The sequence below is a fragment of the Paenibacillus sp. JNUCC-31 genome (assembly GCF_014844075.1).
Taxonomy (GTDB): domain Bacteria; phylum Bacillota; class Bacilli; order Paenibacillales; family Paenibacillaceae; genus Paenibacillus.
Genome location: NZ_CP062165.1, coordinates 3,285,144 through 3,746,516 on the forward strand (window position 1 = coordinate 3,285,144; position 461,373 = coordinate 3,746,516).

General features: G+C 46.9%; 361 protein-coding genes, 30 tRNA genes, 12 rRNA genes, 2 other RNA genes, 8 pseudogenes and 2 riboswitches (2 of these 415 running past the window's edge). Of the genes and pseudogenes, 289 read left to right on the plus strand and 124 right to left on the minus strand.

Annotated elements, in window-relative coordinates:
- The 4 genes from JNUCC31_RS14125 to JNUCC31_RS14140 all read right to left on the minus strand — a co-directional run.
- Positions 1-241 carry the 5' portion of an AAC(3) family N-acetyltransferase gene (locus tag JNUCC31_RS14125; RefSeq protein ID WP_192272032.1) on the minus strand. Its footprint begins 530 nt before the window's first position, so the window shows 241 of its 771 coding nt (coding positions 1-241); the start codon lies at positions 239-241; its stop codon lies beyond the left edge, outside the window.
- Positions 242-434: 193 nt separating this feature from the next.
- A complete protein-coding gene (araA, locus tag JNUCC31_RS14130) occupies positions 435-1,859 on the minus strand; it encodes an L-arabinose isomerase (protein ID WP_192272033.1) in 1,425 nt (474 codons plus the stop codon).
- A 269-nt stretch (positions 1,860-2,128) separates the two neighbouring features.
- A complete protein-coding gene (locus JNUCC31_RS14135) occupies positions 2,129-2,824 on the minus strand; it encodes an L-ribulose-5-phosphate 4-epimerase (protein WP_192272034.1) in 696 nt (231 codons plus the stop codon).
- Between the two features lie 3 nt (positions 2,825-2,827).
- Positions 2,828-4,444, minus strand: a complete 1,617-nt coding sequence (locus JNUCC31_RS14140) for a xylulokinase (RefSeq protein ID WP_192272035.1) — start codon at positions 4,442-4,444, stop codon at positions 2,828-2,830.
- 395 nt (positions 4,445-4,839) lie between these two features.
- Between JNUCC31_RS14140 and JNUCC31_RS14145 the strand changes: the two genes are divergently transcribed.
- On the plus strand, positions 4,840-5,931 hold the full coding sequence (locus JNUCC31_RS14145) for a GntR family transcriptional regulator (protein WP_192272036.1): 1,092 nt from the start codon (positions 4,840-4,842) through the stop codon (positions 5,929-5,931).
- A gap of 145 nt (positions 5,932-6,076) precedes the next feature.
- Here JNUCC31_RS14145 and JNUCC31_RS14150 read toward each other — a convergent pair whose 3' ends face one another.
- The 4 genes from JNUCC31_RS14150 to JNUCC31_RS14165 form a co-directional block, all read right to left on the minus strand.
- Entirely contained in the window at positions 6,077-6,721 is a 645-nt protein-coding gene (locus tag JNUCC31_RS14150; protein ID WP_192272037.1) for a nitroreductase family protein, read from the minus strand.
- Between the two features lie 112 nt (positions 6,722-6,833).
- Positions 6,834-7,283, minus strand: coding sequence for an RrF2 family transcriptional regulator (locus tag JNUCC31_RS14155; RefSeq protein WP_192272039.1), 450 nt, complete (start codon positions 7,281-7,283; stop codon positions 6,834-6,836).
- A 186-nt stretch (positions 7,284-7,469) separates the two neighbouring features.
- Positions 7,470-8,222, minus strand: coding sequence for a leucine-rich repeat domain-containing protein (locus tag JNUCC31_RS14160; protein ID WP_192272040.1), 753 nt, complete (start codon positions 8,220-8,222; stop codon positions 7,470-7,472).
- Positions 8,223-8,487: 265 nt separating this feature from the next.
- On the minus strand, positions 8,488-8,787 hold the full coding sequence (locus tag JNUCC31_RS14165) for a uroporphyrinogen decarboxylase/cobalamine-independent methonine synthase family protein (protein ID WP_192272041.1): 300 nt from the start codon (positions 8,785-8,787) through the stop codon (positions 8,488-8,490).
- 126 nt (positions 8,788-8,913) lie between these two features.
- On the opposite strand from JNUCC31_RS14165, the gene JNUCC31_RS14170 reads away from it, so the two are divergent.
- Positions 8,914-9,297, plus strand: coding sequence for a MerR family transcriptional regulator (locus JNUCC31_RS14170; protein WP_192272042.1), 384 nt, complete (start codon positions 8,914-8,916; stop codon positions 9,295-9,297).
- A 16-nt stretch (positions 9,298-9,313) separates the two neighbouring features.
- Positions 9,314-10,075 carry an SDR family oxidoreductase gene (locus tag JNUCC31_RS14175; RefSeq protein WP_192272043.1) on the plus strand — a complete coding sequence of 254 codons (762 nt, stop codon included), beginning with the start codon at positions 9,314-9,316 and terminating at the stop codon, positions 10,073-10,075.
- A gap of 335 nt (positions 10,076-10,410) precedes the next feature.
- Here the strand turns inward: JNUCC31_RS14175 and JNUCC31_RS14180 are convergent, their stop codons facing one another.
- The 5 genes from JNUCC31_RS14180 to JNUCC31_RS14200 form a co-directional block, all read right to left on the minus strand.
- Positions 10,411-13,548: an S-layer homology domain-containing protein gene (locus JNUCC31_RS14180; RefSeq protein WP_192272044.1), complete on the minus strand. Its 3,138-nt coding sequence runs from the start codon at positions 13,546-13,548 to the stop codon at positions 10,411-10,413.
- Between the two features lie 255 nt (positions 13,549-13,803).
- Positions 13,804-14,610, minus strand: coding sequence for an acetolactate decarboxylase (gene budA / locus JNUCC31_RS14185; protein ID WP_192272045.1), 807 nt, complete (start codon positions 14,608-14,610; stop codon positions 13,804-13,806).
- A 416-nt stretch (positions 14,611-15,026) separates the two neighbouring features.
- Positions 15,027-15,803, minus strand: coding sequence for a class B sortase (locus JNUCC31_RS14190; RefSeq protein WP_192272046.1), 777 nt, complete (start codon positions 15,801-15,803; stop codon positions 15,027-15,029).
- Between the two features lie 19 nt (positions 15,804-15,822).
- Positions 15,823-20,826, minus strand: coding sequence for a DUF7601 domain-containing protein (locus JNUCC31_RS33830; RefSeq protein WP_267132510.1), 5,004 nt, complete (start codon positions 20,824-20,826; stop codon positions 15,823-15,825).
- 68 nt (positions 20,827-20,894) lie between these two features.
- On the minus strand, positions 20,895-22,556 hold the full coding sequence (locus tag JNUCC31_RS14200) for a hypothetical protein (protein ID WP_228469661.1): 1,662 nt from the start codon (positions 22,554-22,556) through the stop codon (positions 20,895-20,897).
- Between the two features lie 508 nt (positions 22,557-23,064).
- Between JNUCC31_RS14200 and JNUCC31_RS33340 the strand changes: the two are divergent.
- Positions 23,065-23,260 (plus strand): annotated as a pseudogene (locus tag JNUCC31_RS33340) (short-chain dehydrogenase); the annotation flags it as partial.
- 138 nt (positions 23,261-23,398) lie between these two features.
- On the opposite strand, the gene JNUCC31_RS14205 reads toward JNUCC31_RS33340, so the two are convergent.
- The 5 genes from JNUCC31_RS14205 to JNUCC31_RS14225 form a co-directional block, all read right to left on the minus strand.
- Positions 23,399-23,929 carry a GNAT family N-acetyltransferase gene (locus JNUCC31_RS14205; RefSeq protein WP_192272047.1) on the minus strand — a complete coding sequence of 177 codons (531 nt, stop codon included), beginning with the start codon at positions 23,927-23,929 and terminating at the stop codon, positions 23,399-23,401.
- Between the two features lie 135 nt (positions 23,930-24,064).
- Positions 24,065-25,918: a hypothetical protein gene (locus JNUCC31_RS14210; RefSeq protein WP_192272049.1), complete on the minus strand. Its 1,854-nt coding sequence runs from the start codon at positions 25,916-25,918 to the stop codon at positions 24,065-24,067.
- A gap of 11 nt (positions 25,919-25,929) precedes the next feature.
- Entirely contained in the window at positions 25,930-28,221 is a 2,292-nt protein-coding gene (locus JNUCC31_RS14215; protein WP_192272051.1) for a glycosyltransferase family 2 protein, read from the minus strand.
- Positions 28,221-29,318 (minus strand): bifunctional glycosyltransferase family 2/GtrA family protein, encoded by a 1,098-nt coding sequence (locus JNUCC31_RS14220; RefSeq protein ID WP_192272053.1) that lies wholly within the window; start codon positions 29,316-29,318, stop codon positions 28,221-28,223. Before JNUCC31_RS14220 ends, JNUCC31_RS14215 begins: the two co-directional genes overlap by 1 nt.
- A 213-nt stretch (positions 29,319-29,531) precedes the next feature.
- Positions 29,532-29,951, minus strand: coding sequence for a DUF3237 family protein (locus JNUCC31_RS14225; RefSeq protein ID WP_192272055.1), 420 nt, complete (start codon positions 29,949-29,951; stop codon positions 29,532-29,534).
- A gap of 424 nt (positions 29,952-30,375) precedes the next feature.
- On the opposite strand from JNUCC31_RS14225, the gene JNUCC31_RS14230 reads away from it, so the two are divergent.
- Genes JNUCC31_RS14230 through JNUCC31_RS14250 form a run of 5 tightly spaced genes read left to right on the plus strand, consistent with a single transcriptional unit; the run spans position 30,376 to position 34,658 of the window.
- Positions 30,376-31,092 (plus strand): lantibiotic protection ABC transporter ATP-binding protein, encoded by a 717-nt coding sequence (locus JNUCC31_RS14230; RefSeq protein WP_192272057.1) that lies wholly within the window; start codon positions 30,376-30,378, stop codon positions 31,090-31,092.
- Complete coding sequence (locus JNUCC31_RS14235) at positions 31,085-31,813, plus strand: lantibiotic immunity ABC transporter MutE/EpiE family permease subunit (RefSeq protein WP_192272059.1); 729 nt, start codon at positions 31,085-31,087, stop codon at positions 31,811-31,813. The genes JNUCC31_RS14230 and JNUCC31_RS14235 overlap by 8 nt, the downstream gene beginning before the upstream one ends.
- Before the next feature lies 1 nt (position 31,814).
- Positions 31,815-32,573 (plus strand): lantibiotic immunity ABC transporter MutG family permease subunit, encoded by a 759-nt coding sequence (locus JNUCC31_RS14240; protein ID WP_192272061.1) that lies wholly within the window; start codon positions 31,815-31,817, stop codon positions 32,571-32,573.
- A 28-nt stretch (positions 32,574-32,601) separates the two neighbouring features.
- The gene (locus JNUCC31_RS14245; RefSeq protein WP_192272063.1) at positions 32,602-33,264 is read left to right on the plus strand and encodes a response regulator transcription factor; all 663 of its coding nucleotides are present in this window, start codon (positions 32,602-32,604) and stop codon (positions 33,262-33,264) included.
- On the plus strand, positions 33,252-34,658 hold the full coding sequence (locus JNUCC31_RS14250; RefSeq protein WP_192272065.1) for a HAMP domain-containing sensor histidine kinase: 1,407 nt from the start codon (positions 33,252-33,254) through the stop codon (positions 34,656-34,658). Before JNUCC31_RS14245 ends, JNUCC31_RS14250 begins: the two co-directional genes overlap by 13 nt.
- Before the next feature lie 157 nt (positions 34,659-34,815).
- Here the strand turns inward: JNUCC31_RS14250 and JNUCC31_RS14255 are convergent, their stop codons facing one another.
- Both JNUCC31_RS14255 and JNUCC31_RS33345 read right to left on the minus strand, forming a co-directional pair.
- The gene (locus JNUCC31_RS14255) at positions 34,816-35,349 is read right to left on the minus strand and encodes a YceI family protein (RefSeq protein WP_192272067.1); all 534 of its coding nucleotides are present in this window, start codon (positions 35,347-35,349) and stop codon (positions 34,816-34,818) included.
- A gap of 256 nt (positions 35,350-35,605) precedes the next feature.
- Complete coding sequence (locus JNUCC31_RS33345) at positions 35,606-35,761, minus strand: hypothetical protein (RefSeq protein ID WP_228469662.1); 156 nt, start codon at positions 35,759-35,761, stop codon at positions 35,606-35,608.
- Positions 35,762-35,987: 226 nt separating this feature from the next.
- Between JNUCC31_RS33345 and JNUCC31_RS14260 the strand changes: the two genes are divergently transcribed.
- Entirely contained in the window at positions 35,988-36,464 is a 477-nt protein-coding gene (locus JNUCC31_RS14260) for a MarR family winged helix-turn-helix transcriptional regulator (protein ID WP_228469663.1), read from the plus strand.
- Positions 36,465-36,512: 48 nt separating this feature from the next.
- A complete protein-coding gene (locus JNUCC31_RS14265; RefSeq protein ID WP_192272071.1) occupies positions 36,513-37,451 on the plus strand; it encodes an NADP-dependent oxidoreductase in 939 nt (312 codons plus the stop codon).
- Between the two features lie 160 nt (positions 37,452-37,611).
- Here JNUCC31_RS14265 and JNUCC31_RS14270 read toward each other — a convergent pair whose 3' ends face one another.
- Complete coding sequence (locus JNUCC31_RS14270; RefSeq protein ID WP_192272073.1) at positions 37,612-37,968, minus strand: collagen-like protein; 357 nt, start codon at positions 37,966-37,968, stop codon at positions 37,612-37,614.
- Positions 37,969-38,191: 223 nt separating this feature from the next.
- Complete coding sequence (locus JNUCC31_RS14275; RefSeq protein WP_192272075.1) at positions 38,192-40,315, minus strand: 5'-nucleotidase C-terminal domain-containing protein; 2,124 nt, start codon at positions 40,313-40,315, stop codon at positions 38,192-38,194.
- 526 nt (positions 40,316-40,841) lie between these two features.
- On the opposite strand from JNUCC31_RS14275, the gene JNUCC31_RS14280 reads away from it, so the two are divergent.
- Both JNUCC31_RS14280 and JNUCC31_RS14285 read left to right on the plus strand, forming a co-directional pair.
- Entirely contained in the window at positions 40,842-41,465 is a 624-nt protein-coding gene (locus JNUCC31_RS14280; RefSeq protein ID WP_192272077.1) for a hypothetical protein, read from the plus strand.
- Positions 41,466-41,806: 341 nt separating this feature from the next.
- Positions 41,807-42,274 (plus strand): annotated as a pseudogene (locus JNUCC31_RS14285) (DUF4062 domain-containing protein); the annotation flags it as partial.
- Positions 42,275-42,491: 217 nt separating this feature from the next.
- Here JNUCC31_RS14285 and JNUCC31_RS14290 read toward each other — a convergent pair.
- Positions 42,492-43,040: a pyridoxamine 5'-phosphate oxidase family protein gene (locus tag JNUCC31_RS14290; protein WP_192272079.1), complete on the minus strand. Its 549-nt coding sequence runs from the start codon at positions 43,038-43,040 to the stop codon at positions 42,492-42,494.
- Between the two features lie 205 nt (positions 43,041-43,245).
- On the opposite strand from JNUCC31_RS14290, the gene pdxR reads away from it, so the two are divergent.
- From pdxR to JNUCC31_RS14305, 3 genes are all read left to right on the plus strand, one after another.
- Positions 43,246-44,676 (plus strand): MocR-like pyridoxine biosynthesis transcription factor PdxR, encoded by a 1,431-nt coding sequence (gene pdxR / locus JNUCC31_RS14295; RefSeq protein ID WP_192272081.1) that lies wholly within the window; start codon positions 43,246-43,248, stop codon positions 44,674-44,676.
- Between the two features lie 396 nt (positions 44,677-45,072).
- Positions 45,073-45,495, plus strand: coding sequence for a tetratricopeptide repeat protein (locus JNUCC31_RS14300; RefSeq protein WP_192272083.1), 423 nt, complete (start codon positions 45,073-45,075; stop codon positions 45,493-45,495).
- 72 nt (positions 45,496-45,567) lie between these two features.
- Positions 45,568-46,134 (plus strand): DUF4062 domain-containing protein, encoded by a 567-nt coding sequence (locus tag JNUCC31_RS14305; RefSeq protein ID WP_192272085.1) that lies wholly within the window; start codon positions 45,568-45,570, stop codon positions 46,132-46,134.
- Between the two features lie 487 nt (positions 46,135-46,621).
- Here JNUCC31_RS14305 and JNUCC31_RS14310 read toward each other — a convergent pair whose 3' ends face one another.
- Complete coding sequence (locus tag JNUCC31_RS14310; protein ID WP_192272087.1) at positions 46,622-47,869, minus strand: TerD family protein; 1,248 nt, start codon at positions 47,867-47,869, stop codon at positions 46,622-46,624.
- A gap of 463 nt (positions 47,870-48,332) precedes the next feature.
- Here JNUCC31_RS14310 and JNUCC31_RS14315 point away from each other — a divergent pair, with 463 nt between their 5' ends.
- A complete protein-coding gene (locus tag JNUCC31_RS14315) occupies positions 48,333-50,357 on the plus strand; it encodes a right-handed parallel beta-helix repeat-containing protein (RefSeq protein WP_192272089.1) in 2,025 nt (674 codons plus the stop codon).
- A 302-nt stretch (positions 50,358-50,659) separates the two neighbouring features.
- Here the strand turns inward: JNUCC31_RS14315 and JNUCC31_RS14320 are convergent, their stop codons facing one another.
- From JNUCC31_RS14320 to JNUCC31_RS14340, 5 genes are all read right to left on the minus strand, one after another.
- Complete coding sequence (locus JNUCC31_RS14320) at positions 50,660-51,301, minus strand: hypothetical protein (RefSeq protein ID WP_192272091.1); 642 nt, start codon at positions 51,299-51,301, stop codon at positions 50,660-50,662.
- A gap of 184 nt (positions 51,302-51,485) precedes the next feature.
- Positions 51,486-52,112, minus strand: a complete 627-nt coding sequence (locus JNUCC31_RS14325; protein WP_192272093.1) for a DUF2306 domain-containing protein — start codon at positions 52,110-52,112, stop codon at positions 51,486-51,488.
- 195 nt (positions 52,113-52,307) lie between these two features.
- A complete protein-coding gene (locus JNUCC31_RS14330) occupies positions 52,308-53,267 on the minus strand; it encodes an SDR family oxidoreductase (RefSeq protein WP_192272095.1) in 960 nt (319 codons plus the stop codon).
- An 828-nt stretch (positions 53,268-54,095) separates the two neighbouring features.
- The gene (locus JNUCC31_RS14335) at positions 54,096-54,590 is read right to left on the minus strand and encodes a hypothetical protein (RefSeq protein ID WP_192272097.1); all 495 of its coding nucleotides are present in this window, start codon (positions 54,588-54,590) and stop codon (positions 54,096-54,098) included.
- Between the two features lie 108 nt (positions 54,591-54,698).
- A complete protein-coding gene (locus JNUCC31_RS14340; RefSeq protein WP_192272099.1) occupies positions 54,699-55,508 on the minus strand; it encodes a DUF6973 domain-containing protein in 810 nt (269 codons plus the stop codon).
- A gap of 362 nt (positions 55,509-55,870) precedes the next feature.
- Between JNUCC31_RS14340 and JNUCC31_RS14345 the strand changes: the two genes are divergently transcribed.
- Together JNUCC31_RS14345 and JNUCC31_RS14350 are read left to right on the plus strand one after the other, a co-directional pair.
- Positions 55,871-56,296, plus strand: coding sequence for a hypothetical protein (locus JNUCC31_RS14345; protein ID WP_192272101.1), 426 nt, complete (start codon positions 55,871-55,873; stop codon positions 56,294-56,296).
- Positions 56,293-56,475, plus strand: coding sequence for a hypothetical protein (locus JNUCC31_RS14350; protein WP_192272103.1), 183 nt, complete (start codon positions 56,293-56,295; stop codon positions 56,473-56,475). The genes JNUCC31_RS14345 and JNUCC31_RS14350 overlap by 4 nt, the downstream gene beginning before the upstream one ends.
- A 329-nt stretch (positions 56,476-56,804) precedes the next feature.
- Here JNUCC31_RS14350 and JNUCC31_RS14355 read toward each other — a convergent pair.
- The 3 genes and pseudogenes from JNUCC31_RS14355 to JNUCC31_RS14365 all read right to left on the minus strand — a co-directional run.
- Positions 56,805-56,891 (minus strand): annotated as a pseudogene (locus JNUCC31_RS14355) (23S rRNA (pseudouridine(1915)-N(3))-methyltransferase RlmH); the annotation flags it as partial.
- A 209-nt stretch (positions 56,892-57,100) separates the two neighbouring features.
- Complete coding sequence (locus JNUCC31_RS14360; protein WP_228469664.1) at positions 57,101-57,382, minus strand: alpha/beta-type small acid-soluble spore protein; 282 nt, start codon at positions 57,380-57,382, stop codon at positions 57,101-57,103.
- A 106-nt stretch (positions 57,383-57,488) separates the two neighbouring features.
- On the minus strand, positions 57,489-58,208 hold the full coding sequence (locus JNUCC31_RS14365) for a DUF4386 domain-containing protein (RefSeq protein ID WP_192272105.1): 720 nt from the start codon (positions 58,206-58,208) through the stop codon (positions 57,489-57,491).
- 85 nt (positions 58,209-58,293) lie between these two features.
- Between JNUCC31_RS14365 and JNUCC31_RS14370 the strand changes: the two genes are divergently transcribed.
- From JNUCC31_RS14370 to JNUCC31_RS14385, 4 genes are all read left to right on the plus strand, one after another.
- Positions 58,294-59,163, plus strand: a complete 870-nt coding sequence (locus JNUCC31_RS14370) for a helix-turn-helix transcriptional regulator (protein ID WP_192272107.1) — start codon at positions 58,294-58,296, stop codon at positions 59,161-59,163.
- 438 nt (positions 59,164-59,601) lie between these two features.
- Complete coding sequence (locus JNUCC31_RS33355) at positions 59,602-60,123, plus strand: hypothetical protein (protein WP_228469665.1); 522 nt, start codon at positions 59,602-59,604, stop codon at positions 60,121-60,123.
- Positions 60,124-60,625: 502 nt separating this feature from the next.
- Complete coding sequence (locus JNUCC31_RS14380) at positions 60,626-61,795, plus strand: glycosyltransferase family 4 protein (RefSeq protein WP_192272111.1); 1,170 nt, start codon at positions 60,626-60,628, stop codon at positions 61,793-61,795.
- Positions 61,785-62,837 carry a phosphotransferase gene (locus tag JNUCC31_RS14385; protein ID WP_192272113.1) on the plus strand — a complete coding sequence of 351 codons (1,053 nt, stop codon included), beginning with the start codon at positions 61,785-61,787 and terminating at the stop codon, positions 62,835-62,837. The genes JNUCC31_RS14380 and JNUCC31_RS14385 overlap by 11 nt, the downstream gene beginning before the upstream one ends.
- Before the next feature lie 400 nt (positions 62,838-63,237).
- On the opposite strand, the gene rlmH is transcribed toward JNUCC31_RS14385, so the two are convergent.
- The 4 genes from rlmH to JNUCC31_RS14405 form a co-directional block, all read right to left on the minus strand.
- Complete coding sequence (rlmH, locus tag JNUCC31_RS14390; protein ID WP_062327777.1) at positions 63,238-63,717, minus strand: 23S rRNA (pseudouridine(1915)-N(3))-methyltransferase RlmH; 480 nt, start codon at positions 63,715-63,717, stop codon at positions 63,238-63,240.
- Positions 63,718-64,242: 525 nt separating this feature from the next.
- On the minus strand, positions 64,243-64,410 hold the full coding sequence (locus JNUCC31_RS14395; RefSeq protein WP_017691462.1) for a CxxH/CxxC protein: 168 nt from the start codon (positions 64,408-64,410) through the stop codon (positions 64,243-64,245).
- A 270-nt stretch (positions 64,411-64,680) separates the two neighbouring features.
- Entirely contained in the window at positions 64,681-65,205 is a 525-nt protein-coding gene (locus tag JNUCC31_RS33360) for a hypothetical protein (RefSeq protein WP_228469666.1), read from the minus strand.
- A gap of 349 nt (positions 65,206-65,554) precedes the next feature.
- Positions 65,555-66,823, minus strand: a complete 1,269-nt coding sequence (locus JNUCC31_RS14405; RefSeq protein WP_192272115.1) for a S1C family serine protease — start codon at positions 66,821-66,823, stop codon at positions 65,555-65,557.
- A gap of 775 nt (positions 66,824-67,598) precedes the next feature.
- Here JNUCC31_RS14405 and JNUCC31_RS14410 point away from each other — a divergent pair.
- A complete protein-coding gene (locus tag JNUCC31_RS14410; protein WP_053781978.1) occupies positions 67,599-67,811 on the plus strand; it encodes a hypothetical protein in 213 nt (70 codons plus the stop codon).
- Here JNUCC31_RS14410 and JNUCC31_RS14415 read toward each other — a convergent pair.
- The 27 genes from JNUCC31_RS14415 to rpsF form a co-directional block, all read right to left on the minus strand.
- Complete coding sequence (locus JNUCC31_RS14415; RefSeq protein WP_062327768.1) at positions 67,780-68,586, minus strand: MBL fold metallo-hydrolase; 807 nt, start codon at positions 68,584-68,586, stop codon at positions 67,780-67,782. The genes JNUCC31_RS14410 and JNUCC31_RS14415 overlap by 32 nt on opposite strands.
- Before the next feature lie 6 nt (positions 68,587-68,592).
- Positions 68,593-69,336, minus strand: a complete 744-nt coding sequence (yycI, locus tag JNUCC31_RS14420) for a two-component system regulatory protein YycI (RefSeq protein ID WP_192272117.1) — start codon at positions 69,334-69,336, stop codon at positions 68,593-68,595.
- A 578-nt stretch (positions 69,337-69,914) separates the two neighbouring features.
- Complete coding sequence (locus tag JNUCC31_RS14425; RefSeq protein ID WP_192272119.1) at positions 69,915-71,195, minus strand: YycH family regulatory protein; 1,281 nt, start codon at positions 71,193-71,195, stop codon at positions 69,915-69,917.
- On the minus strand, positions 71,179-73,029 hold the full coding sequence (gene walK / locus JNUCC31_RS14430; RefSeq protein ID WP_192272121.1) for a cell wall metabolism sensor histidine kinase WalK: 1,851 nt from the start codon (positions 73,027-73,029) through the stop codon (positions 71,179-71,181). Before walK ends, JNUCC31_RS14425 begins: the two co-directional genes overlap by 17 nt.
- The gene (yycF, locus tag JNUCC31_RS14435) at positions 73,029-73,751 is read right to left on the minus strand and encodes a response regulator YycF (RefSeq protein ID WP_192272123.1); all 723 of its coding nucleotides are present in this window, start codon (positions 73,749-73,751) and stop codon (positions 73,029-73,031) included. Before yycF ends, walK begins: the two co-directional genes overlap by 1 nt.
- 266 nt (positions 73,752-74,017) lie before the next feature.
- Positions 74,018-75,550, minus strand: a complete 1,533-nt coding sequence (locus JNUCC31_RS14440; protein WP_192272125.1) for a peptidoglycan DD-metalloendopeptidase family protein — start codon at positions 75,548-75,550, stop codon at positions 74,018-74,020.
- A 562-nt stretch (positions 75,551-76,112) separates the two neighbouring features.
- On the minus strand, positions 76,113-76,898 hold the full coding sequence (locus JNUCC31_RS14445) for a hypothetical protein (protein ID WP_192272127.1): 786 nt from the start codon (positions 76,896-76,898) through the stop codon (positions 76,113-76,115).
- A 210-nt stretch (positions 76,899-77,108) separates the two neighbouring features.
- Positions 77,109-78,395 (minus strand): adenylosuccinate synthase, encoded by a 1,287-nt coding sequence (locus JNUCC31_RS14450; RefSeq protein ID WP_192272130.1) that lies wholly within the window; start codon positions 78,393-78,395, stop codon positions 77,109-77,111.
- A 443-nt stretch (positions 78,396-78,838) separates the two neighbouring features.
- Positions 78,839-80,200, minus strand: coding sequence for a replicative DNA helicase (dnaB, locus tag JNUCC31_RS14455; protein WP_024629551.1), 1,362 nt, complete (start codon positions 80,198-80,200; stop codon positions 78,839-78,841).
- Between the two features lies 1 nt (position 80,201).
- On the minus strand, positions 80,202-80,645 hold the full coding sequence (gene rplI / locus JNUCC31_RS14460; RefSeq protein ID WP_192272132.1) for a 50S ribosomal protein L9: 444 nt from the start codon (positions 80,643-80,645) through the stop codon (positions 80,202-80,204).
- Positions 80,642-82,630: a DHH family phosphoesterase gene (locus JNUCC31_RS14465; protein WP_192272134.1), complete on the minus strand. Its 1,989-nt coding sequence runs from the start codon at positions 82,628-82,630 to the stop codon at positions 80,642-80,644. Before JNUCC31_RS14465 ends, rplI begins: the two co-directional genes overlap by 4 nt.
- Positions 82,631-82,641: 11 nt before the next feature.
- Positions 82,642-83,553, minus strand: a complete 912-nt coding sequence (locus JNUCC31_RS14470) for a DUF2232 domain-containing protein (protein WP_192272136.1) — start codon at positions 83,551-83,553, stop codon at positions 82,642-82,644.
- 5 nt (positions 83,554-83,558) lie between these two features.
- Positions 83,559-83,861: a MazG-like family protein gene (locus JNUCC31_RS14475; RefSeq protein WP_192273015.1), complete on the minus strand. Its 303-nt coding sequence runs from the start codon at positions 83,859-83,861 to the stop codon at positions 83,559-83,561.
- A gap of 260 nt (positions 83,862-84,121) precedes the next feature.
- Entirely contained in the window at positions 84,122-84,547 is a 426-nt protein-coding gene (locus tag JNUCC31_RS14480) for a CBS domain-containing protein (protein WP_192272138.1), read from the minus strand.
- Between the two features lie 185 nt (positions 84,548-84,732).
- A complete protein-coding gene (locus tag JNUCC31_RS14485) occupies positions 84,733-85,767 on the minus strand; it encodes an LCP family protein (RefSeq protein ID WP_192272140.1) in 1,035 nt (344 codons plus the stop codon).
- 254 nt (positions 85,768-86,021) lie between these two features.
- The gene (locus JNUCC31_RS14490; protein WP_192272142.1) at positions 86,022-87,614 is read right to left on the minus strand and encodes an MFS transporter; all 1,593 of its coding nucleotides are present in this window, start codon (positions 87,612-87,614) and stop codon (positions 86,022-86,024) included.
- 231 nt (positions 87,615-87,845) lie between these two features.
- On the minus strand, positions 87,846-90,266 hold the full coding sequence (locus JNUCC31_RS14495) for a S9 family peptidase (protein WP_228469728.1): 2,421 nt from the start codon (positions 90,264-90,266) through the stop codon (positions 87,846-87,848).
- Between the two features lie 166 nt (positions 90,267-90,432).
- Positions 90,433-91,323 carry a D-alanyl-D-alanine carboxypeptidase family protein gene (locus JNUCC31_RS14500; RefSeq protein WP_192272146.1) on the minus strand — a complete coding sequence of 297 codons (891 nt, stop codon included), beginning with the start codon at positions 91,321-91,323 and terminating at the stop codon, positions 90,433-90,435.
- Between the two features lie 299 nt (positions 91,324-91,622).
- A complete protein-coding gene (locus tag JNUCC31_RS14505; RefSeq protein ID WP_192272148.1) occupies positions 91,623-93,449 on the minus strand; it encodes an oligopeptide ABC transporter substrate-binding protein in 1,827 nt (608 codons plus the stop codon).
- Positions 93,450-93,468: 19 nt separating this feature from the next.
- Positions 93,469-94,374, minus strand: a complete 906-nt coding sequence (locus JNUCC31_RS14510) for an ABC transporter permease (protein ID WP_192272150.1) — start codon at positions 94,372-94,374, stop codon at positions 93,469-93,471.
- A 29-nt stretch (positions 94,375-94,403) separates the two neighbouring features.
- Complete coding sequence (gene opp4B / locus JNUCC31_RS14515) at positions 94,404-95,366, minus strand: oligopeptide ABC transporter permease (RefSeq protein ID WP_192272152.1); 963 nt, start codon at positions 95,364-95,366, stop codon at positions 94,404-94,406.
- 7 nt (positions 95,367-95,373) lie between these two features.
- A complete protein-coding gene (locus tag JNUCC31_RS14520) occupies positions 95,374-96,306 on the minus strand; it encodes an ABC transporter ATP-binding protein (protein WP_323374381.1) in 933 nt (310 codons plus the stop codon).
- Between the two features lie 4 nt (positions 96,307-96,310).
- Entirely contained in the window at positions 96,311-97,309 is a 999-nt protein-coding gene (locus JNUCC31_RS14525) for an ABC transporter ATP-binding protein (protein WP_192272154.1), read from the minus strand.
- Positions 97,310-98,037: 728 nt separating this feature from the next.
- Positions 98,038-98,631 (minus strand): M15 family metallopeptidase, encoded by a 594-nt coding sequence (locus tag JNUCC31_RS14530; protein WP_192272156.1) that lies wholly within the window; start codon positions 98,629-98,631, stop codon positions 98,038-98,040.
- 217 nt (positions 98,632-98,848) lie between these two features.
- The gene (gene rpsR, locus JNUCC31_RS14535; protein WP_017691433.1) at positions 98,849-99,121 is read right to left on the minus strand and encodes a 30S ribosomal protein S18; all 273 of its coding nucleotides are present in this window, start codon (positions 99,119-99,121) and stop codon (positions 98,849-98,851) included.
- Between the two features lie 55 nt (positions 99,122-99,176).
- Complete coding sequence (gene ssb, locus JNUCC31_RS14540; RefSeq protein ID WP_024629535.1) at positions 99,177-99,662, minus strand: single-stranded DNA-binding protein; 486 nt, start codon at positions 99,660-99,662, stop codon at positions 99,177-99,179.
- Positions 99,663-99,710: 48 nt separating this feature from the next.
- Positions 99,711-100,004 carry a 30S ribosomal protein S6 gene (rpsF, locus tag JNUCC31_RS14545; protein ID WP_024629534.1) on the minus strand — a complete coding sequence of 98 codons (294 nt, stop codon included), beginning with the start codon at positions 100,002-100,004 and terminating at the stop codon, positions 99,711-99,713.
- A gap of 201 nt (positions 100,005-100,205) precedes the next feature.
- Here rpsF and JNUCC31_RS14550 point away from each other — a divergent pair, with 201 nt between their 5' ends.
- On the plus strand, positions 100,206-100,400 hold the full coding sequence (locus tag JNUCC31_RS14550; RefSeq protein WP_192272158.1) for a YjzC family protein: 195 nt from the start codon (positions 100,206-100,208) through the stop codon (positions 100,398-100,400).
- Between the two features lie 418 nt (positions 100,401-100,818).
- On the opposite strand, the gene JNUCC31_RS14555 is transcribed toward JNUCC31_RS14550, so the two are convergent.
- The 4 genes from JNUCC31_RS14555 to JNUCC31_RS14570 all read right to left on the minus strand — a co-directional run bounded on the left by JNUCC31_RS14555 (position 100,819) and on the right by JNUCC31_RS14570 (position 102,456).
- Positions 100,819-100,909 (minus strand) — tRNA-Ser (locus tag JNUCC31_RS14555).
- A gap of 110 nt (positions 100,910-101,019) precedes the next feature.
- Entirely contained in the window at positions 101,020-101,229 is a 210-nt protein-coding gene (locus JNUCC31_RS14560) for a DUF951 domain-containing protein (protein WP_192272160.1), read from the minus strand.
- A complete protein-coding gene (locus tag JNUCC31_RS14565; RefSeq protein WP_192272162.1) occupies positions 101,219-102,178 on the minus strand; it encodes a mechanosensitive ion channel family protein in 960 nt (319 codons plus the stop codon). Before JNUCC31_RS14565 ends, JNUCC31_RS14560 begins: the two co-directional genes overlap by 11 nt.
- A gap of 14 nt (positions 102,179-102,192) precedes the next feature.
- On the minus strand, positions 102,193-102,456 hold the full coding sequence (locus JNUCC31_RS14570) for a putative Se/S carrier protein (protein ID WP_029880815.1): 264 nt from the start codon (positions 102,454-102,456) through the stop codon (positions 102,193-102,195).
- A 106-nt stretch (positions 102,457-102,562) separates the two neighbouring features.
- Between JNUCC31_RS14570 and yyaC the strand changes: the two genes are divergently transcribed.
- Positions 102,563-103,168 carry a spore protease YyaC gene (gene yyaC / locus JNUCC31_RS14575; protein ID WP_062327701.1) on the plus strand — a complete coding sequence of 202 codons (606 nt, stop codon included), beginning with the start codon at positions 102,563-102,565 and terminating at the stop codon, positions 103,166-103,168.
- Here yyaC and JNUCC31_RS14580 read toward each other — a convergent pair.
- From JNUCC31_RS14580 to rpmH, 12 genes are all read right to left on the minus strand, one after another.
- Positions 103,143-103,643 carry a DUF4446 family protein gene (locus JNUCC31_RS14580; protein ID WP_192272165.1) on the minus strand — a complete coding sequence of 167 codons (501 nt, stop codon included), beginning with the start codon at positions 103,641-103,643 and terminating at the stop codon, positions 103,143-103,145. The genes yyaC and JNUCC31_RS14580 overlap by 26 nt on opposite strands.
- Before the next feature lie 219 nt (positions 103,644-103,862).
- On the minus strand, positions 103,863-105,023 hold the full coding sequence (locus JNUCC31_RS14585) for an aminotransferase class V-fold PLP-dependent enzyme (RefSeq protein ID WP_192273019.1): 1,161 nt from the start codon (positions 105,021-105,023) through the stop codon (positions 103,863-103,865).
- 152 nt (positions 105,024-105,175) lie between these two features.
- Positions 105,176-106,021, minus strand: a complete 846-nt coding sequence (locus tag JNUCC31_RS14590) for a ParB/RepB/Spo0J family partition protein (protein ID WP_192272167.1) — start codon at positions 106,019-106,021, stop codon at positions 105,176-105,178.
- Positions 106,014-106,775, minus strand: coding sequence for a ParA family protein (locus tag JNUCC31_RS14595; protein WP_192272169.1), 762 nt, complete (start codon positions 106,773-106,775; stop codon positions 106,014-106,016). Before JNUCC31_RS14595 ends, JNUCC31_RS14590 begins: the two co-directional genes overlap by 8 nt.
- A gap of 189 nt (positions 106,776-106,964) precedes the next feature.
- Complete coding sequence (gene noc / locus JNUCC31_RS14600) at positions 106,965-107,783, minus strand: nucleoid occlusion protein (protein ID WP_192272171.1); 819 nt, start codon at positions 107,781-107,783, stop codon at positions 106,965-106,967.
- Positions 107,784-108,545: 762 nt separating this feature from the next.
- Positions 108,546-109,268: a 16S rRNA (guanine(527)-N(7))-methyltransferase RsmG gene (rsmG, locus tag JNUCC31_RS14605; protein WP_192272173.1), complete on the minus strand. Its 723-nt coding sequence runs from the start codon at positions 109,266-109,268 to the stop codon at positions 108,546-108,548.
- On the minus strand, positions 109,268-111,157 hold the full coding sequence (gene mnmG / locus JNUCC31_RS14610; protein ID WP_192272175.1) for a tRNA uridine-5-carboxymethylaminomethyl(34) synthesis enzyme MnmG: 1,890 nt from the start codon (positions 111,155-111,157) through the stop codon (positions 109,268-109,270). The genes rsmG and mnmG overlap by 1 nt, the downstream gene beginning before the upstream one ends.
- A 213-nt stretch (positions 111,158-111,370) precedes the next feature.
- Positions 111,371-112,747 (minus strand): tRNA uridine-5-carboxymethylaminomethyl(34) synthesis GTPase MnmE, encoded by a 1,377-nt coding sequence (mnmE, locus tag JNUCC31_RS14615; RefSeq protein WP_192272177.1) that lies wholly within the window; start codon positions 112,745-112,747, stop codon positions 111,371-111,373.
- 177 nt (positions 112,748-112,924) lie between these two features.
- Positions 112,925-113,629 carry an RNA-binding cell elongation regulator Jag/EloR gene (gene jag / locus JNUCC31_RS14620; RefSeq protein WP_192272179.1) on the minus strand — a complete coding sequence of 235 codons (705 nt, stop codon included), beginning with the start codon at positions 113,627-113,629 and terminating at the stop codon, positions 112,925-112,927.
- A complete protein-coding gene (locus JNUCC31_RS14625; protein ID WP_192272181.1) occupies positions 113,626-114,510 on the minus strand; it encodes a YidC/Oxa1 family membrane protein insertase in 885 nt (294 codons plus the stop codon). Before JNUCC31_RS14625 ends, jag begins: the two co-directional genes overlap by 4 nt.
- Positions 114,511-114,584: 74 nt before the next feature.
- On the minus strand, positions 114,585-114,935 hold the full coding sequence (gene rnpA, locus JNUCC31_RS14630; protein ID WP_053781949.1) for a ribonuclease P protein component: 351 nt from the start codon (positions 114,933-114,935) through the stop codon (positions 114,585-114,587).
- Positions 114,936-115,252: 317 nt separating this feature from the next.
- Positions 115,253-115,387: a 50S ribosomal protein L34 gene (gene rpmH, locus JNUCC31_RS14635; RefSeq protein ID WP_024629517.1), complete on the minus strand. Its 135-nt coding sequence runs from the start codon at positions 115,385-115,387 to the stop codon at positions 115,253-115,255.
- Positions 115,388-116,051: 664 nt separating this feature from the next.
- Here rpmH and JNUCC31_RS14640 point away from each other — a divergent pair.
- The 9 genes from JNUCC31_RS14640 (at position 116,052) to gyrB (ending at position 127,210) form a co-directional block, all read left to right on the plus strand.
- Positions 116,052-116,726: a GntR family transcriptional regulator gene (locus JNUCC31_RS14640; protein ID WP_192272183.1), complete on the plus strand. Its 675-nt coding sequence runs from the start codon at positions 116,052-116,054 to the stop codon at positions 116,724-116,726.
- A 255-nt stretch (positions 116,727-116,981) separates the two neighbouring features.
- Complete coding sequence (locus JNUCC31_RS14645) at positions 116,982-118,343, plus strand: GntP family permease (protein WP_192272185.1); 1,362 nt, start codon at positions 116,982-116,984, stop codon at positions 118,341-118,343.
- A 62-nt stretch (positions 118,344-118,405) separates the two neighbouring features.
- Positions 118,406-119,953 (plus strand): gluconokinase, encoded by a 1,548-nt coding sequence (gene gntK / locus JNUCC31_RS14650; protein WP_192272187.1) that lies wholly within the window; start codon positions 118,406-118,408, stop codon positions 119,951-119,953.
- Between the two features lie 828 nt (positions 119,954-120,781).
- A complete protein-coding gene (gene dnaA / locus JNUCC31_RS14655; protein ID WP_062327668.1) occupies positions 120,782-122,128 on the plus strand; it encodes a chromosomal replication initiator protein DnaA in 1,347 nt (448 codons plus the stop codon).
- A gap of 221 nt (positions 122,129-122,349) precedes the next feature.
- Positions 122,350-123,492, plus strand: a complete 1,143-nt coding sequence (gene dnaN / locus JNUCC31_RS14660; protein ID WP_192272189.1) for a DNA polymerase III subunit beta — start codon at positions 122,350-122,352, stop codon at positions 123,490-123,492.
- A gap of 16 nt (positions 123,493-123,508) precedes the next feature.
- Positions 123,509-123,724 (plus strand): S4 domain-containing protein YaaA, encoded by a 216-nt coding sequence (gene yaaA / locus JNUCC31_RS14665; protein WP_323374382.1) that lies wholly within the window; start codon positions 123,509-123,511, stop codon positions 123,722-123,724.
- 57 nt (positions 123,725-123,781) lie between these two features.
- The gene (gene recF / locus JNUCC31_RS14670; RefSeq protein WP_192272191.1) at positions 123,782-124,894 is read left to right on the plus strand and encodes a DNA replication/repair protein RecF; all 1,113 of its coding nucleotides are present in this window, start codon (positions 123,782-123,784) and stop codon (positions 124,892-124,894) included.
- A gap of 13 nt (positions 124,895-124,907) precedes the next feature.
- On the plus strand, positions 124,908-125,156 hold the full coding sequence (gene remB / locus JNUCC31_RS14675) for an extracellular matrix regulator RemB (RefSeq protein ID WP_017691405.1): 249 nt from the start codon (positions 124,908-124,910) through the stop codon (positions 125,154-125,156).
- Positions 125,157-125,299: 143 nt separating this feature from the next.
- Complete coding sequence (gyrB, locus tag JNUCC31_RS14680) at positions 125,300-127,210, plus strand: DNA topoisomerase (ATP-hydrolyzing) subunit B (RefSeq protein WP_192272193.1); 1,911 nt, start codon at positions 125,300-125,302, stop codon at positions 127,208-127,210.
- Positions 127,211-127,287: 77 nt separating this feature from the next.
- On the opposite strand, the gene JNUCC31_RS14685 is transcribed toward gyrB, so the two are convergent.
- Positions 127,288-128,238, minus strand: coding sequence for a YheC/YheD family protein (locus tag JNUCC31_RS14685; protein ID WP_192272195.1), 951 nt, complete (start codon positions 128,236-128,238; stop codon positions 127,288-127,290).
- Positions 128,239-128,660: 422 nt separating this feature from the next.
- On the opposite strand from JNUCC31_RS14685, the gene gyrA reads away from it, so the two are divergent.
- The 6 genes from gyrA to JNUCC31_RS14715 all read left to right on the plus strand — a co-directional run bounded on the left by gyrA (position 128,661) and on the right by JNUCC31_RS14715 (position 138,873).
- Positions 128,661-131,216, plus strand: a complete 2,556-nt coding sequence (gene gyrA / locus JNUCC31_RS14690; protein ID WP_192272197.1) for a DNA gyrase subunit A — start codon at positions 128,661-128,663, stop codon at positions 131,214-131,216.
- Between the two features lie 217 nt (positions 131,217-131,433).
- The gene (locus tag JNUCC31_RS14695) at positions 131,434-132,555 is read left to right on the plus strand and encodes an HD-GYP domain-containing protein (protein ID WP_192272199.1); all 1,122 of its coding nucleotides are present in this window, start codon (positions 131,434-131,436) and stop codon (positions 132,553-132,555) included.
- A gap of 570 nt (positions 132,556-133,125) precedes the next feature.
- Positions 133,126-134,677: ribosomal RNA gene (locus JNUCC31_RS14700) — 16S ribosomal RNA — on the plus strand.
- A 339-nt stretch (positions 134,678-135,016) separates the two neighbouring features.
- Positions 135,017-137,939, plus strand: a 23S ribosomal RNA gene (locus JNUCC31_RS14705).
- Between the two features lie 80 nt (positions 137,940-138,019).
- Positions 138,020-138,136 (plus strand): 5S ribosomal RNA (gene rrf / locus JNUCC31_RS14710).
- Together the 16S, 23S and 5S rRNA genes form the textbook arrangement of a ribosomal RNA operon.
- A 299-nt stretch (positions 138,137-138,435) precedes the next feature.
- Entirely contained in the window at positions 138,436-138,873 is a 438-nt protein-coding gene (locus tag JNUCC31_RS14715; RefSeq protein WP_192272200.1) for a hypothetical protein, read from the plus strand.
- Positions 138,874-139,481: 608 nt separating this feature from the next.
- On the opposite strand, the gene JNUCC31_RS14720 is transcribed toward JNUCC31_RS14715, so the two are convergent.
- Positions 139,482-140,006 carry a hypothetical protein gene (locus tag JNUCC31_RS14720; RefSeq protein WP_192272202.1) on the minus strand — a complete coding sequence of 175 codons (525 nt, stop codon included), beginning with the start codon at positions 140,004-140,006 and terminating at the stop codon, positions 139,482-139,484.
- 602 nt (positions 140,007-140,608) lie between these two features.
- On the opposite strand from JNUCC31_RS14720, the gene JNUCC31_RS14725 reads away from it, so the two are divergent.
- The 12 genes and pseudogenes from JNUCC31_RS14725 to rsmI all read left to right on the plus strand — a co-directional run bounded on the left by JNUCC31_RS14725 (position 140,609) and on the right by rsmI (position 150,239).
- Positions 140,609-140,794: a sigma factor G inhibitor Gin gene (locus JNUCC31_RS14725; protein WP_192272204.1), complete on the plus strand. Its 186-nt coding sequence runs from the start codon at positions 140,609-140,611 to the stop codon at positions 140,792-140,794.
- 344 nt (positions 140,795-141,138) lie between these two features.
- The gene (locus JNUCC31_RS14730; protein WP_192272206.1) at positions 141,139-142,893 is read left to right on the plus strand and encodes an aminotransferase class I/II-fold pyridoxal phosphate-dependent enzyme; all 1,755 of its coding nucleotides are present in this window, start codon (positions 141,139-141,141) and stop codon (positions 142,891-142,893) included.
- Positions 142,894-143,116: 223 nt separating this feature from the next.
- Complete coding sequence (locus tag JNUCC31_RS14735; protein WP_192272208.1) at positions 143,117-143,545, plus strand: CidA/LrgA family protein; 429 nt, start codon at positions 143,117-143,119, stop codon at positions 143,543-143,545.
- A 68-nt stretch (positions 143,546-143,613) separates the two neighbouring features.
- A pseudogene (locus JNUCC31_RS14740) lies at positions 143,614-144,206 on the plus strand (LrgB family protein).
- A 225-nt stretch (positions 144,207-144,431) separates the two neighbouring features.
- Positions 144,432-145,079 (plus strand): dTMP kinase, encoded by a 648-nt coding sequence (gene tmk, locus JNUCC31_RS14745; RefSeq protein WP_192272210.1) that lies wholly within the window; start codon positions 144,432-144,434, stop codon positions 145,077-145,079.
- Between the two features lie 61 nt (positions 145,080-145,140).
- Positions 145,141-145,470, plus strand: a complete 330-nt coding sequence (locus JNUCC31_RS14750) for a cyclic di-AMP receptor DarA (RefSeq protein ID WP_017691391.1) — start codon at positions 145,141-145,143, stop codon at positions 145,468-145,470.
- Positions 145,471-145,749: 279 nt separating this feature from the next.
- Entirely contained in the window at positions 145,750-146,193 is a 444-nt protein-coding gene (locus tag JNUCC31_RS14755; RefSeq protein ID WP_062329420.1) for a YaaR family protein, read from the plus strand.
- Positions 146,194-146,202: 9 nt separating this feature from the next.
- Positions 146,203-147,174, plus strand: coding sequence for a DNA polymerase III subunit delta' (gene holB, locus JNUCC31_RS14760; RefSeq protein WP_192272212.1), 972 nt, complete (start codon positions 146,203-146,205; stop codon positions 147,172-147,174).
- A 117-nt stretch (positions 147,175-147,291) separates the two neighbouring features.
- Entirely contained in the window at positions 147,292-148,092 is an 801-nt protein-coding gene (locus JNUCC31_RS14765) for a PSP1 domain-containing protein (RefSeq protein WP_053778939.1), read from the plus strand.
- A gap of 28 nt (positions 148,093-148,120) precedes the next feature.
- Positions 148,121-148,489: a DNA replication initiation control protein YabA gene (gene yabA, locus JNUCC31_RS14770; protein ID WP_024633697.1), complete on the plus strand. Its 369-nt coding sequence runs from the start codon at positions 148,121-148,123 to the stop codon at positions 148,487-148,489.
- An 85-nt stretch (positions 148,490-148,574) separates the two neighbouring features.
- Entirely contained in the window at positions 148,575-149,354 is a 780-nt protein-coding gene (locus tag JNUCC31_RS14775; protein ID WP_192272214.1) for a tRNA1(Val) (adenine(37)-N6)-methyltransferase, read from the plus strand.
- Positions 149,355-150,239, plus strand: coding sequence for a 16S rRNA (cytidine(1402)-2'-O)-methyltransferase (gene rsmI, locus JNUCC31_RS14780; protein ID WP_192272216.1), 885 nt, complete (start codon positions 149,355-149,357; stop codon positions 150,237-150,239).
- Between the two features lie 300 nt (positions 150,240-150,539).
- On the opposite strand, the gene JNUCC31_RS14785 is transcribed toward rsmI, so the two are convergent.
- Positions 150,540-150,794 carry an AbrB/MazE/SpoVT family DNA-binding domain-containing protein gene (locus JNUCC31_RS14785; protein ID WP_024633700.1) on the minus strand — a complete coding sequence of 85 codons (255 nt, stop codon included), beginning with the start codon at positions 150,792-150,794 and terminating at the stop codon, positions 150,540-150,542.
- A 316-nt stretch (positions 150,795-151,110) separates the two neighbouring features.
- Here JNUCC31_RS14785 and JNUCC31_RS14790 point away from each other — a divergent pair, with 316 nt between their 5' ends.
- The 13 genes from JNUCC31_RS14790 (at position 151,111) to JNUCC31_RS14850 (ending at position 164,105) form a co-directional block, all read left to right on the plus strand.
- Positions 151,111-152,391: an HD domain-containing protein gene (locus JNUCC31_RS14790; protein ID WP_192272218.1), complete on the plus strand. Its 1,281-nt coding sequence runs from the start codon at positions 151,111-151,113 to the stop codon at positions 152,389-152,391.
- A 327-nt stretch (positions 152,392-152,718) separates the two neighbouring features.
- Positions 152,719-153,489 carry a TatD family hydrolase gene (locus JNUCC31_RS14795; RefSeq protein ID WP_192272220.1) on the plus strand — a complete coding sequence of 257 codons (771 nt, stop codon included), beginning with the start codon at positions 152,719-152,721 and terminating at the stop codon, positions 153,487-153,489.
- Between the two features lie 241 nt (positions 153,490-153,730).
- Positions 153,731-153,983, plus strand: a riboswitch (cyclic di-AMP (ydaO/yuaA leader).
- Between the two features lie 272 nt (positions 153,984-154,255).
- Complete coding sequence (locus JNUCC31_RS14800; RefSeq protein ID WP_192272222.1) at positions 154,256-155,440, plus strand: resuscitation-promoting factor; 1,185 nt, start codon at positions 154,256-154,258, stop codon at positions 155,438-155,440.
- Positions 155,441-155,594: 154 nt separating this feature from the next.
- The gene (gene rnmV / locus JNUCC31_RS14805) at positions 155,595-156,140 is read left to right on the plus strand and encodes a ribonuclease M5 (protein WP_192272224.1); all 546 of its coding nucleotides are present in this window, start codon (positions 155,595-155,597) and stop codon (positions 156,138-156,140) included.
- A gap of 4 nt (positions 156,141-156,144) precedes the next feature.
- Positions 156,145-157,047, plus strand: a complete 903-nt coding sequence (gene rsmA, locus JNUCC31_RS14810; protein WP_379386837.1) for a 16S rRNA (adenine(1518)-N(6)/adenine(1519)-N(6))-dimethyltransferase RsmA — start codon at positions 156,145-156,147, stop codon at positions 157,045-157,047.
- 59 nt (positions 157,048-157,106) lie between these two features.
- Positions 157,107-158,003 (plus strand): sporulation peptidase YabG, encoded by an 897-nt coding sequence (yabG, locus tag JNUCC31_RS14815; protein ID WP_192272226.1) that lies wholly within the window; start codon positions 157,107-157,109, stop codon positions 158,001-158,003.
- Positions 158,004-158,156: 153 nt separating this feature from the next.
- The gene (veg, locus tag JNUCC31_RS14820) at positions 158,157-158,432 is read left to right on the plus strand and encodes a biofilm formation stimulator Veg (RefSeq protein WP_017691376.1); all 276 of its coding nucleotides are present in this window, start codon (positions 158,157-158,159) and stop codon (positions 158,430-158,432) included.
- A gap of 254 nt (positions 158,433-158,686) precedes the next feature.
- Positions 158,687-158,863: a small, acid-soluble spore protein, alpha/beta type gene (locus tag JNUCC31_RS14825; protein WP_192272228.1), complete on the plus strand. Its 177-nt coding sequence runs from the start codon at positions 158,687-158,689 to the stop codon at positions 158,861-158,863.
- A gap of 149 nt (positions 158,864-159,012) precedes the next feature.
- Positions 159,013-159,867, plus strand: a complete 855-nt coding sequence (ispE, locus tag JNUCC31_RS14830; protein ID WP_192272230.1) for a 4-(cytidine 5'-diphospho)-2-C-methyl-D-erythritol kinase — start codon at positions 159,013-159,015, stop codon at positions 159,865-159,867.
- A gap of 98 nt (positions 159,868-159,965) precedes the next feature.
- The gene (purR, locus tag JNUCC31_RS14835; protein ID WP_062329397.1) at positions 159,966-160,793 is read left to right on the plus strand and encodes a pur operon repressor; all 828 of its coding nucleotides are present in this window, start codon (positions 159,966-159,968) and stop codon (positions 160,791-160,793) included.
- A 188-nt stretch (positions 160,794-160,981) separates the two neighbouring features.
- On the plus strand, positions 160,982-161,266 hold the full coding sequence (gene spoVG, locus JNUCC31_RS14840) for a septation regulator SpoVG (protein WP_017691372.1): 285 nt from the start codon (positions 160,982-160,984) through the stop codon (positions 161,264-161,266).
- A 393-nt stretch (positions 161,267-161,659) separates the two neighbouring features.
- Positions 161,660-163,051, plus strand: coding sequence for a bifunctional UDP-N-acetylglucosamine diphosphorylase/glucosamine-1-phosphate N-acetyltransferase GlmU (gene glmU, locus JNUCC31_RS14845; protein ID WP_416234438.1), 1,392 nt, complete (start codon positions 161,660-161,662; stop codon positions 163,049-163,051).
- 100 nt (positions 163,052-163,151) lie between these two features.
- The gene (locus JNUCC31_RS14850; RefSeq protein WP_017691370.1) at positions 163,152-164,105 is read left to right on the plus strand and encodes a ribose-phosphate diphosphokinase; all 954 of its coding nucleotides are present in this window, start codon (positions 163,152-163,154) and stop codon (positions 164,103-164,105) included.
- A gap of 336 nt (positions 164,106-164,441) precedes the next feature.
- Here the strand turns inward: JNUCC31_RS14850 and JNUCC31_RS14855 are convergent, their stop codons facing one another.
- Complete coding sequence (locus tag JNUCC31_RS14855; protein ID WP_024633712.1) at positions 164,442-164,642, minus strand: hypothetical protein; 201 nt, start codon at positions 164,640-164,642, stop codon at positions 164,442-164,444.
- Between the two features lie 324 nt (positions 164,643-164,966).
- Here JNUCC31_RS14855 and pth point away from each other — a divergent pair, with 324 nt between their 5' ends.
- The 37 genes from pth to JNUCC31_RS15040 all read left to right on the plus strand — a co-directional run bounded on the left by pth (position 164,967) and on the right by JNUCC31_RS15040 (position 205,324).
- Positions 164,967-165,527 carry an aminoacyl-tRNA hydrolase gene (gene pth, locus JNUCC31_RS14860; RefSeq protein ID WP_192272232.1) on the plus strand — a complete coding sequence of 187 codons (561 nt, stop codon included), beginning with the start codon at positions 164,967-164,969 and terminating at the stop codon, positions 165,525-165,527.
- 99 nt (positions 165,528-165,626) lie between these two features.
- Complete coding sequence (gene fin, locus JNUCC31_RS14865; RefSeq protein WP_192272234.1) at positions 165,627-165,857, plus strand: anti-sigma-F factor Fin; 231 nt, start codon at positions 165,627-165,629, stop codon at positions 165,855-165,857.
- 277 nt (positions 165,858-166,134) lie between these two features.
- On the plus strand, positions 166,135-169,662 hold the full coding sequence (gene mfd, locus JNUCC31_RS14870; RefSeq protein ID WP_192272236.1) for a transcription-repair coupling factor: 3,528 nt from the start codon (positions 166,135-166,137) through the stop codon (positions 169,660-169,662).
- Positions 169,646-170,797: a peptidylprolyl isomerase gene (locus tag JNUCC31_RS14875; RefSeq protein ID WP_192272238.1), complete on the plus strand. Its 1,152-nt coding sequence runs from the start codon at positions 169,646-169,648 to the stop codon at positions 170,795-170,797. Before mfd ends, JNUCC31_RS14875 begins: the two co-directional genes overlap by 17 nt.
- Positions 170,798-171,117: 320 nt before the next feature.
- On the plus strand, positions 171,118-171,660 hold the full coding sequence (spoVT, locus tag JNUCC31_RS14880) for a stage V sporulation protein T (RefSeq protein WP_192272240.1): 543 nt from the start codon (positions 171,118-171,120) through the stop codon (positions 171,658-171,660).
- A gap of 182 nt (positions 171,661-171,842) precedes the next feature.
- A complete protein-coding gene (locus JNUCC31_RS14885; RefSeq protein WP_192272242.1) occupies positions 171,843-173,543 on the plus strand; it encodes a putative polysaccharide biosynthesis protein in 1,701 nt (566 codons plus the stop codon).
- 175 nt (positions 173,544-173,718) lie between these two features.
- Entirely contained in the window at positions 173,719-175,212 is a 1,494-nt protein-coding gene (gene yabN, locus JNUCC31_RS14890; protein WP_192272243.1) for a bifunctional methyltransferase/pyrophosphohydrolase YabN, read from the plus strand.
- Between the two features lie 420 nt (positions 175,213-175,632).
- The gene (locus JNUCC31_RS14895; RefSeq protein ID WP_017691362.1) at positions 175,633-175,905 is read left to right on the plus strand and encodes an HU family DNA-binding protein; all 273 of its coding nucleotides are present in this window, start codon (positions 175,633-175,635) and stop codon (positions 175,903-175,905) included.
- Positions 175,905-176,183 (plus strand): RNA-binding S4 domain-containing protein, encoded by a 279-nt coding sequence (locus tag JNUCC31_RS14900; protein WP_024633720.1) that lies wholly within the window; start codon positions 175,905-175,907, stop codon positions 176,181-176,183. The genes JNUCC31_RS14895 and JNUCC31_RS14900 overlap by 1 nt, the downstream gene beginning before the upstream one ends.
- Before the next feature lie 175 nt (positions 176,184-176,358).
- Positions 176,359-176,643: a sporulation protein YabP gene (yabP, locus tag JNUCC31_RS14905; RefSeq protein ID WP_192272245.1), complete on the plus strand. Its 285-nt coding sequence runs from the start codon at positions 176,359-176,361 to the stop codon at positions 176,641-176,643.
- The gene (gene yabQ, locus JNUCC31_RS14910; protein ID WP_062329380.1) at positions 176,640-177,209 is read left to right on the plus strand and encodes a spore cortex biosynthesis protein YabQ; all 570 of its coding nucleotides are present in this window, start codon (positions 176,640-176,642) and stop codon (positions 177,207-177,209) included. Before yabP ends, yabQ begins: the two co-directional genes overlap by 4 nt.
- A gap of 12 nt (positions 177,210-177,221) precedes the next feature.
- On the plus strand, positions 177,222-177,557 hold the full coding sequence (locus JNUCC31_RS14915) for an FtsB family cell division protein (protein ID WP_192272247.1): 336 nt from the start codon (positions 177,222-177,224) through the stop codon (positions 177,555-177,557).
- A gap of 198 nt (positions 177,558-177,755) precedes the next feature.
- Complete coding sequence (locus JNUCC31_RS14920) at positions 177,756-178,283, plus strand: S1 domain-containing RNA-binding protein (RefSeq protein ID WP_024633724.1); 528 nt, start codon at positions 177,756-177,758, stop codon at positions 178,281-178,283.
- A 499-nt stretch (positions 178,284-178,782) separates the two neighbouring features.
- Entirely contained in the window at positions 178,783-181,290 is a 2,508-nt protein-coding gene (gene spoIIE / locus JNUCC31_RS14925) for a stage II sporulation protein E (RefSeq protein ID WP_192272249.1), read from the plus strand.
- A gap of 85 nt (positions 181,291-181,375) precedes the next feature.
- Positions 181,376-182,128: a vWA domain-containing protein gene (locus JNUCC31_RS14930; protein WP_192272251.1), complete on the plus strand. Its 753-nt coding sequence runs from the start codon at positions 181,376-181,378 to the stop codon at positions 182,126-182,128.
- Complete coding sequence (locus tag JNUCC31_RS14935; RefSeq protein ID WP_192272253.1) at positions 182,112-183,059, plus strand: serine/threonine protein kinase; 948 nt, start codon at positions 182,112-182,114, stop codon at positions 183,057-183,059. Before JNUCC31_RS14930 ends, JNUCC31_RS14935 begins: the two co-directional genes overlap by 17 nt.
- Positions 183,060-183,103: 44 nt before the next feature.
- Positions 183,104-184,543, plus strand: a complete 1,440-nt coding sequence (tilS, locus tag JNUCC31_RS14940) for a tRNA lysidine(34) synthetase TilS (RefSeq protein ID WP_192272255.1) — start codon at positions 183,104-183,106, stop codon at positions 184,541-184,543.
- Between the two features lie 52 nt (positions 184,544-184,595).
- Positions 184,596-185,135 (plus strand): hypoxanthine phosphoribosyltransferase, encoded by a 540-nt coding sequence (gene hpt, locus JNUCC31_RS14945; RefSeq protein ID WP_192272258.1) that lies wholly within the window; start codon positions 184,596-184,598, stop codon positions 185,133-185,135.
- 101 nt (positions 185,136-185,236) lie between these two features.
- On the plus strand, positions 185,237-187,282 hold the full coding sequence (ftsH, locus tag JNUCC31_RS14950; RefSeq protein ID WP_192272260.1) for an ATP-dependent zinc metalloprotease FtsH: 2,046 nt from the start codon (positions 185,237-185,239) through the stop codon (positions 187,280-187,282).
- Between the two features lie 299 nt (positions 187,283-187,581).
- Positions 187,582-188,520, plus strand: coding sequence for a quinolinate synthase NadA (nadA, locus tag JNUCC31_RS14955; protein ID WP_062329366.1), 939 nt, complete (start codon positions 187,582-187,584; stop codon positions 188,518-188,520).
- A 36-nt stretch (positions 188,521-188,556) separates the two neighbouring features.
- Positions 188,557-190,176, plus strand: coding sequence for an L-aspartate oxidase (gene nadB, locus JNUCC31_RS14960; RefSeq protein WP_192272262.1), 1,620 nt, complete (start codon positions 188,557-188,559; stop codon positions 190,174-190,176).
- A complete protein-coding gene (gene nadC, locus JNUCC31_RS14965) occupies positions 190,173-191,039 on the plus strand; it encodes a carboxylating nicotinate-nucleotide diphosphorylase (protein WP_192272264.1) in 867 nt (288 codons plus the stop codon). The genes nadB and nadC overlap by 4 nt, the downstream gene beginning before the upstream one ends.
- Before the next feature lie 6 nt (positions 191,040-191,045).
- Complete coding sequence (locus JNUCC31_RS14970) at positions 191,046-191,816, plus strand: type III pantothenate kinase (RefSeq protein ID WP_192272266.1); 771 nt, start codon at positions 191,046-191,048, stop codon at positions 191,814-191,816.
- Positions 191,817-191,862: 46 nt separating this feature from the next.
- Complete coding sequence (gene hslO, locus JNUCC31_RS14975) at positions 191,863-192,801, plus strand: Hsp33 family molecular chaperone HslO (protein ID WP_192273027.1); 939 nt, start codon at positions 191,863-191,865, stop codon at positions 192,799-192,801.
- Positions 192,802-192,825: 24 nt separating this feature from the next.
- A complete protein-coding gene (locus JNUCC31_RS14980) occupies positions 192,826-193,776 on the plus strand; it encodes a peptidyl-prolyl cis-trans isomerase (protein ID WP_192272268.1) in 951 nt (316 codons plus the stop codon).
- 338 nt (positions 193,777-194,114) lie between these two features.
- Positions 194,115-195,053, plus strand: coding sequence for a cysteine synthase A (gene cysK / locus JNUCC31_RS14985; RefSeq protein ID WP_062329357.1), 939 nt, complete (start codon positions 194,115-194,117; stop codon positions 195,051-195,053).
- A 141-nt stretch (positions 195,054-195,194) separates the two neighbouring features.
- Complete coding sequence (locus JNUCC31_RS14990) at positions 195,195-196,766, plus strand: anthranilate synthase component I family protein (protein WP_192273029.1); 1,572 nt, start codon at positions 195,195-195,197, stop codon at positions 196,764-196,766.
- A 48-nt stretch (positions 196,767-196,814) separates the two neighbouring features.
- The gene (gene pabA / locus JNUCC31_RS14995; RefSeq protein WP_192272270.1) at positions 196,815-197,390 is read left to right on the plus strand and encodes an aminodeoxychorismate/anthranilate synthase component II; all 576 of its coding nucleotides are present in this window, start codon (positions 196,815-196,817) and stop codon (positions 197,388-197,390) included.
- Between the two features lie 2 nt (positions 197,391-197,392).
- Complete coding sequence (locus JNUCC31_RS15000) at positions 197,393-198,277, plus strand: aminotransferase class IV (protein ID WP_192272272.1); 885 nt, start codon at positions 197,393-197,395, stop codon at positions 198,275-198,277.
- Positions 198,274-199,137, plus strand: a complete 864-nt coding sequence (gene folP, locus JNUCC31_RS15005; protein WP_192272274.1) for a dihydropteroate synthase — start codon at positions 198,274-198,276, stop codon at positions 199,135-199,137. Before JNUCC31_RS15000 ends, folP begins: the two co-directional genes overlap by 4 nt.
- Positions 199,138-199,237: 100 nt before the next feature.
- Positions 199,238-199,600, plus strand: a complete 363-nt coding sequence (gene folB / locus JNUCC31_RS15010; protein WP_192272275.1) for a dihydroneopterin aldolase — start codon at positions 199,238-199,240, stop codon at positions 199,598-199,600.
- 9 nt (positions 199,601-199,609) lie between these two features.
- The gene (gene folK, locus JNUCC31_RS15015; protein ID WP_192272278.1) at positions 199,610-200,158 is read left to right on the plus strand and encodes a 2-amino-4-hydroxy-6-hydroxymethyldihydropteridine diphosphokinase; all 549 of its coding nucleotides are present in this window, start codon (positions 199,610-199,612) and stop codon (positions 200,156-200,158) included.
- Positions 200,110-200,313 carry a helix-turn-helix domain-containing protein gene (locus tag JNUCC31_RS15020; protein WP_192272279.1) on the plus strand — a complete coding sequence of 68 codons (204 nt, stop codon included), beginning with the start codon at positions 200,110-200,112 and terminating at the stop codon, positions 200,311-200,313. Before folK ends, JNUCC31_RS15020 begins: the two co-directional genes overlap by 49 nt.
- Positions 200,314-200,429: 116 nt before the next feature.
- Positions 200,430-201,449 carry a tRNA dihydrouridine synthase DusB gene (gene dusB / locus JNUCC31_RS15025; RefSeq protein ID WP_192272280.1) on the plus strand — a complete coding sequence of 340 codons (1,020 nt, stop codon included), beginning with the start codon at positions 200,430-200,432 and terminating at the stop codon, positions 201,447-201,449.
- A 244-nt stretch (positions 201,450-201,693) separates the two neighbouring features.
- Positions 201,694-202,170 carry a transcription elongation factor GreA gene (gene greA / locus JNUCC31_RS15030; RefSeq protein ID WP_076292137.1) on the plus strand — a complete coding sequence of 159 codons (477 nt, stop codon included), beginning with the start codon at positions 201,694-201,696 and terminating at the stop codon, positions 202,168-202,170.
- Positions 202,171-202,291: 121 nt separating this feature from the next.
- Positions 202,292-203,803, plus strand: coding sequence for a lysine--tRNA ligase (lysS, locus tag JNUCC31_RS15035; protein WP_192272281.1), 1,512 nt, complete (start codon positions 202,292-202,294; stop codon positions 203,801-203,803).
- A gap of 183 nt (positions 203,804-203,986) precedes the next feature.
- Entirely contained in the window at positions 203,987-205,324 is a 1,338-nt protein-coding gene (locus JNUCC31_RS15040) for a TrkH family potassium uptake protein (protein ID WP_192272282.1), read from the plus strand.
- A gap of 155 nt (positions 205,325-205,479) precedes the next feature.
- On the opposite strand, the gene JNUCC31_RS15045 is transcribed toward JNUCC31_RS15040, so the two are convergent.
- Positions 205,480-206,079 (minus strand): TetR/AcrR family transcriptional regulator, encoded by a 600-nt coding sequence (locus JNUCC31_RS15045; RefSeq protein WP_192272283.1) that lies wholly within the window; start codon positions 206,077-206,079, stop codon positions 205,480-205,482.
- Positions 206,080-206,156: 77 nt separating this feature from the next.
- Here JNUCC31_RS15045 and JNUCC31_RS15050 point away from each other — a divergent pair, with 77 nt between their 5' ends.
- From JNUCC31_RS15050 to JNUCC31_RS15115, 14 genes are all read left to right on the plus strand, one after another.
- Positions 206,157-206,714: a hypothetical protein gene (locus JNUCC31_RS15050; protein ID WP_323374385.1), complete on the plus strand. Its 558-nt coding sequence runs from the start codon at positions 206,157-206,159 to the stop codon at positions 206,712-206,714.
- A gap of 427 nt (positions 206,715-207,141) precedes the next feature.
- A 16S ribosomal RNA gene (locus JNUCC31_RS15055) occupies positions 207,142-208,689 on the plus strand.
- A 338-nt stretch (positions 208,690-209,027) separates the two neighbouring features.
- A 23S ribosomal RNA gene (locus JNUCC31_RS15060) occupies positions 209,028-212,075 on the plus strand.
- Between the two features lie 144 nt (positions 212,076-212,219).
- Positions 212,220-212,336 (plus strand): 5S ribosomal RNA (gene rrf, locus JNUCC31_RS15065).
- Between the two features lie 345 nt (positions 212,337-212,681).
- A complete protein-coding gene (gene guaB, locus JNUCC31_RS15070) occupies positions 212,682-214,139 on the plus strand; it encodes an IMP dehydrogenase (protein ID WP_192272285.1) in 1,458 nt (485 codons plus the stop codon).
- Between the two features lie 432 nt (positions 214,140-214,571).
- Positions 214,572-215,960: a D-alanyl-D-alanine carboxypeptidase family protein gene (locus JNUCC31_RS15075; RefSeq protein WP_416234416.1), complete on the plus strand. Its 1,389-nt coding sequence runs from the start codon at positions 214,572-214,574 to the stop codon at positions 215,958-215,960.
- Positions 215,961-216,204: 244 nt separating this feature from the next.
- Complete coding sequence (pdxS, locus tag JNUCC31_RS15080; protein ID WP_192272286.1) at positions 216,205-217,086, plus strand: pyridoxal 5'-phosphate synthase lyase subunit PdxS; 882 nt, start codon at positions 216,205-216,207, stop codon at positions 217,084-217,086.
- Positions 217,087-217,103: 17 nt separating this feature from the next.
- Entirely contained in the window at positions 217,104-217,685 is a 582-nt protein-coding gene (gene pdxT / locus JNUCC31_RS15085) for a pyridoxal 5'-phosphate synthase glutaminase subunit PdxT (protein ID WP_192272288.1), read from the plus strand.
- Positions 217,686-217,960: 275 nt separating this feature from the next.
- Positions 217,961-219,244, plus strand: a complete 1,284-nt coding sequence (serS, locus tag JNUCC31_RS15090; RefSeq protein ID WP_192272290.1) for a serine--tRNA ligase — start codon at positions 217,961-217,963, stop codon at positions 219,242-219,244.
- A gap of 202 nt (positions 219,245-219,446) precedes the next feature.
- Positions 219,447-219,535, plus strand: a tRNA-Ser gene (locus JNUCC31_RS15095).
- Positions 219,536-219,680: 145 nt separating this feature from the next.
- A complete protein-coding gene (locus tag JNUCC31_RS15100; RefSeq protein WP_062329604.1) occupies positions 219,681-220,022 on the plus strand; it encodes a hypothetical protein in 342 nt (113 codons plus the stop codon).
- A 25-nt stretch (positions 220,023-220,047) separates the two neighbouring features.
- Positions 220,048-220,224, plus strand: coding sequence for a hypothetical protein (locus tag JNUCC31_RS15105; RefSeq protein WP_192272293.1), 177 nt, complete (start codon positions 220,048-220,050; stop codon positions 220,222-220,224).
- Positions 220,225-220,248: 24 nt separating this feature from the next.
- Positions 220,249-220,401: a small acid-soluble spore protein P gene (locus tag JNUCC31_RS15110; protein WP_192272295.1), complete on the plus strand. Its 153-nt coding sequence runs from the start codon at positions 220,249-220,251 to the stop codon at positions 220,399-220,401.
- 267 nt (positions 220,402-220,668) lie between these two features.
- A complete protein-coding gene (locus JNUCC31_RS15115) occupies positions 220,669-221,763 on the plus strand; it encodes a hypothetical protein (protein WP_192272297.1) in 1,095 nt (364 codons plus the stop codon).
- A gap of 96 nt (positions 221,764-221,859) precedes the next feature.
- Here JNUCC31_RS15115 and JNUCC31_RS15120 read toward each other — a convergent pair whose 3' ends face one another.
- Positions 221,860-222,429, minus strand: a complete 570-nt coding sequence (locus JNUCC31_RS15120) for a GNAT family N-acetyltransferase (RefSeq protein ID WP_192272299.1) — start codon at positions 222,427-222,429, stop codon at positions 221,860-221,862.
- 32 nt (positions 222,430-222,461) lie between these two features.
- Positions 222,462-222,962: a tRNA adenosine(34) deaminase TadA gene (gene tadA, locus JNUCC31_RS15125; RefSeq protein ID WP_192272301.1), complete on the minus strand. Its 501-nt coding sequence runs from the start codon at positions 222,960-222,962 to the stop codon at positions 222,462-222,464.
- 335 nt (positions 222,963-223,297) lie between these two features.
- Here tadA and JNUCC31_RS15130 point away from each other — a divergent pair, with 335 nt between their 5' ends.
- Positions 223,298-225,637 (plus strand): ATP-binding protein, encoded by a 2,340-nt coding sequence (locus JNUCC31_RS15130; RefSeq protein WP_192272303.1) that lies wholly within the window; start codon positions 223,298-223,300, stop codon positions 225,635-225,637.
- Positions 225,638-225,655: 18 nt separating this feature from the next.
- Complete coding sequence (gene rluF, locus JNUCC31_RS15135) at positions 225,656-226,357, plus strand: 23S rRNA pseudouridine(2604) synthase RluF (RefSeq protein ID WP_192272305.1); 702 nt, start codon at positions 225,656-225,658, stop codon at positions 226,355-226,357.
- A gap of 127 nt (positions 226,358-226,484) precedes the next feature.
- Here the strand turns inward: rluF and motB are convergent, their stop codons facing one another.
- Positions 226,485-227,303, minus strand: a complete 819-nt coding sequence (gene motB, locus JNUCC31_RS15140) for a flagellar motor protein MotB (protein ID WP_192272307.1) — start codon at positions 227,301-227,303, stop codon at positions 226,485-226,487.
- Positions 227,290-228,090, minus strand: a complete 801-nt coding sequence (gene motA, locus JNUCC31_RS15145; RefSeq protein ID WP_192273033.1) for a flagellar motor stator protein MotA — start codon at positions 228,088-228,090, stop codon at positions 227,290-227,292. Before motA ends, motB begins: the two co-directional genes overlap by 14 nt.
- A gap of 234 nt (positions 228,091-228,324) precedes the next feature.
- Between motA and JNUCC31_RS15150 the strand changes: the two genes are divergently transcribed.
- The 3 genes from JNUCC31_RS15150 to rbsK all read left to right on the plus strand — a co-directional run bounded on the left by JNUCC31_RS15150 (position 228,325) and on the right by rbsK (position 230,196).
- Entirely contained in the window at positions 228,325-228,618 is a 294-nt protein-coding gene (locus JNUCC31_RS15150; RefSeq protein WP_062329622.1) for a hypothetical protein, read from the plus strand.
- 249 nt (positions 228,619-228,867) lie between these two features.
- Positions 228,868-229,164 carry a 4a-hydroxytetrahydrobiopterin dehydratase gene (locus JNUCC31_RS15155; protein ID WP_192272309.1) on the plus strand — a complete coding sequence of 99 codons (297 nt, stop codon included), beginning with the start codon at positions 228,868-228,870 and terminating at the stop codon, positions 229,162-229,164.
- A gap of 45 nt (positions 229,165-229,209) precedes the next feature.
- Complete coding sequence (gene rbsK / locus JNUCC31_RS15160) at positions 229,210-230,196, plus strand: ribokinase (protein ID WP_192272311.1); 987 nt, start codon at positions 229,210-229,212, stop codon at positions 230,194-230,196.
- Between the two features lie 335 nt (positions 230,197-230,531).
- On the opposite strand, the gene JNUCC31_RS15165 is transcribed toward rbsK, so the two are convergent.
- The 5 genes from JNUCC31_RS15165 to JNUCC31_RS15185 all read right to left on the minus strand — a co-directional run bounded on the left by JNUCC31_RS15165 (position 230,532) and on the right by JNUCC31_RS15185 (position 235,640).
- Entirely contained in the window at positions 230,532-230,891 is a 360-nt protein-coding gene (locus JNUCC31_RS15165) for a c-type cytochrome (protein ID WP_192272313.1), read from the minus strand.
- 149 nt (positions 230,892-231,040) lie between these two features.
- Positions 231,041-231,535, minus strand: coding sequence for a GNAT family N-acetyltransferase (locus JNUCC31_RS15170; RefSeq protein ID WP_192272315.1), 495 nt, complete (start codon positions 231,533-231,535; stop codon positions 231,041-231,043).
- A 396-nt stretch (positions 231,536-231,931) separates the two neighbouring features.
- A complete protein-coding gene (locus JNUCC31_RS15175; protein ID WP_076292199.1) occupies positions 231,932-232,402 on the minus strand; it encodes a C40 family peptidase in 471 nt (156 codons plus the stop codon).
- Positions 232,403-232,405: 3 nt separating this feature from the next.
- A riboswitch (cyclic di-AMP (ydaO/yuaA leader) is annotated at positions 232,406-232,543 on the minus strand.
- A gap of 252 nt (positions 232,544-232,795) precedes the next feature.
- Positions 232,796-233,638: a hypothetical protein gene (locus JNUCC31_RS15180; RefSeq protein WP_192272317.1), complete on the minus strand. Its 843-nt coding sequence runs from the start codon at positions 233,636-233,638 to the stop codon at positions 232,796-232,798.
- A gap of 10 nt (positions 233,639-233,648) precedes the next feature.
- Positions 233,649-235,640, minus strand: coding sequence for a M1 family metallopeptidase (locus JNUCC31_RS15185; protein ID WP_192272319.1), 1,992 nt, complete (start codon positions 235,638-235,640; stop codon positions 233,649-233,651).
- A 100-nt stretch (positions 235,641-235,740) separates the two neighbouring features.
- Between JNUCC31_RS15185 and JNUCC31_RS15190 the strand changes: the two genes are divergently transcribed.
- Positions 235,741-236,244 (plus strand): YwhD family protein, encoded by a 504-nt coding sequence (locus JNUCC31_RS15190; protein ID WP_192272322.1) that lies wholly within the window; start codon positions 235,741-235,743, stop codon positions 236,242-236,244.
- Positions 236,245-236,434: 190 nt separating this feature from the next.
- Here the strand turns inward: JNUCC31_RS15190 and JNUCC31_RS15195 are convergent, their stop codons facing one another.
- A complete protein-coding gene (locus JNUCC31_RS15195; protein ID WP_192272324.1) occupies positions 236,435-238,513 on the minus strand; it encodes a transglycosylase domain-containing protein in 2,079 nt (692 codons plus the stop codon).
- Between the two features lie 412 nt (positions 238,514-238,925).
- Here JNUCC31_RS15195 and speE point away from each other — a divergent pair, with 412 nt between their 5' ends.
- From speE to argS, 7 genes are all read left to right on the plus strand, one after another.
- Complete coding sequence (gene speE / locus JNUCC31_RS15200; protein WP_192272326.1) at positions 238,926-239,753, plus strand: polyamine aminopropyltransferase; 828 nt, start codon at positions 238,926-238,928, stop codon at positions 239,751-239,753.
- Positions 239,754-239,768: 15 nt separating this feature from the next.
- A complete protein-coding gene (speB, locus tag JNUCC31_RS15205) occupies positions 239,769-240,638 on the plus strand; it encodes an agmatinase (RefSeq protein ID WP_024628791.1) in 870 nt (289 codons plus the stop codon).
- Positions 240,639-241,799: 1,161 nt separating this feature from the next.
- Positions 241,800-242,987, plus strand: a complete 1,188-nt coding sequence (locus JNUCC31_RS15210) for a WD40/YVTN/BNR-like repeat-containing protein (RefSeq protein ID WP_192272328.1) — start codon at positions 241,800-241,802, stop codon at positions 242,985-242,987.
- 217 nt (positions 242,988-243,204) lie between these two features.
- Positions 243,205-244,686 carry an alpha-N-arabinofuranosidase gene (locus JNUCC31_RS15215; RefSeq protein WP_192272330.1) on the plus strand — a complete coding sequence of 494 codons (1,482 nt, stop codon included), beginning with the start codon at positions 243,205-243,207 and terminating at the stop codon, positions 244,684-244,686.
- A gap of 4 nt (positions 244,687-244,690) precedes the next feature.
- Complete coding sequence (locus JNUCC31_RS15220) at positions 244,691-244,984, plus strand: DUF6171 family protein (protein WP_192272332.1); 294 nt, start codon at positions 244,691-244,693, stop codon at positions 244,982-244,984.
- A gap of 262 nt (positions 244,985-245,246) precedes the next feature.
- Positions 245,247-245,672, plus strand: coding sequence for a YwiB family protein (locus tag JNUCC31_RS15225; protein WP_192272334.1), 426 nt, complete (start codon positions 245,247-245,249; stop codon positions 245,670-245,672).
- Positions 245,669-247,348 carry an arginine--tRNA ligase gene (argS, locus tag JNUCC31_RS15230; RefSeq protein ID WP_192272336.1) on the plus strand — a complete coding sequence of 560 codons (1,680 nt, stop codon included), beginning with the start codon at positions 245,669-245,671 and terminating at the stop codon, positions 247,346-247,348. Before JNUCC31_RS15225 ends, argS begins: the two co-directional genes overlap by 4 nt.
- Positions 247,349-247,594: 246 nt before the next feature.
- On the opposite strand, the gene JNUCC31_RS15235 is transcribed toward argS, so the two are convergent.
- Complete coding sequence (locus JNUCC31_RS15235; protein WP_192272338.1) at positions 247,595-248,749, minus strand: S8 family peptidase; 1,155 nt, start codon at positions 248,747-248,749, stop codon at positions 247,595-247,597.
- 454 nt (positions 248,750-249,203) lie between these two features.
- Here JNUCC31_RS15235 and rpoE point away from each other — a divergent pair, with 454 nt between their 5' ends.
- The 59 genes from rpoE to JNUCC31_RS15530 all read left to right on the plus strand — a co-directional run bounded on the left by rpoE (position 249,204) and on the right by JNUCC31_RS15530 (position 304,557).
- Positions 249,204-249,776, plus strand: a complete 573-nt coding sequence (gene rpoE / locus JNUCC31_RS15240) for a DNA-directed RNA polymerase subunit delta (protein WP_192272340.1) — start codon at positions 249,204-249,206, stop codon at positions 249,774-249,776.
- A 500-nt stretch (positions 249,777-250,276) separates the two neighbouring features.
- Positions 250,277-251,881: a CTP synthase gene (gene pyrG / locus JNUCC31_RS15245; protein ID WP_192272342.1), complete on the plus strand. Its 1,605-nt coding sequence runs from the start codon at positions 250,277-250,279 to the stop codon at positions 251,879-251,881.
- Between the two features lie 280 nt (positions 251,882-252,161).
- Positions 252,162-252,491, plus strand: a complete 330-nt coding sequence (locus tag JNUCC31_RS15250; RefSeq protein ID WP_192273035.1) for a response regulator — start codon at positions 252,162-252,164, stop codon at positions 252,489-252,491.
- A 260-nt stretch (positions 252,492-252,751) separates the two neighbouring features.
- Positions 252,752-253,606: a class II fructose-1,6-bisphosphate aldolase gene (gene fba, locus JNUCC31_RS15255; protein ID WP_024628780.1), complete on the plus strand. Its 855-nt coding sequence runs from the start codon at positions 252,752-252,754 to the stop codon at positions 253,604-253,606.
- A gap of 149 nt (positions 253,607-253,755) precedes the next feature.
- Positions 253,756-255,009, plus strand: coding sequence for a UDP-N-acetylglucosamine 1-carboxyvinyltransferase (gene murA / locus JNUCC31_RS15260; RefSeq protein WP_063567653.1), 1,254 nt, complete (start codon positions 253,756-253,758; stop codon positions 255,007-255,009).
- 468 nt (positions 255,010-255,477) lie between these two features.
- Complete coding sequence (gene rho, locus JNUCC31_RS15265; protein ID WP_192272343.1) at positions 255,478-256,803, plus strand: transcription termination factor Rho; 1,326 nt, start codon at positions 255,478-255,480, stop codon at positions 256,801-256,803.
- Positions 256,804-256,900: 97 nt separating this feature from the next.
- Positions 256,901-258,175: a radical SAM family protein gene (locus JNUCC31_RS15270; RefSeq protein ID WP_192272345.1), complete on the plus strand. Its 1,275-nt coding sequence runs from the start codon at positions 256,901-256,903 to the stop codon at positions 258,173-258,175.
- A gap of 103 nt (positions 258,176-258,278) precedes the next feature.
- The gene (gene rpmE / locus JNUCC31_RS15275; protein WP_062329678.1) at positions 258,279-258,476 is read left to right on the plus strand and encodes a 50S ribosomal protein L31; all 198 of its coding nucleotides are present in this window, start codon (positions 258,279-258,281) and stop codon (positions 258,474-258,476) included.
- Positions 258,477-258,628: 152 nt separating this feature from the next.
- Positions 258,629-258,896, plus strand: an RNA gene (gene ffs / locus JNUCC31_RS15280) — signal recognition particle sRNA large type.
- Between the two features lie 174 nt (positions 258,897-259,070).
- Positions 259,071-260,831, plus strand: a complete 1,761-nt coding sequence (dnaX, locus tag JNUCC31_RS15285) for a DNA polymerase III subunit gamma/tau (RefSeq protein WP_192272347.1) — start codon at positions 259,071-259,073, stop codon at positions 260,829-260,831.
- A gap of 48 nt (positions 260,832-260,879) precedes the next feature.
- Positions 260,880-261,191, plus strand: coding sequence for a YbaB/EbfC family nucleoid-associated protein (locus JNUCC31_RS15290; protein WP_024628773.1), 312 nt, complete (start codon positions 260,880-260,882; stop codon positions 261,189-261,191).
- Between the two features lie 35 nt (positions 261,192-261,226).
- Entirely contained in the window at positions 261,227-261,826 is a 600-nt protein-coding gene (gene recR / locus JNUCC31_RS15295; protein ID WP_062329683.1) for a recombination mediator RecR, read from the plus strand.
- 208 nt (positions 261,827-262,034) lie between these two features.
- The gene (locus JNUCC31_RS15300) at positions 262,035-262,310 is read left to right on the plus strand and encodes a DUF2508 family protein (protein WP_228469668.1); all 276 of its coding nucleotides are present in this window, start codon (positions 262,035-262,037) and stop codon (positions 262,308-262,310) included.
- 41 nt (positions 262,311-262,351) lie between these two features.
- Complete coding sequence (locus JNUCC31_RS15305; protein WP_192272349.1) at positions 262,352-262,621, plus strand: pro-sigmaK processing inhibitor BofA family protein; 270 nt, start codon at positions 262,352-262,354, stop codon at positions 262,619-262,621.
- A gap of 362 nt (positions 262,622-262,983) precedes the next feature.
- A 16S ribosomal RNA gene (locus JNUCC31_RS15310) occupies positions 262,984-264,535 on the plus strand.
- A 105-nt stretch (positions 264,536-264,640) separates the two neighbouring features.
- A 5S ribosomal RNA gene (gene rrf / locus JNUCC31_RS15315) occupies positions 264,641-264,757 on the plus strand.
- 36 nt (positions 264,758-264,793) lie between these two features.
- A tRNA-Ile gene (locus tag JNUCC31_RS15320) sits at positions 264,794-264,870 on the plus strand.
- A gap of 22 nt (positions 264,871-264,892) precedes the next feature.
- Positions 264,893-264,968, plus strand: a tRNA-Ala gene (locus tag JNUCC31_RS15325).
- A 202-nt stretch (positions 264,969-265,170) separates the two neighbouring features.
- Positions 265,171-268,095: ribosomal RNA gene (locus JNUCC31_RS15330) — 23S ribosomal RNA — on the plus strand.
- Positions 268,096-268,179: 84 nt separating this feature from the next.
- Positions 268,180-268,271: transfer RNA gene (locus tag JNUCC31_RS15335), tRNA-Ser, on the plus strand.
- 47 nt (positions 268,272-268,318) lie between these two features.
- Positions 268,319-268,395, plus strand: a tRNA-Met gene (locus JNUCC31_RS15340).
- Between the two features lie 9 nt (positions 268,396-268,404).
- A tRNA-Val gene (locus JNUCC31_RS15345) sits at positions 268,405-268,480 on the plus strand.
- Positions 268,481-268,485: 5 nt separating this feature from the next.
- Positions 268,486-268,561, plus strand: a tRNA-Thr gene (locus JNUCC31_RS15350).
- A gap of 9 nt (positions 268,562-268,570) precedes the next feature.
- Positions 268,571-268,648: transfer RNA gene (locus tag JNUCC31_RS15355), tRNA-Asp, on the plus strand.
- Between the two features lie 20 nt (positions 268,649-268,668).
- A tRNA-Phe gene (locus JNUCC31_RS15360) sits at positions 268,669-268,744 on the plus strand.
- A gap of 9 nt (positions 268,745-268,753) precedes the next feature.
- Positions 268,754-268,839, plus strand: a tRNA-Tyr gene (locus JNUCC31_RS15365).
- 7 nt (positions 268,840-268,846) lie between these two features.
- Positions 268,847-268,919 (plus strand) — tRNA-Lys (locus tag JNUCC31_RS15370).
- 491 nt (positions 268,920-269,410) lie between these two features.
- A complete protein-coding gene (locus JNUCC31_RS15375; protein WP_192273038.1) occupies positions 269,411-270,355 on the plus strand; it encodes a PucR family transcriptional regulator in 945 nt (314 codons plus the stop codon).
- A gap of 103 nt (positions 270,356-270,458) precedes the next feature.
- On the plus strand, positions 270,459-271,583 hold the full coding sequence (locus JNUCC31_RS15380; RefSeq protein WP_113054201.1) for an ABC transporter ATP-binding protein: 1,125 nt from the start codon (positions 270,459-270,461) through the stop codon (positions 271,581-271,583).
- 264 nt (positions 271,584-271,847) lie between these two features.
- On the plus strand, positions 271,848-272,786 hold the full coding sequence (gene hprK / locus JNUCC31_RS15385; protein ID WP_192272351.1) for an HPr(Ser) kinase/phosphatase: 939 nt from the start codon (positions 271,848-271,850) through the stop codon (positions 272,784-272,786).
- Positions 272,787-272,914: 128 nt separating this feature from the next.
- Positions 272,915-273,952 (plus strand): prolipoprotein diacylglyceryl transferase, encoded by a 1,038-nt coding sequence (lgt, locus tag JNUCC31_RS15390; protein WP_192272353.1) that lies wholly within the window; start codon positions 272,915-272,917, stop codon positions 273,950-273,952.
- A gap of 6 nt (positions 273,953-273,958) precedes the next feature.
- Positions 273,959-274,609, plus strand: coding sequence for a pyrophosphatase PpaX (gene ppaX / locus JNUCC31_RS15395; protein ID WP_192272355.1), 651 nt, complete (start codon positions 273,959-273,961; stop codon positions 274,607-274,609).
- Positions 274,606-275,148 (plus strand): acyltransferase, encoded by a 543-nt coding sequence (locus tag JNUCC31_RS15400; protein WP_192272357.1) that lies wholly within the window; start codon positions 274,606-274,608, stop codon positions 275,146-275,148. Before ppaX ends, JNUCC31_RS15400 begins: the two co-directional genes overlap by 4 nt.
- Positions 275,149-275,686: 538 nt before the next feature.
- On the plus strand, positions 275,687-276,901 hold the full coding sequence (locus JNUCC31_RS15405; RefSeq protein WP_192272359.1) for an ATP phosphoribosyltransferase regulatory subunit: 1,215 nt from the start codon (positions 275,687-275,689) through the stop codon (positions 276,899-276,901).
- Position 276,902: 1 nt separating this feature from the next.
- A complete protein-coding gene (hisG, locus tag JNUCC31_RS15410) occupies positions 276,903-277,562 on the plus strand; it encodes an ATP phosphoribosyltransferase (protein WP_192272361.1) in 660 nt (219 codons plus the stop codon).
- A gap of 108 nt (positions 277,563-277,670) precedes the next feature.
- Positions 277,671-278,975, plus strand: coding sequence for a histidinol dehydrogenase (gene hisD / locus JNUCC31_RS15415; protein WP_192272363.1), 1,305 nt, complete (start codon positions 277,671-277,673; stop codon positions 278,973-278,975).
- Positions 278,968-279,597, plus strand: coding sequence for an imidazoleglycerol-phosphate dehydratase HisB (hisB, locus tag JNUCC31_RS15420; RefSeq protein ID WP_228469669.1), 630 nt, complete (start codon positions 278,968-278,970; stop codon positions 279,595-279,597). Before hisD ends, hisB begins: the two co-directional genes overlap by 8 nt.
- Positions 279,598-279,600: 3 nt before the next feature.
- Positions 279,601-280,227: an imidazole glycerol phosphate synthase subunit HisH gene (hisH, locus tag JNUCC31_RS15425; protein ID WP_192272365.1), complete on the plus strand. Its 627-nt coding sequence runs from the start codon at positions 279,601-279,603 to the stop codon at positions 280,225-280,227.
- Positions 280,228-280,323: 96 nt separating this feature from the next.
- Positions 280,324-281,058, plus strand: coding sequence for a 1-(5-phosphoribosyl)-5-[(5-phosphoribosylamino)methylideneamino]imidazole-4-carboxamide isomerase (gene hisA / locus JNUCC31_RS15430; RefSeq protein ID WP_192272367.1), 735 nt, complete (start codon positions 280,324-280,326; stop codon positions 281,056-281,058).
- A 232-nt stretch (positions 281,059-281,290) separates the two neighbouring features.
- The gene (gene hisF, locus JNUCC31_RS15435) at positions 281,291-282,052 is read left to right on the plus strand and encodes an imidazole glycerol phosphate synthase subunit HisF (RefSeq protein ID WP_062326693.1); all 762 of its coding nucleotides are present in this window, start codon (positions 281,291-281,293) and stop codon (positions 282,050-282,052) included.
- A complete protein-coding gene (gene hisIE, locus JNUCC31_RS15440; RefSeq protein ID WP_192272369.1) occupies positions 282,045-282,788 on the plus strand; it encodes a bifunctional phosphoribosyl-AMP cyclohydrolase/phosphoribosyl-ATP diphosphatase HisIE in 744 nt (247 codons plus the stop codon). Before hisF ends, hisIE begins: the two co-directional genes overlap by 8 nt.
- Before the next feature lie 12 nt (positions 282,789-282,800).
- Positions 282,801-283,625: a histidinol-phosphatase HisJ gene (gene hisJ / locus JNUCC31_RS15445; protein WP_192272371.1), complete on the plus strand. Its 825-nt coding sequence runs from the start codon at positions 282,801-282,803 to the stop codon at positions 283,623-283,625.
- A gap of 80 nt (positions 283,626-283,705) precedes the next feature.
- Positions 283,706-284,653 carry a ribose-phosphate diphosphokinase gene (locus JNUCC31_RS15450; protein ID WP_192272373.1) on the plus strand — a complete coding sequence of 316 codons (948 nt, stop codon included), beginning with the start codon at positions 283,706-283,708 and terminating at the stop codon, positions 284,651-284,653.
- 283 nt (positions 284,654-284,936) lie between these two features.
- Positions 284,937-287,189 (plus strand): helix-turn-helix domain-containing protein, encoded by a 2,253-nt coding sequence (locus JNUCC31_RS15455; protein WP_192272375.1) that lies wholly within the window; start codon positions 284,937-284,939, stop codon positions 287,187-287,189.
- Between the two features lie 444 nt (positions 287,190-287,633).
- Positions 287,634-289,223 (plus strand): extracellular solute-binding protein, encoded by a 1,590-nt coding sequence (locus tag JNUCC31_RS15460; protein ID WP_192272377.1) that lies wholly within the window; start codon positions 287,634-287,636, stop codon positions 289,221-289,223.
- A gap of 131 nt (positions 289,224-289,354) precedes the next feature.
- Positions 289,355-290,254, plus strand: a complete 900-nt coding sequence (locus JNUCC31_RS15465) for an ABC transporter permease (protein WP_062326681.1) — start codon at positions 289,355-289,357, stop codon at positions 290,252-290,254.
- Positions 290,255-290,324: 70 nt separating this feature from the next.
- Positions 290,325-291,197, plus strand: coding sequence for a carbohydrate ABC transporter permease (locus tag JNUCC31_RS15470; protein ID WP_192272379.1), 873 nt, complete (start codon positions 290,325-290,327; stop codon positions 291,195-291,197).
- A 57-nt stretch (positions 291,198-291,254) separates the two neighbouring features.
- The gene (locus tag JNUCC31_RS15475; protein ID WP_192272381.1) at positions 291,255-291,428 is read left to right on the plus strand and encodes a hypothetical protein; all 174 of its coding nucleotides are present in this window, start codon (positions 291,255-291,257) and stop codon (positions 291,426-291,428) included.
- Positions 291,400-293,151 (plus strand): hypothetical protein, encoded by a 1,752-nt coding sequence (locus tag JNUCC31_RS15480; RefSeq protein ID WP_192272383.1) that lies wholly within the window; start codon positions 291,400-291,402, stop codon positions 293,149-293,151. The genes JNUCC31_RS15475 and JNUCC31_RS15480 overlap by 29 nt, the downstream gene beginning before the upstream one ends.
- A gap of 191 nt (positions 293,152-293,342) precedes the next feature.
- Complete coding sequence (locus JNUCC31_RS15485) at positions 293,343-295,076, plus strand: tetratricopeptide repeat protein (RefSeq protein ID WP_192272385.1); 1,734 nt, start codon at positions 293,343-293,345, stop codon at positions 295,074-295,076.
- Positions 295,077-295,256: 180 nt separating this feature from the next.
- On the plus strand, positions 295,257-296,216 hold the full coding sequence (gene trxB, locus JNUCC31_RS15490) for a thioredoxin-disulfide reductase (protein ID WP_192272387.1): 960 nt from the start codon (positions 295,257-295,259) through the stop codon (positions 296,214-296,216).
- Between the two features lie 161 nt (positions 296,217-296,377).
- A complete protein-coding gene (locus JNUCC31_RS15495) occupies positions 296,378-297,409 on the plus strand; it encodes an AI-2E family transporter (protein ID WP_192272389.1) in 1,032 nt (343 codons plus the stop codon).
- Between the two features lie 416 nt (positions 297,410-297,825).
- On the plus strand, positions 297,826-298,776 hold the full coding sequence (locus tag JNUCC31_RS15500; RefSeq protein ID WP_192272391.1) for an ROK family glucokinase: 951 nt from the start codon (positions 297,826-297,828) through the stop codon (positions 298,774-298,776).
- 52 nt (positions 298,777-298,828) lie between these two features.
- Complete coding sequence (gene rapZ, locus JNUCC31_RS15505; RefSeq protein WP_090955391.1) at positions 298,829-299,728, plus strand: RNase adapter RapZ; 900 nt, start codon at positions 298,829-298,831, stop codon at positions 299,726-299,728.
- A gap of 13 nt (positions 299,729-299,741) precedes the next feature.
- Positions 299,742-300,728 (plus strand): gluconeogenesis factor YvcK family protein, encoded by a 987-nt coding sequence (locus tag JNUCC31_RS15510; protein ID WP_192272393.1) that lies wholly within the window; start codon positions 299,742-299,744, stop codon positions 300,726-300,728.
- A 6-nt stretch (positions 300,729-300,734) separates the two neighbouring features.
- Complete coding sequence (whiA, locus tag JNUCC31_RS15515; RefSeq protein ID WP_192272395.1) at positions 300,735-301,667, plus strand: DNA-binding protein WhiA; 933 nt, start codon at positions 300,735-300,737, stop codon at positions 301,665-301,667.
- A gap of 265 nt (positions 301,668-301,932) precedes the next feature.
- The gene (locus tag JNUCC31_RS15520) at positions 301,933-302,202 is read left to right on the plus strand and encodes an HPr family phosphocarrier protein (RefSeq protein WP_017691248.1); all 270 of its coding nucleotides are present in this window, start codon (positions 301,933-301,935) and stop codon (positions 302,200-302,202) included.
- 137 nt (positions 302,203-302,339) lie between these two features.
- Complete coding sequence (locus JNUCC31_RS15525; RefSeq protein ID WP_192272397.1) at positions 302,340-303,095, plus strand: SIMPL domain-containing protein; 756 nt, start codon at positions 302,340-302,342, stop codon at positions 303,093-303,095.
- 364 nt (positions 303,096-303,459) lie between these two features.
- Complete coding sequence (locus JNUCC31_RS15530) at positions 303,460-304,557, plus strand: PdaC/SigV domain-containing protein (RefSeq protein ID WP_192272399.1); 1,098 nt, start codon at positions 303,460-303,462, stop codon at positions 304,555-304,557.
- 522 nt (positions 304,558-305,079) lie between these two features.
- Here the strand turns inward: JNUCC31_RS15530 and clpP are convergent.
- Positions 305,080-305,676 (minus strand): ATP-dependent Clp endopeptidase proteolytic subunit ClpP, encoded by a 597-nt coding sequence (gene clpP / locus JNUCC31_RS15535; RefSeq protein ID WP_063566492.1) that lies wholly within the window; start codon positions 305,674-305,676, stop codon positions 305,080-305,082.
- Positions 305,677-305,856: 180 nt separating this feature from the next.
- A tRNA-Arg gene (locus JNUCC31_RS15540) sits at positions 305,857-305,931 on the minus strand.
- 484 nt (positions 305,932-306,415) lie between these two features.
- Between JNUCC31_RS15540 and JNUCC31_RS15545 the strand changes: the two genes are divergently transcribed.
- From JNUCC31_RS15545 to JNUCC31_RS15600, 13 genes and pseudogenes are all read left to right on the plus strand, one after another.
- A complete protein-coding gene (locus JNUCC31_RS15545; RefSeq protein ID WP_192272401.1) occupies positions 306,416-307,441 on the plus strand; it encodes a sugar-binding transcriptional regulator in 1,026 nt (341 codons plus the stop codon).
- 107 nt (positions 307,442-307,548) lie between these two features.
- On the plus strand, positions 307,549-308,556 hold the full coding sequence (gene gap, locus JNUCC31_RS15550; RefSeq protein WP_056695277.1) for a type I glyceraldehyde-3-phosphate dehydrogenase: 1,008 nt from the start codon (positions 307,549-307,551) through the stop codon (positions 308,554-308,556).
- 149 nt (positions 308,557-308,705) lie between these two features.
- Positions 308,706-309,887: a phosphoglycerate kinase gene (locus JNUCC31_RS15555; RefSeq protein ID WP_192272403.1), complete on the plus strand. Its 1,182-nt coding sequence runs from the start codon at positions 308,706-308,708 to the stop codon at positions 309,885-309,887.
- A 33-nt stretch (positions 309,888-309,920) separates the two neighbouring features.
- A complete protein-coding gene (tpiA, locus tag JNUCC31_RS15560; protein ID WP_079344950.1) occupies positions 309,921-310,673 on the plus strand; it encodes a triose-phosphate isomerase in 753 nt (250 codons plus the stop codon).
- Positions 310,673-312,217, plus strand: coding sequence for a 2,3-bisphosphoglycerate-independent phosphoglycerate mutase (gene gpmI, locus JNUCC31_RS15565; protein WP_192272405.1), 1,545 nt, complete (start codon positions 310,673-310,675; stop codon positions 312,215-312,217). The genes tpiA and gpmI overlap by 1 nt, the downstream gene beginning before the upstream one ends.
- Before the next feature lie 240 nt (positions 312,218-312,457).
- A complete protein-coding gene (gene eno / locus JNUCC31_RS15570) occupies positions 312,458-313,744 on the plus strand; it encodes a phosphopyruvate hydratase (protein ID WP_192272407.1) in 1,287 nt (428 codons plus the stop codon).
- A gap of 219 nt (positions 313,745-313,963) precedes the next feature.
- Positions 313,964-314,197 carry a preprotein translocase subunit SecG gene (gene secG, locus JNUCC31_RS15575; RefSeq protein WP_053782964.1) on the plus strand — a complete coding sequence of 78 codons (234 nt, stop codon included), beginning with the start codon at positions 313,964-313,966 and terminating at the stop codon, positions 314,195-314,197.
- 526 nt (positions 314,198-314,723) lie between these two features.
- Positions 314,724-317,483: a ribonuclease R gene (gene rnr / locus JNUCC31_RS15580; RefSeq protein WP_192272408.1), complete on the plus strand. Its 2,760-nt coding sequence runs from the start codon at positions 314,724-314,726 to the stop codon at positions 317,481-317,483.
- A 180-nt stretch (positions 317,484-317,663) separates the two neighbouring features.
- On the plus strand, positions 317,664-318,146 hold the full coding sequence (gene smpB / locus JNUCC31_RS15585) for an SsrA-binding protein SmpB (protein ID WP_062326656.1): 483 nt from the start codon (positions 317,664-317,666) through the stop codon (positions 318,144-318,146).
- Between the two features lie 632 nt (positions 318,147-318,778).
- Positions 318,779-319,143: a transfer-messenger RNA gene (ssrA, locus tag JNUCC31_RS15590) on the plus strand.
- A 259-nt stretch (positions 319,144-319,402) separates the two neighbouring features.
- Positions 319,403-321,325: pseudogene (locus JNUCC31_RS15595) on the plus strand (type I restriction-modification system subunit M); the annotation flags it as partial.
- 309 nt (positions 321,326-321,634) lie between these two features.
- Positions 321,635-322,030, plus strand: a pseudogene (locus tag JNUCC31_RS33935) (restriction endonuclease subunit S); the annotation flags it as partial.
- Between the two features lie 15 nt (positions 322,031-322,045).
- Positions 322,046-325,036, plus strand: a complete 2,991-nt coding sequence (locus tag JNUCC31_RS15600) for a type I restriction endonuclease subunit R (RefSeq protein WP_192272412.1) — start codon at positions 322,046-322,048, stop codon at positions 325,034-325,036.
- 46 nt (positions 325,037-325,082) lie between these two features.
- Here the strand turns inward: JNUCC31_RS15600 and JNUCC31_RS15605 are convergent.
- Positions 325,083-326,038: pseudogene (locus JNUCC31_RS15605) on the minus strand (IS30 family transposase).
- Between the two features lie 690 nt (positions 326,039-326,728).
- On the opposite strand from JNUCC31_RS15605, the gene JNUCC31_RS15610 reads away from it, so the two are divergent.
- The 3 genes from JNUCC31_RS15610 to JNUCC31_RS15620 are packed head-to-tail and all read left to right on the plus strand — an operon-like array spanning position 326,729 to position 329,712.
- Positions 326,729-327,547 (plus strand): hypothetical protein, encoded by an 819-nt coding sequence (locus JNUCC31_RS15610; protein ID WP_192272414.1) that lies wholly within the window; start codon positions 326,729-326,731, stop codon positions 327,545-327,547.
- Between the two features lie 21 nt (positions 327,548-327,568).
- Positions 327,569-328,162, plus strand: a complete 594-nt coding sequence (locus JNUCC31_RS15615) for a restriction endonuclease subunit S domain-containing protein (protein ID WP_192272416.1) — start codon at positions 327,569-327,571, stop codon at positions 328,160-328,162.
- Positions 328,162-329,712, plus strand: a complete 1,551-nt coding sequence (locus tag JNUCC31_RS15620) for a type I restriction-modification system subunit M (protein ID WP_192272418.1) — start codon at positions 328,162-328,164, stop codon at positions 329,710-329,712. The genes JNUCC31_RS15615 and JNUCC31_RS15620 overlap by 1 nt, the downstream gene beginning before the upstream one ends.
- A 221-nt stretch (positions 329,713-329,933) precedes the next feature.
- On the opposite strand, the gene JNUCC31_RS15625 is transcribed toward JNUCC31_RS15620, so the two are convergent.
- A complete protein-coding gene (locus JNUCC31_RS15625; protein WP_192272420.1) occupies positions 329,934-331,493 on the minus strand; it encodes an IS1182 family transposase in 1,560 nt (519 codons plus the stop codon).
- A 339-nt stretch (positions 331,494-331,832) separates the two neighbouring features.
- Here JNUCC31_RS15625 and JNUCC31_RS15630 point away from each other — a divergent pair, with 339 nt between their 5' ends.
- Positions 331,833-335,966, plus strand: coding sequence for an NACHT domain-containing protein (locus JNUCC31_RS15630; protein ID WP_192272422.1), 4,134 nt, complete (start codon positions 331,833-331,835; stop codon positions 335,964-335,966).
- A gap of 245 nt (positions 335,967-336,211) precedes the next feature.
- On the opposite strand, the gene JNUCC31_RS15635 is transcribed toward JNUCC31_RS15630, so the two are convergent.
- Entirely contained in the window at positions 336,212-336,934 is a 723-nt protein-coding gene (locus JNUCC31_RS15635) for a hypothetical protein (protein ID WP_192272424.1), read from the minus strand.
- 201 nt (positions 336,935-337,135) lie between these two features.
- On the opposite strand from JNUCC31_RS15635, the gene JNUCC31_RS15640 reads away from it, so the two are divergent.
- The 3 genes from JNUCC31_RS15640 to JNUCC31_RS15650 all read left to right on the plus strand — a co-directional run bounded on the left by JNUCC31_RS15640 (position 337,136) and on the right by JNUCC31_RS15650 (position 340,878).
- Complete coding sequence (locus JNUCC31_RS15640; protein ID WP_192272425.1) at positions 337,136-338,389, plus strand: mechanosensitive ion channel family protein; 1,254 nt, start codon at positions 337,136-337,138, stop codon at positions 338,387-338,389.
- Between the two features lie 223 nt (positions 338,390-338,612).
- Complete coding sequence (locus JNUCC31_RS15645; protein ID WP_192272427.1) at positions 338,613-339,857, plus strand: macrolide family glycosyltransferase; 1,245 nt, start codon at positions 338,613-338,615, stop codon at positions 339,855-339,857.
- A 166-nt stretch (positions 339,858-340,023) separates the two neighbouring features.
- Positions 340,024-340,878: an aldo/keto reductase gene (locus tag JNUCC31_RS15650; RefSeq protein ID WP_192272429.1), complete on the plus strand. Its 855-nt coding sequence runs from the start codon at positions 340,024-340,026 to the stop codon at positions 340,876-340,878.
- A 203-nt stretch (positions 340,879-341,081) separates the two neighbouring features.
- On the opposite strand, the pseudogene JNUCC31_RS33940 reads toward JNUCC31_RS15650, so the two are convergent.
- Positions 341,082-342,233: pseudogene (locus JNUCC31_RS33940) on the minus strand (glycosyltransferase family 2 protein).
- Between the two features lie 354 nt (positions 342,234-342,587).
- On the opposite strand from JNUCC31_RS33940, the gene JNUCC31_RS15660 reads away from it, so the two are divergent.
- The 5 genes from JNUCC31_RS15660 (at position 342,588) to JNUCC31_RS15680 (ending at position 349,641) form a co-directional block, all read left to right on the plus strand.
- Positions 342,588-344,165, plus strand: coding sequence for an extracellular solute-binding protein (locus JNUCC31_RS15660; protein ID WP_192272431.1), 1,578 nt, complete (start codon positions 342,588-342,590; stop codon positions 344,163-344,165).
- Between the two features lie 81 nt (positions 344,166-344,246).
- A complete protein-coding gene (locus JNUCC31_RS15665) occupies positions 344,247-345,173 on the plus strand; it encodes an ABC transporter permease (RefSeq protein ID WP_228469671.1) in 927 nt (308 codons plus the stop codon).
- A 30-nt stretch (positions 345,174-345,203) separates the two neighbouring features.
- Positions 345,204-346,088 (plus strand): carbohydrate ABC transporter permease, encoded by an 885-nt coding sequence (locus tag JNUCC31_RS15670; RefSeq protein ID WP_192272433.1) that lies wholly within the window; start codon positions 345,204-345,206, stop codon positions 346,086-346,088.
- 46 nt (positions 346,089-346,134) lie between these two features.
- The gene (locus tag JNUCC31_RS15675) at positions 346,135-348,468 is read left to right on the plus strand and encodes an AraC family transcriptional regulator (protein WP_192272434.1); all 2,334 of its coding nucleotides are present in this window, start codon (positions 346,135-346,137) and stop codon (positions 348,466-348,468) included.
- A gap of 33 nt (positions 348,469-348,501) precedes the next feature.
- Complete coding sequence (locus JNUCC31_RS15680) at positions 348,502-349,641, plus strand: glycoside hydrolase family 88 protein (protein WP_192272436.1); 1,140 nt, start codon at positions 348,502-348,504, stop codon at positions 349,639-349,641.
- Between the two features lie 199 nt (positions 349,642-349,840).
- Here JNUCC31_RS15680 and pdxA read toward each other — a convergent pair whose 3' ends face one another.
- The 5 genes from pdxA to JNUCC31_RS15705 all read right to left on the minus strand — a co-directional run bounded on the left by pdxA (position 349,841) and on the right by JNUCC31_RS15705 (position 358,450).
- Positions 349,841-350,842, minus strand: coding sequence for a 4-hydroxythreonine-4-phosphate dehydrogenase PdxA (gene pdxA / locus JNUCC31_RS15685; protein WP_192272438.1), 1,002 nt, complete (start codon positions 350,840-350,842; stop codon positions 349,841-349,843).
- Positions 350,839-352,134 carry a four-carbon acid sugar kinase family protein gene (locus JNUCC31_RS15690; RefSeq protein WP_192272440.1) on the minus strand — a complete coding sequence of 432 codons (1,296 nt, stop codon included), beginning with the start codon at positions 352,132-352,134 and terminating at the stop codon, positions 350,839-350,841. Before JNUCC31_RS15690 ends, pdxA begins: the two co-directional genes overlap by 4 nt.
- Before the next feature lie 61 nt (positions 352,135-352,195).
- Positions 352,196-353,182, minus strand: coding sequence for a 2-keto-3-deoxygluconate permease (locus JNUCC31_RS15695; protein ID WP_192272442.1), 987 nt, complete (start codon positions 353,180-353,182; stop codon positions 352,196-352,198).
- Between the two features lie 167 nt (positions 353,183-353,349).
- On the minus strand, positions 353,350-355,032 hold the full coding sequence (locus JNUCC31_RS15700) for a sigma-54-dependent transcriptional regulator (RefSeq protein WP_192272444.1): 1,683 nt from the start codon (positions 355,030-355,032) through the stop codon (positions 353,350-353,352).
- Between the two features lie 448 nt (positions 355,033-355,480).
- Complete coding sequence (locus JNUCC31_RS15705) at positions 355,481-358,450, minus strand: alpha-mannosidase (RefSeq protein WP_228469672.1); 2,970 nt, start codon at positions 358,448-358,450, stop codon at positions 355,481-355,483.
- Positions 358,451-358,822: 372 nt separating this feature from the next.
- Here JNUCC31_RS15705 and JNUCC31_RS15710 point away from each other — a divergent pair, with 372 nt between their 5' ends.
- The 23 genes from JNUCC31_RS15710 (at position 358,823) to JNUCC31_RS15820 (ending at position 389,634) form a co-directional block, all read left to right on the plus strand.
- The gene (locus JNUCC31_RS15710; RefSeq protein WP_192272446.1) at positions 358,823-359,716 is read left to right on the plus strand and encodes an AraC family transcriptional regulator; all 894 of its coding nucleotides are present in this window, start codon (positions 358,823-358,825) and stop codon (positions 359,714-359,716) included.
- 70 nt (positions 359,717-359,786) lie between these two features.
- Positions 359,787-360,491, plus strand: coding sequence for a PspA/IM30 family protein (locus JNUCC31_RS15715; protein ID WP_192273044.1), 705 nt, complete (start codon positions 359,787-359,789; stop codon positions 360,489-360,491).
- A 46-nt stretch (positions 360,492-360,537) separates the two neighbouring features.
- Positions 360,538-361,569, plus strand: coding sequence for a TFIIB-type zinc ribbon-containing protein (locus tag JNUCC31_RS15720; protein WP_192272448.1), 1,032 nt, complete (start codon positions 360,538-360,540; stop codon positions 361,567-361,569).
- 2 nt (positions 361,570-361,571) lie between these two features.
- A complete protein-coding gene (locus JNUCC31_RS15725) occupies positions 361,572-362,369 on the plus strand; it encodes a TPM domain-containing protein (protein ID WP_416234439.1) in 798 nt (265 codons plus the stop codon).
- A 75-nt stretch (positions 362,370-362,444) separates the two neighbouring features.
- The gene (locus JNUCC31_RS15730) at positions 362,445-363,461 is read left to right on the plus strand and encodes an SPFH domain-containing protein (protein ID WP_192272450.1); all 1,017 of its coding nucleotides are present in this window, start codon (positions 362,445-362,447) and stop codon (positions 363,459-363,461) included.
- Between the two features lie 201 nt (positions 363,462-363,662).
- Positions 363,663-363,887 (plus strand): DUF896 domain-containing protein, encoded by a 225-nt coding sequence (locus tag JNUCC31_RS15735; RefSeq protein WP_192273048.1) that lies wholly within the window; start codon positions 363,663-363,665, stop codon positions 363,885-363,887.
- A gap of 133 nt (positions 363,888-364,020) precedes the next feature.
- A complete protein-coding gene (locus tag JNUCC31_RS15740) occupies positions 364,021-364,980 on the plus strand; it encodes a ring-cleaving dioxygenase (RefSeq protein WP_192272452.1) in 960 nt (319 codons plus the stop codon).
- 110 nt (positions 364,981-365,090) lie between these two features.
- On the plus strand, positions 365,091-366,179 hold the full coding sequence (locus JNUCC31_RS15745) for a low temperature requirement protein A (protein WP_192272454.1): 1,089 nt from the start codon (positions 365,091-365,093) through the stop codon (positions 366,177-366,179).
- A gap of 223 nt (positions 366,180-366,402) precedes the next feature.
- A complete protein-coding gene (locus JNUCC31_RS15750; RefSeq protein ID WP_192272456.1) occupies positions 366,403-369,189 on the plus strand; it encodes a glycoside hydrolase family 3 C-terminal domain-containing protein in 2,787 nt (928 codons plus the stop codon).
- A 101-nt stretch (positions 369,190-369,290) separates the two neighbouring features.
- Positions 369,291-369,479: a hypothetical protein gene (locus JNUCC31_RS15755; RefSeq protein WP_024629467.1), complete on the plus strand. Its 189-nt coding sequence runs from the start codon at positions 369,291-369,293 to the stop codon at positions 369,477-369,479.
- Between the two features lie 184 nt (positions 369,480-369,663).
- Positions 369,664-369,924, plus strand: a complete 261-nt coding sequence (locus JNUCC31_RS15760) for a hypothetical protein (protein WP_192272459.1) — start codon at positions 369,664-369,666, stop codon at positions 369,922-369,924.
- Positions 369,925-370,097: 173 nt separating this feature from the next.
- Entirely contained in the window at positions 370,098-371,483 is a 1,386-nt protein-coding gene (locus tag JNUCC31_RS15765) for an alpha-L-fucosidase (RefSeq protein WP_416234440.1), read from the plus strand.
- 327 nt (positions 371,484-371,810) lie between these two features.
- Positions 371,811-372,677: a sugar phosphate isomerase/epimerase family protein gene (locus JNUCC31_RS15770; protein WP_192272460.1), complete on the plus strand. Its 867-nt coding sequence runs from the start codon at positions 371,811-371,813 to the stop codon at positions 372,675-372,677.
- A 260-nt stretch (positions 372,678-372,937) separates the two neighbouring features.
- A complete protein-coding gene (locus tag JNUCC31_RS15775; protein ID WP_192272462.1) occupies positions 372,938-373,996 on the plus strand; it encodes a Gfo/Idh/MocA family protein in 1,059 nt (352 codons plus the stop codon).
- Positions 373,997-374,361: 365 nt separating this feature from the next.
- On the plus strand, positions 374,362-375,774 hold the full coding sequence (locus tag JNUCC31_RS15780) for an alpha-L-fucosidase (RefSeq protein WP_192272464.1): 1,413 nt from the start codon (positions 374,362-374,364) through the stop codon (positions 375,772-375,774).
- A 313-nt stretch (positions 375,775-376,087) separates the two neighbouring features.
- Positions 376,088-377,068, plus strand: coding sequence for an ABC transporter permease (locus JNUCC31_RS15785; RefSeq protein ID WP_192272466.1), 981 nt, complete (start codon positions 376,088-376,090; stop codon positions 377,066-377,068).
- Between the two features lie 15 nt (positions 377,069-377,083).
- The gene (locus JNUCC31_RS15790; RefSeq protein ID WP_094938511.1) at positions 377,084-377,992 is read left to right on the plus strand and encodes a carbohydrate ABC transporter permease; all 909 of its coding nucleotides are present in this window, start codon (positions 377,084-377,086) and stop codon (positions 377,990-377,992) included.
- 128 nt (positions 377,993-378,120) lie between these two features.
- Complete coding sequence (locus JNUCC31_RS15795) at positions 378,121-379,758, plus strand: type 2 periplasmic-binding domain-containing protein (RefSeq protein ID WP_192272468.1); 1,638 nt, start codon at positions 378,121-378,123, stop codon at positions 379,756-379,758.
- 199 nt (positions 379,759-379,957) lie between these two features.
- Entirely contained in the window at positions 379,958-382,180 is a 2,223-nt protein-coding gene (locus tag JNUCC31_RS15800) for a helix-turn-helix domain-containing protein (RefSeq protein WP_192272470.1), read from the plus strand.
- 119 nt (positions 382,181-382,299) lie between these two features.
- A complete protein-coding gene (locus tag JNUCC31_RS15805) occupies positions 382,300-384,612 on the plus strand; it encodes a glycoside hydrolase family 3 N-terminal domain-containing protein (protein ID WP_192272472.1) in 2,313 nt (770 codons plus the stop codon).
- Positions 384,609-387,734 (plus strand): alpha-mannosidase, encoded by a 3,126-nt coding sequence (locus JNUCC31_RS15810; protein WP_192272474.1) that lies wholly within the window; start codon positions 384,609-384,611, stop codon positions 387,732-387,734. The genes JNUCC31_RS15805 and JNUCC31_RS15810 overlap by 4 nt, the downstream gene beginning before the upstream one ends.
- Before the next feature lie 139 nt (positions 387,735-387,873).
- The gene (locus JNUCC31_RS15815) at positions 387,874-388,749 is read left to right on the plus strand and encodes a sugar phosphate isomerase/epimerase family protein (RefSeq protein ID WP_192272476.1); all 876 of its coding nucleotides are present in this window, start codon (positions 387,874-387,876) and stop codon (positions 388,747-388,749) included.
- Positions 388,750-388,761: 12 nt separating this feature from the next.
- On the plus strand, positions 388,762-389,634 hold the full coding sequence (locus tag JNUCC31_RS15820) for a sugar phosphate isomerase/epimerase family protein (protein ID WP_192272478.1): 873 nt from the start codon (positions 388,762-388,764) through the stop codon (positions 389,632-389,634).
- Between the two features lie 62 nt (positions 389,635-389,696).
- On the opposite strand, the gene JNUCC31_RS15825 is transcribed toward JNUCC31_RS15820, so the two are convergent.
- Positions 389,697-389,915 carry a hypothetical protein gene (locus tag JNUCC31_RS15825; protein WP_192272480.1) on the minus strand — a complete coding sequence of 73 codons (219 nt, stop codon included), beginning with the start codon at positions 389,913-389,915 and terminating at the stop codon, positions 389,697-389,699.
- 178 nt (positions 389,916-390,093) lie between these two features.
- Here JNUCC31_RS15825 and JNUCC31_RS15830 point away from each other — a divergent pair, with 178 nt between their 5' ends.
- Together JNUCC31_RS15830 and JNUCC31_RS15835 are read left to right on the plus strand one after the other, a co-directional pair.
- Complete coding sequence (locus JNUCC31_RS15830) at positions 390,094-390,321, plus strand: hypothetical protein (RefSeq protein WP_062326583.1); 228 nt, start codon at positions 390,094-390,096, stop codon at positions 390,319-390,321.
- 289 nt (positions 390,322-390,610) lie between these two features.
- Positions 390,611-391,039 carry a VOC family protein gene (locus tag JNUCC31_RS15835; protein WP_192272482.1) on the plus strand — a complete coding sequence of 143 codons (429 nt, stop codon included), beginning with the start codon at positions 390,611-390,613 and terminating at the stop codon, positions 391,037-391,039.
- A 96-nt stretch (positions 391,040-391,135) separates the two neighbouring features.
- On the opposite strand, the gene JNUCC31_RS15840 is transcribed toward JNUCC31_RS15835, so the two are convergent.
- Complete coding sequence (locus JNUCC31_RS15840; protein ID WP_192272484.1) at positions 391,136-391,996, minus strand: hypothetical protein; 861 nt, start codon at positions 391,994-391,996, stop codon at positions 391,136-391,138.
- A 257-nt stretch (positions 391,997-392,253) separates the two neighbouring features.
- On the opposite strand from JNUCC31_RS15840, the gene ytxJ reads away from it, so the two are divergent.
- The 10 genes from ytxJ (at position 392,254) to JNUCC31_RS15890 (ending at position 405,041) form a co-directional block, all read left to right on the plus strand.
- Positions 392,254-392,793: a bacillithiol system redox-active protein YtxJ gene (gene ytxJ / locus JNUCC31_RS15845; RefSeq protein WP_192272486.1), complete on the plus strand. Its 540-nt coding sequence runs from the start codon at positions 392,254-392,256 to the stop codon at positions 392,791-392,793.
- Positions 392,794-392,905: 112 nt separating this feature from the next.
- Positions 392,906-393,676, plus strand: coding sequence for a spr1630 family ClpXP-sensitive toxin (locus tag JNUCC31_RS15850; RefSeq protein ID WP_192272488.1), 771 nt, complete (start codon positions 392,906-392,908; stop codon positions 393,674-393,676).
- 20 nt (positions 393,677-393,696) lie between these two features.
- Positions 393,697-394,893 carry a spr1629 family repressor/antitoxin gene (locus JNUCC31_RS15855; RefSeq protein WP_192272490.1) on the plus strand — a complete coding sequence of 399 codons (1,197 nt, stop codon included), beginning with the start codon at positions 393,697-393,699 and terminating at the stop codon, positions 394,891-394,893.
- A 706-nt stretch (positions 394,894-395,599) separates the two neighbouring features.
- The gene (locus tag JNUCC31_RS34120) at positions 395,600-395,662 is read left to right on the plus strand and encodes a potassium-transporting ATPase subunit F (RefSeq protein WP_363325773.1); all 63 of its coding nucleotides are present in this window, start codon (positions 395,600-395,602) and stop codon (positions 395,660-395,662) included.
- A gap of 63 nt (positions 395,663-395,725) precedes the next feature.
- Positions 395,726-397,405, plus strand: a complete 1,680-nt coding sequence (gene kdpA / locus JNUCC31_RS15865) for a potassium-transporting ATPase subunit KdpA (RefSeq protein ID WP_192272492.1) — start codon at positions 395,726-395,728, stop codon at positions 397,403-397,405.
- Between the two features lie 121 nt (positions 397,406-397,526).
- The gene (gene kdpB, locus JNUCC31_RS15870; RefSeq protein ID WP_416234441.1) at positions 397,527-399,617 is read left to right on the plus strand and encodes a potassium-transporting ATPase subunit KdpB; all 2,091 of its coding nucleotides are present in this window, start codon (positions 397,527-397,529) and stop codon (positions 399,615-399,617) included.
- Between the two features lie 36 nt (positions 399,618-399,653).
- A complete protein-coding gene (gene kdpC, locus JNUCC31_RS15875) occupies positions 399,654-400,214 on the plus strand; it encodes a potassium-transporting ATPase subunit KdpC (protein WP_192272494.1) in 561 nt (186 codons plus the stop codon).
- 201 nt (positions 400,215-400,415) lie between these two features.
- Entirely contained in the window at positions 400,416-402,752 is a 2,337-nt protein-coding gene (locus JNUCC31_RS15880; protein WP_192272496.1) for a histidine kinase, read from the plus strand.
- Between the two features lie 8 nt (positions 402,753-402,760).
- The gene (locus JNUCC31_RS15885; RefSeq protein WP_228469674.1) at positions 402,761-404,341 is read left to right on the plus strand and encodes an ATP-binding protein; all 1,581 of its coding nucleotides are present in this window, start codon (positions 402,761-402,763) and stop codon (positions 404,339-404,341) included.
- 1 nt (position 404,342) lies between these two features.
- Entirely contained in the window at positions 404,343-405,041 is a 699-nt protein-coding gene (locus JNUCC31_RS15890; RefSeq protein WP_192272498.1) for a response regulator, read from the plus strand.
- A gap of 94 nt (positions 405,042-405,135) precedes the next feature.
- On the opposite strand, the gene melA is transcribed toward JNUCC31_RS15890, so the two are convergent.
- Positions 405,136-406,437: an alpha-glucosidase/alpha-galactosidase gene (gene melA / locus JNUCC31_RS15895; protein WP_192272500.1), complete on the minus strand. Its 1,302-nt coding sequence runs from the start codon at positions 406,435-406,437 to the stop codon at positions 405,136-405,138.
- A gap of 194 nt (positions 406,438-406,631) precedes the next feature.
- Here melA and JNUCC31_RS15900 point away from each other — a divergent pair, with 194 nt between their 5' ends.
- Positions 406,632-407,471, plus strand: coding sequence for an AraC family transcriptional regulator (locus JNUCC31_RS15900; protein ID WP_192272502.1), 840 nt, complete (start codon positions 406,632-406,634; stop codon positions 407,469-407,471).
- Between the two features lie 253 nt (positions 407,472-407,724).
- On the opposite strand, the gene JNUCC31_RS15905 is transcribed toward JNUCC31_RS15900, so the two are convergent.
- The 7 genes from JNUCC31_RS15905 to JNUCC31_RS15935 form a co-directional block, all read right to left on the minus strand.
- Complete coding sequence (locus tag JNUCC31_RS15905; RefSeq protein ID WP_228469675.1) at positions 407,725-410,664, minus strand: DUF5704 domain-containing protein; 2,940 nt, start codon at positions 410,662-410,664, stop codon at positions 407,725-407,727.
- 451 nt (positions 410,665-411,115) lie between these two features.
- Entirely contained in the window at positions 411,116-412,387 is a 1,272-nt protein-coding gene (locus tag JNUCC31_RS15910; protein WP_192272504.1) for an S-layer homology domain-containing protein, read from the minus strand.
- Positions 412,388-412,717: 330 nt separating this feature from the next.
- Positions 412,718-413,047, minus strand: coding sequence for a chaperone CsaA (gene csaA / locus JNUCC31_RS15915; protein WP_192272506.1), 330 nt, complete (start codon positions 413,045-413,047; stop codon positions 412,718-412,720).
- Between the two features lie 176 nt (positions 413,048-413,223).
- A complete protein-coding gene (gene udk, locus JNUCC31_RS15920; RefSeq protein ID WP_192272508.1) occupies positions 413,224-413,856 on the minus strand; it encodes a uridine kinase in 633 nt (210 codons plus the stop codon).
- A gap of 203 nt (positions 413,857-414,059) precedes the next feature.
- The gene (locus JNUCC31_RS15925; RefSeq protein WP_192272509.1) at positions 414,060-414,638 is read right to left on the minus strand and encodes a VanZ family protein; all 579 of its coding nucleotides are present in this window, start codon (positions 414,636-414,638) and stop codon (positions 414,060-414,062) included.
- Positions 414,639-414,667: 29 nt separating this feature from the next.
- Positions 414,668-415,795: a DUF4179 domain-containing protein gene (locus JNUCC31_RS15930; RefSeq protein ID WP_192272511.1), complete on the minus strand. Its 1,128-nt coding sequence runs from the start codon at positions 415,793-415,795 to the stop codon at positions 414,668-414,670.
- The gene (locus JNUCC31_RS15935) at positions 415,779-416,315 is read right to left on the minus strand and encodes an RNA polymerase sigma factor (RefSeq protein ID WP_192272513.1); all 537 of its coding nucleotides are present in this window, start codon (positions 416,313-416,315) and stop codon (positions 415,779-415,781) included. Before JNUCC31_RS15935 ends, JNUCC31_RS15930 begins: the two co-directional genes overlap by 17 nt.
- A 361-nt stretch (positions 416,316-416,676) precedes the next feature.
- Here JNUCC31_RS15935 and JNUCC31_RS15940 point away from each other — a divergent pair, with 361 nt between their 5' ends.
- A complete protein-coding gene (locus JNUCC31_RS15940) occupies positions 416,677-417,147 on the plus strand; it encodes a hypothetical protein (RefSeq protein ID WP_192272526.1) in 471 nt (156 codons plus the stop codon).
- Between the two features lie 166 nt (positions 417,148-417,313).
- Here the strand turns inward: JNUCC31_RS15940 and JNUCC31_RS15945 are convergent, their stop codons facing one another.
- Together JNUCC31_RS15945 and JNUCC31_RS15950 are read right to left on the minus strand one after the other, a co-directional pair.
- Entirely contained in the window at positions 417,314-420,331 is a 3,018-nt protein-coding gene (locus tag JNUCC31_RS15945; protein WP_192273056.1) for a DEAD/DEAH box helicase, read from the minus strand.
- 5 nt (positions 420,332-420,336) lie between these two features.
- A complete protein-coding gene (locus tag JNUCC31_RS15950; protein ID WP_192272528.1) occupies positions 420,337-422,106 on the minus strand; it encodes an SWIM zinc finger family protein in 1,770 nt (589 codons plus the stop codon).
- 282 nt (positions 422,107-422,388) lie between these two features.
- Between JNUCC31_RS15950 and JNUCC31_RS15955 the strand changes: the two genes are divergently transcribed.
- The 37 genes from JNUCC31_RS15955 to JNUCC31_RS16135 all read left to right on the plus strand — a co-directional run bounded on the left by JNUCC31_RS15955 (position 422,389) and on the right by JNUCC31_RS16135 (position 451,968).
- On the plus strand, positions 422,389-423,207 hold the full coding sequence (locus tag JNUCC31_RS15955) for an endonuclease/exonuclease/phosphatase family protein (protein WP_192272530.1): 819 nt from the start codon (positions 422,389-422,391) through the stop codon (positions 423,205-423,207).
- A 395-nt stretch (positions 423,208-423,602) separates the two neighbouring features.
- A complete protein-coding gene (locus JNUCC31_RS15960; protein WP_192272532.1) occupies positions 423,603-425,945 on the plus strand; it encodes a glycoside hydrolase family 88/105 protein in 2,343 nt (780 codons plus the stop codon).
- 405 nt (positions 425,946-426,350) lie between these two features.
- Positions 426,351-427,685: an ABC transporter substrate-binding protein gene (locus JNUCC31_RS15965; RefSeq protein WP_192272534.1), complete on the plus strand. Its 1,335-nt coding sequence runs from the start codon at positions 426,351-426,353 to the stop codon at positions 427,683-427,685.
- A 44-nt stretch (positions 427,686-427,729) separates the two neighbouring features.
- Positions 427,730-428,680, plus strand: a complete 951-nt coding sequence (locus JNUCC31_RS15970; protein ID WP_228469676.1) for a carbohydrate ABC transporter permease — start codon at positions 427,730-427,732, stop codon at positions 428,678-428,680.
- The gene (locus JNUCC31_RS15975; RefSeq protein ID WP_192272536.1) at positions 428,677-429,525 is read left to right on the plus strand and encodes a carbohydrate ABC transporter permease; all 849 of its coding nucleotides are present in this window, start codon (positions 428,677-428,679) and stop codon (positions 429,523-429,525) included. Before JNUCC31_RS15970 ends, JNUCC31_RS15975 begins: the two co-directional genes overlap by 4 nt.
- 27 nt (positions 429,526-429,552) lie before the next feature.
- Complete coding sequence (locus JNUCC31_RS15980; RefSeq protein ID WP_192272538.1) at positions 429,553-431,559, plus strand: cache domain-containing sensor histidine kinase; 2,007 nt, start codon at positions 429,553-429,555, stop codon at positions 431,557-431,559.
- Positions 431,556-433,160 (plus strand): response regulator, encoded by a 1,605-nt coding sequence (locus JNUCC31_RS15985; protein WP_192272540.1) that lies wholly within the window; start codon positions 431,556-431,558, stop codon positions 433,158-433,160. The genes JNUCC31_RS15980 and JNUCC31_RS15985 overlap by 4 nt, the downstream gene beginning before the upstream one ends.
- 53 nt (positions 433,161-433,213) lie before the next feature.
- Positions 433,214-433,759 carry a GNAT family N-acetyltransferase gene (locus tag JNUCC31_RS15990; protein WP_192272542.1) on the plus strand — a complete coding sequence of 182 codons (546 nt, stop codon included), beginning with the start codon at positions 433,214-433,216 and terminating at the stop codon, positions 433,757-433,759.
- Positions 433,760-434,490: 731 nt separating this feature from the next.
- Positions 434,491-436,042: ribosomal RNA gene (locus tag JNUCC31_RS15995) — 16S ribosomal RNA — on the plus strand.
- A 339-nt stretch (positions 436,043-436,381) separates the two neighbouring features.
- Positions 436,382-439,305 (plus strand): 23S ribosomal RNA (locus JNUCC31_RS16000).
- 80 nt (positions 439,306-439,385) lie between these two features.
- Positions 439,386-439,502: ribosomal RNA gene (gene rrf, locus JNUCC31_RS16005) — 5S ribosomal RNA — on the plus strand.
- 38 nt (positions 439,503-439,540) lie between these two features.
- Positions 439,541-439,614: transfer RNA gene (locus tag JNUCC31_RS16010), tRNA-Ile, on the plus strand.
- A gap of 28 nt (positions 439,615-439,642) precedes the next feature.
- Positions 439,643-439,718, plus strand: a tRNA-Ala gene (locus tag JNUCC31_RS16015).
- A 1-nt stretch (position 439,719) separates the two neighbouring features.
- Positions 439,720-439,795, plus strand: a tRNA-Asn gene (locus JNUCC31_RS16020).
- Between the two features lie 4 nt (positions 439,796-439,799).
- Positions 439,800-439,871: transfer RNA gene (locus JNUCC31_RS16025), tRNA-Glu, on the plus strand.
- A gap of 124 nt (positions 439,872-439,995) precedes the next feature.
- A tRNA-Val gene (locus JNUCC31_RS16030) sits at positions 439,996-440,071 on the plus strand.
- A 20-nt stretch (positions 440,072-440,091) separates the two neighbouring features.
- A tRNA-Met gene (locus JNUCC31_RS16035) sits at positions 440,092-440,165 on the plus strand.
- A gap of 27 nt (positions 440,166-440,192) precedes the next feature.
- A tRNA-Asp gene (locus tag JNUCC31_RS16040) sits at positions 440,193-440,270 on the plus strand.
- A 134-nt stretch (positions 440,271-440,404) separates the two neighbouring features.
- A tRNA-Phe gene (locus JNUCC31_RS16045) sits at positions 440,405-440,480 on the plus strand.
- 18 nt (positions 440,481-440,498) lie between these two features.
- Positions 440,499-440,574, plus strand: a tRNA-Thr gene (locus JNUCC31_RS16050).
- Positions 440,575-440,583: 9 nt separating this feature from the next.
- Positions 440,584-440,669: transfer RNA gene (locus tag JNUCC31_RS16055), tRNA-Tyr, on the plus strand.
- A 7-nt stretch (positions 440,670-440,676) separates the two neighbouring features.
- A tRNA-Lys gene (locus JNUCC31_RS16060) sits at positions 440,677-440,752 on the plus strand.
- A 6-nt stretch (positions 440,753-440,758) separates the two neighbouring features.
- A tRNA-Leu gene (locus JNUCC31_RS16065) sits at positions 440,759-440,839 on the plus strand.
- 10 nt (positions 440,840-440,849) lie between these two features.
- Positions 440,850-440,924: transfer RNA gene (locus tag JNUCC31_RS16070), tRNA-Gly, on the plus strand.
- A gap of 7 nt (positions 440,925-440,931) precedes the next feature.
- Positions 440,932-441,008, plus strand: a tRNA-Arg gene (locus tag JNUCC31_RS16075).
- A gap of 14 nt (positions 441,009-441,022) precedes the next feature.
- A tRNA-Leu gene (locus JNUCC31_RS16080) sits at positions 441,023-441,101 on the plus strand.
- 7 nt (positions 441,102-441,108) lie between these two features.
- Positions 441,109-441,182, plus strand: a tRNA-Pro gene (locus JNUCC31_RS16085).
- 9 nt (positions 441,183-441,191) lie between these two features.
- Positions 441,192-441,262 (plus strand) — tRNA-Gly (locus tag JNUCC31_RS16090).
- 317 nt (positions 441,263-441,579) lie between these two features.
- Positions 441,580-443,445 carry a 3D-(3,5/4)-trihydroxycyclohexane-1,2-dione acylhydrolase (decyclizing) gene (iolD, locus tag JNUCC31_RS16095; protein WP_192272544.1) on the plus strand — a complete coding sequence of 622 codons (1,866 nt, stop codon included), beginning with the start codon at positions 441,580-441,582 and terminating at the stop codon, positions 443,443-443,445.
- A gap of 180 nt (positions 443,446-443,625) precedes the next feature.
- On the plus strand, positions 443,626-444,522 hold the full coding sequence (gene iolE, locus JNUCC31_RS16100) for a myo-inosose-2 dehydratase (RefSeq protein ID WP_192272546.1): 897 nt from the start codon (positions 443,626-443,628) through the stop codon (positions 444,520-444,522).
- 232 nt (positions 444,523-444,754) lie between these two features.
- Positions 444,755-445,765 (plus strand): 5-dehydro-2-deoxygluconokinase, encoded by a 1,011-nt coding sequence (gene iolC / locus JNUCC31_RS16105; RefSeq protein WP_192272548.1) that lies wholly within the window; start codon positions 444,755-444,757, stop codon positions 445,763-445,765.
- A gap of 101 nt (positions 445,766-445,866) precedes the next feature.
- Entirely contained in the window at positions 445,867-447,342 is a 1,476-nt protein-coding gene (locus tag JNUCC31_RS16110; protein ID WP_323374386.1) for a CoA-acylating methylmalonate-semialdehyde dehydrogenase, read from the plus strand.
- A 69-nt stretch (positions 447,343-447,411) separates the two neighbouring features.
- The gene (gene iolG, locus JNUCC31_RS16115; RefSeq protein WP_192272550.1) at positions 447,412-448,464 is read left to right on the plus strand and encodes an inositol 2-dehydrogenase; all 1,053 of its coding nucleotides are present in this window, start codon (positions 447,412-447,414) and stop codon (positions 448,462-448,464) included.
- A gap of 108 nt (positions 448,465-448,572) precedes the next feature.
- The gene (gene iolB / locus JNUCC31_RS16120) at positions 448,573-449,382 is read left to right on the plus strand and encodes a 5-deoxy-glucuronate isomerase (RefSeq protein WP_192272552.1); all 810 of its coding nucleotides are present in this window, start codon (positions 448,573-448,575) and stop codon (positions 449,380-449,382) included.
- A 208-nt stretch (positions 449,383-449,590) separates the two neighbouring features.
- A complete protein-coding gene (locus JNUCC31_RS16125; protein WP_192272554.1) occupies positions 449,591-450,604 on the plus strand; it encodes a LacI family DNA-binding transcriptional regulator in 1,014 nt (337 codons plus the stop codon).
- A 372-nt stretch (positions 450,605-450,976) separates the two neighbouring features.
- Positions 450,977-451,477 carry a hypothetical protein gene (locus JNUCC31_RS16130; protein WP_192272556.1) on the plus strand — a complete coding sequence of 167 codons (501 nt, stop codon included), beginning with the start codon at positions 450,977-450,979 and terminating at the stop codon, positions 451,475-451,477.
- Positions 451,474-451,968, plus strand: coding sequence for a GNAT family N-acetyltransferase (locus tag JNUCC31_RS16135; RefSeq protein WP_192272559.1), 495 nt, complete (start codon positions 451,474-451,476; stop codon positions 451,966-451,968). The genes JNUCC31_RS16130 and JNUCC31_RS16135 overlap by 4 nt, the downstream gene beginning before the upstream one ends.
- 508 nt (positions 451,969-452,476) lie before the next feature.
- On the opposite strand, the gene JNUCC31_RS16140 is transcribed toward JNUCC31_RS16135, so the two are convergent.
- Positions 452,477-453,277, minus strand: coding sequence for a DUF4261 domain-containing protein (locus JNUCC31_RS16140; protein WP_192272560.1), 801 nt, complete (start codon positions 453,275-453,277; stop codon positions 452,477-452,479).
- 119 nt (positions 453,278-453,396) lie between these two features.
- Positions 453,397-453,753, minus strand: coding sequence for a DUF1304 domain-containing protein (locus tag JNUCC31_RS16145; protein ID WP_192272562.1), 357 nt, complete (start codon positions 453,751-453,753; stop codon positions 453,397-453,399).
- Positions 453,754-453,997: 244 nt separating this feature from the next.
- Between JNUCC31_RS16145 and JNUCC31_RS16150 the strand changes: the two genes are divergently transcribed.
- Positions 453,998-455,200 (plus strand): MFS transporter, encoded by a 1,203-nt coding sequence (locus JNUCC31_RS16150; RefSeq protein ID WP_192272564.1) that lies wholly within the window; start codon positions 453,998-454,000, stop codon positions 455,198-455,200.
- 66 nt (positions 455,201-455,266) lie between these two features.
- Here JNUCC31_RS16150 and JNUCC31_RS16155 read toward each other — a convergent pair whose 3' ends face one another.
- From JNUCC31_RS16155 to JNUCC31_RS16170, 4 genes are all read right to left on the minus strand, one after another.
- Positions 455,267-456,079 (minus strand): helix-turn-helix domain-containing protein, encoded by an 813-nt coding sequence (locus JNUCC31_RS16155; RefSeq protein WP_192272566.1) that lies wholly within the window; start codon positions 456,077-456,079, stop codon positions 455,267-455,269.
- On the minus strand, positions 456,076-456,621 hold the full coding sequence (locus tag JNUCC31_RS16160) for an AAA family ATPase (protein WP_192272567.1): 546 nt from the start codon (positions 456,619-456,621) through the stop codon (positions 456,076-456,078). Before JNUCC31_RS16160 ends, JNUCC31_RS16155 begins: the two co-directional genes overlap by 4 nt.
- A gap of 20 nt (positions 456,622-456,641) precedes the next feature.
- Positions 456,642-457,382 (minus strand): WecB/TagA/CpsF family glycosyltransferase, encoded by a 741-nt coding sequence (locus JNUCC31_RS16165; protein WP_192272569.1) that lies wholly within the window; start codon positions 457,380-457,382, stop codon positions 456,642-456,644.
- Between the two features lie 361 nt (positions 457,383-457,743).
- A protein-coding gene (locus JNUCC31_RS16170) for a DUF4073 domain-containing protein (protein ID WP_192272571.1) crosses the window boundary here: on the minus strand, positions 457,744-461,373 show its 3' portion. The gene runs 177 nt beyond the window's last position; only the last 3,630 of its 3,807 coding nucleotides appear in the window; its start codon lies beyond the right edge, outside the window; its stop codon occupies positions 457,744-457,746.

A 461,373-nucleotide genomic window follows, 5' to 3' on the forward strand; every position in this document is an offset into this window, starting at 1 on the left:
CGACACAGCACGGTGAGGATTCCACGTGGAACATCGGATTGTCCGCATTAATCGTGGACCATGTATGGGTTGGCAACACCAGCAGTCCGTCCTTCATATACTCGGCGAGCGCATCCAACACCGTATCCGCGCCACCTTCGACTTCGCCCATACTTTTCATGGAGGAGTGCATGAGCAGCGTTCCTTGGCCGTCGATGCCCAGCTGGCGCAGTTGGTGGAGCAAACTTTCTTGAGTATGCATGATTAATGGATAACCTCCTTTGGGCTATTATAGCAAAATAGAACGTAGTGGACGGTACGAAACGTTATCCTTGCCTTAGGTGGAGCACAAAGTCCCTTTCAAGCCGCACATCATGCCCCTCACGGCAAGACAAAGGGCCGGGGAACCCCCCGGCCGTAAGGAAAGAATTTGTATGAGTCCATAAAAGTCAAAACTATTTAATCACAACGTACTCCAGGTTCACCAGCTTCGCATAGGTCACGATCTGATCTGTCGTCAGGTTCAAAGATACTACAGTATGGTGACCGCCGCCATTCTCAATCCAGGCTCTAACCCCGTCCTGGAAGTTGGGCTTCACGTTCCATAGTACACGTGCTACCGGCAGGTTAGGCGCTGGAACCGTCGGTTCGAATGCGGATACTTCGTTGATCAACAGTTTGTAATGTGTACCGAAGTCTGCCATGGATACCACGACACCTTCTCCTGCTTTGCCGTCGAATACGAGACGTGCCGGATCTTCACGATCGCCAATACCCAGTGGAGACACGATGATTTTCGGTTTATTGCTGGCGAGTGTCGGGTCCACTTCAAGCATGTGAGATTGAAGGATCGCTTCTTGGCCAGCCGCCATTTCGTACGTGTAATCTTCCATGAAGCCCGTGTTCTCGTTATGGGCCATGACTTTAAGCAGGCGGTCGAGTGCAGCCGTTTTCCAATCACCTTCCCCTGCAAAACCGTATCCTTGAGCCATCAGGCGTTGCACAGCGAGACCCGGTAGCTGCTTCATGCCATGCAGATCTTCGAAGTTGGTAGTGAAGGCACTGTATCCACCCTCGTCCAGGAAACGTTTGATCGCAATTTCATAACTTGCTTGCACACGTACGCTAGCTTCCCAAGCTTCCTTGCTGTTTGTGCCATAATCGAATTCATACAACTCCGCATACTGGGCGATCAGATCATCGATTTCTTGCTCCGTCACGGCATTCACGTATTGCACGAGGTCGCCAATACCGAAATAATCGACTGTCCATCCGAATTGGATCTGGGCTTCCACTTTATCCCCTTCGGTTACGCCCACGTTGCGCATGTTGTCACCAAAACGAGCGACTTTGATGTTGAAGCTTTCGTTGTAGGCTACAGCTACGTCCATCCAATCTGCAACCTGCTGCTGCACTTCTGCACGCTCCCAGTAGCCAACAACGATTTTATTTTGTTTTCTCAGGCGGGCGTTGATGAAGCCATATTCACGGTCACCGTGAGCCGCTTGATTCAGGTTCATGAAGTCCATATCGATCGTCGCCCAAGGAATGCTTTCATTGAATTGAGTCGCAAGATGAAGCAACGGTTTTTGCAGCAATTTCGTGCCCCGAATCCACATCTTTGCAGGTGAGAACGTGTGCATCCAGGTAATCACACCCGCTACTTCGTCGCGGTAGTTCACTTCCTTCATGATGCTCGTAATTTTATCCGCGCTTACCGCCAAATCCTGCAATACGAGCGGGTATGGCAGAACGCCGCTTGCATTGAGGGCATCCGTAATTTTCTGTGCATTGGCTTTAACCTCACCCAGTGCTTCTTCCCCGTACAGATGCTGTGAACCTACGACGAACCAAAACTGTTTAGCTGCTGTTGCTGACATAAAATCATCCTCTTTTCATTTTTATAGTTGAACAAATGGGTTTACACTAGCCACTCCGATTGCAGTACCATCTTCCGATCGCTGGTTATCCCCGAATTTCTTTGATCAATTTTTATAAGGCTGATATTCGGGGATAAAGGCGAGCGCTACGCTTCTACAGATTGGTTCTGCACTCTCCGTTATCGTGTAAAAAGTATAGTTGAACAAATCATTCCCACACTTAACCACTTGGAAGCCAGAACATGCTTCCAGTCACTGTTATAACCAAATTACTTCTGTCCGTAGTACGCGTCTTTCCCGTGTTTCCGCAAATAGTGTTTATCCAAAATGCCTTGCGGCAGTTCTTTTGCAAAGTTGTTCAGTTGCCGCGCATACAGGTTCATCTTGCACACTTCCTCCAGCACGACACTGTTCACGACTGCCGATTTGGCATCTTTGCCCCACGTGAACGGTGCATGACCATGGAGCAGGACTGCCGGAATCGCCATCACATCGAGTCCACGCTGCTCAAATGTCTCAATAATAACGCGGCCCGTCTCCGCTTCGTATCCGCGATCAATCTCACCCTGATTCAAGAAACGGGCACAAGGTACGGCTCCATAGAATGTATCTGCATGCGTCGTTCCCATCACGGGTACGTCCAGGCCAGCTTGCGCCCAGATGGTCGCCCAAGTGGAATGAGTGTGCACGATACCCCCAATTTCCGGGTAATGTTTGTATAGTACCGCGTGAGTCGCAGTATCCGAGGAAGGTCTCATTTCGCCCTCGACCACATTGCCGTCCAGATCAACTACAACCATGTCGCTTGGTCTCATCTTGTCATAGCTGACACCACTCGGTTTGATGACAAACAGACCGCTTTCCCGATCCATTGCGCTGACATTACCCCATGTGAACTTCACAAGTCCGTGCTTCGGCAGCTCCAGATTCGCCTCATAGACCTCTTCTTTCAGTTGTTCTAACATGTGTTAGTCCCTCCCGTTCTCTACCAGATGATCTACCGCCGCCTGCTCAATCGCGAGGCCCTTCCGATAACGTTCGATAAATGCTTCAAATCCTTTGACGTCCGATGCATCCGGTGCAACTTCCTCACCCTTCACATCGCCAAAAACCTTCTGCTCCAGAAATACATCCAGGCTCTCCTGCTGATCTTTGTTGATCATGTACGAAGCCAGAAGCGCCATCCCCCATGCGCCGCCTTCACCCGCCGTAGACATAACCGACACCGGCACGTTCATCGCAGCGGCTACAATTCGTTGTCCGACAACAGGGGTCTTGAACAGACCGCCATGAGCCAAAATGCTGTCAATCGCCACATGCTCGTTCTTCGTCAAAATGTCCATGCCGATCTTCAGCGCACCAAAAGCGGTGAACAGATGCGTACGCATGAAGTTTGCCAGGTTGAAGTTGCTTTCCGGTGAACGGACGAACAACGGACGACCTTTCTCCAAGCCTGTAATGTTTTCACCCGAGTAATAACCGTAACTCAGCAAACCGCCACCATCCGGGTCTGCCTCCAACGCCTTATTGAACATCACGCTGAACAATTTGCCGGTATCTACTTCATATCCCATCGCCTCGGAAAATTCACGGAACAATCCAAGCCAGGCGTTAATATCACTGGAGCAGTTGTTGGCATGCACCATGCCTACAGGACTGCCGTCTGGCGTCGTAACCATATCAATCTCGGGATACACTTTGGATAATTCCTTTTCCAAGACAATCATCGCGAACACGGACGTGCCGACGGAGATGTTGCCCGTACGCTTTCTCACGCTATTCGTTGCCACCATGCCCGTTCCGGCATCACCTTCCGGCGGACAGAGCGGAATGCCTGACTGCAAATCATTCGAAGGATCGAGCAGCTTGGCTCCCGCTTCGGTCAACTCACCAGCGTTCTCACCTGCGAGATACACCTTGGGAAGAAGGTCCTCGACCTTCCACGGGTAACCTTTGCCTGCAATCCGTTCATCAAACTGTTGGATCATGGTCGGGTGATAGTTATGCGTTGACTCGTCGATTGGAAAAATGCCCGAAGCGTCGCCGATACCGATGGCTTTGTTACCCGTCAGCAGCAAATGTATGTAACCAGCCAATGTCGTCAGATGATCAATGCGAGGCACATGAGCCTCTTCGTTCAAAATCGCTTGGTACAAGTGGGCGATACTCCAGCGTTCCGGGATATTGAACTGCAGAAGGTCCGTCAGTTCCCTTGCAGCCGCGCCAGTGGTTGCGTTACGCCATGTCCGAAACGGGACCAGCAGCTCTCCAGCGTTATCCAATGCGATATATCCATGCATCATGGCCGAGAAGCCGATCGAACCAACGGTTTGCAGCGTGATGCCGTATTTCCGTTCCACATCCTGCTTCATCTCGCGATACGCAGTCTGCATACCTGTGATGATATCCTCCTGGTTGTACGTCCAATATCCGTCTTTCAGAAGGTTCTCCCATTCATAACTACCTGACGCGATGGTCTCATAACGTTCGTCGATCAATACCGCCTTGATCCGTGTCGATCCAAATTCGATGCCTAGTGAAGTGGCTCCCTTGGTAATCGCTTCTTTCATATCCACATGACTCATGATCACGTAATCCCCTCTCTGATCACAGTAGGTAAAAGTTATAACTATACTGGGCTTATGATGATTAAAATGGATTCATATTTCGGTTCATTGAAAAGAATGCGCTTTCCTTTTCTGACAGCCTTAGTATATTTTTTGTACGTACATTTGTCAATAATATATAATAGTTATACCTACATCGGTTACCATATAACGATTTAAAGATCGAAGTCCTGTGCTCAACAGGCTACATTGTAGAGTACACATTTCTAGTTTGTGACTGAATTTGTACGGTTTATTTCGTAAAAGATGCTGTTACATAGCCATTCGATTCGAATCATGATAAAATATGTACGTACAACTATGGATACGACGATGTTTTATATAGATAAGTAACGATGAAAGAAGTGGACTGCGTGAAGCCAAAGTATCAGGTCATCATTGATGATATTAAAAGCAATATCCTATCGGGAGCCTATAGCGTGGGCGAACAAATCCCTACCGAGTCCGCATTGCAGGACAGCTACAACGTGAGCCGCCAGACGGTTCGCAAGGCCATTTTGGAGCTATCGAACGATGGGTTTTTGAGAAGCGAGAAAGGTTCCGGCACCTATGTAAGCAATCTGTATCGATCCAGAACCGGCGGGAACACGATGAAAAAAACAATCGGCGTCATCACGACGTACATCTCCGATTACATCTTTCCCTCCATCATCCGCGGCATTGAAAGCCGATTAAATGAAGACAATTATTCGCTGCTGTTAGCCAGCACCAATAACGATGTCGCGCAAGAGAAAAAAGCACTGGAGATGATGCTATCCTACGGTGTGGATGGCCTGATCGTCGAACCGACCAAGAGTAATCTGTACAATCCCAACATTGCGTACTACCTTTCTTTTAAGGAACAGGACGTGCCGTTTACGATGATCAATGCCTTTTATGAAGAGCTGGAGGTGCCTTTCTTCTGTCTGGATGACGTGCAGTCCAGCTATCTAGCTACCCGGGAACTGATCGCCAAAGGACATAGCCAGATCGGCATTATCGCGAAAATGGATGATTTACAAGGGAAGTATCGGATGAAGGGATATATCAAAGCGCTGGGCGAAGCCAAGTTGCGGTTTCATCCCGAGCAGGTGCTTTCGTTCGATACGGCATCGAAGCCGGACCTCTCCACCAATTTGGAGGTGTTTCTGGAGGAAAACAGGGATGCGCTGACCTCCCTTGTCTGTTACAACGATGAGGTGGGATTGGAGGTCGTACACGCATGTAGAAAGCTGGGCATTTCCATTCCAGACGAGCTATCCATTATCGGCCAGGACAATTCCTATATCGCCAAGAATGCCAACATCAAACTCACGACGTTAACCCATCCCCAAGAGCAAATGGGCCGCGACGCAGCCGATTGGGTCATCAAGAAACTGCAAGGCAAAAAGGATCTGCCCACCAACACCTATTACCAGCCCGTGCTGATTGAAGGAGAAACGGTGAAAGAAATTGAGTTGGAATAGTATTAGCGCCGAGGTTTGGGTTAATGGGAATTGCGGTGAAAAGGCTGCCGTAATGGCAGCCTAAGATGTTTTGCTTTAGTCATTCTTTTTAGCTAGAACGGGAACTAACTTATAAGGAGTGTCTCCCTCAATGGAGAGGCCTCCGTTATTTTTTGATACCATTCCAGAACGTCAACTCATCAATGGGCAGTCGAGTAGTCGGATGTCCCGGTTGCGAGGCTTTGCCGATGGAAATGAGAATGGTTGGAACATAACGATCGGGAATATCGAACGCTTCAATGAATTTGTTTTTATCGTATCCTGCCATTGGAACGGTGTCATACCCACGCGCCTTGGCGGCAAGCATGAACTGCATCGATAATAGACCACAGTCAAACATGACGCCGTCCTTGATATATTGAGGATCCATGCTTTCCAGCATTCCCTTCATGTTGGTTACCAACGAATCCTTAATTTCCTTAGTCATATAACCTGCTTCTACAGAAGCATCATAAACGGAATCAACCTGTTTGATGTATTCCAAATCCCCCAACACTGCAATAACGGCCGAAGCATCTACCACCTGCTGCTGATTGTTCGCAATGGGAAGTAATTGTTCTTTCAGAGCCTGATCATTAAAGACAATGAATTTCCATGGCTGCATATTCGCACCAGATGGAGCAAGGGCTGCTTCAGTCAGAATATCCTTCAATTCCTGCTCTGAAATGCTGAATGCAGGATCGTAATGCCGTACAGAACGTCTTTCCTTTACCACTTCCATAAAGCTTTGCTCTTGTTTTACGCTCTCCATCCCGTTTTGCCTCCCATATTATACTGTGCATTATTTAACACAGTTAAAGATAAAAAAATATACCACTAACTGTGCTAATATAAGCACAGTATATATGTGGATAGGTTTATTGTCAATTCTCCATGATCGGAGTCATCCTGTTGGCCATGTCGGCTATAGTGTACTTCCGCAGAATTTCCAACACGCTATGATTGATTTCCTCTGTTATATCGTTGAACATATCATGCATCTGCAAACCAAAGGAGTGATCGCCTGTAGACTCCAGCATTCCCTCGCACAGCGATGCCTCAGTCTGAAGCGACAGATATATATCGGCCAGTGTCACCGATTCCGGCGGCTGCTTCATGAGATAACCTCCGTCGCGTCCTTCACGAACCTCCAGAATATTTTCCTGAGCGAGTTTCGCCAATATTCGGCGAATCAATGTTGCTTCTGAGCATAAATGATCGGCGATATTGTTACTTGGATAGCGGTTAGGACTATCAGACATGAACACAAGGGCCTGCAATGCCAAGCCGAATGCCTTGCTATTGGAGGGACAGGTATGTTTGGCCTTTTTCATCGTACAGGGCTCCCTTCTTCGTTGCGTCCTGTGTGAATTATAGCAAACCCCCAACTCCCGTTCAACACGGCATGAAGTTTGCAGCCAATAGCTTATACTGCTATACACCAGTAGGGTACACGCCAAAGAACCCCGGTTACTCTAACCGAGGTTTACTTGCCATATGGGAATTCGCGTTATTCCGGTTTATTTCTCATCTTCTTTTTCCAAACTCACAATGACACCTTTCTTCTCCAGGTTTTTCACAACCTGCTGAGCCTGTTCATTCAATGGATTGCCAGCCAACGATACCTCTATTAAATGGGGGATGGTCTCAAGTACTGCAATATCCTGAATGAGGTTATCGTCCACATAAAGATACTCCAATGTCGGATGGTTCTTTAACGGTGTCAAATCCTGAATCTGATTTCCACTTAATATAATCCATTCTAACTTTAATTTCCGAAGAGGCTTTAGATCGGTCACCTGATTGTCGCTGGCAAGCAGACTGGTCAGCTTATGTAAATTTTTCAAAGGTGTCAGACTTTTGATTTTGTTACCACTAATTAATAAACTTTGCAGATTACTTAACCCCGAAAGTGGAGATAAGTCTGCGATCTGATTCCCGTCAACAACTAAAAATTCCAGCTTTTTTAACTTGCTGAGCGGTGTAATATTTTTTATATTATGGCCGGGCAAAATTAAATCCACTAGGTTAACGGCATTTTCAAGCCCCTGCAGGTTGGAAATCATGTTCTTGTTATCCTCGGCATATAACGATTTTAATTTCTTCAGATCGCTCGTCTTGACTTCCTTTTTAGGCGAGATCTTCAATGTTGCCCGAATGACCTTTGCTATAGCCACGTCTTTAATTGCGGGAGCAGCCAACATGGTTGTGGTCGGTAATAATACGAGAACCAAACAGAATACGATCATATTTTTTACGAATTGAGTGGGCATATCGAATCTCCTTTTAATCATCTTGAATGAAGTGTCATCTGTAACAAAACGAAATTTTCATAAATTTCATTTCTGTTGTCGACACCTTCGGCATGTATGTAGCCCTTTTCATTGCTATATTTAAAGGCATCCAAGTGGACGCCCTTATCTATAATAGCATTGTATCTCATTTAACTACCTATAGAATATGAAAATCTGATAATAATCGATCACTACAACATAAATCCACCATTGGCCGACCTTGCGATAAGGCTCAGAACGCTAATTAGCCATTCAGGAAACGAAGTGGTTTGAAATCGCCTGCCCGTTCGGTATCAAACTCCAGATAGTAACCGGAATAGTTATCAATGTTCAGAAGCGTTTGCGCGATCGGCTCATAGCATCCACCAACACCGGCATATGTCGAAATGTAATTGCCACGACACACATGTGTTGTTACAACGGGATCCTCCGACAAGCCGGATACCACTGCCTCGTTCAATTTTGTAAGTTCGCTCGCATAGTCTGCCACATTCACGCCGATCTGCTCAATCTGGCCTCTTTCAACGTACTTGGACGGTTCCATTCCCTTACCCGTAAGCTAATTACATATCCATAAGGACAAATTTTATTACCTTGTTGACTTAAACCATAGTTTAAGTCGTATGCTATTCCTGTCGACAGAGTTAGCACCCATTTGGAGGTCTCCAACATGAAGTATTTTTCTATTAGCGAAGCTTCAGTCCAATTGAATATTCCAGATTCAACATTACGTTATTATGAAAAAAAAGGGCTTCTGCCTTTAATCGAACGGGATGATGCTGGGAGGCGGTTATTTTCAGAAAACCAGATGGCGCTATTGGAAACCCTTGTTTGTTTAAAAAATACGCATATGCCCATTAGTCAAATTAAGCGATATATAGATTGGATCGTAGAAGGCAATCGTACGCTAGAGGCCAGGCTTGAAATGATGCAAAAACACAAGCAGGCGGTGCTGGATGAGATTTCGATCATGCAGGAATCCCTAAAGGGAATAGATTATAAAATCACAAGTTACACCCATCAGATACAGGAAAGAAACCAAAACGAGGACTAAAAGGAGAGACCCTATAATGAAACTTTCAGGGAATACAATACTCATTACGGGAGGAAGCTCTGGAATCGGATTAGCATTTGCCGAGCGCTTCTTAAAAGCCGGAAATACCGTTATTGTTACGGGGAGACGTGCAGATATACTTCAACATGCGAAAGAAACACATCCTGGACTTATTACGTATGTGAATGATCTAAATATGGAGTCCGCGCGTGCAGCACTGTTTGATTGGGTAACCACGAACTATCCGGAAGTAAATGTATTAGTCAACAATGCCGGTATCCAACAACGTTTTAATGTACTCACATCAGATGCAAAGAACGATTGGAATTATTTCAATAAAGAAATTACAACGAACATTGAAGCTCCGTTTCATCTATCCATGCTGTTTGCTCCTTATCTTGCAACCAAAGAAGAGGCGACGATTATTAACGTCACTTCCGGGTTGGCCTTCACGCCGTTTGCCATTGCTCCAATCTATTCAGCAACCAAGGCGGCCCTTCACTCCTTTACAATTAGCCTGAGACACCAGCTTTCGGATACGTCTGTAGAGGTCATTGAAGTTGCTCCTCCTGCAGTAAGTACAGATCTGGGTGGTGCAGGGCTGCATACTCAAGGAGAGCCATTGGATGCCTTCGCAGATGGAATCTTCAAAGGATTGGAAGAAGGTCACCAGGAAATTGGATATGGTACCTCTGTCGCTCGCTTACGCATGTCCCGAGATGAAGTTGACGAGTACGCCTCACAGATGTATAACGCAACGAAAAGTCTGATTGAATAACTCGCATACGAGCCACGTGCTCCTATTGAACAGCTGTATAGTAACATAAAGACCACTCCAAATATAACCTGTACCCTGTGTAAAGGACATTTCTAAAAAAAGACCTACATGGCTTGAAGAAGTTGATCTCTGTACTCTACAGGGGTCAACCTTTTTAAGTTCCATTGGTATCTGTAGTGCGGGATTTCGCGAAATCCCAACCACGCAGATCGAGCACGCCTTGAACCGCATGAGGATGTTCAGGCGTAAGAAAAATCCCGGACCAGAGCCACCGGATGCAGAGAAGTATGGAGAGAAAAAGGAGGGGGCTGTCAGCCCCCTCCTAATCGTGAATACTAGTCGATCAATTTTGTAACTTTCAACAGTCTTTCAACCATAACAGCTGTTTCCGCGCGCGTCATCGCCGCTTTCGGGTTCAACTGCTGTCCACCGGTCCCTTCCAGGATGCCAGCCTTAATCAATTGAGCTGCGGACTCCCGGGCATATCCGGAGACTTTGTCCGTATCGCTGTAAGAAGCCAGAATCTGATTGATTTCCACTTCGCTCAGTGCCTTTTGGGACTGAACGAGATGAAGAGAACGGGCGATCATGGCAATGCCTTGCTCTCTTGTAATCCATTCGCTGCCGTGGAAACCACCGTCTGCAAAGCCTTTGATAATGTCAAATTCGCTGGTTATCGCTACGGCATCGTGGTACCAACTCGACGGAGCTACGTCGCTAAACGACGTGCCGGTTACACCCTGGCGCATTAAGCCAAGTCCGCTTGCCACAATCGTGGCAAATTCCGAACGGTCGATACTGCGATTCGGGGAGAAGGTATTATTGCCTGTGCCTGCAAGCTGCAGTCTGGCTGCAATATTGTTGACACTCGCCTGTGCCCAGTGACTCTTCACATCATCAAAATTTTGCGGATTCCAGATGACTGAGTAGCTGCCCTGGCTGCGCAGGTCGTTGATCAGTGCAAAGTAACGGTTGTTGATTTTCGTTACAACTGTCGGCACATGGAACACGGTACCGTCCGGATTAACAATGACGCCAGTCGTAATTTTGTTCGGATCAATGCCTTCAGGCAATGCGATATAGCGAGGCGCGTAGCCCGTCAGTTGATCCGGTTTAACAGATTGGCCTTTGTAAGAGAAGTTGATCGATAGATCGACCGGGTTAACCAGCAGATCGTAGCCGCCTTTAGTCGCCTGATCCTTTGCTGCGTCTTTCAATGCGTCAGACGATCTCTTGATATCCATATCGACTGCAATTTCGCCAAGCGGCGTGCCGTTCCATTGTTTGGTGATCGAACCCAGATCCAGTTGTTTACTTGGAACCGGATAAATAGCAAGCAGGTTCTCGATGTTCAGCGTAGAGCCGGTATCGGACAACTGCTTCAGTGTTGCTGCGGTCAGACCCACAACCTTGACTTCACCGTCGCCAGGCACACGTACATTCAATTGCTGTCCGTTGCCTTTGGAGAGATAATCCGATAGTTTATCTTGATCAATCTCAACGGTTGTAACGTTGTTTGCCGTTCTGCCCGTAGCAAAGCTGCCCTCTTCATTGTTTACGGTTGTTTTCACGCCTGAAGCCGGAGCAGGCGCTGGTGTTGTTGGTGAAGACGTTGTTGGTGCAGGTGTTGGTGTCTGGCTTCCGGGCGTGCCGGAGTCATCACGAGGGGCACGCGTAACCGTTATGATGTACGTTTGCGTCGTGCCGTCCTGCGCCGTCACAACCACCTTGATCTTGTTGATGCCTACGCTAAGCGGCAGCGATTCGGAAACGACGCCACTCGTCAACGTAATCGGACCTTTTACCAATGCGCCTTCGCTATCGTACACGCTCGCCGTCACTGTAGCATAATCAGAATCATATACTGTAGCCGTTACTGTCGTGTCACTCACACCGTTCGACACGCTTGTCGCATAGTTTGTCATGTCTGTCGAAAACGCCGGGCTTAACGTGCCGCTCGACAGCGTCAAACCGTCCAAATCTGCGTACTTAGTCGCTGTACGAATGGATGTTCCTGTACTGATAGCAGACGCCGGCTGCGTCGCTGTCGCTTTCACACGAGTTACAATCGTATAGTCCGTATCCGGCGTCAATCCGCCGAACGTCGGGCTATCCTGCCACGTCACGCCGCCGTCTATGCTGTATTCCTGACCCGTTACGGCTTGCAACGTAATGCTCGTTGATGTTTTGCTAACTTCTACCGGTGCTGCCGGAGTCACTACTTCGTCCGCTGCAGCTACTGCCCCCGTTGCTGTGCTCGTAACACTACCTGACGCATGCGTACCGTCGGCGGTGACCATCACCGTGATGGCTGTGCCCAAGTCGTCAGCGGTCAACGTGTAGCTTGAATCCGTCCCATTCGTGATGGCGACTCCGTTTCGGTACCATTGGTAAGTCGGCACGTTGTCCGACGTATCAGGCGTGTAAGTGATCCCCGATAAGTCTGCAGTCAACGTCTGACCAACCTGGGCAACACCGCTAATCGCCACGCTGCCTCCCATCGACGGAAGCCCGATTTCTTTTGTGGCAGTGATGTTGGTAATAACACCGGAATTATACTCGACAATAACCCCCGGATCTTTCCATGCGCTGCTGCCGCCGTGTGTATTATTTACGCCTAAGTAGCCTACTTTATTATTACTGGTGTCTAGCAGAAGTGTAAGATGGTCGTAAGCTCCATTAGACACATAATTAGTCGTTGACTCCAGACCTGTTTGCCAACCCGTTGATACATACCTTGTCACGGCACCAATAGAAGTGTTCCAATCAGGTGTGTAAGTTTTAGTGGCGCCTATAAAGGATAAAAAGTTCCAGTTTCCCAAATAGGGGTTTTTAAATTCTTTAAACATACTGGCAATCGCAAACATTTCTCCAGGATTAGCTGGTGCTGGCTCTACAAGATGTCCGTTAATGTTCGTTGCAATCGTCACAGCATCTTTAAAAGTCATGGTGCTCAATCTTTGCACATATACAAAATGGCGTCCATTGTAGGTACGAACCGATGTTTTCCCGTCGGACAATGGTACCCCTGGGGTTACATTTACTGTGACTCTTTGGGTTTTCCCTGCAGCTTGTGTAAATGTCATATCTTGAATAACAGCTTGAATTTCTTCATAAGTAGTTTCACTTGAAAAGTTGAATACTCTATTTGCAGGTGTAGATTGGTCAGTAACAATGCCACTGATTGATATGCCATTAGTCAACTCGGTAATACCACTCGGAGGAGTTACAACAGCAATGGAACCATTATTTACCTCCACGGTAAAGTAACCACCCGCTGCATTCACGACACCCGTGCTTCCAAATGTAGCATTTGATAGCTGATAGGTTGTTTCGGTTACACTAATAGGATCACCAAGATCAAGTGTTGGTGTTGCCGCAGCTTTTACTTCTGACGGATAAAAAGGCAGCATCGTCAATACCATAACGATTGCCAATAGAGCAGATAGCATTCTTCGATTTTTTAATTTCATATATTGTTTACCTGCTAACGAAAGCATATAGAAATTCTATATTTGCAGATTTCTTCTGTATAGCAGGTTCTCCTCTTTTCTTGGGAAATTTGTCTATTACATCTACTCAAGCGCCTCTGCACTCGCTGGAGTACAACGATCGTTCTTATTTTATTCCGCTTTCGTACTCGTCCCCCATATCTCGATACAATCCACTTTCTTTCGACAAATGTGATCATAACAAAAGGAACTTTACAAAATCTCTACATCTACGCCTTATTTGCCTCTTTCAGCTTCTTCGATATCTTCAACAGTCGTTTTCGTGAGATCTGCATTTGCAAAATCTGCCGTGTCAGGAAGCACCAGGTCGAACTCAGACAGCTGTTGGATTTCAACTTTTGCGCTGTCAAACTTCACGTCGAGGATATGACCGCCCTTCGTCTTATCATCCGAAAGAAAATGCATATGGAACCCCGGAACTTGAATGGAGGAAGCATAATTTGGAGTATAGAAACCGATAATGGTACCTCTCACATTATTCTCCTCGAAGACGGTTTGATGCGGGGTAACCTCCGTCAGAGGTGGATAAGGACGCGTCTGCTTCGGGACGGATCTATTTTTAATAGAGTCGAATTTACCATGTATTTTGATTGCATAGAAGTGATTCTTGTTATCGAATTTCGTCTTGAGCTTCTCGGAGAAATCTTGAAAGTCTTTTACGTTAGATAGAGTCACTGTCTTTTCCGCATCGAATTCAGTGGTGACTGCAAAAGGAGTTTTCACATTCCCTTTCAACTCCTTCACTTGACCCTTGCTGTTAACTTGATAGAACTTGTTGTCCAGTTGAATCAATTCGCCGTCGAGACCATTAAGCGTCCCCAGCCCCATACTTCCATGCGTATTGAGTTCTTTCAAGGTCATTTCGCCGTCATACTGACCCTGCATAACTGCATTGATCGTGGAGTATTGGAACAACCTGTCCTGATCGCGGCCGTTGTTCTCTGCAGCCGCATAGGCAACAGTGGAAAACACCAACAATGCTGTGAGGAGATAAACGGATAGTGCAGTGAGCTTCTTCTTCATAAACTACCTCCCAAAAGAAAGAATATATAGTGGAGTGAAAGATTCCCGAGAGAATTCTATCATTAACTATCCAAGTTTAAACTGCTTGATGCGGACATTAGAAATGCTTTATCGAGGTGCTCCCCAAAAGGACACACTATCTTTATCGGGAATTTTCTCCTTAAGTTTAGAGGAATATTTGGACATGATGATTTAGGGTGATTTCTTGCAAAACTTTGTTCTCGGATTGACTCTTATATGGAGAAAAAAGGTTATTTCTTCTTCGCCGGGATCTCGATTACCGTCGTTTTATTCTTCGAGAGGGGCATTGTAAGGACAAGGATATAACCCACAGAGTTTTGGGGGCAAAAAAATCGCGTCCTCCAAGGGGAGAACGCGATATGAAGCAGATTGATTTCGTGTTTCAACCATCCTCATTAACGCTTTCGGGCGATCACTGCTAACCGTCCATTTTCGGTCGAGTACTCGCACGTGGACAATACAATAAGCGTGTCGCCATGTTGGGCTGTTACGCCCGTGCCATACAGCGCGAGCTTTTTGATGTTCTGAACATAAGAATCGAACTCGGCGGGCGTACTTACATTCTCAATCTGGTAGTATTTAAAAACGTCGTCCGTTTTGCGATAAACTTCTGACAGAATAACGGCAACAATCTCATACTCTTCCTTCTCGTAAAGCGTGCTGAACTGGAACGTAGCATGCTCTTTATAAAAGCTTTCGTTCTTGTACTTCATTAAATCTTTAAACATCCAGCCGCTTTTCATGTGGTGTCCATGAATCAGCAAAATGTCCGAACCGCTGGCCCGACTATGCTCGTCCAAAAAGGGGAGGCCGCCTTTGTTTTCCTTTTTATCGAAATCATGATTGAGATAGTACTCCGCATCCTGTGGATTCTGCATGACCGGGTACTCGATTCGGGTGCCGTCAATCTTCAGCCAGCCGGCGATGTCCGAGTTCCTCTCGTAAAGCTCTCGAAATTCGGGAAGCATGACCGGCTCATTCGCCTCATTGAACAAAAGGGAGGGGAATGCATCCCCTCCGCCTTTGTCTGACCCTTCCTCCCAAACCTTTGTCAGTTCTTCGATTTTCTGTTTCTCAGCATAATCCCCCAGAAAGGTTCTTGCTAGATTAACGAGGGAAAATACCAACACAAGGGAGGAAACGGCGATAAGAATTTTTTTGGTTTTGCTCATTTTCTTACCGCCTTTCCGGTCACTGGATGTGCTTTTTCTTCTTGTTGCCGAGTAGACAGAATCCGATGATCACCATGGACATCAGCGCCAAAATCATATAGAAGATCGGCGATACGCTGTTGTCTCCGGTTTGCGGAGCATCGTCCAGCTCGTTATTTGCATTGCCCTCACCCTTATCGGTTAAGTCGCCGACATTGCCAACTCCGTTGTCATCGTTAACGTTGCCAGGCTCGGAATTGCCAGGTTGGTCAGGAACAGGGCTGATAGGACCTGGATTCACCGGCTCTGGTCCAGGGTTCACAGGACCCGGATTCACTGGCTCTGGTCCAGGGTTAGCAGGACCTGGGTTCACCGGCTCCGGAGTAGGGCTAACAGGGCCTGGATTCACCGGCTCTGGAGCAGGGTTAACAGGGCCTGGATTCACTGGCTCTGGAGCAGGGTTAACAGGGCCTGGATTTACCGGCTCTGGAGCAGGGTTAACAGGGCCTGGATTTACCGGCTCTGGCCCAGGGTTAACAGGGCCTGGTACGCCGCCAGTGTTTATCGACTTCATTGGCACGTCTTTTCTGACAATGTCAAAATCGACAGAAATCGTATCACTCTTGTACGTCTCGTATCCGTCCTTCGTTACGACCAGATAGTAATCCGCTTCAGGAAACACCATGTATGCATAGAAGCCATTTGCGTCGCTATCCTGCTCCGGACTCTTGTTGTCGTGTGGCGCAAAATTCGGAACCGGAGGAAGCGTTACTTTCGTATCCGGAATGCGGCCTTTATCTCTATTCCGCTGCGTATCCGCATAATACAGGGTAACTGTGGCTCCTTCAATTTTCTTGCCAGTGATGGCATCTCCTGTCGTTTCATCATAAACCGTACCGTAAGGATCGACCAATGCCTCGGAAATATTCAGCTCTCCGTTAGCCTTCACGTTCAGCTTCGTCACGTTGAAGAGCAGTTCCTCGCCAGTTTCAGCTTGATAGCGAACTTCCATGGTATACTGCTGCTCGCTAAGCCCTTCCACGGAGAAAGTTCCATTCGAAGCCATCGGGAACGCCTTAGGATGACCGTTCTCCTGAATATAATTGCCGTCCTTGTCTTTTAAATAGATATACATCTGGCTGGTAATCGAATCGTTGAACAGCTCTTTGGTTCCATTCAGCTGCTTGAACAGAACGATCCCTACCGCTGTAATGTCCGCCGGAACGGTCTCGTCCGTCACGCCGTTGTCCACAGTTGCTTTTTGCGTGAACTCGACAGGGACATCCTTCCCGCCTACATGATACAACTTCGTATAAGTGATCGTATAGTTGGTATCCGCTGTAGCTGGGACAGAATATTCACCATTCTCATTCGTCCGAATCGTTTGCTGTTCGTTGGTCTTCTTGTTCGTCACGATGATTTCCGCGTTCGGAATGATTTCGCCTGTGTTGTTGTCACGCAGTACGCCTTCCAGATATGGGCGGGTATTGAAGAAGTGTGCTTCGGCTGCTTTCTTCTCCGGAATGGTGCCTGTCCGAACAAGATCTTCAGGATCCGTCACATAGCCGTCTTCCGAATAATCATTCTGGGTCACTTTGTACTCGAGATACTTCGGAAGTCCTTGCACAACGAGCGTCTGGCCATCTGTAAGTTCGAAAGTGTCTCCGCTCTTAATCATGCCCTTGGTGCCGTCCGACTTCTCATAGGCGTAGGATTCTTCCGATCCCTCGCCTGTGAAGGTGACCTTGTACTTGAACAGCTTTGTCTTGTCGTCGTCTTTGCCTTTAACCGTGTTGCTGATGAGCAGGCCGCCCTTCAAGACTCGTATGTTCGTGAACGGGGCATCTTCATCAGTGCCTTTCATGACTCCGGTATGGTACCGTTCCTGAGGAGTAGTCATGTATTCATCGGTTGTGTAGTCTTTCTGGGTAACTGTGTATTTCAGATTCTTAGGGAGACCCGAAATATCCAGTTTATCTCCATCCTTGAGTGTGAAGGATTCGCCGGTCTTGATCGTACCTTTGCTACCGTCCGACTTTTCGTAAGAGTAGCTTCCATCCTTGCCTGCATCCTCAAAGATGACGGTGTACTCGAACGCCTTCGTCTTTTCGCCGCCATTACCCATGACTGTATTGCTGATGGTCAGCTTGCTGACGGTCCGTTCATTAACGAAATCCGCTTTACGATCGGCGCCCGCCATGACTCCCTCATCAGACAGTGCAGGGGTGGTCGCGTAGCCGTCGTTCTTGTAATCATTCTGTGTGATATCATACTTCAAATTGTCGGGAAGATCCTTAATTTTAATGGTTTCACCATGCTTGAGCTCGAAAGTGGCACCGGATGTGATCGTGCCCGTCGTGCCGTCTGAAAACTCGTAATTGTAAGTTTGACCCGTTCCTGCACCGTCAAAGGTCACGGTGTACTTGAACGGCTTGTCCGATTCTGCGCCGCTCCCGGTTACGGTATTGCTGACGGTCAGATTATAAACGTCTCGTTTGTTGACAAAATCCGCTTTGTGATCGCCTTTATCCTCGATTTCGCCTGACAGCTCTCTCGTTTCCGGGTTAGTCGTGTAACCGTCAACGGTCGTATAATCGGCCTCGTTTACGGTATAGACCAGACCCGCAGGCAGAGTCGGAAATACAACAGATTCCCCGTTCTTGAGGATGATCTTATCTCCGCTCTTGAACTTAACAGCGCTAACTTCACCATCTGGCTTCTTAAAGGTGTACTCTCCGTCCTCGCCCTCGCCGGTGAAGTTCACGGTGTATTCGAACTCTTTGTTCGGATTGCTGCCGTTGCCTTCCACCTTATTGGTAATGGTGAGTTTTCCTTGGGCCGGCGTAGGCACGACCAACGGATTGTCAGAGGTTACTTTCACGCCGTCTACCCAGATGGGCTTCCCAGGCGTATTCCCTACATATACTTGATAAACTCTTGTAGTAGGTAGCCAAGTATTGGTGTCAATATAAGTTTCCTTCAGCTCATAATAGCCTGGATCTGGGAATAGCAGATTAAGTTTCCCTCCGCTATCGGTTGTTCCTTTGGCGATTTGAGTTCCGCTATCCTTCTTATAGAGCGTAAACTCTACGCCTTTTAGCGGATTGCCATTGGGATCTACCTTTTTCAGGGGCAGCAGGGCGTTGGAGCTTGAACTGCCTGCTACGTCTGAATTGTCCAGCGTGCTTTCGCTTCTGGCACTGACAGATTTCAGATTGTCATCGCCCTCCAGTTTTACCTCGTTGCCCATTTTGTCTCCGGCTTTCGCTTTAGATGGGTCAACCTCTGTTTGGTATACAAACTGGTAAAACTTGTTAGGATTGTTCATTTTGAATTTTAGAACTGTGGTGCCTCCTGCGCCTGGTGCAGCTTCTACCTGAACTTCAGCATTCGGGTCGCTTAAGTCCAGTGCTGCGCCCTCATGTTCTAGTGCACCGCTGGCAGTCAGTTTAGCAGGATAGACTGCCATACTAGGCGTTGTCAGCACAAGCTTTCCGTTTTCTTCATAACGCAGATTCATGCCTGCACCCAGAGTATCTTGAAGGTAAACGTCCTGCTTCATGTTAAATGGCGGGGTATAGTTCACCGTCCATTCAAGCACCCCTGGAACTGGCTTCGTTACCGATTTGCCCAGAGTCTGAATAGGTACAATAATCTTACGTTGTTCGGAGAGGATCTTCTCCACTCCGCCCCATGTCATATGAAGGTCGGCTTTGTTATACAGCACCTGTTTGTCTGTGCCGTTGGTCGTGTACTCCTCCAAATATTTCCCCAAAGCTTCATTCGAAGGTCTTGCCTTTACCAAAATGACATAAGGACCTTCCAATTTAGAGAAGGTGAAGGTGCCTTCGTTGCCGCTATGGGAGAAGTTTACGATATGAGCAGGGTCGTTCGGCTCGATGATTGAAACAGCGTTGTTTCGAACCCCATAGCCGGTGCCGCTGCCATTATCCGAAAAACCTTTCCAAAGCTCAAAATCCTTCTTCTCGGAAAACGGAACGAACTCCCATCCCTCCGGCAAGGTGTCCACCAGCTTCACATCGGTGATGACCCGGCTTCCGCCGCTTTTCGCCATTTCAACCGTGTTGTAGCCCGGCATATTGACGCTTAGGCGGAAGGTAACCGTCTTGGTTGTCCGGTCATAACCAGCCAAAGTGTATTCGTCGCCGCTTGATGAGCCATCATAGCCTATATAGCGGTTAACGTTGTTCGGAGTATACCATGTGTCAGCCGTTCCGTCCTTCTTAATAGGATAGGATGCCGTAAGCATATCCTTGTTCAACATATGAAAATGGAGATTCACCCAATTTTCCGCCGCTTTTACAGTTTCTCCGTCAAAGAGCAAAGCCCGATTCAAGCGTGTTTTCTCTGTGTTAATATCCTGCCTGAAGAGGATATCCGGGTTGGTCTCAAGTGCACGGAAGCTGAAGGATGCAGCTTGGTCCGTGTATCCCGTCACCTTAATCAAATCTGCCACGACTTTTCCGTCCACCGTCAAAGGTATGGCTTTCATGGTCAAGCTGCTCGCATTGGTTACGCCCTTCAAGGTTCCCGCATGATACTGCTTCCAAAGCTGAGCAGTATTGACATTGGCCTTGATTTTCGCAATGGTTTCTGCACTAACCTCGCCAGTTTCATCCACAGCGTTGTTCAAAACATTCAAATCCCCGCCATGCACCAGCACATCGTATACCACCGCATTTGGCAGGGCATACTGTGGCGCTAGATTGACAGTCCATGTGATAGCGCCGAGGTTGTAGTCCTCCGTCAAAACAGATCCGCTTTTTGTAAAATTATGCGCACCGATCGTAACGATTGCCTCGTCAGTTACTGCGACAGGTCTTAAACCAGTTATCACATCATTGTTCTGAATACCGCCTGGTGTGTCCAAATTCCAGTTGGCACGCGGGTCGATTCTGAAGTCGGAACCGCTTGTTACCTTACTCTTAATCACTAGTTCCACTTTACCGTTAATATCCCCAAAGGAATAAACACTGTTCTCATCCGGTGTAATTGGTTTTACCTCAGATGCAACGCCATCCACCCATGTCTGCCATTCAGCTGATAAAAAGTCCAGCCCAGCAGGTAATGCATTTGTGATGGTTAAGCCCTTTAAACCTTTTTTGTTATTTTTGTAAAATTATGCGCACCGATCGTAACGATTGCCTCGTCAGTTACTGCGACAGGTCTTAAACCAGTTATCACATCATTGTTCTGAATACCGCCTGGTGTGTCCAAATTCCAGTTGGCACGCGGGTCGATTCTGAAGTCGGAACCGCTTGTTACCTTACTCTTAATCACTAGTTCCACTTTACCGTTAATATCCCCAAAGGAATAAACACTGTTCTCATCCGGTGTAATTGGTTTTACCTCAGATGCAACGCCATCCACCCATGTCTGCCATTCAGCTGATAAAAAGTCCAGCCCAGCAGGTAATGCATTTGTGATGGTTAAGCCCTTTAAACCTTTTTTGTTATACTGGTTAACAGTGACCTTCCATGTGATTGTTTCATTAGGATTGTCATACGAGGCACTGGCTTGAATCCAGTCGGGAGCAAAAGAAATCTCCTGACCCGCCAATTTCAGGGATTTACTGTCCTGTCTCAGTTCCACTACGCCCTGCATATCCCGATAGCCGCGACCAAGATTGCCTGGCGGATTCCGGTACTCGTAATAATAGGATTCCTTTGGAATCCATGTTTTATATTCAACCTTTGGATCTACACCTGTTCCCTGTGGGAACGTATAAGACAGCGATCCGTCTGCCCCAATGTCTGGAGTTACATTCTGACCATTTACTTTGAATGAATCCTCCTTATAGATTCCGCGGGCATTTCCAAAGGAGCCGGTGTTATAAGTTGATGGATTCGTGTAAAATGTCTTCCCGTCTAGCGGCAATTTGATGGTTTTATCAAACTGATCGAATGCAGACACGGTTGACTCCCAAGCAATCGCTCCCTCAACAAATTGTGCAGGTTGAATTCCGCGATAGCTCCACTGGTCCCACCTGATCATTCCTGGCGAAGCCAACGTGATACTATAATCCGGCGTAACATCCGGGTTCTTTAGCTCATACGCCCCCCCGAAAATCGAGATAGGCTTTGTATCGCCGTATTCTATGCCATTCAAATCCGAATTGGCAGTGGTATCAAAGCCGAAGGTAACTGCTACCCCAATACCATTGAAAAACGAATCATCGCCATTAAATACAATCTTGATGCTGCTCGGGGTGAAATAGGCGGTGCCCAGCTGTTTCAGACCATAGTCAGTTGTTGCCATCAAGGTTTTCGTAGCTGTTGGCAGCACCACTTCCTTGAAGTAGTCTTCTCTTTTCAGCTCAATCCAGTCACCCTTTTGGATGTATTTGCCTGGATCTGCATTGGTTGGATTCGGGTCGTCACCATTTACTGGTACTTTGAGACCTTCTGACTTGAGAGTAAATGCCTGTCGGCCCTGAATCGTACCGCCTGGGCCAATGTCAGTTCCCTGCGTCACCTTCAGCGGAAAGGTTGAATTAGCTTCCATAAACACCGCCGTTTTGTCCGTCGGGACTGCCGCCATCACTACGAAATTGTTCGGCACATCGTACACAGCCTCAGGTACCGACGACGGTTCGTCCGTGCTCGGCGAGTCGGCTTCACTTGCCGCCGTCCCGTAATCGTCCGGCACGCTCTCCGCATATGTAGCAGCAGGGAAGATCACAGTCTGTAAGACAAGCAAAACGGCTAGGCAGAAAGATAGCACAGTTTTACCTACAGTGCGTTTTCGTTTCAATACAAAATCTCCTCCTTTTCCGAAATTTTTAGCGACAGCAAGATCATCTACCCGTTATAACACTCAAGCGCATAGACATATGCTATTTGCTTGATCCCAGCGGCCCTTTACATCTTCGAAATTTTGCGGGGTTCCAGATGGCGGGTAAGTGCCGTGGGCATACAGGGATTTGATCATGCTCTCCTTCGATTACCTTCGCCACTTACATACCCTAAATGACAAAATACGCCCATTTTCCCAAGCGTATATCTTCATTATATTGAAGGAATCTATACAAAATCTGAACAACCACTCGACCATAAGAAGCATGAAACCCGATTTCCACCATTACATGCGGGTCGGGTCCGATTCGATCATCTCCAACATTTTGATGCCATCCAGTCCCCTCACGACAAGGCGCGAAGCAGCTTTCGAAACCGTCCGTTATGCAACCCAAAACGGTTTTCCACCGACAGCTTGTTGAACTACCGAAAAACCGTATCCCGATGCCCCGATAGCAAAATTTGCTTCAGATCTGGGTGGAGCAGGGCTGCATACTCAAGGAGAACCTTGGATGCCTTCGCAGATGGAATCTTCAAAGGATTAGAAGAAGGTCACCAGGAAATTGGATATGGTACCTCTGTCGCTCGCTTACGCATGTCCCGAGATGAAGTTGACGAGTAGCCTCACAGATGTATAACGCAACGAAAAGTCTAATTGAATAACTCGCATACGAGCTACATGCGACTAAATCAATATTGCTGTATATAACAAAGAGGCCACTCCAACTTGGAATGGCCTCTTTGAATACATTCTCATATAAAACTCATGTATCTCTTTCTTATGCCAATGAGAACATCAGATCAATCTGATATTAACTTTGAATACATATGGAGATCGTTAAACTTCCCTTCTACTCCTTCATATTCTCTAAATGTTCCTTCAAATGTGAAACAGAGCTTTTGTAAGAGCCTTATAGAATTCACATTTTCGGGGTCAACCTTTGCTTCGACTCGGTTCAGTTTTAAAGATGAGAATGCGTGATCTACCAAAGTAGAGACCGCTTCTGAAGCATATCCTCTTCCCCAAGATGATTTAGCCATATCATATCCAATTTCTGCTTTTAAGTTGTCAAAATCCAAAGAATTATAACCGCATGAACCTATAATTTCGTTGGACTCTTTTTTAATGATGGAGAAACGAATAGCCTTACGATCCCGAGAAAGATCATCCAGAAGATGAATCATTTCCTTCGCTTGCTCTACGTCAGTAAAACTACTAACATTCATAAATTTAGTAATATCCGGATCAGACCAAATTGTAAACAGGCTCGGAGAATCCGATTCCTTCATTTTTCTCAAATGTAAACGTTCTGTGTGTAACTCAGTAATCAATACTTTTTCCTCCCATTAATAGATTAACAGCTAGGTTTAAGATATTGATATCTGCGCATAGTTCAGTCCCTTCATTTCCAGGCTAGTTACATTATACAAGGGCCATGACCGAAATCAAAGTTCACTGAAATAATCTCAAGTTAACGTAAGAACGATCCGTTCTCCGGAACGGGTAATCTTGTAGATCCCCTCCTGCATGTCAATGCCATAGTGCTTTTTCAGCAACCACTTTGCGTTACGATCCGTCTCCACAACGACCAGATAATCGTAGCCGCTCAGGAGATTATCCATGTTATCCTCATAGAACAAGACAATCCCGTCCACATGCGGAGCGTACAAGAAATACTTCCCGACATACTGCATGTAATAATTCGTGACCTGTAGGTCCCTATCCGAGGCGTAGAACAGATATCTGTTGCTGTCCTCCTGGCCACCTTTATACCACCGATCACCGGTAACCGCATGGATTTTGTAAGGGAGCGTCGTATCGTAGGTTTTGGCAATCGAGACGATCCCGTTGTATTCCGATAAAAGGATGGTGGCGGCAATCGCCATACAGCCAATAATTCCTTTTTGATAATGACCCTTCGTCTTGACCGTCTTAAAGGCTTGATAATCAGGCACTTCACCAATCCGATAGTGGAATGAACGTTCCAGGTCGATCGCAGCGCACAGCACCAGCCCACCCGCGAACAGCACCACGATACTCGACGCATAACGCTCAAAGCCTGCCAGCCTGATGGCTTCATCCAGCGGCATGGAAAAGAGATACAACGCCAGAATCCCCGCATAATACAGCAACAATACGACATCCAGTGCAATCAGTGCTTTCCACAGATTCCACTTCTTCTTGAGCACCACATAGGCAAAGATCGAAGCTGCAATCGCTATAAGCTGGAAAATGACAATACCGATGACTGGTCGTGTCGTAATATCCGTACTCGATTTTAAGAAAAGCCACAGAATTTCTTGCATCTGCTCCGCCGTTTTGCCGGATTGAATTCCGGAAGTGGCCACATCAAATTTGTTATCGACACCCTGAAATACCGTTGCCATTCGCCAGCTCCAGCCGAAGTATGGAATCAGTGAACCGCAGATAGCTCCAATAACAGCCAGCGCCGTTTTCCAGCTCAACTTTTGTCTGTGTTTTAGCCAGGTATACACCAGGAAGATGAGGCCGATGGCTGCGAAAATAATGCCTGTGCTTTTGATGACGGTCAGCACACCTGCAAGCGGGAGCACGATTATACATGCTCGTTTGATATCATGACGATACTGATATACCGCCGCCAGGATGGCCAGCGCATAGATGGGGAGCAAGAAATCGACGAGCAGATTGGTAATCCGAATCGTTAGGTTGAAGAAGGACAGTGTAGATAACCCAAGTCCGAGAAACGCATACAGTAGAAAACGCTTCTTCTCGGAAACGATGCCGAACATGGCGTAAAAACAGGAAAAGATCAGCAGACCTTGTGCCAGTAGCATCACAGACTGGTCATGCCCCATAAAGCGACAAACAAAATAAATAAAGGATGAAGTCCCTAGCGGATAATTTTTAAAATCAATTAGGTTCGAATCCGGGGTCGGAAAAGCATCTGTGCTGAGCATCTGCTTCAAGACAATCGCCCAGTGCGAAAAATTATCGTAATGCGTCAATTGGTTCTGGAAGAGTACCAGCAAGAAGATGAAAGCCCCGGCCAGAAATGAACATTGGAATAAGGAAAAAGAAATGCGAAAGGATGTCCCTCGGCGCAATCCGAGAAACACCATTCCTCCATACAATAATAATCCGACGATAAGAAGGACAAGACTGCCGATGTAGAGCTGCCCTGCCAAACCGAAAAGAAAGACTAGACATGCTATGGAGGAAAACACAAATACAGGGGTAAACTCCCAACGTATGGACAGTGCCTTTCGAACAAACTGCATGTAACCAATAAAGGAGAATATCAATAAAACTCCCATCACAAGTTGAAGCATAAACAGCATCTCTATCTCTCCTAACCCTCTCTGGTGAAACGTTCGGTATGTGAATGGGTCAAATCGCTCAGCAATTGATCAATCAAACCGCGCTCCACGATGTCATCCATATTCTCCACCGAGAGAAGCACTTCGCGACGATTGGCTGTTGTTTTCCCGGTATGCTGCAAAATGACTTTAATATTGCTTTGGGTATAAAAAGTAACGATCGCTCCTGCCGCCATGTCACCATGGAGACCCGTGGCGGAAAAGAAACGATAATTGAAGCTGCGCAGCGTACAGCCCGCATCATTGGTAAACGTAACGGGATACTGCAAGGAAAGCCTCGGCATTTTTCGCTGATCCGATCTAGGTTGAACAATACGTTTCTTCACATTGCGAAGCATATCGTCGTAAGCCGTATCCCATAAATTCATCTGCTCAGGCAACGAGTGTTTACGGTCATAGATGATTTGCATATATTGGCGGTTATCCGTCTCGTCCATGGGCTGAACCGTTGCAGAATAGCGCCAGCCCTCTCCATCCTGTTTCACATAAACGATGACCGCATTAAGATTGGCCTCATACCGCTCCGATTTTACAGTAAGAGAGATTGTCTTCTGTTCCGGCAAATAGATGGGATATGGGACATAAAAGGCAATCCCATTCTCAGATACATCTACGGTCTTGGCCTGATAACGAAGATTCGTATCCTGGTCGTGGATCATTACATCCTCTTGTGCCCGAATCCGCTCCGTCTCCCGATACGCACGGCGGCCAATCATGAAGAACAGGGCATAACACAGCGCAATCATGTTGTGAATGAGCCAGAAAATAATGATACTGCTGAAGAACAGTGCAATACCATACTTGCCGTTAACATACCGAATCACCGCCGCAATCGAAAGCAGGAGCAGGAAGATATGCGGAAGTGCATATAACAGGGCAGACATCCATTTTCGACCTTTGGCTCTGCTTTTGTTCGTCACCTTGAATTTTTTCTCACGAATGCCCAGCGTTTCAAGGAGAACCGGCCAGATCAGGTAAGGCATAAATATGGTATCAATCACCTGACTCCAGCGCTGATTCCGAATATTGCTGGACAAATAACGCATCGATACGCTGTAGAAGAAATAGGATGGAAGCCAGAATATTAAGATTTGCCAGAAGGTTGTGTTTACAATCTTGAAGTCAAATAGCGCAAATAAAATGGGCGCCAAAATGAAAATCAATCGGTTAAAGAAGGACCACCAGTATAAGAAACTGCTCAAATAGGTCACTCTCGTCCAGAAAGGAAGCTTCTCGGATAAGGGAGCACGCGTATTCTGCAGGCTCTGAATAATCCCCCTTGCCCAGCGAATCCGCTGTTTAATCATGCTCGGAACGGTTGTCGTGGTCTGTCCCGCAGCTTGAACCTCTTGAGTTGCGTAGGTAATATAGCCTTCCTGCTGTAAGCGGATGCTTGTCTCAAAGTCCTCGGTGATCGTATTCAGCGGAAAACCTCCAATATCTTCCATGCCTTGGCGCGAAATGATCGTATTGCTTCCTGTATAGGCTACCGCATTGGAGGCATTACGCAGGATATTCACTTCTCTGGAGAAGAAATCTTGTTCATTCGGGATTCCTTGTTCTGCATAAAGGTTAAACTGGAATAGATCCGGATTGTAGAAGCTCTGAGGGGTCTGTACCAGCCCCAGCTTGAATTTCTTATCCTTTTCATCCTCACGGCGAAGCCGCCATTGCCCGTTCTCTTCTATAAAAGTGGAGAGCAGGAAATACGGGACGGTTTTCATCAAAAAGGTGTGTTGCGGAATCATATCTGCATCAAAGGTTGCAATGAGTGGGGAAGAGGTTTTGCTCAGGGCATTATTCAGGTTACCTGATTTGGCATGCTTGTTGCCGGGGAAGCCCATATAACCTACACCGAACTGCTTCGCAAGCTCCTCTACCTCAGGTCTTCCGCCATCGTCACATATATAAATATGGACCTTTTGCTTGTCCGGATAGTCCATGAACGTACAGGCGTTTACGGTTTTATACAACAGATCAACCGGCTCGTTGTGGGTGGCAATGAAAACATCCACATCCGGATAATATTCTGGAGGAACGATGGGAAAGTCGAGTTGTGTACGTGCCTTTTGCATCTTTTGAAAGAACAATTCAAAGGTGGTCAGTACGGTAACCGTCTCAGCCACAATGAGCAGAATGCCGAAGATGACATTCAGTACGCCTTCTCCCCATGGCAGTGTAAAGAACATCCGCCATAACAAATAAATCGACATCAGGATCATGGTGATAATAAAGAAAATATGTTGCCTTTTTTCGTTTTGCACTACAGCTGCTTCCTCCTTGCTGCAAATACCCATCTTCGCTGCAATTGAAAACTGAGCAGGAACAGCAAGGCATCACAGACGAATTTCGCTATTTTCTCGTCCACGAAGAAAATCGTATGGAACAAATATACACCGGTACTGGACAGCAGGATGATTAATCCGCACAACGACAAATAACGCCATAGACTGCCCTGACTATCCTCTTTGCGGAATACAAAGTGCCTGTTCAGTACATAGTTGACCACAATGGAAAGAATTCTCGCGATCACGGTTGCGAGCAGAATTCTTAGATAATCCTGCTGACCCAATATGGGCCGCAAAAAGTCGATTAAAAACCATGCAATCCCCAAATCAACTACAGAACTCGCAACCGAAGAGGAAATAAATCGCAGGAAATTGGAAAACAGCACACCCATCACCCGAGCACTGTCCTGGATCGCTTTAAAGTGTGTTCCTGCATTTCCATTCTCATAGATGACTTGAATCGGCATGGTATGAATCGGTATGCCGGACTGAATGCATGAGATGAGCATTTGCAGCTCGTATTCGAACCGGGTGCCGCGGACATCTTGCATGAATGCAAGCAAACCGGGGCCAAAAGCACGAAGCCCGGTCTGGGTATCTGACAGCTTTTTGCCGTAAAGCATAGCAAAAATAGAGGATGTCATCCGATTGCCCAGCAAGGACTTCGGCGGTATGCCTCCCTCGCTGAAGTCCCTTACCCCGAGAACCAACGCATCAGGATGACGCCTGGTTTCTTTGGCAAGTCGGTATACATCCTCTGGTGCATGCTGTCCGTCTGAATCTGCAGTGACGACAAAGGAAGACGCATCGAACTGCTGCCCAATATACTGGAATCCGGTCTTGAGTGCAGCACCCTTCCCCAGATTTTCCGTATGCCGCAGCAGGACACACCCGTTCTCCCTAAGTTCCTCGAAAATCGGCTGGTACGCTTCACCAGACCCATCGTCCACAATCACAATATCGGTCAAGTCATATTCTCGCAATTGCCCTACATAGGCCAGAAGTCTCTCATCTGGCTCAAGAGATGGAATAAGGATGATCGTTTTACCGTCTTCAATTTTATATGTAATCATCCTATTTAGCCTCAATTCGACATGTTTTCACAATTTCTTTTGGAATATTGTGAGTATAACATCGAAAGTAAGGGGCGTAAACGACAAACCAGTAGCTATTCATGTAAAATATAGAACTAACATATGAATACTTAAAAGCTATACATTTGGTAATGAATAGAGGGGTATTACGGGTAGCCTTTGAAGGCCGTCGATGTGTGTTTTACTGTTGGCTCATACCGCACTGTAAATTTTGATATCTACTCCAGCCTCGGCTTGCAGCCCTTCCCCAACCAGTATGTCACTATTTAAAAAAGACAAGGCTTTGCTGTTTGTAATGATTCTGGGAGATGTACGGAACAACACACCTTCCAGCTGTTCGTGGATCTCCCCATTATTCTCAATGTATAGTTCACAGTCCTGACCTGTATAATCCGTTCCCCGAAGCATGTACCTTGCTGACAAGCTGTGCTTGTCCCCATGTTGTCCAATGATTTGGGTATCCGTTGCTCCACCAAGTATGATTCCCTGAAAGTACCTCCCTGTCGCATGACCTGTAAAAGAAATCATGACGACCGAGTCACCGCTGTCGTTCTGCAAATTGACAGTTTCCCCTATCACCACATGCACCGTAAGAACTTCTCCCCACTTCATGCTAATCCTCCCCTTATGCGAAACAAAGTCTTAACAGGTAATCACAACTCCTCCAGCTATAGAGCATCAAACTCCACTCCGACTGCATGGAAGATGGCCCTATACTTAAATCGCTGTTGCAACTCAATCCCTCCCAGGAGAATGATCCTTATCATAAAGCTATCGTATACACACACTTATGACCGATGGTTGCAATAATTAATCCCAATATATCACACACTCTCTCGCCACTTCATTAGCTGCGTACGACTGGACAGAAGCTTTTTTACCTTCGGTATTGGCCGCTGGCAAGTGTTAAAGGCTCATTCATCTCAATCATGAGAATGACCTCACTTGTCCCCTCCTCCAGCCCGTATTAACACCCCTTACAGAATCCTTAGAATTTCCCTTTAGACTGTGGAACTAGAAAGGATGATATAAAACTATGTCGGACATTATTTTAGAAACTCATGATCTATGCAAAAGCTTTAAGCGCCAACCAGCCGTTAACAACGTATCGTTGGAAGTACCTTATAACTCGATCTACGGGCTCTTGGGTCCAAATGGCGCAGGCAAATCGACTACGCTCAAAATGATCACAGGCATGCTACGCCCCGACTCCGGAAGCATTCGCATTCATGGCCATGAATGGACTCGTAAGGACTTGAACGGAATAGGCGCACTGATTGAGGCGCCGCCGCTGTACGAGAATCTGACAGCCAGAGAGAATCTCAAAGTGCGTACACTCATCCTCGGGCTGCCGCAGTCCCGGATCGAGGAGGTGCTCGCCATTGTGGATTTGGCTCATACCGGGAAGAAACGTGCCGGACAATTTTCCATGGGCATGAAGCAACGGTTGGGAATTGCAATTGCCCTCTTGAACCAGCCCAAGCTGCTGATTCTGGACGAACCGACGAACGGGCTGGACCCGATTGGGATTCAGGAGCTGCGAGAGCTAATCCGTTCTTTTCCCAAGCAAGGGATCACCGTTATTTTATCGAGTCATATCCTCTCCGAAGTTGAATTGGTAGCGGATCAGATCGGCATTATTGCTGGCGGAGTTCTGGGCTATCAGGGAAGCGTCCCTCGTGGCCCAGAACTGGAGACCTTGTTCATGCAGGTGGCAGCAGCCAACCGGAAGGAAGGGGGTTCACATGCTTAGTCATATTAAAGCTGAACGTCTGAAATGGCGGCGCACCTTCATCCCCAAGCTTGTCTGGCTTGCCCCTGTATTCACTTTACTCCTTTGCGCTGTTCTAATGGGCGGACGTCTCTTCCAAACGGGCGCTTACAACTGGTGGTACACGATGCTTTTGCCTGGGTCACTTTCCCTTGCCTGTTCACTTGCTCTACAAAAGGATGCCAAGATGAAATACCGTGGACTGTTGGCTCTGCCCATTGACCCAAGGAAACTTTGGGCTGGGAAAATCATCGCAATTATGCAGTGGCTCTTGGCGACACTTTTCCTGTTCCTGATCGGCATTACGTTAGGAGGAATGTTGTTTGGCCAAACCATACCCCTGCTGAACAGCGCAGCGGGCAGCTTCCTGATCTTCCTTACTATACTGTGGCAGATTCCACTGTGTCTGTTCCTGGCTACGCGTCTGGGATTATTCGCCGCTGTTCTGCTTAATATGTGCGGCAATATCCTTGGTATCGTTGCATTCAATAGTGGAGGAATATGGGATTATGTTCCTTATTCGATTACTTTCAGGCTCATGTGCCCGGTTCTGTCCATCCTGCCGAATGGACTTCCTGTACCCGCGGACAGCCCGCTGAGAAGCACCAGCATGATGCTTCCAGATGTCCTGATCTCCGTGGCCTGGTTCATATTGCTCTCCCTCCTTACAGCACGATGGTTTCACAAACAGGAGGCGAAGTAGCATGAATTTCATACCAGGATTGTTAAGAGCGGATCTCCTCAAAAGTCGGCACACACCGTTTCTCCTCATTCATCTACTTGCTCCGCTGGTCGGGGTTAGCGTATTCTTAGCTTATTATTCGTACTCCCCATGGAGTGTAAATGATAAGGTGCTGGCGTTTATGCAGTCCCTGGGATGCGCATTTCCTATCCTAATCGGGCTGGTTTGTTCCATGGCGGTTGAACAGGAGGCTAATGCGGGACATTTTCAAGGTATGCTGGCACTACCAGCGAGTAAGATTGCAGCCTTTACAAGCAAGCTGCTGCTCCTGTTGATGTTTGGGTTTGCGGCTGTCATGCTTGCCTACAGTCTGTTTGGACTTGGATTTGGCCGGATTTTGCATCAGGACAGAATGGGAATGGCCTTTTACCTTGCCGGGGCAGTTATTCTGTTCGGTAGCAATATATTTCTCTATCTTCTTCACCTGGCGATCAGCCTGCGCTTTGGAAGAGGCGCCTCTATCGGGGTAGGAATAGCGGGGAGTCTGGTGGCAGCTTTAATGCTCACCGGGCTGGGTGATGCCATCTGGCCCTACATTCCCTTCGCATGGGGCGTCCGCTTCATCTCGCTGTGGACAATCCATGCTTCAGATATCTCGTTATCCGATGCTGTATCGGGACTGAATGCTGGAATCAGGGTGTGTATTCCGGGAACCATAATCCTTTTGTTCCTTTGCACTACTTGGTTCCAGCGCTGGGAAGGACGATCAACCGATATTTAGATACTACTTATAAATTGAGGGAACGAATATGGCAAAAATACTGGTGGTCGATGACGAACCCGCCATTCTGTCGTTGATCCGTAACGCGCTTATTGCAGATCAGCATCTGGTAACATTAGTCTCCGATCCCAAACAGGTACGTCAGACTGACCTTGGGGTGTATGATCTTATTTTGCTGGATGTGATGATGCCGGGGGTGGACGGCTTTACCCTTTGCCGGGAGATCCGTGCCGCTGTGGATTGTCCAATCCTTTTTTTAACGGCCAAAACGCAGGAAGCGGATCTGATGTACGGATTAGGGCTGGGAGCAGATGATTATATTATGAAACCCTTCGGGATAGGTGCGCTGAGAGCACGGATTAACGCACACCTTAGGCGGGAAATCAGGGAGCGGCGGAATGTTCTGTACCTGGACAATGTACGCTTCAACCTCTCCGGTAAAGAGCTGTTTGTCCTAGAAGACAAGGTACCTCTAACCAAAAGCGAATACGAAATTTGCGAGTTTCTGGCCCGTAGTCGCGGACAGGTATTCTCCAAAGAACATATTTATGAAGGAGTCTTTGGATATGATGGAGCAAGCGACAGCAGTGCTATTACGGAACATGTCAAAAACATCCGTGCCAAGCTAAGCAAATGCGGAATCGACGCCATTGAGACCATCTGGGGGATCGGATATAAGTGGAAACTGTAAAACGAATCAAAACCGTGCGCCTTCGCACCTTTTTCCTGCAATATCTTCTGTTCCTAAGTTTGGGGACGATCCTGCTGCTGGGGGTATTGCTTGGGTTGTTTGCACTGTCCCTTGCTTCAAACGCCGTGCTGCCTGCCAATTATGTTGAGAAGGAAATTGCTGCGTTCACGGATCGTCTTCTCTCAAGCCCTGCTGTAACACCTGATATGGTTCCGGAATTGCTCGATTATGCAGTCTTCACCAGTAAAGGAGAGCTCCTCAACGGCAATATGAGTCATGACAAGGCATTACATCTCTGGGAAATGACGCAGCAAAGCGATAATCAGGGTTATAATTTCTATAAAACGGCCCAACGTGGTCAAGAGGTCTGGATATTTCGTTATAGCCTAACGCCGCAATATGCATCATCCTTGCTGCGCAACTATCTGCCGAATCCTCAGCTATTGGGAGTCCTGTTCTTTATCTTCGGTATTCTGCTCCAGGCCGCATTACTCGCTGCCCTGTTCGGCAAAAGGCTCTCGCAGAAAATGGCTGGATTGGTAGAAGCGACAGAGAACATCCAACGAGAGAATCTTGAGTTCACAGTCAAGCCCAGTGGGATCACCGAAATCGACGATGTATTGGCCTCACTGGATCGGATGAAGAAAGCTCTGCATGCTTCGCTCAACCAACAGTGGGAGATGGAGCGTTCCCGCAGAGAACAAATTTCCGCTCTGGCCCATGATATCAAGACACCACTTACCGTTGTCCGCGGAAATGCCGAGCTCTTGCAGGAGACGGCTCAGAACGAGTTCCAGCGAGAGTACAACGGATATATCCTCCGCAGTGCCGAGGACATAGAGTCCTTCGTGCAGGAGGTCATTGATTTATCCAGCATGCAATCCAGATTATCTCGCCAGAAAGCACCTGTCCCTGTAGCAGCGATTATTGAAGAATTAGAGTTACAGTTAAAGGCTCTCTCCGCCAGCAAAAATCTGTATACGTCTGTCCAGAAGGAGAGTCTACCGCCATTCCTCTTCATAGATCAGGAGCTGCTTCAGCGGGGAATCATCAACATCATCGCGAATGCAGTCGAGTATACACCTCCACAAGGGAGTATTGCCTTGCTGGTTCGGGGCGACGACTCAGCCGTCCATTTTACAGTCACAGATACAGGAAATGGCTTCTCCCCAGCCGATCTGAAAGATGCAGCTAAACAGTTCTACAGAGGAGATCAGAGCCGAAAGTCCAGCAATCATCATCACGGGATGGGGCTGTATATTGCCCAATCCGCAGCCCAGGAGCATAAGGGAAGTTTAAGCCTAGACAATGTATCTCCCTCCGGCGGAGCGAAAGTGACGGTGAGTATCCCTGTTGTCGCTGCGGAAACGACGGAGAAGGTTGTCAGCAGGTAGTAGATGATAAGGATGTATGATGCAGCGGTGACGGTTACCATTGTTTAATTCTAGAAGCTCGCTGCTTTACTAGTGCTATTGGCCAATTCATCGCGAGTTATGTAACGACAAAATTTTGAATAAAGCCCCCCCGCATAAGGGGTGGTCTTTAGGACCACTAAATTACTTTGATTGCTTCGATATAAAGCTCGATGCTCACTTCATTTCCGACGACAATTCCACCCGTTTCCAAAGGTGAGTTGAAGGTCAAACCAAATTCATTGCGTTCAATACGGGCTGTTGAATGAAATCCTACACGTTCCCGGCCACGAGGGTCTTGATTAAACCCTTCAAAAACAGTATGAAAAGTAACAGGTTTTGTTACTCCATGGAGCGTCAGATTACCTGCAAGTTCATATTGCCGTTCGCCAGCAAGGACGCAGCTGGTGCTTTGAAACGTGATGACTGGATATTTGGCAGCATGAAAGAAGTCTTCACTTCTCAGGTGTTCATCTCGTTGCCGCTGGCGAGTTGTAATACTATTTGCTTCTATGGAAGCCTGGATGCCCATGGTTGTTACATCGTTGGGGTCAAAACTTAGGATCGCTTCGAAATGCTCGAATGCTCCTTTGATTTTATTGATCATTAAATGCGCCACTGAAAACTCAACAGAGCTGTGGTCCGGATCCACTTCCCATTTGATACTGCTCATCACCAATTCCCACCTTCGATAATCATATTATGAGAAAGGTCACCCTATCTCCAAAACGCTGCGTTATTCGCATACCGTTAATATATAAAAACGCTACTGACAACGTAATGTCAGTAGCGTTTTTGCGTTCCAGCATTTTTTAGTTTATTCGTAAATCTGATGTCGGAATGACTCAGGCCCCTCTACCTTTACATTCCCTTCCCAGCCCAGTGTCCATTGCATCACATCGTCCAGCTGACGAACGCGTAAGATCTCTTCAGATCGAGCTCGTCTCCTGCTGGATCCGAATACGCTGCCCTATTCCCAGCTGAAAAGACAATTTTCCATCTTCCATCCGGTATACCTTGTCGCAATATTCAAGCATACGTTCATCATGAGTAACCATAATCGCTGCTTTCTGACGTGAATTCACCTCTTGGGCGATGCGTGAATCCAGCTAATCCATTCTGATATGTAAATAACATGATTGGTGAGATCCATGGTACGAGTATTTGGGGTTCTAAGCCGAGAAAGTACATAGAGAAATGCCGTTTAGTATTGAACTTCTACCGAGATTTTTAATTTATGTTGACGGCAACATATTTAAGTGTTATCTTAAGTTCATGAAATATGTTGACGACCACATAAATAAAGATAGGATGATATCATTGAAGAACAGTGACAACAACGAAGCCATTGAAAATGAGATCAGTGCGGTCAACCAGTTTCCCCTTAGCTTCTCGATCTTCAGTCTTGCCCGTTCTCATCATCGAATTGCGGGACAACTGCTTCGGGAAGCAGGCTTATACCCCGGGCAGGAACTCGTATTAATGCAGCTATGGCACCGGGACAGCCAATCTCAGAATAGTCTCTCAAAATCACTGCGCCTGGATCACTCGACCATAGCGAAATCCGTTCGTCGTTTGGATGATGCGGGGCTTGTTACCTGCAGCCGCTCTGAGGAAGATAAACGAGTAACCCTCGTATCACTCACCCAAACAGGGCGTGAAATTGAATCCAGAGTCAATCAGGCCTGGAGCAAGCTGGAAGAGATTACAACGGAACATCTTAATGATGAAGAAAAAGTACAGTTTGTAGCTTTAGCCAAAAAAATAGCCGTTACACTAGAAAATTAAATGGAAGTATACCGACAAACAATGAGTGATATTGGAGGAGAGATATGTATGTCGAAAAAATCGATGCAAGCTATTCTGGTCAACGAATATGGTGGCCCAAACGTTTTGAAGGGAGCCATCGTTGAACGCCCTCAACCGCAAGCGGACGAAGTGCTCGTTCGCATCGTGTATGCTGCAGTCATTCCGCTTGACTATAAAATTCGTAACGGTTGGCTTCAAAATGTTTTTCCTATAACGTTGCCCTACATCCCCGGTTTTTACGCTTCGGGAGTTGTCGAAGAGATTGGGCAAAGTGTAACGGAATTCAAGCCCGGTGATCGTATCTTCGGCATGATTAGAGGAGCTTACGCAGAATATGGCATTGCAACCATTCAGGAATTGGTTAAAATGCCCGACAATCTACCGTTTGAAGATGCGGCCGCTATTAAAGCTGGAGCTGAGGCAGCCTGGAAAGCGCTGTTCACCGAAGGCGAGCTCCTATCTGGACAGACGGTTCTCGTTCATGCCGCAGCAGGCGGAGTTGGACAGTTCGCTGTTCAGTTAGCCAAGTGGAAGGGAGCAACTGTGATCGCCACGGCTTCAACCCCTAACCTGGACTTCGTTAAGTCTTTGGGTGCGGATCAAGTCATCGATTATACTACGACAAATTTCGAAGACACTGCCAAAGAAGTAGATCTGGTCGTCGATTCTGTTGGAGGCGAGACAGAGACCCGGTCCTGGTCCGTTCTAAAGAAAGGCGGAATCCTCGTCTCTTTGACTCAGGATCCATCCCAAGAAAACGCTCAGAAGCATGGCGTTACAGCTAAATTTAATACCAAATTCCCTACCCGCGAGGACTTGTATAGCTTAACGGAATTAATAGCCGAAGGTACGATTAAAGCAGAGATTGACTCCATATTCCCGTTAAGTCAAGCGGATAAAGCGCTGAAGAAAAGCGAAGCAAGACATGGACGGGGGAGAATTTTGCTAAACATGAACTCCATCTAACAACGAAACAACACGAGTGCATAGCGCACAACGTGTTGTTTCTTTATTCCATAGAACCAAGCTGACTTCGATCGTATGGCTGCGGCTTCCTTCCTTTATTGATGATGCGGTACACAACAAAGAGAACAGCCCCCAGGCTGTTCTCTTTGCGCTGTCTGTCTTAAAAACATGTGAACGAGCTAATCCGATTCAAATCAATACCGAAGTATCCCCAGAAGAAACCGAACCATCTGAACCCTGCAACAGAATTACGCCCGACGAATACCGGGAAGAACCAGAATTGCTCGCCGTTGTTCAGCCAAATGTATGTGTTGCGGAACATGCAGCGTCTGATCCCGCCGGGGTCGATAGCATATGTGGCGGTCTGCATTTGCGGTACGAACTGCGGTGGAGGAGCCGTCGGCGGTTGAACGCCTCCGGGTGCACCCCCTGGAAAGCCCGGACCCCCCGGACCTCCCGGTCCACCTGGTCCGCCTGGAAACCCTCCGCCAGGTCCCGGCATTGGAAAAAATCCCATATGTGATCGCTCCTTTCGATGAGTAGGCATAATCATCATATGCATTCGCGGAAAGGGCGACTGGGCGAATGTCAAAAAAATCCCCGACAAGCACGTCCATAAACTGCTGGCGAGATGCATGAAAAACACATCCTAAATTGGGGAATAGCATTCTCCTGGAAAGCTTATTTACCCAATAGGATGTGTTTTTCTGTTTTAATATATGATTTGTATCAGTTCTACATTATGAAGCTTTTGCTGCAACAGCTTTTTCAATTAAAGCTTTGGCGTCGTTAGTAGAAAGCCCTTGTTTAGGTTGAAGCAAGTTTTTCTCTGCTGCACTAAGAATACCTTTGTCAATCAGTTTTGCCATAGATTTCACTGCATAGGTAGAAACGGTTTTGCCATCTTCAAAACCTGCAATGATCGTAGCTGCATTTTTATCAGAAGCTTGATCTTTCAGCAATTTAGCAAGAATAGTAGCTGCTTCTTCACGAGTGATATCACGATCCGGATAGAAGTTACCACCATAGCCTTGAATGAATCCGGCATGAGTAGCTTCAGCGATCGCATCTGCATATGCAGCGTTAGCAGCAACATCCTTGAATGCAGGTGCTGCAGCTACTTCGTTTAGTTTCAACAGGTCAACCAGAGCACTTACAAATTCAGCACGAGAAATGACTTCTGTGGTTACAGGTGTTTCTGTTTGCTCTGTAGATGCGGCTAGATTCGTAATGCGTCCTTCTGTTTTAGCTTGAATAGCGCCGCCTTTATACGTATCTACAATGTACTGGTAGAATACATCCAGATCGATAGGACCAGCCAAAGATGATTTAGCATCCACCAGCACTTTATAGTTGTCTCCACCTGCGGCCATAAAGTTGTTTACAACAGCCGTATATGTTTTTGCAGGATCAATTGGTGTGCCATCTTCCAGACTAAGACTAGTAACACGTTCTGCAACTGGCTTGTTGAAATCGGCAGTATATTTCAAACCTGAGATCTGTAGAGTTTTTGTGTTTGGTGTACCGTCAGCATTGGTACCCCATTGCTGCTGCAACAAAGTTTTAATTTGTTCGCCAGTCAACTCCAGTTTCACTAAAGTATTGCCAAACGGTTGGATTTTAGCAAGATCAGCAAAGGTCACATCGCCTTTTGGCAGATCCGCACGAATACCACCTGGATTCATAAATGCAAAGTCCGCAGCGCTTGCTTTATCCCCAAAGTCTGCTTCACGCATTGCATCTGCAATGAGGTTGCCAAGAGCGGCTTCGTTATTATAAGCATCTGTACGAGTAACAGAACCATCCGTTGTACCTACTGGCTTCGTCAGCTCAGGATGCTTGTCTAATGATTTTTTAATAATAGCTAAAGATTCAGAGTCTTCTTTTACGCCCTCTTGGAAAGTCGTTGTAACGATAGCTGATTTTTCGGTTACATCCCCGGTAGCAGGATCAATCATCAGCTTGATATCTTCAAATGCCGTACCATATGAATAGGCTTGAACGATCAATTTTCCATTCACTTCACCGTTAGCTAAAGCATGATTGTCACCTGCAACGATAACGTCAACAGGGGAATCTGCTGGCAAAGCTTTTGCTAAATCAGCCGCTTCTCCAGTAGTTACGCCTTCTTTGGTTGATGCTGGATCATGCGCCAAGACGATGATCGTTTCTACACCTTGATCTTGCAATTCTTTTGCATATTTATTAACGGCTTCAACTTCTTCTTCTGCGCTTAAGAAACGCACGCCTGCTGTCCCAGATGGGGATACTTTGGCAGGTGTGGATTTAGTCACTAATCCGATGAATCCGATTTTGACTCCGCCCACTTCTTTGATCACATAGGGCTTAATCAATGTTTTTCCAGTGGCAGTTTCAATGACATTTGCATTGACATAATCAAACTTTGCACCATCATGCGTTACCTTGCCTTCTTTTGGATCAAGGCCACCAAAGATTTGGGCCTTCAAAGCAGCGATCCCTTGGTCGAATTCATGATTGCCTAGAGAAGCTACATCAAAGCCCATCATATTCATCCATTCCATGGTAGGCTCGTCACGATCCATAGATGAGACTGGAGCAGATGCACCAACAGAATCTCCATTATGGAAGAGTAGGGAATGTTCATATTTGGCTTGAGCTTCTTTTAAGTAGGTTGCTAGAATTGGAGCCGTTCCTGCCTTTTTATCACTAACGATCGATGTGGTATCTAATTGACCGTGGAAGTCATTGATACCAATCAAGTGTACTTCTACATCTTTTCCTGCGGCAGAGACCGAACCTGCTGCGCCCAATAGTTGGGTGAGTAGTAGTGCAGCAGTTGCCACACGAATTGTGCTTTGGCCCAGAACTTTTTTCCAATACATGAATTAACAAAACCCCTCTCCAATTTTAGATCCTGAAATATTTTACCATAGTTCAATTCATAAATATCGTAAAATATATAAAATGGATGTAAAAATCGAAAGATTGGTAGAGAAGAAACCTAACGGACTGCAAAAAAATTTACATATACCTCTATCATGTTAAATTTAGTGATTTTAAATAGAAAATTATGGCTTTTATATTTCTTGGTTGCTATACTGGGAAATAAAGTATGTTCGGTTATTTGATGATATGGACTCATTGCTGACAATGAGAACCTATTCGAATCTCCATCTCCTAAATACATAATTCAAACTACATAATATGTACCAGAATCAATTCTATTAATGGAGGTGAACCTGAGCGTATTTTAGATCTGATCCCCGTTCAGCACCTTTTGGGGATGTGTATTGGTTTCTCCTTCATCGCTCCTAACCGAATGCTGCGCAGCAACCTGCAATGCACTGTAAGGGTTTATTTTCTACGCATTTAGCTTTAACCATTATAAATAACTTAGGAGTGTGCCCAATGAACAAACCACTTTTCCCCAGATCTTTTCGAGTTTTTATGGCCTGCTTATTGATTTTGGCATTTGCCGTACCAGCGACGGCTTCCGCGGGCTATCTTGGAGATAAGCTCACTGTAGGCAGCAGCATGGCGAAGGGTGACTATCTCACTTCCCAAGATGGCAGGTTTTCAGCCATTTGGCAAAATGACGGGAATTTCGTTATCTATCAGAATGGTTCTTCTCTTTGGAGTAGCGGTACTAGTAACAGTGGGGCTGTTGCGTTCAAGTTTGAATCAGTGGGTAAGCCCGTAATTTATTCCTATGGCGGATCATATAAAGATGTATACCAATATGGTTATCGCTATGGATTCAACCCTGTCTCAGGTAAATTCGAATATTACACGGGTTGGGGGTATGATAAGGTTTGGGTGATTGATACTTCTATACTGCAAGGCGTTTGGTCTGCCAATACCGCCTCATGGATTCCAGGCCATCACGGAAGCAGCTTGCCGGCTAACACAACGGGTGACACACTGGTCATGCAAAGTGATGGGAATTTAGTTCTCTATAACACAACCCTTACCAATAGCAATTATCCTAATAGTTGGATTCCTGTCTGGGCTTCAAATACGGGCGGGCGCTAAAATCAAATGGAGAGCCGCATGATGTGCGGCTCTTTTTTTTTGTTTATCCAAGGAAGCTGATAGATTCATCACTTAACAAGAAGAGGTGTAAAAAATTGAATACGTGGCTGTCCCGATCAATTGGCTCATTAAGTATGCCGGGTCCGTTCGCGTGATGATCATAACCGGTATCGTTCTGTTCCCGTCACTTTCTTCCTTGCCAGCCTCCGTTAAGTTCGTGATTTACGCGAAATCAACACAGGGTTGCAGGAAATATCGGCAGACGGTCTGGAGGAGATTCCAAAACAACAAATTACTGCTTCAAAAACCAGGAGCACGTCAATTAAGAGATGCTCTGGTTTCCTGCTGGAATCGAGCAATTTTTCAAGGAAAGTGCAATGAAAATTAGAAAGAGAGGGATCGACGAGTCCGATGTATATGTCCTGATTCTCGGAGGATTCTATGGTTTAACACTTCCTGATGAACCCAAGAGCTATATCCATTGGGAGTATGAGTATGCCGGAGAAGCGGGCAAACCTAGATTTGCTTTTGTTGTCACAGATGAAGCGTTAAGACAAAAGCCATATGACTTCGCAGCAATAGAATACTATCAGAAGTTTCAAGAGTTTAAGCAATCCGTCATGGAACAAATCCCGATCTATTATGTTGAAGATGTACGGCACATTAAAATGGTACTTCGTGATCAATTGCCGAAGTATGCGGCAAGAGACGATTTGTATGGCTGGGTTTCCGGCAAGGATGTCCTGGACGTTCAAAAGCTGTTGGAAGAGAATGCACGATTAAAGGCGGAGTTGGAGAAAAAGAAATGAAAGTGGGTTAAAGGCGACAGCTCACAGCTATCGTCTTTTCCAATTTTCCAATAATCGAAGCTCATGGTAATCCTCACCTATCATTTGAGGCCGCACTTTGTTCTTTACCCCATATTTCCATAGCAGAACGCTATGCCCAGGTGACCTCTTACGTGTTCACTTTTCATTGAACTACCGCACACGTTAGCTTAACGCAAGTCGTAACGGTATCTTGTCGTCAAATCTCTCGTCGGCCATTCATGACCGTTCTATACATTTTTTCTGCTTCAATTGGGCTTTCTTTTGCCGTCATATGGTGCGGAATAACACGGTACACTTGAACCGGTCCGCCGAACACGGCCGACCTATACTTGTCCACATGCTGCTTCGACAAGGGGCGGTTATAATAGCCCGGTACGTATTTAATGATCATTTCCTGAAGTACATGGGTGGCTTCATCCAAATCAGTGATTGGCTCTGCTTGCCCAAATACCATTACGCTCATATAAGCCGTATCCGTTTTGGCAGGTACCGGGTCAGTGATGGTCCCATATTCCTCACATACCGTAAAACATACCTCTGGATTTTCACTCATGACATGATTACGCCTTCCATCTCCAGCCCCGTGAAAATAGAGCTTCTCCTCAGCCCACACATAATTAAGCGGTACAACATAGGGCAGGTCCCCATCAACCAACCCAAGATACCCAATTCTCGCCTGATGAAGGAAACGTTCAATTTTCTCTTGATCCCGGCATTCCCTGATCTTGTAACGAACCGAATTCATTTCTAAACCTCTCCTTTCACTCATAACACATTCATCCCACTCTAAACCCCGATACTCTTCTAGAGTGCAGCTACGACCAGATTGCAAATATCAGAGTTATTACGGTAGTATATCAGTGAATGGATTGCGTTAAAACATCCAAACATATAGGTTATGAGCAATCCATAATGAGCATTTATGGAACTTCTATCTGGAGGTGTGTACGATGATGAAAGTAAATCGTAATGACAAGAGACCAATCTGGCAGCAATTGCTTGATCAAGCGATTCATAATATTATTAGCGGGATCTGGGCGCCAGGGGAATTGCTGATTCCTTCCCGCGAACTTGCTCATATGGTAGGTGTCTCTCGCTCAACGATACAGATCGTCTATGAGGAATTGCTAAGTCGAGGCTATACGGTTACATCTCGCCGAGGAGGGACGCGGGTTAGTAAATGGCAACAAGTCACTGAATCAACGAAGGAAATAATAGCAGATGGCCCCATTCCCCCCTCACTTCCTTTGTTGAACTCGACTGTCGATCAATTACACGACTGGTTCGAAGGCCAAGAACATCCTGACGTGGATATTGATTTTAGTCCCCATGAACCCTATGTAGACGGACAATTTCAAAAGAACTGGCGACAATCGCTTCTGCACGCATCCGCTGCAATGGATTTATCCAACTGGGCTTACGGTAATCCTTGTGGTTTCACACCATTACGTGAGCAGATTCAGCGTTATTTATCACTTGAAAGAGGCATCCATATCCAAACCAATCAGATTCTGTTGACCTCAGGAGCTCAGCATAGTATTGACTTAATCGCACAATCGCTTTTAACTGACGGAGACACTGTCTCTGTAGAAGACCCCGGTTTTCCAGCTGCCTGGATGGCGATGAAATATCGGCGTATGAATGTGGTGCCCGTTCCCGTGGATAAGTATGGTCTAGTGGTTGAGCATATTCACCCGCAATCCAAACTGATCTTTACAACCCCTTCACACCAGTGCGCGGTCGGGGTCGTTATGTCGGAGCCGCGTAGGCAACAATTATTACATAAGACTGCTCAAGAACAATTCTGGATTATTGAGGACGATTATGATAGTGAATTTCGATATCGCGGGGAACCACTTCCAACGCTGTTTAGCCAGGCACCTAATAATACCTTGTACCTCATGAGTTTTTCTAAAATGATTGCTCCAGGCATTCGTATTTCGGCTATCGTTGGCTCTGTGGAGGCCATTGCTCAACTAGCCAGGGTACAGGAGCTGATTTACCGCCATCTTCCGATTATGGACCAGTTGACTCTAACCCACTTCATCCAGAATGGGCATTTTATGCGCCATATGAGAAGAGTCAGAAATGTGTACCGACGAAGACATGAAGCCATGACAAAAGCTATAGTGGCAAGCGGTTTGGGAGAGCGTTTCACACTAAGTGGGGTAGAAACGGGATTGCATATGCTCCTTGAAGCTGAAAAGTCATACGACGAAGACACCGTAACAAAGTTAGCTCTTCAAAAGGGAATACGTGTATACCCTCTTCGACCTTATTGTTTGGAAAGCAAACGAAAAGGATGGGTTTTGGGGTTTGCAAAAGTAGATGAAGCATCGATTGAGCAGGGGGTTCATCGTCTTGCGGAGTTGATCTTATAGGGTCATCATGTGAGAATTGGTAAATTCGCAGGATTCCATTAAACCGCAATCTGGGACAGAATAAACTAAGGCTATGAGGTCATTAATTTTAATAGGAGAATCGGATCATCATGTCTGTCATACATGCCTGCCTTACGAAGTCGCCAAGTCCTTACTCCATGAGTGTCTTGCCTCTGAGTTAAGCGCCTATTTTGATTTTGAAACAAGAATGATCTGAGCATGCGAGCGCATTCGCTTCGTATTCTCGCCTGATGATGGGAGAGCATTTACGAATCATATCATTTGGGCGATAGACGACTTGTCGGCAATACCAGACGCAATCATTTTCGATGAAAACCAAAAAACGATAATTGGCTAAAATTCTTAATCCCATCGAATAGAACAGGAGCGATCGCGTTGCAACTTTCAGATTCCACTTACTCCGAAATTACCACTCTATGTAAACAAGGCGATGCTTTAGTGGAGGCAGGCGATCTTGATTTGGGCAAGCAAAAATATATTTCCGCCCTCCGTTTGTTGCCAGAAAATCATCGAGAATGGGAGGCAGCTACCTGGATATATGTAGCTATTGGTGATGTCCACTATCGTCTGCAAAATTACGATAAGGCCTTTAAGTGCTTTTTTAATGCCGTACAGTGTCCGAAGAGGTTGGGCAATCCATATATTCATCTTCGGCTGGGGCAGTTACATTATGAACAGGAAAACTTTGAAAAGGCGGCTGACGAGTTAACCCGGGCTTACATGGGCGCCGGTATTGACATTTTTATGGAAGATGACCCAAAGTATCTTGAGTTTTTGGAGACAAACATAGAGATATGACCCTTTCATAACATTTTTTCGAATTTAATGGATAGATTCTATTTATACTAAATCTCTAATTTGGGTGGGCCTATGAGAAAAAAATTACAAATTTACATATCATCTACTTACTATGATCTTATTGAGGAAAGACATACCGCTGTTGAAGCCGTACTTCAAGCCGGTCATATCCCTACGGGAATCGAGCAATTTTTCAAGGAAAGTCCAATGAAAATTAGAAAGAGAGGGATCGACGAGTCCGATGTATATGTCCTGATTCTCGGAGGATTCTATGGTTTAACACTTCCTGATGAACCCAAGAGCTATATCCATTGGGAGTATGAGTATGCCGGAGAAGCGGGCAAACCTAGATTTGCTTTTGTTGTCACAGATGAAGCGTTAAGACAAAAGCCATATGACTTCGCAGCAATAGAATACTATCAGAAGTTTCAAGAGTTTAAGCAATCCGTCATGGAACAAATCCCGATCTATTATGTTGAAGATGTACGGCACATTAAAATGGTACTTCGTGATCAATTGCCGAAGTATGCGGCAAGAGACGATTTGTATGGCTGGGTTTCCGGCAAGGATGTCCTGGACGTCCAAAAGCTGTTGGAAGAGAATGCACGATTAAAGGCGGAGTTGGAGAAAAAGAAATGAAAGTGGGGCTGGCACAACCAGCCCTTTCCTTCTGTCTTCATCCTCAAGAAGAGATTAAGGAATATAAGGAATTCCACATAGAATATCTTCCCACCCCTAGGAAGCAGCTAATATTACTAATTTCACAACTAAAAATATCATAATGACTACATTACATGTTTAAACAAATCAAATCACAAATTTTTCAATATATAGAAACAAATTTATTGAATTACGCGTCTGAATAAGAGCTCCAATAAATGGTATAAAAATTCATGAAGGAGTTGAGAAGGGAGAAGATTAAAATGAAACTTCCGATTTATAACCACATTTAGCTGGGCTGCTTTGTTGTCTCTGTCTCTAATCTCGGGTTCAGTCTTTGCACAAGGATTCAATGATACGACTCCAGAGCCTGCTCGTTTTCTTCTTACACTTAAACCCCAGTTCTGCCTATGTATTGCCTTAAATCTGCTTCCTTTCTTTGTAACATTACCCTAACCATTTTTAACTATTTATAGTTATTTTTAGGCCCTTTATCCATTATAACTTCTACCATATTTGAAGATCCCATCTTAAGAATAGGTCTGGACTCTGAATTCGGTTTACTGTAAAGCTCCAATGGGCTTATAATTACGCCGTCTGGCGTGTTATAAAGTATTCCGGGTACACAGGTATAAATCTTATCATTATTATTAGCATTATTGGCCGATATCGTAACAGCAGTCCCATCATGATTATCTATACTCATGGACACCTTATATCTGTAAAATGAACCGGTCCCATTGGACTGAGCTGAATAAACCACAGGAACAACAGCAAGAATGTCATCTCTTAATCTTAATTTAATTACCTCTGTCTTCGTTGCTTTGCTGTTTCTCCCCACATCACCCATATGTTCCACGGCCCCGTTACCAAAGCTTTGAAGAGGCGGTACGCCCTTCGCACCAAACATAGCTACATCAATTTGCTTTCCATCCTTGTTGTAGACCAAAGCGTAGATATCATAATCCGTCCCGGACTTCCACGATACCGTAGCCGTAATCTCTGGTGTTTTATCAATAAGTACTGATTTTTGTCCTTTTTCGAGATTGATCTTACCCTTTACCTTTTCAAGGTTTAACGATGACTTTAATTGTTGATTATTTTTGTGATCAGCAGCAGATACAGTGGAACTAGGTCCTTTTGATGTTTGATTTGGAGTTATCTGAGGTTCGGAAGGCTTGTTTGGCTCATCCGCTTCAACCTCAACCCCATAGTTTTTACATAATCCTTCAAGCCCCGAATTAAATCCTCGCCAGATTGATTTCGCCTTTGTCTGCCCATTCCTTAGATATAACTCCAGAACTACGATTCCATTTTCGTTCGTGAAACTGGTCGGGGATAACTGAATAATCGAATTTTGTGTACATATGTCTGCTGTCAGATTTTTTACGTTCGAAAATCCTGAGTTATTATCCTCTGTCAGAGTTATAGCTATTTTAGTTATACCTTCAGGGACTTTATTCATGTCAAAATTAATTTTATGTACTTTTGTATTGCCCACTTGCTCGGATGGTAAAAGAGTAGCTACACCTGTGGAACTTGTTGGTTGATTATAAAAGATGATCCCGCTATCTCCTTGTACCTTGTCTGAATCCGTTAAAAGGAAGGCGGTTAATGAAATATCGATTAAACTCGAGATTTCGTGACTAATCGTAATATTCCCTTTTGCGGCACTTAAAGTTGTATTTGCTCCCATCTGAAGAAACTGACTCACTTAAAATCACTCCTATCCATTGATGTCTCGTATTGAATTTGCTCTTCATTCTCTAAAATCAGAATATATACTGGCTCACTTATATTACCATAAGAAGGGATTAATTAGGATGCTATATAATACAACTTTGAACTGTCCCTTTTAAGATATATCATCGTTTTGTGGCTCGAAAAAGATCATAGACGTCTGTGCTGAGCTACCTAGAATGTGATCTTGTAGTCTGGCATGCTTTCGTGGTTGTCATACTCGTACAACCAGAAGAAAAATAATAAAATTGTCCTGTTCAGAATAATGAATAGGGAAATCAAGCACTTGTACATAAAACATCTATATCCCTATCTCTCCTATTGTATATATTTTCTAGTATAATGACTTAATACAACAATATTTTTAAAAAATATCCTGCCTTCAGCTTGTAAGCAATTCTTACGACTTCTATAAGGTAGGAAGAAGGAGAGTTGCTATGGAATATCATGTATCCATACATGGGAATGATCAAGGAAAAGGAACAGCGGATCAACCCCTTCGTACCCTATCACGCGCTGCGGCTCACGCTATGGCTGGTGATACGGTTATTGTTCATGCGGGAGTATACAGGGAATGGGTTAACCCCGCTAATGGAGGAACAGCGGAACATCGAATCGTATATCGATCCGCAGGAGACGGGGAAGTCGTCATTACAGGAGCTGAACGGATTACCGACTGGAAGTCTGAAGGAAACCATGTCTGGAGCACAGAAGTGCTCAATTCCCTTTTTTCCGTTCGCAATCCCTATGAGATAGAGCTCAGTGGAGACTGGTTGTTTGACGGGCCCTTCCCGATTCATCTCGGTGATGTCTATTTGGATAACAAATCATTGTATGAATGCGATAGTGTTGAAAGCGTTCACAATCCCGAAGTTTGGCCCGAAGCCAAGTATCCCAAGGATTCACTGTTAAAATGGTATGCCGAAGTTGGTTCTACAACAACAAAAATCTGGGCCAATTTTGGCGGAAAAGATCCTCGTAAGGAAAATGTAGAAATTAATGTCCGTCCATATTGCTTCTGGCCAGAGAAACCAGGAATTGACTATATAACTGTAAGCGGCTTCATACTTCGTCAAGCTTCTCCTCAATGGGCGCCGCCTACGGACTACCAGGAAGGTTTGATTGGACCTCACTGGAGCAAGGGCTGGATTATTGAAAACAATATAATAAGTGAATCCAAATGCGTTGGTATTAGCCTGGGTACCGAAATCGGTACAGGTCATAGCGATTCTTTGGAGAAGCACAGTAAAGGCGGAACTCAACGTGAGCAGGAGGTTATTTTACGAGCATTACGCTCCGGCTGGCATAAGGATAACGTCGGTAGTCACATCGTTCGAGGTAATGTGATTCATGATTGTGAACAAGCAGGCTTAGTGGGTCATATGGGAGGAGCCTTTAGCCGTATTTATCAGAACCGTATTTACAATATTCACCACAAACGACTCAGACACGGTGCCGAAGTAGCAGGAATTAAACTGCATGCTTCCCTGGATACTCAAATTAGCGAAAATATAATGTATAGCTGTTACCGTGCGCTTTGGCTTGACTGGCAGGCACAGGGCACCCGCATCAGCCGTAATGTATTTTTTGACAACCTTTCTGAAGACCTCTTCGTTGAGGTTTGCCATGGTCCGTATATGGTCGATCATAATCTATTTCTCTCTCCCATGAATTTCAGAAATATGGCTCAGGGCGGGGCATTTGCTCATAATTTGTTTGCAGGCCGATTTGTAGTTCGTTCCGAGATTACCCGTATCACGCCATACCACTTCCCGCACGAGACGGCCATGGCCGGATACTCCAATATCACTGGAGGCGATGATCGATACTACAACAATATCTTCTTGGGTGATAACGATGCGCATAAGGAACCTGTTCCTATTACCTTCTTTGAGCATCTGCCACTTAAATCAAGGGATGAAGTTGGAGAGGACGGGAAGACAGTCATGGATGGTGTTCCGGACAATTCCATTTGCTATCTGCATGCTGTGGGACTGGGTGGCTACGATCAACATCCTGATGTAAAAGATAAGAAATGGTGGGAATACACCAAAGAGGAGCTTATTGAGCTTGGCGATGCCGCGAAGGATTTCTTTATAGGGAATGCCGTTCTTCCAGTAGCTATGGGTGGAAATGTATTTCTTAACCATGCGGTTCCAAGTCGTCATGAATCCAATGCCAAGGTATATACACAGAAGGGCATAAACGTTGAGATTAATCCTGTGTTAGGCGGGGTGCACATTCAGATCAACGAGCCCGAATTGCTCCGGGGAACTTCTGCCATGTTGGTTACCACTGACCTGCTTGGAAAGACGTATCACGCCGATATGAAGTATGAGGAACCCAACAGCACTCCATATCGTTTTGACTCCGACTTTTTTGGAACAAAGAGACCCGATGCAGAAATCACACCTGGTCCGTTTGAATTAACCGAAAATGGCATTATTGATTTTGATATTTAGTATATTAATAAATGTCCAGTCATTTTAGTTGATTGCATCTTTTCGTGTGTAAAGCCTCTACTCTGGTCATCGAGATAGAGTCTTTAATTGGAAAACATGGGAAATAACTACACCATGGGTGAAACAAAGCGGTTACGTCACCATTAAACCAAACGATACAAACAAAATGTATTAGTTTTTTATATAAAATATTCGGGAATAACAGAATCCCTAAATGTTCTGTTTTTTGGGGTTAGTTCTGCTGTCGCCAAAAAATTTGCTTCATTTATGATACGGTTCATCGTAACATCTATAGGGCGAAATCAAGAGAATTGCCAAAAACCTGCTACAGAGTGTTTTATCTCGGTGGCCCTTATCATGGCAAAGATATATAGTGATCCAAAACCAAAAGGATAATTGTAGTCGTGTTGAACCAACGTTTCGGGGTAACCATCTTCATCTACTTGAAATAAAAAAGAAAATGAATCCTCCATCAAATTTGTAAAATAATAGTCTTCATTTTGAATAAGTCTCGGGTTTCCCCCTACTTTGATCAAAAAAGACTGGTCCATTGATTTCTGGTCATTGCTTAGTGTCCCGTCTGAGATGGTGTGTTTTTTAAGGCCTGGGTTTGTAAACACCTCTTTGATGCTTTCAGTTGAAATGGGGTGTTCAATTACCTTGATCGAGCAATTAGGATACATATTGTTTTTCAAATACTCCTCATAGTCTTCAGGGATGAAGATCGAAATCATGCTCTCCGGTTTAAAAGGATGGACGAGGCTCAAGTAAAAAAGATATTTTTGGTTACCTTCATGGATGAGGTCATCTTGATCATCAAAAAATTGAGGTGCATTTCCGCCGATCCAGCCTGCCCCATGATCTTTCGATAGGTCAGATTCGGCATAATAGAGAATACTCTCTGTTCGCTCAACCAAAACCTTCTTCTGATTGTCCAATGGCATTCTATCAACTCCCCTCATACGAATCTTGTCCAAAAATAGACCTAAGTACTTCATTGCGACATCGATCTTATTTCTCTTCTATTAATTCAGATTCCTCAGCGAATACCTCATAAACTGATTCGATTAATTCTCATTGTACAGAAGGAGCGCATTTAGCGCTCCTTCTGTAGCTGGCAGTTGTAAATCATTGCCGCTGCCGCAACCTCATTCTGGAAATCACGGCTTCTATGACGAGCAGATTAGGAATCCAACAAACCCAAGCGACAACCCGAAACGCCGCCTCGAAATCGCCAAACAGAAGATTCAGCGGCGCTAACCAGATTCGAAGCGTGACCGCTGCAAAAGTAAGCGCATAACTGCGAAGCATCCATGCTTTATGAGCTTGGATGTCTTTCGCCATAATTTTTCTCGTTGCAATAAGCGTCGTCGCAACCCACAATACATCGAGCGACATGAACCCAAGCCCGGCAATCCAACCTCCCGTGGCAAAAAGGGATAAATACACACTCACGATCCCACTAACTGTAATCGAAAGAACATATCCATACCCCAATAGGCGATGCCAACGTTTCCTATCATTCATTGGCTTTATAAATAGTTGAAAGGGTCCTATGATCAAGGCAAATATCGCGGTAACAATATGGATGTATAGTACATATATCCATGGTTTGAGTTCAAAATTCGGCTTTTGCAATTTGAAAGAGACAAGTCCTGCATCACTAGCTTTAAGCACGCCATACTGAACAATTGCGTATCCGGCAATCGAAAATGCAAGAATGAGAACGAGTGCCCGAATCATCTTATTTCCCATTTAAATTATCCTCCTCCGTTGATGCACCGTGAAGCTGTTGTCCCTTTAAACCCTATAGTGGCTATAGAGTCAATACCGATCTTCTCGATTAAGGCATCGGCTAGAAAGGGACGCACAAATTCAACGCTTGTCGTGGTCAAGTTTCCTGCCGTACTTTTGGTGCAAACGGATCTTCGCTTCCTCCCAGCTTTACAGTTAGAAATAATACCCCTTCCGAATATCATCTAAAAGGGTAGGATATACTGGTTTCCATCCTAAACGTTCCTGCGTCAACGCACTGGACGCCGGATTATCCGTTTTCGTGAAGGGTGCAAGCCATCCGAAATGTTTACCTGCTTCTTCAACCCCAATACCTTGGACCGGCAAGTTCAAATGGATGCCCAAAGCCGTGGCGATCTCTTGAAATGGAATGCCCTCTTCGCTCACTGCATGAAACCGGGACCCTGCCGGAGCTTGTTCTAAGGCGAGTCTAAAAAGGCGCGCCGCATCCAGTAGATGCACGGATGGCCAACGGTTGTTACCGGAGCCTGTATAGGCGGAGAACCCCTTCTTACGAGCGATGTTCACCAGATTTGGGAACAAGCCCGTCTTATCGCCTTCACCGTGTACGATCGGTGGGAGGCGTACAATCGAGGAACGTATCCCCCGATTCGCCAAGTCTAGGGTGGTATGTTCTGAAATGATGCGTAATCCACCTTGCGATTGAGGATCCCCAGCGCTGTCCTCCGTTCCGAGACGGCCGGGAGTAAGTGTCATCGTAGGCATCGCGACGACAAGCGCCCGGTCACCGGCGGGTAAGGAGGTGCCGAGTGTCTCGATGGCTCGCCTGTCGGTCTCAATTGCAGCCTTCATAAATCGCATCACTACATGACGAGGACTCCCGCCGAATAAAACCCTAAGCCGAGTTGGAAGGCCCGCATGCGAGAACTTGTGGAAGAAGGCCAAATGAATGACCCCGTCTACTGCAGCAGCCACTTTGCGCAAGCCTGCTAAATCCTCAATCGAACCGACTTGAACCTGGGCACCCAGTGCCGTAAGCCGTTTGCTGGCTTTTTCAGAACGGGCAAGACCAACCACTTGATGACCGGCATCCAGCAGTTCGCGAACGACCGCCCCTCCGATGAAGCCTGTCGCCCCTGTAACCAATACACGCATTTTCAGAAATCCCCTTTCCTATCGATAGGATGTTTACTCTTAGTATAGGGGATTGACTACTGCAGTCTTTGCCTTTTCCGTCGGAGTTTTTGCCTGATTCAACAGATTCCGCCGCTTAAAAAGGAAAAATCCGCTAGGCTCTATGCCCGCGGAAATTTGAAAAGCCGTTTACATGTGCGTTTCACTTCAACTTTTGCTGGTCCTGACGCCACCTTGTGATATCTCTAGTTGGAGGACACCCAAAAAATCGGCTGTAATCGCGGCTAAATTGGGAATCGCTCAAATAGCCAACACGCCGGCTCGCCGTAGTTGCGTCAATGGAGCTGGATAACATTAGACGCGCCCGCCTCTTGCAGGCGTAGCACCTTTTGATATTGTAGAGGGCTCATTGCAGTAGCCGATCTGAAATACTCGCGAAACGAGGATTCGCTCATATGGACCAGCTCCGCCAAATCCGCTACTTAGACGGTACCTGATCTGTTCGTAACGATGAATGCAAAAAACATCCAATTCGTTTGGAAAAGGATTGTGCAGATGGTTCTTCGACTATTGAAGGAAGTCTCTTTCGACTCGTTCTGGGCTGCGTATCGAAACTGGATGAACCATTCTATGTTTTGTCGTTAATAGAGATGAAAAGAGTTGAGGTTGAACAAAAAACTTCGTTAACTACATAACGTTAAGATTATATAAAAAAAGCCCTATATATCAAACACTTTTCTTGAAGTGTAAGTATATAAGTGCCCATATATCTTTAATCTGAAGCATAGATATTTTTCTCTTTAGCATCATAACTTTCCTTCTAACGCGAATTTAGGTTTGGTCCCTAATTTACTGCGTCACTGCCTTAAACTCTAAATATTTTATGCCGTCTTTCATATTAACATGAAGTTTGTAATTGTCATCGCTCTTTATAGCTAAATATTCTTGACCTTTTCTTTCAACGGAAAATCCTAACTTATAGTCCATTCCTTGAATATAGCCAACGACTTCTTTATTCCTAACGAATATCACCTGTTGCATACCCTCAGAATCAGATATATGAATTCTACTGCTTTCAGTTCCGATAACTTTCTCAATGTATGCTTCGTCAGTGTATTCTGAAAATACATACATATTATCCCATTCAAATGGAACAAAATCTGATAAACGATATTCTTTACCGTCCTCTAATGAACTAATTTTATTTATAAATGTACTAGAATTTTCATTTTGAAGTTTGTTTTGCGAATTAAATGGGTTAAATACTACAAAGTATAAAATGCATATAATCGGTATAATCATAGATAATGATACAACGATTATTCTTTTTTTCTTGTTTTTCATTAATCCAACTCCTGTTCTTATCACGAAATAATCATATCTTAATGCAAAATATAAAGGAAGACCGCTTCTCGCAAAACGGTCTTCTTGGTTTTAATTTTGTCAACTTTACTAATTATACTTTAAAACAATCATTTCTCCAGCCTTAATTTTCGCTACTACTCGGTCTTTCAAGTCCTGATCAGTTGTAAACAGGATTGTGTCAGTAAGTACACTCCAACAATCTCTACCTTTCTTATTGTTGTGCAGATCCATTCTTGTATGCTCACTGTTCTTGATACCATCTGTGATACGATTAGGGTAATTGGGATCAGACTGTTCTTCGTGTGCAGTTGCCCATAGTTCTGCAGATTGTTTGCTAACATACTTACTCATTAGAGCATTCCAAATCGCATGTCTATATGCGTCCTTTGCAGTGCCATTTCCTTTTTGACTTTTATAAATACTTTCACTAGCATATGTGTTTGCTTTGTTTCTGCAGGTGTTTACTATTAGAGCTGCAGCAGGATTGGAAGCTGCCAAGCCTTTTTCGAAACTATTCAAAGCAGCCCATTTATCAGCATAACCATCGTCATTCACAGCTTGTAAAGAAAATTTATTCGAGTTATTGCCAAATTTATTATCAAACTCAGCAACAACAGATTGGTCAGGTAAGTTAGGATTGGCTTCTTTAAAATCTTCAATTTCCTTGTAGAGTTCAATATCACTATATTCAAAATTCAGCTCACTATATAGAGGGCTAGAAAGAATTTCATCAATGGTAGCTTGTTCTACATTCAAAATTTCATTCGATGATTTAATAGATGTATCTGTGAATGATGGAGAGTTGTTTTCAGCACTTGCTGAAATAATGGAACTACCCATTGTTGATACAATAGCTGTTGCTAGAGTCATAGCCAAAATCTTCTGAGTCTTCTTCATTTAATAAATCCTCTTCTCTTAATATAAGTATTATTTCTTGATCTAAGTAAATATAGAAATGCATTCCATATGATTCAGCGCTTTTCATATAATAGTATACACTTTGTTCTTTTTCAAGAAAAATATGGATAATATACATACATATTATCACCATGTTCACAATTTTTTTCTAATATTATCTATTAAAAAGATTTTTAGTCGCTATCCCACATAATATAATTAAAGTAACAGCAACCTAGAATTAATAACCTACCGCTCATATTTTGTTTGCTCTTTCTTAAACAAACTGTAGTGTAAATTTGTGATAAACGAAATTTCATCTGTATATCATACCTATGAATACAATCATGGAGGTAAACAGAATGAAGAAAACCCATAAAAAACTCATTAAACTACTCGAAAAAACAATCAATCCTGAAGGCGACATTCACTTCTTGGAAATTGCAGTAAAACACTCCAAAACCCACGAAAAAGAGCGACCCGTACGCCAAGTACGGGTCGCTCTTACGTTTCAGGAAGGAGACACACTAGATCCATATTATGACGGTACAGATTTATTCGTACTCATGGGTGAGAACAACATCCAATTTACGCTGGAAAAAGAATGGACAGATGGACATCCGACTATCGAAGGAAGTCCCATTGAGTTCGCTTTTGGCTGGGTAGCGGAACTGGCTGAACCGTTCTATGTTTCACCCGAAGCACTTGCAGCAGCGGAAACTAACAACCATCCACGCTATTGCAATAACCCACAAGGTAACAGCCATCAGGAGGAATCAGAAAAATGATCGACCTGACATCTGATATGCAGTTCACTACCTTAATCCAAACCAACGCACTTCCTACAGACTGTCTTACTTTCATCCACGATTACATGCATCAACTTCGCAATGCACATGAAGATGAAGCCTTCCCAGGTTTTTTTAAGTGTCTACTTAAAGGGGATAATACCATCACTTGGTCATGACTGGTCTTTTTTGTTTTGGTGCTGGCAGGTGCCTCACACATAGACACTTGCTCTAAATGAGATTGGGAAGTCTATGTGGTGTATATTGTAAACCACCGTATTCAAAGTAATTTCACAATAGCCAGGAATGATTATCCTTTCTTTGCTCGCAAGAAAGCTAGAAGGGATAACCTCTCTCTAGTGGATAACTAGACTAAAGTGCCCTTGAACTGTTCAGAACTCAAACTGAGAGATAATATAAAATTAACTCTTCTGCTGAGCCCCGGGTGGAAGGAGCTATTACTGTTCGAATCAAAGCTCTGTAAGATGCAAATGCCAAGATTTCGCCGTCACTTATGGTACGGTTCACCCCGATTAATCTTCACCGCACGATAAATCTGCCCCACCAGCACTAGCCGCATCAGCTGATGCGGCAAGGGTTAATCTTAACCGGTCATAACTACCCGAATCTCTTCTAATTCCCAGTCAAAAAACTTCCAATATTCGTAATAGCGGACTTTTGACACAAGACAAGTACCCCTTCTTGTGAAAAGGGGTGAGTTATCGTCATAAAAACCACGGATGTTATTTCAAGTCAGTGCTCAACAAATTTTCACCCACGATCTCAGAAGGTTTCCGTTCAGGATTACTCCTTGTTCGCTATTTGCTCCTGAGCGAGACGGATCAATTCTCTAACCATGGAACCGCCAATTTTGCCGCCGACATGACCTGCTGATTCCGTTGTCAATTGACCATTGTATCCTGGGTGCAGAGGTACACCAAGCTCCTTCGCCACTTCGTACTTTACGTCGTCTGGTTGATTCGGATTCACGGCATATCCTTCGCGCTTCATTACATCTGCTTTGAACGCTTGCATTCCCTGTTCGACCCCTGGCACCGCATATTTTCTCCTTCTTCTTGCCATCATACAGCACTCCCCTCGATGTTATTCCCTAACATGCCCGGAAGCACAAAATTTTATCCCCATACTTCTTCGGTGCGATTCATTTAGGACAAGCATCTGGCTAAACTCCTCAAACTAAAGACGAAGAAGCTGTTTTTGCTCTTAATTTAGCAAGGTTCTCCCCATGAAATCCCTTCACAATTAACCAGACTGCCAAGCTCATCTCATAAACGCCCACAGGAAGCGCCATCAATCCTTTTACCGCCGAATAGGGTCCGATAACCCCAAACATTTGCATCAAACCAGCTAAACATACCATAACTGCTGTAATCATTCCGAAAATCGCTAACGGTTTAGGCACATAGCCTGTTCGGTAAAGCAAATAACTATACAGACTCGTATTTATGCCCAACATGAGATTTGGACCCAACATAGCCGTCCAGCGATAAATCGACTGCATCAACAGCCCTATGGGTTCAAAATTGGTTTTACTTGCTAAGTTAGTTGTTTCATAATATGAACTTAGTTGTAACAAACCCAATATACTTATTAGACCAATCGCAATAAAAACGGCCTCCATAAACCGGAAACAAAGATACCCTAGTGCAAGATGCTCATTCCAATGTCGGACATAGGGAAACAGCATGACTGCTGTACCAACAGCCGTTACCATAAGTGAGAGGTCATTTAATACACCGATTAAGACCTTCGTTTCCGATCCATTTGCCACTGTCATCTGCCATTGTTCTGACAGAACCGGCCCATACAAAACAACCGCTATGATTGACGTCACTGCAGCAAGGATATAAAAAATCCCCAGTATCCTTGCATTCCTTCGATCTCGCGTCATCCTTTTTGCCTCCTAAGACAATAAATTTATTTGCTGATGGACGTATGGTATACTCTGCCTACAAAACATGATATAAGGAGTAATTATGGACCATAACGAAGTCATTGAACGTGCTTTGATCCACATCGAGGACCATTTACAACAGTCCTTAACCGTAGAATCCGTTGCCAATACCTTCAACATGTCTAAATACTATTTTCATCGGCTGTTTTCTGCTATGATGAGCTGTTCGTTAAACCAATACATTCTATCCAGAAGATTGAATGCATCTTTAACCTTTATTCAAAACAAAAACAACTCTCTAACCGATATTGCGTATCAGATGGGCTTCGGTACGCAAGCCTCATTCACTCGTGCTTTCAAACGACAATACGGCGTAGCTCCAAGTACTTTAAAAACAGGACTTACAACCATCTCTCCTGTCCCCATACCTACCGTGGTGAAGAGACCTATAAAAAACATTAACGGTGATATCGTCACGGATTTCACCTTGACCGAGTTCAAGGAGACCCGAATCAGTGGGATCGCTTTTGAAGTGAATTTAGCCAATGATGATTACAAAGAGAAGATTCGCGCACATTCCGAAATGCTGTTGAGTCATATTGATGAAACCATAAAGGGTCCCTGTTATGTTATTTATTCAAACTGTCAACCCGATTCAACTCGGTTTAAGGTACTGTTTGGGATCCCAAGCAGCATTGAAATTGATAAACCTTATTTTTTCACGGTTGATGTGCCACAGACTTTTTGTGCAAGGTTCAACTATTGTGGTGAAATACTTGACATTGGGGAGGTGCTGGAAAACGACTATGCCAGATTTCTAAAGATTTCCAAGCAGGAGACGGCAGAAACCGACATTGAACTCATTCAAGCTTTTGATGACGTCCACCAGCTGGATTCGACCTACCATATCTATGCCCCTATCAAAAAACACCCTACCGATTCTGATTTGTAAGATCGCGACTCGTTTGTCATTCTGTCTGCTCCTTTCTTTGCTCGCATTCGATCATTTCTTTTCTGCAAATAAAATAACATAACGGGTTTCGCTCGACTTTCCACATCTTGCTGTAATTAGGAACGAAAAAATGCATCCCTCTCGTGATGCACCCTGTTTTGGCTACTGTTGGGATTGCAAAGAAGGCATTCTTTTTTGTTTTGTACCCCACTTTGGTTAATTGGACAGATCCAAGGCTAGATTCCGCATTGAAGGAGATTGCAGTAACGCTAGATACCGAGGGTGGTAGTTATACAGGGTATGACATTATGAATATTACTGTCAGTCTATCCGTTGATATATTCCACGATGAATTGCAGGAATTGCTATAAATGAAAGGCAACATACAGAATCTGATCGTCTAATTTGGAAGCTGTGTAGTTACCACCAATTTTGCCTATGAACTCTTTAGTTATTATGGCGTTGGGCTGGCTGACTACCAACTTCTCGAATAACCCGAAATCAATTTTTTCAAATTTCTTACCCCAAGGTCCAATCGGAACCATTATGAGGCTGCGCAGCGAAGCCGTTGCCAATGGAATCACGATGGAACTGCTTCAGTCCAAGCTTCATGAGGAGAGCATGGAGAGAAAAATGGACGGGATGAAGAAGGCATACACAAAAGCACACCAGCTACGCAAAGAAAAACGTACTCACACTAAGGTAAAGATTAATCAAGAAATGGCAGACCAAGACAGCGCGAAACGCATCAGGCATGATCTGGAGTTGCTGGATGAGGTTATTCAAAGGGGCTGCAATAACAACCTATGTAAGATGGACATTATCACCCCTGTGATGGCTCTCAAGGCTATCGAGCTGAAACACAATCAAAGAGTATATCCCAGAGGACTCATGGCCCGAAATACTTCAGCGTATGGAACATGTAACACGGGAATTCTACGAATCCATTGGTTTAGGTGAGGCATATGCGCAAATGGAGCGCGGGAGTCTATGTAAGGTAAGAAAACGGTTCGGAAACACGTCCATTATTCCGTAAAGCAGCAAGGGAGAACGCCAAAATGGCCGTTCTCCTTTTAGTTATCCCGAAGAAAGCCAGTAGACGGCGAGTTTCCTCACATAAGTCACACAAGATTATTTGGGTCGATTGGTTTGATTATAGAAGGCATTTGAGAACATGGCGCACACTCAGCATGAAACTTCATCATTAATTTTCGCCGTCACTTATGGTACGGCTCTCCGTAACATCTTTAGGGCGAAATTATCAAGGACAACTCTTCTGACCTCAAATCACTCTTGGATGATAAAACGTTAAATCTGTGAAGCGACTTCTTGTACTGCTAGTAAGTTTCCCCCCTTCTAGTCTTCTACACAAGCAACAGTCTCAAGGCACCATATTCTATTCTATGATGGCAGTTATAGAAAAAAAACGGAGAAAGCCGTTTTTTATTAGGGAGGAATCACCTTGAGACAACCCCGAAGACTGTGGATTCTCACGAATGAATACGAGCCTTATATTATTGGGGGATTAGGGACAGCAGTTACTAATTTGACAAAGGCGTATGTGCGTAGCGGTGTTCATACCACCGTCCTGACCCAGAGCAGTAATTCCTCAATCAGTATTACGAAAAGCGAGCGGCTGTGTATCGTTCGCTTCCCGACAAGAGCACCCTACTACTCAATGAAGACACGACAGTTTAATCCCGCCGCTATAGAGCGATGGATTGAGCATCAAGGGATCCAGAAACCAAACGGAATTCACGTACACAGCTTGCAGTTCGCCAACTTATCGAAATATTATAAATCGAAACACCAGATTCCGATTATATATACTAGTCACTCTCTGGTTTCTCGAGAAAAGGGTGCTGTAAGCAAGAAAAAACAGATAAGGATTGATCAACAGGTCTTACTGTTAAAGAAGACAAGTAAGATCACCATCCCAAGCCGGTCGGAACTCTACAAGCTAAAGAAGCTATATCCCTTCGTCGCAGGAAAAACCGCTGTCGTCAACCATGGCATAGTCTTGCACAAATCAGAGACACGACTATCACGGCGACACCTTTTATACGTTGGCAGACTCGTTCCGTTAAAAGGGATAGAACCTCTACTGAAAGCTATTTCAATATTGAAACAAGATGGTAATGAAGTTTGGCTAGATTTGGTCGGAACAGGTTCTAACCGTTATGTACTACAACTGAAGGCGCTTGCCAGAAAGCTCGACATATCGTCCGAGGTGCGTTGGCTCGGGTTCCGCAGTCAAAGCCAAGTGCAGAAAATGTATGCTACTTATGGTGCAGTGGTGATGCCCAGTTCCCAGGAATCATTCGGGTTGGTAGCGCTTGAGGCGCTGGCCAGTGAAATTCCGTTGGTATCAACCCGGGCTGGAGGACTTGCCGATTTTGTGAACAACAGCGTAGCCCAAACGATATCCAGAGCGAACGGTACAGCAATTGCCGCATCTATTAAAGCAATGTGGAGCAACAAAAAGCTCACTGACAAGCGGGTTGCCGCTGGTAGCCGGCTTGCGTCACGTTATCAATGGCCGCAGGTTGCTAACCGGTATAAGCACCTATTTCGACAACTCCAGGGTAGTAACACCTCAGATAAGGGAGGTATGATCGACCATGCGCACTAATCTAGAAGTCGAACGGCTTTCCGAAAAATTCGGAATTCGAGCGAAACGAACGGAAGTTATTAAAAAAGGCGTTTATCGAATAACAGCTGCGGGCGGAGTAGATTATTGTTTAAAGAGAATGTCCAATTCTCCCAACGAGCTACGCTGGATTGACAAGACACTGCAGCGGATACAGCGCAAAGGATCAATTCAGCTCGGCTGGCGCAACCTTCGCGAAAATCCTGGCAAACCTTTGTTTGCCAAGTTAAAACAAAAAAGCCCAACTTCTTTTATTCTTACCCCATGGCTGAAAGGCCCCTGGCCCTCATCGGCTTCCAAGAAGCAAATGAGAGAATGCGGCATTTTGCTTGCTAAGTTTCATCAGAATGGTGCTCAGATTAGCATTCCAGCTCTCGGGAAGCAAAATATGCTGGGATCATGGCCCAGCTTACTTCGCGTTGAACAGAGAAAGCTGCTCGCCAACATCCGGAAGGCAAGAAGAAACGGCTTTAATAGTCCGCTTGACCGCTTGCTCCAAACGTATGGCAGCGAACTATTGAATATGGCGCAAACTTCGATGCGGGAATTACGAGTGGGCAGCTACCGCTCTATATGTAAAAAAACGAGGCCAACTTTATGCCACGGAGATTTCGGTCCAACCAATGTGATCAGAACGAGAAAAGGCAACGGTTTGATCGATTTTGAAACGTTGAGACTGGATCTGCGAGCGTATGATTTAAATCGTGCTATTTATAACTTTTGTCAGGGTCACAACTGGAACTTCTCCGTCGCTGAATCATTTTTGGATGGTTATCAGACTATCTTCAAGCTGAAGCGAGAGGACTACGAAATGTTGAAGGTGCTCCTTCGATTCCCCCGGGGCATATGTAGACTCATAGATAATTATGACAAGAGAACAGCGAAAGTGAAGCGCAAGGTCGAACTTGATTTCCCGCAAATTCTATCCCACGAACGGCAGAGGGCTGCGTTCCTAAGGAAACTCGATGCTTACGCCGGGGGGGGGGAAAGCAATAGAGCCGAGCCATTGAAATTACTGCGCTAAACAGAATATTCCATAAAATAATCACTACCAAACAACGGATGCTGACCACTGTCATTTGGAGGAGAAGACTCCCTACCCCTAAATTTATCGCTGTTAGCTTTTCGTTCTCCCAGATAAGCTAGGTCACTTCCAACTCGTAAATAGTTCATTTGAGTGGAACTTACGACATCTCAGTTATTTCTTTAAAAACATCTGTGTCTCTAAACAGCAAAAAACGCTCTGGGAGCGGGTTTACACGATGGATCTGAGCCGTGGCTGTACAAAACCATAATCCACCGTCAGTATTTTCAGAATAAAGCATTTCTATAAGAAACACTTCGTGAATCTATTGACAATGCTCATGATTTCGGAGCTACGGGTATGGATATCTCCGCCCATACCCACGTTACAATCTTTCGCCCTACTTGTGGTAAGGTTCACCGCGATTTATCTTCACTGCGCGATAAATCTGCTCCACCAGCACCAGCCGCATAAGCTGATGCGGCAGTGTCATGCGCCCGAAGCTCAAGCGCTGCTTCGCGCGGCGCAGCACCTCATCGGAGAGCCCATGGCTTCCTCCGATGACAAACACGACATGGCTCGTCCCATACGTGCCGAGCTTGTCGATCTCCATGGCCAGCTCCTCGGAACTCCAGAGCTGGCCATCCAATGCGAGCGCAACCACATGCGCCTCGCTCTTCACATGCGCGAGGATGCGTTCGCCCTCGCGCTCCTTTACCGCCCGCACCTCGGCTTCGCTCAGGGTGTCGGGCGCCTTTTCGTCTGCGACCTCGATCATCTGAAACTTGATGTACGGGGCGAGGCGCTTGGCATATTCCTGAATGCCCAGCGTCAAATATTTTTCCTTCAATTTGCCTACGCCAATAATCTGAATTAACATGAAGATCCATTCCTCCTAATCGTCTTGCGAAATCATCTATACGTAAAGATGCCTCAACGCATCGTTTGTTCCAAGAGTTATAATTAACACTTTCTACAGTCGTCCCCTTACTTACCACACATTTACGTCTCCATCCCGACTCATTCCTATAAGATAACGAATCCCTCACACCTTATTCGGCGCTTTTCCACTCCCTTTAAATTCCAAAGAATCTGAAACACGCTATCCCGCATAAAACATGCTTTCCCCACCACCTTCGAGGCCATTTCAGTAATATAGCGTGTCTACGATTCGTTAGATTTCAAACAGGCGGTGTATCCCCCGAATAAGGAGTCTCAGGTTCGTTAGAGTTGCAACGCGCACCCGCGCGGCCCACGGTTTACCTACCCAATTCCCCCACAAACACAAAGAGAGCGCTCATCACGCTCTCCTTTGCTTCTTACTGTGATGTTCATACCGGATGGAAAGACCGGCCAGAATCGCCACCTGAAGTCGTGCCTCCGGCCGTCTAATTCCTACAGTACGCTAAACGACAAGGAATTCCGCGTGCTGTTCGCACTCGGCGCATTTCGCAGGCGGGTCCCAGTCGGCAAATTCCGTCTCCTTCAGATCAACGATATCTGGAGCGTCCTCATACTCATCGACAAACATGTCGATGGCAATGTCCACGTGTTCTTTGCATACAACGTACATCCGTTAAGCATCCTTTCTGTAACCAGCTATGTTCCCGATTCACAACCGCGTATCCCATTACAGGATAGCCACTTCTCAGTTCTATCACACCTGCCACCGAAAAGAAACCCCCAGCCCTAATTTATCGTGACCAACATCCACCAAACCTCTCCATACCGCAAAAATAAACATAAAAAGCATCTCTTCCGGATACCTCCCGGCACCACGAAAAGAATGCTCCTTAAGATCACTCTACATAACGAATGAATTTTGCTCCTGGGCTTACACTCTTTAGTTCAATCCCGACTGAGCTTTCGTCAACAGCTTGCCACCTTGAAAAGCAATAACTGCATTGGCACCATTGCCGGCTGTGCCTTTATAGTTATAAACCACCATATTCTCCGCTTCACTCAGCGCTTCACCTTCGCCGCCAAGGATCTCGATGACATCTTCTACCGACATGCCAACTTCAAGCTTCTCGTATTGGGCAAATGTAATCAGGATTCCGTCACCTTTCCCGGCCGATCCATTGTTGCCCGAGGCTGCAGACGTTAGACCACCAGTCTCATTTGCCGCGATCACAGTCGTACTCAGCTCACTCAACTTGGTCTCAAGCTCTGCGATCTTTTGTTCCTGCTCCATACTCTTGGCTCCCTGTTCCACCAGTTTCTTTTCCAGGCCAGCAATCTTCTCCTGCAAAGCACTTGTATCAACAGATGCTCCTTGTGTAGCTACCTCAGATCCACAGGCAGACAGCACAAACAGCGACAGTGCTACACTCGTTCCCCCAAGCATCTTTTTCCTCAATCGTTTCATTAAAAATACCCCTCCCTTTCTGAAATAAAAAATCAGATCGACAAACGGATGTTATTTGCATCAGCGACCGTCTCCAACATATTGACAACAGTTTACCACAGCCCGAGTCTTGTGTATCTGCTCCTTAGGCTCCGGGTCTAACTAATCATGGGAACATAAAAACGATTTATCTACTCATTTAATGTCGAACGAACACGTCCACCCATAATGGGCCAATGCTATTCAGTTACCTCTTGTCTTATAACATATTGCTGAACTAACAACTAAAAAAGAGTGGTCAGATATCTGATCACTCTTCTAGCATTGCCATTTCAAGCCACGTAACCGTATACGCTCCGTTAAACCTGCCTTACTCCGGTTTATCCGTCAGCTTCACCGACACCTTCTCGGCATTGCCGTCCCGGTAAAAGGTGATTTCAATCGTATCGCCGATCTTCTTCTTATCGTAGAGATATTTCCGCAGATCGAGCGTAGAGGTAATTTTTTGCCCATCAAATTCCGTGATGACATCATTCAGCTTCATCCCCGCATCGGATGCCGGGCCGGATGCTTCCAGCACGACCACACCGCTGTCCACGTGAGAGGGTAATTTCAGATCCTTGCGCTGCTCGTCATCCAGTGGCGCATATGGATTGCTCAGATCGACGGTATACACACCCAGATAGGGACGAGATACTTTGCCGTTCAGCAGCAGGGAATCAACGGTTTTCATCACTTCGTTCATCGGAATCGCAAAGCTGAGCCCTTCAACGCCTGTATCCGAGATTTTCATCGTGTTAATGCCGACGACTTTGCCGTTCAGATCGACCAGCGCACCGCCGCTGTTGCCTTCGTTAATCGCCGCATCCGTCTGGATTACGTTTTGTTCCCAGTCGTACACACCATCCTGATTAATGGATACCGGCAGTATGCGATCCGTGTAACTGACAATACCGGATGTCAGCGTGCCGCCCAGACCGAGCGGATTTCCGATCGCCAGCACCGTCTGACCCCGTTGGAGCTTGCTGGAATCACCGATCTCCGCTGCTGCACCCAAGCCTTTGTCTTCTGCCGACAATACAGCAATGTCGCTCACGCGGTCTTTACCAACCAGCTTCGCCTTGTGCGTTTCTCCATCCACGGTCACAATCTCCAGATCACTGGCACCTTCCACGACGTGATGGTTGGTCATGATGTAGGCTTTGCCATCTTCCTTCTTGAAGATGACCCCTGATCCCAGTGCAGAATCCTCCATCGACACGCTGCTGCCCGTCTTATGATTCACGATGCTCACCACAGAAGGACGAACTTTCGCCGCTGCCTCAATGATCCGGTCGTAAGGATCAGCGGCCTGGGTCGTCTGCGTGCCTCCGCCACCGTTACCAGTGGCATTGGCCAGCGGTAGCGCTGTAGGCTGCGTAATAAAGCTGAACAGCGTTACCGTCACGATGGAGCTAATTACCGAACTGATTACAGCGACCTTAACCGTAGAGCTAAAGCCTGTGCGAGACCTTCGCGGATTTCGCCAACGGTCACGTCCCCTGCCTCCAGGGCGAATGATCTGAAGTTTACCTTTCTGTTCAGGTTCGGCGCGTCTTGATACTTTGGTTGAATAAAAATCGTCTCCAAACAATCCCATCGTGATCCCTCTCCCCTTCGTTGTCACGCATCAAGACCCTGACTGCCACCTAAGTTGTCGCATGGATCAACGATGGTGTCCTTACGTTACCCCACTCCAGCCACAGGCGAGATTCCGATCGCTGTTACTCACAAATTTTTTTTATTTCTGTTTCCTAGGTAAAATTTGTCCATAGCGTATGCTTCCGAAGCAGCTTTCTTTCAGAAAGCTTTCAGGCGATCGCTACGCTTCTCCAGCCTCGTTCTGTGTCTTTCGTTACGTACGTACCGTAAATAACCTCTCGCTTTCCCATGCCTTTTTGCATTTACACAAAATGGTCTTGCATATCGCCGCATCCCGCATCAAATCAGGATACAGCGTCTATGTACAACAGAACGGACACGCCATTCTGTCAGTGACTCTATCAATCATGCTCTCGCATTCTATGACATGCCATTTCACACGCAAAACAGCCAAAATCACAATGCTCCTTATATACTAAACACGCCAAATCCCAAAAAGTTGCATAATTACGAAGATTAACGGGAATTTCCGCTATAACGCACTTAACAATAAAGGTCCATAGTATCTATCACCACAAAATTGGGTTCGCTAAGCGCTATTTTGCTTATTCGCAAGAACTTTTTCATCTTCTTATGCAAAAAGCTGCCCTTGGTTCAGCATACACGCCCCTTACATGTAATTATAGCGGCAAAAAGAGGAATGTTTTCCACCCAGCCTGACTACAATAATAGTAAAAGACAATTCGAAGCTTCATAGAAGGAGGATTCCCATTATGGATCGCACGCGTACACTCACGGCCATGGATGAAGTTCATATGGCGGCCAAGCTGGCCGATCTCAAGGAGGAACATTACCGCAATACCCTTGCCCTAAGCACCATTATAGAACTGCTCGTCGACAAAGGTATTCTGACCCGTGAGGAAGTGGAGCGCAAAGCTACCGAACTCGACAGCTTTATGGCTCACCCACCCTATCCCATGGCGTAGGCCGGTCGTAATACGTATCACAGAGCTTGAACTCATGATCCCGATAAAAGCAGCCACGGCTTTCCATTGCATCACGCACGGTCATTTTCGCCAAATCCATCATATTATGATCCCGGCTCAGATGTGCCAGATACGTGCGCTTGATGCGTCCGTTCATCAGTTCACTGAGTGCAGCTCCCGCCGCTTCGTTCGACAAATGGCCAATGTCGCTCAGAATGCGGCGCTTGGTGTTCCATGGATAACGCCCCATGCGCAGCAATTCGACATCATGATTCGCCTCCAGCACGAGTACATCTGAATCCGAGATCGCATCGCGAACCTTGTCGCTCATATAACCAAGATCCGTCGCGACGGACAGCTTCTCGCTGCCATCATCGAACGTGTACCCTACCGGTTCCGCCGCATCATGGGAGATGCCGAAGGATTCCACGCGCAGAGAGCCAAAATCATGCTTTTCACCGGTCTCAAATACCCTACGGTTTTCCTCTGGAATCGCCCCAACGGACTTCTCCAGTGCCGCCCACGTATTCGTATTTGCATAGATTGGTAAATTATATTTCCGAGACATCGCGCCTAGTCCTTTAATGTGATCGGAATGTTCATGTGTAACCAGAATCCCGTCCAGCTCCGTTCCCGAAATCTCCCGTTCCAGGAACAATGCCTCCAGCCGCTTCGCACTGAGACCCGCATCAATCATGAGGGACGTGCCCCCATGCTGTATAACCGTGGCATTCCCTGTCGAACCGCTGGATAACACGGTAAAATAAATCCCCATAACGCATTACTCCCCTGGTTTGTCTGTCTTGGGACTGAATACATCCCCGCTGATGCCCTGCACGTACAACACTTCGCCACTTTCCAGCACGAACCGCCATGCCGGCATCGCAACCTGCATATCTGAATTGAACAACTGGCCGTAATAGCCCAGCTGGATGTCTTTTACAATTGCATCGTTCGGCAAAAAGTTCTCAATCAGCGTGCCCAGCGCCTTTGACGCTGGAAGCACCTGCTGATCGCTCTCCTCTGCTGTCGTAATCTGCACCGGAGTCTGACGGTAACCCGTCATTTTCTGATCGCTGTAGAACAGCTCCAGACTGACATTGAAGAGTGGCCATTTGCCATCCACCAACGGATGCAGCACAAATGCCCCGTCCTCCGCCATCAGCTGATCCAATCGATACGTGCCGATCTGAGGAATCTCGCCTTCCAGCGCATCCTCCAGCTCGCTTTGCGAGAAGATCAGCTTGCTGTCCACAGGCTTTTCCAATTCAACCTCAATACCTGTCTTGTTATCTTCAATGAACTCATACGACAGCTTCGGCAGCTTAGGCGTCTCATTCGGAATAGGAGCCAGCACCTGAATGCCCTTTTCCTCCATCGCCTGCTGCGTATTATCCGCCAGCGAGGTGAAGTCCAGATTGGCTCCGGCCGTTTCCCGCGCATCCATCCAGATCTGGTATCCCAGCACCAGATTGAGCAGCAGGAAGGCATAGATCAACACATTTTTCGCCCGTCCCCAATCCAAACCATTCACCTCCATAAGTTCACTGTCTGCACTACTCTCAACCACTCTTTGTAAATAACTGCTCTATGTCCACGACAGCACTACGCGTTCACCACCGTAAACTGTCTACCTCAAAAATTCCGCTTCACCAGCGATAATACATGTCCCTACATGTGGCTGACCACTGTTGATCTGCAGCAGGCACCGCGCGCCGGGAACCTTATCGTATCTACTTTACATTATCTTGGTTCGTCAACATGAAGATGATGACACGCTTATCGTTATTTCCGGCTAACGAACTGTATACACCTAATTCACTCCATTTTCCACAAGTTTGTAATCTAATGAATCTGAGAGATCTTATTGGTGGAATTTATAGGGTTATCGTTGGTTCTGACCCCTTTATCGCTGAAATAAAGTCGCTGAAGTTCGTTAGATTTCGAGTTTGATGCTAATCCAGCATTTAAGGTGTGTCAGATTCGTTAGCGTTTTAACCCGGCAAACCACCCTTGGAGCAGTTCATATATAGCGATTAGAAGGTTGTCCTTACCGCGAGTGGATAGTTGCAGCCCACCCTTATGTTTAATGACTATAACCCATCAAGAAACGGTGGTCTCCTCCCCGTTGCCGAAACGGATTACCCATACCGGGATCAGCTTCAGCCCGTCCTCAATGCTGGATGGACGGTACGCCGGATACACATCTACGACCTTACGGTTGCTGCCCGCTACCTTCTGGATGAGAGCCTTGAGCTTGTCTCCACCAGGCAATTTGACCGACTTCTTGGTCTCGGCGCCTTCGTTCAGGTATTCGAGCGAACGTTCATAGCTGGACACCGTCTCCTGCTGCATCTCCATGCTGATCGTGCCGAACCTGAACTGCATCGAGTCCATAATCGGGAAGCTGCTGTAATATTGCTGGAACTGAAGTTTCGTCTTCGTATCGGTAGTATCCAGCATCATGCGCGAACGACCTTTCCAGCCGCCATGCTGATTGACAAAATCAACTGCGGAGAGTGCATCCTTTGCTGCATCAATCTGTCCCGCAGGCGGTGCCGCCGGGTCGGTATAACTAATCCAGCGCTGTTCCTGTTTGACTTGCAGACTGCGTTTGCTGTCCGTATAGATCTCCGATCCATCCTTTTCCCGAATGTTCCGGGTCATGCTTGGATCAAAGAACAGGCTGCGCTGCATCTGCTCGACAGTGAACTGGCCTGTTGGCACATCAGCTTCAATCGTTTCCAACGATTCAGCCGGAATATAATATCCGCCATCCATCAACGTATAAGGCGTCCAGTTGCTGCCAAAGTCAACGTGCTGCTGCACGTCCTGTACCGTCAGATCCGCCTGTGTTGCCTCGTAGACCACATCACCTTTGGCGCTGAAGAACAGTGCGTGAGCCTTTGTTTCATTTTTGACCGTATAGATCGAGATTCGGTTAATCGTCTCTCCCTGGAAGAGAGAGTCTGTCCCGAGCCGCATCACACGCTGTAACAACGCTACAGGGATGCCCTCCTTGAACGACAGCTCAAAGCCAGGATTCTCCTTGCGTATCTGATCCCATTTGACGGATTGTACGCTACGACGCTGGAAATCATCAAATGTACGCCCCTGCAACCGTGAATAGATCAGCTGATAGAATGTATTGCCCGGATAAAATACCGTATGTTTATCCTCTCCAAGATGAATAATCATCTGATCGGGGAAAATTAGTTCTTCAATATTGCGTTCCTGGCCCATATTCTCAGTCTTTACATAGTTCGTCTCTGACGTCACAATCGAATCGCCCCCACCAGGCAAACGATAGATCAGAAAGTAGCTTTGCACCAAACTGGCAACGACAAGGGAAGCAAGCACCAGGGATTTAATCCGCTCTTTCAAGGTGCTCCCCTCCTTCCTCGCGCATCGGCAGTGTGAACGTCACCGTTGTTCCCACGTCCACCTCGGACTCCAGTGAGATACTGCCATCATGGGCCTTCACAATTTCCCGGGCAATGGACAGCCCAAGCCCTGTGCCGCCCATACTTCGGGAACGAGCCTTGTCCACCCGATAAAAGCGTTCAAAAATACGATCCAGATCCCGCTGTGGAATCCCCATCCCTGTGTCCGTCACCGAAATGGCAAGCGTGTGTGCATCACTTCTTCTGGCTGCAATCGTAATCTTGCCGCCTTCCAGTGTATACTTCAACGCATTGGATACGACATTATCAAGCACCTGATCAATCTGGTCCCGATCCAGTGGAACTGCCGGAATACCATTCTCAATGGATAATATCGGCTGAATATCCTTCTGATGCATTTGGAACGAGAACCGATCTGTCACTTCCTCCAGCATCTCCATAATGTCTGTCGGCTGTTTGCGCAGCATCGCTTCCTTGGAATCTAGCCTGGACAGATGCAGCAAATCCGTAACCAAACGAATCATCCGCTCCGTCTCATTCTGGATCACTCCAACGAATCGTCCCGCGAGCTGCGGATCTTCCAGAGCTCCGTCATCCAGTGCTTCTGCATAACTCTTAATCGTGGTCAGCGGTGTACGCAGCTCATGGGATACATTCGCCACGAACTCACGACGCGACGCTTCCAGTTCTTCCTGCTCTGTAACGTCCTGAAGCACAGCGATCGTACCTGTAATACCCAGCTCACGACGATGAACAGGTGTAAACGTCATGCGAATGACGACAGGCTCTTCCTGTCCCGCTGGTGCAATCTGAAGAAGTGTTGAGCCCGTGAATCCACTCGCGAGAGCTTCCGCATCCTCCGGATCAATACCGAGCAGCACAGCAAAATGACGTCCTTCAATATCCGCAGGGCGCATGCCCAGAATGCTGCTAGCCCTTCGGTTCACCAGAATGACTTTGCCATACTCATCCGTTGCCACCACACCATCACTCATATTGGTGAGAATGGAGGTGAGCTTCTCCTTCTCCTCTTCGTTCTGGGAGAGTGCATCCCGCAGCCTGCTGGTCATATAGTTAAATGCCCGACTCAGCTGCCCAATCTCATCTGTTCCGAATACAGGGGTCTGCTGATCGAAGTTGCCTTCCGCAACGGCTGTCGCTCTTCGAGTAACTTCCTTAATCGGCTGTGTAATCGTATGCGACAGAATGACACCGAGCACTGCAGTTAATACCAGGGCAATCAAAATGCCCGAGATAAAAATCTTGTTAATGCCCTCCATTGTGGCATATAACTCATTCATTGAGGCCGCGATGTAGACTGCGCCGATAATCTTGCCGCCAGACAGTACCGGCTTGGCAACGACCTTTTTGCGGACATTATCCTCGTCCACGATATATTCCTCGTTGTCCCGAATGCCTTGCAGTGCGCGGCTGACAACGGTTTGGGTGTTTTTGCGACCAATATAGTCCGAATGGGAACTTAGCGAGGTTGTCAGCACTTTGCCGCTGGCATCCAGCACCTGAATCTCAGCGCCGTTAATGTTGAACAGGTTGTTGACCAACACACGCAGGTTTTCCGTTTTGTCCTCGCCAGCCTCAGCCTCTCCACCAGCCATCGTCTCCCCCACAAGCACAGAGAGCATCTCAGCACGCGCCTGCAAATCCTCCGTGAAGTTGCTGGTCAGCGAATTCTTCATCGCACTGACAAAATAAACACCGATCAATTGCATCGCAATCAGAATCAGCAGTACATAGATAATAATCAGTTTCGCCTGAATCGTTCGAAAGAACGAAAATCGCGAGAAACGCCCCATTATATCCCCACGCTTTTGGGACTGCGCACGAGATAACCCAGCCCGCGGCGAGTCAGAATCGTTTCCGGTTTGCTCGGATTCTCCTCAATCTTCTCACGCAGACGACGAATCGTAACATCCACGGTACGTACATCCCCGAAATATTCATATCCCCATACGGCCTGCAGCAGATGTTCCCGTGTCATCACCTTGCCGGAATGCTTCGCCATATAATAGAGAAGTTCGTACTCGCGATGGGTCAGATCCAGCGGTTCGCCGCCTTTGTATGCCGTATACATGTCCATATCAAACGCCAGATCAAACAGCCGCATGATCTGCTTCTCATCGTCTTCTGGCGCTTCAGCCGTGATGGCAGGCTTCTGCCGTCTGCGCATCTGTGCTTTCACCCGGGCGAGCAGCTCGCGCGTACTGAAAGGCTTCGTCACGTAATCATCCGCACCCAGCTCCAGACCGAGCACCTTGTCGATCTCGCCATCTTTTGCAGTCAGCATAATGATCGGCATCTCCAGATGAGCACGCACTTCGCGGCACACATCCATACCGTCCTTGCCTGGCAGCATCAGATCCAGCAGCATCAGATCCGGTTTTTCGGATAACGCCAGTTCAACCGCACGAATGCCATCAAAAGCGCAGATGACCTCGTATCCCTCTTTTTCCAAATTAAACTTCAGAATGTCCGCAATGGGCTGTTCATCGTCCACCACCAAAATCTTCCCCTGCATCGGCTGTCTTCACCCCTATATCCTGCTTGATCCGCCTGAGCGGTCTATCTCTCTTGTTCTTCTTATATACAATGGTGTTTCTCACGATTTCATAGACTATAGTGCATATCATATGGCTTGTTGCCTATAGTCTATAGTTTAACATACCTGAAGCACCGTCACATCCCGATCAGGGTCAATGTGGACCCCAAACTGAAAAAATTTTACAGCAGCAAAAAACAAGGCCAGCATCCTGTGCCAACCTTGCCTTAGATTGCAATATAAAACTAGTTCAAGTATGTCAACGGATTTTCCACTGTTCCGTTCTTGATAATCTCGAAATGCAGATGCGTTCCGGTCGAACGGCCCGTGTTGCCCATTACGCCGATGCTTTCGCCTTTCTCGACGACTTGTCCAACCTTAACGCCAATGCTGTTCAAGTGCCCATAAAGGGTTTCGTATCCATTACGATGGTTAATAATAATAACATTGCCATAACCACTTTTCTGTCCTGCAAAAGTAATCACGCCCTCATCAGACGCTTTCACGTCCCGGTTACCGACAAGATCAACCCCTTTGTGCTGACGACCCCATCGTTGTCCAAAGCTGCTGCTCATCGTAGCATTCGATACGGGCCAAGCGAACTCACCTGTACCTTCACCAACTACCTTGGTTCCACTCAGGACCACTTCAGTAACCGCTGCTTTGATGACTTCTTGGCCTAGCCATTCTTCCTGAACGACTTCACCATTTTCCTTCGTTATTCGATATTGCATGCTTTTCAGACCACTTTGACCTGGACGCACCACTTTTGTTGTGCCTGCTTTGAGCTCAGCACTTTTGCGTACTTCCACCTGCGGTTTAATCTCAATTTGTTCAACCACCTGCTCCACCGATTTAACAGTAACGGCGGGTTTTGGCACGGTCAGCGTAAGCTCGTCCCCAATTTGCAGCGACGTTTCTTTGATGCCCGGATTATGTTTGCGAATTTCGCTCTGCGTAATTTCGTATCTGGCAGCGATGGATGAGATCGTATCTCCTTCACGCACGACATAGGTTACGGGCGCGTCTTTACCAACGGTTAAAGCTTCAACCGCCTCGGACACATCCCATATTTTGTTTGGATCAGCCTTCACCACATCTGTCGCCACATCTTCCTTGATACCCACGGATTTTAGCGTAGTGCTTGGCCCCTCTGCTTTCTTGGAGGCGTTAGCAGATACCGACTTCGTCTTGAACGAACTGCGTACAGCCGATGCCGATATGTATTTGTTCTGCACTTGTTCCAGAATCGCGTCTGCTGTTGCCTGATCCTTCACAATGCCGATCACTTCACCGTCTACCTTGAGCTCTACACCCTTGGCGTAAGCGGTAAGCATGTCTCCGAGCTTGTCCAGTGTCTCATCACTGTTCACAACGGGCTTGTATGCTTTAATAGTTTCAGTCGTGATGCCGTCTGTGTTCAGCACCATTTCCGCTTCTGGATATTTATTTTGGAATTCCTCAGTTTTGTCTGCAAATAATTTCTGTAATTGTGCCTCATCCGTGATGGTGCCAATCTCATTTCCTTTAACCGTCACTTTATAATACGGGACAGTGTTTGCAGCAACGTATTGTTTGCCTGCGAATCCGATCGATGCAGCGATGAATAAACCGCATGCTGCTGTAATGATCCATTTGCGCGAGGCCAGAACGCGCTTTTTATTACCACTGAAGTTGGACATGCTCATGTTGTTTTTGTCTTCGGCCGTCCGGTGTTCCCCGGATTGTTCGTGTTCCCGGTTCTTGCCCGGTTGGCGTATGCCTCTGAAACCTTTCATGATTCTCTCCTTTTCAGCACTTCTTAGTTCGCATTTCTGTTAAGACAACACCCATTGTGCCTGTCCTATGCTTGTCGATATTTGTATTCGGGCGTCCGAAAATCAGGACTTTGGCTGCGCTCTTAAAAGTGTCAAAATTTTAACCTTTAATCACACCCGTATACTTTAACACAGGTTTTACACTCATTTCAACTCTACTCGTCACAGTGCAAAGCCGCACCACGCATGGTTTTCCTATATTATCCACAAGATAGCAGGCCAGTATTCTTACCCATTATGCCTCTATCTCAGTCATACTATGTACTTTTGGTCACTTTTTGAGACTAGGTTCTAAGACCCACTGAAAATTGTTTTTATTTTCATAAAAATACAAATTCAAAAATCCCCACCAGATCAGATCCGGTGAAGGACTTTACGTTTTTTTGGATTGCCGCTATGCTATTATTTCCCGAGTGGACTTTTCAAGGGACCCTTGCTAGATTGCTCTCCTACATGATTTCCACGCAACCGTATCGAATGACTCTAATATGAAAATCCATTCAAGGCAGGCATGTAACTCGGCTCACTCAGCTTGGAGGACCTCCATCAGGTTGTCATACTCCTCACTAGTCAGATACTTGGAGATCACCTGCTCAATATCGCTCAGCTCCTGTTCAGTCAGACCGCCTTCCATAGCGCCTGAGATCTGCTGCATCTCTTTCTGGGGCAGTTTGTTCATCAACAGGCTGAATATTTTCTCTTTTTCCTCCAGTGGCAGCTTGTCCTTCTTGCCAGTAATGTCATCTGGAGATACCACAATCTCATCATTACCCGACGAACCTGTACCATTGGAATTTGTACCAGCTCCGTTGCCTGATGCTGTACCTTTACCCGTTGCTGTACCTGAACCAGTACCTGCATTTGTGTTGGCATCCGCGTCTGTTCCCTTGTCTGAGTTCCCCTCTGAGCTCGATCCCGTAGCCGATGTGTCTGTTCCTGAATCTGCTCCATGACCCTGGTCTGAGCCCGTAGATTCTCCTGAGCTGTTGCCTGTGTCACCAGATTCTCCTTTTTCTGTCCCATTGCCCATAACCGATATCGCATCTTCTGGAACGTGTTCCTCCTCCGCTCCTGCCGGCTGATCTGTCGTGCCCCCCGTTCCCTGCTTCTTCTCTTCACCGGACTTACCTCCCAGTGCCCCCTGAAACATGGCCGTTAGCCCCATCGGCTGGCCCTCCCACTGTATATTGAAACTCGCCAGCAGCGATTTGACATAAGACTGAACAATTAATCCGGTTGTCAGCAGAGTCAGTGAACTGACCAGCAGCACGGTAAGCAATACTTTAATGAACCATTGAAGCAACTTCATACCCGTTTCCCTCCGATTTCCGACCCCCTATACCATTCGATATGCAGGGCCTATGAGTCTACTGTTAACCAGTATTGACGGAAATTCGAGGATTATATCAGGGTACCATGCGAAAAAACCCCAGCCATCGCTATTCAAGCGACAACTGGAGCTCTATTCTGCTTCAACAGCAGCTTAAAATTCAATTCTTTCTTCACTTCTTCTCTTCAATTACTCGTAGATTGGAAGAACCTGGTTCGTTTGTTCACGGTTACGGCCTACGGAGAAGATCGCAATTGGAATGCCTGTCAGTTCGGAAACACGTTTCACATAGTTCTGTGTGTTCACAGGCAGATCTTCCAGATTCTTCGCCCCAGTGATATCTTCACTCCAGCCTGGAAGCTCTTCGTATACCGCTTCACATTCTGCCAACATTTTCAGGCTTGCTGGATAGTGAGTGATAACCTCGCCGCGGAATTTGTATCCCGTGCAGATTTTCACCGTTTCCAGGCCTGTCATTACATCCAGAGAGTTCAAGGAAAGACCTGTAATGCCACTAACACGACGGGCGTGACGAACAACGACACTGTCGAACCAGCCGACACGACGCGGACGTCCAGTTACCGTACCGTACTCATGTCCCGTCTCACGGATTTGGTCACCAATCGCATCATGCAGCTCTGTCGGGAAAGGACCATCTCCTACACGTGTTGTGTAGGCTTTAGCCACACCGATAACCTGCTGAATACGAGCCGGGCCAACGCCAGAACCGATACATACCCCGCCTGCAGACGGATTGGATGAAGTAACAAATGGATAAGTTCCTTGATCAAGGTCCAACATTACGCCTTGTGCGCCTTCAAACAATACTTTTTTGTCCTCATCGATATATTCGTTGAGCACAACCGATGTATCACGTACATACGGACGCAGAATTTCTGCATATCCCAGGTAATCTTTCAGAATTTCTTCAACATCTACAGGCTCGCCGCCATAAACTTGCTCGATGACGCGGTTCTTTTCTTTGACCAAATGACGCAGCTTCAGTTCGAACTCTTCAGCATCGAGCAGATCAACCATACGAATACCGATACGGGCTGATTTGTCCATGTAACATGGACCAATTCCCTTGCCTGTTGTACCGATTTTGTTCGGGCCTTTGCTCTCTTCTTCCAATGCATCCAATACCATGTGATATGGCAGGATGATGTGTGCGCGTTCGCTGATGGACAGGTTTTTGGTCGTAAAGTCATTGTCATGAATATAGTTAATTTCTTCGATGAGTGCTTTCGGGTTGATAACCATGCCGTTACCAATTACACATGCTTTATCCGTGTAGAAGATACCCGATGGAATCATCGTCAGTTTATATTTTTTGTTATCGATCAGAATCGTGTGTCCTGCATTATTACCGCCTTGGTAACGAGCAACCACGTCTGCGGATTCCGCCAAATAATCCGTAATCTTGCCTTTACCTTCGTCTCCCCATTGCGTTCCCACTACAACTACCGTTGACATCGTACATACCTCCGTGGGTGCCTTGCGCACCTTTGTATTGGTCTGTCCGTCCTCTATCTCGGCAGGAATTAGAAGTGAAATTACCAGCGGAGAAGCGTGCTAACGGACAGTGAAAATCCCCCTCTATTTACATCCAAGGGAAGGTTTTCGCTACTTTAACGCAGCAGTACTAGTGTACCAGTCCCTTTTTTCAAAGTCAAATCAAATGGCGAACAATTAGATATAGACAAACCCTAATGTTCGGAATTGACCCCAAATTCCGACGCAAAAAACCGGCGAAGCCAGTCAAAGCTTGCTTGACGGCTAACCCCGGTTATACCATGCGTATTCCAATTCAACGCTATATCTCGTATTCGCAACGTATTTATGAGTTCATATGATCTAATGGTTGATGCCAGGACAGACGATTTCACTTCCATATCGAAGCAGTCTGTGCCTGTCCCCTACATGGCAAAGGCATCATTATGTGCCCGCTCATAGTTAACGAATTTATTAAAGTTTTTCAAGAAGACCAGTTCCACCGTACCTACCGGACCATTACGCTGTTTGGCGATAATAATCTCGATAATGTTTTTCTTCTCGGTCTCCTGATTATAGTAGTCATCCCGGTACAGGAACGCTACGATGTCGGCATCTTGCTCGATCGAACCTGATTCCCGCAAGTCACTCATCATCGGACGTTTATCCTGACGCTGCTCTACCCCCCGGCTCAGCTGAGACAAGGCAATAACTGGAACTTCCAGTTCCCGGCCAATCTGTTTCAGTGTACGCGAGATCTCCGATACCTCTTGTTGACGGTTCTCGCCAGCTTTACCGCGTCCACTAATCAGTTGAAGGTAGTCAATCAGAATCATGCCAAGGCCTTTCTCTTTCTTGAGACGACGGCATTTGGCACGAATGTCGGCCACCGTGATCCCTGGCGTATCGTCAATGTAGATGTTTGCTTCGTTCAAGGCTGCAATGCCCATCGTCAGCTTCTGCCAATCTTCATCACCTTTGAAGTCACCCATACGCATAACACCCGCATCCAGATTGGCCTCTGCACAGATCATACGCTGTACGAGCTGTGCGGCTGACATCTCCAGACTGAATATCGCAACCGTCTCCTGCGCCCGAATCGCTACGTTCTGAGCGATATTCAGGGCGAAGGCGGTCTTCCCTACAGATGGACGTGCCGCTACAATGATCAAGTCACTCCGCTGGAATCCCGCGGTCATCTTGTCCAGATCGATGAAACCGGACGGAATGCCCGTTGTAGTGCCCTTGTTCTGATGCAGCGTCTCTACACGATCGAATACTTCCATCAGTACATCCTGAATGGCTATAAAACCGCTACTGGAGCGTCGGTTGGAAATCTCCAGAATGCGCCGCTCTGCTTCTCCTAGCATAGCCGCAACATCCTCACCGCCCGTGTATCCTTCACTCACAATCTGGGTAGCGGTACGAATCAGGCGACGCAGCATGGATTTCTCTTCAATAATCTGCGCGTAATAATCCACGTTGGCGGCGGTTGGTACACCATGAGCCAGCTTCGCCAGATAACTGACGCCGCCGATGTCCTCCAGCTCGCCTTTATCCTTCAGAAGCGAAGTCAGTGTCACGAGGTCAATCGGTTGATTTCCCTCGCCAAGCTGGATCATCGCTTCAAAGATTAATTGATGGGGTTTATCATAGAAATCCTCGGTTTGCACCCGTTCCATCGCTGTAATCAGGGCTTCGCCCTGCAACAGGATTGCACCCAGCACAGCCTGTTCGGCTTCCAGGTTCTGTGGGGGAATCCGGTCGAATAACATTTCGCCGCCCATCTTACTCCTCCGTTACCTGTACCTTCAAGGTAGCCTTCACTTCAGGGTGAACCTTGACGGTGACTTGCGTTACGCCGAGTGTGCGAATAGGCTCGTCCAGTTCAATTTTGCGTTTGTCGACTTTCAGACCTTTCGCTGCCAGAGCTTCTGCAATTTGTTTGCTTGTAATTGCACCAAACAGACGACCGCCTTCGCCGGATTTAGCTTTCAATTCGGTTGTTTCTGCTTCCAGCTTTTTGGCGAGTGCTTCCGCTTCTGCCTTCTCTTCCTGTTTGCGTCTATCTTCTGCAGCCTTCTGGTTATCCAGTGTTTTCATGTTTCCGTCTGTTGCTGGACGTGCGATTCCCCGTGGCAGAAGGAAGTTCTGTGCGTAACCCTCAGATACTTCCTTCACTTGTCCTTTTTTGCCTTGACCCTTCATATCTTTTATAAAAATGACTTTCATTCGAACAAACCCTCTTCCTTTTCGATTTCAGCCAGTACGTTCGTCAGCCGTTTTTCCGCCTCTCCAAGCGTTCCTTCAAGCTGCACGGCAGCATTCGTCAAATGCCCGCCACCGCCCAGTCGTTCCATAACCACCTGAACATTCATTCGCCCCAGTGATCTCGCGCTGATACCGATCAGCCCATCCGGACGTTCACTAATAACAAATGAAGCGACCACGTCGGTCATATTGAGCAAGATGTCCGCCACTTGGGCGATCATCATCTGTGGAATCTTGCTGCCAGGGTCCGTGACCGCCAGCGCAATGTTCCCGTATACCATTTTAGCATGCTTTATGATTTCTGCCTTAGCAATATATTCTGACAGATCCTCCTTCATCAGCCGCTGGATCATAATGGTATCTGCACCACTACGACGCAGGAAACCTGCGGCTTCAAACGTTCTCGAACCCGTATGGAGTGCAAAATGCTTCGTATCCACCGTGATTCCGGCTAATAGCGCCGTCGCTTCCAGCGGAGTGAATTGCACCTTGTCATGAATATACTGAAGAAGCTCCGTCACCAGTTCTGCTGCCGAGGAAGCATATGGCTCCAGGTAGATCAGAACTGCATCGTTGATGAATTCCTCACCCCGACGATGGTGATCCACGACCACTACACGTGTAGCGGATTGAACCAGCTTTGGCTCCATTGTCATGGATGCTTTGTGTGTATCAACAACGACAAGCAGGGTATGCTCTGTCATCATCTGGGTCGCCTGTTCCGGTAATACAAATGCTTTGGACAACTTCTCATCCTTGCTCACCTGTTCCATCAGGCGTTCGATGGATGGGTTAGGTCCGTCGAGCACGATTCGTGCCTCCACGTTATACAAGCTCGCGGCCTTCCATACCCCGATCGAGGCACCAATCGCATCCATATCGGGCATTTTGTGTCCCATAATAATGACCCGATCGCTCTCTTGCATCAAATCACGCAACGCATGGGCAATAACCCGGGCTCTTACCCGTGTACGTTTCTCCACCGCGTTGGACTTTCCACCGTAAAAGGATAACCGCTGGCCCGACTTCACGGCAGCCTGATCGCCACCGCGGCCAAGTGCCATATCCAGACTGGACTGAGCCAGTTCACCCATCTCACTGATGCTATCCGAACCGAATGCCAGTCCAACACTTAGGGTCATCGGCACCTTAAGATCAGCAGTCATCTCCCGGACTTCATCCAAAATGATGAACCGACTTTGCTCCAGCTCCTGTAAAGACTTATGGTTTAACATCATGAGGTAACGATCAGAGGACAGGCGACGCAGATATACTTCATACCGCTTCGCCCAAGATGTTATCTCACTCGTCACACGAGCAATCAGCGCCGTTCGCTGCTGATCGTCCATGCCCTGAGCTGCTTCGTCCAGGTTATCCAGCACCAAAATTCCCAGTGCAATACGTTCATTCTCATATTTGTCACGGAGAATGGCTAGCTCCGTAATCTCGTATACATATACATACCGCTCCTGCGGATTATGAATAACTCCATAATACCGATCGTCCAACTGAAATTCATCATGAAGTTCCTTGGACGGCTCCTTGGACCCATCCTTCTTCTCTTTTGGTTGAGGAAGTTTGGGAAACAAATTTTGCAGCGGATTGCCAACCATCGTCTTCTCCTGGAACATGTCTGCGACGAAGCGATTGTGCCACTCTACCGTACGATCTTCGCTATACAGCACAATACCGAATGGGAGCATGCTGACCGCTTCCCCCTCCATCCGTTTGATCCGGATGGACAGGCCATTAATATAGTCGTTAAGCTCACGGCGGAACGCGAGTTCCGCCTTAATCATGACGATTCCCAGCGCCGAAGCGAGTATCAGACTAATCAAACCAAGCTCCCAATTATAGATGGTCACGAACATAACAAGCAGTAGCAGCAGTATGAACGCCCATACGGTATAGTAGCCGTGCCAGCGTTTCTTGAGAAATTTAGGCATGACTCATCACCCTATCGTTTTGGTTTCGATATTGCCTCGCGAAGCGGGAACGCCAGATCGATAATCCCGATAATCCGCAGCGGTCCGATAAAGAATACGGCTGCCGCCAGCAAATACGGTACAACCGGATTCCATTTCTTTGCATGCGAGAGAAAGAAAAAGAATCCGATGGCTTGAATCATGAAGCCGAGGTTAATCAGAGGCGACAGATTCATGGCAATCATGGTCCAGTACGTTCCGTCACTCTGTCTGGATATAACTTCGAACAACAATGCTAGGAAATAATACCAGATCAGGGCACGCGGCATACGCCATTCACGCGCAGGTGGAAATTTAGGTACAATAACGCCCATGACATTCAGAATTGGACGGGCAATCAAATGTGTAATTAGAGCCATGACCAGGGACGTGACCACCAAGGCGAATGGAATCATAAGTTGTGTCTGCCGAGCGACATCCTGAGTCATTTCAGGTGTCCATGCAAACCCATTTACCATCTGGTTGGATGTATTCGTCAGAGGTTCAATGGTCAGCCTGACCACATCATCAATATAACTCGACAAATCAAATTGGAAGATTACACTTCCAATCAACAGGAGCAGCAGATATTCGGCCAGCATGGCTCCACTTCCCGCCATTAGTGCGAACAGGGCCGATTTCTTTTTCTTGTACGCATTGCCCATGATGATGGCCGGCAGGGTGAACAATAGCAGTAGTAACAGATAAATGGGACTAAACACAGTCAAAATAATCGCCACAGGGACGAGATGCCATATAAATGATTTCACCGATAGAGAAGCAAACAAAATCACTCCTGGAATCATCATGAAAAATATGGCCAAGACCGATAAAGGCGTTAACAGCGAAAGTAGCAAGAGCAGATAAACGACGCTCCAGACAGCTGATTTAAAGCTAAATTTCAACAAATTCACCTCTTACGCATGTGATCTTCTAGCGCGGAAATATCCTGGTACCAGTCTTCCAGCTGGTGACCTTCCTGTTTATGCTTTCTCAATTTCTCAACAAGCAGTGCATCCAAATCCTTGAAAGGAATACCGAGCCTGCGGCCCAATATGTAACTACTCATCATCAAGCTGGCGAGACTGTCCCCGATCCGGGTCGTACTTCCTTCCCACAACGCTTTGAATAATCGGGATACCTGATCAAGCACTTCGGTTTTCAGCCATTCAATCACTTTAGCGCGTTTGGCTACATCCAGTTCTTTAGGCATATTGGCGAAAGTCACTCTCCCCGAAAAAGCTTTATTCTCCATTATAGCATAAAAAGGGGGGCCGCAAAATTACCCCAAAAAGCGGAGTCATCCTCCGAGACTCATCTAGGTACTTTGCGGGAACCCCGTACAACAAATCATCTCTTCATTACTAGAAAATTCATTTAAGTTCGCTATTGTTCAGCTCATCTTAAGTTTAACATGATACCGGACGGCTTTGATTATCCGCGATACGGCAACAAATATGAAATTTGTACGACTTACTTAGCCTTTATGGATTCCTTGGACACAATACCTTCGCAATATTCAATGATCTGACTCCGTCTTACAATACCAATGAAACGCTCCATATCATCAACAACCGGTACAAAGTTCTGGACTTTAGCCAGATTGATCAGATCCTCCATATTAGCGTCAATGGATACTGGCTTGATATCGAGTCGAAGCGGAACGTCCTTGAGCAGAAATTTTGAAGCGTTTTCAAATGAAATCTTTCCCTCAGAGTTCTTCATATACCACAGCAGGTCACCTTCGGTTACTGTGCCGATATATTTGCCTTCCTTATTCAAAATGGGCACCGCCGTAAACCGATGATATTCCATCCGTTCCAACGTTTGCCGCAGAGTAGAATCCGACGTTACACATGTAACTTCTTGTTTGGGCAGCAAAAAAAATGCGATGTTCATACCCTTACGTATCCTCCTTGTGAATTTCATCGTTCAACTTTTCTCGCTCAACTTACATAGTACGAATCAGAACGCAAGATGTTCCAAAAGGACATGATTTCTTCTACAAAGTAAAAAAAAACAGCAGCCCGCCAATAAACGCACTGCTGATTGTTGTCTGAAACATAACGTCTGTATGGAATTGGTTACTCGATCTGCTGCCGGTCAGGAATCATCACTTCACCGGCTGGGGTCGATTGATCCATCCAGTTGTTAATCAGCTCTTTGGCATATTGGACGTCTTTCTCATCTGCCTTGCCGTAATAAATTCCGTCTTTCCGCATCCCCTCGCCCAGAATGGTGAAGCTTGAGATTTGCGGTTTCTCCTGAGTCAGTACCTGTTTGGCGAGATCAATAATAAAGGAAGGCTGCATATCCGTCTGGAAGCTGTCCCCCATAATCTGAATCAACTCCGGAATTTTACCGATGGCGTTGAGGTTAAGCATTTCATTTGCCATCGCATTCAGGAAAATCTGCTGCCGCTTGGTCCGATTAAAATCGCTATCCTCACGGTATCGTACATAATATAGTGCTTCCTGTCCGTCGTAGATCGGCTTACCACCTTCAATCGTGAACTGCACATGTTCCGGGTTCTTGTTCACAATGTCCTCATCAATGGGCAGCTTCACGCCGCCAAGTGCATCAACCACTTTTTTAATCCCGTCAAAGTTAATCGTTGCATAGTAACCTACATCCGCATCGAGAAACTTCTCCACCGTATTGATAGACATATTCTCCCCACCGAAAGCGTAGGCATGCGCGAGCTTGTCATAATCATCCTCACCATCCTTGTTCGCATCTCGTCCAACAATCTGCACATACGTGTCACGAGGAATGGATACCAGGAGCACACGGGATTCTTTCGGACGAACAACGGCATAGATGACCGTATCTGAGCGACCACGCGTCTTCTCATAGGCACGTTTGTCCGAGCCTAGTAACAACACTGAGAACGGTTCTTTGCGATAAACAGTGGGATCAGGTGTGTTATTGCCTTCCTGGGGCACATAGGAACGGGACAACTGATCTTCTACCGAACTAGCAAGAAACAGATCGAAGGCTGCTACAGCAAGCTGCTGGCGAAACAAATAGCCCCCGATTAACAAAACTACGAGCGATACGAGCGTTATATATAGACCTTTTCTTCGTTTCTTCTTCTTATCTTTAGTTCTGCTTGTCATCCATCGATTCCTTCTTCTCTGTCAAAATGAATTGCTCTTCATTCCTGCTAAACATCATTAAACTTTGGCGATGGCCTATGACACGGTGTCCTCTGAAGTTTTCTCTATTTGAAAGAGGATACCGCTCACGCTCGTTCTATTGTAATCATTGCTGGATGATGAAAAGTTACAATACGGTTAAATTGAACAGAACAGTGTGTCCTTTTGGGGATCAAAAAAGGGCACTGTTCTATTCATATGAACTATTTATTCATTTATCTCGTTGATGCTGTCTCCACAAGATTCCTCTTCTCGTTATGACGCAGACGTCCTGTAATAAGCGCCGCCACCAGCGTGAGTATACTGAAAATGACTGCCGACCAGAACAGTCCACTATAACCCTGGCCTGTCGTATGGTGAACAGCTTGTAACAATACATCCCGAATGCCCGGATCAGGGATTTGAGACAGGCCTTCTGTTAGGCTGGAGAGATCGCTGCCTGACGCTGCACTGACGCCGGAGGCATATTGCTGAAGCACCTCAGGTGGCACTTGAATGCCCTGATCTGCAAGTCCACTCTGAATGTTCGTGCCCAGGTTAGAGAAGGAGCGAGCAAGAAAGCCGGCAAAAATGGTAGGCGCAATTGCCATAGCCATCTGACGGAACAGGGAACTGGTTGCGACTGCGATACCCTTGTTGTTATCACCCGCCTGCTCGGTAACCAGCACGTTCACTGGTGCTCCCAGCATCATGCCAAAGCCGACCCCTACGAGTATGCTCGCAATTACAAACTGCCAGATATGCTCTACCCATAGCGGGAATAACAGGAAGCCAATAGCGGATAACAGTCCGGCCACCGATAACGTCCAGATCGGCCCTTTGCGGTCCACAAGATAACCGCCTCCACCCGCTCCGATCCCGGAAGCCAGAGCAAGCGGTGTAAACCAATAGCCAGAAGCTGTGTTGGATACCCCAAGGTATTGTTCAACAAAACCTGGAATGAAGATTACGGATGCGAGAATGGCACCCGAGAAAAAAGCGATCAACAGTGTCCAACGGAAGGACGCGATGCCCAGAAGCTGAGTGGATACGACAGGCTCACGTTGTGATCCTTCCAGCCTTTTTTCAAGAAAATAGAAGAGAACCAGAATGACCACACCTGCCAGGAAGAAGCCGTAGAACATCGGTGAGCCGAGACTTTGCAGCATATTTACACCGTCCAGGTTGCTGAAGCTATACATCAGACTGAGCACGCCAAGCGTCAAGACCGCGATACCACTCCAGTCTACCGCCGAACGGCTCAGTTCCTGTTCTTCATGAATATAACGGATGCCTGCAATAAACAGTAAAATGGCGATCGGTACGTTGATCAGGAACAACCAATGCCAATTCCCTGTAATATCCAGAATAAAAGCACCAATATTCGGTCCCAGAATCGCAGCAACACCGTTCATGCCACCCAGCAGACCCAGCGCTGTACCCTGCCGTTCTGCGGGGAACTTACTCAGTACATACGAACTGGCAATAATGAAAATGCCGCCACCACCTAACGCTTGAATGACACGAGCGATCAGGAAGAAGGTAAATGATGTGCTTAGTGCTACAAGCAATGACCCAACCCCAAAGAGAGCCACTTCAATCAGAAACAGCTTCTTGCGACCATAACGGTCGGAGAGCTTACCTGCAATCGGCACACTCACCGCAAGTCCCAGCGTATAGAGCGTGATTGTCCATGCTCCCCAAGTCGGTGACACTCCAAACGATGCATTTAGAGTCGTTAGGGACGAGGTAATAATCCCATTATCCAGCGCAGCCATAAACACCCCAATAGCAAACAGGATAAGCGGCCACTTCATTTGTTTTTGCATCACATGTTTCCTCCCGATCAGAATGCAATTTAGCAGCGTAAGGCTGGAATGTTACATATATATTAAACTTGATTAAACAATTATGACTCATTGGTCATTTTAAATGAGATGGATTCCTTATGTCAATTCAATACTATGTTACCTCCATCTGTTTAATCCCTGCTCCATAAAATAAAACCGTCCCACAGATTCTTCGGAACCTGCGGGCGGCTTTCATTTTTAACTCTACTACTATTGCTCCATCAGATGTCGATTCAGAAATTTCTCAATTGCACGGTACAGATCAAGCTGATTCTCCACATTGGCGAATCCATGTCCTTCATTGGCCTTTAACATATATGGCACATCCACGCCACGTTTGCGCAGAGCCTCCACAATCTGATCGGACTCCGCCTGTTTGACACGTGGATCATTGGCACCCTGGACTACGAACAATGGAGCTTTCATCTGATCGATATGGAACAGTGGTGAGACAGCTGTCAGCAGCTCCTTGTCTTTCTCTGGATCACCCATGCGTTCATAGAACATGTTGCGCTCGGACTCCCAATATGGCGGTAGTGAATCGAGCAGAGTGAACAGGTTAGATGGACCAACATAGCTAATGCCTGCAGCATAGACATCCGGTGTAAAAGCTAATCCTGCGAGAGCGGCATATCCGCCGTATGACCCACCATAGATGGCTACACGCTTCGGATCAACTGTTCCCTCTTTAACCAGCCAGTTTACGCCGTCTGTGAGATCATCTTGCATAGCTTTCCCCCACTCTTTATTCCCGGCATCCAGGAATGCCTTTCCGTATCCGGTCGACCCACGGAAATTCACCTGTAGTACGGCATAGCCACGGCTTGCAAGAAATTGGATTTCCGGGCTAAAGCCCCACGAATCTCGAGCCCATGGACCCCCATGCGGAACAACAACCAGCGGCAATTGGGAAGCTTCAGCACCGTTTGGCAATGTCAGATAACCATGAAGCGTTAAGCCATCACGCGACTTATACGTAATAGGTTTTACATCCGACATTTTGCTCTCATCGATCCAAGGAGCCGCATCAGCTAATTTATCCAGCTTACCCGTCTTGGAATCGTAAAAGTAATAGGTACCCATCGATTTATCGCTATACGCAACAAACAGAACCTGGCCTTCACCACTTATGTTTGAAATACTCACTTCTTTACCTGGAACCTTTACCTGAATATCCTGCATCATTTTTTTGAAATCATTGTCGAAGTATTCATAGTTCAACTTGTCCGTCTCATAGACAGCTGCAAGGATAGTGCCCTTTTCTTTAGAAGGAACGAAACTGGATACATCCACATCTTTATTTTCATAGATGGTTTTCGTTACTTTTTTGCTGCTTGGGTTGTATTCGACAATAGCTGTTTTATCCCGATCCAAATTGGATACAGCATAGATGTTTTTGTTTTCATACGTGAACATCACCGGAGCAAATGTTTCTCCAAGTTTGGTGGTCATCAAATTCTCAAATGGTTTATCTTCCGATTCACGATACATCAACGACGAGACATTACCATCACTGGATATGGCCACACGGATTTTACCCTCATGGTCCGTAAGCCAGCCCGTGATATTGCCCGGGTTCTCTGCAGCAAGCACAGCCTCACCTGTCTTGATGTTAATCCGGTACACGTCAAAGATCCGAGGATCACGTTTGTTCATTCCCACAAGAATCTCATCCGGAATATTCTCCAGAGAGTCTACCAGGATCGCTCTTGTATTCGGATATGGGGTCAGATCCTTGCTGTTTTTGCCATCGATATCCGTTACATAAATATGATAGTTCTCATCCCCAGCTTCATCTTTTACATACAGTAGCTTATCTTTCGTTGCCCACACAAATGCAGCTATGCTGCGCTCTGTCTCACCTGTAATACGTACCGGCTTGTCCTGACCATTTTCTTTCACCACAATATTCATTCGATTGTTCCAAGGCTCCATGTAAGCCAGATGTTTACCATCCGGAGACATTTGGAATCCTGCTTGAGCCGGCTGTTTGAAGAAGTCTTCCAGAGGTGTAAGACCTTCTGACTGCACATCAAGTCCAAGAGCGAGGTACAGCGCATCAGCGAACTCACCATGGGTCACAGATTTTTTGGCGTTAAACGCACTGCCTTCAATAATAAAATGCTGCTTCAGACGAATGGCATCCTCCGTATGTACCTTCGGAATCTGCTCCATATCACTGTATACAACCTGAATGCCATTATCCTTCAGTTCAAATGCCCGAGTAAACAACGATGCCATCTGTGCTCTTGTGAGAGCTGCATCTGGTGCATATCCTTTGGCCTGTCCTTGAATAAGTCTGCTTTGCTTCAGCGCGTAAATGGCGGGCGCAGCTTCATCTTTGGCCAGAACATCTGCGAAGCCTGTAAGAGAGGCTGGAGCATCCAGTTTAAGTACACGCTGTAGAATGATTGCCGCCTCGGCGCGAGTAATTGGTGTTTGTGACTCTTTCATTCCATCTGTTATGCCGTCTATGTATCCCAGTTGCTGTAGTGTCTGTGTTGCCTTCGAAGCAATGGTTTCTGCGACTGTCGCCGTCGGCTTAACCGCTTCTGCTGCCTGGACCGCTGGTTGAATCAGAGCGATGGACATCGCCATGCTAAGCGTAAGAGCATATACCTTTTTACTCATTGCGTTCAAACCAATTCCCCCTCTTAAAGTGAATTACAAGATAATTTGGGATTATACGTAAATCATTTTACCATGCTCAACCACAGGTTAACAGCGTAGAGCACCTCGAATATCGATTACGGAGTACGGGTTGTATAACACCGTCAAGTAATGTTCGAAATATGGTCTACTTAGAACCGGAAAAACCATAATTGAACAGCTTGCGCGTTTCGATGAAACGCCCTTCTTGACTATCCGAACCCAGCACAACTGAAATCAGCCGCTTGCCATCCCGCTCTGCTGTTCCAACGAAGTGATATCCGGAGGCCTCATCATAACCGGTCTTCAATCCATCATTTCCATCATAGGCATATGGTCCACCGATGGAAGACAACATCCAGTTGGTGTTACTCATGTACATTCCCTTTTGGTGCATCGACACCTGCATCTGGCTGGATACGCTCAAGAATTCAGGGTGATTATGGAGCAGATAACGTGCAAGCTTGCATGCATCTACAGCAGTCATTACGGTCTGCCCTTGTATTTCCTTTGGATGATTGGGGCCAAGCCGCTTCTCACTTAGACCTGTTGAATTGGTAAACACTGTCTTATCAGACAATCCTAATTCCGCCGCCTTCTGATTCATCTTTTGTGTAAAAGTTTGCTCTGTCCCACTGATATGTTCAGCCAGAGCAACGGCAGCATCATTCGCGGAATAGACGGCTACAATCTGGAATAGTTCCTGTACAGTGAACTGTTCTCCTTGTTTCAAAGCCAGATGGTTGCCTCCTACCGAGCTCGCATACAAGCTAATATTAACTGGATCGTCCCAACGCACCTCTCCGTTGATAACAGCTTCCATCACAAGCAGTTCTGTCATCAATTTACTGATCCCTGCAGGTGCAATAGATTCGGAACCATTATAGTTGATTAGGATCTGTTCGGAGTTCATATCCATTAGTACTGCCGCTTCAGCTTTGATTCCGGGTTTGCCTACCAGCATGTCCGGTTTCAAACCCACATATATAATGACCAGCAGAGCCAGCAGCATTCCTGCCCGTTTCCACCATATTCTCATCAGAAAATCACCTCTTACTGATATAGACGAAGTGAAGAGGCATTTTGTCTGCAATTTTTATAAAAAAAGTTAAATTTTTTTTATTTTTTTGTAACCATAAAAAACATGGACTCCATACCCCCATGCCAGAGTGTACAGAATCCATGTTTTTCAAGACTTTTTCTATCATAACCTAGAAGCACTTTTTAATTAGATCTAGCAACCGAACTCTTAAAAGGACCCCAATCCCTACCGTTGCTACGTAATTGAAAGTAACCTTTTACTGAAATCAGGACACTTAAAGTTATACAGAGTTTTTATTACTCAGCTACAACCGCTTTATCTGCATTAACAGCCAGATCATTCAGGTAGATACCCGTTCCATCGCCAATCGCATAGTTCATTACACGTTTGTTCACCGGCACTACTTCTGCACGGTATAAAGTCGGGAATACAGGAACTTCATCAACCATGTACTGCTGCCATTGGTTATAGATCTCTTTACGTTTGTCTACGTCAAATGCTTCAGCAGATACACCTTGTGCCAGCAATTTGTCGTTTTCTTCACTAGAGAATCTGGAGAAGTTATACAGTGCATCGCGGCCATACAGACCTGCTGGGTCTACGTCAATACCAACGCCCCAAGCAGCTTGATACACGTCAATTTTTGGATCATCTTTACCCGTGTTACCTACACGATCATAGAAGTTGTTGAACTCAACCATTTCCAGGTTTACTTTCAGACCGATTGCTGCCCATGATTGAACATAGTAACGTGCCAGTGGTTCAGCCGTGTCGCCACCTGTCATGGATACAAAGTTGATTTCAAGTGGGGAACCGTCTGGTTTCGTACGGAATTCACCATCCATTTTGTAACCTGCTTCGTCCAGTAATTTCTTCGCTGCTTCAGGGTCGTAAGTTACACCCGGATTGTTCGAATCATGGAATTCTGGGTGAGACGGTGGAATCAGCGTTGTTGCATTCCAGCGCAAACCGTTATAGAAACGTTTACCAACTTGGTCGTTATCTACTGCCATCCACATCGCTTTACGCAGATTTTTGTCAGCCATTTTTGCATCCGGGTTTGTTACCACTTTTCCATTGGCTTCATCCCATGTACCCAGTTTGAAACCGATGTACGTGTATGCACGATCGATCGTGCCCAGGAATTCAACGTTGGACATATTGGCATTGTCTTTATATTGATCTGTCGGGAATGAATCCACGAGGTCTACCCCGCCAGATTTCAATTCTTGAACAACCGTTGTTGGGTTGATTACTTTCAAAGTCACTTTGTCCAGTTTTGGAGCTCCACGCCAGTAGTCATCGTTTTTAACGAAGGTTACCGACTCTCCTGGAGTGATCGTTTCCACTTTAAATGGACCAAAACCGATTGGTTTCTCACGTACTTCTTTGGAAGAAGACATCTTGGCTACATCCATATCACCAAAGATATGTTTAGCCAGCGGATATGTCCACACGCCACCTGTTAACAGGGAAGGTGTAGACTCCTTGTATGTGATGCTGATTTGTTTGTCGCTAAGAACTTTGATTCCAGAGATCGTTTTTGCTTTTCCAGCATGGTATTCATCCATACCTACTACACTTGTGAAGTTGGAATCGTAACGAGGACCATCATAGGCCTTGTTACCGATGACTTCGTAAGCAAATTGCAGATCTTCTGCTGTTACTGGCTTGCCATCATGCCAGTTAACATTATCATGAATGGTCAGTGTGAACGTTTTGCCATCTTCCGATGTTTCATACGTTGCTGCACCATCGTTGGTATATACATAGTCTTTATCCCAAGTCAGCAAACCTTCATCAAACCATTGTAGAACATTTGCATCCGGGTTACCGGAGTAGAAGTTAAAGTTCAAAGTTCCTTCAAAGGCTGTATCGGATACAAGTCCGTATGTGATGGATCCACCCTCAATTGCAGTGCCTTCATTCGTTTTGACATTGCTAAAATCTTCGATAGAGTAAACGCCCTCTTCTTTAGCAGGCTTTTCCTCCGTTTTTGTTTCTCCTGTGTTCGTAGAAGGCGTTGGTGTCGCCGCCTCTTTCTCCGAGCACGCCGCAAGCGCCAGTACGAAGACCAACATCATCGTGAAAAATAGTCCCCTTGAAAAAATTCCCTTTTTCATGAACCTTTCCTCCCTTTTTTTAACCTCTTCTTTGTCTTGCATCAGTCGCACGCTTCAGGGCCTGTCCGACATTATTTATACTCAACATCAATACCAGAATAAGTACTGACGCGGGTAGCCATATCCACCATCTGGATTCCAGTGTTTGCGGATTACGAGCATAGCTTACGAGTGTTCCAAGACTGGGTGTGCTTTCGGGAAAACCAAATCCCAGGAAAGACAGCCCGGATTCGAGGCCAATGTTGGCAGCGAGGTTTAGCGTCATCGTTACGATGATAATGGAGCTAAGATTAGGAAGAACCTGTGAGAGCATGATCTTCAGATGGGAAGAGCCTAATGTTTTTGAAGCTTTTACATAGTCCAGCTCCCGTTCCTGTAATGCCTTGGAGCGGATCAACCTGGCAATTCCCATCCAGAGAAAGGCTGTCATAATCAATGAGAAAGATACAATATTATATTTGGGCACTGCTGTTACAAACGCGATAACAATCATCAGCATCGGAAGAATCATAAAGAAATCTACAACGCGCATGAACAGGTTATCGATCATTCCGCCGAAGTAACCGGATAACAGACCGATCAATATACCTATAAATCCAGTCATTAGCGTTACGATAATACCAATGGTTAGAGAGTTACGCGTACCGATGACCAGTTGTCCAAATACGTCGCGACCACCGTAGTCTGTCCCTAGCCAATATTGCGCAGAAGGTGGTTCATATAATGCGAACAAGTCGACCTTAACAATCTCCGCTTGATCCAGGATCAAAGAAGTGCCATAGACCAGCAGTATGACCAGTCCCAAAAATATGAGCGAGATTAGTGCCACCTTATCTCTGACAAGCTCCCTCCACAAGATACTCAGGCTGGAGGGGCTCTTATCAATCTTCTGTGAAGTTATAACGACATCATTGGTCTTGCTCATCTTATTTTCACCCCGAAATCTTCAAGTTCTTACTTGATCCGTATACGTGGATCAACAATTCCCAGAATAATGTCAGACAACAGCGATCCCAGGATTGTAGCTATGCCATATAACAGGACAAGTGCGGTCACCACACTGAAATCCCGAAGGGAAATTGAATTCAGGAATAACTGTCCCATACCCGGATAACTGAATATGCTTTCAATGAAGATGGTACCGCCGATAAGTCCCGTAATCTCATAACCGAAAAATGCGGCGATCGGCAACAGGGAATTTCTTAAAATATGCCTATTGTAGATTCGGGATTCCGAGGCGCCCTTGGCTCTCGCAGTAAGAACGAATTCCTTGTGCTTGATATCGATAATTTCACTACGCAAATATTGAACGGTAGATACCGTTGTAATCAATGCCATTGATAATGCCGGTAATAATAGATGATAGAATTTGCTAGCTACATAGTTGAACGTACCTGGCGTAAGTCCAGGTTCCACACTTCCCCCGGTTGGGAACCAACCAAAATGGAATCCAAAAATCCACAACATCACCAATGCGAAGATAAACAACGGGGCTGCAAAGCCCAAGTAAGTGTAACCTGTGATTAATCGATCGGACCAAGTATCGTTGTAACGTCCGCTGATAATGCCAAGTGGAATGGCAATCAGATAAGTTAACACAAGTGTAGCCAACGCAAGCCAGAACGTATTGGCAACACGTTGCCCAATCAGATCAGATACGGGCATTTTGAATCGGAAAGATTGTCCAAAATCGCCTTGTGCAGCATTTTTGATCCAATCCCAATATTGCACATACCATGGATTGTTTAATCCCAGTCGTTCCCGCTGTTCCTCAAGTGCTTTGGGGTCAATACTCGGGTCGAGTAATCCGGTAAGTGCATCCCCAGGCATCGCTTTTGCCATCAGAAAGACCAACAGGCTAAGCAAAAAGATCTGAGGGATCATAATGATAATTCTGCGTACTATCGTTTTCCACATATGGTCTTCAACCTTTCTGAGGTAGAGCTACTCGGTGAGTATCGGAAATGGATTGGAGCGAGTAAGCCAGCCCTTCCTCATCAAAGAAATTTCGGTATGAATGTTCATACTCGGATTTGACCTGTTGACGGAAGGCTACCATTTCTTCACGTTTGGTTGGGTCCATATCCGGAATGGCTGCAATTAAACGCTTGGTGTAGATATGTTGAGGATTCTCAAAAATATCATCGGTTGTGCCCTGTTCCACATATCGGCCTTTATACATAATTCCAATCTCATCACACATATGACGGATAATACCTAAATCGTGACTGATGAACAGATAGGTCAGATTTAATTCTTTTTGAATTTCCTGCATGAAATTAAGCACCTGAGCTTGCACCGATACATCCAATGCAGATACCGGCTCATCAGCGATGATTAGCTTTGGCTTCAGTGCAATCGCACGAGCAATCCCAATCCGCTGCCGCTGTCCTCCGGAAAACTCATGAGGGTACTTATAGATCGACTCAGGGCTCAGTCCTACCTTCTCCAGAAGATCTCTGACCTGGCGTTTCTCTTCCGTAGCCGTTAGTCGTTCATAATTGCGGAGCGGTTCAGCAATGATGTCGATTACCCGTTTCTTGGGATTAAGAGAAGAGTACGGGTCCTGGAAGATCATCTGCACATCCCGCTGCAGCTGTCGATCTTTCCGCCTCTCTTTTGCCAGATCCCTTCCATTAAAAAGAATTCTCCCGTCCGTCACATGATTCAGACCGATAATGGCTCTGCCTGTCGTGGTTTTGCCTGAGCCAGACTCACCTACAAGACCATAGGTCTGACCTTGCTCAATGGAGAAACTCACATCGTCAACTGCCTTGATGTTGCCAATTTCACGCTTGATCAACCCGCCGCGAATTGGAAAGTGTATTTTGAGTCCTTCTACTTCGAGTAGTGCCATTATGTTATTCCTCCTCAGCTTGATCAGGAAAATGAAAGTGCTGGTAGCAGGTACACCGTACAAAGTGACCTGGAGCAATTTCATGCATCTGTGGGTTTTCTTCATGAGCCGAATCACTTATCCATGGAATTCGAGCCTTGAATCGGCACCCTTGGCGAGGAAGATTTTTCAGTGAAGGAACAATGCCTTGAATGACATGAAGCTTCGATTTTTCTTCAGAAATGGTAGGAATCGAGTTTAGTAGAGAACGTGTGTATGGATGTTTGGCATTCGTCATCAGAGTATAGATATCTGCAATCTCAACAATTTCACCTGCATACATGACCGCTACGCGATCAGCCATCTCGGCGACCACTCCCAGATCATGCGTGATCAGGATGATTCCTGCGTTAATCTCGTTCTTCAATTCCCGGATAAGCTCCAGAATTTGCAGTTGGATCGTAACGTCAAGCGCTGTCGTTGGTTCATCAGCAATCAGCAATTCAGGTTTGTTGGCAATCGCAATCGCGATAACAACTCTCTGTCTCATACCACCCGATAGTTCGTGAGGATACTGCTTGTATATATGTTCGGGACGTGGAATCCCTACTTGGTTAAGCAAATCAATAACTTTGTCTTTCTTCTCTTTCGAAGATAACTTGGGTTGATGCAATGTCAGAATCTCTTCGATCTGGTCACCGATCAACATCAGAGGGTTTAGTGCGGAAAGTGGGTCCTGAAAGATCATTCCCATTTCTTTACCGCGGAGTTTGTTTAACTTATTAGGCGATATATTCGCTATATTTTGCCCTTTGTACAGAATCTCACCATCAATTTTAGCTTTGTTATGTAGCCCCATAATTGAAAATGCAAAAGCACTTTTGCCTGATCCTGATTCTCCCACAATAGCCAACACTTCATTTTTCTTAACCGAAAGGTTAACGTGATCCACTGCCGCATAATAGTCATCTTCAATTCTGAATGATGTAGTTAGATTTCTGACTTCCAGTAGCTCTGTATTCAAATCAATCACCCTAACCCCATAATTTCTGCAGACTGTATTCAAGTGTAGAAGAATGCATTCTCTGTATATTTCCATGTTCTTGAAGATAATGAACGAAAGTTTATACAAAATACCAATTCATTAGGAAAACCAAGTTTCCGTACTGGTATTTAGACCGATGGTCAATTAATGTTGATAATTCCTAGCGGGATTATTAAGCAAAATAATTAATGTAATCATACGTGTAAATTTAGATGACGTCAATGCTTATTTTGAGATTTTTGGTATAAATGTTTTTAATAATACAGTTATGGATATTTGTTATACTTTAAAGGTAAATATCAAGGGTTTTAGAGACCAGGGTGTCCTTTTATGGGTCAGAGAAAAATAGGCAGAAGCTTGATCATTCTGAATATATTACATTAACATTACATAAGATGTATAACTAAATGTTAAATATTGTTATATAAACAATTATAATGTCATGTATGAGGGATGTATAGAGGTGGATTTCAATCTTGAAGTACATTTGATTAATAACTAAATTATGCAAGCACAGCTATGCTTTATATAATCTACCGTATCGTAATGAAAAATCTAGTTATTATAGTATAGTTTTATTTATTCGCGTATGTAAAGAGCAAATTGTAATCTTTTATCATTTATTTTACAAAAGAAAGAAAAAAGCCCTGCAAAATGCAAGGCATCTCTAATATTTATACAGTTACATGTATATATAATACCAATGTTCAATGGGGTTCTGGTGGTCTTTTACCACGCTTTAATTCATTGATACTAAGTCCGAAGTTCATTTGCAGATGAGGATAATCCGGAAAGTTGGCCCAATCCCCGCCCCATGTAAACCCCAATTCCTTGGCAAGGTCAACAACCTCCATCCAATCGGCCTGCCCATTCCCGTTATCATCACGATCCATGTCCCAGACCACATCACCTTCAGGAGTACGCAATGCAAAATCAATCGCTAGTCCATAATTGTGATAAGAGTCTCCTCCTTGCGCGTTGGTCACAATACTGCCCGCACTCGAACGCCCTTGATTATACAGCGCATCTTGTTCCTCCATGCTACGGTAACCGTGTGTAACTACGATCTCTATTCCTCGCCTTGCCGCCTTCCGAACCAACAATTTCTCACTTTCTGCTACGACCGGGTGAAGTCCTGTAATTGGTATCGCTTCTTGCACGTTATTTCCTGGCCTTATGTCATAGGTGTCTCCTTTTTGCTGTAGCCAGATATATATAATGGAAAGCAACAACGTAGCTACAATCCAGAATCGCAGACTACTCCTTCGTTGCTGTTTTACTTTACGTTTCGTTGTATTCATACTCTCTCCTGATGGTGGAATCTATATTCGTTTGAGCGCAACCTACCAACTAACCCAATACTACAATAGATTCTATTATAAAACATTTGAGCGTTAATTGCTTCATCACCGCAACCTTCCACGTCCTACCATTAAGGAGTTGCCTTTATTTTATGTAAATATATGCAAAAAAGCAGCCGGCTATAAGCCGACTGCTTTGTATCCATACTGAGTAAGACTACTCAGTTGTGTATGGCAGCAATGCGATTTGACGGGAGCGTTTGATGGCAATCGTCAGCATGCGTTGATATTTAGCGCTAGTACCTGTTACACGGCGCGGCAAAATTTTTCCACGTTCGCTGATAAATTTACGAAGCAAGTCCGTATCTTTATAATCGATGTGAGTAATTTTGTTGGCTGTGAAGAAGCACACTTTACGACGTTTATTACGGCCGCCACGACGTGCCGGTCTTTTATCGTTGTCTCCGCCTTCTCTTTGCTTGAAGCCCATGCTTTTCAGTCCTTTCCTATCGTTAAACCAATCACTCTAAGAGTGTCGATTCACGTTAAAATGGCAAATCATCATCCGATATATCAATCGGTTTTCCGTCATCGGAAAAAGGATCCTGATTGTTGCTACGCGAATTATTGTTATTGTTCGCGCGCCCGCCGCCTCCATAAGAAGGCTCTTCACGCATCGGTTGCCCACCGCCGCCACCGTTATTATCACGGTTAGCTGACTCCAAGAAACGGACGTTATCGGCAATGACTTCGGTCACGTATACACGTTTTCCTTCGTTATTCTCGTAATTCCGTACTTGAATGCGTCCTTCGACTGCAGCTAGGCGTCCTTTGCGCAAATAGTTTGCACAAGTCTCAGCAAGCTGTCTCCAGGTTACGACCGGAATGAAATCCGCTTCCCGTTCTCCCCCTTGGCTTGTAAACGGTCTGTCCACTGCCAAAGTAAATTGCGTAACTGCTACTCCAGCTGGAGTATAACGCAACTCAGGATCCCGGGTTAACCGGCCGATCAGAATGACACGGTTCAACAATGTAATCCCCTCCTTCAGAGCGTATTGGTGCGTTGATCACGAGTTGTCTTAAGCAGACTTAACGTCGTTTGTAATGAGATAACGAATAACTTCGTCAGAAATCTTCATGAGACGCTCAAGTTCAGTAACAACTGCTGGTTCAGCAGTGAAGTGTACCAGAACATAAACACCATCACGGAATTTCTTGATCTCATACGCAAGACGGCGTTTACCCATAACGTCGTGAGCTGTAACTTCACCACCGCCGTTGGAGATGATGCCTTGGAATTTATCGACTGTAGCTTGAACAACTTCTTGCTCAACATCAGGACGAATAATGTACATCACTTCATATTTGCGCATAATTTTCACCTCCTTATGGACTCTGGCCCTCAATCTAGGTTGAGAGCAAGGAACGAGCACAAACTCGAACTATATTAATATAACAAAAATGCCGTCTCAATGCAAGCAAACGTTCCCTCTTCTTATTACACATGAACATAACTCCAATGGAGCACACTACAGAAGTAACATTGAAATCCATTATGCCAAGGAGGTTTTATCATGGGTGAAAAAACCGAGTTTGAACCAGGAGACAAAGCTCCAAACGATGGTGAGTACACCGAGGTTGGTGAGAAGAGCTTTCATACAGAAATTAACAACCCGAAACGGGTAACCCTGCAAAGGGGTGAAACTTTCCCTGAAACAAGCAATCACAATCGCAAGTGGAAGAAGCTTACCAAGGCTCGTGTCCACTAATTGTAATGATTTTTTTCAGACTGATGTATACAAAACGTACTAATGCACATAATACAATTAGGCGGTGCACGAGAGAGGTGTGGTTCCGTTGGACAACGAAGCCGAACATTTAATGTTGGAGATTCATCACGTAATTTAAGAAGCAAGATGGTTGTGTGTAAGGCCTTTGTCTGAAACACGAGTATTGCGATAGCAGTACGTACGCCAGGTTTCTTGATCGTTACGACCGATTGTTTCCTAACAAACCGAATGCACCGCCGAATGAAGAGCCCTTAGGGGCTCTTTGTTTTGTTTAAGCTTGAATTATTAAATAAGAAAATCCAAACAAAAAAACCTCCCAATAATGGAGGTCATATTACATATATAAAGCTCGACTCACGTGGAGTAAATTACAATTTCACTAAACAAGATTGATTAGTGGCGGAAAGGGTGGGATTCGAACCCACGCACGCTGTGACACGCCTAACTGATTTCGAGTCAGCCCCCTTGGGCCTCTTGGGTACCTTTCCGCAGCAATAATGATTATAGCATGATCATTTACAGAACGCAATACCTAAGCCATGCCTCCATGTAAACGTTATTATAGGCTGCACAAAAAGTAAAATTCCCTGTATTATTCCTAGGATTCAGCTGTATCTTCTGTCGAGCGCAGGACCTTTTTCATGTTTTTTTCAAATTTCGCTCTGGGAATTAGTACGCTGTGTTTACACCCTACACACTTGATGCGGATATCCATACCCATCCGGATGATTTCCATCTCATTGCTGCCACATGGATGCTGCTTTTTCATTTGTACAATGTCCCCAAGCTGAAAAATTTTACGCTCCACCTATGCCATCCCCCTCATCCTTCTCCTGAGCTGCTGCTTGCTCTAATGCTGCCTGATTGCTCATCTCATGATACTCCATTGTTTTCTTCACATCACTCTGAATTTGACGCTCTACAGAGGCTCTGGAGTTCGGCAGGCACTCAGCAACAATGCGAACCACATATTCCGAGGTAGACATCGACTGAATACCAAGCACGTCAGGTACTTTAACGATATTCAGATCACGATCCTCAATTCCAGCCAATGCTCGTTTTACCAAGTGTACTGACTCGTCCAGAGCCTGTTCACCCTTCATCGGAATATCCACAACCGCAAGTGAATTCGACATCGAGAAGTTGGTTACACTTGCAATCGTACCATTTGGAATGATGTGCACCTCACCCTGCCAGCTAACCAGCTTGGTCGTTCTCAGGCCAATGACCTCAACCGTTCCTTTATAGGTTCCTGTTTGAATAACATCACCTACTGCAAATTGATCCTCCAATATAATGAAGAAACCGGTAATAACATCTTTCACCAATCCCTGGGCACCAAAACCAATGGCAAGTCCAAGCACACCCGCACTTGCTAACAAGGGTCCAACTTTCACATTGATCTCAGATAACAGTAACAGAATCATAATGAAATTACATGTTATGGATGTCGCATTTTTCATCAACTCTCCAACCGTTATAAATCGGCGCGGATTGACGCGGATCTTGCCTTCCTGCTTACGTGCCATCGTACGATCTATAATACGTGATACAATCTTGATCACAATACGCGTAATAATGAAAATAATAACGATACGGATCGAACTGAACAGAATATTAAACCACATATCTGCATCGGCGACTTTGTTCCATAATCGATCTGTCCAGCTTATAGCACTTTTTACAGTGTCTTCTATAGCGTTAGGGTCATCCACCGGATCAGTAGGAGCTGCAGCAGCAAATTTAAATGGCAGCATAGATCAAACCTCCTCTACATGGGTATGTTATCATAGCTGTCTGCAGTTTTGAAATAGAGGCCACGGATCTCAACAAACTCATTACGAATGATCTGCTTCACTCTCTCCAGGTCTTCTTTCGGAAATTGAATACATAGAGCACATCCCGCTGTGATCTCTTTGGGGGTGGGGAATAAATCAATCTCTATCTCGGCAAACTCCAACAACATCTCTGCCCGCAGCGCCTGCTGGGTAGAATCAAAAGCAATTAGCATCCAATCATCTATCCACTCGTCCATGTCCTGCTCCTTTCAATCCCTTTGAAAAAGCTTGTCCTCACGAAGTATAAAACGTTCTATCCTTCCATATACTGTTACTACCATTCCAAGGGAAAGGATAGATCCTATGAATCCCATCTCGCATTCCTTTTCATCTCAAGACATGACCAGTCTGAAAATCCCACATACAGATCCAGGTATTCACTCAGCCATCATTCATCGTTTAATGTTTCATCTCTATAAAGCCCATTCACTGCAAAATGTAGTCGTTGTCTGCATCGGTACAGACCGATCTACCGGAGACTGCCTCGGCCCCCTCGTTGGCTCGTCGCTTGCCAAGTGGGACAGCCCTCTATTCCATCTCTATGGCACACTGGATGAACCCGTACATGCGATGAACCTGCAGGACACCCTTCACAAAATACAAGCCACCCATCACAACCCTTATGTGATTGGCATTGATGCCTGTCTGGGACAGTCTTCGAGTGTCGGATGCATCCAGGTCGTGAATGGACCGCTCAAACCGGGAGCAGGTGTAAATAAAGAATTACCGCCGGTCGGCGATATCCATCTTACAGGTATCGTTAACGTCGGCGGCTTTATGGAATACTTTGTTTTGCAGAATACACGTCTCAGTCTTGTCATGCGTATGTCCGAGATTATATCCAGCAGCCTATACTCGGCCATTCGCGAATGGCACACACGCTCTACTCTGCTTGCTGTGCCAGAGTAATGGCTTCCTTCTCCTCAGGGGATAGTGTATACGTGGACTCTCCCCCCTTCAGAGGTTTGGCATATACATAGGAGCCGTCACGATTATAAATACCAGTAAGTACCATGCCGTCTTGGTTATCGTTCACCATGGCCATGGAGAAACTCAGGTCACTGCCAAGCTCTCCATAAGCGTTGTACCTTTTCACACCCACTTTACCCTGAATGCGGGTCAACTTCTGCATGACAGTCTTTAGCTGATCCGTTTGCAGCTTATGTTCGTCCTCAATGCTGTCCATCTGAATTTTTAGATTGATCAACAGTGACTCCAGATCTTCCACTCCACTGCCAGCCATCATGGCTTCATATTTCCGTTTTAACTTTCGTAACTTTGCGCCTTGAGCGATACTAACGATGAGCAAAATCACCATAAGTAATGCCATGCCGCCAACAATCCATATCAGCTGTTCCAGAATCAGCTCATTTAATTCAGCCATGTAGTGCAACTACCCCTCTGTTGGTTTGTTCAGATTAACGTCTGTAGCATCAAGCCCGTTCCACTTCATCGATCATTGCATCCAGCATGCCATCACACGTTCAAATGATCTCTCAAGCATACCTATCATTCACCAGATAACCCTCGTAGTTAATCATCGTTTTACGCTGTTGAATCATGCTCTTTGAGCATTAGAAATTCAGGTTTTATTGGTGTTGCTTCATATGAGTTTTGATGCAGTTAATTCAATAACCGCTTCGATCAACGAGTCGACATCTCCTCTTGATGTACTGTACCCCACACTCGCTCTGACAGCCCCACTAGCTGTTGTCCCTGCCGATTCATGGGCAAGAGGTGTGCAATGGAAACCTGAACGCACAGCAATGCCATAATTTCGGTCTAATTGGAACGCCAGCTGAGCCGAATCATATCCCTCAACAGTAAAGGATAACAATCCGGTACGCGGCTGTCCAATTTCAGGACCAAGCATTCGAATCCCCTGTACCGATGATAACCTATTCATCATATGCTGAGTCAAATCCCACTCCTGTTTATAAATCAATTCAGGTGTCAGTTCAAGCACATGCTGGACTCCAGCTGTTAGCCCTGCTATACCTACAGTATTCGGCGTACCCGCCTCATATCGGTCAGGACGAACAAGCGGCTGCTCAATCGCCTCCGATTGGCTGCCTGTCCCTCCATGAAGTAACGGCTGCACATCCAACTCAGGGGCTATATACAGGCCACCTGTTCCCTGTGGCCCCAATAGTCCCTTATGACCTGGAAAGGCGAGCATATCAATACCTAGTTGCTTCACATCTACCGGCATCACCCCAGCACTTTGAGCAGCATCCACAAGTAAAGTCACCTGATGTTTTTGACACATTAGTGCAATCTCACCAATTGGCAGAATACTACCAAGCAGGTTCGAGCTATGTGTGCAGACAACCAATCTAGTATTGGATCGAAACAGGCGTGCGAATTGAACAAGATCGATCGCCCCAGCAGCATTAACAGGTACATAATCGATCTCTACATTTCGTATTCTGCGCATATACTCCAGTGGCCGCCTTACTGAATTATGTTCAGCCATGGTAGCAATGACATGATCGCCTTCTCTTAACCAACCTTGAATAGCCAGATTTAAAGCTTCTGTAGTATTAGCACCCAATGCAATGTCATTGGCATTACCAATACCAAAGAGAGTAGATATCGCTTTTCTGGCACCAAATAATACCCTGCTCGCCTGTACAGCCATCCGATGACTGCCTCTGCCCGGATTGGCTCCTGCAATGTCCAGAGCTTTCATCATGGCTTCACCGACAGTAGGTGGTTTAGGCCAAGATGTCGCCGCATGATCCAGATAGATAACTCCCTCCACCTCATAACCACCTCTGTCCCTAATTGATTGTTCTTCTTTCTGGTAGGTTCCATAAACAAATAATGACATATCGTTTCTCCATGGTACAGAGGCGATATGTCATCAAATGAAAAAGCCCCGCATGTTGTAAATGGATCATGGAATCATGACTATTATTGCAACAGTTCCAACAGTCGCTCCAGATCTTGTTTGCTGTAGTAGTTGAGCTCAATTTTCCCTTTATCCTTGTTATGCTTGATTTTCACTGTTGTTTTAAACCGTTCACGCAATGACTCTTCTAATGTATCAATAAATGGATCTTTTTTCTTCACCTTGGATTTGGCTTTGACCTCACCCGATTTGGAACGATCCAACTGTTGTACAGCTTCCTCAAGTTCACGAACACTCCATTGCTGATCGATGGTTTGTTTTGCTAGTTGTTTAACAAGGGCTTCATCTTTAACCCCGACAATAGCACGGGCATGTCCCATCGATAATGTTCCACGTGAAACATGATCCTTCACTTCTTCAGGCAATGATAATAATCGGAGGAAGTTAGCAATGTGAGAACGGGATTTGCCCACTTTTACAGAAAGCTCTTCTTGGGTTAACCCGAACTGGTCCATCAACCCCTGATAAGCAAATGCAACCTCCATCGCATTCAGATTTTCCCGTTGCAGGTTCTCGATCAACGCAATCTCCATAACCTGCTGGTCACTGAAATTACGAACTACGGCAGGCACGGTCGCGTTACCGCAATATTGGGAAGCTCTGAAACGCCGTTCACCAGCGATAATCTCATAACCTCTCAGAACAGAACGTACAATAATGGGCTGTATAACACCATGTTGACGAATTGACTCGGCTAATTCATGTATTGCATCTTCATCAAACACTTTGCGAGGTTGGTAAGGGTTTGCCCGCAGCTGACTAATCGGGATTTCTACGACTTTATCATCGTCATTAATTGAAAGCGAAGGAATGAGGGCATCAAGGCCTTTTCCAAGCCGCTTACTCATAAGAAATCACTTCCTTTGCGAGCTCTAAATACACTTCTGCCCCTCGGGATCGAGGATCATACGTAATGATGGACTGTCCGTGAGACGGTGCTTCACTAAGCCGCACGTTGCGCGGAATAATCGTCTGGTACACCTTTTGTTGAAAATACTTCTTTACTTCTTCAATCACTTGAATGCCCAGATTCGTACGCGCGTCAAACATCGTCAGTAATACGCCTTCAATCTGCAGGGAAGTATTCAGATGTTTCTGCACCAGACGAACGGTGTTGAGCAATTGGCTCAAGCCCTCAAGCGCATAATATTCACACTGAATCGGAATGATCACCGAATCGGAAGCTGTCAACGAGTTGATCGTTAACATGCCAAGGGAGGGTGGGCAATCGATCAGTATGTAATCATAGTTTTTTTTCACCATGGCGAGTGATTTTTTCAGGCGCACTTCCCGTGATATCGTGGATACCAATTCAATCTCGGCTCCGGCAAGCTGAATCGTTGCAGGTATGATGTGAAGGCCTTCAATCTGAGTTTCCACAATCGCTTCCTGGGGGGGGATATCATTAATAATGACATCATATATACAATTGGCCACATCTGCCTTGTTGATTCCGACTCCGCTGGTTGTATTCCCCTGGGGGTCAATATCGACAAGCAATACCCTTTTCCCGAGTGAAGCCAGTCCTGCACCCAAGTTAACAGATGTCGTCGTTTTCCCCACACCGCCCTTTTGATTTGCTACGGCCATAATCTTAGACAATTACTTCACCTCAAATAAAATAGGAGTCTTTTCTTGTAGGTTGTGAACTACAGTTAACAACAAGCAGGTGGCTATCATCCACTCAAACATCAACTACCGTTTTCTTCATGGTTGCTCTTCTAAGCTGTTCAGAACATTCTCCACTTTATAGACAGAAAAAGCGGCCCATTGCCGCTGTAAGAGCTTCAACTATTTGCGTTTCGGGATATGGATAACGATCTCGTAATGGTCCTCATGATCTGCTTCCTTAGTCTTGATGTCCAGACCGGAGCCTGATACCATATCAATGGATTGACGTATCGTATTAAGAGCAAGTCTAACGTCCTTGGTGAAAGAGACACGTCTGGATTTTTTGATCTTCGAGGCTTCCTTGTAAAAGGCAACCCTTGCTTCCGTTTGTTTAACATTTAACTCTTTGTCAATAATTTCTCCGAGCAATTTCATTTGCAGCTCTTCCGTATCCAGCGAAAGCAATGCTCTGGCATGGCGCTCCGAAATTTTACGTTCCATCAATGCCGTCTTAATGCCGTCTGGAAGCTGCAACAATCGAATTTTGTTCGCAATGGTTGACTGACTTTTACCCAATCGCTGTGCAAGACTTTCCTGTGTAAGTTGGTGCAAATCAATCAATTTCTGATAAGCAACAGCCTCTTCAATGGAAGTCAGTCCCTCACGCTGCAGATTCTCAATCAATGCGATGGATGCTGCCTGAGAATCGTTGAATTCCCGTACAATGGCTGGAATGTGATCCAAGCCAAGTTTTCGAACTGCACGCCAGCGACGTTCCCCAGCGATAATCTCATATGATCCATTTCGTACGCGGACGACTATAGGCTGAATAACTCCATGTGTCTTGATCGTCTGCAACAACTCATCAATTTTATCATCATCAAAAATAGTACGGGGTTGATATGGGCTGCTCACAATTTCATTGACCGGAATTTGTTTAATCTCATCTCCGTTATTGCGCTCCGCCAAACCAAACAACTTCGAAAATTGTTCTTTCATTCCGTATATTACCACCTAGTTTCGTAATAGCTCCCGCAGAGTTGCAGGTGCTTCTTATTCAATAAGCGACCCTTTCATATGCTGTCGTTGTTCGAATAAGTTGTGCCTTCCAAGACGCCTTCTGTAACCCACACAATAATACTCCAAAATCTATCTATACATATAATCTATGCTCTCTGTAATCCAGAACCGGATACTTCTATTCTATCATCTTTTCTTCCATAATCCTATGTTTACCTATTCTTTAAACTCTTCTAATTTTCCTGCTTTTTCTTCATAAACATTAGCCATATGACTACTCACACACAGTAAGATATGAATGACCTCTACACATAGCACTTGCTCATAGTAGCTGCCTTGTGTGCCTGCTGAATACAGCTTGAATTTCGACTTCCCATTCCATCATGGGCAGAACAACCCTATGCTTTGCTGTCTCCCCTATATCTTTCTTTCTCCAAGAATAGCAATCCATTCAACCGAGTATAGGTGTACCACAGAAATAATCTATCGCATGGATCGTTTTTTTCTATAAAAATAGTTCCTGGCTTTCTTTTTTCAGTTCAATGTAATGAAGGTGTAGAGGCTATCTATACAATGATGATAAATAAAAACACAAAAAGAGGATGTTTCACGTGAAACATCCTCTTTACTCTTATTCCATATTCTTCGTTAATAAAACGAACAATTATCATCTTACCTTTTAAACTACATACGATGTTGCATAGAAAACTCTGATCAAGTAAACCAGTCCAACCTACAAGACTATATCAAAGGTGTTTTTAGTGGTGTTCCCGGTTTACGTGGATATTTATATGGAGTTCTGTCAAACTTCTGAATCAGAATGATATGGCGTTCCGATTCTTCAACCGGCAGCTGGAACGGATGTACTGCTTTTACCCGTCCTTTCAGCTGATTAAAGCTGAATTCAGCTTCCTTCATTTCTTCGCGAGGGTCTCCGCCCTTCATTGCAGCGAATAATCCACCTTTACGAACAAATGGCAGACAGAATTCGTTAAGCACCGCCAGCTTGGCTACTGCACGCGCTGTAACCAGATCGTAGCTGTCACGGTATCCTTCCTTGCGCCCCAGTTCCTCAGCACGCCCGTGAATCAGTTCTACATCCGTTAAGCCGAGTGTGTTCACGACATGCTGTAGAAAGCCAATACGTTTATTCAGTGAATCAACGATGGTCAGCTTGATATGCGGGAAACAAATTTTAAGTGGCAGTCCAGGGAACCCTGCCCCTGAACCAATGTCTGCAAGTTTGTTTACCTTCGACATATCTGTATAAAACGCCAGTGATACCGAATCATAGAAATGCTTTGTATATACTTGTTCACGTTCGGTAATCCCGGTTAGATTCATCTTTTCATTCCAGGTCACCAGCTCCTGAAAATACAATTCGAATTGTTCCAGCTGGCGTTCATCCAGCTCCAATCCATGTTTCTTCAGACGCCGTTGTAACTGCTGTTGAATATCGTCCATTATTGTCCCCTTGCTGCGGTTACACGGTTATAATGCTCCAGGTAAACCAGCAGAATGGAGATATCCGCAGGAGTGACTCCGGCAATACGGGACGCCTGTCCGATCGAGATTGGACGAATCTTAGCGAGCTTCTGCTTTGCTTCCATAGCAAGGCCATGAATTTCGTCATATACAATCGTATCCGGAATTTTCTTTTTCTCCATTTTTAGCAAACGTTCCACGTGGATCAATTGTTTCTCAATATAACCCGCATATTTAATTTGAATTTCCACTTGCTCTTTCATATCTGGACTCAGTTCCACTTCAGAAGGTGAGATCTGTTCAACCCAGTCATATCCGATTTCTGGACGGCGCATCAATGTAAGAAGTGTACTGCCATCCTGAATCGGTGTAGAGCCGATCTCTTCCAGCTTCGAATTTACCTCGACAGGGCGAACTTTTGCCACTTTCAGTCGAGCTACTTCCTGCTCAACTTTTGCCTTTTTATCCAGGAATTTGGCGTAACGTTCTTCAGTGATCAATCCAATATCATGACCGATTTCTGTCAAACGCATATCTGCATTATCATGACGAAGCAACAAACGGTATTCTGCACGGGAAGTCAGCAGACGGTAGGGTTCATTCGTACCTTTGGTTACAAGATCATCAATCAGTACACCAATGTAACCTTGGGAGCGGTCAAGTACGATTGGATCTTTTCCCTGTACTTTACGTGCTGCGTTGATGCCGGCCATCACACCTTGTCCTGCCGCTTCCTCGTACCCGGAAGTACCGTTAATCTGCCCTGCTGTAAACAGACCTGGCAGACGTTTCGTTTCCAGTGAAGGCCACAGCTGTGTAGGTACCATTGCATCATATTCAATAGCGTATCCGTTACGCATCATTTCTACTTTTTCCATACCCGGGATTGAACGTAGAACCGCCAATTGAACATCCTCTGGCAGACTGGTTGACAGCCCTTGTACATAGTACTCCGATGTGTTTTTGCCTTCTGGTTCCAGGAAAATCTGATGCTTCGGCTTGTCGCTGAAACGCACAATTTTATCCTCGATCGATGGGCAATAACGCGGTCCAGTACCTTCAATCACCCCCGAGAACATGGGTGCACGGTGAAGATTATCGTTAATAATCTGGTGTGTTTCCACAGACGTATACGTCAACCAACAAGGCAGCTGCTCATTATCAGAAGATTCTGTTTCATAAGAAAAGAACTTCGGCTCGTCATCACCCGGCTGAATTTCCGTTTTGCTAAAATCAATCGTATCCTTATGCACACGCGGTGGTGTACCTGTTTTGAATCGAACCAGTTCGAAGCCAAGCTCCCGCAGATGCTCAGACAGTTTAAGCGAAGGCTGTTGATTATTTGGGCCACTTTCGTACATCAATTCGCCCATAATAACTTTACCGCGCAGGTACGTACCTGTTGTCAAAACTATGGCTTTGGCACGGTACTCTGTGCCTGTCTGCGTAACCACACCCACACACTGTCCATCCTCAACGATCAAGCGATCAACCATACCTTGACGCATCGTCAGGTTGCGTTCATTCTCCATCGTTTCTTTCATCGTATGTTGGTAAGAGAACTTATCCGCCTGCGCACGAAGTGCATGAACCGCAGGTCCTTTACCTGTGTTAAGCATCCGCATCTGAATAAAGGTCTTATCGATATTCCGTCCCATCTCTCCACCAAGTGCATCAATCTCACGTACCACATGTCCTTTTGCCGGTCCCCCAATAGATGGGTTACAAGGCATGAAGGCCACCATATCCAGATTGATTGTAATCATTAGTGTTTTGGACCCCATACGGGCTGCAGCCAGTGCCGATTCCACACCAGCATGTCCTGCACCAACGACGATTACATCATAATTTCCGCCATCAAAAGCCATCCCTACTTACCTCCCTTTTGCCGCTGCACTTGTTAATACACGTACGCGAACTATGTTGTTTAAAACGCGAACACGCTCCACATACACGCGTATCCGATATATATTAAGCCATCAAGTCTATATTCACTTCAGACATTTTCGCGGATTCTTTGACCATCCACAGATGGACTTTATTATCATACTACTTTTCAGAGCCGGTATGTTTGTCCGGTGTTATTTTCCGAGGCAGAATTGAGAGAAAATCTGATCGATCAACGCATCATGTGCCGTATCACCTACGATTTCACCCAACTGCTCCCATGCCAGACGGACATCAATCTGGATCATATCAATGGGAATCAGCTGTTCGGCTGCTTCATAGGCATCAATGAGCGACTGTTTCGCTTTTTTGAGCAAAGCGATGTGACGCACATTGCTGACATACGTCAGATCGGCTGACTCCAGCTTGCCACTGAAGAACAACGTTGAGATGGCATCTTCCAATCGGTCTACGCCCAGATCATCTTTTACCGACATCGGAACAAGCCGTTCTTCTGGTATATAACGAAGCAGGACTTCACGGTCTGCCTGCGGCGCTAAGTCCATTTTATTCATTATAATAATGGATTGTCTACCGCGTATTTGTTCCAATAATTCAATTTCATCCTCATGCACCGGCTCCGCAGCATTAATGACCATCAATATCAGATCCGCCTCATTCACAGCAGAACGCGAACGTTCCACCCCGATCTTCTCCACGACATCCATCGTTTCCCGAATACCTGCTGTATCGAGCAGCTTGAGCGGTATATTGTTAATTGTAACAAATTCCTCAATAACATCACGTGTTGTACCTGGAATGTCCGTTACAATGGCGCGATTATCCTGGGCCAACGTATTGAGCAATGAGGATTTGCCTACGTTGGGTCGTCCAACGATCGCCGTTGTAATCCCTTCCCGCAGTATCTTTCCTTGCTCTGCTGTAACCAGCAATTTATCGATTTCAGTCATGACCTGACTGGACTTTTCTTTAATAAAATCGGATGTCAACGACTCTACATCATGCTCCGGATAGTCAATATTTACTTCAATGTGAGCAAGTGTCTCGACCAAAGTGTACCTGAGATCACGGAGTTTGGATGACAATTTCCCTTCAACTTGCTTGAGCGCGACCGAGAATGCCCGATCGGACTTGGATCGAATGAGATCCATGACGCCTTCCGCCTGGGACAGATCAATCCGTCCATTAAGAAAGGCACGCTTTGTGAACTCTCCGGGCTCAGCGAGACGAATATCCAGCTGCAACAGCAGATCCATGACACGTTTAACAGACACCACACCGCCATGGGCACTGATCTCTACGACATCCTCTGTTGTGAAGGAACGAGGCGCCCGCATCACCGTAACCAAGACTTCCTCGATCTTCTCACCAGTCCCCGGATCTATAATATGACCGTAATGAACCGTGTGGGATGCTGCCTGTGTTAGTGGGGTTTTACTGCGAAAAATCTTCTCCGTCTCCGACACCGCATCCGGGCCGCTGACCCGGATTACTGCGATTCCCGCCTCTCCGACAGCCGTTGATATCGCTGTGATCGTATCACTGATCATGGTTATCTCTCCCCTTGCTCTATTTTAAAATTGCGCCCCGCAAGACGCTATATTGATTTCAAATGGGTCAAGGCACATGCCTCTAAAGCCACTATTTAAATGTTCATAAAATGCTTCTGTACGAAAAAAGCAATGGCTTCTGCACCGGGCAGGAAGCCATTGCGTCTTCAATTCGGGTTATTTCGTCGTAATGACCACGCGTCGATTAGGCTCCTCGCCTTTACTGTAGGTCTTAATCTGCGGGTTATTTTGCAACTTAGCATGAATGACTTTTCGCTCGAGCGGAGGCATAGGCTCCAGTACAACTTCTTTACCAGTGCGAATGGCTTGTCCAGCTAAGCGTTCTGCCAGTTCCTCCAGCGTCTTGCGTCGACGTTGGCGGAAATTTTCTGCATCCAGTACGATTCGAACGAAGCTTTCCGAATATCGGTTCGCCACAATGTTCGTTAAATATTGAAGTGCATCCAGCGTCTGTCCGCGTCTCCCAATAATCATGCCCAAGTCTTCCCCGGCAATATTAAAGATATGTCCGTCACGCTGTTTTTTGATATGCACCTCAACATCCAGTCCCATACCTGCTGCCACTTCTTTTAAGAAAGCAGCCGCTTCCTCATAGGGATTTTTAGCTGCCACACCCTCAAGTGTCGTTTTTTCAACCTGAGGTATATGTGCGGCTGGTTTGATCGGCTGTGGAACAGGTTCAGGCACAGGTAGAAGTTTCAGTTCAACTTTAGCGGCCTTTACCCCGAACAAACCCAGGAATCCTTTTGACGGCTGCTCTAACACTTGTATCTCGACCTTGTCCCGGCTTACGCCAAGCTCAGCCAATCCTTCGTTTACAGCATCTTCAACGGTTTTTCCTGACGCAATGACTTTGGTCATTTCGATTTTTTGGCCCCTTTCGACCCTTTTCCAGAGACAGTTGCTTTGCCACCGTTTTTGCGTTTAGCTCCATTTCCATTTTTGGAAGAGCTGTTCTGCTTCACGTTGACCTCAGCCACGATTTTATCATTATTCCGGTAAAGGAAATAGTTTTGCACAATCGTGTAGATATTACTGTAGAACCAGTACAGCGGCAATGCAGCCGGGAACTGATAAGACATCACGAAGATCAAAATGGGGTAAACCCACAGCATAAACTGCATCGGTCCCACCTGCTGTGCAGGGTTCATACGCATCATCATCCACGTTTGCACGAATGTAGTGATGGCAGCCAGCACTGGCAAAATAAACAGGTGATCCGGGGCTCCGAGTTGAAGCCACAAGAAATCATGTGTTCTCAGACTCGAGTTTCCGTAAATTGAGTTATAAAGTGCGATGTAAATCGGCATCTGAATCAGAAGTGGCAGACAACCCGCCATTGGATTAACTTTGTTCTCCTGAAACAACTTCATTGTTTCTTGCTGAACTTTCTCAGGTGTATCTTTATACTTGGCTTGAATTTCTTTCAACTGCGGCTGAATAGCCTGCATCGCCTTGGAGCTGCGTACCTGCTTCATTGTCAGCGGCAAGATTAACGTCCGTACAATTAGCACCATCACAAGGACGGCTAGTCCATATTCGCCGTTAAACCAGTTGGCGAATGTATCGAGCGCCAGTGAGAACCAATAAATAACATTGCTTTGCCAGAATGATTCACTGTTTCTAAGATCTTCCGTAGTAACCCCGGAACCTTGCGGAGTACATCCGGCCAGTACGGTGACCATTGCAATGACTGCAATGAGGAGAATCCACTTCCCCTTTGATGTCTTCAATCGCGACACTTCATAACCCCTCTCTTAACCATTCCATTCCACCGTAAATCATACCATAATTAGGAGGACAAATAAACCGAAGCTTACCGCTTGCCCGACTTCAAAAGAGAGCCCTTGCGCATCGCATGCAGCAGGCTTTTTTCCATCTCCTTATAGGACATGTCCAATGCACCTTTTCTGACGATAAAGATCAGATCCATCTGCGTGACAATCTCTTTCTCATGATGGCGTACAATTTCCTTTATCATGCGTCTCATTCGGTTGCGAACGACAGCGTTCCCGATTTTCTTGCTACAGGATACGCCGACACGGAATTGTTCTGTATCTTTACGACGACAGCCATACACCACAAATTGATGATTGGCAAACGATTTCCCATACCGGTATACGCGACTAAAGTCGGCCCGGTTCCGTAAACGCAGTCTTTTATACACGGCGCTTCTCCTTGCTGTTCTCCACCATCATTATTGACGGAGGCCTCATTACTGATTTAGTATAGGCTTTCTTGAATAACGATAAACCGTCTTGGCGGCAACTTCATTCGGGATGATTGCTGATCGGCCAACTTGAACCGGGCAAGCGATCATCCTTATATAAGGAACGTTTTCGAAAAAACGGACAACTCATTCATCGAGCATAGATGTATACTCAGGCTTTTGCGCAGCCAATTCAGACCTGATCTATACGAGCATCCAGTCTGAAATGACCTATTTAAGAAAAAAAAGACCACCTCGGTGGTCTTCACATGCATTTAAGCACTCAGGACTTTACGGCCTTTAAGGCGACGTGCAGCCAGAACTTTACGTCCGTTGCTCGTGCTCATTCTTTTCCGGAAACCATGAACTTTTTTACGTTTGCTAACGTTCGGTTTGAATGTAGGTCTCAATGTATTGCACCTCCTTACAAGGAAATACTTATGTGATGAATCATTTTCATCTTCACAGAAAACACCTTTATATATTTAACCATGAACACCTGGAAAAGTCAACTGTGAGCCTCTTGACTCCCTCCTCCTTTTATTGCCTGTTCCAACCTCCCTTAGAAGTTCACCCTGCCTATCTCTGTTTATAACCTTTTAGAGTCGTATTTAGAAGTCTCTAAAGTTATCCCCAATACCTGATTGGATTCATCAAAAGGCCTTTTTTTGTTTATCCACACCCTCTGAACCCTCCATATACCATATTTACACTCATATAAAGTTATTCACATGTGGATAAGGATTTTCATTCGATATTTAATCAATATGGCTCTATAGCCTAATGAATTTAAAATTTAATGTATCCGCTTTACTCTTATGGTTTACAAGTTTTCTAGAAAGGTGTAGGATAAAAATCACATCTTGTATACAAGTATACTTAAGGGGAGATATCTCACCTTGTAGCTCCTTGAAAAATCCATTTATATTTTTAGACAATGTAAGACATTAAACATGCATGGTGCATTCTGGCGTTTTGATCGTTCTCCGGATTGGGACAAAATGCTTAACCCGTAAAATAGTTGTGATATGATCAGTATTGAACTGATTACTTACAATAGGAGCGTTAGCCAATATGCTATTTCCTTCTTCCTGGCTTCAAGGAGCTTCCCGCGGGGAAGCGATTGCCTGCGAATTAAGGCTGCGGATCATCAGCGGAACCCTTCGTCCTGGAGAGATTTTGTCAGAAAATCGGATTGCCGCTGATTTTGACAGCAGTCGATCACCTGTACGTGAAGCGTTAAGAACCTTGTCGAATGAAGGGCTTATTCGGCTGGAACGCATGGGTGTAGTTGTTTTGGGATTGAAAATTAAGGATGTCGAAGAATTGTATGATGTCCGTTTCCTGATTGAGAGTTTTGTACAACAGCGACTCGCAAATGATGTTCCAGAACCATTAATCACACATCTTCGCAACGTGTTGGACAAGATGGAACTCGCCGGGCGTCATCAGGATGCGGTTGAATTCGCTTACCAGGACCTGACTTTTCACGAGAGTATTATCGAAGCTGCCCAGCATGCTCGTATTTTACATCTATGGAAAAGCATTCGTTATGTCGTTATGACCGTCATGCTGCTGACGACCCGCAGGGTATTTGTTCAGGGCGAACAGAAGGTAAGCGCTGTAATTAACAAACATCGTTTGCTGATTGAGGCGCTTGAATCGGGTGACAAAGCACGGATTCAGGCTGGAGTCCGCACCTATTTTAAGGATTCCGGCAAGACGTTGAATGAAAGCTTTGATTCCTAACAAAGCTATGATGAATTTCCATTCACCTATGGGTTGTTCGTCTATAGTGTTGGGAGCTGCGCAATCATATCCATTGTGAATGATTGCGCCATAACTTGTCGACAAGTATACAAAATGCGATTTTCTTTAATTTTTTGGGTATATTAAGAGTGAATCAAGCTCACCTGAACTGCATGGTTCATAAAATTTCCGTTTCACTGACCGATGTTTATCTCACTTGTAAGCGTTATATATCAGATAAAAGGAGCATACCTCATGAGCACTCTTTTTGGACTATCTCACAATGCAACATTGTTGATCTGGACATTGATTGCAATTGTATTTCTGATCGTATTGATTTCCAAGTACAAATGGAATCCCTTCATTACTCTTTTGATATCTGCATTAATGCTTGGTTTACTTGCAGGCATGAAGCCTGCTGACGTCATTACCTCCATTACGGGAGGACTTGGCGGTACACTCGGAACAATCGCCATCGTTATCGGTCTGGGCACTATGCTCGGTAAGATGATGGCCGAGTCCGGCGGTGCTGAACGGATTGCCACTACGCTTGTGGATCGTTTCGGTGTAAAACGCGTGCACTGGGCAATGATGATCGTTGGATTTATCGTCGGTATTCCCGTTTTCTTCGAAGTCGGCGTCATTCTGCTAATTCCGATCATTTTCACCGTTGCGCGTAAAACCAATATGTCACTGCTGCAGATCGGTATTCCGATTTTGGCAGGTCTCTCCACAGTACATGGTCTGGTTCCGCCTCATCCGGCTCCCATGATTGCCATCGAAGCATTCAGCGCCGATTTGGGTAAAACGATCCTGTACTCCCTTATTGTAGGTATCCCAACAGCCATTATCGCAGGGCCCTTGTTCGGTAAATTTATCGGTAAAAGAATACATACCGAGCCGCCAGCGGAGCTGGCTGAACAATTTGCTGCGAAAAAAAGTAATAGCTTGCCCGGTTTCGGAATCACCCTGTTTACAATCTTGCTGCCGGTCATTCTGATGCTCATTGGTTCCATCGCCAATATTGTGGACCCGGATGCTACAAGCGGATTTACGGTCTTCTGTGAATTTATCGGCCATGAAATTATAGCTTTGCTGATCTCTGTTGTGTTTGCCCTCTTTTCACTCGGATTCTCACGCGGCTTCAACAAACATGACATCTCCCGTTTCACCAGTGAATGTCTGGCGCCTACGGCGACGATCATCCTCATTATTGGCGGAGGTGGTGCATTCAAGCAGGTCCTGATCAATAGTGGTGTAGGAAATGCCATTGCAGAAGTGGCCACACATGCGAATATTAACGTCATTCTATTCGCCTGGCTTGTCGCCGCACTCATTCGGGTAGCCACCGGTTCAGCAACCGTTGCGATGACGACAGCAGCTGGTATTGTTGCTCCAGTTCTTGCGCTCACACCAGGGGCCAATATTGAGCTGGTTGTACTCGCTACCGGTGCAGGCTCCCTTGTTCTGTCCCATGTGAATGACGCTGGCTTCTGGATGATCAAGGAGTTCTTTAATATGAGCGTCTCTCAAACGTTGAAAACGTGGACCGTTATGGAAACACTATTATCTGTCGTTGGACTGATCTTTATTTTGCTGTTGAGTACAGTCGTTTAACTTAACTTGATATATAGAAGAAAAAATTCTGAAGGGTTCACTGGAAAGAAGGTTTAAATCGAATGAACAACTATATGATTGGTATGGATATTGGGACGACCAGCACAAAATCTGTACTATTTACGGAACAGGGTGAAGTCGTAAGTACTTCAACTCAGGAGTATCCTTTATACACTCCTGCTCCTGATGTCGCTGAACAGGACCCGGAACAAATCATGCAAGCCGCCACTCGCTCTGTGCGCTGCGTCATGGATCAGAGCGGCGTATCCGCGGAACAAATCATGTTCGTTTCCTGCAGCTCGGCCATGCACAGTGTCATCGCTATGAGCGAGGATGGCAACCCCCTGACCCGTTGCATTACTTGGGCTGACAACCGGAGTGCTGCCTGGTCCGAGAAACTGCAAGAGAATGGGCTTGGACATCGCATTTATTTGCGAACAGGTACACCGATTCACCCCATGTCTCCACTGACCAAATTAATGTGGCTACGCCACGACGAACCGGAACTTTTTCAACGCACAGCCAAATTCATTTCTATTAAAGAATATCTGTTCTTTCGTTTGTTCGGTCAGTATGTGGTGGATCACTCCATCGCCTCCTGTACAGGCCTGCTCAATCTGGAACAACTGGATTGGGATGCCGAGGCCCTTGAGGTTGCAGGCATTACACCAGACCATCTGTCGAAGCTTGTTCCAACCACACATACTATAGAGGGAATGGATACGACCTGGGCTGATAAAATGGCGCTTTCCCCCTCTACTCCCTTCGTCATCGGAGCGAGTGACGGTGTATTGTCCAATCTCGGGGTAAATGCGATAGAACCCGGTGTTGTCGCAGCGACCATCGGTACCAGTGGTGCCATTCGTACGGTCGTTGACCGACCCATTACAGATCCAAAAGGTCGAACCTTCTGTTATGCTCTCACCGAAAATCTTTGGGTCATCGGCGGACCAGTGAATAATGGCGGAATGTTGTTCCGCTGGGTGCGGGACGAATTTGCTGCATCTGAAGTGGAGACAGCCAAGCGGCTCGGCATCAATTCCTACGACGTGCTCACCAAGATTGCGGAACGGGTCAGTCCCGGCTCGGAGGGACTTCTGTTCCACCCATACCTTTCGGGCGAACGCGCCCCACTGTGGAATCCGGATGCTCGTGGTTCCTTCTTTGGTTTGACCCTCCATCATCAGAAAGAACATATGATCCGTGCTGTACTGGAAGGAGTTATTTTCAACCTGTACACCGTTTTGCTCGCCATGGAGGAACAGTTTGGGCAGCCTACCTCCATTCAGGCTACCGGCGGCTTCGCTCGCTCCCCCCTCTGGCGTCAGATGATGTCGGATATTTTCAACCAGGAAGTCGTTGTACCCGAAAGTTTCGAAAGTTCATGCCTGGGAGCTGTTGTGCTTGGTCTCTATGCTACAGGGCGAATTAAGTCGCTTCATGCCGTTTCATCCATGGTAGGTACAACGCATAAGCATACCCCTGTTAAAGAACACGCATCGATCTATCAGGAACTGCTCCCCATCTTCATTCGCATCTCGCGGAAGTTGGAAGAAGAATATGCAGACATCGCGGAATTTCAACGCAAATGGTACGTCCATACGAAGTAATTCCTTCCTCATATAACAACCCAAAAAGAGGTTATTCCCTTAGACCCCCATTCGGCCTTAAGGAGCAACCTCTTTTTGGTATGCGTTCAAATCCATTGAAAATGGTCCTGACCACTTTAGTGTCTCCAATTTTCTCAGGCCTCTTCTACCTCTTTTACTACCAGTATTCAATATCTGCTTAGAAAATGCATTTCAAAAGACCTTCTATTCAAACAGGCCTTTCGTTAAATTGCTCTACTTTCATGTTCACTGATTAAGGTGACCTCCGTCCATTCGTCCCTTTCAGGCGTCTGATTCTGCCGTCCTTCTATATCTGTCTCTTTGATAAATGAAAATGAGGATGAAGGTCGGCCACCTGTTGAATCCCCCATACGGTCATTTCCACATCACGGTTATCCACAGAGAGGTTATTCACAAACAGAGAATACTTTTACACACAATTCAGCATAATCTGACGGATAACCTGTGTATAAAATAATTTGGGTTTTTGGGTCATCTTGTCGAAAGTTAAACAATTTATAAACAATATATTGTGTTGTGATTAAAAATTATACACAAGTTATTGAATTTGTGGATAAAATCACGCGATACATTGAAATGCCGGGCTTCTTTTGCTATGATTGTATTACTTTTGGATGTGAATATGTGATCTGACCCATAATATTATCAACAGCCTGTGGATAAAGTTGTGAACAATTTTCCGTTGTTCATTCTTTTTTTGTTTTCGACCTGCGGGGGTTTGGGGATAAATTCAACAATATATCTCGTATTTCGACACTGCATCATGGCTTAAGCCACACTTGGAACATGTAAAAGGAGTGACAGTCTGTGGACAGCCATACTTCTGATTTATGGCAGCAAATTTTATCAATCATACAAAACAAACTCAGCAAACCCAGCTTTGACACTTGGTTCAAAGCAACCAAAGCAACCAAGCTGAATGATCGTTCAATCGTCATTTCCGCGCCAACCACGTTTGCCGTCGAATGGCTGGAGAGCCGTTACACGAAACTGGTTGGATCAACGGTATATGAACTGCTTGGCAAACAGGTCGATGTGAAATTTGTCATCGAAGAGAATAAGCCTGTTGAACCGGACCCTCAACTGCCGGCACCAACGCCTACGGTTGTACAGGAAGAAGCGGTACTCAGCATGCTTAATCCAAAATATACGTTCGATACATTTGTCATTGGTCCGGGCAACCGTTTTGCCCACGCCGCGTCGCTGGCGGTCGCTGAAGCGCCCGCCAAAGCATACAATCCTCTGTTTCTATATGGGGGAGTAGGTCTCGGCAAAACTCACTTGATGCATGCGATCGGACATTACGTACTGGAACATGATCCGGGCAGTAAAGTCGTTTATTTGTCGTCTGAGAAATTTACGAATGAGTTCATTAACTCCATCCGTGATAACCGTGGGGAGAGTTTCCGCAACAAATATCGTAGTGTCGATATCCTGCTCATAGATGATATTCAGTTCTTAGCTGGAAAAGAATCGACACAAGAGGAATTTTTCCATACGTTTAATGCGCTGCATGAGGAACGGAAACAGATCATCATCTCCAGCGACAGACCACCGAAGGAAATTCCGACACTGGAAGAACGGCTTCGTTCCCGTTTTGAATGGGGATTAATTACGGATATTCAGCCTCCGGATCTGGAGACACGGATTGCAATTTTGCGTAAAAAAGCACGTGCGGAAAACCTGGATATTCCGAATGAAGCGATGATGTATATCGCTAATCAGATTGACACCAATATTCGCGAACTGGAAGGGGCCCTCATTCGGGTCGTTGCTTATTCTTCGCTGACGAATCAAGATGTGACCACGCATCTGGCCGCTGAAGCATTGAAGGATATCATTCCGTCCAGCCGTCCAAAAATGATCACTATTCACGACATCCAACAAAAGGTCGGCGAGTATTACAGCCTTAAGCTTGAAGATTTCAAAGCACGGAAACGGACCAAGGCCGTTGCCTTTCCAAGACAGATTGCCATGTATCTCTCTCGAGAACTAACAGACTTCTCTCTACCCAAGATTGGGGAGGCATTCGGAGGCCGAGATCACACGACGGTCATACATGCGCACGAAAAGATCTCACAGGCGATTAAAAACGATCAGGATCTCTATAAAGTTATCAACAACTTAACCGAAAAAATTAAGAATCCAACCTGAACAAGTCCCAAGCCTATGCACAACGTGTACACATGTGGATAGGCTTGGGATTACGGGTTTATACCCACTTATCCACATATTCAGTGCCCCTATTACTATTATTACTATAAAGATCTAAAAGATATCATCTCCAAAACAGCCATTTCGAAGCTCGGCCTCCGGCCTTTTGAAAAAGTACAATTCAACACCAAACACCCAAAAAAACCGCTAGGAGTGAAACCATGAAAATCAGCATAATGAAAAACTACTTGAACGATTCCATCCAGCAAGTATCCAAAGCCATCTCTAGCCGTACAACTATTCCAATTCTGAGCGGCATCAAATTCGACGTGAATCATCAAGGCGTGACGTTGACAGCAAGCGACACCGATATTTCCATCCAATCTTTTATTCCGCTTGAAGATGGCGATAAAAGTGTTGTTCAGGTGGAACAACCAGGTAGCGTTGTGCTTCCAGCCAAGTTTTTTGTCGAGATTATTAAGAAGCTGCCATCACAAGAAGTGCACATGGAGGTCAAAGAAAACTTCAACACCTTTATCTCTGCTGGGGCCACTGAAATTCAGCTGGTTGGCCTAGATCCGGAAGAATTCCCTGTATTGCCAAGCATCGAAGAAAATCAAACCGTCTCCATTCCAGGAGATTTGCTGAAAAATATGATCAAACAAACCGTGTTCTCCATCTCCACACATGAAACAACCCCGATTCTGACAGGCGTCCTTTGGAGTCTGGGGGATAATGAACTGAAATTTGTGGCAACAGATCGTCACCGGCTTGCTACTCGTTCAGCAATGCTGGATAATGCAGAGGGCATACGTTTCAACAATGTGGTGATTTCGGGTAAAACGCTGAACGAACTCAGCAAAATTGTGCCTGATCAAAATACCCTCGTGGATATCGTTGTCGCTGACAATCAGGTGTTGTTCAAAATCGATCGTGTTCTCTTTTATTCGCGTATTTTGGACGGAACTTATCCGGATACTTCTAGGATTATTCCGACTTCGTACAAAACAGAACTGGTTTTGGATACAAAAAAATTAAGCGAATCCATTGACCGGGCTTATTTGCTGTCGCGTGAAGAAAAAACAAACATTGTGCGGATGCAAACGATGGATTCCGGGTCGATCGAAATTTCATCAAGCTCTTCCGAGCTGGGTAAAGTAAGAGAAGAAATCGAGCCTGCCGACTTTAACGGTGAACCACTGAAAATCTCGTTCAACTCCAAATATATGCTGGATGTGCTGAAAGTGGTGGAGAGTGAGCAGCTGATGATCGCTTTTACCGGTGTCATGAGCCCGATCATCCTCAAACCACTTGACGACAGTCACAGCTTGTACGTCATATTGCCTTACCGGACAACCAACTAACGAAAGGAAGATCATAGTGAATCAAGTGCCGATTCGAACAGAATTTATTAAGCTTGACCAATTTTTGAAACTGGCCGATTGTATACCAACCGGAGGTATGGCCAAAGCACTGCTTCAGGATGGACTTGTACGTGTGAATAAAGAGCCTGAGGAACGCCGGGGACGCAAGTTATACCCTGGGGATATCGTTGAGGTGGACGGAGAAGGTTCGTTCGAAGTTGTTGCACAATAAGAAAACCAGTTGGATCCTGCTGCCTCCTGACGGACGGGATAAAAGGGAGGGTACCGCGTGTTTGTCAACAGCATTGATCTGCAGCAATTCCGCAATTATGAACATCTGAGACTGGATTCTTTCGGTCCTGTGAACCTGTTGATCGGGCAAAATGCCCAAGGTAAAACCAATCTTGCAGAAGCCATTTTTGTGCTCGCACTCACCAAAAGCCACCGTACTTCCCGCGACAAGGAATTAATCCGTTTCGGAGAAGAACGTGCCAGACTTGCAGCAGAGGTCGACAAAAAGTACGGGTCGGTCAAGCTCGAGTTATCTTTGTCGCAACAAGGAAAAAAAGCAAAGATCAACGGACTGGAACAGCGCAAACTGAGTGATTTTGTCGGAGCACTTAATGTGGTGATGTTTGCACCGGAGGATCTCGAAATTGTCAAAGGTACACCGGGGGTCCGCCGCCGGTTTCTTGACATGGAGATCGGACAGGTCGCCCCAGGTTACCTGTATCATCTGCAGCAATATCAAAAAGTGCTCGTCCAGCGTAACAATTTGCTCAAGCAATTATGGGGAAAGAGTGCTTCAGCTCAGACCATGCTTGAGGTGTGGAACGAACAACTGGTGGAGCATGGTGTTAAAATCGTCAAAAAAAGGAAACAATTTATAAAGAAACTGCAAAAGTGGGCAGAAACGATCCATCAGGGGATCACCGGAGGCGGAGAAGTACTGCGCCTGGCCTATCTTCCTTCCTTCAGCGAAGCCGCTGAGGAAGATGAAGCTGTCTTAATGGACCAATTTATGATAAAATTATCACAAATGAAAGAGCAGGAGATTCGCCGAGGCACAACCCTTAGTGGGCCGCATCGGGATGACCTGTCCTTTTTCATTAACGATCGGGAAGTACAAACATATGGCTCGCAGGGGCAGCAGCGCACAACGGCGTTGTCCCTTAAACTTGCGGAAATTGAACTGATTCATGAAGAAATTGGAGAATATCCGGTCCTGCTGCTCGATGACGTATTGTCTGAACTGGACCCTTTTCGTCAGACACAGCTGATTGAAACGTTCCAGAGCAAGGTGCAAACCTTTATTACGGCTACCGGGATCGAGAGCCTGAACGTTGACAAGCTCAAAGATGCCAGTATTTATCACGTTCATGCCGGACAGGTTGAACGCTAAGGAGTGAGGGCTTATGTACATTCATCTGGGCGGTGAGAAAATCATCCGTTCTTCCGAATTGGTCGCTATTTTTGATATATCGATTGAAAAATCCTCAAAAATCTCCAAGCAGTATGTCACACATGCCGAACAGGAAAAAACAGTGGAGCATATTGGCGAAGAGGAAGCCAAGTCCATTGTCGTGACCAAAAACATTGTGTACTACTCGCCTATTTCCTCAGCAACGCTCAAGAAGCGGGCTCACATTTTTCCTGATCTCTAGCATCTGCGGTACGAGTTATTGTGCCTTCTGCTGCTTGTCTTTATTTAGACAGCATGCCGAAATCAAGGGAAGATCCCCATTTCAGCATGCATTCTTAGTTAACGCATATTTACGATATTGAATCTATAGAAGTAGGTGAAAGCATGTCTATGAATCAACCGTCATATGGTGCAGATGAAATTCAGGTTCTTGAAGGACTGGAAGCCGTTCGGAAACGTCCAGGGATGTATATTGGTTCCACCAGTGCCAAAGGTCTGCATCATCTAGTCTGGGAAGTAGTGGACAACAGTATCGATGAAGCACTCGCAGGTTACTGTGATCATATCGAAGTTACAATCCATGAAGATAACAGCGTCACTGTAGTCGATAATGGACGTGGAATTCCCGTAGGCGAACATGCCAAAATGAAACGTCCTGCACTTGAGGTAGTTATGACCGTTCTCCATGCGGGAGGTAAGTTTGGTGGCGGCGGGTACAAAGTATCCGGTGGTCTACATGGTGTGGGTGTTTCCGTCGTCAATGCTCTATCTGCAAAAGTAGTTGTCACAGTTAAGGTTGATGGCCATGTTTACCAACAGGAATACCGTCGTGGTGCTCCACAGTATGACTTGAAAACGATCGGGACAACAGACGAAACGGGAACAACGGTAACGTTCCACCCAGATCCGGAAATTTTCACAGAGACCCTGGTATACGATTATGAAACCTTGCTTACGCGTATTCGTGAGCTGGCGTTCCTGAACAAGGGAATTGGCATGACCTTAACCGATGAGCGTACGGGTGTAACCAACTCGTTCCTGTATGAAGGTGGTATTATCGAGTATGTCTCCTTCCTGAACCAGAAGCGTGAAGTGTTGCACGAAAACCCGATTTACGTGGAAGGATCAAGAGACAACATCCAGGTGGAAGTTGCGTTGCAATACAATGACAACTACACCGAGAATATTTATTCTTTTGCGAACAACATCAACACACATGAGGGCGGAACGCATGAATCTGGATTCAAGAGTGCCCTTACCCGGATTATCAATGATTATGCGCGCAAAGCGGGCGTAATTAAAGACAGCACAGGTAACCTCTCCGGGGATGATGTACGTGAAGGTCTGACAGCGATCATCTCGGTCAAGATTCCTGAACCGCAATTTGAGGGACAGACCAAGACCAAGCTGGGCAATAGTGAAGTGCGCGGAATTGTCGAATCCCTGTTTGCTGAGAAGCTGCAGGAATTCCTGGAAGAGAATCCTTCCGTATCCCGTCGCATTTTGGAAAAAGGACTGCAAGCAGCCCGTGCCCGTGAAGCAGCTCGTAAAGCGCGTGAACTGACACGTCGTAAAGGCGCGCTCGAAGTCAGCTCTTTGCCAGGTAAATTGGCCGACTGTTCATCCAAGGATGCTTCAATCAGCGAATTGTACATTGTCGAAGGTGACTCCGCAGGTGGATCAGCGAAGCAAGGACGAGATCGTCATTTCCAGGCGATTTTACCACTGCGTGGTAAGATTCTGAACGTGGAAAAAGCCCGTCTTGACCGGATTTTGGGTAATGCAGAGATTAGAGCAATCATTACCGCAATGGGTACAGGAATTGGTGATGACTTCGATATTGCCAAGGCGCGATATCACAAAATTATCTTGATGACGGATGCCGACGTCGATGGCGCTCACATTCGGACATTGCTTCTCACATTCCTTTATCGCTATATGCGTAAAATCATTGAGGCAGGCTATGTATACATTGCCCAACCGCCATTGTTCAAGATTGAGCGTAATAAAGTGATTCGTTATGCTGGTTCCGAGAAGGAACGCGATGAAATTATTGCAACTCTCGGCGAAAATGCGAAGTTCAATATCCAGCGTTACAAAGGTCTCGGTGAGATGAATGCCGGACAGCTGTGGGAAACAACGATGGACCCTGAGAGCCGCACCATGCTGCAGGTATCGATCAGCGATGCGATGTTGGCTGACGCCATGTTTGACACCCTGATGGGAGATAATGTTGAACCTCGTCGTGACTTTATTCAGGAAAATGCAAAATATGTGAAAAACCTCGACATCTAACGATATCGGAAGAGGCGCCTGCGAGGGCGCCTTTTTACATTATGGAGTCATGAAATAGAGATATAGTTGTGTTTCTCCTATCGGCGTACACGGCTTTTGGCAGAAGAGGCCTGGGCTTTATGGGATGCACGAGATGTTTTCCCTTTTTTAGAGGGTAATCTGCCGTAAGCCCTCGCATAACGTTTGATCTTCCGGTACGTTTCTTTATCAGGGAGTAAGCCAAAAGCATAGATGCCTGGCAATGTGTTGACTTCTAGAATCCATGGCTGTCCGTCTTCATCCAGAGCGATATCGATACCAATCTCTTTGATTCTTGGAAATGACTTCTGTAACTGTACCGCTGAATGAATGCCTAAGCGATATAGCTCACTGCGCAATTGCTCGAATCGTTTCTGGTCAAAATGGGGGCGTACCAACTCGTTAAAGGTGGCCAGCCGTCCGCCGCCATGAATATTGGTAATAATTTTGCCCGGCGCAGCAATTCTCCCCAGAATACCTGTCGTTTCCCAGTTATGTTGTAGATTTTTCTGAGTCAGTACCCGGAGGTCAAAAGGCAACCCATTATGTTTCATCAGCGGGATCCCTTGCTGAATGATGTAATCCCGCTTCTGGATATGCTCATTAAGCGCCAAAGCCAGTTCATCGAGGGAATTGAAGTATTTCTCCTCTGTCCCATATCGAAGCTCATACGTTGTTATGGGGACCTCAGCAGAGACTTCGGCGTCAACTTCAGCTTCAGCTGTGGAAGGAGAGAGTCGATCATCAGCGTTTTCGGATGTTGTTTCTTCCGTGTTGGAATTCACGGAATGGATCGGCAGCGGTTGTACACGGGCGGCTTTAACCCGCATGACGCCATTGCCATAGGTTCCCCGATCCGGCTTGATGTAGTTTGACTCAAATAATTCAGTCATCCGTTCCAGGCTTTGGCGGCTATATTGTCTGGTCATCGGTATATATCCATTCACACTACGGCTGCGTTGTAACACAGCTGTCTTGGTCCATTTGCTGGAGACACGCTGGATGCCCAAGAGCCATCAGTCCTTTCCTGTTATGTGGGGCTTTCTAAGAGTGATAGACGCGGAGAAATCAAAGGACAAGAGATGATTTCAGTGGTATAATAGAGAAATATGGCGTTTTGTGCGGTTTTGTTGCACATTTGTAGTTTGATCGTAATACGGGAACGGCTTATGCATGAATACACACGTACATCTGCCGCTTTTCTAGCATTGTATGTGCAAATGGGGAGGAAGGCAGGGCGAACCCCCAGACGCTCTGAAGTTCCCGAAAGAAAGGCTATTGCCCAGCGGACGTTTAATTGTTTACCTTTTGTGAAAGTAATATAATAAAGAGTAGCGTCCTTGTGCGGTTTTAGCCTTGTTAGGCTCTTCACATATAATCGATTTTGAATGACGAATGGAATGTTTGTTGAAGGACAAGAAGGAGGTCCAGCATGGCGGAAGAAATGAACTCGCAGATTAAAGATCGGGATATTGGCGTCGAGATGCGTGAATCGTTTATGGATTATGCGATGAGCATTATTGTGAGCCGTGCCTTACCTGACGTTCGTGACGGATTGAAGCCGGTTCACCGGCGTATTCTGTACGCAATGTCAGAGCTCGGCATGACACCCGATAAACCACATAAAAAATCAGCCAGAATCGTCGGCGAAGTTATCGGTAAGTATCATCCGCACGGTGACTCTGCTGTATACGAAACGATGGTACGGATGGCACAGGACTTCTCCCTGCGCTACATGCATGTAGATGGACATGGTAACTTTGGATCGGTGGATGGCGATATGGCAGCAGCCATGCGTTACACGGAAGCACGGTTGTCCAAAATTGCCATGGAAATGCTTAGAGATATCAACAAGGATACGATTGACTTCCAGCCGAACTATGACGGTGAGGAAAGTGAACCTATCGTTCTACCTGCTCGTTTTCCTAACTTGCTTGTCAATGGTGTCGGTGGAATCGCGGTAGGTATGGCAACCAACATTCCCCCTCATAACCTGGGAGAGGTCATTGACGGCGTACAGGCGATGATCCAAAATCCAGACATTACATCCATGGAATTGATGGATTACATTCATGGACCAGACTTCCCTACATCCGGTTATATTTTGGGACGCTCCGGAATTCGCCAGGCGTATCAAACCGGACGTGGTTCAGTAACGATGCGGGCCAAAACCAACATCGAAGAAAATAATAACAAGGCACGGATCATCGTTACGGAACTTCCTTATCAGGTGAACAAGGCAAGACTCGTTGAGAAAATTGCCGAGTTGGTGCGTGACAAAAAGATTGATGGCATTACGGATCTCCGTGATGAGTCTGACCGTAACGGTATGCGGATTGTAATTGAGCTTCGCAGAGACGTGAATCCGGGTGTGGTACTGAATAACCTGTACAAGCATACAGCGATGCAGTCCACCTTTGGGATTAACATGCTCGCGATTGTAAATAAAGAGCCTAAGATTTTGACTCTGCGTGAGGTTTTGTATCACTACTTGCAGCACCAGATTGAGGTTATTCGTAGACGTACGCAGTTCGAACTGAAAAAGGCCGAAGCACGCGCCCACATTCTGGAAGGCTTGCGTATCGCGCTGGATCATATCGACGAAATCATTGCGTTGATTCGTTCGTCCAGCAATACAGATGCAGCCAGAGAAGGTCTGATTGAGCGTTTCTCGCTCAGTCATGATCAGGCTCAAGCTATTCTTGATATGCGTCTGCAACGCCTGACAGGTCTGGAACGCGAGCGCATCGAAAATGAGTATAACGAACTGATGGTCAAAATTAAGGAATATCGTGAAATTTTGGCCAACGAGCACTTGGTGCTTGAAATTATCAGCACGGAGTTGCAAGAAATCCGTGATCGCTTCAGTGACGATCGTCGTACCGAAATCACTGTAGGTGAAGAGAGCATTCTTGATGAGGATCTGATTCCTCGTGAAGAAGTTATCATCACCATTACCCATACAGGCTATGTGAAACGCCTGCCAGTATCCACATATCGCAGCCAGAAGCGTGGCGGACGTGGGGTTGTGGGAATGGACACCAAAGATACCGACTTTGTTGAGCATCTGTTTGTGACCAATTCTCACAATTACCTCATGTTCTTTACGGACAAGGGTAAGGTGTATCGTCTCAAAGCTTATGAGATTCCAGAGCTTGGACGTACAGCACGGGGAACACCGATTATCAACCTGATTCAGATCGAGCAGGGCGAATCGGTCAATGCCGTGATTCCGGTTCAGGAATTCGAAAGTGACAAGTATCTGTTCTTTGCTACTCGTCAAGGGGTTGTGAAGAAGACACCACTTGAGGATTACACGAATATTCGCAAAGGCGGACTGATCGGGATTTCCCTGCGTGATGATGATGCCCTTATTGATGTTAAGCTGACAGACGGACAGCAAGAGATCATTATGGGTACAGCTCACGGGATGTCGATCCGATTCTCGGAAGGAAATGTTCGTTCCATGGGACGGAGTGCAACCGGGGTTAAAGGGATCACGCTTGATGAGCAGGACGTCGTAATTGGTATGGACGTTGTAGATCAGGAACTGGATGTTCTGATTGTTACAGCCAAAGGTTATGGTAAACGTACCCCTGTCTGCGATTATCGGATGCAGACTCGTGGCGGTAAAGGGATCAAAACCATTAACGTCACAGATAAGAACGGTGCGGTAGTCAGTCTGAAAATGGTTAAGACAGAAGAAGATCTGATGATCATCACTTCCAGCGGTACGTTAATTCGGATGAGTATGGAAGGCATATCCACTATGGGTCGATACACGCAAGGTGTGAAGCTGATTCATATTCGTGATGAAGATGCCGTAGCTACAGTCAGCCGAATTGACAAGAATGAGGAAGAACCAGACGACGATGAATTGCTTGAAGGTACAGAAGCCGCTGATTCTGAAGGTCCAGAGTCAACTCTGGATGAGGGCGTGGTTTCCGATGCTGAAGTTGAGGGCGATGATTCAGGTTCCGACAACTAGGATCCATATTCTATAACGAAAAATATTTCATGATTGCAATGAAGTTGGAGGGCTCCCATATGGGGGCCCTTTGTTATTTACATAGCTTCAGGACCGTTCTCCTTGAAATCGGGATGTACAGCCTGATTTTTGAGTAATATAATGGGAAATAACGTGAAAAACCAGGACTATGGTCTTGTTAATTATTATAGAAGAATGATGAGTGAGGGGAATAAACATGGGATTAATCACCCTGTCTGAAGTCAAACCAGGACTTAAACTGGGAAATGACGTGCAAACGCTTCGTGGCAATGTTTTGTTTCAAAAGGGCAAAGTCATTTTGCCCAAGGATGTGGAAGTGCTCAGAGCCTTTATGATTCATCAAGTGGACATTGAGCAAGAGAGAACGGGGGCAAGCAGTTCAGGTTCTAAGGCTTCATCAACGTCTTCAGGCCAGGCAGAAGGTAATGAGAAGAACGGAGAGCGAGGAGGTAAAGGCAGTAGCGCTGTCTCTGCACCGGTATTACCGTCCCTGCACGAAGAGTATGAGAAGATGGTGGCATTAACTAAAAATGCGTTCCTATCGTCTCTGGCAGCTGAATTGCCTGTATATGAGCTTCGGACGCAGCTTGAAGTTTTGTTTACTCATCTCAAACAATATAATGTGCTCACCTTTAGTCCACGAGTCATGCAAGAGCATGATTATGTTTATCACCATGCTGTATTAAGTGCGATTACGTCCTATCAGTTGGCCCAGTGGATGGATTTGCCATCCAAGGACTGGATGCAAGTGGCTTTTGCAGGATTGTTCCATGATATCGGTAATAACAAGGTGGACCCACAGATCCTCTATAAGCCCTCAACGTTAACTGCTTCAGAGCAGGAGGAAATCCGTCAGCATACGAAATATGGATATCAGGTACTTAAACAGGCGAAGGCAATTAATGAAGGAGCTAGACTCGCAGCATTGCAGCATCATGAAAAAGTGGATGGATCAGGTTACCCGCTGCAACTCAGCGGCACGCAGATACATATTTATGCCAAAATTGTTGCGATTGTGGATATTTTTCATGCGATGACCTTGGAGAAGATCTATCGCAAGGCACAGTCACCATACCTGGTATTGGAACAAATTCAAAGTGAGGCTTTTGGCAAATTGGATCCTGCCATCGTGAATGTATTCATTCAACGTTCCACACAGATCCATAATGGTATTCGAGTGAAGCTTAGTAATAATCAAATCGGTGAGATTGTATTCTCGGATCGGGATCATCCTACACGGCCGATGGTATCGGTGGAGGGAACGATCATCAATCTGATGCAACAAAGGCAGCTACATATCCAGGAGGTCATTGGCTAGCTTAATCTTCAGTTCATATATATGTGAATAGGGCCTTTCCAATATGGGGAGGCTTTTTTTAATAACTTAATGTGGTGTAAAGTAAGAGAAGCATAAGAATAGCAAGTAAAGGCGGAGTGAAGTAATTCGCTCGCGATGTAATAAAGCAAAATAATATATAGATGTTTAGCCAGATATAGGACCTATATTGGAGAGAGAGTAGAAACAGGTAAGTTTATTGAAAATAAAGCTTGCAATCGAAATCTGTACATGGTATATTCTAATTCCGGACAAGAAAACACAAGAAATTCGGTGCGGCAAGCAAATCAAATAAGCTTCGAAAGAAACTTAAAAAAAGAGCTTGCAAAGTTGGTTCGGAAATGATATGATATAAAAGTTGCTGAGGAGAACAAAACTTGGTAGCGAAATGAGTTTGATCTTTGAAAACTGAACAACGAGTGAGTAACGATCTTGCTTGCAAGATCGACGCTGAGAAGTCGGTACACGTCTTCGGACGGTATGGTTTTGAAGCACAAATGAGATTTTTAATCTCGTCAGATTCAAAATGAGCTTATCGCTCTTTTCAATACTTTATTGGAGAGTTTGATCCTGGCTCAGGACGAACGCTGGCGGCATGCCTAATACATGCAAGTCGAGCGGACTTGAAGAGAAGCTTGCTTCTCAGATGGTTAGCGGCGGACGGGTGAGTAACACGTAGGCAACCTGCCCTCAAGTTTGGGACAACTACCGGAAACGGTAGCTAATACCGAATAGTTGTTTTCTTCGCCTGAAGAGAACTGGAAAGACGGAGCAATCTGTCACTTGGGGATGGGCCTGCGGCGCATTAGCTAGTTGGTGGGGTAACGGCTCACCAAGGCGACGATGCGTAGCCGACCTGAGAGGGTGATCGGCCACACTGGGACTGAGACACGGCCCAGACTCCTACGGGAGGCAGCAGTAGGGAATCTTCCGCAATGGGCGAAAGCCTGACGGAGCAATGCCGCGTGAGTGATGAAGGTTTTCGGATCGTAAAGCTCTGTTGCCAGGGAAGAACGCTTGGGAGAGTAACTGCTCTCAAGGTGACGGTACCTGAGAAGAAAGCCCCGGCTAACTACGTGCCAGCAGCCGCGGTAATACGTAGGGGGCAAGCGTTGTCCGGAATTATTGGGCGTAAAGCGCGCGCAGGCGGTCATTTAAGTCTGGTGTTTAATCCCGGGGCTCAACCCCGGATCGCACTGGAAACTGGGTGACTTGAGTGCAGAAGAGGAGAGTGGAATTCCACGTGTAGCGGTGAAATGCGTAGATATGTGGAGGAACACCAGTGGCGAAGGCGACTCTCTGGGCTGTAACTGACGCTGAGGCGCGAAAGCGTGGGGAGCAAACAGGATTAGATACCCTGGTAGTCCACGCCGTAAACGATGAGTGCTAGGTGTTAGGGGTTTCGATACCCTTGGTGCCGAAGTTAACACATTAAGCACTCCGCCTGGGGAGTACGGTCGCAAGACTGAAACTCAAAGGAATTGACGGGGACCCGCACAAGCAGTGGAGTATGTGGTTTAATTCGAAGCAACGCGAAGAACCTTACCAGGTCTTGACATCCCTCTGACCGGTACAGAGATGTACCTTTCCTTCGGGACAGAGGAGACAGGTGGTGCATGGTTGTCGTCAGCTCGTGTCGTGAGATGTTGGGTTAAGTCCCGCAACGAGCGCAACCCTTGATCTTAGTTGCCAGCACTTCGGGTGGGCACTCTAAGGTGACTGCCGGTGACAAACCGGAGGAAGGTGGGGATGACGTCAAATCATCATGCCCCTTATGACCTGGGCTACACACGTACTACAATGGCCGGTACAACGGGCTGTGAAGCCGCGAGGTGGAACGAATCCTAAAAAGCCGGTCTCAGTTCGGATTGCAGGCTGCAACTCGCCTGCATGAAGTCGGAATTGCTAGTAATCGCGGATCAGCATGCCGCGGTGAATACGTTCCCGGGTCTTGTACACACCGCCCGTCACACCACGAGAGTTTATAACACCCGAAGTCGGTGGGGTAACCGCAAGGAGCCAGCCGCCGAAGGTGGGATAGATGATTGGGGTGAAGTCGTAACAAGGTAGCCGTATCGGAAGGTGCGGCTGGATCACCTCCTTTCTATGGAGAATCGTTTCCTGTAACGGAAACATTCAAATACAAGTCTTCAGGAAGCATGCTTCCGAAGCGAGCTTTACTTCGTAAAGCTTTTCACTCACTCGTTGCTCAGTTTTGAGAGCTCAAACTCTCAAACAGCTTGCTTTTGCATGGAGCTTGTTCTTTGAAAACTAGATATCGAAACGAAAAATGCGAATTAGAACATTCCTTTTTAGCTGAACTTGTGTAAACAAGTTTCAATAAAAACGGTAGATTGCATGAGCGAGTGATCGAAATGGAGCGACTTTTGGCTTTGGACGCAGTCCAAAACAAGCGGAGCGACAGCTCGAACACGAGCGATATGGTTAAGCTACTAAGAGCACACGGAGGATGCCTAGGCGCTAGGAGCCGATGAAGGACGTGGCGAACAACGAAACTGCCTCGGGGAGCTGTAAGCAAGCTTTGATCCGGGGGTGTCCGAATGGGGAAACCCAGCTGGGGTAATTTCCAGTTACTCACAACTGAATACATAGGTTGTGTAGAGGCATACCAGGGGAACTGAAACATCTAAGTACCCTGAGGAAGAGAAAACAATAGTGATTCCGTCAGTAGCGGCGAGCGAACGCGGAGAAGCCCAAACCAGAGAGCTTGCTCTTTGGGGTTGTGGGACGTCTCACATGGAGTTACAAAGGAACCGGTTAAACGAAGAGGTCTGGAAAGGCCCGCCAAAGAAGGTAAAAGCCCTGTAATTGAAAGTTGGTTCCCTCCGAGACGGATCCCGAGTAGTGCGGGGCACGTGAAACCCCGTATGAATCCGGCAGGACCATCTGCCAAGGCTAAATACTTCCTAGCGACCGATAGTGAAGCAGTACCGTGAGGGAAAGGTGAAAAGCACCCCGGAAGGGGAGTGAAATAGAACCTGAAACCGTGTGCTTACAAAAAGTCAGAGCCCGTTTTAGGGGTGATGGCGTGCCTTTTGTAGAATGAACCGGCGAGTTACGTTCCCGTGCAAGGTTAAGGTGAAGAGCCGGAGCCGCAGCGAAAGCGAGTCTGAATAGGGCGAATGAGTACGTGGACGTAGACCCGAAACCGGGTGATCTACCCCTGTCCAGGGTGAAGGTGCGGTAACACGCACTGGAGGCCCGAACCCACGCACGTTGAAAAGTGCGGGGATGAGGTGGGGTAGCGGAGAAATTCCAATCGAACTCGGAGATAGCTGGTTCTCCCCGAAATAGCTTTAGGGCTAGCCTCGGAAAACAGAGTCGTGGAGGTAGAGCACTGATTGGGTGCGGGGCCCGCAAGGGTTACCAAGCTCAGTCAAACTCCGAATGCCATAGACTTACTTCCGGGAGTCAGACAGTGAGTGCTAAGATCCATTGTCAAAAGGGAAACAGCCCAGACCATCAGCTAAGGTCCCCAAGTGTGTGTTAAGTGGGAAAGGATGTGGAGTTGCACAGACAACCAGGATGTTGGCTTAGAAGCAGCCACCATTGAAAGAGTGCGTAATAGCTCACTGGTCGAGTGACTCTGCGCCGAAAATGTAACGGGGCTAAACACACACCGAAGCTATGGCTTGATGCTTGCATCAGGGGTAGGGGAGCGTTGTATAAGGGTTGAAGGTGTACCGTAAGGAGCGCTGGACATTATACAAGTGAGAATGCCGGTATGAGTAACGAAAAGATCAGTGAGAATCTGATCCGCCGAAAGCCTAAGGGTTCCTGAGGAAGGCTCGTCCGCTCAGGGTAAGTCGGGACCTAAGGCGAGGCCGAAAGGCGTAGTCGAAGGACAACAGGTCGAAATTCCTGTACCACCGTAAGCCGTTATGAGCAATGGGGGGACGCAGCAGGGTAGTGACGCGGACTGATGGATGTCCGTCTAAGCAGTGAGGCTGATGTGTAGGCAAATCCGCACATCGTAAGGCTGGACTGTGATGGGGAGCGAAAATTATAGTAGCGAAGGTCATGATCTCACACTGCCAAGAAAAGCCTCTAGCCAGGTGATGGTGCCCGTACCGCAAACCGACACAGGTAGGCGAGAAGAGAATTCTAAGGCGCGCGGAAGAACTCTCGTTAAGGAACTCGGCAAAATGACCCCGTAACTTCGGGAGAAGGGGTGCCCCGGTAGTGTGAATAGCACGAGGGGGCCGCAGTGAAAAGGCCCAAGCGACTGTTTAGCAAAAACACAGGTCTGTGCGAAGCCGTAAGGCGAAGTATACGGGCTGACGCCTGCCCGGTGCTGGAAGGTTAAGGGGAGCGGTTAGGAGCAATCCGAAGCTGTGAACCGAAGCCCCAGTAAACGGCGGCCGTAACTATAACGGTCCTAAGGTAGCGAAATTCCTTGTCAGGTAAATTCTGACCCGCACGAATGGCGTAACGACTTGGGCGCTGTCTCAACGAGAGATCCGGTGAAATTTTAATACCTGTGAAGATGCAGGTTACCCGCGACAAGACGGAAAGACCCCATGGAGCTTTACTGCAGCTTGATATTGAATTTGGGTACGATCTGTACAGGATAGGTGGGAGCCTTTGAAACGTGAGCGCCAGCTTGCGTGGAGGCACCGTTGGGATACCACCCTGATCGTATCTAGGTTCTAACCTGGTACCGTAATCCGGTGCGGGGACAGTGTCAGGTGGGCAGTTTGACTGGGGCGGTCGCCTCCTAAAGAGTAACGGAGGCGCCCAAAGGTTCCCTCAGAATGGTTGGAAATCATTCGAAGAGTGCAAAGGCATAAGGGAGCTTGACTGCGAGACCTACAAGTCGAGCAGGGACGAAAGTCGGGCTTAGTGATCCGGTGGTACCGCATGGAAGGGCCATCGCTCAACGGATAAAAGCTACCCTGGGGATAACAGGCTTATCTCCCCCAAGAGTCCACATCGACGGGGAGGTTTGGCACCTCGATGTCGGCTCATCGCATCCTGGGGCTGAAGTAGGTCCCAAGGGTTGGGCTGTTCGCCCATTAAAGCGGTACGCGAGCTGGGTTCAGAACGTCGTGAGACAGTTCGGTCCCTATCTGTCGTGGGCGTAGGAAATTTGAGAGGAGCTGTCCTTAGTACGAGAGGACCGGGATGGACGTACCGCTGGTGTACCAGTTGTTCCGCCAGGAGCACCGCTGGGTAGCTATGTACGGAAGGGATAAGCGCTGAAAGCATCTAAGCGTGAAGCCCCCCTCAAGATGAGATTTCCCAGTATGTAAGACCCCTTGAAGACGACGAGGTAGATAGGCTGGGGGTGGAAGTGCAGCAATGCATGGAGCTGACCAGTACTAATCGGTCGAGGGCTTATCCAAATATGCAGGTTGTAATCGCAAGTTTCGTTTCGGATCTAGTTTTCAGAGAATAAACTCTGAATGTAAGGCTAAGCTAAGCGTTTGGTGGCGATGGCGGAGGGGTTCCACACGTACCCATCCCGAACACGACCGTTAAGCCCTCTAGCGCCGATGGTACTTGGACCGCAGGGTCCTGGGAGAGTAGGACGCCGCCAAGCAAAGAACCACTGCCGATGTTATTCGGTGGTGGTTTTTATTTGTTTATAAGGAAAGAATGAATAAATAGCTAGATGGATATGAATCAAATTCTGGCTTTGGAAACTGAACCAAATGGATGCATACCGATAAATTAGCTTTTAAAGAGGGCGAGCGACTACTTGTTAAAAAGTCTCAAAATGAAGGTAACAGTTTTGTTACGGAAAACGCATTCGAAACCAGTATAATAGGACTATGTTAAATATGCTAAAAGTACCTGACCACAGAGCTGGAATGTGCAGCTGTGAAAAGGAGGGTGTGTGTGATTAGTTGGCAAAGACTACTTCTTCATTCGGTTCTCTTGCTCAGTCTGTTGAGCGTGCTTGTAGGATGCGGGGAAGCAGGATCTGCATGGACATCTTATGAAGGAGCGGTAAACGAGAAGGGTTTCCCGGTTCCTAAAGTGGCGAATAAATCTGACCAGTCTGAAAACAATTCGGATATGGATTATGTTCGATATACGCTATCTGGTATTAGTGAGAGTACTAGCTTGCCTGAGGTATATCTAGACGAGATCAAAAGCTGGGGCTGGACAGAAAAGAAAGCCAAGAGTACGTCCAATGACTCAAGTTCCCTTCGTGTATTTGCTAAGGAAGGACATACTGTACATTTAGCTGTACATGACGGTTTCTTTACGCTGATGGTCCCAAAAAGTGAAGCTGCCCAAACGACAGTGAAATCACTTGACGATGATGATTGAATAATTTTAGGATTGGTGTTGTGATTGAATAATTAACGATGTAATGGTCCGTATATAGCAAGCTCCCGATAATGATCGGGGGCTTTTTTGTATCCAACTTTGTATGAAAGGAGTTCGGCAATCAAGTTAAAGTATTTGGTTCTGGGAGGCGATGTGATTAAGGAGTAATATCAAGCCATACATAACTCATTTAGGAGGTGGAGCGATACGATGTAATAACACCTGAGAGGACGAATCATGCCTCTTTAGAGAGGTGGAACTAAACTTATAGGGTAAAAGGCCATAAGGAAAGGATGTGAGGGCTTATTACGTATTTAATAGCAGGAAGGTGGGTATCAAGGAATTCCAATGTAGTGAAGAAGAATATAGAAAATCATTTTGGGGATAACCATTATAACTATGCCCATGCTGTGGATAAAGAGGGAGGGGGATAAAACAAATAAAGGTTATCCACAGTGGATAACCTTTAAGGTTTTGAAGTATAACGCAGTATTTCTAAAATTGTGGTAAAGTGGGACGGTCGTTTTGTAGAGTCTATGAATGAGCTTTATCGATTTATGTATTACGGAGTTCAAAAGTGCATTGGATATAGGTCATGAAGTAAACGTTTATTGCAGGTAATAGGAGACGTCTTGTTCGTTTAATTTGATGAGCCCGTCCTTGCGTTCGCGTGAAAGAACAAGAACCACATATAAACGTGGGACAAGCAGCCACAGATGCCAGAATATCAATGAAAGGGTGAAGGGCAGAGGTGACCAAATTAAACAGACGGTAATGATACATAGTCCAATCCAGCTCATATTGAGGTGTACACGGACAAACATGCGATAGCTGAAATGTTGGTCTGGAATATAACCGAACCATGGCATATGGAGATTCCATCGCCAGCGCTTTGCATAGGAGGTACGCACCAACAGTAATATGGTTCTGGCGATGACATAATGAATCCACAGTGTAATTGGGCCTGCCAGAACAAAAAAGAAGAGGCCGGTCCAAGAGAATGCCAATAGGTTGAACAGAAGCATAATCACAGGCAGACTCAAGTAGCTAAAGATCACACTGCGGGCAATGTTCTTTTTTTTCAGAAGCCGGTATTGATAAAAGGTAGCTTTATTCTCCGGTTCGGCGATCATACGATTACAAATCCTCCTTCTGGAATCACGTTCATTTGTAAAAGGGTATTCGTTTACATTTTATAAGGAAATGGATGTCACACTGATGGGAGGGTGCAATATATGACCTTATAGGTCCGCCCAGATTGAGGTACAAGATATATAGAGTAGGTGTGTGATCTTATACAAGTATACCTTTGAACGCTCTGGATGTCAGGTTCCCAATCGTGATGTATTATATATCGGCTGAATTTCCAAGTTTTTTTAAGAATATAGAATATAAATTTCAGAGAAGTTGAGGGAGGCAGTAAGCGCAGGAGAAAAGGCATCTAAGTGCAGAATACTTGGGAAGTACGCGGATGGATGTTTTTCTATAGTAGAAGAGGATACAATCTATGGAGCTACTGCTATGATGTACGGCGAAAGAAATGCGGCTAAATGCAGTCTGTCCCGTTGAAATATAGAGTGGTAGGCATTTTTCTTATGTTTTGTTTCGGTACAGACACCCACAGAGGGGTGGGGGAATATATATATTTTATAGAAAGAAAGCACTATGAAAAGGTTTAAAATAATAGAAACTGTGCAATACTGATAGTAATACGCAAAACAAGGTGGGATGGTTGATGGAAGGACACGCCGAACACACATGCATTATCTGCGAACAGCCAAAAAGAGAAGGCATTTTTATTGTATCTGAGTTTATATGTGACGCTTGCGAATCTGAAATGGTTCATACGGATGCACAGGATGCCAAGTACAATTATTTTATCCATCAAATGAAGCAGATTTGGGTGCAAAAGAACGCATAACGAGCGTTAAATCATATCAGTGAACTGCATTGGAGCATACCAATGTGCATAGAGGCCCAAAGGGCCTTTTTCTGTGTGTATAGAGGTTTAGAGATGGAAACATGGAAATGTTAAGCACTTTGTTGGTGGGACGAAAGGGAATAGTGTGGTGTCACTGCAGGAATGTTGATTTTTAATGGGGTAGACAATCCCTGATATAATGAAATGGAAAGAGCGTAGCATTACAAATTTCGGATACAGCATTTTGTGAAGAGGGAAAAGAGCAGCAAGGGCAGAGGTCGCTTTTGTTATAGTAAGCATTGTACGAACGGTATTAAAATTATAAAAGTACAGGATGATTATTAATGGAGCATAAATCTAATACCGCACCTTTATATGAAGCGTTGCTGACGTATCGTGATTCAGGGCAGCGTTCCTTTCATGTACCCGGGCATAAGAATGGACAAGTCTATCAAAGGTTGCTAGAGCAACGTTTGGAGCGGTCTGTTACTGAAGTAGAGTGCTCTCCACAAGATAAGGAACAAGGGCAAGGCATTGAAGCCGGGGGGCTGACGATTCATGGAGGGGATGAAGCGGAAGGATCTGCAACAGATGTTGTACCGGTTAGTGCGTTTTTGGAGATGATGCGGCTGGATGTAACGGAGATTTCGGGGACGGACGACTTGCATCATCCAGAAGGGGTTATACTGGAGGCGCAGCAGCTGGCAGCGGATTGTTTTGGAGCAGAGGAGAGCTTCTTTCTGGTCGGGGGAAGCACGGCAGGTAACTTATCTTTGCTTTTGACCGTGTGTAATGAACCGAACAGCCTCGTATTAGTACAGCGTAATGTTCACAAGTCGGTCATTCACGGGTTGATGCTGGCAGGCGCAAGAGCTGTATTTCTCGAGCCTTGGGTTGATCCTGCGAGTGGACTTGCGGTAATGCCATCGCTGGAGACGGTACAGGCTGCTGTCCAGGCTTATCCTGAGGCAAAGGCAGTCCTTGTGACTTTGCCCAATTATTATGGTATGGGCGCTGATCTGACGCCCATAGCGGAGGTGTGCCATGAGGCAGGCATGGCCCTGCTCGTGGACGAAGCGCATGGCGCACATTATGGGCAGCATCCGGACCTGCCTGCTTCTGCACTGTCCTGCGGAGCAGACGGTGTAGTGCAGTCGACCCACAAGATGCTGTCTGCCTTCACCATGGGGGCTATGCTGCACGTTCAGGGACCGAGAATGAATCGGTCCCTGCTGCGCCAGCGTCTAGCCATGGTGCAAAGCTCGAGCCCATCATACCCGGTGATGGCTTCGCTTGATCTGGCGCGCCGACTGCTGCATGTGCAGGGCGCGAACACGTTCACGGCGGGGCTTGCCGCCGTGGACGCATTTAAGCGCGGCCTAGCGGAGCTGCCGCGCTTTCAGATGCTGCAGCCTGCAGAGCTGCTGCAGCAGGAACCGCCAGCCGGGGCGAAGCCGGCAACTGGCGGCAAGTTCGAGGCCGCTGCAGTAGCGGGGCGGCCAGAGGCTCTGCCCGCGGCGGCGTTGCCTTTAGCCGCGGGATATACCGCTCAGGACCCGTTCAAGGCCGTCATTTATGACGGCACAGGGGCACTGAGCGGTTACGGGCTGCAGCAGCAGCTGGAAGCGTGCGGCTGCGTGCCCGAGATGAGCGACGAACGATACGTCGTTCTGCTCTTTAGCCTGGGCTCGACAATCAGCGATGCCGAGCATCTGTTGCAGGCTTTAAGGCAAATTAGCCTTGCACAGGAGCAGAGCCAATCTTTTGGTGAGCAATCACAGCGTTTTGAAAAAAAATCTGAAAATTATATTTCCACGTGGAACAATTTTCAAGAAGGAACTCCTTTTTCGGAGCCGATCCCGTTCTCACTTCAGCCGATTAATGAGGAAGATACGGCAGAGGTTTCCATTGAAAAATGTGAAGGCCTTCGCTCTGCGGAGATGGTCATTCCATATCCACCCGGCATACCCCTTGTGTACCCTGGTGAGCGAATAAGCCCGTCCATGACAGCTCGTATTAAGCTCCTAAGAGATGAAGGAGCAAGGTTCCATGGCGTAGCAAACAATTCGCTGCAAACATTGAAAATCATTAGAGAATAATTGAGTTTAGCATAGGCAAAGAACTTGAGGAGTCAACCGGCATTAAAATCGGCACTTTGCTTAATTCGATTCAATTCACTCATGGGTACGGTACCACGTATAGACGAATAGGAGCATTCGGATCCATAACGTTGATTGAAATACATTCTTTGGTTTATGCAAAATGCTCAAGCGAGTTTAAGACATCATTGTTGGCTGGACATAAGAAAGAAGGGAACAAACTTTGGATATTCCGCTAAAAAAATATACGGGAATCGTCCTGCAAGTTCTATTGATGTATGGCTTTTATTGGATAGGAAACCTGCTTCAGGCCATACTACATCTGCCTTTAACAGGTAGTATTGTGGGCATGGTGCTTTTATTCATCGTCATTCAACTGGGATGGATCAGAGTAAGCTGGGGAGAAGGGGGCTCATCCTGGCTTCAATCGAATTTGCAGTTATTATTTATCCCTCCTACAGTGGGCATTATCAATCATTTTGATTTTTTTAGAGCCAATACCGTGCTGCTTGTTCTGGGGTTGGTCGTTAGTACATTAGTTACCTGTCTGTTGTCTGCGAAAATCAGTGAATGGCTTATGGCGTGGAGATCGATGCATCAAGGCAAGAAGGAGGCGATCCCATGCTCACACTCATCCTCGGAATTGGAATGATTGCCCTGACACTGGTTATATATATTCCGGCGACTCGTCTATACAGAAGAATGAAATGGCCGATTCTTATGCCCGTATTAACAGCAACGGCTGTAATTGTACTGATCCTGCTGCTTTCCGGTATATCGCTGGATACGTATATGCTCGGCGGTAAATGGATACAGGAGTTATTGGGGCCAGCTGTAGTTTCCCTGGCATTTCCTTTGGCAAAACACCTGGATGTACTGAAGCGAAATATAATCCCGATTTTGGGCGGCACCTTGGGTGGAAGTGTCGTTGGCATGTCTACAGGTGCTGCTATATCGCTGTTGTTGGGTTACCCGCAAGATATTGTTATCGCATTATTGCCCAAATCCATCACTACGCCTGTTGCCATTCAACTTGCTGATCAGTGGGAGGGAATTCATCCTTCACTTCACTATTTGTGATGATTGTCGGTTTTTCGGGGATATTATTGGGGCCAATGATCATGAAGTGGTCCAGAGTAAACAGCAGAAATGCCTATGGGATCGGACTTGGTTCGGCTTCCCATGCATTGGGGATGGCAAGATCCTTTGAGTATGGGGAGAATGCAGTCGCATTGAGCTCTGTATCCATGATCGTCAGCGCCATTGCTGGCTCTGTCATGCTCCCGTTATGGGTATGGATTATTTACGGTTGATCCGGTCGACTTCTCGAAAATATTGGAGAATAGCTGACCGCTAACGCAGGATCATGTATGGTATTATAGAAAGAAGCTTGTACTATACTCAAATCACCCAATCCGGTAGTCGTGAATATACACCTCTAGGCTGGCTATTTCATAGTCTGGAGTAGGAGAGGATCGAGGCTGTATTTATCACAGCACAATAAGAAGCAATTATCGATATAGAAAGCAGGGAAGCATATGCAGGGCAGAGGTAAATTCATTACGTTGGAAGGGGGAGAGGGGTCCGGCAAAACAACGATGATTAGCCAATTAGGTTCTTACTTTGAAGAACAGGGTATACCTTACGTAGTTACTCGGGAACCTGGAGGGATCGAGATTGCTGAGAAAATACGTGCCATCATCCTGAATCCTCTCCATACGGAAATGGATGCACGAACCGAAGCGCTACTTTATGCAGCTGCACGCAGCCAGCATCTTGCTGAAAAGGTCGAGCCTGCATTGAAGGCAGGCAAGACAGTCATCTGTGACCGCTTTGTCGACAGCAGTTTGACCTATCAAGGATATGCTCGTGGACTTGGCATGGAGAATGTGTGGGTCATCAATCGGTTTGCGATAGGTGAATTGATGCCAGACGTCACACTTTATCTGGATATTGAGCCGGAAGCTGGTCTTGCCCGAATTGATGCTCATGATGGACGTGAGGTTAATCGTCTCGATCTCGAAAGCCTGGAGTTTCACCGCAAAGTACGTGAGGGCTATTTTCTACTGAAGGAACAGTTTCCGGAACGGATCAAGGTCATCGATGCTTCCCAAACGCCGGAAGAGGTTTTGGCAGCAATGATTTTGTCGCTGGAGACAGAGATTTTGAAGGATTTTGACGAGTAATTGTCTAATATATAGACAGGGGCATTTCACAAGATGCTTATTCTAAAGGAGGTTATGCAGGATGAAACTGATTGTTGCGATTATACAGGATAAAGACAGCAACCGATTATCCAGCGCATTGGTCAAAGCGAACTTTCGGGCTACGAAATTGGCCAGTACCGGTGGATTTTTGAAGGCAGGCAACACGACGTTTATGATCGGTGTAGATGATGGTCAGGTCGAGTCCGTAATGAACGTCATTCGCAGCAGCTGTAAGGTTCGTGAACAGCTCGTGACTCCGGTCACTCCGATGAGTGGAACAACCGACTCTTACCTGCCGCTGCCTGTCGAAGTTCAAGTAGGCGGAGCTACCGTATTTGTTCTTCCGGTAGATCGTTTCGAACACTTCTAAACTCGGTTTATACCCCAGTCCTTTGAGACGTATTGATGCGTCCTTCTTAATCCAAAGAATCGGCGCTCTCTGTCCGGAAGATACTTTTCCAGAAGGGAGAGGTTTAATCCGGACAGAGGTTGACTAATAAACCAACTAGCAGAACCTTAATGATGATATTTATCTACTATTATATATTGCTTATGATTCAGCATATAAAGGTCTCTCTTCCACGCACAGGCGCAACGCGCACTGTGCTGATGGGCGATTGGCCTACTAAGATAGAAAGCGGGCGTTTCCATGAAAATCAACCCTGGATTTCGACCGATGCAGAGCGGGCTAAGCTCTTCCGACTCCAGCTCCAAACCGGTACAGTCCAAAAATTTCTCAGATATGATGAATCACCAGGGTGAACGGGCATCACAGGCTGAACTTACCCGCAGATTAAGTGAGATCCAGATGCAGGGTGATCGTCTGTCTCGTTCCATGACGATTCGTGAACTGAAAGCGTACAAGCAGCTTGTAAAAAGGTTTCTGGAGGAGACGGTCCGTCGCGGTGTCTCCATGAAGGAAACTCGGGGATGGGATCGGCGTGGAAGAGGGAAACGGTACAAGCTAATAGATGAGATTGATTCTGCTCTATTATCTATGGCTGATAATTTGCTCGAGTCAGAGGAAGGCAAGATCACACTTTTACAGCAAGTAGGAGAAATTCGGGGAATGCTTATTAATTTAAGCTTCTGAGGAGGAAGTATGTCCTTTCAACAAATTATGGGCCAGCAGACAGCCAAGCAGATGTTACAGAGCAGTTTGAGACGTCAGGCCATAAGTCACGCCTATTTGTTTAGCGGGCCATCCGGCAGCGGACAATTGCAGACGGCGATTACATTTGCCAAAGCGATATTCTGTACAGAACTTGAAGATGATGCCTGCGGACAATGTCTTGAATGTCGCAAGGTCGAACATGGCAATCATCCAGATCTAACGATGCTTGCCCCAGATGGCAACAATATTAAAATCGATCAAATACGGGATCTGCAGCGTATCTTTTCATACCGTTCGGAAGCAGGCCATCCCAAAGTATATATCATCGAACAGGCTGAGAAAATGACTGTTCAGGCAGCGAACAGCCTGCTGAAATTTCTGGAAGAACCACAGGTGCCGGCGGTAGGCATCCTGATTACGGATAATGGACAGGCGATGCTGCCTACCATCCGTTCACGCTCTCAACTGGTTCCTTTTAGTGCGCTGAATCCCGAGGAGATGCTCCAATCGTTGATTGCGGAGGGGCAGCCTGCCAATCTGGCTCGCTCTGCCGTCCATTTAGCGTCAGGACTGGAAGCATGTAGAGAAATTCTCCAGCAGAATTGGTTTGCAGAAATTAGAAACGTAATGTTACAATTAGGGAAGGAGTCCCTGGGTAGAGGAAGTACATCATTGATCTCTGCACAGCAGAAGCTTTTTAAAACCGGACTCTCAGAGCACCTGGATATAATGCTTAGCCTGTTCCATTTATGGTTCAGGGATATGCTGTATGTCCAGTATGGTAGGCATGAACATATCGTTTTTATAGATCAGTTGGACATGCTGTCTCAGTTGGCCCGTACCCGCAGCACCGAGCAGTGGGTCTCCTATATGGATATGGCCGCAGCATGCAGAAAAAAATTGCGTTTCAATGTCAATGGCCAGCTTTGTCTGGAGCAATTTTTGATCGGTTTGGCATAAGACTGGGAGAGGACAGAGTTTGTTCCAATCATATGCAAACGGTTATAACTTCGGCGGGTTCCCTAAGAAGACAGGGCTTCAGACGAAGTGGGATTGGCTTACGAGGGGGTTAATTTTTTGTACAGTGTAGTGGGTGTCCGTTTCAAAAAAGCGGGCAAAATTTATTACTTCGATCCCCTGGACCTTCCCATTGAAAAAGAAAACTGCGTTATCGTGGAGACAGCGCGGGGGGTAGAGTACGGTAAGGTTGTCGTTGGCAAGAAAGAAGTAGGCGAGTCCGATGTAGTGTTGCCGCTTAAAAAGGTCATCCGGGTGGCGGGCGAGACAGATGCCCGTGTCGTAGATGAGAACAAGCGTGCAGCAAAAGAAGCATTCGGTACTTGTTTAAATAAAATCAAAGACCATGGCCTCAAAATGAAGCTGGTCGATGTGGAATTTACGTTTGATCGCAATAAAATTATTTTTTATTTTACAGCTGAAGGAAGAGTCGATTTCCGGGAGTTGGTCAAAGATCTGGCAAGCATTTTCCGGACACGGATCGAACTGAGACAGATCGGTGTACGTGATGAAGCAAAGATGCTTGGAGGAATTGGACCTTGCGGCCGTGTATTATGTTGTTCTTCCTGGCTGGGAGACTTTGAGCCGGTATCAATCAAGATGGCTAAAGATCAGAGCCTGTCACTGAATCCGACGAAAATTTCCGGGTTGTGCGGAAGACTCATGTGTTGTCTGAAATTTGAGCATGATAACTATGAAAGTGTGAGAGAAGAACTACCGGCTGTAGGCAAGTTGGTCGTCACCTCATTGGGTGAAGGAAAAGTTGTCGGCATCAATGCGGGTAGTCGCACAGTCCATGTTCAACTGTTCGACATCAGTAAAGTCAAAGAACTTCCGCTGGATGACGTCGTTATCAAGTAAACCATAAAGGTTGCTTCGGGGTGGAAACTTGGAAAAGAAAAATCTGTTTACGCACATTCATGAAATGGAAACCCAATTGGGTCAGTTGCACAGTGATTTAGGAGAGTTAAAAATGATTGTTAAAGAGCTGCTTGAGGATAATCAGCGGCTTACCATTGAGAATGAACAGTTACGCAAACTGCTGAAGCGTGAGGCTCCGGCAGATCTACCCATCGCATCGGCGCTCGCTCCGGTAGCAAGGCCTGCCGGTCCGGCTACAGGTGAAGATGTTGTAGGTGAAGGATATGATAATCTGGCTCGGTTGTATCACGAAGGATTCCACATCTGCAATGTCTATTATGGACATTTGCGGACGGAAGGCGATTGTCTGTTCTGCCTGTCTTTTTTGAATAAATGAAGTGACCGTAGGGATCCCCTACGGTTTTTTTTCAAGGTTAAGAACCTTGTCTGAGATATAGAGTACCGGAGGATGAGTGTATCATATGACAGCAAAATCAGTAAACTTGCAAGATTCGGAGCGGATTGACGATCTGCTCTCTCATGATTTGAGAATTATTCAAAGTGATGAAGTGTTTAGTTTTTCGATGGATGCCGTATTACTGGCCCGATTTGCTTCAGTACCGAAACGTGGGCGTGTGCTTGATTTGTGTACTGGGAACGGGGTAGTCCCCATTCTGTTGACCACACGCACACAGGCAAACCTGGAAGGTATTGAAATTCAACCACGATTGGCAGATATGGCACGCCGCAGCGTACAGTTGAATGCATTGGAGGAGTCGATTACCATTCATGAGGGTGACTTACGTGAACTTGTGAAACAAACAGGGCATGCTGTATATGATGCGATAACAGTTAATCCTCCGTATATGCCTTTGAATGGCAGTGATCTCAAAATGAACACACATCAGGCCATGGCACGTCACGAAATTGGATGTACGCTGGAGGACGTGATTCAGGCCTGCAATCGACTGGTACGCAATGGGGGCAAAGTATCCATGGTTCATCGTCCACAGCGTCTCGGCGAGATCATCTCTCTGATGCGTGAGTATAAACTGGAACCGAAACGGATTCGGATGGTACATCCACGAGCTCATTTGGAAGCCAATATGGTATTGATTGAAGCCCTTAAGGATGGAAAACCAGAAGTACGGATGCTTCCACCGCTCATTGTCTACAATGAAGAGGGAACATACTGCGATGAAATTATGGACATCTATTATGGTTCACAACGTACAGAACAACAAACGGAAGGAGGAATATAGATGGCATTGCATATTCAGAAAAGTTATGCGGAACAGTCGGAAGGCATGGGGAAGTTATATTTGGTCGGAACACCAATCGGCAATCTAGAGGACATGACATTTCGAGCCATTAAAACACTACAGAGCTGTGACATCATTGCAGCAGAAGACACACGCCAGACCCGAAAGCTGCTTACTCATTTTGAAATCACACCGTCGATGTTATTCAGTTATCATGAGCATAATAAGGCAGCCAGTGGACCTGAACTGATACGCTATATAATAGAAGGAAAAAATTTGGCACTCGTCAGTGATGCCGGTTTGCCGGCTATTTCGGACCCAGGTTCTGACCTTGTAAAACTTGCACTTGAAGCTGGAATTACGGTCATTCCCATCCCGGGAGCGAATGCAGCTTTGTCTGCTCTGATCGTGTCCGGGTTACCGACGGAGCGTTTTACATTCGGCGGTTTTTTGCCGCGGGAGAAAAAGGATATGCGAAAAGTGTTAGAGGCTTTTGATGAGTCCAATGGCACGTTGTTGTTTTATGAGTCACCTCACCGTATTCGCAAAACATTAGTCTATCTCGAAGAGATTCTGGGGGATCGATCGATTGTACTGGCACGTGAGCTGACAAAACGGCATGAGGAATTTGCGCGAGGTAGCGTCCAGGAGTGTATGGAGTGGCTTGAGGAACATCCACCACTTGGTGAATACTGTCTGTTGGTGGAAGGCATCAAGGAAGAGGAACGAAAAGCAGAGCGTGAAGCCTGGTGGCAACCATTGTCTTTGTCGGATCATGTGAGCCATTATGAGGATGAGGGCATGAGTCGCAAAGATGCAATGAAGAAAACAGCAACAGATCGCAGTTTGGCCAAACGCGACGTGTACAATGCCTTAATTGAGTAACAGACTCTAATGGATATTGAATCTCCTCTGTGTTAGGGAACATAACCTGAGAAGAACCTTATAACCAACCTTAATAGAATATTAAAATGAGCAGAGTGGAATTTAAAATGTAGAAAAGCATTGGCCGCTCGCTCTCCCTCCTCGGGGAGTTACACGATTGATGTTGACCTTTGGGTAATGAAACCAATAACAAGGCAAAAAAATAACCTTCCAGCGGTGGGTTTCACACCGGGAAGGCCAATAAGGAATATAAAAAGGTTAGAAATAACAATTGGATAAGTCCATTATATCTGGTTTTTCTTATTTTGTCACAGGTGCAGGGATTTCGGAAATACATTCGTTACAAACGATTTTACCTTTGAAGTAAGTAACGTTCTCTGCATTGCCGCAGAAGATACAAGCGGGCTCGTATTTTTTCAACATGATGCGCTCGCCGTCCACATAGATCTCAAGAGCATCTTTTTCACCAATACCGAGCGTACGGCGCAACTCAATTGGAATAACTACCCGTCCCAGTTCATCCACTTTTCTTACAATACCTGTTGATTTCATCATTATAATCAGTGCTCCTCTCAGCTAACTATCATTGTCATTATTCGACATTATTTTATGTTTTATGATACTCATCATACCAACGATTCCCAAAACAGTCAACCTTAAAATTAGCTTAAAATGAAGGTTATTTTTTATAATAATAGGGATGGCAAGGGATTGGCAGCAATTTTTCGTATTTAAACCTCAATGTCAGCTTTGTCGATTTGGAAAACGTCAAAACTACCTTATTCGACACGATTCGTCAAATGGTGTCGAATCGTTGGTTCGCTTTACTGAAAAGCGACAAATATAATAGAGAATAAAGGAGTGAATATACATGGAACAGCGTTTGACCGAAGAAAAGGTGTTTAAAGATCCAGTACATAATTATATCCATGTACAAGATCCGATTATATGGCAGTTGATCAATACGCCTGAATTTCAGAGATTGCGCCGTATCCGCCAATTGGGAACATCTTATCTTACTTTCCATGGGGCAGAGCACAGTCGATTCTCCCATTCCCTGGGTGTCTACGAGATTACGCGTAAAATTATCTCCCAATTCGAAAGAAGTCATTATTCCGATTGGCCGAAGGAGGAAAAGACGGTTGCTCTATGCGCAGCATTGCTGCATGATCTTGGGCATGGGCCGTTCTCTCACTCCATAGAAGAAGCGTTCGGTATGAATCATGAGGATTGGACCTGTCGTATCATTACAGGTGATACCGAAGTAGGGGCGATCTTAAGAAGGTATGCACCTGATTTTCCTGAGAAAGTCGCTTCGGTAATTCAAAAAACATATGATCAGCCTATTGTTGTTAATCTGATCACCAGTCCGCTTGATGCAGACCGCATGGATTATTTGCTTCGGGATGCCTACTTTACAGGTGTAAATTATGGGACAATTGACCTTGACCGTATCCTGCGTATGCTGCGTCCATATCACGGACGAATCGTAGTTAAGGAATCGGGCATGCACGCCGTAGAGGATTACTTGATGTCCAGATATCAGATGTACTGGCAAATATACTTCCATCCGGTTACCCGAAGTTCGGAAATCATATTGCGGCAAATATTTAAACGGGCGAAAAGTCTTATCCAGCAACATTTCCAATTCCGTTTCATGATTGATCCCCTGCCCCAGTTATTCGATGGAACGATATCGGTGGATGAATACTTACAGTTGGACGAAGCTTTAATTCAGACGGCATTTATGCAGTGGCGTAAAGAGGACGATACTGTTCTAAGTGAGTTGTGCGAACGTTTCATGGATCGCAAATTATATAAGTATGTAGAGATTGAACAGATCGACGTAAACATGATGGAAGAGATTCGGGAAGCCTTTATCCTTGCTGGCCTCAATCCCGAATATGATCTTGAAATTGATTTTCCAACGGATAATCCGTATGATGTGTTTCGTCCAGATGAATCGACGGACAAGCAGATTTTACTGCTGGATCGACAAGACAAGTTACATGAGTTGTCAGAGGTTTCCGACATTGTCCGGTCAATCAGTGGTCTTCATCGGGGAAAACATCACATGTACTATCCGCAAAATAAGGTAGATGCAATTATTCATGATTTACCTTCTCATATACGCCCCTATTTCTCACATTAATGAGGTGCAAAGCTGTGCATGAGTCTATAGGCAAAAGGCTTTCTATAAGAGCTATTTTCATGATACAGTAATCTGCTTTAATGGAGAGTACATGTAGATCGACATAATTTTGTAATATGAGCAATTAGAATACAACCCTAAAGGCTAGAGATCAGCAACATATAGATGTAAAATTATTTTTAAATCTATATGTGGTGCTCATTGACACTGGAATTAAATGTAGAACATAGCTTTGATCTATATTGCAATCAATGAAGTCAAGTCAAGATTTGCATAGATATTTGAAAAGAGAGAGTCTTTTATTCGACATGAAGGGAGCAATACAAAATGATGTTGTTCGACACACATACTCATCTAGATGCACCACAATTCGACGAAGATCGCGAGGATATGATTCAGCGGGCGGTAGATGCGGGCGTTGGTCGCATGATTAACGTGGGCTTTAACCGGGAGACTATTCCAACTACGATGAAGCTGGCCGAAACCTATGATTTTATATATGCTGCGGTAGGTTGGCATCCGGTGGATGCAATCACGATGCAGGAAGGTGATCTGGAATGGATTGCATCTTTATGCAAGCATGAAAAAGTGGTAGCTATCGGTGAAATTGGTCTAGACTATCACTGGGACACTTCTCCGAAGGAGGTACAGCATCGCGTATTACGACAACAGATTGGACTAGCTCGAGAGTTGAACATGCCAATCGTCATTCACAATCGGGATGCGCATGAGGATATTGTAAAGATTTTGCGTGAAGAGAAAGCTGGAGAAGTAGGGGGTGTCATGCATTCGTTCTCTGGCAGCTGGGAAACGGCAAAAATGTGCCTTGATTTGGGCTTTCATCTTTCCTTTGGAGGGCCCATCACGTTCAAAAATGCAAAACAGCCAAAGGAAGTACTTGAGAAGGTTCCGATGGACCGATTCTTCATCGAGACGGATGCACCATATTTGACGCCTCACCCGTATCGAGGGAAACGAAATGAGACAGCGCATGTACGTCTGGTTGCAGAAGCAGCTGCGGAAATTAAAGGCATTTCGATGGAGGAAATTGCTGCAATAACCACCAAAAATGCCATGGAACGATTTGGAATTCGCTAAAATATCGAGCAAAAGGGGTAAAAAAGTGAGTTAGACGGAGTTAATTTGCTTTTTGATCCAAATAAATCAAGAATATTACAATATTTTAACCAAATATTTAGAAAAACGTACTTGAACAACGCTTTACAACATGCATAGAAACACGATATCATCTTTTCAGTGAATTGTTGTGCGGAAAATTGGACAGATGTTCGGGGGATGAACAAAGGGACACTTTCCGATGAAACAACATTACTTTCATGAATCAGTCTCGCTGAGTCTCCGTTTACGGAGAGCGGGGGAACCAATAGGGCTTAAACATCGGTGAATGTAGCTGATGCGCAATATTCGCTGACCCAAAACAGTGAATACCTTTGCGAAGCCATATTTGATTTCTTCTTTGGGTCTCGGGGTGAATTCAAGGGCGTCCGCCATGAGCGGATGACCGGAGATAGGGCGGCTCTCTTTCGCCCGAACCCGACAGCTAACCTCGCAAGCGGAAAAAGAGAGGCAACCTCGTGCATGAATTTCCGATATTCAAAATCATTCGGAAGCCACGAAAGAGTTCCTCTTAAACTCTTTCTTTGGCTTTTTTGTTTTTGAATAAAAGAAATGCGGTCATCATACGGTAAGTATTCAGGAGGATGACATCATGTTGCGAAGAGTGGTTCATGGTGCAGAACCGGTTATGTTGGTCCGACCTGTGTTCTGTAGAAAATTTGGTATAGTCGCGTCAAAGACATCATGCATTACTTAAGACGGCGAGGCTATGAAGGAGGACGGAGAAGTGGGCACATTCCAACCAGAAGAGACCCATGAGTCACGATCATCCAGTAAGTCTTTCGCGTTGCGGTGGAAGCATGAGAACTTGCGTCAGATGGCATTGATCGCGATTTTCTCAATTGCGCTTACAATCATGATCTTGTTAGTCGTTTACGGTCAGGCCGGGAAACAAATTTCACTGGTTATTGATGGCAAAGCTCAAGCGGTAGAGACTCGTACAGGAATGCTTCAGGAAATGCTGGAGGAGCAATCAATCACAGTCAGCCCTCACGATCAGGTATCCATGCCCTTAAACGGGGCAATCGCAGATGGGGACCGCATCGTTATTGAGCGGGCCGTTCCAGTTAAAATTACGGCAGACGGAGACACCAAGACACTGTATACAACCGATTCATCGGTACAAGAAGCAATTCAAAAATCAGGTATTCAAATTGCAAGTGAGGATAAAGTGTATCCGGCGCTTGGAACCACTGTTAAAGCGGATATGAAAATCCGTGTAGTGCGTGTAACAAAGCGTACAGTGGACGTGAAACAGCCGATTGCTTACAAAGTGATCAAAACGGCTGATCCCAGCTTGTACAAAGGCGATAATCGTGTCGTTGTGAGTGGTAAAGAAGGCACCATTGTACAGCATATTGAAAAAGTGTTTCAGGACGGAGAATTGGTCTCCAAAAAAATGGTGGGCAAATCGATTGCAACGAATCGCGTCGATAAAGTGATCGCTGTTGGTACCAAAGCAAAACCAGTTGTGAAAGAGCCGGTGATTCAGACGGTATCCGCGCAGACTTCCACAACCAAAAAGGCAACAACCACGAACTCGAAGAAAACCGCTGCCTCGGGCAGCAAAGTCATTACCGTCTCAGGCACTTCTTTTAAATATTCCAAGATCCTTAAAAATGTATCCATGACGGCATACTCTTCCGAAGAGCCCGGTATTGGTACAAAAACTGCATCGGGTACCCGCGTAACTGAAGGACGTACCATTGCAGTTGATCCCAAAGTCATTCCAATCGGATGGTGGGTTTATATTGAAGGCCTTGGCTTCCGTCGTGCGGAAGACACTGGTGGTGCCATTAAAGGCCACAAAATTGATGTGTATTATGATAGTGTGAAGCATGCCCTGAACTTCGGACGGAAGAAAGGCAAGACGGTATATGTGATCGGACCGGTGAAGCCGGAAGCGAACTAAAATCGTTTTACTTTGAAATGGGAATGCTATAAAATAGTTGCATGAATGATTCATGCGGAATATGCGGCGGAGGGGGCTGATATCAGTCTCCCCGCCGTTTGGCAGAGAAGAGGATATTCCTCTTCTTTTTGCGTTAGAAAGGAAGAAATGGAACATGATAAAAGAAGTGATCGTGGTGGAAGGCCGTGATGATACGGTAGCCATCCATAGGGCCGTGGAAGCCGACACAATAGAAACAGGCGGATCAGCCATAAACCAACGCATTCTGAAGCGGATTGCGCTTGCCCAGGAGAGACGTGGCGTCATTGTATTGACAGACCCGGATCATGCGGGTGAACGAATTCGCAAAATCATTGCCAATAAAGTACCGGGTTGCAAGCATGCTTTTATACCCGAGGCTGATGCTACGCGCAAAGGGGACATCGGGGTAGAGAATGCCTCACCGGAAGCCATTCGTCATGCACTGGCACGTGTTCATACGTCATATGAAGGTGCACCGAGCCTGATCGATTGGGAGGATCTTATCGCGGCAGGACTGATTGTGCATCCACAGGCCGCTGCACGTCGTATGGAGATGGGCAATCTGCTCGGCATTGGATATTGTAATGGCAAGCAGTTTCACAAGCGGCTCAGTGTATTTCAGATTACCCGGGAAGAATTCTCCGAAGCATTATCGCAAATTGAACGTGAAGGATTGTGAGTGTATGAAGGGCATGGACGAAACGATTGAGATTGCAACACCGAAACGAACCAAAGAAATTATTCAAAGACACGGATTCTCTTTTAAAAAGAGCCTGGGTCAGAACTTTCTGATCGATCAAAATATACTGAACAAGATTGTAAATGCAGCCGATTTGGACGAGACTAAGGGAGCACTTGAGATCGGACCTGGTATTGGAGCACTTACAGAACGTCTGGCTCGGGTAGCCGGCCCTGTAACGGCTGTAGAGATTGATCAGCGACTGCTGCCCATTCTGGGCGAAGTGATGCAGCCTTATCCGAACGTTCGTGTGCATCACGGGGATGTATTGAAGCTAGATCTGGCGGAGTTGTTCCGCACGGACTTTGCATCGGTAGATAAGGTGAGTGTTGTAGCCAATTTGCCTTACTATGTAACGACGCCAATCATGATGAAGCTGTTGGAAGAGAAATTGCCTGTGGATAGCATTGTGGTCATGATTCAAAAAGAAGTGGCTGAGCGCATGGCTGCTGCACCAGGATCTAAGGACTATGGAAGTTTGAGTATCGCAGTCCAGTACTACAGTATGCCGGAATTGGTTTGTGTCGTGCCACCTACGGTCTTTATTCCGCAACCTAATGTGGAATCGGCTGTGATCAAGTTAAAGGTTCGTGAGCAACCACCAGTGGAGATTCCGGACGAAGCACACTATTTCGAAGTGGTACAAGCTTCATTTGCCCAGCGCAGAAAGACGATCTCCAACAATCTGAAGGCCCGCTTCTTTACGAAGGAGAACAGAGACCAAGCTGATCAGCTGCTGGAACAGGCTGGTATTCAACCCTCAAGGCGGGGGGAAACCTTAAGTTTGCAGGAATATGCAACGCTCAGCACTGTGATGTGGGAAGCTGGGGTACGCCAAGCTCTGTAAAATTCGGATGAACCAATCCGGGTCCTTGCCCATACGATGGGGTAGAGGTGATTATGTTGATGAATATCGGAGACTTGGTCGTTCGGAAGTCATACGGTGGAGATGTGACTTTCCGGGTGGAACGCCTTCAGTTGGATGCTGCGGTCATTAAAGGGACCGAGTTCCGGTTGCTGGCCGATTCCCCTGTGGACGATTTGATACAGGTTCCATTCGAACCGCAGAGTGCTAAGACCCGGCAGGCACATGTAAAGGCCCATCAGACGCTCTCACGCCTGCAACAGAATCGGATGGAACAGGCAGAACGTAATCGTGAAGGCTTAATTCAAGAATGGTCTGCTCAGCAGGACCCGGCTTATTTCGAGATGCCAGGTAAAGTGTTGCATTTGGATGGAGACCCGAATTATTTGAAAAAAAGCATGAACCTTTACGAGCAACTTCGTGTTCCCGCAGAGGGTCAATATGTACATGAATCAGCGATGGCGGATACGTTGTACCGGCTCCTTCCTAAAGTACGTCCGGATATCGTCGTCATTACGGGCCATGATGGGGTACTAAAGACACGTCAGCCTTATGACTTATATAGCTTGGGAAGTTACAAGAATTCACAGAATTTTGTAGCAGCTATTCAGGTAGCAAGGCAATATGAACGTCATCTGGATGCACTCACCATTGTTGCAGGGGCCTGTCAGTCCCACTTTGAGGCCTTGCTTCGGGCTGGAGCAAACTTTGCCAGTTCACCAGGCAGAATTCTCATTCATGCTCTTGACCCGGTCTATGTGGCAGCCAAGGCAGCCTTTACGTCGGTGCGGGAAACAGTGAACATGAATGATGTTCTGCATAACACGATCAGTGGTAGCCAGGGTGTCGGGGGCGTAGAAACACGGGGAAGTTATCGAGTAGGACTGCCGGGATTAAACGATTTATCCACGCTAAAAGTGAATCCGTCAGCTGTCTGATGAAGTTAGAATAAAGTCCCATTTAGGGGCTTTTTTTATTCGTAAAAAAATTCATTGACAACAACTTTTTGATACTGATATAATAATTAGTTTTGATTTGACAATGACTGTAAAATCCGGTATAATGGACAAGAAAAGAGGTGGTCGTCTACAATGGCTAAAAATACGCTATTGGATATCAAGCGCAATCTCGACGCACATATTGGTCAGAAAATCATGCTGCGGGCTAATGGTGGCCGCCGTAAGACCATTGAGCGTACAGGTGTATTGGAAGAAACGTACCCTTCTGTTTTTATTGTCAAGCTTGATGAGGAGCAAGAAACATTCAAGCGAGTATCCTACAGTTATGCGGATATACTTACGGAATCGGTGGAAGTCATGGTATATGATCCAGGCAGCCAGACGCATAGCTCCTACATGGAGACGTAAGTATGGATTACGGCGATTTGCCCTTGAGGCAGATCGCTTTTTTTATTTTTGGACAGTCACACACGAATCAGGGTGAAACCATATATGGTCAGGAATGACCAAGGAGAGGAAGCGGCATACTATCTGAACAGGTCCAAGATGTTTTTCAAAAGTGTTTTCCAAAAGTACCTCAAAGGAAAATGAACTTGGCCTGATGTAATGGCAAGGTCTAAAGCACTTATCATGAATTAAACCAATTTGGAGGAGGACCATCCATGAGCCGGAGAAGAAGAAGTGTAATGTCGGATGAACTCAAGAATGAGCTTGCGAAAGACCTGGGTTTCTATGATACGGTTCAAGAGGAAGGCTGGGGCGGAATCAAAGCGAAGGATGCGGGCAATATGGTGAAACGGGCCATTCAACTTGCTGAACAAGCGGCACGCAAATCGTAATCCGGTTCCATCGGTTTGGAGGGCGGGGCAATCCAGCAGGAATGGCCTCGCTTTTTCCCCATCCATGCGGAATAGAAATGACTTGACAGCCCCATTTTGATATAATATGTTAAGTTGTCTTAGGGAAAAGGTGAGGACGGGTGAACGCCTTGAAAATTTACGAAAAAGCGCCTGCTAAAATTAACTTGATGCTGGACGTTTTACATAAAAGAAGAGATGGATTCCATGAAGTTGAGATGATCATGACCATGGTCGATCTTGCTGATCGATTGGAGATGTCTGAGCTGCCTCGGGATACCATTTTTATCTCCAGTCAGGCGGGTTATATCCCGCTGGATGAGAAGAATTTGGCCTTTCAGGCTGCCAGACTCATCAAAGAGCGATATGACGTGAGGAGTGGAGTCCATATTCATTTGGACAAAAAAATCCCTGTTGCTGCTGGACTTGCCGGGGGCAGCAGTGATGCGGCAGCAACGCTGCGGGGATTGAATCGCCTTTGGCGTCTCAACATCCCGGATCAGGAGCTGCAAGAGCTTGGAGCCGAACTGGGTTCGGATGTTCCTTTCTGCATCACTGGAGGAACAGCGCTCGCCACAGGTCGTGGAGAGAAGTTGACACCGATGCCTAATCCTCCTCAATGTTGGGTGATCTTGGCCAAGCCGCCGATTAATGTGTCTACAGCGGATGTGTACGGACGTTTTCGTAGCGACAAGATTGTTCGTCACCCAAGCGCGGCAAAAATGGAACAGGCCATTCGCAACCAGTCTTTTGTTGAAGTATGCGGGCAAATGGGGAATGTGCTTGAAGATGTGACGTTGAAGCTGTATCCGGAGGTTCAGCATCTGAAGGATGCTATGATCCGATTGGGAGCAGACGGAGTATTAATGTCAGGCAGTGGACCAACGGTGTTCGGTCTGGTCTCCAAGGAGTCCAAGGTTGCACGGATCTATAATGGCCTGCGGGGCTTCTGTAAAGAAGTATATGCTGTACGCATGCTGACTTAAAATTCGCTTTTATAATGTACAAACACGTATAAAGGTGGTATATTTTTATATAATTATTCGGATTTGGATGTTTTCCGTGATCGTGAGGATGGATCTCTGTGAAGAAATTAAAACGAAGCGCAAGGCTGGTTGAAATGACGCAGTACTTATTGTCTAGACCACATACGGTTATTCCGTTGACCACGTTTGCCGAACGCTATGGAGCCGCGAAGTCTTCGATCAGCGAAGATTTGGCGATTATCAAGGAAGTGTTCGAAGAAGGTGGTTCGGGAGAACTGCATACACTGGCTGGGGCAGCCGGAGGAGTAAAATGGATTCCAAAGGTGTCTAGAGAACTGGCTCTCGGTTTTGCCGAACGACTTTCTACCCAGCTCGCGCAACCCGACCGGATTCTGCCCGGAGAATACCTGTACATGTCCGACCTGCTAGGACAACCCGCATTGATGAATGAAGCCGGCAAGATTTTTGCAACAGCCTTTGGCAATATGGATATTGATGTGGTCATGACGGTTGAGACCAAAGGCATTCCGCTCGCCTATGCGACCGGAGCCCAGCTTAACCTGCCTGTTGTGCTCGTGCGCAGGGACCATCAGGCTACGGAAGGATCAGCCGTAAGTATCAATTATGTCTCCGGATCTCATAAAAGTCTGCACACCATGTCCCTGTCCCGCAGGGCGATGCGCGAACACTCCAAAGTGCTCATTGTGGATGACTTTATGAAAGCGGGAGGCACTGTTCAGGGGATGATCGACCTATTAGCCGAGTTTAATGCAACGGTAGCCGGAGTAGGGGTATTGGTAGAATCCGGCTCGGTCGATTCCGAAGAAAGACTCCTGACGGATTACGTGTCTCTGGCGAAACTGACAGCAGTGGATGCCAAGAGCAGACATATTTCCGTTAAGCCTGGCAACTATTTTGACCTGTAGAATCATGAAGAATTACATGTCGGGAAAAGTTCTTTTCCATCGACCTGGCACTAACATTGTCGAATTGTGTATTAAATAAAAAAATTCCTGAAATTAGGACATTTTTATGGTTATAAAAAGAAGGAGTTCGTATAGGCTGTGTGGAATAATACACCAAGTTCTGATGGAAAAAGGTGGTGAACACACACATGCAAATTACGGATGTCAGACTCCGCCGTGTTAACTCGGAAGGGAGAATGAAGGCTATCGCATCCATTACCATCGATAACGAATTCGTCGTTCATGACATTCGTGTCATTGATGGTAACAACGGAATGTTTGTTGCTATGCCGAGCAAGCGGACTCCTGACGGAGAATTCCGTGATATCGCCCACCCGATCTCTTCCGGTACTCGTGAGAAGATTCAGGCTGCTGTATTGACTGAATATGATCGCGCTGCAACTGAGGAAGAAGTCATTGAAGAAGGTGCCTGAGAACATTATTGGGGTTCGAAGGAAAAGAGAGCCATGTCTTATGGCTCTCTTTTCTTTTTGACCGGAATAAGATATATTCAGTATTGAGTTTATTCATAGAAGAACATTTGCAGCCGGATTGTTGCAAAATGTTGAAAGAACAAAAAAGCGCAGCGTGCGCTTGGTTACAGGGCGGCATCTTAGGAATCATGGGATTCGGTTAAGCTCGCAGGTACACGGCGTATACATATAGGTCACGATTCGTAGGTGTCCGCGTTGTTACGCGTGATTACAGAGACAGCAGGCGATGAACAAGACCGGCGCAGAGCCGGCTGAACGGTACTCATCGGATATATAAAGGCGAGGTCCAACGATGGGGGTATTCAGAACAGGAGGTCGTAAATTTTGAAAAGAATGGCAATTGTTCTTGCGGCAGGGCAAGGCAAACGGATGAAATCAAAATTGTACAAAGTACTGCATCCCGTATGCGGTAAACCTATGGTGGGTCACGTGCTGGATGCAGCTCTTCGCGCAGGCGTTGAACGTAGTGTCGTCGTGGTCGGTCACGGTGCCGAAGCGGTGCAGTCATTTTTGGGTTCGAGAGCAGAATACGCTCTTCAGGCTGAACAACTGGGAACAGGACATGCGGTGAAGCAGGTTAAATCTTTGCTCGGCGGAGAAGCAGGCTCAACCATTGTTGTCTGTGGAGATACACCACTGGTGACCAGCGAGACGCTGGAAGGTCTGATGAAACTTCATGAGAGTCGCGGAGCAGCGGCGACGGTACTAACGGCCCATTTGGACAATCCCAAAGGGTATGGCCGCGTGATTCGTGGAGAAGATGGTTCTGTACAGCGTATTGTTGAACAAAAGGATTGCACAGAGCAGGAAGATGCTGTGAACGAGATCAACACAGGCACATACTGCTTCGACAATGCCAAATTGTTCGCTGCACTGGAGAAAGTGACGAACGAGAATGCTCAAGGTGAGTATTATCTCACTGACGTTGTCGGCATTTTCCGTAATGATGGGGAAGTGGTGGAAGCTTATATGTCGGATGACATCGCGGAATCCATCGGGGTCAATGATCGGCTTGCTCTTTCCCAAGCGGAAGCATTCATGCGTGAACGTCTGGCTGTACGACATATGTTGAACGGTGTTACAATCATCGATCCGGCATCGACATATATCGGGGCAGATGTTACCATTGGATCAGATACAGTATTGTATCCGGGAACCATACTCAAAGGCACCACTTCCATTGGTGAGGCTTGCCATATTGGTCCTCAGGCAGATGTGGAAGACAGCATCATTCAGGATGGGGTTACAATCAAGCATTCTGTATTGTCACAAGCAGAGGTGGGTTCGGAAGCAACCGTAGGTCCATTTGCTTATTTGCGTCCAGGAACAGTATTGGGCCGTAAAGTAAAAATCGGTGACTTTGTCGAAGTGAAAAATGCTACAATTGATGAAGGCTCCAAAGTATCTCATCTCAGTTATATTGGGGATGCCAAAGTAGGAAAAAATGTAAATGTTGGATGCGGGGCAATAACGGTGAATTATGATGGATATAATAAAGCTGTAACGACGATTGAGGATGATGCGTTCGTAGGCAGCAATGTCAATCTGATTGCACCTGTCACAGTAGGTAAGGGCGCATATGTTGTTGCAGGCTCTACTGTTACCCACTCTGTTCCAGAGAACGATCTCGCGATTGCCCGTCCACGCCAGGAGAACAAACCTGGATATGCGGAGAAAATTCGCGGGCGTGCCAAAGCTAAAAAACAAAATGCCAAACCCGAATAAGGGGTATTGATATTAAGATTGCCTTCCGATCATCGGGAGGTGCCGACATGTCGCAGACGCTTATAGATTCCAATGAACCAGCACGGAGGGTTTTTATTTTATGACTTATTTTGATTCGAAATTAAAAATATTTACTTGCAATTCTAACCCCAAGCTTGCCCATCAAATTGCTGATTATATCGGAATTCCTATGGGTGAATCTCACACCACTAGCTTTAGTGATGGTGAGATCCAAGTGAAGCTCTCTGAGAGTGTTCGGGGCTGTCACGTCTACATTGTGCAGTCAACTTGCTTGCCGGTTAATGACAACCTGATGGAAATGCTCGTGATGATTGATGCACTCAAACGGGCATCTGCCAAGACGATTAACGTCGTTATTCCGTACTATGGCTATGCAAGACAGGATCGCAAGGCACGTTCGCGTGACCCGATTACAGCGAAACTGGTTGCCAACCTGATTGAAAAAGCGGGTGCAACCCGTGTAATCGCGATGGACTTGCATGCGATGCAGATTCAAGGATTCTTCGACATTCCGGTCGATCATCTGCTCGGCGTGCCGATTTTGGCTCAATATTTCCGCTCGAAACAGATTGAAAATCCAGTTGTAGTTTCTCCTGACCACGGCGGCGTAGTGCGCGCTCGGAAACTGGCGGACTTTCTGAATGCACCGCTCGCAATTATCGACAAACGTCGTCCGGAGCCGAATGTCAGCGAAGTAATGAACATTATCGGTAACATCGAAGGCAAAACAGCAATCCTGATCGATGATATCATTGATACGGCGGGAACGATTGTATTGGGAGCGAATGCTCTGATGGAAGGCGGCGTGAAGGAAGTCTACGCATGCTGTACTCACCCGGTATTGTCCGGACCTGCGATGGAACGCTTGGAGAATGCTCCACTGAAGGAAGTCATCGTTACGGATACCATTCCGATTACGCATGCCAATCCGACAAGCAAACTTAAAGTGTTGTCCGTAGCACCGTTGCTCGGAGAAGCCATTATCCGGGTTCATGAGGAATTATCAATCAGCAAGCTGTTTGAAATTGAATAAGGATGTCTGCATAAAGTAGTAGAGGGGTTACGTTTTCCGGTTCAATGGAAAATGTAACCCCTGTCGGCGTGCCGTTTTAATAAAATCGAAACATACGCTGGTCAATTCTATATAAGTTGAACTAAATTACACGATAACGAAGAGGGCAGAAAGAAATCTGAGAAAGCGGAGCTAAAAGCAATCTGGAAGAAAGCTGCTTTGGAACGCATATGCTTCGCCTTTATCACCGAGGTTCCCTTTGAAAAGGGAATCAAAGAATCGGGTGCTAACAGTGATCGAAAGATGGTTCTGGCCGCACATTGATCCAATGTAAAATCATACGTTCAACTTATATGGTTAGTACCCGGGGCGGGAGATGAACCGGAACCTGCGCCGATGAAAAAGAGTGTCGGCAATTTCGACAAATTGATTATCGAAACGGGTGATAAGTCCAATCTCAATATGGGTGTCGCGGTCATATACCTGTACAGGTACGTGATATTCCAGATGATAGATAAAATCGCTATGTTGAGTCAGTTGTCCGTTGTCTTCGCGCAAAACCCGCTCACCTTCCTGGGTTGATGAATAAAAGCTGTAAACACTATATAAGTTGAAACTGACGTTTACACCAAAACGGAGAGTGCAGAACCAATCTTAAGAAGCGGAGCGTGCGCCTTTATCACCGGATTTTACCCTAGGATTATGGGAATAAGAAAATCTGGGGATAAGAGCGATCGAGAGATGGTACTGCAATCGGAGTGATTAGGTGTAATAATCGTTCAAATTATATAACCAATTCGAATCACACTTTGTTGATATTATATGAAATATACCATTCGAAGTCTATGCTTCACCTTACGCTGATCCAAAGGAGGGAACGAGATGAAGTGGATTGTCGGCCTCGGGAACCCGGGCCCGAATTACGCCAAAACCCGTCATAATATTGGTTTTATGGCAATAGATCGACTGGCAGATCGGCATGGCATTTCGATTACGCAGAGCAAGTGTAAAGCGTTGATTGGAGAAGGGGTAATCGGCGGCGTCAAAACCGTGCTGATTAAACCGATGACGTTTATGAACCTGTCTGGTGAATCGGTAAGGGCCTATATGGACTTTTATAAAGTTAGTCTGGAAGACCTGATTGTCGTCTATGACGATATGGACACAGAAACAGGCAAGGTCAGATTGCGTTACCAAGGCAGTGCAGGTGGCCATAATGGAATCAAATCCATTATTCAGCATACCGGTACACAGCAGTTTAACCGGGTACGGATGGGAATATCCAGACCCGAACCGGGACATGCCATTGTAGACTACGTGCTTTCGAAGTTTATGAAGAATGAAAAGGAAGCTCTTGATCAAACGATTGAACAGACCTGCGATGCATTGGAGTACAGTCTGGATCACACGTTTGAACAAACCATGGCCAAGTTCAACGGATGAACCGCGGCGATTGACACTGGAAAAATGATCAAGATTCGGGTTCAATTCAGTCTTAATGGGCATACTGGACGTATAAAACCATGTTCAGGAGGCATAAACATGTCAGTGAATTATGTGTGCAGGCATTGCCGTACTTTTATTGGACGAATCGATTCTGCCCGGATAACGGAAGCGCAATTGGGCTTTCATTTCTTGACCCCCGACGAGCGGAGGGATATAATAGCGTATAATTCCGGTGGCGATATTACCGTCCGGATTACATGTGATTATTGCAAGGAAGCTCTGGAGCTTAATCCCGAGCTCAGTCTGCTTGCGAGTCCGCTCCAATAGTAGCTCGCGATGCAGCAAGAACCGATGACAGATGATGGGGGCTGCGGAATACCGCTCCCCCTTTATAGCCTTGGCAGACTGCTGAGGCTTCTTTTCAGTTGGGATGAAAGCAGTCTATACTCAAATGACGGTCGAGCCACATCAAACGGATGTGGCAAAGTAGCGATGAATCCTTTATGATGAAACAGGACAAAAAGGAATTTGTATCCAATTTTATATTGGTGAACCTGCGCACAGGTGTGAGATACTCAAGTAAGTTATAAGAGAGGTGCCCCTTTTGTTACAAGCACTTATACAGGCTTTTTCCAAAGATCCGGACTTCGGGTCCATTACGGCCGGGATTACATCCGGCATGAAAGAGCAATTGATTTCGGGCTTATCCGGATCGGCACGTCAGATTATGCTGGCTGCCCTTCATCAGGAAATGAACCGACCGCTGCTCGTTGTGACACATAATATGTTTTCCGCCCAAAAAATTGCAGAAGATTTACAGGAAGCGCTTTCACCTGATCAGGTACTGCTCTACCCTGCCAATGAGCTTGTTGCCGCTGAAGCCGCTGTTTCCAGTCCGGAAACATTGGGTCAGCGTATTGATGTGTTGGTCCGTTGCGCCCAGGGATTTAGGGGCGTTGTTGTTATTCCATTTTCCGGGGTACGGCGTTATGTTCCGCTTCCGGAAGTAATGGCTAATGCCCAGATTACAATTAAACAGGGCAGCACGCTTGATTTGGATTCGTTCCTGCTGGAGATGGTGAAGCTCGGATATGAGCGTGTGGAGCGTGTTGAATCACGTGGAGAGATGAGTGTACGCGGAGGAATTATTGATTTCTATCCTGTCACATCATCCATCGCGTATCGAGTAGAGCTGTTCGATGATGAGATTGATTCCATCCGTACCTTCGACCCGGCAGACCAGCGTTCCATTGAACGGATCGAAGAAGTCACGGTACTGCCGTGCAAAGAGTTAATTGCAGACCGCGAGCGCATGGAGAAGGCTGCAGATGCGGCTGTTACTTTGCTTGATCAACAGCTTGAGAAGATGACCGACCGGCAGGCGAAGCTGCGTCTGCGTGAAGAAATTCATCGGGAGATTGAACTGTTGCGGGAGCATGTGTATTTCTCCGAAATGTATAAATATATTTCACCGCTCTATCCGGAAAATAAAACAATTTACGACTACATGCCGGAAGATACCTTGCTTGTTCTCGATGAGCCGGCAAGGCTCGCCGAGACATCAAAACAGCTGGAGCGGGATGAGTCGGAGTGGAATCTGCATCTGATGCAAAACGGGAAAACACTTCCTGACCTGCATCTATCGGCGGATGGCGATGATCTGATATATGAGCGTCCATTCCAGACGTTGTTTATGTCCATCTTTTTACGTCAGGTTCCTCACACTCAACCCCAGAATATTCTGAACTTTATCAGCCGTGGCATGCAGGATTTCCATGGTCAGATGAATGTGCTCAAGGCAGAGATGGAGCGATGGCAGAAGGCTGGAGTTCAAGTGCTTATGCTGGCAAACGGTGAGGAAAGACTCGATCGGATGCGCAGGGTTCTCATGGATTATGATATCCCTGAGCCGGAAATGCTTATTGGTAACCTTCAGACAGGCTTTGAAATGCCATCCATTCATCTGGCTGTCGTAACAGAAGGCGAGATGTTCTCCCAGAAGCAGCGCAAGGTACGTAAACCGATTCGCAATGTGGACAATGCCGAACGGATTAAATCCTATAGTGAGCTGAAAGTGGGCGATTATGTCGTTCACCAGAATCACGGGATTGGTAAGTATCTTGGGATCGGTACACTTGAGGTTGGCGGCATTCACAAGGATTACATGCATATTCTTTATGCGGGTGGAGACAAACTGTCTGTACCGATTGAGCAGATTGATCTGATTCAGAAATATGTCGGTTCCGAAGAGAAAGAGCCGAAAATATACAAGCTGGGCGGCAATGAGTGGACACGGGTTAAAAATAAAGTCCGTACATCCGTACAGGATATTGCTGATGATCTAATCAAGCTTTATGCGGAACGTCAGACATCCAAAGGTTTTGGTTTCGACAAAGACTCTGCGGAGCAACAGGAATTCGAGGACATGTTCCCGTATGACGAGACACGCGATCAGGTGCGTGCAATCGAAGAAATCAAAAAAGATATGGAACAAAACCGGCCAATGGACCGTTTATTGTGTGGGGACGTCGGTTACGGCAAAACCGAGGTTGCTATTCGTGCCGCATTTAAGGCTGCTATTGAGGGGAAACAGGTTGCTGTATTGGTCCCTACAACCATTTTGGCGCAGCAGCATTATGAGACGTTCCGTGAACGCTTCTCTGGATATCCCTTTAACATTCATGTACTTAGCCGCTTCCGTTCCCGCAAGGAACAAAACGAGACAGCCAAAGGCATTAAGGCAGGTACCGTCGATATCGTCATCGGTACGCACCGATTGTTATCACAGGATCTGGTGTTCAAGGACCTTGGTCTGCTTATTGTGGATGAAGAGCAGCGTTTCGGTGTAACCCATAAGGAAAAACTGAAAAAGCTGAAAACCAATGTCGACGTGTTGACACTGACAGCGACGCCGATTCCACGTACCCTTCACATGTCCATGCTGGGCGTTCGGGATCTGTCGGTTATTGAGACACCTCCAGAGAATCGTTTCCCGGTACAGACTTATGTGGTTGAACACAGTCAGGCGCTTGTCCGGGAAGCCATTGAACGTGAATTGGCCCGTGGTGGTCAGGTCTACTACCTGTACAACCGGGTACAGGGAATTCAGGAGATGGCTGCCGAGATCTCCGAATTGGTACCTGAAGCGAAAGTCGGAGTGGGGCATGGCCAGATGTCGGAAACAGAGCTGGAGAAAACCATTCTGGACTTCCTGGACGGGGAATATGACGTGCTCGTCAGCACAAGCATTATCGAGACCGGGGTGGATATCCCTAACGTAAACACCCTGATTGTACATGATGCGGACAAAATGGGGCTATCCCAGTTGTATCAGCTGCGCGGACGGGTGGGTCGTTCCAACCGGATTGCGTATGCGTATTTCACGTACCAACGGGATAAAGTATTGACCGAAGTTGCCGAGAAACGCTTGCAATCGATCAAGGAATTTACCGAACTGGGTTCGGGTTTCAAAATCGCGATGCGCGATTTGTCGATCCGCGGTGCGGGTAATCTGCTCGGAGCAGAGCAGCATGGCTTCATTGCGTCCGTCGGGTTCGATCTGTATTCTCAGATGCTTGCAGAGGAAATCAACAAACGCAAAGTGACGATGCTCGGCGAAGAGCCGGTGCCATCCGATCAGTGGAATACAACGCTGGATCTCAGTATCGATGCGTACTTGCCGTCAGATTATATCTATGACAGCATTCAGAAGATTGAAATTTATAAAAAAGTGGCGGTTATTGCCTCCTTCGACGATGCGATGGAACTGGAAGACGAATTGGTTGACCGATTCGGTGATCTTCCGGAAGCTGTAATCAATCTGCTGGCAGTGGCCAGGCTGAAAGTCTATGGCAAAATCTACGGCATTGAGTCGATCTCTCAACGAGGAGATGACCTTACGGTGAAGTTTTATGAAGGCCGTGAACATGCCTTTGAGCTCTCGAAGATCGCACACATTGGAAATCAGTTCGAAAGACGTGTACAATTTGAACAAGGACCCCATATGCTTATTCATGTCAAAGGCAAAGGGCTTGGGGACAAGCAACTGATGGAGCTGGTAGAGAAATTTCTGGAGTCCATGAAAAGTGCTTTTAAATCAAAGGGGGAACTAAAGGATGTTAGCAAAGTATAAAAAAGTAGGGAAGGTACTGTCTGTGAGTATGATCGCAGTACTGTCCTTATCACTGCTTGCTGCATGTGGCAAGAAAGAAGAAGCAAAAGCACCGGAAAAGACTGATACAAGTGCTGTAGTCGCTACGTATGAGGGCGGCACCATTACAGCCAATGAATTCGACCTGGAGCAACGCGTCATGAAATTCCTCTATCCGGAATATGCACAAATGATGGATATGGATGATTTCAAGGAATACCTGGTGAAACAGGAAGTTGCATATGAATATTTGAGTGGAAAAGCAAGTGAGGAAGCCAAGACTGCAGGAGCCAAAACAGCAACAGAACAATTCGACAAAATGAAGGCTTCTGTTCAAGCCGATCAATGGACCGAGATGCAAAAAGCTCAGAACCTGACGGATCAGAACATCAAAGATTACATGACTCGCATCATGACCGTAATTAAAGACAAGGAAACAGGCGTTACTGAAGATGCGATTAAGGCTGAATTTGAGAAAAACAAAGATCAGTTTACAACGGCTTCCGTTCGCCACGTACTGATTAACTTCACAGATCCAAAAACACAAAAAGAGCGCAAGAAAGAAGATGCTCTTAAAATTGCAAAAGAAGTTAAAAAGAAATTGGATGGCGGAGCCGATTTTGCTGAAATTGCGAAAAAATACTCTGAAGATCCAGGTTCCGCAGAAAAAGGCGGTTTATATGAGAATACTCCTGTAGCCAATTGGGTAGATGCCTTCAAGGAAGCTGCCAAAACATTGCCGTTGAACAAAATTAGCGACCCTGTTGAAACAGAATACGGATATCACGTGATGAAAGTGGAATCCCGTACGGAAGCAGATTACAGCAAATTGACGGATGAGCAGAAAGAAACGCTGAAAAGTCAGTTGGCTGCTGCTCAAATCGATACATTCATGAACAGTGAATTGGACAAAATCGTTAAAGAAGTGAAACTGCCGAAAACAGATAAAGCTGAAGAAGGCAAAACAGAAGGTACATCCGGTACAGGTACGGAAGGTAATAAAACCGAAACTAAAACGGATGATACCAAAGGTACAGATACCAAAAAGGATGAAGGAACAACTGGAACCGATAAAGATGCAACAACAGGTGAAGGTGCAGACACAAGCGGGAAGTAAGACCGCAAGCGTAAACGTTTCATGATTCAATTTCATCTTAATGAAATCTGGAACGATTGAAATATGGACAACCATACAGAGAAGCAAGGGGAGGTCTTATGGCCTCCTTCTTGCTTCTATTTGTATTCAGGGCTGCCAAATGGGTATATGGTCTCCTTCTGCAGAATTGACACAACTATATTCTCCAAATCATGTATAAGGAAATGGGAACAGATGAATACTATGGTCAAGATATCACACTAAACGTTCTGGGACTTTCCTCTACCCATTAAGGAACAGTAGTTGAAAAATCTTCTCGAGAAAGTGGGGCAACATGTGAAATGAAAGCTACTGGTATTGTCCGCCGTATAGATGACCTCGGTCGTGTGGTCATTCCAAAAGAAATCCGCCGTACGTTACGTATCCGTGAAGGCGATCCACTGGAGATTTTTGTGGACCGTGATGGAGAAGTTATCCTAAAAAAATATTCGCCGATTGGCGAACTTGGTGATTTTGCCAAAGAATACGCAGAATCCCTGTATGAAAGTACTGGTCATGTAACGATGATTTCTGACCGTGATACTATTATTACGGTGGCAGGTGGTTCCAAGAAAGAGTATCTGGACAAGCAGGTAGGGCCACTGCTGGAGAGCTGCATGGAGAATCGCAAGACGATCCTGGAGACAAACAACGGGTCTTATGAGCTTAGCAAAGATCATGACGAGACGTTATCTTCTTTTGTTATTGCCCCGATTATTTCTGGTGGTGACCCCATCGGAACGGTTATCCTGTTCAACAAGGATGAATCAGTTAAAATGTCTCAGATGGAAGTTAAAATGTCTGAGACAGCTGCTGGATTCCTTGGTAAACAGATGGAACAATAAACCGCAGATCAACTCCTGGTGCCCTGTTAGGGCAACCAGGAGTTTTTGCGTTTTTGGGGGATTGGGCGAGATCCGGGGTGGTGACCTAAAAGGGAGCTCTGCCTAAGGGGTTAGTCTGAGTGCCTATAGACAGGTATAATAGCTAAGTATACTTTGAACGAACGGACACGCAGGAGGGACATATGAAACAGTCGTCTACAGGCTCAAGGTTGCTTCAGGGCGCCTTTGTGCTTGGGTTTGCCGCTATTATATCCAAAATCATTGGTGCTTTTCAGAAGATCCCGCTGCAAAATCTCGGCGGAGACGGGGTTTTTGGGATCTACAACACGGTGTACCCGTTCTATATGCTTCTTATTACGATCGCGGCTGCCGGATTGCCTGTAGCTGTATCCAAATTTGTAGCCGAACAGAATGCAATGGGTAGGCCGGAGGAGGGTAGGCGGATTGTACGTTTATCCTCCATGCTGCTTGGTGGAATTGGATTAGTATTGGCTTTGTTAATGTATATAGGCGCACCTTTTATCGGGGATCTTATTGGTAATGGAAGTGTTGTATCTTCCATTCGCGCAGCGTCCATGGCATTGTTGTTTGTACCGGTGATGACAGGACTGCGTGGTTACTTTCAGGGCTTGCAGCAAATGGTGCCTACAGCGGTGTCCCAGGTGGTGGAGCAGATGGTAAGGGTTACGGTGATGATCGTGCTGTTACTATGGCTCATGGGGCGAAATGCTTCGATGGAGACTATTGCGGCTGGCGCTATGCTTGGATCGGTGGCTGGAGGCATTGCCGGATTAGTCGCCATGCTTGGTTATATGTACCGTCATCGACGGAAAAATCGGGAACAGTTCACTGTTAAGAAAGATGCTGACACAGCTGAGCAAATGCAGAAAACCAAGGAACGCCGAAGCGTGGGGAGCAGCCTTCTTCCCGAGGAACGGCGTTCCAACAGCGAATGGATTCGGACGCTGCTGATCTATGCCATTCCGGTCTGTCTCGGATCACTGGCCGTGCCATTGATGAATCTGGTGGATACCTTTACGGTACCCCGTTTATTAAGACAAGAAGGGCTGGATGAGCTTCAATCCATGGTCTCCTTCGGGATTTACAATCGGGGCTTGCCGTTAGTTCAACTGGTGACGATGCTTGCCACGTCACTATCTGTGCTCTTTATTCCGGCTATGGCCGAAGCCCGGCTCAAGGGCGGGCCGGAAGCCGTGAGGAAGCAAGCAGGCCTTGCGCTGCGCTGGTTCTGGTTGATCGGCTTGGCGGCGTCCGCGGGACTGGCGGTGCTGGCTGAGCCAATCAACCGCATGCTGTACGGAGATGCCGCAGGCACCGAAGCTCTGCGGTACATGGCGCTGATGGCTGCGGGCAGCACCGTCAGCATCATTGCGGCGGCGCTGCTGCAAGGCCTCGGCGCCGTGCGCGCACCCGCGTTCAGCATGCTGGCCGCCGCAGGCGTCAAGGCGCTGCTGAACGTCATGCTTGTGCCGGCGCTGGGCATCAGCGGCGCGGCTCTGGCAGGCGCAGTCGCCTATATGCTGGCGGCTGGCCTCAATGTGGCGCTGCTGGCGCGGCTCACCGCCATGCGCCCGGCCCCTGGCGCCGTCCTGGCGAAGCCGGCGCTCGTCATCGCCGCCATGTGCCTGGCAGCGGCGGGCACGGCTTGGGCCGCCGAAGCAGCGCTCGGCGGCATCGGGTTCGCGGCCGAAGGCAGGCTGGCCGCGGTGGGCGTGAGCCTGCTTGGCGTAGCCGCAGGCTCGGCCGTGTTCGTGCTGGCTGCGGCCCTCACGGGGCTGTTGACCGCCGCAGAGCTGGCGGCCGTGCCCAAGCTGGGGCCGCTTCTGGCCAAGCTGCTGCGCAGACTGCGTGTGCTGCGCTAAACCCCCGCGGAGTCTACATCCAGCGCCGTGGAATATGCAATTATAGGATAACGTCTGATTCTGGTATAATACGTGTAATTATAGAGCGCTGTTCTGCTTCATGGCTCATCCACATCGAATGTGATTCAGGGATGGGGAAGTCGGAACAGGATGGTTCGGATGGAGGTTTACAAAGATGAGTGCAGCTTTGACAGTAGTTGGTCTTGGTTCTGGAGACGCAGACCAGCTGACGGTAGGGATTATTAAAAAAATGAAACATGCGGCCACGCTGTATGTGCGTACACTGGATCATCCCGTGTTGAATGATCTGAAGCAGGAAGGGCTTGAGATGACATCTTTTGATGCGATCTATGAGGCTAAGGCTTCTTTTCCCGAAGTCTACGATGAAATTGCAGATCAGCTGATCGATGCCGCACGCACGGGTGAACAAGGCACTGAGATCGTTTATGCCGTGCCAGGGCATCCCATGGTTGCAGAAGCGAGTGTACGCCTGCTGAAAGAGCGCTGCCCCCAGATGGGCATTTCGCTGCGTATCATGGGCGGAGAGAGTTTTCTGGATGAAGCATTCATTCGTCTGGGATTCGACCCCATTGAAGGTTTTCAGCTTCTGGACGCCAGCAGTCTGAATACGGAACTGGTGCAACCCCAGCTTCATACCTTGATCGGGCAAGTCTACGATGTGTTTACCGCTTCCGACGTAAAACTGTGCCTGATGGACGTTTATTCTGACGATTATCCGGTATTTGTTGGACACGCCTTGGGTGTACAGGGGCAGGAGATCATTCACAAGGTGCCACTGCATGATCTGGACCGTATTGAAGGGTATGGTAATCTTTCACTGATCTATGTGCCAAAAAATACAGATGACGCGCTACGTCGACGTTCCTTCGCACGATTGCATGAAATTGTGAATATCCTTCGCAGTCCAGGGGGCTGTCCATGGGATCAGGAACAGACCCACCAGTCGATTCGCAAAAATCTGATTGAGGAAACCTATGAAGTTATTGAAACCATTGATGAAGATGACCCCGATCACATGAAGGAAGAGCTGGGTGATCTCCTGTTGCAGATTTTGCTGCACTCCCAGATGGAAGAAGAGGTTGGCACGTTTAACGTGTACGATGTTATCGAAGGATTGAACGACAAGCTTATTTTCCGTCATCCGCACGTCTTTGGCGAACAGCAGGCAGGTGATGCGAATGAGGCACTGCAAAACTGGGAACAGATGAAGGCAGAGGAGAAAAAGCGTAAAGGACAGGACCTGCAGAAGACCTCCGTGCTGGATGGTATTCCCCGTGACTTGCCTGCTTTGATGAAAGGATATAAATTGCAGAAGAAAGCGGCCAAGGTTGGCTTCGACTGGGATGATGTCGAGGGTGTCTTTGCCAAGATCGAAGAAGAATTGGCCGAACTGAAAGAAGCAGTGCAGCACAACCAATCTGCTGAAGAACGGAAGTTGGAGCTGGGCGATTTACTGTTTGCAGCTGCCAATGTCGCTAGATTCATTGATACAGATCCGGAGGAGGCACTTGCCGCCACCAATCGGAAATTCGTTCAGCGTTTCCAGTATATTGAGGAGCGCCTGCGTGAACAGGGAAGAACTCCGTCAGACAGTAATGTCGATGAAATGGAGGAATACTGGCAGGCAGCGAAGAAGGCTGGATTGTAAAGGGTTCTGGCATTTTGAGCGCTGATCCGATATCATTCACATAGTGAGCATTTTGCATAAATCCAAAGAGGGGTCTTTCAAACAGCAAGATATAGATCGAAATGCTTCTATTCGTCTATATTTTGTACCCGGGAGCGAGATGAATCGAATTATGCAAATTGCTTAGGTACATCATGTGTATTATGTTAGTCGAAGAAACGCCAATGATCACTGTGTGATTAATGGAGGGTTGTTTCGGGTATTGGACTTAGACTGTTCTTGGGCAGGACCGACAGAATGTGAAAAAAGTCGAGGGCCAAGGCAGGATTTCAGATGCCAAGCCAGAATACATGTGTAGTAACCTAGCGCGGAGTCAGCGGCAGCAGATCTGTTGCCATGAATTCGCAGATACTTTTTTTTCAATTTGGGAGGCTTTTAAAAATGAACAAAACAGATCTGATTAACAACATTTCCACCAAAAGCGGTTTGACTAAAAAAGACGTTGAGTCCGTATTGAACGGCTTTTTGGGAGAGATTACAGATGCACTTGCCAGCGGAGACAAAGTACAATTGATCGGCTTTGGCACTTTTGAGACCCGCAAACGTTCCGGTCGTACCGGACGTAACCCACAAACAGGGAATGAAATCGTGATTCCTGAGTCCACCGTTCCTGCATTCAAAGCAGGCAACAAACTTAAAGAAGCCGTAAAATAATGCGTCTTGATAAATTCCTGAAGGTCTCTCGACTGATCAAACGTCGCACCGTTGCCAAGGATGTCTCTGAACAAGGACGTGTTCTGGTGAACGGGCGCGAAGCGAAGCCCAGCGCCGCTGTCAAAGTGGGCGATGAGCTGACGGTTCAGTTCGGTCAAAAGCTGGTCACCGTAAAGGTGGAACGCCTTGCCGAGAGTACCAAGAAGGACGAGGCAAGCAGCCTCTACACCTTGGTTAAGGAAGAGCCGATCGCCAAGGATAATGGGTTGAACTGGTAATAGGAATGCCCAACATGCCTTTGTTTCCATTCATGGCATGAAATGGAACGCCTTTCCCCTAGAGGGAGGGGCGTTTTTTTGATGCGTATTTATCTGACATTCGGTTTCATCCGCCCTTGGTTCTATTCCGCACTTCTGATCCATAAGCTAGGTGTAAGAAGGAGGGGTACATGCCATGGTTGAGCAAAATAAAACGAAACAGCATCATCTGAGTATGCAGAATCGGAAACTGCTGGATCTGACAGGTGTCTCCAATGTGGAGAGCTTCGACAGTGAGGAATTTTTACTGCAAACTGAACTTGGGCATCTGACCATCCGGGGGCACAATTTACATATCAAAAACCTTAGCCTGGAGGACGGTTTGCTATCTATCGAGGGAACGGTCAGTTCTCTGCAATATCTGGATCCCGGTTCCCAATCCAAGAACGGTAAAGGCCTGTTCGGCAAGATGTTCCGATGAGTCCCGATACTCAATGGATCACATTGATGTGGATGCTGATATCGGGAGCCGTGATGGGGATGGCCTACGACAGTTACCGGGTACTGTCCGGTCAGCTGCGGTTCCCGAGATGGAGTGTCCACACGCTAGATCTGTTGTACTGGGTCGCTTCCGCGCTGTTCGTCTTCCGGATGCTGTACGCCGGTAATCACGGACAGCTGCGGTTTTATGTCTTTTTGGGGCTGATTATAGGGGTTTGCTTCTATTTTTGGCTTTTAAGTGTTACAACCCAGCGTTTTGTGGTAATGTTAATTAAACTCGCAAGAACGCTGATTCATTGGTGTGGACATATCCTTAACATCCTGATCGTTATGCCGGCAAAAGGGCTTTATAAGCTATTGCGTGTATTATTTGGCTTTATACTCGCAATCCTGTTATTTCTGGGCAAGCTGGTATTGCAATGTTTGGTACCTTTCGGCAAGTTGTTCCGCTGGATGTTTAGGCCGCTCCTGAAGCATTGGGTAACGCCACGCTTCCTGATCCGTGCGGGTTCAAGTATTGCAGCGATGTGGAAACGCTGGTTTTAAGGAGGTCCAATAATGGGTAAAACACCTATGAGCAAATCAAAAGTACAAGCAGGCCAAGGAAAATCTTCTGGTGCAAAAAGGCGTCTTATGCTTTGGATGACTTTTATGGTTGTGTTTATCATTTGGGCAGGATATACGTTCCTTGTGCAGACTGCACAAATTTCGGACAAGAGTTCTCACCTGGCGGCACAGCAAGCTTCAAAGGAAGAAACAGAGAAGAAGCTGGCACAGTTGAAATATGAAGTCAGCCGGTTGAAGGATCCCGAATACATAGGACAACTGGCACGAAAAAGAGGATACTATCTGCCTGACGAAACACCAATTAAGGTTGAAGAGTCAGGGAACTGATGTAATTTGGCTCATTACGGAGCAAGATTTGTTATCTATATGTCTGAAGCCGCCATACCGGAAAAAATAGGCTCCCTTATGGGGCAGAGCTCTGTTGACCTTGGTTTGCGGCATAAGGTATAATTACATTAGCACAGCATTGATTTTGGCATTCAAAAAATCGGGTTGTATATTTTTAAGGGAGGATCATTTTATTCTATGGCAATTGAAGTGGGCACCAAGTTAGAGGGCAAGGTGACAGGCATCACGCATTTTGGAGCATTTGTGGATCTGTCAGGAGGTGTCACGGGTCTCGTTCACATCTCGGAAATCGCCGACAATTATGTCAAAGATGTCAACGACCACCTGAAACTTAATGACCTCGTTACAGTAAAGGTCATCAACGTTGACAAGGATGGCAAGATTGGGCTTTCCATTAAGCAAGCTGTTGACAAACCGGTTGAGCAACAAACCCAGTCCAGACCCCCAAGAGCTCCTAGACCGGAACGCAGTGGAGGAGATCGCGAACGATTCAGCGGTGGAGGCCCAAGTGGTGGCCAAGGCCGTGGCGGCGGTGGTGGTGGATTTAACCGTGACCGCGGAGGCCGTTCTTTCAAGCCCGCAGCAGGCAAACCTTCATTTGAGGATAAAATGTCACGCTTCCTGAAAGATAGCGAAGAGCGGATTTCTTCGTTGAAGAAGAACACAGAAGGCAAACGTGGTGGCCGTGGAGCCAAACGCGTGTAATCTGGTTCAACCTGATTTAAAATATAAGAAAAACCGTTAGCCTTGGGGCTGGCGGTTTTTTTGCGTTTTCCTTAACTTTTGCAGTTATCGTTTACATATAGACAATAGACCGAATTTATAGCCGTTTTTGTAAAGTGAGGTTCCGTATCCCCAGTTTTTCTGCACAGGAAAAAAGTACATAAGAACATTTGTCGTCTACTATTTTTTACCGACAGGTTTCCATGGCATTCCACAGGTATCCTGCTCAGATCGTGGCGATGACGAAGCGCTTCCGGTTCAAAATCAGACAAGTACCTTGTTGGCAGGGTGTGTGCCAAATGGATGAAACCATAATAAGGCCGGGGGTTTCGCACCACCGCGCCATGTCTGTTTCTTTTGTCGTAAAGTTTTTGGGGCCTGCCCACCAATTGTGACAAACTACGTCTTCTATTCTATCTATAATCAGAACCATCGAGAACGAAACACGAAAAAACATTTAATCGAATGGGGTGCCTTGAGGATGATGGAAAAGTGGAATGTCATTCAATTTCCGGGAATGAAAGCTGGTAAAGGAGGTACAGAAGCTCGTGAGGAGCTGTCAGTACGTCTCAAACAGTGGGTTAGCTCCCGCAAGGCTGTCCAGATCGTTGCTGCCCGTAAATGGGTGTTGCTCCTCACCTTTATGGGATTCTTGCTCGGAAAAGCCATGATTCTGAATGAATTATCGCCCTTTGCGATCGCTTACTTTGCGGTCATTGCCTTTATGCGCAGGGATTATATTATTCCGGTAGGCGCCGCGTTGCTGGCCGGAAGCCTCTTTGCCCCTTTCCCGGTACCGCTCATCGTAGCATCGGAACTTGCCATTTTCTATCTGTTGTTCCGAGGACTGGAGTCTTATGACCGCGCTGAATTATCTTATGCGCCGACGATGGTGTTTACGACTACTTTTATGGTCAAGTTGTTCGCTGTTGTTATTGGGCCATCGTTCAGTTGGTACGCCATGCTGATGCTCACGATGGACTCTATACTCAGTTTCGTGCTCACTCTGGTTTTCATACAGGCCATACCGATCTTCACCTATCGCAAAAAAAAGTTCAACCTCAAAAACGAGGAAATCCTCTGTTTGATCATATTACTGGCCTCTGTGATGACGGGGGCGGTGGGCTGGACCATTCAGTCTCTGTCGGTCGAGCATATGCTATCCCGATATCTTATTCTGATCTTCGCACTGGTGGGCGGAGCCCCCCTCGGAGCTTCGGTAGGGGTCATTACTGGCCTCATTCTGAGTTTGGCCGATATGTCAGCGGTGTATCAGATGAGCCTGCTTGCTTTTGCAGGGATGCTTGCGGGTATGCTGAGAGAGGGAAAACGTGCGGCGGTGGCTCTGGGCATGCTGCTGGGTTCCTCTATTCTGTCCATTTACCTGGGTGGACCAGGAGACGTCATGAATTCTTTATGGGAGACATGTGCAGCCATTGTTCTGTTTATGTTAACACCAAAGAGCATGATGACGGCCATCTCCAAATATGTTCCTGGTACACAGGATCACACGAAATCGCAGCATGAATATGCGAAGCGAATACGGGATGTCACCGCAGAACGGGTCACTCGCTTCTCGCAGGTATTCCGTCAGTTGTCACGAAGCTTCGATCAGATGTCCGGGGCGGGGGAGCCGGTACAGAACGAGGGCGGGATGGAGCATTTCATGAATGCTGTAGCTGAAGGGACATGTTCGGGCTGCTTTAAACGGGCCCAGTGCTGGGATGCGAAGTTTATTCAGACCTATAAATATATGACGGATGTGATGAGTTCCATTGAAACCAACCCGGAGATGTCAGGCAAGCAGATTCCGGTGGAATGGAACAGGGTATGTGCGAAACCGGAGGAAGTACTTGAAGTGATGCGCGCCCAGTATGGTCTGCATCAACATAACATGCAATGGAAACGTCAAATTATAGATAGTCGTCAGCTGGTTGCAGAGCAATTATCAGGGGTATCCCAGGTGATGGAGGACCTGGCGAAAGAAATTCAACGGGAAAGTGAGGAGATGGTGCAACAGGAGGAACAGATTCGAGATGCGCTTGAATCGTTAGGTCTGTCTATACACTCTATTGAAATCATTAATCTGGAAGCGGGGAATGTGGAAATCGAGATTGTTCATGCCTATACACGCGGATTTGACGAGTGCCGAAAAATGATCGCTCCGCTGATCTCGGATGTACTGGACGAGCATATTGCCGTCTTGAGTGAGACGATGCTCGACCCTCGCCAAGGGCTGGCGACAGTCACATTTGGCTCTGCCAAAACATTTGAGATCACAACGGGTGTTGCTGCTGCCGCCAAAGGGGGAGATGTGATGTCCGGAGACAGTTTCAGCACAGTTGAACTGGGCAACGGCACATTTGCGGTTGCACTCAGCGATGGCATGGGCAATGGGGAACGGGCACGTATGGAGAGCAGTGCTGCACTGAATATACTGGAGCAGTTGTTACAGTCAGGCATGGATGAGAAGCTGGCAATCAAATCGGTGAATTCCGTTCTGATGCTGCGTTCTCCTGAAGAGATGTATGCGACGGTAGATATGGCACTGATTGATGAATATACAGCGGAGACCACATTTATGAAAATTGGCTCGACTCCTAGTTTTATTAAACGGGGGCAGGAGGTTATCCAGGTTTCGGCCAGTAATCTGCCGATTGGGATTATTAAGGACATTGAAGTGGATCTGGTAACCGTACAGCTTCAGCCAGGGGATATTTTGATTATGATGACGGATGGGATCTATGATGCGCCGGGGTATGCCGTCAATAAAGAATTATGGATCAAGCGTCTCATCCAGGAAATTGATAGCGAGGATCCTCAGGAGGTAGCGGACTGTTTGCTTGAAAGTGTTATTCGATATCAGCAGCACGAGATCTATGATGATATGACCGTAGTTGTAGGCAAAATAGAGCATTTTCGCCCTGAATGGGCCACACTGCGGGTGCCTGGCATCAACCGGATGGAGCGTCCGCGTACTGTCAGTTAATCACATATTCCTCGGTTTGAAGTCTCTTCATTCTGGCAATGCTAGTCATAGAGTTGGAGAGTAACCCAAAACGGAGGGATATCGGATGAAACAAATTTTGTTAATCACTGACGGTTGTTCCAATGTAGGCACAAGTCCGGTTCTGGCTGCGGCGGAAGCACGTGAAGAGGGCATTACAGTCAATGTGGTTGGTGTCATCGATTATGGAACCATTGGTGAGTTGGGGAGTCGGGAGATTGAGGATATTGCCAAGGCTGGAGGCGGCATTAGTCAGATCGTAGGCACAAGACAACTTGCACATACGATGCAGATGATGACAAGAAAAACGGTGGTTCAGACCATTCAGCAGGCGGTTAATAGAGAGTTAACACAAATACTGGGAGAACACGAGCCCAAAACGGTAACCGATCTTGAACCAGCCAAACGTGCGCAGGTGGTTGAAGTGATGGAGGATATGGCGGAGACAACACCGCTGCAAGTCATTCTTCTCATTGACGTAAGTGCCAGTATGAAGCCAAAGCTTGCTGCCGTGGAAGAAGGAATTCGGGATTTAATGCTTAGTTTGCAGTCACGTATGGGTCAGAGCCATCTTTCCGTATTTCATTTTCCTGGACGACATAGCGGAGAAGAAGCCGTCATGGACATCGACTGGACAGCCGATCCGAGCCGTGTACGTTCTCTGTTTGGGCGTTTGCAGATGAAGGGAGCAACCCCGACAGGTCCTGCGATTCAAAGGGTGATTGATTTTTACCGTTATGGTACACTGGAGGAACAGCAGGAAATAGAAGGGAACTATCGCATTGAAAGAGAAGGGATGCTCGGTGACAACGTTGTCTGACGCCTCTTTCCCGCCAGGAACAGTCATAACAGGGAAATGGAATCGCAGCCGTTATACGATTCGGAAGCTTTTGGGCAAAGGAGCCAACGGCATCGTTTTTCTTGTCCAGCGGGGTGAGAATGGCAAACATTATGCACTTAAAATGGGATTTGATCCTGTAGATCTGCAATCGGAAATTAATGTGCTCAAATCTTTTCAATTGCAACGTAATCATGAGGCTCTTCGGCAGAGCGGCATTCCTTCCTACTTAAAAGATGTGGATGACTATGCCGTTCGTGGCCGTGATATTCCCTTTTATGTGATGCGTTACGTTCGGGGTGAATCTTTGCACCACTTCATTCGGCGCCAAGGGACAGACTGGACACTATTGGTTGGACTTAGGCTATTGCAAAAGCTGGCCCAATTGCATCAAGCTGGATGGGTATTTGGCGATCTCAAACCTCAGAATGTACTGGTGTCCGATTATGGGCAGGTAGAGCTGATCGATTATGGCGGGGTTACTTCTATTGGTCGTAGCGTCAAGCAGTTCACCGAGTGGTATGACCGGGGATTCTGGAATGCAGGCAGCCGCACAGCAGATGGCACCTATGATGTATTTGCTTTTGCGTTGTTATTCATTCATGTGTTGGAAGCCGACGCCCTCAAAGCGCTGGCCGCAGAAGGATTGCCACAACTGCGGAGTGTGAACCAGCTCGTAGCTCTGGTGGAACGTAGTGAACGGCTCGCCCCTTTTCGAAATTGGACAATCCAGGCGTTGCGAGGTCAGTTTCAGGACGCCGGACACGCGGCTAAAGTCTGGAAAGAGATGATGGTACGCCCTTCTCCTCTTCGTCGTCGTTCCCAAAGTACAACTCCGCGTTGGCTCAAAAATGCATTTGCTGTATCCGTTATATTACTTATTGGGGTACTCATCTATGCACTGCGATTCTGACCATTTAGCGTGCATATACATAACGTAAGGAATGAGGAACAGGTATGGAGGCTTTACGCTGGAACAAGCTGGTGAATAACGTGCTGAATGCAGCGGAAGAGCATCAGTTATGGGTTCCCGGGGATCGGATTGTCGTCGCAGTATCGGGCGGACCGGACTCGGTAGCTTTTTTGCATATCATGCATGAGATCAGTACCAGACATGTTCCGCTGGAATTAATATGCGCCCATGTACATCATGGCTTTCGGAGTGAATCCGATCATGAGGCCGAGATGATGAAGGAGCTTGCTTGCCAGCTCGGCATTGCATTTGAATGGGTGAAGGCCGATGTGCCTACTTATATGAAGCTTACCGGTCAAGGCCCGCAGGAGGCCGCGCGCAACAAACGATATGAGTTTTTGCATGAAGTAGCTGCCCGATACAATGCGGCGAGCATTGCGCTTGCCCATCATGCAGACGACCAGGCAGAGACAGTTATGCTCCATTTACTGCGTGGAAGTGGCCTAACCGGACTCGCGGGAATGAAGTTTAAACGGCGAGAAAAAAATGTGGAACTTATTCGTCCATGCCTTCGTATAAACAAGACAGACCTTGTAGAAGCTTGTAATACCCAGGGTTTTCTGTACTTTAATGATGAAAGCAATTCCCAGCGTAAATATCGTCGCAATGCCATTCGCTTGGATGTGCTTCCTTTTTTGGGGCAATATAATGGACAGCTCACGCCGTCTTTGAATCGACTTGCCGAAATTGTGGGCGATGAAGACGATTTCATCGAACAAGGTGCATATGACGCATACAGGTGTCTAGTGCAGGCGAACGGCGGAAGGCAAACCTTTGAGGTGCCTTCCTTTTTGAAGTTACATGTCGCTTTACAACGAAGGTTGATTAAACTAATATTGAATTATCTGCCTTTGGACAGTGATTTTGTCGACTTTACCCGTATTGAGACCATTCGCCGCAAGGTAATTCAGCCTGACACGACGACCTGGAGCCTGGATATAGGACAGACACTCGCCTGCACCCGGGAGTACGATCTGATTTCTTTCGGCATACGGACTGACGTACAGGATCAATCTTACGAATATCGTCTTGCTCAATGGAGCGGATCTTATGAGCTTTCTCTCACGGAAATCGACCGACATGTTCGGCTTGTTCCGATGAGTCCCGAGGACTATCATGTACCGGAATCGGCGGATCAAGCCGCATTTGATGCGGATCAACTGCTTATGCCGCTGATTGTGCGTTCACGGTTACCTGGAGATACCATGAAAGTGATGGGATTAAACGGAAGCAAAAAGGTGAAAAATATTTTCATCGATGAGAAAATCCCCCCTTCTGTCCGTTCACGGGTTCCCGTGGTATGTGATGGAGCAGGCAATATCATCTGGTTACCGGGCGTTCGCCGGTCCAGTGTAGCTCCTGTCAAGGAGGATACTTCCGCAATCCTGTACATGACTGTAGGCGATTCAGCGATTCAGGGGTAGTGGTTATGGTTCAGGTAAGGCTTTCATAGTATAACTTAGGAGGTTCGCACAGTTGCAGAACGACATTCAGGAAGTATTGATCAGTGAAGAAGAGATTCAGAGTAAAGTCAAGGAATTAGGCGCAACACTAAGTGCCGAATATGCAAATCGCAATCCTTTGGTCATTTGTGTGCTCAAGGGTGCGTTTATATTTATGGCTGATTTGGTTAAGAACATTACGGTGCATGTTGAGATGGACTTCATGGCAGTATCCAGTTACGGTGCTTCCACCAAATCATCTGGCGTTGTCAAAATCATTAAGGATTTGGATGTACCCGTTGAAGGACGCGAAGTTCTGATCGTAGAAGACATTATCGATAGTGGGCTTACACTCAGCTATCTGATTGAACTCTTGGAAAATCGCGGCGCCGAATCTGTTCGTGTTGTCACGCTGTTTGACAAACCTTCAGGTCGCAAAGTGGAACTTGAAGCTCATTACACAGGCTTTGACATTCCAGATGCATTCATCGTTGGATATGGTCTGGATTATGCCGAGAAGTACCGGAACCTCCCTTACATCGGGATATTGAAACCGGAAATTTACAGTAACTAGTGTTTAAGCTAGTCCCAAGCCCTGATCTGTTGGTGGCTTCTGTTGAGAAGCCATGTCGGGCTATGTTAAAATAATTAAAGTGTCTCGAGAGGAGGTAGGGGATGAATCGGTTCATCCGGAATTCTGGTTTTTATTTGATTCTTTTTTTAGTTGTGGTGGGGATAGTCCAGTTCGTCAGCAATGGCGGCGAAGCCACCGATAATCCTAGATATGATCAGTTACGCGCGCAAATCAAGGCCAACAACGTCTCTGAATTGACAGTTCAATTCAACGGTCAGACGTACCTCGTGACCGGACAATATAGGGAGACGCCTGACGGAGCCAAATCAGAAAATTTCTCAACGTATATTCCTCCTACGGATGAGGCGATTAGTGAGCTTGTAGCTGCAAGCGAAACGAACAAATTCCAATATCATCAGGAACCAATGAAAGGTGACAGCATCTGGTTGACGTTGCTGACTTCCTTTATTCCTTTGATCATTATGTTCCTGCTGTTCTTCTTCCTGTTTAATCAGGCTCAAGGCGGCGGCGGTAAAGTAATGAACTTTGGTAAAAGCCGTGCCCGTCTTTATAACGAAGAGAAGAAGCGGGTTACGTTTGAAGACGTTGCGGGTGCTGACGAAGAGAAACAGGAGCTTGTTGAAGTCGTGGACTTCCTCAAGGACCCTCGCAAGTTCGCAGCAGTAGGCGCACGTATTCCGAAGGGCGTATTGCTTGTCGGTCCTCCGGGTACCGGTAAAACATTGCTCGCTCGTGCCGTTGCCGGTGAAGCGGGTGTACCCTTCTTCAGCATCTCCGGTTCCGACTTTGTTGAAATGTTTGTCGGTGTCGGTGCATCTCGTGTACGTGATTTGTTTGAAAATGCGAAGAAAAATGCCCCATGTATCATCTTTATCGATGAGATTGATGCTGTAGGACGTCAGCGTGGTGCTGGCCTTGGCGGTGGTCACGACGAACGTGAACAAACGCTTAACCAGTTGCTCGTTGAAATGGACGGATTCGGTGCCAATGAAGGTATTATCATCGTTGCAGCAACGAACCGTGCTGATATTCTGGACCCTGCCTTGCTGCGTCCAGGACGTTTTGACCGTCAAATTACGGTTGATCGCCCTGACGTAAGAGGTCGTGAAGCAGTTCTGAAAGTACACTCTCGCAATAAACCACTCACTAAAGATGTGAAGCTGGACATTATCGCGAAGCGTACAACCGGGTTCTCTGGTGCAGATCTGGAAAATCTCCTGAATGAAGCGGCATTGCTTGCGGCGCGCCGTAACAGAAGAGATATCTCCATGAAAGAGGTAGACGAAGCGATTGATCGTGTCATTGTAGGTACGGAGAAGAAAAGCCGTGTCATCAGTGATCGCGAGAAACGTATTGTCGCTTATCACGAAGCAGGTCATACCATTGTAGGTTACTTCCTGGAACATGCCGATATGGTACATAAAGTTACTATTATTCCGCGTGGACGCGCGGGTGGATATGTAATCATGTTACCAAAAGAAGATCGTATGCTTGTGACCAAGCAAGAGTTGCTGGACAAAATTACTGGACTCCTTGGCGGCCGTGTTTCCGAAGAACTGTTTATCGGTGAAATCGGTACGGGTGCATACAGTGACTTCCAACAAGCGACGGGGATTGTCCGTAGCATGGTTATGGAATACGGTATGAGTGAGAAATTGGGACCTATGCAGTTTGGTAGTTCGCAGGGACAGGTATTCTTGGGTCGTGATATCGGTCACGAACAGAATTACTCGGATTCCATTGCTTACGAGATCGATCAGGAAATGCAACGCTTCATTAACGAATGTTATGAGAAGTGTAAAGACTTGCTTGTTAAACATTCGAAAGAAGTGCATCTGATCGCTCAAACGTTGCTGGAAGTGGAGACATTGGAAATGGATCAGATCAAGCAATTGATCGAGACAGGTTCCCTGACTCCAAAAGAAGAGAACAGCAACGATGGTGAAGGTACGCCTAGCGAAGGCGGAGAAGCGATCATTGACAACATCGGTGATGTACGCGTCCGTATCCAAGGTAAAGAGGAAACGCCTGAGCCACCAGCTGGAGATATTCCTAACGAAGCTCCGAATCTGGACAAAGGAAACAGCAATGGCCCGGATGATGGTGGAACGAAGCCAACCTCTTAAGTTATAAAACGATTTGGCTAAGCAATGCAGATCTTGAAGAGAGCCCAAGGGCTCTCTTTTTTTTATGAATTAATTCAAATTATATAGATACAGATATCCGGGAGCTTTGGGGCGAACCGCGTAGGAAATGGGCGGTTATGCTGATATTATGGGGTGTTTTCATTTATTGACAGAGTCGTGAACGTTGTGTACATTAGGTGTTAAACCGCTTGTGATTCGTTTCTCAAGCGAAAATAACGACTTAGGTTAGCCATATGAAACAGCGCATAGCGCTGTCCCGATAAAGGAGAGGATCGCAGGTGGAAGCTCTGGCTTTAGAGCGCAAGGCTGAGATGAACCGGGAGCTGCGCGAGCGGCTGATGGAGTTGAAGAAGGAACGTAATGCCATTATTCTTGCCCATTATTATCAACGTGACGAAGTGCAGGAGGTAGCCGACTTCCGTGGAGATTCGTTTCTGCTCGCTCAGAAGGCAGCACAAACGGATGCGGATGTTATCGTTTTCTGCGGCGTTCATTTTATGGGTGAAAGCGCTAAAATTCTAGCCCCGAACAAGACGGTTATCATTCCAGATGAACGCGCAGGCTGCCCAATGGCAGACATGGTGAATGTTGAAGGTCTGCGTAAATTGAAAGCACAGCACCCGAATGCCAAAGTTGTCACGTATATCAATTCTTCAGCTGAAATCAAAGCAGAGACCGACATTTGCTGTACGTCTGCCAATGCTGTCAGAGTCATTCAATCTGTGGATTCGGATGAAATCATCTGGGTGCCGGATAAGAACCTGGGACACTATGTGCAACAACATACAGACAAGAAAATGATTATCTGGGAAGGTTACTGCAATACCCATGATATGCTGACGGTCAAAGACGTAGTTGAGATGAGAGCGAAGTATCCAAACGCGGAATTCGTAGTTCATCCGGAATGTCGTCCCGAGGTTGTTGAGATGGGTGATTTCGTAGGCAGCACAACAGCCATTTTGGAATACTGCAAAAATTCATCAGCCAAGGAATTTATCGTAGGTACTGAAGATGGTACAGGATACCAGCTTCGTCTCGATAGCCCGGATAAACAATTCCACTTCGCTACTAAGTTTCTCGTATGTCCGAACATGAAGGTCAATAATTTGAAAAAGCTGGTTAAATGCCTGGAGACGATGAAGCCGCAAATTTACGTGCCACCAGCCGTTGCCGACAAGGCCAGAGAATCACTAGAGCGCATGTTACTGGTGAAGTAGCATGCGCTACTCTTGCTCCAAGACAGGTGAAATAACATGATACCGCAATATTTAGTTCAATTTGATCTGTCCGCACTGCCGACAGTGGAGACGGATGTGCTGGTTATTGGTTCAGGCATTGCCGGTTTGTTTACTGCGATTAAGGCTAGTGAACAACGAAGTGTGTTGATGATCACGAAGAAGTCATTGCTGGAAAGTAACACCCGGTATGCACAGGGGGGCATCGCTGCGGTTATCGCTGAAGACGATTCACCTGCCTACCACTTGCAGGATACCCTTGTTGCCGGAGCAGGCTTATGCCGCTCCGAGGCGGTGGAAGCATTGGTAAATGAGGGCCCGGATGGAGTGAAAGAACTAATTCGACTGGGCACGTTGTTTGATCTGGAGAACGGCGAGTTGGCATTGACGCAGGAAGGTGCGCATAGCCACCGCCGTATTTTGCATGCCAATGGGGATGCGACGGGATATGAGATTGTACGGGCTCTGGCTGCACAGGCGAATGAACATCCTGGAATTGAGGTGTGGGATGAACATTTTGTTATCGACCTGGTCACAGAGCATGGAGAATGTGTAGGTGCTTTGGTTCAGAAGGCGGACGGTTCAAAGGTGTTTGTGAAGGCACAGGCGACCGTCCTATGCTCTGGTGGGGCCGGACAGCTGTATCGATACACGACTAACCCGGAAGTAGCTACAGCAGATGGTATTGCGATGGCCTACCGTGCCGGAGCAGTCGTGCGGGATATGGAATTTATCCAATTCCATCCGACCTCACTTTGTTACCCGGGAGCGCCACGTTTTTTGGTATCGGAGGCTGTACGTGGGGAAGGAGCCTTTTTACGTAATGTGAAGGGTGAGCGCTTTATGGATCGCTATCATACACAGCTTGAATTAGCACCGCGTGATGTGGTAGCCCGGGCGATTGTCAGTGAGATGGAATCGACAAGCAGTACATTTGTTTATCTGGATATCACCCATGAACCGACAGAGATGATTAAGCATCGGTTTCCTACCATTTACGAAACCTGTATGCGCTATGGACTGGATATGACCACAGACTGGATTCCAGTGGCTCCTGCTGCACATTACATGATGGGCGGAGTGAAGACCGATCTTAGTGGAGAGAGCAGCATTGGAAGATTGTTTGCCTGTGGTGAAGTATCTTCTACAGGAGTACACGGAGCGAATCGTTTGGCGAGTAATTCACTGTCTGAAGCCATTGTATTTGGCCGGAGAATCGTTGAGCGCATTCTATCTCTTCCCCCGCTTGCTCCACTAGAGACAGAGAGTTCAACACCTGTGATCATGGACAGAAGATTGAAGGGAGACCAGAGACCGGTATCCGAACGACGTTTACGACTGCAAAAAATGATGGTGCGGCAAGTGGGATTGCGCCGGAATGGAGCAAACCTGCAAGAGGCCATAGATAAGCTGCAGCTTGAACTGCATTTTTTTGATCAGGTGCTTACTCACAAAGAAGAGATGGAATATGCCAACCTTCTGACCTGTGCCTGGTTGGTTACCAACGGAGCATTACACCGCAAAGAAAGTCGGGGAGCCCATTACCGTGAGGATTTCCCGAAGCGGGATGACGCCGAGTGGCAGAAGCATAGTCTGCAGCAGCGAGAACAAGCGATTGTGGAGGAATTGATGTCATGATACTGAACGGATATAATGAAGGACTCATTGAATCGATTAAAAACTGGCTTCGTGAGGATGTCGGCGCAGGAGATGTAACGACCAGCGTGACGATTCCCCCAGGCAGCCAATCCAAGGCGATAATACATGCCAAAGACAATGGAATCATCGCGGGAATAGCCGTAGCTGAACTTGTATTTCAGGTAGTTGATCCAGGCCTTGTATTCACACCAAGGGTCAAAGACGGCGATGCAGTCACTCATGGCGCAATTTTGGCTGAAGTAGAAGGAAGTACGCATAGTTTGCTGACTGGAGAGCGTCTTGCGCTTAATCTGCTGCAGCGCATGTCCGGTATTGCGACCCGTACACGTTCTTATGTCGATGCCCTGGATGGACTTGCTACACGTCTGGTGGATACACGCAAAACAACACCCGGACATCGATTGTTGGAGAAATATGCAGTCCGGGTCGGTGGTGGAGCGAACCATCGGTTTGGCTTGTATGATGCAGTGATGATTAAGGATAACCATATCAAGGGCGCGGGTGGTATCACTGAAGCGGTACAGCGTGCACGAGCTGGCATTCCACATACCATGACCATTGAAGTAGAGACGGAAGATCTGGAGCAGGTGCAAGAAGCCTTGCAGGCAGGGGCAGATATCATTATGCTGGATAACATGCATCCAGATCGGATGCGTGAGGCCGTTGCGCTTATTCATGAGCAGGCTCCGCATGTGAAAGTTGAAGCTTCAGGCAACGTCTCGTTAAATACCATCCGTGGGATTGCAGAGAGCGGAGTGGATGTTATTTCGGTTGGCAGGTTAACCTATTCTTTTGAGAGCCTGGATATCAGCCTGGATTTAAACGAAAAGAAAGAGGGGTGAACCTCTTTGATTCTAGTTGTAGACGTGGGGAACAGCAACATTGTACTCGGAGTATATCAAGGCCGGGAGTTGCTGCACCACTTTCGTCTGAGTACATCTCGTCAGTCCACAGTGGATGAATACGGCGTATTGATTTATAATTTCTTTCATATGTCGGGTATTTCCACACGTGATATCGAGGGTGTGATCATCTCATCCGTGGTACCGCCACTTGTGAATGTCATTGAGGCCATGTGTGAGAAGTACGTAGGCAAAAAACCGCTGCTTGTTGGACCCGGTATCCGAACCGGTCTGAACCTGCGGTATGAGAATCCCCGTGAAGTTGGCGCGGATCGCATCGTTAATGCAGTGGCAGCCGTTGAGAAATACGGTGGCCCACTCGTTGTAGTCGATTTTGGCACAGCGACGACCTTTGACTGTATTGACGATAAAGGAAACTACTTGGGCGGGGCCATTGTACCCGGCATCCATATTGCAACTGAAGCGCTCTATGAACGGGCATCCAAGCTACCTCGCATTGAACTGGAGAAACCCAAGAAGGTCATTGGTCGTAATACCATTCATGCGATGCAGGCCGGAATCATATATGGCTATGCTGGTCAAGTGGATGGCATTGTGGATCGCATCCGTGAGGAAATGGGGGCAAAGCCCAAAGTGATTGCAACCGGAGGTCTTGCCAAACTGATTGCAGAAGAAACCCGCAGCATCGAGGAAGTGGATCCGCTGCTTACGCTTGAAGGGCTGCGTATCATTTATGAGCGGAACCGGGAAAGGTAAGAACAGAGACGGCAGACAGCGGGCTGGGGATTACAGTCTTCGTGTTATGCCGTTTTTTTATAACTGGCGATTACGCCAAAGGAGGCTGAATGACTTGGAAAACAATAACAAACAAGACCGGTTAATTCGTGGCACAGCAATGAATGGACGGGTTAGAGCTTTCGCTGTCCAGACGACGGAGCTGGTCGAAGAGCTGCGCAGAAGACATGACACGTTTCCCACGGCTACAGCTGCCATGGGGCGTACAGCTACAGCAGCAGCCATTATGGGTGCAATGCTCAAGGGAGAAGAGAAACTGACCATTCAGGTTAAGGGAGACGGTCCCATTGGGCAGATTGTTACCGATGCCAATGCCAAAGGCGAAGTTCGTGGCTATGTAACCAATCCGCACGTACACCTTCCGAGTAACAGTATGGGTAAATTGGACGTTGCGGGTGTAGTCGGAACAGAAGGATTTATTAATGTAACCAAGGACCTTGGCCTGAAAGAGCCCTATCGCGGAAGTGTGCCCATTATATCGGGAGAGCTGGGCGAAGACTTTACGTACTATTTTGCGAAATCGGAACAAACGCCTTCTGCCGTGGGAGTTGGCGTATTGGTTGATACCGATAATTCCGTTATTGTAGCGGGTGGATTTATTGTACAGTTACTTCCTGGGTTAACGGATGATGAAATCACCGAAATCGAGAAATCAATCGGCAACTTGCCGCCAGTCACGTCTTTGCTGGCTGAGGGTTTAGAGCTGGAAGAGCTGCTCCGCCGGATACTGCCTGATGTACGAGTCATGGACGAAATGGATATTCATTTCCGCTGTGAGTGTTCGCGTGAACGGGTAGAGAAGACGTTGATTAGCTTGGGCCAATCCGAAATGGAGCAACTGATCGAGGAAGAAGGCCGTGCTGAAGTGGTCTGCCAATTCTGCAACGAAGCTTACGAGTTTAACAAAGAACAACTGGAGACCATCCTAGAGCAAGCCAAGAACTGATAATATGCGGGGACGGGACGCGGAATGACAAAGCAGGAAAAAGGGTTATGGACAGCTGTAATTGTCTTGACGCTTGGTGTGTTGGTCATGGGTACGGTGATGGTTGTGTATGGTTTGCGGACTGGGCGTGATGAAGCGGATTCCACTCAGGATGCCAACCAGGAAGAAGAGAGTACTGTAGCCACGATCAATGGAGAAGTCATTACGGACAAGGAATGGACCGAGGCATTAAAAAAACGTTATGGAAGCGAGCTGCTGCTCCAGATGCTCAACCGCAAAGCCGTTTATGCGGAAGCGGTCGACCGTAATCTGACAGTGTCTCCCAAAGAAATTGCGAAGGAACTTGCCGCAGCTATGGACGGGTATGACTCGGATAAGGCTTATTTTGACGAAATGCAATCTCAGCTTGGTTTATCCAGGCAGGATCTTGAATTAGAGGCGGGGTACAGACTGCTACTTGAGAAAATTGCAACAATCGGCATTCAGATCAAGGATGCAGATATTGAACATTACTGGAACGAACACCATGAAGACTATGTGTCCCCGGAGAAGTATGATCTGTCCATCATTGTGCTGAAGGAAGAAGAGCAAGCGGAATCGGTTCTGGATGCGCTGGACAAGGGAGCTGACTTTGAAGAAACTGCACGGAATGAATCGACAGACAGTTATTCTCGTGACTCGGGAGGCCGCCTGGGCTGGATTGAGCAGAATGATCCGTTCCAGCCCAAAGAAATCCTGAAACTTGCAGCGCAATTGGAAATTGGTGATATTGCAGGACCGGTTCAGGTTGAAGAAGGTTACGCTATCATCAAATTGAACGACAAGCAAGAGCGTCAAGTGCAGTCAGCAGAAGAGGCACGTGAAGAGATTCGAATGCAGCTGGCACTGAGTCAGGCTGATCCGTTGTCCCAAGTCGAGGAAAGGCTGCGCAACAAGTACGAAGCTGTCATCATCGCCGAAATTCCGGCTTCCTGATATTCACTCCATTCAATATCCTGCTGCATCGTGATAAAAATACTCTGTCTACGGCCTTAGGGCCTAGGGCAGAGTATTTTTTTGAGAACTCATATTGACAATAGAGTATAACGTTGATAAGATAAAAACAATCAAATACCTACTCGTTTACTCGGAATAAAACCATGAAATTGAACAAAGAAATCTTCGGAAACCCAGTCTCTGCCCGGTCTATTGCAGACGGAATGAACTCAGACGGATTTCCGCAGTTCTTTTATAACATCTAGAGGCTGCTCGGCCACACATGTATATGGCAACAGGACTTAAGTAGTATTCATCCCACTAAGGAGGGCATTCATATGGCTAAAGTAGTTAATAACGTAACAGAACTTATCGGAGGTACTCCGCTTGTTCGTCTGAACCGTATCGTACCTGAAGGCAGTGCCGAAGTATTCGTGAAACTGGAATACCAGAATCCAGGTTCAAGCGTCAAAGACCGTATCGCGATTAGCATCGTGGAAGAAGCGGAAAAAGAAGGCAAGCTGAAACCGGGTGATACCATCATCGAAGCAACAAGTGGTAACACAGGAATTGGACTGGCTATGGTGGCTGCAGCCAAAGGCTATAAGTCTGTTATTGTTATGCCGGAAACGATGAGCATGGAGCGTCGTAACCTTCTTCGCGCCTACGGAGCTGAGCTTGTGCTTACACCGGGAGCCGAAGGTATGAATGGGGCAGTAAAAAAAGCTGAGGAATTGCTTAAAGAAAATCCATCTTATTTCATGGCTGAGCAATTTAAAAATAAAGCCAACGTGAAGATCCACCGGGAAACGACTGGCCCTGAGATTGTTGAAGCCATTCAATCTGTAGGCGGTACGTTGGATGCTTTCGTTGCAGGAATCGGTACCGGCGGAACGATTACAGGTACAGGTGAAGTGTTGAAGGAATCATTCCCTGGGATTAAAATCGTTGCCGTTGAACCAGCAGCTTCCCCAATCTTGGCAGGTGGCAAACCAGGCCCCCACAAAATTCAGGGAATCGGTGCTAACTTTATTCCTGAGATTCTTGATCAGGAAATCTATGACGAGATCATTCACATCGAGAATGATGATGCGTTTGAGACGGCTCGTCAGGTAGCGAAGGAAGAAGGTATTCTATCCGGTATTTCTTCCGGTGCAGCTATCCGTGCAGGTCTGCAAGTGGCGAAACAGCTGGGCGCAGGCAAACGCGTTGTGGTTATCGTACCAAGTAACGGCGAACGTTACCTCAGCACGCCTCTTTACAATTTCGAAGCTTAAGGTTAACCAGTGATGAAACAAATCCTCCTTGCCCGGATGTCGGGTGTGGAGGATTTTTTGCTGAATGCTTTTAAAAGCAGCGGCGCTTTAGTATACTATCAGACAATAGAACTAGCGACAGATGGAGGGCGGCAAACCGCAATGACACACCTGATGACAACATACGCCGACTGGACAGAGTGGGCCGGACAAGGATGGACCATGATGCCTTATATGATTAAGTCGGATGAAGGGCCGTATCATGGCGGTTTACCGTTAACGTGGGAAGCAGCTTGGCAAGAGGCTTCGCCTTATGCCATGGTGCTGGAGAATGGAAAGGGCGGAAGATATACATTTCTGGGGTTGCACCCGGTATCCGTTATTTCCGGCAAAGGCAACGAGGCTGTTATTCATGATCTTATTAACAGCGATATCCAAACAGACAGCGGAAAACCGCTGGAGGTTTTACAAAGGTGGGCTGCGCCATACCGTGCACCCAAGGTGAGCGGGGCTCCGGACTTTGGTGGCGGATGTGGAGGTTATCTCAGCTACGACGTAGCCAGATCCCTGGAAAAGCTGCCAACCTTGGCTGAAGACAACCCTGCTCTTCCGGATTATTGGTGGATGCGTTTTGAAGAAATATGGGCGTATGACCATGAACAGCAGGCGCTGTTCTGCACGGTTCATCTGGCTGTGCAGCCGGATCAGGATGAAGCTCAGCTTCGCAGGCTATACGCAGAAGCAGAAGAGAGAGCAGCAGCCATGCAGCACCGCTGGCTGCATATTCTGGGATTTGCACAAGCGGAAGAACAACAGCAGGCATTGGAGCATCGGCATAGTCAGGTTCATCTCACTTCGCAGACGGCAGATTCGGATCGGGAGACGGAAGGATGGCATACTTCTTTTCCTCAAGAGGACTTTGAGCAGGCGGTACGCACGGTGCAGGAATATATCCGGCAGGGTGATGTGTTTCAAGTGAACCTGTCGCTGCGACAGGAGAAACGTCTGAAGTCCAGTGCAGAGCATATCTATGAATGGCTTCGCCTCGTGAATCCATCTCCCTACATGGGAATGCTGCGCAGTCCGGATTTCCAACTGGTGAGCGGTTCACCTGAGTTGCTCGTCAAAGTGGATAATCGCAAGGTGAGCGCTCGTCCTATTGCTGGTACACGGAGAAGAGGGCGGGATGAAGCTGAGGATGAATTGATGGCCGCTGAGTTGCTGAATAGCGAGAAGGAACGGGCAGAGCATATTATGCTGGTCGATCTGGAGCGCAATGATATCGGACGAATTGCAGCCTATGGATCGGTCCATGTGCCTGAGCTGATGACGATCGAAAAATATTCGCATGTTATGCATCTGGTTTCTCAAGTCGAGGGAACGCTGGCAGACGGACTCTCTGTATTCGATGTGATCGCAGCGACGTTCCCTGGTGGAACGATTACGGGTGCACCCAAAGTACGCACAATGGAAATTATTGAAGAGCTGGAGCCTGTGCGCCGGGGACCGTATACAGGTTCGATCGGGTGGATCGATTACAGTGGGAACATGGAGCTGAACATTGTTATTCGTACACTTTCCATTAAAGATGGCATGGGATATGTGCAGGCAGGAGCAGGCATTGTTATTGATTCCGATCCATACCGGGAATACAAGGAGTGCCGCAACAAGGCAAGAGCCATGATGAGAGCTGTGAATTACAGTGAGGAAGCTGAAGCCGTTAGATTAAAATAATCAAGCAACCGTCCCAGGTGTGGACGGAAGAACAGGAGGAACAAGGATATGATACTGGTTATCGACAATTATGATTCCTTCACGTACAACCTGGTTCAATATTTGGGTGAACTGGGAGAGACGGTGGAAGTTCGCCGTAATGATGAGATTGATCTGGCAGGCATCGAGGCATTGGCACCTGATCATATTTTGATCTCGCCGGGCCCATGTACTCCGAATGAGGCAGGCATCAGTTTGGCTGTCATTGATCACTTCAAAGGAAGCATTCCGATCTTCGGCGTTTGTTTGGGACATCAGGCGATTGGACAAGCATTCGGAGGCAACGTCATTCGAGCGGAACGCATGATGCATGGCAAAACATCGGAGATGCACCATAACGGAACATCCGTATTTACCGGATTGCCATCTCCCTTCACAGCAACGCGATATCACTCTTTGATCGTAGAGCGCAGTAGTCTGCCAGATTGTCTGGAAATTACGGCTGAGACGGCAGAAGGCGAGATTATGGGTCTGCGCCACAAGGATTACGCCATTGAAGGCGTTCAGTTCCACCCCGAATCCATTATTACGGATCACGGTCATCAAATGCTGCGCAACTTCCTGTCTCAGCACGTAAAGGTATAACGATGAAATACGCCGCGATAAACGGAGCATTGGTCAATATGGCGGCAGCCGTGGTTCCGGTAACGGATCACGGCTTTTTGTACGGACTCGGATTGTTTGAGACGTTTCGGACGTACCATGGAGTTCCTTTTCTGCTGGAACGTCACTTGGAACGGATGGCTTCAGGGTGTCGTGAGTTGGGCATTCCTTTTACAACAACAGCAGCGGAGGTAACGGACTGGATCAAAAACCTGTTGCTTGCTAATGGACTCCAGGATGCCTATGTGCGCTATACGGTATCTGCGGGCGAAGCACCGCTCGGGCTCCCTTCAGGGGATTATGGGAAACCCAATCATATCGTATTGGCAAAAGCACTACCTGAACCCTCCCCATCGCTATACGAAAATGGAAAAATGCTGCAACATCTCTCGACGCCCCGTAACACGCCTGAAGGAGAGGTGCGGTTCAAATCGCTGCATTACATGAATAGCATTCTGGCGAAACGGGAGCTGAACGGATACGGGCAGCCTGTGCAGAGTGCGGAAGGGCTGCAATTAACCCGAGATGGCTATATAGCTGAGGGGATTGTCAGCAATGTGTTCTGGGTGAGAAGGGGCGTACTCTACACGCCAGCACTTGCGACTGGCATTTTGCCGGGGATCACGAGAGCCGTTGTACTGGAGCTTGCAGTACAGCAAGGAATGCCTTGCCAGGAAGGTTTGTTCCCTTGGGAGGAACTGTTACAGGCAGAAGAGATCTTTTTGACAGGCTCTGTTGCTGAACTCGTTCCAGTTACTATATTACGGGATCTGGATGGAACGGAAACGGTAATCAGCAGCGGGCATATAGGCCCGGTTACAGAAGCGCTTTTGGGTATGTACCGGCAGAAAGCGGGGTATACTTCATGACACTTACACCAGTCATCTTTGAACGGAATTATGCGTGTGGCCCGGCAGAGTTAAAACTTGGCACACGTACGCTTATAATGGGCATTCTGAATGTCACACCGGACTCCTTCTCGGATGGGGGACGTTATACCCGTGTGGAGCGAGCGGTGGCTCACGCCATTCAGATGATGGAAGACGGCGCGGATCTCATTGATATTGGAGGGGAATCTACACGTCCGGGTGCAGATATCGTTGACGCTGATGAGGAGCTCAGCCGGATCATTCCGGTCATTGAGGCACTGCAGCAGCAGGCTCCACATATTCCGATTTCGGTGGACACCTATAAGGCGGATGTTGCTCGGCAGGCTATTCAGGCTGGTGCACACATCATCAATGATGTGTGGGGTGCCAAGGCTGATCCCGAGATGGCACGCACTGCCGCAGGACTGGGATGCCCTTTGATCCTGATGCACAACCGGCATGAACGAGATTATACCAACTATTTGGTTGATGTAGTCAGTGATCTTCAGGAAAGTGTACAGATCGCGCTGGAGGCTGGCGTACATCCTGATCAGATTATTCTGGACCCGGGCATTGGCTTTGTAAAAGATCTGAACGAAAATCTGGCGCTCATGTCATCGCTAGGATTGCTCAATGAGATGGGATATCCTGTTCTGCTCGCTACCTCGCGTAAAAGATTCATCCAGAACACCTTGCAGGTACAATCGGATGATGCGCTGGAAGGTACAGCCGCTACGGTTGCTTTTGGCATAGCCCAAGGATGCCAGATGGTCCGGGTTCATGATGTGAAGCCGATACGACGTACGGTGGACATGTGTGATGCCATGCTATATGCATCTCCAGGCTTGCGGAGGGCATAATGCTGGCGGGTCTGGTGACCCGTCCAGTTGAAGCGCAGCGTTGCAATAGGAACGAACATCGAACCATGAATTCATTATATATAGAGGGCAGGCGGAACTTATGGATAGAATGGTAATGCATCGAATGGAATATTACGGATATCACGGCGTATTTGCCGAGGAACGGAAGCTGGGGGCGCGTTATTATATTGATCTGGAGATCGATATGGATCTGGGCGAGGCTGGGCGTACTGATGATCTCACCAAAACCATCAATTATGCGGAAATCCATGAGTTGGTAAAACAGATCGTCGAAAATAAATCATTCCAGTTAATTGAAGCTTTGGGCGAACATATTGCATCTTCGTTACTAGACACTTATACTGTTATCAATGCATTGACAGTCAAAGTGACGAAGCCGCATCCGCCGTTTGATATTCATTTTGGGGGCGTAACTGTTGAGCTTCGCCGCACAAGAAAGTGAGAACCGATCATGATTGCACATTCGACCTCTGAATCTTCAGAGGCTTATATTGCTTTAGGGGCTAATTTGGGTGACCGGGAACAGACGCTGCTTGAGGCATTAACGTTGCTGGATGCACATCCTCATATATCCGTCCTGCGCTGTTCTGCGCTGTATGAGACGGAGCCAGTAGGTTATGTGGACCAGCCAGCGTTTCTGAATATGGCAACGGCGGTAGAGACCACACTATTGCCGGAGCAGCTGCTCACGGAACTGCTGGATATTGAAACACGGCTTGGGCGGGTTCGTGATATCCGTTGGGGCCCGCGTACAGTCGATTTGGATCTGCTTTGGATGGATGGAGAGACGAGTGATACCGAACGGCTGCAATTGCCGCATCCACGGATGGGTGAACGGGCGTTTGTATTGGTGCCGCTGGCTGACATCGTAACCGAAGATGAGCATTCAGGTTTGTATACCTTTGTGCATTCATCATTGTCTGTACTGGATGGAAAGGATGGAATACAGCTTTGGAAAACGTGCAATTGGCCAATCGAATCCGGGCTTTCCGGAAGCTGAAAGGTTTAACACAACAGGAACTTGCTGCGGAGACAGGCATATCGCTGGCCACTCTGGGTATGATCGAACGGGGCAACCGCAAGGTATCCGAACGGGAGTTGAATCTTATTGCCGGGGTACTATTGATCAGTACTGAGGAATTACAGGGTAACTAGCCGCTTTTTTACGAACCAGAAAACATCGTCATTATCCGTTTATTTATACAGCAAATTAACCACAGCCAGAATTTATGCAAGAGTCTGCGGATTGAAAAGGGAGTGGAACGACTACCATGCTTAAAATTGGTGACATTGAAATGAAAAACCAGGTCGTACTTGCGCCGATGGCTGGCGTGTGTAATCCGGCTTTTCGTCTGATCGCAAAAGAATTCGGAACAGGTCTCGTATGTGCGGAGATGGTGAGTGGCAAAGCCATCGTGCATGGCAACAAGCGTACACGTGAGATGTTGTTTGTAGATGAGCGTGAGAAACCGCTGAGCTTGCAAATTTGGGGGGGAGATCGTGAAGCCCTCGTGGAAGCAGCCAAAATTGTGGACAAAGAAACCAATGCAGACATTATCGACATCAACATGGGATGCCCTGTGCCAAAAGTGACAAGCTGTGATGCAGGTGCACGCTGGCTGCTTGATCCGAACAAAATTTATGAGATGGTATCCGCTGTAGTGGACGCGGTAGATAAGCCAGTTACAGTCAAGATGCGGATCGGCTGGGATAACGAGCATATCTACGTGGTTGAGAATGCACTTGCGGTTGAACGCGCTGGCGGACAGGCGGTCAGTGTACACGGCCGTACACGTGAGCAGCTCTACACAGGTACAGCGGACTGGTCACACATTAAAAATGTAAAAGAAGCTGTTTCCATCCCGGTGATCGGCAACGGAGATGTATCTTCACCGGAAGATGCCCGTCGCATGTTGGATGAAACGGGTTGCGACGGCGTTATGATCGGTCGTGCCGCCCTGGGTAATCCATGGATGCTGTATCGTACCATTCAATACCTGAGCACGGGTGAATTGCTTCCTGACCCGAATGGGGAAGAGAAGATCCGTGTGGCCATCCTGCATATGGATCGCCTGATCGCACTGAAGGGTGAGGCGGTTGCAGTACGAGAGATGCGTAAACATCTGGCTTGGTATCTGAAAGGCCTCAAAGGTTCTGCCCGTATCAAGGATGTTATTATGGAAGAAACGAAACGGGATGAGATGGTTCAAATCTTGAACAACTTTGTAAGTGGGCTGCATATTGAAAGCAATCTGGAGCAAGAATCGGCAGTAGTCGAAAATGTATCCTGAACCGGGGCTGTGAAACGTTTACAGCTATAGGGGCCTAACATTGACTTTTCGAGACCGTTACCCTATAATTTCACAGTATAAATTCGCCATGTGCGTCATAAGGCTAGTGCATCAGGAGGAACGTTCTGTTTCTCCGGAGAACTTCATATAGTTTTTGAAGATGTATGCGGGCGGAGCTCTGTAAACAGCACTGGTTCCGTTGCCGTGCAATCAAATTATTCCCATGACAGGAGAATCGGTTGAGATGAGCGATAAGGAAGTTATCCTTACACCAGAGGGACTTAAGAAGCTTGAAGAAGAACTGGAAATGCTAAAATCGGTGAAGCGCCGCGAAGTGGCTGAACGGATTAAAGTAGCCATCGGGTATGGAGATATTAGTGAAAACTCCGAATACGAAGACGCGAAGAACGAACAGGCTTTCATTGAAGGCCGCGTGATCACGTTGGAGAAGTTGCTCCGGAATGCACGGATTATCAACAGCGACGAGATCGATACCGAAGCCGTAAGCGTTGGTGCGACAGTTACAGTAGAAGATCTTGAGTTCGGCGACATCACTGAATATACGATCGTAGGTACTGCGGAGTCGAATCCGCTTCAGAACAAAATATCGAACGAAAGCCCTGTTGGCAAAGCCATTCTGGGTAAGAAAAAAGGTACGGTTGTTGATGTAAGCGTGCCTGCTGGCGTAATTCAATATAAAATTGTAGATATTAAAAAGTAATATAAGCAATGAAGCAGTCGGGCACTGAGACAAAAGCTTCCTTAGGGAAGCTTTTTTCAACATTTGAGGAAGAACACCTCTGAAGATGTCTGCAATGTAAATAAGGAGATGAATATAGATCATGACGGATGAAGTCTTGAATCAGGAAACCGAACTAAGTGAGCTTTTACAAATTCGCCGCGACAAATTGGACGAGCTCCGCAAATTGGGGATCGACCCTTTTGGCCAAAAATACGTACGTACGGAAGAAGCCGGCTCCATTCTGAAGAAGTATGATGAACTGACCAAGGAAGAGCTGGAAGAGAAGCACATCGAAGTCAGTATTGCCGGACGGATTATGGCGAAGCGGGGAATGGGTAAAGCGAGCTTTGCACATATTCAGGACCTGAGCGGCAGAATCCAGATCTATGTTCGTCAGGATACTGTGCCGGAAGACAAATACGCTGCATTCAGCCTGCTCGATCTGGGGGATATTGTGGGTGTCTCGGGTGTAATCTTCAAGACCAAGACAGGTGAAACTTCGGTTAAGGTTCAAAATCTCGAAGTACTGTCCAAGTCACTCTACCCGCTTCCGGATAAATATCATGGACTCGCGGATGTAGAGCTGCGCTACCGCCAGCGCTATGTTGACCTGATTATGAATCGTGAAGTGCAGCAGACCTTCATTACCCGTTCCAAGATCATTCAGTCGATGCGCCGGTACCTGGATTCCCTGGGCTATCTGGAAGTGGAAACTCCGACGCTGCACACCATTGCTGGTGGAGCTGCTGCTCGTCCATTCATTACGCATCACAATGCGCTGGATATGGAATTGTACATGCGGATCGCGATTGAGCTTCACCTGAAACGTCTGATTGTAGGCGGGTTGGAGAAAGTATATGAAATCGGGCGTGTATACCGTAACGAAGGGATGTCGACACGTCACAACCCTGAGTTCACGATGATTGAACTTTATGAGGCGTATGCTGATTATCAGGATATCATGCGTTTGACTGAGAATCTTGTTGCCCATATCGCACAGGAAGTGCTTGGCACGCAAGTTATCCAATATGCAGACTATCAAGTGGATCTTACGCCACAATGGCGCCGCGTTACGATGGTAGATGCTGTTAAGGAAGTTGTGGGTGTGGACTTCTCCGTGCATATGACGGATGAGGAAGCTCGCCGTTTGGCGAAAGAACATAAGGTTCCAGTTGAAAAACATATGACATTTGGACATATTCTGAATGCATTCTTCGAACATTTTGTAGAGGAAACGTTGATTCAACCAACCTTTATCATGGGGCATCCGGTTGAGATTTCTCCGCTGGCGAAGAAGAGTGATGTAGACCCACGCTTCACGGACCGCTTCGAGCTGTTTATTGTTGGACGTGAGCATGCCAATGCCTTTACGGAGCTGAATGATCCAATCGATCAGCGTCAGCGCTTTGAAGCACAATTGCTCGAGAAAGAACACGGAAACGACGAAGCGCACGAAATGGATGATGATTTCATCCGTGCACTCGAATATGGTATGCCACCAACAGGTGGACTGGGAATCGGTATCGATCGTCTGATCATGTTGTTGACCAATTCACCGTCGATCCGTGACGTACTGCTCTTCCCGCACATGCGTCCTCGTACACAGGATTAAATAAGGAACGTATAACACGTTCATAATAGAAGAGGAACCTGCCGTTCAGTATGATGCTGGTGGCATGTTCCTTTTTAGGTTTACACAGGCATCGAAGTGATTCGTCCGAGCTTGTGTTTCCAAAGTTTGGTGACAGACCTTGTTCGCCTATCTGCTTGTAATATGTTAAAAGAGGTGCCCTCCATGAAGTTTAGGCTTCACATTGCTAAATTCCTATCGCCTCCATTGATCCTGGTTGGTGGTTTTATGCTAATAATCACGATCGGTACGATTCTGCTCATGCTGCCTGTATCCAATCAAAGCGGAAGGCATTTGGCGTTTATTGATGCGCTGTTTACTTCGACTTCTGCTGCATGTGTGACCGGGTTAGTTGTTGTGGATGTAGGTACGACCTTTAACCTGTTTGGTCAGATCGTGATTATGGTGCTTATGCAGCTTGGTGGTCTTGGCTTCATGACGATTGCAACGCTGTTTGCATTGGTTCTGGGCAAGCGAATCTCGCTTAAGGACAGGCTGCTGCTCAAAGAAGCTATCAATGCTGACAGTATGGAAGGCATTGTACGCATTATACGCAAGGTGCTGATCTTTTCGTTTACCATCGAAGGAGTGGCTGCCATTATATTGGCAGTGCGCTGGGCAACGGAAATGCCTTTTGGACAGGCGGTATACTATGGCGCTTTTCACTCGGTTTCATTATTTAATAATGGTGGTTTTGATCTGTTTGGGAACAGTTTTCAATATTATACAGGGGACTGGCTGTTTAACGTCACAGCTTCCGTGCTGGTTATATCGGGTGGACTCGGATTTGTGGTGTTGAATGATTTGTTTGAGTTTCGCAAGCGACGTCGTTTATCATTACAGTCCAAACTGGTATTGTCTGTATCGGGTGCACTGATTGGTATCGGTGCAATTGTACTGTTTGTATTTGAATTCACAAATGGGCACACACTGGCTTCTCTTAGTTGGAGTGAAAAGATCTACGCCTCCTTCTTCCAATCTGTCTCCACACGTTCTTCGGGCACGAGCACCATTGATATTACCCAAATGAGGCAGGCTACCCAGTTCTTCTTTATTCTGTTGATGTTTATTGGGGCATCTCCAGGATCAACCGGGGGCGGGATCAAGACAACAACGTTCCTGATCATGATTGGGGCGGTGTATGCCATGATTCGTGGTAATAAAGATATTGTGTTTTTCCGTCAGCGTGTTCCCAAAGAGCTGTTGATGAGAGCGTTGACGATTATTATGGTCTCCCTGATCATATTCATGGTCGTGGTGATGCTTTTGTTAACGACAGAGGATGCCCCATTTATTGCACTTATGTTTGAGGCGGCCTCAGCGATCGGAACGGTAGGTTTGTCGGTGGGAGTAACGCATGAATTAACCGATTGGGGCAAAATCATTATCGTTTTTACCATGTTTATAGGACGGATTGGGCCATTAACCATTGCATACGCGCTCCGTCCACGCAAAGAAAAGAAATTGTATCGCCATCCGGAAGGTCGGATTATTATCGGATAAAAAGAAAAACCGTCAGGCATCTAGGACTAACCCTAATATGATATATAGGGTAGTTACAACGAATGCCTTGCGGTTTTTTGGGTTATAAAGAAGCATTTACTCGATTCCTGTTGTGTGATGGATAGATGGATAGAGCATAATCGCTGGACTGAATGCTATTCTGGATCCCGGCATAACGTTACAAGATGCATGGTAAGAATGTCATCCATGATCTTGGTGTTCATTTGGTCAGGGCGAAGAATCGCATGAATTCCCAAACCGTCGATCAAAGCGTACAGCCGTTCAATTTCCAGCTCCTTGTCGAGATCTGTACGGGAGAGATTGAGCTCCATAAGGTAGGTGATAACCGTAGCCATTGCGTGTCTGAGTTTATCATATACTTTGTCGGCATGCTCTTTGAGAGCGGGTTCGGTCTTGGATTTGGCTGTAAAAGCGTACCACACCTCCATTTCGGCCATTTTTTCATCCGTACTTGGCAAGAGTTCTAGCAACAGAAGCTTCATATTCTCCAATGGAGAAGCATCAAAGGACATCTGGGCAATTCGATTCGAGACCCGTTCCGATACCAGATTCATTGCATATAGGAGTAGTTCCGATTGGGTTGAAAAGTAATGGCGCATAGATCCGGCTGATATGCCAGCCTCTACCGCAATATTTCGAACAGAGGCTTGTTCCATGCCATCTCTTCGAATGACGCGCCAGGCCGCTTCAGCCACGAGCAGACGCTGCTTATCATGATCAACTATTTTAGGCATAAAAGGATTATATCATTGTTGATTATTATAATACAAACGTGTTAAATTGTATTTAATACATTTGTATTATAAAGGGAGTGGATTCTTTGATTGCCTATTTTATCATTGGATGTGAGATTGCTTTCTGGATATTTGTTGCCGCAGGTCTGAGTGTGCGTTATCTGCTTGGGATGAAACGAACAGGTATTGCATTGTTAATGGCAACGCCAATTGTAGATGTTCTATTATTGGTTGCTACGGTAATGGATCTTCAACGTGGGACTACGGCAAGTATGGTTCATGGCATTGCAGCTATATATATAGGTGTGAGTATTGCCTATGGTCATCAGATGATCGCTTGGGCTGATCGTTATTTCTTGTACTGGTTCAAGGGTGGAGATAATCCTCGGAGCAGCAAGGTGTACGGCAGTGAGCATGCTAGTCGTGAGAGAATGGGATGGCTTAGACATCTATTGGCGTGGAGTATAGGTAGCTTGTTTCTGCTCGTGATGATCTGGTGGATTGGTGATGCGGAGCGTACTGCGGCATTCACTAATCTCATAAGGGTATGGGGAATCATACTTGGGATCGATTTTATAATCAGCTTCAGTTATAGCTTATGGCCTCGAAAGATGCCTGTGAACAAAGGGAAGTAACATATAACTGGATAAGGTGGTAGAACGTGCGGATTATCCGTGAGAGAAAGGTGATCCGCATAGATATAATTTATTGAAAAAAAAGCTTGCAATCGAAATCTGTACATGGTATATTCTAATTCCGGCCAAGAAAACATGAGAAACACGGTGCGGCAAGCAAATCAAATAAGCTTCGAAAGAAACTTTAAAAAAAGAGCTTGCAAAGTTGGTTCGGGAATGATATGATATAAAAGTTGCTGAGGAGAACAAAACTTGGTAGCGAAATGAGTTTGATCTTTGAAAACTGAACAACGAGTGAGTAACGATCTTGCTTGCAAGATCGACGCTGAGAAATCGGTACACGTCTTCGGATTGTATCGTTTCGAAGCACAAATGAGATTTTTAATCTCGTCAGATTCAAAATGAGCTTATCGCTCTTTTCAATACTTTATTGGAGAGTTTGATCCTGGCTCAGGACGAACGCTGGCGGCATGCCTAATACATGCAAGTCGAGCGGACCATCTGAGAAGCTTGCTTCTCAGATGGTTAGCGGCGGACGGGTGAGTAACACGTAGGCAACCTGCCCTCAAGTTTGGGACAACTACCGGAAACGGTAGCTAATACCGAATAGTTGTTTTCTTCGCCTGAAGGAAACTGGAAAGACGGAGCAATCTGTCACTTGGGGATGGGCCTGCGGCGCATTAGCTAGTTGGTGGGGTAACGGCTCACCAAGGCGACGATGCGTAGCCGACCTGAGAGGGTGATCGGCCACACTGGGACTGAGACACGGCCCAGACTCCTACGGGAGGCAGCAGTAGGGAATCTTCCGCAATGGGCGAAAGCCTGACGGAGCAATGCCGCGTGAGTGATGAAGGTTTTCGGATCGTAAAGCTCTGTTGCCAGGGAAGAACGCTTGGGAGAGTAACTGCTCTCAAGGTGACGGTACCTGAGAAGAAAGCCCCGGCTAACTACGTGCCAGCAGCCGCGGTAATACGTAGGGGCAAGCGTTGTCCGGAATTATTGGGCGTAAAGCGCGCGCAGGCGGTCATTTAAGTCTGGTGTTTAATCCGGGGCTCAACCCCGGATCGCACTGGAAACTGGGTGACTTGAGTGCAGAAGAGGAGAGTGGAATTCCACGTGTAGCGGTGAAATGCGTAGATATGTGGAGGAACACCAGTGGCGAAGGCGACTCTCTGGGCTGTAACTGACGCTGAGGCGCGAAAGCGTGGGGAGCAAACAGGATTAGATACCCTGGTAGTCCACGCCGTAAACGATGAGTGCTAGGTGTTAGGGTTTCGATACCCTTGGTGCCGAAGTTAACACATTAAGCACTCCGCCTGGGGAGTACGGTCGCAAGACTGAAACTCAAAGGAATTGACGGGGACCCGCACAAGCAGTGGAGTATGTGGTTTAATTCGAAGCAACGCGAAAGAACCTTACCAGGTCTTGACATCCCTCTGACCGGTACAGAGATGTACCTTTCCTTCGGGACAGAGGAGACAGGTGGTGCATGGTTGTCGTCAGCTCGTGTCGTGAGATGTTGGGTTAAGTCCCGCAACGAGCGCAACCCTTGATCTTAGTTGCCAGCACTTTCGGGTGGGCACTCTAAGGTGACTGCCGGTGACAAACCGGGAGGTGGGGATGACGTCAAATCATCATGCCCCTTATGACCTGGGCTACACACGTACTACAATGGCCGGTACAACGGGCTGTGAAGCCGCGAGGTGGAACGAATCCTAAAAAGCCGGTCTCAGTTCGGATTGCAGGCTGCAACTCGCCTGCATGAAGTCGGAATTGCTAGTAATCGCGGATCAGCATGCCGCGGTGAATACGTTCCCGGGTCTTGTACACACCGCCCGTCACACCACGAGAGTTTATAACACCCGAAGTCGGTGGGGTAACCGCAAGGAGCCAGCCGCCGAAGGTGGGATAGATGATTGGGGTGAAGTCGTAACAAGGTAGCCGTATCGGAAGGTGCGGCTGGATCACCTCCTTTCTATGGAGAATCGTTTCCCGTAGCGGAAACATTCAAATACAAGTCTTCAGGAAGCATGCTTCCGAAGCGAGCTTTACTTCGTAAAGCTTTTCACTCACTCGTTGCTCAGTTTTGAGAGCTCAAACTCTCAAACAGCTTGCTTTTGCATGGAGCTTGTTCTTTGAAAACTAGATATCGAAACGAAAAATGCGAATTAGAACATTCCTTTTTAGCTGAACTTGTGTAAACAAGTTTCAATAAAACGGTAGATTGCATGAGCGAGTGATCGAAATGGAGCGAATTTTGGCTTTGGACGTAGTCCAAAACAAGTGGAGCGACAGCTCGAACACGAGCGATATGGTTAAGCTACTAAGAGCACACGGAGGATGCCTAGGCGCTAGGAGCCGATGAAGGACGTGGCGAACAACGAAACTGCCTCGGGGAGCTGTAAGCAAGCTTTGATCCGGGGGTGTCCGAATGGGGAAACCCAGCTGGGGTAATATCCAGTTACTCACAACTGAATACATAGGTTGTGTAGAGGCATACCAGGGGAACTGAAACATCTAAGTACCCTGAGGAAGAGAAAACAATAGTGATTCCGTCAGTAGCGGCGAGCGAACGCGGAGAAGCCCAAACCAGAGAGCTTGCTCTCTGGGGTTGTGGGACGTCTCACATGGAGTTACAAAGGAGCCGGTTAAACGAAGAGGTCTGGAAAGGCCCGCCAAAGAAGGTAAAAGCCCTGTAGTTGAAAGTCTGCTCCCTCCGAGACGGATCCCGAGTAGTGCGGGGCACGTGAAACCCCGTATGAATCCGGCAGGACCATCTGCCAAGGCTAAATACTTCCTAGCGACCGATAGTGAAGCAGTACCGTGAGGGAAAGGTGAAAAGCACCCCGGAAGGGGAGTGAAATAGAACCTGAAACCGTGTGCTTACAAAAAGTCAGAGCCCGTTTTAGGGGTGATGGCGTGCCTTTTGTAGAATGAACCGGCGAGTTACGTTCCCGTGCAAGGTTAAGGTGAAGAGCCGGAGCCGCAGCGAAAGCGAGTCTGAATAGGGCGAATGAGTACGTGGACGTAGACCCGAAACCGGGTGATCTACCCCTGTCCAGGGTGAAGGTGCGGTAACACGCACTGGAGGCCCGAACCCACGCACGTTGAAAAGTGCGGGGATGAGGTGGGGGTAGCGGAGAAATTCCAATCGAACTCGGAGATAGCTGGTTCTCCCCGAAATAGCTTTAGGGCTAGCCTCGGAAAACAGAGTCGTGGAGGTAGAGCACTGATTGGGTGCGGGGCCCGCAAGGGTTACCAAGCTCAGTCAAACTCCGAATGCCATAGACTTACTTCCGGGAGTCAGACAGTGAGTGCTAAGATCCATTGTCAAAAGGGAAACAGCCCAGACCATCAGCTAAGGTCCCCAAGTGTGTGTTAAGTGGGAAAGGATGTGGAGTTGCACAGACAACCAGGATGTTGGCTTAGAAGCAGCCACCATTGAAAGAGTGCGTAATAGCTCACTGGTCGAGTGACTCTGCGCCGAAAATGTAACGGGGCTAAACACACCACCGAAGCTATGGCTTGGATCGACTTCACTGCTTCTTTGAGGCGGTGTTTACCACAAGGACATTTTTGTCTGACAAGAGATGATATCTTGGATGACCAAATGCTTCTCAGGGGATAAACACAGGACTTCGAAGCTGGAGTGAAGTCGATCCAGGGGTAGGGGAGCGTTGTATAAGGGTTGAAGGTGTACCGTAAGGAGCGCTGGACATTATACAAGTGAGAATGCCGGTATGAGTAACGAAAAGATCAGTGAGAATCTGATCCGCCGAAAGCCTAAGGGTTCCTGAGGAAGGCTCGTCCGCTCAGGGTAAGTCGGGACCTAAGGCGAGGCCGAAAGGCGTAGTCGAAGGACAACAGGTCGAAATTCCTGTACCACCGTAAGCCGTTATGAGCAATGGGGGGACGCAGCAGGGTAGTGACGCGGACTGATGGATGTCCGTCTAAGCAGTGAGGCTGATGTGTAGGCAAATCCGCACATCGTAAGGCTGGACTGTGATGGGGAGCGAAAATTATAGTAGCGAAGGTCATGATCTCACACTGCCAAGAAAAGCCTCTAGCCAGGTGATGGTGCCCGTACCGCAAACCGACACAGGTAGGCGAGAAGAGAATTCTAAGGCGCGCGGAAGAACTCTCGTTAAGGAACTCGGCAAAATGACCCCGTAACTTCGGGAGAAGGGGTGCCCCGGTAGTGTGAATAGCACGAGGGGGCCGCAGTGAAAAGGCCCAAGCGACTGTTTAGCAAAAACACAGGTCTGTGCGAAGCCGTAAGGCGAAGTATACGGGCTGACGCCTGCCCGGTGCTGGAAGGTTAAGGGGAGCGGTTAGGAGCAATCCGAAGCTGTGAACCGAAGCCCCAGTAAACGGCGGCCGTAACTATAACGGTCCTAAGGTAGCGAAATTCCTTGTCAGGTAAATTCTGACCCGCACGAATGGCGTAACGACTTGGGCGCTGTCTCAACGAGAGATCCGGTGAAATTTTAATACCTGTGAAGATGCAGGTTACCCGCGACAAGACGGAAAGACCCCATGGAGCTTTACTGCAGCTTGATATTGAATTTGGGTACGATCTGTACAGGATAGGTGGGAGCCTTTGAAACGTGAGCGCCAGCTTGCGTGGAGGCACCGTTGGGATACCACCCTGATCGTATCTAGGTTCTAACCTGGTACCGTAATCCGGTGCGGGGACAGTGTCAGGTGGGCAGTTTGACTGGGGCGGTCGCCTCCTAAAGAGTAACGGAGGCGCCCAAAGGTTCCCTCAGAATGGTTGGAAATCATTCGAAGAGTGCAAAGGCATAAGGGAGCTTGACTGCGAGACCTACAAGTCGAGCAGGGACGAAAGTCGGGCTTAGTGATCCGGTGGTACCGCATGGAAGGGCCATCGCTCAACGGATAAAAGCTACCCTGGGGATAACAGGCTTATCTCCCCCAAGAGTCCACATCGACGGGGAGGTTTGGCACCTCGATGTCGGCTCATCGCATCCTGGGGCTGAAGTAGGTCCCAAGGGTTGGGCTGTTCGCCCATTAAAGCGGTACGCGAGCTGGGTTCAGAACGTCGTGAGACAGTTCGGTCCCTATCTGTCGTGGGCGTAGGAAATTTGAGAGGAGCTGTCCTTAGTACGAGAGGACCGGGATGGACGTACCGCTGGTGTACCAGTTGTTCCGCCAGGAGCACCGCTGGGTAGCTATGTACGGAAGGGATAAGCGCTGAAAGCATCTAAGCGTGAAGCCCCCCTCAAGATGAGATTTCCCAGTATGTAAGACCCCTTGAAGACGACGAGGTAGATAGGCTGGGGGTGGAAGTGCAGCAATGCATGGAGCTGACCAGTACTAATCGGTCGAGGGCTTATCCAAATATGCAGGTTGTAATCGCAAGTTTCGTTTCGGATCTAGTTTTCAGAGAATAAACTCTGAAATGAAAATAGGTACATCACAGAATGTGTGTATGATTTTCAGTTCCATAATGGATTTCAAGAAGCTATGCTTCGACAAATCGCGTTTGGTGGCGATGGCGGAGGGGTTCCACACGTACCCATCCCGAACACGACCGTTAAGCCCTCTAGCGCCGATGGTACTTGGACCGCAGGGTCCTGGGAGAGTAGGACGCCGCCAAGCAAAGAACCACTGCCGATGTTATTCGGTGGTGGTTTTTATTTGTTTATAAGGAAGTATAGATAACTTTGAATACAGTGTTTTAACTGAATTACCATAGATAAACACCACCTCAAACGGGTGGTGATTTTGATATATACAAGGAACTTGTCCGCTCATGAAATACAGTTGTATTCATCAGACAACACACCTGATATAACCAGGGACTTTCCCTTGACAGTCTAAATAACGCTTTGCTAAGATGGCAATAATAAATTTTTCAGAAAACGTATTTTCGGCATAAAATACAGCCTGGGATCTTCGGGTTTTGGACCGTAAAGCTGAGCAAACATAAGGAGGAACACCCGCGTGTGGGAAGATAAATTTGGTAAGGAAGGTTTTACCTTCGACGATGTACTGCTGGTGCCACGGAAATCCGAGACACTGCCTAAAGAAGTGGACGTATCTGTTCGTTTGAGTGACAGCGTAAAACTGAATATCCCTTTGATCAGTGCCGGTATGGATACTGTTACCGAAGCGACATTGGCTATTGCGATTGCTCGTGAAGGCGGTATTGGTATCATCCATAAAAATATGTCTGTTGAGCAGCAAGCGGAAGAAGTGGATCGGGTTAAGCGTTCAGAGAGTGGCGTTATTACCAATCCGTTCTCATTGACAGCGGAACATTTGGTGTCTGATGCTGAATCCGTTATGGCGAAGTATCGCATTTCCGGTGTGCCAATTGTTGATGGAGACCAGAAGCTAGTAGGTATCCTGACCAATCGTGACTTGCGTTTCATCCACGACTTCTCCATAAAAATCAGCGAAGTCATGACTCGTGAGAATTTGGTTACTGCGCCTGTAGGGACTACATTGCAAGAAGCAGAAGGCATCCTGCAAAAGCATAAAATCGAGAAGCTTCCATTAGTAGATGAGTCCAACACATTGAAAGGTCTCATTACCATTAAAGATATCGAAAAAGCAATTCAATTCCCTAACGCAGCCAAAGATGCACAAGGACGTTTGTTGGTTGGTGCAGCGATTGGTATTTCCAAAGATACCTTCGAACGTGCTGATGCTTTGGTCCAAGCTGGCGTTGATCTGATTACGGTAGACTCGGCACACGGACATCACATTAACATCATTGATGCGGTTCGTCAGCTGCGTGAGCGTTTCCCGAACCTGACGATTGTTGCAGGTAACGTTGCTACAGGCGACGCAACCCGTGAACTGATCGAAGCAGGGGCATCGGTTGTCAAAGTAGGAATTGGTCCAGGTTCTATCTGTACAACTCGTGTAATTGCTGGTATCGGTGTTCCCCAAGTAACAGCAGTATATGATTGTGCAAATGTTGCACGTGAATATGGTGTACCAATCATTGCTGATGGTGGCATCAAGTACTCTGGTGAAATTACCAAGGCTCTTGCTGCAGGCGCGCATGCAGTTATGCTGGGAAGCTTGTTTGCAGGTACGGCAGAAAGCCCGGGAGAAACGGAAATCTTCCAAGGACGTAGCTACAAAGTGTACCGCGGTATGGGTTCGATGGCGGCGATGAAACAAGGAAGTAAAGATCGTTACTTCCAGGATGATGACAAGAAACTGGTTCCGGAAGGAATTGAGGGTCGTGTTGCATACAAAGGGCCATTATCTGATACTATTCACCAGTTGATTGGTGGTCTGCGTTCAGGTATGGGATACTGCGGTACAAGCAATTTGGAGCAGCTTCGTAACAACACACAGTTTATTCGTATTACAGGTGCGGGACTTCGTGAAAGTCATCCGCATGATGTACAGATTACGAAAGAAGCCCCTAACTACTCGTTGTAATCTGAATTGTGTAAATAATTTCCAGGACAGGCTGGGCGATTTTCGCCAGGCCTGTCTTTTTTTGCGGATACCCCTGTGATAGAATAGAACAAGCGGTAATGATCCTTTAATGGATTAGGGCGTTGCGGCGGTTTTTTGACGTGAATCTATGAAAACTGCTAATGACAATCCGTTTTACCTTACAGAAAAGGTTGCCCAGCTAAAAAAGAAGCGCGGACGTCCTTTTACATAAGCATTCTACACAATGCTAATTAAGTGACAATCGATATTGAACTTCAGGAGCAATGTTATTGCTCTTTCGATAAAGCGCATATATTTCACATCTCACATATCATTTCCACACTTGTTAGGGAAGACGAAAATATAAATATTGCAGCTCAAGCTGCACTGAAGCTTAGTATAGAAAGCTTCGGACCGAAGGGAGTATTATCATTGAAAGCAAAACAAATGAATAAGAAAAAGCGTCAAATGCTCAAAAAAAGTGTAGCCTCGGTTATGCTGATCAATATGCTCTGCATGTCTGCAGTAATGCCGGTTATGGCTGCTGCTAACGACTCCGGCCAGGTACTGACTGCTGCGGCTACAACAAAAAAGGCTGAAAAAGCCGTGGACATTCCTTCAGTGGACTCACTGGGACTCGAGGTTAAGTCAGCTGTGCTCATGGAGGCATCAACGGGACAGATTCTGCTCAATGTTAATGCAGATAAAGCTATGCCGCCTGCCAGCATGACCAAAATGATGACCGAGTATATTGTGGCTGAACAGGTTAAACAGGGGAAATTAAGCTGGGACGATGTCGTTACAGTCAAAAAGAACGCAGCAGAAAGTGAGGGCTCACGTATTTTCCTCGCAGAAGGAGATCAGCATACGGTCAAGGAGCTATACATTGCCATGGCTGTAGGATCAGCCAACGATGCCACGGTTGCTTTGGCTGAATATGTTGCAGGCTCTGAGCAAGCTTTTGTGAAAATGATGAATGATGAAGCAAAGCGTATGGGAATGAAAGATAGCTACTTCATTAACTCCACAGGTCTGGATCGGGCAGATATGCCTGCAGAATTCCGTCCAGCTGAAGATAAAGAAATCGTTATGTCAGCACGAGATGCAGCCATTTTGTGCAGATATATCATCATGGATCACCCGGACTACAAAGATTTTACTACAATTCAGTCCTACAAATTCCGTCCCAATGATAAGGCTCCAATTATTAACTATAACTGGATGCTGGAAGCGAATAAAAATATAACCAACTTCAAAAGCTATGCCTATGAAGGTCTGGACGGGATGAAAACAGGTCACACCACGAACGCAGGGAATAACTTTACAGGTACTGCTGAACGTAATGGCATGCGTCTGATCAGTGTGGTTATGGGTACCGATTCGGAGTCTGCGCGTTTCAGAGAAACGAAGAAAGTATTGGACTTTGGGTTCAATAATTTTGAAGTGAAACAGGCGGTTGCCGCCAAGACCAAAGTCACAGGCTGGGAAAATGTACCTTTGAAAAAAGGGAAGGAAACCACAGTGCCTGTGGTCACTGACAATGCAGTGAGTTTTGTTGTACCCAAGGGTACTCAAAACCTGAACGTGACTTTTAGAGCCAATGTAACTGCAGTGGATAAGCTGGTTGCTCCAATCAAGGCTGGGACCAAAGTGGGTACGGTTACTTATACGTATAAAGCCGAGGGAATTGAACCTCAGGAGAAAACCGTTAACCTTATCACCGCAGAAGAAGCAGAAAAAGGTGGTTGGTTCCGTCTTTTCTTCCGTGCAGTCAAAGACTTTTTCGTTGATCTGTTTGACGGTATCAAAAACCTGTTTTAATAGGCAAGAGACCAAAAGTGGTCAGAGTATTATGATACTCTTAATATAGTTGGGTTAGATCACTGACAAAATACAAGTAATTCCGACCGAGTGGATTGTATATTTACAATTTTTCCGGTAAAATATCAAGTTAGAATTCTACGTATGATTCAGTTAAATAGTTTATTGTTCTCCGGCCTGGCAAGGCAGGTTATTCACCTTTTCAGAGATGAGAACGACACATACATTACGGGGGGATAGGAAGATGGAAACGGGAACATCGCGCGTTAAAAGAGGTATGGCTGAAATGCAAAAAGGCGGCGTCATTATGGACGTTATGAATGCCGAGCAAGCTAAAATTGCTGAAGCAGCAGGTGCAACAGCAGTTATGGCTCTGGAGCGTGTTCCTTCTGATATTCGTGCAGCAGGTGGAGTAGCCCGTATGGCTGATCCAACCATTGTCGAAGAAGTGATGAAAGTTGTAACCATTCCCGTTATGGCCAAAGCACGGATCGGACATTATGTTGAAGCCAAGGTATTGGAATCCCTGGGCGTGGATTACCTGGATGAGAGTGAAGTGCTGACTCCTGCCGATGAAGTGTTCCATATTGACAAGCATGAGTTCACTGTACCGTTTGTATGTGGTGCCAAAGATTTGGGTGAAGCATTGCGCCGGATTGGCGAAGGAGCTTCCATGATTCGTACGAAAGGTGAGCCGGGAACAGGAAACATTGTTGAAGCGGTTCGTCATATGCGTTTTATTAACAGCCAAATTCGTAAAGTTGCCAATATGTCCAAAGACGAATTGTATGCTGAAGCGAAAAACCTTGGCGTAGCTTATGAGCTTCTGCTTGATGTACATGAGAACGGCAAGCTGCCTGTAGTAAATTTCGCCGCTGGTGGCGTGGCTACTCCTGCTGATGCTGCACTTATGATGCACCTGGGCGCTGATGGCGTATTTGTAGGTTCAGGGATTTTCAAATCGGACAGCCCTGAGAAATTTGCACGTGCCATTGTAGAAGCGACTACACATTATACGGATTACAAATTAATTGCTGAAGTGTCCAAAAACCTTGGAGCACCGATGAAAGGCATTGAGATTTCCAAACTTTCACCTTCCGAGCGCATGCAGGATCGCGGCTGGTAAGAGAAGGAGACTTGCAAATGAAGATCGGCGTTTTAGCTCTTCAAGGGGCTGTAACTGAGCATATTCGCAGTATCGAACGGGCTGGAGCAGAAGGATTGGCGATCAAACAGGTCCAGCAGCTAGAGGAACTGGATGGTCTGATCCTTCCAGGCGGCGAGAGTACCACGATTGGCAAACTGATGCGTAAATATGGCTTCATGGATGCTATTCGTGCATTCGCTGCTGAGGGTAAACCGGTATTCGGTACCTGTGCTGGTTTGATCGTTATGGCTAAGCATATCGCAGGACAAGAGGATGCTCATCTGGAGCTGATGGATATGACCGTATCCAGAAATGCATTTGGACGGCAAAGAGAAAGCTTTGAAACGGATCTCCCGGTAAAAGGTATCGAGGAAATGGTTAGGGCTGTATTCATTCGAGCACCCCTAATCGAAAGTGTAGGGGACGATGTAGAGGTTCTTTCCACTTACAAGGATGAGATCGTTACTGCTCGCCAGGGGCATTTGCTGGCTTGCTCCTATCATCCTGAATTGACAGATGATTATCGACTGCATGCTTACTTTGTAGACATGGCCAGGTCGTATAAACAGTCTGTATAGAACCAATCGTGATTGATATACAACCTATGATCTGCCGGTGAACCGGATCAGTCCTCCAGAGGCTCACAGGCTTACTGGGTTGGGCTATCCGGTCGGATACCTGATGTTGCCCGTATCTGCTTCCAAAGCGGGAATCGCAGCGTAGGGTACCACCGGAGCTTCATAGGTTATTTTTTTACCATTGAGGAATGATGAAGGAATACGAACCTGCAAAGGTATTGGGTTGTTTTAATAAGAACGTTTCACTTTGTGGTGTTATTTAGGAGGGGTATGTAGTGCTTGATGTGAAAATATTGCGGAATGAGTACGCACGTGTTGAAGAAGCGTTGACGAAACGTGGCAAATCGCTGGATTTAATCACTGGATTCTCGGAAATGGATGCCAAACGTCGGGAATTGCTTCAAGAGAGTGAAAATCTGAAAAATCGCCGGAATACTGTGTCCGGGGAAGTCGCGAAACTTAAAAAGAGTGGAGAAAATGCGGACGAGCTGATCGTTGAGATGCGTGAAGTTTCGGATCGGATCAAAGCAATGGACGAAGAAGTTCGCGAGCTGGAAGTGAAGATTAATGATCTGACCATGGCAATTCCGAACATCCCTAATGAGAGTGTACCTGTTGGTGCTTCCGAAGAAGATAATGTGGAGATTCGTCGTTGGGAGGAGCCCAAGTCATTTTCATTTACACCAAAAGCACACTGGGAAATCGCACAAGATCTCGATATTCTTGATTTTGAAGCGGCTGCCAAAGTAACAGGTTCCCGTTTTACGTTCTATAAAGGATTGGGCGCACGTCTGGAACGTGCCTTGATCAACTTTATGATGGATCTGCACAGCGATCAGCATGGGTATGAAGAGATTCTGCCTCCGTATATCGTTAACCGTGACAGCTTGTTTGGTACAGGTCAATTGCCTAAATTCGAGGAGGATCTGTTTAAGCTGAAAGATACAGAGTATTATCTGATTCCCACGGCTGAAGTTCCGGTAACGAACTATCATCGCGAAGAGATTCTCAATGCCGATCAACTGCCTAAACATTTTGTGGCGTACAGCTCTTGTTTCAGATCCGAAGCTGGTTCTGCTGGACGGGATACACGTGGTTTGATCCGTCAACACCAGTTCAATAAGGTGGAATTGTTGAAACTGTCTTCTCCTGAAACTTCGTATGAGGAATTGGAGAACATGACACAAAATGCGGAACGTGTTCTTCAGCTACTGGGTCTACCTTACCGTGTTTTGACGTTGTGTACAGCAGATATGGGCTTCACGTCTGCAAAAACGTATGATATTGAGGTCTGGTTGCCTGAAAGCAATACGTATCGTGAAATTTCGTCTTGCTCCAACTGTGAGGATTTCCAAGCACGCCGGGCTAATATCCGTTTCCGCAGAGAACCCAAATCCAAACCAGAATTTGTTCATACGTTGAATGGTTCAGGACTGGCAGTAGGACGAACTGTTGCAGCTATACTGGAGAACTACCAACAAGAAGATGGAACCGTAGTGATTCCTGAAGCACTGCGTTCTTACATGGGCGGAGTAAGTGTGATTACGCGTCGCTCCTAAGAGAAATGAATGAAAAAAAACGTCTCCTGACAAATGGAAGAGCAGAACGTTCCGTTTGGACAAGGAGACGTTTTTTTCAGTTACCACAATAAGCAGCATTTTTTTTAGATGAAAGAATTTTAAAATGATATAAAGGGTTGCTTTTTGGTATATAATTATGGTATGATCATTTTCGTGGCAAGTTTATAAAAGTTAATATCCTGGAGAGGTACCGAAGCGGTCATAACGGGGCGGTCTTGAAAACCGTTAGGGTGCAAGCCCACGTGGGTTCGAATCCCACCCTCTCCGCCATACTACAATAATGATAAGGATTCGAGCGATAAGCTCGGGTCCTTTTTTGCATTTTTACAGTTGAGACATATTCGAATACAACGTTGGCTACATGATGCATAAAAATAACTGAATCGCCGCACTTTATAGGAGTGGAGGTGGTAAGATGAACCGCGAATTAAACATAGATCAGACGGAGCTTGTAGGTGCTTGGCAAGAGAGATTGCCTGAAGTGTTAAATGTCGGAGATCGGGCTCAGGTAATGGCAGACGAGGCTGATCAGCAGGCTATTCGAATTCACATTGCAACAGCCGGACACCAAATGTATTCTTTTGATTTCAAGTGTGCTTATGTGGACTCTCGTGAAGTCAGTGTGCAACTGATTGATGTGGAACGGGATGGACAAACGACAGATGAGCGTACAGAACCGATTCAGGAATTGGCTCAGGATTATACAAGGCACATTCATGAATGCGCCCAGTCGTTACAATCCAAAACAAGACAATAGGTTAATGTCAAAGGAGTGGTTATAAGTGAGCAAAGCAAAAGACGGAACAGACAAAAACCTGCAAAATGTAGTCGCTGATCTGGGTCAGACAGCTGTGAATAGTCATCATGCGCAGCAGATTCAGCAGGATGCGAATGATCGTCGACATCAGGATTCCCTGAATCACGATAAAACGGAAGATATGGATCCATCCCATTCCTAAATCCAATGAAGAGGGGGGAACGACATGAGCAAACCCAAATCAACACCTGTGCCTGAAGCTCAGGCCGCTGAACAGCATCGAAAGCCTGAGAAGCATTCTTCCATGCAGGAACCATTGTCAGGCTCCAAAAAGGTGAAAAACCAGAACCATGTGGATCATAACAATCCTCAAGGGTAACCTGAAAAAGATACAATCCCTTTGCACATATAACATGCATAACCATAACCATAACCAACAACTCCGGTTAACAAACCGGGGTTTTTGCGCGTTCATACATTATTTAAAGGTGGACTCCATTGATTTTTCATGCTTACATAGGTCTTTGTAGCCAATTTAGAGAGCAAAGATCACAAATTTCCCAAATCGTGTTTCCGTTTCAGAATAAATGGTATATCATTGATGTTGAACTATTTTTTTGGGGTTATCACGAGAGGAGAGAAACAAATGACTAAACGTATGGGGGCGCTTCTTCTTACGTTGCTGTTAACCGTATCTTTGGCACTGACAGCATGTAGCAGCAAGCAAGAACCAAAAGAGGCATTGAAGACGGCGGCAGCCAATGCTTCCAAACTGACTTCGTATGAGATGAGTTCCAATTTCACAATTAATGAATTGAGCTATAAACCTGCAGACGAATCGCAACAGGATCCAACGATGTCTCAGTTTATGAACATGCTGAAGGATGCCCAGTTGAATGTAACTGGTGTATACCAAAACGAGCCAATGCAAACCGAAATGACGGTAGGCATTGAACTCAAGGGTGATATGGGGATGACATTTAATATTCCAATGGTTATGACCGCTGAGAAATTATATGTTAAGGTACCGAGTATTCCATTCTTCCCAATCCCAGAAACGGTTGTTGGTAAGTTCCTGGAGCTGGATCTGAAAGAACTGGCTGAACAAGAAGGAACTGAATGGAACCCGGATGCTATGGATGCAGCGAAGACACAAAAGCTGAGCAATGAAGTCATGGATGCTGTTCTGGGCGAGTATGATCAGGATAAATTCTTTAAAAACCTGGATGTGAAGGATGCACAGCTTCCTGAAGGTGTGGATGCCAAACAGGTGGTACAATTTTCGGTCAACAATGACAATGTGAAAGAAGCAGTTACTGTTCTGGTAACCAAAGCATTGCCAAAAGTGCTGGATATTATCTCTAAAGAAGAATATCGTGACATGTTGCAAATGAGTCAGGAAGATATCAATCAAGCCAAAGAGGATCTGAAGATCTCTGAAGCGGATCAAGCTGAAATGGCTAAGGATCTCGACAAACTGAAAGACACCCTGACCATTAATCAGTTCCACATTGATTTCGCATTGGATAAAAAGGACTTCCCGGTATATCAAAAAATGGTTGCTGATATGTTGATCAAACAACCGGATACCAAAGATGAAATTAAACTTGCATTCACGGGTTCGAACACATACACCAAAATTAACGAGAAGCCAGCTTTCAAAATCAATATCCCTACTGGTGAAAACGTAATTACAATGGATAAGTTTGAAGAACTGATGAACGCATCTTACGGATACTAAGTTCTCCGATTCATTAGTTAAATCAAAGAGCCGCTCGACCTTAGGGTTGAGCGGCTCTTTGTATGTTGTTCCACAGTCTGTTCAATTACTGTTCATTTACTGCAAAGATTCTCCCAAGTCCTTGGCCAGCACAGCGTATATCTGATGATCCTGATACTCTCCATTAATCTTGAGGTATTTACGAGCGATACCCTCCGCTTGGAACCCGTTTTTCTCCAGAACGCGTTTCGAACCCGTATTGGATAACAGGATGGCTGCCTGAACACGATTTAACTTTAAAGCACGGAAAGCGTAGGATACAGCAAGCTTGACGGCTGCAGTCATCCGTCCACCGCCCTGATAGTCTGGATGTATAAAGTACCCCATGTCTGTATAATTGGCCACGCCATGAACGACATTATTCAGGCTAACCTGGCCAATCAGAAGACCATCATCGATAGTGAAAATCCCGAATTGATAACCGGTTCCATCCTCGGCTGCCTGCATTCTATCCTGAATACGTCTGGTTTGCGCATGAAGCGTGTAGAACTCATCATCCCGAATAGGTTCTACGGACTGATAGGGAAGGCGAGTGGTTTGAATAAGAGCAAGATACGCTTCCGTATCTTGTGAAGTAAGTAACCTAAGACTTATTCCTTTGGGTGTATCATATAGTGTGAGCGGCATGAATGCATCCCTTTCTTAATGGGTGTTAAGGTTTATTTTTTTCGTAAACGCCGGAAGAATTGAGTCAGCATACTGGAGCACTCCAGTTGCAGAATATCAGCAACGACTTCGGTTCGGTGATTAAAACGAGGTTCCTGCAGCAGATTCATTAATGTTCCTGCACAGCCAGCCTTGGGATCAGCTGTACCATATATAACAATAGGCACTCTAGATTGCACAATGGCACCTGCACACATGGGGCAGGGCTCCAAAGTGACGTACAAACTGCAATCCAACAATCGCCATGCCCCGATCGCTTCACTGGCCTGCCGAATGGCAACCATTTCAGCATGAGCTGTGGAATCGAGTGTCGTCTCACGCAGATTATATCCACGACCAATAATGCGATTATGTTGAACAATTACTGCCCCAATGGGTACTTCCCCAAGAGCTTCGGCTTTGTGTGCCTCGGCGATCGCTTCTCGCATCCAGTATTCGTGTTGAGACTGTACCGGGAGATGCGAAAGATCAGGGTGGAGAGCGTCGTCTTTCATTACCATTAAAACTCCTTCCAAAAAGCACTTTTGTACGGCGAACAAACATTCGTTTGTTAACATACTGTGTATAAGTCTGTGGATAAGTGCCGAGTTGCTCACAGAGTTATGAACATACTATCCACATGCCTGTGGATTTGTGTATAGTTTTTAGCGGTTATTCCCATTCTAGGCATCAAAAAGACAAAATACAATTAATTTCTCGCTTTTCAGCCAAGCGGTAACTTTTGGACAAGGGTCAATTATCCTTTTCAAATAGAGATACAACAGTTATGATGGATATAGGTTTTGCCATATATCGCCAAAGGGTACAAGCCGAGAGGTGAACGAAAAAGTTGTCTATTAAAACGAAATTATCCATGATTATGTCGTGCTCAGTGCTCGTCATTTTGGTTCTGAATATAGCTCTGAGTTATTATACTACAGAAGAAAATTTAAGGCAGGACAGCGAGAACAAAATGGTGCTTACGGCCAAGCAAATTGCAATTGCTGTCGAACAAAGCCAATCCAGTTCGGAATATGTAAAACGGCAGATTGGGAACAACCTGTGGCTGGCATCAATCATGGCGGCAGCAGAACTGGACCCGGATATTAATAATATCACAAATGAAGATCTGGTTCGCATGAGCGAAAAGGTTGGGGTCTCCCATATTTCTTTGATGGAGCAGACAGACGATGATATCGTTGTCACACGTTCTTCCGATCCAAGGGAGATCGGATTGTCTACAAAGTCTATGACGTATTGGTATCAGGCATTTAAACAGCTGTTTGAAAAACATCAGGTTACTATATCACAGGGGCAGACATTTGACCATTTTTGGTCGGATGGATTTGAATATTCGACATCAAGTCCGTCAGATATTGATATCTGGGGGTACTATCATGATGGGAAGAGGAATTACATAATTAATCCCTTCTATAATAATGCTGCTGTTGATGACTATGTGAAGATCTCTGGTCCAGACGAGATTCTGAACAAGATTCGTGAAGTTAATTCTTCCATTCTGGAGATCACAGGCATTAATCCACTGACCTTTGGTAGTCCAACAATGAATAATGACGGAAGGGATACAAACCATAGCAAGTTGAACAACAGACCTATTCGTTTCGGTACGTACCAATATGGTGCGGCAGAAGAGGACCATAAGGCAGTCGTACGGGCGATTCGTACAGGACAGAATGTATCTTTTGTCAGTGAAACTCATGATCAGAAAGTTCTTAAAAGTTTCATTCCGATATTCACCCCGAATGAATCGTCCTATGTCATTAGTATTGTCATGGATTATAAGCAAATATCCTCGATGGTGTCGGAACAATTGGTCAGCCATGCCTCCATATCCCTTGTGTTGCTTGAGATCGTGATCTTTGGCAGCTATTTGCTTGCAGGATATATTACTCGCCCCATTCAATTAATTCTGGGCAAAGTGAACGACGTGGCTGACGGACATTTTGATTTCCGTCTGAAAGTGAGAAGGAAAGATGAACTGGGTCAATTAGCGAATCGCATTAATGCCATGATTCGCAATTTGGGTCATTATACGAATCGCTTGAAACAGATGTATGAAGAAAATCGGGCCGTAAAAGAGCATCTGGAATCGATCATTAACCAAACGGCGGATGCCATTCATATTACCGATCTGGATGGGAACGTGCTGCGGGTCAACCGGGCCTTTGAGCAGTTATATGGCTGGCGCAGCCGTGAAGTTGAAGGCCGCCAATTGAAGATTATTCCTCCTGGCTCTGAAGAGGAAATGAAAGTGCAGCATGCTCAGCTGATTGAGGGGATGTCGATTACATCCAATGAGACAACATGGATGAAGAAGGACGGCAGCCGCGTCGAAGTCAGCGTGAGTACAGCACCGGTCAGAGATGAAGCAGGCGAGATTACTGCGCTGATTAGTGTGTCCAGAGACATTACAAGTCGTAACCGAATGGAGGAGCTGCTCAGACGTTCAGAGAAGCTCACGACGGTAGGCCAGCTGGCAGCTGGGGTTGCGCATGAAATACGTAATCCACTCACAACCCTGCGAGGGTTCCTTCAGCTTCAACAGGAAACGAACAAGCTTAATCATCGCCATTTGGATTTGATGTTGTCTGAATTGGATCGAATTAATCTTATTGTGGGTGAATTTTTGATCCTGGCCAAACCGCAGGCGGTTCATTTTCAGGAGCGGGATATTCGCTTCATTCTAGGTGATGTCATATCACTGCTGGACAGCCAGGCACATCTGCATGGTGTGGAATTTGTACTGAGTGCTTCATCCGATTCGGCTATGGTACACTGTGAAGAGAATCAGTTGAAGCAGGTCTTCATCAATTTGCTGAAGAATGGGATGGAGGCCATGCCAGACGGAGGCAATATTCGCATTAAACTCCATCATGATGAAAAGGCGAGTCGGGTGCGGATTGAAATCAAGGATGAAGGAACCGGGATTCCTGAAGAGATGATGCCCAAGCTGGGAGAACCGTTCTTTACGAGCAAGGAATCGGGAACTGGACTTGGCCTGATGGTCAGCCAGCGCATTATTCAATCACATAAGGGCATGATGGATATTAAAAGCGTCATGAACAAGGGAACGACCGTCATTATCGACCTGCCTGCTTCCAAGCAGCAACCGGAGAGTACAGAGGAAGAAAATAAGGCGGAAAACGAACTTACAGACGAAGAGAACTAGATGAGGTGAGATTTCCTTTTGCGTATTAATAAATTTATCAGTGAAACCGGTTATTGTTCCCGTCGTGAAGCCGACAGATTGGTGGAAAGCGGGAAAGTAACGATTAATGGAGTGCAGGCCGAGCTGGGCAGTCAGGCGGAAGATGGCGATGATGTTCGAATTAATGGCCAGCCTATTAAAGAAAAAAGAAAACATGTATACATTGCACTCAATAAACCGGTTGGTATAACCAGTACAACCGAGCGGCATATTCAAGGGAACATTGTTGATTTTGTAGGGCACAAGGAACGAATCTTTCCGATTGGTCGTCTGGATAAGGATTCAGAAGGTTTGATTCTGATGACCAACGATGGTGATATCGTCAATCGAATTCTAAGGGCGGAAGGGCGCCATGAGAAAGAATATATTGTTACCGTAGACCGTGCCGTAACGCCGAGTTTCCTGAAAGGCATGAGTACAGGAGTCAAGATCCTTGGCGAAATGACGCTGCCTTGTACGGTGACTCGGATATCCGAGCGAGTGTTCCGGATAATCTTAACCGAAGGGAAAAACCGTCAAATTCGCCGGATGTGCAGTGCGTTTGGCTACGAGGTTCGAAAGTTGAAGCGGATTCGAATTATGAACATTCATCTTGGCGAACAGGCTACAGGTCATTGGAGAGAACTAACGCCTGCAGAAAAATCGGAATTGGGCGGTCTGTTGGATTATACGCTAGAATAAAAGATGGCTATCAAAGCGCTGCTCTCCTCTAAGGGGAAGCAGCGCTTTTAATATCAGCAGACAGAAAAAAGCCACTCTTCTTCGATGAAAGAGAGTGGCATGTACATTTGCTTGCTGCATTTAGTCTTTAATTACCTTGTCCGACTGATTTTACAGACGGGTTATTACTTTGATACTTCCGGATAATTGAAACTTCAACCCGGCGGTTCTGAGCTCTTCCGGCATTCGTTTGGTTGCTAGCGACTGGATGATACTCTCCATAACCGCTAGGTGTAAATTTTGCAGGGTCCAGTGAATCATTCAACAGAAGAATTTTGAGGAAATTCAGTGCCCGATCGGCACTTAAATCCCAGTTGTCCTTATATTGGCTGTTCGAAATGGGAACATTATCCGTATGACCAGATACAACCACTTCGTATTCCGGGAATTCCTGCAACATGCTGGAGATGGCTTTAGCCAGTGAGCGTGACTCCGGCTTAACATCAGCCCGTCCTGAGGAGAACAGGGCATTATCACTGATGGTGATCTTGAGCTCTGATTGATTCAGCTTGGTATTAAGCTGATCCGATAATCCATTTTTATTGATATATTGGTCTAAGCGCTTCTTGAGCTTCTCCAGATCTTCCTGTTCTTTCTTGGCCATCTGGGCATCGGTAATCTGAGCTGGTGTATTCTTGGTGATTTCCTGAGGTTCCTTTTTACTTTTGCCTAGATCTGTACTCGATTGCGTAGGGTTCATGGAAGAGTGATCCAGGACACCCGAACCACCATTCAATGCACTGCTGAGCGCCTGGGACATCTCTTCGAATTTTGCTGCATCTATGGAGCTCATAGAGAATAATGTGATAAACAGAGCAAGCAGCAATGTCATCAAGTCGGAATAAGGAAGCAACCAGCTCTCGTCTATATGTTCTTCATGAGGTTCGTGTTTTTTAGCCTTTTTCACCTGATGATCCCTCCTTCTCTTCCAGCTGTCTACGTTCGGAAGGTGTCAGGAATACAGATAGTTTTTGGTTGATGGCAATAGTGGATACTCCGGATTGTATCGATAACAATCCTTCAACCATCATCAGCTTGATCTCCATTTCTTTCTTGGACATCCGCTTCAGTTTGTTGGACATGGGATGCCACAACACGTAACCACTAAAGATACCAAGGAGTGTAGCGATAAATGCCGCCGCAATGGCGTGGGATAGTTTCTCCATGTCACTAAGGTCGGCAAGTGCCGCAATCAGACCTACAACGGCTCCGAGTACCCCGAGCGTTGGTGCGTACATCCCCGCTTGGGCGAAGATCAAGGCGCCGCCGCGATGGCGTTCTTCTGTGGCATGAATATCTTCCATTAATACATCACTTACAAATTCCTGGTCGTTGCCGTCAATGATCATACGCATTCCGCCACGTAGGAATTGATCATCAATCTCTTCTACTTTTGACTCCAGTGCCAGCAAACCTTCACGTCGGGTAGTGGAAGCCCAATCCATAAATGTGCCGATCAGTGAAACACGGTCAATCAGTTGCTGCTTTTTGAAAAGAATCCCAAAGAGCTTAGGGATTTTCTTAACTTCAGACATAGGAAATGCCATGAAAATGGTTCCTGCCGTACCAACAAAGATAATAACGTAGGCTGCCGGGTTGTTAACCAGGTTGATCAGGGGTGCGCCTTTTAGGAACATACCCAGTACAAGTGAAACCAGCCCCAAAACTAGTCCGATAATCGTTGAAATTTCCATCATACACCTCATCCATGAGATAAAATTGAATCCTTTCAAGCGGCTCTATTCGGGCTTCCGGACGAACGTTACGCCGCAATCCGCTAAACGTTAGGCATCCCCTTTAGATGCTGAAACAGTTAAAACGGTCATGTATAGTATTTATCGACCAGAAGGTCTTTTTTTTTAAGGGTTATTTTCAGGTATAATAAGATCAAATCCGCTCCGAAGGGGCCGAACAGGAGTGAAAAGCCAATGGGCGTAAAGCATGGACGGGATTATGAAGGAATATTGACAGATTTGACAGAGGCCATAGGGAGAATACCGGACCGCTACGTTTTCTTTGAAATGGATGCGGAGGAATGGTCGCGTCTGGGGGAGAGGGAGCAACTTGAAGTAGATGAAGCGTTAGCGGAAGATCTGTTCTATGCGCTGGGAACCGAGTCTCTTATACCGGTAGGAAGTGGCGTGGTTATTCACGACAAGAATCAACACCGGATTAATATTTTGATTGGGGAAGAAGAGCTGACATTTGTGCCGCTGATTTAGTAGATGCGTCTTCGTTATTTGACTCGAAAAATCAGGCGCTTGAATCCCCTAAAGCCTTGCGGCTATTGGGCCCAATGCCATTCGTTATATTGGATTTTGGGGCTTGTCCGTGGTAAGATGATAGTCATGAAACGGGCGAGCCGCAGGGCGGTTGACCTATGCGTTGGGTTGCTGTGATAGCGCCAAAGGTTTCGGTGGCAGCACGGCAGGTGTCTGTGATGAGCCATCATATGGGGAGGAAGATAACGTATGGTTTTTTCGCAAGAGGAAGTCGAAGCTCATCTGGGGAGGCTGGAAGGCTGGGAACTGGAAGAGGGACGGTGGATTGTCCGCAAGTTCGTATTCTCCAACTTCATGAAGGGGATTGCTTTTGTGGACGAGGTCGCAGCGATTTCGGAAGCATTCAATCATCACCCTTTTATTACGATTGACTATACAACAGTCACGCTGCGTCTCACATCATGGGATGAAGGCGGTATAACATCTGTAGACATTAAAGAAGCAGAGCAATATAACGAGGCATTTGAGAAAATGAGGTCGGAATAACCGGGATCGGTTATTAACGTACTACCGGAAATGAGTGAAGCAACCATGTCAGACGATAATCAGAACAAACCTCTTATTGCTGTCGTAGGCAGCCTGAATATGGATCTTGTGGTGAAAACCGATATCATTCCCGAAGAGGGGGAGACGGTAAGCGGGGAGGAACTGCACTATCTGGCTGGTGGGAAAGGCGCCAATCAAGCTGTTGCTGCAGCACGACTGGGCGGACAGACAACGATGGTGGGAGCGGTAGGTTCGGATGCTTTTGGTGAACGTCTGTTACACAGTCTGGTGGAGAGCGGAGCAGATGCCTCGCAGGTTCGTATACTGGATGATACCGTCACTGGTACGGCCTCCATCTGGCTCTCCAAAGGAGATAATCGGATTATCGTCATTCCCGGAGCGAATGGGCGACTTGAACCTGCCATGCTGGAGGAAGCGGATACGGTAAAAAGCCTGACTGCAGCCGCATCGGTGCTGCTGCAGCTGGAGATCCCGCTGCCTGCGGTCACCCGCGCCGCCCAACTGGCGGCTGAAGGCAGCGCACTGGTGGTGCTCAACCCGGCGCCTGCGGTGCCGGGGTTGCCCCAGGAGCTGCTGCGGTGCGTCGACGTTGTCACGCCAAACCGCAGCGAGCTCGCCGTGCTCACCGGCCGGGATGAACTCCGGCCGGAAGACGTGGATGCGGCGGTCGCAGAGCTCGCCGCATCCCTCGGGGCCGCTGTCGTCACGACGCTCGGCCCCGAGGGGGCTGTGTACGCGGCGGCACCTGGCGGCCGCGTACAGGCAGGGCGCGCCGGCGCGTGCCGTGCGCCCGGCTACGCCGTAAGCGCCGTCGATACGACCGGCGCAGGCGATTGCTTCAACGGCGCGCTGGCGGTAGCCCTCGCGCGCGGAGAGACGCTCGACGCGGCTGTAGGCTTCGCCATGGGCGCGGCCGCGTTGTCCGTGACGAAGCTCGGCGCCCAGTCCGGGATGCCGTCCGCACGTGAAGTGGAGGTTTTCCTGGCTGAGCAGCAGGCCAAAACGCCATAATGTATGACACTTTAGGACGTGCTATAGACGGCCGTATCGGGATCGCTTATGCGAACCGGGGTAGCGATGGCACAGGTTTCTTACCAGAGGAGCACCCTATGGCGTTTACACGTGAATATGACCAAGAGGCTCTTACCTCTCCCGGCAGGGGGAATAAGAGCCTCTTCTCAGTATGAACAATGGATAAACTCAGCAACACTGGAATAGAATCGACTACGTGGTGCGTCCAGAGCCATGGTGGCTTAGAGCATGCGTGTAGAGCGGGGGACGGTTGGAGTCCCTCGCTTTAACACACCTGTAATCTGACCTCATTGATTCGCCTTGACCTTCTTGCCTTATTTCTTCTCAGCCAGCCACATCGCAACATTCGCGATTTCTTCATCCTTCAACTTGTCTTTGAACGAAGGCATACCGCCGCTTTTACCTTTGACAATGGTGGTATAAATCTTTTCCACATCGTCCTGGCTTCCAATCTTCTGCAGACTAGGGCCCATGCCCCCTTGAAGCTGATCACCGTGGCAGGTAATACAGTTTGCTTTGACCAATGTCTCAGCCTGTCCTGCATCCATTGTAACTTCCGGCATGGTTGGTTTCGCTTCTTCTGCCACTTCCTCTTTTCCTGGAAGCGTAAACATTAGTACAATAGCTAAAGCGCACGCTGCAAAAAATACCCCGCTCATGATCCATTTGTGCATCCCTTATGTCCCCTCCAGAATGAAGATCATCTAACCTGAAACTATCCATATCATTATAACGGAACCTGTAGTGACATCATAGCATTTTGTGGTAATTTTTTGAACTAATCACATAACAGGGGACTTTTTAGTGCCATTTTATGATTTATTTATCCCCGAGGTCCTTCATAGACCATGCAATAAAAAGGTTTCAAACCACTTGGTGTCTGACGCTCGTATGTATCCTGCGTGACAAATCCAGCCTTTTGATAGACACGAATAGCCCGATCATTCCAGGTTAACACCTCCAAATCAATTTCGTTCAGAGGATTTCGGCGAATCGCCTCCTGTACAATAGCCGATACAAAAGCCGTCCCCTGGCCCTGGCCACAACGTCCGGGATGCATACCAAGCCCGATGCGGGTGACACCCTCAAGTGGGAAGTACTGAGCGAAACCGCAGACCTGCTGATCCTCTCCCAGCACCGCCGCATACTGTTCCTTCCGCAGTTGGGCATCCCCAAATTCAACTTCCAGTGCTTTCATCTGCTCCCAGGGCAGCCAGCTATAAATATTATAAGGCGGGTCATACTGCCAATCACAGATTTGCTCCGCATGTTCTTCTTGCATGGGCACAACGTGAAACGTCACAGAGGCTTCATCCATACAACTGCACGCTCCTCTCATTGTGAACAAGCGATAATGATTTTGAATTTGTCCATATAGATATGTCATTCCATAGCTAAGCTTGTTTTCACTCTACAAAAGAGGCGTTCATTTGGCAAGTCCTCGTTTTTTAAAAAAAATTGAAACAAAAGTTCTGGTAAATTCGTTTATATTAGAGTGGGATGGGTAAAAACATTATAAGAGCACGGACGAAGCAATACAAAATAGCCCTATAAATAGTAAAGTTAGGTTGGATAGTTTATCCCGAATACTTTTGAAGGAAACAAAGCACAAAAAAACCGCCGGATACATTCCTGCGGAGAATGTACCAGACGGTTCTAATATGCTTCGTTACAGTAGTGTTATGGTTACAGCATGACGTTGCTCAGCTTGTCCCTAGTCGATGGCCAAAGTCTCATATGCGTCCGTGCTCATAATGCGTTTAGCGCCAACATAGCGATTGGCCCAGTAGCTTTCGCTCAAAGCGCTGATTGTTACACCTTTGGAAGAAGAGGAGTGTGCGAACTTTCCATCTCCTACGAAGATCCCTACGTGCGAAACCCCTTTGCCCGTTGTATTGAAGAATACCAGATCGCCTGGTCTCATTTCCATACGGGATACCGAGTCACCCATGTCGAATTGGGAACTGGATTGGCGAGCCAGATCAATGCCCAGCTTGTCGAATACATAACTTGTGAACCCGGAGCAATCAAAGCCGTTAAGCGTTGTTCCTCCGCTTTTGTATGTTGTTCCCATTGCTGAATCAATGACTTGGTCCATTTTTGAATCTGCGAATGCGCTGCCTGCTCCAAGCGATAATGCGAATGTAATGCTGAGAACAGCTGCGGTTAATTTCTTTTTAAACAAGAGATATACCCCTTCCAATGCCTGCGAGGTTAGCTTAAGGATTCGGTTGAAGGTCCCCTATGATCCCTCTGTTGCAAGATCAATTCACCCATAACTGGTTCCCCCGCTTCCCAGGTGCTAGGAATTTGGCTATGCTAGTTATGCACCTGTGAAATCAAGAAATGACGATTAAATTTTAAGTAGTTACAAATATGAAGGTAAAGATTACAAAGTTGTTACTAAAAACTCACTGCGATTATTGTAACAGAGGTATATCAGTTTGGCAACGTTTAGCAATAAATTTAGCAAAAAAAACCTCGACCTTTGACGGGGAAAGGTCGAGGTTTGCTTATGTAGCAACATTTGGCGAACGTAGCTTTTACATAGAGAGGTCAATCATTTTAACCGTTCATACTAACCTTTGACCGTCTTGGACTGCCATAATCGGAAGTGCGCACATATTTTCCATAGACTGAGCAGACATCTGGCGAGTGGATACGTCTGTTGTAGTATAAGACCAGTTAAACCGGTTACTAACCATGAGGCAGAAGTAAAGGCTCCAAAGACCAGCAGATGGAGTCCGCCCAGAAGAATAGCGATACCGCTTAGAGCGATGACATGACGTAGTGCTATCCATACAGCATGTAAGGTGCCACGGACTCCGCCTTCCTCGTCAGGAGCTGAGATACCAAACTGCATATAGAGCAGGGCATAATGGATAACCCACCCGTATACAATCCAGCCAGCCACGTAGGGAATGCCCGGCAAGAGCAGATGTAATGAATGAAAGCCGTCCATAAAAATGGAGTACAGTTTGGGTACGAGCCAGTAGGCAGGCAGCAGCAGTAATATTGTGCGAATGGTGTACAGCAACAGCATCGGTTTCCAAAGTTGTTTAATTCCGCGCATAAATGGAACGCGTTCTTCTGAATGATTAAAATGCTGGAGCGAATAGAGCAGTCCTGCCTGAATGAGAGGGCTGATGAGCATTCTCAGCAGCAACATGGCCCCCAGAATCCAAAGATAGCGATGAACCTCCGGACTCGTTGACAGGCTGAGCTGGCTCTCCATTTTGAATAACATCGTGCTTAACTCTCCAGCATCAGGCTCCGGATAACGCAGGAGCAAAGGCACCACAGCCGACTGTACCATTTGATAGAGGAAGTATCCCCATATTAATTGATAGATAAATAAGAGAGCTGCAATGAACATATGCTGACGGACGAGAAACCAGCCTTCACGTATTTTTGCTTTCACTGTATCCACCTCACCATGACAGACTTCCGAATATGGCCTCTATAAGTTTGGTTGCGCTCATGCTCCAGCGGGATTTGGTTGGCTCATCCAGTCCGGCTTTCAGAAAATTGTTCAGATGCCGATTCTCCAGTACAATTGTGTACAGCGGATCTGTCATAGCCCAGGACACGGGAGAAGAATAGGTTAGTTTGTAAGTAATGCGTTTGTCGCTACCATCCCATTCCTTGGTTATGATCTTCCCATCCTCGAACACGATTCGAACAGGTACTTTTGTATAATCACTGCCTTTTTTCTGTAACGTAACGGAAGACTCATACAACGTTTGGCCGTCTTTCGAGACAGGGTTCACGGTAATCTTCTCCACTGCAAAATCGGCCATGCCGTCCCCGTACACATACTGATTAAAATAGTCGGTCCAGGATATGCGCGTCACTTGCTCCACGACGTGTTGGAAATCAGAAGAGGTAGGGTGTTTGAAACGATACTTCTTCACATAGGTCGAGAGAATGCGTTCCATTGTTTTTGCACCAACCTGCTGTTCAATCCCAAGCAATACAAGCTTACCCCGTGTGTACACATTGGCTGCGTAATGATTCTGGGAATCAAACTTCCAAGCCTCCTGTGTTAGTGAAGCCGGAGAAATGATAAGACCTGATTGCACAGGCAGATTAGGGATCAGTCCGTATTCCTGTTCCATCAGTTTGTCTTCTGCATAAGAAGTGAATCCTTCGTCAAGCCAAGCCTCTTCAAATTCATTACTGGCAACCATGCCGTAAAAATACTGATGTCCAATTTCGTGCACGACCGTGCGTTCCAGATCGTAACCAGGAGCGGAATCATCTGCGCCGAAGGCGGTAACCAGCGTGGGGTATTCCATGCCGCCTGCACCATTCCCCGATTTTGGCGGGACCACGATGGAAAGGGTAGAGTACGGATAAGGGCCAAACCACTTGCTGTAATTGGATAGCGCTGCTTTGGCTGCGTAGAAGTACCGTTTCTTCAAATCCTGGTGAGCAGGGTCGAGGTACAGCTTGATTCGTACACCGGGCACATTGGGAGCAGAGAACGGCTCTTCTGCATACACAAAATCAGGAGAGGCTGACCATGCAAAGTCGTGTACATCATCGGCATAGAACTGATAGATTTTCTCCCCGTTTTTCACCACAGCTTGCTGGGTTGGAAATCCTGTAGCAGCCACTTTGTATGTTTCCGGTACCCGGATACGAACACTATAGATGCCAAAATCAGAGTAGAACTCCGAATTGCCGTGATACTGATGCAGGTTCCAGCCTTCGGCAGTTCGTCCTCGGGTGCCTGCTGGTTCATATACACTAAGCTTGGGGAACCATTGACCTGCCATCACAAAATGGTCCGCCGTCCCCATACGGGCAAAGATTTTCGGTAGCTTGACCTCAAATCGGGTGTGGAGCGTGATACTTTCGCCGCCTTTGACAGGTTTGGGCAGCCGTACCTTAATGAGCGTAGTATCCTTTATATTTCCGTCATCCGGTTGCACATACTGCATTCGGTGCAAGAGAGAGAGCCCGTCTTCTGTTTTCATATCTGTAATGTTCATGGAGCCATAACCGTTCGTAGGCATAGTATCGCCGCGAAGTTTCCCGCCGGATTCCTTCATAAAGGTGGTGTCGGCAGAAGAGAACGCATTGGGATACATGTGAAAATAAAGCTCACTGACGGTTTTCTTTCCTGGATGTGTCCAGGTTAATGTCTGGGTGCCTTGTAGCACATTCCCGTCTACCAGCTTCACATCCATGTGATATTCCACTACACGATTGCTGAATACCTCAGCGGTTGGGGTCTGTACGCTTTCTGGAGGTGTCTGGTTATTGACGGGAGCCGGGGGCTTGCCCGATTCCGGTGCGAGCGTAGGCAATTCGGATGGATTGGAACGTGTGGAACCCAGAGCGAGCCATATTCCTCCGGTAAGTACACATAGGGCTATAATTGCGGTGAGCCAGCTCTTGGCGCGTCGTGGAATCATCGTTAAATACCTCCCGTTGACAAGCATCTACAGCATGTATATGTTTGCAATGGGACGATTATTAGTTAAAATATTTGTATCAACCCTTGGAGGCTATAAAATGGACCAAAACGAGCAAAACGGCAAAAAACAGATTGCCTTGAATATCGTTAGTGCAAAGAGCAAACACAAAGGATTCGGTGCAGGCTCCATTGATTTGAACAACCTGTCCCCCGTTATCATTGATAACGGCGAAGCGAAGATTGATGTCGGTGCGATGCACGCAAAGAGCAAGGTGGAGCGTAGCATCAAGTTTTCAACCAATCGTGAAGATGTACCTAACGGACGTCAGGTATGGCTGGTATGGGTCGCTGTGGATCGTACAGAGCAGGGACAGCTGTATGGCGGGGCAACCGCATGTGAGATGTGGATCGATACAGAAGCGAGACGTGGATGGAAACTGCTGGCGGATCATGTGAATCGAATGGATTATGCGATGAAGCGCCGTTTCATGTTGGATGAACTTGGCCCTGAAGATCGCGCGGCACTCAAGAAATTGCTGATTACCCATAATGAAGAATGGTGGAACGCTTCCCCGGACGAATTGAAGGAAGCACTCGCCTAATTTTTCTGGCTTGATCATTAAAAAACAAAAGTCCCGTAACCGAGTGTATCGGTTCGGGGCTTTTGTTATGTGGCGATGGAAGGCAGTAAAGTGAATACAGGAGGGGATACATGATCCATGAAGGGAATGGCTGAAACTAAAACCAGAAGGACAGACGCATTTACGTCATTACGTATTTGCGTCATTTTGGTTATTCCACCCACCAGCGTTTGAAATCCTTCCACCATGAATGCTTCTCTTCCTGTATTCCTTGCTGGTTTTGCACCTCAAGACTGTCTTTATCATTCTCTGAACCCGAATCGTCCGAAGCGCTGCGACAGACCTCGGTCGGTTCCGTCCCGTCGATAAAAACTTCCAGCCGTTTCTCGGCGCAGCCATTACCAGCCAGTTTGCCGGACTCGGGATCGATATACACACTGACGACGTTATCAGGTACGGTGAAAATCTTTGGTGGAACACTTGCAAGAGCCTTTTCCGTGAATTGGGCAAACATCGGTGCTGCACGACGTCCATCCGAAGTGGAAATGGCTTTACCCTGATCATAACCGACCCAGACCGCCGTGGAGAGCTCTGGGGTGAAACCGACCAGCCAGGCGTCCGTATTCGTTGTTCCGGTTTTGCCAGCAACAGGCCGTTTGATGGCGGCGGAGACCCGGTTACCCGTGCCACCATTTTCGAACACACTTTCCATTAAACGGGTTAATACATAGGCTGCAGCGGGTTCTACAACCGTCTCGGCCTGGGTCTGCGGTGATTCATATAGGATACGCCCAGCGGCATCCGTCACTTGCAGGATAGCCACAGGTGGCGTACGCTTCCCGCCAGCAGCAATGACAGAAAAGGCTGAAGCCATTTCCAGTGGACTGACTGGTGAGGTGCCGAGTGCAAGAGAGGGAACCGGACTCAGGTTGCTTGTAATCCCCAGACTCTGGGCCATATCTACCACTTGTTCTGGTCCAATCTGCATAATCGTATTCACTGCATAGATATTGTCCGAAGCGGCGATGGCTTGCCTCAGGTCAATCTCACCCAGATATTTGTCTCCGAAGTTACCGGGTTTATAGGTCTTGCGATCATTGTCATAATGAAACAGGGTTGGCTCACTTTTAAACATGGATGCACTGGTAAGTTGTTTGGATTCCAGGGCAGCCAGATACATGATCGGTTTAAAAGCAGATCCTGGCTGGCGTGTAGTCGCCAGTACATGGTTAATCTGATTGGTGCGGTAATTTTTACCGCCCACCATCGCTTTGATATATCCAGTACGAGGGTCGATGGACACGAGGGCGGTTTCCAGCTCACTTTTGGCGTCCATGCCGTTGGCTACGGCGTCTTCTGCCGCCTTTTGCACACGCAGATCCAGAGTGGTGTATATATTCAATCCGCCATGATCCAGCATCGCTTCACTGATACCCAATTCCTTGATGGCCAGATTCCGGATATAGTCTCTGAAGTAGGGGGCACTTTCCACGGTTTTACGTTCGCTTTCCGGTTTGAACGAGAGCATTTCCCCATAAGCTTTGTCTGCTTCGGCTTGCGTAATCTTGCCGGTTTCAGCCATCGCATTTAATACGACCTTTTGCCGATCCTTGGCGTTCTTCATATGGTTATATGGAGAATAGTAGGTTGGACCCTTTGGAATGCCGGCAAGCATGGCACTTTCGGCAAGGGTCAACTGTTTGGCTGATTTGCCAAAATACATCCGCGAGGCTGCTTCAATCCCGTAGGCGCCATGACCGTAATAAATTTCATTCAGGTACATTTGCAGAATTTCATCCTTGCTGTATTTCATCTCCAATTGTGCCGTGTACATGGCTTCCTTGGCTTTGCGAGTCCATGTCTTTTCATGCGACAAATACAAGTTGCGTGCGAGCTGTTGGGTCAGTGTACTTGCGCCCTGAGACATCTGCATATGTTCCAGATTAACGAGTACAGCCCGTCCCATTCCTCGGATGTCGAAGCCGACATGATCATAGAATTTGCGGTCCTCTACAGCCAGTGTGGCATGGACCAAATCGGGGGAGATGTCTCCCAGTTGCACAGGTACCGAGTCTTTGCCCCCGGCAGAGAATGTAGCGATCACTTCGCCTTGGCTATCAAGAAGTCTGGAATTGCGATCCGAGTCGGCCAGCGGCAGGCTGGTTGCGTATAGATAGACCAACCCTGCTGCCATGGCGATCAGGCCGAGAATAGCGAGCAGAGTGAGGCTTTTAATGATTTTTCGTATACGGAACCCGCGTTTGCGGGTCTTTTGACGTGGTTGGGTCATGGGACGGGCTCCTTTCTTTTCTTTCCAGTATGGGAATTCAATGACACGGATATTCAATCTGCCCGTTTAACGGTTTAAAATATAGCTTTTTTGCAGAAAAACCGTTTTGCAGTATAAACGTCTATCGCGTATAATGCAAAAGGGTAATGAAAAGGTACGGTTCGGTACAATATATCAAAAGGCAAGCAAAGATGAACGGTACCCATTGTCAATGATTTGTTGATCCGTCAGTCGCTATGCTCGCTGTGGTCAATTTAATCTATAAAATGTAGTGAAACGCGGACCTTTCCCGCAGCCAGCAACCATAACGCTATATGCGCCGAACGCTGGACGTGCTTGGGCGAATCGGCAGCGCAGGGCGCTTTGTCCGGATATGGCTGATCATTAACTTTACGGAAAGAAGGTAGAGATTATGGAATTGTGGTTTACGGAGAAACAGACCCCTGTATTCGGGATCACCGCGAAAATTAAACAGACGTATGTAAGCGAAAAGACTGAATTTCAAGATTTGGCTATGGTAGAAACCGAAGAATTCGGCAACATGCTACTACTCGACGGTATGGTCATGACTACGGTGAAGGATGAATTCGTTTATCACGAAATGGCGGCTCACCCTGCACTGAACACACACCCGAATCCGAAAAAGGTTCTGGTCGTGGGTGGCGGTGACGGCGGAGTTATCCGTGAAGTCATCAAGCACGCTGCTGTAGAAAAAGCGGTCCTCGTCGAAATCGACGGAAAAGTGATTGAATACTCCAAAAAATATTTGCCTGAAATCGCCGGTAAATTGGACGAGCCTAATGTTGAAGTGCTTGTGAATGACGGCTACATGCATATTATAGAACATAAAAATGAATACGATGTAATCATCGTTGACTCTACAGAACCTGTAGGCCCAGCTGCTCCACTGTTCGAGCGCGGTTTCTACCAAGGTATCTATGAGGCGCTGAAAGAAGACGGAATCTTTGTTGCTCAAACGGACAACCCTTGGTTCAAAGCGGATCTGATCCAAAAAGTAAACAAAGACGTTAAAGAAATCTTCCCGATCGTACATGTGTACGGCTGTAATATCCCTACGTACCCAAGCGGTCTGTGGACTTTTACAATGGGCAGCAAAAAACATAATCCGCTTGAGGTGGATGAGACGCAGATTCCAGAGATGGATACGAAATATTACTCTCCACGTCTGCACAAAGCGGCGTTTGTTCTTCCTAAATTCGTGGAAGACCTTACGAAATAAGGAGGAAATAATTAGATGAAGTTGGATCAAGCTTATTCAGGTAACGTGTTTATTTGCAGTTCAGAGGATTATGAGAACTCCAAAGCGGTCATTTATGGTATGCCGATGGATTACACCGTCAGCTTCCGTCCAGGGTCCCGTTTTGGTCCTTCCCATATCCGTCAGGCGTCGGTTGGACTTGAAGAGTACAGCCCTTACCTGGATAAAAGCATTGTGGATATGACTTACTTTGACGCTGGAGATCTGCTTTTGCCTTTCGGTAACGCAGGACGCAGTCTCGAAGTCATCGGAGAATATATCGGTGGCCTGCTGGCTGACGACAAATTCCCGATTGGTCTCGGCGGGGAACACCTTGTCACTTGGCCTGTCATTCAGCAAATGTACAAAAAATATCCGGATCTTATCCTGATTCATATTGATGCACATGCGGACCTTCGTGAAAACTATGAAGGCGAGCCATTGTCCCACTCAACGCCAGTGCGTAAAGCAGCTGAATTGATGGGCGGCAAAAATATTTATCAGTTCGGAATTCGTTCCGGTTCCCGGGAAGAGTTCCAGTTTGGACGGGAGAACATCAACTTCTATCCGTTTGAAGTGGCAGCTCCGATGAAGGAAGCTCTTCCGAAAATGGGTAACCGTCCGGTTTACGTGACAATCGATATCGACGTGCTTGATCCATCTGCGGCTCCGGGTACAGGAACAGCAGAAGCGGGCGGTATTACGTCCAAGGAACTGCTTGAAGCCATTCACATGATCGCAGGATCAGATGTAAATGTGGTGGGTTGTGACCTGGTTGAGGTGGCCCCTATTTACGATCCTACGGAACAGACACAAATTGTGGCTGCAAAGATGATCCGTGAAATGCTGCTTGGATTTGTGAAGTAATAGCAAAATAACAGCGTCCTCTGTCTGTGCCAGGTTGAAGCCTGCGTAGGAGAGGGCGTTTTTCATTGTCAACATTTCTCTGTGTGTTCCTCAACTACTCCTGTTTGAGTAACTGACTGAATGATTAAGCCAACACTATTCTGCCAAGCGGAATAACGAAGTTAAATTAAGTTAACTTAATTTAACTTCTGCTCAGAGCTGTGTTATAATGACTACATAAGTATTCAGTAATATATTTATTGATATATTACATTCGTGCAGTATATGGTGATTGGGTTCGACCATATACTAAAAAAGAGCCTTCACCGCTGGAACGGTAAAGACTCTTAGGACCTGAAAGGCTGTGGATTGCCACGGCGCGCATGAAACAAATAAATATCTCAAGCGAAACCCACCGTCAGGCGCCAACCTTATGAGGTGGGTTTTCGCTTGTTACGAAACTTTTTGCGCAACCAACGGTAAAGCTTTCGGATACTCAGCACTAGACTGAGGATCGCAGCAATCCATCGGATTACATCAAGCAACGCCACAAGTTTGACCATCGACGTCACCCCCTTTCGGGAAGCTGCGCCGTGATCTAGAAAACATCCACCGTTCTTCAAAAGTCCATAACATTAATTATAGCACGTACGTTCCCGTATCTCTACCATTTGTTGTATATATCATTACACCCACGCGTTAAGCGAATACACGTAGGTGGGGTGACTCTATCTTAATATTTATATAATATGGAAATAGAGGAAGGTGGTTTTGATATGCATGCAATCCGGGCTCAACTGAGTATGTATCCCAAATGGTTCGTAGCGGTACTTATGATATTTACCCTTAATCTTATTTTAACAATGACTGTGTTCCTCAATTTAACGCTGATACTGGTTAATCTCGCCATGCTATATGTCGCCTTTAGCGTCAGAACACTTAAATACAATAAGTTGTATTTTGCCCTGTGCCTTGTTTTAAGTATCACTTTTGTGATTATTGCATTTCAGACATATCCCATTTAAATCAGCTCGTAGTAAGATTAATCATGAACCACTCATGCCCATGAGATAAAAATGTGGGTGTGAGTGGTTTTTTTATTGCAATAATGTCACGCGGGATAAACAAATTGTTACGTTAACATCGGCAAAATAGGGTAAAGACATAGAAGGAGGTGTCACGATGACAACAAAGAGCAGAATGACGTGGAAACGGTTTGGCGCACTCGCCCTATCGGTAACACTGGCTTGGGGACTGGGACCGGTACATATGCTACCCGGCGCTGACGCTGCATCCTCCCCGACATGTGGAAGTGGAGATCATGGATTAACGGCTACGTTGAAAAAGGGCAGTGGTGTGGAAGACCAACGACTGCAATTTACGGATATCGATTTTCTAAACAATACAACCGGACGGGCTAGTGGTGAAGGCTTCCTCATGGGTACATCGAATTCAGGTTGCACTTGGCAGTCCATCTATACAGGTCAATGGCAGTTCGCACAACTTGATTTTCCGAATAATGTGAATGGATTTGCGTTGGCGCGGGTGAAGGATTCACCTACGACGTATCTCATCCGTTCAACGGATGGTGGAGCGCACTGGACACGGCTGGATACCAGAGGCTTACAATTTAAACGAATTGACTTTCACAATAAAAATGAGGGCTTCGGTTACACCTATAATAATGCTTATATGACGAAGGATGGTGGTGCAACATGGAACCCGATCTCCACACCAGCCAATACACGCGGAGCTGCGTTCATAACAGAGAAGCAAGGTTATGTGATTGTAGCGGTTCCTGGCTCGGGGTACCGAATCATGCAGACAAGTAATGGGGGCAAGAACTGGACGCAATCGTTGAAGGTGGCCTCAACAACCTGGAGCGGTGGAGATGTATACGCAAGCGGTAACCAGGTATGGGCCCTTCTGTATGGCGATGCAGGCATGTCCCAGCAGTCCTATTCTCTCTACGCGAGTGGGAATGAAGGCGAGAATTGGAGACAGGTCTTCGCTCAATCTACAGCAGGTGGTGGCCCAGCTCCAGGTGCAGGCAGCACAGGGAATGGAAAAGGCCCTGCAGACCCAGGGGGTCACCCGGGGAATATGGCGTTGATCGGTAATCAGACAGCTTATCTCTCAGGGGGATCACCTGCAGCAGGCAAAGTAGGGATTGGACGTTCTTATAATGCAGGTTCCACGTGGAAAAATATCGACCTCAAAGAGCCGGGATATAGCTCTCGCATTTCGTTTCCTTCTGCCAAAACAGGTTGGCTCGTCGTAACAAGCGACAATTCACCTGCGATTTATGAGACGACAGATGGTGGAACAACATGGAAGCAAAAAATGTTATTACCCGCTGAAGACGAGTAAATGGCGTCATGCCATGGAATAATTTTAAGGCGATTTCAATCTAAAAGTGTATAAATCTTAACTTGTTTGGCCTGATGAGCCCAGCGCAATCAAACAAGCCTTTTCCGGACTAACGAAGCCGGAAGGGGCTTGTTTGAGTTGGAATAAAAACGGTTGAATCCTATTCAAAAACACGTTATTGTAAGCGATAACAATTACTTTTTGGGAGGTTGAAATTATGGTTGAGGTTATTTTAAAGGCTGATTCGGAACAAGGATTAATAAACCGTAATATATATGGTCACTTTTCCGAGCACTTGGGACGCTGTATCTATGAAGGGTTGTGGGTAGGAGAGGATTCACCTATTCCGAATACGGAAGGCATCCGTAACGATGTGCTGACTGCGCTGCAAAAGCTTCATATTCCGGTGCTTCGCTGGCCTGGCGGTTGTTTTGCCGATGAATACCACTGGAAAGACGGTGTGGGTCCAAAAGCGGAACGTGCCCGAATGATCAATACACACTGGGGCGGCGTAGAGGAGAACAACCATTTTGGTACCCATGAGTTCCTGAGATTGTGCGAATTGCTTGGCACGGAGCCATATATCAGTGGTAATCTGGGTAGCGGTACAGTGCAGGAAATGCAGGAGTGGGTAGAGTACATGACCTTCGACGGTGAATCTCCAATGGCGAACTGGCGTAAAAGCAACGGTCAGGAAGAGCCGTGGAAGTTGAAATATTTTGGTGTGGGAAATGAGAACTGGGGTTGCGGCGGCAATATGCGACCGGAATACTATGCGGATGAATATCGTCGTTACGCCACTTATGTGCGCAATTACTCGGGTAATCAAATTTACAAAATTGCGTGTGGTCCAAACAGCGATGACTATCGCTGGACGGAAGTGGTGATGCGTGAAGCTGGTCGTTTTATGGACGGGATCAGTCTTCACTATTACACCATCCCAACAGGAGATTGGGCAGATAAAGGACAAGCGACAGGGTTTGGGGAAGCCGAGTGGTTTGCGACCTTGAAGAAGACACTCTTTATGGAAGAGCTGATTGTGAAGCACTCCGAGATTATGGATCAATATGATCCTGAAGGCCGGGTAGGTATCATCGTGGATGAGTGGGGAACCTGGTATAATGTTGAGCCGGGAACAAACCCTGGTTTCCTGTACCAGCAAAATACGATGAGGGACGCCGTGCTTGCAGCGGTCAACCTGGATATTTTCAACAAATACAATAAAAGAGTACAGATGGCTAACCTGGCACAGATCGTGAATGTGCTCCAGTCCATTGTGCTGACAGAGGGAGAAAAGATGCTCCTGACGCCAACGTACCATGTCTTTGATATGTATCAGGTCCATATGGACGCGCAGCGATTGGAGCTGAACTATGATAGCCCTGAATATGCTTTCGGGGATGAGAAGATCCCTCAACTCAGTCTGTCTGCTTCCCGCAACAAGGATGGCGTTATTCATGTGACAGCGAGCAATCTGAGCGCTACGGATGAACTGGAAGTTGTCATTCAGCTTGAGTCAGCGAAAGCCACCAGCGTATCGGGCACACTTTTGCATCACGCTGATTTCGGGGCGTACAATACGTTTGAACAGCCGGAGCAGGTAAAGCCTGTAACCTGGGAAGATCTCAAGCTGGAGGATCATACACTGCGGTTTGTACTTCCACCCGCATCTGTTGGGGCCCTCGCTGTAGAGGGGTAATACCATGAAATCATCCTTAATTGGAGGACGTGTCGAACGACAGGCACCTTGCAAGGGATGTGAGGATCAATACGATGTTAAAATCAGTGAAGCCAAAATAGCGCGGCTGGTGGAGATGGCCTCGCGCTCGCGTCCGGCTGTCCGGGATGCCGAGTATGAACGGCGTTTATCCATCTGTTCCGATTGTCCAGGATTACAATACGGTACGACCTGCCGCTATTGCGGCTGTCTCGTACAGGTGCGAGCCAAACTGGCAGAGTCGGTTTGTCCGTTTCCTTATGAATCACGATGGACCTGATTTAGAACGTATTTCTTTATTAATGAAGGAAGGCGGAGCTGCACTTTACAGGTGTGGCTCTGCTTTTTTTGGCGTTGCCTGGCAAAAACTCTGAATTTGGATTTGAATTGAGCGGGTGAACTGGATATAGTTATACAGTAGAGTGTAGGGTAGCGAGCTATCCGAGAATATGAGCGCGTATAGCGGCACAACACAGGAAGGGCTGTTCTCACCGGCCGTGCCTGATTTTGCGTCGCCTCGAATATAATGGAGGTTAACATTCATGTCGAACATGCGACCGGTTCAGATCCGGCTGCACAGCCGTTATGAAGGTGAAGATGTACTGCAGGAAATGCAGGGTGAAGCTGTATTGAAGGGGTCTGTGCTCTATGTTCGTTATGAAGAACCACAGGCTGGGCCCGAGGGCGGCATCACTCGAACAACATTGAAGCTGGGCGGACAATCCATCAAGATTATACGTCACGGCGAGGTGGAATCGGAGCAAACATTTGAATTACATCGCAAACTCCCTGGTTTTTATCGCTCGCCGTATATGTCGTTTGCCTTGTCCACGCATACACAGGAGCTGGAACTCTCCATTCAGGGATTGAGCGCACGCGCTGCGTGGAGTTACGACTTTTACCGCTTTGACGAAGAATCGGGACATTTCGCTATTAGTTTGCATATACAGGAGGAACCAATTTCATGACACGTAATCCATTAGATACCATTAACGAACGGGTAAGTACTGCCATCGGCAATGCCATTGTGGCTGCTGGCATCGTTGCGCAGGAGGATCTGCCGATCATCACCCTTGAAGTACCACGAGAGAAAACACATGGCGATTTGGCGACCAATGCGGCCATGCAACTGACCAAGATTGCCAAGCGTAATCCACGACAGATTGCAGAAGAGATTATTGCCAATCTCAACCTGTCTGAAGCTGGGATCGAAAAGGCAGAGATTGCCGGACCGGGATTCATTAACTTTAAGCTGGACAAGAGTTATCTCTATCCTGTGCTGGGGCTTGTGCATGAGCAGGGTGAGAATTATGGGAGAATTAATGTTGGTGAAGGGCGCAAGGTCGAGATGGAGTTTGTCAGTGCCAACCCGACAGGCAGTCTGCACCTGGGCCATGCGCGGGGAGCGGCTGTGGGTGATGCGCTTTGCAACATCCTCGACTATGCCGGATATGATGTAACACGTGAATACTACATTAATGATGCTGGTAACCAGGTGTTTAATCTGGCTCGCTCCATTGAAGCTCGTTATTTGCAGGAGCTGGGCCAGGATGCGGAGATGCCGGAAGACGGATACCATGGTGAGGATATTAAAGGATTCGCCAAGCAGCTGGTTGCTGAAAAGGGTGACGAATTACTGTCGATGCATCCTGGTGACCGCGCGGCTTATTTCCGTGACTTTGGCCTGGAGAAAGAACTGGACAAGATCAAACGTGACTTGAATCGTTTCCGTGTCAATTTCGACATCTGGTTCAGCGAAACTTCGCTTTATGATAATGGAGAAGTGCTGCGTGTACTTGATGAATTGCGTGATCGTAATGAAATCTATGAGCAAGATGGCGCAACTTGGTTGAAAACCATGCAGTATGGTGACGACAAAGAGCGTGTTTTGATCAAAAATGACGGTACGTACACGTACCTTACGCCGGATATTGCTTATCACCGTGACAAATACGCGCGTGGATACGACACGATGATTAACATCTGGGGAGCAGACCACCATGGCTACATTCCACGAATGAAAGCAGCCATGCAAGCACTGGGCAATGATCCCGAGAAACTGGTCGTGCTGATTGCGCAGATGGTGAGTCTGTTCCAGAACGGCGAGAAAGTAAAGATGTCCAAACGTACAGGCAAGGCGGTAACGATGGAAGATCTGATGGACGAAGTAGGCATCGATGCCATTCGTTACTTCTTCACCATGCGTAGCATGGACTCTCATTTGGACTTCGACATGGACCTCGCCATCTCGACGTCCAATGAAAACCCGGTATTCTATGTACAATACGCCCATGCTCGGGTATGCAGTGTATACCGTCAGGCAGAGGAGCAAGGCATTGAGCTGCTGCCGCTGGAGCAGATCGATCTCTCGAAGTTGACCACGGAGCATGAATATGATCTTCTTCGCAAAATGGGTGAACTGCCTGAAGAAATCGCGACTGCTGCTACGGGTTATGCCCCTCATCGTATTGTTCGTTATGTATATGAACTGGCATCCCTGTTCCACAGTTACTATCGTGCAGAGCGCGTCATTACGGAAGACGCTGGACAAACCCAGGCGCGTCTGGCGCTGATCGGTGCTGTACGCACCGTCATCGCAACCGCGCTTCGTCTGGTGGGCGTATCTGCACCGGACAAAATGTAATTGAAGCTTTGGCGGTGCTCAGCCGCCCTACAGCTTTGGCAAAAAGTCTCCACGCATCACGTTGGCACAATACAACGTGGGCATGGAGACTTTTTGCTGTGCCCGCGGCCAAGAGCCCCATGGCCCCGAGGCACTCAAGGCCAGCGCTGCCTGCCCGCAGAGGCAACCAACGTAAGCCTCACATCGCACAGCAGTGCTGTGCCTGTGAGGCTTCACGGTATGGCTCCCTTCTTGCAGGCAGCGTGATCACCCTCCGCCCTCCTGCATCAGCTTGAGGGCGTCAATCTCGCCACCGCGTATTTTGCTCTTTGCGGTGGTTGTCTTGCGTGCGCGCAGCGGAACGGTCGCACGCTTCACGAGCGTTTTGATCTCGGCTGGTGACAGGCCGGGATGCTTCGCAAGCAGGAGCGCTATGGCGCCGCTAACGTGTGACGTTGCCATGGAGGTGCCGCTCATCTCATGGTGCTTGCCCTGCACCCAGGAGGAGACGATCTTGTCACCAGGTGCATAGACATCCACATATGCACCACGATTACTGAAGGATGCAATTCGCCGATTTTTGTCGGTTGCACCGACGGATATCGTTTGTGGATACCGTGCGGGGTAATCAATGCTGCGTCGTTTGCCGTCATTTCCTGACGAAGCAACAATGACAACCCCGGCCTGATAGGCGCGGTTGACCACATCAAGCAATGCTTTGCTACGGGTTTTCATGCCAAAGCTCATATTGATAATATCGACCCGATTGCGCACACACCAGTCGATACCAAGCACGATATCTGACACATAGGCTGAACCGTTGTGGTCGAATGCCTTTACCGGATAGATTAGGGAACGAGGAGCTACACCGATCATGCCTGCCGTACTGTTCGCTGCGGCAATGGTCCCGGCAATATGTGTGCCATGACCGTTATCATCATGAGGGAGCATACTGCGGTTTAATAGATTGATCCCGCGTGCCAGCGAGTAGCGAAGATCCGGGTGTTGGTAATCGGCACCGGTGTCAATTACGCCAATCTTTATCCGGTGTCCTGTGGACACGGACCAAACTTTGGGAGCGCGAATCTGTTTGACGCCCCACGGTATGCCCTGAACACTGCTCGGTTTACTGTGTAGCGCAGTGGCATGGAGCGAGATCGTTTCATCTTCTTCTACCGTGATTTCATCGTTGTACCGATATAATTCCTCCGGGTTAAGCACCGGGGCGATAATGGAGCGGGCCAGTCGGGAGGAGCGTACCGCACCAAGATCCGTAAATTCATTCCTCATCCGCGACAGTTCCACAAGGCAGGCTTCATATTGCTTCGGTTTGGCAAACCGGATCAGGTGACGCCGCCCCTGTTCTGGTTCGGGACGTTGCATTCCTTCAACCAATTGATGTAGAAAACCAGTATAGTCCATGATGGGCAGCCCCCTTCGGGATGAACATGCTGAGGTATTCTATGAATGCGCTCATCCCGCCGCATGGGGAACTTGCCCTTTTTTTACAAAAACACGTTCCATTCGTGTCAAAACGGGCGCAGGGACATATGATGGATGGAGGGCTAGAGGGCTCTTGGGGACCCTGGTGAGGAGTAATCCTTCAAGGGTATACAGTCAGAAGGCGGAGGGGACTCCGTCTTTTTTAGTTGATGATGTCTTTTCTGCAAACACGATACCCCGAGTTAGACGTCCCTTACCGGTCTATATATTGCTCGGCAAAAGCCTCTTCTTGGAATTATGCGATATCCGTACATAAAAACTTGCTTTTTAACGCTAAATAGGTTTTACTTAGGTTTGTTAATGGATATGTTATACGTAACGTTCCAGTTCGTAGGGATATAAGTGAATTATGTGTGAGAGGAAGTGTCTGTCAGTGAGTACCTCGCTCAATTTGAAAATTGATAAAGAAAAGGTTAGAGAGATCCCTTTGGTGGACCTCGCCTTTATGGTGCTGAAAGCGGCCAATACGCCGTATTACTACCGTGATTTGATGAATGAGGTAGCGAAGCAGCGCGGAATGACTGATGAAGAAATCAACGAGTTTATCGCCCAGCTATATACCGAGATTAATATCGATGGCCGCTTTGCTTGCGTCGGTACAAGTCTGTGGGGTTTGAAGCGCTGGTATCCAGTGGCTGGTTCGGAAGATACCATGACGGGTGCGAAGCGTCCGCGCATCATTAACGACGAAGACGATGATCTGGAAGATGAGGACTTCGGCGAAGAGGAAGATAGCTATAACAGCGACGAAGACTTCGATAATTCCGATGATGATCAGGACGAAGATGATGATGACGACGATGATGACGAAGACGACATCTTTGATGAAGAAGACGGCGAAGAAGAAGTGCTGGTTGAAGATGACGATCTGGAAGATGAAGACCTCGAGGAAGACGAAGAAGAGTCCGAAACCGAGGATGAATTTGACGACGATTCCGATAAGTAACCGTCATTTTTGATGTCGATATTTTACCCGTTTTCCCCGGATAGTCAGCCTTGACAGCAGACGGGGTAACGGGTAAACTATTGCATGGGCTTATGAATGAGCGACAAAATATTTATGTTTTTTATAAAAAGTGCCCCGTCCTGCGGGAGTACTTTTTTTGTATTTTTAGAGGCAGAATTTTGCAAAATGATTTGAATTCCGTATGCTCCCGGCCAACAATCCGTGGTCTATTTTTGTATATCCAATTTTGTATCCAAAACATCAATGGACGGATCCAATGTCCTATTTTGGGACAGGCTCGGAAGTTGGCTTCCGGAAGGTTTGCACCATTCTACGCTGTAGAACAACGTTGTTACACACGGTCTTCGCATGAAAGAGCAGTTTGCAGATGCAGGGAATTTCTGCCATTGCTCTTTTTAACGATGATTACCTGGGAAACGGGTTACGATAATACCATATATCGCCTGAATTTCTGTACTTATATTAGGAGGGTAATAACAGTGACAAAGTATATTTTCGTGACAGGCGGAGTTGTGTCCTCCCTGGGCAAAGGGATTACGGCTGCTTCGTTGGGCAGGCTGCTGAAAAACAGAGGGTTGAAGGTAACCATTCAAAAATTTGATCCATACATCAATATCGACCCGGGAACCATGAGTCCTTATCAGCATGGTGAGGTATTTGTAACGGATGATGGCGCGGAAACGGATCTTGACCTTGGCCACTACGAACGTTTTATTGACATCAACCTCTCCAAAAACAGCAACGTCACGACTGGTAAAGTATACTCTTCCGTCATCAGTAAAGAGCGGCGCGGGGAATATCTGGGCGGAACAGTACAAGTGATTCCACATATCACGAACGAGATCAAAGAGCGCGTATTCCGCGCAGGACGTGAAGCGGGTTCGGATGTTGTGATTACAGAGATCGGCGGTACAGTAGGTGACATTGAGAGCTTGCCTTTCCTGGAAGCGATTCGTCAAATCAAGAGTGATGTAGGTCGTGACAATGTCATGTACATCCATGTAACACTGATCCCTTACATCAAGGCTGCCGGTGAAGTGAAAACGAAACCGACTCAGCACAGTGTGAAGGAATTGCGCAGTATCGGAATTCAGCCAAACGTCATTGTATGCCGTACAGAGTATGAGCTGTCCAAAGACATGAAGGCCAAAATCGCACTTTTCTGTGATATTGATGAGAATGCCGTGGTTGAATGCCGCGATGCGGATACATTGTACCAAGTGCCTCTGAACTTGCGTGAGGAAGGTTTGGATGAGATTGTGGTAAACCACCTGAAGCTGACTACTCCTGCACCGGATATGAGCGAGTGGGAAGGGCTGGTTGACCGTATTAACAAACTGGAGCATACAGTGGAGATTGCCATTGTAGGTAAATATGTAGCTTTGCATGATGCTTATTTGAGTGTTGTTGAATCCTTGTCTCATGCAGGATTTGCATCCAATGCCGATGTGAAGATCCGCTGGATTCACTCTGAAGATATCACCGATGAGAATGTGGGCGATCTGCTGCACGGCGTAGGCGGAATTCTCGTACCAGGTGGATTTGGTGATCGGGGTATTGAAGGTAAAGTATCTGCGATTCGTTATGCGCGTGAGAAACAAATTCCGTTCTTCGGTATTTGCCTGGGTATGCAGGTTTCGGTTATCGAGTATGCACGTTCCATCGTTGGTTTGAATGGGGCGAACAGCTCCGAGATCAATCCCGCAACGGAGTTCCCGGTCATCGATCTGTTGCCTGAACAAAAAGATATCGAAAACCTGGGTGGTACAATGCGTCTGGGGCTGTATCCTTGCAAACTTCAAGAGGGTTCTCTGGCGATGGCTTGTTATGATGATGAACTGGTATATGAGAGACATCGTCACCGGTACGAGTTCAATAATGAATACCGTGAAGCGATTGAGAAAGCGGGTCTGGTTATCTCGGGTACATCCCCGGATGGCCGTCTGGTTGAAATCGTGGAACTTCCGGGACACCCATGGTTCCTGGCAGTTCAATTCCACCCGGAATTCACTTCACGTCCGAACCGTCCGCAGCCGTTGTTCCGTGAATTTGTGAAAGCTTCTCTGGAGAATGCTAAAAAATAATTAATAATCTTGAAACTGGATCATTGGATGTTCCTGGCGACTGAAAAGTTGCTGGGGCATCCTTTTTTTTTTATTACATAAGAGTTGTCGAAAATGGTTTCCGGCATTTTGGAATCAAAGCAGGATTTTAATGGGAGAGGTAGAATACTTATCATGACGACTATGGGATAGTTATCCAGATTCGGTGACGTACATGCTTTCCTAATTCTAGGAGGTTATTCAGTGGAAAATAAAAAAAGTGTTGATTGTTGATGACCAGAATGGTATTCGAATCCTGTTAATGGAAGTGTTCAGCAGTGAAGGATATAACACATTCCAAGCAGCTAATGGGAAAATCGCCTTGGAAATTGTAAATAGTGACAAACCAGATCTCGTGCTGCTCGATATGAAGATTCCAGGGATGGATGGCCTGGAAATTCTTAAGCATATTAAGGAAATTGATCCGGATATCAAAGTCATCATGATGACGGCTTATGGAGAACTGGACATGATCAAGGAAGCTACGGATCTTGGGGCGCTCATGCATTTCACGAAACCGTTTGATATTGATGAGATGCGAGTGGCAGTCAATATGCAGCTTCGAGATGATGCGAAGAATAAGTGCAGCTGAATCCTGTCGATACAGGATTTTTTTGCGTTTGGGATTCCGGGATCCTACTGGTGTACACAAAGGGTATTGCGGTTAGGCTTCCGGGGAATATTGGAAATGGGGACGTCATCATGCGGTGTCTATGAAAACTGTGCTGCAAAGCACAGCATTTTTGCAAATGCTTGTTTAGTATTTGACATGGGATGTGGTATAATAAGCCCGTATGTGATTTCGGCTAAAAACCATAGACACAACCCAACACCCCTAGGAGGATTGAAACCATGCCATTAGTATCTATGACAGACATGTTGAACAAAGCACTCGAAGGAAAATATGCAGTTGGTCAATACAACATCAATAACCTTGAGTGGACTCAAGCGATTCTTGCTGCTGCTGAAGAAGAGAAATCCCCAGTAATCCTGGGCGTATCCGAAGGCGCAGCACGTCACATGAGCGGTTTCTACACAGTAGTTAAAATGGTAGAAGGACTCATTCACGACATGAAAATCACCGTTCCAGTTGCAATTCACCTGGACCACGGTTCCAGCTTTGATAAGTGTAAAGAAGCGATCGATGCTGGATTTACATCCGTAATGATCGACGGTTCCCACCACTCCATCGATGAAAATATCGAAATGACTAAAAAAGTTGTTGAATATGCACACGCTAAAGGCGTTTCTGTAGAAGCCGAAGTAGGTACTGTAGGTGGACAAGAAGACGACGTGATCGGTGGTATCATGTACGCTGACCTGAACGAGTGTGTACGTATCGTTAAAGAAACAGGTATCGACACATTGGCTCCTGCTCTGGGTTCCGTACACGGTCCTTACCATGGCGAGCCTAACCTGGGCTTCAAAGAAATGGAAGAAGTTCGCGATGCAGTTAACGTTCCACTGGTACTGCATGGTGGTACAGGTATCCCTAAACATGATATCGACAAAGCCATTTCCTTGGGTACTTCCAAAATCAACGTGAACACAGAGAACCAAATTTCGTTCTCCAAAGTGGTTCGCGAAGTGCTTGCAGCTAAACCAGATGCTTACGATCCACGTACATTCATCGTACCAGGCCGTGATGCAATCAAAGAAACCGTTAAAGGTAAAATTCGCGAATTTGGTTCCAACAACAAAGCGTAATTTGTCTTTACCAGTTCCATACTGTGTAAGTGGAAAGAACACCGCCTAGCCGGTGTCTTTCCATTTTCACGCCTTATTTCTACATTGAAAGCCAACAGCACGTATCGCCGTTAACCGGCTGCAAAACACGTAGGGGGACATTAAGCTTTATGGAAAAATTAATGATTAGTGGCGGACGTCCGTTACAGGGAACTGTAACTATAAGCGGCGCCAAGAACAGCGCCATCGCACTTATTCCTGCAGCATTGCTTGCCGAGTCAGAAGTCGTGCTGGACAACCTGCCGCTTTTGAGTGACGTGGCGGTTTATGCAGAAATTTTGGAGGAACTCGGAGCTCGTGTACACTGGGAAGGCAGTCAGATGAAGATTGATCCTTCCGATATTAAATCCATTCCCATGCCGAACGGTCCCGTGAAGAAGCTCCGTGCTTCGTATTATATGATGGGAGCACTGCTTGGGCGTTTTAAAGAAGCAACCATTGGTTTACCCGGGGGCTGCAACTTTGAGCCTCGTCCAATTGATCAACATATCAAAGGGTTTGAAGCGCTTGGCGCAACCGTAACGAACGAACATGGCTCCATTCATTTGCATGCCAAAGAGCTGCGCGGAGCAAAGATTTATCTGGACGTAAGCAGTGTAGGTGCAACCATTAACATCATGCTGGCGGCTACTCGTGCCAAAGGCTCTACAATTATCGAAAACGCGGCTAAAGAGCCTGAGATTATAGATGTAGCAACACTATTGAATTCCATGGGTGCCAGCATCAAGGGTGCCGGTACCGAAACAATCCGTATTGAAGGTGTGTCGGAGCTTAAAGGTTGCCGTCATTCTATCATTCCGGACCGTATACAAGCTGGAACCTATATGATTGCTGCGGCTGCAACGCGCGGCGACGTTCTGATTGACAATGTGATTCCCAAACATCTGGAGGCTTTGACTGCAAAGCTGCTGGAGATGGGCGTGGGCATTGAAGAGCTGGACGAAAGTATTCGTGTCATTGGCAAACCAAGCTATAATCATGTAGATGTGAAGGCACTCGTATATCCCGGCTTTCCAACCGATTTGCAGTCCCCGATGACCAGTGTGTTGACACAGGCAACGGGTGTGAGTGTCCTGAGCGACTTTGTATATAGCAACCGATTCAAGCACGTTCCTGAACTGGTACGCATGGGGGCGAAAATCCGTGTGGAAGGACGTTCAGCTATTATTGAAGGCAGTGCATTGAATGCGGCTAAAGTAAAAGCATCCGATCTTCGCGCCGGTGCGGCGCTGGTGATCGCAGGTCTCACCGTTAGTGAAGGTGTGACCGAAGTGACAGGCGTGGAGTTTATCGATCGCGGGTACGATCATCTAGTAACCAATCTGCGACTGCTAGGTGCAGATGTGTGGCGAGAAACCGATTAATGCTGTAATGTATGACGAATTCCGCAGTATTAAAGTGATTATTTTGACAGAATGCATATCCTTTCAGTAATTGGGCAAACCTGTTTTAATAGAGTTCTCAATCTCTCCGGGATAAGACGAAATGTTCCTTTTTCCTTTACCGGAGGGTCTTTTTTTGAGTCAGACATCATATGGCTGTAAGAACATCATTTCCTTTTCCCCAACCCCCGGTTTTGTTTGAACTGCGCTCCATAGCCGGTCTGCCCGGATCGAACGCCTCATGAATTTGTGTTCACTCACTAGCGGATCTTGCCGAAAACTGGCCATCCCGCCCGGAAACTTACACTCAAAGACAAGTATTTGCATTATAACGGTTACATTCCGTACAATGGACAGAAGAGAAGTGCAGAACGATGCTGCTCTTATAGCCGGAACATCAAGCGAAACTATCCATTTCACGGACTTATTAATTGAATAGGTGGTTATTATATGGATCTACAAATTTCCGATTTGGAAGAAATGAAACTAACAGACCTCTACAAACTGGCTAAAAAATATCAAATTCCCTACTACGGTACATTAAAAAAGAAAGAACTAATCTTCGCCATACTACGTGCACAGGCTGAACAGAGCGGATTGATGTTCATGCAGGGTGTGCTCGAAATTTTACCTGAAGGTTACGGATTTCTTCGCCCGATCAATTACCTGCCCAGTACGGAAGATATCTACATCTCAGCCTCGCAGATTCGCAAGTTCGATCTTCGAACAGGGGACCTCGTATCAGGCAAGTGTAGAACACCCAAAGAAAACGAGCGATACTTCGGTTTGCTGCAAGTCAACGCTGTAAATGGTGAGAATCCATCAGCGGCTGCGGAACGACTTCACTTCCCGGCATTAACCCCATTGTACCCGCAGAAGAAACTGGTTCTCGAAACATCCCCCAACCATTTGTCCACACGCATTATGGATGTGCTCGCCCCGGTAGGACTGGGACAGCGCGGATTGATCGTAGCACCTCCCAAAGCGGGTAAAACACTTCTCCTCAAAGAAATTGCCAACAGCATCTCAACCAACAACCCAGAAATTGAACTATTTGTCCTGTTGATTGATGAACGTCCAGAGGAAGTAACGGATATGTCGCGTTCGGTTAAAGGGGAAGTTGTGGCTTCCACGTTTGATGAGCTGCCAGAGAACCATATCAAGGTTGCGGAATTAGTGCTTGAACGTGCGCTTCGTCTGGTTGAAGCCAAAAAGGATGTCGTAATTCTGCTGGATAGCATTACGCGTCTCGCCCGTGCGTATAACCTGGTTATTCCCCCATCTGGACGTACGCTTAGTGGTGGTATTGATCCGGCTGCGTTCCATCGTCCGAAACGTTTCTTCGGTTCTGCCCGGAACGTGGAAGAAGGCGGAAGCCTGACCATCCTGGCCACAGCGTTAATTGATACGGGATCACGTATGGATGATATCATTTATGAAGAATTTAAAGGTACGGGCAATATGGAGCTTCATCTGGATCGCAAGCTGGCAGAGCGTCGTATTTTCCCGGCTATCGATATTCGTCGTTCCGGTACACGCCGTGAAGAAGTGTTGCTGAGCAAGGAAGAGCTCGATACGATCTGGGCTATCCGTAAAAATATGAATGATTCGCATGACTTTGTCGAAGGATTCCTGAAGAAATTGCGTAATAGCAAAACAAATGCGGAGTTTTTGGCGGCGTTTGATACGGCTGGCAATGGCCAGACAAGCAATTCGGGGACAACAACAACCCGACGCTCTCCAAGACAGACGGCTACTTCAGCAACAACAACTTAGGGATCAATCGAACGTTTCAACCATTTACGCAGCGCTTCTGCTGGATTTACAATAAACTCGTCGTTAGGTTTAACCCATTAAATGTGAGGAGAACATCATGTATTTAGTATACGCAGATGAAAAAGGTAATGTATTTGACCACCCATCCCTGTACGGACTTGCACGCAGTGGTGATATGATCGTTGAGATTATGGAGGATGAGCTGATTCCTCTGCCGGAAGGTGCAACGCTGGTTGGCCTGCCAAGTACCCGTCCCATTGGTATGGACCCCGATACAGGGGAAATGCTGCCGATGCCTAGCGACACACAAGCTGTTGGAGCTTTGCTTCCGCAAGGTTTCACACGGTTGTGCCTGCCGGGCTATGTGAAGACCGATAAGGAGTATAAACTGCCTTTGTTTGGCTACTCGGCGGTCGTGTGGAAAGATGGTCAGTTCTACGTCACTGCCCGGATGTCTGATCATCCAGATCAATGGAATCCGTTAAACTGTGATCGGGATGACGTGCGCGCAGGGGTTAAACGTTTGACGAAAAAATATCCCGAAAATCGTCTCTATACCCATCTGTCCAATTGTGCGCTCGGGTATGAATGCCTGACTTCATCCAATACCTTCCTGAATCGTTGGGAAGGCGGGGTACCGGTATCCTATTCTTGTAATGCAGGCTGTTTCGGATGTATTTCCGAGCAACCGGATGATAGCGGCTTTGTGTCCCCGCAGACCCGGATGAATTTCCGTCCGCGTGTAGACGAGATCGTTGAAGTGATGCTGGAGCACCTGAAGACACCGGAATCGATCATCAGCTTTGGTCAGGGATGTGAAGGAGAGCCTTCCACGCAGGCCAAACTGATTATTGAAGCCATTCGTGAAGTTCGTTCCATAACAGACATGGGGTATATCAACATTAACACCAATGCCGGTTTGAATGATCATATGAGAGGTATTGTTGATGCGGGGCTCGATCTAATGCGTGTAAGTACAATCAGTGCACTGGATGACCACTATAATGCATACTACAAACCTCGTGGATATACACTGGCCAATGTAGAAAAATCGATGAAATACGCTGCTTCCCAGGGTGTGTATACGTCGATCAACTATTTGATCTTCCCGGGAGTGACGGATCGCGAGGAAGAGATTGAAGCGATGATTGAGTTTGCTCGCAGAACCGATCTGCGTCTTATTCAAATGCGTAATCTCAATATAGACCCGGAGAGCTATCTGGAATTGATTCCTCCAGCTCAAGGTGATATTTTGGGTATGAAGCAAATGATTGAGATCTTTGAGGAAGAGCTGCCTGATGTCGTTATCGGCTCCTATACGCATGTTCCCCCAGCTGGGATGGCACGTCCCAAACGCCTGATCACCTCTTGATAATAATGGATTGCAACCGGCATTAGGCCGTGTTATAATCTTCGATGTTGTGCCATTTACTCTGGGTCCGCTTGAGGCTCAGGGCGGAAAGAGGTGAAAGGTAATGAAAGCAGCAATTCATCCTAATTACACGATTGGTCAAGTATCTTGCGCTTGCGGGAATACTTTTGAAACTGGTTCGGTTAAAGACGGACTTCGTGTAGAGATTTGCTCCGCGTGCCACCCGTTCTTCACTGGTAAACAGAAGTTTATCGATGCTGGCGGCCGTGTTGATCGTTTCAAGAAAAAATACGGAATCTAATTCAGCAATCCTCAGGGGATTGTCTGCTAATTGCATCCAAACCACCTCTGCCGTTCAGGCAGAGGTTTTTTTATATGTTTTTATGCGAGTTAATATACATCCAAATTCCCCCTGGTTGCATTTTGGACTACCTTACGTTATACTATTTCTTACCGTGCTAGATGGGGAGGTAGCGGTGCCCTGTAACTCGCAATCCGCTACAGCGAGGTTGAATTCCTGCTAGAGGTTTTGTCGATGTGAGGTTTGGTCCCTTAACGTGGTGTTGACGGTTGGGTCCTCCGCAATGAGTACTCATGAACCTGGTCAGGTCCGGAAGGAAGCAGCCATAAGTGAGATCACTCTTGTGCCGGAGGGTTGCCTAGCCCGAGCTGTTGTTAAGGGGTGCCGCTTGGATCGCAATTATCGATAGCAGGTGCACGGCTTACCATTTAAATGTAGAGACCTTTGCAGTTGTACGTATGCAGAGGTCTTTTTGATATGTCTTAAAAAACCATGCATGAATGAGTCAGATAAAGTTTGGATTCACTCCGGAATATAGTATAATGGGGGAACGACAAAGGACTCGAATGCGAAGTGGAAGGAAGGTAACGCATCATGGAGCATATCGCGTTATACCGGGCTTGGCGTCCCCAGTCGTTTCAAGATATGGTGGGACAACAGCATATTATTCAGACCTTGCAGAACGCGATTCGTGAACAGCGAACTTCCCATGCCTATTTGTTTAGCGGGCCCAGAGGAACAGGGAAGACGAGTGCCGCCAAGATTTTGGCCAAAGCTGTGAACTGCGAACGCGGGCCTGCGCCTGAGCCTTGTAACGAGTGTGAAGCTTGCCGCAGGATTACGACGGGCGCTGTGATGGATGTGCAGGAGATTGATGCGGCATCCAACCGGGGCGTTGAAGAAATCCGTGATCTTCGGGAAAAGGTGAAATACGCCCCAACCGAAGTCCGGCAGAAAGTCTATATTATTGATGAAGTGCACATGCTGACGACAGAGGCGTTCAATGCTTTGCTTAAAACATTGGAAGAGCCTCCGCCACACGTCATGTTTATTTTGGCAACAACAGAGCCCCATCGCCTTCCGGCGACGATTATTTCCCGCTGTCAGCGATTTGATTTTCGTCGGGTATCCCTGGAAGAGCAGACAGCACGGCTTAGGCTGATTTGTGAACAGGAAGGCATGGAAGCGGATCAGGACGCGCTCCAGTATATTGCTCGTCTGTCTGATGGGGGAATGAGGGACGCACTTAGTGTCCTGGATCAGATCTCTTCTTTTACGGATGGGAGAGTAACCTATCAGCAGGTTATGGATATGACCGGAGGCATTCCTTCCGAACAGTTTGCTAAGCTGGCTGCATCCCTGCTCAAGGGGGATGTAGGCCATATTTTGCAAATGATCGAAGGGTTCATGCATGAAGGAAAAAGCGCGGACAAGTGCATGGAGAATTTGCTTTATTATTTCCGTGACTTGCTTATGATTAAGATGGTGCCGAATGCAGATAAACTGACGGATCGGGTACTTAATCCCGAATCGTTCCGTGATATGGCGGAATCATTCACCAAAGAACAGCTGTTCCAGATGATTGATACACTTAATCGGTACCAGAGTGAAATGAAGTATGCCGTACAGCCACAGACATTGTTTGAAGTAGCTCTTCTTAAACTATGCAGCATTCCGGCACAAGGAGCGGCGGCGGGTCAGGTGGCGGCTTCAGCGGGCGCACCTTCAGCCGAATCAACGCAAGTTGACGGTGGGGAGATCCATCGCTTGAAGCAGCAGCTTGCCGAGTTGGAGAAGAAGCTGGATCGTGCGCTTAAGAGTGGTTTGTCTGGAGGAGAGGCTGCACCAAATGCACCTTCACGTCCGGCAACGAGAGCGCCCGTGTCAAGGGGGAATTCGCCAGCGAAAATTCCTGCACAGCTTGATCAATATGTTGCGCATAAGGGATCTCCTGAGTTCGTAGAGGTCAGCAAAAAATGGAGCCAGATTTTGCAACGTGTAAAAGAAGAAAAAGTGACTGTTCACGCCTGGTTTATGGACGGTGAGCCGGTTTCATTGCTGGAAGACAATGTTCTAGTGGCGTTTAAGAACAATATTCACCGCGAAACTACAGAAAAGCAGGCTAACCGTGAAGTGATCGAACGGGTGTTGTCCGAACAGCTTGGGCGCCCAGCTCGTTTGGTGACGATGATGCTCAAGGATTGGACTGGAGCGATGGATGGAGCTACTGAAACGCCAAAGGAGGACTTTAAGCTTGAACCTGAGCATGAAGACGGCGGTTCAGGCGATAAGCAGCCTTGGATTGATGAAGCGATCCAACTCTTTGGTGAGGACCTTGTAGTGATCAAAGAATAGATGTACAGGCGCCTGGCGCGATAACTATAACAAAGGAGATGAACAATCATGAACAACATGAACCAAATGATGAAACAAGTGAAGAAAATGCAGGAGCAAATGCTGAAAGCGCAGGAGGAACTGGCGGACAAAACAGTCCAAGGTACTTCTGGTGGCGGTGTTGTAACTGCCGAAGTTAACGGACACAAGAAATTGCTGGCTATTACGATCAAACCGGAAGCGGTTGACCCTGAAGACGTTGAAATGCTGCAGGATCTCGTTATGACAGCTGTCAATGACGCAATGACCAAAGCTGATGAAATTGCGAACCAGGATATGGGTAAATTCACAGGCGGTATGAAAATTCCGGGATTATTTTAATTTTAAATTGATCCTATCAAAGGAGACGCAATCGATTGTATTATCCCGAACCGATAGCAAAGCTTATTGACGCCTTTACCCGTTTGCCGGGTGTTGGCCCCAAGACTGCGGCGCGACTAGCTTTTCATGTGCTTAACATGAAGGAAGATGACGTTATTGATTTTGCCAAAGCGCTCGTCAGTGTGAAGCGGAATCTTCATTACTGTTCGGTATGTTGTAATATTACGGACACTGACCCGTGCCGGATCTGTCAGGATAAGTCCCGGGATGTTTCGGTAATCTGTGTAGTCCAGGACTCCAAAGACTTGGTGGCTATGGAGCGTACCAAGGAATTTGACGGATACTATCATGTGCTGCAGGGTGCGATCTCTCCTATGGAAGGAATAGGTCCGGACGATATCCGTCTGAAGGAACTTTTGACCCGATTAAGCGACGAACGGGTTAAGGAACTGATTCTGGCAACTAACCCGAATATTGAAGGGGAGGCCACGGCGATGTATATCTCTCGTCTGGTTCGTCCATTTGAGATTTCGGTAACTCGGATTGCCCATGGATTGCCTGTAGGGGGCGATCTGGAGTATGCAGATGAAGTGACTCTTTCCAAGGCGCTGGAAGGGCGCAGGGAAATGAGGTAACAGATGTGCCTGTACCTCTCAGAGAATGAGCGCATAAATTGATCTATTTTTAAAATTAAATGAGTTAGACTTATTTTATATGGAGAGCCCTAGGGCTCTCTTTTTTATTGTAACTATTTCTTAAATATTATACATGGCTCAGTTCTAAGTTTGTCCCTTCCTTGATATGTATGAGAATATGTTGTGCTGATCAGGAGGGAGAGAACTTATGTTTATATGGCGAAATGTAAGAAGCTCGATGGAGAAGCGGGAGAGGATGCTGAAGGAGCAGGAGGAGGAACAGATCTATTCGGATATTCAAAAAGCCAAGGCGGAGTGGGAAAGAGCTGTCAGGCAGTTTGAAGAGGCACAGGGGGAGGATGAGATCGATTATGCGATCTATGTGTTGGAGGCCGCAGAGCGCAAATATCAGATTCATTTGAGGCGTGCTAAGCGTGTGGGGGTTAAAAGTACAGTTATGGGCGATCGGGGAATGGGGGTGTAGCGAAGGTGTGGGTGTGACATTCAAATATGGGGGTGTAGAATATGAAAAGTCTTATATTAGGCAGTGTGCTGGTGGTATCGTTACTGGGGTTAATTATCATTCTTTTTAGAAAACGGGTGGGATTATCCTTCTTTACATCATTCGGGATTCATCTGGTATTGGCTGCGGTGGGGATATATGTCGTTAATTATTCAGGTTGGATTACTGGAACTTACATTCCATTGAACCCTGCTACGATAGGTACTGTGAGCATACTAGGATTACCGGGCGTTGGATTATTGTTGGGGCTAAAAATTTCTTTGTTTGGGTAGTTGACTCTCTGGATGTTTATATGGTACATTATATCTCGTTGCTTTGCTTGCTTGGTTAAATGCTTTTGAAGAAATGAACGGGTTCGATAAGAACTTGAAAAAAAGAATTTCAAAAAAAGCTTGACTGAAACAAACGAAGTATGGTATATTATAAAAGTCGCCGCTGAGAGAAAATGGCGACGAAAAAGCGAGAAAATTATCGAGTTTGATCTTTGAAAACTGAACAACGAGTGAGTAACGATCTTGCTTGCAAGATCGACGCTGAGAAATCGGTACACGTCTTCGGACGGTGTGATTTCGAAGCATAAATGAGATTTTAATCTCGTCAGATTCAAAATGAGCTAATCGCTCTTTTCAATACTTTATTGGAGAGTTTGATCCTGGCTCAGGACGAACGCTGGCGGCATGCCTAATACATGCAAGTCGAGCGGACTTGATGAGAAGCTTGCTTCTCAGATGGTTAGCGGCGGACGGGTGAGTAACACGTAGGCAACCTGCCCTCAAGTTTGGGACAACTACCGGAAACGGTAGCTAATACCGAATAGTTGTTTTCTTCGCCTGAAGAGAACTGGAAAGACGGAGCAATCTGTCACTTGGGGATGGGCCTGCGGCGCATTAGCTAGTTGGTGGGGTAACGGCTCACCAAGGCGACGATGCGTAGCCGACCTGAGAGGGTGATCGGCCACACTGGGACTGAGACACGGCCCAGACTCCTACGGGAGGCAGCAGTAGGGAATCTTCCGCAATGGGCGAAAGCCTGACGGAGCAATGCCGCGTGAGTGATGAAGGTTTTCGGATCGTAAAGCTCTGTTGCCAGGGAAGAACGCTTGGGAGAGTAACTGCTCTCAAGGTGACGGTACCTGAGAAGAAAGCCCCGGCTAACTACGTGCCAGCAGCCGCGGTAATACGTAGGGGGCAAGCGTTGTCCGGAATTATTGGGCGTAAAGCGCGCGCAGGCGGTCATTTAAGTCTGGTGTTTAATCCCGGGGCTCAACCCCGGATCGCACTGGAAACTGGGTGACTTGAGTGCAGAAGAGGAGAGTGGAATTCCACGTGTAGCGGTGAAATGCGTAGATATGTGGAGGAACACCAGTGGCGAAGGCGACTCTCTGGGCTGTAACTGACGCTGAGGCGCGAAAGCGTGGGGAGCAAACAGGATTAGATACCCTGGTAGTCCACGCCGTAAACGATGAGTGCTAGGTGTTAGGGGTTTCGATACCCTTGGTGCCGAAGTTAACACATTAAGCACTCCGCCTGGGGAGTACGGTCGCAAGACTGAAACTCAAAGGAATTGACGGGGACCCGCACAAGCAGTGGAGTATGTGGTTTAATTCGAAGCAACGCGAAGAACCTTACCAGGTCTTGACATCCCTCTGACCGGTACAGAGATGTACCTTTCCTTCGGGACAGAGGAGACAGGTGGTGCATGGTTGTCGTCAGCTCGTGTCGTGAGATGTTGGGTTAAGTCCCGCAACGAGCGCAACCCTTGATCTTAGTTGCCAGCATTTCGGATGGGCACTCTAAGGTGACTGCCGGTGACAAACCGGAGGAAGGTGGGGATGACGTCAAATCATCATGCCCCTTATGACCTGGGCTACACACGTACTACAATGGCCGGTACAACGGGCTGTGAAGCCGCGAGGTGGAACGAATCCTAAAAAGCCGGTCTCAGTTCGGATTGCAGGCTGCAACTCGCCTGCATGAAGTCGGAATTGCTAGTAATCGCGGATCAGCATGCCGCGGTGAATACGTTCCCGGGTCTTGTACACACCGCCCGTCACACCACGAGAGTTTATAACACCCGAAGTCGGTGGGGTAACCGCAAGGAGCCAGCCGCCGAAGGTGGGATAGATGATTGGGGTGAAGTCGTAACAAGGTAGCCGTATCGGAAGGTGCGGCTGGATCACCTCCTTTCTATGGAGAATCGTTTCCCGCGTGGAAACATTCAAATACAAAATCTAGCCAGGTCGGCTAGTTACTCACTCGTTGCTCAGTTTTGAGAGCTCAAACTCTCAAACGTTTGGTGGCGATAGCGAAGGGGTTCCACACGTTCCCATCCCGAACACGACCGTTAAGCCCTTCAGCGTCGATGGTACTTGGACCGCAGGGTCCTGGGAGAGTAGAACGCCGCCAAGCGTAAACCCTTATGGGTTTCAATATGATATATAATGTGGGCCCTTAGCTCAGTTGGTTAGAGCGCACCTCTGATAAGGGTGAGGCCGGTGGTTCGAGTCCACCAGGGCCCACCATGTATACCTTAAAATCTAATATGGGGCCATAGCTCAGCTGGGAGAGCGCCTGCCTTGCAAGCAGGAGGTCAGCGGTTCGATCCCGCTTGGCTCCACCAACAAGATTTTACAAGCTTGTTCTTTGAAAACTAGATATCGAAACGAAAAATGCGAATTAGAACATTCCTTTTTAGCTGAACTTGTGTTAAACAAGTTTCAATAAATAGTGAAGACTGCATTGCGATGGTATCGAATGAGAGCGACTTTTGGCTTTGCGTAAGCAAAACAAGGGAAGCGAACAGTCGAAACCGGAGCAATTATGGTTAAGCTACTAAGAGCACACGGAGGATGCCTAGGCGCTAGGAGCCGATGAAGGACGTGGCGAACAACGAAACTGCCTCGGGGAGCTGTAAGCAAGCTTTGATCCGGGGGTGTCCGAATGGGGAAACCCAGCTGGGGTAATTTCCAGTTACACCTAACTGAATACATAGGTTAGTGTGAGGCATACCAGGGGAACTGAAACATCTAAGTACCCTGAGGAAGAGAAAACAATAGTGATTCCGTCAGTAGCGGCGAGCGAACGCGGAGAAGCCCAAACCAGAGAGCTTGCTCTCTGGGGTTGTGGGACGTCTCACATGGAGTTACAAAGGAGCCGGTTAAACGAAGAGGTCTGGAAAGGCCCGCCAAAGAAGGTAAAAGCCCTGTAATTGAAAGTCTGCTCTCTCCGAGACGGATCCCGAGTAGTGCGGGGCACGTGAAACCCCGTATGAATCCGGCAGGACCATCTGCCAAGGCTAAATACTTCCTAGCGACCGATAGTGAAGCAGTACCGTGAGGGAAAGGTGAAAAGCACCCCGGAAGGGGAGTGAAATAGAACCTGAAACCGTGTGCTTACAAAAAGTCAGAGCCCGTTTTAGGGGTGATGGCGTGCCTTTTGTAGAATGAACCGGCGAGTTACGTTCCCGTGCAAGGTTAAGGTGAAGAGCCGGAGCCGCAGCGAAAGCGAGTCTGAATAGGGCGACATAGTACGTGGACGTAGACCCGAAACCGGGTGATCTACCCCTGTCCAGGGTGAAGGTGCGGTAACACGCACTGGAGGCCCGAACCCACGCACGTTGAAAAGTGCGGGGATGAGGTGGGGGTAGCGGAGAAATTCCAATCGAACTCGGAGATAGCTGGTTCTCCCCGAAATAGCTTTAGGGCTAGCCTCGGAAAACAGAGTCGTGGAGGTAGAGCACTGATTGGGTGCGGGGCCCGCAAGGGTTACCAAGCTCAGTCAAACTCCGAATGCCATAGACTTACTTCCGGGAGTCAGACAGTGAGTGCTAAGATCCATTGTCAAAAGGGAAACAGCCCAGACCATCAGCTAAGGTCCCCAAGTGTGTGTTAAGTGGGAAAGGATGTGGAGTTGCACAGACAACCAGGATGTTGGCTTAGAAGCAGCCACCATTGAAAGAGTGCGTAATAGCTCACTGGTCGAGTGACTCTGCGCCGAAAATGTAACGGGGCTAAACACACCACCGAAGCTATGGCTTGATGCTTGCATCAGGGGTAGGGGAGCGTTGTATAAGGGTTGAAGGTGTACCGTAAGGAGCGCTGGACATTATACAAGTGAGAATGCCGGTATGAGTAACGAAAAGATCAGTGAGAATCTGATCCGCCGAAAGCCTAAGGGTTCCTGAGGAAGGCTCGTCCGCTCAGGGTAAGTCGGGACCTAAGGCGAGGCCGAAAGGCGTAGTCGAAGGACAACAGGTCGAAATTCCTGTACCACCGTAAGCCGTTATGAGCAATGGGGGGACGCAGCAGGGTAGTGACGCGGACTGATGGATGTCCGTCTAAGCAGTGAGGCTGATGTGTAGGCAAATCCGCACATCGTAAGGCTGGACTGTGATGGGGAGCGAAAATTATAGTAGCGAAGGTCATGATCTCACACTGCCAAGAAAAGCCTCTAGCCAGGTGATGGTGCCCGTACCGCAAACCGACACAGGTAGGCGAGAAGAGAATTCTAAGGCGCGCGGAAGAACTCTCGTTAAGGAACTCGGCAAAATGACCCCGTAACTTCGGGAGAAGGGGTGCCCCGGTAGTGTGAATAGCACGAGGGGGCCGCAGTGAAAAGGCCCAAGCGACTGTTTAGCAAAAACACAGGTCTGTGCGAAGCCGTAAGGCGAAGTATACGGGCTGACGCCTGCCCGGTGCTGGAAGGTTAAGGGGAGCGGTTAGGAGCAATCCGAAGCTGTGAACCGAAGCCCCAGTAAACGGCGGCCGTAACTATAACGGTCCTAAGGTAGCGAAATTCCTTGTCAGGTAAATTCTGACCCGCACGAATGGCGTAACGACTTGGGCGCTGTCTCAACGAGAGATCCGGTGAAATTTTAATACCTGTGAAGATGCAGGTTACCCGCGACAAGACGGAAAGACCCCATGGAGCTTTACTGCAGCTTGATATTGAATTTGGGTACGATCTGTACAGGATAGGTGGGAGCCTTTGAAGCGTGAGCGCCAGCTTGCGTGGAGGCACCGTTGGGATACCACCCTGATCGTATCTAGGTTCTAACCTGGTACCGTAATCCGGTGCGGGGACAGTGTCAGGTGGGCAGTTTGACTGGGGCGGTCGCCTCCTAAAGAGTAACGGAGGCGCCCAAAGGTTCCCTCAGAATGGTTGGAAATCATTCGAAGAGTGCAAAGGCATAAGGGAGCTTGACTGCGAGACCTACAAGTCGAGCAGGGACGAAAGTCGGGCTTAGTGATCCGGTGGTACCGCATGGAAGGGCCATCGCTCAACGGATAAAAGCTACCCTGGGGATAACAGGCTTATCTCCCCCAAGAGTCCACATCGACGGGGAGGTTTGGCACCTCGATGTCGGCTCATCGCATCCTGGGGCTGAAGTAGGTCCCAAGGGTTGGGCTGTTCGCCCATTAAAGCGGTACGCGAGCTGGGTTCAGAACGTCGTGAGACAGTTCGGTCCCTATCTGTCGTGGGCGTAGGAAATTTGAGAGGAGCTGTCCTTAGTACGAGAGGACCGGGATGGACGTACCGCTGGTGTACCAGTTGTTCCGCCAGGAGCACCGCTGGGTAGCTATGTACGGAAGGGATAAGCGCTGAAAGCATCTAAGCGTGAAGCCCCCCTCAAGATGAGATTTCCCAGTATGTAAGACCCCTTGAAGACGACGAGGTAGATAGGCTGGGGGTGGAAGTGCAGCAATGCATGGAGCTGACCAGTACTAATCGGTCGAGGGCTTATCCAAGTTGCAGGTTGTAATCGCAGGTTTCGTTTCGGATCTAGTTTTCAGGGAGCAATCCTTGTAAGCATTGTTCATGATTGTCTATTTGGAGAGATACCCAAGTGGCTATAAGGGGACCCTCTGCTAAGGGGTTAGACTGCGTAAGCGGTGCGAGGGTTCGAATCCCTCTCTCTCCGCCATCTTTACCTTAAGATGGACAAGCAATCAAGATCAATTATATGAATATGGCGGTGTAGCTCAGCTGGCTAGAGCGTACGGTTCATACCCGTGAGGTCGGGGGTTCGATCCCCTCCGCCGCTACCATATTACCCAGGAGGCTTAGCTCAGCTGGGAGAGCATCTGCCTTACAAGCAGAGGGTCGGGGGTTCGATCCCCTCAGCCTCCACCATATACGCCGGTGTAGCTCAACTGGTAGAGCAACTGACTTGTAATCAGTAGGTTGGGGGTTCAAGTCCTCTCGCCGGCACCATTAATGCCTGGAACCGTGGTGTAGTTGGCCTAACATGCCTGCCTGTCACGCAGGAGATCGCGGGTTCGAATCCCGTCGGTTCCGCCATTAATCCAATAATTAAATAAGGCTCGGTAGCTCAGTCGGTAGAGCAGAGGACTGAAAATCCTCGTGTCGGCGGTTCGATTCCGTCCCGAGCCACCATGTAATCCTGGAGGATTAGCGAAGTGGCCAAACGCATCAGACTGTAAATCTGCTCCCGTACGGGTTCGGTGGTTCGAATCCATCATCCTCCACCAGTTTTACGAGTCATTAGCTCAGTTGGTAGAGCACCTGACTTTTAATCAGGGTGTCGAAGGTTCGAGCCCTTCATGACTCATCTTTTTGAAAAGAGTGATTGATCATTAATTTGATTGATCACTTTTTTTGTTGTGAAAAAATGAATTGTGATCTTAAGTGCATTGATAGCTGAGGGCAAAATTGATTTACTTTGAATGATTTTTTAAGAGTAAGTAGTGAGAATATCATAGGAGCTAACCCATAGTGGGAACGAAAAAGGCGATGCTCCTCAAGATATGATAAAATAATAGAAAAAAGCAGAGTGGTGGCGTTCATTATATGAAGCTCATACCTGATCTAAAACAACGAATCGAAGCAATTCTAGGTACTACATTACATGAATCCATGATGACTATAGAAGAATGGAATCGGTCTTCAACGAATTCAATTGATCGTAAAACAAATCCCTTCGCTCTTAATTCTGATACAACAGAGAATGATGGCCACATAGTTGATGATGTGAGAAGGGATGGTTTCGTAACAGAAGTGAGCAGTTGGCGGACAGAAGACCGTATATTTTTTAGAGTGGAAATGAATGAGCAAGAAGGAACTATTTTATATTGGGGGTGCTCAGTCGACTCTGTTACGCTGGAGGTACAGCGCCTGATTGAACTTCTCATTAGTAGTCACAAGGAGCCGCTAGATGAAGAGCAGCCTGTAACATATGAAAACGATAGAGAACAGCTGCTCACTGAATTGGGACAGTGGCTTCGACAACAGATCAAACACCCAGCCGAACAGAAATCCGTTCCTGAACATTTTGTATTGGCTGGTGAATTGAATACAGAGAAAATTCCATTTTTGTTGCAGTGTGAGACACCGGATGCCCATCGTATTCGTTCCAAGGAACTGAATAAGTTGCTCGAAAGCTACTTTGGTGAAGACATTATGCTGATTCCAGTTGGAGAGCAAGAATGGCTATTTCTCGGTGATGAACAGATTGTTACAGGTGAAGCTGAGGACGATACGACTGAAGCCAGAAAGGACTTACTAAATGCCTTTTGTCAGGGGCTATATGAGTTATTAGCCAGTGAGTGGGCGGGTGTATTCCATCTGTCTGCATCCCTGCCATGCATCCCAGCCGAACAGTTGTCGACCGTTACGGCTCTTCTTCAAGAAAGTATTCATTTGGGCAGGTCTTTCCATGTCGTACAACACATCCATCTCCCATGGAATCTACATCTTGAACGTTTGGTGGCGAGCATTCCGGACCAACAGCGTCTCCGTTTTATACAGGAAACGGGCAAGGGAACCATGTTGTTTAGTGATAGTGAGACACTCGCTACCCTGGAGACCTTTTTTAATCTGGATTGCAATGTCAGTGAGACGGCAAAGCGACTCTTCATTCATCGAAATACTTTGGTATATCGTCTGGATAAGATCAAACAAGAGATTGGATATGATGTGAGGAGCTTCGAAAGTGCTGTTCTGGTAAGGCTTTTACTGCTTATGTACAAAGTGACGAAAAAGCTCTGATATTTTTGTGCAGTTTGCGAATAGTCAAACATCACACAAATGGGTTAATATAAAACTACGAAATGTATTCGATTACAAAACGATCTCTGAGGAGGCAATAATCATGGCTGGTGTACGTTTAGAGCATATTTTCAAAAAATACCCGGGTTCTGATAAAGCAACAGTAGTTGATATTAACCTGGACATTAAAGATAAAGAATTTCTGGTACTGGTAGGTCCGTCCGGTTGTGGTAAATCAACAACACTGCGTATGATCGCAGGCCTTGAGGAAATTTCTGAAGGTAAACTCTATATCGGCGACCGTGTCGTGAATGATGTTGCTCCTAAAGACCGCGATATCGCGATGGTATTCCAATCCTATGCCTTGTATCCGCATATGAGCGTATATCAAAACATGGCGTTTGGTTTGAAATTGCGTAAAGTGAAAAAAGATGAGATCGACAAACGTGTACGTGAAGCAGCTAAAATCCTGGATATCGAGCATTTGCTTGAGCGTAAACCTAAGGCTTTGTCCGGTGGTCAACGTCAGCGTGTCGCTCTGGGACGTGCGATCGTCCGTGATCCACAAGTGTTCTTGATGGATGAGCCTCTCTCCAACTTGGATGCGAAACTGCGTGGTCAAATGCGTGCTGAGATCACTAAACTTGCGAAACGTTTGGAAACAACCGTTATCTACGTAACGCATGACCAAATCGAAGCAATGACAATGGGTGATCGGATCGTTGTTATGAAGGATGGTATCATCCAACAAGCAGCTTCTCCGGAAGAGCTTTACAACCACCCTGCTAACCTGTTCGTCGCTGGTTTCATCGGTTCCCCGACAATGAACTTTATCTCGGGTAAATTGGCTGAGCAAGGTGCTAGCCTGCATTTCGTAGCTCCTGGTGTGGACGTTGAAATCCCACAAGGTAAAGCACAAGTGCTGAAATCAAGAGGATACATTGGTAAAGAAGTAATTCTGGGTGTTCGTCCAGAAGACATTCACGAAGAGCCAGTATTCTTGGAAGCATCCCCGAACTCTGTATTCTCTACACACGTAGACGTAACAGAGAACCTGGGTCACGAAATGCTCCTCTACTTGAGCGGTGTAGGTAACGACACTACAATCGCACGTGTAGACGGACGTTCCAACACTCGTGATGGTTCCACAGTTAAAATGGCAATTGACATGAACAAAGTTCATATCTTTGACAAAGAGACTGAAGTAAACGTTCTTCTTCAAGACTAATAGCACTGAGATTCATCGGTAACGATGGAATCTGTCAGTTAACGCAATCATACATTGTAATCTGAGCCCCTTCCGTTATTGCTGGAAGGGGCTTTTTTGACTCATCGGTGAGTGAAGCCAAGATTGCATTCAGTCCGGAATTCATTTAAGATTATTTGAAGGTTAGATGCTGTAACAAACAACATGAATGCGCTATTAATGCAAATGGAATGACGCTAATGCTGATATACATAGAGGGCAGCGAATGCTGAAAGGAAGAGACAAATGGCGAAAAAAGTGAAGGTATCTGAATTGGTACAACAATTCCAGTTGGAGGTTGTTTCTGGATCTCACGGATTGAAGAGAATCATTACCGTAGACGATTTGAACCGTCCTGGCCTGGAAATGGCCGGTTATTTCGAATATCATCCTCAAGAACGGGTACAGCTGCTTGGTAGGACAGAGCTGGCCTTTTTTGCAATGCTGCCAGAAGATGAGCGCCGCGATCGGATGCAGCGCCTCTGCACGGAAGAAACGCCGTGTATCGTTGTAACCCGTGGACTTGAAGTACCACAAGAATTGATCGATATCAGTGAAGAGCAAGACCTGGCTGTACTTCGCAGTAACATGGCTACAACAATTCTATCCAGCCGGATTACTGGATTCCTGGAGAAGAAACTGGCGCCTACAGCAACGATTCATGGTGTACTTTGTGATGTGTACGGTGTAGGGATGTTGATTACAGGAAGCAGCGGCATTGGTAAAAGTGAAACCGCACTGGAGCTGGTGAAACGTGGTCACCGACTGATTGCCGATGATGCGGTAGAAATTCGCCAGACATCGGACTTTCAGCTGCATGGTACTGCACCGGAATTGATCCGTCACCTGCTGGAGATCCGTGGCGTCGGTATCATCAACGTCATGACATTGTTTGGAGCGGGTGCTGTTCGTAATAACAAACGGATTACACTGGTCGTACGTCTGGAAGCTTGGCAGCAGGATAAGCAATATGACCGCCTTGGTCTGGATGAAGAGACTACTCGTATCATTGATACCGATGTACCACTTGTTACGATCCCTGTCCGTCCGGGTCGGAACTTGGCTGTTATCATTGAGGTGGCGGGTATGAACTATCGTTTGAAACAGATGGGTCTTAATGCTGCACTGCAATTTACGAACAAGCTGACAGCAACCATCTCTGAAGATATGGAAGACATGGACTAAGAAGAATTGGAAGAATTCGATGTAGAATGAAGGGCCAATTGTTTACATGACTACTCCTTTCAGAAGGGTAGAGACATGTAGCAATTGGTCATGCGTTTGAATGAGTCAATTTATAGGAGTGTGAATGAATGGATACATTATTACTGTTGAATCCAATTGCGTTCTCCATCGGAGCGTTAAAGGTTCATTGGTACGGGCTTATTCTCGGTACGGCAGCACTTGTTGGTTTGCTGCTCGTCATTCGGGAAGGCAAACGGTACAACATTCCGCAGGAAGTGTTCATGGACATGGTTCTGCTTGGTGTGCCCTCTGCCATTATCGGTGCCCGGATATACTACGTGGCATTTCGATGGGATGATTATAAGGATAACTTTTGGGATGTCTTTAAAATATGGAATGGCGGCATCGCCATATACGGCGCACTGATTGGTGCAATCATATGTGCAGTTATTTTCTTCCGTCGTAAAGGGTATAATTTCTGGCGCATGGCTGATATATGTGCACCTGGACTTATCGTCGGGCAGATGATTGGGCGCTGGGGTAACTTTGTAAACCAGGAAGCCTATGGCGGTCCAGTGGAAGAATCATTTTTGAGGGACAAGCTTCATTTGCCAGACTTTATCGTCAATCAGATGAATGTGGAGGGTGTATTCCATCATCCTGCATTTTTGTATGAGTCGATGTGGAGTCTTGTTGGTTTAGTCCTATTGTTGGTACTGCGTCGGCAGAAGTTTCTGCGTGCTGGTGAGCTGTTCATGTCCTATTTCATCTGGTACTCCATTGGTCGTTTCTTTATCGAAGCGCTGCGTACCGATAGTCTGGGATTCCAGGCTCCGCAGTGGGTTGCATCACTGGTTAATGGATTATGGTCTCCGATGACAGCTATGGGCTTTGAGCAAGGTTATCTGGATCCAGCCTATGGTAATGTAAGAATCTCGCAACTGCTGGCTATTGCCATCATTATTGCTGCGGTAGTATTCATTGTCGTGAGAAGAATGACGGGCAAGGCAGTTGTGCGGTATAGCGATCCGATTGTATCCTCCAAAGTTCCTTTGGAATCATCAGATGATATGGTGAATACGGGTTCGGTTGCAGGTAAAGAAGACGCGGTAACTCCAGAGCCGGCCAAAGAGCAACCTAAGCAAGCTGAAGAGAAAAAGGAGTAATGCAGCATGATTAACACGGTTTTGTTTGATCTGGATGGAACGATTATTGATACCAATGAGCTGATAATCAGCTCTTTCCTTCACGTTATGGAGGATTTGCAGGTGTCCACACCGTGGACGAGGGAACAGATCATTCCTCATATGGGGGGGACACTGGAGAATCAGATGCGTACATTCTCAGGGAAAGAGGATGTTGCCGAGTATGTAAAAGGATATCGGGCATACAATGATGTGCATCACGATGCGATGGTGCAGCCATTTCCACACGTCATTGAGGTCATTGAAGCCCTTCATCAGGCAGGAATTGTGATGGGTGTGGTTACGACCAAGATTCGCCCGTCCACACTCAAGGTGCTGGAGCGTTTCGACTTGATGAAGTATATGAAATCGATAGTGACGGTTACCGATGTGACCCATCCCAAACCACATGCTGAACCTGTCTTGAAAGCGATCCAAGAGTTGGGTGCAGATCCTGCCAAAACATTGATGGTGGGTGACAGTCCGGTTGATATTCAATCGGCGCAGAACGCGGGAGCGTTGGCTGCAGGTGTGGCCTGGTCCCTTAAGGGAGAAGCCGTACTGAGCGAATATAAACCGGATTATATTTTGCACGACATGAAGGACTTGCTTACGCTTATTGAAACGGGACGTTCATGAGAAAGGTAACACGCTATCCAGTAGAAGGCCATAATGCACTTTGGCATATCTACAAGACAGTGAGTCCATGGAAAGGCGTGCGCAATTTCATCTGGATTCAGTTGTCACGGTACTGCCCGATTTTATCGGTCAAGAACTGGATCTATCGTCGCATGCTTGGCATGAAGGTTGGTAAACATACGGCATTTGGATTGATGGTGATGGTGGATGTATTCTTTCCAGAGAAAATTACGGTAGGCGAGAATTCCGTGATTGGTTACAACACCACGATCTTGGCTCACGAGTATCTCATTAAGGAGTACAGACTCGGTGAGGTAATTATCGGGGAGAATGTGCTGATCGGTGCCAATTCAACGATCTTGCCGGGTGTGACCATCGGAGATAATGCGGTGGTAGCCGCAGGATCGGTTGTTCATAAGGATGTTGCTCCGGGGGCCTTTGTTGGAGGGAATCCACTTCGTGATCTGTCTCGCTCGAATGCTTCAACGGAGGAGATTAGCGTAATGAGTGAACCATCTGTTCCGGAAACATTGGAGTAGGAGACTCATCATAAACACTCAAGAACAGGTGAAGACAAATATTGCGGGAAAGAGTCAAAGGACATATCGGAAACAGATCAAAGAAACATCTGAAAGAAGATTAACAAGGATACGGAAATTAACTTGAATGTGATCAGTCAAAGGACAAGCAATACGTTGAACGGGCTGGAATAAGGAAGCTGCTGATGGCAGCTTTTTTCGTATACAGATAAATAGTTTATTATTCAGCAATGGGATCAAAATGGAGAATCTGTGCCAAGTTCACTTAAGAGGTCGTATTGTTGACGATGGATAGTCATTCATGTTATCATATCCCATATCCTTTAGTTTGTTAGCACTTTACCATGTTAAAGAATTGAGATGGAAATGAAGTAAAAAGAAGCATAAATGATCACTGACTTAATACGTTCTGAGGGCTGCCTGGCAGCAACAATGAGAGATCGGTTACAAGATAGAATGGGGATTTACAATACATAAATCCTGTTTGAAATAGAACGTCTAACAATCTTAAATTACTGACTCGGGGTGAATAATACCAATGTCCAAACCAAAAGGCTTTGAAAAACCGACAGGTTTTCGTGACTACACACCACTTGTGGTGAGCAAGCTGCGAACCATTGAGCGGAATGTACTGGAATGCATGGAACGCTGGGGATACCGTCAAATCATTACGCCAACGATTGAATATTACGATACTGTAGGTGTTGCAAGCTCCACATCGGATCGCAAACTGTTTAAATTGCTGAACAGCCGGGGCACTACGCTTGTGTTAAGATCGGATCTGACGGCTCCGATTGCACGGGTGGTTTCTTCTTTGTTGAAAGACGAAGAACTACCGCTGCGTCTGTCCTATCATGCGAATGTGTTTCGTTCCATTGAAGAGGAAGCGGGACGTGAGGCAGAATTTTTTCAAACGGGTGTAGAGCTGGTTGGTGATGATTCACCAGAGGCAGATGCAGAAGTTGTAGCACTTGCGATTGCTTCTTTGCAGGCAGCGGGCGTATCTTCCTTTAAAATTGCGATGGGTCATATGGGATTCCTGAATGGGTTGCTGGAAGAGGTCATTCCAGGCCAAACCGTACAACAGGAGCAGCTGAAAGAAGGGTTGCTCGGACGTGATTATGTCGGCTATCGTCAATCCATTGAAGCATTGAATCTGGAGCCCAAACTAAAGGAGCAGCTTGAAGCCATTTTGCGTCTGCGTGGCGGTAAAGAAGTGTGCACCCATGCAACAGAGCTGAGCTCAAGTGCTGAAGCAGCGCAATCCATTGCACATTTGTGTGCTGTATTCGAAGTGTTGGAAGCGTACGGTGTGTCTGAACATGTGTTGATTGATCTGACGATGATTGGTGATTTCTCCTATTATACAGGCATGACGTTTGAAGGGTATGCAGCAGAACTTGGGTCCCCGGTATGCAGTGGCGGGCGATATGACAATCTGTTACAGCAGTTTGGTCGGTCATTACCAGCTACAGGATTTGCGCTCAAAACGAACCGGATTATCGATGGTGTTCACGGTATTACAATAGAAGAAAAGAAACCTGTGCGTATTCAATATACGTCGGAATGCCGAGCCGAGGCTCTAACGGAAGCGGCAAGACTCCGCAGTAGCGGGCACAATGTAGTCACGTTTCTCCTTCCTGAAGATGGAGCAGAGACGAGTACAACAAACGTTGGAGCTCTAACAGGCAACAAGTCGATACAGGCTGAGCAGGTTATCACGTTCGGACCTGAAAAAGGAGGGGAACGCTGAGATGTCAGATATTTTGAAGGTTGCGATGCCGAAGGGCCGAATCTACAAGAAAGCCTCCAAATTGTTCCGCGAAGCAGGGCTCGATATTCCCGTGGACGTGGACGATACGCGCAAGCTGGTCATTGAAGTACCGGAAGCCGGGATGGAGTTCATCATGGCGAAGCCGGTAGATGTCCCAACGTATGTAGAATACGGTGTAGCTGATATTGGCATTGTGGGCAAAGACGTACTGCTTGAGGAAAATCGGGATGTGTACGAATTGTTGAACTTGGGCATCGCACAGTGCCGCATGTCTGTTATTGGGCTACCGGACTGGACGCCTGGCATTCAACAGCGGGTAGCAACAAAGTACCCGAGAATCGCTTCCCAATATTTCCGCGAGCAGGGACAACAGGTAGAAGTGATCAAGCTGAATGGGTCCATCGAACTTGCACCGCTGATTGGTTTGGCTGATCGAATCGTCGATCTGGTGGAGACAGGACAGACGCTGCGCGAGAACGGACTCGTTGAGATGACGGGTATTCTGGATATCACGAGCCGCCTTATTGCCAACCGGGTAAGCTATCGGATGAAGAATGCACGGATTCAGGCGTTATGCGATGCTCTCCAACAGGTCATTCCAGCATCGGATGAAGTGTCGGCGGGAATTCTTAGGGGATAAATGCAGCGAACAAGATGGAATGGAAGTAACGAATGGACGTTTGATCATATAGCATAATCGGGTATTTGAGGCATCACAGGCACTAAAGGGGATAGGGAGGTTGTACGCATGAAAATTGTACCTGCACGGGAATTTGATCTGAAGCGGGAAGTCGAGTATGGTACGCCGGAGCAAAATGAAGCGGTACGGCGCATTGTCAGCGACATTCGTCGGGAAGGAGATGCAGCACTGCTGCGCTACACAGAGCAGCTCGACCGCACAAAGCTGACGGCCGCGGGGCTTCGCGTGCCGCAGGAAGAGCTTCAGGCGGCTTATGCAGCCGTGGAGCCTTCCTTCGTGACGGCGATTCGGCAAGCCGCCGCCAACATTCGTGCGTTTCATGAGAAGCAGAAACGCAACTCGTGGATGGATTGGCAGCCAGACGGCAGTCTGCTGGGCCAGGTGATAAGGCCGCTGAAGCGGGTCGGCGTCTATGTGCCTGGCGGCAAAGCAGCGTACCCTTCGTCGGTGCTGATGAATGTGATTCCGGCACAGGTGGCAGGGGTGCCGGAGATTGTTCTGGTGACGCCGCCATCGACTAATGGCGGCGAAGGCATTAACCCGTACATTCTCGTGGCTGCTGCGGAAGCGGGCGTGAGCGAGATGTACCGGGTTGGCGGCGCACAGGCAATCGCCGCCCTCGCTTACGGCACGGAGAGCATTGCCCCGGTCGACAAGATCTGTGGACCGGGCAATATATACGTGGCACTCGCGAAGCGCGAGGTGTACGGCGCGGTCGATATCGACAGTATCGCAGGGCCGAGTGAGATTGTGGTACTCGCCGATGATACGGCGAACCCGGTGTATGTCGCCGCCGACCTGCTGTCGCAGGCGGAGCATGACGAGATGGCGTCGGCCATTCTCGTCACGACTTCGGCCGTGCTGGCGGAAGCTGTGCAGGCCGAAGTGCAGCGCCAGCTTGAGGAGCTGCCGCGTCGTGATATCGCCGCTGCCTCGGTGGAGCAGCATGGCGCGATTATTGTGGTCGATTCCATCGATGAGGGAATCGATGTGGTGAACCGGCTCGCACCGGAGCATCTGGAGATCATGGTGCAGGAGCCCATGGCTCATGCTGGCCGGATTGAAAATGCCGGAGCGATCTTCCTTGGCCCGTATAGCTCGGAGCCGGTAGGGGATTATTTTGCCGGACCGAATCATATTATTCCGACCAATGGAACGGCCCGATTCAGTTCACCTGTGGACGTGGATGATTTTATCAAAAAATCGAGTTTGATTTATTACAGTAAGGAAGCGTTGCTCCAAAACGGAGCGGCAATTATAGAGCTGGCCCGGCATGAAGGGTTCGAAGGACACGCCCGTGCGATCGCTGTACGGCTAGAACAGGAAGGAAAGGCGGAAGCGGATAATGGATAAGCAGAATAATGGTTTGGACCTTCAGAATAAAGGTACTGTACGTCAAGCAGAGGTAGATCGTAAAACAAATGAAACGGATATTCAGCTTTCTTTTACCGTTGATGGAACCGGACAATCGGAGATTGAAACGGATGTACCTTTCCTGAATCATATGCTGGACCTGTTCACGAAGCATGGACAATTCGACCTGAACGTACAGGCGCGCGGTGATGTTGATATCGATGATCACCACACGGTAGAGGATATCGGGATCTGTCTGGGGCAGACTCTTCGTGAAGCATTGGGTGACAAGCGGGGCATCAAGCGTTATGCCAGTGTATTTGTGCCGATGGATGAGGCTCTCGCTCAGGTCGTCATTGATGTCAGTAACCGCCCTCACTTTGAGTACCGTGCACAATACCCGTCCCAGCAAGTAGGCAGCTTCTCAACCGAGCTGGTACATGAGTTCCTGTGGAAACTGGCGCTGGAAGCACGCATTACATTGCACGTTATTGTGCACTACGGACAAAATACGCATCACATGATCGAGGCGATATTCAAAGCATTGGGCCGCTCACTGGATGAAGCGACAACGATTGATCCACGTGTAACAGGTGTGCCTTCAACGAAGGGAGTGCTGTAGACGATGGCGATTGCAATTGTCGATTACGGTATGGGGAACCTGCACAGCGTCGGCAAAGCGGTCGAACGTCTTGGCTACGAAACGCTGGTTACAGGTGACCGGGATGCTATTCTTGGTGCAGATGGAGTGATTCTTCCAGGTGTGGGTGCATTTGGCGATGCCATGGTGCACTTGCGGGAGAGTGGATTGGACGCAGTAGTGAAGGAGGCGGCTGAGGGAACAAAACCGCTCCTCGGGATCTGTCTGGGCATGCAGTTGTTGTTTAGCTCAAGTGAGGAGCATGGCGAGCATGAAGGACTGAATATTATGCCGGGTAAAGTGGTGCGATTCGCACCTGGAGAATTAAAGGTTCCGCATATGGGTTGGAATCGATTGGAGTTCCTGCACCCGGAAAATCCGCTATTCGCGGGGCTGGAAGCAGGTCATGTCTATTTTGTCCATTCGTATCATGCTCGTACTCAAGTGGAAAGTGATCTATTGGCCGTGACGGATTACGGACACCCGGTTACGGCGATTGTCGGCAGAGGCTCGAACTTCGGCATGCAGTTCCACCCGGAAAAGAGCGGAGAACTGGGTATGAAGCTGCTTGGAAACTTTCTGGCATTGACTGGATCGAAGGCGAAATCATAATTCGGGTTATATGATTTTTCAAATAAAACCTTGTAAAGTAACTACGTAGCTAAACTTATATAGAGCACAAATATGAATATTTTCAGGAGGCCTTGTATGTCATCTTTTATCATATATCCGGCAATTGATATCCGGGACGGCAAATGTGTAAGACTGGTGCAGGGAGATTATAATCAGGAGACGGTATATAACGATGACCCGGTTCAAGTTGCCCTTTCCTGGGAAAAGCAAGGCGGTACATACGTTCATCTGGTGGATCTGGACGGTGCAAAAGCAGGACATCCCGTTAACGACGAGCTGATTGGTCGAATTGCTTCGGCCGTTAACGTGCCTGTTCAGGTTGGTGGAGGTCTTCGTACAGTAGCTGATGTGGAACGTTTGCTGGGTCTCGGTGTGAGTCGACTTATTATCGGGACAGCAGCTATTGAGGATCGTGCCTTCACGGAAGAAGTGCTGGGAAGGTATGGAGATAAAGTAGCTATTGGTATCGATGCGCGCAACGGATATGTAGCGACACGAGGCTGGCTGGAGACATCGGAGGTACAGGCTGAGGTACTGGCGAAAGAGCTGGCGGCATTCGGTGCGGAAACCTTCATTTTCACTGACATTTCCCGTGATGGCATGATGCAGGGTCCTAACGTCGAAGCGATCGTTTCTCTTGCGAAGGCGAGTGGTCGTACGGTGATTGCTTCCGGGGGAGTTAGTGTGATGGATGATCTGCTTCGTTTGAGCAAGCATGCGGGAGATGGTATCGGAGGAGCAATCGTGGGCAAAGCACTGTATACTGGCAGCATTGATCTGTCCGAAGCGGTTCGTGCTGTAAATAAATAATAGCAATACTATATAGGCTCAAATAAACATTTGCATGATAACGGAGAGGACAGAAATAACCTGAAGAAGTGAAACGTTCGCCTTTATCCCCGGATTTTCCCTTTAAAAGAGGATCAAAAAATCTGGGGATAACAGCGATCGTAAGGTTGTTCTGTCATCGGAGTGGCTAGTGTGAATATTCTAAGTTGAACTTATACAGGTATGCGAATTATCAGGAGAGAGGAAGAGGAGCATGCTGGCAAAAAGAATCATTCCTTGTCTGGACGTGAAGGACGGCCGGGTTGTCAAAGGCGTTAACTTCGTCAATCTCCGCGATGCGGGTGATCCGGTGGAGCTGGCGGCGCTGTATGACCGCGAGGGCGCGGACGAACTGGTATTTCTCGATATCTCCGCTTCGGTGGAAGGCCGCGAAACGATGGAAGAAGTGGTGCGGCAAACCGCAGGCGAGATCGCTATTCCTTTCACCGTGGGTGGAGGGATCTCCAAGGTGGAAGACATGAAGCGCATTCTGCGTGCAGGAGCAGACAAGATTGCGGTAAATACGGCGGCCGTGCTTAATCCTCAGCTGATTGCAGACGGGGCACGTCGCTTTGGCTCCCAGTGTATCGTGGTGGCAGTAGACGCGAAGTACAATGAGGCATGGGGTGAGTGGGAAGTTTATACGCATGGTGGGCGTAAACCTTCAGGGATCAAGGCACTGGAGTGGGTTAAACAGGCGGAGACATTAGGGGCTGGGGAAATTTTGCTGACTAGTATGGACGCGGACGGAACGAAGGATGGTTTTGATCTGAAGCTGACCGCAGCGGTATCCGAATCCGTACGCATTCCGGTCATCGCTTCGGGCGGTGCAGGTAAGGAATCCCATTTCTATGATGTGTTCACGACAGGCAAGGCAGATGCAGGTCTAGCAGCAACGATATTCCATTACAAAGAAATCGCCGTTCCGGCGTTAAAACAACATTTGAGAGAACAAGGGGTGGAGATCCGTGACTAACGTAAGTAATGAGATCAAGGAAAGGCTATCCTTGGAACAGGTTGTGGAGCACATTCGGTGGAGCGATGGGTTGGTACCTGCCATTGTTCAGGATGCAGAGACTCGTCAAGTGCTGATGATGGCTTATATGAATCGGGAATCCCTGAAATTGTCGCTCGAATCGGGTGAAACGTGGTTCTGGTCACGCTCGCGTCAAGAGCTTTGGCACAAGGGGGCAACTTCAGGCAACGTACAGACGATTATTTCATTGAAATACGATTGTGATGGTGACACCTTGCTGGTTGAAGTGAAGCCGAACGGACCTGCTTGTCATACAGGAGAAGTGACTTGTTTCCATAATGAGATCATAGGCTTGCCAGAGAATTCGGCAGACAGTGCTTCAGAAGGAACGAGTGCAGATACTACAGATGCTACTTCTGCAAGTTCCAGCTCGGAAAGTCGTTTTGAAGTACTGGCGGAACTGGAATCTGTGATTGCAGAGCGTGAACGCGAGCGGCCGGAAGGTGCATACACGACGTATTTGTTTGATAAGGGCGTTGATAAAATACTGAAAAAAATCGGTGAAGAAGCGTCCGAGACGATCATCGCCGCCAAAAATAAAGACAATGACGAGCTTCGTCTTGAGGTCAGTGACCTGATGTACCACTTGCTCGTTCTGCTGCAAGAGCGCAAACTGCCGCTGGATGACATCATGTCAGAGCTGAGCCGTCGCCACGAGCGGCCTCGCCGCGATTAGGAGGCGAGCCCTGTGCGCATAGACTATCATACACACCATGAGCGGTGTGGTCATGCCGTTGGCAAGTTGGAGGCGTATGTGCAGCGTGGGGTGGAAATTGGCCTGTCGCAGATTGGGCTGTCGGATCATATGCCTTTGCTGCATGTAGACCCCGCTCATTATTATCCTGAGATGGCAATGCCGATGGACGAGCTGCCACGTTATGTGGAAGAGTGTTTCTCTCTGAAGGAGCGGTACCGTGGTCAGATCGATGTACGTGTTGGTCTCGAAGGAGACTATATAGAAGGCTGGGAAACCGAAATTCGGGCCATTATTGAACGGTATCCATGGGACTATGTGATTGGATCCGTTCATTTTCTCGGAGAATGGGACATTACGGATTTTCGCCAGACCCATCATTGGGATGGTAAAGACGTACTGGAAGTCTATCGTCAGTACTATGATGCCGTGAGCAAAGCGGCATCTACAGGAATGTACGATATTATGGGCCATACGGATGTGATCAAACGCTTCGGCTTCACTCCGGCACCAGAGCAGACGGGAGAGCGTATAGCCCTGGAAAATGCAGCACTGCAAGCCATCGCAAAGAGTGGCTGTGCCATGGAACTCAATGCTTCAGGATTATCAAAGCCATGCGCAGAGATGTTCCCTGGCCGCCGGATGTTAACGGAGGCCATTCAGTTGGGGATTCCGCTGACACTTGGTTCCGATGCACACGATCCACTGAAACTGGGGGATTACCTGCCAGAAGCCGAGGCACTCCTGCGTGAACTGGGCTGTACGGAGGTCGCTGTTTTTGAAGGCCGCCAACGTTCGTTCCTTTCTTTAAATGTATAGATCAGTGGAGTATAATGAGGGTAGGAAATAACCTTGTAGATAAGGGATTATATAGGGACTTCAACCCTCGGGAGGGCATTATGCAGCATTCGTTACGTATTTTTTCCGGTTCATCGAACCCTAAGCTGGCAGAACAGGTATGCGACAAGCTGGGCGTACAACTAGGCAAGATCAAACTGTCCCGGTTCAAGAGCGGAGAAATATACGTTCACTACGAAGAGACGATCCGCAATTGTGATGTGTTTCTGATACAATCATTATCTCATCCGATCAATGAGTTGTTTGTTGAACTGCTCGTCATGATTGATGCAGCCAAAAGGGCTTCTGCCCGTACAGTAAACATTATTGTTCCCTACTACGGATATGCCCGTCAGGAACGTAAATCTGCCCCGCGCGAGCCTATTTCAGCCAAGATGGTTGCAGATGTGTTGACTACCGCCGGAGCGAATCGGGTAGTAACCATTGATCTGCACGCAGCAGCAATTCAGGGATTCTTCAATATTCCAGTGGATCATATGACATCATTGGATCTTATTAGTGACTATTTGCTGAGCAAGGGGATTGAAAATCCGGTGGTTGTCTCTCCTGATGCGGGGCGAGCATCGATGGCGGAGAAACTGGCGAATCGTCTGGACTCCCCATTTGCCATCATGATCAAGAAGCGGCCAAGCCACAACGAATCAATCATTACGCACGTCATTGGGGATGTGGAGGGTCGGACCCCGATTATTATTGAGGATCTGATTGATACCGGAACTACCATTCTCAATGTGGTTGAAGGATTGAAGGAGCGCGGCTCCAAAAATGTATACGTATGCGCAACACATGGGCTGTTCTCCGACGGAGCATTAGGCAAGCTGAATCATCCTTCCATCGCTGAAGTGGTGGTCACGGACTCGATAGCGCTGCCGGATGACCATCCCGAATGCTTCAAGGTGTTACCCGTGGCTCCGATGCTTGCCAGTGCTATTCGCATTATTGTGGATGGTGGCTCCATGGCGACACTGTTTAAAGATTCCGGCATTTAACCATGTACCACAGAATGTGTTAATCCAGATTTAATTTTCCGTGTTTGAGTAGTTTGCTGCTCAACACGGTTTTTTATATTGTATGTAGTATAGCGGGTAGATGAGTGAGAGGCAGGTAAACGATTCCATGCTTTGCTGGTCGGCAGCTTGTGCTATAATAACATCAAATTGTTTATGGCAATGTGTTATGTGGGTATTTCAATTTCAGAGATGTGACTGATGTAATGAACAGTAGAACCACGGCAGACATACAGTGGCGTCGTGGAGTGAGGAGTGGGGTCTATTGTCCCGTACTTGGTATTATCGGTTACTGTTTTCGTATTTTCCTATTTTCTTCCTTACCATGACCGTACTCATTTTTATCGCTTTTGTTTTCATTAATGACATCTCCAGGGAAGAAACAAGGAAAGCAGACCGCATCTCCTCCAGTTATCTCGTGGATAGTCTGGATCGTACGGTCAGGGGGATTGAGCTATCGGTATTGGAGGCGGTACAGAACGATCAGGCTTACAAGCTATATTTCAACAGCCAACATCAGACAGGTAAAGAGACGGTATACAGCATTGCACAGAGCTTGCGTGAGCTGACAAGTGCTAACTCTTGGATTCAGTCCATTTATTTATATGACAAGAAAAATGAAAGCGTTTTAACATTGAGCGGTTCCAAGGATATGGACAGCTTTTCAGACAAAGTGTGGATCGACCGGATTAATTCGGGCTCCCTTACTCCAGGCTGGCAGCCTGTCCGGGAATACGATGCAGGGGTTAATCAGCGTATGCCTATTCGGGTGTTGACGGTAAATAAGGATATGCCCTTGCCTTTTGGCTCGGACGGAGTACTTGTAATCAATATCAAGATGAGCAGTGTCGAGCAAAGTATTGATAGTATGGTCAATGGACAGCTTTCCTTCATGACGCTATATGATCAAGATGGTCAGGTTGTGTATAATGCGCATTCAGATCGTGAAGGTAGTGAAGATGGACAAGAGCTAAACAGACTCTCATTGGAACGATTGGGTTGGACGATCTCCAGTGGAATCAAGGAGGGCAACCTTTATGGCTGGGTCTCAGTGGTTTCCTATGTGTGGGTTGTCATTGCGATTGTGACAGTCATCTGCGCTGTTGTCTACATCATCTATATCACCCGTCGCAACTATAAACCTATTCAAATTATTATGAATCGAATAGAGGCACACCAGATTCGGGTGCTGGAACAGTCCGGCTCTCGAACCGATGAGATGAAATTGATTGATGGTGTGCTGGAGAATCTGATCAACCATATGATGGATTCGGATAAGAAGAGCAGAGAAAATGTACTGCTGCAACGCAGCAAACTGTTTAACGATCTGTTGAATGGGGAGAATCTGGATCATGCGGTAGAGCGACTAAAGGATCTATCACCGTTAACGGGAGTTGAAGCTTCATCATGCTTCGCCGTTGTGGTTGGTGAGATCAATCGATATGAGAAGGGATTCCAGGAACGGTTTACGAGAGGTGAGCAGAACACACTCAAATTTGCGCTAATGAACGTTCTGCAAGAGCTCTCACGCAATGCGGGTATGCAATGCTGGACAGAATGGATCAGCTCGGACCAGATTGCCATCCTTTTCCTATCCACAGACCATAACCCGGACATGACTGAGCAGATCCGCCTGGTTGCAGAGGAATGCCGGTCCTGGGTTGAGCAGAATCTGAGGATATCATTGAGTTTCGGTATCGGACCGATCGCAGAAGGGATCAAGGTCATTCGGGAATCATATGTCGCGGCTGAGACGGTCATGCACCGCAAATTGCTGAGGGATGGGGATGTGGCCGTGGCCGGGTATGGTGAAACCCAGCAGCAGCTGCTTGAAACGTATACGTATTTGCAGAGGATTGCGGATTTTGTCAAAAGGTTTCGGATGTCGAGCAGTCAATGGCGTGATCAACTGGAGGAGATCTTCACGTGTTTTGAACGTGATAAGCTGCCGGATGATGACATTCATTCCTTGGTTCGGGCGATGCTACAGATGCTTAGTCGGGAAGTGGCGGTCATGTCTGAAAAGCTGCAAGAGGATTTGTCAGAGGATAACATAAACAAGCAATTGATGCTGATGAAAGAGGCGGATACGCTTGAGGGTGTCAAAGATATTCTGTTTGATGGCCTAACGGATCTGTTCAGAACGTATGTATCGGCAACCGAGACCAAAAGCTATAAAGCGATGGTCAATGAAATGAAAAACTATATCGAAGAACAGTTTGCGAATCCCGACCTTTCCCTGAAGCATCTAAGTGATCGATTCCAGATTACCGGCAAACATGCAAGTTATTTGTTCAAGACAGAGTTCAATATGAAATTTGTAGACTTCCTTACAGATTTGCGGATGAAGGAAACAGAGCGTCTTTTGCGGAAAACGGATCTTTCGCTTCAGGACATTGCCTTGAAGGTGGGATATGCCAATGGAATTACCTTGGGGCGTGTATTCAAACGGGTTACGGGTATTACACCGGGAGACTATCGCCGTTTGAAACGTGAGCATCACGAAACCGAGTTATAATCATAGACTCTAGCTTCACATTACATTATGCCAAGCGATGGGGTGGAATTCATGCAGACTTCTCTCAGGAGAAGCCGTGCAGGAGTCCACCTTTTTGCTACGAGTGTAACCCGAAGCCAAATGGAAACTTGCCTCTATGCAAGAGACCCCTGATTTACACCTGTTTTTAGCCTCTTTACGAATATAGTCAGTGTCTGAAAATGGTTTATTGGCATAGGCCACGGTTGAACCTGGCAGGAGGATGCTTGAATGGCGAGGACTAAGGCTCTACGGGCCTTAACAGGGCTGTGCAGAAAATGGTCAGTATACGAAAAACGTCACTGGAGATAAACCATTATCCGTATGTAAGCGTTTACGAAACGAGTTTATTGCAAGAGTACGCAATGATGTGGAATACTCTGGGCAAGCTTTAAACATTCACGCATAGCCAAAGGGGATGACAAAATGACAAGAAAAGCAACTAAAGGGAGTCTCAAGAAATGGATGGGATTGGCGCTTACGATGGTAATGGGAGTGTCTTTGCTTGCGGGATGCTCGTCTGGATCGAATCAAGAATCATCAGAAGGCGGTGCATCAGGTAAGGGTGAGCGCGTTACCTTAAAGGTGGAGATTTTTGATCGTGGTAACAGCCCCTCGCCGTACACCATTACGAACAACTATCTATCTAAAATGATTCAGGAGAAGTTCGGCGATCCCAACAACATTGATGTACAGTTCGTACCCGTTCAGCGTTCTGAGGAAGTTACCAAGCTGAATGTCTTGATGGCTAGCAATACAGATGTCCCTGATATTGTCTTTGTTTATGACTCCAGCGTGTTTTATCGCTATGCCCAACAGGGCGGATTGACAGATGTCGGTGAACTGATCGATCAGTATGGACCGAATCTGAAGAAGTTCCTGGGTGAAGATACATTAAAGTTTGGGCAAGTGGAAGGGCAACAGTTCGCCGTTCCGGGTAAACGTGCCATTACAGGTCGATACAGCTCCTATATTCGTCAGGACTGGCTCGATAAACTGGGAATGCCCGTGCCGAAGACAACCGATGAATTGTATACAACGTTAAAAGCGTTTAAAGAGAAAGATCCTGGCCAGCTCGGCAGCAAGAACATCCCAATGGGCATGGCACTAGCTCCGGCTCAGTATGAAACACTGATATACTCATTCATCAAACCTGTCAGTGGAGATCTTACTTATGGTCAACGGTATGAATTGCCGCTTCATGAGGGATTCAAGGATTCAATGAAATTCCTGAACAAGCTCTACAATGAAGGACTGATCAGTAAAGACTTCAGCTTGGATGAGGATAAAACGCAGTTAGGCAAGGATATACAAAATGGCAATGTGGGTTACTGGTCTGAAGATGTCGATGCCATGTTCTATGGCGACGGAACAATGGATAATTTGCACAAAAATGTGAAAGACAGCAAAGTACAGCCGGTTGATGTGTACACTAATCCGAATGCGGACAACAAACACATCAAGTCCCGCTATGGAACAAACGGGATGTACATTATGATTCCGAAGAGCAGCAAACGTTCTGTAGAAGCGATTAAATATTTGGACTGGATGGCCTCTGACAATAATCTGATTGATATCTACAGTGGTGTGGAAGGCGAGAACTATGATCTGGTAGATGGTATTCCGGTCGTGAAGGAAGATGCATCCCAGGAAGCGAAGGATCGTCTGTTCAATGCAGGGGATACAGCTATTATCTCCAATGGTAAAAATATTGGTGATCAGGCAACGAACGAAAAAGCATGGATTCTGGGCTTCCCGCAGAATAATCAGGAGATGCTGAAACAGTCCATTGATATTGCCAACACCGACACGGTAGGACCAATTATTTTTGATAAACCGATTGGGGCGGAGATGAAATACAGCACTGCACTCAAAGACAAGCTGGATGTCATCATAGTAAAAACAGCAATGGCAAAGCCTGAAGAATTCGATGCAGTATATGAACGTGAGATGAGTGATTTCATGTCGCTGGGCGGCGCAGAGCTGAAGAAAGAACTTGAAGAAGCTGTTAAATAGCTCACTTAAACCTAACCATCTTATCCTGCTTGTTTCGAGACAGATACCCATACGACTGCTTAACTTTGAAAGGAACGTGTGCCGCCTGCTTGGCGGCATAGCCGTTTCTTTGTTGATAGGAGGAAACCGACTTGACCATCACATACTTGAAAAGGTATTGGCAGTTGTACGCGCTGATTTCCCTGCCCCTTATCTACTTTTTGATCTTTCGCTACGGCCCGATGTATGGTGTGCAGATCGCTTTTAAAGACTTTAACCTGTTTCAGGGCATCAGCGGTAGTGAGTGGATCGGCTTCGATGCCTTTCGCGAGGTATTTGGGATGCGGGACTTCTACACCACATTACGCAATACCTTTATGCTGAATTTTCTTGATCTGATCGTTTCGTTCCCTGCTCCAATCATATTGGCCATTATGCTCTATGAAGTTCGATTTAAATGGTTTAAAAAAATATCGCAGACGATTCTGTACATTCCTCACTTTATCTCCTGGGTTATTATCGGAGGCATTGTATACCAATTGTTCGGCAATCAATCCGGTATGGTTAATGGCGTACTGGAGAGCATGGGCTTAAATTCGATACCATTTTTGACAGAGAAGAATCCTTGGCTTGTGACGTATCTGTTCACAGGTGTCTGGCAGAGTGCAGGATGGGGAACCATTTTATATCTGGCCGCATTAACCGGCGTGAACAAGGAATTGTTTGAAGCGGCCGAGATTGATGGAGCAACGCGGCTGAAGAGAATCTGGCATATTACGCTGCCAAGTATCAAACCAACCATTGTAACCCTGCTTATTCTTAATCTCGGACATATGGTCAGCATTGGTTTTGATCGTCCTTATATTATCGGTAACACGGCCGTTCGTGAATATTCGGATGTACTTAGTACCTTTGTATACAGAGTCGGTCTGGAATCGGGACAGTACACGCTCGCAACGGTAGTCGGATTGTTCCAGGCAGTTGTGGGACTGATCTTCGTCCTTGGCTCCAACTATATTTCGAAAAAGGCAACCGGGGAAGGCATTTTGTAGATCATCAAAGAATGAAAGATACGCCAATCGGCTTGTTTGTATAGACCATCAGTAAAGGAGCTGTGCGCATATGAGTGAACGCACCTCAAACCGGATTTTTGATATCGTTAATATCTCCTTTATTACCTTGTTTGTTATATTCTGTTTGGCTCCGTTTCTGCACACGATTGCAATATCGTTCAGTTCTAACCGGGCAATTACGTCAGGTGAAGTGACCATTTTCCCCAAAGAATTCAATTGGAATGCCTATACTCAGGTATTTTCTGATCAGTCAATGATCTATTCATTGGGTTATACGACGATTCTTACGGTTGCCACTACAGTGCTATGCATGCTGTTCACACTCGCTGCTGCTTATCCGTTAACCAAGAAAAAATTAAAAGGGCGCAAGCTCTTCATGTATGTGATCATCATTACGATGTTTTTCAGTGGCGGGATTATTCCGGAGTACTTGCTCATCCGTGACCTGAATTTGCTTAATTCAGTTTGGGCGTTGATTTTGCCGGGGCTGGTCAGTCCGTTTAACCTGATTATCCTGATTTCCTTTTTCAGAGGCATTCCGGAAAGCCTGGAGGAGTCTGCAGAGATTGATGGCAGCTCGCATGTACACACTCTCTTTAAAATCATCCTGCCATTATCCATGCCGGTGCTGGCTACCTTGGCCCTTTTCTATGCGGTTGGACGCTGGAATGGATTCCAGGATTCCCTGATGTACATTAATGATCCGAAGCTGTATCCGCTTCAGCTGAAGCTCTTCCAAATGGTACAAAACAACATGGTCAGCGAGCTTACGCAGATGGAGGGCGCCAACCGCACAGCTTTGACTCCGGAAAGTCTCAAGGCAGCCACGGTTATCTTCGCTACTGTACCCATTTTGCTTGTCTATCCGTGGCTGCAAAAGTATTTTGTTAGCGGTGCCATGCTTGGTGCAGTCAAGGGTTAAGGCAGGAGGTAAACAATACTGCATGTGATTTATGATGGGAGGAGGACCAACCATGTAATGGGGACTTCCCTGAAACCTGTTATTACTGTTGGAAAGAAGAACTCCAATGTACGGCGGTATCTGCTCGCATTCGACCGTTATTGGTTCGATTTCACCAGATATTCCGACATCGGCAAATGCATTCGTTTGGAGGGGACTATATATGTACAGGCAACTGGTGGACAGCAATGACAAAGCAGTGCAAAGGGGGATATCCCGACAGGAACTTGACCCGGAAAGCCGTTATTATGGAGGAACGATTGATCCTTCCACTGGCATTGCCTGGGTCAACCACACGACTGGAACACCTACGGATATGTGTTATTGGGGAGCGGCACTTGCCAATCCCGATTCCATCTATTACCGGGATGAGGAACTGCTAAATCGCCTGCTGCTGGCTTCGGAGTATGTGCTTCGCAATCAGCATACAGACGGCTCCATCTCTCCCGGCTGGACCAATTATCATTCTCCGCCGGACACCGCATTTGTCGTCGTGGGATATGCCCAGCTGTACCAGCTGCTACAGCAGCAGGATTGGGAGCCGATGCAACCTGTGCTGAACAACATTCGCCTGTTTCTGGAGCGAACGATCCCAGTCATGTTGACCGGGGGTTGTCATACGCCGAATCATCGGTGGGTACTATGCGCGGCGCTCGGTTTCCTGCATCAGTTGTTTGACTTGGAGGAAGCCGTGCAGCGTGCAGAGCAATGGCTGGCCGAAGGCATGGATATTACACCGGACGGGGAATGGACTGAACGGAGCAACGGAATTTACAGCGCGGTTAGCGATATCATGTTGATCCATGCGGCCCGCTTGCTGAATCGTCCAGAGTTGTTGGAGCCGGTGAGACTTAACCTTCGCATGATGGTGTATCTGGTACATCCGACTGGCGAGATCGTCACGGATTATTCGGGTCGGCAGGATCTGGGGAGTGTTCATGATCTGTCACCGTACTATCTGCCGTATGCCATTCTGGCCAGACTGGATGGAGATTCGGTCTTTGCTGGTATGGCCGATTGGGCCGGAGAATCGTTAAAAGATCCCGGTGTATGCTCCGTCAATGCGCTCGTCCGGCTTCTGCTGGAGCCTGAGCTTCAGCAGGCACGCAAGGTTCGTAATGAGCTGCCTGACCATTATGAGATTATACTGAATGGGCAATTTATGCGAGAGGGCTATTTAGAGCAGATGGAGTCTGCAGGACATCATGGGCAGATCTCACATAGCCGTATGCATACGGATTTTGGTGCACCTGTTGCGCGAATACGATCTGGCCTTACGAGTGTAACCGTAATGACGGAAGTCCCTTCGTTCTTTGCCCTGCGACATGGTGACGTGCGTCTGCTTGCTGTGCAGCTCGCCTCCTATTTTAATCCGGGTTATGTGCCGATGCAGCAGATGACTCGATTATCTTCCGGATACCTCCTAACAGGTGAACAAAAGAAGGGTTATTATAGTCCGATCCCTGCGGATCAATTGCCAGATACGGCGAAAACAGCTACCAGTCCCTGGTATCTGTTGCCCCACCAAAGCCGGACGGTCACGCATGAGCAGACGTTCCGCGTACAGACTGAAGTATTGCAATCGGAGAGTGGATGGACGCTGGATCTATCGGGAGCTGAACCGGAGCAGATCATGATGCAGTTGTCCTTTGTGTTTGGTGCCGAGGGCGAATTATCCCATGGGGATTTGCTAGAGACGGATGAAGGTCATTATCTCTGGAAGGGCGGAGCATTGCGTTATACCTGTGGAGAAGACTGGATTGAACTGACCGGTGGCGAGCTGGGGCATTTGGCGGTAACCGTACGTGAGGCGAAGCTGCCGGACAACTGTAAGGTCGTGCTGGTCAACTTTTTGACCCCGTTTCACAAGACGATTCATATCGCACTTTCGCCATCCCTGACGTTGAAACGCTGATTTCAATATTTCTTTAGAAGAAAGAGCTGGTGAAGCAGCAAGATGACATTTCATTCGAAGTGAATGATGGAATGTCATCTTTTTTGCGCATTTTTGGCATAAACGACATGAAACTACATATTGAGAAGTGGGCCTTAAGATGTGGTATACTGGAGAGTATGAATGAATTCAAAGAGGAGGTGCCTTGGAAGATGAAGGGCAAGCTAGTGCGGGCTGAGGGACACCTTGCCAACGTAATACCGATTCACTTGGATGCTTCTTTCTTTTTTGAGAGAGCTGTCCGCTCGCTGGACCGTAATCACGTCGACAAGGCATTAAAATATTTTCGTAAAGCTGTTGAATATGAACCGGAAAATCCGGTGAATCATTGTAATATGGCGGGTATATTATCAGAGAAGGGGGATTACGAAGCTTCAAATGCCGTTCTTGCACATGTGCTGGATGAGGTAGATCCGTCCATGACGGAATGTTATTTCTACATGGCAAACAATTATGCCAATATGGATCGGTTCGAGGAAGCTGAGCAAGCGCTCGTTACGTATTTGGAGGAGGATACCCAGGGTCAGTTCATGACGGAAGCCGAAGAGATGATGGAGCTCTTGTATTACGAGCTGGATCGGCCAGCTAAGCTGAACCGGATCAAATCACGTAAAGGTGTAGTAGAGCACGATCAGGCGCGGGAATTGCTGGAACAAGGAAAGTTTGCACAGGCTGCTGAGTTGTTGGAAGACATGTCGCTGGATTATCCCGATTATTTGGCTGCTCGCAACAATCTGGCGCTTGCCTACTATTATATGGGTCTGTTTTCCAAAGCAAAAGAGACTATTGCGGAAGTGCTTGAACAGGAACCAGGTAATCTGCATGCACTGTGTAATCTGGCGATCTTTCACCAGAACGAGAATCGGGCTGATCAAGTGCTGCTTCTGATCAAAAAATTGCGTGTCATCGTACCTTTCCAGCACGAACAGGTCTACAAACTGGCTACGACGATGGGTATCCTGGGTCAACATGATACGGCTTATATACATTTTCGGCGCTTATTGAAAGAGGAAGAAACCGCTGCGGATCCGGCGCTCGCGCATTATGCAGCAGTGGCCGCTTATAATACGGAACGTTACGATGCTGCTGAACGTCTGTGGCGTCATGTGGGCAAGCTGGACCCAGGCTCCGAGGTTTCCCGGTACTATCTATCGGGACTTGAGGCTGTACGACAGGGAGAGAAAGATCCCGAGAAGCTAAGTTACCACTATCATCTGCCATTTGACGAGCAATTCAGACAGTGGGAGAACTATGGTAACGGCATACCTGAAGAGATGAAAAACGATCCTCTGATCCGTTCTTCCTTCTTCTGGGCGCTTCGACATGGTGATCGGGCGACTAAACTTCAGGTCATTCAAGCTCTTGGCATGATTGGGGATTATGAGGTGCAGCAGGCGCTGCAATCCTTTATCCAGGAGCCCGGTGAAGATGAAGAACTGGTGAATGTCGCGCGTGCTGTATTAAACGATCTGCATTCAGAAGGTTCTACACAGGATGACTCTCCTGCTCTTCAGCCCCTGACTACTCTGAGCAAACGATCCATTCAGAAGAGCGCGTCATCGGCGGAGCGTACGGAGATGAAAACTTCTACGCATTGGCAGGCGGTGGTGGACCGGGCGTTACAGATGTCTGAAGCCAAGGCCGAATTGCAGCAGGAGATGGAGCGCCTGTGGACGGACTATGTATCTCGTGTACATCCTGAAGTGCCAGGCACCAAACAAATTGAGGGATTGGCAGCAGGTTTGGAGTATTTGGCTGCCAAAATCCAAAGTCGTCCGGTCACCTATCAAAGTATAGCCGACAGGTACGGCATATCCGCTGCAACGGTCAGCAAATATGCTCGTCTGATCAACCGAGTATGCAACAGCACTCCACCAATCCAGTAGACTGTACATGCTCTGGCTCTCTTCTGAATGGACTTCATTGCATGAAGGATACATTGGCCAGGAAAACGGGTAAACTTAACGGATAGGTCTCGACAAACCTGTAGGGTAACATCATAGTAGCAAGTTAAAGTTAATCGCCATTCAACACACTCTCAACCTTATCAAGGAGGCTGTATCTATATGTCTAAATACAGAACGATTGTGATCGGAACAGGACCTGCGGGTCTGACAGCAGCGATATATCTGGCTCGTGCTAATCTAAACCCACTGGTTATCGAAGGTCTTCAGCCGGGTGGTCAATTGACGACGACAACGGAAGTTGAGAATTTCCCTGGTTTTCCACAGGGCATTATGGGTCCGGAACTGATGGACAATATGCGTAAGCAAGCGGAGCGGTTTGGAGCTGAATTCAAGAATGGTTGGGTGGAAGAAGTGGATTTCAGCAAACCGCCATTCAAGATTAAGGTCGGCGGAATCGGTGAGCTGGAAGCTGAATCGATTATCATCTCGACTGGGGCTTCTGCGCGTTATCTCGGGATTCCGGGAGAACAGGAGAACGTGGGTCGTGGCGTAAGCACATGTGCTACATGTGACGGATTCTTTTTCCGTGGTAAAAAGATCGTCGTGGTCGGCGGTGGAGACTCTGCGATGGAGGAAGCCAGCTTCCTGACCCGTTTTGCAACAGATGTTACTCTGGTTCACCGCCGGGAGGAATTGCGTGCATCGAAAATCATGCAGGATCGGGCTCGCAGCAATGAGAAGGTGAAGTGGGCGTTGAACCGCACACCGCTTGAGGTTGTGCCTGAAGCGCTGGGAGTCAAGGGACTGAAGGTACGAAACAATGAGACCGGACAGGAAGAACTGTTTGAAGCAGATGGCGTATTCGTAGCGATTGGGCATACACCGAACACGGGATTCCTGGGCAATCATATTGCTCTGGATGAACACGGCTATGTTGTCGTCAAACCAGGCACTACCGAGACCAACATTCCGGGTGTATTCGCCTGCGGGGATGTACAGGATACAAAGTACCGTCAGGCCATTACAGCGGCAGGTTCAGGGTGTATGGCAGCAATGGACTGCGAGAAATTCCTTGAGGGCAGTATTGTTCATGACTGGAGCGAAACACTGGATCAGTAAGCATGAAGAGAGTATGATTTGACATAGGTTTAGGTAGAAGAGACAACGGGAAGTCTCATCATGTGAGAAGCCGGAAGGCTTCTCTTTTTTTGAAACCAAAATGGGCATGAGATCGTATACATATTGGGCATATTAGCTGTGAGGTGAAGACTTTGGGGGAAATGATAAAAGATTGGTTACAGAATGCAACAGTGCGACGATTTTTGATTCTGCTGTTGTTTTGTTTGGTGCTTTTCAGCATGGGGAGTATGCTGCACATGATTTTGCTGTTATTCCTGGTGACGTATGTCATGAACAGGTTACAGCATTTTATCACGGAGAAGTTGAATCGGTTATTTCCGGTTAACTATAAAGTCGTCGTCATATTGCTATATCTTATCGTTATTGCAGCCATTGTACTGGGGATCTCCAGGTATTCACCACGGATTGTAGATCAGGTCGTTCAGTTGACCAATGAAATAATGAAGTTTCTGGATACTGCAGATGGTGATAACTTTGCCTCCAAAATTGCGGGATATCTTCAATCGTTTGATATTAAAAACTATACCAATGACGCATTGAAATATATTTTTGCGTTAAGTAAATGGCTTGAGTTTATTCTGCTGGTCATTATCCTTAGTCTGTTCTTCTTGTTGCAGAAGAAAGAGATCTCCAAGTTTACATCCAAGTTCAAAACAAGCAAGATCGGCTGGTTCTATAATGAAGTGGCATACCTTGGGGATAAATTTGTATCTTCTTTTGGTAAAGTCATCGAGGCGCAATTGTTGATTGCGGTGTTTAATACAGCTTTGACGATTCTGGGACTATGGATACTCGGATTCCCGTATCTGTTCGCTCTGACCATTCTGGTATTCATGTTGAGTCTGGTACCCGTTGCGGGGGTGATTATCTCACTGATTCCGCTGTGTCTGATCGGCTACCAACTGGGTGGATTGCAGCTCAGTGTGATCGTGGTCATCATGATCATTATCATTCATGCGCTGGAGACGTATTTCCTGAATCCAAAACTGATGGCACACAAAACCAAATTGCCGATGTTCTACACGTTTATCGTACTGATTCTGTCTCAACATTTCCTGGGGATCTGGGGGCTCATCATCGGTATCCCGATCTTTGTTTTCCTGCTGGATATTCTGGACGTCAACAAGATGGAAAAAACGGAGGAACCCGTACGCGTGGAAACGAAACTGTGACCTGTAGCTGAATGGTTGCTGAATGATCGATTCAAGGATTGGTCCAAAAAAGTGTAAAACGCCTCCCGTTGGCGGGAAGGCGTTTTTCTGCGCCGTCTTAGCGAACTGCTGAGACGCGACTGGTAAGTGTTGTCATCAAATTCAGATGACAACTGTCATCTTTTACGCATGGAACGAGTGGATATGCAATATCATGAGTTGAGGCTTCCTCCTCTATGGAGGAAGGAATGAAGCCTGCGTTTTTAATAGAGACAAATGAGGTTGTATCCGTATTCAAAAATAGCCTGTGATGTTGTTCACAATAGCGGGGAAGCTAATCACAGCAAAGGTCTTATCGTCTTGACCCAGGCGTATCCTTCAATTATAGTTGGTACGTAGGATTAAACTATTTTAGATAGATAAAGGTGGCTTGTAGCATGTCTGAGAAAATCTACGTTGGGGTCGATCTCGGCGGAACAGCAATCAAGGTCGGTATATGTGATGAACACGGTCAGCTTATGCATACGTATGAAGGACCGACAGAAGTGGATAAGGGCGTTGACACGGTCATTGCCAACATCGAGAAGTATGTCCGTCATATCGTTGCCGAATCGCCTTACAGCTGGGAGCAGCTTGAAGGTGTGGGCGCGGGCGTGGCTGGGTTCACCAATGTACGCGAGGGAATTATCGTTCTTGCCCCTAACATCGGATTTCGGAATGTAGCCATTCGTTCGATTTTGGAAGAACGTCTGGGCAAGCCGGTCAAAATAGATAACGATGCCAACGTGGCTGCGCTCGGTGAAGCCTGGGCAGGTGCCGGCAAGGGCGTGGACAATTGTGTATGCTATACGCTTGGTACAGGCGTTGGTGGTGGATTAATCTTGAACGGCAAGATCTATCAGGGTTATTCCGGGATGGCTGGTGAGCTTGGCCATGTCAGTGTTGTTCCTGATCTTGAAGCGATTCAGTGCGGATGCGGTAAAATGGGATGCGTGGAAACCGTATCTTCGGCAACCGGAATTATTCGTATGGCCAAAGACGCTGTAGAGCGTGGGGACCATACATCGTTGGCGCTCGTCGACAAGATTGCAGCCAAGGAAGTGTTTGATGCAGCCAAGGCAGGCGATGAAGTTGCGTTGCGTATTGTAAACCGTGCCGCATTCTATCTGGGCAAATCGATGGCGGCTGTAGCGGCTGTGATTAACCCGGAGATGTTCATTATTGGCGGTGGGGTATCCAAAGCGGGTAATATTTTGTTTGATGAAGTACGAACTGTTTTTGCAGCACTGACACCAGAGCCATTGCAACAAGGGGTTCAGATTCTTGAGGCAACACTTGGCAACAATGCAGGTATTGTTGGCGCAGCCGGTCTTCTCTTGCGTTCCTAGTAACCTCGTAGCAGTATAAATCCGACAGCAATATGATAAGGAGGGGACATTTATGCTTGAAGGTGAAGTTTCACCGGGCACAGGCGCCACGCTCATTATCATTACGGGCATGTCCGGAGCAGGCAAGACGATTGCAGTACAAAGCCTGGAGGATCTTGGTTTCTTCTGTGTGGATAATCTTCCGCCGGTATTGATTCCGAAATTTGCGGAATTGATCGAACAATCGAACGGCAAAATTGGCAAGGTCGCACTTGTCATCGATCTGCGCGGGCGAGAGTTCTTTACGGCTTTGTCCGAGTCACTGAACTATATTAAAGATCATTTTACCATTCATTGCGAAATACTATTCCTGGATGCGATCGACTCAGTTCTTGTCCAGCGCTATAAGGAGAGCAGGCGCAGACATCCATTGGCCCCTGAGGGCATGCCGCTGGATGGCATCAGGCTGGAACGCAAAATGCTGGAGGAGCTCAAAAATTCCGCAACTCAGGTTTTGAATACCAGTACAATGAAGCCTGCTCAACTGAAAGAGCGAATCATATCCCGTTTTTCCCATCTGGAAAGCCATATGCTGTCGGTAAATATTACTTCGTTTGGGTTCAAATACGGCATTCCGATCGATGCGGATCTGGTGTTCGATGTTCGTTTTTTGCCAAATCCGCATTATATTGAGCATTTACGTCCGAATACAGGACAGAATAGTGATGTATACGAATATGTTATGAAATGGCCGGAAACGCAAGCGTTTCTGACCAAGCTGCTGGATATGCTGCATTTTCTGATTCCGCAATACCGGAAGGAAGGCAAAAGCCAGGTTATTATTGGAATCGGCTGTACCGGAGGCAAGCATCGTTCGGTAGCAATATCGGAATATTTGGGCAAAATGTTGGGAAGCAGCGAGACTGAGGCTGTCACCGTGAGCCATCGCGACGCCGACCGGGACCGTCATTGAAGAGGGTGAAGGGATGAAAGAAGCCGGACCACGAAGAGAACGTCCGAGAATTGTAGTCATGGGCGGCGGAACCGGATTATCCGTGATGCTGCGCGGTTTGAAAGAAAAGCCGCTGGACATCACGGCCATCGTGACAGTTGCGGATGACGGAGGAAGTTCTGGCATCTTGCGTAATGAGCTGCAGATGCCGCCTCCGGGAGACATTCGTAACGTACTCACGGCGTTGGCTGATGTAGAACCGTTGTTGTCGGATATGCTGAAGTATCGCTTCAATACAGGCGCAGGGCTTGCAGGCCACAGCCTCGGTAACTTGATTTTGGCTGCAATGACGGATATATCAGGCGACTTCGTGACCGCTGTGCGGGAACTTAGCCGCGTGTTTGCCGTTCGGGGTGAGGTGCTGCCCGCAGCTGGGCAGGCCGTCGTTCTGCATGCAGAGATGGAGGATGGCTCGATTATTACGGGTGAGTCCAAGATCCCTGAAGCGGGCGGACGGATCAAACGCGTTTTCCTTGAACCGGATCACGTGGAGCCGTTGCCAGAGGCTGTTGAAGCCATTCGTCAGGCAGACGCCATCCTGATTGGACCAGGTAGTCTCTACACGAGCATTCTGCCCAATCTGCTTGTTCCTAAGCTGGCTGAGGCTGTCGTTGAGGCTGACGCAGTGAAGATGTTTATTTGCAATGTGATGACACAGCCGGGAGAGACGGATAATTACACGGTGAGTGACCACCTTAAGGCGGTACATGAGCATGTGGGGCATCAAATTTTCGACTATGTCATTGTAAATAATGGTGATATTCCGCTGCAGGTGCAGAATAAGTATGCGGAAAAAGGAGCTAAACCGGTTGTGCTGGATATGAATGTGCTGAAGAGTGCCGGCTATCAAGTCGTTGCGGATACGTTGGTCTTATTTCGAACCTATCTGCGTCATGATGCCGACAAGCTGAGCCATCACATCTATCAGCTTGTACAAAATTGGATGTTACGGAAGAGGTGAAGTCCCATGTCGTTTGCAGCACAGACCAAAAAAGAATTAACCATGATCGAAAGCGAACCGTGCTGCGAAAAGGCGGAACTTTCAGCCCTCATCCGTATGCTTGGTGCGGTGCAGTTATCGAATAAAAAAGTCATCTTGGATATTTCGACGGAGAATGCCGCCATCGCAAGACGGGCATACTCTCTGCTTAAAAAGCATTTTCAAGTGCATACGGAATTGCTTGTCCGCAAAAAAATGCGGCTGAAAAAGAACAATGTGTATATTGTTCGGATTCCAACCATGGTACAGGAGATTCTTAAAGATCTGCACATTGTTTCTGAAGGATTTCTGTTTACTCCCGGGATCAGTGATGAGCTATTCAAAAAAAACTGCTGTAAACGCGCTTATCTTCGTGGAGCATTTATGGCAGGAGGCTCGGTCAACAATCCCGAAGGTTCGTCTTATCACCTGGAGATTGCATCGATGTATGAGGAGCACTGTCAGGCGCTGGTGGACCTGGCAAATGAATTTCATCTCAATGCCCGGTGTATAGAACGCAAAAAAGGATTCATCCTATACATTAAGGAAGGCGAGAAGATCATTGAGCTGCTCAGTATCATTGGTGCGCATCAGGCTCTTTTCAAGTTCGAGGATGTGCGCATCATGCGAGATATGCGTAATTCCGTTAACCGCATCGTCAATTGCGAGACAGCTAACTTGAACAAAACGATTGGAGCAGCAGTCAGACAGATTGATAATATCAGACTGTTGCAAAAGGAAGTTGGTCTGGAGTCGTTGCCTGAAAAGCTTCGTGAAGTGGCTGAAGTCAGACTCGCCCATCCGGATATCAATCTTAAGGAAGTAGGCGAGCTGCTTAAGGGTACAGTCAGCAAGTCGGGAGTGAATCACCGACTCCGCAAGATTGATGAGTTGGCTGAGAAGGTTCGTAACGAGAGATAGGGTTAAATAAAGGGTGAGGGCAACCTGCAATGCTCATTGTGCTGGTTTCTTGCCGAAAGGTCAGGTTAAAGCAAGTTTGCAAGGATTTGCAGGAACCTACTCAGGCGTATGAAGATGATCTAAATAGACTGAAATGGGTCAAAATAATGGGATCTCAACCGCCTTGAGTTTTTCTTCTAGTGTCCTGCACGCGTTAATGGTATAATGTTGTATAAATATAATTGTGTATTTAATGTCCAGATTTCATAATAGGGGGTAAGTTTCCATGACAAAGCACCCGGTAGTTGTCCGTTTGAAAACGGGTCTCCATGCCAGACCTGCGGCACTGTTCGTTCAAGAAGCGAATAAGTACTCATCTGAAGTGTTCGTCGAGAAGGACGACAAAAAAGTAAATGCAAAAAGTATCATGGGGATCATGAGCCTTGCAATCAGCACAGGTACGGAAATCCAGATTAGCGCAGAAGGCGCGGACGCCGAACAGGCTGTAAACGCTTTAGTTAGTCTGGTAAGCAAGGAAGAACTTGAAAACCAATAAGATATCAATGAAGAAGTCCCGAAAGGGGCTTTTTTGCGTTTTGAGGCTGTCAAGTGCAACATTATGGAATTAAGCCCGTCTGTTAGGTATCAAATCGATTTGAGTTTGAGATGTTAAAACTTAAGGAGGCTAACGTGATGGGTAAACAATGGATGAAACCGCTGGGTGCGGTATTGGTTGCAGGAACATTGCTTGTTGGAGGTACTGCATGGGTGGCACCGGGGAATTATGCGTATGCTGCTGAAGTTCAGGGAGTTCAGCAAAATGTGATTAACGTTGTGGGTACAGGGGAGATTCAGGTGAAGCCGGATATCGCTTATCTTTCCATTGGAGTGAATAGTACCGCGGAAACAGCAGCATCTGCTCAAAAAGCGAATGCGGCGAAAATTCAGAAGGTAACCAATCTGCTGAAAAATACGTGGAAAATCAGTGCAGATGATATTCAAACCAGTCAGTTCTACGTACAGCCTAACTACACGTATAGCGATAAAGACGGACAGAAGATTAAAGGGTACACAGCGCATCACACACTGACTGTCACATACCGTGATATGGACAAGATCGGTGAGCTTCTGGATGCTGCTTCCCAAGCTGGTGCCAACAACATTGAAAACGTGCGCTTTACGGTCGAAAAACCGGAAAGTTTTGAAGCTCAAGTGATTGAGAAAGCTGTTGCCAATGCTGATGTGAAAGCTGGAGCTATTGCCAAAGCGGTTAAACGTCAACTGGGTGCTGTTCTTTCCGTGAGCCAAGGTGATGCCAATGTGCCTGTAATGTACGCAACCGAATCTTTGATGTCCCAAGCGAAGTCAGATGCAGTAGGGGGCACAGCCATTGAAACAGGACAGGTCAAAGTAAGCACAACGCTGAATATTACTTATGAAATGAAATAAGCAAAATAATTAATGCCGAATGTCCGTTAGAGATATGCTTGATCGGGCGAAAGGCATTAATGACAAAGACGTTGTCCATTAGACGACGTCTTTTTTGTTATAAAGGCAGACTTTGATGAAGTTTGAAAAGAAGAGTTGAAATATGGCGAAATAAAATGCTGTTATTTGGTATCTTTTTTGTCCATTTGTTCGTAACAAAACCTTCATTATCAGCTCCTGGATCGAACAACATTGTAACTGGAGCTGTAAACCTTTCCGGAATTGGGTTAAGTATAATAAAGAGGTGAGCGTATGAGACATACGATCAGGTCAGGATACATACGCAATGACACTCAAATGTGAATTCGAGAGAGGAGTTATATATATGACATCATGGAAAAAATGGACGAGTGCACTACTGGCGGCAGGAATTATTGTAGGGAGTGGAGCTGTATGGCAGGATAGTTCCGTGCAGGCAGCTTCGGTATCGACGAAAGTGACAACACCTACGGAGGTGACCCTGAAGTCTGGAGGCAAAACTCTTACTCAAAAAGGACTTCTGCAAGGTGGCTCTACTTGGGTATCGCTTACCGCAGTGAAAGATGTTGCGGGTGGAAGCTTGAAATATGATGCAAAAGCTAAGGAGTACGCCTTAACGGCAGCCAGTAATACAATGACGATCAGCCTGATTGATGGTTCGCCGAGTGTTAGAATTAACAACTACTACCCGCAAGTGGAAGCGAAGCTCATTAATGGCCGACTGTATATTCCATTCTCTGCAATGAGAGATTATCTGGGTGTTCAGGGCAGCTGGGATGGAAAAGCGAAGACACTGACGCTGAGCAAAGTGAAGCAGAATAGTGTGGCGATTAAGGCGGCAACAGTGAAAGTCAGCATCAAGAACGCCGAAGTCGATATCCAATATCCTCAGGTCAGCGGACTGGCTAACGATAAAGCAGAAGCAGCGATCAACAAGGTGCTGAAGGATGAAGTCGATGCTTTTGTAGCGGATTTCAAAAAACAAACCAAGGAATTTGGAGACGCAACAGCGAACCGTCCATATGCATTTGAGAGCTCCTATGTCGTGACGTACAACGAAAATGGTGTGCTTGGGCTCATTACTCAAAGATATCAGGACTATGCGGGCGCACATGGCATGACGTTCCGTTCGGGTCACACCTTTGCTCTGGATTCCGGTAAGGAATTGAGTCTGGATGATGTGATACAAAATAACAAAACCGTGCGTGAAACGTTGAGTAAAAAAGTTGGAGATCAGCTTAAAGCTAGTGGCGGTTATCTTGAAGGCTATAAAGGCTTGAATAAAGATCAGGATTTCTATGTAACACCCACAGGTGTAGTTGTATTCTTCCAGTTGTATGAGTACACAGCTTATGCAGAGGGTTTTCCGGAATTCCCATTCACGTATAAAGAGTTGCTTCCTAAGGGCACAGAACCGTTTAGTGGGTTAACTGCAAACAAGTAAAGTGTTGAAAATATTACAGGCACCTAGACAGCTTTCGACTTGCACTGACCTCTGTAGAGACCCTTTAGGACTACATTAGTCACTCCTTAAGTAATTCATTGGATGTTGGGAACTCTAACGAACCTGTTGCACTTTATAAGGTTAAATATGAGGCTTTGTATGCTGTAACGAATCGTAGAGATGCTATTCAGTGAAGAAACGGGGAAGTCGAGTGGAAATGGGCGCAAGTTAGCAATAATAACATTCCTGTGATTCGTTAGAATTTCATTTCGTTGAAATGTTGGATAATAGCGTGTGCTTAGTTCGGTAGATGTAAGTTAGTGTTAGTTATATTGCTAGCGTAACGCGTCGAGAGTAAAGTAAATCGATTAAATAAATATCATGCACTCTTATGTTATATAAAAAAAGGCGCCCTCGTCATATTGACGAGGGCGTCCTTTTTTCATATAGCCACCTCAACTGGGCGATGACCATTTGAGGTGGCTATATGGTATATATCAGTGTAACTGGCGTTCGCCCGGCTTAGATGCCTTGGGAACCTACGTTTTCGATAACTTTATCAATGATACCGTAATCGGCAGCTTCAGCAGCACTCATGAAGTAGTCACGATCTGTATCTTTCTCGATACGCTCCAGCGGTTGGCCTGAACGTTCAGCAATGATGCGGTTCAAGGTATCACGCATTTTCAGGATGCGGCGGGCACGGATTTCGATGTCCGAAGCTTGACCTTGCGCACCACCAAGTGGTTGGTGAATCATAATTTCACTGTTAGGCAATGCAAAACGTTTACCTTTGGCACCTGCGTTCAACAGGAATGCACCCATGGAAGCCGCCATACCTACACAAATGGTAGATACATCCGGTTTGATGAATTGCATTGTATCGTAGATAGCCATACCGGCTGTAATCGATCCGCCTGGGCTGTTGATGTATAAGTGAATGTCTTTCTCCGGATCTTCCGCAGTAAGGAACAACATCTGTGCCATGATGGAATTCGCTACAACGTCATTTACATCACTGCCAAGGAAGATGATACGATCCTTCAGCAATCTGGAATAGATGTCATAGGCGCGCTCACCGCGGTTGCTCTGTTCAACGACCATTGGAATATAACTCACGTGAAAAACCTCCTCGGAAATGTAAATGTTAAATTGGTGTTCTTACTATAAACTGTTACCGTATTAACCACATCATAAACAATTTCAAACAAAAAGTCAAAGAAAGTCAAACTAAGTTTGAAAAAAAAGAAACCTATTCGGTTTCATTGGTTAAAAGGGTTATGAGCTGCTAATTAAGAATGGCGCGCCCGCCAAGAATCGAACTTGGATCTCAGGCTTCGGAGGCCTACGTCATATCCATTGGACCACGGGCGCACATTGATTATCTGCTATTCATTTATGTAGCACTTATGCCTACACATAAATGAGTTTCAAATATGTGACAGCAATAATGATTATAGCTCATGAGTTATTTAATTGCAAGCAGATGATCATACTTGTGGTTTGGATTACCTAGAAATTGATCATGATGAAGTTATATGGATAAAGAGCGCAAATAGGTAAATGCTAAGAGAGGTTTTGGACAGGCTATATGAAAAGTGAATGCAAGCAATATATAGATAGGATTTTTCCTTTTCTTCTATATATGGTATGCAGGAGGTTATCCTCCTTTATGGGAGGTTGACATTGTGAAAATAGGCGCGTACAAACGCCTGAAACGTGTCGAATTTACACTTTGAAACACTTGCATGTCGCGTCAGTTTTAGGTAGAATAGACGTGGGACTTAAAAAGTTAACCCGGGACGTTTTAGGGCCATGAAAGAGAGCTTGGAACGAGAAGCTTGCGGGAGTGGAAAGCATGCGAACGATTTTAGAAGTGCAAAAGCAGCTTCTGCCTGATCTCATGGATGTCTTGAAGAAGAGGTATACGATCCTGCATCAGATCATGTTATCGGATGTGATCGGACGGAGGACGTTAGCCAATTCCATGCAGATGACCGAGCGGGTTCTGAGGGCTGAGACCGATTTGTTAAAGGCTCAGGGACTTATTGAAATTGACAGTGCTGGCATGAAGATCAGCGAGGCAGGGCATGAATTGCTGCAGCAGTTGGAACCCGTCGCCAAAGAGCTGTTTGGATTATCCGAACTGGAAGAGCGCATCAAGCTAGCCTACGGTCTGCAAAAGGTAGTTGTGGTTCCTGGCGATTCGGACATTTCTCCATTTGCCAAACGGGAACTGGGCAGAGCCGGAGCGAAGGCTCTGGGTAATATTATGAGTGATAACGATGTTGTTGCCGTTACTGGCGGTTCAACAACGGCTGAGGTCGCAGAGCAACTGACTCCGCCAACATCGCTGAAAGGTGTCTGGTTCGTACCGGCACGCGGCGGGCTTGGAGAAAGTCTCGAGATTCAGGCCAATACGATCGCATCCACGATGGCAAAACGGGTAGGGGCTCAATACAAACTCCTGCATGTACCGGACTTGCTTAGTGATCATGCTTATGAATCGTTAATCCAGGACCCGAGTGTTCAGGAGATTCTGCAGCTGATCCGCAAATCGCGGATCGTCATTCACGGAATCGGTGATGCCGTAGAGATGGCGCGGCGCCGCAAACTTGCAACAGAGATCATAGAAGAACTCCAGGAGCAAGGGGCCGTATCTGAATCCTTCGGTTATTACTTTAATGATCAGGGTGAGGTGGTACATACCATGCTTACGCTGGGCATGCGACTTCAGGATATTGAACGGACCGATGTCGTGATTGGGATTGCAGGTGGCAAAAGCAAAGCTGCTGCCATACATTCTGTCCTGCGATTTGGTCAGGAAGATATTCTGATTATTGATGAGGCTGCTGCTGAGGTCATCGCCGCCGAATTGGAATAAGGATTTATTTTGCATCACCACTATTGTTGTCTTGACGGACTTCACCGTCTGTCTTGAATATATAAGCTTCATAAAAAAATCAATCAAAACTTGGGAGGAACTTACTCATGATTAAAGTAGGTATTAACGGTTTTGGACGTATTGGTCGTTTGGCATTCCGCCGTATTCAAAATGTAGAGGGCATTGAAGTTGTAGCAATCAACGACTTGACTGATGCTAAAATGCTGGCTCATTTGCTCAAATATGATACAACTCAAGGTCGCTTCGATGGCGATGTTGAAGTACATGATGGCTTCTTCAAAGTGAACGGCAAAGAAGTTAAAGTATTGGCTAACCGTAACCCAGAAGAACTTCCTTGGGGCGACCTGGGTGTAGATATCGTTCTGGAATGTACTGGTTTCTTCACTACTAAAGAAGCAGCTGAGAAACACTTGAAAGGTGGAGCTAAGAAAGTTGTTATCTCCGCACCAGCTACTGGCGACATGAAAACCATCGTTTACAACGTAAACCATGAAATCCTCGACGGTACTGAAACTGTAATCTCCGGCGCATCTTGCACAACAAACTGCCTGGCACCTATGGCAAAAACGCTGCAAGACAAATTCGGAATCGTTCAAGGTTTGATGACTACAATTCACGCTTACACTGGCGACCAAAACACATTGGATGCTCCACACCCTAAAGGTGACTTCCGTCGTGCTCGCGCAGCAGCTGAAAACATCATCCCTAACACAACTGGTGCTGCTAAAGCAATCGGTCTGGTAATTCCAGAACTGCAAGGCAAACTCGATGGTGCAGCTCAACGTGTACCAGTAGCAACTGGTTCCCTGACTGAGCTCGTAACTGTATTGGGTAAAAAAGTTACTGCTGAAGAAGTTAACGCAGTAATGAAAGAAGCTTCCGATCCACAAACTTTCGGATACACAGAAGACGAAATCGTATCTTCCGATATCCAAGGTATCACTTTCGGTTCCCTGTTTGATGCAACTCAAACTAAAGTTCTGACTGTTGGCGACCAACAACTGGTTAAAACTGTAGCTTGGTATGACAATGAAATGTCCTACACTGCTCAACTGGTTCGCACTTTGGAGCACTTTGCAAAAATGATCAAGTAATATCTGCAATAACATAGAGCGGAAACAGATGCTATTGTTTCCGCTCTTTATATATCAACATTTTGCAAATTTCTCAAAAACACCAGGATTGACAAGAGATTTCAGCTCTTGATTGGTCCACCAAATACATGGGTGCGGAGGAAATACAGATGAACAAAAAAAGTGTACGTGATATCGAATTGACAGGAAAACGGGCTTTTGTCCGCGTAGATTTTAATGTGCCGCTCGAAGATGGTAAAATTACAGATGACAAACGTATTCGTGCTACCCTTCCTACGATCAACTACTTGATCGAAAAAGGCGCTAAAGTTATTTTGGCAAGCCACATGGGTCGTCCAAAGGGCGAAGTGGTTGAATCCATGCGTTTGACTCCGGCTGCTGAGCGTTTGTCTGAATTGCTTGGCAAAAAAGTCGTTAAAGCTGACGACTGCATTGGTGATGCGGTAAAAGCTCAAATCGCTGGACTGAACAACGGCGACGTAATGTTGCTTGAAAACGTTCGTTTCTATGCAGGCGAAGAGAAGAATGATCCGGAACTGGCAAAACAATTTGCTGAACTGGCTGACGTTTTCGTTAACGACGCTTTCGGCGCTGCTCACAGAGCACATGCTTCGACAGAAGGTATCGCTCACTTGTTGCCAGCGGTGTCCGGTTTGTTGATGGAGAAAGAACTGGAAGTGTTGGGTAAAGCGATCTCCAACCCTGAGCGTCCTTTCACAGCAATCATCGGTGGTTCCAAGGTTAAGGACAAAATTGATGTCATCGACAATCTGTTGAACATTGCAGATAACGTAATCATCGGTGGTGGTCTGTCCTACACATTCATGAAGGCTCAAGGTTATGAAGTAGGTCAATCCCTGCTGGATGAGTCCAAACTGGATGTAGCTCTGGGCTTTATCGAAAAAGCGAAAAAACTGGGCAAAAACTTCTATCTGCCAGTCGATATCGTAATCTCCGACGACTTCAGCGCAAACGCAAACACGAAGATCGTTGAAGTTGGCGACATTCCTGCAGATTGGGAAGGTATCGACATCGGTCCTAAAACACGTGAGATCTACGCTGACGTGATCAAAAATTCCAAACTCGTTGTATGGAACGGACCAATGGGCGTATTCGAAATCGAACCATTCTCGCATGGTACTCGTGCGGTAGCGGAAGCTTGTGCAACAACAGATGCTTATACAGTAATTGGCGGCGGTGACTCCGCAGCAGCAGCTGAGAAGTTCAAACTGGCTGACAAAATGGACCACATCTCTACAGGTGGCGGTGCATCGCTCGAGTTCATGGAAGGCAAAGTGCTTCCTGGCGTAGTTGCATTGAACGACAAGTAAGTTTTAAGCTATAGCATGAAGGAGTTGAAAACCATGAGAACACCGATTATTGCAGGTAACTGGAAAATGTTCAAAACGGTTTCCGAATCCAATGACTTCATTCAGGAAGTTAAAGGGAAAGCGGAAGTTGAAGGCGTAGAGACTGTGATCTGCGCACCGTTTACGAATCTGCCATCCCTGGTAGAAGCCGTTAAAGGCACAAATATCAAAATTGGTGCCCAAAATCTTCATTTTGAAGATAACGGTGCATTCACAGGTGAAATCAGCGGTGTAATGCTGAAAGACCTGGGTGTGGATTATGTCATTATTGGTCACTCGGAGCGCCGTCAATATTTTGCGGAAACCGATGAGACTGTCAATAAAAAGCTGCATGCAGCATTCCGTCACGGATTGACTCCGATCTTCTGTCTTGGTGAAACGCTTGAAGAGCGCGAAGCCAATCAGACGAAAGACGTATGCAAAGTGCAAACGGAAGCTGCTTTTGCGGGTCTGTCCGCAGATCAAGCAGCACAAGTGGTTATCGCTTATGAGCCAATCTGGGCGATTGGTACAGGTAAATCCTCCACTTCCCAAGATGCGAATGAAGTAATTGCTTATATCCGCACGCTGGTGAAGGATCTGTACGACCAGAAGGTAGCAGATGCAGTTCGTATTCAATACGGCGGCAGTGTTAAACCGGAGAACGTAACAGAATACCTCGGACAAAGCGACATCGACGGCGCGCTTGTTGGCGGTGCCAGCTTGCAACCGGCTTCGTTCATCGCACTTGTTGAGGGGGCGAAGTAATGACAGCTCCAAAACCTGTAGCACTGATCATCATGGACGGCTTTGGTCTTCGGAACACGGTGGAAGGCAACGCGGTAGCACAAGCCAAGAAACCGAACTATGACCGTTTTATGAGCCAATTCCCCCATACAACACTCACTGCTTGCGGTGAAGCTGTAGGTTTGCCCGAAGGGCAAATGGGGAACTCCGAGGTAGGTCACCTGAACATTGGTGCCGGCCGGATCGTATACCAGGATTTGACTCGTATCTCCAAATCGATTCGTGACGGTGAGTTTTTCGATAATGAGACACTCGTTAAAGCTGTTCGTGAAGCGAAACAAAGCGGCAAAAAACTTCACTTGTATGGTTTGTTGTCCGATGGCGGCGTACATAGTCACATCGACCACCTGTTCGCTATGCTGGATCTCGCCAAAAAAGAAGGCATGAATGACGTATACATTCATGCCTTCATGGATGGCCGCGATGTTATGCCAGATAGTGGTAAAGAGTTCATGCAGAAGCTGATTGCCAAAATCGAAGAAGTCGGTGTAGGACAAATCGCAACGGTTCAAGGTCGCTATTATGCGATGGACCGTGACAAACGTTGGGAACGTGTTGAGAAATCATATCGTGCCATCGTTTATGGTGATGGACCCAAATACACCGATCCACTCAAAGCGGTTGAAGAATCGTATGAAAAATCCGTATTTGACGAATTCGTTGAACCAACGGTTATCGTTAAAGCGGATGGCCAGCCGGTAGGTTTGGTGGAGAGCGGCGATTCCGTCATTTTCCTCAACTTCCGTCCTGACCGTGCGATCCAACTGTCGCAAGTATTCACGAACCAGGATTTCCGTGGTTTCGACCGTGGTCCGAAGTTCCCTGTGGGCTTGCACTTTGTGTGCCTGACCTTGTTCAGCGAGACCGTTGAAGGTTATGTGGCTTACTCGCCTAAAAACCTCGACAACACGCTGGGTGAAGTTCTGGTACAGAATAACAAGAAACAATTGCGTATTGCAGAAACCGAGAAATACCCGCACGTAACCTTCTTCTTCAGCGGCGGTCGTGATGTGGAGCTTCCGGGTGAAACACGCGTGCTGATCAACTCACCAAAAGTTGCAACGTACGACTTGCAACCGGAGATGAGTGCGTATGAAGTAGCTGACGCATGTGTTCGCGAGATTGAAGCAGACAAACATGATGCCATCATTCTGAACTTCGCTAACCCTGATATGGTTGGACACTCCGGCATGCTGGAGCCTACGATTAAGGCAGTAGAAGTAACAGACGAATGCATGGGCCGTGTTGTGGATGCCGTTCTCGCCAAAGGCGGCGTTGTGCTGATTACTGCGGATCATGGTAATGCGGATATGGTGTTTGATGAGCAAGGACGTCCGTTCACGGCTCATACAACGAACCCTGTTCCATTCATCGTTACAGATGCGAATGTTACCTTGCGTGAAGGCGGAATCCTAGCGGATATCGCTCCAACGATTCTTGACCTGATGCAATTGCCTAAACCGGAAGAAATGACAGGTACATCCGTCATCGCTACCCGTAAATAAGTTACACAACCACATATATGAAATTGGGCGGTTTGGAGTTACCCCCGAACGAAGGCAGCAGAAATAGTCTGAAGAAGCAACGCGTCGCCTTTATCACATGATTCCAACTTATGAAAATAAGTTCAAGGAATCAGGGGATAACAGCGATCGGAAGACGATTCTGCTGACGCAGTGGATAAGGGTAAACCCAAGTGGTTCTAATTTTGAATAAAATTCCAAATTAAAAGGAGATTATCACTCATGACTATTATTTCTGACGTGTACGCTCGCGAAGTCCTTGACTCCCGCGGTAACCCTACAGTTGAAGTTGAAGTATACCTGGAGTCCGGCGCAATCGGACGCGCTATTGTACCATCCGGTGCATCCACTGGTGCCCACGAAGCCGTTGAGCTTCGCGATGGCGACAAATCCCGTTACCTGGGTAAAGGTGTTCTGCAAGCTGTTAAAAACGTAAACGAAACAATCGCTCCAGAAGTGATCGGTATGGACGCTTTGGATCAACTGGGTATCGACAAATTGATGATCGCTTTGGACGGTACGCCAAACAAAGGTAAACTGGGTGCCAATGCAATTCTGGCTGTATCCATGGCTGTAGCTCGCGCAGCTGCTGACGCTCTGGATCTGCCATTGTACGTTTACCTGGGCGGATTCAATGCTAAAGTACTTCCAGTACCAATGATGAACATCATCAACGGTGGTGAGCATGCTGACAACAACATCGACGTTCAAGAGTTCATGGTTCTTCCGGTTGGAGCACCAACATTCAAAGAAGCTCTTCGCGTAGGCGCGGAAATCTTCCACAACCTGAAATCCGTACTGAGCTCCAAAGGTCTGAACACAGCTGTAGGTGACGAAGGTGGCTTCGCTCCGAACCTTGGTTCGAACGAAGAAGCAATCACTACAATCATCGAAGCGATTGAAAAAGCAGGTTACAAACCAGGCGTTGACGTATTCCTGGGTATGGACGTAGCTTCAACTGAGTTCTACAAAGATGGTAAATATACACTTGCTGGCGAAGGTAAATCTTACACTTCCGCTGAGTATGTTGACCTTCTGGCTTCATGGGTTGAGAAATACCCAATCATCACAATTGAAGACGGTATGTCCGAAGATGACTGGGATGGTTGGAAATTGCTCACAGAGAAATTGGGAGACAAAGTACAACTCGTTGGTGACGACTTGTTCGTAACGAACACGGAGCGTCTGGAAAAAGGTATCAACGAAGGTATTGGTAACTCCATCCTGATCAAAGTTAACCAAATCGGTACATTGACTGAAACATTCGATGCAATCGAAATGGCTAAACGTGCAGGATACACTGCTGTAATCTCCCACCGTTCCGGTGAGTCCGAAGACAGCACAATCGCTGACATCGCGGTTGCAACAAACGCAGGTCAAATTAAAACGGGTGCTCCTTCCCGTACAGACCGTATCGCGAAGTACAACCAATTGCTCCGCATTGAGGATCAACTGGGCGAACTGGCACAATACAATGGTCTCAAAGGTTTCTACAACCTTAAAAAATAAGTTGTCTTCTGACAACTGTTGGGCAAGCCGTTTAACCGGCTTGCCTTTTTTGTTGAGAACATAATAATCACTTACGTAGGAATAGGGTTGAAAATGATGGCTTAATCTCAATGAATTGAGGAGATGCCAATACTTGTATCACATGCATAGCTGTGTTACAATTAAAGTAACTGTTTTTATGGTGAGATGTTATGCCCACATGGGTAGGAGGTGGAATGAATGGATATTGCTTTGAAATTGCTGCTCGTCGTATTTTCGATCGGTCTAATCACTGTAGTATTGCTGCAGCACGGGAAAAGCGCTGGTTTGGCGGGTGCCATCTCCGGTGGTGCGGAACATCTTTTCGGTAAAACGAAAGCGCGCGGACTGGATCTTTTCCTGCAACGTGCAACGGTTGTACTGGGTGCAGGATTCTTCATTTTGTCTATTGTAGTTACAGTGTTCTCCAAGTAAGAAATGGAATACGATGCATAACTAGATAGTTAAGAGCATGATGCTTGAATGATTAACCTTCGTTTCGAGAAGAAACGGAGGTTTTTTAATAAATTTATCCATGTCCAGTCTTTTCCAGTGAACTACATGAACCAGATCTTCGATTTTTTCTCACTTCCATTCGGTGTCTTCCCACATATTCGCCCTGTTCTGGGCCGCTTCTTTTCTGTCTGTTCAGTAACGAACCATGATGTATGTTTGAGCCCTTAGATCTCAAAAATTTCTGATATGCAAGAGCTAACCAGATGAGAGCAAATCACATGTAGCATAAAATGCTGGTATGATGCATGAAAGCGCGATTATGCGAGGGACCACGAAGGCCTGGTTTATTTTGCAGGGGTACGGATGGGCCGGATTGAATTCGTGTATACTAGGGTATGAGATAGTGAGGCCTTCCGTTAAAGGCTTAAATATCTGCAAGGTAACCGATACATAGAGAGAGATGAGACAAGATTACACTTTTACGTTTCCCGAGGTGAATATATTAATGATAACTGAACAACAATTGCTCGATTTCATGCGGGAAACCGCCTATAAACCAATGACTTATCAGGAACTGGAACAGCACTTCGAGATTGAAGATGCGGCTGATTTTAAAGCCTTTTTGATTATGCTTAATACGCTGGAGGAATCCGGCAAAATTTTGTTGACCCGTAACAACCGCTACGGCATGCCAGAACGGATGGATTTGGTGCGCGGACGTTTACAAGCTCATGCAAAGGGCTTTGCTTTCCTCATCCCTGAGGATCGGGAGCACCCGGATGTGTACATCCACGCGAATGATATGAAAAGCGCCATGAATGGTGATACGGTGTTGGTTAAAGTGACTTCTCAAGGACCTTCCGGTGGACGTTTGGAGGGTGAGATTGTCCGTATTGTTACCCGTGCGGTCACGCAGGTTGTTGGTGTATTCCAAAGCCACGAGGTATACGGTTTCGTTATACCGGATGATAAGCGGATTAACCGGGATATTTTCATCCCGCGAACGAACTTCCACGGGGCTGTTGATGGGCAAAAGGTTGTGGCTCGTATTGTCAGCTACCCAGAAGGGCGGGCTGCAGCTGAAGGTGAAGTGACCGAGATTCTCGGTCATAAGGATGAACCGGGTATTGATATTTTATCTGTAATCCGCAAGCATCAGCTGCCAGAAGCCTTCCCCGATGAAGTGGTGGAAGAAGCCGATAAAGCGCCGGATGCTATAACGGAAGAAGAAATTGTACAGCAGGGTCGCCGCGATCTGCGTGGGCTGAATATCGTTACGATTGATGGCGAAGACGCCAAGGATCTCGATGACGCTGTCAATGTGGAGAAGCTGCCAAACGGTAACTACCGTCTGGGGGTTCATATTGCCGATGTGGGCTATTATGTACAGGAGAACTCCAAGTTGGATCAGGAAGCGTACAACCGCGGATGCAGTGTGTATCTGGTAGACCGGGTTATTCCGATGCTACCACAACGTTTGTCCAACGGGATCTGTAGCTTGAATCCACAGGTAGACCGATTGACCCTGTCTTGTGAGATGGAATTCAACGACCAGATGAAGGTTGTAAAACACGATATTTTCACAAGTGTAATCAAGACCAAAGAGCGGATGACGTATTCCAACGTACGCAAAATTCTCGAAGGCGAAGAGCCTGAACTGCTGGAGCGTTACAAAGATCTGGTGGACGATTTCCACTTGATGAAAGAGATTGCCTTGAAGCTTCGTGCGATGCGTATGCGCCGCGGTGCGGTTGACTTTGATTTTGAAGAATCCAAAATCATCGTGGACGAAGAATGCAAACCGGTTGATATCGTGAAACGGGAGCGTTCGATTGCGGAGCAAATCATTGAGGAATTCATGCTGGCAGCCAATGAAACGGTGGCAGAGCATTTCCACTGGTTGAAGGTTCCGTTCATCTATCGTGTGCATGAAGATCCCGATCAGGAAAAACTGCAAAATTTTCTCGCCTTTGCGGCGAATTTCGGACACCATGTCAAAGGACGTGGTAACGCGATTCATCCACGTGCGCTTCAATCCTTGCTTGAGGATATTAATGGCACGAAGGAACAGACCGTTATCAGCACAATGATGCTTCGATCCATGAAGCAGGCGAAGTATGATTCCGAAATGTCGGGTCACTTTGGTCTGGCGGCAGAGTTCTATAGTCATTTCACATCACCAATCCGTCGATATCCCGATCTTGTCATTCACCGGGTTATTCGGGAAGTGATTGAGAACAATGGGGCATTGCCTGAGAACCGTCAGGAGTATCTGGCTGCACGTATGGCCGATATTGCACAGCAATCTTCGGAACGTGAGCGTGTGGCGGTTGAAGCTGAGCGGGATACGGAGAAAATGAAGAAAGCTGAGTACATGCTCGATAAAGTCGGAGAAGAGTTCGAAGGCATGATCAGCAGTGTAACCAGCTTCGGTATGTTCATTGAACTGGAGAATACGGTAGAAGGTCTGATCCGCCTGAGTGCGCTCACGGACGACTATTACCATTTTGACGATCAACATATGGCTCTGATTGGTGAACGTACTTCCAAGGTCTTCCGCATCGGAGATGAAGTGAAGATCCGTGTTGCACGCGTGAGCATGGAAGAGTATACGATTGACTTCGAAATGGTCGATATGAAACCTCGTGGTGAACGCCCTCCGGGTGGCTTCGGAGGCGGACGTGGCGGTAAAGGTGGACGTCCTGCTGGTGGTGGAGGACGCGGCGGTGCAAAGAGTGGTTCCGGTGGATTCAGTGGTTTGCGTGGTGGTAAAGGCAGCTCTGCTGGTGCTGGAGGCAACCGTGGAGGCAGATCAGCTGATGAGAGCAGCAAAGGCGGTCGTGGCAGTCGGAGCGGAGCTTCGAACACCGTAGGAAGCGCAGGTGGCAAAGGTGGCGGTAAACCGAGAGGTGAGCGTCGTGCTGGAGATACCGGCGGGTCCACTGGTCGGAGCAAAGGGGCGTTAAGCTTTGGCTTTGGTTCTGGCAAGGGCGGTTATAGCTCTACAGGGGGTGGCCAGGAAGGTACTTCATCTAGTGGACAAGGGAATGGTCTGAACAGCGGCGGCAGTCGCGGTGAGGGAAGCTTCAAATCCGGCAAAGGCGGTAGTGGACGCAAAAACACCTCACCTAGCGGTGTGTTTATTGGAGAAGGAGCTACACCGGGCGGTGTTCAGGAAGGCGGAGCACCACGCCGCAAGCGCAAGAAGAATAAAGGTGCACCAGCCAACGGAACGGCGGCTTTTGTACGGAAGAAGAAAAAGTAATCTCGTTTCGCTGAGCATGAAATGAGTGTAAGGAGAAGGGGCGGCATAGACCGCCTCTTTCTTGATTTTAACAGCGGTCCTTGCTACAATTAAGTTCTGGCATGTGGTACCTGGGGAAATGTATGGTGCGCTGCTGTAGAGCATTGGTATCGGCTTATTTTACGGAGAAGGAGTGAGGACATGGGCAAGAGTGATGGACAGAGTAAAGTGCTTGCACAGAATAAAAAGGCTTCCCATGACTACTTCATTGAAGATACGTATGAAGCGGGCATGGTGCTTACCGGAACGGAGATTAAATCTCTTCGTAACGGCCGTGCGAATATTGGCGATGCATTTGCCACGATTCGGAACGGTGAGATTCATATTCACAATATGCATATTAGTCCTTTTGAACAAGGGAACCGTCATAATCCAATTGATCCAACACGTACACGCAAGCTGTTGATGCATAAAGTGCAGATTCATAAACTGCTCGGGCTGTCAAAGCAGGACGGATACAGCATTGTGCCGCTGAAGATCTATATTCGCAACGGGTATGCAAAGTTATTGCTCGGACTGGGTAAAGGTAAGAAGCAATACGATAAACGGGAGTCTGCTGCAAAACGCGACGCACAACGTGATATTCAACGGGTACTGCGCGAGAAGCAGAAGGTTGCTCGTTGATTGGGTTGCTATGCATTGAATTGCGCATGATAAGTTAGTTATATTGATAAGCGGGTTATTTTAGAAATAAGGATCTCAGGTTTTACTCGTAGTTGGGTAGAGCTTGGGATTTTTTTGATCTGATTAGAGGTTCCTTGTTAAAGGGCTGTCAGATAATTATGCCAGTTCTGATAGGAGATACAACAGTTGTTGCCACGTACCTTGTCTAATAAAAATTGTTAGTAGTGGTGTACTGGGTGGCTTTGTAAGGATTTCTGGAAAGAATTGTTGTAGTAAGTTAGCTGATCGCTGCGTAGTTTTTTCGGATCGTGGGTAAGATAATTAAGAAAGCTGTTCATGCTCATGAATCGTCTGTACTTAGGTACTCAACTTTACTTCCCTTGAGGGACGCGGTATAATATGTAGACGCTTGAGCATCATATGTGTGTTGGTTAAACTTGCACAGTTGCTCAGCCTGCTGGAACGCCTTCCAGCAATCTGTACTATATCGGTGATTGTTCCTGTGTTATGATGTTCTTGTAGCAAACAGGAATGCCGAGTTTGAAAGAGTCATCTTTTTACCTTGGAGGAAAAAGATGTGCAGCACCTTTGCTCCGTATTCACGGATTAATCCTGGAGCCCTTCTTATATGAGGGGGCGTTTATGGATTCGACGGGGATAGTTCGAGCATGGGTAGCGGGTAGTGGGGACGCGTCCACTTCATCAACGCTAAAGCCTATTAAACGGCAAACAACAAACAAACTACGCTTTCGCAGCCTAAGAAACTGTGTGCGTGCTTCTAACCTGCATCGCCCATGTGACAGGATTAGGGGCTAACAAGTAGTGGGATACGCTGTCACATCTCCGCCTGGGGTGTGCTGAAGAAGACAATCAGGCTGACCCAACGTATAGCCGGTTACGGGGCGATACTCGGGTGACATCAAAACTGTGACTACACCCGTAGAAGCTTATGTGTCGTTATCTTCGGACAGGGGTTCGACTCCCCTCGCCTCCATTCTGTAAATCCACACCTGAAAACAGGTGTGGATTTTTTAATATGTACTTACGTCATCTTTTCTACTCCCTGCAAGCAGGTGTCCTGAATTCTCTTAATTTTTGTTGCTATAGCAGTTATAATTGTATTTAGTAACGAAGTGTAAAGAATTATCAAAGTAGTTTGTTTTTTATTGAGTTTTCTTTACATATAAATTGCTCGATATACTTCAATTATATATTATTATTCGAAAAAACTCTCTAACCAATTAAGGAGATTACTCATGATCAACTTCCAAGATAAAGTAAGTTTCATTTGGTCAATCGCAGAGATCTTGCGTGGACCGTATAAACCAGAGGACTATGGTAAAATTGTCTTACCATTAGCTGTATTACGTCGATTTGACTGCGTATTAGAGAGCACCAAAGAGGAAGTATTAGCAAAGGCAGAGCAGTTTGCTGCAATGAATGAAGATGCTCGTGAGCCGATTTTAAATCGTGTTTCAAAGCAAAACTTCCACAACACAAGTAAATATGATTTTGATAAGTTATTAACAGATTCTGATAACATTGCTGATAACTTGCGTGACTATATGAATGGTTTCTCAAAAGTGGCTCGTGATATTATGGATCACTTTGATTTTGACCGCCAAATCGATAAACTAGAGCAGAACAACTTATTATACTTAACGATTAAACGCTTTAGTGAGATTGACTTACATCCAGAAACAGTTTCAAACATTGAAATGGGTTATGTATTTGAGGAACTAATTCGTCGTTTCAATGAGAATGCAGAAGCAGGGGATCATTACACACCACGTGAAGTAATTCGCTTAATGACGCATTTATTGTTCCTCCATGACGATGCGAGTATTTTAAGGAAGCCAGGCTTAACACAAACGTTATATGACTGTGCAGCAGGTACAGGTGGTATGGGTTCTGTGGCACAAGAGTATTTACTAAGCCAAAATCCAACAGCACACTTGGAGTTTTTTGGTCAGGAAATCAATCCTGAATCATATGCGATTTGTAAAGCAGATTTGCTTATAAAGGGAGAAGACGCACGCAATATTCGTTTAGGAAATACGTTATCAAACGACCAATTCCCACGTGATAAATTCGATTACTTAATTTCAAATCCCCCTTATGGAGTGGACTGGAAATCATATGAGAAGCCAATTAAAGAAGAACATGAGAAACAAGGTTTTGACGGTCGTTTCGGTCCTGGTACGCCTCGTACAAGTGACGGGCAACTATTATTCCTAATGCACTTATTATCAAAAATGAAGCCAGTCACAGCGGAAAACCCACAAGGCTCTCGTTTAGCGATTATTATGAACGGTTCACCATTATTTACAGGTGATGCGGGATCTGGTGAAAGCGAAATTCGTAAATATGTACTTGAAAATGATTTAGTAGAAGGTATTGTGGCGCTACCGAATGATTTGTTTTACAACACAGGAATTGCAACGTACATTTGGATTTTAACGAACAATAAAGCACCTCTTTATAAAGGGAAAGTTCGTTTAGTGAATGCCGGAGACTTCTCGAAAAAAATGAAAAAGTCGATGGGTAGCAAGCGTAACGAAATTAAAGAAGAGCAAATTAACGAAATTGTTCGTTTATACGGTGATGCACAGCCAAACGAGTACGTAAAGATCTTTGACAATGAAGACTTCGGTTACGCAAAAATCACAGTAGACCGTCCTTTACGTTTAAACTTCCAAGTAAACGAAGAGCGTCTTGCACGTGTTGTAGAGGAAAAGGGCTTTGTGAACTTAGCAACATCGAATAAAAAGGGCGACGCAGGTCACTTTGAAATTGAAGAAGGTAAAAATTTGCAAACGAAAATTTTATATGTGTTACGCACGTTAGCAAGTGATAAAGTATATAAAAATCGTGACGAGTTCACGAAAGTAGTAAAAGATGCAATGAATCAAGCTGGTATTACTATCGGAATTCCATTGTTAAAAGCGATTTTAGCAGGACTCTCTGAAAAGGACGAAACAGCCGATGTATGCTTAAATACTAAAGGTAATAAAGAGCCAGACTCTAGTTTAAGAACTTTTGAGACGATTCCTTTAAAAATGAATATGTCAAAGTATTTTAATGAAGAGGTTAAACCCTTCTATACAGATGCCTGGATAGATTCAGATGCAACAAAAATAGAATATAAAATAAATCTAATTAATAAATTTTATGAATTTAAAGAGGATAAATTTGATAAAGATGCTTTAATAAACTTCAAGAATGATTTCACAAAAATTCTTACAGATTTAATTGCATTAGATAGTAATTTCAACAATACAAATGATAATTGTAAAGATTACTGGGTTAATTTAGAAAATGGGAGATGGGAATTCGTAAGGGCTAAGTATCTTTGTGATGAAATAACTTTAAAAGGTTTTGAAGATGAAACGTTACTTTCAGTTTTAAAAGGAAAGGGACTAGTTCCAAGAGATGAGATGGAGACAGGAGCTGTTATGGCTACTAAAGATTTAGATAATTTTAAGTTAGTGGAGCCAGGAGATTTTGTTATCCATCTAAGAAGTTTTCAGAGTGGATTTGAATTATCTCAAATAAAAGGCATTGTTAGCCCTGCATATACGGTATTCAGACTCAAAGAAATTTTAAATACTAATTTTTATAAATACGTATTTTATTCTAAACCATTTATTGATTATATTTCTAGTACTACTCAAAGTTTAAGAGATGGAAAACCTATCTCATTTAAAGACTTTGGGGATATGTATTTACCTGTTCCGCCAGAGCAGGAACAAAAGAAAATCGCTGATTATTTTACTCGTTTAGATTCAAAAATTAACGAAATTGAAAATCAGTTAGCAGAATTAAAAGGTACTAGGAACTCTCTGATTTCAAATGTCGTTACTGGACGTTTAAATATTGATTAAGTGAGGTGAGTTGTGATGGCTGTGGATACTTCAGAAAAAGGTTTTGAAACGAATATCGAAATAGCATTAATTGCGAATGGCTATAAAAAGCGTGTGTTAGAAGGAGAAGAGAGTGCTGCATTCAAGCAGCATGCTATCGACGTAGGAGAGCTATTTGCTTTTTTAGAGGATACACAGGAAAAACGTATGCGTACGCTAGAGAAATCGTATGGTCCTTCATATAAAGAAGAAGTTTTAAAACGTATTAAAGACCAACTACATCGTCAAGGTTTGGTCGAATGTCTACGTAAAGGGATTAAAGACCGTGGTGTGACATTACAGCTTGCGTATAATAAGCCACCTACGGCTATGAATAAAACATTAAATGAGCAGTATGGGAAAAATCGCTTTAATATTGCTCGCCAGGTGTATTACAGTGATAAGCATAACAATAGCTTAGATATGGTGCTATTTTTAAACGGTTTGCCTCTTGTTGTGATGGAGCTAAAAAATCCATTAACAAATCAAACAGTTGAACATGCGATGAAGCAGTTAAAGACGGACCGTAATCCACTTGAGCAGCTGTTTAAATTTAATGAGCGTGTTGCCGTTTACTTTGCTGTTGACCCAGATGAAGTATTTATGACGACAAAGCTTGATAAAGACAAAACATACTTCTTACCATTTAACAAAGGCAATAATGGTGGGAAGGGTAATCCGTTAACTTACGGTGACAATTATCGTACGCATTATTTATGGGAAGAAATTTTAACCCCGGATAGCTTACTCGACATATTATATCGCTTCATCTTTATTAAGAAGGACGACATTAAAGATTCAAACGGTGAAACGATTGGTGAGCGTCAAATGCTTATTTTCCCTCGTTTCCATCAACTGGATGTTGTACGTGAGTTAGAAGCAGATGTTGCACAAAAGCTTGTCGGTCATAATTATTTAATTCAGCACTCTGCGGGATCGGGCAAGACGAACTCGATTTCGTGGCTTGCACATCGTTTGGCGAAGCTACATAACGAGGACAATGAATCAATATTTAGTAGTGTAATCGTTATTACCGATCGCCGAGTGTTAGACAAGCAATTGCAAGATGCGGTGTATCAGTTGGAACATAAAGCAGGGATGGTAGAGCCGGTTGATAAAGATTCAGAACAATTAGCACGTGCTATTAATAATGAGACTCGTATTATTATAACGACGCTTCAAAAGTTCCCGTTTATTTTAGAAAAAGTAGCGGGCATAGAGCGTAAAAAGTATGCGGTCATTATTGATGAGGCGCACTCATCCCAAGGCGGTAAAGCTTCAACTGCGTTAACGAATGTGTTATCGGATAAAACGTTAGAAGCAGCTTATGAGGAAGACCGTATTGCGGAAGAAAACTTAGATGATGTGGACGAAAAAATCGTTGAAGCAATCATGAAAAGTGGTAAGCAAGATAACGTATCTTTCTTTGCATTTACGGCGACACCAAAGCCGAAGACATTAGAGAAATTCGGTACAGTTGGTGTAGATGGTAAGCCAGTAGCATTCCATCAGTACACAATGCGACAAGCAATGGAAGAAGGTTTTATTTTAGATGTGCTTGAAAACTATACGACCTATAAAACATTCTGGAAAATTGCAAAGACAGTAGACGATGACCCAGAGGTATCACAAAAACAAGCAACGAAAAAGCTAGCGCAATACGTGTCACTACATCCGCATAGCATCGCACAAAAAACAGAAATTATTATCGAGCATTATCGTAATTTTGTACAGCGCAAAATTGGCGGTCGTGCAAAGGCAATGGTTGTAACAGCTAGCCGTTTACATGCAGTACGTTACAAACTGGCTTTCGATAAGTATATTAATGAAATGAACTACAATGATTTAAAAACAGTAGTCGCTTTCTCAGGTACGGTGAAAGATAGCGAGATTAATTATACCGAGTCAGAAATGAATCAGTTCTCTGAAAAAGAGTTACCTGAAAAATTTAACTCTGACGAATACAAAGTGCTACTTGTTGCGGAAAAATATCAAACTGGATTTGATGAACCACTGTTGCACACAATGTATGTAGACAAGCCATTAAGCGGTATTAAGGCGGTGCAAACACTATCTCGTTTAAATCGTACATGCCCTGGTAAAGACGATACATTCGTATTGGATTTTGTAAATGACCCAGAAGAAATGAAGGCATCTTTCCAGCCTTATTATGAATCGACAAGTCTATCAGAAATTACTGATCCAAATATCCTTTATGATATGCAGGCCGAGCTAGAGCCATATCAAGTGTTTACGGAAGAAGAAGTGCAAAGGGTGAATGAGCTTGAGGTAATAGGCGGTGTGAAGAAGTCTACGAAGGCTCAAGCCAAGTTAAATGCGGTCCTCGATAAAGGTGTGGAGCGTTTTAAAAAGCTTTCGGTAGAAGAACAATTCGCATTTAAACAAGCGGCTACGAAATTTACACGTACGTATGGCTTTATATTGCAAGTTGTAACATTTATCGATCTAGGTCTGCATAAAGAATACATTTACTTAACGTACTTTTTGCGTAAATTACCACGTGGTCAAGGAGACAAAGACGTTTATTTGGCTGATGATGTAGCACTTGAATATTATCGTAATCAGAAAATGTTTGAAGGCAGCATTGTGCTTGAGAAAATAGGAGGCTACGACTTAGATCCTCAGAAACATGGTGCTAGTGGTGTAGCTGAAGATGAAATAGTTCGTTTATCGAGCGTGTTAGATAAGTTAAATGAGCGCTTCGGTACACAATTCACAGAAACGGATTTCCTTTCTCGCGAGCAAGTAAAAGAAGACATTTTAAATGATGAAGACCTTCGCCGCAGAGCAAAAAACAATACAAAAGAAAATTTTAAATTTGCCTTTGAAAAATCCTTTATGAATTTTGTTATTGACCGTATGAGCAGTAATCAAGATTTTTTCATGAAGATATTGGAAAATAATGAATTTAAAACTGTGATTATGGAAGATATGATGAATGAAGTTTATATGGAAGTAAACGGTTGATATAATAATCATTTATGTATATTTACCTAAAATATATGACGGATTGTCAAGCTAAGTGCGACAGCTCCTTTGAAAAGGATTCGTGAGCGGTTCTCCAACCCAAGCATTTCGTGGTCTGTCGTTGATCAAGCGCAAAGCGGTCTCCAAGGCTTCATCCGTGATTTGTGCGAAATCTGTCCCCTTGGGGAAAAACTCTCGCAAGAGGCCATTGGCATTCTCATTCGAGCCGCGTTGCTAGGAAGAATACGGATCTGCGAAATACACTTGTAGGCCATGAGCTTCTTCCAGGCTGGCGTAACAGGCGAACTCCTTGCCACGATCTGCAGTAGCGGTTTGAAATGCACCGACAGGATACTGCGAGGCTGCTACACCAAAAGCAATTTCCATGGACAAAGCTGTACGGTCAGGCATGGGAATGGCGGTGTACAGTCGGGTCTTGCGTTCGATGAATGTAGCTACGCAGCCCTTGCTTTTCCCACGGCCCGAGACGACCGTATCGAGTTCCCAATGGCCGAAGGTTTTCCGGGAACGAACCTCTTTCGGGCGCTGAGAGATGGTCTTACCCACAGCGAACTTGCCGCGTGTCTCTGCAGGCTTCTGCCGCTTACCTTTGTGACGGAGGACGGCAAGCATCCCTTTCACCAAACGGCCTGTATACAGCCAGCGATAGATGGTTTTAAAGCAGAACACAGGGTGTCCCTCTTGACGGAGTCGTTCTACGATTTGCTCGGGAGACCACGTGGCTTGAAGCTTTTCTTCAATAAGGACCGACTGCTGCGGTGTCCATTTTCCGGCAGGGACGGAGGACTTACGTCGCTGGACATAGCTTTCCTGAGATCGCTCGGCACGATAGGACTTCTGCGTTTCGTTTCGACGGAGTTCTCGGCAAATGGTGGCATGATGCCTGCCCAATTCACTGGCAATGGCTCGGGCACTTTTCCCTTGCTGGTGGAGGATTTCTAGCTTGCTGCGCTCGATTATGCTAAGATGTGTGTAGCTCATGGTGGATTCTGCTTGTGTGAATGTGGTGTAGGAACCTTCATTCTACACGAATCCGGCCATGGGCCATTTTTTATTTATTTCCAGCAGGTGTCGCACTTCATATTACAATCCGTCATATAAAAAAATATAAAAGATTCACTTTTAAGAATTTTTCAAATAAGATATGAAGCAATTATTGTCTGATCGAAAATAATTTATTTCATTCTGGCATTTAACATCTATAAACATTTACGTTTTTTTAAAGCAGATATATTTCGAAAGGGCACTACTCATATCAGTACAACCATAGGAGTCTTGTGGATCTTTGCCATGTGATCAAAAAACTTCGGTTTTACCTCTACACTATCTTAATTATTAAAAAAATTCCCTTTTCTGTTTTTTTTTTTAACATAGAGTTAATTCATGACATTGTTAAGTTAGACTTTTTAATGAGGATTGCATATTGATTACATAATCAACTGCTATTTAATAAAATAGCAGTTGATTTGTTTTTGGTATAAGTGTAGTATAGGTATTATAAGGTAATTGTTTGCAATAGCAAAAGGGAACGTGCACATCAAGCAGTGCAAGTTCCCTTTAAAAAAATGGTTCACGCGCAAACTCAGGCGTTGCGAGTGAATTTATTTGATAATTTATCGGTAATTAATTATGCCATAAAACAACGTTTTTGTACAGAGAGAAGGTTATTCTTTGGAAACTGCCATGAACAAAACTACTCTTTCCATTTTTTTCGATGAAAGTGGAAAAAAGAATAATGCAGTCCAATTGATGGGTGCGCTTTGTTTCCCAACAGATATTTATAATAATGATTCATTAATTATGATGCACGAAATGAATAAAGATTATTCATTGCATTGGACTGATTATTCAGGTGATGCCAAGACGCGCAATGGTATCATTAAGTTATTCGAAATGGCAGCCCAAATTGCACCGTACGCTCAATTGAATATTCTTCATTATCATTATAATCAAATAGAAGCAGATGCAATTCGATTTGGGTCCGGATCGAAAACGGAGATAATAGAGTATACTGTATACACTAAATTTCCTGAGCGGATAATGTACGGATTGCTCAGAGAATATGATAAATCCTCTGTGTTAAATGCAGCTCTTTATATTGAACATGCATATGAATATGAAAGGCTTGATTTAGCAAATTCATTAAAGAAGCAACTAAATGCTCATGCCCTCTACAGAGGTGAGCCCTACTTCGTTTTAGAATGCAGTTACAAACGAAAAGGCGAGGAAATTGGGGTAGAGCTTACAGATCTATTACTCGGAATAATAAGAACAGTAATGGAGAATAGTACATCCAACTCAAGGACAAAACGTGAACAACGGAATCTAATTTTCAGATTGTACAAGATGGGATTGTTGGAGTGCTTCATTCAAAACATGTCTCTTTATGAATGGACAGGCCAAACTATTCTTACGGAGAGGAACTTCAAAACCTGTATCAACCTTTTTATCGCCAAACATTTCGATGAGTACAAAAGGATTGCAGTTTAAGTTATTGTGAGGTGTTATATATTGTACAATCTATCTGATTATGGGAGTGTCATTCAAGGAGCTAATTTATCCCGTGTACAGGCTGAACCGGGTGTAGGTTCGATTAAGTTCATGCTTTATACAATGAAAGAACTGAATGAAAGCTTGGGAAATGAAAATCGAGGTAGTCATGATAAAACTCAAGAAATTCATGTTTCGGAATCGAAGGCTAGAGAACTGCCTATAACTGATAAGAACATGGTACTAATTAACTTGATATCACGCCGTGCGGCAACTGTAAGATCGGAATATATAGGCAGGCTGGTGCCGTCGAACTTTGCCATAATTAAAGTGGATGAAACATTATATGCTCCTTACCTGGAGTGGCATTTAAATGAATATCCGAAAAGCCGAATTTATTTAAGTGAAGCGACACAAGGAACGACCGTGGGAGCTCTCTCGATTCAAAAACTTAGGGCAGTACCTATCGTGGTACCGTCTTTAAAGGAACAGGAGATCGTAGGGGATGTGTATAGTAATTTAATTAATAAAAAAAGATTATTAATGCAACGTATCTACATTGAAGAGAAAAGCATTAATCAACAATTGTGCTCTTATCTGCAGGGGGGCGCGTGATGACTTCTTCACAGCGATTTGGACTTCTTGATCGACTATGGTCAAGGCTTGATTATTTGGGCGGGTTTATGGAGGAATCAGCAGCTGTACGGAATTATTTTTTGGGAATTATATGTTATGGATATCTTTCGCGGAAACTTGAAAATCAAGTTAGTGATCTACTGCTTTATGATAATTGCTCATTTGAGGAAGCATGGAAAGATGAGAAAATGAATGATTATTTAAGGAAAGAACTTGTTTTGAATCTAGGATATGTTATTGAGCCCCACTACTTATATTCGACGATGGTTGATCAGATTAAGAAAGGTCTATTCAATTTAGAGTACTTTCAGTCTGGAATCAATTCCCTAAGTAGATCCATGATAGATGTATGCAGTGAAAGTAGTAGTCTTTGTTATCTATTCACTGATATGAAATTATCGTCCTCTCTATTAGGACAACATATTAAATCTGAATCTAATTTCATTACTGATACTATAATAGACATTTACGAGATCCTTTTCGAAGATGACAGTATAGATCCTCAATTTTTTGGGGAGGCTTTTGAATATCTAATCTCGCGGTTTGCGACAAGCGCAGGTAAGAAATCTGGGGAATTCTATACTCCACCTGAGATCTCTGCACTCATTGCTAAAATAGTGACAGCAGAGAAAAAAGAACTTAGGAGTGTATACGATCCAACTTGTGGTTCCGCTTCACTTCTTCTACGGATTGCGAAAGAAGCTAAAGTAGGACACTTTTACGGTCAGGAAAAAATGAGTACAATATTTAATTTGGCCCGGATGAATATGTTGTTGCACGAAGTTTCGTTTGAACGATTTGATATTTGTAACGATGAAACCTTGGAGCGACCTAAGCATATGGATATGCATTTTGAAGCGGTTGTAGCTCATCCCCCGTATAGTGCTAAATGGAGTGCCGATTCTCATTTTTTAAATGATGAACGTTTTAGGTCTTATGGTGTGCTTGCCCCACAATCAAAGGCTGATTTTGCGTTTGTCCAGCATATGGTTCATCATTTGGATTTCAAAGGAATTCTAGCCGCAATATTACCACTAGGAATACTGTTTAGGGGAGGATCAGAAGGGAAAATACGGAGTATATTCGTTGAAAAATATAATTATTTTGATGCAATCATCGGATTACCTCCTAACTTGATGTATGGCACAAGTATTCCAGTATGTATCCTTGTCATAAAAAAAAGTCGTGAAACGAATGATAGAATCATGTTTATCGATGCTTCTCATGATTATGAGAATGGAAGGAACCAGAACAAATTAAGAGATATGGATATTGACAAAATTGTCGATACCTATATTAACAAGAAACAAATCAAGGGATACTCCTACTTGGCTACTTTAGATGAGTTGAGAGATAACGACTTTAATTTGAATATTTCAAGGTATATCGATAAGGATATAGGGAGTGAAATGATTGACATTATATCTGCCAAACGGCAGCTAAAAGAAATCGATCAAAAAATAGAAAAAATCGATGATGGAATAAAATCAAAATTAAAAGAACTAGGCATTGTTTTTCTCGATCGTTAAATATGTTTTAGGCTAATTGTTACGACCATATAGGGTGCCGCATCTTTAGATAAAATGGTAATACAACTAATCAGAACACTTCGGCGAATAAAACACATTTTTGCACTGAGAGGATTGCCTCTATTCATACCATCGGAAAGGAGCTGTCTCAAAAGCCCTTGAAAACACCCATCAGTGAAGAGAACTAACACCGATACGTTCAAACGGGACAAAGCAGAGGTTCATCCTGCTTTGTCCCGTTTGCGTTTTTCCGTCATTGCGGCTTTTTTGAGCAGGTTGTGGGCAAGGCAAAGCCACCCGACCTCCAAGCTTACTTTTTGCAAGCCACGAAGCAGGAATCTTCGGAATCCCCGATTGTTTTTCATTTGCCCAAACACACTTTCAGGCTCAATCATGCGCCGAACCGACAGCGTGTATCCTTCCTCGCTACGGAGGCGTTCTCGCATCTCGTTTTTTTGCCGCATGTAGGTCAGGCTGATCGCAATCTCCCGGTCACCTTGGGCCTTGGTACATGTAGCTTTCAAGGGGCACTGGCTACAACCCTCACTTCGATAATGACGTGTCCGAATCGTGTAGCCACTCTCCGTCACCGTCCGGCTTTCATACCGAAAAGGTAACGTTTGTCCCGCCGTACAGGTCCACGTATCTAACGTTTCGTTGTAGCTCCAGTTATCCACTTTACCGATGGCTTGCTGAAAAGCCCTTGTTTTTTCTTTGTGGTATGTCCCATATTTGACGATGGCCTGAATGTTTTTCTCTTCCAAATAGCTGTAATTCTCTTCGCTGCCATACCCGGCATCGGCAATGACGGTCTTCGGTCTTTGGCCAAGCGTTTCTTCCAGATGATCCAGATGGGGTTTCAGACATTTGGTATCCGTAGGTCGCTGGTGTACGCTGTAGCCCAAAACAAACTGATTTTCTGTTCCGATCTGTACATTGTATCCAGGCTTCAGTTGACCGTTTCGCATGTGGTCCTCTTTCATTCGCATGAACGTCGCATCCGGATCAGTTTTGCTGTAGCTGCCCCGCTCACCGGCGGTTTGGATCTGATATTCATATTTTTGCAGCCGGGGTAGCAAGTCCTTCCGCAACTGACGCACGACTTTCTTGAGCGTTTTGTTCTTGTTTTTTTCGCTTAGCTTTTCCTCCAATTGCTTGACGGATTGCTCCAGCTTTTCCGCCGTGAGAGCCGAGGCTTCGCCAAGTTCAGGCAGGTCGGTTCCGGTGTGGAGGGCATCCTCGTCGTTTTCCGCCTCTTCGATGGCTTGAAATAGGGTATGTACTTTTTCTTGTAACTTAGCCTGATGCTTGACGACGGCTTTTTTCCACACAAAGGTGTAGCGATTGGCATTCGCTTCCAGCTTGGTTCCGTCCAGAAAATAGTGATCCAACGACACATATTGCTCCTGAACCAGTAGCTCCAGCACATGGGTAAACACGGTTTCCAATACCTCTTTCATCCGCTCCGAACGGAAACGATTAATGGTACGGAAGTCGGGTTTTTGCCGCCCGGTGAGCCACATGAACATGATATTTTCGCGAACCGCCTTGGCGATTTGCCGGGAAGAATAGATGCGCTGGGTGTAGGCGTAGATGATGATTTTGGTGAGCATTTTGGGATGATAGCTGTGGCGTCCACCGCCAGGGTATGCAGCGTTGAAAATGGAGTCGCTCAGGCGGCTAACTGCCTCATTCACGACACGCACGAGGTGATTTTCAGGGATATCTGTCTCCAAATCCATTGGCAAGAAAAGTTGATCCATGGTATATTGAATGTACAAAGAAACCGTCTCCTTTTGTAAGTGGTGGGTCGCACTTCCATTTTACCAAAGAACGGTTTCTTTTTGTTTTACAATTTGAAACAAAGGGGCTGTCCCTAGCCATATGATGACTTATGGGACAGCCCCTTTTTCTAGATAATTTTGGTATTAATACGTAATAGTAGATATATTAAGAACGATAGTTACTAGAAGTGGAATTAATACTGGTCTATCTATATGCCTGCGACTTAAAATGTTATTATGGCATATTCAATTGCCGTTAGAATAGTATCGTAATATATAATATAATCTAAATTAACTAATAATAGATAAGAAATTCATTATGATCGAGGTGTATACATGTCGATAAAAACCCACCAATGGGAGAGGTTTTGGTGTGAACGTACAGAATCATATAGTTTGACTGAAAAGGGATACTTAGTGGATCCATATTCCGAGTATGGTAAGGTTATTAACCATAATATAAAAACAACTAAGGAGATTTCACATTTTAAATGTGTTGTTTTATTAGGTGAGCCTGGAATCGGGAAATCAGAAAGTATTAAAAATCTAGTAAATACAGAGGATAATTATAGCAAAACTCTACATATAAATTTGAGATCCTTTGGTTCAGAGGAAAGATTGATCAAAAACTTGTTTGAAAGCCCTTTATTTTTGGAATGGGAGAAGGCAAAAGACGATTATATATATCTATATTTAGACAGTTTGGACGAGTGTTTATTAAGGATTAATCATGTTTCTTCCATACTGGCAGATGAACTTCAGAAATATGATGTGAAACGCATTTACCTAAGAATTGCTTGCCGCACCTCAGATTGGCTACACCAGTTAGAAAATGATCTTGTAGAGCTTTGGGGGAAGGATCAGTTCTTGGCGCTTGAGCTCCTACCATTACGTGAAAAGGATGTTATCGAGGCAGTAAAGGACAAGGATTTACACATCGATAATTTCATGAGTGCACTGTCTGAAAATGATATTGTCCCTTTTGCAATCAAGCCTGTAACGTTACAAATGCTAATTGATATATATCAGAAGAGTGGGAGATTTCCCGAAACACAAAGTGAAATATATCTTCAAGGATGTCAGATCCTATGTGAAGAACCGAATGAGACCCGTAAAAGAGTAGCTCAAGTTGATCCAAGGAGAAGATTGACTATAGCTTCTAGAATAGCTGCATTAACTGTATTTACTAATAAATATGCTATAGAGTATAGCAGCAGTATACGAACCGAAGCAGATGAAGATATTCAAATATCAGATATTATAGATGGATCAAATAGAACCCTAGAAGATGTATTAGTATTAAATGAAAGTGATGTTCTTGAAGTACTCTCAACAGGACTTTTTACTTCAAGAGGAATTAATCGTCTGGGATGGGCTCATCAAACTTACGCAGAGTATTTAGCAGCTTTATATATTGTAGAGAATAAACTGGAATTAGAGCAGATAATTAGCTTGATTAGACACCCAGAGGACGGGCATATAGTTCCGCAGTTGTATGAAGTAGCTTCTTGGTTGGCTTCATTTAATATGGATATTTTTAAGTATATTTGTAATCATGATCCAGAAGTGCTACTAAGTAGTGACATCAAAGGAACAGGCGATACAGCAAAAAAGGAACTGGTTGCAGCTCTGTTAGATAGATACGATTCTGGTCTAATTCATGATGGAAATTACGAGATCATTCGTTACTTCGATAAGTTATGGCACAACGACTTAGGATCGCAGTTAGAGCCCTATATAGTGGATAATTCCAAAAATATGATAGTTAGAAGAGTTGCGATACGTATAGCCAAGGTGTGTAATATAACAGAAGTAAAGCAACATCTTCTTGATCTTACATTCAATAAAAAAGAAGAGTACTATTTACGTGTAGCAGCAGTTAGCGCTTATATAAAAATGTGTGATGATATAGAGATTGAAAAGTTGCTCCCCCTAATTCGTTTTGACTACGATGACCATCCTGACGAAGAATTGAAAGGGATGATATTAAAGGCTTTGTGGCCTAATTACCTTTCTAGTCAGGAGCTATTTTCAAGTTTGAATTTACCAAAGAGGAGTAATTTAATAGGATTGTATCGAGACTTTATAAGTCATGATATCATTACGACGCTCCATGATGAGGACTTACCATTCGCATTAGAGTGGATAGAACAATTCGTTGATGTTCATAGAGTAAAGTCAACCATCCAGGATTTATTCAATGAAATTATGGGGAGGGCTATAGAACTTTTAGAGATCCCATCTATTTTGGGGCCATTTATGAGAGTGGTGAAAAAAAGGATTAAACACTTTGATCATTTTGAATATCTACCAAGACTCCATAATGATGAGGTTTTAAGAAAATCGATTATTACCAGATTAATTAAAGAAATTGAAAATCCTTCGGACGCGATATATATTTCATCATCAGCGCTTTTACGTTCCTCTGATTTTGCATGGCTATTAGAAAAAATGCGCATGATAAAAGAAATTGAAATTCAAAGAGAATATGCAAAGGTTATAAGCAGAGTATTTAACCCGAATGATTACGGGCAGGTACATTTATTAATTGTTGCGGCTCAAGAGAATGATATAATAGCCCAAGAATTTAAGTATTATTTTGAGAGTATTCAAATAAACTCGGAAAAAGGAATAAAATTAAAAGAAAACTACTATTTCTTAAGAACCAGCAATCAAACAGAGAGAGTTGAAATACCACCTTTATCACAAAGAATTAATAGATATCTGTCGCAAATTGAATCAGAAAATATTGAGGCATGGGGACGCCTTTGTTACGAGCTTTCTTTTGATAAGGATGGTGGTGGTTCAAATGAGCTGGAGTCAAATTTAAAGAATTATGATAGCTGGTTAGAATTAAATGAAAATGATCGGAAAAGAATTATTGATTGTTCTGAAATCTATATAAAATATATGAAATTTAAAAGAGATCAATGGTTCGGAGAGAAATTCAATAAGTCATTTATGGCCGCTTATAAAGCACTAAGATTAATCTACGATTCAAAGTATAAAGTTATACTCGAACTAAACCATGATGATTGGAAAAGTTTATCACCAGTGCTTCTAACGCAGTATGCTGACTCAAATCAAGAAAAATCGGTTCAGCTAGAACTTATTGAATTAGCATACTCAAGAATTCCTGATCAGGTAATATCTGATTTGTTAATCCTTATGCAGGAGGAGAACAAATCTCATAATAACATTTTTGTGAATGAACTAATTGCTAATTGTTGGGATGAAAAAATGAAAAGCGCCATCTTTAATTTTTTTATATCCCATGATTTAGCACCTCAGTCTAAAAAAGCGATACTCGAAGATCTACTTTTACATCAAGTAAATGGAGTAGAAGAGTATATACTAACTGAGATCGAATCTATATTGGCTAATGGTAACATAGAAAAGAAACGTGTAGCTATTTTAGGAGCAGTAGCACTTTGTAATTATTCTTCACAAGGGTGGGAAAGAGTTTGGAATTTTAATACTCAAACTGAGTTTCTAAAAGAAGTTTTCTTAGCAGTAGCAGATGAGGGCCAAGCGCTGCTGAAACTTAACTCTGTAAAAGAATCACTGCTAGCTGATTTATATTTATGGTTGGTGAATCACTTTCCACATGAAGAAGATCCAAAATATGAAGACGATGAAATGGCCCATTTTGTAGGCCCACGAGAGAGTCTGACTGAACTTAGAGATAATATTTTGAAGCTTTTGAAAATGCGTGGGACTAAGGAATCACAATTTGAATATAAAAGAGTTGTTGATGAATTGCCGCATTTGGGTTGGCTGAAATGGGGATTAACTGAGGTGAATCAGGCTGCTAGACGCAATACATGGTCTCCTCCTCGACCTATTGATATTATTTTACTAGCAAGTAATAAAGAAAAGAGACTCGTACGGAGTGGTGAAGAGCTTCTTGATGTCATTATCGATGCATTAGATAGAATTGAAAAAAGGCTTCACGGCGCCACTCCAGAAGTGCGTTCTTTATGGAATGATTTGGGGAATGGCAAGTTCACTCCTTGGAACGAAAATGAATTTTCAAATTATATTAAACAACGTCTAGATGATGAAATAAGAGGGAGAGGAATCATAACAAATCGCGAAGTTGAACTTCAACCAACATTAGGATCGGAAATAGGAGAACGAACGGACATCCATGTAGATGCTATCTTAACTAATAATAATAAATATGAGAAGATTACAGTTATAATAGAGGTTAAAGGGAATTGGCATTCAGAGCTTCTGAGAGCTATGCAAGAACAGCTATCCAACAGATATTTGCAAGAAGGAAAGTCGCTGTATGGGTTATATTTGGTAGCATGGTTTGATAGTGATAAGTGGGATCCTAATGATCCACGCAAAAGAAAAAGCTCAAAACACGATATTACAGAGGTAAATAGAGTTTTACAGGAACAAGCAGAGAACTTATCGACTAATAAGTTGATAAAACAATATGTTATGAACGTGACCTATTAATCGTAAGCTAGAAAAAATGACATGAAACGGTGAATTGTGGATTGACCTCTCCACGTTTCGCCTCCATACAAACACCAAAAAAGAGACCCCTTGAGGCCCTTGAGGTCTCTTTTTTGGTATCAATGAGGATCAATAAAGGGAGGACATGGAGACTCATCTCTCGAACAGGGAATGTGGCCAAGGGGCAAGAGCAATGCAATCTACGCAACAATCTCATCCTCAATGGCAGTAAATCTCTTAATATATTAATTATTGAACAACGGTTCCGTACGAAGCAAATAGTTACCCCTTACTTCCGCCGTCCAATTAGCAAAGACCTCTCTCCATTGAACACTGTTAAAGAAATCGTCTACGGATTGGTTGTCGGAATCCCAGTCAACAAATATGTTGAGAGGTGTAATTCCTCCAGCCCAAATTCCATTACTGACGTCCGTGCCCGTCTCTCTAACTAATAAGATTGGAATGCCGAATTGAAAAGCCATGGCAGGCTCGATTTGAGAAAAGGTCGATCCTTCCCAAAACGGAGTGGTCGTTGGTGGCCCCCCTAGATTGGATTCAAGAATTTGTACAAAAAATCTGCGGAAGTTGATTGCGAGCAATCCATAGCTTGAAAAAACCAGGCGTCGTATATTTGTAAGAATGTTTTCGGGGTATTGTTCACTAACGGGCAATGTGCGGGGAAAGAGCAATGCATCTTCAATTTCCCTAATCAGACGGTTCAGAAATTGCTCTTGCGGGCCATTTACCGTGTTGGTTGTACTCAAAAATATAGGAATACGAAAAGCACGGTCTACACATGCATCGATAGCGGATGTTGTGTCCTTTTCATTATGGACGGGCTTATTCGGATTTGGGGCGGAAGTTCTTAACTTACCGCGGACGGGTGGAAGCTCTGTTACCATGCTTACGGGAGAAAGCTTTTTCATGGCAATATGCTGAGTCTTAGCCTTATTTTTTGTATTACTCAATGTTCACATCTCCAATGCAAGAATCTGGTTAATATTTAGCCCAGTCTATGCACATTAGCCCATTTATGTGACGTGATACTCATGAGGGGGGCAAGCACCCTTTACCCCATCAACCGATCACTGTATTTTTTTGAAATTTTACTTCGTACTAGAATGTAATTTATAATAATAGGCTAATATAAACTGCGTCAGGAGGATACAATGGACTTTATCAAAAATCAACTAGACGGAACGGGCATGAGTGAACAAACCATTGGATATCTTGCGAACATGATCATGGTGGTATTTATAGCTGTGGTCTCCATACTGGCCAATTTTATAGCCAAAAAAATCGTGCTGAAGATTATTATCCAAATCGTCAACAACAATCGGTACACGTGGGATAAAATCATTGTGGAGAAAAAAGTGTTTCACAAGCTCTCGCATTTGGTACCAGCAATTATCATTTATTATTCGGCGTATATCTTCCCGTCCTATCAGGCTTTGATTGAAAAAGCAGCTTTAACTTATATGATCGTCATAACCATCACGGTATTAAATGCGCTGCTCAACGCCTTTGATACCATATATCGTTCCTATGAAGTCTCCAAGATCAGACCGATTAAGGGATACATTCAGGTGGCCAAAATCGTGCTTTTCATTATTGGGGGCATTATCGTCATCTCAAGCCTCATTGGTCAGAATCCGTTAATTATTCTTAGTGGGCTTGGTGCGTTGTCAGCCGTTCTGATGCTGGTCTTCAAGGATTCCATTTTGGGACTGGTGGCAGGCGTGCAATTATCATCAAATGACATGGTGCGTGTCGGTGACTGGATTGAAATGCCCAAGTATAATGCCGACGGCGACGTCATCGATATTACATTAAACACGGTAAAGGTAATGAATTTCGATAAAACGATCACGATGATTCCGAGCTACGCTCTTATCTCAGACTCATTCAAAAATTGGAGAGGCATGCAGGTATCCGGTGGCAGAAGGATTAAGCGAAGCGTCTACATCGATACAAGCAGCATAAGCTTCTGCACCAAGGAAATGATTGGGGAATTTCAGAAGATCCACTATCTTACGGATTATCTTGAGACCAAATTAAATGAAATTAATGAGTACAACTTGGAACACCACATTAATACAGAAAGCATTGTGAATGGTAGACAGCTTACGAATGTGGGTGTATTCAGGGAATATATCCATCAATATTTGAGGAATCATCCGAAAATTCATAAGGATATGACGTTGATCGTGAGACAGTTAGCGCCGGGGGATAATGGACTGCCTCTTGAAATCTATGCGTTCAGCAATGATATTACCTGGGGTGTGTATGAATCGGTTCAAGCGGATATTTTTGACCACATCTTTGCCGTTGCACCGACATTTGGCCTTCGTGCTTTCCAAAATCCAACAGGTCATGATATTGTACAACTCAAAGAAAGCCCCCAATATTCGAGAGGATATTGAGATTGGTTACTTACCCAATCCAATATGAATATGAACAGAGGAAGCACCGTGAAGGTGCTTTTTTTGTTTAAAAAGTGACATATATACTATTTACAAATCTGGAAATTATTAATAGTATATTCATATGGGCATGATTTCCAGATTTTGTTTTACCCTATCATTTTGAAGCTAGAATTACAATGTCCCGCTTTGAAGATTGGAAAATTTAATGGAGGTGAATTTCGTGGCACGTGTATTAGTTGTAATGATGCCTGCGGAAGGGCATATCAATCCGACGCTCGGCATAATCAAGGAACTGGTAGAGAACGGAGATGAGGTCGACTACTGTTGTACGGAAAAATACCGGACGAAGATTGAAGCGTTAGGCGCACAATTTAAAGCATACTCCTTCAACGAGGCAACCCTGCTCAACAACCCAGATATGAAGCCATTTGAAATCAAGCACCCTTACCAATTTTTATATATGGTTTTGAAAAAGATTATTCAACGGTTTATTCCGGATGTTCTGAATCTGATCGAAAATGAAACCTACGATTATTTAATTTTTGACTCCTTAATAGGCTGGGGAGGACAAATTTTAGGCGAAAAGCTGGGTATCCCAGCAGTATGCTCAACCACCACTTTTGTTTTTGTGGAGCCTCTCAGATTCGGTAATCAACTGAAGGATGACGATGAGGAGGTCAAGAAGCTGTATAACGGAATCATCGAGATGTCCCAGCAATTAGCTTCTCAGTTCAATGTAGCTGTGCCTTCTCTGGCGGAACTTTCAGGGCATCCAGGACAACTGAAGATTGTTTATACAAGCCGTTATTTTCAACCCATGGGGGACAAGCTGGACGACAGCTTTGTGTTCACTGGCCCATCGATTACCCCCCGCAAGGATGCACCATCCTTTGCCAAGGAAGCTCTGCATGCTGTTTATAAACAGGCGGTATATATTTCGATGGGAACCATTTTAAATAAGGATCTTGATTTTTATAAGCTGTGCTTTACGGCTTTCGGTGATTTGCCTGTGCAGTTTATATTGTCTTCAGGGAAGGATACCGATTTGGAGCCGATTGCTGATCTCATTCCTGACAATTTCATCATCAGACCTTATCTCCCACAATTGGAAGTGCTGCAGAGTGTAGATGCTTTTCTGACACATGCGGGCATGAACAGTACAAGCGAAGCTTTGTATTATAATGTACCGTTGGTTATGCTCCCGTTAACTTCAGATCAGCCGCGTGTAGCAGGCCGGGTAGAGGAGTTGGGGGCAGGGGTTATTGTGGATAAAAATAACCTTACAGCTGATGTATTGAGAAGCGCGGTAGTAGAGGTGCTTGGTAACGCCTCCTATAAGGAACAGGCAGAGGTTATTGGGAGAACGCTACGCGAAGCTGGCGGGTACAAGCAGGCTGCTAGGGAGATTAAGGACTTTATGGGTAAGCAGTCGTTATCGGTCACAACCATCTCTTCAGTTGAATGAAGAGGGGATTTCCCTCCATTAAAATTAGACGAGAAAGCCACTGCCCCGTTAAACGGGTTGGTGGCTTTCATTTGATTCATCCGCGTACGGAAGGGTAGAATAAACGAGAGGGCATATTACTTTTTCCATATCGTTTACATACTTTTCGCAAAGGAGAGTTCCTTAGATGAATCATACAATCCCGGAATATACGTTGAATGATGGCTTGAAAGTACCTGCCATTGGCTTTGGTACCTATAGCTTAAAAGGAGAAAAGGGCGTCAATTCCATAGCGTCCGCGATGGATACAGGTTACCGCTTGATCGACACCGCGTATAACTATGAGAACGAGGCGACTGTCGGAAAGGCGATCAAGCAGAGCTCTGTTTCCAGAGAAGAGTTGCTGATTTCATCCAAACTGCCAGGGCGCTACCATGCCTTTGAGAAGGCGATTGTAGCCATTCAGGAATCCCTATACAGAGCAGATCTGGATTATTATGATCTATATCTGATTCACTGGCCGAATCCGAAGCAGGATATGTATGTGGAAGCGTGGCAGGCACTCATTGAGGCGAAGAAGCGCGGATATATCCGTTCCATCGGAGTTAGTAATTTTCTTCCCGAACATAATGATCGCCTGATTAAGGAGACGGGAGTAGCGCCAAGTTTGAATCAGATTGAGCTGCATCCATTTTTTGACCAAGCCGATCAGCGGAAGAAGGATTCACAGCATGGTATTGTGAACGAATCATGGAGTCCCATTGGGCGTGGCAATGATGCTGTACAGGATATCGTAAAAGATGAAAAGATCCTTCGGATTGCCGAAGCTCATGGCAAAACGGGGACTCAGGTTATTTTGCGCTGGCATACCCAGCTTGGTTCAATTCCTATCCCTAAAGCAGGTTCTCTTCAACACCAGCAAGAAAATATCGATATTTTTGATTTCGAGTTGAGTGAGAAAGAAATGGAAGTCATATCTTCTTATCATCGTGAGGATGGACGGTTGTGGGATCAGGACCCGAGTGAATACGAAGAGTTTTAAATTGCTAAATTTGAAAACGTGCGATTCACCGTAAGGTGAGTAAAACGAGTATGAAGGAAACGTAGCCTCCTATTCTACAAAGATGTAGATAGGGGGCTTTTGTTGTATTAAAAGAGTTGAATGCAGTTGGAGCAGGAGTAGTATGGGCGAAGTTATTCATGTATCTAACTTTGAATTTTCATATTTGCAGAATAAGTTTTAAACTACTCCACCAGTTTTTCAGACCTCTGTGCCATATCCTGTAAAACGCGAGCCACCTTACTTTTTCTGCCTTTTGCTTTTCTCTGTATTCTTGCGAGAGATTTTTTATACGCTTCCACATCTGTTTGAAGCGCGAAGTGTTTGGCAGCAATCCGTAATGTTTTCTTTAACAATCGTGCGGAAGAACGTGTTGCTCTGGACCGGAAGCCTCTGCGCAAGATTCGCAGCGTTTTTTTGTAGGTTTCGAGGTCAGCTGATGGTGGTACTACGCAGAATAAATTGAGTGCGGAATCATTGAACCCATAGGTTTCGAGCATGATTTTCAGATTCTCCGTATTGAGCACTTCCCCTCGGAAATGGGTAGGATGTTCCTGGTGATAACCTACGACCTCCTTCATACAGTAGAAGGGCACTTTCAAACGATGCAGTCTGTAGCCCAGATCCCAGTCTTCAAGCCCATAGAGTACAAATCGTTCATTGAAACCTCCAACTCGATTCAGAAGGCTTCGGCGGATGGATACACACCGCGTGACGAGCAACATCCAGGGAGCCACATCGGTGCTGGCAAATTGCTTGATGACACCAGGCGGTATTTTGGTTGGGAAAATCACTTTGGACAATGTATCTGTCTATTGGATGATATCTTCCGGTGTGACCAGTGGGACGATTTCATTCGCTGCATCAAATTCAGGACGCCATAAGTTTGAAGGGGTAAGGATCGAACGGCAATGTTCTTTTTCCGATGGCGAAAAGTCTGGATAGTAGTGGGTATAAGCATCGGCAAAGGAATGTGGAAAACCCGAAACGACGGCTCTGGGATTTTTACGATGATATTGACGCACTGTTCGAATAAATTCGGGTAATGCCAGAAAGTCAGCATCACAGAAGATAACATATAGCCCTTTGGCATGCTGAAATCCCAAATTCCGGATCGCTGATCTGCCACGTTGCTCCGTTTGCGATACGTAGGTCAAAGGATATGAAGACTGGAATGCCTGGATCTGTTCTTTCGTTCCATCAGTGGAACCGTCATCTGCTACGATGACTTCGAAAAGGTGCTTCGGATAGGTTTGTGTCTCGAGGGCTGCCAGTGTAAGCAATAACTGATGGGCCCGATTATAGGTTGGGATAATAACGCTGTAGCGGATCGCCATTCCTGTCTCCTCCTTCACATTGTTGGACGCTCCTTATGAAAGAACACGTTCAAGTAAGAAGTGATATTAGTTTATTCCATATATGTGGTAGCGACTGGTCAAACACCTTATGATTTTGGAAACGGGCTTGATCGATCTCCTTCTTGTGCCCACGCGCACCGTTCAATCTGGAAATATGATCTTGATCTCTTGCATTCATGTGCAAATCCTGTGCTGCACAAGGAAATATCAAATTTTGGATATGTCGGCAAGAATGGAGGATAGCCAATATAGCGGGCAAGCGGTAACTTTATGGAGAGCGATGACAGGGCTGCTGCTTATCAACGATACAAATGAAATGGGGGACAGGAAGCGATGAAAAGGTCATGGAGAAAACGACTAACCATTGGAATCTGCCTGATGATGGGCATAACTGCTCTTGCAGGGTGTTCAGGAGATAACGGAAGTGCAGGTAAAGCAGAAGGAGATGGACCTACGCCCATTTCAATCTGGATGTCGATGAATACCAATGCTTCCATCACACTCAAGAGCATGAATGAAATCACGGCGATTAAGGAATGGGAGAAAAAAACCAATACCAAAATCGAATTCCAGCATCCCGCGGTGGGTGCCGAGACCGAACAGTTCAATGTCATGATTGCCTCGAATCAGCTGCCTGATGCCATGTTTGTCAATGGAGATTACGCCAAACTGTTCAATGACGGTATCATCATTCGACTTAACGAACTCATTGATGAATACGCTCCCAATTTGAAAAAGATCCTGGAGGAGAATCCCGAGGTTGCCAAACAGTTAAAAGCCGACAACGGAGATATCTATGCGATACCGCATCTGCGTCTGGGGGAATACAAAACCTTCGGCGGTACGTTCATCCGTCAAGATTGGCTGGATGAGCTGAAGCTGGAGAAACCGGAAACGATTGAGGAGTGGGAGACGGTACTCAAGGCCTTCAAGGAGAAAAAAGGCGTAGCAGCGCCCCTGTTGTTTGGTGCACCACCCAAAATGACCACGATGGGACCAGCCGCACCGACGTATCTGGAGGCTTACGGCATCACTAATAATACGTTTATGAAAGATGGCAAGGTGGTCTATGGTCCCATCGAGCCGGAATATAAAGAATTTCTAACGATGTTCCATCGCTGGTATGAGGAGGGATTGATTGATCCCGATTTTGCTACTAATGATCAGAAAACATACGATGCCAAAATATTGAGCAGTCAAGCGGGTGCGTTTTTCACCTTCATCGGTGGAGGTGTAGGCCGCTACCTGCCCGCTCTGCAGGAAACGGACCCGAATGCCAATCTGACAGCCGTGCAATATCCGGTGCTGAAGAAAGGGGATGAACCGATGTTTACGGGGCGTTCCTGGGAGTGGAGCAGTAGCGGCGTTGTGATCACCAATAGCAACAAACACCCGGAAGAAACGGTCAAGGCACTCGATTATTTCTTCAGTGAAGAAGGGCATATGCTGAAAAATTTTGGTGTGGAGGGCCTCACGTATACGATGAAGGACGGTTACCCGACCTATACCGATGAGATTTTAAAAAATCCGGACGGCTTGTCGGTTGCTCAGGCCATGGCTAAACATTTTATTGCGAATTATCCCTTCGTAGGGGAGGATGACGATCGGTACAACGAGCAATATTATCAGCTCCAGCAGCAGAAGGATGCAGCTGTTCTGTTCTCCAAATACAGTGAGAATACGCTGAAAGTAGGGCTTCCTCCTACCAGTCTGACAACGGAGGAATCTTCGGAATACAGCAAAATTATGAGTGATATTGGAACCTATCGGGACGAGATGTTCGTCAAATTTGTCATTGGGGTCGAGCCGATTGAGAACTTTGACAAGTTTGTCGATCAGATCAACAAGTTCAACGTCAAACGGGCCATTGAAATCCAGCAAGCTGCTCTTGACCGTTTTAACGCCAGATAAGTAGAGATGTCCACGGGTGGTAAAGCCCTTTTTACCCTTCTACCGCCGTGGATGCCCTCTTTGGAATGGAAAAGGAAGGGGATGAAGAAGTTGTCGCACAAGCGTTCCTTGTTATGGCTCAACTACAAAAAGAATAAAGCCATCTATTGGATGGCTCTTCCCGTCATTTTATACTTTCTCGTCTTCAAATATCTGCCGATGTATGGAGCCATCATTGCATTCAAAGACTACTCGGTGGGCAAAGGCATATGGGGCAGTGATTGGGTCGGATTGCAGCATTTTCGGGATTTCTTTCAAAGCTATTATTTCTGGCGGATTCTGAAGAATACGCTTTTGCTAAGCTTTTATCAGCTGTTGTTCGGTTTCCCGGCTCCCATTCTTCTTGCCCTTCTGCTGAATGAGCTCAGGCATGAAATCTTCAAACGCACGGTACAGACGATCTCATACATTCCTCACTTTATTTCCATTGTTGTCATCTGCGGCATGATTGTTGATTTCTCCTCCCGGGATGGACTGTTTAACACCATCATTGGTTATTTTGGCGGTCAGAGCAGCGCGCTTCTCAGCGATCCGGCCAATTTCCGTACCATATATACCGCCTCATCGATCTGGCAGGAGCTAGGCTTTTCCAGCATCATATATTTGGCTGCGCTTAGTGGCATTAACCCCGAGCTCTACGATGCTGCCAACGTGGACGGGGCGAGTCGACTTCGCCAGGTGTGGCATATCACGCTTCCCGGCATCATTCCGATGATTATGATTCTCCTCATACTCCGCATTGGTGGACTAATGGAGATTGGGTTCGAGAAAATTATTCTGCTCTATAATCCGAACGTGTATGATACGGCAGATGTAATCTCAACGTTTGTCTACCGCAAAGGGATTAGTGAAAGTGCCGAGTTCAGCTATACAACCGCGGTGGGTCTGTTCCAGTCGGTCATTAACTTTACGCTGCTAATCGGTGCCAATCGCCTGTCCAAGGTGATTTCCAATACTAAGCTGTTCTAGCCAAGAACGAGGTGAAGGGAGGGATTTCTTTTGCGAATGAAAAGGTCCATTGGAGAGCGGCTGTTTGGCGGTGCGAACGCGATTCTGATGACAGGTTTGATTATCGTAACTTTGTATCCGCTGCTGCATGTGCTGAATGCATCGCTTAGCGACTCAGGTCAACTCATGGCCCATAGAGGCCTGCTGCTTTTCCCCAAAGGAATTACAATGGAGAGCTACAAGCTGGTGCTAAGCAACCCCAACATTCTGTCCGGATACCGGAATACGATATTCATTGTGGTGGTGGGCACGGCGCTGAATCTGCTGTTCACCATTCTGGGGGCGTATACATTATCCCGCAAAAGCTTTATGCTCCGCAATCCGATCATGCTGGCGATTGTATTTACGATGTTTTTTAACGGCGGAATCATACCGTCTTATCTGTTGATCAATAACACGCTTCATATGGGCAACAGCCTATGGGCTTTGATTGTACCCGGTTTGATCAGCAGCTATAATCTGATTATTATGCGAACTTCTTTTGCAGAAATCTCGGAAAGTCTGCTAGAATCGGCCCGTATAGACGGGGCGGGAGAGGTGCTCATTCTGTGGCGGATCGTCGTACCATTGTCCATGCCCGTCATTGCGGTGATGATTCTCTTTTACGGCGTCGGTCACTGGAACTCCTGGTTCAGTGCGATCCTGTATATTCGGGACCGGAACCTGTTTCCACTTCAACTGGTGCTACGGGAAATTCTGATTCAGAACAGTACAGATTCGATGACAACAGGAGCGACTGCTATGGACAAAGAGGCCATCGGGGAAAGTGTGAAATACGCAACCGTGATGGTAGCCACCCTGCCTATATTGTTCATCTATCCTTTCCTGCAGAAATACTTTGTTAAAGGTGTTATGATCGGAGCAATCAAGGAATAAATCTGCCTTATACCCTATCCAATAACACAATGTGAGGAGGAGACGCATGAAGAGGAAAAGCATCCTGTTGTCCTGGAGCATTTCTTACATGGTCATTCTGCTCATACCTATAGTGATCGGTGCTGCTGTTTTTGCCGAGTCTCGCCTGTTGCTTGAGGAAGAAGTTAATCGTTCCAACATGGTGCTGTTATCTCAGGTGCAGGAAACCATTGATAATCAGATTGGCGATATTGGCAGCATCAGTAATCAATTAATGGCTGACTCTCAACTCATGAGCTTCATTAATCATGCCTCGGAACAAGATGCCCGTTGGAGGTTCATGGGGATTGATCTGATCAAGAACTTGAAATCCACACGCGTCGGAAACGGCTTGATTAGTGAACTGTATATTTATATCAAACAATCCGATATCGCGTTATCCTCTTCTTCACTCATTCAGAAAAAATACCTATATGACATATTCTATCAGGGCACGAATGTAACCGAAGAAGCGTGGACCCGGCTTATGCACGATTCCGGTAAGAGCATGTACCGCAAAATGGAGGTTCGGAGTGAAGATCGACGGATCGAAGACACGCTGGTCTATCTTCAGCCGTTTCCTATTCAGAATGGCGCTGACAGCCCTGCGACCTTCGTTGTTAACCTGGACCCGAATCGATTCCAGCAAGCCATTGATCACGTACGTTTGGAAAAAGAGAGCATCGTGTTCATTCTGGATCACGACGGAAACACGTTATTTTCCACCGGATCGTTTGAAACCCCTTACATGAATGGGGAGGACCTTAAACTTTTCGATGATGCTGGGAAAAGAACGGAAACGATTGATTGGAACGGAGAGTCCGTGACCATATCACAGATTTCCTCCAAGATCCAGGACTGGAAGTATGTATCCATCATACCTACCCGAATCTATGCCAAGAAGCTGACGGTCATCCGCGATATTACGCTTGGAGGTGTTGCCGCAGGACTTATCCTCGGTGGGGTGGCAGCCTGGTGGTTTACCAGGAGGAATTACCGTCCGCTGGGACGGATCATGAGCATTATCTCCGATAAGGTCAAATGGAAACTGGAGCAGCCAGATAATGAATATGGCATCTTGCAGTCTGTCCTGATCCAAGCCTGGGAGGAGCAGGATCAATTTGCGAACAGGCTTAAGGATCAGCAAAACGTTGTGCGGGGCAGTCTGCTCTCCAAGCTGATGAAGGGAAGGGTACAGGTGGGTGAGGGATTTCCCTCGACGCTGGAACGGTCGGGCATTCGGTTCGAGACGAATTCATTTGCCGTATTGCTCCTGCACATTGAGGATGTTGAAGGACTGTTCCGTTCCAGAGGACGTGAGCAGGACCAGGAGGAGAAACATCAATTTGTACATCTGATCCTGACCAATGTGCTGGAGGAGATGATCGGATCGATTGGTCACGTATACTCTGTGGACATTAATGGAAGAATCGCATTCCTGATCAATATTCGGGACTGTGAGGAGGATACCAGTCAACGGTTAATTCGTGCAGTCGAAGAAGCCCAGCGTTTCATCGGTTCCCGATTCTGCGTATACTTTTCTGTTGGCGTAAGCCATGTTCACCACTGTATGGTGGAGATCGCGGATTGTTTCCGGGAATCGGAAGAGGCACTGGAGTACCGGCTGATTCTGGGCATCGGTCAGATTATTGACCCGAACCGGATTCGTCGACCGAAAGAGGAACTGTATTACCCTCTCGATCTGGAGAGACAGCTCATCAACTATATTGCTACCGGGAATTATGCCCGTTCCACGGAAGTGATGAACGAAATTCTCATGACCAATTTTGCAGGAGAGCCCTTGTCTGTTGAACTGGCTCGCTGTCTGATGTTTGAGTTGATCGGTACTTTTCTGAAAGCTACGGAACAGATCAAGACAGATGACCAGAACGAGATGACGCAGCGTAACGATCTGATCCGGCAATTGTTTGCATGTGAGACCTTTGAGGAGATCGAAGCTGAGCTGTTGCGAATACTGGAGACGGTATGCCAGACGGTGCATGAGCGCAAGCGATCCCGCAGTGAGGAATTGAGGGATCAACTGGTGGAATTCATCCATGAGAGTTATGCAGATGTCAATCTGGGTTTGACCCATTTGTCGGAGCGGTTTCGTTTTCATCCAACCTATGTCTCCAAGTACTTTAAGGAACAGACCGGAGTCAACGTGATCGATTACATCAACCAATATCGAATTGAGCAATCCAAGAAAATTTTACAGGCTGAGGAACTGACGATTCAGGACGTTTCCGAGCGGGTGGGTTTCCTGAACAGCAATTCGTTCATTCGTGTCTTCAAAAAGTATGAGGGAATTACACCCGGCCAATATAAGCAAAACAGCAGACTTGTCCAGCAAGAGGATTGAATAATATCACATGCTTAGAGGAGGAACTGTTCCATGTGGAAAAAGGCTATTGAAGATGCACTCCATGTCACCCGGCATAATATAGAACGATTTGAGGGACGCTTTCCCCATGTGAGCAACGGGGATGAGCATTATATGCTTAACGATAATACGGAGTGGACGGCAGGCTTCTGGTCGGGCATCCTGTGGTTATGCACGGAGTATACACGAGACCCGCTGTTTCGTGAGGCAGCAGCAAGCACCGTCGATAACTTCCGTCGGCGAATGGAGCGAAAATTCATATTCGACCACCATGATATTGGTTTCCTCTATTCATTGTCATCCAAGGCACAATGGATTGTGGAGCATGACGCTGCCGCGAGGAAACTGACGCTGGAAGCTGCCGATATGCTGATGAAACGCTGGCGGGAGGAAGCTGGACTGATCCAGGCTTGGGGACGCCAAGGCGATGTGAACAACGGAGGGCGAATTATTATCGATTGCCTGCTCAATCTTCCGCTGCTGTTCTGGGCGTATGAGCAGACGAATAACGAGGAGTATCGCCGCGTTGCCGAGCTGCATGCGCTGAAAAGTCGCCGTTTCCTCGTTCGTGGGGATGACTCAAGTTATCATACCTTTTATTTTGATCAGGTTACGGGGGAAGCCATCCGGGGCGGCACACATCAGGGTTACCACGACGGCTCCACCTGGACGCGCGGACAGGCATGGGGGATATACGGATTCGCACTGTGCAGCCGTTATCTGCAAAGTGCAGAGATGCTGGAGACAGCCAAGCGTCTCGCCCGTTATTTCATTGCCCATCTTCCGGAGGATGAAGTAGCCTACTGGGATTTTGATGCTCCTCAGACGCCTACTACGAAAAGGGACAGCTCTGCATCCGCTATTGTTGCCTGCGGTCTGTTGGAAATTGCCGGACGGATGGATGAAGCTGATCCTGAGCGGAAGGTTTTCCAAAATGCAGCGGAATCCTCCATGAAATCCTTAGTTAATCATTATTCCACACAGGGATCAGATTCAGCGGAGGGTTTGCTGAAGCATGGCTCCTACTCTGTAAGAGGTGGAGATTCACCCGATGATTACACGATCTGGGGTGATTATTTTTATCTTGAGGCGCTGATGCGTCTGGAACGGGACATTCCTGGCTATTGGTACGACCGCGAATCGAGCGTGTAATGAACGAGTTCCTTTCTGATGAGCCGAACGTTTTTGACCCAAAACGAAAAGCATCGATTCTGCCATTAGTTAGGGCAGAATCGATGCTTTTTTAATTTTTATTTTAGTATGTTGCATAATTCAATCAGTATCACTCCCGGGTACATTGGAAGGCGCTCTTTGGGATTTATGCAACATGCTCATATGTGTATACATGTTGTTAAATTTGCGTTTTTGGGGCAAGTTCGATGGCGGAACGGATGGCGGCCAGCATGCTTTTGTCATCGGCGATGTTTTTTCCTGCGATGTCAAAAGCCGTTCCATGGTCTACAGAAGTACGGATAATGCCGCCTTTGAGACCCACCGTGATATTCACGCCTTCTTCAATACCCATAACTTTGATCGGTGCATGCCCCTGGTCATGGTAGCAAGCAACGACGATATCGAAATCACCGCGCCCTGCGCGGAAGAACAGTGTGTCCGCCGGGAGTGGACCAACCACGTTAATGCCTTCCCTCTGCGCACGCTCGATGCCGGGCTGCAATTTTTCTTCTTCTTCACCATTACCAAACAAGCCGTTCTCACCTGCATGTGGGTTAATACCGCATACTGCAACGCGCGGATTTTCGAAGCCGGCTTTTTTCAGAGTATCATGAGCCAGTTTAACCACAGTGTACGTTCTTTCCGGGTTGATGCTAGCAATGGCGTCTATCAGACCCATATGCGTCGTAAGGTGGATCACTCGCAGATTGGGCGTAGTCAGCATCATGGAGAAATCCTCTGTATCGGTCAGATCAGCCAGAATCTCGGTGTGACCTGGATACAAGTGTCCACTCAGATGCAGTGCTTCCTTGTTCAGAGGCGCCGTGCAGATGGAGTGAATTTGCTGTTTTTTGGCCAGATCAATAGCTTTCGCCAGAAACTGAAACGCTGCATCTCCCGCAACGGCAGATACTATACCGTATTCCAGATCTGCGGGAACGAGGTCCAGATCAATAACGTCCACCGTACCGAATTCATACTTGGCTTCGGATGGCTCATGAATGGCATTTACCTTCAGATTCGATCCGATGACAGGCAGGACACGCTCCAATATTTTCGCATCGCCAATGACAAGTGGATTGCAGTTGTTGTAGACCTCCTGATGACCCAGTGCTTTCATAATGATCTCGGGTCCAATGCCTGCTGCATCGCCCATTGTAATTCCAACGGTTGGTTTCATGCCGGAACTCCTCCTTTTAATTTTTCAATCGCATGGATGAAGACGTCGGGCTTGCCGAATCCGCCCGCTTTGGTAATTACGTGCAGATCCTCAATTCCAATAAATTTCGATATCGGTACACCAATTTCAAGCTCATCGAGCAGTTCGAAACCGCTGATGTTCCACTTCATACAGATTTGTTTAGCTGTATCTCCGCCCGTCATGGATACACCTTTGAAGTACCCATTCTCCAACAACTTGGCACAGATTTCGCCTATGGCCCGTACAATTTCATTGCTAACCTCGGTGTGATTAAGCCCTCTGACTTCACCCGTAGCACGTGCCAGTTCAATATCTACCTGTTCAGCGGTCGAATAGAGGACAACGTCATTGCCTTCCACGGCTTTGTCCTTCACTTCTTCATACACACGATCGATTTCTTGCTCACGATCTGCCGAACCCGATACGGCTTTGAAGGAGTGGAACGGAATGGATGATACGTTGGTTTTCTGAAGTAACTGCTTAAGCTGCTCACGGGAGTTTTTGTTCACACTCCCCACAACGGTGAGGATTGGACCCGGATTTGCTGGGATGGTCAATTCCGCGGACTTGGCTCCCAAGCCGTAATGCGTTGGAAGGTAGTTGGCAATACCCGCCGAGCCTGCCCAGGCAAAGGTATAATTCAGCTCGCTGGTGATATTCAGAACCTGCTCCAAGTGCTTCTCATCCGTCGAGTCGACGAGGATATAGGGAATGCCATGTGCCTTATAGGTTTCCAGTAGCGTCTTAATATGATCTGTACCCGATTCAAGATCGCTTATCTTCATCTCGCCCACCTCATACTTGGTCTGGAGCTTGAGCAAATCCGGAAGATACGAAAGAGTCACAGGTGTCTTTGGATCATTCGCAATCTCGGTATCAGCCAGTGGAATGCCGTTCAGATAATGCGTGCCATTAAGAATGGTGCGATTGTTCTTGGGATAGCCAGGGGCGATCATCATAAAATCGGGTTTGACCACGTCGTACAAGGCGTCGATCTCAATCCCGATGTTTCCGCGCATGGTCGAGTCCATTTTTTTGAAAATGGTGCCAAATCCGTTCCTGAGCAGCAGTTCGGCTGCTCCGCTAACCCGCTGATACGCATCCTCCGGTGTGATGGAACGGCTATCGGTATCGAAGACGACCGCATCGTAATGACGAATGTTATCTTCGTCCATGTTGAAAAGTACGCTTGTTCTTAATCCATGACGGGCAAGCTGCACCCCGCTGTCATTGGCGCCGGTCAAGTCATCTGCAATGATGGCTAATTTCATGCAGTCATCCCTCCTTTGAAAGCAAAATATTTATAAGTCCGGTCAATTAAATTCAGTGCATTTAGGTGGACGGTCTTTGTTTGTATTTCTCGACGCCGCCTGATTTCTCCAGCCTCTTGGAGAGGAAGCCGATGAAGATCGGCAGCAGAATGGCGGTTGTCACAACACTTGCAGCAATCTGTACCGTAGCTATCTCGGCAATCGGGGCAAAAGAAGCGTTTGCAGCCACGATGGCAGCAGGCGTACCTACAGCGTTACCGGCTGTGGAGCCTTCGGAAGCGCCGACAATCGGGTTCCAGCCAATAGCTCTGAACAACAAGAAACCGATGCCACCAGTGATCAATACAGTCAGTACACCCAGCAAGATACCGCTGAGTCCGCCTTGAATGATCGATGAGAAGTTAATTCCCATACCCAGTGAAAAGGCGAAGAATGGAACGAGCTTGTCACTGCCTTTATGCAGCCATTCAGCCATGTTGCGATCCAGGTTACCAATAACAACGCCGACGATTAGCGGAAGCAGTACAGCTACAAAGGACATCGGGGAGAACATGCCATTGGCAAAACCCATCGCACCAAAGATGGAAAGAGCAACCATGGTGAGAAACGGTCCGTCGCTGAGCGCGAGGAACGGATAAGCCGCTTTGTCATCTTCTTTGCCGTATTGTCCGGCCAGCGCGATGTACAGTCCACCATTGGAATTCGTCATTGCGGCGATAATGGCGAGTGGCGCCAAACCAAGGAATAAACCATTGGAGTCCGCAAAGAATATGGCGATCAAACCTAATATTGCACCAACTGCCCACTTGAACACAAGCAGTGTAACGCCTTTACCAACCGAAGAACCGGCTGTCTTGAACGTGATTTGCGTTCCGGCAATCAACAGGAACAGGGCGATCAAGGTGCTTGAACTGTTTACGAACAGGGCTTCTGTGAAACCCCCAATCCGCAAAGCATTCGGAAAGAATGTGTTAATGGTTGCGCCGAGCAACAGGGGAACAACCATCATGCCGCCAGGAATACGATCTAATGTTGCTTTAATGTTCATAGTAGTGGCTCCCTTATGAAGTAATCGTTTTTATGAAGCGTTTGCATGGATTATGTTATCCCATATTGTTTATTATAGCAACACTTATTTATTGTAAATTTTAAGTAATCTTTATAACTGTTTAATAATGCAACACTCATAATCATAAAAAAGGCGTAAACCTAAAGTTACTCTTTAAGTTTACGCCATAACGTGGCACGGTTAATCCCCAAGCGGTCGGCCGCCTTGGATTGATTATTGTTTTCCTCTTGCAGAACGTATTGAATAATCTCTTTTTCGATCTCTTTCAACGTACCATTTAACTTCATTGTATTGGATGAGGGTTGTTGACCAAGCAGATGTGACAAGGTCGAAGCGGAGATCACGTATTCCTGTTCATTCAGCGCAGCCTGTTTGATGAGATGCCTCAATTGGTTGACTGTCATATGCGGGATTTGATCTCTGATCAGCTGCAGTGCTTCCTCTTTTATTTTCACGGCAACCGTCCCATACTTCTGGTAGTAATCACTGAGAAAATGCTGGATCAGAAGTGCAAGATCCTCCTGCCTGTCCACAAGGCTCGGCATAATGATTGTATTGAGCTCGATATGCAGGGTTCGATTCGGATTCAATCGCTGTTCACCGAGGATAAACACACCGATTCGCCTGTGTAAACAGGTCTGAATGAACGAGATGAGCTCTTCATCCTCCAGCCGATCTTCCATATGGTTAATCTCCACATTTCGAACCTTGGAAAGTGGTATTTTGTGCAAATGACCTGGAGGCATTTGTGTCAAATCCATTTGTAAAAGTAACCCGCCGCCAGAGTACATCTGATGAATATGTTTCACCAGAAAAGATTTCCCTGAGTCCGCCTCGCCTAGCAGATAGATGGGTTCGTGATTTTCATACAGAGTACGGATGTTCCTCAATACGGCCTGCATGGCAGGAGATTCGGCAACAATCGGTTCCATGGATATGTCGTTATATGCTGTTATGCCATATTGTGCAAAAGCGTAAGGCTGTCCTTTTTCAAGAAAATAGACTTTATAACTTTTGTTATCCAACGCAGTTTCGTAGGCTGTTACCGTCAGTTGGTAATCGTCAACGATGAATACATTTTGAATTTTCGATCGGTGGAACTCCAGGTTGGTATTGGTAAGGTAAATGTGATTATCCGTTAGTGGATTCTGCTCGAAATCAGTCAAGTTCTCAAATACAACTTCGTTCTGGTCGTCCAGGATCATAAGATTGGGATGCTCCTTGGTAACCAGGTCGTTTAGGATGATCGATATTGCATGATTTTTGCTCAAATAACGATATACCAACTGTGCATCTTCAAGAGCCCTAAGAATCGATTCCTTACCGGATTGGATCAATAAACCTTCCATTCCATAAGTCTTGGCCGTATTTACAGTGATGACATCTCCAACAATCTGCCGGTATCCGGAAGCTTTCAGCTCCAGCAGCAATCTTGCCACGTCTTCGGAACTGCGTATGGTATATACCTTTAAAGGTAAGTCCATTAAATCAATAATGGATTGTGCGCCTGAAGTAATGTTGGAAAAGCCAACGATGGCCGTGAGGCCGTTGAACTGGCTGGCGAGCGTAAGGGAACGAATCATGTCATATCCAGTCAACTGCACATCAATGACGGGAATGGTCACGGCTTCCTTGATCAGTTGGGCAGTACCGCCGCGGCTAATAATAATTTCTGCACCATTTCGTTCGGCTTGGGCCGCCAGCTCGGCGCCTTTCATTAAATCGCCTACTTCAACCTGAATGGCTAACTGAGGAAATAGCGGAATACATTCTTCTATAATCGTAGTCATGGATTCGTAAGGAGCGATAATATGGACTCGTGTACGCATAAGTTTCCTGCCTTTTATAAAAATCATTCATTGGTCATCTCGGATGTTGCGGAATGAGAAGACTTCCCTTATTATAGCCAACTTGCAGAGGAATGGCATCTTTGGCTCCTGACGACTTCACTAAATAACGGAAACGGTGTAGTTACCGGCGGCTTAATTTTGCTTCAGCAAGTCTGCGCAAGGCGTTGTCAGACAGCCATGTTTTGAGGTGCTTTTCTCTCCTGCTGGAACGAGTTGATGTTTGCGGTGACGTTTATTTTGTTGAAAAGGGGCCTCTCAAAAGGAATGATCCCCTAGAACGGATGAACACAAACAAGAGCTGTCCTCTGTCAGGAATGACGGGGACAGCTCTTTGCTTATGGATGAACGCTGTATTATGGAATAAGCGCCGTGCTATTGGATAACGCCATACTGTGGACAAGCGTCAAGTTACTGGCCAGGTAATTAGCTATTGCCCGATTGGAACACGGAAGGTCAAAATTTCATACGGCTTAATGTCAAAAGAAAGCTGGTCGCTGACCACGTCATATTCGGCTTCATTATTCTCCAGCAAATCACAGGCATAAGCGATGGAGGATAATCCTTGCGGCAGCTTGATCGCTGCCCGGCTCCGGCGTCCATGCGCTTCGTAGAGCCTGATGATCAGATCATCGTTATTCTCGGCTTTTTTAACTACTTCCAAGACGACATTGTCCTGGTCGACCGATACGAGTGACCACGCCGCAGGCATCATGCCTGTTTGCTGAGGAATCTCGCGAGCAACCAAAGGTCGGTTGATATCGTATGCGGCCTGGATGACACGCCCTTCCCGAAAATCTCCTTTGTGCGGATAGAGGGAGTACGTGAATACGTGCTGCTCCTTGTCCGCTGTTTCATTAGGATAGGTTGCACTTTTAATCAGCGACAGACGCATCACGGAATTATGAATGTCATACCCGTATTTACAGTCGTTCAAAAGGGCGGCACCATACCCGTTCTCAGCCAGGTCGGCCCATTTCTGACCGCACACCTCGAACCGGGCCTGATCCCAACTGGTGTTACGGTGTGTTGCTCGCTCCACGTTGCCGTACTGAATTTCATAGACGGCCTTTTCACTCCAGATATCGAGCGGGAATGCCACTTTCAGCAGCAGATGTTCTTGCTTCCAATCTACAAAGGTACGGAAATCAATACGACGCGTATGTGCGTAAAAGATGATCGTCTGCTCAATGACGGAATCAAGGAATTGACGTTTTACTTTGAGCAGGGAACGAACGGGGCCGCATTCAATCCATTCGAGCTGTTGAAGATCGCTAACCTCCCACATGTTCTCTTCATAGTAGTCATCAATGTTCCATGCTTCGTATTCCGCAGGACGATCTTCGAACACCTGCAATACGTTGCCGCGTTTGCCTGGCTGGAGCAGTTCCCGGCCTTCGGCCTTGTCCCATATCGATACAAATTCGGCGCTGTCATTCAGACGGATTTCGTAGAAAGGCGTCTGGATCAAGCCCAGTTCTTCGTGTGTGAATGATTGGCAAGTCGTTTCATCATCGACGGTCGCCGTAGTGATTCGGAAGCTTTTGTACCCGGAAGCCGGAACACCTTCGGCCAGAAACACCAATCCGCCATTCGGTGTGTGCTGACTCGGAACTCGCCGCTCTCCGTCATACACAGCTACCTTTTGATCAAAAGAAGGAATTTCCACGACATCGGTCCGTTCGAAACCTGTGGTGTTAAATACAACGATCGCTCCTCCATCGGATTGAATCTCGCTCACAATACCGCTCAGCGCACTTGCCTTCAGATCGTCCGTGACACGAAGGACCTCTTCATATTGTTCCCTGGAATCCTCATACACCTGCCCAATAGAACTGCCGGGCAGAATGTCATGAAACTGATTCAGCATCGTCAATTTCCACGCATGTTCCAGTGCTTCTGCAGGATAAACGGCTCCCGAATCGATCTGCTGACGAATGACGGAGAAAAGCTCGGCATCGGCCAACGCGAATTCGCTATGACGATTATAGCGTTTATTGCGGGCCATGGAGGTGTAGGTTCCACGATGATATTCCAGATAGAGCTCGCCGGACCAGCGAGGAACAGAACGAACATCGGCTAAGTTGTCCTCCAGCTTCTCGAAAAACTCCCGTACGAAGGTACGCTTAACCGTTGGTACCCCAGGCAATCCTTTTTCAAGTCGTCTGCCGTGTTCCAGCATCTCCTCGGTTGGCCCACCCCCGCCATCTCCGAATCCGAAGCACTGTAAAACATCGGAATTGATACTTTTGTTCTGATAGCGCTGCCATGTTCCTTTGACCTGGCTTGCATTAAAACGCCCGTTGTAGGTCGTTTCAAACCGGTGGCGAAGCTTGAGGTCAGGATGCTTGTCATAATCCGTGGTTGTGATGAAATGGGTTAATACCTCCGATCCGTCAATACCTCTCCAGTACATTGTGTCGTTCGGAATTTGGTTCGTATCATTCCAGGCAATTTTGGTTGTCATAAAATAATCGATGCCGCTCTTGCGCATAATCTGCGGCATGGCTGCACTGTAACCAAAGACGTCCGGCAACCATAATACGCGATTGTCTACGCCGAATTCCTCCTTGAAGAAACGTTTCCCGTATATAATCTGACGGACCATCGACTCCCCGGAGATCAGGTTGCAGTCTGCCTCCAGCCACATGGAGCCTTCGGCTTCCCAGCGGCCTTCCGCGACTTTCTGTTTGATCTTATCGTACAAGGGTGGATAGTCGTGCTTCAGGTACTCATACAGCTTGGGCTGAGAGGACATGAAGGTGTACTCCGGGAACTTGTCCATTAAATACAGCACGCTGGCAAAGCTGCGTATTACCTTTTCCCGCGTTTGATCCAGCGTCCACAGCCACGCCACATCAATGTGGGTATGACCGATGCAGTGGACCGTAGGCATCTGGTCTCCAGCAGGACGGGCTTCGCCATAGACATTCTCTTGCATATAGCGGCGAGCTTCCAGCACCGAGGCATGGAAAGCGTCACTGTTTTCCTGGCGCAGATCGAGATGATTCACGGCCTGATTCAATTGCTCGATCAGCTTCATTCGCTCCAGATCATCCTCACGCAGCAGATCAGCGGCATCAAGGGCCGCCTTGAGATCGTAATATAAATCGGTCACAGGCTGATGGTGTTCAGCGATATACACGTTCAAAAAGACATCAGCCGCCGAAGTGCTGCAATACGCATACAGCGCAAGCTCAAACTCTTCGCCAGCGTTCGCCGCTGCCGTCAGGTCAATTTCCGTATGGTTAACGTCCAATCCACAGACCAGTTCACCGTTCAGAAAAGCCAGAAATTGCGGATTGTCGTAGTTCCATATATCGTCAGCACCAGTGATGATGCCACAAACCACTTTTTTTCGATCATGCGGTCTGGTATGCGAATTCGGGTTTTGAAACAACTGTGCACATCCTTGCCACCCCAGCCGTCTCCCTTCCGAAAAATATCCCAGGAGGAAGGGTCTTCGTGGACCAGCTCCCATGTGTGATAACCGCATTCTTTATGATAAAGCTCGTGTACATCCATTTTTGAGGTCAATCGGGCACGTTCCAAATGTTTAACAATGGTATGGATTCGAGTATATAAGGAACTGGTTTTCATTTCGTTTCCCACCTTGGTCTGAAGTATTTACAGGCTGCGCTTGTTGGTTATCAACTTCACTATAGCAAACGAGGATTGTAATGAACTATGTATTCTATGCTTAAAATAACGTCTTTTTATTGCATTTCATGCTAAAATGATCCCAATGAAATGGTTGAGGAGGTGCATGTCCATGTCCGTGACACCATTTGTTCTGGCCTACAAGCAGGGATATGCCATCCAGGTAAACCAGCCTGGGGATCCCCTCTTTTATTATGTGGATTATGATGAACGGTCTCACGATGTAAATATGGAGTTTCAGCATTTTCACGATTTTTATGAAATGCACATTCTGCTTGATCGGACGGCTGCACATATCATTGAAGGCAGTTTATATGAGATTCAGCCGTTTGATATTGTATTGCTTAAGCCTTCATTGCTGCACAAAACACAGTATCCCAAGGGAGCTCCACCCAAACGGGTGATTATTAATTTTGCTATGCCACGCAGTGTACCTGGACTTGAGAGCGGTTACAACGAACTGTTCTCTATATTTGAGGAATCCCTGCCGATTTTCAGGTTCACGGAAGAGCGGTGCAAGGATATATTCACACCGTTAAACGATATCTTTGCGCTTTCTCAGCACCCATCTGCCGTCAATTCGGTCGCAATCCATAGCAAATTCGTCGATTTTCTGTATACCATCCACCGTTATTCCCATGAAAATGGTTACGTTGTTCAAGAGACAGGATCATCCATGTCCAGACAGATTTATGCCATTACATCCTATATTCACAGCCATTATCAGCAGGAGTTGTCACTGGAGGGCATTTCGAAGGCGTTTTTCGTAAGTGCCCATCACTTGTCGCGTCAGTTCAACAAGGTTACCGGCTTCACACTCACCCAATATATCCAAATGACTCGTATTCGTAACGCCCAGCAGTTGCTCCTGAATTCCAGCATGAAAATAACGGAAATTGCAGAGCAGTGCGGCTTCGCCAGCTTCTCGCAATTCAATCGAAGCTTCAATAAGCTGAGTGGTATGTCACCGAGCGCATATCGCCGGAGGGAGCACTCGGAGAGTTAAAAGTGAAACGTACCTCGCAAATTTCATGTATTATAGGGTAAATGTAAACTATTCGAAGGAGGAACGGATGATGGGAATCTTATCGAGGTTTAGGGACGTGATGAAAGCGAATGTGAGCCATGTGCTGGCTCGGGCGCAAGATCCGGAGAAGACCGTGAATGAATATATGCGGAGCTTGAGCAGCGATTTGGGTCAGGTGAAGGCAGAGACGGCTGCGGTTCTCTCGGATGAGAGCAGGGCGAAGAGGGCTTTGGACGAATGCAGTGCAGAGATTAAGAAATTACAGCGGTATGCAGAGAAATCTGCGGAGTCTGGGGATGAAGACAAGGCACGTGGTTTTCTGGAAAAGAAGGTAGCGCAGACTGTGAAACGGAATGAATTGCAAGCTGCCTATGATCGGGCCTCCGCCAAAGCCAAAATGATGCAGCATATGCACGAGAAGCTGGTTGCGGATATGGGGCAATTGGAAGCTCGGCATACGGAGCTTAAGCGTAGAATGGCGGCTGCCAATGCGCAACAACAGGCCAATGAACGGAACGCTTCCGCTGCCAATGCGAATGCTGCTTTGAAGGCGATGGAAGACAAAGCGAATCAGGCAATGAACGAAGCTGAGGCTTTGGCTGAACTTCGTGCTGGGGCACAGGAAGATGATCTGGATGTGCTCATTGCACAGTTGGAGCAGCAAATGAATGCCGAAGCGGGTAATAATGGTCAGGTGACGCCGAGTCCAGAGGAAGAGCTCGCAGCAATTCAGAAGAGATTGGAAGATAAATAACGATATATATCATGTAGTACATTTCGTTAAACATTGAGGTGAGCAAATGCCGGTAATCGAGTACAAGTGCCCCAACTGTGGCAGTGGAATGCTTTTTGATAGTGCAACTGGAGCGTTATCCTGCCCTAGCTGCGGACGACAGGATAATATCGAACAGATCCCCGATCCGTTGAAGAAACAGGTGTTCACGGAGAATGAGGTCAAGGAGTATCACTGCAACAGCTGCGGTGCGGACATCGTGACTGAGCCGGAGACAAGTGCAACGACATGCAGTTTCTGCGGAGCTGCCGTTGTGCTGAGTGATCGACTGACGGGAGATTTGGCCCCGGCCATGGTCCTTCCCTTTGCAATCAGCAAGGAAGAGGCCAAGCAGGCGTTCAAAAAATGGTGCAGAAACGGGCTGCTGACGCCAAGCGGATTCATGACGGCTGACCGGGTCCAGAGTATTACCGGGATATACGTACCTTTTTGGTTATATGAGTTACATAACAAAATCGAAGTTCATGGCCGTGGCACGAAGATCAGGACCTACACGCAGGGTGATTATCAGTATACGGAGACACAGCATTTTGATATTTACCGAAGAATCCGGCTTAATTATGTGAATCTTCCTATTGATGCTTCGGAGAAAATGAAAGACGAACTGATGGATAAGCTGGAGCCGTTTCCTTATAACCAGTTGAAGTTATTCAAAACGCCGTATCTCGCCGGGTACATTGCGGAAAAATATAGTTATACCGATGATGAACTTTACCCGCGCGCCAAAGAAAAAACGAGCTCTTATATCGATTCTTATATTGCATCAACCGTCTCAGGCTATAACAGTGTGAGCTACACGGACAAACAGATTGATACCACGTTAAAAAATGCGGATTATGTGCTGCTTCCGGTGTGGATGGTTTATTATGACTTTAATCGTTCACAGTATACCTTTGCGATGAATGGTCAAACGGGTAAAGTGGTGGGTAAACCGCCTATTAGCAAAGCTAAAGTTGCCGGATGGTTCGCAGGGATTTCAGCCGTTTCTCTGTTGTCGTTGAAACTGGTCTCCTGGATGATGGGAGGTGGGTTCCTGTGAGAATAAGAAAACATTTGGCATGGATGGCAACACTTATTTTATTTGGAATCACTCTCGTGTCTCCATTGATTTCAATGTCAGTGGCATCGGCAGCCGACAGCAAAAACCTGATTTACGATGAAGCTAATCTGCTGAACGAGCAGGAGAGAAGTGAACTGAATGCACTGGCGAATGAGTATGGGGCGGAGAGGCAGACGGATTTCGTTATTCTAACAACGAATAATACGGAGAATCAGGATGTACAGCTGATGACCGAGGATTTCTATGATGAGCACGCTCTGGGGTATGATAAAGCGCATGGAAATGCGGTTATTCTGACGATGGATATGTATAATCGGGATGTTTATCTGGCTGGATTCTATAAAGCCGAAGATTATCTGGACAATGGTCGGCTGCAATCAATCCGAAGCAAGATTACATCTGAATTATCTAATGGGGATTATAAGCTCGCTTTTGAGAAGTATATTAAGCTTTCCTACAAATACATGGGGTATGAACCTGGTGTAAACCCGAACAATATTTTATTTAATGGCTGGTTCCAATTGGGGGCGTCTGTAGTGATCGGAGGCATTGCTGTTGGGATTATGGCTTACCGTTCTGGCGGACGTGTGACGGTCAACCGGGCGACCTACGAGGATTCGAATACTTCCAGCGTAATCGATCGTCAGGATCGATATGTTCGCACAACCGTAACCAAACGCAAAATTGAGAAGAACAACAATAATGGTGGCGGAGGCGGCGGGGGAGGAGGCACCAGCCGAGGCGGCCATACGCACAGTGGTAGTAGAGGATCTTTTTAGAAGAGTGAATCAATACAAGCGAGCTTAGGGCATATGATGCGCAAAATGCTTACTATAGAAGGGATGGGAACAGGTATGGGATTTTTCAAAAATCAATTTTCGAATGTGGTGGAATGGGAAGAGTTCAGAGATGACATGATTTTCTGGAAGTGGAGTAATCGGGAGATCAAGAAGGCAAGTAAACTGATTATCCGTTCAGGACAGGATGCCATTTTCCTGAATAACGGTAAGGTGGAAGGGATTTTCGAGGATGAGGGCTCGTTTAATATCGATTCCGAGATCATTCCGTTTCTGTCTACCTTAAAAGGCTTCAAATTCGGATTCAACAGCGGCATGCGAGTCGAGGTGCTGTTTGTGAATACGAAGGAATTTACCGTTCGGTGGGGTACACAAAGCCCGGTATTGATTCCGACGCCTCAACTTCCAGGTGGGATGCCGATTCGTGCGAATGGCACGTTTAATTTTAAAGTGAGTGACTATGTCACATTGATCGATAAAATTGCGGGTATTAAGCAGAGCTATCTGGTCGAGGATGTCAAAATCCGGATTACGTCTGTGCTGGATCAGCTGCTGATGAAGTGGATTAGCCGTGAGGGTAAGGACATGTTTAACCTGCAGGCGAATGCTTCGGATATTGCGAAAGGCATTCAGGAAGATCTGGATATGCAAATGATGGACATCGGGATCGGAATCACAGGTTTCCAGGTGATGAGTTTTAATTATCCGCAGGAGATCCAGGATATGATTACGAAGACGGCTTCACATGAAATGATCGGCAATTTGCAAAAATATCAACAGGTCAGCATGACTGACGGCATCTCATCCGGTAAAGTTAAGGGCGGCGGGGCTGCTTCGGATATGGCGGGCATGATGATGGGAATGAACATGGCAAATGAAATGATGAAGAACATGAATCCGAACCAGAACAGTCAGAACCAGAATTCGGATCAAAAGCCTGCGGCAAATCAAAACGGCGATGCAGGTTCATCATCTTCCTCAGGAGACACCAAAAAGCCGAACTTCTGTCCGAACTGCGGGGCTAAGAATGAAGGCGCAAATTTCTGTCCTAACTGTGGTCAAAAACTGGCTTAATGCACTGAAATACAGGAAGGCTTGCTCAGAGGTGCACTACTTTTGAGTGAGCCTTTTTTTGTATTTGATTTTTATATGGGATAAAAGGTTGACAACCGATCATAAATGATTTATCTTTAAATTAAGATATTAAATATAGAGATAAAACACACCAAGAATATCAAATATCTTAATTCCGATTTACGAGGAGAGATCAAGATGATGATCCCAACATTGACCAGAATCAATGAACTTTCAAGAAAAGCCAAAGCTGCAGGGTTGACGGAGATGGAGAAAGCGGAGCAAATTCGTCTGCGCCAGGAATATCTGCAAACCTTTCGCGGTTCGATCAATGATATTCTGCTGAATGTGACCATCTATGATCCGAACGGCGACGATGTTACTCCAGATCGATTGAAAGAGGAGCAGGCTAAAGCAGAACAATAATTAATGTATTTCGATTAAATATCTTAATATAGAGATAATATTCAACCACTATAAACATATACAAAATGTCTATGCGACATCACTCAACTACAAACCACACAAAATTGTTCGTTAAACCAAGGAGGAAATTACGATGACTATTCAAACTGCAGGTATTCACCATATTACAGCTTTTGCGGGAGATCCGCAGGCCAATGTCGACTTTTATGCTGGAGTTCTGGGACTTCGTCTTGTGAAAAAAACGATCAACTTTGATGCACCTGATGTATACCATCTGTATTTTGGGGATGAGAACGGAAGCCCGGGCACCATCATTACATTCTTTCCATCAGCCGGATCACCGCGAGGAAAAATCGGTGGCGGTCAGGTCGGCATTACCTCATATGTGATTCCGCCTGGGACTATTGGCTTCTGGCAGAATCGCCTGGAACAGTATAACATTGAGGTAACCAAAACCAATCGTTTTAACGAAGAGCTGCTGCAGTTCGAAGACAGCGAGGGTTTGCGTCTTGAACTGGTTGAACGTGAAGAGGGCGCTGCGAGCACCTGGGTTCATGAAGGCATTCCCGCGGACAAAGCCATCAAAGGATTCGGAGGCGCCGTGCTGTTCAGCGTCAATCCGCAAAGAACGATGGATGCGCTGGATAAAATACTCGGATTCACCAAAGTAGATGAAGACGAGGAGTATGTACGATTCCGGTCCTTCGGAGATATCGGTAATGTTGTGGATGTTCCTGTCACCCGGATGGCTCTGGGCGTTGGTGGAGCAGGGACGGTCCACCATATCGCGTGGCGTGCCAAAGATTTTGCAGAGCATGAACAATGGAGAGAGGCTGTACAACAGTATGGCTATCAGCCGACCCCGGTTCGGGACCGCCAATATTTTAACGCCATCTATTTCAGAGAAGCTGGTGGTATCCTGTTCGAAATTGCTACCGATCCTCCTGGATTCACGAAAGATGAGCCCGCGGAGTCGCTTGGACAAAAACTCATGCTGCCGGAATGGTTTGAACCATACCGTGCCCAAATCGAAGGCAATTTGCAGCCGATCCAGGTAAGAACGCTTGTGCCTGCAACAGCAGCGATGGAGTAAGGTGGATGGCGCTCAGAGCTTTTACTCTGGGCGCGTCATCAAGCCAGCGGGTAGGTAAGCGTACAGGCAATAGGTATCGTATTATGAGGAAAATAAAGGAGCATTGAAGGATGATGGAGAAAAAGGTTACCTGGCTGGAGCTGTTCTATGATTTGCTTTTTGTAGCCGCAGTCTCCAAAGCGGGACATGTTCTGCTGCATGCCGAACATGGCGTGATTTCGTTTGAATATCTGATGAAATTTGTGTTGATTTTCATTCCTGTTTGGTGGGCATGGGTCGGTCAGACCCTATTCATTAACCGTTATGGTCAGGATATCCTGAGCCATCGAATATTTCTCATCCTTCAACTCCTGTCTGTTCTGGTGATGACAGCAAGCCTCTCGACTCATTTTGATCAATATTACCTGTCATTCTTCATCGGGTATATCGGATCGAGGGCGTTTACGGCCATTCAGTACCTGACCGTCCATAAATCCAAAAGTACACATCAACAACATGCTGCCCGTTACCTGGGCACCTGTTTCATCATTGGTATATTGATTTCATCGGGTTCTCTGTTTTTCGATTCCTGGCTGCGCTACGTGATTTTGTATGCGGGGATCGCTGTGGATATCGTACTTCCGTTGATTGGACGCAAAAATCTGGTGAAAGTGCCGGTTCAGACACATCACTTGCTGGAGCGTTTCGCACTCTTTACACTCATCCTGCTGGGTGAATCGGTGATTAGTATTATCGCTGTGCTGCAAGCAGACCATTGGGATATGAAGTCTATCCTGTTTGCCGTTTTCACTTCTATATTTGTCATTGCTATGTGGTGGCAGTACTTCGAGAATGTAGAGAAAAAGGTAAGCAAAGAGATTCAGACTGCGGGGCAAGCGATTATTTATGGTCATCTGTTTATCTACATATCCATGAGCATGATCGCCGCTTCGATCCAGTTGTTGTATCAGAACCAACTGAACTATGTGTTCATGATCGGGTTTATGTTTGGATCAGTGCTGCTGTATTTCTTGTCGACCTCACTTGTGTTCCATCGCTACAGACATGCCCATATGCGACTCCGTCCGCTTCACTTGGCGATTATGCTGGGATTGCTGGCTGCGTTCGTTCTTGTGGATCTCATCTACCAGGTGCCTAATTATGCCATTGTGGGAGAGAACATGGTGTTCTTCCTTGTCTATGCCAAACTAACGACCTGATGCATGGGTCGAAAAAGAATAAAAGTCACGAACGGATAACGTTTGTGGCTTTTTGGGCTGGATATTTGTAAAATGCATACTCATCACATAAAAAAACGTTTAACCTGATTTATTTTCTGTTATAGAATCTGTTAATATGAGACTAGATCCAAGTGAATCTACCAGATGAACGAATATCCATAGCGATTCGTGGGGATGGAGATGACAATCAGGAGGGAAAACTTTGAGCACACATCAAATCGGAGTTCCATTGGAAGGGTTTGCAGAGTTTAGCCGCACGGTTGCCGCAGAAGGCGCAGTGCTTTTGAAGAACGAAGGACAGGCTCTTCCAATTCAAAAAAACGAAAACGTTTCAGTGTTTGGACGGATTCAAGTCAATTATTATCGCAGTGGCACAGGCTCAGGTGGTAGCGTTCATGTGGCGTATACAACCAATTTGCTGGATGGCATGCGTAGCAAGAAGGGATTTACGGTCAATGAAGAGCTGGCAGCTGTCTATGAAAAGTGGATTGAAGAAAACCCATTTGATGATGGCGGAAAAGTGTGGGCGGCAGAGCCGTGGAATCAGAAGGAGATGCCTTTAACGGATGAATTGGTATCCCAGGCCAGAACGAAATCCAGCAAAGCGATCGTGGTTATTGGACGCACAGCAGGTGAGGATCAGGATAACGTCGATGCGCCAGGCAGCTATCAATTGACGGAAGATGAGAAAGCGATGCTGAAGCAGGTCACGAACCATTTTGAACAAACGATCGTGGTGCTGAATGTATCGAACATTATGGACATGAGCTGGTTGAATGATGAAAGTTATGTTCATCCGATCCAAAGTGTCATCTACTCGTGGCATGGCGGTATGGAGGGTGGTAATGCGATTGCTGATGTACTGGCCGGAGACGTTACACCAAGTGGTAAATTAACCGATACGATTGCGTATTCCATTGAAGATTATCCTTCCACGAGCAATTACGGGAATGAGTTCAAGAACCTTTATCAAGAAGATATCTACGTAGGCTATCGTTATTTCGAAACGTTTCGACCTGAAAAAGTACAATTTGAATTTGGATATGGCCTGTCCTATACCACATTCACAACCAAGGCTGAGGACGCAAAATGGATCTCACAAGATGGAGAAAACATCATTAAGGTGAATGTAACCGTAACCAATACGGGGACAACCTATGCGGGTAAAGAAGTAGTGCAGGTCTATTATGAAGCCCCACAAGGCCAATTAGGAAAACCGGCGAAAGCCCTGGTGGCATTCGGCAAAACCAATCTGCTTCAGCCAGGTGAGTCTCAGCGTCTGACCGTGAGCTTCACTGTGAATTCCATGGCATCCTATGATGATGCTGGCGTAACGGGCCATGCATCGGCGTATGTGCTGGAGGCAGGAACGTACCGCATATACGTGGGAACCAGTGTCAAAAATGTGGAACACGTCAGCATTGATGGCCAGGATGGCTATGTAATAGAAACGATTCAACTCGTGGAGCAGCTCCAGGAGGCCATGGCACCAACAGAAAGCTTTACGAGAATGAAGCCGGGAGCGCGTAAGGAAGATGGTTCGTATGAGCTGATCTTTGCCGATGTACCAACGCGCCAAGTATCTATGGCTGAACGGATTGAACAATGCCTGCCGCAAACGCTGGAACAGACCGGCAATCAGGGCTACAAGCTGAGAGACGTGAAGGATGGCAAAGTCAGCCTGGAAGCTTTTATCGCCCAACTGAGCGATCAGGATCTGGCGGCAATCGTGAGAGGCGAAGGTATGAGCAGCCCACTCGTTACATCGGGTACAGCTTCCGCATTTGGCGGCGTGAGCGACAGTCTGTTTAACTACGGAATCCCTGTTGCTTGTACCGCAGATGGCCCGTCCGGTATTCGTATGGACAGCGGGGAGAAAGCGACACAAGTCTCCATTGGAACATTGCTGGCGGCAACATGGAATGCAGAGCTTGTCGAAGAGCTGTATGTGATGGAAGGTCAGGAATTGCTGAGAAATCAGGTGGATGCACTTCTCGGGCCTGGATTGAATATTCGCCGCAGCCCGCTGAACGGACGTAACTTTGAGTATTTCTCGGAAGACCCGTTGATTTCTGGTGTATTTGCTGCGGCTTGCACAAAAGGGATTATGAAGGGTGGCTCTAATGCCACGCTGAAACACTTCTCTTGCAACAATCAGGAGAAACATCGCAGTAAAGTGGATGCGGTTGTGTCCGAGCGCGCACTGCGTGAGATCTATCTGAAAGGATTCGAGATTGCCGTGAAACAAGGCGGTGCGAATTCAATCATGACGTCCTACAATCCGATCAACGGACATTGGGCGGCATCCAACTACGATATGAACACCACGATTCTTCGCGGAGAATGGGGCTTCCAGGGGATCGTGATGACGGACTGGTGGGCAATCATGAACGATGGCGTCGAAGGTGGACCAGCAGACCGGAAAAACACCAATTGGATGGTTCGTGCCCAAAACGATCTGTACATGGTTGTACCTAACTATGGTGCGGAAATCAACGGCTGGGATGACAATACGATCGAATCTCTGGAAAATGGGACGTTGACACGTGGAGAGCTTCAGCGCTCCGCCATGAATATTTGTGAGTTCATCATGAATGCGCCTGTCTTCTCCAGAAAACATGAGATTGTAGAGAATGTCGCTTCATTCCAAGCCAATGCTTCACTTTCCACAGAACAGGCGCAAGTCCTGGCTGACAATGCGCAGATCAAACCCGTTGTGGGCGAACCCGTCTACATGAAAGTGGACGAAGCAAGCCAATACCGGATAATTGTACAGATCATGTCTCCTGAGCCGGAACTGGCTCAAAGTGCTTGTAATGTGATTCTCAATGATCAATTGATGACGACCATTCAAACCAATGGTACCGAGGGCAAATGGATCAGACAGAAACTTGTCAAAGTAGAATTGGAGGCAGGATTGTACGAATTGAAGCTGGACTTCACCAAACCGGGTCTGCAGATCGACTGGATCGAATTTAAACAAGTGTAATGCATGATGGTCTGATATGTTGTAACTGAACATGACGACTGTTATGATTGTGTTATGAGATCCGGAATTTCTGAACAATCAGGTCAGGAGTGTTGCTAAGGATGAGAAGGTACAATTTTTGGAGTCCCATTCTGCTGATTGCGGTCGCGCTGATTGTGAGAGGCCTGGTTACCAATCTGGGCGTTCTGTTCGGCATGTCGCATGATGCAGCAAGTAATATCGCGATTGTAGCCATGTTGATTGCTGCACTGATCATGTTTAATCGAATGACTAAGGCAAAGCGTAAATAATCGTATAGATACAAAATATGAATCAAGCGAGAGACACCCTTAGGGGTGTCTCTTTTTGCGTATTGACGTTTTAATCACAACGTCTTAGACTGGTTATGAATAAAAGAATAACATTTATAAAATAACAAAAATAACAAAAAAATTGTGACTCAATGCCAATCATTTTCCGAAAGGAGGCCCACTCATGAAGATTATGGCGGACAAACAATATGTCTTTCAGGAAGGTCAGCCGTTTCAGAGCAGTCATGCGTCTATAGTTGCGATGTTGCCAATTGGAGAGGTTGAGGCGGCGCGGTTTGCAGGCACGCATGAGAAGGCAAGTGATGTGGCGATCGGGATGTTGCGAAAGCAGGGAGGGGCATGTGCGGTTCCGCCGAGATTGGCAGTGTATACGTGGAAAAGGAATCGAATTGCTTTCGGGAAGCTGACTGTCAACGACAGATGAACATAATCAAGGACCGCTGGAGATGATGTGCTCTGTCGGTCCTTTATGGCATTTGTCGGACTAATCTCGGCAGAAAACCGGCATGAGAGGAGAAAAATCCAGTGAATACAACCGATTGGGTGAAGACGGCGGCACAGGTTGTGCCATCGGAGCGCCAGTTGAAGTGGCAGCAGATGGAGTTCTATGCATTTATTCATTTTACCGTGAATACGTTTACAGATCAGGAATGGGGCATGGGGAATGAAGATCCCGCTATCTTTAACCCTTCCGATCTGAGTGCCCGGCAATGGGTTCAGGCGTGCAAGTCTGCCGAGATGACAGGATTGATTCTTACGTGCAAGCATCATGACGGGTTTTGTTTATGGCCAAGCGAGTACACGGATCATACGGTTGCTGCCAGCCCATGGCGTAATGGTACAGGTGATCTGGTGAAAGAAGTTGCCGATGCATGCAGGGAAGGCGGGTTGAAGTTCGGCGTCTATCTGTCGCCGTGGGACCGGCATGAAGCATCCTACGGGGATTCGGAGCGATATAACGAGTTTTTCATGAATCAGCTGCGTGAACTGCTAACCCAGTATGGTGAACTTTTCTGCGTGTGGTTCGATGGGGCATGTGGAGAGGGGCCGAATGGTAAAAGGCAGGTCTATGACTGGGAGGCCTATTATGCAATCATTCGCGAGTTGCAGCCAGAGGCGGTGATCTCGGTATGCGGCCCGGATGTTCGCTGGTGTGGCAATGAGGCAGGGCATACCCGGGCTTCTGAATGGAGCGTTGTACCTGCTTACTTGCAGGATAACGAGAAGATCCAGGAGCAATCCCAGCAGGTGGATGATGGCGAGTTTGCCAGCAGAATTAATACACAGGATGCAGATTTGGGGAGTCGGAATGTGATCCGGCAGCATGAGGGCAAGCTCATCTGGTATCCAGCAGAAGTGAATACATCCATCCGTCCGGGTTGGTTCTATCATGCCAGCGAGGATGATCAGGTTAAATCGCTGGAGGAACTGCTTAGCATCTATGATGGAGCGGTTGGGGGCAACGCCAACTTTCTGCTTAATCTTCCGCCAGACCCACGCGGCCTCATTCACGAACAGGATGCTGAGCGGCTGGCACAGCTCGGAGACGTTTTGCGGAGCACTTATCGGCAAAGTCTGGCTGTAGGTGCCCGGATTCGGGCATCAGTGACAAGGAATGAGGAACATGTGGCTTCCCATGTATTGCGAGAGGAAGCCGATACGTTCTGGTGCCCCTCTGAAGGGACAGAACAGGCCTGGCTGGAGGTGGAGCTGCCGGAGGAGAGGCTGTTCGACCGAGTGGTTCTCATGGAACATATCCGTTCAGGTCAACGAATTGAGCGTTTTACGCTGGAGGCAAAGGGTGAGAGTGGTGATTGGCAGGAGCTGTATTGCGGGACGGTTGTTGGTCACAAACGAATCTGTCGTTTCGATGCCCTCACCGCCAAAACCATTCGTATAACCATTCATGAATCCAGATGGTATCCTACATTGTCCCGGCTGGGTGTATATCTAAGCAAACAGAAGGAGGAGCCTAAAAGATGACCTGTCTTCGTTGCCATATGTGAACGGGACAGACAGGAGCGGAAGGCTGCCTTCGTAAATGGTTTTAGTGTTAGGCCGTTATTGGGAATAAAGGTCCTTAGGTTACATTGGATGTGCCTGCGCTGCTTCTTTGCCAAGGCGAAATTGAAATTGTGATATTTGAGTTGCATGGAACTGGTGACCGGACCGTAACATTTGTAGATAAGCCAGTTTTGGATTCATCCCATGGAAAATAGAGTAGTGAACGATTATTGGGAATTGAATGATCTGGTGCAAAAAGGTATACGTAAGGTAGAGCCACACACCAGCAGGAGAGGATGAGAGGATATGAAAGTAGGACTCAGCACATACAGTCTGCAACAGGTACTGAATAGCAAAGAAATGACTGTACCGGATGCCATCCGCTACATCGCCGAGCAGGGCGGAGAACATGTGGAGATTGTTCCAATGGGGTACAGCCTGATCGACCAACCGGAATTAATTGACCAGATTCGAGAGGCTGCGCAAGACGTGGGGATTGACATCTCCAATTATGCAATTGGTGCCAACTTTGTTACAGGGGAAGGCCCGGATGCACTTGAACATGAGATCGCCGCTGTCATGAAGCATGTGGATGTCGCTGCAGCTCTTGGGGTGACAAGAATGCGTCATGATGTCGCGTTTCGTCCTGCAGAGGAGGGGACCGTTGCCCAATTTGAGGCCGACCTGCCTGTTCTGGTGAAGGCTTGCCAGCGAATTGCCGATTACGCAGCGAGTCACGGAATTACCACAAGTGTGGAGAACCATGGTTACTATGTGCAGTCCAGCGAACGAATCCGGCGGTTGGTGCATGAGACGGCTCGGGAAAATTTCAGGACAACGCTGGATATCGGCAACTTCCTGTGTGTAGATGAAGACCCGGTTAGCGCTGTGAAAAACAACATTCCTTATGCATCCATGGTGCACGCCAAAGATTTCTATCGGAGACCCTCTTACCGTAATCCCGGGGAGGGATGGTTCCAGACCTCACACGGCAATTACCTGCGGGGTGCAATTGTGGGACACGGCGATATTGACATGCCAGAAGTATTCCGTGTGTTGAAGCAGTCCGGCTATGACGGATATATCTCTGTAGAATTCGAGGGCATGGAAAATTGCAAAACTGCATCCCGCATCGCGATGGATAACGTCCGCCGCTTCTGGGAGGAAGCATAAGCAGCGACTGCATTACTTTATAAGTGGAATCAATTTTCATATGTAAGGCTGAAGTAACAGAGGGGAAGTTTGGAACTGTAGGAGCGGTAGCGCCCGCCTTTGTCTGCGGATTTCAACTGCTGAGAGCGGTTGATACAAGAAATCTGTAGACAACAGCGGCCGAAAGTCCAAACATTCACCGTAGTTACGTTAAGCCGATACCATATGTTTTGAATTAACTGATATGACCATCATTCATCAGATTATGGAGGGGAAATTCCATGTCCAAACTTAAAGTTGCCGTTGTCGGCGCGGGATCGATATCCGATTTTCATTTACAAGCTTATGCCAGCAATCCCGAAGTTGAAATATACGCCATATGTGACCTGAATGAAGCTCGTGCCCAGGAAGCAGCGAAAAAATATAACGCTACTCATGTATTCACAGACTATAAGGAGCTTCTGGCACTGCCTGAAATCCATTCGATCAGCGTCTGTACCTGGAATGACACACACGCCGAGATTAGCATTGCTGCTCTGGATGCGGGTAAAAACGTACTTTGCGAGAAGCCGCTCTGTCAAACGGTAGAAGAAGCGCTGGAGGTAGAGAAGGCTGTTCACCGCACTGGGAAGCTGCTTCAAGTTGGCTTTGTACGCCGTTATAGCGACAATGCGCAAATCCTGAAGAAGTTCATTGATGAAGGCGAGCTGGGAGAGATCTATTATGCCAAGGCATCCTGTCTGCGGCGTTTGGGCAATCCGGGTGGCTGGTTTGCAGATGTTGAGCGTTCTGGCGGCGGCCCGTTGATCGATATCGGCGTACACATTATTGATATCTCCTGGTACCTGATGGGCAAACCGAAGGTGAAAACCGTCTCTGCGAATGTCTCCAATCGATTGGGTAACCGTGCCAATATCCGTAATCTGTCGTTCTACCAGGCGGCCGACTATGATGCGAACAAAAACACCGTGGAGGATATGGCCAACGCATTGATTCGCTTCGAGAACGGGGCAAGCCTGCTGGTGGATGTAAGTTTCACGCTGCACGCCAAGCAGGATGAAACTTCGGTCAGACTCTATGGCGATAAAGGTGGAGCTGAACTGGAACCGGAAATCTCACTCATTGGCGAGAAATTCGATACCATCTTAAATATGACACCACAGGTCGACTTCAAATCCCTTGATTTTGCAGGTTCTTTCCGTAATGAAGTCAATCATTTTATCGACAGTACCCAAGGGCGCAAAGAGACGCTTAGTCCCGTTGAAGATGGCGTTGAAATCATGAAAATCCTCTGTGCCATCTACGAGTCGGCACGTGAAGGACGCGAAATTTCACTGTAGACAGGGTGTTGTAATACGAAAGTCGCAACTCCATTCGAAGTAGTGATGTCTAACAAGTCTTTACTTGTTGAACTAACCATTGTTCCAAAACGAAGTTCAGAATCTATCTGAAGAATGCACTGCATTCGAAGTGATAGGGCTTATATTTCTCTACATGTTGAACTGAACGTTTAAGCCAAAACGGAGAGTGCAGAACCAATCTGGAGAAGCGAAGCGCTCGCCTTTATCCCCGGATTACCACCATTTATAGTGTGAAATCAGAGAAATCCGGGGATAAGAGCGATCGGAAGATGGTACTGCAATCGGAGTGACAGGGCTTAACCTGTGGGGTTTATCTTATATCCAATCCGAAGGAGATGAACGGGATGAGCGAAACCAAAGAATCAGTGCTGGAACAGGAAGAGCAGGTCGTGGAAGCCGGTGTTCACAATTTTAGCAAAGAAGAGGAATGGGTGCAGCCTGAGGATCCGTTGCTGAATGAACGCCTGGAGTGGTTCAAGGATCAGAAGCTGGGGTTGATGATGCACTGGGGGCCCTATTCCCAGCTTGGACTCGTGGAGTCCTGGGCGCTAAGTGATGAAGATGGTGATTGGTCGCGCAATGATATCGACTGGACTGACGACATGGAGCATTTCAAGCGGGAATACTTTGATCTCAACAAAACGTTCAATCCGATTCGCTTTCAGCCGGAGGAATGGGCACAGATGGCCGCGGACAACGGGTTCAAATATTTCCTGTTCACTACCAAACATCATGATGGATTCTGCATGTGGGATACACACACAACCGATTATCGTATCACAGGCAAGGATACTCCTTTTCACACCCATAAGTATGCAGATATTTGCCGGGCGCTTTTTGACGCTTTTCGTGCCAAGGGTCTCGGCATCTCGGCTTACTTCTCCAAAGCAGACTGGCATACGCCATATTACTGGACACCTGGCATGGAGCGTGGAAGTCATATGTGGCGCGGGCCATCCTATGATCCGAAAGAGTACCCGTGGCTGTGGGAAAAATTCGTCGAGTTCACGCATGAGCAGATCATGGAGCTGCTGACCAACTACGGACGGATCGAGTGTCTATGGCTGGATGCAGGCTGGGTGCGTGAAGGGCGCCATGGTCAGGATATCCGACTGGGCGAGGTAGTGGAGCGTGCGCGTCAGACCACACAGCCGTGGCTCCTGGCAGCCGATCGCACGGTAGGCGGGCCGTATGAGAATATCGTAACCCCGGAACAGACCATCCCGGAACATCCCATGAATATTCCTTGGGAGAGTTGTATCACGGTAGGGAATTCCTTTGCGTTTGGATTTGATGATCAATATAAGCCGGCAAGACAACTGGCACATATTCTGCTTGAGGTAGTATCCAAAGGCGGTAATCTCGCACTGAATGTCGGGCCGCAACCGGATGGACGTCTTCCAAATGGGGCAGTTCAGAGCATTAAAGCCCTTGGAGAATGGCTTGGTACCCACGGTGAGGGCATTTACGCCACACGAATTTGCGGACCATACTACACTGGAGAGTGGGCTTTCACACGTAAGGAAGATATCAACGTTACATATGCCTTCCGTCTGTACAGAAATGAGAACGAGGTGGTACAACCACAGCTGGTCATTCCATATGTGGAAAAAGTAGAGCGGATCGAACTCGTCGGCACAGATGGTGTACTGTCGTTCCAACGGACGGAAGATGGACTTGCTGTAGAGCTGCCGCAAACAGCAGTTACAGAATTAGCACCTATCACACTTACGTTCAGATTGTTCACAAACCAATAAGTTCACAATCCAAATCCCGGGAGACATCTATAGTCTTCCGGGATTTTTTGGTATGGTGATTTTCACAAAATACATAGTTTAAAGTACGATTTCCCCTTGTCTGGCAAGGGTTTTGGGAATAAGGAGAGGTGAGAGAAAATTGCGAATTGATAAAAGAACACCACTCAAGGTACTATCGATCTAAGAAAGCGTTACCTGACATTAATACTCACATGTAAAGCGTTGGAACAAAAGAATGGACCAAAGAAAAGGATGTTTAAGGGATGTAAATGTAATGTATTATTACACTTAAGGTGTAGAAGGGGTGACGCGAATGAGTCGAGCTACGGAAAGCATACCTGCACCGGTGGAGCTCCAACAATTAAGGAATGATGTAGAACCCAAGAGGCAGCATCCATTTATCAAAAGCCTCAAGAAGCATTGGGAGCTCTATCTGCTCGTGCTGCCTCCCGTATTGTATCTGTTGATCTTCAAGTACATTCCGATGGTCGGTGTACAGATTGCATTCAAAGACTTCAGTGTCGTAAAAGGAATCTGGGGAAGCCCGTGGGTTGGATTCAAACACTTCGAGGCTTTCTTTGAATCCCCCAACTTCTGGCTGCTGATCAAAAACACGATTGGTATCAGTTTCTACTCGTTACTCGCCGGATTTCCGATTCCGATCCTGCTGGCGCTTGCGCTGAATGAGATCCGAACGGGTTACTTTAAAAAGACCGTGCAGATGGTCACCTACGCTCCGCATTTTATCTCCACAGTCGTCATGGTATCCATTATCATTCTGATGCTCTCTCCGCATGTGGGCGTGGTAGACAAGCTATTTACCTTCCTGGGTTTTCCGATGACCAACTTCATGGGCATTCCGGAATACTTCAAATCCATCTATGTGTGGTCGGGTGTATGGCAAGGCATGGGTTATTCATCGATCATTTATATCGCGGCACTCGCTGGCGTTGATCCATCCCTTTACGAAGCAGCGAAGATGGACGGCGCTTCTAGACTTCGGAAAATTTGGCATATCGACCTTCCAACGCTCGTACCGGTTACCGTCATCATGCTGATTCTGAGTTTGGGCAGCATTATGGGCGTGGGCTTCGAAAAAATATACCTGATGCAGAATCCGCTCAACACAAGCGCTTCGGAGGTCATCTCCACGTATGTGTACAAGGTGGGTCTGATCGGGGCCAACTTCAGCTTCTCCTCGGCGGTAGGATTGTTCAACTCCGTGATCAACCTGATCCTGCTGGTTATCGTCAACGGCATTTCCCGCAAAGTATCCCAGAACAGCTTGTGGTAAAGGAGGAGCTCATCCATGTTCAACCTGTTAAATCGGAACCGGATCAAGGACCCGCTCGGTGACCGCATCTTCATGACATTCAACTATATCTTTCTGTTTGCCATACTTTTAACGGTGTTTTACCCGCTCCTGTATATCATCAGTTCTTCGTTCAGCTCCTCGCGTGCCGTTACATCCGGTCAGGTGTGGCTGTTCCCGGTAGATTTTAACATCAAGGCCTACATTTCCATTTTCAAAAGCCAACAGCTCATGCTCGGTTTCTACAACACGATCATTTATACCGTAGTAGGCACATTTATCAATGTGGCACTCACCGTCATGCTCGCGTATCCCTTGTCACGCAAGTCATTTTACGGACGGGGGGCCATCATCATTTTCATGATGATCACGATGTTCTTTGATGGCGGTCTGATTCCAACCTATCTCTTGATGAAAGACCTTCATCTGCTGGATACACGCTGGGCGATGTGGCTGCCAGGGGCGCTCGCGGTGTTCCAGGTCATTGTGGCGAGAACCTTCTTCCAGTCTTCCATCCCGGAAGAGCTTGGGGAGGCGGCGGAAATGGACGGCTGCCGGGATATCCGCTATCTGATCAGCGTGGTTCTTCCGTTATCGAAGCCGATTCTGGCGGTCATGACCCTGATGTATGCGGTAGGCCACTGGAATGCTTACTTTGATGCCCTGATCTATCTCCGATCGGAGAAGCTGTTTCCGCTGCAATATGTGCTGCGGAATCTGCTCATATTAAACGCCGCAGATCCGGCGATGTTGGCCAATACGAGCCAGCAGCTGCGGGATCAAGGGTTTGAGCAGGTGCTGAAATACGCTCTGATCGTCGTCGCAAGCATTCCGATTCTCATCATGTATCCGTTTGTGCAGAAGCATTTTGTCAAAGGGGTCATGGTTGGCTCGCTCAAAGGATGACCTTTGTAATCTGCGCCCCTTACGCCGCTTGAGAGGAGGTGGGGAACACTCCGGCTTCCGGGATCGGGTTTAACACGAGTACAGTAACCAGATGGTTATTCCGTTTTCAACAAAAAGGAGGAGTCAGATTGAAAAAATCTTGGATTTCGATGTTGTTTCTGGTCTTTGCTTCGATGGCTTTGTTGTCCGCATGCGGTTCATCCGAGGAGACGGGTAAAGGGAGCGACGGTAGCGGGGAGAGCGGTGGCCCTGTGACGATGACTTTCTTTGCCCCACAAGGTAAAGCGTCCATGGAAGAAAATGAGTTCACCAAATTTATCGAAGACAAGTTCGATGTTACCCTGAAATGGGACCTGGCTCCGACGGACGCCCTGCAAGACCGCAGACAGTTGCTGCTGGCAAGTGGCGATTATCCCGAAGTGTTCCTCCATGGCAAGTTCACCACCTCAGACCTTCAAACGTACGGAAAACAGGGCGTGTTCCTCCCGTTACAGGATCTGATCAAGCAGTACGGTCCGAATCTGACCAAGATTATGGAGGAGAAGCCGTACTTCAAGGAAGCAGTAACTGCACCTGATGGAAATATCTACGCTTTGCCTATTTTCAATGAATGTTACCACTGTACCTATGCACAGAAATACTGGATCAACACGGAATGGCTCGACAATCTGGGCCTTAAAATGCCAACTACGACGGACGAACTCTACACCGTTCTGAAGGCGTTCAAGGAACAAGACCCGAATGGCAATGGCAAAGCCGATGAGATTCCGCTCACGGGTGCACCCAACAAATACGTGTGGAACGGCAACATCGATGCCTATCTGATGAACAGCTTTATCTATAATGACAACGATAAATATCTGATCGTAAACGATGGCAAAGTTGATTTTGCTGCGAACAAGGAAGAGTGGAAAAAGGGACTGGAGTACGTGCACAAGCTGTATGCAGAAGGTCTGATTGATCCGGCTTCCTTCACACAGAACGATCAGGCGATCGGACAGCTGGGTAACAAGGAAGGCGACGAAGTGGTCGGCTCCATTACAACAGCGCTGGTCAGCTACCTCGTCAACACGTACGACAAGGATATCACCCGCCACCAGCACTGGGACATCGTGCCTCCGCTGAAAGGGCCGGATGGTGTTCAGACGACAGGTGCTACGCAAAGTGTAGGTGAGTTCGAGTTCGCTATCACCAACAAAGCGACCGAAGCACAACAGATCGCCGCGATCAAAATTGTAGATTACATGTTCAGTGAAGAAGGTGCTCTGTATGCAGAGTACGGACCGACAGAAGGGAAGGGCTGGAAGAAGGCGGATGCTGATGAGAAAAACATCAATGGCGAGCCTGCCAAATACAGCTACTATAACCTGCCTGAGCGTGACCCAAATGTTGTAGTCAACGAGAGTTGGTCGCAGATCGGAGCACATGACTTGTCCAATACGTTCCGCAACCTGTTTGCAGAAGGTCAGAATCCGCTAGAGGCTGAAGGCTACGGTACCCGACTGGCACAAGCGACCAATGTATATGAACCATATGCACCAAAAGAGGTTTATCCTGCGAACGTATTTATCCGTCCTGAAGATACAGAAACTGCTGCGCAGCTTACGACAGCCGTCAAGGATTACGTGATGACCAATATGGCTCAATTCATTATCGGCAGCAAGAGCATCGATAAGGAGTGGGACGCGTACGTAAAAGGTTTTGATGGCCTGGGGCTCAGCAATTACCTTGAGATTTACCAGCGTGCGATTGAGAAAAATCAATAAGAGTTGATGGATTCATGATTGAGGCTGTCCCGATGTTAGCACTGAAATCGGGACGGTCTTCTCCTTTTGACAACCCCACTTCATTAGATATAATTTACTGAATATTTATGGGAAAATTAGCGACCAGAAGGCGTGGTTGTTGTCATTCCAGCTTATGCAAAATGCTCATGCGTATAAACAGTGGTGGGGGGCCTCGGAGATGAACAACAGTTGGTTTAGACGTTTGCTGCTATCGTATTTGCCTGTTTTTTTTATCGTGACCACAATCCTGTTTATTATCTTCTTCCAGGTGTTCAATGAACAGAACCGAAGAGAAGCACTCAAGGCCAATGAATTTCTGGCATCACAGGTAACGCAATACCTGGACAATTCACTGCGCTCCATCGACTTCAAGGTACTGCGTGATATTTTGACCAATCCCAACCTGAAAAATTATTATTCGGTAACCGGAAGCGAGGATGTATATGCCGGAATTCAAGCGGTCCAGGTTATTGATGAATTGAAAATAGAGTATCCGCTGATTGATTCCATATATCTGGTAAGATACAACGACGATACGGTCTTCAGCAATGGTAAGGCGGTACCGATCGAGGAGTTCCCGGATGCTGCTTTTATTAAAGACAGCCGTGCAGCGGCAACGCAAAAGTGGGTGGGGGCCAGATCCTTTAAGGCATTCCCGACAGTGGAAGGAAAACAGGTGATTACACTCATTCGCGGTGTCGGAAACGGCACGGGGCTTGTGGTGGTTAACGTCGATCTGCCGACTTTGCAGAAGTCCATTATGCAGATGTATGACCCTGAGTTCACCTTCGTGAATATCTTCAATCGCTCGGGGGGCAATTTGTGGGACGGAGGAATGCAGGATGGCATTACAGCAGTTTCTCCCAAAACGGACTCCGGTGAAGTGTTCTCCGAGTTTACATCCAGCTACAGCGGCTGGAAGGTACAGACAGGCTTGAACAATGGCAAAATCGTCAAATTCACCCTGCAATTTTATAATATCTGGTTGGTGTTTGCTGTTGTTGTTGTATTGATCGGTGTCGTGTGGGTGATCTACGTTACACGAAGAAATTACAAACCCATCCAGCAGATCGTTACGTTGATAGAGACGGTGGCTTCGCAGAAACAGCCGGGCATGGGCTATACGAAGGATAACGAGTTCCGTTTTATCCAGACCACGTTGGAGCGAATGATTGATCAAACCAAACAATATCAGGAGGAGCATGAAGAGAACCTGATTTTGCAGAAAAAATATTTTTTTCAGGAGCTGCTGGAGGGCACGCGGGACTTTACTGGCAGTGAACTGACAGCGGAGATGGCAAAGTTTAAACTGCCACAGTTGGAGGACCGATGGGCTGTAATCGTTGTCGAGATTGATCAGTATTCCCGGTTCTTGGAAGAGTATCATGCTCAAGACCAATCCCTTCTGAAATTCGTGTTATCCAGCATTCTGCAAGAGAGTGCAAGGCAGGAAGGTACAGAATGTTGGGCAGAGTGGATATCGGATCAGCGGCTGTACGCGATTGTCTGGATTCCCGGGACGGAAATGGGTGAGGAAACAGAACGGAGACTGCTCTCCGGTTATCTGGACAGAGTGGGGCAGTATCTGAACTTCACCGTAACCATTGGGATTGGGAGAGTGGCCGTGGATGTTCGTGGTTTGAGAGCTTCGTTGAAGGAGGCTGTGCATGCCTTGGAGTACAAGGCTGTACTCGGCATGAACCGAATCATCTCATGCGGAGAGGTTCCGACCTCCACCAATGATGTGTATGAATTCCTGAAGACCATCTCTCTGCTGGTGCAGGCCATGCGTCTGTCAGACGAAGTCTGGGAAACGCATTTTGAACGATTGTTCGAACAGATCCGTGAATCTGTGCTTTCCCGACAGGAGATTATGAATACCGTCCAATTGCTGTTCCAGCACTATAATCGGGAGTTCGCGGAACTATCCCAGGATTATCAGGAGAGATGGGCCGCTGTATTTACACCGCTGCTTCCCAGGTTGGAAGTCTGGGAAACGTTAGATGATTTACGCGATCTGTGCTGGAAAGGCTTCCGGGAGCTGGCTCAGCAGATGCAGACGCTGCATTGTTCCAGAAAACACAGATCTCATATTCTTGAGATTCGCAAGTATATTGAACAGAACTACAACAACCCCGAGCTGTCGTTGAACTATCTAAGTGATTTATTCGATATTAATCCGAAATATTTAAGCAAGCTGTTCAAGGACGAAATTGGTGAGAAGTTCGTGGATCTTCTAATTAGTCACCGTATTGAGAAGGCGAAGCAGCTCATGCTGGAGACTGACAAGGCTATTCAGGAGATCAGTGAGGAAGTGGGGTATACGAATTATAATTCCTTCAATCGGGCGTTCAAAAATGTGGTGGGTGTGGCGCCAAGTGACTACAGAAAAGCCATGTGAGCGTGTTGAAGGACGCCATTTGACAGAAAAGTAGCCGTTCTATTTTACGGGGAATTATCAACGTTATTGCATTTACCAAGGTTGTCAGACCAAGCCGAACTCATAAGGAGAATGTGTACATGGACTATAAAGATGCTTCGCTTCCTATTCTAGAGCGGGTACAGGATTTGCTCGGTCGGATGACTACAGAGGAGAAGATTGGACAGCTGATCCAGCCAATGGGCTGGAAGACTTATGTGAAGGAAGCAGATGGCACAGTACAGGTTACAGAGGAGTTTAAAGCGGACATCGCACGGGGCGGGATTGGTTCATTGTATGGTGTGCTTCGTGCTGATCCCTGGACGGAAGTGACGCTGGAGACGGGCCTGACTCCAAGAGAGGGGGCTGTAGCCACCAATGAAATTCAGCGGTATGCCTTGGAGAACTCCCGGCTGGGAATTCCCATTTTGTTCGGGGAAGAGTGTTCTCATGGGCATATGGCCATTGGGGCAACTGTATTTCCGGTGCCACTTGCGGTAGGAAGTGCCTGGAACATGGAGTTGTACCGCAAGATGTGCGAAGCAATTGCTGCGGAGACGCGGAGCCAAGGGGGAGCGGCTACATATTCGCCTGTGCTTGATGTCGTGCGGGACCCGAGATGGGGGCGGACGGAGGAATGTTTTGCCGAAGATCCCTACCTGATCGGTGAATTGGCGGTTGAAGCGATGAAAGGCTTGCAGGGTGACCAGCTCGATTCCGACCGGACAATTGTGGCGACGCTCAAACATTTTGCGGCATATGGCAGCTCCGAGGGGGGACGCAATGCAGCCCCTGTTCATATGGGACTGCGTGAGCTCCACGAGGTGGATCTGCTGCCGTTCAAGAAAGCCGTGGAAGCCGGGGCCTGCTCTGTCATGACGGCGTATAACGAAATTGATGGTGTGCCTTGTACGTCGAGTTCGTATCTGCTGAATGATCTCCTGCGTGAGCAATGGGGATTTGATGGATTTGTCATCACTGATTTTGGTGCGATTCAGATGCTGGTCAATGGACACAACACTGCGGAGAACGGGGAGCAGGCCGTCGCTCAGTCGCTTCAGGCAGGTGTGGACATGGAAATGTCCGGGTACATGTACCGAAAGCATCTCGGGCAGGCCCTGGAGCAAGGATTAATTGGAGAGCAGGATTTGGACACAGCGGTAAAGCGGGTTCTGGAGATGAAGTTCAGATTGGGCTTATTCGAACACCCCTTCGTTGATCCCGACTTTGCAGAGCAGGTCATCGGATGTGAGGACCATATTCAGCTGGCAAGGAAAGTCGCGCAAGAGGGAGTCATTTTACTCAAAAATGAAGATAGCACGCTTCCGCTCAGCAAAACAGGTACAAAACTGGCGGTCATTGGCCCGAATGCAAACCATATCTATAACCAGCTGGGTGACTACACCTCGCCGCAGCCTAGGGGACAGATCGTCACGGTACTGGATGGCATTACACGCAAGCTTGGTGCTGACACCGAAAAGGTGTTGTACGCACCGGGCTGCCGGATCAAGGGCGATTCCAGGGAGGGCTTTGCGCAAGCACTTGCCTGTGCCGAAGAGGCTGATACCATCGTTATGGTGATGGGCGGGTCCAGCGCACGTGATTTTGGCGAAGGGACCATTGATCTGCGGACGGGGGCATCCGTTGTTACGGATGATCCATGGAACGATATGGAGTGCGGTGAGGGCATAGACCGATCGTCTCTGAGTCTGATGGGTGTTCAACTGGAACTGGTGCAGGAAGTCCTTAAGCTGGGGAAACCGGTTATTGTCGTTTATATTAACGGACGTCCCATTGCCGAACCTTGGGTTGATGAGCATGTCCATGCCATTGTGGAAGCGTGGTACCCAGGACAGGAGGGGGGCAACGCCATTGCGGATATTCTGTTCGGTGATGTGAATCCATCTGGACGTCTTACCGTCTCCATTCCCAAGCATGTAGGGCAGCTTCCAGTCTGCTACAATGCCAAACGCACCCGGGGCAAGCGGTATCTGGAGACAGATCTTGCACCGCAATATCCGTTCGGCTTTGGGTTGAGTTATACCGATTTCAAATACGAGAATGTAAGGGTAGTACCAGAAGTAATCGGGCCTGACGATGAAGCGGAAGTACAGGTAGAAATCACGAATACCGGATCGGTTGCGGGAAGTGAGGTTGTGCAATTGTATATCACGGATGTGTCGGCTTCAGTCACCCGGGCTGAAATGTCACTGAAGGGTTTTCGTAAAATCCATCTGGAGCCAGGTCAGACCCAAACCGTTACGTTCCCTGTGCAAAAAGAACACCTCGCACTGATCGACTCCCGTCTCCAGTCTGTCGTGGAACCGGGTGAATTCAGGCTAATGGTTGGCCGCAATTCTATGGACTGGACCGCCTGCAGTCTGCACATCCAGAAGGTGGAGGTGGAGGCATGATTCGAATTCAGCGATTCATCGAAGATCTGAAGCAGCGGCAATGGCTGGATACGATCGAGCTTCCAGAGTGGCAGATGCAGAGAGCCAGATACATTCGGCCAGGGGAATATGAGTATGAGCAGGCATATGAAAATGAAGATGTGCAAGCTGACAAGACAATGCAGAGTTTGAATCCGCTGAACAGCGTACATGGAACAACTTATTTTCTGAGTAAAACCGTGGAGATTCCGGCCGATTGGCATGATCAGGCTGTCGGGTTGATTTTCGAGGCCGGGGGCGAAGGGCTGCTGAAGGTGAACGGCACGCCTTATCACGGACTGGACCGTAATCATCGGTATGTACCGCTGCCCAATAGCCGTGTGGGAACTGCGCCCTTACTGGAAATTGAGCTGTATGATCCCATACCGGAACCGCATGACCCACTGAACCGACAGGCAGTCATCCAGCCGCCAATTCAGGGCATCCGAGCCGCTTTGGTTCGTGTTAATTCGCCTCTACAGAGTCTGATGTATAGCATTACGGTACTCGCCGAATCACTTCGAGCATTGCCGGAGAAAGCCATGAAGCGGACCCGTCTTGTCCGGGACATTCATCAGGTGATGGATAAGATGTACAACGAGCCGGAGCGCTGGAGTGAAGCGGTGTGGGTACAGCATTTGGAAGAATGGCTCACACAGTCGGTGCAGGAGGAAGATCCGGAAGAGTACCGGGACGGATTCATGCATCTGGTTGGGCAGTCCCATATTGATATTGCCTGGCTGTGGCCTGTGCGTGAGACTGTGCGCAAGTCCAGCCGCACCTTCTCCACGATGTGTACGTTGATGGATGAGTACCCGGAGTTTGTGTATTCGCAAAGTCAACCGCAGCTGTACGCATTCGTGAAGCAGCATTATCCTGAGCTGTACGAACGAATCAAAGCCCGAATTGCCGAAGGCCGCTGGGAACTGGTCGGTGGCATGTGGGTAGAGCCGGATCTGAATATTCCGAGTGGAGAGTCGCTGGTGCGGCAGATTTTGTACGGGCAGAACTTCTATCAGGAGGAGTTCGGCAAGCGTTCAAACATCGAGTGGCTTCCGGATACATTTGGCTACTGCGCTTCGCTGCCGCAGCTGCTCAAGCTGGCTGATATTCCTTATTTTATGACGACCAAGCTCAACTGGAATGATACCAACGTTTTCCCGTATGATCTGTTCCACTGGGTGGGTATTGACGGAACCTCAGTTCTTGCGTACCTCAATCATGGAGTGAATGAGCATACAAGGCCCAAAGATGTCGATGAGCACTGGCAGTCCTACAAGCAGAAGGATGTACATCCCGAACAAATGCTGCTTTATGGGCATGGCGATGGTGGAGGCGGGGTAACGAACGAAATGGTTGCATTCGCAGAGCGATCCCATTTCATGGTTGGGCAGCCCATCAGCAAATTTAGTACAGCTGGCGCGTTTTTCGAAGAGATTTTGAACAACAACCCTAAGCTGCCGAAATGGCATGGTGACTTATATCTGGAGCTGCACCGAGGTACCTATACAACCCATGCGCGGAACAAGCGGAGTAATCGAAAGGCGGAGGTCCTGTATCGGGAAGCGGAAATCTGGGGCCAGTTTGCCGGAGTTGAAGAAGCACAGGCGAAGAATGAACTGGATGAAGGCTGGAAGCTGATCATGCTCAACCAATTCCATGACATTATCCCGGGGACGTCCATTCCCGAAGTATACGTAACATCTGTGGAGGAGTATACGAAAGTGTTCACTCTGGGGACGTCGGTTACGGAAGGTTCTCTTGGCAGTATTGAGGAACGCGTTGCGACAGATGGATTCGAGGGTCTGCCCTATATTGTATTTAATAGCCTGGGTTGGGAGCGTGGAGAGGTTGTCACGATTACGGGTGACGAGAAACTGAGCGATTTGGCAGCGTTCGACCATCAGGGTAATCGTCTGGCGAGTGACCTTGAGGCAAATGGAGACGTGCTGACCTTGTCCGTCTATGTCCCAACCATTCCGGCTTTTGGATATACAACGTTGTGGCTACGCCAGGCTCCGGATGCCAATCTTCCTACATTGAAGCAGGATGAATCCTTCCCTTCGGTTTGGGAAACGGACTTTTACACACTTGAATTTAACGATGTGGGGGAAATCACCAGATGGTATGACAAGTCCATTCAACGGGAGTGGCTGAAACCGGGCGATAAAGCGAACGAGCTACAGTTTTTCCATGACAGGCCAACGTACTGGGATGCTTGGGATATTGATCCGCGGTTTGAATCGCAACGTGCAGGAGCGGCAGAGCTGATCTCCAGAGAAGTAGTACAGCGTGGAGTAACGCAGGACATCCTTCGATTTCACTGGAAGTTAAACGACTCGGAGATTCACCAGGATATCAATTTATATCGTCATCAGCGACGTGTTGATTTCAAGACAAAGGTAAACTGGGCTGAGAGCCATAAGCTGCTCAAAGTGGCTTTTCCCGTTGATCTGGTATCAGCGAAAGCAGCCTACGAAATTCCGTTTGGTGCGTTGGAGCGGCCAACCCATAACAACACCAGCTGGGAGCAGGCCCAGTTTGAGGTATGCGGTCACCGCTGGGCGGATATCTCCGAGGGCAACAGTGGTGTTAGCCTGCTGAACGATTGCAAATATGGATATGACATCAAGGATCAGACGATCCGTCTTTCCCTGCTCCGCGCTCCCAAATGGCCGGATGAACATGCTGACCAGGGTGAGCATGAATTCACTTATTCCCTGCTGCCGCATCAGGGAGATTGGCGGGAAGCGGGTGTGGTACGACATGCGATGGAACTAAATCACCCGGTTCGGGTTGTTGCGAGTGAGCGACACGCTGGCACATTGCCGGCAGAACATAGCTGGGTTCATTTCCATAGTGAACATGTCATTCTGGATACGATCAAGGCTTCCGAAGATGGCACGGGAACGGTACTTCGTTTCTATGAGTCATCTGGTGGAAGAGAAACGGTTCAGGTTCAATGGGCTGACGCGCGTATACAGACGTCTGTGGTCAATCTGCTGGAGGATGAAATTATGCCACTAGCTTGTCATGAAGGGAAGTTTGAGCTGACATTCAAGCCATATGAAATTCAAACCGTGAAGCTGGTTTCAGCCGATTAGACTCAGGAAACCGGATAAGAAATGACCCGAGAAAAAGGAGTGACCGAGTAGGGGTCGAAAATTGTATAGAGGATTCCATTCATCATGAAAGCGCATCAGGAATAGGAAATCAAATACCGATTTAACGGGAGGGTATGGCATGAAATTAACAAACAAGATTGGTGTTATCGTGGATAGCTTCGGTGTAGGTGTACGTGAAGGGTTAAGAAAAGCGAAGGATGTAGGTGCAGAAGGCGTACAGATCTATGCAGTCCATGGAGAGATGGACCCTGCAAATCTCTCTCCGGCAGATCGCAAGGAGTTAAGAAGTTACATCGATTCTCTCGGTCTTGAAATTTCTGCCCTGGTTGGCGATTTGGGTGGTCACGGGTTTCAGGTCAAGGAAGATAACCCGTGGAAAGTAGAGAAGTCCAAGCGCATCGTGGATCTGGCTCTTGATCTGGGCACGAATATCGTTACAACACATATCGGAATTGTTCCGCACGATCCTTCCTCGGAAGTGTACGCCACGCTGCATGCTGCGTGTGAGGAGCTTGGTCAATACGCCAAAAGCGCAGGAGCATACTTCGCAATTGAGACGGGACCAGAAACGGCAGCAGATCTGAAAGGATTTCTGGATACCTTGTCAACCAATGGAGTTTCGGTGAATTTTGACCCGGCGAATATGGTGATGGTTACCGGAGATGACCCTGCACGGGGTGTTCATCTGCTCAAGGATTATATTGTGCATACCCATGTGAAAGATGGGGTGCGCCTAAAGGAAGTAGACCCCAGGGATGTATACGGTGCAGTAGGGTACGCGCCCATGGATCATGAGAAAATTGCCGAAATGGTCTCTTCTGGAACGTTCTTCCGAGAGGTGCCTCTGGGTGAGGGTAGCGTGGATTTTGACGGATACTTTGCAGCCCTTCGGGATATTGGCTATACGGGGTATCTGACGATTGAACGCGAGGTAGGCGACCAGCCAGAGCTGGACATTCGCAAAGCGGTTAAATTTATCCAACAATACCGATAGGGAGCTGAGCAGATGAAAGTGGGCCTGAGTACGTATAGCTTGTTGAACGATCTGAATTCGGGTGAGATGACGGTTCTGGATATCATCGACTGGATTGCTGCAAATGGTGGCGAGCATATGGAGATGGTTCCGTATGGCTACACCGTGGAAGACAATCCTGATCTGGCCGATGCCATTCGGGAGCGGGCTGCTTCTGCGGGTATTGAGCTGTCCAACTATTCGATGCCTGCGAATTTTGTGCAGGAGACGGAAGAAGCTTTTGAAGAAGAGATGGCTCGGGTCAAAAGACATGTCGATGTTGTACACCGAATGGGTGTAAAGCATATGCGTCATGACGTAACGGCGTTTACGTTGCCTAAGGAGAAAATGACCATTGCCTGGTTTGAGGAAAATTTGCCGCTGATGGTGAAGGGAAGTCAGATCATCGCTGATTATACTGCGCAGTTTGGCATTACAACAACCATTGAGAATCACGGCTTCAGTGTGCAGGCCAGCGACCGTGTGCAGCGCGTGCTTCATGCCGTGGATCGTCCCAACTTCAAAACGACACTCGATATTGGCAACTTTATGTGTGTGGACGAGAATCCGATTATCGGGGTCATGAAAAATCTGCCGTACGCTTCTCTGGTCCACTTCAAAGACTTTTATTTCCGCCCTTTTGACGAGCATCCCGGTGAAGGGGAATGGTTCACAACCGCTTACGGCAACTTCCTGCGTGGTGCCATTGTTGGGCAGGGGGATATTCCAATCCGCAAAATTGTGAAGCTGATCAAAGACTCCGGGTATGATGGTAACATTACAGTAGAGTTCGAAGGCATGGAGGAATGCAAATCAGCGTCCAAAATCGCCATGAGCAACCTGCGCCGATTCTGGGAAGAGGCGTAATAAGCATTAGCGACGGAATGGATCAAGGGCCACTTTTCGAAGTGGCTCTTAAGGTTGATCCCTCAGTCCGCGGCTGCCCATCGCCAAACCGATGAAGGCCAGAGAAGTGGCAAATAATGCCCCGGAGAGCACATCCATTCAGCAGTACCCATAGTACGGGCGAGTTCCCCTGCGAGTGTAGCAAAAAACAGACCCAATGTCATCGTTAACCAACTCATTCCAATAACAGCCATACCGCTGCTGCGTCGTTTCTGGGTTATATGTTCAGGTAACTTGCTCATGCTAATCCCCTCCTGCTGCCAGTATAAACCCTCCAGTTAACGTCAGGGTCAAGAAGGTAATATGACTAACAGAATATGGACTTATGCAAGGATTAAGTTACGAGCACCACAAGTATGGTATAATGGATATATTCAGCCTGGAAAATAACTGGCTATGGATGGGAGAGGTCGCTGATCTATGCAGGTATTCGAGGACTGGAATCAAAAAGTAAAGAAGACATTTAATGCGACGAATCCCGAGGTCGTATTGACGGTATCGGAAGCAGGGAGTTTGCTCGGTTTGACCAAAGACCAGATGAAACTGTACGTGGACAAGAACAAACTAACGAAGGTTCCGATCATGAGAAGTGTTCACCGATACCTCTTATTGAAAAGTGAAATAGATAGCATCGTCAATACACGATAACCTCATAGGATTGACCACAGCCATTTGACCGATAGGATTCGGGAGAGTGGTTTTTTTTTGAGAAAAAGGGGCGCGTTCTGATCTAAAATCTCTTGTGCCGGAACAAGAGGCGTGACCTGATTGCGAGCAGGATAGAAAAAGAATATTTTGGTAACCCTAATCATATAAACGGCCCGTAGAGAGGAGTGAAGAAATAAGCACTTGTCAAAGGGGATCCGGTTCGTATATACTCATGTCGCAAGTGGCATGAACGTATATAATTACATAAGCCCAAGGAGATGAAGCACGCATGTCGATCAGCTTGAATGTGTATCTTGTAACCAATGGAAACGGACGAGAAGCCGTCGATTTCTACAAAGACGTTTTCGATGCGAAAGTGCTTGCTATTCAGACCTTCGGCGAAGGCCCGTCGAGTCCTGATCACCCGATTCCGCCCGAAGCTACAGATTGGATTATGCACGCTTCTTTGCAGATTGGTGGTTCGGTGTTAATGTTGTCCGATACGTTACCTGGCATGCCTCATATTATCGGTAACCACATTAGCGTGACCGTCAATACGGATACTGCGGATGAGGCCAAACAGATTTTCAACAAGCTTGAAGCTGGCGGTGAAGTGGGCATGCCCATCCAGGAGACATTCTGGAGTCCAGCCTATGGCATGGTAACGGACAAGTTTGGTGTACAGTTTCAGATTAGCGCTACACCTGGACAAGCGTAGGACTGCTTTCCCTCGACCGTATCGCTTTACAATGAAAAAACCTCTACGATCTGCTTTAGGCAGTCGTGGAGGTTTTTTAAGTACCCTTTTGAGAGATTAATCTTCCTTTTGAATCTTGGAAGGATTGTTGATTTTATAGGGAACCGGGTTCTTGGTCAGCTTTTTCTTGATGATTTTGGCTTCAAAAGTCAGCACATCACCAACCTCAAGCTCCTTTTTCTTCATGGTGGCACTGTGGCTGGACCAGGCTTCGCCAATGTCAACGACATCAGGCTCCGTAATCGTAACGGCTTCGTATATGATGACCTCGTCGTCGTTGTCGGAAAAGTGGTTCGGCACAGTCGTAAATTCCTTCACAACTGCAGACATTTTCACTTTACCCTCCGGCAAATCAATCTTGGTCGACTTGGCCTTGGCTGCGGTTTTTGCCTTTGGTTTGGCTGTACTGGTTGTCCCGTTTGCGGGTCCAATATACTCTTCCACCAGACCGTCCGGGTCACCTTTTAGACCAGTTGAGTTATCGTCATCATCATCGTCCGTATCCAGATTCGAATGAATCTCATTCAAACCGGCTGGAATTTCCTCTGAATCAGAGCCAGCATACTGGCCGAGGATTTCCTCTGATTGGGGTGAAGCGACTGGTTCGTTAGGCTTGTCTGTTCCTGTTCCAGCTGCAATCGGATTTTTAATACTATAGCTGGACGCCTGCATTTCCTTTAGGTACGACGGATGAATACAGTGCTTTTGATCATTGTCCAGTTGAATGACTGCGGCCATATGATCGACAAAGCCAATGATGGTGCAAGGCACATTCAGCCCATTTCCTTTATAATAGAAGGTTTTGGCCTTAGTGGCTTTCTCCGAAAGCAGGCCCCACTCCTGACACTTTTCAATCAGCTCATCCTCGTTCTCCAAAGCGGTATAATACTGCGGTTCAATCATAAAAGCATATGCCATAACGAGTTTCCGCCTTTCCAATCTTTTTCTTCATATTCATCGTTGCCAAATTACATTCAGTGTATCACAAAAGTGTACCCATAGAAGAGTATAAAGCGCCTCCCCAGGCGCCTTATGTTATAATTTTACACAAGACACAACCCGTTGTTACACAGGCTGAGCCTGCGGTTATGCAAACAAACAAATAAATGTTCCTGTATTAAAGTGAGTGATTGAGTATACATATAAAAGTCTAATCTTCAGAGAGGACGATTTTCATGGACAAAAAAACAAATCCCCAAGCACTTTGGCTTGTCCTGGGTATCGCCATTGGAATAAGTATGGGTGTGGCTGCAAATCAGCTGGCTCTGGGGGTTGCCTTTGGTGCGGCACTGGGCGTTGTGGTTGGATCGGTCGTTAGCAAACGTGCAGGCTCGGGACTGGATGATATGCTGAGTGAGCATGTCAAGGAACTGCATAAGCAGGAGGAATGGGAAGAGGTGCTTGAGCGTTCGCAAGATCATCCGGTGCTGCTGCTGAAACACAGTACAACCTGTCCAACCAGTGCGAGAGCGTATAGGGAGTTTATGGCGTTTGTGGGTTCGAATGCATCAGATCCCGCACAGAAGATGGAATACCGGATTGTCAAAGTCATCGAAAGTCGCTCGCTGTCCCGCCGCATTGCGGAAGATACCGAGGTTCACCATGAATCGCCTCAAGTTCTGCTGCTGGACAGCGGACAGGTTATTCAACATTCGTCACACGGAAAAATTACCCGGAAGAGACTACTGCAATGGGCCCAGAATCCGTTTGGATGAAGGGTGCAGAAATTCGTTTCACTTTAAAAATAATAAAAAAAATCATATCCTTACATGCGAATATCGATTAAAATATAAATGGCCTTCATATTTCTGAATCGGAGTGATCCATATGGAACAATATAAGTTCAAGTCGGAACATAGTCAGATGATTGTGGATGCTATTGTTGAAGGATACCATGACTATATTGAGCACCGTAAAGATCGGAAAGATAAAATGAAGATTAGTTCAGCGTTTGCCTGGACTAAGGGCAACTTTATTGAGAGCAAAATCGCAGACTATTGCGGTGAACAAGGATTCACTCACAAAAAATCCAAAGCAGGTTTAACGTGGGACTATCTTCAGTTCACACACGAAGATTCAAAAGTTCTGTTTCTGATTAGGAATGCCGCCTATTTTAATGTAAATAGTTTCTCCAGAGCTACGATACCTACGGGTGGTGACAACAAGGGTGCTTTCCGTACGTATCTACATGATCTCTCCAAGATTAATAAAGATTTGAAATTCTCTTTGACCCAGCCAGTTAATGCTGGACAAGATAAGCTGGAGAGAGTCGAACAACTGTCCTTTCCCATTTCAGAGAGTCAGGTTAGTCGTGTGAAAGAAGAACTTGAACACTTTGCATCTACGTATAATGAATTTCATATACTCACTTATGCTATTGATGATGCATATCAAATTTCGAAGGTTCAGCATTATTTGCCCAATCCGCATGATAATATTGCTTATTTTATAGAAGACTTGTCGGATCTGATATCAGGTGCTGAGCTAAATGAGAGTGACCGTGAGGTACTTGCACCAGAGATGGAAGATATCGTTGATCCGGCAGCATATGATATTGAAATTTTGGAAGAAGAACAGTGGGGAAAATTCCCCGGGTAGTTCAGTAAGGAGGGAGCAGCATGTTCGTTGGTGAAAATTTGACCAATTTGCGGATCATGCATGGGTATTCGAGAAAGCAGCTCTCCGAACAATTAGGTGTGACAGAACAAGCAGTCTGGCAATATGAAAATGCGTATACCTCACCCAAAGTGCCAATCGTGAATGAGTTGAAACGCATCTTCAGTGTAAAAAGCAAGTATTTTTATACAAAGGATATGCTTGCAGAGCATAATAACTTTGCCAATATCAATGTTATGAACATTGCCTATCGTTCGAAGGTGTTGAATGTAATCTCCAAGACACAGACAGAAGCAAAGCACGTAGAGTATTTGGATACGTTCATCAATTATATTACTGCTCAGATTAGCATTCCTACGCTGAACATTATCAAGCTTCGGGAAGAGGTTATTGAGTATATACATCATTCAGACGATGATCGTTCTACTCAAATTCATTATGTTGCACATCTTGCGCGGCAACGGCTTAATCTGGAGCCATCTACGAATGAGAACCTCATGTTTTGGATCGAAAAAAGCGGTGTATTTGTGTTTGAGAAAGCGATCGGTGAAGAAATTGATGCGTACAGCCTTTGGACGCGAAACGATCGCCCGTTTATCATACTTGGCAACATAAAACGCTCAGCGGTTCGCAGAAACTTTGATATTGCGCACGAACTTGGCCATTTGCTGCTTCATTATCGTCTTGAGTTCTCCAATCTGGACCGAAAAGAACACAAATTGATTGAGAATGAAGCCAATTTGTTTGCGGGTGCCTTTTTATTGCCTAAGGAAGAATTCTCATTGGACATGAATGGCATCACTCACAAGACGAATCCCGATCAATATCTTGACTTGAAAAAGAAATGGAAGACCTCACTTCAAGTACTGGGATACAGGGCAGCGCATCTAGGAGTAATGGAAACAAAGGATCATCGTAATTTCTATGCGGCGATGCACCGAAGAGGATATTTGGAAAGGGAACCCTTCGATCATACCATTCCGCTGCAAAAACCGATGCGAATCAAAACCATCATTGACTTGCTCTCCAAGAAAGGTCTTGTGGATATTCGTTATATGATTGAGGAGGATTGGAAAGTGGAGACTTCCTTCTTTCATCATATGACTGGAATAAGCACAGACTTTTTTAACAAGTATATGACGAACAAGCGAGAAACTAACACTCAAAATGTTAGGAAAATGCCCACACGCAGCTCTTGAAATGGAGTAGAGCTTGTCTTCAAATCGACTGAAAGCCGAAGTGGACCTGGGAACATGTCCGGAGCAGAGCAAGGAGCGAGCTAACAAATCTGAGGCGTCTTATTCAAGGGTTTGAAGCGCCCGCAGAAATCTAAGGAGCCTGAGACATGCTATATCAGAATAAACAGCCGTTTGAAGCGTTTTTGTCAGGGGATTTCGGGAAATAACGTGTCTGATGTTCCTTACTTTATAAAAAGAGGGCTCGAAGGCGAAATAAGACGTCCTGTGTTCCTTAGAAAATTGTCTACTCATTCGCCAGCATCAGCATACTTGAACTTTAAGACTTTTTAGAAGCTGACCTCCATCATGGTAGAGCTTGATTGAATTTGAAGACAGACCGTAGTAGGTAATGATTGCTTAGTATAAAAATGCACATAGACTTGTTCCCTTCAGCTCATCGCTGAGGGGAGCGGGTCTTTTTTTTACGTTTTTTTTACACCCTGACGGGTCTTTCTTTACCCCCTTTTTACAGCGTTTCGTATTACGATTTCATATGTAGAAGGTTGCAAGAACGGTAGACAGAGGGGGGAGAGCATTGGTGAATGATGCCACGATAATCGGGCTCGTTGTACTGTTGTTTGTGGTGTTCTGGGGATTTGTGAAATTTTGCGAGAAGGCTTGAATGCATAGGGCATGAAAGGGGAGGAGTCATATGAACTTCATTGGGATGATTGTGCTCGCGCTGGTAATCTACCTCGGTTATGTGCTGGTGAGGCCGGAGAAATTCTGATGGTCGCATATTGCACCAATCCAAAGGCACTCGGATCGTCGATTTTAGGGAGGACATACGGATATGAGTAGCGGTTTATTACAGGTGGCGGTGACGCTGCTGATCATCATACTGCTGGTGAAGCCAGTAGGGAGTTACTTGGTGAAGGTGTTTGACGGCAAGAGAACAGGTCTGGATCGGGTATTTGGTGGGCCTGAGCGATTGCTGTATCGATTGATGGGGGTCAAGGAAAACGAGTCGATGGGTTGGAAAAAGTACCTGTCCGCTGTTCTCATCTCAAACTTCGTTATGCTGTTATTGATGTTTCTGGTGCTGCGGCTGCAACAATATTTGCCGCTCAACCCGGATGGCATTAGCAATATGCCTGCGGCCCAAGCCTTTAATACAGCTGCATCGTTCATGACCAACACGAACTGGCAGTCTTACACGGGCGAGAACGCCCTGTCGTATCTATCACAGATGCTGGCAGTGACGTTTCCGATGTTCACCTCAGCCGCGACCGGCTTCGCGGTTGCTATTGCCTTCATTCGCGGCCTGGTGGGCCGACGGGATGAACTGGGGAACTTTTACGTCGACGTGGTACGGTCAATTACGAGAATCTTTTTGCCGCTGAGCTTCATTGTAGCGTTGTTCCTCGTATTCCAGGGCGTGCCCCAGACATTGGCGGGAGCGGTGAACGCAACCACGCTGGACGGAGCGCAGCAAACGATTAGCCGCGGGCTGGTCGCTTCACTGGAATCGATCAAGCACTTGGGTACCAATGGTGGAGGTTGGTTCGGAACCAATGCCGCACATCCGTTTGAGAACCCTACGGCGCTGTCGAACCTGGTTCATATCGTCTGCATGATGCTGCTGCCTACTGCACTGGTTTATGCCTTCGGCATTATGGTGAACAACCGGAAGCAGGGCTGGACGCTATTTGCGGCTATGAGTTTACTTTTCCTCGTGATGCTGACCACGGTATTTGTTTCGGAATATCGCGGTGTGCCAGCGCTGGATGCAGTGGGAATCCAAGGCAATATGGAAGGTAAGGAAGTCAGGTTTGGGTTGTCCGAATCTGCGCTTTTCACAGCGGTGACCACAGCAGCCACAACCGGGTCAGTGAACAATATGCATGAATCCCTCACCCCGCTTGGTGGCATGGTCGCACTGGCCGAGATGATGCTCAACAACGTATTCGGCGGTAAAGGGGTAGGTCTACTCAACGGATTGCTCTATGTGATTCTGGCCGTGTTTATCTGTGGGCTGATGGTTGGGCGAACCCCTGAATTTCTGGGCAAAAAAATTGAGGGCAAGGAAGTGAAGCTCGCGTCCATCGCGCTGCTTGTTCATCCTTTGATTATTCTGGCTCCGACCGCGCTGGCGCTTATGCGTCCTGAATCTGTCGCTTCCATTTCGAATTCAGGCACGCATGGTCTGACCGAGGTGTTATACGCCTTTGCATCCGGAGCTGCCAATAATGGATCGGCGTTTGCCGGATTGAATGCTAACACAGATTTTTACAACATCGCCATTGGTGTGGTGATGCTGCTCGGAAGATACATTTCCATGATCGCGATGCTCGCCATTGCCGGATCACTGGCCACCAAACGGATGGTTCCCGTAACAACGGGTACATTGCGTACGCACACATCTCTTTTTGCAGGCATTCTGGTGATGATGATTGTGGTAGTTGGGGCGTTGACGTTTTTCCCCTCACTGGCGCTTGGACCGATTGCAGAACATTTGGCGATGATCCGGTGATGGATGGTACGGTAATCGGATATGGGAATAGGATCAAGGATGTAAAGTGCGGAGGTGGACTGTCACAATGAATGCTGTAGAACGAAAGAGGGAGCAGACGGTGGAAGGATTAGACAGAGGCATGATCAGAACTCAGGGAAAAGGAACGAGAGGTATGGGTACGGACCCCGGAACACCCAAAAGAACCAAAACATTAAGTCGTGACATTCTGCTCCAAGCATCTCTGGATGCCTTCAAGAAGTTGAACCCGATCATCATGATCAAAAATCCCGTGATGTTTATCGTCGAAGTCGGCACACTCATCACCTTGTTGTTATGTATCAATCCAGATCTGTTTGTTGCATCCGAGGCGGGGCGGGGGTACAACATCACAGTGTTTCTCATCCTGTTGTTCACATTGCTGTTTGCCAACTTTGCTGAAGCACTGGCAGAGGGGCGGGGCAAAGCTCAGGCTGACACATTACGCAAGACGAAATCGGACACAACGGCGAATCTGGTACAGAAAGACGGAACCATCAAGCAAGTGTCTTCGACCCAGTTGAAAAAAGGAGATATCGTCCGTGTAGAAGCAGGCGAACTGATTCCCACGGACGGTGAGATTATTGAAGGGCTGGCCTCTATCGACGAGTCTGCCATTACCGGGGAATCGGCTCCTGTAATCAAGGAGGCGGGCGGTGACTTTTCCTCCGTTACGGGAGGCACACGGGTTACTTCCGACTATATCGTGATGCGTGTGCAGACCGACCCGGGGGAGTCGTTCCTCGACCGAATGATCTCACTCGTTGAAGGTGCACAGCGCCAGAAAACGCCGAATGAAATTGCGCTGACAACACTGCTCGCCGTGTTGACGCTAATATTCCTGATCGTCATCATGACCATGGTGCCCATGGCGAACTATTTGGGAATCCGGCTTGATCTGGCTACACTTATCGCCTTGCTTGTCTGTCTGATTCCGACAACGATCGGCGGTCTGTTATCTGCGATTGGTATTGCGGGTATGGACCGGGTAACGCAGTTCAACGTACTCGCCATGTCGGGTAAAGCGGTGGAAGCGGCAGGCGATATTGACACGCTCATCCTGGACAAAACCGGAACAATTACGTACGGCAACCGCATGGCCTCGGAGTTTATTCCCGTTCAGGGCGTATCTGCTCAGGAGATGACCCGGGCTGCGCTGCAAGCTTCCGTAGTCGATGAGACACCAGAGGGGCGCTCGGTCGTTGAATTGGCTGGCAAGCAGGGCGAGAACTGGGCGCAGACAGAATATGCAGATGCAGAACATGTGAACTTCACCGCAGAGACCCGCATGTCGGGCCTGAATCTAAGCGGTGGGAAGCAGATTCGCAAAGGTGCGGTGGATGCGATCAAACGCCATATTTCCTCCCGTGGCGGGCGGATACCGGGCGATTTGGACGATATAGCCAACCGAATTGCGAAGGCTGGGGGTACACCGCTTGCTGTTGCGATTGATGACCAGATTTATGGCGTGATCTATCTGAAAGATACGGTAAAGCCGGGACTGAAAGAGAAATTCGCAGAGATGCGTTCCATGGGCATCAAGACGATCATGTGTACAGGGGATAATCCCTTGACGGCGGCGACCATTGCGCTGGAAGCGGGCGTGGATGATTTTATTGCCGAAGCCAAACCGGAAGACAAAATTACCGCGATCAAAAAAGAGCAGCAGGAGGGCAAGCTCGTCGCCATGACCGGCGACGGCACCAACGATGCTCCTGCTCTGGCGCAGGCCGATGTGGGCCTGGCGATGAATTCGGGCACCATGGCGGCCAAGGAAGCGGCCAACATGATCGATCTGGACTCTGACCCGACCAAGTTGTTGTCGGTGGTCTCCATTGGCAAGCAGCTGCTCATTACCCGCGGAGCACTGACAACTTTTTCGATATCCAATGATATAGCCAAGTATTTCGCCATTATTCCGGCCATGTTTATTCTTGCTATGCCGCAGCTCCAGGCACTGAATATTATGAATCTCGCTTCACCGCAGTCCGCGATTCTGTCAGCGTTGATCTTTAATGCCATTATTATCCCTTTGCTCATCCCAATTGCCATGAGGGGGGTGAAGTATCGGGCCATGTCCGCGGCGCGGCTGCTTGGACGGAATGTGTTCATTTATGGTGTGGGCGGTGTAATCGTACCTTTTATCGGGATTAAGCTGATTGATCTGGTGCTGTCGGGACTTCATCTGGTGTGATGGTTTAACTAATAACGAAATCAGGATGTGATTCATATGAAACAGGTACTGCCCGCCATTCGGCTGTCTGTCGTGCTTATGCTGATTTGCGGTATTGTCTACCCGCTGGTTACAACCGGAGCGGCGCAGCTGCTCTTCCCGAATCAGGCTAACGGCAGTCTGATTACAGCCAACGGAAAAACCATCGGTTCGTCGCTGCTGGCGCAGGAAGTAAAGTCGCCGGGGCTGTTCCAGCCCCGGGTTTCGAACGCCAACTATGATGGAACCGCATCGGCAGGTTCCAATCGTGCCGTCGCCTCGGAGGCGTATATTGTTGAAATGAAGGAAAAGGTGGCTCAATTCAAGAAAGAGAATCCGGGATTGCAGCAAATTCCTGCTGATCTTGTGACGGGTTCTGGTTCCGGTCTTGATCCCGACCTTTCGCCCGAAGCGGCAAAAGCACAGATTCCGCGGATTAGCCAGGCAACGGGCCTTGGGGAGCAAGAGCTTGTCAAGATCGTGGAGGAACATACACAAGGGCGATCGTTGGGCCTATTCGGTGAGCCACATGTGAATGTGACTGCTCTGAATTTGGCGGTGACGGCTGAACTGAAATAACAGGCATCCTGTCCGGGTGGGGTTGATGTGTCTTGGATACAGGCTAAAGGGGGTGTTGTTTTTCCCCGATCTACCATTATACATGTTTGCATTGCACAGAAGATGCAGTACCTTTGCAGGATTCGTATCAGGCCTTCTTCCGAGCTTCGGGAGGGGCTTTCTCCATGTGAAGTTAAAGGTATGCTAGGGGGAGTGAACAGGATGGAAGACTTCAAGCGGAAGTCCCCGGAAGACATCTTGAAGATGATCACGAAGCTGCAGCAGGGCACCTTGAAGATTTATATCGGTCCGGTCAGTGGTTCGGGCAAAACGTATCATATGCTCAGGGAAGGAAACACCTTGCGCCAGCAGGGGATCGATGTGGTCATCTGCGCTGTGTCGACCATGCGAAGACCGGAGACCGTAGAGCAGCTCGGCGAGTTGGAGCGGATTCCAAGCATTCATTGGTCTCACTTGAAGGATGGTATGGAGATGAAGGATCTGAATCTGGATGCCCTGCTGGCACGTAATCCGGAGGTTGTGCTCGTTGACGGACTTGCTCATCGAAACCGGAAAGGGGCTCGTCATGCAACCCGGCTGGAAGACATTCAGTATTTGCTCAGGCACAACATCAGCGTCATCACAACAGTGAATGTATATGAGCTGGAGGGATATACGGAGCTTGCACGCAAGCTTACGGGAATTGCAGCAGAGCATACCGTGCCTGCCGATACCCTTGAATTGGCCGATGAGGTGAAGCTGATCGATGTGACCCCGGAAACGGTTTTAAGCCGCCTCGCGGAGGGGCATCTTCGGGGATATGAGGGTGAAGCAGTGTTTCGGCATGGCAATTTGGGCATTTTGCGCGAACTGGCTCTCCGGCTTGTGGCCGAAGGGGTTAACGAATCGCTGCGTGAGCACCGGGAAGAGATGGGGATTACGGTTACGACAGGCATCATGGAACGCATTTTGGTGTCCACCCAATATCACTGGAACGGGTCCATCTATATTCGGCGGGGACAGCAGATTGCGAAGAGATTAAACGGGAATCTGCATGCCATAACCTTTCGCAATATGAAGCAGCCGCTAACCAAGGAAGCTACCGTTTTTCGTCGCAATATGATCAAACTGGTGGAGAAATTCGGGGGGCAGTTTGAGGAATTGCCTGTGTTGCACCGCCGTAACATTCCAACCACACTTGCACGATATGCAGTCCAGCATCAGATTACCCGCATCGTTATGGGGCATTCACGGCATAGTCGCTGGCAGGAGCTGTGGCGGGGATCATTCGTTAATTCCTTGCTGCGAAGCGTGCGGGGCGTGGATCTGTTTCTGCTGGCGGATCGGGCACAGCATGAGGGCGAGCGGGTGCTTCCGACCCGATTGACGGATACAGAGACTCCAACCTATCGCAGGTTAAGCGAGCAGGAAATGAAGGCACAGATTGGTCAGATTCGGCGTGGCAAGTTCAAGGTATACATCGGCGCTGCGCCAGGTGTGGGAAAAACCTATATGATGCTCCGGGAAGGCAATGATCTGCTTCGCAAGGGCATCGACGTACGGATTGGTCTGCTGGAGACACATAATCGGACGGAGACGGTGGAGCAGATCGGCCAATTATCCATTATTCCACGGGATCAGCGGGTATACCAGGGGGTACAGCTTGAGGAAATGGACACTGAAGCAATTCTTCGTCTATGTCCTGAAGTCGTATTGGTGGATGAGCTTGCGCATACGAATGTTCCAGGAAGCACGCAGCAAAAACGGTATGAAGATGTGCAAATCCTGTTGGATGCAGGCATCTCTGTCATCACCACCGTGAATGTACAGCATCTGGAAAGTCTGAACGATGCGGTGGAGCATATTACGGGAATCAGGGTCAGAGAGACGGTGCCAGATCAGGTTTTGCAGATGGCAGATGAGGTCCAGCTTATCGACGTGGCCCCCCAAGCCTTGCGACAACGCATGAGGGAGGGTAAAATCTATGCAGCAGCCAAGGTGGAACAGGCGCTCGGTCATTTCTTTCGCATTGGCAACCTGATTGCCTTACGGGAACTAGCCCTGCGCGAATTGGCCGATGATGTGGATGAACGCCTGGAATCACAGGACCACAAAAGTGCACTTCGTGGTCCCTGGCGCAGACAGGAAGCGGTCTTTGTCTGCGTAAGCAGTGATGGACATGCGGAACGGCTGATCCGCCGCGGATTCCGCACAGCCTATCGGTTAAAGGCGGTTTGGCATGTGCACCATGTTCATGTAGGCATGGTCATGAATGACGAAGTGAAAAGCCAGTTGGAGGAGCTGGAACAGCTGACCGTTCGACTGGGCGGCAAATTTCATATTCATCACAGCCAGAGGCTGAGAGATGTGCCAGGTATTTTGGCGGGAAAAGCTTCTGAAGAAAAAGCAACGCAGTTGGTGGTTGGTCAAGCGAAACGGGTCTGGTGGCTGAACGGCTATCGTGGAAAGGGAACGGTGGTCAGCAGGCTGGTGCGGTTATCCAGACATATGGACGTATTGATTGTTGCGGACTACGATTATGATCTGAGCGGGATGTGAGATGAGCTGTGTCTGAACGGAATAAAGGGGAAGATGTCTGGCTGAAGCTAAACCGTATTCCCAAATATATATGGGTAACCCTTGGCATCACATTGCTAACCATTCTGCTCCATGCGATAGGTATTAGCGAAGACCTGGTTAACGTGGGGCTAATTTATCTTTTTCCGGTATTGATCAGCGCGGTATACTGGGGAATGGGTCCGGCCATATATGCAGCAAGCCTTAGCGTTGTTGCCTTTGATTTCTTTTTTGTTCCGCCGTATCTTAGTTTTACGGTTGAAGATTTAAGATATATTTTCTCTTTTGTTGTGTATTTGGCGGTGGCGGTGTTAACGGCGAGTCTGGCAGGGCGTCTGCGGCAGCAGTTGGAGGTCGTGAAGCAGCGCGAGGCTACGACGAATTCGCTGTATGCTTTAAGTCGTCAGATGACGGCTGTTACAGATTTGCATACCCTGCTTGGCAACATTGCGAGACAAGTGTCAATGACGCTTGGGGCTTCGGCGGCATTATATCTGCCAAATGTTCAAGGAGAACTCCAGGTTACTTCCTCTTCGAAGGATTCGGATTCAACAGCCTGGGGGGGAGGAGAAGCCGAAGTTGCTATTGCCAGATGGGTATATAAACATGGCGAAATCGCCGGACGCGGGTCATCGAGCCTGCGGGAATCGGCGGGTCTGTATGTGCCGCTGCGTACAGAGGATCAGATTCATGGGGTGCTCGCCGTGAATCTGGAATCCAGCGATCTTCAGGAGCAGCGGGAAGAGCTGCGTTTGCTGGAAGCGTGTGGCGGGCTGGCAGCGAGCGCCATTGCCCGTGTCAAGCTGGCTGAAGAAGCGAGACTTGCTCAGGTGACGGCTGAATCGGAACGAATTCGCACCGCTTTGTTGGACTCGGTGTCCCATGAGCTGCGCACACCCCTTACAGCTATCATTGGTTCAGCGACAGGCCTGTTGGAGAATGACTCTCTTTTTACCCCGGAGGATCGAAAAGAACTGACAGGCAATATTCGAGATGGAGCTCTGCGTATGAACAGGCTTGTAACCAATTTGCTGGGCATGGTGAAGCTGGAGAGCGGCATGTTGCAGTTGCGTAGAAAATGGTGCGATGTAGGGGATATGATCGGCATTGTGTTAACCCAGGTTCAGCAATTTATTCAGCACCGCCATATTCGGGTGGAATTGCCCGATCAGCCACCGTTTGTATCTGGGGATGAGGTTTTGCTGGAGCAGGTTCTGGTCAATGTGATCAGCAATGCCATTAAGTATTCACCAGAAGACAGTGAAATCGTCATTATGGTGAAGGTGGATGAGCCGCATGGACGAATGACCATTGCGGTGGCTGATTCGGGTGTAGGGATTCCGGAAGAAGACCGCGAACGGGTATTTGAGAAATTTTATCGATCCGAATCGTCAAGGCATGTGACAGGTACGGGACTCGGGCTTGCCATCTGTAGGGGAATCGTCGAAGTTCACGGAGGTACGATTACCGCAGAACCGAATCCAGGTGGCGGGACACGGGTATGCATCTGTTTGCCCACAGAGGAACCCGAAGCATCATTCCCGTATGTGGGACAAGGAGAGGAAGAATGACATGACGTCACCGCAAGGCGCGCGCATATTGGTTGTGGATGATGAACCACAAATCCGCAAACTGCTGAAAGTTACGCTTCAGGCGCACCAATTTGAGATTTACGAATGTGCAGACGGCGAAGAAGCGGTCGTCCAGGCGAGCATTGTGCATCCAGATCTGATTGTGCTTGATCTGGGTTTGCCCGGCATGTCCGGAATGGATGTTCTTCAGAGAATCCGGGAATGGTCGCATGTACCGGTCATTGTGCTGACTGCAAAGGATCGCGAAGAGGATAAAATCGCTGTACTCGACGGCGGGGCAGATGATTATGTCACCAAACCGTTTGGCATGGGAGAACTGGTGGCCCGTATCCGGGTTGCCCTTCGTCATGTAGCTAAGACAACGGATGAGCCTGTTTTGCGCTTTGGTCCGCTTACCATTGATCTGGCCCAGAGACAGGTCGATTTGGATGGATCACCCGTGAAATTAACGCCAACCGAGTATGAAATGCTGAAGGTACTCGCAACCCATGCAGGCAAAATTATTACCCAACGCCAGCTGCTGCAACAAGTGTGGGGAGGGCATCATCATGAATCGGATAGCCATTATTTGCGGGTATATGTGGGCCATCTGCGCAAAAAGTTGCAGGAAGATCCCACGCGTCCACGTTTTATTCAGACCGAGCCGGGAATCGGCTATCGCTTTCTGCTTCAGGATTAGATTGGAAAATAACACAACATGAAGCCCAAAAAAGCGCCAGATTCTCCTGATCAGAGGAAACCGGCGCTTTTAAGTATGAACAATTATGAACTGCCTATGACGTATACTTCGGCAGCCAGTCCCCATGAGCTTCAATCAGTTCATCACACATCGCCACGATATCATCGATGGACAGCTCAGCAGCTGTGTGCGGGTCAAGCATCGCTGCATGATAGATGTGCTCTCTTTTGCCCGTAATTGCTGCTTCAATGGTCAACAGTTGGGTGTTAATATTCGTACGGTTCAATGCCGCAAGTTGTGGAGGCAGGTCCCCGATATACGTCGGGCTGATGCCTGACCCGTCAACAAGACAAGGTACCTCTACACAGGCTTCACGAGGCAGGTTGGTGATCAGTCCGTTATTCATGACATTGCCGCCGATTTTGTAAGGGCGATCCGTCTCCATGGCCTCCATAATATGCGAAGCGTATTCCCGGCTGCGCGTATGTTCAATATTTTCGCTGGATAACAGCTTCTCACGCATTTCTTTCCAGCCTTCAATCTGGTTCACGCAGCGGCGCGGATACTCATCCAGCGGAATGTTGAAGCGTTCGATCAGCTCGGGGTAGTTTCGTTTGATAAAATAAGGATGGTACTCGGCATTATGCTCAGAGGACTCGGTAACATAGTATCCAAAGCGCTGCATCAGCTCATAACGTACCATGTCGCCATGCTGCTCCTTCTGCTTTTCCTTCGCCAGTCGTTTAATCTCCGGATACAGATCCTGACCATCCCGAGTTACTTCCAGCAGCCAGGCCATATGGTTGATACCCGCAACCTTCGCGACCACACCCGTCTGATCCATCCCCAGTGCATCAAACAGATGCGGCACACACACCTGTACACTGTGACACAGACCTACGGTTTTGATTCCGCCATGCACGTTCATGACATTGGTCAGTACCGCCATTGGGTTGGTATAGTTCAGGAACCACGCATCAGGGCACACTTCCTGCATATCCCGTGCAAAATCAAGCATTACCGGAATCGTCCGCAAGTTACGGAAAATCCCACCAATCCCGAGCGTATCGGCAATCGTCTGACGCAATCCATATTTCTTCGGAATTTCAAAATCGGTAATGGTACATGGATCATAACCGCCTACTTGAATAGCATTGATTACATATTTGGCTCCGCGAAGTGCTTCCTTGCGATCGGTATAGGCTTTGATGGCACAACCGCTTCCGAGCGAACGGGCCATACTGGTAAGCAAACGCTCTGAGTCGTTTAGACGCTCGGCATCAATATCGAACAACGCCAGCTCAAAATCCTGAAGTGCTTCGGTCATCATGACGTCACCCAATACATTTTTGACAAAAACGGTGCTTCCCGCACCGAGGAACGTAATTTTGTTCATCTCAAGTTCAGCCTCCCTGAATAAATGGTGTACCTCCAATATAGGTGGATCGGGCCAATATAACTATGGCTCAACCTCTCTGAAACATGGCATAATCCCATTTATGGATTCGCTTACAGCTAATAATTCATCTATTTACCTGTTATAATTTTAATGGAGAGATTGTTCGTTGTGTTGAACAGAGGGAGCGTGAAATGTTGAAACTAATCGAAACAAATGTGGTTCCGATGGATTTGAAGCAGATGGAATTGGTACTGTTATTTTTCGGTTGGCAGGCATGTGATCCGTCGCATTATTGGGGGCCGGGTGTTCGGGATGCCTATATTGTTCATTACATTCATGAAGGACAGGGCACTGTGTTTATGGCCGATCAGCATTACGAGCTTACACAGGGCCAGGGCTTTGTGATTCTTCCGGACACGCTTATTCATTATGAAGCCGATGCGAAGGAACCATGGACATATTCCTGGTTCGGGTTCAAAGGTGTTCATGCCAAGGCGTTCATGCAGCGGGCTCACATCAGTCCGGGACATCCTGTATTTGATGCCAGAGATTCGGACACATTCGACCGTTTGTATACCGAGATGGTTCAATCATCCAAACACAATGGAGGAGATGTGTTCAACCAGAGCTTGCTGTACCGATTGATCGCGGAGCTGATTGCATCTTCTCCTGCGGGAGAGCAGGTACAACGGCCTCTGTCGACCAAAGAGGAATACATCAGGCAGGCGGTTCAATTTATAGAGAACAGGTATAGTCAGAGGACTTCTATCCTTGATATTGCCCGAGCTGTAGGTCTGGATCGTACCTATCTGTCAGGACTTTTCAAGGAGAGGTACGGCAAGTCTTTACAGGCTTTCTTTCTTGAGTACCGGATGAATCGTGCAGCTGAACTGCTGCAGCATTCGGCCCTATCGATCAGCGAAGTGGCCCACTCTGTGGGATACACAGATCCGTTACTGTTTTCCAAGATGTTTAAGCGAGTGACGGGTGTGTCCCCGAAAGGATCGAGAAGTATCGAACAGGGAGGATAGCCGTCAATGTTGTTTGGAACGTTTACATGGGAGAGAAAAAAAATACAACGTGGCAGAGGGGCTATTTGTATATATACGTTTTGATCACATCAGGCTCTTCTTGAACTTTAGGGGAAGATAGATGGATACGATACTTTTCATAAAATCACTGAATCACGAGATGAGATGCCTTCATGAAGTTCGAGAGTTTAAATTCAAAAGGGTTGCTGCAAAGTCATATTCATGACTTATGAAGCAACCCTTTTGTTGATGATTAATGCGGCACTTGGGATTGGAAATCGTTCCGGCTGGACTGATCTGCATGATAAAAGACCACATCGCCATCTTTTACAGGCCAGGTTTTGCCTTGGCTGTCTACAGGAATGTTACTGAAGCCTTCCATCTGCCACTGATTCATGAGTGGTGCATGAATGTATTGCAGATGCGGTGCACCCGTATTGCCATTCCTTAACGTCTCCAGATTGAAGTTGACCACGATATAACCGTTCTTTAGAAATACAGCGGCCTTTTCATCCAACTGATTTTGTCGGGCAAGCGGTTCGAGATCCGTTCCCTTCGGCACGGCGTAGACATCTGCGGGAAGACTGTACTCCCCATACCATCGCTGAATGGCAGCATTGGCTCGATCCACATTAACCCCAGTGGGAATATTTGTTTTTGGTCCAATCAATGTGCGAATTGGAGCGGACAGGATCATCCAATCATAGCGTCCCACCCACGTTTTCTGGTGAGAGATCTGATCCACCAGTCGGACCATATAATCAGCCAATGTAGTTTGGCTCTGTTCCTCTGCTGTCAGTTCATAGGTATACTGGTAACGCGCGGTATCGCCCAGCTCCGTGCCGGGTACATTCCGCAGACGCGAATTGAGGACGACAAACCGTTTCTCCAAATCCTCCGCAGTTCCGATACGGATCAGCCGTTCCTGACCCCGGTGGTAGTACAGATCCACTTCCTGCCGAGAAGAGCCATCTTTGCTCACAAAATAGAAAGTCGGTGTAATCCGAACACCATCCTGTTTGCCAAACATATTACCTTTGGTTTTCAGGTCAAACTTAATGTGGTACCCGGTCTTCACAGCTACGTTGCGGAACCCTTGTACCGGATGGCTGCCTGGTCGTATAGGCAATATGAAGGGTGCCAGATTTCCTCGTGGATCACCATCAATATGATTTAATCCAGTCCAGTAGCTAACCCCCGTAGGTTCCGAGCTGCCCAGTTGCTTGCGAAATACATTTTCCCAGTTATAGTCCGATATATCGGTGACATGAAAATCATACAAGCGTCCGATGACTTCAACAGGGACCGTATCCGAGGCGACATGGTGCGCCAGATTGGTATTGGCATCCGGTTGCTCAGTGAATGTCGCCGGTGCGTTCTCCGCAATATTGCGGAATTCGACTTGGTAGTTCCCCTCATCGACCCAAACCGGGAGATAAAAGGTGGTATCCAACTGATTCACCGGAATATCTACCCAGGTCTTGGTAGGGATAAACTGGCTTCGGTCTGCGTTATAGACATCAAACGGGAAGCGAACCTGCTTCATGCGAAAATATTTGGCATAGTCCCGATTGCCATAACCCGGGTAACTTGCTACGTCCATATGCTGTCCTGATGTGGGAATACGCACGATAAATGGTCGCTCCAGAATCAGGGCTGAACGAGTTGTATCTGGAATGGTCTTCTGATTGTGCGGTTGATCATCCGAGACGAAAGCATAGTTGACGACAGGGGTATGAACCGTAACGGTGTTGATGCCATTAATCGGTAACACTTTGTTTGAACCGCCGTTTACGTTACCCGGTACCACCTCGTAATGGATCTCACCGGAACTGGTCGTATGTTCTTTATTCATGAGTGTATTACTAATCATGTTATTGGGCTTATACAGAACATCCTGTCCAATGGTCGTTGGATTAGGAATATTCGTTGGGGTTGGGCCATCTTTGGTTGTTTCTGCATCATCCATAATTTTGGTGTTATTGAATTTAACCAAGTCATTATTCACTTTACTTTGAGGTGTGTTGGACTCGGCCATTCCTTTTAATCGAGAAGTATCATCAGGCACATTCGGAGGTGAATTCAAACTTCCGGTTAATTTGGGTGGCGTGTATGAGATTGCACTCGTTTGGCCCGGTTTTACATGGCTTTCTACGGCTTCATCATTTTTCGATTCTAACGTTGGTGGTATGTATCCTGAAGGCATCATCGTGACCGTTTCACCAGGTAAGGCATAATTTTTCATTGTTGCTTTAGCGATTCTGTACACTTCAAGGTTATTGATTTTCCAGTAGGAGTAGTCTCTTGTGATCTGGAAGTTGTAAGGTACAGGCACCGTATCATTTGCTGGGAGAGATGGGCCGGGAGTGCAACCTTGCTCGGTACAGATGTCTGGTCCAGATTCAGTCCATTCTCTGGCATAGGATATCGTTACGTTACAATCATACGTTGTTTTACCTGTCATTTTGACCCATGCTTGTTTGAATAGGTAGCTGTCAGCAAATGCATTGGTGTACAAAGATTCAGAAGTCGGGATGCCTTTTAACACATCAAATTTTTCTGCGGATCTATTGTCTGCTTTAATTACTCCATTTGCATTCGGATCCAAATCACTCATGTTCATCGTGGTTCCTTGAGACGGCGGGCCAATGGTAGGGGAACAGGAGCCACCGCCACCGTTGTTATTGCCACCATCATTGCCTGGATCTTCTTCTACACCTACAGTTGTAGTAGTAGTTAAGGTGAACCCGTCCTTCTCCCATAAGACGGTGATAGTCGTGGTTCCCCTGCTGACGGCTTGAACCAAACCGGAATTACTGATGGTAGCCACACCTGGATTGGAAGATCTCCATGTCGTTGTCCCACCACTGCCCGTGTTTACATTGGTCTCAGCTCCGAAATTACCGTCTCCCGTTTTCGTTTTTACCGTAGCGTTTAATTGCTTCGATTGGTTGAGGCTAAGTCGACCGCCACCGGTGAGATTGATCTCTTTGGTTACTTCAGCCTTCGCATACCAGTATAAGTCAGTGAAAAATATGTAGTCCGCTGAGTATTTAGGAGGGTTATAGGGTCTGTAAGCTTTAGGTTCGATGGCACCACCGATTTGCACTGTGAATTTGGTTCTTTTTTCAGTAAAAGAATCTACACTGAGCAAAATAGGCTCTCCGGGCTCGTAGTATGCTGTATTATCCATATATTCTGGAGAGATTGAAGAGGAAGTGATTTCACTTCTAGGATGTGCTTCACCGAGTTTATCTAAATATTCTGTAGGCTGATAACTGGGAGCTTCTAAAGATAAATCAATACACACTGTTGAAGAATTGGGCTTATTTGTAGAAGGGTTATTACTTAGGGTTTGACCATTACATTCCCCATCTACTCTCCACCTCATATTATCTAGTTGATAAACATATATACCGATATTCGTATTTCCTTTACCCTCCAGAGGAATTACTTTCTTCTGAGATTTAGCCGCAGTAGTTGGTTCCATTCGAGCTGCTTGCAAAACTGGTTTTTGCCCGGGCCCACCTCCTGCGAATACAGCAGGAGGTGAATTAAAGATCAAGCTTATTGCGAGAGCTGAGAGAAGTGGTTTCTTCAATACTTTAGGCAAACGCACGGTGTATCACCCTTATCATTAGTTATTAATTAGGTCTCACTCTGTAGATAGTTCCATCCTTCAACGTAAGGAAAACTTCTGGATTTAATTCATTGTCGAAATGCAACAAACCTTTTCCCCAGTAAACTGGGTTTTTCACAATAAATACTCCCTTTGCACCGAGCAAATCATTAATATGAGGTATGCTATAATCTGAAACCGCCTTACTGCTAGGGGATATAACAGGATTCATAGCTACAGCCTGGATGAGACTTCCCCCTTGTAACTGATTCATTGAGTTTTTGATATTCATTTCAAATTCAGCAAAAGAATAATACGCTCCTCTTAAGGGCTTATTTTTTTCATCAACAAAAGCTGGGTAGTAAATACTTCTTGCGTCTCCTTCTACATAAGGGTTAACCACAATCCAGTTCTTCACTTTGATATCAGCATAATTAGTTTTAGTAACCAATTCTTGGTTGCGAATTTTTGAAAATTCACCTGTGACCTTGCTGTAGTCATATGATTCAGGATACTTGCTTTCAGGGATTACTTTGTATTTAGGCGCAATAACACTCAAATTCGTCCCAGTCAGCCCCACCTCACGCAACTCATTCAAACCTTGAAAATCAGCAGGCTTCGTTTTAGCCACGGTAGCATAACGAGCGATGAGAACAGCCACTTCAGCCCGTGTGGTTGTGCGGTCTGTTCCAAAGTTTTTATCATTTGCCACGCTCATTAATCCCGTACCCAGAGCAACTGCAACCGCATTTTTTTGCGAGCTTGCGAGCTTACCTGTAAAGTACTCTTTCACAGGCACAACCGTGTTGGTTACATCAGATAGGGCTTGTTTGTACTCAGGATCAACAACAGTCAGTCCCTGCGTTAACCATGAGGCCATTTCTCCACGTTGAAGTGGTGCCTGTGCATCCAGTTTCCCATTGTACTTGGAAGGGCTGATAAATCCTTTCTTGATCGCAATGGAAACACCGCTCTTAGCCCAATCGGGTACATCTGTGAAGTTGTTTTGTTCTTGTGTGGCGGCATCAGGCTGATCTGCAAGGCGCCCCAGAATACTTGCCATTTCTGCTTTGGTGACAGGGGAGCTTGGTTTGAATGTTCCATCTGCATATCCTTTAAAATATCCTTGCTCAACTGCCGAATTGATGGCCTCAGCGGCCCAGTGTGTAGAGGGGACGTCTTTGAATTTCAGTGTAGCTTGAGCGGCTTGTACCGAATTTCCTATCGCTCCCGAACCCACAATTCCCCCTGTGAATAATGCCAATGCGGTTACCCCGGAAATCATTATCTTTTTCATAAATGCTGCTCCTCTCGATTGTCGTCACCTGTTTGGTGTATGTACGCCACTGCTTCACACGACTAGATACTAAATTTGTCATAATCAACAATATTCTACCATGTAAAACTAGGCAATTGGCATTATTTTTCAATAAATTCCATCCACTCCAGGTGCACCCTATCCTCCTCAAGACCCATTTAACCTCGAAAAAATGCAAAAAAAGGCCACGAATCCGCAGATTCATAGCCTTATGCTTTAAGGTGTCAGTCCTATGTAGTTCAATAATGTACTTCAAGAATAACCGATTTCCAAACATTTGAAAAGAAGGGATAGCAATATGATGAAAAATTAGGCAATCGGCGTTCCATTGGGTAATGTCTGATCTGGCGTTAACAGAACAACGTCACCTTCTCCAGGTACACCGCCAAGCACCAGTACTTCGGATACAAAACCAGCAATTCGGCGCGGCGGAAAATTGACTACAGCAACAATCTGCTTTCCGATCATCATGTCGGGGGTATATCGTTTTGTAATTTGGGCGCTGGAGCGCTTAAGGCCGAGTGGGCCGAAATCGATAACCATTTTGATGGCAGGGATGCGAGCCTTTGAAAAAGGTTCGGCTTCCACCACTGTACCAACGCGGATATCATGCTGCATAAACTCTTCAAAAGTAGCCATGTTGTGATGTCTCCTTTCAGCTATGGAGTCCATTATAAAATAGAAATGCCGAAAAAATCCAGATTGCATTAATTAGCAACCTGGATTTCAGAGGTCTTACTTTATGAGCGATGTCCATTTTGTCTCACTAGGGACGCGATAGGTCATAGCGCCTACTGCAGCAGATTAGTGTTGAATTAAGCGCCATTCCATTTTTCACCGGTCAGATATTTCTCAGTCAGAATGGATAACATCTGAATGCCAACTTCATTATGTCCACCTTCGGGAATGATGATGTCTGCATACTTTTTGGAAGGCTCAATAAAAGCATCATGCATCGGTTTGACGGTTTCGAGATATTGTTTATACACGGATTGAATCGTACGGCCACGTTCTTCCATATCCCGCAGTACTCTGCGCAGAATACGCACATCGGAATCTGTATCGACAAATACCTTGATATCCAGAAGGGCGCGCAAATGTTCATCGATCAGGACATGCAGTCCTTCCACAATAATGATATGGTTCGGTGCCAGTTCCACCGTTTCATCGGCGGCACGGTTATCTATGGTGAAGTCATATACGGGAGCATATGCCGTGTGGCCTTGTTTTAACAGGGTAAGATGCTCAATTAACAGATCATTATCGAATGCAAACGGATGATCGTAATTGGTGAGTCGACGTTGCTCAGGGGTGAGCTGCGACTGGTCTTTGTAATAGTTGTCCTGGGATATGAAAGTCACTTTGCCCGATCCAAGACGGTCGATGACGGAGCGAGCTACCGTCGTTTTACCGGAGCCGGTTCCTCCGGCGATACCAATAATGAGCATGGTTGTTCCATAAACCTCCCTAGATTAACAGCGTAGGCATGGATAAATGTTGGATGAATCAGGATGGATTCACAACTTTACCCCTATGTCTGTCAGTGAATACACAATTCCTTCATTGTACCATAGCGTATCACTTTTTTCATCTGAGGGAGTTCACCATATTTTGTCTGCATGCAACTCCGGATTTAAGAGGAAACTGTCCTCTACGAATGTTTCTGATGGGAACGGTTCGGGAGCCTCCATGGGTGGATTAGGTCCTGGCCCATCGTAACTTTGGTAAGCCTGTGAAAAATGAGATAACCAATGATGCTGCCCGCTGTATTGGCAATCAGATCGTTTATGTCAGTAGAACGGCCATTACCGAGGGTAACCCGGATGATGAGCTGCAGCACTTCTATGGAAAAACTGAAGATCAATCCGATTCGTGCGGCTTCCCTCACGGAGTCTAACGAGGACTTGACCAGAGGAAGCATGAAACCAAGCGGCAGAAACAGCAAGATATTCAATGCAAAACTGGGGATATCCAATGTCAGAATGGGAATGAACTGGATCGTTTTGTACCAGGGCGTTTGATTGGCATATATACCTAAATTGACATCAATGGGGAAGAAGACCAAATGCATGACTGCCAGAATATAGATAGCAAACGCAATGGTTAGGGTGTACTGCCTGAACGTGTATCTGATTTGGTTCACCCTGGTGTAGAACACCAGGGCAATTAGGAAGAGAATAAATAGTGGACCCAGTACAGTTATGGACGCAACCGTAAGTTGAATGGACATGTGGAAAGACTCCTTTTTGAATGTATAGTTTACGGTTGATTAAGCTCGATTTTCATGTCCATTCCCTTGATGAATTGCCGATCTGTGATCTCTTCCGTAAAATCATCTTCAATCTCAAACGGCTTTACGATCAAATACGTTGAGTCACCAGGAGTTGTGGCGTAGATCCGTTCGGATTTTAATTGATTTCCCTCGTACAAGCCTTCACCGTTTAATGCGGTCAATTGTCTGCCCTGATCATCATAAATCGCAAATCCGATGTGGCGCAGCTGCTCTTCATCTTTGGCCGTAAGCGTATTCTGTCCATTAAGCGAGATCACCGTAGACACGCGTGTCGTAATCGGCGTAACCTGGGCTTCCGTAACGGATGCGGTGATCATATCATTAGAAACGATGGCATGGGGTTTAATATGCTGAATATCTTCGGTCGTTTTCGTAAAAGGAATGTTCAGCTTAAATTCATGATCAATGCCCTGCAAAGTGAACGTGACCTCGGCGTCAAACTGATCCGGCAGTCCTGCAGCGGCCTGGTTTGAGGGGATTACCTGCTCGAACAGCAACGTATCCGGCTGTGTTTGTCCTGCAGGGCCGTAGAACAAACCGCTATCCTGCCCTGTACCATTTACATTGAAAAAGACATTATCAATTCCGTTGCTAAGCTTCACGATGTCCTTGCCGTTGTCATACTCCCCATTCTTCAGGTTGGGCGCGGTGACATGAACCAGGAAGGCTGCACGAGTACCGTCATATACGGTTTCCGACACTTCCAGCCTCACGTCCTTGAAAGAGACATTGCTGTTTACGAGCTTTGTAAGACCTTTATCTCCTGCCGTACGCAATCCCATATCGGCTTCAATGGAGCTGAAGAGGCTGCCAACCAGCGGGATGCTGCGCAAAGAGTCAGCCATAACGGGAGACACAAATCCGGATGCAAACACGGTCACACCCAGCACTCCGGCAGCGATGGTCGCTGCGATTGTACGACGCAAACCTTGGCGAAGACGGGGTTTGCGTGAAAATGGTTCTGAATTCATACTCGATGATTCTGGTAGAGATTCTAACGTGGCATCGATTCGTTTGCGTACAGTTGTTGACATGACCGGACGCTCTTTCGCTTGTGCTCTTAATTCCTGATCGATATTAAACGGGTTTGACATGTAGTTTTACCTCCCGAAAGTTTTTGAATTTGTGATACAGCTCCTGTCTTGCCCGGCTTAATCTCATTTTCACCGCGCTTTCGGAGATATCGAGCGCCTCAGCTACTTGCCGCAGGGAGAGATCCTCGAAATAATGCAGCACGATAACGATTCGTTTTTGTTCGTCAAGCCGATCAACTGCTTCTCTCATATCTACCTCATCGTAGGGACTGGAATATTCCTTCTGCTGTGCTGGCACCTCCGCATAGGAGTTGGAGAGGGAACGTCGGGATAACATGGTATTACATTCATTGATAAGGATGCGGAACATCCATGTTCTGAAATACTGGGGTTCACGAAGGGTGTGCATCGATTTATAGGCTTTCAGGATAGTCTCCTGAATGGCATCAGCTACATCCTCCTCTTTTCGCAACATGGATTTTGCAGTATTGTATAGGGAATTTTCAATCTCTCTTATGAGCCTGATAAAGGCATCGCGATCTCCCTGTATGGCTTGGTTTACGAGGTCGGCCCATTCCATTGGTACCAGCTCCTTTCTTGGGTTGTGGGAAATCATTTCCCTTTGGTTTTACATGAATTAGACTTTCACCCAGCACATATGGTCACAATTATTTTTTGGGAAGAGAGAAGAGGTTCTATATCATGGACGAATTGGACAGTATTACACCCTTCAGTTGAGGCGGGCAGGCGAGGATCCACTTCCTGATATTGATTGAATTTGTATTGGAATGGATGGATAGTGAGGCAATGGAATCATCTATCTGTATCAATTTAGTCTCAACTTTGTGAATTTGGGTTGTAGGAGCTAGGACCTTCGATATATGATGTCGAAAGATGCCAGTTAATGGAGGGTATCTATAGACATTAAGGAGGTGTAGGTTATGAAAAAATCAGGCAAATTGATTTCTTCCACGGTTGTTGCTGCCATCGCAGCTGTATCGGTTGTAACTTCTGCTTCTGCAGCAAGTGCAACTGTGACAAACCCGGTGGCGTCTTCCATCGCAAGCATTGACCTGAGCAGTATGGACATCGAAACAGCTTTGATGATGGTTCAGCAAGAACGCACCAGATTGCTGGATAGCCAATTGCAGGCACAGATTCAAAATGTCCAGAACCGCAATCAGTTGATTGCAGAGCTGAACACGAAATTGCAGGCAGCTATTCAGAGTGGGGATACTTCCCAAGCTCAAGTCCTGAGAGGCCAAATTGATGCGCTTGGTAATTCACAACAAATGGATATGCTGCGTTTGCAGTCTATGAGCAACAAACGCAATGAAGCTTTTGATGTGATGACTAACTTTATCAAGAAAATGCAAGACTCAAGATCGTCCATCATCGGGAACATGCGCTAGGATGAAATCAACCTCCTGAGCCACCTTAACCAATGAAGAGCACTGTATGGGGTGGTTGAATTGGTTAATACAAAAAGAGCGAAGTCGGAATTCAAACTCCGAAACTTCGCTCTTTTTGTATTCTACTATTTACAAGTTTACGTATGTGCATCAATCCAGTCTGGAGTTAACCCGACCAGTCGCGGCGCCGTGTGAACAGGTCCTTCAGCTCGTCCGTGGACAGCTCGGTAATCCAGTTTTCAGAGCTGGTAATAATATTGTCACTGAGCTGCTGCTTACTCTCCAGCATCTCGTCAATGCGTTCTTCGAGTGTGCCCAGCGAGATGAACTTGTGTACCTGAACATCCTTCGTCTGTCCCATCCGATAGGCGCGGTCCGTAGCCTGATTTTCCACGGCAGGGTTCCACCAACGGTCAAAATGGAATACATGATTCGCTGCGGTCAGGTTCAAGCCCACACCGCCTGCTTTGATGGACAGAATGAAGACGGATGGTTGTTCCGCCGCAGGCAACGTCCTGGACTGGAACTCGTCAATCATGCGATCCCGTGCCGTCTTGGACGTACCCCCATGCAGATACAGTACAGGTTCCTGCAATTCTTGTCTCAATACCTGTTGCAGCATCTGTCCCATGCCGATGTATTGAGTGAAAATCAGGCACCGTTCGCCTTCGTCGCGCAATTCACGGACCAGTTCCATCAGTCGTTCCAGCTTCGCGGAGCGGCTGATTAGCATGGCCATGTCCTGAGGAGTGTACATGTCATACGCTGTCACAGATGAGACATCCGAGGAGATTGTCTCGGGTAAGGCTTCTTTGGTTAGCAGCAGGGGATGGTCACACAACTGCTTGAGCTGGGTTAAGGCAGACAGAATAGCGCCTTTGCGCTTGATGCCTTCGAGTTCTTTCATTTTGTCCATCAGTTCCTGAACGGACTGGTCATACAGTGCACTTTGTTCACCCGTAAGGTGAATATACGTTTTCATCTCATTTTTGTCTGGCAGATCAAGTTGAATATTCGGATCTTTCTTCTTGCGGCGCAGCATGAAGGGCTTCACTAACTGCTGCAAATCCTGCATGCGTTGCTCGTCCTTATCCTTCTCGATCGCGCTGATAAAGCGAGTCTGGAATGCCCGTGCACTGCCCAGATATCCCGGATTGATAAAATCATAGATCGACCATAGCTCGGACAGCCGATTTTCAATCGGCGTACCCGTCAGTGCAATCCGGTGTTTTGCCGGGAAGCTGCGTACCGCCATGGATTGCTTCGTCTGAGCATTTTTAATATTCTGCGCTTCATCCAGACAGATCGATGCCCACGTATACGACTGTAACATGTCCTGATCCAGCGTAGCCGTTGCATAGGAGGTAATGATGATATCCACCTGTTCAGTCTGTTCCCGGAACTCTTCTCCGCTCAGTCTTCGTGCTCCGTAGTGCAAACTGACGTTAATTGAAGGCGCGAAACGACTGATCTCCTTCTGCCAATTCCCCAAAACAGAAGTGGGACAGATGAGAAGGGCTGGGGCCTGTCCAGGCAAGCGATCCTCATTCTCTTTGAGATGAAGTAAATACGTAATGAACTGAATCGTCTTTCCGAGTCCCATGTCATCGGCGAGACAAGCTCCAAGGCCAAACCTGCGCAGAAATCCAAGCCAGGCAAAGCCTTCCTTCTGATAAGAGCGCAGCTCTGCATGAAGTCCCGAAGGAATAGGCAGGGAAGGAGCACCCCCTTGCCCACCGCCAAGCTGTGCGATGACCCGGTTCAGGTGTTCGTTCAGTTCCACCTCAAGACGAATGTTCTCGTTGGATTGTGGCTGTTCTTCTTCCTCTTCCTGCCCTTCCTTGCGTTTCTGGTTGCGATATTCTCGCTGCTCATTATGCAGCAGATGCAGGTGCAGAATATCCTGAAACGATAGTCCCTGTTCCTGATCCACACCGCCCATGGCCCGGCGGATCTGCTCCAGTAAGTCCGGGTCGAGGGGAACCCATTCCCCGCGGAAGCGGACCAGCCGTTCATTACGGGCGACAAGATCAGCGAATTCTTCCTCGCTGAGATCCGTATCCCCAATCGCAATACGCCAGTCAAAATGAATGATCGAGTCCAGGCCAAAGAACGATTGTCCTCGTTCACTGCCTTCCTCCGGCTTCACCTTGGCACGCAGCTTGGGTTTCTTCTTGCGCGCAGCTTCCCACCAACCCGGAAGCAGTACTTGCCAGCCAGCTTCGAGCAGTCGTCCGCTGTCTTGTGTCAGGAACAGCCAAGCATCCTGATCTCCCAATGGATCACTCAGCACATCCCGGCTGCCGCTAATAGTGCGGCTAATTCGGGGCAGATGCGCTCGCAATTGCTCCAGCCAGCCAGCGGAACGGTCAAGGATGAACGGCGTCCATACATCCGGCCATTCACCTTCCAGCCTGCCGCGTGAATCCAACCGAACGGGAACCAATACGGTCGCATCCAGTTTATTTTGCAATACCAGCCGCAGTCTCCATGCGGGTTCATCATCTTCCGGCTCCAGTAATTGCAGGAGTGGACGGAATGGTGCTGCATCAGCCTTCCAGCCAATGGACAACAGCCAGGATTGGGCGTCCATTCCGGCTGTTTGAGGAGGAGCGCCACGTTGCGGAAAAAGCTGCGGGAACTCGCGCCGCAGATCGGTGGCAGCTTCTTCCGTGCTGTACCATCGCTGGAATACGGAAGCGGAATAGGCAGCACTCAGTCCTTCAGCATAGCTCTCATCTGTCTGTTCCAGGGCTTTGCCAAGAGCTGTTCGATCCTGCTTTTTCAAGCTGTCCGGGTCCCAGGTCCATTGCAATTGTCCTGAACGGAATGCAGCGAAGCTGGGTATATATTTACGGTTTTCAATCGTTGCTGCCAGTACCGGAGCCAGCCGGATCAGGTGCTCTGCCTGCTCGTCCCATTTCCATTCAATGTGCAGAAGGGTGTGCATATCGCTGAAAAAAGGAATCACTTCTTCCGCAGGCAGTACGACCAGTTCAATCTCTTCGATCTGTCTCGTTTCCAGTTCTGTACCATAGAAAGAGGGCGCATGCCAAGCGAATAAGCGCTGCTTGAGAGACTGCCCCGATACAAAGTGATGGGTGTTCAGTGCTCCATAGAACAAGGCATCCCCATATCCGGTCAATGCAACGTGGACCTCAATCGTTTCGGTGTAAGGGTGCAATAGGCTCATGAGATCAACTTACCTTTCCGAAGCTCTTCCTGCAGGGCGCGCAGTCGGCTGTTGCGAACAGCCAATGTGGTGATAAACTGCTCCCAGTGCTCTTCCTGCTTCAATTTTTTATAAATTTTGGATAATCGCTTCAGCAGTTTTACGGCTGCTTTGTATCCGTCTCTGTTTTTGTGCCCGATATAACGTTCCACAGCCTGATGGTAAAAAGGCAGCAGCAGCTCTGGTGCATCCTTTTCAATCGGCTGTAGCACAGTTACACGAAATTCAAGCGGCTCTGTCTCTGTGCTCAGTTGAAAATCAATCCATCGCCGCCACTGTCCCCGTGAATGCATCGCTTCTTCATATGCCGGACGGGAATGAGGCAGCATGCTGACGAGTGTGTCCCACATGCGATGCTCTACATCGGGCAGATGATGAATGGCTGTGTCCCACAACTGCATGTAATCATTCAGAGGGGAGTTCCGTCGGTTTGCCAGAAGAGGTCCGAGGTGCACTAACCACTCGCCCAGCCGCTTCCAGTCGGAAGAATCTGCAAGTACGTGGAGGAAATGAAGCAGATGCTCCGGCGGGATGCCATATGCCGAGCTTCCGCTGACTAATCGCTGCCAAGCCTGCTCATCTTGCCCCAAATGGAAATACATCCAGCTCTGCGCCAATACCAGCGGCAAGGGTAGAGGGACAGATTTGTTCGGCGTAACATTCCCGTCTTCGGTTAAATTGGCTACGCTCAACACGCTCCCACCGGGGTTGGCGGGTTTGGAAGCAGGGGTCAGGTTGTTCTCTATTTCCTTAAGAAATTCCAGCTCTGAATCCACCATTTTTTGGGCTCCTTGAAGATGAGGAACGATCCAGTTCAACCAAAGTTGTCGATAGATCGGGGTGAAGAACATGATGCTGGATGTCTCGGATATCATCTGCGTACGCAGATAAGCTGAGGTTTCCTCAAGCCGCTTCCAATGCTGTTCAAGCTTCGTGCCCTTCAGACTGGAGAGATCCAATGGACGGCTAAGAATCTGTTCCAACCCTTTCTGGAGTGCATCCATGGCAAGTTGAGCAGGATAGCTCAGATACACAGGGGCATGTGTGATTGAATTGCGGGCAGGCACACAGAAGCGTATCAGGTACAACTGAACATGCAGCTCAAATAACTGATCCATGCCAGCGGACAGCCTAGGTTTGATGGAATAGAGCTCGTCCGCTGCGGTCTGCACATACGATGTACTTGGCGTGCCTGTCCCCAGTCGTTTCAGACATGCACGAAATAGCTCATGCCATTCCGTGATTTCAAGTTCTGCAAGTTCCGTTGCACGTTCCCTGATTTGGCTATACTGATTATCAGGGATGCTGAGATCCTCTTCATGCGATGTGTAATCCGAACGCTCTGCGGACGCTATAGCAGCAGGTTTTGGTGCCTGTTTCAGTGCTGTACTGGAGTGAGCATTGACAATGCCGTGCACGGGTCGCCCCAGTTGCTCTGTATAACTCATTAGAACGGCTATCATATGCTTGCAATGAGAACCTACCGGACAGGTGCAATGACTGGTGTTCAGTGATTGCAAGCTTAGAGTAACCTTATAATCATCGGAGCCTTGCACTTCAGCCAAAATTCCGTTTTGTTCGGTGTAGGTTAATGGTCCGACGCGTTTCTGTTTATAATATTGGAATCCGCGCATGATCGTCAGGTTGTTAAAATGTTCTGCGACCTGCCTGATCAGCTGTTGCCACTGCGCATCATCCATGTTCATGTCATTCGGTATGTTCATCATTCCATCTCCTGGGGAAATAATAGGTTCAGTAATCACCACGTCTTGACGTAATGGTGTACATTTCATATACCATCATATCAGTTATCGTGTGCTCCGTGCATCGGTTCTGAGAACTTGGATGAGACTTTTTGATAGGTAGAATTCCAAGCGTGTTAATCTCTATTTTTTTACCATATACCATGCATAGTAGGCTCGTCTTGTGTATGCTTAGCGTATGTATTCCTTTTAGGAACGATGCAGGCCGGGCTTCGGCTTAATTTCAAACAACAGGAGAGAGAGCATATGAAAATACTTACGTTAAATACCCACGCTTGGGCAGAAGAAGACCAACTGAACAAGATCAGCCAGCTCGCTGACTTTATCAATATACATCAATTTGATGTGATCTCCATGCAGGAGGTCAACCAATCCATGCAAGAAGCAGCGCTGTCTGCGGAGGAACTGAAACATTATTTTGCCACGGAATCGGATGCTGTGATCAAAAAAGACAACTACGCCTACGTTCTGCTCAAGCAACTAACCGATACGTATTACTGGACATGGATTCCGGCCCATGTTGGTTTCGGCAAATACGATGAAGGGCTGGCGATCCTGAGCCGGACGCCGATCACACAGGCTTTTGGGGAATATGTATCCCACATGCGAGATTACGACAACTACCGGACACGCAAAATTGTAGGTGTACAGACCACCGTCCAAGGTGAAGCAACCTGGTTTGTGAATGGACATTATAACTGGTGGGATGATGAACAAGAACCTTTTAAGGGGCAGTGGGAACTCACTGAGAGCAAGCTTGCTCCATATATGGACCAGCCGCTGTATATGATGGGGGATTTTAATAATGTCGCAGAAGTACGTGGGGAAGGTTATGATTATATGATGGGCAAGGGCTGGAATGACCTGTACACAACGGCGGAGCATAAGGATGACGGTGCAACCGTGGTCAAAGCCATTGCCGGCTGGGCGGATAACAAACGCGATCTGCGTATTGATTATATTTTCTCGAATCGCCCGGTACAGGCGAAGTCATCGATGGTAGTTCTCAACGGAAAGAATGGCCCGGTGGTCTCTGACCATTACGGCGTAGCTGTGGAAATTTAAGAAACAGGACAGCCTTGTACACATTTTTTTATCAAAATGGAACGAAAGCCTCCGCTCACTACCTTAAATGGAAAGTGCAACGGAGGCTTTGTGTATTTCAGCTATCATAAGCTATCATATATATCGGTATCCCTACCCCGATTTAAACGGAGATTAATCTTTGATCCAGAGAGTGACGACAAGTAGAGAAAGAAAGCAAAGGAATCTGTTTTTATATTTCTGTAAGCGCAATCAAAATTCTGTAGCCACCATGAAGCAGGTCAGTTATACTTGGTTTATTATTCGATTGTTCCAAAAATAAAAGAAGTATCATCAACGTTCGCCAAAAGGGATTATCTCACAAAGGTTAAGCGCTATACCTATTAATTCCACCAGGAGAGGAATGTGGGCATTCAATGACAACATATTTCAGTGAACCGCAGAGCATGTATTATCGATTCGGAGAAGACCAGGATCAGGTGTTGAAGGTACTGGCTGAGAGATATATTGGGGCTAATGCGCAGGCTGATTTTGTATATCGGGTATTTCAGAAGTCTGGCATTCTGCAGAACAAAAAAGGTCTGTATGATCTGAATTTAAGTAAATGCTTTCCTGATGCTCACAAAGGCCAGGTTTCATACGCTGCAGCACTGGTCTGGGGGGATGAAGATCGGAATCTGGATGTGCTGGTCCGCTGTTATGGACCTGTTCGTTTCTATTTTAATGAGCAGCTGGTATATCGCTCTACAGTAATGGATGAGATCAACCCGAACGCGACCGTGAAGCTGGGAATTGATATCAAACCGGGATGGAATACATTGGTGCTGGAGATGAAATATACACCTGCGGGATTTGGATGCCAGTTTGGCTCGGACGAGGGGAAAGTGCGCATTTTGAATGTGCTCGCTCCTTTTCAGGAGAGACAAGGACAGGCGGGATGGGTGTATTCGAAGCCGGTAAGTTCGGAAGAACTGCTCACGTTTAACCTGGACAATATATCCGACAGAGCGGAGGCCAGTTATGCAGAATGGAATCTGCTTGGAAAAGAAGAAGATCACAGACTGGAGTGGCTGCCTAACCCCCAATGGTCAGAGGAAAAGCAGACGCAACCAGCACTGGAACGAATATACGGACATCTTCCTGGTCAACGAGTCTACGCATGGACACGATTGAACAATAACGATTCAAGCGATTGCCCTATCCGTTTATCTGGTCAATCCTCCGGGCCGCTGGATATATGGCTGAACGGCGAACTGGCGGTGCAAGTGGAGAAAGCGGGTCCATTTGAGGCAGATATTCGGGCAGCTTTTGGACGGAGTGACCTTTTGGTACGCAGTGAATGTGGGGATATGGCTGGGACATGGGCTTTTGTTTTAAATGCATCGGTGAATGAAAAGCAACTGGAGCTGGAGCTTCCCCAACGTGTGCACGGAGCTTCTGGGGAGTCGTGGTTATATCTCGGACCTTTTACATCGAAGGATGTCGAACCTGATTTGCAGGATCTGATCCGTACAGATCGGGTGTATAAAGGTAGTTTAACGCAGGATAACTCAGAAGAAACGGGGCTCCACCAGTCTCAGACCGGACGCATGTATTGGCGACTGGATAGACCGGATGCGTGGATACGCCCCTATTATGAAAATGCAATGCTCAGTAACAAATGGACAGTAGGCAGTGTCACCAATTATGGTCGCTGGGACTATCCACTAGGTGTCACCGTGTATGGTCTGTTGCAAACCGGACGCTATTTGCAGAGACCGGATATAACCCGTTATGCGGCAGAACATGTGCAGGCGTGTACCCGCATGTATGAGTACTCATTATGGGACCGGGAGCAGTATGGTTTTCCGGCGGTTAACCAGCAGTTGGTTATGCTGAAAATGTTGGACAATTGTGGCTCTTTTGGCTCAGCGATGCTGGAAGCCTACGCCGAATGTCAGGAGTCAACGTTCTTGCCAATTGCCGAACGGATTGCAGATTTTATGCTCTCTCGGTTGGAACGACAGGAAGACGGCGCATTTTACCGCGAGTGCATTGGTGATTTTGCCGAGAATACGATGTGGGCGGACGATCTCTATATGAGCACACCGTTTCTCGTGCGTTATGCCCGATTGACGGGGAATATGTCAGCACTGGACGAAGCCGCCAGACAATTTTTATTGTACCGGAAGTATCTGTTTATGCCTGAATTCAAGATTATGTCCCACGTCTATGATTTCAAATACGGACAAGCGACACAGATTCCGTGGGGACGGGGTAACGGATGGACTCTCTTTTCGTTGTCCGAGGTATTGGAAGCTTTGCCAGCAGATCACCCGGAGCGCTCGGCATTAATCTCCTTCTTTAACGAACTATGTGAAGGGTATGCAGCTCTGCAAGGAGAAGGTGGGTTGTGGCATCAGGTATTAAATGATCCGGAAACATACCAGGAAGCCTCCTGTACAGCGATGTTTGCCTATGGTTTTGCACGGGGAGTTCGTTTTGGTTGGTTAGATCAGCCTGAGCGTTACACTGAGGCGGCTGAGAAGGCGTGGAACGGATTAACCAATAAAGCCATTGACCGTCAGGGGAATGTACATGGAGTGTGCAGCGGGTCGAGATATGCGTTTACCGCTGAATACTACAACAAGGACCTGCTCACTGTGACGAATGACAATCATGGTATTGGCATTATGATGCTGGCAGGAACCGAAGTAGCGAAGATGAAGAAACATCTGGTTCAGCATAAGGCGTCATCACCTGTTGTGACGAAGTCCTGAAAGTGTCAGTACAACCAGTAGAAAGAATCTGATCTGCATTCAAAGTCCAAGTTTTGAGATTTTACGGCCAGTCCAACTCCAGAATACCTTTATCGAAGCCTTGCATGATATCTACTTGAACGTTTCATTGTATGACATATGGTAACCGTTGAGATGTAACGAGTCATGGCGCTTTGCACAAAGACTGCTGTATATATGAATAACCACCTGGAGTCAGATTCCTGGTGGTTATTTAAACACTTTAAATATATGGATCATCTGAAATGAATGGATAACTGTATTTGTCTCAACCCCTTACTTTTTTGACAGGAAAGCTTACTTTTGTTTATGTCATGAGCAGCTGTGGGCCGTTACAATAGTTTTTGTAAGCGATTCCATATAAGCAAAAGGGGAGGAAATTCATTCATGTTGAATACCAAAAAGTGGGTAACCCTGTTATGCCTGTCCCTACTCATGTTTGCTACAGCCTGTTCAGGAGGAACTTCAGAACCTTCAGCTTCATCTAATGAGGGGGGCAAAAGTGACTCTTCCGGCAATATTGAACTTCGCATGACCTGGTGGGGATCACAGACTCGCCACGATCTCACGACCAAAGTGATCAAGCTATTTGAAGAGAAACACCCCGGCATTACCATCAAACCGGAATATTCCGGTTGGGATGGTTACTTTGACAAGCTGACCACACAGGTAGCTGGTTCCAATGCGCCGGATATCATACAGATGGATTACGCTTTTCTAACCGATTTTGCCCGCCGTGGTGCGCTTCTTGACCTGACTCCATTTGCTGAAAGCAAAGAGCTGCGTACAGAGGATCATGACAAGAGCATGCTCAAAGCCGGATCGATTGATGATAAATTATACGCGATTACATTGGGTGTAAATGCACCAGGTGTCATCTATGATGCGACCGTATTCCAGGAGCTTGGCATTGAGGAGCCGCAGGAAAGCTGGACTTGGGAAGATTTCAGCAATATCGCTGCCAAAATTGCAGCAGAGAAGGGTGATGGTTTCTACGGTTCGGCGGATGTTTCGGGAACCACCAACATGTTTGAGGTATTTATTCGGCAAACAGGCAAGGGGCTATTTGATGGTGGCACGATGACAGCAACCAGCGAGGAGCTTCAGCAGTGGTTCGACATGTGGGGTGCACTTCGTGAGAACGGGGGCGCTACCTCTGCGGAAGTGACAGCATCCACAACGAATGCGCTGGAAACACGCCCGATCTCGCTTGGTACAGCTGCCATGGATTTTGCGTGGTCTAATCAATTGCTGACGTTCCAGCAGGTGAACAAAAACCAGGACCATAAGCTTGGGATACAAGTACTTCCGCACGGTGTGGGGGAAAAGCAAATCGGTGAATACCTGAAAGCAGGTCAGTTCCTGTCCGGTTATGCCAAAACAAAACATCCGAAGGAAGTGGCGATGTTTATCGACTTCATGGTGAATGATCCCGAAGCGACCGCCATTCTCGGTTCGGAGCGCGGAGTACCCGTCAATGCCAGCATCCGTGAGAAGATGCAGCCTACGCTGCCCGAAGCGGAGCAAGCCATCTTCCAATTTATCGATGTAGTATCGAAGAACTCCAGTGAGATTGATCCGCCATACCCGCAAGGATTCTCCGAAGTGGATACCAGCTTCAAGAGTGCAAGTGAGCAGATCGCCTTTGGTCAAGGCAGCACACCGGATGTGATTGCCCAGTTCATTGAAGGGGCTAAGGCGACACTTGCATCAAGTCAATAACATTTGGCTGGTTCCATTTCTAATTCCGACGGGAGGTTGCAAAGATGAGTACAACACAGGTCAGCCAAGCCCGAACCGAGCATGTAACAGCCCGGCGGGTAAAACGGAGATACGCCCATAATGGAGCTGCACTTCTGTTTCTAGCCCCATGGCTGGTTGGATTATTGTTTCTTACACTTGGCCCGATGCTCGTTTCCTTATACATTTCGTTCACTGACTACAGTATCCTGGCCGCCCCTTCCTGGGTCGGTCTGGATAACTACACCACGATGTTTACATCGGATAAACTGTTTACCCAATCGCTCAAGGTCACATTTACGTACGTCGCTGTATCCGTACCGATCAAGCTGATCTTTGCCCTGCTGGTGGCGATGCTGTTGAACAAGGGCATCCGAGGGCTTGGCATTTACCGTACGGTGTATTATATTCCAACCCTGCTTGGGGGAAGTGTCGCGATCGCGATGCTGTGGCGCAAAATGCTGGGCGGTGACGGACTGCTCAATGGGGTGCTTGCCATGATCGGCATTAAGGCACCCGATTGGGTCGCGAACCCGAAGTATGCCCTGTATTCGATCGTACTGTTGTCGGTATGGCAGTTCGGATCGTCGATGATTATTTTCCTGGCAGGTTTGAAGCAGATTCCACCTGAGTATGACGAAGCTTCCGCCGTAGATGGAGCAGGCCCACTCCGGAGATTCTTCTATATCACACTGCCGATTCTGTCACCGGTGATCTTTTTCAATCTTGTGATGCAGCTGATTACCTCCTTCCAGTCATTTACTCAGGCATTTGTCATCAGTAACGGCAGCGGAGGGCCCGTCAATTCAACATTAATGTACTCTCTATACCTGTACAAAAAAGGTTTCTCGTTCTTCCAGATGGGTTATGCGTCCGCGATGGCCTGGGTGCTGGTGATCCTGATCGGTGTCTTTACATTGCTGGTATTCCGCAGCAGCAAGCTGTGGGTGCACTATGAGGATGGTGGAAAATCATGATTGGACAACGAAACTCTGGTGCGTGGGTAGTCGCCAAACATGTACTGATTTCGGTCATTGCCTTTGTGATGCTATATCCGGTGCTCTGGATGCTGGGCAGCTCATTCAAACCGGGACATATGATTTTTACTGAAACATGGTTCTGGCCGCAAGAATGGAATTGGCAAAATTACATTAATGGCTGGACGGGGATTCAGGGCAATCCCTTCTCCCGTTTTCTGACCAACTCGGTCGTCCTGTCGCTGGGTGCTGTGCTCGGCAATGTCATTTCCTGCTCCATGGCAGCGTACGCCTTCGCCAGATTGAATTTTCGTTTCAAAGCGATTTGCTTTGGGCTCATGCTCATGACAATCATGCTGCCACATCATGTGACGCTGATTCCTCAATATATCCTGTTTAACCATCTGGAATGGGTGAATACGTATCTGCCACTGGTGGTGCCGAAATGGCTGGCAACAGATGCATTCTTCATTTTCCTGATGGTTCAGTTCTTCCGGGGATTGCCCAAAGAGCTGGATGAAGCGGCTACAATTGATGGATGCGGTCCTGTACGAATCTACACCAAAATTATCATTCCGCTGGCTTTTCCGGCGCTAGTGACGACAATGATCTTTACCTTTTTGTGGACGTGGGACGATTTCTTCAGCCAGTTGATCTATCTGAGTGATGTCAGCAAATACACAGTACCGCTGGGTCTGCGCCTGTTCCTTGATTCCAGTTCCCAATCGGATTGGGGTCCAATGTTTGCGATGTCAGTACTGTCGCTGGTGCCTTGTTTTGTCGTATTTATCGTGTGTCAAAAGTACTTCGTGGAAGGAATCGCGACCTCCGGGCTCAAAGGGTAATTCCAAGACGAAACGAGTTGACTCCGCATGCGGAAACGAAAATTTTCGTTATTTCTAAATCAAAAGCTGCAACAAAGCAAGCTCTCCACGTTGATGGTGACTTGCTTTATTGTATTTAACCTGATGCTTGTCTCAGTTATTGTCTGGCTGGCGTACCAGTCGTTCTCTGCTGTTACGTTTACCGAGATCAGCAACGCGCGACTAGCTCTCCTGAACGAGAGTACACGCCGTGGTTTTGATTTTATTACAGGGGTGACAGGCACAGCCTACTCTCTGGCGAGCAATCGTGAGCTGTCGAATCTGCTGGATACAAACGGAACGGGAAGGCTGACACAGATCCACCAACGGCGGGAGTTATCCAGAATACTGGATCATACGCTGGTTGTCAGTGAAGGCATTACCTCGGTGGAGATGTATACGGATGCCTTCAACGGGGTCACCGTCACGATGGCTGACCGCATCTATCCAGTGAATACGATTGCCGGCGATTCATGGTTTGCTGCACTGGAGCAGGCGGATGCGGCCTGGGTGCCTTTGCGGGAAAACGAGTCTGGTCAATCGCTGATCGGATACGCGCAGCGAATCTTTGACAGCCGGGGTGGCACGGTGGCGTACGTGCTCATAAGGCTGAGTCGCGCGGACATTGTACGGAGATTTGCGGATATGCCCATGGTACTGGATGGACAGGTGCTGTTGGTGGATACCGCAGGCAATGTCGTCATGCAAATGGGTGAGGACATTGTAGAGGGAACGTCTGATGAAGATTTGACCTTAACCAAAGGTAACTCAAAAATTTTATCTTCTATTAATACCTCTGCAAATGCTTCTGCAACCGGGGAAAGTGAACCTGTTGTAGACAGCGCATGGATTCAGGAGCACGCCGAGCACGGGCAGGACGGATTTGAAGTAGTTTCCGGCAAGGGCGGAGGAGCGCAGCTTGTTTTGTATTCAAGGCCAGCCATGCTTCAGTGGCATCTGGTGCAGACCATTCCTGTGCATACCTTATTATCTCCAATGAGGCAGGCGGGCTGGCAGGTCCTTGGGATAGCCGTACTGGGGTTATTATGCTCGGTTGTACTCGCGTATCTGTTCGTGCGACGGATTGTTCGTCCCTTGCGTCAGCTCATCAAACGGATGAGGCAGCTGGAGAAGGGGGATTTCAATACCCGTGTTCAGTTATCATTCACCGAGGAATATGCCCATTTGGCTTATGGGTTCAACCATATGGCTTCACAGCTGACAGCGTTAATGGATCAGGTCAAGGAAGAGAGCCGCGCGAAGCGTGAAGCCCAGACTGGTTTACTGGAGGCGCAAATTAAACCGCATTTTTTGTACAATACACTCGATATGATCCACTGGCGGGCCCTGGATTATGAAGCCAAGGATATCAGCCGGATGATTGTACAGCTCAGCAAACTGTTACGCATTGGATTGAGCGGTGGCAGGCTGTTTATTCGAGTGCGGGATGAACTGGAGCATGCCCGTTGTTACGTCAACATTCAGTCCGAGCGGTTGCCCTTTTCCATCGACTATCAGGAAAAGATTGATCCACGTGTCCGCGGCTGTTATATTCCCAAGATCATTTTGCAGCCCTTTATAGAAAATGCGGTCATGCATGGGTATCCAAAGGAAGGGAAACTTCGCATACAGATTGATATGGGTGAGTCGGAGAGCAGTCGTCTATCAGGAGCAAATGATTCTTCAACCTGCCTTCTCACCGAATCATCAACGGAGTCATCCGAATTAGGCAGCCAATCTATGGGCTATCGTCCAACCGTAAAGTCTGCTAATGCACCCAAAATCATCATTCGCATTAGAGACAACGGACAGGGCTTGCCTGAAGGCTGGAAACTGGAGGAGACGTCGGGCATCGGTATACGGAATGTACATCAGCGTATTCAACTGTATTGTGGCACCGGGTATGGCGTTGATCTATGTACAGGTGAATTGGGCGGGGTAGAAGTGACCATTACGCTGCCGCGCATTGAAACGGAAGATCAGTTAACTCTGTGGCTGGGCGGTGAAAATGAATGAAAACGATTATGCTCGTAGACGATGATCCACATATTGTAAAAGCATTGACCGAACATATTGATTGGCCATCCCTTGGCCTCAACATTGCAGGAACGGCAGCCAATGGCGTGGAAGCACTGGAGCTGTTCCAGCGGCTGCGTCCGGATCTTGTCATGACGGACGTCTATTTGCCAGGAATGACAGGACTTGAGGTTACGCAGAAGCTGCGGAGGGATCATCCCCATCTGCCGATTATCATTCTTAGCGGATATGACGAATTCGAGAATGCCAGGGCGGCCATGCGCTGGGGCGTGAATCATTTTTTGCTGAAGCCTGCAGGGGTGGAGGAGATTGAGTCTGTTCTGCGTGAGGTATTACTGGAACAGGATGTGAGGGAGCGGCATGAGCGGCTGGAGCAGACGTACAAACAAGAGATTGGACGGGTGGTTCCTTATCTGCGCAAACTGTTTCTCCATGAGCTGTTGACCACGCGCTATCAGGCAGAGGAATTACCTGCGCAGCGTATGGAATATGTGGGGATTCGCATGCCCGCTCAGGTACGCGCCATCAGTTTGCAGCTTCATCGCCCCGGCTTCCTGACACGAATGAGAGAGCGGGACTGGCAGCTGTTAAGGTATGGGGCAGCGGATATTATTCAGGAGACCGTCAAGGAACAGCAAGTTGTACAGATGTCTGACGGTCAGGTAGAGATTGTGGATTATTCGGATCAGGTATTTGTGCTGCTTCTATTGGACGTGGACCACCTAGAGCAGATGGAGTCCCTACTGGACCGGATGATGGATCAGATTTTTACGTATCTCAAGATCGAAATGAGTGCAGGTATCGGGACGTCCAAAGGTCACTTGTGTGAGATGATGGACTCTTATCTGGAGAGCAGGGAAGCGCTGGAGAAAGCAGAATTTCAGGGCGGGAGCCGGGTTTACCGATATGATTCATCAGATACTTTAGAGCCGTGCGTGACGGATTACTCGCTATTGCTGCGACAATGGAATGAGTGCTGGGCGGATATGAGGACTGATCTGGCAGAGGACATATGGGTTCATCTACGCACTTTGTTGGACGAAGGGAGTGGTACGAGTATTCAGGATGTGCAAGTTGTGGCTGTGAGTCTGTTCGACACGCTGATTCATAGCTGGAACCGGCATTATCCCATGCTGGCACCACCGCTCGCGATGAGTACCTTTTTGCGGGAGATTCAATCCAAATATGCGCTGCAGGATCTGGTATGCTGGATGGACGGCATTATTCGAAACTGGATGGATCAGACACGGAAAGAGATGGGCGAGAAGAAAAGCAATAAACTGGTGGAGCAGGTAAAACAGTACGTTGAAATGCATTATGCTGAAGAGATCAGTTTTGAAGCGATCGCCAAGGGGCTGTTTGTACACCCCAAATATTTGAGTCAGCTGTTCAAGAGAGTAACCGGAGAGAATTTTGTGAGTTATGTGAACGGGTACCGAATTCAACGGGCGATGGAACTGTTACAGTCAGGGCATTACATGGTCTACGAGGTTAGTGAGATGACCGGGTTCCGTAACGCGACATATTTCAGTCAGGTGTTCAAGATGCTTACGGGCAAGAGTCCTTCTGAAATCGGGTAGAGCAATGAATAGTATATGACCAAAAATAAAGTGGATTGGACGGATTACAACGTATGATTATTGATCAACAGGAATTTAACGTAAATGGATTGATCTATTCGATTAGGTCTGCCGATGAAAAGGATGCCGGGACAATGTCTTCACTTCGTGTGCAGATGGATGGAGAAACCGAGAATATGGATCGCGAACAAGGCGAAGGGTTTATCGATTCGGCTGGATTTGAAGAGATTATTCGGTTGGACACGGGGAAGCAGAGAAACTTATTTCTCGTGGCCATCGTAAAGGGGGAAATCGTCGGGTATTCCAGATGTGAGGGTGTGGATCTAAAGCGATTTTCTCATAAAGTTGAATTTGGCGTCTGCATAGCGAGAGAGTTCTGGGGTTATGGTATTGGTAAGAAGCTGCTGGAGACCTCAATGAATTGGGCAGATACGAATGGAATTGAGAAGATGACTTTGACCGTACTGGGGACGAATGACAAAGCGATAGAGCTTTACAAAAGAATGGGCTTCGAGATCGAGGGGACGTTGAAAAAGGATCGACGACACGCGGACGGTCAGTATTACGATACTGTTGTGATGGGAAGGTTCAAAAGCTGAGGGGCAGGAGAGGTTGTGGCGGGGATGTCGTGAGCAATGAACCAGATGCAGAGTCACTCTTATATAGAAAGAGAGGGTTAATATCAATTATATGTAGATTCTTAAAACCTGATTTTATATCGTACGATAGAAGCTATCGAATATGTGCAATATAACAACGTATATAATCTCTTATACAGGAGACTCTGTTGACTCAAAATGAACAGCTACTCAGTCTAGTATGAAAAGCATAACGAATATAGTTTCTCTTTAAGTATGCTTAACATTTTCATATCTAATGACTGTAGCGGGTCAGGCAGATTATACGGATGATGATCGTTTGGAAGAAGAAATCATATTTACTATGTTTGATCTAACTGAATGAAAAAATAAAATAATGTTATTTAAGTATTGTATTTTAATATTCTGTATGGTATATTCTATTTCCGGCCAAAAAAACACAAGAAACACGGGTGCGGCAAGCGACTCTAATAAGATTCGAAAGAAACTTAAAAAAAGAGCTTGCAAAGTTGGTTCGGAAATGATATGATATAAAAGTTGCTGAGGAGAACGAAACTTGGTAGCAAAATGAGTTTGGTCTTTGAAAACTGAACAACGAGTGAGTAATGATCTTGCTTGCAAGATCGACGCTGAGAAATCGGTATTCGTCTTCGGACGGTATCCTTTCAAAGCACAAATGAGATTTTTAATCTCGTCAGATTCAAAATGAGCTTATCGCTCTTTTCAATACTTTATTGGAGAGTTTGATCCTGGCTCAGGACGAACGCTGGCGGCATGCCTAATACATGCAAGTCGAGCGGACTTGATGAGAAGCTTGCTTCTCAGATAGTTAGCGGCGGACGGGTGAGTAACACGTAGGCAACCTGCCCTCAAGTTTGGGACAACTACCGGAAACGGTAGCTAATACCGAATAGTTGTTTTCTTCGCCTGAAGAGAACTGGAAAGACGGAGCAATCTGTCACTTGGGGATGGGCCTGCGGCGCATTAGCTAGTTGGTGGGGTAACGGCTCACCAAGGCGACGATGCGTAGCCGACCTGAGAGGGTGATCGGCCACACTGGGACTGAGACACGGCCCAGACTCCTACGGGAGGCAGCAGTAGGGAATCTTCCGCAATGGGCGAAAGCCTGACGGAGCAATGCCGCGTGAGTGATGAAGGTTTTCGGATCGTAAAGCTCTGTTGCCAGGGAAGAACGCTTGGGAGAGTAACTGCTCTCAAGGTGACGGTACCTGAGAAGAAAGCCCCGGCTAACTACGTGCCAGCAGCCGCGGTAATACGTAGGGGGCAAGCGTTGTCCGGAATTATTGGGCGTAAAGCGCGCGCAGGCGGTCATTTAAGTCTGGTGTTTAATCCCGGGGCTCAACCCCGGATCGCACTGGAAACTGGGTGACTTGAGTGCAGAAGAGGAGAGTGGAATTCCACGTGTAGCGGTGAAATGCGTAGATATGTGGAGGAACACCAGTGGCGAAGGCGACTCTCTGGGCTGTAACTGACGCTGAGGCGCGAAAGCGTGGGGAGCAAACAGGATTAGATACCCTGGTAGTCCACGCCGTAAACGATGAGTGCTAGGTGTTAGGGGTTTCGATACCCTTGGTGCCGAAGTTAACACATTAAGCACTCCGCCTGGGGAGTACGGTCGCAAGACTGAAACTCAAAGGAATTGACGGGGACCCGCACAAGCAGTGGAGTATGTGGTTTAATTCGAAGCAACGCGAAGAACCTTACCAGGTCTTGACATCCCTCTGACCGGTACAGAGATGTACCTTTCCTTCGGGACAGAGGAGACAGGTGGTGCATGGTTGTCGTCAGCTCGTGTCGTGAGATGTTGGGTTAAGTCCCGCAACGAGCGCAACCCTTGATCTTAGTTGCCAGCACTTCGGGTGGGCACTCTAAGGTGACTGCCGGTGACAAACCGGAGGAAGGTGGGGATGACGTCAAATCATCATGCCCCTTATGACCTGGGCTACACACGTACTACAATGGCCGGTACAACGGGCTGTGAAGCCGCGAGGTGGAACGAATCCTAAAAAGCCGGTCTCAGTTCGGATTGCAGGCTGCAACTCGCCTGCATGAAGTCGGAATTGCTAGTAATCGCGGATCAGCATGCCGCGGTGAATACGTTCCCGGGTCTTGTACACACCGCCCGTCACACCACGAGAGTTTATAACACCCGAAGTCGGTGGGGTAACCGCAAGGAGCCAGCCGCCGAAGGTGGGATAGATGATTGGGGTGAAGTCGTAACAAGGTAGCCGTATCGGAAGGTGCGGCTGGATCACCTCCTTTCTATGGAGAATCGTTTCCTGTAACGGAAACATTCAAATACAAGTCTTCAGGAAGCATGCTTCCGAAGCGAGCTTTACTTCGTAAAGCTTTTCACTCACTCGTTGCTCAGTTTTGAGAGCTCAAACTCTCAAACAGCTTGCTTTTGCATGGAGCTTGTTCTTTGAAAACTAGATATCGAAACGAAAAATGCGAATTAGAACATTCCTTTTTAGCTGAACTTGTGTAAACAAGTTTCAATAAAAACGGTAGATTGCATGAGCGAGTGATCGAAATGGAGCGACTTTTGGCTTTGGACGCAGTCCAAAACAAGTGGAGCGACAGCTCGAACACGAGCGATATGGTTAAGCTACTAAGAGCACACGGAGGATGCCTAGGCGCTAGGAGCCGATGAAGGACGTGGCGAACAACGAAACTGCCTCGGGGAGCTGTAAGCAAGCTTTGATCCGGGGGTGTCCGAATGGGGAAACCCAGCTGGGGTAATGTCCAGTTACACCTAACTGAATACATAGGTTAGTGTGAGGCATACCAGGGGAACTGAAACATCTAAGTACCCTGAGGAAGAGAAAACAATAGTGATTCCGTCAGTAGCGGCGAGCGAACGCGGAGAAGCCCAAACCAGAGAGCTTGCTCTCTGGGGTTGTGGGACGTCTCACATGGAGTTACAAAGGAACCGGTTAAGTGAAGAGGTCTGGAAAGGCCCGCCAAAGAAGGTAAAAGCCCTGTAGCTGAAAGTCTGTTCCCTCCGAGACGGATCCCGAGTAGTGCGGGGCACGTGAAACCCCGTATGAATCCGGCAGGACCATCTGCCAAGGCTAAATACTTCCTAGCGACCGATAGTGAAGCAGTACCGTGAGGGAAAGGTGAAAAGCACCCCGGAAGGGGAGTGAAATAGAACCTGAAACCGTGTGCTTACAAAAAGTCAGAGCCCGTTTTAGGGGTGATGGCGTGCCTTTTGTAGAATGAACCGGCGAGTTACGTTCCCGTGCAAGGTTAAGGTGAAGAGCCGGAGCCGCAGCGAAAGCGAGTCTGAATAGGGCGATGTAGTACGTGGACGTAGACCCGAAACCGGGTGATCTACCCCTGTCCAGGGTGAAGGTGCGGTAACACGCACTGGAGGCCCGAACCCACGCACGTTGAAAAGTGCGGGGATGAGGTGGGGGTAGCGGAGAAATTCCAATCGAACTCGGAGATAGCTGGTTCTCCCCGAAATAGCTTTAGGGCTAGCCTCGGAAAACAGAGTCGTGGAGGTAGAGCACTGATTGGGTGCGGGGCCCGCAAGGGTTACCAAGCTCAGTCAAACTCCGAATGCCATAGACTTACTTCCGGGAGTCAGACAGTGAGTGCTAAGATCCATTGTCAAAAGGGAAACAGCCCAGACCATCAGCTAAGGTCCCCAAGTGTGTGTTAAGTGGGAAAGGATGTGGAGTTGCACAGACAACCAGGATGTTGGCTTAGAAGCAGCCACCATTGAAAGAGTGCGTAATAGCTCACTGGTCGAGTGACTCTGCGCCGAAAATGTAACGGGGCTAAACACACCACCGAAGCTATGGCTTGATGCTTGCATCAGGGGTAGGGGAGCGTTGTATAAGGGTTGAAGGTGTACCGTAAGGAGCGCTGGACATTATACAAGTGAGAATGCCGGTATGAGTAACGAAAAGATCAGTGAGAATCTGATCCGCCGAAAGCCTAAGGGTTCCTGAGGAAGGCTCGTCCGCTCAGAGTAAGTCGGGACCTAAGGCGAGGCCGAAAGGCGTAGTCGAAGGACAACAGGTCGAAATTCCTGTACCACCGTAAGCCGTTATGAGCAATGGGGGGACGCAGCAGGGTAGTGACGCGGACTGATGGATGTCCGTCTAAGCAGTGAGGCTGATGTGTAGGCAAATCCGCACATCGTAAGGCTGGGCTGTGATGGGGAGCGAAAATTATAGTAGCGAAGGTCATGATCTCACACTGCCAAGAAAAGCCTCTAGCCAGGTGATGGTGCCCGTACCGCAAACCGACACAGGTAGGCGAGAAGAGAATTCTAAGGCGCGCGGAAGAACTCTCGTTAAGGAACTCGGCAAAATGACCCCGTAACTTCGGGAGAAGGGGTGCCCGGTAGTGTGAATAGCACGAGGGGGCCGCAGTGAAAAGGCCCAAGCGACTGTTTAGCAAAAACACAGGTCTGTGCGAAGCCGTAAGGCGAAGTATACGGGCTGACGCCTGCCCGGTGCTGGAAGGTTAAGGGGAGCGGTTAGGAGCAATCCGAAGCTGTGAACCGAAGCCCCAGTAAACGGCGGCCGTAACTATAACGGTCCTAAGGTAGCGAAATTCCTTGTCAGGTAAATTCTGACCCGCACGAATGGCGTAACGACTTGGGCGCTGTCTCAACGAGAGATCCGGTGAAATTTTAATACCTGTGAAGATGCAGGTTACCCGCGACAAGACGGAAAGACCCCATGGAGCTTTACTGCAGCTTGATATTGAATTTGGGTACGATCTGTACAGGATAGGTGGGAGCCTTTGAAGCGTGAGCGCCAGCTTGCGTGGAGGCACCGTTGGGATACCACCCTGATCGTATCTAGGTTCTAACCTGGTACCGTAATCCGGTGCGGGGACAGTGTCAGGTGGGCAGTTTGACTGGGGCGGTCGCCTCCTAAAGAGTAACGGAGGCGCCCAAAGGTTCCCTCAGAATGGTTGGAAATCATTCGAAGAGTGCAAAGGCATAAGGGAGCTTGACTGCGAGACCTACAAGTCGAGCAGGGACGAAAGTCGGGCTTAGTGATCCGGTGGTACCGCATGGAAGGGCCATCGCTCAACGGATAAAAGCTACCCTGGGGATAACAGGCTTATCTCCCCCAAGAGTCCACATCGACGGGGAGGTTTGGCACCTCGATGTCGGCTCATCGCATCCTGGGGCTGAAGTAGGTCCCAAGGGTTGGGCTGTTCGCCCATTAAAGCGGTACGCGAGCTGGGTTCAGAACGTCGTGAGACAGTTCGGTCCCTATCTGTCGTGGGCGTAGGAAATTTGAGAGGAGCTGTCCTTAGTACGAGAGGACCGGGATGGACGTACCGCTGGTGTACCAGTTGTTCCGCCAGGAGCACCGCTGGGTAGCTATGTACGGAAGGGATAAGCGCTGAAAGCATCTAAGCGTGAAGCCCCCCTCAAGATGAGATTTCCCAGTATGTAAGACCCCTTGAAGACGACGAGGTAGATAGGCTGGGGGTGGAAGTGCAGCAATGCATGGAGCTGACCAGTACTAATCGGTCGAGGGCTTATCCAAATATGCAGGTTGTAATCGCAGGTTTCGTTTCGGATCTAGTTTTCAGAGAATAAACTCTGAATGTAAGGCTAAGCTAAGCGTTTGGTGGCGATGGCGGAGGGGTTCCACACGTACCCATCCCGAACACGACCGTTAAGCCCTCTAGCGCCGATGGTACTTGGACCGCAGGGTCCTGGGAGAGTAGGACGCCGCCAAGCGAAACCCCTTTGGGGTATTTTTTTTCGATTTTTCATAAGGGCCCTTAGCTCAGTTGGTTAGAGCGCACCTCTGATAAGGGTGAGGCCGGTGGTTCGAGTCCACCAGGGCCCATAGTAATACCAGATATACTAGAGTATATGGGGCCATAGCTCAGCTGGGAGAGCGCCTGCCTTGCAAGCAGGAGGTCAGCGGTTCGATCCCGCTTGGCTCCACCATTCCCTGATAGCTCAGTTGGTAGAGCACTCGACTGTTAATCGAGTTGTCACAGGTTCGAGTCCTGTTCGGGGAGCCATTAAGGCCCGTTGGTCAAGGGGTTAAGACACCTCCCTTTCACGGAGGTAACAGGGGTTCGAATCCCCTACGGGTCATAGCTATATCTATTAGCTTAAATAAGGGATGAGAATCCCAAAGGTTCGTCGGAGGATAAGTTTCGTTAGCAATTGCTACGCAGTCTCGAACGAAGTGAGAGTATCCCCTACGGGTCATAAATATGGAGGCTTAGCTCAGCTGGGAGAGCATCTGCCTTACAAGCAGAGGGTCGGGGGTTCGATCCCCTCAGCCTCCACCATATAGTTTTCTGAATAACGACGCGGGGTGGAGCAGCCCGGTAGCTCGTCGGGCTCATAACCCGAAGGCCGCAGGTTCAAATCCTGCCCCCGCAATTATACTTTCTTCATTGAAAGTGATCTGGAACCGTGGTGTAGTTGGCCTAACATGCCTGCCTGTCACGCAGGAGATCGCGGGTTCGAATCCCGTCGGTTCCGCCATCTTGATTTTGCTTCAGGGATGAGAATCCGTTTTTGGGTTCGTCGGAGGATTCACTTCGAGAGCATCAACTTCGCAGTCTCGAACGAAGTGAGAGTATCCCGTCGGTTCCGCCATTAATCCAATAATTAAATAAGGCTCGGTAGCTCAGTCGGTAGAGCAGAGGACTGAAAATCCTCGTGTCGGCGGTTCGATTCCGTCCCGAGCCACCATTTATCACAACTTCATATGCCGGTGTAGCTCAACTGGTAGAGCAACTGACTTGTAATCAGTAGGTTGGGGGTTCAAGTCCTCTCGCCGGCACCATGTAATCCTGGAGGATTAGCGAAGCGGCCAAACGCATCAGACTGTAAATCTGCTCCCGTACGGGTTCGGTGGTTCGAATCCATCATCCTCCACCAGTTATATGAGTCATTAGCTCAGTTGGTAGAGCACCTGACTTTTAATCAGGGTGTCGAAGGTTCGAGCCCTTCATGACTCACCATTATATGCGCGTGTGGCGGAATTGGCAGACGCACTAGACTTAGGATCTAGCGTCTTTGACGTGGGGGTTCAAGTCCCTCCACGCGCATCCTTTATAAGCGGACGTGGCTCAGCGGTAGAGCATCGCCTTGCCAAGGCGAGGGTCGCGGGTTCGATTCCCGTCGTCCGCTCCAATATTTTGCGCCCTTAGCTCAGCTGGATAGAGCGTTTGACTACGAATCAAAAGGCCGGGAGTTCGAATCTCTCAGGGCGCGCCATTATAACTTCATATGCCGGCGTGGCGGAATGGCAGACGCGCTCGACTCAAAATCGAGTGGGAAACCGTGGAGGTTCGAGTCCTCTCGCCGGTATAGATAACGGGATGTAGCTCAGCTTGGTAGAGCACCTGGTTTGGGACCAGGGGGTCGCATGTTCAAATCGTGTCATCCCGATCTTTATATGCGGGTGTAGTTCAATGGTAGAACTTTAGCCTTCCAAGCTAATAGCGTGGGTTCGATTCCCATCACCCGCTTTATAGAAACGCAAAAAAGAGATGGTTGCTGCCATCTCTTTTTTGCGTTCTTTGGCGTTTTTAGCAGTCCCCGGATACTTCCCTTCATGGTTAAAAACGTAATCGAAACATCGCTGGAACAGCAGTTAGCATTATTAAAATACGATGTGGATATACCAGGTCTGATTTTATTTTTTAAAACGCTTACAAATATATCTTGCCTTATCCTTCCCCCTGTAATACTATATCAATTAAGCGCTTAACCTATAGGGGTAAGGCGCTTAAACTTAGCTGGATTAAGCGCTTAACCCGTAAAGGGAAGGGAGATGTTCAATCACATGAAAACAATTAGACTGACCATGGCTCAGGCACTGCTCCGATACCTAGATCAGCAATATATTTCGGTTGATGGGGTGGAAACCAAGTTTGTGAAGGGTGTCATCGGCATTTTTGGACACGGCAACGTAACTGGCATTGGGGAAGCACTGGAGCGCAGCCCGGGAAGCCTGACGTATATGCAGGGCAAAAATGAACAGGGCATGGTTCATACAGCAGCGGCCTATGCCAAGCAGAAGAACCGCAGACAGATATATGCGTGTACCACATCCATTGGTCCCGGTGCACTGAACATGATTACCGCAGCGGCAACAGCAACGGTCAATCGGATTCCTGTTTTATTGCTTCCAGGTGATAACTTTGCCACGCGTGAGCCAGATCCCGTTTTGCAACAACTGGAGGTCAGCGGGGACTATACAATTTCAGCCACTGATCCGTTTAAGGCGGTCAGCAAATACTGGGATCGTATCGTGCGTCCCGAACAGCTGATGATCGCTGCCACGCAGGCAATGCGTGTGCTGACGGACCCGGCAGAGACAGGCGCAGTAACGCTGGCGCTGCCGCAGGATGTGCAGGCAGAGGCGTACGATTACCCTGAATCGTTCTTCGCCCGTAAGGTGCATTACCTGGACCGTCGCCCCCCGGTTCAGGCTGCTATTGAACGGGCAGCGCAGCAGATTGCCCGGGGTAGGAAGCCGCTGATCATTGCAGGCGGCGGTGTGTTGTATGCCGAGGCATCTATGCAGCTGGCTGAATTCGCCGAGGCATTTGGCATTCCGGTTGCCGAGACGCAGGCTGGCAAGAGTGCTTTGCCGTGGAGCCACCCACTTAATGTGGGGGCCATCGGCGTTACCGGCTCCCTGGCTGCCAATAGGCTCGCCAGGGAAGCGGATGTAGTGATCGGCGTCGGAACCCGGTTTTCGGATTTTACGACGGCGTCCCGGTCTGCTTTTCAACATCCTGAAGCGACTTTCATCAATATAAACTTGAACGGCATGGATGCTGCCAAACTGGGTGGTGAGGCAATTCTGGCGGATGCACGGGAAGGTTTGCAAGCTTTGCAAATCGCTTTACAGGAACGGCAATACCGCAGCGGTTACGGAACATCCGAGATCGCCGAACTGCGGGATGAATGGAACACCGAAGTGGATCGGCTCTATGGGCTACAACATGAGTCGGGGCTGGCACAGACCACCGCGGTCGGTATCGTGAACCGGACCATTGACCCTTCTTCCGTCATTGTGTGTGCAGCAGGAAGTTTACCTGGAGATTTACACCGTCTGTGGCGTGCGGCTGCACCGAAAACATACCACATGGAGTACGGCTTTTCCTGTATGGGCTATGAGGTGAGCGGGGCATTCGGGGCGGCTCTCGCTGAGCCGGATCGTGAAGTCTATGCCATGGTGGGTGATGGCAGCTACCTAATGCTGCATTCTGAACTGGTGACGAGCTTGCAGGAACAGAAGAAAATGACCATTTTGCTATTTAACAACAATGGATTCCAGTGCATTCATAATCTGCAGCGAGAGCATGGGAGTGATGGGTTCGGCAATGAGTTTCGCTATCGGGAATCGGAGAGTGGAAGACTTACCGGGGATTACATGCCTATGGATTTTGCGGCACATGCCCGCAGCCTGGGAGCCAAAGCCTACAAGGCAGAGACGGCAGAGCAGTTAGAGCAAGCGATCAGGGATGCACGGAATGAGACTGTGACCACACTGATCGAAATTCCGGTTGTGCCTGGAACCAATGCAGGCGGATATGAGTCGTGGTGGAACGTGGGCGTACCAGAGGTATCCACCGAGGAAAAGGTGGTAACTGCACATCACGCAATGCAGATAAATCGAGGGAAAGCCAAGCTCGTTTAATTGCCCGTTTTGTATAAATTCAAGGCTTTTTTCAGTAAGCAAGATTTAGATCGGAATATTTCTATTCGTCTAGGTTGTATGAGAGAGTTAAGACGAATGATTCAAAGTGCAAAGTGCTAAACTCGGCACACTGCACTGAATGATGCAAAAATGTTGAACCACAAAAGGAGACGTGGAGCCATGAACAAGCTGCCATTTCAGCTCGGGATTCATCCGATCAACTGGGTCGGAGAGGATGTAAAGGAGCATGGTGATGCAACAACATGTGAACAGATTCTCGATGATATTCAACGCCTCGGACTAACCGGTACGGAGATGGGACGTAAATATCCCACCAATCCAGACTTATTGCGGGAGGAACTAGGCAAGCGGAACATACGCCTCGTTTCCCAGTGGAAATCGGTATTGTTCTCCGACCCGGCGTATCGTCAGTCTGAGCTGGACAGCTACCGAAGACATGCTGAATTTCTGCAATCGATGGGCAGTACGGTGATTAGCACCGCAGAAGTGGGAGGGTCCCTGCATTTTGATCCAAGGCGGACACCGCATGAAAATGAAGTGCTGAGACTCAATAAATCCGAATGGGAAATTCTTGCTGAGGGATTGAACGAAGCAGGAGCCATTGCCCGTGAGTACGGGTTGAAGCTGACATATCACCATCACGGCGGCACGGTAGTCGAGCAGCCGGAGGAAATCGATAAACTGATGGGGCTGACTGACCCATCGCTTGTTTATTTGCTCTATGACACAGGCCATGCCTACTACGGTGGAGCCGACCCGCTAACGCTCTTGCGCAAACATTATGACCGGATTGCCTATATCCACCTTAAGGATATCCGTCCACAAGTTCTGGACGAAGCGCGAGCTGAACAGTCCGATTTTGTTGGCTGCATTCGTAGAGGGGTATTCACGGTCCCTGGAGATGGCTGTATTGATTTTGCACCGATTCTGCAGGAACTAATTACCCGGGGGTATGATGGCTGGGCAATGCTTGAAGGGGAGCAGGACCCGGCGATTCACAATCCGTATGAGTATGCGCGGCGATCCTTGCAATATATGGAGTCCTTGAACCCATAGAGTGGGTAAAGGCATGGCAGTCCGGAGAGGAATATAGTTTACGACGAGAAATTCTGATCCAACTTTGCGTGAATGTTTTATTTATGACTTGCTGATACCATATGAGTTTCCATTTCATCTTTCATGGTCTAACAACATAACTGTGACGAAACCTGAATGTTAAATTCGCAGCTCTAAATTAAATATCCATATGAACATGCGATATCCCATCACAGAAAGGGGTTCAAATGCAATGACCTACGTATCCTTTCCTGATTCCAGGAAGATGGATTTCACCGCAATCGGCCGTCTGTGCATCGACTTGAATGCCAATGAGATCAATCGCCCGATGGAAGAGACGATGACGTTTACGAAATATGTAGGCGGTTCTCCGGCCAATATCACGATCGGCATGTCCAGGCTCGGCATGGAGACTGCTTTTATCGGCAAAATCGCGAATGACCAGATGGGCAGATTCATTAACAGCTATCTGGAGCGGAACGGGATCGATACGTCAAATGTGGTAACGGACGATACCGGAGCAGTGACAGGGCTTGCTTTTACCGAGATCAAAAGTCCAACCGACTGCAGCATTCTAATGTACCGGGATAATGTGGCTGATCTATTATTGCAGGCCCGAGAGGTAGAGGAGCAGTTAATTGCCGATTCCAAAGTACTGTTGATCTCAGGCACAGCCCTTGCCCAGAGTCCATCGCGAGAAGCGGTATTCCAGGCCCTGACGTATGCAAAAAAGCATGGCACCATCATTGTATTCGATCTGGACTATCGTCCCTACACATGGGCATCTGACGAAGAAACAGCGGTCTATTATAACCTCGCAGCTGAGAAGTGCGATATCATCCTGGGCACACGTGAAGAGTTCGACATGATGGAGACGTTTGACCACAATCCAGACCATAGCGATCAGGTGACCGCGCAAAAATGGTTCGATTTCTCAGCTCAAATTGTTGTCATTAAACATGGCAAGGAAGGCTCCATAGCCTATACAGGTGAAGGGTTATCTCATCAAGCGGACAGCTACCCTGCGCGTGTTGTGAAGACGTTTGGGGCGGGTGATTCTTACGCGGCGGGATTTCTATACGGGTTGATGCAAGGGTGGACGATTGAACGCAGCATGGCGTTTGGCAGTGGGGCCGCAAGTATCGTTATTTCCAGCCATAGCTGCTCGGATGCGATGCCGACAGTGGAACAGGTGAATGACTATATTGAACGCTGCAATCGCGGCGAAATTACGGCGTCTTGAAGCGTGTTGAAATAATTAAATCACTTAGAGAACGTAAAATATATTTGGATTACTTGGAGTAGTTTAGAGTAACGCACATATGAGCGAAGGGAGACAGGGCTATGGGAAAAGGGATATCGAAAGCGTCAGCAACAGCGACAATGGTTCAAAACTGGATCGGGGGTGCCTGGGTGACCCCGGCGGCAACCCGTACAGAGCCGGTCGTGAATCCGGCTACAGAAGAGGTCATTGCATACGTACCGCTGTCTGAACAGGCGGACGTGGATTTGGCCGTCCAGACGGCACGGGAGGCGTTCCCGTCCTGGAGCGGTACACCGGTTCCCCGCCGCGCGCGCATTTTGTTCCGTTACCAGCAGCTGCTGGTAGAACATTGGGAAGAGTTGGCTCGGCTGGTTACGCTGGAGAACGGCAAAAGCTATGCCGAAGCCTACGGCGAGGTTTTACGCGGCATTGAATGTGTCGAGTTCGCGGCAGGCGCCCCGAACCTCATGATGGGCAAACAGCTGCCCGACATCGCCACAGGACTGGAGTCGGGCATGTACCGGTACCCGATCGGTGTGATTGGGGGGATCACCCCCTTCAACTTTCCGATGATGGTACCGTGCTGGATGTTCCCGCTAGCGATTGCGTGCGGCAACACCTTTGTCCTGAAGCCGTCCGAGCGTACGCCACTGCTGGCAGGCCGACTGGCCGAGCTGTTCAAGGAAGCGGGGCTCCCGGACGGCGTGCTGAACATCGTTCACGGTGCACATGACGTCGTGAACGGGCTGCTTGAACACAAGGATGTTCAAGCGATCTCTTTTGTCGGCTCCCAGCCTGTCGCCGAATACGTCTACACCACTGCATCCGCGCATGGCAAAAGGGTACAGGCGCTTGCAGGTGCCAAAAACCACTCAATCGTTATGCCAGACGCTGATCTCGACCTGACGGTGAAGGAAATTACCAGTGCGGCCTTCGGCTCAGCCGGAGAACGCTGTATGGCCTGCTCGGTTGTCGTCGCTGTGGGCGATGTGGCTGATGCATTGGTACAAAAGCTGGTGGAAGCTGCTGATCGCATCACCATTGGTAATGGCATGGATGAAGGGGTGTTCCTCGGTCCTGTCATCCGTGGCCCACATAAGGAACGTACACTCAGTTACATTGAATCCGGAGAACAGGAAGGTGCAGCCCTGATCCGGGATGGACGCAAGGATGATGCGACAGGCAAATCCGGTTATTTCGTTGGGCCAACGGTATTCGATGAGGTACAGAGCAGCATGAAAATCTGGCAAGACGAGATTTTTGCTCCAGTGCTCTCCATTGCTAGAGTTGCTACGCTGGAGGAAGCTGTGGAGTTGGCGAACCGTTCCGATTTTGCCAATGGGGCATGCCTGTTCACCCGCAGTGGAGCAAGCATGCGCCAATTCCGTGAAACGATTGATGCGGGCATGTTGGGCATTAACCTGGGCGTACCAGCGCCAATGGCGTTCTTCCCTTTTTCCGGCTGGAAGAAATCCTTCTACGGTGATCTGCATGCTAATGGCACGGACGGTGTTGAATTCTATACTCGCAAAAAGATGGTCACTGCCCGCTGGTAACAACCAGGGCATCATTGGGGCTAAGGGGAACGCCCAGCCCATATGGACGCACATAGGGAGGATAACGGAATGGGCAAGGATAAAGTGAGAATTGGCATCATCGGCGCTGGACGTATTGGCAAAATTCATGCAGACAATCTTCTGCGCAACCCGCATGCCGAGATTGTTGGCATCAGTGATTTATTTGCAGGGCCCGAGCTGGAGGAATGGGCTTCCAGTCGTGGCATTCCGGTGGTAACGACAGATAGCACCCAGTTGATTGCTATGCCAAATGTGGATGCAGTGCTGATCTGTTCTTCAACAGATACGCATGTGCCACTGATTGAACAGGCAGCCCAAGCAGGCAAACACATTTTTTGCGAGAAACCGGTCAGTATGGACCTTCTTCAGACGGAGGCAGTCGTTGCAGCCGTGGAGAAGGCGGGGGTGAAGCTGCAAATTGGATTTAACCGCCGCTTCGATCACAACTTCAGACGGGTACGTGCACATGTTCAGGATGGAACGATTGGTGATCCTCACATTATCAAAATCACTTCTCGTGACCCGAGCCCGCCGCCAGCGGAGTATATTCGGGTGTCTGGCGGGATCTTCATGGATATGATGATCCACGATTTCGATATGGCCCGGTATTTGTCCGGGAGTGAGGTGGAGGAAGTCTATGCACAGGGCAATGTGCTGATTCATCCTGTTTTTGCGGAACACGGCGATGTGGATACGGCCATTGTGACCATGAGTTTTGAAAATGGAGCAATCGGCGTTATTGATAACAGCCGCCAGGCGGTATATGGATACGATCAGCGTGTCGAGGTATTTGGCTCGTTGGGCAGCGCGGCAGCTGCAAATGATCATCCAAATACGGCAGAAGTCAGTACATCAGCCGGGCTGATGCGCGACAAGCCGCTACACTTTTTCCTGGAACGATACAACGAGGCGTATGTGCAGGAGACAGCTCTTTTCATCGACGCGATCCGGAACGATGCACCTGTCATTGTGAACGGAAATGATGCGATTCAGGCAGAGCGTATTGCGCTTGCCGCACGCATGTCCATGGAACAAGGCAGACCTGTGAAGCTGAGGGAAATCCAGGGAATATCGATGGAATCGCAGAAGGTTGCTCCGTAATTGTAAGGTGATTTAATAGAGTATAATTTTCTTTCTTGCAAATGAGGTTCTTCTCTTCTATTGAACACGGTTTGATATGAATGGTTACAGAAAGGAGTGGGTGGCAGCATGTCAGAACGTATCGTGAAACCAGTGGTGAGCCCTGATGGAGATGGCACGGTTTTAACCGTAACACCGGAGTCTGCGGGCTGGGATTATGTTGGGTACCAGGTCATACAACTTGCGGAAGGACAGACGTTAACTCGTGAGAGCGGGGACCAGGAACTCTGTATTGTGCTTCTGAGCGGTTTGGCTAATGTAAGTACTCGTGAACAAAAATGGGAGAATATTGGGAAAAGAATGAGCATCTTCGAGAAAATCCCTCCATATTCAGTTTACGTATCAAGTTCAGATCAGGTGGAGTGCACGGCTCTTACTGCATTGGAGATTGCCATATGTTCGGCACCGGGAAAAGGCACGTACCCAGCTCGTCTGATTACCCCGGAAGACGTGGGCGTTGAGACGCGTGGTTACGGTAACCTGGAACGACAGATTCACAACATTTTACCGGAACAAAAAGAAGCTGACAGTCTGCTCGTCGTTGAGGTGTTCACGCCAGATGGGCATTGGTCGAGCTATCCTCCTCATAAACATGACCGGGACGCCTTGCCTGACGAATCCTTGCTGGAGGAAACGTATTATTTCCGAGTTCAACCAGAGCAGGGGTTTGCCATTCAACGAATCTACACGGATGATCGATCTGTGGATGAGACGCTTGCAGTGAACAATGGTGAAGTCGTGCTTGTCCCGTTCGGATACCATCCGGTAGGGGCCCCTCCGGGATACGAGGTTTATTATCTGAATGTGATGGCAGGGCCAACCCGGACATGGAAGTTCCACAACGACCCGGATCATGATTGGCTGATGAATAAAAAGTAGTATTGATACATGGCATACACTTAGGTTGTATCCAAAAAGCGAGCTGGGTTATCCGATTCCATTATCCGTATTCAGTAAGCTATCCAGGCCTGGTTCACCATTTGCCTCGGCTTCAAGTTGCGTATGCGGAATTCCCCCTGCATAATGAGAAGAAAACGATTATCTATATATAAGGGAATTTATATATAGCACAAATGGGGAAATAACAATGAAAGCAACCATATATGATATAGCCCGCGAGGCGGGGGTATCGATTGCAACCGTCTCACAGGTCATTAACGGCAAAGGTAAAATTAGTGAGAAGCGGCGCGCCGAGATTATGGAGATCATGGAGCGTCTTCACTATCAGCCGAGTGCGATCGCAGCTGCACTTACAGGTAAACAGACGTATACGCTCGGACTGCTCGTGCCCGATATTTCCAATCCATACTTTGCTGAACTGGCCAGAGCAGTTGAGGATCGTAGTCGGCAGTTGGGCTACAGCGTCGTCATTTGCAGCACGGATAACAAGGACGAGCGGGTAGAGCGGTATCTGAACCTGCTTCAGCAAAAAAGGGTCGATGGCATGATGATCGGTACAGGTATCGATAATGCCGAGATTCTCTCTCCACTTCTGCAACAGTCGATACCTGTTGCACTGATCGCCCGTCATATGCCTTCATTGTCTGTGCATACCGTTGCGATTGATGACAGGCTTGGCGGCGCCTTGGCAGCAGAGCATCTGCTTGAATTGGGTCATACTCGTGTAGCCGTGCTGTCGGAGCCATCCAAAGTCAGCAGCAGTAAGGAGCGCGTTCGCGGATTCCGCGAAGCATTGGAGATGGCTGGTCTTTCTCTTGGAGCTGATCAGGTGAGAGAGTCATCTGCCGATCTGGGTTCAGCCAAAAAAGAGGCCCTCGTGTTTCTCACGGAACAGAATCGAGCCACAGGCCTTTTCTGCTGTAACGACATGCAGGCGATTGGTGCGCTCCAGGCTGCCAAAGAGCTCGGCCTGCGTGTGCCTGAAGATGTATCGATCATCGGATTTGATAATACAATTCTGGCTTCGGTAACCAGTCCACCTCTGACGACGGTCGCCCAACCAATTGAGGATCTGGGGCGTCGTGCCGTTGATTTATTAATTGATGAGTTAAAAGATGAAAGCAAACCACCGCAGAGAGTTGTTCTGAAGCCTGAGCTGGTCGTTAGAGATTCGACAGGGAATGTATCGAATCAATATTAAAAACAGCAGTTCCGTAAGCGGATATCCTCGAACGATCCAGGCGGGGACACCCATTGCTGTTGTTATTTTAGTCTATTCAAACAAGCCGCGTGCCTCTACGGAGGAACACGGCTTGTTTGAATTAAACCTTGGATGCTACCCATTTCACATATCTGTATTCGCATGCCAAGCTCGCTCGTTGGTGCGTTCCACTTCGTCAGTTAGCAAGCAAGAGGCAGAGCTTGAAACGAAGGGGGTTCCCAGGGAATCTCGACACGTAATGCCAGATTATTAACATTATTTTTATTGGTCTAGAACAATTTTTGGATAAGATGGTATACTTGGTTAAAATCATTAATTTCCTGATTAACCCGATAACGAGAGGAGATTTCAATGAAAAAAAGAACTAAAATCATTCTTGGTACACTCATTGTAATCGTCATTGCAGCTATTGCCATACCCATGTATATTTCCAGGCAACACACCACCTTTCGGGCTGAGGTCATGGACCATATGGGCATGCTGGATACACTGGATCGTCTGGTGATTAGAAAAATAGCGATCAACGGTCCATATAATGAAGATGAAGTAACCATTACAGACCCTCAAGAGATTAAAGGTATATTGAAGCTTGCGAAGGATCTTGAGCTTAGGAGAGTAAAGAAAATAGATCCTTCTGAGTGGGCTCCCTATTACTATGAATGGGAACTCTTGATTAAGAAAGAAGATCGATTTACAGAAGGGTTTGGCATTACGTTCTATAACGAACATGCTGTCTCCATCTATAGCGGATACAAAACGAGAGACCAGCACGCAAATTATGAAATGACCAATACGTTTAATGTCAACGAGATGGAACGCCTTTTTACCAATTTGAAGGAGGGGAAGGAATGACAGAGTATCAATTGCGTCCGATTGAAGAACAGGATATCCCTTTTCTGTGGCAGATGTTGTATGCATCCCTGTTCAACCGGGAGGGAGAGGAACCTTTTGAACCTGAGATCATCCATAGTCCCGGCATGTCCAAGTACGTTGAAGACTGGGGAAGAGAAGGGGATTTTGGATTTATCGCTGTAGATTCCCAGGGGAGGCGTATGGGATCAGTGACATTGCGGTTCTATAATGATCAAAATGCGGGATACGGATATGTCAATGCGGCTACGCCCGAGATGGGCATGGCAGTGGTCGAGACTGCGCGTGGAAAGGGAATTGGAACTCGCCTTATTCAGGCTGCGTTGGAAGAAGCTCAAAAGAGGGGCATTAATGCCGTATCGCTCAGTGTTGACCCGGATAACGAAGCCATTCGGCTATATCAGCGTTTCGGATTTGTTGAACAAGGCATGTGTGATACATCCGTAACGATGGTGTGTGCGATAAACTCATGATTCTATCGCACACAGGATGATCCTGAACTAAGTGTGAATGAAGCTGCCTTATAAGTCATGAACAGTTAAATGTTTCATTAGTTTGATATTTGTTTGATAATACGCCTGTTAAGAAATTCTATTCTCTTGGTGCCTGCAACCTAACAGCCTTTTGATTATTTTAATAAAATGCCAAACTTCATCATACGTTTTCCCCATGGAACTCAGTCTGATACTGTGGTTCCTTGGAATCCGTTCAGCTGCATTTTGGCAATCGCACCGCTACTTCTACACTCGCACGTTTTATGCCCCACTGTACCAGCAGCTTTTGGTACTCCACGATTTTCTCCTTCGTATCCTGGGGAAATGCCTTCTTATTCCGCATGTATGAGTTGTAACCGGACATTAAGCATAAAAAAGTCGCCCAGTTATCACGACTGGACGACCTTTTCGATGTGTATTGCATGCGTGATGGATTGAATCAATGAAATTATACATTAAAATCCGTTAAGTATGAAGCTGCTGCGGGCTAGAATCCAATCTTCAGGCTGCTGCCTTCCGTAGCTATCCCTTCCGAACGGGTGATAGGCAGCTTTTGTTCTGCTGAGAAGCCGATCGTCTCCCCGTCATGCAGTGTTACATCATTTTCAATCACATATGTCGTAGTCATGTACATCATCTCAAATACTTCACTTAACGGCTCTGCAGAATGATTGATTTCCATTTCATCTTTACCAAAATTCCGCAATCCGTAAGTATAGGCCGAAGCGCCCTCAGGACCCTGAAATAATCCGATAAAAATCCAGAGCGATACAGGTAACTCCTGATCCTTGAGTCCACGACTGATGTCTACATACTTTCTTGCTTCTACCACGAGTGGTGCCATATATATAGCCAGCGCATGATCAAGCTGCAACAAGGCGCTGGCTGTTTGGGTGAACAAAATATGTGCCCGGATGGCGTCGGTTGCGTTCAATACAGAGACAATAATCTGGGATTGATGCCTGGAGGTGACTTGCTCGGCATCCCGCCATAGCACATTCAATTTGGCATTCTCCTCTACTTCGCGATCAGGAACAGGTGCATTGATATGTGCACATACCACTTGCATTCCATCCACTTCGAAAAAAAGGTTGCCCTCCTCCGGACGTTCATCAATTTCAATATCCCACACGTTTTTCATATTGCTGATGAAGTGATCGAAATTACAATCGTCGCGCTCCAGCAGGACAAATCCGACGATGGTCTCGTTATAGGGAGCAATATTTACTGTTCCTCCTACAGGCGGTTGTTCCTTCTTGCGACGCCGAAGCTTGTCAAACAGTCCCATGAAACGTACTCCTTTCCAGACCAATCATAGTGATCAAGGCATAACCTACTGCCTTTATAACCTTACCATACCACACTGACGCATGTAATGACCCAGCATGGTATGGACCGGCAGAACGATCAGAGGAAAAGAACCAGAAGCAACGCAATAACCGCAGGCAGACCCTGTTTGATGAGGATCGAACGTGTAGCGGTTACACCTCCATAGAGAGCCGCGATGATGACGCATGCCAAGAAGAAAATTTGGATGTGCTGTCCAACAGAGGTATCCGGATAAATAAGCCCCCAGATTAAACCTGCGGCCAAAAATCCGTTGTACAGACCTTGGTTGGCTGCCAAAGATTTGGTTGACTGCGCAAATTCAGGAGTAAGGTTGAACGTTTTCATCGTGCGTGGGCGAGTCCACAGAAACATCTCCATCACCATGATGTAGATATGCTCGATGGCTACAAGAGCTACAAAAATGATACTGATCAAAAGAAACACCTTGCTTTCCTATATGTCATTTATTTACTGATCTCATTCAGTATATAGGTTTGCGAAGTGAACTGAAAGCGCAAAATTAATTTTGCGCAAATTAATTGTGTCAATTATAAAGAGCATGCAATCGCGAATTAATGTTATTGTTGATTAAATTCAAACATTATTATATATTGTCTATAAATAAACAAACATAAATGAGGTAATTATTTGTTTGAATGAATTAGAGGAGGAGTTTTAATTGTTTCGTAATCGTTATGTGCGGACGATTGTTGTTTCGCGTATTCTGTTGCAGCTGGGAATATGGATACGGAATTTTGCCATACTGTTGTTTGTTACAGATATGACGAGCAATGACCCGCAGGCAGTATCGTTGATTTCAGTAGTGGAGTATGCACCCATCTTTATATTTGGGATTGTCGGAGGAACCTTTGCGGATCGTTGGAGACCCAAACGGACGATGGTTTGGTGTGATGTGTTGTCTTCATTGTCAGCGGTAGTTGTGCTGATCACGTTAATCTATGGTCCGTGGTATTCCGTGTTGCTGGGGACGCTGGTGTCGGCTGTATTTTCCCAATTTTCTCAGCCCTCGGCGATGAAGCTGTTCAAGCAGCATGTACCGGGCGAGGAGCTACAGGGGGTTATGGCCATGTTCCAGACGATGGTTGCCGTATTTATGGTGATTGGACCGATGATTGGTACCATTATCTATCAGAATTATGGAATTGAGGTGTCGTTGGCTATCACGGCGGGGATGTTCCTGCTCTCCGGGTGGGTTCTTTCTAGTTTACCCAAGGATGGAGTTGAATCCGTATCAAGTCAGAGGACTTCTTTTCGCAGTGAACTGGCTGAAGGTTTCCGTTATGTATATGGCAATATCGCATTACGGACGTTGGTTATGACTTTCGCTGTAACGGGTCTAGCTTCGGGACTGATCCAGCCATTAATGCTATTTGTTGCTATAGATAATTTGGGGCAGGACAAAACTTTTCTGCAATGGTTGCTCATGGTTAATGGGGTGGCCATGCTGGTAGGGGGAGCGTTCATCATGAGTGCTGCCAAAAAAATTCAGCCACAGGTCTTGCTCGCCCTTGGACTGTTTGTCAGCGCGCTTGGGACGGTGGTCATGGGCTGGTCTGAGAATGTCGTGATTACCATGGTGACTCAACTGATTACTGGATTCTTCTATCCATGGATTCATGTGGGCATTCAGATGATGATTATGACCAATACGAAGGGTGCATTTATTGGACGTGTAGGAGGCGCCGTTACTCCGGTGTTTATGGGCATGACGGTAATTGCCATGTCTATTGCAGGCTACATGATGCATCACTTTTCATTGTTAACGGTATTTACAGTAAGTGGTGTACTCTTTTTGGCGGGAGCGTTAATTTTGGGGCCGTTGTTGCCGAAACGGAGAAAGGTGGGGAGTGTCACGGGATGATTCTTGCTTAATGTGAGAACTGTTCCATTCGTCGATGCAATCGAAGTTATTCGCCTGCCCTGAACATCAGGACAGGCTTTTTTTTACGTAATTTTCAGGTGTGCTGCCGATAATGGATTTGAAATCTTTGATAAAGTGTGACTGATCATGATATCCAAGATCCTGAGACAGCTTAACTAGATCACAGTTCATGCCCCGTTCCATTATCTCGGCAGCGTTTTGCAGCCTGTAGAGCTTGATCACCATTTTGGGGCTGATGCCTACATACTGATTGAACAGGCGCTGGAGCTTTCTGGTGTGAAGATTCCAAGAGGCAGACAAGTCATCCACCCGCAGCATTTCCCGTTGTTGCTCAATCTGCAGCACAATTTGGCTGACCAGAATGGCCTGCTCATCATAAGGGGGGAGGTGTTTGCATAGAAGCTGATCCATATAGCTGACTTTGTCCAAGTCACTTCCGTCTCCGAGCAGCCGTTCTTCGAGTAGTGGAGCATCCACATCAAGCACACCGGAGACATCCAAAGGATTGCCAGACAATGTGGTAACGGGAGTGCGAATGAACGGATAGAATCCCCCGGGCTTAAACTTCACCCCAAATACACTTCCTTTCCCCTGGACGAGATAGGAGAATTTCTGTCCAGATGGACCGAAGAAAAAGGTGTTTCCCCGCTCTACTACCAGATTGACACATGGATTTGGAACCACATGCTGAGGGTAGGGATCAGTCCCGTTGAGGTCCCAAGAGACAATCCAGAAATGTTTGACCAAAGGACTCAGTGCTTCGGAAGGTGCGTAGCGTGTCAGTCGATATCTTTTGTCGTCTTCATCCAGATTCAGAACTCCCATACGGGGCATCGTATTATAATCTGCGCGTTTCATGATGTCGATTCCTCCAGGTACCTCGTCAATTCTGCTTCGTCGCGAACCATACACAATTTATGTTGGTGAGGCCGCAAAAACGTCATGATCAGCGCTTTTTCCTTGCGATCATGCTGATAGCTCCATTTGTACATTCGCCCAAGCATGCTGAAAGTCTGTCTGTAATTCCCTTGCTCCAGCCCGAGCTTCTGTACGGTAAAACGTTTGAGAATGCGCACATTTCTTTTCCACACGGGTGTATTCAAATAGACGATAAGATCGGCCTGTTCGAAACTTCTTGCCACCCATTGATAGTGTACTCCTTCAATAATCCACTGATTGGATTGCACAGCTTTTTGCAGAAGGGTGTCCCGCATCTCCGGGCTATTACGAACATCCTGTCCTTGAGGTACACGGTGCCATACCATGTTGTCGAGCTCATAATAAGGAAGATCTAGCCTCGCGGATAAATGGCGGGCCAGTGTAGACTTGCCGCTGCCGACTGAGCCGATAATATGTATTTTGTTTGGCCTGAGTTTGGTCTTGGTTTCTTCTCTGATCATTCCATAACCAGTCCCCTTTGTTAATTACCTTGCTCCCTGAACAGCAGCGCCCGAACAGCGAAACGTGGTAAAATGAGTTGTCTGCGCCATCTGGAAGGTTGGCTGAGCAGTCGGTAGAGCCATTCCAAGTTAAGCTTCTGCCATATCGCAGGTGCTCGTTTGGTTTTGCCGGCCAGAATATCCAGGCTTCCCCCGACTCCGATAGCTATACGAGCATTGAATTGATGGCGGTATTTGTTGATCCAGTGTTCAGCGTTTGGCGCACCAAGGGCCACGATAAGAAAATCGGGTCGCGCTTCGTGAATCTCTTCTACAATTCTATGCTCCTCATCCATTGTGTAAAATCCATGTTGTCTGCCACAAACAACGACTCCCGGATAGTTTTGTGCAATAACCTCGACAGTACGCTTACTGACACTTTCTTCTGCCCCCAGCATATAAAAGGACCATTGCTTCCGGTTTCCTTCCTCCAACAAGCGAAAAAGGAGATCACAACCTGTTACCCGTTCGGTCAATTGTCCACCCCGCAAGCGGGATACCATAACAATGCCTGCGCCGTCAGCGGTAATAAGCCCTGCCTGATCCAGGACCGAACGAAGCGCCTGATCCTTCTGGCAGGACATGACGATTTCCGGATTGCCAGTGATGACATGGAACAGTTCGGATTGCCTCTGATGGACTACATCACCAAGGATCGCAACCGTCTGGTCCATCGTTATGTTGGGAAAAGGGATACCCATAATATCTGTTGTCTGGTTCATATCTCGGTTCCTTTCGAGCGCGATCTATTCGTTTCCTACCTGTGTCTATTTCCTGTTATTTCATTCCATTTGAGTATATCTGATCTCCTAGCATTGCACTATAAAAAATGGAATATTTTCGTTGTCTATACTTGCTAGAAACAAATAAATAGAAGAAGATTATCGGAATGAACACTAGAGCGTATCTGTTTTATTAACCTTTTCTTACATATATTATAACTACCCTGCCCGTTAGGACTCTCGGCATACGGTTATGCTTCCAGTTACACTGCAATGGGACATGAGGATCTCCCTTTAAAAAAAACAAAAGCCGCTAGAAATATAGCGGCTTAAAAGGAACAAAATCTTTACTCCTACATATTTAATCGAAGGTGATTGTTTCAACAGCTCCTGCAGGGAATGAACCATATGCAGCTTCCCGAACGTCTACGCTATCTCCAGGTTGAAATGTAACTACTTGTTGTGGAACGAATTTGATCCATTCTTCACCATTCTTCGAATACTCAATAGCTGACGTTGAAGCAGAAAGGGTATTCCCTCCTTTAAAAATGTTCACTTTAGATTTAAAAGTGAAACTTTTGGCTGGGGCTGCTGGGAGGTATTGTCCTCCTTTTTCACGAAGCAGAATGGTCAGATCCCCTGGAAACTGAGGAGGGTTGTTTTCATCATATGTTGTCCACGTCTCTCCATTATCTGACGAGTATTCCATGGCTGATGAAATGTAATTTGTATCAAAAGTATTACTTACATCATTTATGCCGGCATACATCACAACATTATCTACAAAAGAGACAGTCTTTGCTTTACCTGCTGGCACTTGATTTACTGGATCAGCCTGAACGCGTACCTGTACAAAAACGCGACCTGGGAAGATGGGAGGATTCTCTTCATCATATTTATGCCAGTTTGTTCCTCCATCCACAGAGAACTCCATAGTTGAATCTGCTCCAATTAATATATTTTTTGCGTCATCATTATCGATGGACGGTTGTTCAGGCGCAGCTGGTAATGTATCTTTTAATGTGATATAAATTGGGGCAGTTTCTGTACCATCTTGAAGTAAGGCACGGACTAACAGTTGGGTGGCCCCTTCAGGAATCGCTGTTCCTTCAGCAATCGTATATCGGTTGGATCCATCCTTATCCACTCGATTAATGGAAGCAATCTCTCTACCTTGACTTCCCCAGATAATTTCATAAGAACTCACTTTTTCCTCATTTACACCAGGTGTCCAAACTACGTCTCCTCCAATAAGTCCTACTCTGGTGTCAGTATCTAAAAAATTCAGTGTAGTTGGAGCAGAGGATGCAACTTCGTATGCTAGATCATAATAGCTGCGAATTTGAGCAATGCTAGTAAACTCCCCTTGTGGCAATTGTTCTCTGTATTCTAAAATGATTTGGCCAATCTCAATTCTAGAAGCTGCGTTCAAATTATTGAATGCAGTTACATCAATATTTAATGCTGCTGCATAACGCTTGATATATGACTCCATTAAGGAAGCACTTTGCGCACTATTCAGGGAACGAATAGCAGTGGCTTCATTGGTGCTTGGTGCAGGATATTGTTGATTAACGGCTTCTACAATTTCTTTAACATCGCTGTAGGTTGTGTACTTCCCGGCTTGTTCTGCGAGAGCCTTCTGATAATACTGAGCATTAAACTCAATCAGGCCTAATTCTTGTTTTAACGGAGAAGGGTATGCTTCAAGAAGGTGCATAACCTCTTCAGCCTGGGTTGGATCAACAATGCTTCCTATTTCGATAGCGAGCTGTTTGGTAATAAGATTCACGACTTCCGGACCCGTATAAGTCCCAAACCCACCAAACCCATGAGCAGTAGGTGTACCGTTAGAGCTTGTGAATTTAATAGACAGAGCATTTTTTACATAGGTCCAGTCTAATCTATAGGAAGTTCCATCTCCCAGTGTGACTGGATCAAAGTTTAAATTAAGGATAGGCATATCCGGAATAGTTAAATCCCACTCTATCGAATTAATTTCAATAAAACCATAACCATAGTTTCTGAGATGCCCGCCTTCTACAATAGCAGATGGATCGGTCACACTAGTAATGGGTGGTGTAAGCACACCAGTGAACTGAATCCTAATTTGTTCAAGGTTTTTCTTTTTAAATGGCAAGATATCCTCACTATTAGGCAAGTAATTGCTTACCGACATGATATAGCTAGGTTTAGTTTCTTCACCTGTATCGCTATTTTTGAAAACGGCCCAAATACCATATGCTTTTGATTGCTCTAAGCCTTCAATTTTAAAGGTTGTTAATTGATTAGCTGTTGCTTGTACAACGCCGGTTGCAAATGGTACATCTTCAGTAAGTGTTCCATTCTTTATTTGCTCTGCAGTAGGGCGTACATTATCATCTAACCGAACGGCCATATAATAGATCGTCCCCGTTTGGTTTACGGTGACTAGGCCATCAGCGGATGTTTCCATTCGGTTCTGATAACTAGTTCCTTCAATAAAAGGATATCCTGTTGAAGGTATTGGGTTTGTAGGCGTTGTTGGATGTGTTCCAGGGTTAGACGGACTTGTCCCCCCTGAACTGCCTCCATTTCCTCCACTATTAGAGGAACCTCCTCCCCCGGTGACCGGTGGTGTATAGCTTGGATTCGGTGTCCCGTTAATTGTTGCAATTTGTGATTTAACTTTATCGTAATTCAGAATCACTTGTTCTGGTGAGACACCTTCTGGAAGTACAATTTTTTGGACAATTACATTCGCTGGAAGAGATACTTTTGCTGAACGTTCGTTAACGTTGACCGTACCAATCACTTTGGCGTTTTGAACGTTGATCGCTCCGGAACCCTGGATGGTCATAGAATCAATATGACCTGTCCCGGATATTGTTATTTCTTTATCACCGGCGTTAACTTCAAGATTACGAATATGTGCATATAAAGAAGCGTTCTGTACTCCTGGACCTATACTCACAGTTTCATAGGTTATGGAGTTATCTCCCCATAACCCTGAGAGCTTGGATTCGATCTGTACTTCTTTAACTACTGTCTTGTTTATAGACTCAACACGGACGTCTTCTTTCGCAATTCTCATATTTTGAAGATTCGATTGGTCAAAGACAACGGTGTTATCGTCTCCACCATTTACATATGTAGTCCCTAATACAGATACTTGTTCCGCGTAAAAATCGTTATTCACTTCAGATGATATTTCCAAGTTCCCTTTTATAGAGATATTCTTAATTGTTATATAATCTGCAGCAACAGTCAGGTCTTTTTCAACAGAGATTTTACCCCCGTCGAGTACAAGGTTTCCTGAAAATTCAGGTTTTCCTGAGACTGCAGCCTTACCTGGAGTTACAAGCTTCAATTCAAGTACTTGTGTAATAACGCCATTTTTAGCTTTAAATTGAATGCCTGCGTTTTGTAGAACAGGTTCATTCTTGGATGTGAATAATGCCTTCAAATTATCTGCTACTTGATAGGTCTTATCTCCAATAATCACATTTTCATCATTAATTTTCTGTATGAACTGAAGATTACTCACACTGTTTTGTGAATCCAGTCGAATTAAAATAGCTGCTAATTCTTGACGAAGCACATACTGTTTAGGATAGAAGTTACCATTACTACCAGTCATTAAGCCGGAAAATACAACAGACTTAACTGATTGTTTAGCCCATGTAGAGATGTTTTTTTCGTCTTTTAGATTACTTAGCTGGCGCTCTTCTTCTTTAGAATCTATATCTTTATTTTGAGTAATACGGGTTAAAATAGTTGCTAATTCTTCCCTTGTCACAGAGTCCTTTGGACGGAAGTAACCATTGTTGTCTCCCAGCATCCATCCATGATTATGTACTGCATCAATAGCTTGTGCACTCCATGTTTCATTTGGAACATCAGAGAACGTTGTGGAGCTAATTTCCTCTACAGGTAGTTGCATTAATTTAGTGATGGCCATTGCAATTTCTTGTCGTGACACTTCCTGAAGTGGATAAAACATACCCTGCTG

Excerpts from the sequence above, each read along its gene's own strand:
- araA (WP_192272033.1), bottom strand. The coding sequence starts at position 1,859 with ATGTCAGCAACAGCAGCTAAACAGTTTTGGTTCGTCGTAGGTTCACAG.
- JNUCC31_RS14135 (WP_192272034.1), bottom strand. The coding sequence starts at position 2,824 with ATGTTAGAACAACTGAAAGAAGAGGTCTATGAGGCGAATCTGGAGCTG.
- JNUCC31_RS14140 (WP_192272035.1), bottom strand. The coding sequence starts at position 4,444 with ATGAGTCATGTGGATATGAAAGAAGCGATTACCAAGGGAGCCACTTCA.
- JNUCC31_RS14150 (WP_192272037.1), bottom strand. The coding sequence starts at position 6,721 with ATGGAGAGCGTAAAACAAGAGCAAAGCTTTATGGAAGTGGTAAAGGAA.
- JNUCC31_RS14155 (WP_192272039.1), bottom strand. The coding sequence starts at position 7,283 with ATGAAAAAGGCCAAACATACCTGTCCCTCCAATAGCAAGGCATTCGGC.
- JNUCC31_RS14160 (WP_192272040.1), bottom strand. The coding sequence starts at position 8,222 with ATGCCCACTCAATTCGTAAAAAATATGATCGTATTCTGTTTGGTTCTC.
- JNUCC31_RS14165 (WP_192272041.1), bottom strand. The coding sequence starts at position 8,787 with ATGGAACCGTCCAAGTACGTTGAAAGAGGCCAGATTGAGCAGATCGGC.
- JNUCC31_RS14170 (WP_192272042.1), top strand. The coding sequence starts at position 8,914 with ATGAAGTATTTTTCTATTAGCGAAGCTTCAGTCCAATTGAATATTCCA.
- JNUCC31_RS14175 (WP_192272043.1), top strand. The coding sequence starts at position 9,314 with ATGAAACTTTCAGGGAATACAATACTCATTACGGGAGGAAGCTCTGGA.
- JNUCC31_RS14180 (WP_192272044.1), bottom strand. The coding sequence starts at position 13,548 with ATGAAATTAAAAAATCGAAGAATGCTATCTGCTCTATTGGCAATCGTT.
- budA (WP_192272045.1), bottom strand. The coding sequence starts at position 14,610 with ATGAAGAAGAAGCTCACTGCACTATCCGTTTATCTCCTCACAGCATTG.
- JNUCC31_RS14190 (WP_192272046.1), bottom strand. The coding sequence starts at position 15,803 with ATGAGCAAAACCAAAAAAATTCTTATCGCCGTTTCCTCCCTTGTGTTG.
- JNUCC31_RS14210 (WP_192272049.1), bottom strand. The coding sequence starts at position 25,918 with ATGCTGTTTATGCTTCAACTTGTGATGGGAGTTTTATTGATATTCTCC.
- JNUCC31_RS14220 (WP_192272053.1), bottom strand. The coding sequence starts at position 29,318 with ATGATTACATATAAAATTGAAGACGGTAAAACGATCATCCTTATTCCA.
- JNUCC31_RS14225 (WP_192272055.1), bottom strand. The coding sequence starts at position 29,951 with ATGAAGTGGGGAGAAGTTCTTACGGTGCATGTGGTGATAGGGGAAACT.
- JNUCC31_RS14230 (WP_192272057.1), top strand. The coding sequence starts at position 30,376 with ATGTCGGACATTATTTTAGAAACTCATGATCTATGCAAAAGCTTTAAG.
- JNUCC31_RS14235 (WP_192272059.1), top strand. The coding sequence starts at position 31,085 with ATGCTTAGTCATATTAAAGCTGAACGTCTGAAATGGCGGCGCACCTTC.
- JNUCC31_RS14240 (WP_192272061.1), top strand. The coding sequence starts at position 31,815 with ATGAATTTCATACCAGGATTGTTAAGAGCGGATCTCCTCAAAAGTCGG.
- JNUCC31_RS14245 (WP_192272063.1), top strand. The coding sequence starts at position 32,602 with ATGGCAAAAATACTGGTGGTCGATGACGAACCCGCCATTCTGTCGTTG.
- JNUCC31_RS14255 (WP_192272067.1), bottom strand. The coding sequence starts at position 35,349 with ATGAGCAGTATCAAATGGGAAGTGGATCCGGACCACAGCTCTGTTGAG.
- JNUCC31_RS14260 (WP_228469663.1), top strand. The coding sequence starts at position 35,988 with ATGATATCATTGAAGAACAGTGACAACAACGAAGCCATTGAAAATGAG.
- JNUCC31_RS14265 (WP_192272071.1), top strand. The coding sequence starts at position 36,513 with ATGTCGAAAAAATCGATGCAAGCTATTCTGGTCAACGAATATGGTGGC.
- JNUCC31_RS14270 (WP_192272073.1), bottom strand. The coding sequence starts at position 37,968 with ATGGGATTTTTTCCAATGCCGGGACCTGGCGGAGGGTTTCCAGGCGGA.
- JNUCC31_RS14275 (WP_192272075.1), bottom strand. The coding sequence starts at position 40,315 with ATGTATTGGAAAAAAGTTCTGGGCCAAAGCACAATTCGTGTGGCAACT.
- JNUCC31_RS14280 (WP_192272077.1), top strand. The coding sequence starts at position 40,842 with ATGAACAAACCACTTTTCCCCAGATCTTTTCGAGTTTTTATGGCCTGC.
- JNUCC31_RS14290 (WP_192272079.1), bottom strand. The coding sequence starts at position 43,040 with ATGAATTCGGTTCGTTACAAGATCAGGGAATGCCGGGATCAAGAGAAA.
- pdxR (WP_192272081.1), top strand. The coding sequence starts at position 43,246 with ATGATGAAAGTAAATCGTAATGACAAGAGACCAATCTGGCAGCAATTG.
- JNUCC31_RS14305 (WP_192272085.1), top strand. The coding sequence starts at position 45,568 with ATGAGAAAAAAATTACAAATTTACATATCATCTACTTACTATGATCTT.
- JNUCC31_RS14315 (WP_192272089.1), top strand. The coding sequence starts at position 48,333 with ATGGAATATCATGTATCCATACATGGGAATGATCAAGGAAAAGGAACA.
- JNUCC31_RS14320 (WP_192272091.1), bottom strand. The coding sequence starts at position 51,301 with ATGCCATTGGACAATCAGAAGAAGGTTTTGGTTGAGCGAACAGAGAGT.
- JNUCC31_RS14325 (WP_192272093.1), bottom strand. The coding sequence starts at position 52,112 with ATGGGAAATAAGATGATTCGGGCACTCGTTCTCATTCTTGCATTTTCG.
- JNUCC31_RS14330 (WP_192272095.1), bottom strand. The coding sequence starts at position 53,267 with ATGCGTGTATTGGTTACAGGGGCGACAGGCTTCATCGGAGGGGCGGTC.
- JNUCC31_RS14335 (WP_192272097.1), bottom strand. The coding sequence starts at position 54,590 with ATGAAAAACAAGAAAAAAAGAATAATCGTTGTATCATTATCTATGATT.
- JNUCC31_RS14340 (WP_192272099.1), bottom strand. The coding sequence starts at position 55,508 with ATGAAGAAGACTCAGAAGATTTTGGCTATGACTCTAGCAACAGCTATT.
- JNUCC31_RS14345 (WP_192272101.1), top strand. The coding sequence starts at position 55,871 with ATGAAGAAAACCCATAAAAAACTCATTAAACTACTCGAAAAAACAATC.
- JNUCC31_RS14350 (WP_192272103.1), top strand. The coding sequence starts at position 56,293 with ATGATCGACCTGACATCTGATATGCAGTTCACTACCTTAATCCAAACC.
- JNUCC31_RS14360 (WP_228469664.1), bottom strand. The coding sequence starts at position 57,382 with ATGATGGCAAGAAGAAGGAGAAAATATGCGGTGCCAGGGGTCGAACAG.
- JNUCC31_RS14365 (WP_192272105.1), bottom strand. The coding sequence starts at position 58,208 with ATGACGCGAGATCGAAGGAATGCAAGGATACTGGGGATTTTTTATATC.
- JNUCC31_RS14370 (WP_192272107.1), top strand. The coding sequence starts at position 58,294 with ATGGACCATAACGAAGTCATTGAACGTGCTTTGATCCACATCGAGGAC.
- JNUCC31_RS33355 (WP_228469665.1), top strand. The coding sequence starts at position 59,602 with ATGAACTCTTTAGTTATTATGGCGTTGGGCTGGCTGACTACCAACTTC.
- JNUCC31_RS14385 (WP_192272113.1), top strand. The coding sequence starts at position 61,785 with ATGCGCACTAATCTAGAAGTCGAACGGCTTTCCGAAAAATTCGGAATT.
- rlmH (WP_062327777.1), bottom strand. The coding sequence starts at position 63,717 with ATGTTAATTCAGATTATTGGCGTAGGCAAATTGAAGGAAAAATATTTG.
- JNUCC31_RS14395 (WP_017691462.1), bottom strand. The coding sequence starts at position 64,410 with ATGTACGTTGTATGCAAAGAACACGTGGACATTGCCATCGACATGTTT.
- JNUCC31_RS33360 (WP_228469666.1), bottom strand. The coding sequence starts at position 65,205 with ATGAAACGATTGAGGAAAAAGATGCTTGGGGGAACGAGTGTAGCACTG.
- JNUCC31_RS14405 (WP_192272115.1), bottom strand. The coding sequence starts at position 66,823 with ATGGGATTGTTTGGAGACGATTTTTATTCAACCAAAGTATCAAGACGC.
- JNUCC31_RS14410 (WP_053781978.1), top strand. The coding sequence starts at position 67,599 with ATGGATCGCACGCGTACACTCACGGCCATGGATGAAGTTCATATGGCG.
- JNUCC31_RS14415 (WP_062327768.1), bottom strand. The coding sequence starts at position 68,586 with ATGGGGATTTATTTTACCGTGTTATCCAGCGGTTCGACAGGGAATGCC.
- walK (WP_192272121.1), bottom strand. The coding sequence starts at position 73,029 with ATGGGGCGTTTCTCGCGATTTTCGTTCTTTCGAACGATTCAGGCGAAA.
- yycF (WP_192272123.1), bottom strand. The coding sequence starts at position 73,751 with ATGCAGGGGAAGATTTTGGTGGTGGACGATGAACAGCCCATTGCGGAC.
- JNUCC31_RS14440 (WP_192272125.1), bottom strand. The coding sequence starts at position 75,550 with ATGAAAGGTTTCAGAGGCATACGCCAACCGGGCAAGAACCGGGAACAC.
- JNUCC31_RS14445 (WP_192272127.1), bottom strand. The coding sequence starts at position 76,898 with ATGAAGTTGCTTCAATGGTTCATTAAAGTATTGCTTACCGTGCTGCTG.
- JNUCC31_RS14450 (WP_192272130.1), bottom strand. The coding sequence starts at position 78,395 with ATGTCAACGGTAGTTGTAGTGGGAACGCAATGGGGAGACGAAGGTAAA.
- dnaB (WP_024629551.1), bottom strand. The coding sequence starts at position 80,200 with ATGGGCGGCGAAATGTTATTCGACCGGATTCCCCCACAGAACCTGGAA.
- rplI (WP_192272132.1), bottom strand. The coding sequence starts at position 80,645 with ATGAAAGTCATTTTTATAAAAGATATGAAGGGTCAAGGCAAAAAAGGA.
- JNUCC31_RS14465 (WP_192272134.1), bottom strand. The coding sequence starts at position 82,630 with ATGCCTAAATTTCTCAAGAAACGCTGGCACGGCTACTATACCGTATGG.
- JNUCC31_RS14475 (WP_192273015.1), bottom strand. The coding sequence starts at position 83,861 with ATGCCTAAAGAACTGGATGTAGCCAAACGCGCTAAAGTGATTGAATGG.
- JNUCC31_RS14480 (WP_192272138.1), bottom strand. The coding sequence starts at position 84,547 with ATGAACATCGCATTTTTTTTGCTGCCCAAACAAGAAGTTACATGTGTA.
- JNUCC31_RS14485 (WP_192272140.1), bottom strand. The coding sequence starts at position 85,767 with ATGACAAGCAGAACTAAAGATAAGAAGAAGAAACGAAGAAAAGGTCTA.
- JNUCC31_RS14490 (WP_192272142.1), bottom strand. The coding sequence starts at position 87,614 with ATGCAAAAACAAATGAAGTGGCCGCTTATCCTGTTTGCTATTGGGGTG.
- JNUCC31_RS14495 (WP_228469728.1), bottom strand. The coding sequence starts at position 90,266 with ATGAGTAAAAAGGTATATGCTCTTACGCTTAGCATGGCGATGTCCATC.
- JNUCC31_RS14500 (WP_192272146.1), bottom strand. The coding sequence starts at position 91,323 with ATGAGAATATGGTGGAAACGGGCAGGAATGCTGCTGGCTCTGCTGGTC.
- JNUCC31_RS14505 (WP_192272148.1), bottom strand. The coding sequence starts at position 93,449 with ATGAAAAAGGGAATTTTTTCAAGGGGACTATTTTTCACGATGATGTTG.
- JNUCC31_RS14510 (WP_192272150.1), bottom strand. The coding sequence starts at position 94,374 with ATGAGCAAGACCAATGATGTCGTTATAACTTCACAGAAGATTGATAAG.
- opp4B (WP_192272152.1), bottom strand. The coding sequence starts at position 95,366 with ATGTGGAAAACGATAGTACGCAGAATTATCATTATGATCCCTCAGATC.
- JNUCC31_RS14520 (WP_323374381.1), bottom strand. The coding sequence starts at position 96,306 with ATGGCACTACTCGAAGTAGAAGGACTCAAAATACACTTTCCAATTCGC.
- JNUCC31_RS14530 (WP_192272156.1), bottom strand. The coding sequence starts at position 98,631 with ATGAATACAACGAAACGTAAAGTAAAACAGCAACGAAGGAGTAGTCTG.
- rpsR (WP_017691433.1), bottom strand. The coding sequence starts at position 99,121 with ATGGGCTTCAAGCAAAGAGAAGGCGGAGACAACGATAAAAGACCGGCA.
- rpsF (WP_024629534.1), bottom strand. The coding sequence starts at position 100,004 with ATGCGCAAATATGAAGTGATGTACATTATTCGTCCTGATGTTGAGCAA.
- JNUCC31_RS14550 (WP_192272158.1), top strand. The coding sequence starts at position 100,206 with ATGGGTGAAAAAACCGAGTTTGAACCAGGAGACAAAGCTCCAAACGAT.
- JNUCC31_RS14565 (WP_192272162.1), bottom strand. The coding sequence starts at position 102,178 with ATGCTGCCATTTAAATTTGCTGCTGCAGCTCCTACTGATCCGGTGGAT.
- JNUCC31_RS14570 (WP_029880815.1), bottom strand. The coding sequence starts at position 102,456 with ATGGACGAGTGGATAGATGATTGGATGCTAATTGCTTTTGATTCTACC.
- yyaC (WP_062327701.1), top strand. The coding sequence starts at position 102,563 with ATGAATCCCATCTCGCATTCCTTTTCATCTCAAGACATGACCAGTCTG.
- JNUCC31_RS14580 (WP_192272165.1), bottom strand. The coding sequence starts at position 103,643 with ATGGCTGAATTAAATGAGCTGATTCTGGAACAGCTGATATGGATTGTT.
- JNUCC31_RS14590 (WP_192272167.1), bottom strand. The coding sequence starts at position 106,021 with ATGAGTAAGCGGCTTGGAAAAGGCCTTGATGCCCTCATTCCTTCGCTT.
- noc (WP_192272171.1), bottom strand. The coding sequence starts at position 107,783 with ATGAAAGAACAATTTTCGAAGTTGTTTGGTTTGGCGGAGCGCAATAAC.
- rsmG (WP_192272173.1), bottom strand. The coding sequence starts at position 109,268 with ATGGACGATATTCAACAGCAGTTACAACGGCGTCTGAAGAAACATGGA.
- mnmG (WP_192272175.1), bottom strand. The coding sequence starts at position 111,157 with ATGGCTTTTGATGGCGGAAATTATGATGTAATCGTCGTTGGTGCAGGA.
- mnmE (WP_192272177.1), bottom strand. The coding sequence starts at position 112,747 with ATGATCAGTGATACGATCACAGCGATATCAACGGCTGTCGGAGAGGCG.
- jag (WP_192272179.1), bottom strand. The coding sequence starts at position 113,629 with ATGACCAAAGTCATTGCGTCAGGAAAAACCGTTGAAGATGCTGTAAAC.
- JNUCC31_RS14640 (WP_192272183.1), top strand. The coding sequence starts at position 116,052 with ATGCTATTTCCTTCTTCCTGGCTTCAAGGAGCTTCCCGCGGGGAAGCG.
- JNUCC31_RS14645 (WP_192272185.1), top strand. The coding sequence starts at position 116,982 with ATGAGCACTCTTTTTGGACTATCTCACAATGCAACATTGTTGATCTGG.
- gntK (WP_192272187.1), top strand. The coding sequence starts at position 118,406 with ATGAACAACTATATGATTGGTATGGATATTGGGACGACCAGCACAAAA.
- dnaN (WP_192272189.1), top strand. The coding sequence starts at position 122,350 with ATGAAAATCAGCATAATGAAAAACTACTTGAACGATTCCATCCAGCAA.
- remB (WP_017691405.1), top strand. The coding sequence starts at position 124,908 with ATGTACATTCATCTGGGCGGTGAGAAAATCATCCGTTCTTCCGAATTG.
- gyrB (WP_192272193.1), top strand. The coding sequence starts at position 125,300 with ATGTCTATGAATCAACCGTCATATGGTGCAGATGAAATTCAGGTTCTT.
- gyrA (WP_192272197.1), top strand. The coding sequence starts at position 128,661 with ATGGCGGAAGAAATGAACTCGCAGATTAAAGATCGGGATATTGGCGTC.
- JNUCC31_RS14695 (WP_192272199.1), top strand. The coding sequence starts at position 131,434 with ATGGGATTAATCACCCTGTCTGAAGTCAAACCAGGACTTAAACTGGGA.
- JNUCC31_RS14720 (WP_192272202.1), bottom strand. The coding sequence starts at position 140,006 with ATGATCGCCGAACCGGAGAATAAAGCTACCTTTTATCAATACCGGCTT.
- JNUCC31_RS14725 (WP_192272204.1), top strand. The coding sequence starts at position 140,609 with ATGGAAGGACACGCCGAACACACATGCATTATCTGCGAACAGCCAAAA.
- JNUCC31_RS14730 (WP_192272206.1), top strand. The coding sequence starts at position 141,139 with ATGGAGCATAAATCTAATACCGCACCTTTATATGAAGCGTTGCTGACG.
- tmk (WP_192272210.1), top strand. The coding sequence starts at position 144,432 with ATGCAGGGCAGAGGTAAATTCATTACGTTGGAAGGGGGAGAGGGGTCC.
- JNUCC31_RS14750 (WP_017691391.1), top strand. The coding sequence starts at position 145,141 with ATGAAACTGATTGTTGCGATTATACAGGATAAAGACAGCAACCGATTA.
- JNUCC31_RS14755 (WP_062329420.1), top strand. The coding sequence starts at position 145,750 with ATGAAAATCAACCCTGGATTTCGACCGATGCAGAGCGGGCTAAGCTCT.
- holB (WP_192272212.1), top strand. The coding sequence starts at position 146,203 with ATGTCCTTTCAACAAATTATGGGCCAGCAGACAGCCAAGCAGATGTTA.
- JNUCC31_RS14775 (WP_192272214.1), top strand. The coding sequence starts at position 148,575 with ATGACAGCAAAATCAGTAAACTTGCAAGATTCGGAGCGGATTGACGAT.
- rsmI (WP_192272216.1), top strand. The coding sequence starts at position 149,355 with ATGGCATTGCATATTCAGAAAAGTTATGCGGAACAGTCGGAAGGCATG.
- JNUCC31_RS14785 (WP_024633700.1), bottom strand. The coding sequence starts at position 150,794 with ATGATGAAATCAACAGGTATTGTAAGAAAAGTGGATGAACTGGGACGG.
- JNUCC31_RS14790 (WP_192272218.1), top strand. The coding sequence starts at position 151,111 with ATGGAACAGCGTTTGACCGAAGAAAAGGTGTTTAAAGATCCAGTACAT.
- JNUCC31_RS14795 (WP_192272220.1), top strand. The coding sequence starts at position 152,719 with ATGATGTTGTTCGACACACATACTCATCTAGATGCACCACAATTCGAC.
- rnmV (WP_192272224.1), top strand. The coding sequence starts at position 155,595 with ATGATAAAAGAAGTGATCGTGGTGGAAGGCCGTGATGATACGGTAGCC.
- rsmA (WP_379386837.1), top strand. The coding sequence starts at position 156,145 with ATGAAGGGCATGGACGAAACGATTGAGATTGCAACACCGAAACGAACC.
- yabG (WP_192272226.1), top strand. The coding sequence starts at position 157,107 with ATGAATATCGGAGACTTGGTCGTTCGGAAGTCATACGGTGGAGATGTG.
- veg (WP_017691376.1), top strand. The coding sequence starts at position 158,157 with ATGGCTAAAAATACGCTATTGGATATCAAGCGCAATCTCGACGCACAT.
- JNUCC31_RS14825 (WP_192272228.1), top strand. The coding sequence starts at position 158,687 with ATGAGCCGGAGAAGAAGAAGTGTAATGTCGGATGAACTCAAGAATGAG.
- spoVG (WP_017691372.1), top strand. The coding sequence starts at position 160,982 with ATGCAAATTACGGATGTCAGACTCCGCCGTGTTAACTCGGAAGGGAGA.
- glmU (WP_416234438.1), top strand. The coding sequence starts at position 161,660 with ATGGCAATTGTTCTTGCGGCAGGGCAAGGCAAACGGATGAAATCAAAA.
- JNUCC31_RS14850 (WP_017691370.1), top strand. The coding sequence starts at position 163,152 with ATGACTTATTTTGATTCGAAATTAAAAATATTTACTTGCAATTCTAAC.
- pth (WP_192272232.1), top strand. The coding sequence starts at position 164,967 with ATGAAGTGGATTGTCGGCCTCGGGAACCCGGGCCCGAATTACGCCAAA.
- fin (WP_192272234.1), top strand. The coding sequence starts at position 165,627 with ATGTCAGTGAATTATGTGTGCAGGCATTGCCGTACTTTTATTGGACGA.
- JNUCC31_RS14875 (WP_192272238.1), top strand. The coding sequence starts at position 169,646 with ATGTTAGCAAAGTATAAAAAAGTAGGGAAGGTACTGTCTGTGAGTATG.
- spoVT (WP_192272240.1), top strand. The coding sequence starts at position 171,118 with ATGAAAGCTACTGGTATTGTCCGCCGTATAGATGACCTCGGTCGTGTG.
- JNUCC31_RS14885 (WP_192272242.1), top strand. The coding sequence starts at position 171,843 with ATGAAACAGTCGTCTACAGGCTCAAGGTTGCTTCAGGGCGCCTTTGTG.
- yabN (WP_192272243.1), top strand. The coding sequence starts at position 173,719 with ATGAGTGCAGCTTTGACAGTAGTTGGTCTTGGTTCTGGAGACGCAGAC.
- JNUCC31_RS14895 (WP_017691362.1), top strand. The coding sequence starts at position 175,633 with ATGAACAAAACAGATCTGATTAACAACATTTCCACCAAAAGCGGTTTG.
- JNUCC31_RS14900 (WP_024633720.1), top strand. The coding sequence starts at position 175,905 with ATGCGTCTTGATAAATTCCTGAAGGTCTCTCGACTGATCAAACGTCGC.
- yabP (WP_192272245.1), top strand. The coding sequence starts at position 176,359 with ATGGTTGAGCAAAATAAAACGAAACAGCATCATCTGAGTATGCAGAAT.
- yabQ (WP_062329380.1), top strand. The coding sequence starts at position 176,640 with ATGAGTCCCGATACTCAATGGATCACATTGATGTGGATGCTGATATCG.
- JNUCC31_RS14915 (WP_192272247.1), top strand. The coding sequence starts at position 177,222 with ATGGGTAAAACACCTATGAGCAAATCAAAAGTACAAGCAGGCCAAGGA.
- JNUCC31_RS14920 (WP_024633724.1), top strand. The coding sequence starts at position 177,756 with ATGGCAATTGAAGTGGGCACCAAGTTAGAGGGCAAGGTGACAGGCATC.
- spoIIE (WP_192272249.1), top strand. The coding sequence starts at position 178,783 with ATGATGGAAAAGTGGAATGTCATTCAATTTCCGGGAATGAAAGCTGGT.
- JNUCC31_RS14930 (WP_192272251.1), top strand. The coding sequence starts at position 181,376 with ATGAAACAAATTTTGTTAATCACTGACGGTTGTTCCAATGTAGGCACA.
- tilS (WP_192272255.1), top strand. The coding sequence starts at position 183,104 with ATGGAGGCTTTACGCTGGAACAAGCTGGTGAATAACGTGCTGAATGCA.
- ftsH (WP_192272260.1), top strand. The coding sequence starts at position 185,237 with ATGAATCGGTTCATCCGGAATTCTGGTTTTTATTTGATTCTTTTTTTA.
- nadB (WP_192272262.1), top strand. The coding sequence starts at position 188,557 with ATGATACCGCAATATTTAGTTCAATTTGATCTGTCCGCACTGCCGACA.
- nadC (WP_192272264.1), top strand. The coding sequence starts at position 190,173 with ATGATACTGAACGGATATAATGAAGGACTCATTGAATCGATTAAAAAC.
- hslO (WP_192273027.1), top strand. The coding sequence starts at position 191,863 with ATGCCGTTTTTTTATAACTGGCGATTACGCCAAAGGAGGCTGAATGAC.
- JNUCC31_RS14980 (WP_192272268.1), top strand. The coding sequence starts at position 192,826 with ATGACAAAGCAGGAAAAAGGGTTATGGACAGCTGTAATTGTCTTGACG.
- cysK (WP_062329357.1), top strand. The coding sequence starts at position 194,115 with ATGGCTAAAGTAGTTAATAACGTAACAGAACTTATCGGAGGTACTCCG.
- JNUCC31_RS14990 (WP_192273029.1), top strand. The coding sequence starts at position 195,195 with ATGACACACCTGATGACAACATACGCCGACTGGACAGAGTGGGCCGGA.
- pabA (WP_192272270.1), top strand. The coding sequence starts at position 196,815 with ATGATACTGGTTATCGACAATTATGATTCCTTCACGTACAACCTGGTT.
- JNUCC31_RS15000 (WP_192272272.1), top strand. The coding sequence starts at position 197,393 with ATGAAATACGCCGCGATAAACGGAGCATTGGTCAATATGGCGGCAGCC.
- folP (WP_192272274.1), top strand. The coding sequence starts at position 198,274 with ATGACACTTACACCAGTCATCTTTGAACGGAATTATGCGTGTGGCCCG.
- folB (WP_192272275.1), top strand. The coding sequence starts at position 199,238 with ATGGATAGAATGGTAATGCATCGAATGGAATATTACGGATATCACGGC.
- folK (WP_192272278.1), top strand. The coding sequence starts at position 199,610 with ATGATTGCACATTCGACCTCTGAATCTTCAGAGGCTTATATTGCTTTA.
- dusB (WP_192272280.1), top strand. The coding sequence starts at position 200,430 with ATGCTTAAAATTGGTGACATTGAAATGAAAAACCAGGTCGTACTTGCG.
- greA (WP_076292137.1), top strand. The coding sequence starts at position 201,694 with ATGAGCGATAAGGAAGTTATCCTTACACCAGAGGGACTTAAGAAGCTT.
- lysS (WP_192272281.1), top strand. The coding sequence starts at position 202,292 with ATGACGGATGAAGTCTTGAATCAGGAAACCGAACTAAGTGAGCTTTTA.
- JNUCC31_RS15040 (WP_192272282.1), top strand. The coding sequence starts at position 203,987 with ATGAAGTTTAGGCTTCACATTGCTAAATTCCTATCGCCTCCATTGATC.
- JNUCC31_RS15045 (WP_192272283.1), bottom strand. The coding sequence starts at position 206,079 with ATGCCTAAAATAGTTGATCATGATAAGCAGCGTCTGCTCGTGGCTGAA.
- pdxS (WP_192272286.1), top strand. The coding sequence starts at position 216,205 with ATGGAAACGGGAACATCGCGCGTTAAAAGAGGTATGGCTGAAATGCAA.
- pdxT (WP_192272288.1), top strand. The coding sequence starts at position 217,104 with ATGAAGATCGGCGTTTTAGCTCTTCAAGGGGCTGTAACTGAGCATATT.
- JNUCC31_RS15100 (WP_062329604.1), top strand. The coding sequence starts at position 219,681 with ATGAACCGCGAATTAAACATAGATCAGACGGAGCTTGTAGGTGCTTGG.
- JNUCC31_RS15110 (WP_192272295.1), top strand. The coding sequence starts at position 220,249 with ATGAGCAAACCCAAATCAACACCTGTGCCTGAAGCTCAGGCCGCTGAA.
- JNUCC31_RS15115 (WP_192272297.1), top strand. The coding sequence starts at position 220,669 with ATGACTAAACGTATGGGGGCGCTTCTTCTTACGTTGCTGTTAACCGTA.
- JNUCC31_RS15120 (WP_192272299.1), bottom strand. The coding sequence starts at position 222,429 with ATGCCGCTCACACTATATGATACACCCAAAGGAATAAGTCTTAGGTTA.
- tadA (WP_192272301.1), bottom strand. The coding sequence starts at position 222,962 with ATGAAAGACGACGCTCTCCACCCTGATCTTTCGCATCTCCCGGTACAG.
- motA (WP_192273033.1), bottom strand. The coding sequence starts at position 228,090 with ATGGAAATTTCAACGATTATCGGACTAGTTTTGGGGCTGGTTTCACTT.
- JNUCC31_RS15150 (WP_062329622.1), top strand. The coding sequence starts at position 228,325 with ATGGGCGTAAAGCATGGACGGGATTATGAAGGAATATTGACAGATTTG.
- JNUCC31_RS15155 (WP_192272309.1), top strand. The coding sequence starts at position 228,868 with ATGGTTTTTTCGCAAGAGGAAGTCGAAGCTCATCTGGGGAGGCTGGAA.
- rbsK (WP_192272311.1), top strand. The coding sequence starts at position 229,210 with ATGTCAGACGATAATCAGAACAAACCTCTTATTGCTGTCGTAGGCAGC.
- JNUCC31_RS15165 (WP_192272313.1), bottom strand. The coding sequence starts at position 230,891 with ATGCACAAATGGATCATGAGCGGGGTATTTTTTGCAGCGTGCGCTTTA.
- JNUCC31_RS15170 (WP_192272315.1), bottom strand. The coding sequence starts at position 231,535 with ATGGATGAAGCCTCTGTGACGTTTCACGTTGTGCCCATGCAAGAAGAA.
- JNUCC31_RS15185 (WP_192272319.1), bottom strand. The coding sequence starts at position 235,640 with ATGATTCCACGACGCGCCAAGAGCTGGCTCACCGCAATTATAGCCCTA.
- JNUCC31_RS15190 (WP_192272322.1), top strand. The coding sequence starts at position 235,741 with ATGGACCAAAACGAGCAAAACGGCAAAAAACAGATTGCCTTGAATATC.
- JNUCC31_RS15195 (WP_192272324.1), bottom strand. The coding sequence starts at position 238,513 with ATGACCCAACCACGTCAAAAGACCCGCAAACGCGGGTTCCGTATACGA.
- speE (WP_192272326.1), top strand. The coding sequence starts at position 238,926 with ATGGAATTGTGGTTTACGGAGAAACAGACCCCTGTATTCGGGATCACC.
- speB (WP_024628791.1), top strand. The coding sequence starts at position 239,769 with ATGAAGTTGGATCAAGCTTATTCAGGTAACGTGTTTATTTGCAGTTCA.
- JNUCC31_RS15210 (WP_192272328.1), top strand. The coding sequence starts at position 241,800 with ATGACAACAAAGAGCAGAATGACGTGGAAACGGTTTGGCGCACTCGCC.
- JNUCC31_RS15215 (WP_192272330.1), top strand. The coding sequence starts at position 243,205 with ATGGTTGAGGTTATTTTAAAGGCTGATTCGGAACAAGGATTAATAAAC.
- JNUCC31_RS15220 (WP_192272332.1), top strand. The coding sequence starts at position 244,691 with ATGAAATCATCCTTAATTGGAGGACGTGTCGAACGACAGGCACCTTGC.
- JNUCC31_RS15225 (WP_192272334.1), top strand. The coding sequence starts at position 245,247 with ATGTCGAACATGCGACCGGTTCAGATCCGGCTGCACAGCCGTTATGAA.
- argS (WP_192272336.1), top strand. The coding sequence starts at position 245,669 with ATGACACGTAATCCATTAGATACCATTAACGAACGGGTAAGTACTGCC.
- JNUCC31_RS15235 (WP_192272338.1), bottom strand. The coding sequence starts at position 248,749 with ATGGACTATACTGGTTTTCTACATCAATTGGTTGAAGGAATGCAACGT.
- JNUCC31_RS15250 (WP_192273035.1), top strand. The coding sequence starts at position 252,162 with ATGGAAGTGTTCAGCAGTGAAGGATATAACACATTCCAAGCAGCTAAT.
- fba (WP_024628780.1), top strand. The coding sequence starts at position 252,752 with ATGCCATTAGTATCTATGACAGACATGTTGAACAAAGCACTCGAAGGA.
- murA (WP_063567653.1), top strand. The coding sequence starts at position 253,756 with ATGGAAAAATTAATGATTAGTGGCGGACGTCCGTTACAGGGAACTGTA.
- rho (WP_192272343.1), top strand. The coding sequence starts at position 255,478 with ATGGATCTACAAATTTCCGATTTGGAAGAAATGAAACTAACAGACCTC.
- JNUCC31_RS15270 (WP_192272345.1), top strand. The coding sequence starts at position 256,901 with ATGTATTTAGTATACGCAGATGAAAAAGGTAATGTATTTGACCACCCA.
- rpmE (WP_062329678.1), top strand. The coding sequence starts at position 258,279 with ATGAAAGCAGCAATTCATCCTAATTACACGATTGGTCAAGTATCTTGC.
- dnaX (WP_192272347.1), top strand. The coding sequence starts at position 259,071 with ATGGAGCATATCGCGTTATACCGGGCTTGGCGTCCCCAGTCGTTTCAA.
- JNUCC31_RS15290 (WP_024628773.1), top strand. The coding sequence starts at position 260,880 with ATGAACAACATGAACCAAATGATGAAACAAGTGAAGAAAATGCAGGAG.
- JNUCC31_RS15300 (WP_228469668.1), top strand. The coding sequence starts at position 262,035 with ATGTTTATATGGCGAAATGTAAGAAGCTCGATGGAGAAGCGGGAGAGG.
- JNUCC31_RS15305 (WP_192272349.1), top strand. The coding sequence starts at position 262,352 with ATGAAAAGTCTTATATTAGGCAGTGTGCTGGTGGTATCGTTACTGGGG.
- JNUCC31_RS15375 (WP_192273038.1), top strand. The coding sequence starts at position 269,411 with ATGAATGAGCAAGAAGGAACTATTTTATATTGGGGGTGCTCAGTCGAC.
- JNUCC31_RS15380 (WP_113054201.1), top strand. The coding sequence starts at position 270,459 with ATGGCTGGTGTACGTTTAGAGCATATTTTCAAAAAATACCCGGGTTCT.
- hprK (WP_192272351.1), top strand. The coding sequence starts at position 271,848 with ATGGCGAAAAAAGTGAAGGTATCTGAATTGGTACAACAATTCCAGTTG.
- lgt (WP_192272353.1), top strand. The coding sequence starts at position 272,915 with ATGGATACATTATTACTGTTGAATCCAATTGCGTTCTCCATCGGAGCG.
- ppaX (WP_192272355.1), top strand. The coding sequence starts at position 273,959 with ATGATTAACACGGTTTTGTTTGATCTGGATGGAACGATTATTGATACC.
- JNUCC31_RS15400 (WP_192272357.1), top strand. The coding sequence starts at position 274,606 with ATGAGAAAGGTAACACGCTATCCAGTAGAAGGCCATAATGCACTTTGG.
- JNUCC31_RS15405 (WP_192272359.1), top strand. The coding sequence starts at position 275,687 with ATGTCCAAACCAAAAGGCTTTGAAAAACCGACAGGTTTTCGTGACTAC.
- hisG (WP_192272361.1), top strand. The coding sequence starts at position 276,903 with ATGTCAGATATTTTGAAGGTTGCGATGCCGAAGGGCCGAATCTACAAG.
- hisD (WP_192272363.1), top strand. The coding sequence starts at position 277,671 with ATGAAAATTGTACCTGCACGGGAATTTGATCTGAAGCGGGAAGTCGAG.
- hisB (WP_228469669.1), top strand. The coding sequence starts at position 278,968 with ATGGATAAGCAGAATAATGGTTTGGACCTTCAGAATAAAGGTACTGTA.
- hisH (WP_192272365.1), top strand. The coding sequence starts at position 279,601 with ATGGCGATTGCAATTGTCGATTACGGTATGGGGAACCTGCACAGCGTC.
- hisA (WP_192272367.1), top strand. The coding sequence starts at position 280,324 with ATGTCATCTTTTATCATATATCCGGCAATTGATATCCGGGACGGCAAA.
- hisF (WP_062326693.1), top strand. The coding sequence starts at position 281,291 with ATGCTGGCAAAAAGAATCATTCCTTGTCTGGACGTGAAGGACGGCCGG.
- JNUCC31_RS15450 (WP_192272373.1), top strand. The coding sequence starts at position 283,706 with ATGCAGCATTCGTTACGTATTTTTTCCGGTTCATCGAACCCTAAGCTG.
- JNUCC31_RS15460 (WP_192272377.1), top strand. The coding sequence starts at position 287,634 with ATGACAAGAAAAGCAACTAAAGGGAGTCTCAAGAAATGGATGGGATTG.
- JNUCC31_RS15470 (WP_192272379.1), top strand. The coding sequence starts at position 290,325 with ATGAGTGAACGCACCTCAAACCGGATTTTTGATATCGTTAATATCTCC.
- JNUCC31_RS15475 (WP_192272381.1), top strand. The coding sequence starts at position 291,255 with ATGGGGACTTCCCTGAAACCTGTTATTACTGTTGGAAAGAAGAACTCC.
- JNUCC31_RS15480 (WP_192272383.1), top strand. The coding sequence starts at position 291,400 with ATGTACAGGCAACTGGTGGACAGCAATGACAAAGCAGTGCAAAGGGGG.
- JNUCC31_RS15485 (WP_192272385.1), top strand. The coding sequence starts at position 293,343 with ATGAAGGGCAAGCTAGTGCGGGCTGAGGGACACCTTGCCAACGTAATA.
- trxB (WP_192272387.1), top strand. The coding sequence starts at position 295,257 with ATGTCTAAATACAGAACGATTGTGATCGGAACAGGACCTGCGGGTCTG.
- JNUCC31_RS15495 (WP_192272389.1), top strand. The coding sequence starts at position 296,378 with ATGATAAAAGATTGGTTACAGAATGCAACAGTGCGACGATTTTTGATT.
- JNUCC31_RS15500 (WP_192272391.1), top strand. The coding sequence starts at position 297,826 with ATGTCTGAGAAAATCTACGTTGGGGTCGATCTCGGCGGAACAGCAATC.
- rapZ (WP_090955391.1), top strand. The coding sequence starts at position 298,829 with ATGCTTGAAGGTGAAGTTTCACCGGGCACAGGCGCCACGCTCATTATC.
- JNUCC31_RS15510 (WP_192272393.1), top strand. The coding sequence starts at position 299,742 with ATGAAAGAAGCCGGACCACGAAGAGAACGTCCGAGAATTGTAGTCATG.
- whiA (WP_192272395.1), top strand. The coding sequence starts at position 300,735 with ATGTCGTTTGCAGCACAGACCAAAAAAGAATTAACCATGATCGAAAGC.
- JNUCC31_RS15520 (WP_017691248.1), top strand. The coding sequence starts at position 301,933 with ATGACAAAGCACCCGGTAGTTGTCCGTTTGAAAACGGGTCTCCATGCC.
- JNUCC31_RS15525 (WP_192272397.1), top strand. The coding sequence starts at position 302,340 with ATGGGTAAACAATGGATGAAACCGCTGGGTGCGGTATTGGTTGCAGGA.
- JNUCC31_RS15530 (WP_192272399.1), top strand. The coding sequence starts at position 303,460 with ATGACATCATGGAAAAAATGGACGAGTGCACTACTGGCGGCAGGAATT.
- JNUCC31_RS15545 (WP_192272401.1), top strand. The coding sequence starts at position 306,416 with ATGCGAACGATTTTAGAAGTGCAAAAGCAGCTTCTGCCTGATCTCATG.
- gap (WP_056695277.1), top strand. The coding sequence starts at position 307,549 with ATGATTAAAGTAGGTATTAACGGTTTTGGACGTATTGGTCGTTTGGCA.
- JNUCC31_RS15555 (WP_192272403.1), top strand. The coding sequence starts at position 308,706 with ATGAACAAAAAAAGTGTACGTGATATCGAATTGACAGGAAAACGGGCT.
- tpiA (WP_079344950.1), top strand. The coding sequence starts at position 309,921 with ATGAGAACACCGATTATTGCAGGTAACTGGAAAATGTTCAAAACGGTT.
- gpmI (WP_192272405.1), top strand. The coding sequence starts at position 310,673 with ATGACAGCTCCAAAACCTGTAGCACTGATCATCATGGACGGCTTTGGT.
- eno (WP_192272407.1), top strand. The coding sequence starts at position 312,458 with ATGACTATTATTTCTGACGTGTACGCTCGCGAAGTCCTTGACTCCCGC.
- secG (WP_053782964.1), top strand. The coding sequence starts at position 313,964 with ATGGATATTGCTTTGAAATTGCTGCTCGTCGTATTTTCGATCGGTCTA.
- rnr (WP_192272408.1), top strand. The coding sequence starts at position 314,724 with ATGATAACTGAACAACAATTGCTCGATTTCATGCGGGAAACCGCCTAT.
- smpB (WP_062326656.1), top strand. The coding sequence starts at position 317,664 with ATGGGCAAGAGTGATGGACAGAGTAAAGTGCTTGCACAGAATAAAAAG.
- JNUCC31_RS15600 (WP_192272412.1), top strand. The coding sequence starts at position 322,046 with ATGGCTGTGGATACTTCAGAAAAAGGTTTTGAAACGAATATCGAAATA.
- JNUCC31_RS15620 (WP_192272418.1), top strand. The coding sequence starts at position 328,162 with ATGACTTCTTCACAGCGATTTGGACTTCTTGATCGACTATGGTCAAGG.
- JNUCC31_RS15630 (WP_192272422.1), top strand. The coding sequence starts at position 331,833 with ATGTCGATAAAAACCCACCAATGGGAGAGGTTTTGGTGTGAACGTACA.
- JNUCC31_RS15640 (WP_192272425.1), top strand. The coding sequence starts at position 337,136 with ATGGACTTTATCAAAAATCAACTAGACGGAACGGGCATGAGTGAACAA.
- JNUCC31_RS15650 (WP_192272429.1), top strand. The coding sequence starts at position 340,024 with ATGAATCATACAATCCCGGAATATACGTTGAATGATGGCTTGAAAGTA.
- JNUCC31_RS15660 (WP_192272431.1), top strand. The coding sequence starts at position 342,588 with ATGAAAAGGTCATGGAGAAAACGACTAACCATTGGAATCTGCCTGATG.
- JNUCC31_RS15665 (WP_228469671.1), top strand. The coding sequence starts at position 344,247 with ATGAAGAAGTTGTCGCACAAGCGTTCCTTGTTATGGCTCAACTACAAA.
- JNUCC31_RS15675 (WP_192272434.1), top strand. The coding sequence starts at position 346,135 with ATGAAGAGGAAAAGCATCCTGTTGTCCTGGAGCATTTCTTACATGGTC.
- JNUCC31_RS15680 (WP_192272436.1), top strand. The coding sequence starts at position 348,502 with ATGTGGAAAAAGGCTATTGAAGATGCACTCCATGTCACCCGGCATAAT.
- pdxA (WP_192272438.1), bottom strand. The coding sequence starts at position 350,842 with ATGAAACCAACCGTTGGAATTACAATGGGCGATGCAGCAGGCATTGGA.
- JNUCC31_RS15690 (WP_192272440.1), bottom strand. The coding sequence starts at position 352,134 with ATGAAATTAGCCATCATTGCAGATGACTTGACCGGCGCCAATGACAGC.
- JNUCC31_RS15695 (WP_192272442.1), bottom strand. The coding sequence starts at position 353,182 with ATGAACATTAAAGCAACATTAGATCGTATTCCTGGCGGCATGATGGTT.
- JNUCC31_RS15700 (WP_192272444.1), bottom strand. The coding sequence starts at position 355,032 with ATGCGTACACGAGTCCATATTATCGCTCCTTACGAATCCATGACTACG.
- JNUCC31_RS15710 (WP_192272446.1), top strand. The coding sequence starts at position 358,823 with ATGTCCGTGACACCATTTGTTCTGGCCTACAAGCAGGGATATGCCATC.
- JNUCC31_RS15715 (WP_192273044.1), top strand. The coding sequence starts at position 359,787 with ATGGGAATCTTATCGAGGTTTAGGGACGTGATGAAAGCGAATGTGAGC.
- JNUCC31_RS15720 (WP_192272448.1), top strand. The coding sequence starts at position 360,538 with ATGCCGGTAATCGAGTACAAGTGCCCCAACTGTGGCAGTGGAATGCTT.
- JNUCC31_RS15730 (WP_192272450.1), top strand. The coding sequence starts at position 362,445 with ATGGGATTTTTCAAAAATCAATTTTCGAATGTGGTGGAATGGGAAGAG.
- JNUCC31_RS15735 (WP_192273048.1), top strand. The coding sequence starts at position 363,663 with ATGATCCCAACATTGACCAGAATCAATGAACTTTCAAGAAAAGCCAAA.
- JNUCC31_RS15740 (WP_192272452.1), top strand. The coding sequence starts at position 364,021 with ATGACTATTCAAACTGCAGGTATTCACCATATTACAGCTTTTGCGGGA.
- JNUCC31_RS15745 (WP_192272454.1), top strand. The coding sequence starts at position 365,091 with ATGATGGAGAAAAAGGTTACCTGGCTGGAGCTGTTCTATGATTTGCTT.
- JNUCC31_RS15755 (WP_024629467.1), top strand. The coding sequence starts at position 369,291 with ATGAGAAGGTACAATTTTTGGAGTCCCATTCTGCTGATTGCGGTCGCG.
- JNUCC31_RS15760 (WP_192272459.1), top strand. The coding sequence starts at position 369,664 with ATGAAGATTATGGCGGACAAACAATATGTCTTTCAGGAAGGTCAGCCG.
- JNUCC31_RS15765 (WP_416234440.1), top strand. The coding sequence starts at position 370,098 with ATGGAGTTCTATGCATTTATTCATTTTACCGTGAATACGTTTACAGAT.
- JNUCC31_RS15770 (WP_192272460.1), top strand. The coding sequence starts at position 371,811 with ATGAAAGTAGGACTCAGCACATACAGTCTGCAACAGGTACTGAATAGC.
- JNUCC31_RS15775 (WP_192272462.1), top strand. The coding sequence starts at position 372,938 with ATGTCCAAACTTAAAGTTGCCGTTGTCGGCGCGGGATCGATATCCGAT.
- JNUCC31_RS15780 (WP_192272464.1), top strand. The coding sequence starts at position 374,362 with ATGAGCGAAACCAAAGAATCAGTGCTGGAACAGGAAGAGCAGGTCGTG.
- JNUCC31_RS15785 (WP_192272466.1), top strand. The coding sequence starts at position 376,088 with ATGAGTCGAGCTACGGAAAGCATACCTGCACCGGTGGAGCTCCAACAA.
- JNUCC31_RS15790 (WP_094938511.1), top strand. The coding sequence starts at position 377,084 with ATGTTCAACCTGTTAAATCGGAACCGGATCAAGGACCCGCTCGGTGAC.
- JNUCC31_RS15800 (WP_192272470.1), top strand. The coding sequence starts at position 379,958 with ATGAACAACAGTTGGTTTAGACGTTTGCTGCTATCGTATTTGCCTGTT.
- JNUCC31_RS15805 (WP_192272472.1), top strand. The coding sequence starts at position 382,300 with ATGGACTATAAAGATGCTTCGCTTCCTATTCTAGAGCGGGTACAGGAT.
- JNUCC31_RS15810 (WP_192272474.1), top strand. The coding sequence starts at position 384,609 with ATGATTCGAATTCAGCGATTCATCGAAGATCTGAAGCAGCGGCAATGG.
- JNUCC31_RS15815 (WP_192272476.1), top strand. The coding sequence starts at position 387,874 with ATGAAATTAACAAACAAGATTGGTGTTATCGTGGATAGCTTCGGTGTA.
- JNUCC31_RS15820 (WP_192272478.1), top strand. The coding sequence starts at position 388,762 with ATGAAAGTGGGCCTGAGTACGTATAGCTTGTTGAACGATCTGAATTCG.
- JNUCC31_RS15825 (WP_192272480.1), bottom strand. The coding sequence starts at position 389,915 with ATGAGCAAGTTACCTGAACATATAACCCAGAAACGACGCAGCAGCGGT.
- JNUCC31_RS15830 (WP_062326583.1), top strand. The coding sequence starts at position 390,094 with ATGCAGGTATTCGAGGACTGGAATCAAAAAGTAAAGAAGACATTTAAT.
- JNUCC31_RS15835 (WP_192272482.1), top strand. The coding sequence starts at position 390,611 with ATGTCGATCAGCTTGAATGTGTATCTTGTAACCAATGGAAACGGACGA.
- JNUCC31_RS15840 (WP_192272484.1), bottom strand. The coding sequence starts at position 391,996 with ATGGCATATGCTTTTATGATTGAACCGCAGTATTATACCGCTTTGGAG.
- ytxJ (WP_192272486.1), top strand. The coding sequence starts at position 392,254 with ATGGACAAAAAAACAAATCCCCAAGCACTTTGGCTTGTCCTGGGTATC.
- JNUCC31_RS15850 (WP_192272488.1), top strand. The coding sequence starts at position 392,906 with ATGGAACAATATAAGTTCAAGTCGGAACATAGTCAGATGATTGTGGAT.
- JNUCC31_RS15855 (WP_192272490.1), top strand. The coding sequence starts at position 393,697 with ATGTTCGTTGGTGAAAATTTGACCAATTTGCGGATCATGCATGGGTAT.
- kdpA (WP_192272492.1), top strand. The coding sequence starts at position 395,726 with ATGAGTAGCGGTTTATTACAGGTGGCGGTGACGCTGCTGATCATCATA.
- kdpB (WP_416234441.1), top strand. The coding sequence starts at position 397,527 with ATGATCAGAACTCAGGGAAAAGGAACGAGAGGTATGGGTACGGACCCC.
- kdpC (WP_192272494.1), top strand. The coding sequence starts at position 399,654 with ATGAAACAGGTACTGCCCGCCATTCGGCTGTCTGTCGTGCTTATGCTG.
- JNUCC31_RS15880 (WP_192272496.1), top strand. The coding sequence starts at position 400,416 with ATGGAAGACTTCAAGCGGAAGTCCCCGGAAGACATCTTGAAGATGATC.
- JNUCC31_RS15890 (WP_192272498.1), top strand. The coding sequence starts at position 404,343 with ATGACGTCACCGCAAGGCGCGCGCATATTGGTTGTGGATGATGAACCA.
- melA (WP_192272500.1), bottom strand. The coding sequence starts at position 406,437 with ATGAACAAAATTACGTTCCTCGGTGCGGGAAGCACCGTTTTTGTCAAA.
- JNUCC31_RS15900 (WP_192272502.1), top strand. The coding sequence starts at position 406,632 with ATGTTGAAACTAATCGAAACAAATGTGGTTCCGATGGATTTGAAGCAG.
- JNUCC31_RS15905 (WP_228469675.1), bottom strand. The coding sequence starts at position 410,664 with ATGGATAATACAGCATACTACGAGCCCGGAGAGCCTATTTTGCTCAGT.
- JNUCC31_RS15910 (WP_192272504.1), bottom strand. The coding sequence starts at position 412,387 with ATGAAAAAGATAATGATTTCCGGGGTAACCGCATTGGCATTATTCACA.
- csaA (WP_192272506.1), bottom strand. The coding sequence starts at position 413,047 with ATGGCTACTTTTGAAGAGTTTATGCAGCATGATATCCGCGTTGGTACA.
- udk (WP_192272508.1), bottom strand. The coding sequence starts at position 413,856 with ATGCTCATTATTGGTATCGCCGGAGGAACCGGCTCCGGTAAAACGACG.
- JNUCC31_RS15925 (WP_192272509.1), bottom strand. The coding sequence starts at position 414,638 with ATGTCCATTCAACTTACGGTTGCGTCCATAACTGTACTGGGTCCACTA.
- JNUCC31_RS15930 (WP_192272511.1), bottom strand. The coding sequence starts at position 415,795 with ATGTCAAACCCGTTTAATATCGATCAGGAATTAAGAGCACAAGCGAAA.
- JNUCC31_RS15935 (WP_192272513.1), bottom strand. The coding sequence starts at position 416,315 with ATGGAATGGGCCGACCTCGTAAACCAAGCCATACAGGGAGATCGCGAT.
- JNUCC31_RS15940 (WP_192272526.1), top strand. The coding sequence starts at position 416,677 with ATGAAAAAATCAGGCAAATTGATTTCTTCCACGGTTGTTGCTGCCATC.
- JNUCC31_RS15950 (WP_192272528.1), bottom strand. The coding sequence starts at position 422,106 with ATGATGAACATACCGAATGACATGAACATGGATGATGCGCAGTGGCAA.
- JNUCC31_RS15955 (WP_192272530.1), top strand. The coding sequence starts at position 422,389 with ATGAAAATACTTACGTTAAATACCCACGCTTGGGCAGAAGAAGACCAA.
- JNUCC31_RS15960 (WP_192272532.1), top strand. The coding sequence starts at position 423,603 with ATGACAACATATTTCAGTGAACCGCAGAGCATGTATTATCGATTCGGA.
- JNUCC31_RS15965 (WP_192272534.1), top strand. The coding sequence starts at position 426,351 with ATGTTGAATACCAAAAAGTGGGTAACCCTGTTATGCCTGTCCCTACTC.
- JNUCC31_RS15970 (WP_228469676.1), top strand. The coding sequence starts at position 427,730 with ATGAGTACAACACAGGTCAGCCAAGCCCGAACCGAGCATGTAACAGCC.
- JNUCC31_RS15975 (WP_192272536.1), top strand. The coding sequence starts at position 428,677 with ATGATTGGACAACGAAACTCTGGTGCGTGGGTAGTCGCCAAACATGTA.
- JNUCC31_RS15980 (WP_192272538.1), top strand. The coding sequence starts at position 429,553 with ATGCGGAAACGAAAATTTTCGTTATTTCTAAATCAAAAGCTGCAACAA.
- JNUCC31_RS15985 (WP_192272540.1), top strand. The coding sequence starts at position 431,556 with ATGAAAACGATTATGCTCGTAGACGATGATCCACATATTGTAAAAGCA.
- JNUCC31_RS15990 (WP_192272542.1), top strand. The coding sequence starts at position 433,214 with ATGATTATTGATCAACAGGAATTTAACGTAAATGGATTGATCTATTCG.
- iolD (WP_192272544.1), top strand. The coding sequence starts at position 441,580 with ATGAAAACAATTAGACTGACCATGGCTCAGGCACTGCTCCGATACCTA.
- iolE (WP_192272546.1), top strand. The coding sequence starts at position 443,626 with ATGAACAAGCTGCCATTTCAGCTCGGGATTCATCCGATCAACTGGGTC.
- iolC (WP_192272548.1), top strand. The coding sequence starts at position 444,755 with ATGACCTACGTATCCTTTCCTGATTCCAGGAAGATGGATTTCACCGCA.
- JNUCC31_RS16110 (WP_323374386.1), top strand. The coding sequence starts at position 445,867 with ATGGGAAAAGGGATATCGAAAGCGTCAGCAACAGCGACAATGGTTCAA.
- iolG (WP_192272550.1), top strand. The coding sequence starts at position 447,412 with ATGGGCAAGGATAAAGTGAGAATTGGCATCATCGGCGCTGGACGTATT.
- iolB (WP_192272552.1), top strand. The coding sequence starts at position 448,573 with ATGTCAGAACGTATCGTGAAACCAGTGGTGAGCCCTGATGGAGATGGC.
- JNUCC31_RS16125 (WP_192272554.1), top strand. The coding sequence starts at position 449,591 with ATGAAAGCAACCATATATGATATAGCCCGCGAGGCGGGGGTATCGATT.
- JNUCC31_RS16130 (WP_192272556.1), top strand. The coding sequence starts at position 450,977 with ATGAAAAAAAGAACTAAAATCATTCTTGGTACACTCATTGTAATCGTC.
- JNUCC31_RS16135 (WP_192272559.1), top strand. The coding sequence starts at position 451,474 with ATGACAGAGTATCAATTGCGTCCGATTGAAGAACAGGATATCCCTTTT.
- JNUCC31_RS16140 (WP_192272560.1), bottom strand. The coding sequence starts at position 453,277 with ATGGGACTGTTTGACAAGCTTCGGCGTCGCAAGAAGGAACAACCGCCT.
- JNUCC31_RS16155 (WP_192272566.1), bottom strand. The coding sequence starts at position 456,079 with ATGAAACGCGCAGATTATAATACGATGCCCCGTATGGGAGTTCTGAAT.
- JNUCC31_RS16160 (WP_192272567.1), bottom strand. The coding sequence starts at position 456,621 with ATGATCAGAGAAGAAACCAAGACCAAACTCAGGCCAAACAAAATACAT.
- JNUCC31_RS16165 (WP_192272569.1), bottom strand. The coding sequence starts at position 457,382 with ATGAACCAGACAACAGATATTATGGGTATCCCTTTTCCCAACATAACG.